This window comes from Halobaculum magnesiiphilum (assembly GCF_019823105.1).
GTDB classification, from domain to species: Archaea; Halobacteriota; Halobacteria; order Halobacteriales; family Haloferacaceae; genus Halobaculum; species Halobaculum magnesiiphilum.
Genome location: NZ_CP081958.1, coordinates 727613 through 1178616 on the forward strand (window position 1 = coordinate 727613; position 451004 = coordinate 1178616).

General features: G+C 69.2%; 430 protein-coding genes, 4 tRNA genes and 4 pseudogenes (2 of these 438 running past the window's edge). 219 read left to right on the forward strand and 219 right to left on the reverse strand.

Going from position 1 to position 451004, the window contains the following annotated elements:
* Together K6T50_RS03770 and K6T50_RS03775 are read left to right on the forward strand one after the other, a co-directional pair.
* Positions 1-391, forward strand: partial view of a coiled-coil domain-containing protein gene (locus K6T50_RS03770; protein ID WP_222608076.1) — the 3' portion only. The gene continues 281 nt to the left of window position 1, outside the view; the window shows 391 of its 672 coding nt (coding positions 282-672); the start codon falls outside the window, past its left edge; its stop codon occupies positions 389-391.
* Positions 392-1101: 710 nt separating this feature from the next.
* Complete coding sequence (locus tag K6T50_RS03775; RefSeq protein WP_222608077.1) at positions 1102-1422, forward strand: helix-turn-helix transcriptional regulator; 321 nt, start codon at positions 1102-1104, stop codon at positions 1420-1422.
* Between the two features lie 88 nt (positions 1423-1510).
* Here the strand turns inward: K6T50_RS03775 and K6T50_RS19220 are convergent.
* Positions 1511-1615, reverse strand: a pseudogene (locus K6T50_RS19220) (RNA-guided endonuclease InsQ/TnpB family protein); the annotation flags it as partial.
* Between the two features lie 50 nt (positions 1616-1665).
* Here K6T50_RS19220 and K6T50_RS03780 point away from each other — a divergent pair.
* Complete coding sequence (locus K6T50_RS03780; RefSeq protein ID WP_222608078.1) at positions 1666-2061, forward strand: hypothetical protein; 396 nt, start codon at positions 1666-1668, stop codon at positions 2059-2061.
* 58 nt (positions 2062-2119) lie between these two features.
* On the opposite strand, the gene K6T50_RS03785 is transcribed toward K6T50_RS03780, so the two are convergent.
* From K6T50_RS03785 to K6T50_RS03835, 11 genes are all read right to left on the reverse strand, one after another.
* The gene (locus K6T50_RS03785; RefSeq protein WP_222608079.1) at positions 2120-3349 is read right to left on the reverse strand and encodes an RNA-guided endonuclease InsQ/TnpB family protein; all 1230 of its coding nucleotides are present in this window, start codon (positions 3347-3349) and stop codon (positions 2120-2122) included.
* A gap of 3 nt (positions 3350-3352) precedes the next feature.
* Positions 3353-3499, reverse strand: a complete 147-nt coding sequence (locus tag K6T50_RS03790) for a DUF2080 family transposase-associated protein (protein ID WP_390182311.1) — start codon at positions 3497-3499, stop codon at positions 3353-3355.
* Between the two features lie 168 nt (positions 3500-3667).
* Positions 3668-4480: a DUF6036 family nucleotidyltransferase gene (locus K6T50_RS03795; protein WP_222608081.1), complete on the reverse strand. Its 813-nt coding sequence runs from the start codon at positions 4478-4480 to the stop codon at positions 3668-3670.
* Positions 4477-5400, reverse strand: coding sequence for an ArsR family transcriptional regulator (locus K6T50_RS03800; protein WP_222608082.1), 924 nt, complete (start codon positions 5398-5400; stop codon positions 4477-4479). The genes K6T50_RS03795 and K6T50_RS03800 overlap by 4 nt, the downstream gene beginning before the upstream one ends.
* A 197-nt stretch (positions 5401-5597) precedes the next feature.
* Complete coding sequence (locus tag K6T50_RS03805) at positions 5598-6980, reverse strand: ATP-binding protein (RefSeq protein ID WP_222608083.1); 1383 nt, start codon at positions 6978-6980, stop codon at positions 5598-5600.
* Positions 6981-7315: 335 nt separating this feature from the next.
* Positions 7316-9733 (reverse strand): type IV secretory system conjugative DNA transfer family protein, encoded by a 2418-nt coding sequence (locus K6T50_RS03810; RefSeq protein ID WP_222608084.1) that lies wholly within the window; start codon positions 9731-9733, stop codon positions 7316-7318.
* Complete coding sequence (locus K6T50_RS03815) at positions 9733-11007, reverse strand: hypothetical protein (protein ID WP_222608085.1); 1275 nt, start codon at positions 11005-11007, stop codon at positions 9733-9735. Before K6T50_RS03815 ends, K6T50_RS03810 begins: the two co-directional genes overlap by 1 nt.
* A 2048-nt stretch (positions 11008-13055) precedes the next feature.
* The gene (locus K6T50_RS03820) at positions 13056-13604 is read right to left on the reverse strand and encodes a hypothetical protein (protein ID WP_222608086.1); all 549 of its coding nucleotides are present in this window, start codon (positions 13602-13604) and stop codon (positions 13056-13058) included.
* A 90-nt stretch (positions 13605-13694) separates the two neighbouring features.
* The gene (locus K6T50_RS03825; protein WP_222608087.1) at positions 13695-14846 is read right to left on the reverse strand and encodes a PrpF domain-containing protein; all 1152 of its coding nucleotides are present in this window, start codon (positions 14844-14846) and stop codon (positions 13695-13697) included.
* Positions 14847-14952: 106 nt separating this feature from the next.
* Positions 14953-15852: an isocitrate lyase/PEP mutase family protein gene (locus tag K6T50_RS03830; RefSeq protein WP_222608088.1), complete on the reverse strand. Its 900-nt coding sequence runs from the start codon at positions 15850-15852 to the stop codon at positions 14953-14955.
* Positions 15853-15912: 60 nt separating this feature from the next.
* Positions 15913-17142 carry an MFS transporter gene (locus K6T50_RS03835; protein WP_225935365.1) on the reverse strand — a complete coding sequence of 410 codons (1230 nt, stop codon included), beginning with the start codon at positions 17140-17142 and terminating at the stop codon, positions 15913-15915.
* Positions 17143-17414: 272 nt separating this feature from the next.
* On the opposite strand from K6T50_RS03835, the gene K6T50_RS03840 reads away from it, so the two are divergent.
* Positions 17415-19571, forward strand: coding sequence for a dipeptide ABC transporter ATP-binding protein (locus tag K6T50_RS03840; RefSeq protein ID WP_222608089.1), 2157 nt, complete (start codon positions 17415-17417; stop codon positions 19569-19571).
* A 204-nt stretch (positions 19572-19775) separates the two neighbouring features.
* Positions 19776-20630, forward strand: coding sequence for an HpcH/HpaI aldolase/citrate lyase family protein (locus K6T50_RS03845; RefSeq protein WP_222608090.1), 855 nt, complete (start codon positions 19776-19778; stop codon positions 20628-20630).
* A gap of 32 nt (positions 20631-20662) precedes the next feature.
* Here the strand turns inward: K6T50_RS03845 and K6T50_RS03850 are convergent, their stop codons facing one another.
* The 3 genes from K6T50_RS03850 to K6T50_RS03860 all read right to left on the reverse strand — a co-directional run bounded on the left by K6T50_RS03850 (position 20663) and on the right by K6T50_RS03860 (position 23599).
* Positions 20663-21403, reverse strand: coding sequence for an MBL fold metallo-hydrolase (locus K6T50_RS03850; protein ID WP_222608091.1), 741 nt, complete (start codon positions 21401-21403; stop codon positions 20663-20665).
* 96 nt (positions 21404-21499) lie between these two features.
* Entirely contained in the window at positions 21500-22306 is an 807-nt protein-coding gene (locus K6T50_RS03855) for an MBL fold metallo-hydrolase (protein WP_222608092.1), read from the reverse strand.
* A 156-nt stretch (positions 22307-22462) separates the two neighbouring features.
* Positions 22463-23599, reverse strand: a complete 1137-nt coding sequence (locus tag K6T50_RS03860) for a mandelate racemase/muconate lactonizing enzyme family protein (RefSeq protein ID WP_222608093.1) — start codon at positions 23597-23599, stop codon at positions 22463-22465.
* 98 nt (positions 23600-23697) lie between these two features.
* Here K6T50_RS03860 and K6T50_RS03865 point away from each other — a divergent pair, with 98 nt between their 5' ends.
* Entirely contained in the window at positions 23698-25845 is a 2148-nt protein-coding gene (locus tag K6T50_RS03865) for an acetate--CoA ligase family protein (protein ID WP_222608094.1), read from the forward strand.
* 203 nt (positions 25846-26048) lie between these two features.
* Here the strand turns inward: K6T50_RS03865 and K6T50_RS03870 are convergent, their stop codons facing one another.
* The 5 genes from K6T50_RS03870 to K6T50_RS03890 form a co-directional block, all read right to left on the reverse strand.
* Entirely contained in the window at positions 26049-28154 is a 2106-nt protein-coding gene (locus K6T50_RS03870) for a dipeptide ABC transporter ATP-binding protein (RefSeq protein ID WP_222608095.1), read from the reverse strand.
* Positions 28151-29071, reverse strand: coding sequence for an ABC transporter permease (locus tag K6T50_RS03875; RefSeq protein ID WP_222608096.1), 921 nt, complete (start codon positions 29069-29071; stop codon positions 28151-28153). The genes K6T50_RS03870 and K6T50_RS03875 overlap by 4 nt, the downstream gene beginning before the upstream one ends.
* Positions 29071-30054 (reverse strand): ABC transporter permease, encoded by a 984-nt coding sequence (locus K6T50_RS03880; RefSeq protein WP_222608097.1) that lies wholly within the window; start codon positions 30052-30054, stop codon positions 29071-29073. The genes K6T50_RS03875 and K6T50_RS03880 overlap by 1 nt, the downstream gene beginning before the upstream one ends.
* Positions 30055-30079: 25 nt before the next feature.
* Complete coding sequence (locus K6T50_RS03885) at positions 30080-32074, reverse strand: ABC transporter substrate-binding protein (protein ID WP_225935366.1); 1995 nt, start codon at positions 32072-32074, stop codon at positions 30080-30082.
* 222 nt (positions 32075-32296) lie between these two features.
* Positions 32297-32965 (reverse strand): helix-turn-helix domain-containing protein, encoded by a 669-nt coding sequence (locus tag K6T50_RS03890; protein ID WP_222608098.1) that lies wholly within the window; start codon positions 32963-32965, stop codon positions 32297-32299.
* A gap of 320 nt (positions 32966-33285) precedes the next feature.
* Here K6T50_RS03890 and K6T50_RS03895 point away from each other — a divergent pair, with 320 nt between their 5' ends.
* Complete coding sequence (locus K6T50_RS03895; RefSeq protein WP_222608099.1) at positions 33286-35253, forward strand: aconitate hydratase; 1968 nt, start codon at positions 33286-33288, stop codon at positions 35251-35253.
* Positions 35254-35720: 467 nt separating this feature from the next.
* The gene (locus K6T50_RS03900; RefSeq protein WP_222608100.1) at positions 35721-37067 is read left to right on the forward strand and encodes an FAD-dependent oxidoreductase; all 1347 of its coding nucleotides are present in this window, start codon (positions 35721-35723) and stop codon (positions 37065-37067) included.
* Between the two features lie 265 nt (positions 37068-37332).
* Here the strand turns inward: K6T50_RS03900 and K6T50_RS03905 are convergent, their stop codons facing one another.
* From K6T50_RS03905 to K6T50_RS03930, 6 genes are all read right to left on the reverse strand, one after another.
* Positions 37333-38451 (reverse strand): outer membrane protein assembly factor BamB family protein, encoded by a 1119-nt coding sequence (locus tag K6T50_RS03905; protein ID WP_222608101.1) that lies wholly within the window; start codon positions 38449-38451, stop codon positions 37333-37335.
* 234 nt (positions 38452-38685) lie between these two features.
* Positions 38686-40284 (reverse strand): Na+/H+ antiporter NhaC family protein, encoded by a 1599-nt coding sequence (locus tag K6T50_RS03910; RefSeq protein WP_222608102.1) that lies wholly within the window; start codon positions 40282-40284, stop codon positions 38686-38688.
* A gap of 146 nt (positions 40285-40430) precedes the next feature.
* Positions 40431-41570: a site-2 protease family protein gene (locus K6T50_RS03915; protein ID WP_222608103.1), complete on the reverse strand. Its 1140-nt coding sequence runs from the start codon at positions 41568-41570 to the stop codon at positions 40431-40433.
* A 61-nt stretch (positions 41571-41631) separates the two neighbouring features.
* The gene (locus K6T50_RS03920; protein ID WP_222608104.1) at positions 41632-42822 is read right to left on the reverse strand and encodes a M20 family metallopeptidase; all 1191 of its coding nucleotides are present in this window, start codon (positions 42820-42822) and stop codon (positions 41632-41634) included.
* Positions 42815-44242, reverse strand: coding sequence for an APC family permease (locus tag K6T50_RS03925; protein WP_222608105.1), 1428 nt, complete (start codon positions 44240-44242; stop codon positions 42815-42817). The genes K6T50_RS03920 and K6T50_RS03925 overlap by 8 nt, the downstream gene beginning before the upstream one ends.
* A 51-nt stretch (positions 44243-44293) precedes the next feature.
* Positions 44294-45001 carry a helix-turn-helix domain-containing protein gene (locus K6T50_RS03930; RefSeq protein WP_222608106.1) on the reverse strand — a complete coding sequence of 236 codons (708 nt, stop codon included), beginning with the start codon at positions 44999-45001 and terminating at the stop codon, positions 44294-44296.
* Between the two features lie 62 nt (positions 45002-45063).
* Between K6T50_RS03930 and K6T50_RS19255 the strand changes: the two are divergent.
* Positions 45064-45156: pseudogene (locus tag K6T50_RS19255) on the forward strand (glycosyltransferase); the annotation flags it as partial.
* A gap of 85 nt (positions 45157-45241) precedes the next feature.
* Here K6T50_RS19255 and K6T50_RS03935 read toward each other — a convergent pair.
* Entirely contained in the window at positions 45242-47419 is a 2178-nt protein-coding gene (locus K6T50_RS03935) for an ABC transporter substrate-binding protein (protein ID WP_222608107.1), read from the reverse strand.
* Between the two features lie 176 nt (positions 47420-47595).
* Positions 47596-48360 carry an IclR family transcriptional regulator gene (locus tag K6T50_RS03940; protein WP_222608108.1) on the reverse strand — a complete coding sequence of 255 codons (765 nt, stop codon included), beginning with the start codon at positions 48358-48360 and terminating at the stop codon, positions 47596-47598.
* A 279-nt stretch (positions 48361-48639) separates the two neighbouring features.
* Here K6T50_RS03940 and K6T50_RS03945 point away from each other — a divergent pair, with 279 nt between their 5' ends.
* The 7 genes from K6T50_RS03945 to K6T50_RS03975 all read left to right on the forward strand — a co-directional run bounded on the left by K6T50_RS03945 (position 48640) and on the right by K6T50_RS03975 (position 56538).
* Positions 48640-49665 carry a zinc-dependent alcohol dehydrogenase family protein gene (locus K6T50_RS03945; protein WP_222608109.1) on the forward strand — a complete coding sequence of 342 codons (1026 nt, stop codon included), beginning with the start codon at positions 48640-48642 and terminating at the stop codon, positions 49663-49665.
* Between the two features lie 46 nt (positions 49666-49711).
* Positions 49712-51151: a substrate-binding domain-containing protein gene (locus K6T50_RS03950; protein WP_222608110.1), complete on the forward strand. Its 1440-nt coding sequence runs from the start codon at positions 49712-49714 to the stop codon at positions 51149-51151.
* A 51-nt stretch (positions 51152-51202) separates the two neighbouring features.
* A complete protein-coding gene (locus K6T50_RS03955; RefSeq protein WP_222608111.1) occupies positions 51203-52141 on the forward strand; it encodes a carbohydrate ABC transporter permease in 939 nt (312 codons plus the stop codon).
* Complete coding sequence (locus tag K6T50_RS03960) at positions 52141-53025, forward strand: carbohydrate ABC transporter permease (RefSeq protein ID WP_225935367.1); 885 nt, start codon at positions 52141-52143, stop codon at positions 53023-53025. The genes K6T50_RS03955 and K6T50_RS03960 overlap by 1 nt, the downstream gene beginning before the upstream one ends.
* Positions 53026-53128: 103 nt before the next feature.
* Complete coding sequence (locus tag K6T50_RS03965) at positions 53129-54301, forward strand: ABC transporter ATP-binding protein (RefSeq protein ID WP_222608113.1); 1173 nt, start codon at positions 53129-53131, stop codon at positions 54299-54301.
* Positions 54302-54419: 118 nt separating this feature from the next.
* Positions 54420-55073, forward strand: a complete 654-nt coding sequence (locus K6T50_RS03970) for a class II aldolase/adducin family protein (RefSeq protein ID WP_222608114.1) — start codon at positions 54420-54422, stop codon at positions 55071-55073.
* A 4-nt stretch (positions 55074-55077) separates the two neighbouring features.
* The gene (locus tag K6T50_RS03975) at positions 55078-56538 is read left to right on the forward strand and encodes a rhamnulokinase (protein ID WP_222608115.1); all 1461 of its coding nucleotides are present in this window, start codon (positions 55078-55080) and stop codon (positions 56536-56538) included.
* A 78-nt stretch (positions 56539-56616) separates the two neighbouring features.
* Here the strand turns inward: K6T50_RS03975 and K6T50_RS03980 are convergent, their stop codons facing one another.
* Positions 56617-57396: an SDR family NAD(P)-dependent oxidoreductase gene (locus K6T50_RS03980; protein ID WP_222608116.1), complete on the reverse strand. Its 780-nt coding sequence runs from the start codon at positions 57394-57396 to the stop codon at positions 56617-56619.
* A 170-nt stretch (positions 57397-57566) separates the two neighbouring features.
* Between K6T50_RS03980 and K6T50_RS03985 the strand changes: the two genes are divergently transcribed.
* Positions 57567-58595, forward strand: coding sequence for an NAD(P)-dependent alcohol dehydrogenase (locus K6T50_RS03985; protein ID WP_222608117.1), 1029 nt, complete (start codon positions 57567-57569; stop codon positions 58593-58595).
* A gap of 63 nt (positions 58596-58658) precedes the next feature.
* On the opposite strand, the gene dgoD is transcribed toward K6T50_RS03985, so the two are convergent.
* Positions 58659-59810 (reverse strand): galactonate dehydratase, encoded by a 1152-nt coding sequence (gene dgoD, locus K6T50_RS03990; protein WP_222608118.1) that lies wholly within the window; start codon positions 59808-59810, stop codon positions 58659-58661.
* A 264-nt stretch (positions 59811-60074) separates the two neighbouring features.
* On the opposite strand from dgoD, the gene K6T50_RS03995 reads away from it, so the two are divergent.
* The gene (locus tag K6T50_RS03995; protein ID WP_222608119.1) at positions 60075-60596 is read left to right on the forward strand and encodes a DUF5796 family protein; all 522 of its coding nucleotides are present in this window, start codon (positions 60075-60077) and stop codon (positions 60594-60596) included.
* 1 nt (position 60597) lies between these two features.
* The gene (locus K6T50_RS04000; protein ID WP_222608120.1) at positions 60598-60831 is read left to right on the forward strand and encodes a DUF7508 domain-containing protein; all 234 of its coding nucleotides are present in this window, start codon (positions 60598-60600) and stop codon (positions 60829-60831) included.
* Positions 60832-60878: 47 nt separating this feature from the next.
* On the opposite strand, the gene K6T50_RS19115 is transcribed toward K6T50_RS04000, so the two are convergent.
* Entirely contained in the window at positions 60879-61013 is a 135-nt protein-coding gene (locus K6T50_RS19115) for a DUF7128 family protein (RefSeq protein WP_264084001.1), read from the reverse strand.
* 56 nt (positions 61014-61069) lie between these two features.
* Positions 61070-61522 (reverse strand): DUF7992 family protein, encoded by a 453-nt coding sequence (locus K6T50_RS04005; protein WP_222608121.1) that lies wholly within the window; start codon positions 61520-61522, stop codon positions 61070-61072.
* Positions 61523-61706: 184 nt separating this feature from the next.
* Here K6T50_RS04005 and K6T50_RS04010 point away from each other — a divergent pair, with 184 nt between their 5' ends.
* The gene (locus K6T50_RS04010; RefSeq protein ID WP_222608122.1) at positions 61707-62813 is read left to right on the forward strand and encodes a S1C family serine protease; all 1107 of its coding nucleotides are present in this window, start codon (positions 61707-61709) and stop codon (positions 62811-62813) included.
* A 425-nt stretch (positions 62814-63238) separates the two neighbouring features.
* Here K6T50_RS04010 and K6T50_RS04015 read toward each other — a convergent pair.
* Positions 63239-65311: pseudogene (locus K6T50_RS04015) on the reverse strand (methyl-accepting chemotaxis protein); the annotation flags it as partial.
* A 151-nt stretch (positions 65312-65462) separates the two neighbouring features.
* On the reverse strand, positions 65463-65903 hold the full coding sequence (locus K6T50_RS04020) for an acyl-CoA thioesterase (protein WP_225935399.1): 441 nt from the start codon (positions 65901-65903) through the stop codon (positions 65463-65465).
* Between the two features lie 183 nt (positions 65904-66086).
* Between K6T50_RS04020 and K6T50_RS04025 the strand changes: the two genes are divergently transcribed.
* Positions 66087-66290: a hypothetical protein gene (locus K6T50_RS04025; protein WP_222608125.1), complete on the forward strand. Its 204-nt coding sequence runs from the start codon at positions 66087-66089 to the stop codon at positions 66288-66290.
* Here the strand turns inward: K6T50_RS04025 and K6T50_RS04030 are convergent.
* Positions 66281-66823 carry a bifunctional nuclease family protein gene (locus tag K6T50_RS04030; RefSeq protein ID WP_222608126.1) on the reverse strand — a complete coding sequence of 181 codons (543 nt, stop codon included), beginning with the start codon at positions 66821-66823 and terminating at the stop codon, positions 66281-66283. The two genes, K6T50_RS04025 and K6T50_RS04030, sit on opposite strands and share 10 nt — an antisense overlap.
* Positions 66824-66999: 176 nt before the next feature.
* Between K6T50_RS04030 and K6T50_RS04035 the strand changes: the two genes are divergently transcribed.
* From K6T50_RS04035 to K6T50_RS04060, 6 genes are all read left to right on the forward strand, one after another.
* The gene (locus tag K6T50_RS04035) at positions 67000-68823 is read left to right on the forward strand and encodes a TraB/GumN family protein (protein WP_225935368.1); all 1824 of its coding nucleotides are present in this window, start codon (positions 67000-67002) and stop codon (positions 68821-68823) included.
* Positions 68824-68906: 83 nt separating this feature from the next.
* Entirely contained in the window at positions 68907-69545 is a 639-nt protein-coding gene (locus tag K6T50_RS04040) for a zinc metalloprotease (RefSeq protein ID WP_222608818.1), read from the forward strand.
* Between the two features lie 78 nt (positions 69546-69623).
* Positions 69624-71039: an NAD-dependent succinate-semialdehyde dehydrogenase gene (locus K6T50_RS04045; protein WP_222608127.1), complete on the forward strand. Its 1416-nt coding sequence runs from the start codon at positions 69624-69626 to the stop codon at positions 71037-71039.
* Positions 71036-72619 (forward strand): acetolactate synthase large subunit, encoded by a 1584-nt coding sequence (locus K6T50_RS04050; RefSeq protein ID WP_222608128.1) that lies wholly within the window; start codon positions 71036-71038, stop codon positions 72617-72619. Before K6T50_RS04045 ends, K6T50_RS04050 begins: the two co-directional genes overlap by 4 nt.
* Positions 72620-72807: 188 nt before the next feature.
* Positions 72808-73815 (forward strand): phosphoribosylformylglycinamidine cyclo-ligase, encoded by a 1008-nt coding sequence (purM, locus tag K6T50_RS04055; RefSeq protein WP_222608129.1) that lies wholly within the window; start codon positions 72808-72810, stop codon positions 73813-73815.
* 77 nt (positions 73816-73892) lie between these two features.
* The gene (locus tag K6T50_RS04060) at positions 73893-74717 is read left to right on the forward strand and encodes an AMP-binding protein (RefSeq protein ID WP_222608130.1); all 825 of its coding nucleotides are present in this window, start codon (positions 73893-73895) and stop codon (positions 74715-74717) included.
* A gap of 75 nt (positions 74718-74792) precedes the next feature.
* Here K6T50_RS04060 and K6T50_RS04065 read toward each other — a convergent pair whose 3' ends face one another.
* Both K6T50_RS04065 and K6T50_RS04070 read right to left on the reverse strand, forming a co-directional pair.
* Complete coding sequence (locus K6T50_RS04065) at positions 74793-75662, reverse strand: SDR family oxidoreductase (protein WP_222608131.1); 870 nt, start codon at positions 75660-75662, stop codon at positions 74793-74795.
* Positions 75663-75816: 154 nt separating this feature from the next.
* The gene (locus K6T50_RS04070) at positions 75817-76449 is read right to left on the reverse strand and encodes an IS6 family transposase (RefSeq protein WP_222606404.1); all 633 of its coding nucleotides are present in this window, start codon (positions 76447-76449) and stop codon (positions 75817-75819) included.
* A gap of 63 nt (positions 76450-76512) precedes the next feature.
* Between K6T50_RS04070 and K6T50_RS04075 the strand changes: the two genes are divergently transcribed.
* Positions 76513-77226 carry a helix-turn-helix domain-containing protein gene (locus K6T50_RS04075; RefSeq protein WP_222608132.1) on the forward strand — a complete coding sequence of 238 codons (714 nt, stop codon included), beginning with the start codon at positions 76513-76515 and terminating at the stop codon, positions 77224-77226.
* A 60-nt stretch (positions 77227-77286) separates the two neighbouring features.
* Here the strand turns inward: K6T50_RS04075 and K6T50_RS04080 are convergent, their stop codons facing one another.
* From K6T50_RS04080 to K6T50_RS04100, 5 genes are all read right to left on the reverse strand, one after another.
* Positions 77287-78033: a branched-chain amino acid ABC transporter ATP-binding protein gene (locus K6T50_RS04080; RefSeq protein WP_222608133.1), complete on the reverse strand. Its 747-nt coding sequence runs from the start codon at positions 78031-78033 to the stop codon at positions 77287-77289.
* Complete coding sequence (locus tag K6T50_RS04085; protein ID WP_222608134.1) at positions 78030-78779, reverse strand: ABC transporter ATP-binding protein; 750 nt, start codon at positions 78777-78779, stop codon at positions 78030-78032. Before K6T50_RS04085 ends, K6T50_RS04080 begins: the two co-directional genes overlap by 4 nt.
* 3 nt (positions 78780-78782) lie before the next feature.
* A complete protein-coding gene (locus tag K6T50_RS04090) occupies positions 78783-79988 on the reverse strand; it encodes a branched-chain amino acid ABC transporter permease (protein WP_225935369.1) in 1206 nt (401 codons plus the stop codon).
* A complete protein-coding gene (locus K6T50_RS04095; protein WP_222608135.1) occupies positions 79985-80926 on the reverse strand; it encodes a branched-chain amino acid ABC transporter permease in 942 nt (313 codons plus the stop codon). Before K6T50_RS04095 ends, K6T50_RS04090 begins: the two co-directional genes overlap by 4 nt.
* A gap of 67 nt (positions 80927-80993) precedes the next feature.
* Positions 80994-82331 (reverse strand): ABC transporter substrate-binding protein, encoded by a 1338-nt coding sequence (locus tag K6T50_RS04100; protein ID WP_225935370.1) that lies wholly within the window; start codon positions 82329-82331, stop codon positions 80994-80996.
* A gap of 161 nt (positions 82332-82492) precedes the next feature.
* Between K6T50_RS04100 and K6T50_RS04105 the strand changes: the two genes are divergently transcribed.
* Positions 82493-82642 carry a hypothetical protein gene (locus tag K6T50_RS04105; protein WP_222608136.1) on the forward strand — a complete coding sequence of 50 codons (150 nt, stop codon included), beginning with the start codon at positions 82493-82495 and terminating at the stop codon, positions 82640-82642.
* Here K6T50_RS04105 and K6T50_RS04110 read toward each other — a convergent pair.
* Complete coding sequence (locus K6T50_RS04110) at positions 82639-84651, reverse strand: AMP-binding protein (protein WP_222608137.1); 2013 nt, start codon at positions 84649-84651, stop codon at positions 82639-82641. The two genes, K6T50_RS04105 and K6T50_RS04110, sit on opposite strands and share 4 nt — an antisense overlap.
* 135 nt (positions 84652-84786) lie before the next feature.
* On the opposite strand from K6T50_RS04110, the gene K6T50_RS04115 reads away from it, so the two are divergent.
* The 3 genes from K6T50_RS04115 (at position 84787) to K6T50_RS04125 (ending at position 87743) form a co-directional block, all read left to right on the forward strand.
* Positions 84787-86172, forward strand: coding sequence for a short-chain fatty acid transporter (locus K6T50_RS04115; protein ID WP_222608138.1), 1386 nt, complete (start codon positions 84787-84789; stop codon positions 86170-86172).
* A gap of 86 nt (positions 86173-86258) precedes the next feature.
* Positions 86259-87056: an SDR family NAD(P)-dependent oxidoreductase gene (locus K6T50_RS04120; protein ID WP_222608139.1), complete on the forward strand. Its 798-nt coding sequence runs from the start codon at positions 86259-86261 to the stop codon at positions 87054-87056.
* Positions 87057-87155: 99 nt separating this feature from the next.
* Complete coding sequence (locus K6T50_RS04125) at positions 87156-87743, forward strand: GNAT family N-acetyltransferase (RefSeq protein WP_222608140.1); 588 nt, start codon at positions 87156-87158, stop codon at positions 87741-87743.
* A 38-nt stretch (positions 87744-87781) separates the two neighbouring features.
* Here the strand turns inward: K6T50_RS04125 and K6T50_RS04130 are convergent, their stop codons facing one another.
* Entirely contained in the window at positions 87782-88045 is a 264-nt protein-coding gene (locus tag K6T50_RS04130) for a DUF8142 family protein (RefSeq protein ID WP_222608954.1), read from the reverse strand.
* Between the two features lie 50 nt (positions 88046-88095).
* Positions 88096-88482: a DUF7520 family protein gene (locus K6T50_RS04135; protein WP_222608141.1), complete on the reverse strand. Its 387-nt coding sequence runs from the start codon at positions 88480-88482 to the stop codon at positions 88096-88098.
* Positions 88483-88571: 89 nt separating this feature from the next.
* On the opposite strand from K6T50_RS04135, the gene cdd reads away from it, so the two are divergent.
* Complete coding sequence (gene cdd / locus K6T50_RS04140; RefSeq protein WP_222608142.1) at positions 88572-89012, forward strand: cytidine deaminase; 441 nt, start codon at positions 88572-88574, stop codon at positions 89010-89012.
* 206 nt (positions 89013-89218) lie between these two features.
* On the opposite strand, the gene sod is transcribed toward cdd, so the two are convergent.
* Together sod and K6T50_RS04150 are read right to left on the reverse strand one after the other, a co-directional pair.
* On the reverse strand, positions 89219-89818 hold the full coding sequence (gene sod / locus K6T50_RS04145) for a superoxide dismutase (RefSeq protein WP_222608143.1): 600 nt from the start codon (positions 89816-89818) through the stop codon (positions 89219-89221).
* An 85-nt stretch (positions 89819-89903) separates the two neighbouring features.
* Positions 89904-90680, reverse strand: coding sequence for a pirin family protein (locus tag K6T50_RS04150; RefSeq protein ID WP_222608144.1), 777 nt, complete (start codon positions 90678-90680; stop codon positions 89904-89906).
* Between the two features lie 210 nt (positions 90681-90890).
* Between K6T50_RS04150 and K6T50_RS04155 the strand changes: the two genes are divergently transcribed.
* Positions 90891-91511 (forward strand): hypothetical protein, encoded by a 621-nt coding sequence (locus K6T50_RS04155; protein WP_222608145.1) that lies wholly within the window; start codon positions 90891-90893, stop codon positions 91509-91511.
* Between the two features lie 19 nt (positions 91512-91530).
* On the opposite strand, the gene K6T50_RS04160 is transcribed toward K6T50_RS04155, so the two are convergent.
* The 6 genes from K6T50_RS04160 to K6T50_RS04185 form a co-directional block, all read right to left on the reverse strand.
* Entirely contained in the window at positions 91531-92676 is a 1146-nt protein-coding gene (locus K6T50_RS04160) for an ABC transporter ATP-binding protein (protein ID WP_222608146.1), read from the reverse strand.
* 247 nt (positions 92677-92923) lie between these two features.
* A complete protein-coding gene (locus tag K6T50_RS04165; RefSeq protein WP_222608821.1) occupies positions 92924-93838 on the reverse strand; it encodes a carbohydrate ABC transporter permease in 915 nt (304 codons plus the stop codon).
* Positions 93839-93891: 53 nt separating this feature from the next.
* Positions 93892-94908: a carbohydrate ABC transporter permease gene (locus tag K6T50_RS04170; RefSeq protein WP_222608147.1), complete on the reverse strand. Its 1017-nt coding sequence runs from the start codon at positions 94906-94908 to the stop codon at positions 93892-93894.
* A gap of 9 nt (positions 94909-94917) precedes the next feature.
* The gene (locus tag K6T50_RS04175) at positions 94918-96204 is read right to left on the reverse strand and encodes an ABC transporter substrate-binding protein (protein ID WP_225935371.1); all 1287 of its coding nucleotides are present in this window, start codon (positions 96202-96204) and stop codon (positions 94918-94920) included.
* Between the two features lie 189 nt (positions 96205-96393).
* Positions 96394-98781: a DEAD/DEAH box helicase gene (locus K6T50_RS04180; protein ID WP_222608148.1), complete on the reverse strand. Its 2388-nt coding sequence runs from the start codon at positions 98779-98781 to the stop codon at positions 96394-96396.
* Positions 98782-98808: 27 nt separating this feature from the next.
* Positions 98809-99243: a restriction endonuclease gene (locus K6T50_RS04185; RefSeq protein WP_222608149.1), complete on the reverse strand. Its 435-nt coding sequence runs from the start codon at positions 99241-99243 to the stop codon at positions 98809-98811.
* 228 nt (positions 99244-99471) lie between these two features.
* Between K6T50_RS04185 and K6T50_RS04190 the strand changes: the two genes are divergently transcribed.
* From K6T50_RS04190 to K6T50_RS04205, 4 genes are all read left to right on the forward strand, one after another.
* On the forward strand, positions 99472-99927 hold the full coding sequence (locus K6T50_RS04190; RefSeq protein ID WP_425601402.1) for a methylated-DNA--[protein]-cysteine S-methyltransferase: 456 nt from the start codon (positions 99472-99474) through the stop codon (positions 99925-99927).
* The gene (locus tag K6T50_RS04195) at positions 99924-100406 is read left to right on the forward strand and encodes a GIY-YIG nuclease family protein (RefSeq protein WP_222608151.1); all 483 of its coding nucleotides are present in this window, start codon (positions 99924-99926) and stop codon (positions 100404-100406) included. The genes K6T50_RS04190 and K6T50_RS04195 overlap by 4 nt, the downstream gene beginning before the upstream one ends.
* Positions 100407-100442: 36 nt before the next feature.
* Positions 100443-101639 carry a pyridoxal phosphate-dependent aminotransferase gene (locus tag K6T50_RS04200; RefSeq protein ID WP_222608152.1) on the forward strand — a complete coding sequence of 399 codons (1197 nt, stop codon included), beginning with the start codon at positions 100443-100445 and terminating at the stop codon, positions 101637-101639.
* Positions 101640-101810: 171 nt separating this feature from the next.
* The gene (locus tag K6T50_RS04205; protein WP_222608153.1) at positions 101811-102110 is read left to right on the forward strand and encodes a HalOD1 output domain-containing protein; all 300 of its coding nucleotides are present in this window, start codon (positions 101811-101813) and stop codon (positions 102108-102110) included.
* A gap of 69 nt (positions 102111-102179) precedes the next feature.
* Here the strand turns inward: K6T50_RS04205 and K6T50_RS04210 are convergent, their stop codons facing one another.
* The 3 genes from K6T50_RS04210 to K6T50_RS04220 all read right to left on the reverse strand — a co-directional run bounded on the left by K6T50_RS04210 (position 102180) and on the right by K6T50_RS04220 (position 106416).
* On the reverse strand, positions 102180-102368 hold the full coding sequence (locus K6T50_RS04210) for a hypothetical protein (RefSeq protein WP_222608154.1): 189 nt from the start codon (positions 102366-102368) through the stop codon (positions 102180-102182).
* Between the two features lie 76 nt (positions 102369-102444).
* Positions 102445-105510, reverse strand: a complete 3066-nt coding sequence (locus K6T50_RS04215; protein WP_222608155.1) for an FAD-binding and (Fe-S)-binding domain-containing protein — start codon at positions 105508-105510, stop codon at positions 102445-102447.
* A gap of 84 nt (positions 105511-105594) precedes the next feature.
* Complete coding sequence (locus K6T50_RS04220; protein WP_222608156.1) at positions 105595-106416, reverse strand: arylamine N-acetyltransferase family protein; 822 nt, start codon at positions 106414-106416, stop codon at positions 105595-105597.
* Between the two features lie 124 nt (positions 106417-106540).
* Here K6T50_RS04220 and K6T50_RS04225 point away from each other — a divergent pair, with 124 nt between their 5' ends.
* The 3 genes from K6T50_RS04225 (at position 106541) to K6T50_RS04235 (ending at position 109855) form a co-directional block, all read left to right on the forward strand.
* A complete protein-coding gene (locus K6T50_RS04225) occupies positions 106541-107047 on the forward strand; it encodes a LutC/YkgG family protein (RefSeq protein ID WP_222608157.1) in 507 nt (168 codons plus the stop codon).
* Positions 107040-109385: an LUD domain-containing protein gene (locus K6T50_RS04230; protein WP_222608158.1), complete on the forward strand. Its 2346-nt coding sequence runs from the start codon at positions 107040-107042 to the stop codon at positions 109383-109385. Before K6T50_RS04225 ends, K6T50_RS04230 begins: the two co-directional genes overlap by 8 nt.
* A 176-nt stretch (positions 109386-109561) precedes the next feature.
* A complete protein-coding gene (locus tag K6T50_RS04235) occupies positions 109562-109855 on the forward strand; it encodes a PRC-barrel domain-containing protein (protein WP_222608159.1) in 294 nt (97 codons plus the stop codon).
* A 13-nt stretch (positions 109856-109868) separates the two neighbouring features.
* Here the strand turns inward: K6T50_RS04235 and K6T50_RS04240 are convergent, their stop codons facing one another.
* The gene (locus K6T50_RS04240; protein WP_222608160.1) at positions 109869-111341 is read right to left on the reverse strand and encodes a DHH family phosphoesterase; all 1473 of its coding nucleotides are present in this window, start codon (positions 111339-111341) and stop codon (positions 109869-109871) included.
* Positions 111342-111449: 108 nt separating this feature from the next.
* On the opposite strand from K6T50_RS04240, the gene K6T50_RS04245 reads away from it, so the two are divergent.
* Positions 111450-111523: transfer RNA gene (locus K6T50_RS04245), tRNA-Lys, on the forward strand.
* 184 nt (positions 111524-111707) lie between these two features.
* Here K6T50_RS04245 and K6T50_RS04250 read toward each other — a convergent pair.
* Positions 111708-112151: a pyridoxamine 5'-phosphate oxidase family protein gene (locus K6T50_RS04250; protein ID WP_222608161.1), complete on the reverse strand. Its 444-nt coding sequence runs from the start codon at positions 112149-112151 to the stop codon at positions 111708-111710.
* Between the two features lie 53 nt (positions 112152-112204).
* Positions 112205-112648 (reverse strand): acyl-CoA thioesterase, encoded by a 444-nt coding sequence (locus K6T50_RS04255; protein WP_222608162.1) that lies wholly within the window; start codon positions 112646-112648, stop codon positions 112205-112207.
* Between the two features lie 166 nt (positions 112649-112814).
* On the opposite strand from K6T50_RS04255, the gene K6T50_RS04260 reads away from it, so the two are divergent.
* Positions 112815-114071, forward strand: a complete 1257-nt coding sequence (locus K6T50_RS04260) for an MFS transporter (protein WP_225935372.1) — start codon at positions 112815-112817, stop codon at positions 114069-114071.
* A gap of 47 nt (positions 114072-114118) precedes the next feature.
* On the opposite strand, the gene K6T50_RS04265 is transcribed toward K6T50_RS04260, so the two are convergent.
* The 3 genes from K6T50_RS04265 to K6T50_RS04275 form a co-directional block, all read right to left on the reverse strand.
* Positions 114119-114625, reverse strand: a complete 507-nt coding sequence (locus tag K6T50_RS04265) for a universal stress protein (RefSeq protein WP_222608164.1) — start codon at positions 114623-114625, stop codon at positions 114119-114121.
* 112 nt (positions 114626-114737) lie between these two features.
* Positions 114738-114965: a hypothetical protein gene (locus tag K6T50_RS04270; RefSeq protein WP_222608165.1), complete on the reverse strand. Its 228-nt coding sequence runs from the start codon at positions 114963-114965 to the stop codon at positions 114738-114740.
* Between the two features lie 128 nt (positions 114966-115093).
* Positions 115094-116296, reverse strand: a complete 1203-nt coding sequence (locus K6T50_RS04275; protein WP_222608166.1) for a pyridoxal-phosphate-dependent aminotransferase family protein — start codon at positions 116294-116296, stop codon at positions 115094-115096.
* A gap of 140 nt (positions 116297-116436) precedes the next feature.
* Between K6T50_RS04275 and K6T50_RS04280 the strand changes: the two genes are divergently transcribed.
* From K6T50_RS04280 to K6T50_RS04305, 6 genes are all read left to right on the forward strand, one after another.
* On the forward strand, positions 116437-117309 hold the full coding sequence (locus tag K6T50_RS04280; RefSeq protein ID WP_222608167.1) for an NOP5/NOP56 family protein: 873 nt from the start codon (positions 116437-116439) through the stop codon (positions 117307-117309).
* Positions 117306-117950, forward strand: a complete 645-nt coding sequence (locus K6T50_RS04285) for a fibrillarin-like rRNA/tRNA 2'-O-methyltransferase (RefSeq protein WP_222608168.1) — start codon at positions 117306-117308, stop codon at positions 117948-117950. The genes K6T50_RS04280 and K6T50_RS04285 overlap by 4 nt, the downstream gene beginning before the upstream one ends.
* Before the next feature lie 203 nt (positions 117951-118153).
* Positions 118154-119266, forward strand: coding sequence for a glutamate--cysteine ligase (locus K6T50_RS04290; RefSeq protein WP_222608169.1), 1113 nt, complete (start codon positions 118154-118156; stop codon positions 119264-119266).
* 89 nt (positions 119267-119355) lie between these two features.
* Entirely contained in the window at positions 119356-119883 is a 528-nt protein-coding gene (locus K6T50_RS04295) for a helix-turn-helix domain-containing protein (RefSeq protein ID WP_225935401.1), read from the forward strand.
* Positions 119884-119919: 36 nt separating this feature from the next.
* Positions 119920-120420: a phosphopantetheine adenylyltransferase gene (locus K6T50_RS04300; RefSeq protein ID WP_222608171.1), complete on the forward strand. Its 501-nt coding sequence runs from the start codon at positions 119920-119922 to the stop codon at positions 120418-120420.
* A gap of 7 nt (positions 120421-120427) precedes the next feature.
* Positions 120428-120655, forward strand: a complete 228-nt coding sequence (locus tag K6T50_RS04305) for a hypothetical protein (RefSeq protein WP_222608172.1) — start codon at positions 120428-120430, stop codon at positions 120653-120655.
* 43 nt (positions 120656-120698) lie between these two features.
* On the opposite strand, the gene K6T50_RS04310 is transcribed toward K6T50_RS04305, so the two are convergent.
* Positions 120699-121007 carry a transcription initiation factor IIB family protein gene (locus K6T50_RS04310; RefSeq protein WP_222608173.1) on the reverse strand — a complete coding sequence of 103 codons (309 nt, stop codon included), beginning with the start codon at positions 121005-121007 and terminating at the stop codon, positions 120699-120701.
* Positions 121008-121090: 83 nt separating this feature from the next.
* On the opposite strand from K6T50_RS04310, the gene K6T50_RS04315 reads away from it, so the two are divergent.
* From K6T50_RS04315 to K6T50_RS04325, 3 genes are all read left to right on the forward strand, one after another.
* Positions 121091-121175 (forward strand) — tRNA-Leu (locus tag K6T50_RS04315).
* Positions 121176-121362: 187 nt separating this feature from the next.
* Positions 121363-122175 (forward strand): diadenylate cyclase DacZ, encoded by an 813-nt coding sequence (dacZ, locus tag K6T50_RS04320; protein ID WP_222608174.1) that lies wholly within the window; start codon positions 121363-121365, stop codon positions 122173-122175.
* A gap of 129 nt (positions 122176-122304) precedes the next feature.
* Positions 122305-123057: a mechanosensitive ion channel family protein gene (locus tag K6T50_RS04325; RefSeq protein WP_222608823.1), complete on the forward strand. Its 753-nt coding sequence runs from the start codon at positions 122305-122307 to the stop codon at positions 123055-123057.
* An 18-nt stretch (positions 123058-123075) separates the two neighbouring features.
* On the opposite strand, the gene K6T50_RS04330 is transcribed toward K6T50_RS04325, so the two are convergent.
* Entirely contained in the window at positions 123076-123696 is a 621-nt protein-coding gene (locus K6T50_RS04330) for an acyltransferase (RefSeq protein ID WP_425601396.1), read from the reverse strand.
* 284 nt (positions 123697-123980) lie between these two features.
* Positions 123981-125267, reverse strand: a complete 1287-nt coding sequence (gene purD, locus K6T50_RS04335) for a phosphoribosylamine--glycine ligase (protein ID WP_222608175.1) — start codon at positions 125265-125267, stop codon at positions 123981-123983.
* Positions 125268-125411: 144 nt separating this feature from the next.
* Between purD and K6T50_RS04340 the strand changes: the two genes are divergently transcribed.
* Together K6T50_RS04340 and K6T50_RS04345 are read left to right on the forward strand one after the other, a co-directional pair.
* Positions 125412-127595: a thioredoxin domain-containing protein gene (locus K6T50_RS04340; protein WP_222608176.1), complete on the forward strand. Its 2184-nt coding sequence runs from the start codon at positions 125412-125414 to the stop codon at positions 127593-127595.
* Positions 127596-127704: 109 nt separating this feature from the next.
* Entirely contained in the window at positions 127705-128160 is a 456-nt protein-coding gene (locus K6T50_RS04345) for a DUF5804 family protein (RefSeq protein WP_222608177.1), read from the forward strand.
* A 30-nt stretch (positions 128161-128190) separates the two neighbouring features.
* On the opposite strand, the gene K6T50_RS04350 is transcribed toward K6T50_RS04345, so the two are convergent.
* Positions 128191-129162 (reverse strand): PLP-dependent cysteine synthase family protein, encoded by a 972-nt coding sequence (locus K6T50_RS04350; protein WP_222608178.1) that lies wholly within the window; start codon positions 129160-129162, stop codon positions 128191-128193.
* Between the two features lie 168 nt (positions 129163-129330).
* On the opposite strand from K6T50_RS04350, the gene K6T50_RS04355 reads away from it, so the two are divergent.
* Complete coding sequence (locus K6T50_RS04355; protein WP_222608179.1) at positions 129331-129702, forward strand: thioredoxin family protein; 372 nt, start codon at positions 129331-129333, stop codon at positions 129700-129702.
* Between the two features lie 177 nt (positions 129703-129879).
* Here K6T50_RS04355 and K6T50_RS04360 read toward each other — a convergent pair whose 3' ends face one another.
* Positions 129880-131094 carry a methionine adenosyltransferase gene (locus tag K6T50_RS04360; protein WP_222608180.1) on the reverse strand — a complete coding sequence of 405 codons (1215 nt, stop codon included), beginning with the start codon at positions 131092-131094 and terminating at the stop codon, positions 129880-129882.
* Positions 131095-131154: 60 nt separating this feature from the next.
* Complete coding sequence (gene cyaB, locus K6T50_RS04365) at positions 131155-131739, reverse strand: class IV adenylate cyclase (protein ID WP_222608181.1); 585 nt, start codon at positions 131737-131739, stop codon at positions 131155-131157.
* A gap of 148 nt (positions 131740-131887) precedes the next feature.
* Here cyaB and K6T50_RS04370 point away from each other — a divergent pair, with 148 nt between their 5' ends.
* The 6 genes from K6T50_RS04370 to K6T50_RS04395 all read left to right on the forward strand — a co-directional run bounded on the left by K6T50_RS04370 (position 131888) and on the right by K6T50_RS04395 (position 136254).
* Complete coding sequence (locus K6T50_RS04370; RefSeq protein WP_222608182.1) at positions 131888-132901, forward strand: FKBP-type peptidyl-prolyl cis-trans isomerase; 1014 nt, start codon at positions 131888-131890, stop codon at positions 132899-132901.
* Positions 132902-132976: 75 nt separating this feature from the next.
* Positions 132977-133237 (forward strand): DUF8049 family protein, encoded by a 261-nt coding sequence (locus tag K6T50_RS04375; RefSeq protein WP_222608183.1) that lies wholly within the window; start codon positions 132977-132979, stop codon positions 133235-133237.
* Positions 133238-133313: 76 nt separating this feature from the next.
* A complete protein-coding gene (locus K6T50_RS04380; RefSeq protein ID WP_222608184.1) occupies positions 133314-133715 on the forward strand; it encodes a YlbF/YmcA family competence regulator in 402 nt (133 codons plus the stop codon).
* A 102-nt stretch (positions 133716-133817) separates the two neighbouring features.
* Complete coding sequence (locus K6T50_RS04385) at positions 133818-134522, forward strand: MinD/ParA family ATP-binding protein (protein WP_222608185.1); 705 nt, start codon at positions 133818-133820, stop codon at positions 134520-134522.
* A gap of 37 nt (positions 134523-134559) precedes the next feature.
* The gene (locus K6T50_RS04390) at positions 134560-135186 is read left to right on the forward strand and encodes an RAD55 family ATPase (RefSeq protein ID WP_222608186.1); all 627 of its coding nucleotides are present in this window, start codon (positions 134560-134562) and stop codon (positions 135184-135186) included.
* A gap of 48 nt (positions 135187-135234) precedes the next feature.
* Complete coding sequence (locus K6T50_RS04395) at positions 135235-136254, forward strand: sodium:calcium antiporter (protein WP_222608187.1); 1020 nt, start codon at positions 135235-135237, stop codon at positions 136252-136254.
* Between the two features lie 2 nt (positions 136255-136256).
* Here K6T50_RS04395 and K6T50_RS04400 read toward each other — a convergent pair whose 3' ends face one another.
* On the reverse strand, positions 136257-137252 hold the full coding sequence (locus K6T50_RS04400; RefSeq protein WP_222608825.1) for a PhzF family phenazine biosynthesis protein: 996 nt from the start codon (positions 137250-137252) through the stop codon (positions 136257-136259).
* Positions 137253-137363: 111 nt separating this feature from the next.
* On the opposite strand from K6T50_RS04400, the gene dph2 reads away from it, so the two are divergent.
* Both dph2 and K6T50_RS04410 read left to right on the forward strand, forming a co-directional pair.
* Positions 137364-138401, forward strand: a complete 1038-nt coding sequence (gene dph2, locus K6T50_RS04405) for a diphthamide biosynthesis enzyme Dph2 (protein WP_222608188.1) — start codon at positions 137364-137366, stop codon at positions 138399-138401.
* Between the two features lie 100 nt (positions 138402-138501).
* Positions 138502-139062, forward strand: a complete 561-nt coding sequence (locus K6T50_RS04410; RefSeq protein WP_222608189.1) for a DUF8173 domain-containing protein — start codon at positions 138502-138504, stop codon at positions 139060-139062.
* Between the two features lie 53 nt (positions 139063-139115).
* Here the strand turns inward: K6T50_RS04410 and K6T50_RS19120 are convergent, their stop codons facing one another.
* Entirely contained in the window at positions 139116-139250 is a 135-nt protein-coding gene (locus K6T50_RS19120; RefSeq protein ID WP_275673110.1) for a hypothetical protein, read from the reverse strand.
* A gap of 150 nt (positions 139251-139400) precedes the next feature.
* Here K6T50_RS19120 and K6T50_RS04415 point away from each other — a divergent pair, with 150 nt between their 5' ends.
* The 6 genes from K6T50_RS04415 to K6T50_RS04440 all read left to right on the forward strand — a co-directional run bounded on the left by K6T50_RS04415 (position 139401) and on the right by K6T50_RS04440 (position 146303).
* Entirely contained in the window at positions 139401-140252 is an 852-nt protein-coding gene (locus K6T50_RS04415; protein WP_222608190.1) for an MBL fold metallo-hydrolase, read from the forward strand.
* A 60-nt stretch (positions 140253-140312) separates the two neighbouring features.
* Positions 140313-140759, forward strand: coding sequence for a universal stress protein (locus K6T50_RS04420; protein ID WP_222608191.1), 447 nt, complete (start codon positions 140313-140315; stop codon positions 140757-140759).
* Positions 140760-140892: 133 nt separating this feature from the next.
* Positions 140893-142683, forward strand: a complete 1791-nt coding sequence (locus K6T50_RS04425; protein WP_222608192.1) for a hypothetical protein — start codon at positions 140893-140895, stop codon at positions 142681-142683.
* 49 nt (positions 142684-142732) lie between these two features.
* Complete coding sequence (locus K6T50_RS04430) at positions 142733-143632, forward strand: phosphoribosyltransferase HisG-related protein (protein ID WP_222608193.1); 900 nt, start codon at positions 142733-142735, stop codon at positions 143630-143632.
* A gap of 149 nt (positions 143633-143781) precedes the next feature.
* Positions 143782-145323 carry an ATP-binding protein gene (locus K6T50_RS04435; protein WP_222608194.1) on the forward strand — a complete coding sequence of 514 codons (1542 nt, stop codon included), beginning with the start codon at positions 143782-143784 and terminating at the stop codon, positions 145321-145323.
* 170 nt (positions 145324-145493) lie between these two features.
* Complete coding sequence (locus K6T50_RS04440; RefSeq protein WP_222608195.1) at positions 145494-146303, forward strand: BtpA/SgcQ family protein; 810 nt, start codon at positions 145494-145496, stop codon at positions 146301-146303.
* Positions 146304-146333: 30 nt separating this feature from the next.
* Here K6T50_RS04440 and K6T50_RS04445 read toward each other — a convergent pair whose 3' ends face one another.
* Positions 146334-147422 carry a carbohydrate kinase family protein gene (locus K6T50_RS04445; RefSeq protein ID WP_222608196.1) on the reverse strand — a complete coding sequence of 363 codons (1089 nt, stop codon included), beginning with the start codon at positions 147420-147422 and terminating at the stop codon, positions 146334-146336.
* Between the two features lies 1 nt (position 147423).
* Complete coding sequence (locus K6T50_RS04450) at positions 147424-148389, reverse strand: metallophosphoesterase family protein (protein WP_222608197.1); 966 nt, start codon at positions 148387-148389, stop codon at positions 147424-147426.
* 229 nt (positions 148390-148618) lie between these two features.
* Here K6T50_RS04450 and K6T50_RS04455 point away from each other — a divergent pair, with 229 nt between their 5' ends.
* From K6T50_RS04455 to K6T50_RS04485, 7 genes are all read left to right on the forward strand, one after another.
* Complete coding sequence (locus K6T50_RS04455; protein WP_222608198.1) at positions 148619-150772, forward strand: ABC transporter substrate-binding protein; 2154 nt, start codon at positions 148619-148621, stop codon at positions 150770-150772.
* A gap of 88 nt (positions 150773-150860) precedes the next feature.
* The gene (locus K6T50_RS04460) at positions 150861-151907 is read left to right on the forward strand and encodes an ABC transporter permease (RefSeq protein ID WP_222608199.1); all 1047 of its coding nucleotides are present in this window, start codon (positions 150861-150863) and stop codon (positions 151905-151907) included.
* A 4-nt stretch (positions 151908-151911) separates the two neighbouring features.
* Positions 151912-153366, forward strand: coding sequence for an ABC transporter permease (locus K6T50_RS04465; RefSeq protein WP_222608200.1), 1455 nt, complete (start codon positions 151912-151914; stop codon positions 153364-153366).
* Entirely contained in the window at positions 153366-154478 is a 1113-nt protein-coding gene (locus tag K6T50_RS04470; protein WP_222608201.1) for an ABC transporter ATP-binding protein, read from the forward strand. Before K6T50_RS04465 ends, K6T50_RS04470 begins: the two co-directional genes overlap by 1 nt.
* On the forward strand, positions 154475-155971 hold the full coding sequence (locus tag K6T50_RS04475) for an ABC transporter ATP-binding protein (protein ID WP_222608202.1): 1497 nt from the start codon (positions 154475-154477) through the stop codon (positions 155969-155971). Before K6T50_RS04470 ends, K6T50_RS04475 begins: the two co-directional genes overlap by 4 nt.
* Before the next feature lie 999 nt (positions 155972-156970).
* Positions 156971-157432, forward strand: a complete 462-nt coding sequence (locus K6T50_RS04480) for a DUF5805 domain-containing protein (RefSeq protein WP_222608203.1) — start codon at positions 156971-156973, stop codon at positions 157430-157432.
* Positions 157429-158496, forward strand: a complete 1068-nt coding sequence (locus K6T50_RS04485) for a tyrosine-type recombinase/integrase (protein ID WP_222608204.1) — start codon at positions 157429-157431, stop codon at positions 158494-158496. The genes K6T50_RS04480 and K6T50_RS04485 overlap by 4 nt, the downstream gene beginning before the upstream one ends.
* Positions 158497-158810: 314 nt before the next feature.
* Here the strand turns inward: K6T50_RS04485 and K6T50_RS04490 are convergent, their stop codons facing one another.
* Entirely contained in the window at positions 158811-159221 is a 411-nt protein-coding gene (locus K6T50_RS04490; RefSeq protein WP_222608205.1) for a hypothetical protein, read from the reverse strand.
* A gap of 365 nt (positions 159222-159586) precedes the next feature.
* On the opposite strand from K6T50_RS04490, the gene K6T50_RS04495 reads away from it, so the two are divergent.
* Entirely contained in the window at positions 159587-160369 is a 783-nt protein-coding gene (locus K6T50_RS04495) for a ribonuclease H-like domain-containing protein (protein WP_222608206.1), read from the forward strand.
* Positions 160370-160423: 54 nt separating this feature from the next.
* Here K6T50_RS04495 and K6T50_RS04500 read toward each other — a convergent pair whose 3' ends face one another.
* Positions 160424-160618 (reverse strand): DUF5800 family protein, encoded by a 195-nt coding sequence (locus K6T50_RS04500; RefSeq protein WP_222608207.1) that lies wholly within the window; start codon positions 160616-160618, stop codon positions 160424-160426.
* 58 nt (positions 160619-160676) lie between these two features.
* A complete protein-coding gene (locus K6T50_RS04505; RefSeq protein WP_222608208.1) occupies positions 160677-161765 on the reverse strand; it encodes a sodium:calcium antiporter in 1089 nt (362 codons plus the stop codon).
* Between the two features lie 108 nt (positions 161766-161873).
* Here K6T50_RS04505 and K6T50_RS04510 point away from each other — a divergent pair, with 108 nt between their 5' ends.
* The gene (locus K6T50_RS04510) at positions 161874-163055 is read left to right on the forward strand and encodes a redox-regulated ATPase YchF (RefSeq protein ID WP_222608209.1); all 1182 of its coding nucleotides are present in this window, start codon (positions 161874-161876) and stop codon (positions 163053-163055) included.
* 41 nt (positions 163056-163096) lie between these two features.
* On the opposite strand, the gene K6T50_RS04515 is transcribed toward K6T50_RS04510, so the two are convergent.
* From K6T50_RS04515 to K6T50_RS04525, 3 genes are read right to left on the reverse strand one after another with little or no spacing between them, the layout of a single operon-like run.
* On the reverse strand, positions 163097-164269 hold the full coding sequence (locus tag K6T50_RS04515; protein WP_222608826.1) for an aminotransferase class V-fold PLP-dependent enzyme: 1173 nt from the start codon (positions 164267-164269) through the stop codon (positions 163097-163099).
* A gap of 2 nt (positions 164270-164271) precedes the next feature.
* Entirely contained in the window at positions 164272-165390 is a 1119-nt protein-coding gene (locus K6T50_RS04520) for a pyridoxal phosphate-dependent aminotransferase (protein WP_222608210.1), read from the reverse strand.
* Between the two features lie 60 nt (positions 165391-165450).
* Entirely contained in the window at positions 165451-166197 is a 747-nt protein-coding gene (locus tag K6T50_RS04525) for a proteasome assembly chaperone family protein (protein WP_222608211.1), read from the reverse strand.
* 84 nt (positions 166198-166281) lie between these two features.
* Between K6T50_RS04525 and K6T50_RS04530 the strand changes: the two genes are divergently transcribed.
* Together K6T50_RS04530 and K6T50_RS04535 are read left to right on the forward strand one after the other, a co-directional pair.
* Positions 166282-167253: an RsmB/NOP family class I SAM-dependent RNA methyltransferase gene (locus tag K6T50_RS04530; protein ID WP_222608212.1), complete on the forward strand. Its 972-nt coding sequence runs from the start codon at positions 166282-166284 to the stop codon at positions 167251-167253.
* Positions 167250-167792, forward strand: coding sequence for a DUF7122 family protein (locus K6T50_RS04535; protein ID WP_222608213.1), 543 nt, complete (start codon positions 167250-167252; stop codon positions 167790-167792). The genes K6T50_RS04530 and K6T50_RS04535 overlap by 4 nt, the downstream gene beginning before the upstream one ends.
* Before the next feature lie 48 nt (positions 167793-167840).
* Here K6T50_RS04535 and K6T50_RS04540 read toward each other — a convergent pair whose 3' ends face one another.
* A complete protein-coding gene (locus K6T50_RS04540; RefSeq protein ID WP_222608827.1) occupies positions 167841-169367 on the reverse strand; it encodes a DUF790 family protein in 1527 nt (508 codons plus the stop codon).
* 118 nt (positions 169368-169485) lie between these two features.
* On the opposite strand from K6T50_RS04540, the gene K6T50_RS04545 reads away from it, so the two are divergent.
* Positions 169486-169899 (forward strand): hypothetical protein, encoded by a 414-nt coding sequence (locus tag K6T50_RS04545; RefSeq protein ID WP_222608214.1) that lies wholly within the window; start codon positions 169486-169488, stop codon positions 169897-169899.
* A gap of 45 nt (positions 169900-169944) precedes the next feature.
* Here K6T50_RS04545 and K6T50_RS04550 read toward each other — a convergent pair whose 3' ends face one another.
* On the reverse strand, positions 169945-171333 hold the full coding sequence (locus tag K6T50_RS04550) for a DEAD/DEAH box helicase family protein (RefSeq protein ID WP_222608215.1): 1389 nt from the start codon (positions 171331-171333) through the stop codon (positions 169945-169947).
* A 149-nt stretch (positions 171334-171482) separates the two neighbouring features.
* On the opposite strand from K6T50_RS04550, the gene K6T50_RS04555 reads away from it, so the two are divergent.
* The 7 genes from K6T50_RS04555 to dnaK all read left to right on the forward strand — a co-directional run bounded on the left by K6T50_RS04555 (position 171483) and on the right by dnaK (position 176959).
* Positions 171483-172250, forward strand: a complete 768-nt coding sequence (locus tag K6T50_RS04555; protein ID WP_222608216.1) for a winged helix-turn-helix transcriptional regulator — start codon at positions 171483-171485, stop codon at positions 172248-172250.
* A 55-nt stretch (positions 172251-172305) separates the two neighbouring features.
* Positions 172306-172719 (forward strand): DUF7344 domain-containing protein, encoded by a 414-nt coding sequence (locus tag K6T50_RS04560; protein ID WP_222608217.1) that lies wholly within the window; start codon positions 172306-172308, stop codon positions 172717-172719.
* On the forward strand, positions 172716-173054 hold the full coding sequence (locus tag K6T50_RS04565; protein ID WP_222608218.1) for a HalOD1 output domain-containing protein: 339 nt from the start codon (positions 172716-172718) through the stop codon (positions 173052-173054). Before K6T50_RS04560 ends, K6T50_RS04565 begins: the two co-directional genes overlap by 4 nt.
* A gap of 103 nt (positions 173055-173157) precedes the next feature.
* Positions 173158-173394: a hypothetical protein gene (locus K6T50_RS04570; RefSeq protein WP_222608955.1), complete on the forward strand. Its 237-nt coding sequence runs from the start codon at positions 173158-173160 to the stop codon at positions 173392-173394.
* A 105-nt stretch (positions 173395-173499) separates the two neighbouring features.
* A complete protein-coding gene (locus K6T50_RS04575; RefSeq protein ID WP_222608219.1) occupies positions 173500-174129 on the forward strand; it encodes a nucleotide exchange factor GrpE in 630 nt (209 codons plus the stop codon).
* 36 nt (positions 174130-174165) lie between these two features.
* Positions 174166-174867 (forward strand): lipase family protein, encoded by a 702-nt coding sequence (locus K6T50_RS04580; RefSeq protein WP_222608220.1) that lies wholly within the window; start codon positions 174166-174168, stop codon positions 174865-174867.
* A 172-nt stretch (positions 174868-175039) separates the two neighbouring features.
* Positions 175040-176959 (forward strand): molecular chaperone DnaK, encoded by a 1920-nt coding sequence (dnaK, locus tag K6T50_RS04585; protein ID WP_222608221.1) that lies wholly within the window; start codon positions 175040-175042, stop codon positions 176957-176959.
* Between the two features lie 612 nt (positions 176960-177571).
* On the opposite strand, the gene K6T50_RS04590 is transcribed toward dnaK, so the two are convergent.
* On the reverse strand, positions 177572-178624 hold the full coding sequence (locus tag K6T50_RS04590; RefSeq protein WP_222608222.1) for a saccharopine dehydrogenase family protein: 1053 nt from the start codon (positions 178622-178624) through the stop codon (positions 177572-177574).
* Positions 178625-178850: 226 nt separating this feature from the next.
* Between K6T50_RS04590 and K6T50_RS04595 the strand changes: the two genes are divergently transcribed.
* The 3 genes from K6T50_RS04595 (at position 178851) to K6T50_RS04605 (ending at position 182073) form a co-directional block, all read left to right on the forward strand.
* A complete protein-coding gene (locus tag K6T50_RS04595; protein WP_222608223.1) occupies positions 178851-179228 on the forward strand; it encodes a winged helix-turn-helix transcriptional regulator in 378 nt (125 codons plus the stop codon).
* 230 nt (positions 179229-179458) lie between these two features.
* Positions 179459-180634 carry a molecular chaperone DnaJ gene (dnaJ, locus tag K6T50_RS04600; RefSeq protein WP_222608224.1) on the forward strand — a complete coding sequence of 392 codons (1176 nt, stop codon included), beginning with the start codon at positions 179459-179461 and terminating at the stop codon, positions 180632-180634.
* Positions 180635-180888: 254 nt separating this feature from the next.
* On the forward strand, positions 180889-182073 hold the full coding sequence (locus K6T50_RS04605; RefSeq protein ID WP_222608225.1) for a low temperature requirement protein A: 1185 nt from the start codon (positions 180889-180891) through the stop codon (positions 182071-182073).
* 132 nt (positions 182074-182205) lie between these two features.
* On the opposite strand, the gene K6T50_RS04610 is transcribed toward K6T50_RS04605, so the two are convergent.
* Both K6T50_RS04610 and K6T50_RS04615 read right to left on the reverse strand, forming a co-directional pair.
* A complete protein-coding gene (locus K6T50_RS04610; RefSeq protein WP_222608226.1) occupies positions 182206-182745 on the reverse strand; it encodes a CBS domain-containing protein in 540 nt (179 codons plus the stop codon).
* A gap of 70 nt (positions 182746-182815) precedes the next feature.
* Complete coding sequence (locus K6T50_RS04615) at positions 182816-183178, reverse strand: DUF555 domain-containing protein (protein ID WP_222608227.1); 363 nt, start codon at positions 183176-183178, stop codon at positions 182816-182818.
* A 365-nt stretch (positions 183179-183543) separates the two neighbouring features.
* On the opposite strand from K6T50_RS04615, the gene K6T50_RS04620 reads away from it, so the two are divergent.
* From K6T50_RS04620 to K6T50_RS04630, 3 genes are all read left to right on the forward strand, one after another.
* Positions 183544-183753: a hypothetical protein gene (locus K6T50_RS04620; RefSeq protein WP_222608228.1), complete on the forward strand. Its 210-nt coding sequence runs from the start codon at positions 183544-183546 to the stop codon at positions 183751-183753.
* Between the two features lie 187 nt (positions 183754-183940).
* The gene (gene psmB, locus K6T50_RS04625; RefSeq protein ID WP_222608229.1) at positions 183941-184666 is read left to right on the forward strand and encodes an archaeal proteasome endopeptidase complex subunit beta; all 726 of its coding nucleotides are present in this window, start codon (positions 183941-183943) and stop codon (positions 184664-184666) included.
* A gap of 97 nt (positions 184667-184763) precedes the next feature.
* Positions 184764-185180: a Rieske (2Fe-2S) protein gene (locus tag K6T50_RS04630; protein ID WP_222608230.1), complete on the forward strand. Its 417-nt coding sequence runs from the start codon at positions 184764-184766 to the stop codon at positions 185178-185180.
* A gap of 54 nt (positions 185181-185234) precedes the next feature.
* Here the strand turns inward: K6T50_RS04630 and K6T50_RS04635 are convergent, their stop codons facing one another.
* Positions 185235-186830, reverse strand: coding sequence for a glutamate-cysteine ligase family protein (locus K6T50_RS04635; protein WP_222608231.1), 1596 nt, complete (start codon positions 186828-186830; stop codon positions 185235-185237).
* A gap of 105 nt (positions 186831-186935) precedes the next feature.
* On the opposite strand from K6T50_RS04635, the gene K6T50_RS04640 reads away from it, so the two are divergent.
* The 6 genes from K6T50_RS04640 (at position 186936) to K6T50_RS04665 (ending at position 193202) form a co-directional block, all read left to right on the forward strand.
* A complete protein-coding gene (locus K6T50_RS04640; RefSeq protein WP_222608232.1) occupies positions 186936-187445 on the forward strand; it encodes a DUF6884 domain-containing protein in 510 nt (169 codons plus the stop codon).
* A 124-nt stretch (positions 187446-187569) separates the two neighbouring features.
* A complete protein-coding gene (gene ligA / locus K6T50_RS04645; RefSeq protein ID WP_222608233.1) occupies positions 187570-189450 on the forward strand; it encodes an ATP-dependent DNA ligase LigA in 1881 nt (626 codons plus the stop codon).
* Between the two features lie 35 nt (positions 189451-189485).
* Positions 189486-189689: a hypothetical protein gene (locus K6T50_RS04650; protein WP_222608234.1), complete on the forward strand. Its 204-nt coding sequence runs from the start codon at positions 189486-189488 to the stop codon at positions 189687-189689.
* Between the two features lie 25 nt (positions 189690-189714).
* Positions 189715-190491, forward strand: coding sequence for an MBL fold metallo-hydrolase (locus K6T50_RS04655; RefSeq protein WP_222608235.1), 777 nt, complete (start codon positions 189715-189717; stop codon positions 190489-190491).
* A gap of 141 nt (positions 190492-190632) precedes the next feature.
* The gene (locus K6T50_RS04660; RefSeq protein WP_222608236.1) at positions 190633-191616 is read left to right on the forward strand and encodes a zinc ribbon domain-containing protein; all 984 of its coding nucleotides are present in this window, start codon (positions 190633-190635) and stop codon (positions 191614-191616) included.
* 344 nt (positions 191617-191960) lie between these two features.
* The gene (locus K6T50_RS04665) at positions 191961-193202 is read left to right on the forward strand and encodes an RNA-guided endonuclease InsQ/TnpB family protein (protein WP_222608237.1); all 1242 of its coding nucleotides are present in this window, start codon (positions 191961-191963) and stop codon (positions 193200-193202) included.
* Positions 193203-193213: 11 nt separating this feature from the next.
* On the opposite strand, the gene K6T50_RS04670 is transcribed toward K6T50_RS04665, so the two are convergent.
* Positions 193214-194329 carry a DNA topoisomerase IV subunit A gene (locus K6T50_RS04670; protein WP_222608238.1) on the reverse strand — a complete coding sequence of 372 codons (1116 nt, stop codon included), beginning with the start codon at positions 194327-194329 and terminating at the stop codon, positions 193214-193216.
* Position 194330: 1 nt separating this feature from the next.
* Positions 194331-196736 carry a DNA topoisomerase VI subunit B gene (locus K6T50_RS04675; RefSeq protein WP_222608239.1) on the reverse strand — a complete coding sequence of 802 codons (2406 nt, stop codon included), beginning with the start codon at positions 196734-196736 and terminating at the stop codon, positions 194331-194333.
* A gap of 351 nt (positions 196737-197087) precedes the next feature.
* Here K6T50_RS04675 and gyrB point away from each other — a divergent pair, with 351 nt between their 5' ends.
* Positions 197088-199022 carry a DNA topoisomerase (ATP-hydrolyzing) subunit B gene (gene gyrB, locus K6T50_RS04680; protein WP_222608240.1) on the forward strand — a complete coding sequence of 645 codons (1935 nt, stop codon included), beginning with the start codon at positions 197088-197090 and terminating at the stop codon, positions 199020-199022.
* Between the two features lie 97 nt (positions 199023-199119).
* Positions 199120-201636: a DNA gyrase subunit A gene (gene gyrA, locus K6T50_RS04685; RefSeq protein WP_222608241.1), complete on the forward strand. Its 2517-nt coding sequence runs from the start codon at positions 199120-199122 to the stop codon at positions 201634-201636.
* 61 nt (positions 201637-201697) lie between these two features.
* Here the strand turns inward: gyrA and rocF are convergent, their stop codons facing one another.
* The 5 genes from rocF to K6T50_RS04710 all read right to left on the reverse strand — a co-directional run bounded on the left by rocF (position 201698) and on the right by K6T50_RS04710 (position 208357).
* The gene (rocF, locus tag K6T50_RS04690; protein ID WP_222608242.1) at positions 201698-202600 is read right to left on the reverse strand and encodes an arginase; all 903 of its coding nucleotides are present in this window, start codon (positions 202598-202600) and stop codon (positions 201698-201700) included.
* An 81-nt stretch (positions 202601-202681) separates the two neighbouring features.
* On the reverse strand, positions 202682-203179 hold the full coding sequence (locus K6T50_RS04695; protein ID WP_222608243.1) for a hypothetical protein: 498 nt from the start codon (positions 203177-203179) through the stop codon (positions 202682-202684).
* Positions 203180-203509: 330 nt separating this feature from the next.
* Complete coding sequence (locus K6T50_RS04700) at positions 203510-204754, reverse strand: glycosyltransferase family 2 protein (protein ID WP_222608244.1); 1245 nt, start codon at positions 204752-204754, stop codon at positions 203510-203512.
* A gap of 278 nt (positions 204755-205032) precedes the next feature.
* Positions 205033-206106 (reverse strand): DUF1616 domain-containing protein, encoded by a 1074-nt coding sequence (locus K6T50_RS04705; RefSeq protein ID WP_222608245.1) that lies wholly within the window; start codon positions 206104-206106, stop codon positions 205033-205035.
* A gap of 106 nt (positions 206107-206212) precedes the next feature.
* A complete protein-coding gene (locus K6T50_RS04710) occupies positions 206213-208357 on the reverse strand; it encodes a DUF4129 domain-containing protein (RefSeq protein ID WP_222608246.1) in 2145 nt (714 codons plus the stop codon).
* A 143-nt stretch (positions 208358-208500) separates the two neighbouring features.
* Between K6T50_RS04710 and K6T50_RS04715 the strand changes: the two genes are divergently transcribed.
* The 3 genes from K6T50_RS04715 to K6T50_RS04725 all read left to right on the forward strand — a co-directional run bounded on the left by K6T50_RS04715 (position 208501) and on the right by K6T50_RS04725 (position 211605).
* A complete protein-coding gene (locus K6T50_RS04715) occupies positions 208501-210000 on the forward strand; it encodes a DUF58 domain-containing protein (protein WP_222608247.1) in 1500 nt (499 codons plus the stop codon).
* Between the two features lie 100 nt (positions 210001-210100).
* The gene (locus tag K6T50_RS04720) at positions 210101-210604 is read left to right on the forward strand and encodes a DUF8163 family membrane protein (protein ID WP_222608248.1); all 504 of its coding nucleotides are present in this window, start codon (positions 210101-210103) and stop codon (positions 210602-210604) included.
* Entirely contained in the window at positions 210601-211605 is a 1005-nt protein-coding gene (locus tag K6T50_RS04725) for a DUF7982 domain-containing protein (RefSeq protein ID WP_222608249.1), read from the forward strand. The genes K6T50_RS04720 and K6T50_RS04725 overlap by 4 nt, the downstream gene beginning before the upstream one ends.
* Positions 211606-211676: 71 nt before the next feature.
* Here K6T50_RS04725 and K6T50_RS04730 read toward each other — a convergent pair whose 3' ends face one another.
* The 7 genes from K6T50_RS04730 to K6T50_RS04760 all read right to left on the reverse strand — a co-directional run bounded on the left by K6T50_RS04730 (position 211677) and on the right by K6T50_RS04760 (position 222335).
* Entirely contained in the window at positions 211677-212660 is a 984-nt protein-coding gene (locus K6T50_RS04730) for an AAA family ATPase (RefSeq protein WP_222608250.1), read from the reverse strand.
* Positions 212653-213807 (reverse strand): DUF4350 domain-containing protein, encoded by a 1155-nt coding sequence (locus tag K6T50_RS04735; RefSeq protein ID WP_222608251.1) that lies wholly within the window; start codon positions 213805-213807, stop codon positions 212653-212655. The genes K6T50_RS04730 and K6T50_RS04735 overlap by 8 nt, the downstream gene beginning before the upstream one ends.
* A 1-nt stretch (position 213808) precedes the next feature.
* On the reverse strand, positions 213809-214084 hold the full coding sequence (locus tag K6T50_RS04740; protein WP_222608252.1) for a DUF8044 family membrane protein: 276 nt from the start codon (positions 214082-214084) through the stop codon (positions 213809-213811).
* 66 nt (positions 214085-214150) lie between these two features.
* Positions 214151-214975 carry a hypothetical protein gene (locus K6T50_RS04745; protein WP_222608253.1) on the reverse strand — a complete coding sequence of 275 codons (825 nt, stop codon included), beginning with the start codon at positions 214973-214975 and terminating at the stop codon, positions 214151-214153.
* Between the two features lie 150 nt (positions 214976-215125).
* Positions 215126-218308, reverse strand: coding sequence for a CARDB domain-containing protein (locus K6T50_RS04750; protein WP_222608254.1), 3183 nt, complete (start codon positions 218306-218308; stop codon positions 215126-215128).
* 162 nt (positions 218309-218470) lie between these two features.
* A complete protein-coding gene (locus tag K6T50_RS04755; RefSeq protein ID WP_222608255.1) occupies positions 218471-221545 on the reverse strand; it encodes an FtsX-like permease family protein in 3075 nt (1024 codons plus the stop codon).
* Positions 221546-221675: 130 nt separating this feature from the next.
* Positions 221676-222335 (reverse strand): ABC transporter ATP-binding protein, encoded by a 660-nt coding sequence (locus K6T50_RS04760; protein WP_222608256.1) that lies wholly within the window; start codon positions 222333-222335, stop codon positions 221676-221678.
* A 196-nt stretch (positions 222336-222531) separates the two neighbouring features.
* Here K6T50_RS04760 and K6T50_RS04765 point away from each other — a divergent pair, with 196 nt between their 5' ends.
* The gene (locus K6T50_RS04765) at positions 222532-223686 is read left to right on the forward strand and encodes a hypothetical protein (RefSeq protein WP_222608257.1); all 1155 of its coding nucleotides are present in this window, start codon (positions 222532-222534) and stop codon (positions 223684-223686) included.
* A 52-nt stretch (positions 223687-223738) separates the two neighbouring features.
* On the opposite strand, the gene K6T50_RS04770 is transcribed toward K6T50_RS04765, so the two are convergent.
* The gene (locus tag K6T50_RS04770; RefSeq protein ID WP_222608258.1) at positions 223739-224980 is read right to left on the reverse strand and encodes an HAD family hydrolase; all 1242 of its coding nucleotides are present in this window, start codon (positions 224978-224980) and stop codon (positions 223739-223741) included.
* A gap of 171 nt (positions 224981-225151) precedes the next feature.
* Here K6T50_RS04770 and K6T50_RS19125 point away from each other — a divergent pair, with 171 nt between their 5' ends.
* Complete coding sequence (locus K6T50_RS19125; protein WP_275673111.1) at positions 225152-225277, forward strand: hypothetical protein; 126 nt, start codon at positions 225152-225154, stop codon at positions 225275-225277.
* An 8-nt stretch (positions 225278-225285) separates the two neighbouring features.
* On the opposite strand, the gene K6T50_RS04775 is transcribed toward K6T50_RS19125, so the two are convergent.
* The 7 genes from K6T50_RS04775 to K6T50_RS04805 form a co-directional block, all read right to left on the reverse strand.
* Positions 225286-226191: an alpha-amylase family protein gene (locus K6T50_RS04775; RefSeq protein ID WP_222608259.1), complete on the reverse strand. Its 906-nt coding sequence runs from the start codon at positions 226189-226191 to the stop codon at positions 225286-225288.
* Between the two features lie 295 nt (positions 226192-226486).
* Positions 226487-227455: a DUF8054 domain-containing protein gene (locus K6T50_RS04780; RefSeq protein ID WP_222608260.1), complete on the reverse strand. Its 969-nt coding sequence runs from the start codon at positions 227453-227455 to the stop codon at positions 226487-226489.
* Between the two features lie 86 nt (positions 227456-227541).
* Positions 227542-229014, reverse strand: a complete 1473-nt coding sequence (thiC, locus tag K6T50_RS04785; RefSeq protein ID WP_222608261.1) for a phosphomethylpyrimidine synthase ThiC — start codon at positions 229012-229014, stop codon at positions 227542-227544.
* Between the two features lie 110 nt (positions 229015-229124).
* A complete protein-coding gene (gene pyrI / locus K6T50_RS04790) occupies positions 229125-229592 on the reverse strand; it encodes an aspartate carbamoyltransferase regulatory subunit (RefSeq protein ID WP_222608262.1) in 468 nt (155 codons plus the stop codon).
* A complete protein-coding gene (gene pyrB, locus K6T50_RS04795; protein WP_222608263.1) occupies positions 229589-230515 on the reverse strand; it encodes an aspartate carbamoyltransferase in 927 nt (308 codons plus the stop codon). Before pyrB ends, pyrI begins: the two co-directional genes overlap by 4 nt.
* A gap of 162 nt (positions 230516-230677) precedes the next feature.
* Positions 230678-230884 (reverse strand): dodecin family protein, encoded by a 207-nt coding sequence (locus K6T50_RS04800; protein ID WP_222608264.1) that lies wholly within the window; start codon positions 230882-230884, stop codon positions 230678-230680.
* A 129-nt stretch (positions 230885-231013) separates the two neighbouring features.
* Entirely contained in the window at positions 231014-231664 is a 651-nt protein-coding gene (locus K6T50_RS04805) for a ferritin family protein (protein ID WP_222608265.1), read from the reverse strand.
* A 60-nt stretch (positions 231665-231724) separates the two neighbouring features.
* On the opposite strand from K6T50_RS04805, the gene K6T50_RS04810 reads away from it, so the two are divergent.
* Genes K6T50_RS04810 through K6T50_RS04820 form a run of 3 tightly spaced genes read left to right on the forward strand, consistent with a single transcriptional unit; the run spans position 231725 to position 234177 of the window.
* On the forward strand, positions 231725-232039 hold the full coding sequence (locus tag K6T50_RS04810) for an ASCH domain-containing protein (RefSeq protein ID WP_222608266.1): 315 nt from the start codon (positions 231725-231727) through the stop codon (positions 232037-232039).
* A 19-nt stretch (positions 232040-232058) separates the two neighbouring features.
* Positions 232059-233318 carry an MBL fold metallo-hydrolase gene (locus K6T50_RS04815; protein ID WP_222608267.1) on the forward strand — a complete coding sequence of 420 codons (1260 nt, stop codon included), beginning with the start codon at positions 232059-232061 and terminating at the stop codon, positions 233316-233318.
* A gap of 55 nt (positions 233319-233373) precedes the next feature.
* Positions 233374-234177: an AAC(3) family N-acetyltransferase gene (locus K6T50_RS04820; RefSeq protein ID WP_222608268.1), complete on the forward strand. Its 804-nt coding sequence runs from the start codon at positions 233374-233376 to the stop codon at positions 234175-234177.
* Positions 234178-234180: 3 nt separating this feature from the next.
* Here K6T50_RS04820 and K6T50_RS04825 read toward each other — a convergent pair whose 3' ends face one another.
* The 3 genes from K6T50_RS04825 to K6T50_RS04835 all read right to left on the reverse strand — a co-directional run bounded on the left by K6T50_RS04825 (position 234181) and on the right by K6T50_RS04835 (position 236601).
* Positions 234181-235269: an ATP-binding protein gene (locus K6T50_RS04825; RefSeq protein ID WP_222608269.1), complete on the reverse strand. Its 1089-nt coding sequence runs from the start codon at positions 235267-235269 to the stop codon at positions 234181-234183.
* A 45-nt stretch (positions 235270-235314) separates the two neighbouring features.
* Positions 235315-235650 (reverse strand): 2Fe-2S iron-sulfur cluster-binding protein, encoded by a 336-nt coding sequence (locus tag K6T50_RS04830; protein WP_222608270.1) that lies wholly within the window; start codon positions 235648-235650, stop codon positions 235315-235317.
* 138 nt (positions 235651-235788) lie between these two features.
* Complete coding sequence (locus tag K6T50_RS04835) at positions 235789-236601, reverse strand: enoyl-CoA hydratase/isomerase family protein (protein WP_222608271.1); 813 nt, start codon at positions 236599-236601, stop codon at positions 235789-235791.
* Positions 236602-236969: 368 nt separating this feature from the next.
* On the opposite strand from K6T50_RS04835, the gene K6T50_RS04840 reads away from it, so the two are divergent.
* Entirely contained in the window at positions 236970-238388 is a 1419-nt protein-coding gene (locus K6T50_RS04840; protein WP_222608272.1) for a DUF2334 domain-containing protein, read from the forward strand.
* A complete protein-coding gene (locus tag K6T50_RS04845; RefSeq protein WP_222608273.1) occupies positions 238385-239899 on the forward strand; it encodes a glycosyltransferase family 2 protein in 1515 nt (504 codons plus the stop codon). The genes K6T50_RS04840 and K6T50_RS04845 overlap by 4 nt, the downstream gene beginning before the upstream one ends.
* 47 nt (positions 239900-239946) lie before the next feature.
* Here K6T50_RS04845 and K6T50_RS04850 read toward each other — a convergent pair whose 3' ends face one another.
* On the reverse strand, positions 239947-241503 hold the full coding sequence (locus tag K6T50_RS04850) for a long-chain-fatty-acid--CoA ligase (RefSeq protein ID WP_222608274.1): 1557 nt from the start codon (positions 241501-241503) through the stop codon (positions 239947-239949).
* A 138-nt stretch (positions 241504-241641) separates the two neighbouring features.
* On the opposite strand from K6T50_RS04850, the gene K6T50_RS04855 reads away from it, so the two are divergent.
* Entirely contained in the window at positions 241642-242145 is a 504-nt protein-coding gene (locus tag K6T50_RS04855) for a halocyanin domain-containing protein (RefSeq protein ID WP_222608275.1), read from the forward strand.
* A gap of 66 nt (positions 242146-242211) precedes the next feature.
* Here K6T50_RS04855 and K6T50_RS04860 read toward each other — a convergent pair whose 3' ends face one another.
* Positions 242212-243285 (reverse strand): mandelate racemase/muconate lactonizing enzyme family protein, encoded by a 1074-nt coding sequence (locus K6T50_RS04860; RefSeq protein WP_222608276.1) that lies wholly within the window; start codon positions 243283-243285, stop codon positions 242212-242214.
* On the reverse strand, positions 243282-244229 hold the full coding sequence (locus tag K6T50_RS04865) for a 1,4-dihydroxy-2-naphthoate polyprenyltransferase (protein ID WP_222608277.1): 948 nt from the start codon (positions 244227-244229) through the stop codon (positions 243282-243284). The genes K6T50_RS04860 and K6T50_RS04865 overlap by 4 nt, the downstream gene beginning before the upstream one ends.
* Before the next feature lie 151 nt (positions 244230-244380).
* On the opposite strand from K6T50_RS04865, the gene K6T50_RS04870 reads away from it, so the two are divergent.
* Positions 244381-244926 carry a carboxymuconolactone decarboxylase family protein gene (locus K6T50_RS04870; protein WP_222608278.1) on the forward strand — a complete coding sequence of 182 codons (546 nt, stop codon included), beginning with the start codon at positions 244381-244383 and terminating at the stop codon, positions 244924-244926.
* A 151-nt stretch (positions 244927-245077) separates the two neighbouring features.
* Here K6T50_RS04870 and K6T50_RS04875 read toward each other — a convergent pair whose 3' ends face one another.
* Entirely contained in the window at positions 245078-246055 is a 978-nt protein-coding gene (locus tag K6T50_RS04875; RefSeq protein WP_225935374.1) for a 1,4-dihydroxy-2-naphthoyl-CoA synthase, read from the reverse strand.
* Positions 246056-246123: 68 nt separating this feature from the next.
* Positions 246124-246675, reverse strand: a complete 552-nt coding sequence (locus tag K6T50_RS04880; protein WP_222608279.1) for a DUF8215 family protein — start codon at positions 246673-246675, stop codon at positions 246124-246126.
* Between the two features lie 77 nt (positions 246676-246752).
* Between K6T50_RS04880 and K6T50_RS04885 the strand changes: the two genes are divergently transcribed.
* Positions 246753-248096 carry an outer membrane protein assembly factor BamB family protein gene (locus K6T50_RS04885; RefSeq protein ID WP_222608280.1) on the forward strand — a complete coding sequence of 448 codons (1344 nt, stop codon included), beginning with the start codon at positions 246753-246755 and terminating at the stop codon, positions 248094-248096.
* A gap of 33 nt (positions 248097-248129) precedes the next feature.
* Here the strand turns inward: K6T50_RS04885 and menD are convergent, their stop codons facing one another.
* Positions 248130-249953 carry a 2-succinyl-5-enolpyruvyl-6-hydroxy-3-cyclohexene-1-carboxylic-acid synthase gene (gene menD, locus K6T50_RS04890; protein WP_222608281.1) on the reverse strand — a complete coding sequence of 608 codons (1824 nt, stop codon included), beginning with the start codon at positions 249951-249953 and terminating at the stop codon, positions 248130-248132.
* Positions 249954-250105: 152 nt separating this feature from the next.
* On the opposite strand from menD, the gene K6T50_RS04895 reads away from it, so the two are divergent.
* A complete protein-coding gene (locus K6T50_RS04895; RefSeq protein WP_222608282.1) occupies positions 250106-250390 on the forward strand; it encodes a DUF5789 family protein in 285 nt (94 codons plus the stop codon).
* A 25-nt stretch (positions 250391-250415) separates the two neighbouring features.
* On the opposite strand, the gene K6T50_RS04900 is transcribed toward K6T50_RS04895, so the two are convergent.
* The 3 genes from K6T50_RS04900 to K6T50_RS04910 form a co-directional block, all read right to left on the reverse strand.
* The gene (locus tag K6T50_RS04900; protein ID WP_222608283.1) at positions 250416-250838 is read right to left on the reverse strand and encodes a CoA-binding protein; all 423 of its coding nucleotides are present in this window, start codon (positions 250836-250838) and stop codon (positions 250416-250418) included.
* A gap of 549 nt (positions 250839-251387) precedes the next feature.
* Positions 251388-251996, reverse strand: coding sequence for an RAD55 family ATPase (locus K6T50_RS04905; protein ID WP_222608284.1), 609 nt, complete (start codon positions 251994-251996; stop codon positions 251388-251390).
* Positions 251997-252149: 153 nt separating this feature from the next.
* Positions 252150-252995 (reverse strand): geranylgeranylglycerol-phosphate geranylgeranyltransferase, encoded by an 846-nt coding sequence (locus tag K6T50_RS04910; RefSeq protein WP_222608285.1) that lies wholly within the window; start codon positions 252993-252995, stop codon positions 252150-252152.
* A gap of 348 nt (positions 252996-253343) precedes the next feature.
* On the opposite strand from K6T50_RS04910, the gene K6T50_RS04915 reads away from it, so the two are divergent.
* Positions 253344-253418, forward strand: a tRNA-Arg gene (locus K6T50_RS04915).
* Positions 253419-253875: 457 nt separating this feature from the next.
* Here the strand turns inward: K6T50_RS04915 and K6T50_RS04920 are convergent.
* From K6T50_RS04920 to K6T50_RS04935, 4 genes are all read right to left on the reverse strand, one after another.
* Positions 253876-254373 carry a hypothetical protein gene (locus K6T50_RS04920; protein WP_222608286.1) on the reverse strand — a complete coding sequence of 166 codons (498 nt, stop codon included), beginning with the start codon at positions 254371-254373 and terminating at the stop codon, positions 253876-253878.
* Positions 254374-254378: 5 nt separating this feature from the next.
* Positions 254379-255146 carry a methyltransferase domain-containing protein gene (locus K6T50_RS04925; protein WP_345778653.1) on the reverse strand — a complete coding sequence of 256 codons (768 nt, stop codon included), beginning with the start codon at positions 255144-255146 and terminating at the stop codon, positions 254379-254381.
* 12 nt (positions 255147-255158) lie between these two features.
* Positions 255159-255764 (reverse strand): OsmC family protein, encoded by a 606-nt coding sequence (locus K6T50_RS04930; protein ID WP_222608288.1) that lies wholly within the window; start codon positions 255762-255764, stop codon positions 255159-255161.
* 223 nt (positions 255765-255987) lie between these two features.
* Entirely contained in the window at positions 255988-256800 is an 813-nt protein-coding gene (locus K6T50_RS04935) for a helix-turn-helix transcriptional regulator (RefSeq protein ID WP_222608289.1), read from the reverse strand.
* Between the two features lie 530 nt (positions 256801-257330).
* Here K6T50_RS04935 and K6T50_RS04940 point away from each other — a divergent pair.
* Entirely contained in the window at positions 257331-257708 is a 378-nt protein-coding gene (locus K6T50_RS04940) for a cupin domain-containing protein (RefSeq protein ID WP_222608290.1), read from the forward strand.
* Between the two features lie 6 nt (positions 257709-257714).
* The gene (locus K6T50_RS04945) at positions 257715-258335 is read left to right on the forward strand and encodes a cupin domain-containing protein (RefSeq protein WP_222608291.1); all 621 of its coding nucleotides are present in this window, start codon (positions 257715-257717) and stop codon (positions 258333-258335) included.
* A gap of 88 nt (positions 258336-258423) precedes the next feature.
* Here the strand turns inward: K6T50_RS04945 and K6T50_RS04950 are convergent, their stop codons facing one another.
* Complete coding sequence (locus tag K6T50_RS04950) at positions 258424-258855, reverse strand: ester cyclase (protein WP_222608292.1); 432 nt, start codon at positions 258853-258855, stop codon at positions 258424-258426.
* Between the two features lie 275 nt (positions 258856-259130).
* Here K6T50_RS04950 and K6T50_RS04955 point away from each other — a divergent pair, with 275 nt between their 5' ends.
* Positions 259131-259991, forward strand: a complete 861-nt coding sequence (locus K6T50_RS04955) for a helix-turn-helix transcriptional regulator (protein ID WP_222608293.1) — start codon at positions 259131-259133, stop codon at positions 259989-259991.
* A gap of 398 nt (positions 259992-260389) precedes the next feature.
* Here K6T50_RS04955 and K6T50_RS04960 read toward each other — a convergent pair whose 3' ends face one another.
* A complete protein-coding gene (locus K6T50_RS04960; RefSeq protein WP_222608294.1) occupies positions 260390-261304 on the reverse strand; it encodes a glycosyltransferase family 2 protein in 915 nt (304 codons plus the stop codon).
* A gap of 189 nt (positions 261305-261493) precedes the next feature.
* On the opposite strand from K6T50_RS04960, the gene K6T50_RS04965 reads away from it, so the two are divergent.
* Positions 261494-262753 (forward strand): hypothetical protein, encoded by a 1260-nt coding sequence (locus K6T50_RS04965; protein WP_222608295.1) that lies wholly within the window; start codon positions 261494-261496, stop codon positions 262751-262753.
* A gap of 261 nt (positions 262754-263014) precedes the next feature.
* Entirely contained in the window at positions 263015-263431 is a 417-nt protein-coding gene (locus tag K6T50_RS04970; protein ID WP_222608296.1) for a carboxymuconolactone decarboxylase family protein, read from the forward strand.
* A gap of 54 nt (positions 263432-263485) precedes the next feature.
* Here the strand turns inward: K6T50_RS04970 and K6T50_RS04975 are convergent, their stop codons facing one another.
* Together K6T50_RS04975 and K6T50_RS04980 are read right to left on the reverse strand one after the other, a co-directional pair.
* Entirely contained in the window at positions 263486-263701 is a 216-nt protein-coding gene (locus K6T50_RS04975) for a DUF8149 family protein (RefSeq protein WP_222608297.1), read from the reverse strand.
* Between the two features lie 104 nt (positions 263702-263805).
* Complete coding sequence (locus K6T50_RS04980; RefSeq protein ID WP_222608298.1) at positions 263806-265041, reverse strand: FtsZ/tubulin family protein; 1236 nt, start codon at positions 265039-265041, stop codon at positions 263806-263808.
* Positions 265042-265201: 160 nt separating this feature from the next.
* On the opposite strand from K6T50_RS04980, the gene K6T50_RS04985 reads away from it, so the two are divergent.
* Together K6T50_RS04985 and K6T50_RS04990 are read left to right on the forward strand one after the other, a co-directional pair.
* Positions 265202-265738 carry a dihydrofolate reductase gene (locus K6T50_RS04985; RefSeq protein ID WP_222608299.1) on the forward strand — a complete coding sequence of 179 codons (537 nt, stop codon included), beginning with the start codon at positions 265202-265204 and terminating at the stop codon, positions 265736-265738.
* 2 nt (positions 265739-265740) lie between these two features.
* Positions 265741-266268 carry a hypothetical protein gene (locus K6T50_RS04990; protein WP_222608300.1) on the forward strand — a complete coding sequence of 176 codons (528 nt, stop codon included), beginning with the start codon at positions 265741-265743 and terminating at the stop codon, positions 266266-266268.
* A gap of 52 nt (positions 266269-266320) precedes the next feature.
* Here K6T50_RS04990 and K6T50_RS04995 read toward each other — a convergent pair whose 3' ends face one another.
* The 5 genes from K6T50_RS04995 to K6T50_RS05015 all read right to left on the reverse strand — a co-directional run bounded on the left by K6T50_RS04995 (position 266321) and on the right by K6T50_RS05015 (position 271839).
* Complete coding sequence (locus tag K6T50_RS04995) at positions 266321-267154, reverse strand: enoyl-CoA hydratase/isomerase family protein (protein WP_222608301.1); 834 nt, start codon at positions 267152-267154, stop codon at positions 266321-266323.
* Positions 267151-268080 carry a 3-hydroxyacyl-CoA dehydrogenase family protein gene (locus K6T50_RS05000; RefSeq protein WP_222608302.1) on the reverse strand — a complete coding sequence of 310 codons (930 nt, stop codon included), beginning with the start codon at positions 268078-268080 and terminating at the stop codon, positions 267151-267153. Before K6T50_RS05000 ends, K6T50_RS04995 begins: the two co-directional genes overlap by 4 nt.
* A gap of 88 nt (positions 268081-268168) precedes the next feature.
* Positions 268169-269563: an FAD-binding oxidoreductase gene (locus K6T50_RS05005; protein WP_222608303.1), complete on the reverse strand. Its 1395-nt coding sequence runs from the start codon at positions 269561-269563 to the stop codon at positions 268169-268171.
* Between the two features lie 319 nt (positions 269564-269882).
* Positions 269883-271301 carry an MATE family efflux transporter gene (locus tag K6T50_RS05010; RefSeq protein ID WP_425601403.1) on the reverse strand — a complete coding sequence of 473 codons (1419 nt, stop codon included), beginning with the start codon at positions 271299-271301 and terminating at the stop codon, positions 269883-269885.
* A gap of 79 nt (positions 271302-271380) precedes the next feature.
* Positions 271381-271839 (reverse strand): hypothetical protein, encoded by a 459-nt coding sequence (locus K6T50_RS05015; RefSeq protein ID WP_222608305.1) that lies wholly within the window; start codon positions 271837-271839, stop codon positions 271381-271383.
* A 127-nt stretch (positions 271840-271966) separates the two neighbouring features.
* Between K6T50_RS05015 and K6T50_RS05020 the strand changes: the two genes are divergently transcribed.
* From K6T50_RS05020 to K6T50_RS05040, 5 genes are all read left to right on the forward strand, one after another.
* Positions 271967-272572: a class I SAM-dependent methyltransferase gene (locus tag K6T50_RS05020; protein WP_222608306.1), complete on the forward strand. Its 606-nt coding sequence runs from the start codon at positions 271967-271969 to the stop codon at positions 272570-272572.
* Between the two features lie 67 nt (positions 272573-272639).
* A complete protein-coding gene (locus K6T50_RS05025; RefSeq protein ID WP_222608307.1) occupies positions 272640-273563 on the forward strand; it encodes a diacylglycerol/lipid kinase family protein in 924 nt (307 codons plus the stop codon).
* A 49-nt stretch (positions 273564-273612) separates the two neighbouring features.
* Entirely contained in the window at positions 273613-275298 is a 1686-nt protein-coding gene (locus K6T50_RS05030) for a lipopolysaccharide biosynthesis protein (RefSeq protein WP_222608308.1), read from the forward strand.
* Between the two features lie 63 nt (positions 275299-275361).
* A complete protein-coding gene (locus K6T50_RS05035; RefSeq protein WP_222608829.1) occupies positions 275362-276240 on the forward strand; it encodes an SDR family oxidoreductase in 879 nt (292 codons plus the stop codon).
* A complete protein-coding gene (locus tag K6T50_RS05040) occupies positions 276237-276491 on the forward strand; it encodes a hypothetical protein (RefSeq protein ID WP_222608309.1) in 255 nt (84 codons plus the stop codon). Before K6T50_RS05035 ends, K6T50_RS05040 begins: the two co-directional genes overlap by 4 nt.
* Before the next feature lie 6 nt (positions 276492-276497).
* Here the strand turns inward: K6T50_RS05040 and kynU are convergent, their stop codons facing one another.
* A complete protein-coding gene (kynU, locus tag K6T50_RS05045; RefSeq protein ID WP_222608310.1) occupies positions 276498-277874 on the reverse strand; it encodes a kynureninase in 1377 nt (458 codons plus the stop codon).
* 141 nt (positions 277875-278015) lie between these two features.
* On the opposite strand from kynU, the gene K6T50_RS05050 reads away from it, so the two are divergent.
* Positions 278016-279050: an alpha/beta hydrolase gene (locus tag K6T50_RS05050; protein ID WP_222608311.1), complete on the forward strand. Its 1035-nt coding sequence runs from the start codon at positions 278016-278018 to the stop codon at positions 279048-279050.
* Positions 279051-279072: 22 nt separating this feature from the next.
* Here K6T50_RS05050 and K6T50_RS05055 read toward each other — a convergent pair whose 3' ends face one another.
* Together K6T50_RS05055 and K6T50_RS05060 are read right to left on the reverse strand one after the other, a co-directional pair.
* Positions 279073-280137: an AIR synthase-related protein gene (locus K6T50_RS05055; RefSeq protein ID WP_222608312.1), complete on the reverse strand. Its 1065-nt coding sequence runs from the start codon at positions 280135-280137 to the stop codon at positions 279073-279075.
* 114 nt (positions 280138-280251) lie between these two features.
* On the reverse strand, positions 280252-281661 hold the full coding sequence (locus K6T50_RS05060; RefSeq protein WP_222608313.1) for a CRTAC1 family protein: 1410 nt from the start codon (positions 281659-281661) through the stop codon (positions 280252-280254).
* Positions 281662-281750: 89 nt separating this feature from the next.
* On the opposite strand from K6T50_RS05060, the gene K6T50_RS05065 reads away from it, so the two are divergent.
* Entirely contained in the window at positions 281751-282179 is a 429-nt protein-coding gene (locus tag K6T50_RS05065) for a hypothetical protein (protein WP_222608314.1), read from the forward strand.
* A gap of 198 nt (positions 282180-282377) precedes the next feature.
* On the opposite strand, the gene K6T50_RS05070 is transcribed toward K6T50_RS05065, so the two are convergent.
* Both K6T50_RS05070 and K6T50_RS05075 read right to left on the reverse strand, forming a co-directional pair.
* Complete coding sequence (locus tag K6T50_RS05070) at positions 282378-283499, reverse strand: glycosyltransferase (protein ID WP_222608315.1); 1122 nt, start codon at positions 283497-283499, stop codon at positions 282378-282380.
* Positions 283500-283555: 56 nt separating this feature from the next.
* On the reverse strand, positions 283556-284626 hold the full coding sequence (locus K6T50_RS05075; protein WP_222608316.1) for a glycosyltransferase family 4 protein: 1071 nt from the start codon (positions 284624-284626) through the stop codon (positions 283556-283558).
* A gap of 139 nt (positions 284627-284765) precedes the next feature.
* Here K6T50_RS05075 and K6T50_RS05080 point away from each other — a divergent pair, with 139 nt between their 5' ends.
* The 6 genes from K6T50_RS05080 (at position 284766) to K6T50_RS05105 (ending at position 291954) form a co-directional block, all read left to right on the forward strand.
* Positions 284766-285233 (forward strand): GNAT family N-acetyltransferase, encoded by a 468-nt coding sequence (locus tag K6T50_RS05080; RefSeq protein WP_222608317.1) that lies wholly within the window; start codon positions 284766-284768, stop codon positions 285231-285233.
* A 144-nt stretch (positions 285234-285377) separates the two neighbouring features.
* Entirely contained in the window at positions 285378-286610 is a 1233-nt protein-coding gene (locus K6T50_RS05085) for an MFS transporter (protein WP_222608318.1), read from the forward strand.
* Positions 286611-286808: 198 nt separating this feature from the next.
* Complete coding sequence (locus tag K6T50_RS05090; RefSeq protein WP_222608319.1) at positions 286809-287642, forward strand: winged helix-turn-helix domain-containing protein; 834 nt, start codon at positions 286809-286811, stop codon at positions 287640-287642.
* Positions 287639-289000, forward strand: coding sequence for a S8 family serine peptidase (locus tag K6T50_RS05095; protein WP_222608320.1), 1362 nt, complete (start codon positions 287639-287641; stop codon positions 288998-289000). Before K6T50_RS05090 ends, K6T50_RS05095 begins: the two co-directional genes overlap by 4 nt.
* A 60-nt stretch (positions 289001-289060) precedes the next feature.
* On the forward strand, positions 289061-289450 hold the full coding sequence (locus tag K6T50_RS05100; RefSeq protein ID WP_222608321.1) for a hypothetical protein: 390 nt from the start codon (positions 289061-289063) through the stop codon (positions 289448-289450).
* Positions 289451-289554: 104 nt separating this feature from the next.
* Complete coding sequence (locus K6T50_RS05105) at positions 289555-291954, forward strand: ATP-dependent DNA helicase (RefSeq protein WP_225935376.1); 2400 nt, start codon at positions 289555-289557, stop codon at positions 291952-291954.
* Between the two features lie 327 nt (positions 291955-292281).
* Here the strand turns inward: K6T50_RS05105 and K6T50_RS05110 are convergent, their stop codons facing one another.
* Positions 292282-292836: a class I SAM-dependent methyltransferase gene (locus tag K6T50_RS05110; RefSeq protein WP_222608322.1), complete on the reverse strand. Its 555-nt coding sequence runs from the start codon at positions 292834-292836 to the stop codon at positions 292282-292284.
* A gap of 69 nt (positions 292837-292905) precedes the next feature.
* Between K6T50_RS05110 and K6T50_RS05115 the strand changes: the two genes are divergently transcribed.
* Together K6T50_RS05115 and K6T50_RS05120 are read left to right on the forward strand one after the other, a co-directional pair.
* Positions 292906-293514, forward strand: a complete 609-nt coding sequence (locus K6T50_RS05115; protein ID WP_222608323.1) for a GNAT family N-acetyltransferase — start codon at positions 292906-292908, stop codon at positions 293512-293514.
* A gap of 95 nt (positions 293515-293609) precedes the next feature.
* Positions 293610-293795, forward strand: a complete 186-nt coding sequence (locus tag K6T50_RS05120; protein ID WP_222608324.1) for an HEWD family protein — start codon at positions 293610-293612, stop codon at positions 293793-293795.
* 51 nt (positions 293796-293846) lie between these two features.
* Here K6T50_RS05120 and K6T50_RS05125 read toward each other — a convergent pair whose 3' ends face one another.
* The 4 genes from K6T50_RS05125 to K6T50_RS05140 are packed head-to-tail and all read right to left on the reverse strand — an operon-like array spanning position 293847 to position 296664.
* Positions 293847-294572, reverse strand: coding sequence for an HAD-IIB family hydrolase (locus K6T50_RS05125; RefSeq protein WP_222608325.1), 726 nt, complete (start codon positions 294570-294572; stop codon positions 293847-293849).
* A gap of 57 nt (positions 294573-294629) precedes the next feature.
* Positions 294630-295448, reverse strand: a complete 819-nt coding sequence (locus K6T50_RS05130) for a DUF5803 family protein (protein ID WP_222608326.1) — start codon at positions 295446-295448, stop codon at positions 294630-294632.
* Between the two features lies 1 nt (position 295449).
* Positions 295450-296124: a DUF2110 family protein gene (locus tag K6T50_RS05135; protein ID WP_222608327.1), complete on the reverse strand. Its 675-nt coding sequence runs from the start codon at positions 296122-296124 to the stop codon at positions 295450-295452.
* Positions 296125-296664, reverse strand: a complete 540-nt coding sequence (locus K6T50_RS05140) for a transcription factor (RefSeq protein ID WP_222608328.1) — start codon at positions 296662-296664, stop codon at positions 296125-296127.
* Between the two features lie 126 nt (positions 296665-296790).
* Between K6T50_RS05140 and K6T50_RS05145 the strand changes: the two genes are divergently transcribed.
* A complete protein-coding gene (locus tag K6T50_RS05145; RefSeq protein WP_222608329.1) occupies positions 296791-297408 on the forward strand; it encodes a DUF6517 family protein in 618 nt (205 codons plus the stop codon).
* Between the two features lie 88 nt (positions 297409-297496).
* Here the strand turns inward: K6T50_RS05145 and K6T50_RS05150 are convergent, their stop codons facing one another.
* The 5 genes from K6T50_RS05150 to K6T50_RS05170 all read right to left on the reverse strand — a co-directional run bounded on the left by K6T50_RS05150 (position 297497) and on the right by K6T50_RS05170 (position 300314).
* On the reverse strand, positions 297497-297898 hold the full coding sequence (locus tag K6T50_RS05150) for a polyhydroxyalkanoic acid system family protein (protein ID WP_222608330.1): 402 nt from the start codon (positions 297896-297898) through the stop codon (positions 297497-297499).
* Positions 297895-298143 (reverse strand): hypothetical protein, encoded by a 249-nt coding sequence (locus K6T50_RS05155; protein WP_222608331.1) that lies wholly within the window; start codon positions 298141-298143, stop codon positions 297895-297897. The genes K6T50_RS05150 and K6T50_RS05155 overlap by 4 nt, the downstream gene beginning before the upstream one ends.
* Positions 298144-298291: 148 nt before the next feature.
* A complete protein-coding gene (locus K6T50_RS05160; protein ID WP_222608332.1) occupies positions 298292-299119 on the reverse strand; it encodes a transcriptional regulator TbsP domain-containing protein in 828 nt (275 codons plus the stop codon).
* Positions 299120-299172: 53 nt separating this feature from the next.
* Positions 299173-299919 (reverse strand): methyltransferase domain-containing protein, encoded by a 747-nt coding sequence (locus tag K6T50_RS05165; protein ID WP_222608333.1) that lies wholly within the window; start codon positions 299917-299919, stop codon positions 299173-299175.
* A complete protein-coding gene (locus K6T50_RS05170; protein WP_222608334.1) occupies positions 299916-300314 on the reverse strand; it encodes a nascent polypeptide-associated complex protein in 399 nt (132 codons plus the stop codon). Before K6T50_RS05170 ends, K6T50_RS05165 begins: the two co-directional genes overlap by 4 nt.
* A 141-nt stretch (positions 300315-300455) precedes the next feature.
* On the opposite strand from K6T50_RS05170, the pseudogene K6T50_RS05175 reads away from it, so the two are divergent.
* A pseudogene (locus K6T50_RS05175) lies at positions 300456-300863 on the forward strand (creatininase family protein); the annotation flags it as partial.
* Between the two features lie 60 nt (positions 300864-300923).
* Here K6T50_RS05175 and K6T50_RS05180 read toward each other — a convergent pair.
* The gene (locus K6T50_RS05180; RefSeq protein WP_222608335.1) at positions 300924-301706 is read right to left on the reverse strand and encodes a creatininase family protein; all 783 of its coding nucleotides are present in this window, start codon (positions 301704-301706) and stop codon (positions 300924-300926) included.
* 102 nt (positions 301707-301808) lie between these two features.
* On the opposite strand from K6T50_RS05180, the gene K6T50_RS05185 reads away from it, so the two are divergent.
* The 3 genes from K6T50_RS05185 to K6T50_RS05195 all read left to right on the forward strand — a co-directional run bounded on the left by K6T50_RS05185 (position 301809) and on the right by K6T50_RS05195 (position 306122).
* Entirely contained in the window at positions 301809-302003 is a 195-nt protein-coding gene (locus K6T50_RS05185) for a hypothetical protein (protein ID WP_222608336.1), read from the forward strand.
* Positions 302004-302284: 281 nt separating this feature from the next.
* The gene (locus tag K6T50_RS05190; RefSeq protein WP_222608337.1) at positions 302285-302527 is read left to right on the forward strand and encodes a HalOD1 output domain-containing protein; all 243 of its coding nucleotides are present in this window, start codon (positions 302285-302287) and stop codon (positions 302525-302527) included.
* Positions 302528-302612: 85 nt separating this feature from the next.
* On the forward strand, positions 302613-306122 hold the full coding sequence (locus K6T50_RS05195; RefSeq protein ID WP_222608338.1) for an Eco57I restriction-modification methylase domain-containing protein: 3510 nt from the start codon (positions 302613-302615) through the stop codon (positions 306120-306122).
* 131 nt (positions 306123-306253) lie between these two features.
* Here K6T50_RS05195 and K6T50_RS05200 read toward each other — a convergent pair whose 3' ends face one another.
* The 3 genes from K6T50_RS05200 to K6T50_RS19130 form a co-directional block, all read right to left on the reverse strand.
* A complete protein-coding gene (locus K6T50_RS05200) occupies positions 306254-307819 on the reverse strand; it encodes a DNA adenine methylase (protein ID WP_222608339.1) in 1566 nt (521 codons plus the stop codon).
* A gap of 39 nt (positions 307820-307858) precedes the next feature.
* On the reverse strand, positions 307859-309856 hold the full coding sequence (locus K6T50_RS05205; RefSeq protein WP_222608340.1) for a bifunctional DNA primase/polymerase: 1998 nt from the start codon (positions 309854-309856) through the stop codon (positions 307859-307861).
* A 117-nt stretch (positions 309857-309973) separates the two neighbouring features.
* Complete coding sequence (locus K6T50_RS19130; RefSeq protein ID WP_275673112.1) at positions 309974-310105, reverse strand: hypothetical protein; 132 nt, start codon at positions 310103-310105, stop codon at positions 309974-309976.
* Positions 310106-310338: 233 nt separating this feature from the next.
* Between K6T50_RS19130 and K6T50_RS05210 the strand changes: the two genes are divergently transcribed.
* From K6T50_RS05210 to K6T50_RS05225, 4 genes are all read left to right on the forward strand, one after another.
* Positions 310339-310806 carry a hypothetical protein gene (locus K6T50_RS05210; RefSeq protein ID WP_222608341.1) on the forward strand — a complete coding sequence of 156 codons (468 nt, stop codon included), beginning with the start codon at positions 310339-310341 and terminating at the stop codon, positions 310804-310806.
* Position 310807: 1 nt separating this feature from the next.
* Positions 310808-311080: a hypothetical protein gene (locus K6T50_RS05215; protein ID WP_222608342.1), complete on the forward strand. Its 273-nt coding sequence runs from the start codon at positions 310808-310810 to the stop codon at positions 311078-311080.
* Positions 311077-311445 (forward strand): hypothetical protein, encoded by a 369-nt coding sequence (locus tag K6T50_RS05220; protein WP_222608343.1) that lies wholly within the window; start codon positions 311077-311079, stop codon positions 311443-311445. Before K6T50_RS05215 ends, K6T50_RS05220 begins: the two co-directional genes overlap by 4 nt.
* Before the next feature lie 302 nt (positions 311446-311747).
* Positions 311748-312647 (forward strand): hypothetical protein, encoded by a 900-nt coding sequence (locus K6T50_RS05225; RefSeq protein ID WP_222608344.1) that lies wholly within the window; start codon positions 311748-311750, stop codon positions 312645-312647.
* A gap of 172 nt (positions 312648-312819) precedes the next feature.
* On the opposite strand, the gene K6T50_RS05230 is transcribed toward K6T50_RS05225, so the two are convergent.
* The 3 genes from K6T50_RS05230 to K6T50_RS05240 form a co-directional block, all read right to left on the reverse strand.
* The gene (locus tag K6T50_RS05230; RefSeq protein WP_222608345.1) at positions 312820-313107 is read right to left on the reverse strand and encodes a hypothetical protein; all 288 of its coding nucleotides are present in this window, start codon (positions 313105-313107) and stop codon (positions 312820-312822) included.
* A gap of 172 nt (positions 313108-313279) precedes the next feature.
* A complete protein-coding gene (locus K6T50_RS05235; protein WP_222608346.1) occupies positions 313280-314236 on the reverse strand; it encodes a tyrosine-type recombinase/integrase in 957 nt (318 codons plus the stop codon).
* A gap of 3 nt (positions 314237-314239) precedes the next feature.
* Positions 314240-314797 (reverse strand): hypothetical protein, encoded by a 558-nt coding sequence (locus K6T50_RS05240; RefSeq protein WP_225935377.1) that lies wholly within the window; start codon positions 314795-314797, stop codon positions 314240-314242.
* Here K6T50_RS05240 and K6T50_RS18885 point away from each other — a divergent pair.
* Positions 314796-315260, forward strand: a complete 465-nt coding sequence (locus K6T50_RS18885; protein WP_425601397.1) for a creatininase family protein — start codon at positions 314796-314798, stop codon at positions 315258-315260. The two genes, K6T50_RS05240 and K6T50_RS18885, sit on opposite strands and share 2 nt — an antisense overlap.
* Positions 315257-316015 (forward strand): 2-keto-4-pentenoate hydratase, encoded by a 759-nt coding sequence (locus K6T50_RS05250; RefSeq protein ID WP_222608349.1) that lies wholly within the window; start codon positions 315257-315259, stop codon positions 316013-316015. Before K6T50_RS18885 ends, K6T50_RS05250 begins: the two co-directional genes overlap by 4 nt.
* Positions 316016-316223: 208 nt before the next feature.
* Here the strand turns inward: K6T50_RS05250 and K6T50_RS05255 are convergent, their stop codons facing one another.
* Positions 316224-316919 carry an O-methyltransferase gene (locus K6T50_RS05255; protein WP_222608350.1) on the reverse strand — a complete coding sequence of 232 codons (696 nt, stop codon included), beginning with the start codon at positions 316917-316919 and terminating at the stop codon, positions 316224-316226.
* Positions 316920-317046: 127 nt separating this feature from the next.
* Here K6T50_RS05255 and K6T50_RS05260 point away from each other — a divergent pair, with 127 nt between their 5' ends.
* Positions 317047-317727: a DNA methyltransferase gene (locus K6T50_RS05260; protein ID WP_222608351.1), complete on the forward strand. Its 681-nt coding sequence runs from the start codon at positions 317047-317049 to the stop codon at positions 317725-317727.
* A 33-nt stretch (positions 317728-317760) separates the two neighbouring features.
* Here K6T50_RS05260 and K6T50_RS05265 read toward each other — a convergent pair whose 3' ends face one another.
* Positions 317761-318222 (reverse strand): CopD family protein, encoded by a 462-nt coding sequence (locus K6T50_RS05265; protein ID WP_225935378.1) that lies wholly within the window; start codon positions 318220-318222, stop codon positions 317761-317763.
* 159 nt (positions 318223-318381) lie between these two features.
* Between K6T50_RS05265 and K6T50_RS05270 the strand changes: the two genes are divergently transcribed.
* The 9 genes from K6T50_RS05270 to K6T50_RS05310 all read left to right on the forward strand — a co-directional run bounded on the left by K6T50_RS05270 (position 318382) and on the right by K6T50_RS05310 (position 329992).
* Positions 318382-320061, forward strand: a complete 1680-nt coding sequence (locus K6T50_RS05270) for an acyl-CoA mutase large subunit family protein (RefSeq protein WP_222608352.1) — start codon at positions 318382-318384, stop codon at positions 320059-320061.
* A gap of 38 nt (positions 320062-320099) precedes the next feature.
* Complete coding sequence (gene mce, locus K6T50_RS05275; RefSeq protein ID WP_222608353.1) at positions 320100-320486, forward strand: methylmalonyl-CoA epimerase; 387 nt, start codon at positions 320100-320102, stop codon at positions 320484-320486.
* A 96-nt stretch (positions 320487-320582) separates the two neighbouring features.
* A complete protein-coding gene (locus K6T50_RS05280) occupies positions 320583-322700 on the forward strand; it encodes a thermonuclease family protein (RefSeq protein ID WP_222608354.1) in 2118 nt (705 codons plus the stop codon).
* A 121-nt stretch (positions 322701-322821) separates the two neighbouring features.
* Positions 322822-324672, forward strand: a complete 1851-nt coding sequence (locus K6T50_RS05285) for a class I adenylate-forming enzyme family protein (protein WP_222608355.1) — start codon at positions 322822-322824, stop codon at positions 324670-324672.
* A gap of 75 nt (positions 324673-324747) precedes the next feature.
* Positions 324748-325908 carry an acyl-CoA dehydrogenase family protein gene (locus tag K6T50_RS05290; RefSeq protein ID WP_222608356.1) on the forward strand — a complete coding sequence of 387 codons (1161 nt, stop codon included), beginning with the start codon at positions 324748-324750 and terminating at the stop codon, positions 325906-325908.
* 257 nt (positions 325909-326165) lie between these two features.
* Entirely contained in the window at positions 326166-326870 is a 705-nt protein-coding gene (locus K6T50_RS05295) for an MBL fold metallo-hydrolase (protein ID WP_222608357.1), read from the forward strand.
* Between the two features lie 387 nt (positions 326871-327257).
* Positions 327258-328703 carry an NAD(P)H-hydrate dehydratase gene (locus K6T50_RS05300; RefSeq protein ID WP_222608358.1) on the forward strand — a complete coding sequence of 482 codons (1446 nt, stop codon included), beginning with the start codon at positions 327258-327260 and terminating at the stop codon, positions 328701-328703.
* A 1-nt stretch (position 328704) separates the two neighbouring features.
* Positions 328705-329187 (forward strand): cyclic pyranopterin monophosphate synthase MoaC, encoded by a 483-nt coding sequence (moaC, locus tag K6T50_RS05305; RefSeq protein WP_222608359.1) that lies wholly within the window; start codon positions 328705-328707, stop codon positions 329185-329187.
* Between the two features lie 79 nt (positions 329188-329266).
* The gene (locus tag K6T50_RS05310) at positions 329267-329992 is read left to right on the forward strand and encodes a ribosome assembly factor SBDS (RefSeq protein WP_222608360.1); all 726 of its coding nucleotides are present in this window, start codon (positions 329267-329269) and stop codon (positions 329990-329992) included.
* Positions 329993-330031: 39 nt separating this feature from the next.
* Here the strand turns inward: K6T50_RS05310 and K6T50_RS05315 are convergent, their stop codons facing one another.
* Entirely contained in the window at positions 330032-330373 is a 342-nt protein-coding gene (locus tag K6T50_RS05315; protein WP_222608361.1) for an FUN14 domain-containing protein, read from the reverse strand.
* Positions 330374-330643: 270 nt separating this feature from the next.
* On the opposite strand from K6T50_RS05315, the gene hflX reads away from it, so the two are divergent.
* The 3 genes from hflX to K6T50_RS05330 all read left to right on the forward strand — a co-directional run bounded on the left by hflX (position 330644) and on the right by K6T50_RS05330 (position 333159).
* Entirely contained in the window at positions 330644-331984 is a 1341-nt protein-coding gene (gene hflX, locus K6T50_RS05320) for a GTPase HflX (protein WP_222608832.1), read from the forward strand.
* A 103-nt stretch (positions 331985-332087) separates the two neighbouring features.
* Positions 332088-332228: a hypothetical protein gene (locus tag K6T50_RS05325; RefSeq protein WP_222608362.1), complete on the forward strand. Its 141-nt coding sequence runs from the start codon at positions 332088-332090 to the stop codon at positions 332226-332228.
* 115 nt (positions 332229-332343) lie between these two features.
* Positions 332344-333159, forward strand: a complete 816-nt coding sequence (locus tag K6T50_RS05330) for an inositol monophosphatase family protein (RefSeq protein WP_222608363.1) — start codon at positions 332344-332346, stop codon at positions 333157-333159.
* A gap of 39 nt (positions 333160-333198) precedes the next feature.
* On the opposite strand, the gene K6T50_RS05335 is transcribed toward K6T50_RS05330, so the two are convergent.
* The 3 genes from K6T50_RS05335 to K6T50_RS05345 all read right to left on the reverse strand — a co-directional run bounded on the left by K6T50_RS05335 (position 333199) and on the right by K6T50_RS05345 (position 334827).
* Complete coding sequence (locus K6T50_RS05335; protein WP_222608364.1) at positions 333199-333534, reverse strand: thioredoxin family protein; 336 nt, start codon at positions 333532-333534, stop codon at positions 333199-333201.
* Between the two features lie 236 nt (positions 333535-333770).
* The gene (locus tag K6T50_RS05340) at positions 333771-334469 is read right to left on the reverse strand and encodes a 2,5-diamino-6-(ribosylamino)-4(3H)-pyrimidinone 5'-phosphate reductase (RefSeq protein WP_222608365.1); all 699 of its coding nucleotides are present in this window, start codon (positions 334467-334469) and stop codon (positions 333771-333773) included.
* 25 nt (positions 334470-334494) lie between these two features.
* Entirely contained in the window at positions 334495-334827 is a 333-nt protein-coding gene (locus tag K6T50_RS05345; protein ID WP_222608366.1) for an uS10/mL48 family ribosomal protein, read from the reverse strand.
* Positions 334828-335118: 291 nt separating this feature from the next.
* On the opposite strand from K6T50_RS05345, the gene K6T50_RS05350 reads away from it, so the two are divergent.
* Positions 335119-335580, forward strand: a complete 462-nt coding sequence (locus K6T50_RS05350) for a bis(5'-nucleosyl)-tetraphosphatase (protein ID WP_222608367.1) — start codon at positions 335119-335121, stop codon at positions 335578-335580.
* Between the two features lie 103 nt (positions 335581-335683).
* Positions 335684-336670: a DUF5787 family protein gene (locus K6T50_RS05355; protein ID WP_222608368.1), complete on the forward strand. Its 987-nt coding sequence runs from the start codon at positions 335684-335686 to the stop codon at positions 336668-336670.
* A 58-nt stretch (positions 336671-336728) separates the two neighbouring features.
* On the opposite strand, the gene K6T50_RS05360 is transcribed toward K6T50_RS05355, so the two are convergent.
* A complete protein-coding gene (locus K6T50_RS05360; protein ID WP_222608369.1) occupies positions 336729-337244 on the reverse strand; it encodes a DUF5797 family protein in 516 nt (171 codons plus the stop codon).
* Between the two features lie 110 nt (positions 337245-337354).
* Here K6T50_RS05360 and K6T50_RS05365 point away from each other — a divergent pair, with 110 nt between their 5' ends.
* From K6T50_RS05365 to K6T50_RS05375, 3 genes are all read left to right on the forward strand, one after another.
* Positions 337355-338131 carry an enoyl-CoA hydratase/isomerase family protein gene (locus K6T50_RS05365; RefSeq protein WP_222608370.1) on the forward strand — a complete coding sequence of 259 codons (777 nt, stop codon included), beginning with the start codon at positions 337355-337357 and terminating at the stop codon, positions 338129-338131.
* A gap of 355 nt (positions 338132-338486) precedes the next feature.
* Positions 338487-338741: a DUF5789 family protein gene (locus tag K6T50_RS05370; RefSeq protein WP_222608371.1), complete on the forward strand. Its 255-nt coding sequence runs from the start codon at positions 338487-338489 to the stop codon at positions 338739-338741.
* A gap of 106 nt (positions 338742-338847) precedes the next feature.
* Positions 338848-339174, forward strand: a complete 327-nt coding sequence (locus K6T50_RS05375) for a transcription factor S (protein ID WP_222608372.1) — start codon at positions 338848-338850, stop codon at positions 339172-339174.
* A 74-nt stretch (positions 339175-339248) separates the two neighbouring features.
* On the opposite strand, the gene K6T50_RS05380 is transcribed toward K6T50_RS05375, so the two are convergent.
* Together K6T50_RS05380 and K6T50_RS05385 are read right to left on the reverse strand one after the other, a co-directional pair.
* Entirely contained in the window at positions 339249-339818 is a 570-nt protein-coding gene (locus K6T50_RS05380) for a tRNA (cytidine(56)-2'-O)-methyltransferase (RefSeq protein WP_222608373.1), read from the reverse strand.
* Entirely contained in the window at positions 339815-340018 is a 204-nt protein-coding gene (locus K6T50_RS05385) for a hypothetical protein (RefSeq protein ID WP_222608374.1), read from the reverse strand. The genes K6T50_RS05380 and K6T50_RS05385 overlap by 4 nt, the downstream gene beginning before the upstream one ends.
* Between K6T50_RS05385 and K6T50_RS05390 the strand changes: the two genes are divergently transcribed.
* Both K6T50_RS05390 and K6T50_RS05395 read left to right on the forward strand, forming a co-directional pair.
* The gene (locus K6T50_RS05390) at positions 340019-340954 is read left to right on the forward strand and encodes an SDR family NAD(P)-dependent oxidoreductase (RefSeq protein WP_222608375.1); all 936 of its coding nucleotides are present in this window, start codon (positions 340019-340021) and stop codon (positions 340952-340954) included.
* Between the two features lie 79 nt (positions 340955-341033).
* Positions 341034-341969, forward strand: coding sequence for an NAD-dependent epimerase/dehydratase family protein (locus tag K6T50_RS05395; RefSeq protein ID WP_222608376.1), 936 nt, complete (start codon positions 341034-341036; stop codon positions 341967-341969).
* Between the two features lie 236 nt (positions 341970-342205).
* On the opposite strand, the gene K6T50_RS05400 is transcribed toward K6T50_RS05395, so the two are convergent.
* Complete coding sequence (locus K6T50_RS05400) at positions 342206-342592, reverse strand: BsuPI-related putative proteinase inhibitor (RefSeq protein ID WP_222608377.1); 387 nt, start codon at positions 342590-342592, stop codon at positions 342206-342208.
* Between the two features lie 110 nt (positions 342593-342702).
* Between K6T50_RS05400 and K6T50_RS05405 the strand changes: the two genes are divergently transcribed.
* Positions 342703-343551 (forward strand): DUF2797 domain-containing protein, encoded by an 849-nt coding sequence (locus K6T50_RS05405; RefSeq protein WP_222608833.1) that lies wholly within the window; start codon positions 342703-342705, stop codon positions 343549-343551.
* Between the two features lie 60 nt (positions 343552-343611).
* On the opposite strand, the gene K6T50_RS05410 is transcribed toward K6T50_RS05405, so the two are convergent.
* From K6T50_RS05410 to K6T50_RS05420, 3 genes are all read right to left on the reverse strand, one after another.
* Positions 343612-345369 carry a MutS-related protein gene (locus K6T50_RS05410; protein ID WP_222608378.1) on the reverse strand — a complete coding sequence of 586 codons (1758 nt, stop codon included), beginning with the start codon at positions 345367-345369 and terminating at the stop codon, positions 343612-343614.
* 57 nt (positions 345370-345426) lie between these two features.
* Positions 345427-345759 (reverse strand): UPF0058 family protein, encoded by a 333-nt coding sequence (locus K6T50_RS05415; RefSeq protein ID WP_222608379.1) that lies wholly within the window; start codon positions 345757-345759, stop codon positions 345427-345429.
* Positions 345760-345988: 229 nt separating this feature from the next.
* Positions 345989-346393, reverse strand: a complete 405-nt coding sequence (locus K6T50_RS05420) for a ribbon-helix-helix domain-containing protein (RefSeq protein WP_222608380.1) — start codon at positions 346391-346393, stop codon at positions 345989-345991.
* Between the two features lie 193 nt (positions 346394-346586).
* Between K6T50_RS05420 and K6T50_RS05425 the strand changes: the two genes are divergently transcribed.
* The 4 genes from K6T50_RS05425 to K6T50_RS05440 all read left to right on the forward strand — a co-directional run bounded on the left by K6T50_RS05425 (position 346587) and on the right by K6T50_RS05440 (position 349644).
* Positions 346587-347993, forward strand: coding sequence for an MFS transporter (locus tag K6T50_RS05425; RefSeq protein WP_222608381.1), 1407 nt, complete (start codon positions 346587-346589; stop codon positions 347991-347993).
* Between the two features lie 59 nt (positions 347994-348052).
* Complete coding sequence (locus K6T50_RS05430; RefSeq protein ID WP_222608382.1) at positions 348053-348343, forward strand: ribonuclease P protein component 4; 291 nt, start codon at positions 348053-348055, stop codon at positions 348341-348343.
* 105 nt (positions 348344-348448) lie between these two features.
* Positions 348449-348697: a YhbY family RNA-binding protein gene (locus tag K6T50_RS05435; protein WP_222608383.1), complete on the forward strand. Its 249-nt coding sequence runs from the start codon at positions 348449-348451 to the stop codon at positions 348695-348697.
* Positions 348694-349644: a mechanosensitive ion channel family protein gene (locus tag K6T50_RS05440; RefSeq protein ID WP_222608384.1), complete on the forward strand. Its 951-nt coding sequence runs from the start codon at positions 348694-348696 to the stop codon at positions 349642-349644. Before K6T50_RS05435 ends, K6T50_RS05440 begins: the two co-directional genes overlap by 4 nt.
* Positions 349645-349803: 159 nt before the next feature.
* On the opposite strand, the gene K6T50_RS05445 is transcribed toward K6T50_RS05440, so the two are convergent.
* Positions 349804-350949 (reverse strand): acyl-CoA dehydrogenase, encoded by a 1146-nt coding sequence (locus K6T50_RS05445; protein WP_222608385.1) that lies wholly within the window; start codon positions 350947-350949, stop codon positions 349804-349806.
* A 163-nt stretch (positions 350950-351112) separates the two neighbouring features.
* On the opposite strand from K6T50_RS05445, the gene K6T50_RS05450 reads away from it, so the two are divergent.
* Positions 351113-352192 (forward strand): phytoene/squalene synthase family protein, encoded by a 1080-nt coding sequence (locus K6T50_RS05450; protein ID WP_222608386.1) that lies wholly within the window; start codon positions 351113-351115, stop codon positions 352190-352192.
* A gap of 590 nt (positions 352193-352782) precedes the next feature.
* On the opposite strand, the gene K6T50_RS05455 is transcribed toward K6T50_RS05450, so the two are convergent.
* The gene (locus tag K6T50_RS05455; RefSeq protein WP_222608387.1) at positions 352783-352980 is read right to left on the reverse strand and encodes an antitoxin VapB family protein; all 198 of its coding nucleotides are present in this window, start codon (positions 352978-352980) and stop codon (positions 352783-352785) included.
* A 117-nt stretch (positions 352981-353097) separates the two neighbouring features.
* Here K6T50_RS05455 and K6T50_RS05460 point away from each other — a divergent pair, with 117 nt between their 5' ends.
* A complete protein-coding gene (locus tag K6T50_RS05460) occupies positions 353098-353658 on the forward strand; it encodes a thioredoxin family protein (RefSeq protein ID WP_222608388.1) in 561 nt (186 codons plus the stop codon).
* A 42-nt stretch (positions 353659-353700) separates the two neighbouring features.
* Here the strand turns inward: K6T50_RS05460 and K6T50_RS05465 are convergent, their stop codons facing one another.
* The 6 genes from K6T50_RS05465 to K6T50_RS05490 all read right to left on the reverse strand — a co-directional run bounded on the left by K6T50_RS05465 (position 353701) and on the right by K6T50_RS05490 (position 356489).
* Positions 353701-354171, reverse strand: coding sequence for an RNA-binding protein (locus K6T50_RS05465; RefSeq protein ID WP_222608389.1), 471 nt, complete (start codon positions 354169-354171; stop codon positions 353701-353703).
* Positions 354172-354300: 129 nt separating this feature from the next.
* Complete coding sequence (locus K6T50_RS05470) at positions 354301-354732, reverse strand: hypothetical protein (protein ID WP_222608390.1); 432 nt, start codon at positions 354730-354732, stop codon at positions 354301-354303.
* Positions 354732-355214 carry an LEA type 2 family protein gene (locus K6T50_RS05475; protein ID WP_222608391.1) on the reverse strand — a complete coding sequence of 161 codons (483 nt, stop codon included), beginning with the start codon at positions 355212-355214 and terminating at the stop codon, positions 354732-354734. Before K6T50_RS05475 ends, K6T50_RS05470 begins: the two co-directional genes overlap by 1 nt.
* A gap of 66 nt (positions 355215-355280) precedes the next feature.
* Complete coding sequence (locus tag K6T50_RS05480) at positions 355281-355484, reverse strand: DUF1918 domain-containing protein (protein ID WP_222608392.1); 204 nt, start codon at positions 355482-355484, stop codon at positions 355281-355283.
* Between the two features lie 42 nt (positions 355485-355526).
* Entirely contained in the window at positions 355527-355985 is a 459-nt protein-coding gene (locus K6T50_RS05485) for a hypothetical protein (protein WP_222608393.1), read from the reverse strand.
* 78 nt (positions 355986-356063) lie between these two features.
* Positions 356064-356489, reverse strand: coding sequence for an EamA family transporter (locus K6T50_RS05490; protein WP_222608394.1), 426 nt, complete (start codon positions 356487-356489; stop codon positions 356064-356066).
* Between the two features lie 183 nt (positions 356490-356672).
* Here K6T50_RS05490 and K6T50_RS05495 point away from each other — a divergent pair, with 183 nt between their 5' ends.
* Positions 356673-357164, forward strand: a complete 492-nt coding sequence (locus K6T50_RS05495; RefSeq protein WP_222608395.1) for an Lrp/AsnC family transcriptional regulator — start codon at positions 356673-356675, stop codon at positions 357162-357164.
* Positions 357161-358390, forward strand: coding sequence for a pyridoxal phosphate-dependent aminotransferase (locus K6T50_RS05500; protein WP_222608396.1), 1230 nt, complete (start codon positions 357161-357163; stop codon positions 358388-358390). Before K6T50_RS05495 ends, K6T50_RS05500 begins: the two co-directional genes overlap by 4 nt.
* A gap of 151 nt (positions 358391-358541) precedes the next feature.
* On the opposite strand, the gene K6T50_RS05505 is transcribed toward K6T50_RS05500, so the two are convergent.
* On the reverse strand, positions 358542-359189 hold the full coding sequence (locus tag K6T50_RS05505) for a response regulator transcription factor (protein WP_222608397.1): 648 nt from the start codon (positions 359187-359189) through the stop codon (positions 358542-358544).
* A 377-nt stretch (positions 359190-359566) separates the two neighbouring features.
* Positions 359567-361060 carry an IMP dehydrogenase gene (guaB, locus tag K6T50_RS05510; RefSeq protein ID WP_222608398.1) on the reverse strand — a complete coding sequence of 498 codons (1494 nt, stop codon included), beginning with the start codon at positions 361058-361060 and terminating at the stop codon, positions 359567-359569.
* Positions 361061-361442: 382 nt separating this feature from the next.
* Between guaB and K6T50_RS05515 the strand changes: the two genes are divergently transcribed.
* From K6T50_RS05515 to K6T50_RS05530, 4 genes are all read left to right on the forward strand, one after another.
* The gene (locus K6T50_RS05515) at positions 361443-361646 is read left to right on the forward strand and encodes a hypothetical protein (RefSeq protein ID WP_222608399.1); all 204 of its coding nucleotides are present in this window, start codon (positions 361443-361445) and stop codon (positions 361644-361646) included.
* 3 nt (positions 361647-361649) lie between these two features.
* Positions 361650-362690, forward strand: coding sequence for a DUF5794 domain-containing protein (locus tag K6T50_RS05520; RefSeq protein WP_222608400.1), 1041 nt, complete (start codon positions 361650-361652; stop codon positions 362688-362690).
* A gap of 93 nt (positions 362691-362783) precedes the next feature.
* Positions 362784-363008: a DUF5795 family protein gene (locus tag K6T50_RS05525; protein WP_222608401.1), complete on the forward strand. Its 225-nt coding sequence runs from the start codon at positions 362784-362786 to the stop codon at positions 363006-363008.
* Between the two features lie 51 nt (positions 363009-363059).
* A tRNA-Trp gene (locus K6T50_RS05530) sits at positions 363060-363237 on the forward strand.
* 322 nt (positions 363238-363559) lie between these two features.
* Here the strand turns inward: K6T50_RS05530 and K6T50_RS05535 are convergent.
* The 3 genes from K6T50_RS05535 to K6T50_RS05545 all read right to left on the reverse strand — a co-directional run bounded on the left by K6T50_RS05535 (position 363560) and on the right by K6T50_RS05545 (position 367723).
* Positions 363560-364411 carry a DUF8164 family protein gene (locus tag K6T50_RS05535; protein WP_222608402.1) on the reverse strand — a complete coding sequence of 284 codons (852 nt, stop codon included), beginning with the start codon at positions 364409-364411 and terminating at the stop codon, positions 363560-363562.
* Positions 364412-364642: 231 nt separating this feature from the next.
* Entirely contained in the window at positions 364643-366955 is a 2313-nt protein-coding gene (locus K6T50_RS05540; RefSeq protein ID WP_222608403.1) for an AAA family ATPase, read from the reverse strand.
* A 348-nt stretch (positions 366956-367303) separates the two neighbouring features.
* Positions 367304-367723: a universal stress protein gene (locus K6T50_RS05545; RefSeq protein WP_222608404.1), complete on the reverse strand. Its 420-nt coding sequence runs from the start codon at positions 367721-367723 to the stop codon at positions 367304-367306.
* 94 nt (positions 367724-367817) lie between these two features.
* Here K6T50_RS05545 and K6T50_RS05550 point away from each other — a divergent pair, with 94 nt between their 5' ends.
* A complete protein-coding gene (locus K6T50_RS05550) occupies positions 367818-368450 on the forward strand; it encodes an IS6 family transposase (RefSeq protein ID WP_222606404.1) in 633 nt (210 codons plus the stop codon).
* 120 nt (positions 368451-368570) lie between these two features.
* On the opposite strand, the gene K6T50_RS05555 is transcribed toward K6T50_RS05550, so the two are convergent.
* On the reverse strand, positions 368571-369260 hold the full coding sequence (locus K6T50_RS05555) for a DUF7500 family protein (RefSeq protein WP_222608405.1): 690 nt from the start codon (positions 369258-369260) through the stop codon (positions 368571-368573).
* Positions 369261-369510: 250 nt separating this feature from the next.
* On the opposite strand from K6T50_RS05555, the gene ileS reads away from it, so the two are divergent.
* The 4 genes from ileS (at position 369511) to arsB (ending at position 375398) form a co-directional block, all read left to right on the forward strand.
* Positions 369511-372684, forward strand: a complete 3174-nt coding sequence (gene ileS / locus K6T50_RS05560) for an isoleucine--tRNA ligase (RefSeq protein WP_222608406.1) — start codon at positions 369511-369513, stop codon at positions 372682-372684.
* A 619-nt stretch (positions 372685-373303) separates the two neighbouring features.
* Positions 373304-373708 (forward strand): ArsR/SmtB family transcription factor, encoded by a 405-nt coding sequence (locus tag K6T50_RS05565; RefSeq protein ID WP_222608407.1) that lies wholly within the window; start codon positions 373304-373306, stop codon positions 373706-373708.
* Complete coding sequence (locus K6T50_RS05570) at positions 373705-374232, forward strand: low molecular weight phosphatase family protein (RefSeq protein WP_222608408.1); 528 nt, start codon at positions 373705-373707, stop codon at positions 374230-374232. The genes K6T50_RS05565 and K6T50_RS05570 overlap by 4 nt, the downstream gene beginning before the upstream one ends.
* Positions 374229-375398, forward strand: coding sequence for an ACR3 family arsenite efflux transporter (gene arsB / locus K6T50_RS05575; RefSeq protein WP_275673113.1), 1170 nt, complete (start codon positions 374229-374231; stop codon positions 375396-375398). Before K6T50_RS05570 ends, arsB begins: the two co-directional genes overlap by 4 nt.
* Positions 375399-375468: 70 nt before the next feature.
* On the opposite strand, the gene K6T50_RS05580 is transcribed toward arsB, so the two are convergent.
* The 4 genes from K6T50_RS05580 to K6T50_RS05595 form a co-directional block, all read right to left on the reverse strand.
* Positions 375469-376710 (reverse strand): anaerobic glycerol-3-phosphate dehydrogenase subunit C, encoded by a 1242-nt coding sequence (locus K6T50_RS05580; protein WP_225935403.1) that lies wholly within the window; start codon positions 376708-376710, stop codon positions 375469-375471.
* Positions 376711-376940: 230 nt separating this feature from the next.
* Positions 376941-378281, reverse strand: a complete 1341-nt coding sequence (gene glpB, locus K6T50_RS05585; RefSeq protein ID WP_222608410.1) for a glycerol-3-phosphate dehydrogenase subunit GlpB — start codon at positions 378279-378281, stop codon at positions 376941-376943.
* The gene (gene glpA, locus K6T50_RS05590; protein WP_222608411.1) at positions 378271-380076 is read right to left on the reverse strand and encodes an anaerobic glycerol-3-phosphate dehydrogenase subunit GlpA; all 1806 of its coding nucleotides are present in this window, start codon (positions 380074-380076) and stop codon (positions 378271-378273) included. Before glpA ends, glpB begins: the two co-directional genes overlap by 11 nt.
* Positions 380077-380166: 90 nt before the next feature.
* Positions 380167-381345, reverse strand: coding sequence for a Cdc6/Cdc18 family protein (locus tag K6T50_RS05595; protein WP_222608412.1), 1179 nt, complete (start codon positions 381343-381345; stop codon positions 380167-380169).
* 189 nt (positions 381346-381534) lie between these two features.
* On the opposite strand from K6T50_RS05595, the gene glpK reads away from it, so the two are divergent.
* The 3 genes from glpK to K6T50_RS05610 all read left to right on the forward strand — a co-directional run bounded on the left by glpK (position 381535) and on the right by K6T50_RS05610 (position 385046).
* The gene (glpK, locus tag K6T50_RS05600; protein ID WP_222608413.1) at positions 381535-383067 is read left to right on the forward strand and encodes a glycerol kinase GlpK; all 1533 of its coding nucleotides are present in this window, start codon (positions 381535-381537) and stop codon (positions 383065-383067) included.
* A gap of 6 nt (positions 383068-383073) precedes the next feature.
* Positions 383074-384150, forward strand: a complete 1077-nt coding sequence (locus K6T50_RS05605; protein ID WP_222608414.1) for a DUF7973 family transport facilitator — start codon at positions 383074-383076, stop codon at positions 384148-384150.
* A 185-nt stretch (positions 384151-384335) separates the two neighbouring features.
* Entirely contained in the window at positions 384336-385046 is a 711-nt protein-coding gene (locus tag K6T50_RS05610; protein WP_222608415.1) for a competence/damage-inducible protein A, read from the forward strand.
* 58 nt (positions 385047-385104) lie between these two features.
* On the opposite strand, the gene K6T50_RS19135 is transcribed toward K6T50_RS05610, so the two are convergent.
* The 5 genes from K6T50_RS19135 to K6T50_RS05630 all read right to left on the reverse strand — a co-directional run bounded on the left by K6T50_RS19135 (position 385105) and on the right by K6T50_RS05630 (position 388230).
* Entirely contained in the window at positions 385105-385233 is a 129-nt protein-coding gene (locus K6T50_RS19135; RefSeq protein ID WP_264084013.1) for a hypothetical protein, read from the reverse strand.
* A gap of 93 nt (positions 385234-385326) precedes the next feature.
* Entirely contained in the window at positions 385327-386151 is an 825-nt protein-coding gene (gene surE / locus K6T50_RS05615; RefSeq protein ID WP_222608416.1) for a 5'/3'-nucleotidase SurE, read from the reverse strand.
* Between the two features lie 39 nt (positions 386152-386190).
* On the reverse strand, positions 386191-386574 hold the full coding sequence (locus tag K6T50_RS05620; protein ID WP_222608417.1) for a PRC-barrel domain-containing protein: 384 nt from the start codon (positions 386572-386574) through the stop codon (positions 386191-386193).
* A 130-nt stretch (positions 386575-386704) separates the two neighbouring features.
* Positions 386705-387694 carry a hypothetical protein gene (locus tag K6T50_RS05625; protein ID WP_222608418.1) on the reverse strand — a complete coding sequence of 330 codons (990 nt, stop codon included), beginning with the start codon at positions 387692-387694 and terminating at the stop codon, positions 386705-386707.
* The gene (locus tag K6T50_RS05630) at positions 387691-388230 is read right to left on the reverse strand and encodes a hypothetical protein (protein ID WP_222608419.1); all 540 of its coding nucleotides are present in this window, start codon (positions 388228-388230) and stop codon (positions 387691-387693) included. The genes K6T50_RS05625 and K6T50_RS05630 overlap by 4 nt, the downstream gene beginning before the upstream one ends.
* An 89-nt stretch (positions 388231-388319) precedes the next feature.
* Between K6T50_RS05630 and K6T50_RS05635 the strand changes: the two genes are divergently transcribed.
* Both K6T50_RS05635 and K6T50_RS05640 read left to right on the forward strand, forming a co-directional pair.
* Positions 388320-388694, forward strand: a complete 375-nt coding sequence (locus K6T50_RS05635) for a DUF5798 family protein (protein WP_222608420.1) — start codon at positions 388320-388322, stop codon at positions 388692-388694.
* A gap of 126 nt (positions 388695-388820) precedes the next feature.
* Positions 388821-389801, forward strand: a complete 981-nt coding sequence (locus tag K6T50_RS05640) for a PLP-dependent cysteine synthase family protein (protein WP_222608421.1) — start codon at positions 388821-388823, stop codon at positions 389799-389801.
* 17 nt (positions 389802-389818) lie between these two features.
* On the opposite strand, the gene K6T50_RS05645 is transcribed toward K6T50_RS05640, so the two are convergent.
* The 3 genes from K6T50_RS05645 to K6T50_RS05655 all read right to left on the reverse strand — a co-directional run bounded on the left by K6T50_RS05645 (position 389819) and on the right by K6T50_RS05655 (position 390958).
* Positions 389819-390235, reverse strand: a complete 417-nt coding sequence (locus K6T50_RS05645; RefSeq protein ID WP_222608422.1) for a DUF4112 domain-containing protein — start codon at positions 390233-390235, stop codon at positions 389819-389821.
* Positions 390235-390513, reverse strand: coding sequence for a UPF0058 family protein (locus tag K6T50_RS05650; RefSeq protein WP_222608423.1), 279 nt, complete (start codon positions 390511-390513; stop codon positions 390235-390237). The genes K6T50_RS05645 and K6T50_RS05650 overlap by 1 nt, the downstream gene beginning before the upstream one ends.
* 229 nt (positions 390514-390742) lie before the next feature.
* Positions 390743-390958 (reverse strand): ribbon-helix-helix domain-containing protein, encoded by a 216-nt coding sequence (locus K6T50_RS05655; RefSeq protein ID WP_222608424.1) that lies wholly within the window; start codon positions 390956-390958, stop codon positions 390743-390745.
* A 218-nt stretch (positions 390959-391176) separates the two neighbouring features.
* Here K6T50_RS05655 and K6T50_RS05660 point away from each other — a divergent pair, with 218 nt between their 5' ends.
* The 4 genes from K6T50_RS05660 (at position 391177) to K6T50_RS05675 (ending at position 396522) form a co-directional block, all read left to right on the forward strand.
* A complete protein-coding gene (locus K6T50_RS05660) occupies positions 391177-391779 on the forward strand; it encodes a sulfite oxidase-like oxidoreductase (protein ID WP_222608425.1) in 603 nt (200 codons plus the stop codon).
* Positions 391780-392108: 329 nt separating this feature from the next.
* Positions 392109-393470, forward strand: coding sequence for an isochorismate synthase (locus K6T50_RS05665; protein WP_222608426.1), 1362 nt, complete (start codon positions 392109-392111; stop codon positions 393468-393470).
* Between the two features lie 94 nt (positions 393471-393564).
* Positions 393565-394740 (forward strand): M24 family metallopeptidase, encoded by a 1176-nt coding sequence (locus K6T50_RS05670; protein WP_222608427.1) that lies wholly within the window; start codon positions 393565-393567, stop codon positions 394738-394740.
* Between the two features lie 78 nt (positions 394741-394818).
* On the forward strand, positions 394819-396522 hold the full coding sequence (locus tag K6T50_RS05675; protein ID WP_222608428.1) for a rhomboid family intramembrane serine protease: 1704 nt from the start codon (positions 394819-394821) through the stop codon (positions 396520-396522).
* A gap of 28 nt (positions 396523-396550) precedes the next feature.
* Here K6T50_RS05675 and K6T50_RS05680 read toward each other — a convergent pair whose 3' ends face one another.
* Both K6T50_RS05680 and K6T50_RS05685 read right to left on the reverse strand, forming a co-directional pair.
* On the reverse strand, positions 396551-397222 hold the full coding sequence (locus tag K6T50_RS05680) for an METTL5 family protein (protein ID WP_222608429.1): 672 nt from the start codon (positions 397220-397222) through the stop codon (positions 396551-396553).
* A 3-nt stretch (positions 397223-397225) separates the two neighbouring features.
* On the reverse strand, positions 397226-397660 hold the full coding sequence (locus tag K6T50_RS05685) for a DUF7961 family protein (protein WP_222608430.1): 435 nt from the start codon (positions 397658-397660) through the stop codon (positions 397226-397228).
* Between the two features lie 228 nt (positions 397661-397888).
* Between K6T50_RS05685 and K6T50_RS05690 the strand changes: the two genes are divergently transcribed.
* Complete coding sequence (locus K6T50_RS05690) at positions 397889-398845, forward strand: transcription initiation factor IIB (RefSeq protein ID WP_222608431.1); 957 nt, start codon at positions 397889-397891, stop codon at positions 398843-398845.
* A 258-nt stretch (positions 398846-399103) separates the two neighbouring features.
* Here the strand turns inward: K6T50_RS05690 and K6T50_RS05695 are convergent, their stop codons facing one another.
* Complete coding sequence (locus K6T50_RS05695) at positions 399104-400768, reverse strand: flippase activity-associated protein Agl23 (protein ID WP_222608432.1); 1665 nt, start codon at positions 400766-400768, stop codon at positions 399104-399106.
* Positions 400769-400960: 192 nt separating this feature from the next.
* Here K6T50_RS05695 and K6T50_RS05700 point away from each other — a divergent pair, with 192 nt between their 5' ends.
* The 3 genes from K6T50_RS05700 to K6T50_RS05710 all read left to right on the forward strand — a co-directional run bounded on the left by K6T50_RS05700 (position 400961) and on the right by K6T50_RS05710 (position 403193).
* A complete protein-coding gene (locus tag K6T50_RS05700; RefSeq protein WP_222608433.1) occupies positions 400961-401269 on the forward strand; it encodes a DUF7964 domain-containing protein in 309 nt (102 codons plus the stop codon).
* A 107-nt stretch (positions 401270-401376) separates the two neighbouring features.
* The gene (locus K6T50_RS05705; RefSeq protein WP_222608434.1) at positions 401377-401823 is read left to right on the forward strand and encodes a universal stress protein; all 447 of its coding nucleotides are present in this window, start codon (positions 401377-401379) and stop codon (positions 401821-401823) included.
* Between the two features lie 89 nt (positions 401824-401912).
* A complete protein-coding gene (locus tag K6T50_RS05710) occupies positions 401913-403193 on the forward strand; it encodes an amidohydrolase (protein ID WP_222608435.1) in 1281 nt (426 codons plus the stop codon).
* 57 nt (positions 403194-403250) lie between these two features.
* On the opposite strand, the gene K6T50_RS05715 is transcribed toward K6T50_RS05710, so the two are convergent.
* The 9 genes from K6T50_RS05715 to K6T50_RS05755 form a co-directional block, all read right to left on the reverse strand.
* Positions 403251-404402, reverse strand: coding sequence for a hypothetical protein (locus tag K6T50_RS05715; RefSeq protein ID WP_222608436.1), 1152 nt, complete (start codon positions 404400-404402; stop codon positions 403251-403253).
* Positions 404403-404560: 158 nt separating this feature from the next.
* Positions 404561-405931 carry a geranylgeranyl reductase family protein gene (locus tag K6T50_RS05720; protein WP_222608437.1) on the reverse strand — a complete coding sequence of 457 codons (1371 nt, stop codon included), beginning with the start codon at positions 405929-405931 and terminating at the stop codon, positions 404561-404563.
* A gap of 331 nt (positions 405932-406262) precedes the next feature.
* The gene (locus K6T50_RS05725; protein ID WP_222608438.1) at positions 406263-407033 is read right to left on the reverse strand and encodes a nucleoside phosphorylase; all 771 of its coding nucleotides are present in this window, start codon (positions 407031-407033) and stop codon (positions 406263-406265) included.
* Positions 407034-407104: 71 nt separating this feature from the next.
* Positions 407105-408217, reverse strand: coding sequence for an ABC transporter permease (locus K6T50_RS05730; RefSeq protein WP_222608439.1), 1113 nt, complete (start codon positions 408215-408217; stop codon positions 407105-407107).
* Positions 408214-409560, reverse strand: coding sequence for an ABC transporter permease (locus K6T50_RS05735; protein WP_222608440.1), 1347 nt, complete (start codon positions 409558-409560; stop codon positions 408214-408216). The genes K6T50_RS05730 and K6T50_RS05735 overlap by 4 nt, the downstream gene beginning before the upstream one ends.
* Positions 409553-411289, reverse strand: coding sequence for an ABC transporter ATP-binding protein (locus K6T50_RS05740; RefSeq protein ID WP_222608441.1), 1737 nt, complete (start codon positions 411287-411289; stop codon positions 409553-409555). Before K6T50_RS05740 ends, K6T50_RS05735 begins: the two co-directional genes overlap by 8 nt.
* Before the next feature lie 172 nt (positions 411290-411461).
* On the reverse strand, positions 411462-412607 hold the full coding sequence (locus tag K6T50_RS05745) for a BMP family lipoprotein (RefSeq protein ID WP_222608442.1): 1146 nt from the start codon (positions 412605-412607) through the stop codon (positions 411462-411464).
* A 90-nt stretch (positions 412608-412697) separates the two neighbouring features.
* Positions 412698-414059 (reverse strand): phosphohexomutase domain-containing protein, encoded by a 1362-nt coding sequence (locus K6T50_RS05750; protein ID WP_222608443.1) that lies wholly within the window; start codon positions 414057-414059, stop codon positions 412698-412700.
* Between the two features lie 287 nt (positions 414060-414346).
* Complete coding sequence (locus K6T50_RS05755) at positions 414347-415177, reverse strand: DMT family transporter (RefSeq protein ID WP_222608835.1); 831 nt, start codon at positions 415175-415177, stop codon at positions 414347-414349.
* Positions 415178-415425: 248 nt separating this feature from the next.
* On the opposite strand from K6T50_RS05755, the gene K6T50_RS05760 reads away from it, so the two are divergent.
* Positions 415426-415716, forward strand: coding sequence for an acylphosphatase (locus tag K6T50_RS05760; protein WP_222608444.1), 291 nt, complete (start codon positions 415426-415428; stop codon positions 415714-415716).
* Between the two features lie 106 nt (positions 415717-415822).
* On the opposite strand, the gene K6T50_RS05765 is transcribed toward K6T50_RS05760, so the two are convergent.
* The 3 genes from K6T50_RS05765 to K6T50_RS05775 all read right to left on the reverse strand — a co-directional run bounded on the left by K6T50_RS05765 (position 415823) and on the right by K6T50_RS05775 (position 420711).
* Positions 415823-418366 (reverse strand): efflux RND transporter permease subunit, encoded by a 2544-nt coding sequence (locus K6T50_RS05765; RefSeq protein WP_222608445.1) that lies wholly within the window; start codon positions 418364-418366, stop codon positions 415823-415825.
* Entirely contained in the window at positions 418363-419916 is a 1554-nt protein-coding gene (locus K6T50_RS05770) for a COG1361 S-layer family protein (protein ID WP_222608446.1), read from the reverse strand. The genes K6T50_RS05765 and K6T50_RS05770 overlap by 4 nt, the downstream gene beginning before the upstream one ends.
* Before the next feature lie 75 nt (positions 419917-419991).
* Complete coding sequence (locus K6T50_RS05775; protein WP_222608447.1) at positions 419992-420711, reverse strand: DICT sensory domain-containing protein; 720 nt, start codon at positions 420709-420711, stop codon at positions 419992-419994.
* Positions 420712-421112: 401 nt separating this feature from the next.
* Between K6T50_RS05775 and K6T50_RS05780 the strand changes: the two genes are divergently transcribed.
* The 3 genes from K6T50_RS05780 (at position 421113) to K6T50_RS05790 (ending at position 423899) form a co-directional block, all read left to right on the forward strand.
* The gene (locus K6T50_RS05780) at positions 421113-421565 is read left to right on the forward strand and encodes a DoxX family protein (RefSeq protein ID WP_222608448.1); all 453 of its coding nucleotides are present in this window, start codon (positions 421113-421115) and stop codon (positions 421563-421565) included.
* 109 nt (positions 421566-421674) lie between these two features.
* Positions 421675-422745 carry an ATP-NAD kinase family protein gene (locus tag K6T50_RS05785; RefSeq protein ID WP_222608449.1) on the forward strand — a complete coding sequence of 357 codons (1071 nt, stop codon included), beginning with the start codon at positions 421675-421677 and terminating at the stop codon, positions 422743-422745.
* 122 nt (positions 422746-422867) lie between these two features.
* Positions 422868-423899, forward strand: coding sequence for a phosphate signaling complex PhoU family protein (locus tag K6T50_RS05790; RefSeq protein ID WP_222608450.1), 1032 nt, complete (start codon positions 422868-422870; stop codon positions 423897-423899).
* Between the two features lie 220 nt (positions 423900-424119).
* Here K6T50_RS05790 and K6T50_RS05795 read toward each other — a convergent pair whose 3' ends face one another.
* On the reverse strand, positions 424120-424527 hold the full coding sequence (locus K6T50_RS05795) for a DUF7528 family protein (RefSeq protein ID WP_345778654.1): 408 nt from the start codon (positions 424525-424527) through the stop codon (positions 424120-424122).
* A gap of 153 nt (positions 424528-424680) precedes the next feature.
* A complete protein-coding gene (locus K6T50_RS05800) occupies positions 424681-425922 on the reverse strand; it encodes an LEA/WHy family protein (protein WP_321170121.1) in 1242 nt (413 codons plus the stop codon).
* 158 nt (positions 425923-426080) lie between these two features.
* On the opposite strand from K6T50_RS05800, the gene K6T50_RS05805 reads away from it, so the two are divergent.
* From K6T50_RS05805 to K6T50_RS05820, 4 genes are all read left to right on the forward strand, one after another.
* Positions 426081-426266, forward strand: coding sequence for a DUF7525 family protein (locus K6T50_RS05805; protein WP_222608451.1), 186 nt, complete (start codon positions 426081-426083; stop codon positions 426264-426266).
* Between the two features lie 87 nt (positions 426267-426353).
* Positions 426354-426578, forward strand: a complete 225-nt coding sequence (locus tag K6T50_RS05810; protein WP_222608452.1) for a DUF7123 family protein — start codon at positions 426354-426356, stop codon at positions 426576-426578.
* Between the two features lie 169 nt (positions 426579-426747).
* Positions 426748-427176 carry an SRPBCC family protein gene (locus tag K6T50_RS05815; RefSeq protein ID WP_222608453.1) on the forward strand — a complete coding sequence of 143 codons (429 nt, stop codon included), beginning with the start codon at positions 426748-426750 and terminating at the stop codon, positions 427174-427176.
* Positions 427173-427985: a carbon-nitrogen family hydrolase gene (locus K6T50_RS05820; RefSeq protein WP_222608454.1), complete on the forward strand. Its 813-nt coding sequence runs from the start codon at positions 427173-427175 to the stop codon at positions 427983-427985. The genes K6T50_RS05815 and K6T50_RS05820 overlap by 4 nt, the downstream gene beginning before the upstream one ends.
* Positions 427986-428035: 50 nt before the next feature.
* Here the strand turns inward: K6T50_RS05820 and K6T50_RS05825 are convergent, their stop codons facing one another.
* From K6T50_RS05825 to K6T50_RS05835, 3 genes are all read right to left on the reverse strand, one after another.
* Positions 428036-428281, reverse strand: coding sequence for a hypothetical protein (locus K6T50_RS05825; RefSeq protein WP_222608455.1), 246 nt, complete (start codon positions 428279-428281; stop codon positions 428036-428038).
* A 299-nt stretch (positions 428282-428580) separates the two neighbouring features.
* Complete coding sequence (gene gfo6, locus K6T50_RS05830; protein ID WP_222608456.1) at positions 428581-429705, reverse strand: D-xylose 1-dehydrogenase Gfo6; 1125 nt, start codon at positions 429703-429705, stop codon at positions 428581-428583.
* 557 nt (positions 429706-430262) lie between these two features.
* Complete coding sequence (locus tag K6T50_RS05835; protein ID WP_222608457.1) at positions 430263-431792, reverse strand: aldehyde dehydrogenase family protein; 1530 nt, start codon at positions 431790-431792, stop codon at positions 430263-430265.
* A 179-nt stretch (positions 431793-431971) separates the two neighbouring features.
* On the opposite strand from K6T50_RS05835, the gene K6T50_RS05840 reads away from it, so the two are divergent.
* On the forward strand, positions 431972-432430 hold the full coding sequence (locus tag K6T50_RS05840; protein ID WP_222608458.1) for a DUF4112 domain-containing protein: 459 nt from the start codon (positions 431972-431974) through the stop codon (positions 432428-432430).
* Positions 432431-432457: 27 nt separating this feature from the next.
* On the opposite strand, the gene K6T50_RS05845 is transcribed toward K6T50_RS05840, so the two are convergent.
* Positions 432458-433324, reverse strand: coding sequence for an RIO1 family regulatory kinase/ATPase domain-containing protein (locus K6T50_RS05845; RefSeq protein WP_222608459.1), 867 nt, complete (start codon positions 433322-433324; stop codon positions 432458-432460).
* 114 nt (positions 433325-433438) lie between these two features.
* Between K6T50_RS05845 and K6T50_RS05850 the strand changes: the two genes are divergently transcribed.
* Together K6T50_RS05850 and K6T50_RS05855 are read left to right on the forward strand one after the other, a co-directional pair.
* Positions 433439-434578: an acyl-CoA dehydrogenase family protein gene (locus K6T50_RS05850; RefSeq protein WP_222608460.1), complete on the forward strand. Its 1140-nt coding sequence runs from the start codon at positions 433439-433441 to the stop codon at positions 434576-434578.
* 138 nt (positions 434579-434716) lie between these two features.
* On the forward strand, positions 434717-436990 hold the full coding sequence (locus K6T50_RS05855) for a histidine kinase N-terminal 7TM domain-containing protein (protein ID WP_222608461.1): 2274 nt from the start codon (positions 434717-434719) through the stop codon (positions 436988-436990).
* A 34-nt stretch (positions 436991-437024) separates the two neighbouring features.
* On the opposite strand, the gene K6T50_RS05860 is transcribed toward K6T50_RS05855, so the two are convergent.
* Positions 437025-437396 carry a DUF8048 family protein gene (locus K6T50_RS05860; RefSeq protein ID WP_222608462.1) on the reverse strand — a complete coding sequence of 124 codons (372 nt, stop codon included), beginning with the start codon at positions 437394-437396 and terminating at the stop codon, positions 437025-437027.
* Between the two features lie 70 nt (positions 437397-437466).
* Here K6T50_RS05860 and K6T50_RS05865 point away from each other — a divergent pair, with 70 nt between their 5' ends.
* Positions 437467-438306, forward strand: a complete 840-nt coding sequence (locus tag K6T50_RS05865; RefSeq protein ID WP_222608463.1) for a sugar phosphate isomerase/epimerase family protein — start codon at positions 437467-437469, stop codon at positions 438304-438306.
* Positions 438303-439259: a carbohydrate kinase family protein gene (locus tag K6T50_RS05870; RefSeq protein ID WP_222608464.1), complete on the forward strand. Its 957-nt coding sequence runs from the start codon at positions 438303-438305 to the stop codon at positions 439257-439259. Before K6T50_RS05865 ends, K6T50_RS05870 begins: the two co-directional genes overlap by 4 nt.
* Before the next feature lie 86 nt (positions 439260-439345).
* Here K6T50_RS05870 and K6T50_RS05875 read toward each other — a convergent pair whose 3' ends face one another.
* Positions 439346-440662 (reverse strand): MFS transporter, encoded by a 1317-nt coding sequence (locus K6T50_RS05875; protein ID WP_222608465.1) that lies wholly within the window; start codon positions 440660-440662, stop codon positions 439346-439348.
* Between the two features lie 115 nt (positions 440663-440777).
* On the opposite strand from K6T50_RS05875, the gene K6T50_RS05880 reads away from it, so the two are divergent.
* Both K6T50_RS05880 and K6T50_RS05885 read left to right on the forward strand, forming a co-directional pair.
* Positions 440778-441935, forward strand: coding sequence for a M24 family metallopeptidase (locus K6T50_RS05880; RefSeq protein ID WP_222608466.1), 1158 nt, complete (start codon positions 440778-440780; stop codon positions 441933-441935).
* Positions 441936-442088: 153 nt separating this feature from the next.
* Entirely contained in the window at positions 442089-442901 is an 813-nt protein-coding gene (locus tag K6T50_RS05885) for a ZIP family metal transporter (protein WP_222608467.1), read from the forward strand.
* A gap of 35 nt (positions 442902-442936) precedes the next feature.
* On the opposite strand, the gene K6T50_RS05890 is transcribed toward K6T50_RS05885, so the two are convergent.
* The 3 genes from K6T50_RS05890 to K6T50_RS05900 all read right to left on the reverse strand — a co-directional run bounded on the left by K6T50_RS05890 (position 442937) and on the right by K6T50_RS05900 (position 447366).
* Positions 442937-443221 carry a DUF7545 family protein gene (locus K6T50_RS05890; RefSeq protein WP_222608468.1) on the reverse strand — a complete coding sequence of 95 codons (285 nt, stop codon included), beginning with the start codon at positions 443219-443221 and terminating at the stop codon, positions 442937-442939.
* Between the two features lie 780 nt (positions 443222-444001).
* Entirely contained in the window at positions 444002-445060 is a 1059-nt protein-coding gene (locus K6T50_RS05895; RefSeq protein WP_222608469.1) for an NAD(P)/FAD-dependent oxidoreductase, read from the reverse strand.
* Between the two features lie 122 nt (positions 445061-445182).
* Positions 445183-447366, reverse strand: coding sequence for an amino acid permease (locus K6T50_RS05900; protein WP_222608470.1), 2184 nt, complete (start codon positions 447364-447366; stop codon positions 445183-445185).
* Between the two features lie 248 nt (positions 447367-447614).
* On the opposite strand from K6T50_RS05900, the gene K6T50_RS05905 reads away from it, so the two are divergent.
* From K6T50_RS05905 to K6T50_RS05915, 3 genes are all read left to right on the forward strand, one after another.
* Complete coding sequence (locus K6T50_RS05905) at positions 447615-448106, forward strand: Lrp/AsnC family transcriptional regulator (protein WP_222608471.1); 492 nt, start codon at positions 447615-447617, stop codon at positions 448104-448106.
* A gap of 156 nt (positions 448107-448262) precedes the next feature.
* On the forward strand, positions 448263-448550 hold the full coding sequence (locus K6T50_RS05910) for a DUF357 domain-containing protein (RefSeq protein ID WP_222608838.1): 288 nt from the start codon (positions 448263-448265) through the stop codon (positions 448548-448550).
* Between the two features lie 109 nt (positions 448551-448659).
* Positions 448660-449649: a universal stress protein gene (locus K6T50_RS05915; protein WP_222608472.1), complete on the forward strand. Its 990-nt coding sequence runs from the start codon at positions 448660-448662 to the stop codon at positions 449647-449649.
* A 15-nt stretch (positions 449650-449664) separates the two neighbouring features.
* Here K6T50_RS05915 and cysS read toward each other — a convergent pair whose 3' ends face one another.
* A protein-coding gene (cysS, locus tag K6T50_RS05920) for a cysteine--tRNA ligase (RefSeq protein ID WP_222608473.1) crosses the window boundary here: on the reverse strand, positions 449665-451004 show its 3' portion. It continues 172 nt past the right edge of the window; 1340 of the gene's 1512 nt are visible here — the last part of the coding sequence; its start codon lies off the right edge, out of view; it ends in the stop codon at positions 449665-449667.

Below are 451004 nucleotides of genomic sequence, written 5' to 3' on the forward strand. Positions count from 1 at the left end.
GATAGAGGACACTCAGACGGAAATTAACCAAACCAAAAGTGAGGTGAACGCCACCAAGAATGAGATTGCCCAAACCAAGGAAGAAGTAAACGCTACAGGAGAGAAAGTAGAGGGAGTTCAGGACTCTATTTATGAGAAGTTCGGAAGATACCGAGGCAGGGACAGTCTGGAGGGTCGAACAAATGAGTTAGAGGAGCAGATCGAGGATGTTGAGGAGGAATTAGAAGAATTGAATGATACTCTGTTTTCCCTCAGTGGAAGATACAGAGGGCGAGATAGCATTGAAGAACGAATTGATGAACTCGAAGAGACGATTGAAAGTCTAAAAAGTGAACTGAACGACTGGGAGAAAGAAATGGGCGGAAAAGGACGCCGTTTCAAGCGCTTGTGATTTCATCACCGAAAGCAACGGTTCCCCCTGTGCGAAGACGTACCAATCCGTACAGTTGTGCAAATTGATTGAAGTTTATACCGCGGTAGAAGCGTGCCTCACCCTCGGCATGTACAAGAGATATATTCAGAAGAGTGGTATCAACATTGACGAGTGAAATAAGAGCCCTATATGAACTCTCGGTTGAACAAGTGACCTGAGGTTCAAGTTTAAACGGTGGATTTCACGAGCATGAATAAAACAATATTAATAATCGATTTGATCTTGGCTCTGCTCATTTCCTCGATCATTACGTCTGCTCTAGGTCCTGTATTTGAGTTGGGGTACACACAATGGATGGGTGCTGATGGGAGCGATTGGCCGTTACTAACCCGAATTGTATGGACACTGGTGGGACTCTTCTTGTATAACCTACCAAATCTGATGGCGGTGTTTTCAATCATTGAAATAATACGGGCAAAATATTGATCATTTGAACAAGTACTACCCAGATTCGCAGTTCCTTCCTATCGGCCAATTCAGATGCATATCACTGGAATGAAGGGGAGGAATGGCCTTCTGAATTCACCCTCTGCATCCTGCAACTCGTCGGTGTCTGATTTCGACTGGAAGTGACTCTATATCCCAATTCAGCGGTCGGCGCCCCCTCGGTAGCTCCCCTCACGAGTGGGTCACGTAGGCTTATTACGTACTATTGCAGTCTATTACACATGCCCATCAGCATCGACCACTTCGAGGACGATCCCCCGGACGTCCTCGATATCCAGGAGGGGACGCAACCGTATCGCATTCTTCAGTTCCTTGCCGAGAACAGCGAGCAGGCGTTCACACAGACGGAGATTCACGAAGCAACAGACATCAATCGCGGGAGCGTTGGAGCTGCGCTGTCGCGCTTGGAGGAACGGGGCCTCGTCCGCCACCGCGGGCGGTACTGGGCCATAGCAGACGATGATCGCCTCGCCTCGTACGCGGCGCAAATGAACGCCAGCTCTGTCTCGACGACTGACGATTCCTACGGGGAAAAGGCCTGATCTCGGCGTCCTCCCAGAACTGGTCGGCTACGGTGACCAGTGAACTCGCGCTGTTCCCTTCGATGTGGCTCTGGTGAACTACCCCACCCTACCGCTCACCTGACGGCTCGCGCTTGAGAGTGGGGCTTCCTGCTTCCACGACGCGCTTTGCAGGTACGGACGTATCCACAGGGAACGCAGTCTCCACAGGTGTCTGATTGATGGAGTCGAACCTAAGTATGTGTAGACTCCACACATGCAAGAATGGCAGAAGAGAGAACCCGCGTCGATTTCAACGCTCCGACGTCCCTCGTCGAACGCGCAGACAGCGTCGTTGAGATCCTCGACATCTCTCGAACACGGCTCCTCATCGATGCCCTCGAGGACGAACTCGAAGAACTCGCAACCAACGAGGAGTTTCGGCGGCGGCTCAGCGACGCCTACTACGACGGCCGTATCGACTACGACACCGTCGAATCCGTCCTGGGCCGTGAGGAAGCGCTCCGAATGAAACTCCTGCGAGAATCGATCGACCGGACGCCCCCTGAGCCCCAACTTGAAGATGGCCTGCCGAGCGACGATGCGTTCTACGATGACGATCTCCCAGAGTGGACGGACTCGCAGTCATCTGAATCGTCGGACGATGAGTCGCACGCCTGAGGATGTCGGAGAAAGCCGTTGCGGTTGTTGATACCAACTATTGGTGAACTACCCCACCCTACTCGCTCACCGCTGACGCGGTTCGCTCCTTGAGGGTAGGGCTTCCTGCTTCCACGACGCGCTTTGCAGATACGGACGTATCCACAGGGAGCGCAGTCTCCACAGGCATTGATTCGGAGTGAACCACCCCTACTTCTTCGAGACCGCGAGACAGAATATTCCACGCCGCATTCGCGTCCCTATCCGCCTCAAACCCACACGAAGGACACGAGTGTTCACGAACCCACAGCGGTTTGTCTGTCTTGACGCCGCAGGACGCACACTCTTTCGTCGTATCTTTCGGGTCAACTGCGGCGAAGTGCGTTCCTTCGCGTTCACACTTGTATTTGAGCATCCGAAGGAATGTCCCCCACGCCGCGCCTGCCCGGTTCCGCGAGTTGCCCGGCAGTTCGACCAGCCCCTTCGCGTCCAAGTCCTCGACCGCCACGAAGTCGTACTCGGTGGCGTAGTAGTTCGAGAGTTTGTGTAAGAAGTCTCGCCGCTTGTGCTTCAGGTCGGCGTGACGTTCGGCAACGACCTTCCGTTGTTTCTCCCAATTCGCAGAGCCGTGTTCCTTCCGCGAGAGGTTGCGTTGAGCGCGTTCCAACCGGTCGCGCTCGTCGCTGAAATCGGGACTTTCGATGGCGTATCCGTCGGTGTCGTGGGCGTACTTCAGGATACCAACGTCGATTCCAACGACTCGTTCGGGAGTCTCCGGTTTCCTGGGCGTTGCTTCGTCTACGTCGATACCGAACGTGGCATACCACTCCCCTGTCGGTTCCTGCTTGACCGTGACCTGTTTGATGGTCGCGTTCTCGGGGATGTCGCGGTGAAGGTGAATCGAAATCTCACCGATTTTACTCAACCACAACGTAGGCCGACCACTCGTATTCTTGAGTTTGAAGCCGGACTGGTTGTAGGTGAGCGACCGATACTCCCGAGGCGGTTTCCACTTGAGCATTCCCACGGCGCGTCCGTTCTCCTTCTGCGCTGTGAGCGTGGAGAGGTTGTCGTAAACGCGCTTGACGACCATCTGGAGGACTTTCGAGTGAACATCTCCGAGGTCGTCCCACCACGATTTGAGGTCGGGAAGCCGTCCCTGAACCTCGTAGCGAGCAGGAATGTCGTCTGCCTCGTTGAGCAGGTAGAGGATGTGGTTGTACAGTTGTCTACAAGTATCGACTTGGTGTAGAAGTGTCTCGGTGAGGGTGTCTGACGGGTCGAGTCGATACTTGTAGTTGTAGTGCATGGACTATTCGTTTGAGTCGGGTTCGGAGACTCGCACGACTTTCACGTCGGCTCCGCGCCAGCGTTTGGGGACAATGACGTGGGCACTGTTCCCCGACGGTTTTGCGGTTCCGTCGAGGACTTCTTGGCCTTCGATTTCAAACCTATCCATCACCGATGTATATACTATGGATAGACATAAAGGTAGCGGTGGGCCTGTGAGTCGAGCGGTGGACGTGTTTGAGAATCGTGCGGCGCTGTATCCCCTCCCTACTGCGCTACTCGGTCGCTTCGCTCCCTGCGTTGCTGCTTGAGGAAGGGGACTTAGCACCTAATTCCATTAAATCGTCATTGAGTTCCGTTCTACCCGTCCATCCGTTATCGTGACTGTGTCTTTCTCTTTCAGTCGCCTCACAACCTCCTGTACGTCCGCTGCAGGCCAGTGAAGTTCTTGTTGCAGGTCACCCACTGATTTCGGTTCGTCAAGCGCGTGCAGCATTTCGAGTTCCTCATAGACGCGCTCGGTGATCTCCGCAACGGGCTCGTGCAATGGCGTCGTTACATTGTGTTGCTCGGAAAGATCAGTCAGCGCCTCGTTCACGTACGTCACGAAGAGCTCTTGATTTAATAGATCAACCTGCGTTTTGAGTTCTGCTTCGACGACGTCGAACTCGAGCCCGGTCTGCATCAACGAAAACATATCCTCGATGTCGTTCACCCGACCGGCGACTGCTTTGAACAAGAAGATGTCTTCTGGACCTACGAGCTGGACCACCAGGTTACCTGGGTTGAGATACCGTTCGCTCCGCTCACGAATACCTTGAGAAAGAATCAGTTTGCCAATCACCTGCTGGTTGAATACGTCGATACGACACCCATCATCGTTCTCGAGGATTCGTTGGGCACCGAGTTCTTCATACTCTTCGTTCGGTTCCCTGACGATATCGTATCCCAGTTCGAGGAGCACCGCTTGGAGCTGACTCAGATCATTGCCAGAGGAGACGATGAGGTCGATGTCTTTTGTGGTTTCTTTGAGTTCACGAAACGCCATCGACCCTCCGCCAATCATGAAGACGGTGAGTGGGTTGTCCAGCTGCGTGCCGATACGCTCGAGTTCTGAGCGAATGTATGAGCGATCGAACCTCGCTCTCATACGGTCACCTCGTATTCGTCTGCCAGTTCCTGGAAGTCCTCCCACTCAGGTAGCCGGGACGTCCGCTGGTCACCGCTGGTGTCGAGATATGTGCATAGTTCCTCGACGGCGTCGTCGACGCCGTACGTGGCGGCTTGGGCCCGGAGTTTGTCGCGGTCGATGTCGACCTGACTGAGCAAGAGCAGGCAGTACGACTGCGCCCGTGTACCCGAATCGATCACGAGCATGTGACAGCACAATGTCTCCGGCGAGAGCTCATTCGTCGACTCCGAGTAGAAGTAGTATCGACGTTCACGTGCCAACAGCGGGAGGCCATATCGCTGGAATTGGTCTGGACCTGTCGGAAGGAACTGTTCCTGGGCGATCTCAGTCGTCGTCTGGACAAGGAATTCATCGAGAGACTCCCACAGAATGGTGTACGTGTGGGTCTGTTCTTCGACAGTGTTGCGGTGAGTGTGATGGGCCAACTCACGAGCGAGTACGCTCAGCTGTTCGAAGCCGTCATTCAGTACATACGCTCCGTCGTCAGTTTGGTAGACGATTCCGCGATGTTGAAGCGGGGCTAGTGCACGGTGGACGGTGCTTCTGTGGACGTCGGCATGGCATGCGAGGTCGGTCACGGTCCGTGGGATGTCGAGATAGTAGCACACACGGAGGGTTGCACCAGACAACAGTTCCGGCCAGTCAATGTGTGAATACTGCTGCGTGAGGTCCGTGAGTACCTCGAGTGCCTTTGCGTCCGACAGCCGGAGTTGCTTTGTTTTCCCCTTTCGGCGTGTCTCGACGAGACCAGCCCGTTCGAGCCGTTGAAGCAGTTCAGAGGTGTAGCTGAGACTTCGATCGAGATTCGTTGCGAGTTCAGAGAGCGTTTGCTCACCATGGAGAGCACTGAGGGCGCGAACTTCACCTGCTGTGAGCATGCTATTGCATACTAGCGAATCGATATATAAATCATTTCGGTATTTTGCAACACACGATGGACGCACTCGAGGGCGAAAAGATACCACTGAAAGTCCTCCGTTCAGAAAGCCCTGGTGAACTGCCTCGGGGTCAAGCCCCGAGGCACTCGGCCTGTTCCGTCTGTAGATGGGTTCCTGATGGTGACCGACAGCCCCTGCTATGCGTTCGTCTCAGTAGTCAGCAGGTCAGACAATTCGAAAAGCCGGACGTCAGCTCGTCTGTCAGCGGTGTGTTGGAGGTCGTCAGTGTACCCGGAGCGGCTGAACAAGACGTACAGCGTCTCCCCGTCTGCCGGCTCTTCTGACCATCGGACTTCCGACACTGTTCGCTCGAGGTCGGCGAGGACGCCTTCGCTTACGGGTTGGGATGTGAATTTACACTCGCCAGCGACGAGGCCATCGCTGGTGAGGCCGAGGACATCCAGTTCGTGTTCCTTGAACCACCACTGTCCGAGGTCACGGAATTGCCGAACGATGAGGTCTGGGAGCGCTCGCTGGCAAAGCCGTTCGAACAGCGGGCTCACGTAATCCGCTAGGTCAGGTTCGACGAGTTCGTCGTACGCATCGTCCTCGAGCATCCGAAGCTGGTCCTGGTTCCCGTAGACGAATCGGAACCAAAATCGAAACAGCGGCGCAGCGATACGATACCGGCCGCGTTTCGACGCCGTCGGTGATTCCGTTACGGGGATGTGGCGTTCGACGAGACGGAGGCGGCGGAGTTTCTGGAGGTACGTGCTGAGCGACCCTGACTCCACGCCGGCCATACCGGCGATTTCGTTCGGGGTGCGTCGCCCGTGGGCGAGCGCTCGGAGGATGCTGAAGTACGTATTCGGCTGTCGGAGTTCGGTTCGGAGCAGGAACTCGGGTTCGGAGTATAGGAGCCCGCGCTCCGAGAGGATCCCCTGCTGGACGTTCGTTCCAAGCGACTGATCAGGATCGATGGTCTGGAGGTAGTAGGGAGTGCCGCCGTAGATCGACCATGCCGTGATGGCTGTCTCCGGATCGTACTCTGGGAAGAACTGGCGCGCGTCGGGTACATCGAGGGGCTTGAGATCGATCGTCGCGGTCCGCCGGCCGTACAGGGGTGCGCTTCCCGAGAGCACCTTATCCTCCATGACACTGATCGATGAGCCGACGAGCACGAGCGTCATCCCAGTCTCCTGTAGCTCCAAGTCCCAGACTCGCTGGATCCGTGACGGGAGCGATTCGTCCTCCCCGATAAGGAACGGAAACTCGTCGATAACGACGACGGCGTCTTGGTCGCCGAGTGTGTCGAGAAGTACCTCCCAGTCGCGGCGGACGTTCTGCAACGATGGGAACTGTGCAGTGGCGGTGTCGACAAACTGTTCGAGTTGGTTCTGTGCCGTGGACTCGACGGCCTGGTAGTAGACAGCGTCATCCCGATCAATGATAGACTGGCGAACGAGCTCGCTTTTGCCGAGGCGACGACGACCATAGATGACGACGAAGTCTGCAGTCTCGGACTCGTAGCAGTCCGTGAGTTGATCGAGTTCGACATCTCGATCAATGAATTGCTCCATACCTCCGATACTATCCCCATTCAAATAGAACTCCCGATTTTGGAAATCATAGTTTCAGAAATCTCGATTTCTATCTGCTGTTTGCCTCAGGGCTCTCAGGTGCTCACTCCAACGTTGGTCACCTGCAACGCACAGCCCTTCGACCAGATACGCGTCGCCGTGGTCCAGCGACAGTGCGAGTCGGTCACGGGAGAGTAGCCGTATTTGAGCCGATCGAACCGGACAGTACAGCCGTTTCAGTCATCGAATCGGCGCTGTTCGGGCGTGTTACGTAGAATCAAGAACGTCTCCAGTTCTCCGCACATCCCACAAAAAATACTCTCCCCGGACTGACGCTACGCCAGACTTGGTTCACCAAGCGCATCCCGCAGATGCTTCATGGTGAACACCTCGGTCAGTCCGGCGCAGTCGATCGCATCGTTCACGTCACGCATCGGCGTTCGTTGACTATACGAACTCTCGATTCGTGGCTCCCCGTCTGCCGGGTCAGAGAGCGGTCCGATAATTGCTTGATGGGCAGCCTTCCGGGTGACGGCCGCCCACAACACCTCTGAGGCTCCCAACTCGGCCATCTTGTCGAAGTCACGCGGAGCGGCCTCCGCAGCGTCGTTGTTCTTGCGTTCGCCTTCGCCAGCGACGACGACGGTTCCATCACCATCAACGCCGGCGACATCGACACGAAACGCCACCTCTGGCGGTTCATAATACGGGATCACCCGCTCGACTGGTGACTCCTCACTGTGCTTGTACTCCGTCACAATATAGCGACGCAGCGCCTCGACTAACGCCCGGTGGGTGGCAGTCTCCTCGAGGTCGCCGTAGCCGTCGCCATGATCGATCCCCTCGCGATTGTGCTCGTTCAACAGCGCGCGACCCTCGCGAGTCACGGTGTACAACGTCGCACGTAGGCCGTCGTCTCGCTTCACCAGGCCCGCATCCAGCAACTCATCGAGCTCGTCACGAGAGAGCCCACAGTACTTGCGCAACTCGACCATCGAGTCGTGCACGAGGTCGTACTCCGCAGGCGAGTAGACACCCCGGGTCGCATTGAGGACGACCTGGAGGAACACCATCCCACGGATGGAGACATGCGCCGCTGCGACCTCCTCGGCCGACAGCTTCAGCCGTGCCTCGATCGTCGGGATCGACTCCGGCGCAATGTCAGCCAGGGAGTGGTGACACCGCACGGCCTCCAACAACCCAGTATACGACGGGTCGTATAGCCGCGAACACGAGGGGTGCTCACAGGCGATCGCGTGGTGGGAGTCGGCATACGAAACACAGTCGGGCAACACCGATGTCACCGGCAGTGTCGTCCCTGTCTGGATAACCGACGGCGTCTCCGACGGCTCGGAGGCGTCCGCGACAGTGACGTGTTCGTATGCGTTCGGGTGGATCCCGCACTCCTGGCGTGTCCGCTCGATGAGTTCCTCCAATGTTGCATCAAGTTCCCGACGCTCGTCAGCCGACAAGGGCCGCGCACTGTCGGGATACCCCGCAGGCAACTCCGGCGACCGGATCGGCACCGTCGTCGCCGAACGCCCGTCGAACGTCTCGGGCGGTGGCCGAAACAGCCACCGCCCCTGTGGCAGCGCACTCAACACCTGCTGTGTCTCGGCGGGCGACATGCTTCGGACCGACAACTGACTCGCCAACACGGGATCGTCGGGAATCTGCCCGGCGATAAACGCGTGTGATTCCGTCACCAGTTCGCGATAGAGCCGGTCAGGTGCATGCGAGTCGTGTTTGGCCTGGCCGGGGAACTGCATCGAGGCAACGAGCGACAGCCCGTAGCCGCGGCCCTCCGAGAACATCTCCGACAACAGCGGTGTCAACGCGATGTTGGCCACCTCTTCGATGTGCACGAGCACGTGCCCCGGCGTCACGTCGAAGGGGAGTCGCGAGCTCCGGCGTTGCAACGCGAACCACAGCGACGCCAACACGACGATCGCGATTGCCCGTTGGGCAGCGCCCGCGATCCCGCCCAGATCGAACAGGACGGTCACATCCGAATCCAGCACCTCCTCAAAGGTGAACTGCGGCGTGGACTCGTCGGTAGCGACGTGATTGAAGATCGCCGCGAGATCAGCCTGCCCGGAGACACGCTCCAGACTGGTCACGACGCCAGCCATGGTCGCACTCCGGAGGTCTTCACGCTCTTGGGCGAGCCCCTCCAACACGCGGGCGGCCCGGTCGCTGGAGACGGCCGGCACCGAATCGCCGTGTTGGATGGCACGCGCTTCCTCGAGCAAGGCGCTGTGGCGAAACGTCTCACTCCCGTGTGCCGGATCGAAGGCCGCACGGATCAACGCCCGAATGGTCGTCTCTGTTCGCTTGCCGAACTCGCCGTCGCCGACGAGATACCGGATCACCTCCAGATACCGGTCAGCCCGGTTCTCGATGGCTCGCGACCGCTCGATCCCCGCGTCGAGATCCGCGCGGATGTCGAAAAACGACAGCGCGGGCAACACCTCGCCGACGGGAATGTACACGACAGAGTCGAGATCCTCTCCGCGGGCAACCAGCGACCGAATGATCCGTTCGCTCATTCCGTCGCCTTTGCCATCGATGAGGATCCGTGGCCCCGCCAGTTCCTGGTGTGCCGAGGCGAACAGCGCCTCACCGAGGACTGACTTGCCGGTGTTGGTCTTGCCACACACCAGCGTGTGAAACGGCAGACACTCCACGGGGATCTCGACGGGGCGTAGTCCGTCACCCCGTCGCTTCTCGATCTGGCCGATCGTGAACCCCACTAATCGTCACCCTTGAACATATCATCAAGGTCGTCATCGTCGTTCGAGAACTGGGACTCACGGTCGGTCTGGCCGAGAGCCCCCGCATTTGCGTCCGTCTCCGAGGCAACGAAGTCGATCACGCCTCCCGGGAGGACGATCGGCGTCCGCTTCTCGCGAAGCGGGTTCCCGAACGGGCCCGGCAGCGAGATATCCTGCTTGACGATCGATCTGGACCCGTCCCAGACACAGTTCGGACTGAGCACCGCCGGCGGTGACCGGCGAGCCGACCCCACAGACTGGCTGTTGATGTGGATCGTCGCTTTCAATCCAGGCGTTCGGTCGATGTAGGCCTTGATATCGCCCAAGGCAGAGGTGAGTGCATCGGTTCCAGCGGATTTGTGACCGACAGTGAAGCCGACAGCCGTCGCCTGGAACTGCCCGGTCGCAGTCTCAGCGTGCTCCACGATATCCGATGTTTCCGGATGGGCACTGTCTCGCTTCTCCAACTGCCTGAGGCGGAACAACGGAATGTCGACAGGCACGAGGCGGAACTCAACGCCGGCATACGGGACGCTCGATCGCCGAAGTGTCCGTACCAGCCGCTCGCCGGGGATTTGGTTCAGGTCATCCTGCGAGGTTGCTTCGGGGACGATGATCGATCCCGGGCTCTCCGCTGCGACCGTAATATACCCAGTACACAGCGTCAGGGTGTCCGAGGCCTTCCCACAGGCGTCAGTCGCGGCCGCATGCAGCGTTGCATGTGTCGAGGGACCACTGTCTACATCGCGACCCAGACTTTTGTCGACGACCGCATCGACATCGATGTCGCCGTCAGCGCCGATGGTCGCTTCAACCCCTGAGTCCGTTTTGACTACTGTGCTCCGGGCGGTTGACTCGGACGTCATCCCCCGAGTCATCGATGGGATGAGCACAATGATGCCCCCTATCACGAACAGCACTGTCACAACCGCCAAGACGCCGATCACCCGCCCCCCGAACAGCGGGAATGTCCAGAGTGCGCTTCTGATGAGCGGGTGGAGCGTTCCAGGCAGATACTGTATTGGGCTTGTGGGGTCGACGAACGCCCACACTGCGCCCACAACCGCGACGACGATGCTAATTGCAATCGGGATGGTGATAACCCCGACCCACCGGTTCTTCGTCCGCAGTTCATCTCGAACCGGTTCAGTGACAATTCCACAGACCGCTGTGAGCCGCTCGAGCGCCCGGGTGAACAGTGACCGGCCCGGGACGCCGTGGTGCAACTCCTCGCCGAACTTGCTCGCGATCACCTCATCCGATAGCCGATCGATCAGTGAGTGTGCTCGCGCCGATACGTCAGGCCGAGATGCGTTGTCTTCTTTCATTTCTGCCAGCGATTTCGATGTTGAGAATCATAGTATATAAGAACTAGTCCGTTTATTTGATACGTGCATGGGAATTTCTCGCAAGAATGTACCGGAGTCAGACGGTTTTCTTGCTGATATTGAATGTCTGTAGGACTGATAAGTCGGGGATTCCTCGCGAGCTGATCACTGTCGACGCAGCTGTCCAGGTCGCTCCGGCAGCCACCCGAAGGGTGGATCACCGATCCCCACCCCTTCGTTTCTACTCCACAGCTACGTGAGGGGACAATCGCCGATTGTGAGAGGCTCTACGCCAAGGATCGCCCGTCCACAGGCTGCATGACGCTCCGCAATAGGGAAGAGAGAATCCAAGCAAAGAACAATACAGTACAGACAGCCACAGACGCGACACGGGGGCCAGGGGCCCCGCACATCGCTTCCGCCGGAGCACCGACGGAAGCGGAGGACAGCGATGTGACGCGTCTTGGCAGTGATCACGTCCCACGTCCGGTTAGACTATCTGTTCCACATGCTCGGCCCGATTCGGTCGAAATCAGCGTCCGTTCACAGAGCCACAGCCGTGTATTTGGGACAGAGAGTCTGTGGAACGGTAGATCTGCGATTTACCGCTGATGTGTGGCGACAGTCGGTGCAGCCCGTGGGCCTCGCATCGACAGTGGGTGAACCAGTGTTCGGTGCGGTGATTGCAGTCTGTCGTGGTACAGTCGGGCGCACATCTGCCTCGCCGATGTTCCTCATAGCCTTGCTGTGACGGACAGATTGCGCTCAGGGACCATTCCCTGTCAACTGAGTGTTCTGGTGCATCACCAGCCGATGTCGTGTGTCAATACGGACGTGGTCGTCTCCAGCGGTTCCAGCCCGTTGTGGTTCCGACGACCGACCAGAAGCCGAGGCGATCGCTGCTACCGCTCGGCGTGACACAAGGTCGAACCCACTCATAGGGAAGCATGCAGTCGGATGAGTCGCCGTCAAAACCGGCCACGCCACCGAAACGGGGTCCAACAGGTTCTCCAAGTCCAAGCAGCATGCTCACGCCCACGACTAGGGATCACTGTTGCACCAGATACAGCTAGCCAAGGCTTCCACAGAGTCACACACCGGCTCACTGGTGCAATCACCGGTTATGTGAGTTCTTCTCTGTCGGCTCGCCGCCTCCGACATCCCTCACCGCAGAACTGACGTGGCGGGGCACCAACCTCTGCTCTCTTCTGCTGGAAACTCCATTCTCTGCGATGGCTTGTCACCCTCTCAGAACGCAGCGAACAGGTGTGTCGTCTTCGCCGATGTCACATCAGCCGGGACTGTGTGTGAACCGGTCGGCCTCGCGGCCGTGGCGTCGTCGCGTGTGGCCCACCGCGCGTCGCTTCCGTTGGGGGTGGGCTCGTTTGCTACTGACTGGTGTATTGGTATTCTATTCTCCTCTTGCGGACCCTGTGTCAAACCGTGATCCGTCCGGCTCGATTCAACATCCACCTACTGAGCCTTTGATTGGTTCACCATCCTGTGGAGAGACTTCAGAACCAGACTGGAACTATTTGGCCGACTGTGTCTTGAGACAGTAAATGGGTGGTAGAGGCCTTCCACAGGCCATATTCGCCTGTGGAATTCTACCGATGAGTCTGTGGAATCTGGTGTTATGGGATCCGTGGGTGTCGCTGAATCACCTTGCGCCGGGTATTCCAATACGTTCGTTTCGAGTGGAATAGATTCTGTTCAGAATTGCCTGTGGACGTTGCTGGGGTCACTGTTGTGGGGCCCCTAGCAGACATCTTCAGGCAACCCGAAACAGCGACCTGATTGCTGCAGGTGTCAGCATCGGCCCAGAGGGAATCGCCGGCGAGTGCACCTACGGCCGACGACGAGATCGCCGATTCGACGAAAATGCCGAGGATGATGGTTCAGTCCGGTCCCACGGATGACACAGAACCTCGGCACTCCAAACCACTGCCATGGTGGTGTATAATTCGACCTGATCAAACAATCAGTGCGAAGCGGGTAGGCCCGGAGCTGACTGACGCTACCGCTTCAGTTGAAACCCGCGACGGTCGAAGTATCGCCACCACACCGCCCCCGGGATATAGCCGAGACGTGAACGACGCGAGCCCCGCGGCCATGAGAAATAGACCGCCTGCTGCAAGCAGAAACGGTTCTGCACCGAGAACCAACATGACGGTATCGCCATCGAACCCGGCGCCCTGCACAGGGAACTCTCGGTAGAGCGGCCGTGGGGACTGAACCAGATTGAATACCGCCCGAACTGCGTAGAACAGAACGATGCCGCCCATGACGAAAGAGAGGTGCGACAGGCGTTTCCACCGAAGTCCTGCGACCACGCTTCCGACACTAAGCGCCCCTAACTGCACGAGCAGTACCTCTTCGTGATTCAGGCTTCCATCCCAGCCGGACATAATGGTCCCCTCGTATCCCGGAGCGACGTGGACTAACCCCTGATAGACGCCGACACCGATGGCTGCAAACCCAGCGATAGCCAACGCTAACGGGACGAATCGATGGATATCCATAATTAGATATGCGGAGTAAGATAATTAAAAGATACTTGTATATATACGATAATAAGCATACGAGGCACCGTCGAGCCAGTCGTACTCTACTCACACCGTGCTGTTGCGGTAGTATACGTGTCCGTCAAAGAGCAGTCGGGCGGTGCGACCGACGCGGACCCGGTCGACCGTCGTTCCCCCGTCACGCGTCGATCCCTCGACACCGATCGTGATCGTCCCCTGGGGGTGGCCGATGACCACGTTGGGGCCCCCGGCGTCCCGAGCGAACTCCGCCGGGATCGTGCCATCGAGCTGGGTCGCAGCGGCGAGACACATGGCGCCGGTCGTCGCGTACGAGTGGTGGGGTGTCTGGGTCGTCACGATCCGGGACGTGATATCGAGGTCGTCGTCGTTGACACGTTCGCCCGAGGCGGTTCCGAACGATTGCGGTTCGGAGACCACCGCGATCTGGGGGATCGCCGGGCAGTCGTCGACGGCGTCGCGCCGGTCATCGACGAGACCGAGGCGTTCGCAGGCTGCCCCTCTGAGGAGTTCGAGTCGGTCGAGGAGGTCCGGGTCGTTCAGCGTGTCGGGGAGCTCCGTTCCCTCGAGCCCGAGGTCACGGGCACGGAGGAACACGTTGGGGTTCGCGATATCGACGATCGAGACGGTGTAGTCCTCGCCGGCGACCGAGAGTGTCTCACGGGCCGCACCGGTCGGCAACGTCCGGCCGGTGACCGAGCCGCCCGGGTCCCGGAAGTACGAGTCGATCCGGGCACCGGTCCCCGGGATCCCGTCGACGTGGTACTCGCCGTGTACCGCCGGTTCCCCGTCGGCGATCGGGACGACCTGGTCGATATACGTGTCCGTGTTCGTGTTGTAGAGGACCAGTTCCGTCTCCGGGTCACGAGCGTCGACGAGTCCGGTCGCCGCGGCGAACACGCCGATACCGCTCGTCAGGTTCCCACAGTTCCCCGACCAATCGACGGTCGCGTTGTCGATCCCGACCTGCCCGAACGTGTATTCGATGTCGGCGTCCGGCCGGTCCGCCTCGTCGACGATCATCACCTTGCTCGTGTGGGAGTTTCCTCCACCGATGCCGTCGATTTGTAGCGGGTCCGGGGTTCCGAAGAGCTCGATGAGGATCTCGTCCCGTAGCTCGCCGGCCGGCGGCAACTGCTCGGGTGTCACGTACAGTCCCCGGCTCGTTCCGCCGCGAATCAGGGTCCCCCGAACGGATCCCTGGATCGATTGGTCGACCATGCCGTCGGGCTCGTGTTCCTCCGGCGTAGGTGTTGTGTCGTGGGGGGATTCACGCCACACGTCGCCGTCACCGGGGATCCGTCCATCGCGCTCCCCGAGCGGGGGGTCAGTCGTCGTCGGTCGCGAACCGCTCCTCGAGGTCGTCGACCGCCGGCTTCCCGACGAGGTCGGTGTAGTAGTCCCAGTCGACGACGGCGTCGGGCGCCTCGTACTCCTCGTCCGTCTCCACGGCCGTCGCGAGCTCCTCCAGCCCGCGTTTCATCCCCGCGGTCGCCGCGGCGGTGATGAGCCGCGGGTAGATGACGACATCGACCCCCATTTCGTCGAGGCGTGCGGCCGGGATCAGCGGCGTGGTCGGTCGGCTCCGGACGCCGAACCCCATGTTGACCGAGAGCGGTGCCTCGACCTCGTCGGCGACGCGACGGATGTCGTCCGCCGAGCGCAGCGCGTCCGCGAAGACGACGTCGGCGCCGGCGTCGGCGAACGCGTTCAGCCGCCGGATCGCCTCGTCGAGCCCGTCCGGCTCGGTCGCGTCGGTCCGCGCCTTCAGGAGCATGTCCGGGGCGTGCGAATCGCGTGCGTCCGCGGCCGCCTCGATCTTCGCGACGGCCTCCTCGAACCCGACGACGGACTTGCCGGCCATGTGGCCGCACCGCTTGGGCCACTCCTGGTCCTCGATCATGACCGCGGCCGCCCCCGCGTCGGCCAGCCGCCGGATCGTGCGATGGACGGAAACCGCGTTCCCGTAGCCGGTGTCGGCGTCGACCCAGATCGGGATCTCGACCGCGTCCGCGATCTCGCGCGACTGATCGGCGATGTCCGGCAGCGTGAGGAAGCCGACGTCCGGCTGTGCGAGGCGACTGTTGGAGACCCCGGCACCGGAGAGGAACCCGCTCTCGAAGCCCTGTCGCTCGACGAGTCGCGCACTGATACCGTCGTATACGCCCGGAACGACCGTGATCTCCGATCCGGCGATCGTCTCCGCCAACCGCTCGCGCCCGTACATACGAGACAGACGACACCCGAGGCGTAAAGTACCGATCGGCCGAGTCGTCGGAGCGCGCGGTCAGGCGGAGTCGAACACCCACAGGAGGACTGACAGGCCCGTCGCGACGAGCAGCGCGGCGGTGAGGATCCAGAACGCCGGCCGAAGTCCGGCCGTCTCCGAGACGACGCCGACGAGGGCGGGGGAGGACGCCCCGGCGACCATCTGAATCGTTCGTACCGCGCCGAGGCTCCCGCCGGCGACGGAGGTCGGAATGACCGACATGAGGTACGCCCCCCGAACTGGACGGTAGCCGTGTGCGCCGAGTCCGAGACACACGACTGCCCCACCCAGCATGAGGGGACCGGCGGCGTCCGAGAGGAGGAGTATCGCTCCGAGCCCCGCCGTCGCCAGCCCGACAGTGAGCGCGACGAGCGGGAGCGCCCCCGTTCGATCGCTTATCTCCCCGGTGAGCAACTGAACGAGGCTCACCGCGAACAGGACGCTGAACAGCAGGCTCGCTGTGGTGGTCGTGAGGCCGGCCTCCCGCGTGAAATACAACGGGAGGAACGCGAGCGTGGCGTTGTAGGCGAACGAGAACAGGGTCGTGACGAGGACGAACACGGAGAAGCGCCACTCCCGAAACAGCGCTCCGTACTCGCGGATCGGGACGGTGGTCTCGGTGTCGTCCCGGTCCGTCTCGAAGTCCGGAAGCCGTCGGGGAACCCGGGCGACGAACCCGACCGTAACGCAGATCCCGACGATCCCGGCGACGAGGAAGGTCGTTCGCCAGCCGGCACCGACCACCCCGGGCGCGTTCGCGAAGAGCACGACTGCGGCGGGCGCCGCCGCGCCGCCGAGGGTCCCGAACGTGTCGAACACGCCGAGGGCACGCCCGGTCTGTCGCGGATACGTCCGCGAGAGCACCCGGATGCCGACCGTCTTGACCGGGCCGGTACCGGCGCCGATCGTCAGCATGGCCCCGACGAGGACGACCAGCGGACTGTCGACCGCCAGCGCGAGCGCCCCGACCGCCGCGAGTACGGTCCCCCCGCCGATGACGGCGACGGAACTAACCCTGTCGGCGATGAGTCCCGACGGGAACTGCATCGCCGCGTAGACCATGAGCAGCCCGCTGAACGCCCCACCGAGGACCGCCGGCGACACGCCGTACACGCGGCCGAGTCGTTCGAACAACGGCGGGAACGCGAAGCGAACGAACTTGCTCAGGAACCACAGTCCGGAGGTGAGCACGATCGCGTCGAAGCGGCCGATCCGGCCGACTAGCGATCGGATCTCCGCGGTCACCACGTGCGCTCTCGGACGTCGTGTCCGGTGGATAGCATTACTCTGGTTCTGGCTGGAGCGACCGATGATCTCTCCCGACGCGTGACGGATAGCCGACGAGACGAGCGCCCTCCTGTCGTGTCGAGTCTCAGTGCTATCCGAGGGTTCTTAACATGTGTCATGCTACGCTGTGTCAGGATGAATCGGCGGGAACGAATCGGTTCGTCTCCGAGGTATCTCGATACCGCTCGGATCGGTATGATCGACCTCCGTACGTCGTCGGTGCCCGGACGACGATGACGCTCCTCGATGTCGACGACCTATCGGTTCGGTACGACACGCGTGAGGGGCCGCTCCACAGCGTGAACGGCATTTCGTTCGGTATCGACGACGGTATCAACTACGCGCTCTCGGGTGAGTCGGCCTCGGGAAAGTCCACGACCGCGAAGGCCATCCTGGGGCTGTTGCCGGACCACGCGGAGATCGAGTCGGGAGCCATCGAGTTCGAGGGACGGGACCTGCGCTCGCTGACGCCGTCGGAGCGGCAGGATCTACTCTGGGAGGAGATCGCGTTCATTCCACAGACGGCCATCGACGCGCTCGACCCGGTGATGACGGCCGGCGCACAGATCAGGCAGGCGATCCAGACACACCGGGAGCTCTCGGAACGCAACGCCCGTCGGCGCGCACGCGAACTGTTCGAGATGGTCGGGCTGGACCCCGACCGGGTCGACGACTATCCCCACCAGTTCTCGGGCGGGATGCGCCAACGTGTCGTCATCGCGATGGCGCTCGCGCTCGATCCGAAGCTCATCATCGCGGACGAACCAACGACGGGCCTGGACGTGGTGGTCCAGGACAAGATCATCGACAACATCCTCCAGATACAGGAAGAGACCGACAGCTCGCTCCTGTTGATCACGCACGACTTGAGCGTCATCGCCGAGACCTGCGACGAGATGTCGGTCATGTACGGCGGGAAGATCATGGAGCAGGGCCGCGTGGAGAACCTCCTGCTCAACCCCACGAACCCGTACACGATGGGGTTGAAGAACGCGTTTCCGGCGCTCGACGACGACGCCGACGACCTCGTCTCCGTCCCGGGAAAGCCGCCGAGCCTCGGCACCGAGCCGACGGGCTGTGTCTTCGAGCCGCGCTGTCCGTTCTCGAGCGAGGAGTGTGCGACGACGGAACCGGACGTGGAGACGATCCCGTACCGGAACCAGCGAGTCGCCTGCCACAACGCGGATCGAGCCGCACGGATACGCCAGGAGGCCGACGACGCCTCCAGGTGGGGCGGCGCCACGGAAGGGTCACGATCCCGTGACGGTGAGGTGTTGCTCGAAGTCACCGACCTCTGCAAGTGGTACGAGCGTTCGGAGTCGCTGTTGGGGCGCTTCCCCATCGACGGCCTCTCGCCGACGGTAACCGGCATCTCGAACAGCGTCCGCCGGTGGTACGAACAGCGCGGCGAGATCCTCAACGAGGTGCTCAGGGACGGCGGATCGCACGTTCGCGCCGTCGACGGCGTTTCGTTGTCCGTCGCACGTGGAGAGATCCTGGGCGTCGTCGGCGAGTCGGGCTGTGGGAAGACGACGCTCGGCCAAACGCTCGCGCTTCTGGAGGATCCGACGGACGGCGGGTTCGAGTTCGACGGTCGCTCACACGAGTACTATCAGGACGGGAACCTCCAGTCGTTCCGGCAACGGGTCCAGATCGTCTTCCAGAACCCGTACGACTCGCTGAACCCGCGGCTGACCGTCGAACAGTTGGTCAAGGAGCCCCTGACGATTCACGACTACCGGACGGACGAGAAACCCGAGGCCGTCCGGGAGGCGCTCGAGCAGGTCGGGATGGCGCCCGCCGAGAACTATCTCGAGAAGTATCCGAACGAGCTGTCCGGCGGGCAGCGACAGCGTGTCGCGATCGCCCGTGCGCTCGTTATCGACCCGGACTTCTTCATCTGCGACGAGCCGGCGTCGATGCTCGACGTCTCGCTTCAGGCGGAGGTGCTCAACCTGCTTCGGACGCTCGCGAACACGCGGGGTATCGGCGTGTTGTACATCTCCCACGACCTCGCGAGCCTCACCCAGATCGCCGATCGCCTCTCGATCATGTACCTCGGACGGTTCGTCGAACAGGGACGGACCGAGCGCGTCGTGAACGACCCGAAGCACCCCTACACGGAGGCACTACTCTCGGCCGTCCCCGAAACGGACCCGCGCGGCAGCCGCGAGCGCGTGTTCCTCGACGGGAACCCGTCCGACCCGGTCGGGGAACCGCAGGGGTGCCGGTTCGCCCCCCGCTGTCCGAAGGTAACCGACGAGTGTCTGGACGCGGAGCCCGAACTCGACGAGTGGACGGAACCGGACCACTCGGCCGCGTGTTTCCGGCCGGCGGAGCGATCGGAGCCGGACGAGCCCGCACGGGTCAGTGAGTCCGTCGACGACTGACCGGGTGAACGGTCGCACTCGTCGAGTGCCCTGGGCCGCGCACGCTCACGACCGACTCACATCGGTCGCCCCCGCGGCGGTCGACCTCCCGACTACGCCGGACGGCACGTGTCGAGGGCGACGGACGTCCGTGCTTCACACTCGACCACGTCACTCCCCGTAACCGCCCATTGATCTTATCCACCGACGGTGTGAGTCTCAGACATGGTTCAGCGCTCGCTGCTGTACTCGCCCGGGGACGACCGTGAGATGTTGAAGAAGGCCGTCGAGACCGGGGCGGACACGGTCGTCTTCGATCTGGAGGACGCCGTCGCGCCCGCCGCGAAGGAGGGGGCGCGGGCGACCGTCCGGTCGATGCTCGACGACCTCGACGACCCGACCCCGGACGTCGCCGTCCGCATCAATCCGTACGACCTTTCGGGACCGGCCGATGTCGCCGCAGTCGTCGGCGAGACCGAACGGCCCCCCGACAGTATCCTCCTCCCGAAAGTGAACGACGCCGAGCCCGTCGAGGCCCTCCGTGACCAACTCACGGAACTCGGGGCGGACGCCGTCGGCATCGTCCCGCTGATCGAGACGGCGGCGGGTGTCATCGCCGCCAACGAGATCGCGGCCGCACCGGGCGTCACGGCCGTCGCGTACGGCGACCAGGACTTCACCGCCGATATCGGTGCGACCGTGACCGACGACAAAACGGAGTCGCTGTACGCCCGCCAGCGGACGGTCGTCGCCGCGGCCGCCGCCGGCGTCGACGCGCTCGACACCGTCCACACCGACATCGGTGACACGGAGGGACTCCGCGAACAGACCGAGTTCGTCGTCGAACTCGGCTTCGACGGGAAGCTCGCGATCCACCCGGACCAGATCGCCGTCATCAACGAGGCGTTCACGCCGGGGGAAGACGAGCTCGAGTGGGCCGAGACGGTGCTCGCCGGGCAGGAACGGGCGAGCGACGAGGGCGACGGCGTGTTCACCGTGGACGGGCAGATGATCGACCCGCCGCTGGTCGAGCGCGCTCGGACGATCGTCCGGCGGGCGGAGGCTGCCGGGATCCGGTAGCGACGACCGCTACCGACCCCGAGATCGACGGACTACGCGACCGAGTGCTCCGAGGCGATCCGCTCGATCGAATCGCGGAGTCGCTCGCGATACGTGTCGAGGTCGTCGCCCACGATGGGGTTACCGTGGATCGGCGCGACGGCGTTCACGTCGTACGACGCGAAGATGTCGTCGAGCGTCCGGTCGACTTTCTCCGGGGCGACATAGCGGAGCCAGACGAGGTTGTCGCGATGGTACTCGTAGATCCGTTCCGTCGGGGTCGACTCCGGGAAGTCGTCAGAGAGGGAGTCGCATCGCCCGGGGTCGTGGTAGTTCCCGAACCCGTCGGCGGTGAAGAGGACGCCGTCGCCGTGGTCGTAGATCCACGTCGTGTGCGACCGGTCGGCCAGCGGCGGGTCGATGAAGCTGAACTCCCGGCCCTCGATCGTCAGCGAGCCGCCGATGTCGCACTTGCGGGCGTCCGGGAGCCCCTGCTGGGCCGGCGACGCCGACGAGGCGACGAGTTCGACGTCCTCGGTGTCGCCGCCCAGCGGCGAGACGTTCGCCGCGTGGGGATAATCCGAGTGTGAGAGGACGATGGCGTCCGGCCCGTCGCCGTCGGTCGCCTCGTCGACGGCGGCGGTGATCTCCTCGCGGTGGTAGAACGACCCCGAGTCGACGAGGACCGTCCCCTCCGGCGCGCGAAGGAGGTACAGCGAGACGTGTTCGTGGTCCCCCTCGTGTTCGTAACACTGGTTGATCCACTCGACGCTGGGGGTGACCTGGACCGTCATGCGTGTCCCTCCGCGCTGGCGTGTGCGCTCGTCTCCTCGCTCGTGGTGGTGTGTGCGCTCACCTGCTTGCTCGTGTAGGTGTGTCCCGTCATCCGTTCACCCGAGGGTTCCCACCCGGCCCTGTTCGTCGATCGTGCGCGTCACGTCCTTCATGAGTTCCATGTAGTCGGTGGCGTCCTCGCGGATGACGAGCCCGTGTGCCGGCGCGACGATCTCCGGGTCGAACTTCTCGATCAGGGCGTCGATCTCCGCGTTCGTCTTCTCGACGTCGACGTACTGGTACCAGAACAGCACCCGTCCGTGAAACTCGACGAGCCGACTGCTGTCGAACTCCCCGTCGAGTTCGTCCACGAAGACCAGCCGCTCGTCGTCGAGGTGCGTGAACCCCATCCAGTCGACCGGGAACAGCGTCCCCGTCTCCCGTTCGGTCATCCACACCGAGACGGGCGCGTCGAGGAACGTCGCCTCGTGGAACTCGACGGTGCGGTTCCCGAGGTCGATCTCGTCGCCCTCGGTGACGTGGACCCCGTAGTCGAGCCGGTAGAGTTCGTGGTCGTTCCCGTAGCCGGGAGCGACGAGCGTCGTCTCCGGGTGCTCCTCGAGGATCGCGAGCGCGTTCCCCGCGTGGGGGACGTCGGGGTGGGAGACGACGAGGTAGTCGAGCCCGCGGTCGCCGACGAGCTCGTCGATAGCCGCGAGGATCTCGTCGGTGCTCGCGGGCGACAGCGTGTCGAACAGTAGCGTCTCGTCGCCGCCGTCGACGAGGTACGCACACTGGGGCACGTACGCCTCCCGCCCTTCCTCGTACCATTCCGGCTCACGGTCCGCCAGGTCCCACGACTCCGTCCTGTCCGGCCCGGCCTCGTAGATCCAGTGGAGACCGGGCGCGATCTCGCGTGGCATGCGTTCACACCTGAACTGGCCGGCACAAAAGCCGTGGTGACCGTTCACTCCCCCCTATTTGAACGCCGGCGAGCATCGACGGCTATCGGGTACGGGTCGCCGCCGCCATCGGACACTCCGGGATGGCGTCCGGGACGTGAACGACCCGTTCGTGGATCAGTCGACCCGGAACTCCGCGAGGGTCTCGGGGTCGATCTCGATGCCGAGGCCGGGTCCGTCCGGCACGGGCACCTCGGTCCCCTCGTTGCGGATCGGGTCGACCGCGAGTTCCTCGCGGATCGGGTTCGGCGTCCGGTCGAACTCCAGGCGCGGCGATCCCGGAAGCGTCGCGAGCAACTGCAGGCTCGCCGCGAGCGCGACGGCGCTCCCGAAGACGTGCGGGTACGTCGCCAGCCCGGCGGCGTCGGCGATCTCGGCGGCCCGGCGCGACGAGGTGAGCCCGCCGGCGCTGGTTACGTCCGGCTGGAGGACGTCGACCGCGCCGGCGTTCGCCACGCGCCGGAACTCGGGCGCGAACGCCCAGCATTCCCCGCCGGCGATCGATACGTCGCTGTCCTCGGCGAGTCGTGCGTACGCGTCGATCCGGTCGGGAGGGAGCGGTTCCTCGAAGAACTCGACGTCCAGATCCGCGAGGCCGTCGGCCACGCGGCGGGCCGCCGGGAGATCGTAGGCGTGGTTCGCGTCCGCCATCAACGCGACGTCGTCGCCCACCGCCTCCCGGACGGCGCGGACGAGTTCCACGTCGTACTCCGGCCCCCAGCCGAAGTGTCGCTGCATGCCGATCTTCATCTTGAGTGCGCCGAACCCGGCGTCGACGTGGGACTCCGCCTCCGAGACGACCGACTCCCTGACCGTCTCGAACTCGTCGGCTGGCGGCCAGAAGTGTCCGGTCGCGTACGCGGGGACCGCGTCGCGCCGTCGCCCCCCGAGCAGCGTCGCGGCCGACGCCCCGGCCGCGTTCCCGCGGAGGTCCCAGAGCGCGAGGTCGACACCGCTGACGGCGCCCGCCGGAATCGTCGAGTGGTACGCCGACCGGAGGTCGTGAACGAGGTCCCCGTGGACCGACTCGACGCGTTCGGCGTCCCGCCCCCGAAGAACCGCCGCGATCCGGTCGTCGATCAGTTCGCGCGTTCCCGCTATCGGCCCCCAGCACTCGCCCCAGCCGACGGCGCCGTCCGCGGTCTCGATCCGAACCAGACAGTACTCGCGCGAGTCGATCCACTTCTGTGCGTTCGCGAACCGCTCGTCGAGCTCTCGACGTAACGGAACCGCCTCGACGTGTCGGATCTCCATCTCGTTGTGGGCCGATCGGTGCCATCCCTGATAAAGAATGATTACTATGGCGTCGCTTCGGGGGCAGGTACAGGCCGGTCTCCGGAGTAGCGACCCCCATGGAAGACACCGACCCGACGCTATCGAGCGCCGACCTCGCGGTCCCGGAACTGGGTCCGCTGTTCGACCCGGACTCGGTCGCCGTCGTCGGCGCCAGTCCCGACTCGTTTTACTCCGGGAACCTCGTGGACAACCTCCTCGGATACGGGTTCGACGGAACGTTGTACCCCGTCAATCCCGGACGTGACGAGGTCTGGGGGCGGGAGTGTTACGACGACATCGACGACGTGCCCGAGACGGTCGACCTCGCCGTCGTGAGCGTCCCGCGAGAGTACGTCGTCGATGTGGTCGCGTCCGCCGGCCAGCGGGGCGTGCCGGTCGCGCTCGTCCTCACCGCCGGGTTCTCGGAGGCCGACGAGGAGGGCCGCGACTTGGAGGCGCAGCTCGCCGAGGCGGCCGCCGACACCGGTATCCGCGTCGTCGGACCGAACTGTATCGGCGTGATGTCGGCCAGGGGCGCGACGCTCACGTCGACCTGTTCACGCGAACCGGAGCCCGGTCGGATCGGCCTCGTCAGTCAGTCAGGCGCGCTGGCGTTCACCACCTTCTTCGAGCGTGCGGCGGACAGGGATCTCCATTTCAGCCACATCGTCTCGACCGGCAACGAGACCGACCTGACGCTGACAGACTACGTCGCCTATCTCGCCGAGCGGGACACCGTCGACGTGATCTGTACCTACGTCGAGGGGATCGACGACCCCGAGCGGTTCATGCGTGTCGCCGAGCGGGCGACCCGCGACGGTACCCCGGTCATGACGGTCAAGATCGGACAGTCCGACCTCGCCGAGGCGGCGACGCTCTCACACACCGGCTCCCTCACCGGTGGCGACGACGCGTGGCAGGCTGCGTTCGATCAAAGCGGCGTCCAGCGGGTACCCGACATTCCCGACCTGCTCTCGCGGGCGACCGCCCACACCGCCTACGACCACGTCGACGGCGACCGACTCTGTATCGCCTCGACCAGCGGCGGCCTCGCGAGCCTCCTGGCGGATATGGCGGACGAACGGGACCTCGGGTTGCCCGACATCGACGGTGAGACCGAACGAACGCTGCTGGACATCGACGAGCTGCTGACCTTCGGCGGCTTCCATAATCCCGCGGACATCCGCGGGTACGGCGCCGAGGTGCTCCCGGACATCGCCGACGCGCTGCTGGCCGACGACGCCTTCGACGCCTACCTCTTCGCGATCGGTCTCCCGGGGGTCGACGAGCGCGCCGAGACCATCGCCGAGGATCTGGAGGAGATCGTCGCGGGTGCCGACGACCCGGTGTACGTCCTCTGGACCGGGCGGAAGGAACCGGACGACCCGACCGTGACGCCGCCGTACGCACGCCTCCGGGAGTCCGTGCCGGTGTACGAGGACCCGGGGCGGTGTCTGGACGCGATCGCGTCGACGACCCGGTACGTTTCGGACCGCGACCGCGTCGCCGGACGGCCGTCCAGGCGCGATCTCGCGGAGGATCTCGACGCGCCCGACCTCGACGTGCCTCGGGGGCGAGTCCTCGCGTGGGACGAGGCGGAACCCCTCCTGGACGCCTTCGACGTCCCCGTCGTCGAGACGCGCGTCGCGACCGACCCCGAGGAGGCGGTCGCGGCCGCCGAGGCCGTCGGCTATCCGGTCGTCCTGAAGGTGGACTCGCCGGCGCTCCCCCACCGGACGGACGCCGGCGCCGTCGCGCTCGACCTCGACTCGCCGGAGGCGGTCCGTGAGGCGTACCGAGACGTGCGGGAGGCGGCGCTGGCACACGTCGACGAATCGGACGTAGCCGGCGTATTAGTCCAGCCGATGGTGGACGACGGCGTCGAGGCCATCCTGGGAGTCACCCCCGGCGACGTGTTCGACTCGGTCGTCACCGTCGGCCCCGGCGGTGTCCTGGTGGAGGCGCTCGACGACAGCGCGGCACTCGTCCCGCCGTTCTCGCCGGTCGACGCGCGGCGAGCCGTCGAGGGAACCGCGCTCGCGGACCTGTTGACCGACCGCCGGGGCGGGGAGGCGCTGTCCGTCGACGCCGTCGTCGACCTCCTGGTGAACGTCGGGGAGTTGGCGGCGTCGGTGGACGCCGTGGCCGAACTCGACCTCAACCCGGTCGTGGTCACGGAGGACGGACCGATGGCCGTCGACGTACTGGTCCGGACGGACGAATAGCCGGCGTCCCCTTCGAGACTGACCGTCTTCGACTCACAGGGTCGCCCTCGACCGTCGGTACCGTCCAGTCCGGCCCCGATTCAGTCTCTTTGCTCCGACCTCGTCGTTCGTGGAGCGTACGACGATCGCTAACTTCGAGAACGGCCGAATGTGAAAAAAGAGTCGAACGTGAACGGGATACGAACGAGGAGAACTGCTGTCGGCTACAGCGTCATCTCCTCGCCGATCGCGTTCGAGATCTCGTCCTCGTGTTCCTCGGCGTAGCGTTCCAGCAGTTCCGTCTCGACGTCGTCGACCGGGAAGTAGCAGGCCGCCTCGTGCCCGTCGTCGGCGAACGCGGACCGCGACGGCTCCTCGCCGCGACACTCCTCGGTCGCCTTCGGGCACCGGGGTGCGAAGTTGCACCCGTTCGGCAGATCGACCGGGTTCGGCGGCTCGCCGGGCAAGAGCACCCGCTGACGGTCGATGTCCGGGTCCGTCCGGGGTGAGGCGGCCAGGAGCGACGCCGTGTAGGGGTGTTTGGGCGTCCGAACGACGTCCTCCGTGTCCCCGAGCTCCGCGATCCGCCCGAGGTACATCACCGCGAGGCGGTCGGCGATCTGGGTGAGGCTCGCGAGGTCGTGGGAGATGTAGATGATGCCGATGTCCCGCTCGTCGGCCATCTCCCGCAGAATGTTGAGGATATTGGCCTTCAGGGAGACGTCGAGCATCGACGCCGGCTCGTCGCAGATGAGCAATCGCGGCTCGAGTACCAGCGCCTGCGCGATGGCGACGCGCTGGCGCTCTCCGCCCGACAGCTGCGCCGGCAGCTTGTCGAGGTACTTCTCGGCCGGCTTCAGGCCGACGTCCTCGACCGTCTGTCTGACCCGGCGGTCGATGGCTTCGCGGTCGACCCCCTGGATCTTCAGGGGTTCGGAGACGGCCGCCTCGACCCGCTGGCGCGGGTTGAGGGAGTCGAACGGGTCCTGGAAGATGAACTGTACCTGCGAGCGGAACTTCTTCGTGCTCTCCTCGAGCAGCTCGTCGACCGAGGTGCCGTCGACGTGGATCTCCCCGCCGGTTCGTTCCTGCAGCGCGGCGATCACCTCCGCGAGGGTCGATTTCCCACATCCCGACTCGCCGGCGACGCCGACGATCTCGCCCTCATGAACGGTGAGGTCGACATCGTTGACGGCCTTCACGTAGTCGGGATCGTTCCCGCGAAAGTCGTCGAGGATCCCCTGTGGCTGCTCGAACCACTTCTCGAGCCCGCGGGTTTCGAGGATGACGTCGCCGGTGTCGCCCGTCCTCCCGCTTTCGTCCCGGGGCTCTATCCCCCACGTCTCGGGGTCTTTGGCCTGCTCCCGCATCTCGTCGGCCCGGTCCGTGTAGTGACAGGCCGACAGTTGCCCGTCCGTCTCGACCAGTGGGGGATGGCGTTCCCCACATTCCTCCGTGGCGAAGGGACACCGGTTACGGAACACGCAGCCGGTCGGCTCGCGGGTGAGATCCGGCAGCGACCCCGGGATCGAGATCGCCTGCTCGTCGAACTCGTCGACCTCCGGGAAGGCGTTCTTCAGGCCCATCGAGTAGGGGTTCGTCGGCGCCCGGAACACCTCGTCAGTGTTGCCCTGCTCCATCACTTTCCCGCCGTACAGGACCGACACCTCGTCGCACGTCTCGGCGACCACGCCCACATCGTGGGTGATGAGTAGGAGCGAACTCCCCGTCTTCTCTTGGATCTCCAGCAGCTTGTCGATGATCTTGTCCTGGACGATCACGTCCAGACCGGTCGTCGGCTCGTCGGCGATGATGAGATCCGGGTCCAGGGCGAGCGCCATCGCGATCGTGACGCGCTGGCGCATCCCGCCCGAGAACTGGTGTGGGTAGTCGCCGGTCCGTGCGGGATCGAGCCCGACCATCTCGAACACCTCGGCGACGCGCTCGTTCGCGGTCGCTTTCGAGACGTTCCTGTGTTTGCGGATGGCCTGCCGGATCTGTGCGCCGACTGTCATCACCGGATCCAGCGAGTCCATCGCGCTCTGTGGGATGTACGAGATCTCCTCCCAGCGGACCGACCTCCAGTCGCGCTCGGAGAGATCGATCAGCTCCCGACCGTCGAACCGGATGCTTCCCGAGCGGATCTCCCCGTTGTCGTCGAGGAGTCCGAGGACCGCCTTGGCGACGGTCGACTTGCCGGAGCCGGACTCGCCGACGAGTCCGTAGTTGTCCCCCTCGTCGATCGAGAAGGAGACGTTGTTGACGGCGTGGACGTCCCTGTTCGGCATCCGATACGTGATCTTCACGTCGTCGACTTCGAGCAGACTCATTCTTGCTCCGTTTGTAGGTCGGGGTTGACTATCTCCTCGAACGCCCGCCCGACCAGGAAGACGGACGTCGTGACGGCACCGATACCGATCGCGGGCGGGAGTACCCACCACCACGCGACGCGGATGGCGCCCGAGCGGAACACCTGCTGGAGCATCCGGCCCCAGGAGGTGGTCGTCGGGTCGCCGAAGCCGAGGAACGCGAGCGACGCGCCGGCGACGATCGACCAGCCGACGGCGTACGCGGTGTAGAGGAAGCCGATCCCCAGCACGTTCGGGGCGACGTGCAGGAACATCGTCCGCATGTGGCCGGCGCCCCGCGCCCTGGCGGACTTGACGAACGTCCGCTCTTTGACCGTCATCACTTCCGAGCGGATGACCCGCGCGGGCATCTTCCAGAGGAAGACGACCAGCACAGCGGTGATCAGCCAGACGCTCGGGGTCACGAACGAGAGGATCACGAGCGCCATCGGCAGGAACGGCAACGCGAACGTCAAGTCGGTCAGCCGCATCAGGATCTCGTCGACGCGGCCGCCGAAGTAGCCGCTCGTGAGCCCGACGAGGAATCCCAACACGCCGGTCCCGACGCCGCCGAACAGGCCGACGATGAGCGTCGGCCGTGCGCCGGCGAGGAACTGGCTCAAGACGTCCTTTCCGAACGAGGTGGTTCCCAAGATAGCCTTCCCGCCGGGCTCCTGGAGCCGCATCATCGACCCGCCCTGTTGGAGCGTGTCCTGAATGGGCTGGTAGGGGGCGATGTACGGCCCGAAGAGCCCGAGGAACACGAACACGACGAGCGTCACGAAGCCGACTTTCGCCGCGGTGTCCTCGAGGACGTAACTGAGTGTCCGCTTGGCTCGCCCGAACTCCGAACGCAGTCTGTCGACCGCGGTGTCGGTATCAAGCGTGTATCCCGACATCAGACATCACCCGCCTCGACAGTCGGATCCAGTTTCGCGTACGCCACGTCGGCGGTGAGGTTCATCACGATGACCGCGAGCGCCATGATGAACACGGCCGCCTGCACCGTCGGGTAGTCCTGATTGAGGATCGCTTGAACGAGCGCGCGACCGATACCCGGCCACGCGAAGACGACCTCCAGCGTGATGACCCCCTGAAAGAGCATCCCCGTCCGGAGCGCGAAGTAGGTCACGAGCGGCAGCAGCGAGTTCCGCCCGGCGCGACCGAGTTGTTCCATCTCGGACAGCCCCTTCGCGCGGTGGAGCATGAGGAACTCCGAGCCTTTCCGTTCGACGACGGAGTTGCGGGCGAGCATCAGGAAGTCGCCGCTGTAGAACATCACCGTCGCCGCGAACGGAAGCGTGTAGTGTTTCAGGAAGTCGACCGAGAGATACGTCTCCAGATACCCGTCCGGGTTCGCCAGCGGGCTGCGCATCCCGAACGCCGGCAGCCAGCCCAGCCCGTACGAGAAGATGATGAGCAGGAAGATCCCCGTCACGAAGATCGGGACCGCGCGAAAGACCGTGGTCACGACGATGCTCGACTGCTCGAACCACGACCCTCGGTTCCACCCGGCGTACATGCCGGCGACCGAACTGATGACCGCCGTCACGACGAGCGCGGGCAGAAGCAGGACGAGGGTGTTCACCAGCGCGGGAACGATGATCTCGCCGACCGGGCGTTGCTGGGTGAGCGAGATCCCGAACTGGAACGTGAACAGGTTCTGGATATATTTCAGGTACTGGACGTAGATCGGCTCGTCCAGCCCGTACATTGCGCGCACCTGTGCCACTTGCTCGGCCGTGAGGGCCCCGGACGCGACGAGTCCGCTGAACGGGTCCGAGGGTAACAGCCGCAGCGTCACGAAGATGATACTGACGGCGATCAGTGTCAGCATCACCGCGATCGCTGTCCGCTTTATCAGGAAGCGTCGAAAGCTCATTTTGGATGTTGAATCGTGATGCTAGTTACGAGAAGTCGGATTGATCGAGTTCGGAGCGGGAGGCGTGTCCGTTCTCGACGCGCTCGGCGAACGCGTCCCAGGCGTCGCCCTGGGGCCACACCAGCATGTCTTGGTCGTCGAAGGTGTACCCCGCCTGCCGGAGCAGTTGACGGGCACCCTCGACGTCGTACTCGTACGGCTCGGTTTCCCCGTGGAACGGCGTCAGGAGTGGTGTGAGGAGGTTCTGTCCCTCGATCACCTCACCACGCCCGCCGAGCGTGTTCTGGACGAATCCCTCCTTGTCGAAGGCGTGACTCAGCGCGACACGGAACGTTTTGTCCCGGAACAGCGGAACGAGGTGGCTGAGGTGGACGTCCGTGGGGACGTAGTTCCGCGCGGTCTGTTTCTCGACGCCGCTCCCTTGGGCAGCGCGGTCGGCCTGCAGGTTCGAGACGGTCGTCCCGATGGCGTCGATGTCGCCCGACTGCATGGCGCCGATGAGCGTCGACACGTTGCCCACGTTCGCGTGGACCATCTCGTCGATCCCGTCGCCGGGGACGAAGTAGTCGCCGAGGAGTTCCTCCCGGACGTCGTCGTCCCACATCCAGTTGTTCTCGTGTTTCTCGAGCCTGAGCTCGGAGCCCTGCTCCCAGTTGACGAACGAGAACGGGCCGGTTCCGACCGGGTTGTCGGGGTTGTACTCGGCGGGACTGTCGACGTCCTCCCAGCGGTGTTTCGGGATGATGGCGCTGCGGACCACGCGCTGGGTGAGGAACGCCGCGTCGGGCTCGGTGAGGTTGAACCTGACGCGCCCGCCCCCGCTCTCCGAGACGATCTCGACGCTGTCGATCGTCCGGACGAACGCCCCCTGCTGTGGCGCGTTGTTCTCCTTGTACATCTCGACGCTGAACTTGACGTCGTCCGGACCGAACGACTCCCCGTCGTGCCACTCGACACCTTCGCGGAGGTCCATCTCGACGGTCGTGTCGTCGACGACATCGGCGTTCGTTGCCAGCGCCGGGACGATCTCGAGCTCCGGGGAGGCGTCGAACAATCCGTCATAGACGTTGAGGAGGCGCTTCTCCTCCTGGCCGCCGCTGGAGAACGGGAGGTTCGTCCCCTGCATCCCTGACGTGACGCCCTTGACCCAGGTGGTCGAGTCGCCCTGCGGCTGGAGGTTCACCTGCGTCCAGATGAACGAGTCCCGAGTCGTTCCGTTACCCGGCGTCGGGACGTACCCCTCCCAGTCCGCGGTGTTCGCCACCGTGATGACCTCCGGGAAGTTCGCCGCGATGAGGTAGGCGTCCTCACTGAGTTTGCGCTGGATCTCCTTGCAGATCTCGGCGCGTGCCTCCACGTCGCCGATCGTCTGCGCCTGCTCGTCGAGGAGCTCCGTGATCTCGTCGTTCTTGTAGTTGTAGTAGTTCCCGCCCGTCTCCGGGTGCGCGCGCATGAGGAACGGGTTCGGATCCAGGCCACGCTGGGGGTCCGGACCGTGGAGGTTCATCGTCACCGGCACCGGGTGCCCGATGTCCGCCCGCCAGAACTCGCCGTACCGAGTACTGGGTTGGACGGTGATCAGGTTCACCGGGACGCCGATGTTGTTGAACGATTGCTGAACCTCCAGCGCGAACTCGCGCATCCACGGGGTCTCCGCCTGCGCGAAGTGCGTATCGACCTCCGGCACGGACTGTCCTTCGACGGCCGTGTACTCGAACTGGATCGCCTCGTCGTTGACATCGACACCTTTCGTCTCGACGGGCCATTCCTCCCAGAACCGTGTCTCGATGGATTCACCGCCTCCGTTACCACCACCGCCATCGCCGCCACCGCCGCCGCCGCCACCGCCACCACCACCGTTGTCGCCACCGCCACCGCCTCCGTTACCGTCATCGGATTGGTTCCCTCCACATCCCGCCAGCCCGGCCATTCCCGCCGCACCCGCGATCCGCATGAATCGCCGGCGCGATGCGTTTCCAGTCGTCCCCGATTCGATCTCGAACGGCTTGTCCTGCGACATACCACCTGATCGAATAGGTGGTATCTGCCTCAACCTGTTCCCGATGGCCGCCAATATGCATCATCCTTTATTAGGTATGCCGGGAGCGACGGGAGCGACTCGGTTGGATACGCCAAGCGGACCGCAATATGATAGTTCAGAAATACAATGAGGATTCGACATGAAGTAACGGGGCGCTACATTGGGATCGATCGCGATTCGCTCGATCAGATCGCGGACAGATTAGGGCTCGTTCGTGTCCCCGGCCCGTTCGCTTCCGGACCCCGAGAAGACGAGGTCGAACAGCCGCTGCTCCGCGAGCCGGAGCCGTTCGCTGAGTGTCGACTGTGCGATATCGAGTTCGGCGGCGATGTCATCCGCCGACGCCTTCCGTGGAACGTCGAAGTAGCCGAGCCTGTGGGCGGTTTGCAGGACAGTAAGCTGTTCCTGCGAGAGTTCGTTCCGCAGGACACGCCCGAGTTGCCCGCTGCCGAACGGTTCGCCGGTGGTTTCGACTTGATTGACGCTTAATAGCTTGAACCGTCCGAACTGTTCTTCGATCTGCTCTGCGAGCGCTCGAAACGATTCCCACTCCTTGACGGTAACAACTCCCTCAAACGAGTCGTGGTGGAGTTGGAGTCGATTCGGGATCGCCCTTCCACGTAAGATCACACCGAGGAGGAACGGATAGGGTTCCCGGGCGACGACGGTCAGTCGATAGCTCGCGTTGTCGACGGTCGGGCCCGATACTCGTTCGTGATGAAACAGCTCCACCCGCGAGAGGTCCTCCGTCACCGACTCCGGATCGAATTGAGACCGTGACGTGACGAGGAGCGACTCGATCCAGTTGCCCTCGTCCGCGTAGAACGCGTTCTCAAACTCGATCCGTTCTCCGTCCGGGATCCGTTCCATGAGATCCCGTACGACCCCGGACGCATCTGTCCGAAACTCGATTCGAAGGATACCAGATCACCACCCAGGGTGTATTGAGCGTTCCCACGACCCACATATAAAATTTGGTTAGAGGTCTAATATTGGCGGAGCGCGGCGCTGAGCCTCCGTTCTCAGCGAGTGCCGACTGAACGGGCGGCGAGAACAGCACGGAATCCAGAATAATGTCATTTGAATGGCTGTTTCGGTGGCAGGCGGATGAACCATTCGAAGGTACAGTCCTTCTCTCGCTCAGCGGCGGAGTACTGTTATTGTGTTGCACTGTGCAAACACCGGTAGTTATGGAAGGGACACTGACGGAGAAGGTGCTAGAAGACCACCTCGTCGACGGCGAGATCGAGACGGGCGAGGAGATCGGCATTACGGTCGATCAAACCATCGCTCACGACCTGACCGGGACGATGGCGTGGCTGCAGTTCGAGGCGCTCGGCCTCGACGAGGTACAGGTCGAGGTAGCTGGCCAACACTGCGACCACCAGACCTACCAACCGGATTTCAAGGTGTCCGACGATCACCGGTTCCTCCGTTCGGCGGCGGGCACCTTCGGCGCCTACTTTGCGAGACCGGGGACAGGGATCCTCCATCAAGTTCACAAGGAGAACTTCACGGCGCCCGGGAAGACCCTCATCGGCGCCGATTCGCACACGCCGACCGCTGGCGGTCTCGGGTGTCTCGGAATCGGCACCGGCGGACTCGACGTAGCCACCGCGATGGGCGGCGCACCGTACTATCTCGACATGCCCGAAATCGTCAACGTCCGCCTCCAGGGCGAGCTTCCCGAGTGGTCGACGGCGAAGGATGTCATCCTCGAACTCCTCCGCCGGTTCTCGGTCAAACACGGCGTCGGTAAAGTGTTCGAATACACCGGTCCGGGCGTCGAGAGCCTCTCAGCCCACGAGCGCACCGTTATCGCCAATATGGGAACGGAACTCGGTGCGACAAGCTCCGTTTTCCCGACGGACGAGCGAACGAGGGAGTTCTTCGAGCGCCTCGGCCGGCCAGAAGACTACGTCGAACTGAAACCCGACGACGACGCGGAGTACGACGACGAGATCGTGGTTGATCTCTCGGAGATCGAACCCTTGATCGCCTGCCCGTCCATGCCCGATAACGTCGTGCCGGTCCGGGAGGTTGCGGGGACGGAGACCGAACAGGTACTCGTCGGCTCCTGCACCAACGGCGCATACGAGGACATCCTCCCCGTCGCGAAGATGCTCCGGGACCGTGAGGTAGCCAAGCGGACGGAGACGATCATCGCGCCCGGATCGAAACAGGCAGCCGAAATGCTGGCACGGAACGGGCACACGGCCGAGTTGATGGCCGCGGGCGTCAACTTCTCCGAGGCGACGTGTGGCGCCTGTATCGGGGCCGGCCATGTCCCCGCTTCCGACACCGTGAGCGTCCGTACGTTCAATCGCAACTTCGAGGGGCGGTCCGGCATGGAAGACGACGTGGTCTACCTCTGCTCGCCCGAGGTGGCCGCGGCGACGGCCCTCACAGGGGAGATCACGGATCCGCGCGACCTGGCTGACGAACTCGGCGACTTGGAGGCACCGGGATTCGAATACCCTGAGCGGTATATCGGCGCCAGCGAGTCGGACATCATCATGCCCGAGCAGGCCGTTGACGACGGGCTCGTCAAGGGGCCGAACATCGACGAGGTCCCCTTGAAGGACCCCCTCGGCAGCGATCTGGCGGGACCGGCGCTCCTGAAAATGCCGGACAACATCACGACCGACCACGTTATCCCGGCGACCCAGGAGGTGTCGGTATACCGCTCGAACGTGCCCAAACTTTCGGAGTTCACGCTCCAGCGGGTGGACGAGACGTTCGCTGCCCGCGCCGCGGAGGCCGACGGCGGCTTCCTCGTTGCCGGCGAGAACTACGGCCAAGGGTCATCGCGGGAGCACGCCGCGCTCTGTCCGATGTATCTCGGAATTCACGGGGTCCTCGCGCGGTCGTTCGCCCGCATTCACAAGTCGAACCTGATCAACTTCGGCTTACTCCCGCTAACCATCGACGAGGAGACGTATGACGAGATCGAGCAGGGCGACGATATCGAACTCGTCGATGACGCGCTCGAGGTGGTCGAGAGCGGTCGCCGGACGTTCACGGTCCGAGTGAACAACGACTGGGAGGCGAACGCCCGTCTGGACGCCAACGAGCGTGAACGCGATCTGCTCGTTGCGGGCGGGAAACTTCCGCACACCCGGCGAGCGTTTGCCGACGGCGTTGACGAGGAGTCGTAGGTGGACCCTCCGGCAGACGGCGCCGGATACGTTGACTGGTTTCACTCCGGGTTCTACAGTTTCTGTCCTCCCGTCTGAAATCGGGGGATTTCCGAATGGTTTGTTGCCGAGGGGCTGTCCGGGACCGAGGTCGTGCTCTCTTCGCGTTCTTCCTCGAGTCACTGGTCGGCGACAATCAACGGACCTGTGAGCTCACAGGCGTGTGACTGCAGCGTCGTCACGACGCTCGCGACCTCTTCGAAGCGGGGCTCCCCTCAACACAACAGCGGATCTTTCTACTCGAGTGCGTTCCGGTGCTTGCGAAGCGTCACCGGCGTCGTGTCCGCAGCGATCCCCAATTCCGCTTGAGTGAACCGATCGCGGACATGTGAGAACCGCCACCGAAGTCATGGTAATATCCGACCGGGAGACCACGGATCGAACCCCCAGCTACAGATAGTTTGATTTTCATTTGTCTGTGAGCAGCGATGGTACTCGAATCGGTCGCCGAGTACGACGAGTCAGCGGTCGGTGACGTGGGCGCACACGCCGTCGTCGGCGGCGGGAGCATGGCAGGGTTGCTGTCCGCTCGCGTGCTCGCCGACGGATACGACCGGGTGACGCTCCTCGAACGGGACCCGCTGCCGGACGAGGCCGTCGCACGTCCGGGCATCCCGCAGGCGAACCATGTCCACGTGATGCTCGAGCCCGCCCGCGTGATTCTCGAAGCCCTCTTCGACGGCTACCAGTCGGAGCTGCAACCCGCCGGCGGGGTCATCATCGACGCCTGTCGGGAGTTGGACTACTACGAGAACGGCGCTGTGTTGGCGGCCGCGGAGCCGGAGATGTTGATGCCCTGCGCCAGCAGAGCGCTGTTCGAACAGATCACGCGACGACGCGTCGCCGCGACGGCCGGAGTCACGATCCGGGACGAGTGTCACGTCACCGAGTACGAGACTGCCGCCGACGCGGCCACGGTCGAGGGCGTCTCGTTCATTGACCCCAACGGCGACGAGACACTGCTCGACGCCGATCTCGTCGTCGACGCGACGGGACGCAGGTCGAAGACGCCACGGTGGCTCGATGAGCACGGATACCCGACGCCTCGGACACAGCGGGTCGAGATCGATCTCGCCTACGGTACCGTGATACTTGATCGCCCCGCCGCGGACACGTCGGCGTACCTGTGTGCTCCGTCCGCGCCGACTACGAGAGGCGGGACGGCAGTTCCGATCGAAGCGGATCGATGGCTGGTGACGCTGTTCGGACTGCACGGCGATCACCCGCCGTCGGACCGGCCTGGATACCTCGGGTTCGCTGACGCGCTGCCGTCCGATCAACTCGCGACGTTGCTCCGGGAACGCGAGTGGCGGAGCGACGAGATCGCGCGGTATCCGTTTCCGGCCAGCGAGTGGCGTCGGTACGATGACCTCGAACGGTTCCCGGACGGACTTGTCGTGACCGGGGACGCGATCGCGAGCTTCAATCCGATCTACGGGCAGGGAATGTCCGCGGCCGCGCTCGACGCGCTGCAACTGCATCACACGATCGCGAACGGCCCCGAGAACATCGGCGTCCGATTCTTCGACCGTGTCGCTGACCACCTCGATGTCGTGTGGCAGATAGCGGTGGGCGCGGACTTCGAGTTCGAGGAAACGACGGGAACGAAGCCGACCGGTGTCGGGCTGTTCAATCGCTACGTGGACCGGGTGGTTGCCACTGCCCACACCGACGCCACCGTCGCCGAGGCGTTCTACCGGGTGCTCCGGCTCGAACGCGAACCGACCAGTTTGTTCCACCCGCACATCGCCGCCCGCGTCCTCTGGCCGTCATGACGGCCTGCACTGTAACCGCCATCGGAACAAGCTTCTCGGAGTGTATGAACGGCGAAACACGTCAACCTCGTTCTCCAGTCATCGAGTAGGAATGGACGGCTGAGACCGGTATATCGAGAATGAGCCCTCCTTCCGGAGCTGAGTAATCGTTCGCGGTTTCGACAGAGACCACGGGAGGTTCCGTTATTGGACCATCGGGGGGTGCAGTTGCCCGGTGAGTGAGGCTACTGTAGCAATCGAACGGGAGGCGTGACCTCGCTGCGTCTTATCGGACTGCGTACAACGTCCTGTCGTTGCCCGGAACGTACAACGTCTCATCGACCAAGATCGGATATTGGCCGCCCCGGATCGCCGTCGCCTTCCACCGCTCGGCACCCGTCTCCCGGTCGAACCCGCGAAGCACACCCGCTCCGAGATAGAGCATCTCGTCGGTTACGATCGGGCGTGCATCGCCGGACCGCGGAACCGAAACCGACCACTGCTCGACCCCGTCGGCCGCACTCACGGAGTACACCTCGTCACCGGCGGTTGCGAAGTAGACGTCCCCGTCAGCGACGGCCGGGGAGGACGTGATCGACGGGGCCCCGGAGGTCGTGTTTACCTCCGTGGGCCGGAACCGCCACTCGACCGTCCCGGTCGTCGCGTCGAGTGCATACAACAACCCGTCCCCGGATCCGACGTATGCAGTTCCGTTGGCGACGGCGATCGCGTTGCGCGTTCCCCCGCCGGGCGGCGCGTCGAACAGGTCGTGATCGTCGGTCTCGAACCACCAGCGTCGGGTTCCGTCGTCCGCATCGATCGCATAGATGTACTCCCCGCCGCCTACGTACACCGTGCCGTCGACTACTGCGGGTGGCGAGAAGATGTCGCCGAGCGTCTCGTACGTCCACTCGATCTCCCCGGACGCCACACTGAGCGCGTACAGTGTTTGATCGGTACAGCCGACATACACTGTGCCATCGACAACTGTCGGTGCCGCGAGAACACAGTCGTCCGTCTCCGTTCGCCACCGAACAGCACCAGTATGGCGGTTGAGTGCAGTGATCGCGCCGGCGGTCTCACCGTCGAATGGAGTCAGACTCTCGACGACGATCAGCGTGTCTCCAGTGATCGCGAGCGATTGTGCATCGACTGAGTCCACAGCCGCGTTCCACCGGACGCTCCCGTCCGCCGCGTCGATCGCATACACGTGCGTGTCGTCATCGGGATACCCGTTCTCGCCGATATACAGCGTGTCATCGATGTGGACGGGGCCCGCTGTAAGCGACTGTCCCGTCTCGACTAGCGGTGAGACGACGACGGTATCGGTTGGTCCCGTTCCGTTGACCGCAGATGTCTGTGCGGCATCAGGCCCGTGCATCAGCCATTCTGACGACTCACTCATCGCTTCCCACCGCCTGAACTACTCCGTGTGATTCACAGTCGCCGCCGTGTCGGCGATAGAACATTAACACGAACTCGATATGATAGTTGAATAAACGTTTCGGCTACGGAGTGAGCCCGGATCCCGTCGGACCGACGAGTCAGCCGGTAGTGGCCGTCTCGATCAGTACGTGTCCCCCCACCGCGTAAATCGACAGGGGGTAGTACGACTTCGTCCGGAGAGTCCTCCCCGGGGTCAGTCGTCCGCCGTCGGCACGTCCGGTGAGGAACCGGCGGACTTCGGGTCGAGGCCGCGACGCCGGGCGTCGAACTCCGAGAGGCCGTAGACGAGCCCGACCAGCGCCAGCACGCCGACCGGGAGCAGCACGAACGGGCTGATCCGGGTGAACCCCCAGACGAGCATCAGCCCGGCCACCACGACCACGACGGTGATCGCGTAGTAGATCTGCGTCCGGACGTGGTCGATGAGGTCCGCGCCGGTGAACGTCGAGGAGAGCACCGTCGTGTCCGAGATCGGCGAGGAGTGGTCGCCGAAGATGGCCCCGGAGAAGACCATCCCGACCATGACCGCGACCATCGTGTGGGTGCCGGCGATGTTCCAGGCGACGGGCACGGCGATCGGGGTCACGATGCCCATCGTTCCCCAGGAGCTCCCCGTCGAGAAGGCGATGAACGCGGCGGTGAACAGCACGACGACCGGGAGCAGTTCCGCCGAGAGGCCGGCCGACTCGGCCCAAGCGGCGACCACGTCGCCCGTGCCGAGCGCCTCGACGACGTTGCCGATCCCCCACGCGAGCACGAGGATCGTCACCGCCGTCAGCATGATCCCGAAGCCGTCGATGGTGGTGTCGACGCTCTCGCCCAGCGAGAGCAGCCCGTAGGCGTACCCGAGCGCGTACGTCGTCGCTACCATCGCGAACGACCCGAAGATCAACGCGACCGCGTAGTCGGCGCCGGTGACCATGTCGTACAGCGTCGCGCCGGGCCCGTAGCCCGTCCACAGCGCCGAGCCGACGGTGACCCCGATCAGCACCAGGATGGGCAGGAAGAACGACAGCAGCTTCGGGTCGTCGACGTTCGGCTCGCCGAGCTCCGCCTCGACGTCCTGCATGGGTCGGGCGTCGTCGCGGGTCACCTTGCCGGTCTCGGCGGCGCGGTGTTCGGCCGTGAGCATTTCCCCGTAATCGCGCTGGCTGATCACGACGATCCCGACCATCACGATCGCCAGGATCGCGTACATGTTGTACGGGATCGACTGCAGGTACACCTCGAAGGTGTCCGGGATCTCGTCGGCGGCCAACCCCGTCGCCTCGTAGCCCGACTCGATCATCGACAGCTGGAACGCGACCCACGAGGAGATCGCGAGCGTCGCGACCGGCGCCGCCGTGGAGTCGACGAGATAGGACAGCTTCTCCCGGGAGACCTTCAGGTGATCGGAGACGTCCTTCATCGTGCTCCCGACGACGGCCGTGTTGGCGTAGTCGTCGAAGAACAAGACGACGCCCAGGAGCCACGCCGCGACGCCCGCCTTTCGTTTCGTGTCGATGCGGTCGATCGCCCAGTTCCGGACGGCGTGTGAGCCGCCCAGCCGCCAGATCATCGCCACCGCCGACCCCAGCAGCAGGGTGAAGATGATGATCTGGGCGTGGAACACGCTGTCGCCGATCGCGGCGGCGATCCAGTCGAAGGTCTGTCCGAGCCCGAGCCCGCCCGTGACGATGACGCCGCCGGACCAGATGCCCAGGAACAGCGACAGCACCGCCTTCCGGGTCGCGATCGCGAGCACGATGGCCAGCAGCGGCGGGACGAGCGAGAGCGCGCCGAATTCTGCCATATGTGAACATACAGCAAGATATTATGTAAACTTCTCCGGGGATCCCACCGCCGCGAGATCGTACTGTGTCGGTCGCCAAAGGTGCGGTATTACGGAGAGATCGGTTCCGTTCGACAGGGATGCGCTGTCGCGGCGGGAACCGGTCCCTACCCACTGATCCCGCTTCGGAACCCCTTGCGGACCGTCATGGCGTGCGCGTAGTCCGATTCGGTCAGGATACCGACGAGCTCGCCCGCCTCCTCGACGATGGCGGTCGACCCGCCTGCCTGGTTCAACGTGGCGAGCGTGTCGAAGGCGTCCGCGCTCGCGTCGACCCGCGGAACCTCCTGCATCACCGCCTCGACCCGGGTCGACCCGCGGTCGTCCCCCCGAACCGAACGGAGCCCGGACAGCGAGACGAGCCCGACGACCGCCCCGGCGTCATCTGTGACGAGGTGGACGGTCTGCCGGTCGCGAAGCATCCGGGAGCCCAGCTCCTCGATCGTGGTGTCCACCGAGACGGTCGGGGGATCGCGCGTCATGATGTCGCCGACGGTGATCCCCTCGAGGAGTTCATCCAGCAGGACCGTCCGTGACTCCGTCGTCGCGGCGCCGTAGACGAAGAACGCCAGCAGGAGCATGACGATGTTGAACGAGACGACGCCGACGATGGCGAACAGGAAGGCGAAGACGACGCCGACCCGTGCGGCGATCCGCGTCGCGGTGCCGTACGGTCGAGAGCGAGCCAGGAGCGCCCGGAAGATCCGGCCGCCGTCCATCGGAAACGCGGGCAGGAGGTTGAACCCGGCCAACAGGAGGTTCGTGAACGCGAGGTAGCCGAGGACGAACCGCGTGACCGGGATGGAACCCGGGACGACGAGCGCGCCCGCGTAACACACGGCGGCGACGAGCACGCTCACGACCGGGCCGGCGATGGCGATCCAGAACTCGCGGTTCCACTCCTTGGGTACCGACTCCAGGGCGGCGAGCCCGCCGAGGATCCACAGCGTGATCGACTCGATCCCGATGTCGTAGCGCAACGCGACCCACGAGTGGCCGAGTTCGTGGAACAGGACGCTCACGAACAGGCCGACCGCGGCCGCGATGCCGATCACCCACGGCGTCGCGCCGGCGCCGAGGACCGCCAGGTCGAACCCGACGCCGGTGAACCCCTCGATGATCCCGGCGTAGAACGCGATCTGCTGGCCGCTACCGATGAGCCACGCGAGCACGGGCAGGAAGATCAACAGCGAGGTGTTGATGCGGATCGGGATGTCCCAGATCTCCGTGATGGTGTAGCTTCGCACGGTTCGTGCTCTCCCCGGGGACAGGTAAGTGACGTGAACGTGGAAGTTCAGTGTTCGCAGATCAACACAGCAGCTCTTCTCCCGCCGCCACGAGCATCTCCGCCACCTCGATCACCTCGTCGGTGTAGACGAACTCGCCCGCGCTGTGGATGTTCTCGCCGTCGGGGCCGACGATGACCGTCGGCAGGTCGGCCCGGTCGCCGAGGTAGTTGAAGTCCCCGACGCTGGCGAAGTAGCCGAGTGCGGGGGGCTTGCCGGTGACCGTGCGCGAGGCTGACTGCAGCGCCCCTACCAGCGGGTGGTCCTCGTCGGTGACGTAGGGACCGTACGTCATGTCCGGGTCGGGTGCGTCTCGGAAGGACACCGCCACCTCGCTCTCGATGTCGAGCGCGTCGATCGCCTCCTCGGCGTCGGCACGGACCCCCGCTTCGGTCTCGCCGACGACGACGTGCCGGTCGACCATGAGGTGGGCCGACTCGGGCACCGAGAGCGTCTGGCTTCCGCCTTCGAGCAGGATCGGACAGGTCGAGCCGTCGCCCAGCTTCGGATGCGATCCCACGGCTAGGTTGTCGAGCGCGTCCGCGACCATCCCGGCGTCGACGACCGCGTTGACCCCCTTGTACGGCTGCGAGCCGTGGGCGGCCTCGCCCGTAATCGTCACGTCGTAGAGGAACCGACCGCGTGCGCCGAGCAACAGCGCGGGGTTTTCGAGGTCCTCCTGCGCGAGGACGGGCCCCGGTTCGGTGACGACGGCCATGTCCACGTCGTCGGTGTAGCCGTCGCGAATGAGCCGGTCCGTGCCGAGCCCGTAGGGGCCCTCCTCGTCGACGACAGCGGTGAGAAGCACGTCACCCTTCAGGTCTCGTTCCGCGAGCGCCGCGAACGCGACCAGGACCGACGCGAGTCCGCCCTTCATGTCGCAGGCGCCCTGGCCGTAGAGCTTCCCGTCCTCGATGCGGCCCGAGCAGGGGTCCTCGTCCCACGCCTCGACGAGTTTCACGGTGTCCATGTGCGCGTTCAGAAGGAGCGTCGGCGCGTCCGGGTCCGACCCCTCCAGTCGAGCGATCACGTTGTCGCCCTCGTACTCCGTGATCTCGGGTTCAGAGACGTGGTGGTACGTCGGGTCGAGGTCACGCTCCGCGAGCCACTCGTAGACGAACTCGGCACACTCGTGTTCCTCGAAGTACGGACTGGGGATCCGCACGAGGTCCTGGAGGAGGTCGATGATCTCCTCCGGGTCGACGTCAGTCATCGGACGTTACCTCGATGTCCGGGTCGTGTTCCGCGTCCGTGGAGTGGACGCCCGGCAGCGTCGCGAGGATGGCCTCCACGTCCGTGTCCGACTGCTTGCCGCGGTACCAGTAGGCGCCGAAGACGGCGAGGCCGACGACCATCCAGGGGACATACACTTGGAGCGACCCCTGATACGCCTGCGTCAGGAGGGCGCCGGAGCCGATGATGGCGACGACCGCCGTGGCGAACAGCCCGTAGCCGAGATCGAAGCCGGCCGCCTCGCCGAGGCCGGTGTCGCCGAGGAGGATGTACAACACGGTCACCGAGACGCTGAAGTACGCGATGAGGTAGCTGAACGTGGCGATGGCGATGGCCTGCGCCAGCCCGGTCGACCAGAACGTCAGCGCCGAGGCGACGACGTACAGCGTCAACAGCGAGAAGTGCGGCGTCCCGAACCGGTCGCTGACGGCGACGAACTGCGTCGGGAACACCTCGTCCCACGCCCACGAGTACGGCATCTTGATGCCGGCGGCCATCACCGCGTGCACGCTGGAGGCCGTCGCGAGCAGGCCGCCGATCGCGACGATGGCGGTGCCCGCTTCGCCGAGGAACACCTCGGCGGCGGTGGCGAGCGGCCGGGCGGAGTTCGCCAGCACCGTGTAGTCGCTGACGACCCCGTAGATGACCGCCGCGGTCCAGACGTACAGCAGGATGAGGATGGCCGTGCCGCCGGCCATCGCCAGCGGGAGGTTCCGCGAGGGGTTCTTCACCTCGGCGCCCATCTGCCCGGCGACGGCGATGCCGATGTAGGCGTAAAACAGCGGCACGGCGGCCGCGATGAACCCGTCGAACCCGCCGGTGAAGAACGGCCGGTAGTTCGCCGCGTCGATGTTCGCCGTCCCCGGAACGACGAGAACGAGGATGGACAGGATCAGCGCGCCGAAGATGACGTTCTGGGAGACGCTGTACCCCTTCGACCCGACGAGGTTCACGAGAAAGAGGACGGTGAGCAGCCCGAAGCCGGCGCCGACGGTGAAGTCGATGCCGAACGGGAGCGTCACGTTCGGGTAGAACACCTGTAAGTAGCTCCCGAACCCGATCGCGAGGGCGGCGTCGGCGGCCATGTAGCCGAGCCACTTCGACCACGTGACGACGAAGCCCGGGAGGCGGCTGTCGAACGTCCGTGAGATGTACGCGTACGACCCCGCGGCGGCCGGGAAGATGGTCGCCATCCAGGAGTAGTTGGTCGCGATGCTCATCGCCAGGATCCCCGAGAGCACGACGACGAGGATGACGCTCGGCCCCGTGGTCGAGGAGGCCGTCCCGAGCGTCACGAACAGTCCGGCGCCGAGCGTGCCGGCGACCACGGTGCTGACCGCACCGAGCAACCCGATATCGCGCGAGAGGCTGTTACTGTCGCGTCTCTGTGTGGATGACATACGCTCGCATGGACGAACGATAGTCAAAGGATCGGTGGCTAGAATGAGAGGCTACGCGCCGAGGAGCTTCGACTCGGCCTTCCGGAGGTGTTCGAGCAACGTCGCCTTCGAGACGTCGAGCCGCTCGGCGAGTTCGCCCGCGCTGGTCTCCCTGGGCCACGTGTAGTAGTCCTCGCTGCGGGCGAGTTCGTATACCTCGCGCTGGCGCGTCGAGAGGTCGTCCGTGTTGAACATGCCTGTCCCGGCGGAGGGGGCGGTAATGAGCTCGACGCGCACGTCGGCGTTCTTCTCGGCGCGGACCTCCTCCAACCTATCGTGGACCGTCTCGCGGCTCTCGTTGACGAGGACGGTCCAGTACTCGCGGCCGTCCGCTATCCGGACCGGTTCGTCGGGGATGAACCCGCGAGCGACGAGCGCGTCGTTGATGCTGTTCTCGATGTCGTACTCGACGACGATGCCGCGCGTGGCGTGACCGGCGACGGGCTCGGGAACGCTCCGCTGCTCGTCGGTCTCCCAAACCGAGTGAGTGAGCGGGGACTCGGTGATGGCCGCGATCAGCTCGTCGACGATCTCGGTGGACTCGCCGTAGGCGGTGAACCGACCCGTCGCCCGCCCGTCGATGGTGTGGACGCCGTGACCCAGCAGCCCGCCCTCGGTCGACTCGGTCACGCGGAGCGTCCAGCAGTCGGGGTGCCAGATGTCGAGTCTGACACGGACGCCCGTTTCGCCGTTTGTTGTCCCCGCTATACCGCGTTCCATACCCCGAGTATGAGATGTGTTGGCAAAAGACTACCCCACCGTCGCTCGTTCGAGTGGGTGCAGGTTTCGGTATCACCGTCGCGAAGACGATGGCCGCCGACTGCACCGTCATCGCGGCCGACCACCCCGACTCCGCGGCCGACGAGCTGATCGACAACGGAGATCGAGCTGTTGCAGTTGTCGGAAAATGTATCAGCCGTTTCAACAACCTAGGACGCCTCGGAAACTCACTTCATGTTCTCATTCCGTCCGGTGAAGCTGCTGGACCGTCAGCGGCCAATTCGCGTAATAGGGGCTGGCGATATCGTTGACGTAGCCATCGAAGTTCTGCCCGTCCACGCCCCAGCGGGTCTTTGGATAATACCAGGTCATGTACGGGCAATCAAGATAGATGCGTTCGATCGCCTTGGCCGCCGCACGGTTGCGCTCTTCGGGATCCAGACTCTGGCGCATCGTCTCTAGGAAGCCGTCTGCGCCGGCGTTGACAAGGCCGTACCCTGTCGCATTGTAACTCGGGGTATCCTGGTTCCCGTCGCTGTGGTCGTCTGCACGTGACGAGTGGAAGTACCGGTACAGGTGAGTCCCGTATGGCGAGGTATCGGCCCAGGCCATCGGGAACATGTCGTACTCTTCCTCGTAGAAGACACGCTGCACAAGCGAGTTGAACGAGATGGGCGACATCTCGATGGGGACGCCTAAGCTCCTGAGCGTCATGATCCACGTTTCGATCATCTGCGCCTCGGCCGGTTTCTTCTTCGGGGGGTCCATCAACAGACTGATCGGGCCGCCGTGTGCCTCCGAGAGTGCAGTCCCATCGACGTAGAGTTCCTGTTCCGACCCTTCGTGTTCCCGCAACGTCTCGCTCTCGATCGGACCGAGCGAGTAGTCATGACGCGAACTGGACCGGCTGGCGGTTACCCCCGAAAGAGTACCCGGATACTCCTTCCCGACGTAGGTACCGCCCGTTCCATCGATAACCTCACCGTCCGTGAGGAACGCACGGATCCCCTCGATGTCGGTCACGCCACTCGACCCTCGGAACGCGAATGCCTCGGTTGCGGGATCCGTAAGAAGCTCCCCATCGTACACGGACTCCGGACGAACGGCACGGTAGCCGGGCGGGTGGGGATAATCCCCGTCGTACGCGTACCCTCGTTGAAGCCGATCCGTCCAGTAGATGTCGTCGAACGCCATCGAGATGGCTTGTCGGAACGTGATGTCGTCGAACGGGGTCCGCCGGAGGTTGAAGCCGAAGAACGCGAAGCCGCTGCTGTACCCATCGACCAGCTGCGTTCCCTCCTGTGACTCCGCTTGGTCAATGTACGATGGTTTCAGGCTCCCGTACACTGCGTCGACCTCCCCTTGGAAGTACGCCCGGACCAACGCGCTTTGGCTTCCGTAGATCCGGTAGTTCACCGCGTCGAGGTAGGGGCCACCGGCGACCAGGTCCTCGTGCTCCTCGATCCAGTCCAGGGAGGAGAGACTCTCGTAGTCGTCGCGGAACGTTACCTGCATCGCCGTGGCTGGGTCGAACGTCGTTACCCGACCAGGACCGAGACCGACCGGGCCCCCGTTCTCGGTCGGTTCGTACGTCTGGGGGTCGGTCCCGGCCCACTGGTGCTCCGGAAGCAACGGAACCCCGCCGACCTGTCTGGTTTCCCACGTGCTGATCACGTCGGACAGACGCAGGTGAACGTCCCAGTCCCCCGAGGCGGCTTCGACCGATTCGATGGGCTCGAGCAGGCTCACATACCGACTGGGTTCGTGTTCGAGGAGGTAGCGGTACGTGAACAGAACATCGTCAACGGTGAACTCTTCACCGTCGTTCCACGTCAGCCCGTCGCGGACGTCAATATACACATCCGCACCGCCGTCGCTCGTCTCTTCGATGGCCCAGTCGGTGTAGACGTTCGGACGCACCTCGTAGGTGAACGGATCGACCGTCGTCCCTCGCTCGTAGACGAGATCCAGCGCGACGCCGGCGTAGGCACTCCCGGTCCGGAGGACGTTCATCGTATCCGGTTGGGAGGAGAGCCCGTAGGTGAACACACCACCCGCTCGAGGGGTGTCGGTCGATGGCTCGCTGCTTGGTGTGGCCGTCTCGGATTCGGAGTCCGTCGGTGTGTTCGTGGGTGTACTCCCGGTTCGACCGGAACAACCTGCGACTGCGGAGGTAACTACGGCGGTCGAGGCCCCCGCCAAGACACGGCGGCGTGTTTGTGTGTGGTGGTCGTTGTCGGCCGATGACTCCTCCATCGTGTTCGCGTCGACTGATAACCGCGTGAACACGTCGCCCGAATCAAAGAATGTGACAGATAACCCTTGGGGTAGTTTACAGCCGAGGACATCGGCTCGTAGAACGCTGTGTGAGGGATATCCTCGGTTAGGTACCCTGGCTGTAACCGGGCACGTGAGCACAACGGACGAGCTTGAAATCCTCGACTCACTGAAGAGTGGGGAGGTCTCCGTGGACGATACTGCGCTCTCGAATACCCGTTACCCAGACGCAGGAGCTATCGAACACTGATCCAGGCCGTCCTCAGGGATACTCAGGACTCAACAGCACAGCGAGGCTGTCCACTCGAAGGCGACGCTCACCCGCGCAGGTCGGTCCGGATCGTTCGCGCCGTGCTTATCACCTGCCCGGCGATGTCCTCCTCGAGCTGCCGTCCCCGCAGTCGTTCCCCCGGGCCACAGATGCCGACCGCCGCCGCTGGCGCGCGCTCGAGCGGGGTGATCGGTGCGGCGACGCCGATCGTGTCCGCCGACTGTTCGCCTCTGCAAAACACCACACCGTTCTCGCGGATGCTCCCGAGCTGTGCGGCGAGGTCCGCCCGCTCCGTGACGGTCTTGTCCGTCATCCGGTCGAGCCCGCGGTCGTCGACGATCTCGTCGACCCTGGCCCCGTCGAACGTCGAGAGTATCGCCTTCCCCGGGGCGGTCACGTGGAGGGGGATCCGACTCCCGCTCGTGTACTCCGGCGTCCACGCGTCGCTGCTCGGTGCGACGTAGACACAGACGCCCACGCCGTCCTCCTCGACGAACAGCGTCGCGACCTCCCCCGTGACGCGAGCGAGATTGTCGACGCGGCGTCGCACCCGATCGAACTGCGGGAGCTGTCGTCGGGCACCGTCCCCGAGACCGACGAGACCGAAAGAGGGGAGATACGACTGTTCTTCCTTCCGGACGTACCCGAGGTCGACGAGCGTGTTGAGGTGGGTGTGGACGACGCCCTTCGAGAGGTCGACCGCGTCGGCGAGTTCGGTCACCCCCATCGGTCGTCCGGCCTCGACCAGCCGCTCCAGTATTCGGACGGAGTGCACCGTCGCCTGGACCCGTTGTGAGCCACGGCCGGTCATCCTTACCCCGTGCGAACGACTACCACCCATTTAGAACTTGTTCTCCACAGCAAAATCGAGCGGTCCGATCCCCGCCACGAGATCCCGAGTGAGACATAGTCACACGGAGCGGATCTCTCGGTTAACAAACAATTATGAAGGTTCGGAGACTTCTGTTTCGCCATGCAAAACAACCCAATTCTCCTGTTTTCGCGGTTTAGCGGTTATCTATCGACAGTTCACAGCTCACGCCGATGGCTTTATCATTATCTTTGGGTGGGGCTCTGACGCGGTGAGCCAATGAAAACCGCCACCCTAACCGACGCCCGCACGATCGAGGCCAGCGACCGGGAGCGACCGGACCCCGATCCGGACGAAGTACTCGTCGCGATCGGTGCGTGTGGGGTCTGTACGACGGACCTGCATATGTACAGCGGATCGTTCACGGTCGACTACCCGCTGGTGCCGGGCCATGAGAGCGCCGGCGAGGTCGTCGCGGCCGGCGACGCCGTCACCGACATCGGCGAGGGGGACCGCGTCGCGATCAACCCCTCGGTGCCGTGTCACGACTGCCGAGCGTGTACGGCCGGTCGCGAGAACCTCTGTCGGGATCTCACGTCGATCGGCGGCGCGGCCGAACACGTCATCGACGGAGCGTTCGCCGAGTACGTGGCCGTCCCGGCCGGGAACGTCGAACGGATCGGCGACCTCGACTACCGGACGGCGGCGCTCGCGGAGCCGCTCGGCTGCTGTATCCAGGGCGTCGACCAGGTCGACCTGACGACCGGCGAAACGGTCGCCGTGGTCGGCGGCGGGTTCATCGGCCTGCTGCTCGTCCAGTTGCTTCGGACGAGCGGAGCGGGGACCGTCGTCGTCTCCGAACCGATCGAGGAACGGCGTGCGGCGGCGCTCGACCTCGGGGCCGACCACGTGGTCGACCCGACGGCCGAGGACCCGACGAGCGCCATTCCCGACCTCGTCGGCGACGTCGACGTCGCCATCGAGGCCGTCGGGGTCCCGACGGTGACAGAACAGGCCCACGCGCTCACGGGACCGGGCGGCCGAACGCTCGTGTTCGGCGTTCCCCCCGAGGACGCGACGATCGAACTCTCGCCGTTCGACCTGTTCTACGAGGAGCGGGAGGTCATCGGGACCTACTCGCTCACGCCCGACACGTTCGCGCGGGCGGTGACGCTGCTCGAGAACGGCCGGATCGACGTCGAACGGCTCATCACCGACGAGTTCGGCCTCGACGGCCTCGAGGAGGCGTTCGCCGAGATGGAGAACCGACAGGGACTGAAGAAGATGGTGTACCCCGACCGGTGACTCGGATCGCTCGCTAACCAGCCAACGAAACCCACAGAACACGACCATGACGGACACATACGATCGACGGACGCTACTGAAAACGGCCGCGGGAACCACGCTCGGAACGGCACTCGCCGGGTGTACCCGTGGCGGAGACGGATCGGGCGGCAGTACCGACGGCGGCGGCGACGGCTCAGACGGCGGATCCGGCGGCGGCTCCGACGGCGGGTCGGACGACCTCGCCATTCCGCTGAGCGAGTACGACGCCGACATCGACTGGACGCAGTTCGAGGGCTCACAGATCAACATCGGCGCGGTCCAGCACCCGTGGGTGGACGCGATCGAGCCCGCGGTGCCGGTGTTCGAGGAACTGACCGGGATCGAGGTCGTCTGGAACGTCCTCCCGGAACAGCAGTTCCGGACCAAACGCCAGACGGACGTGAGTACCGGCGCGGGCCAGTTCGACGTCTTCTTCATGGACCAGGTGGTGAACCAGTTCCGCAACGAAGGCTGGATCCAGCCCCTCGACCCGTACTTCGAGGACGACAGCATGTACGACGAGGACTGGTACCAGCCCGACGACCTCTTCGAGTCGTCCCGGTGGCAGGCCCACGGGGGCGGCTACAGCGACACGTGGACGGGCCTCCCGATCACCGTCGAGGTGCAGACCCAGTTCTACCGGACGGACCTCTACGAGGAACACGACCTCGAGGTCGCCGAGACGCTCGAGGAGTTCGTCTCGAACGCGCAGACGATCCACGAGAACGAGGAGGGCGTCGTCGGCACCGTCGGCCGTGGCGAGAAGGGCTACGGGATGAACATCTACGTCCTGAACACGTTCATCCGCGAGCACGGCGCACAGCTCTGGAGCGACTTCCCGGACGACTCCGGCCTCGACACGGAGGGCGTCATCGAGGCGGCCGAGTGGTACACGAACCTGCTTCAGGACTACGGCCCGGAGGGTGCCTCGACGCAGACGTGGTCGGACGTCCTGTCGACGATGCAGGAGGGACGGGCCGGCCACATCGTGTCCGACGCCAACCTGTTCTGGCCCGGCCTGACCGGGTCGGGGTCGTCGGTCGCCGACGACATCGGCATCGCGAAGGTGCCGCGGCCGTCCGACGGCGAGTTCGCTCCCAACGCGTACAACTGGCAGATCTCCACCTCGAAGAACGCGGAGAACTCCGAACAGGGCTTCCTGTTCATGCTGTGGGCGACCTCGCAGCCGACCAACGACTGGATGCACCTGGAGAACGAGGCAGCGTTCTCCGTGCGCCAGTCCGTCTGGGAGAACGACGAGTTCCGCTCGCGCGTCGGCGAGAACTTCGCCCAGGTGACGCTCGAATCGCTGCAGGAGGCCGCCCCCGACCCGTTCGACCGGAAGTACCCCCAGTGGGGCCAGCGCTACTCGGAGGAGCTTCAGCGGGCGATCGCCGGCCAGAAATCCGCCGAGGCGGCGATGACGGACGCCGCGTCGATCGCCGAGGACATCTACGACGAATAACGCCGCCACACCGCCAGACTCGGATCCGCAACACGACCCACCCGAACCCACATGAGCACCCAAACACAGACGGAGGCGCCGACGAAGAACGAGCCGCGGTTCGCCCGCGTGCGGGACCTGTGGAACGAGTACCTCCCGTACTGGTTCATGGCGCCGATGGTGATCGTCATGGCGATGATCACCGTCTTCCCCGGCGCCTACGACCTGTACCTCAGCCTGATCGCCGAGCCGACGCTGAACGTCCTGAACGCCGAGTTCGTCGGGCTGCGTAACTACGAGACGGCGTTCACGCGCGGCGGCGCGATAAACTCGTTCGTCATCACGATCACCGTCGTCGCCAGCGCGTTGCTCCTCGAGAGCGTCCTGGGGTTCGTCCTGGCCGCCCTCGTCGCGGGCGTGGACTCCTCGGGCGCCAAGTCGTTCTACCGGGTCCTGTTCATCGTGCCGATGGCCGTCGCCCCCGTGTCGCTGGCGACGATCGGTCGGATCATGTTGAACAGCGAGATCGGGATCATTCCGTACGTCATCAACACGGCGACGCCGTTCGCGGCGCCGGCGTTCCTCTCCGACGTGCCGCTGTTGACCGTCGTTCTGCTCGACACGTGGAACTGGACGCCGTTCATGTTCATCATCTTCTACGCCGGCCTCTCGTCGGTGCCCGAGACGCTGATCGAGGCGTCACGGGTCGACGGTGCGCCGCTGTGGCGACGGTACCTCCACGTCATCATCCCGTACATGAAGCCCGTGGTGTTCGTCGCCATGCTCATCCGGATGATCGACCTGTTCCGGACGTTCGGCGTCGTCTACGGGCTGACCGGGGGCGGCCCCGGGACGGCCACGCAGCTCGTGAGCATCAACATCTACGAACAGATGTTCATCAACAACCAACCGGGCGTGGCGGCCGCGATGGCGGTCGTCTACCTCGGCCTCGTGGTGGCGCTCGCGAACGTCGTCATCGCGAAGGTCGGCTTCGAGGGGGTGTGGGACTGATGGCGACCCGGGACGGACCCGCCGAGTCGGCGACCGGCTCCCAACGCCTCGAGAAGGGGACCCGCGAGACCCTCGTCAAAGTCGCCCGTCACGGGGTCCTCCTCACGTGGTCGTTCGTCGTGTTGTTCCCCCTCTACTGGGTGGTGTCCATGTCGCTGAAGCCGCCGGGACAGGCCAACTCGCTGCCGCCGGACTGGGTGTTCCTGCCGACGGTGTACAACTACATCCAGTTGGCCCAGCGCGGCGAGTTCGTCACGGCGTTCGCGAACAGCGTGATCATGGTCGCCGCGTCGGTGGTCCTCGTGTTGCTGATCGGCGTGCCCGCCGCCTACGTGCTCTCGCGGTGGGACATCCCGAGAGAGCGGGACGTGCTCGTGTGGATCCTCTCCTCACGCATGCTCCCGCCCATCGCCGTCGTCATCCCCTTTTTCGTCATCTTCCGGGCGCTGAACCTGTTCGATACGCGGATCGGGATGGTGATCATGTACGTCAGCATCAACCTCTCGCTGGTGGTGTGGGTGATGAAGGCGTTCTTCGACGGCATCCCGGAGACGCTCGAGGAGGCCGCTCGAGTCGACGGCGCCACCCGGTTCCAGAGCTTCCGGAAGGTAATCCTCCCGGCGGCCAAACCCGGGATCTTCTCGGTCGCGATTATCAGCTTCATCTTCGCGTGGATCGAGCTGCTGTTCGGGCTCGTGTTGACGAGCTTCGAGGCCGTTCCGGTGACGCTGTACGTCTACTCGTTCATCGGCTCGCGCTCGATCGAGTGGGGCATGCTCGCGGCCGCCTCCACGGCGATGATCGTCCCCGTGGTGATCTTCCTCATCGCGGTGAACAAGTACCTCGCCGCGGGGCTCAGCTTCGGCGTGGTGATCAAGGAATGACTGGCGATCGACGACCGACTCACGGCACGGGCAGGCGGGACGCATCGACCGCGAACCACCCCACAGCGGCGGGGGCGGACAGCCGCACTACGGAGGGCAACTAATGGCAAGCATCACACTCGACAGCGTAACGAAGCGGTTCGGGGACGACGAGTCGATCGTCGCGGTCGACGACGTCTCCCTCGACATCGAGGACGGCGAGTTCGTCGTCTTCGTCGGCCCGTCCGGGAGCGGGAAGTCGACGCTCATGCGGATCGTGGCCGGCCTGGAGACGCAGACGGAGGGCGACGTGCACATCGGCGACTCGCTCGTCAACGAACTCGGTCCACGGGCGCGGGACATCGCGATGGTATTTCAGAACTACGCGCTGTACCCGAACATGACCGTCGAGGAGAACATGTCCTTCGGGCTGAAGATGTCGACCTCGATGTCCGACTCCGAGATCGAAGCGCAGGTCACCTCCACCGCGGAGATGATGGACATCGGCGAGCTGCTCGACAACACGCCGGGCGAACTCTCCGGCGGGCAACAGCAGCGCGTCGCGCTGGGGCGGGCGATCGTTCGCGACCCCAACGTCTTCCTGATGGACGAGCCGCTGTCGAACCTGGACGCCAAGCTCCGGACGACGATGCGGACGGAGATCAACCGGCTCCAGAACGACCTCGGCGTGACTACCCTCTACGTCACCCACGACCAGACGGAGGCGATGACGATGGGCGACCGGCTCGTCGTGCTCGACCAGGGCGAACTCCAGCAGATCGGCACGCCGCTGGAGTGCTTCTACCGGCCGGCGAACCGGTTCGTCGCGGGGTTCATCGGGTCGCCCTCGATGAACTTCTTCGACGCTACCGTCGAGGGCGACACGCTCTCGTGTGACGGCTTCACGTACGAACTCTCAGACCGGATGGAATCGAGCGTGGGCGATCGGGAGGCGGCGACGCTGGGTGCGCGGCCCGAGGACATCGATCTCACGGATGACCCCGTCGAGGCGAACAGTTTCGAGGTGGAAGTCGACGTGGTCGAGCCGATGGGGAGCATCTCGTACGTGTACGCCAGGCCGGTCGACCAGTCGCACGACGACACGTTCGTCGTCGAAATCGACGGCCAGCGGCCGATCACGGAAGGCCGCCGGCTGTACGCGCACGCGCCGGCGACGGACGTCCACCTGTTCGATGCGCGAACCAGCGAGACGATCCACCAGCGGAAACTGAACGAGAAGGCACGGGAGGCGCTCTCCCAGCGACTCCAGCAGGACGCGACCGCCGGGGACGACTGACCGCCGCGCGCCTCCCGCACGCGGGTCCGTCGGTCGACGATCGCCAGCAGTCCGTACAGCACCAGTCAGCACACAGCACCAGTCAGCACACCTCACGACCTACCACTCACCACGATCCATGGATTCACAGGACACCTCACAGTACGAAGCGCGCCAAACCATCTGCGAGCTCGGTCGCAGTTTGCTCGACGACGACCTGACCACCGGAACCGGCGGAAACCTCAGCGTCCGCCTCGACGACGACCACATCGCGATCAGTCCCTCGGGTGTCCCCTACGGGGAGATCGAACCCTCTGACGTTCCCGTCGTCCGGACCGACGGGACGGTCGTCGCGGGCGACGGTGACCCGTCGACGGAGCTCCCGATGCACCGCGCGGTCTACGACCGACGCCCGGACGTGGGCGGCGTCGTCCACACGCACTCGCCGTACGCGACCACGTTCGCGTCGCTCGGGGAACCGATCCCGGCCTCGCACTACCTGCTCGCGTTCGCCGGCACCGAGGTCCCGGTGACGGAGTACGAGACGCACGCCACCGAAGAACTCGGGGAGGAGGCCGTCGAGGCGCTCGGCGACTCGGCCAACGCGACGCTGCTGCGGAACCACGGCGTGTTGACGACCGAGTCGTCGCTGGCCGACGCGTACTCGGTCGCACAGATGGTGGAGTACTGCGCCCGCATCCACTACCAGGCGAGCGTCATCGGCGACCCGGAGATACTGCCCGACGAGGAGCTCCACCGGATCCAGGGGAAACTGGACAGCTACGGCACCTAGACCGATGCAGCACGTCGCCATCGACATCGGCGCCAGCGGGGGGACGGTGTACCTCGGGACGATCACGCCCACGGAGTTCGCGGTCGAGGAGGTGCACCGGTTCGACAACCGCCCCGTCGAACGCGACGGCCGCTACGTCTGGGATCTCGCGGCCCTTCGCGAGCGCCTGATCGACGGCCTCCGGGCGGCCGGCGAGCGGGTCGACGCCGTCGACGTGGTCGGGATCGACACGTGGGGGCTCGACTTCGGGCTCGTGGCCGACGGCGAGGTGCTCCGCGACCCGACCTCCTACCGCGACCCGAACGCGACGGCGACCCGCGAGGCCCTCTTCGAGACGGTGGACCGGCGCCGGATCTTCGAGGCCACCGGCATCACGAACTGGCGCACGCCGAACACGCTGTGGCAACTCCACACGCTCGCACGCGAGGACCCGGAGTTACTCGACCGGGCCGACGGGCTCCTCATGATGCCCCAGCTCCTGTCGTCGCTGCTGGGCGCCCGCGAGTGCAGCGAGGTGACGATCGCGTCCACGACACAGATGGTCGATCCCGGGGAGCGCGCCTGGGCGACGGACCTCCTCGAGGAGCTGTCGCTCCCGACGGACCTGCTCGCGCCGCTCGAAGAGCCGGGGCAGCACCTCGGCCCCGTCAGCGACGACGTCGCCGCGGCGCTCGGGTCGACTCCCGAACTGGTCACCCCCGCGAGTCACGACACGGCCGCGGCCGTCGCCGGCCTTCCGCTGGCCGACGACGCCGCCTTCCTCAGTACGGGATCGTGGTTCGTTCTCGGCGTCGAGCGACGGAGTCCCGTCCGGAACGACGCCGCGTTCAAGCACGCCGTCTCGAACGAACTCGGCGTCGACGGGACCGTCCGGCTCCTGAAGAACGTGAACGGCTTCTTCCTCCTCGAGGAGTGTCGCGAGGCCTGGCAGGAGGAGGGGCGGTCGGTGGACTACGACGGCCTCCTGTCGGCCGCAGAGGAGGCTCCGGCGCGTGCCGCGCTCGTCGATCCCGACGCGGAGGCGTTCGGCATCGACGCGCCGATGCCCGAGCAGATCCGGTCGTACTGCCGGGAGACCGACCAGCCCGTGCCCGACGGTCGAGGGGAGGTCGTCCGGTGTCTCATCGACAGTCTCGTGACGAAGACCGCGATCGCCCTCGACGGCATCGAGGCGGTCGTCGACGACCGTCCGAAGAGCATCACCCTCGGGGGCGGCGGGGTCCGAAACGAGCTGTTCTGCCGACTCCTCGCCGACGCGACGGATCGGCCCGTCGTCGCCGGGCCGGTCGAGGCGACCGCGGTGGGGAACCTCCTGACGCAGGCGCTGGCAACGGGCACGGTCGAGGATCTGGAGCGCGGCCGTCGGTTGATCGAGTCGGCGTTCTCCCCCACGCGGTACGAACCGGCCGGGACCGGCGAGTGGGCGGCGGCGAAACGGCGGCTGAAGGCGCTGTCCGCGGCGTGACGAACCGACGAGTTTCGGCCGTTCGCGTAACAGCCGCGACGGCCGTTCCGTGACAACCCACCGCCCCCGGAGATCACGTCAGCGGGAGGTGTACCCGCCGTCGATGACGACCGTCGACCCCGTCATGTACGAGGAGGCGTCGGAGGCGAGATAGACGACGAGTTCCTTGAGCTCCTCCGGGCGACCGAGCCGCCCCATCGGCGTGTTCTCCACCCACTCCTCGGCCATCTCGGGGTTCTCCTCCAACACCTCGTCGACGAGGTCCGTCCGCATGTACCCCGGGGCGATGGCGTTGACCCGGACGCCGCGGTCGCCCCACTCGACGGCCAGCGACTGGGTCAACATCCGGACGCCGGCCTTCGTCGTGTTGTAACTGGCCTGCTTCTGGGGGACGTTCACATCGAAGCCGGACATCGAGGAGATGTTGACGATGCGCCCCTCGCCGCGCTCGAGCATCCGTTGGCCGACCTGTTTCGCACAGAGGAAGACGCCGTCGAGGTTGACGGCGACGACGCGCCGCCACGACTCGATGTCCGTCTCCTCGGCCGGGGCGTTCTCGACGATCCCGGCGTTGTTCACGAGGACGTCGATCGGGCCGAGCCGGTCGGTGACGGATTCGACCATCGACGCCACCGACGCCTCGTCGGTTACGTCCACGCCGACGGCGATCACCGCCGATTCGGTTCCCTCCCCGAGGGTCGTCGCCGTTCGCTCGGCCTTCTCGGTGTTCACGTCCGCGATGGCGACATCGGCCCCCACGTCGACGAGCGCGCTCGCCATCTGCCGACCGAGCCCCTGCGCCGCACCCGTGACGACCGCCGTCTCCCCGTCGAGCGAGAAACTGTCGAGTACGCTCATGGTCCGTGCCGATCCCCTCTCCACACCACCATATCAGTACTCCCTCAGAACCCGGTGCGACCCCACCCTCCGTCCGGCGCGACGACTGTCGCCGAGGAGGCCCGCAGGGCAGCCGCTTGGACCGCTCCGATCGGCAGCTTTTCGTCGGTTCAGTATGTCAGTATTTATCAATGCGGACCGTTGTTTTGCGCGAGCCCGGCCAGTTCGAGATGCGGGAACGGGATCGACCGGAGCCGGCCGACGACGAGGTCCTCGTCGCCGTCAGGGACGTGGGCATCTGCGGCTCGGACGTCCACTACTACGAGCACGGTCGGATCGGCGACTACGTCGTCGAGGACCCGCTCGTCCTCGGGCACGAGAGCGCGGGGGACGTGGTCGCCGTCGGCGAGAACGTCGAAACGCTGGTGCCGGGCGCCCGCGTGACGCTCGAACCGGGGGTCCCGTGTCGGCAGTGCCGCCACTGCAAGCGCGGGGAGTACCACCTCTGCACGGACGTCGAGTTCATGGCGACGCCGCCCCACGACGGGGCCTTCGCCGAGTACGTCGCCTGGCCGGCGGACTTCGTCTACGAACTCCCGGAGGCCGTCTCGCTGCGGGAGGGAGCGTTATGTGAGCCGCTGAGCGTCGGGATTCACGCCTGTCGCCGCGGCGATGTCGGCGTCGGCGACACGGTGCTCGTCACGGGCGCCGGCCCGATCGGGATGCTCGCGATGGAGGCCGCACGCGCGGCCGGTGCGACCGACGTCCTCGTCTCCGACGTCGTCGGGTCGAAACTGGACCGCGCGCTCGACCGGGGAGCCGACCGCGTCATCGACGTCACGGAGACCGACCTCGACTCGGCCGTCGACGAGTACACCGACGGCGTCGGCGCGGACGTCGTCGTCGAGGCGTCCGGCGCCGAGCCGTCCATCGAGTCGACGCTCGACGCCGTGCGACGCGGCGGGACGGTCGTCCTCGTCGGGCTCGCCGACGAGGCGGAGGTCCCGCTCGACGTCCTCGAGATCATCGACAACGAACTCGACGTCCACGGGTCGTTCCGCTACGCGAACACCTACGACGCCGCCGTCGACCTCCTCGCCGACGGAACCGTCGACGTGGAGGGGATCGTCGACTTCACCGACCCCCTCGAGGAGATCGACGCCGCGTTCCGACGCTCGATGGAGCCGGACACGGTCAAGGGGATGATATCGATCGACTGAGGCGACCCGATCGCCGGTCGAACGACCGATTCCGGACGCGGCGGGTGTCGCGCCGAACGCTCCTCACCACTCGGCGATCCGGCCGTCGTCGTGGTACCAGAGGGGGTTGTACCAGTTGACGTCCAACCTCGACTGTTCGCGCACGTACTCCTCGTCGACATCGATCCCCAGCCCGGGCCCCGTCGGTCGCTCGACGTAGCCGTCCTCGAAGGTGAAGGTGTCGGGGTCCTCGAGGTACGCCAGTCCGGTGCTCTCGCTCGGGTCGTGGAGGCTCAGATCCTGTTCCTGCATGACCGCGTTGTGCGAGGTGAACACCGCCTGAAGGTTCGCCGCGAACGCGATGGGACTCAGCGGACAGTGGGGGATCACGGCCACGTCGAACGCCTCGGCCATCGTCATCAGCTTCCGGAGTTCGGTGATCCCGCCCACGTGAGAGACGTCGGGCTGCAGCACCGAGACCGCGTCATCGACGAGGAGCGGCTTGAAGTCGTAACGAGAGTAGAACCGCTCGCCCGTGGCGATCGGAACGGTCGTCCGGTCGGCGATCGATCCGAGCTTCTCGGTGTGTTCCGGCAGGACCGGCTGGTCGACGAACATCGGCTCGTACGGCTCGAGCGCCTCCACGAGTCGCATCGCCATCGGCTTCGAGACGCGGCCGTGGAAGTCGATGCCGAGGTGGAGGTCGTCCCCGACGGCCTCACGGACCGTCGCGACGCGTTTCCGCGCCGTCTCAACCCCGGCCGGCGGCTCCAGCGGCGCGAACTCCGCCGTCGCGTTCAGCTTGAGCGCCCGGTACCCCTGATTGCGACGCTTGATCGCCTCCTCGGCGATCTCCGCGGGGTCCTCGCCGCCGATCCACTGGTGGACCATGACCCGGTCGCGGACGTGGCCGCCGAGCAGTTCGTGCACCGGCGCGCCGTAGTGGTGCCCCTTGATGTCCCACAGCGCCTGATCGATACCCGCGAGGGCGCTCATGAGGATCGGGCCGCCCCTGAAGTACCCCCCCTGATACATGGTTCGCCAGTGGTGCTCGGTCCGAAGCGGGTCCTCGCCGAGGAGATAGACGTCGACGAGTTCCTCGACGGCCGCTCGGACCGTCTCCAGCCGTCCCTGGACGATGGGTTCACCCCAGCCCACCAGTCCGTCACTCGTCTCCAGCCGGAGGAGCAGCCACCGCGGCGGGACGGCGAACAGTTCGTAATCCGAGACGTGCATACCGCCGTATCTCCGAGGGGCGACTTGAATGATGGGCTGCAAACGGGGACGGGAGCAGGCTCGGACTCTCGACCGCCGTCCCACGGGGACGTACCGGCGGACTCACACGGGGGTGAGAAGACACAGCTTACTTCGTTCGCCGTTCGCTGTCGCGCTCTTCCTGGGCGGCTCGCCCACAAACTCGCCGCCCTGAGGCCGTGACGCTCGCGTCGCTCGCGCCACGCTCTCGCCGCGCTTATTCGCGTCCACCACCCAATCGAAGGTATGAGCGCCCCCCACCGCAACGACATCGCGCCCGCGAGCGTCTCGGTCTCCCTCCGCGAGGAGGGCGTCGAGGTCGAGTACCTCGACGGCCGCGTCACCTTCTACCACGGCGTCCCGAAGGTCGTCGAGGACACCCTCACCACCCCGCCGGGCAAGGAGACCCACGTGCTCGTCACCGACCCCACCGAGACCGAGGGCGTGCTGCTGTACGTGAACGACCTGAAGACGCACGACGACATCCTCGAACAGACCGGCGTCGGCCGCGTCATCCTCGGCGAGGGCGACGAGGAGGAGCTGTTCCCGGGCGTCACCGCTCGGCGTCCGGGCGGCCAGCGCACCGAGATCGAGGCCGACCCCGAGGTCGCCGGCGGGCGCGTGTTCGCCTTCGTCGAGGACGACTGGGGCGAGCAGAGCTACGAGTTCGCCGCGGGCGACGACGGCGCCGACGCGCGCGACGCGGACGGCGAGTCGACGACGGACGCGGACCGCGCCGGCGACGCCGGAAGCGACGGGGACGAGTGAGATGAGCCTCCGGAAACCGTGGCGGGATCTGGACCGATCGGCGGCCGCGGCCGCGCCGGACCGCTTCGGTGTCTACGAGCTGGGCGACGACGACGGGGAGCCGGTCGGGTACGGGGTCGGCGTCCTCCGCGACGAAGTGAAGGAGGCGCTGGCCTACGGCGACGCCGCGAAGGTGCGCTGGCTCATCGCGGAGTCGCGCGAGCACGCCGAGCGGCTCGCTGACGACCGGTTCTGACCCCCCCTCTCCGCCGTCGGCGCGCGACGTCGCGGCGATGACGGACGTTACTGGAGGTACGAGGGGTCCTCCGCGTCGCAGTGTTCCTCGTGCTGTTCGGCGTCGTCGGGGTCATCGAACAGCAGGCCGCAGGCGTCACACTGGTACCAGGTCATGTCGTCACGCTCCGTTGCCGTGACCATAGGTAGCACTCACCGTTCCGGCGGTAAATCGCTACCGGCGGTTTCCGGCCGCCGACTCAGAAATCGGGGAGGTCGTCGGGCGCCTCGAACTCGCTTTCCCAGTCGACGTACTCCTCCTTCAGCACCTCGCAGACGACCTGCCCGAACTCGGTGAGGGCGGCGTTGATCGCCGACACCTGCCCCCAGCTTTCGAGGTCCGGGTGGGGGTCGCGCTCCTTCCAGTCCTCGGGGATGCCCGGCGCGTGGTAGCCGACGCGGTCGGCGAAGTCGTCCCAGAAGAAGTCGAACCGCTCGAACAGCCCCAGGTCGCCGGCGATCCGCCACGTGTCGGCGTCGATGTCGGCGTCCACGGCCCACCGATCGAACGCCTCCTCCCACGCGCCCTCCTCCAGGAACGCCTCCAGCTCTTCGCGGTGGTACTCGTCGCCGGCGACCTCCGTGTCGTCGTACTGGCTCGGGTCGACCGTCGACAGGGTCGGCGTCGGCGGGGTGTCGGCGTCGAGGCTCATGTCAGTGCGTACCCCCGCACCGGGCAAATGCCTGCCGGAGCGATCGGCGCGACCGGGTCGGATCACGTCGGACCCCGTCGAACCGCGCCGGACCACGCCGGACCGCGGCGAAGCGCGATCCCCAGACCGGGGCACGGTGGCCGAGAGCGCCGGAGTTATTCGGATCAGGGCCGTATCGTGGTTCATGCCAACACGACGCGACGTTCTGGCGGGGCTCGCGAGCGCGGGCGCCGTCGGCGCCGCCGGCTGCGTGCAGGTGGGCTCCTCCGACGCCGCGCCGCGGGCGACCGACACGAACGGGACGACCGCCGCCGACGCCGGCGGGGCGGGCGCCGCGTCGTCGGCGACCGAGACCGACGTGTACCGGTCGACCATCGAGTCGGTCGTCGGGATCCTCAACTACGGCCCGAGCGGCCCCCAGGGCAGCGGCTCCGGCTTCGTCGCGGGCGACGGCTACGTCGTCACGAACCAGCACGTCGTCGCCGGCGCGAGCGAGGTGAAGCTCCGCTTCCAGGGGAACACGTGGCGCGACGCCGAGATCGTCGGCACCGACGCCTACTCGGATCTCGCGGTGTTGCGCGCCGAGGACCGCCCCGAATCGGCGACGCCGCTGTCGTGGGTCGACACCGACCCCGAGCCGCCGGTCGGAACGCCCGTCATGGCGATCGGCTCGCCGTACGGCTTCAGCGGCTCCGCCTCCACCGGCATCATCTCCGGCGTCGACCGGGTGTTGTCCGCGCCGAACAACTTCACCGTCGCCGACTCGGTACAGACCGACGCCGCGCTCAACCCCGGCAACTCCGGCGGCCCGCTGGTCACCTACGACGGGAACGTCGCGGCGGTCGCCGCCCGCGGCGGCGGGGACAACCTCGGGTTCGGCGTCTCGGCCGCGCTGTCGAAGCGCGTCGTCCCCGAACTCGCGGAGAACGGGGAGTACGACCACCCCTACATGGGGGTGCGCCTGATCGAGGTGTCGCCCGCCATCGCCGAGGCGTACGACATCGACGACGTGGGCGGCGTGCTCATCGTCGAGGTCGTCGAGGACGGCCCCGCCGCCGGCACCCTTCGAGGGACGGACGGGTCGACCGCCGTCGACGGCGTCAGCGTGCCCACCGGCGGCGACGTGGTCGTCGGGATCGCCGGCACCGACGTGGAGGTACAGGCGGACCTCTCGAACTACCTCGCGTTGGAAGCCTCCCCCGGCGAGTCGGTGGAGTTCACCGTGCTTCGCGACGGGTCCGAGACGACCGTCTCGTTCGAACTCGGGGAGCGTCCCGACCCCGGCGTCTGAACTCCGGTCGACTCCCCTGAATTTCGGTCGACTCGCTATCGTCCGTCGCGTTCCGTCCCGTTCGCATCGCCGCTCGTTCCGTTCGTCTCGCCGCTCGTCCCGTTCGTCTCGCCACCGTCCGCGACCGCCGATCCCTCGTCGAACTCGACGCCGTCGGGGCCGTCGACCGCGTCGTCGCCCGCGCGGGGCTCGACGCCGCCCTCGGCAGTGGCCTCGGCGGCGGTCTCGAAGCTCCCCGCCAGCTCCCGCAGGTCGGCCGCCCGCTCGGCCAGGCGCTCGACCTCGCCGCTCACCTGGTTCAGCGACGCGGACTGCTCGGCGGCCGCCGCCGACACGCTCTCGGCCTCCGCCGCCGCCTCCTCGCTCACGCTCGCGACCTCGTCGGCCATGGCGACGACCTCCTCGGCGCTGGCGGCCTGGTCGTCGGCGGCCGTGGAGATGGACTGGACGCCGTCGTTGGCCTCCTCGACGGCCTCGACCACGTCCCCCAGCGCGCCAAGGCCGGCCTCGATCGTCTCGGCGCCCTCCTCGACGCGCTCGGTCGTCTCCTCGATGTCGTCCACGGCGTCCGCGGTCGACGACTGTACGGCCTCGATCCGGTCGGCGATTCGGCCGGTTGCCTCTCGCGTCTCCGTGGCGAGCGTCTTGACCTCCTCGGCGACGACCGCGAAGCCGTCGCCCTCCGCGCCGGCACGGGCGGCCTCGATGGAGGCGTTCAGCGCCAGCGTGTTCGTCTGCTCGGCGATGTCGTCGATCAGGTCCACGATGTCGCCGATCGCGGTCACCTCGGATTCGAGCCCGCGGACGACCTCGGCGGTCGTCTCGGTCTGATCTTCGATGGCTTCCATCTCCGCGACGGCGTCGTCGGCGAGCGCGGCGCCGCGCTCGCCGCGTTCGGCGGCCTCGTCGCTCACGTCCGCGACCTGGTCGGCGGTGGCGGCGACCTCCTCGACGGCCGCCGAGAGGTCGGACATCTCGCCGGTCACCTCCTGGAGGTGGCTCACCTGCTCGTCGACGCCGGCGGCGATCTCGTCGGTCGAGTCGGCGACCTCGCCGGCCGCGCGCTCGGCCTCGGCGACGCCGGCGTCGGCCTCCGCGCTCGCACTCGCGACGGCGGCGGCGACGCGGTCGACCTCGCCGACGGTCGCCGACAGCTCGTCCATCATCTCGTTGAACTCCGTGGCGATCCGCGCCATCGACTCGTCGTCGACGTCGGCGTCCATCCGGGCGGTGAGGTCGCCCTCGGCCGCCCGCTCCATCGTCTCGCCGTACGACTCGGCGGCGTCGGCGAGCGCCTCGTTCGTCGCCTCCATCTCCGCGATCAGCGACCGGAGGTCCTCGCGCATCTCCGCGAGCGCGTCGCCCAGGTCGCCCGGCACGTCCCGGTCGAGCACCGGGGCGTCGAACTCGCCGTCGGCGACGACGGTCGCCTGCGCGGTCGCGGTCGCGAGGTAGCGGCGGACCTCCTCGAAGGATCCCTGGACCGCGCCGACCTCGTCGATCCGGTCGTCCGCGTCGCCGGCGGCCCCGTCGGTGTCGCCGGCAGCCAGCGCCTCAGCCCGGGCCGCGAGATCGCGCAGCGTCCGCGAGGTCGACCGGCCCATCGTCACGCCGATGAGCAGGAAGCCGAGCGCGGCGAGGCCGATGACGGCTCCAAGCGCCGTCTGCACCTGCGTCACGAGCCCGTAGGCGACCGACTGCGGCACCGACCTGACGACGACCCAGTCGGTCCCCTCGACGGGCGCGTACGCCATCACGGTGCCCGAGTCGGCCATGTCGTGGGCGCCGGCGCCCTCGACCCCCTCGGCGATCGCGTGAGAGTCGACGCCGCCCGCGAACGTCTCGGTCAACGCCGCGGGATCGGAGGCGAGGTGGATCGCGGCGTCCTCGCTGTCGACGACGCGGAGGTTCCCGTCGGAGTCGACCGTTGTCCCGCCGGCGACCGCGCTCGCGTCGACGGTCATCACGACCGCGTTCGCGGTGCCGGGAACCCAACTCGCGAACGCGATCCGGTGGGTCCCCTCGTGCTCGTAGGTCTTCGAGAGTACGGAGCCCGTCGGCGGGATCGCCGCGAGGTCGCTCGCGCCGGACTCCCACCGGACGTGGTCCAGCGAGGACCCGACGGCGTCGTCGCTCGTGCTCCGCTCGACGCGCATCGAGTCCTTGTTCACGTAGTGGAGGGCGACGACCGAGTCCGGGAGCTTCCGGTGTTCGAGCTCGATCGTCGTCTTGACCGCGTCGGCGTCGCCGGCGTCGGCCTTCAGCTGCTGGGAGACGAGCCGGACGGTCCGCTCGTTGTTGTCGATCCAGATCGACACCTCGCTGGCGGTCGTCTCGGCGTTCGCGGTCAGGTCGTCGTGGGTTCGATCCGTCAACTGTGCGGCGACCTGTCCCTGGAGAACGACCCCGGCGCCCGTGACGATCAACAGCGTCGCCAGCGTGAGCGCCGTGAACTTCCGGAGGTACGTCCGTCTGAGGACGTCTGGAATACGGCTCATATCCCTCGTTTCCGCGAGGGGTATTTACGCCTCAGGCCTCGGCTATCAGTTCGGAAAATTGCCGTATCGGCGCGTGTTATCGCTGGACATGGGACGATCACCCGGCGTGGACGCCCGGCGTGATCGGCCGGCGTGACTGTCGGAGCGGGCGTCAGCCGAGCCGTTCGCTCACGTCGGCCAGCTGCGTCCGCCGCTCCTCGGTCGCCTCCTCGCGCAACGCCGTCTCCTCGGGCGTCGGACAGTCGAGGTCCGGGACGGGCGTCGGCGAGCCCTCCTCGTCGAGCGCGACGAAGGTGAGAAACGAGGTGGTCGTCCGGCGTTCCTCGCCCGTTCGGGGGTTCTCGGCGCGCACGTCGACCTTCACGTCGACGCTGGTGCGGCCGGTGTTGAACACGTACGCCTCCAGCACCGCGACCTCGCCCAGATCGATGGGCGCGATGAAGTCGACGTGGTCCATCGACGCCGTCACGCACTGGCGCCGCGAGAAGCGCATCGCCGCGATGGCGCCGCAGATGTCCATCCAGTGCAGCACGGCGCCGCCGAGCGCCCGCCCGAGGTTGTTCGTGTCGTTGGGAAGCAGCAGCTCCGTCATCTCGGTGTAGGAGGCCGCGAGCGTTCCCTCGCCGTCCTCGCGGGCGCCATCGTCGCCGGATCGGTCGACGGTTCCGTCGACGGCCTCGTCGGCGTCACTCATATCGCGTCCTTCCGACGGCGCCGGTATCAAGCCCTGCGGTCCGCCCGAACCGTTATGCGGCGCTCCATCGAAGAGTGTCCCGTGATAACGAACCGCGAGATATCGTCGCGGGCGCTGTTCGAGGAGGCCCTCGACGAGCTGGTCGAGTCGGCGCGCGAGAACGACGTTCCCGACGAGACGCTAGCGGAGGTGCTGCGCACGCGAGCGAGCGGAGTGGACGAGGGCGGATCCGAGGAGAGCAGCGAACCCGACGGGAGCCCCGCCGCCGGCGACGTTCAGCGGTAGCGGAAGTCGTCGTCCGCGTCCGACTCCGAGCGCCCCGGATCGCGGTCGTCGGGGTCGGTGCCGTGCGGTCGGTCGTCGTCGTCGTCGGGGTCGCCGTCCTCGTCGACGTCGACCGACTCCGGCGGTTGGCCGGCGGCGTCGACCACCTCGTCGCTGACGCGGATCGGGCACTCCAGGCGCGCGGCGATGGCGATGGCGTCGCTCGGACGCGCGTCGAACACGAACCGGTCCGGCTCGCCGTCGACGTAGCGCTCGGCGGTGAGTTTGCCGTAGAAGGTTCCCTCGACGATGTCGTCGATCCGGACGGAGTCGACGGCGCCGCCGAACTCCGTCACCATCTCGACGAGCAGGTCGTGGGTGAGCGGGCGGTCGAACTGGTCGCCCGCGAGCGCGCCGCGGATGGAGCGTGCCTGATCCGGGGTCACGAAGATCGGGAGGTACTCCCCGCGCGCCCGGAGCACGACCGCGGGCACCTCCTCGCCGCCCGGCCCCGCCCCCACGCCGATGCCGGCGACCTCGGCCTCGTGGTCCATACGCACACCACGCGGCCCGGGCTTGAATACCTACCGCGGCGTCCCGAACCGGGGCAATCGGTCGGCCCGACGATCACCCGCGACCCGGGAGATGAAACTCCGACAGGCGTATACGGACCGGACGGAAAGACGCCGCCAATGACCACCGGAACCGGACCGTACGCGGGGTGGCGGCCGTGAGCCGCGACCCCGACGCCGCGGACATCCCCGCCTCCGACGCGGCCGGCGACCGCACGTCCGACGCGGGCGGTGCCCCCGCGTCCGCCCCCCAGGCCGCCGACGCCCCCGCCCCCGGCGGCGGGCCGAACCCCTCCAACGAGCGCGGCGAGGGGAGCGTCCGCGTCGTCGGCACGGCTCACGTCTCGGAGGCGTCCGTCCGCGAGGTCGAGGAGACCGTCGCCGAGGAGCGCCCCGATATCGTCGCCGTCGAGCTGGACGAGGGCCGCTACCGCCAGATGAAGGGGGAAACGCCCGACGACCTCGACCCGGGCGACCTCCTCAAGGGGAACACCGTCTTCCAATTCCTCGCGTACTGGATGCTCTCGTACGTCCAGACGCGGCTGGGCGACCGCTTCGACATCGAACCCGGCGCCGAGCTGCTGGCGGCCGTCGAGACCGCCGAGGACTTAGGGATCTCCGTCGCGCTCGTCGACCGCGACATCCAGACGACGATCCAGCGCTTCTGGGCGCGGCTCTCGCTTATCGAGAAGTTGCGGATGGTCGGCGCGCTCGCGTTCGGCGTCACCGACCCCCGTGTCGCCGGGATCACCCTCGGGCTGATCGTCGGCGTCCTGCTCGGCCCGGCGATCGGGCTGTTCGGCGGGGCCGTCGGGATCACCGACGCCGTCCTCACGCGCGTCGGCGTCGGCGCGCTCGCCGGACTCGTCGCCGGCTACCTCGGCTACCGCACCGCGTCGCTGTCGCTTGGCGGCGGCGTCGACGCGGACGCCCCCGGCGACGCGACCATCCTCGGCGTCGCCGCGGTCGTCGCCGTCGCGGTCGCCGGGGCGGTGACGGTCACCGGCGCCGGCGTCGACGCGGTCGCCGGGCTGCTCTCGGGCACAATCGTGCGCGCGGTCGGGAGCCTCGGACTGGGCCTCCTCGCGGGCGTGGGCGTCGGCGCCGTCGTCGCCGTCGCCATCGGCGCGCTCGGGATCGCGCCCGACGACGACGCGGACGACCTCGACGACTTCGACCCCCACGAACTGACCGACACCGACGTTGTGACGGCGATGATGGAGGAGTTCCGGGAGTTCTCCCCGGGCGGCGCGGAGGCGCTCATCGACGAGCGCGACGCCTACATCGCCCACCAGCTCGTCGGCCTCCGCAACGAGGGGTACGACGTGGTCGCCGTCGTCGGCGCGGGCCACCGCGAGGGCATCGAGTCGTACCTCGCGGAGCCCGAGTCGCTCCCGCCGATGGAGGGGCTCGTCGGGGCGGCGAAGTCGGGCGGGATCCCGTGGGGGAAGATCGCCGCGTTCGGCATCTCCGCGGGGTTCATCGCCTTCTTCGTGCTGCTGGCGATGGCGGGCGTGCGCAACGAGCAGCTGCTCACGCTGTTTGCCGCGTGGTTCCTGATCAACGGCGTCTTCGCGGCCGGGCTGGCGAAGCTCGCGGGCGCGCGGTGGCGCTCGGCCGGCGTCGGCGGCGCCGTCGCGTGGATGACCTCGGTGAACCCGCTGCTTGCGCCGGGGTGGTTCACGGGCTACATGGAGCTTCGCCACCTCACGGTGAACGTGGCGGACATCGGCACGCTGAACGAGCTGCTGTCGGACGAGTCGCGGCCGATCCGTGCCATCTTCTCCGACATGCTCGACGTGCCGCTGTTCCGGCTGATCGTCGTCGTCGCGGCGACGAACGTCGGGAGCGTCATCGCGTCGCTGCTGTTCGCCGCGTACGTCGTCCCCGTGTTCGCCGGGTCGCTCGACGCGAGCATCACCGACCTCATGATCCGGGGCGCACGCGAGTCCGCGCGGATCCTCTGGGGGGCCGTCGCGTGAGCCGCGCGGGCGCTCCCGGCGGCCCCGGCGGCGCTTCGGGCCGTCGCGGATCCGGAGGCGGACGCGACGGCGACGCCGCCGCGGTGGTCGCGGGACTGTCCTTCTCCGGTCGCGAGCTTCGCGACCTCCTGCTCGCGTGGATCGCGCTGTCGGTCGCGTTCGCGGTGTTCTTCGCCGGCGGCGGCACCGTCGTGATCGACACGCTCGCTTCAGGCGCGCTCGGCTCGCTGGGCGGCCTGTTCGTGGTGAGCCTCGTCACCGCCGGCGTCGCGTTCCTGCTGCACGAACTGGGACACAAGGTCACGGCGGTGCGGTACGGCCAGCGCGCCGCCTTCCGCGCGGACTACGGGATGCTGTTCCTCGCGGTCGTCGCCGCGACCGCGGGCTTCCTGTTCGCCGCGCCGGGCGCGGTCCACCACGTCGGCCGGATCACCGAGCGCCAGAACGGGCTCATCGCGCTGGCCGGCCCGGTCGTCAACCTCGTGCTCGCGGTCGTGTTCGCGCCGCTGCTGGTGATCGGATTCGCGGGGTTCTCCGGACTCGCGTTGACGGTCGGGACCTACGGCGTCGCCGTGAACCTCCTGCTCGCGGCGTTCAACCTCATCCCGTTCGGCCCGCTCGACGGCGCGACCGTCCGGGCGTGGTCGACGCCGGTGTGGCTCGCGACGTTCGTTCCCAGCGCCACCCTCGCTGTCGGGTTCGCGCTGTTCGTGCTGTTCTGACTCGCCGTCCCCGCGAGCGATTCTCGGCCGGCGGGTCCGGGGCACACGCCTTTGGCGACGGCCCGTGTGACACCACCCATGGAGAGTGTCAACCCCGAGACGGGAGACGTGATCGCGACGTACGACGGCCACGACGGGGCGGCGGTCGAGTCGGCGCTCTCGGACGCCGCCGAACGGTTCGAGTCGTGGGCCGCGCGGCCGATCCAGGAACGGTGTCGGCTGCTCGAACGCACGGCGGACCTCCTCCGCGAACGGACCGACGAGTACGCCGAGTTGATGACCCGCGAGATGGGCAAGCCGGTCGACCAAGCCCGCGCGGAGGTCGAGAAGTGCGCGTGGGTGTGCGACTACTACGCCGAGCGCGCCCCCGAGCAGCTCGCGGACGAGACGATCGGCACCGAGGCGGACGCCCGGACGCTGGTGAGCTACGAGCCGCTCGGGCCGGTACTGGCGGTGATGCCGTGGAACTTCCCGCTGTGGCAGGTGTTCCGCTTCGCCGCGCCGAACCTCGCGGCCGGCAACGTCGGCCTGCTGAAACACGCCTCGAACGTCCCCGGCTGCGCGCTGGCGATCGAGGAGGTGCTGCACGACGCGGGCGTCCCCGAGGGCGCGTTCACCACCCTGCTGATCGGCTCGGACCGCGTCGACGACGTGATCGCCGACGACCGCGTCCGCGCGGTCACCCTCACCGGGAGCGAGCCCGCGGGCCGGGCGGTCGCCGAGACGGCGGGCCGGGAGCTGAAGAAGACGGTGCTGGAGCTCGGCGGGTCGGACCCGTTCGTCGTCCTCGACGACGCGCCGATAGCCGAAACCGCCGAGAAGGCGGCGTACGCGCGCACCCAGAACAACGGCCAGTCGTGCATCGCTGCCAAGCGGTTCATCGTCCACACGGACGCCTACGACGAGTTCGTCGGCGCGTTCGCGGCGGAGCTTGACGCGCTGACCGTCGGCGACCCGACGGACGAGGACACCGACGTGGGGCCGCAGGCGCGCGAAGACCTCATGCGCGAGCTCCACGACCAGGTCGAGCGAACCGTCGAGGCGGGGGCGACGCTGTCGGTCGGGGGCGAGCCGCTCGACCGCGACGGACCGTACTACCCGCCGACGCTGCTCACCGACGTGCCCGTGGACAGCCCCGCCGCCACCGAGGAGACGTTCGGCCCGGTCGCGGCCGTGTTCGAGGTCGCCGACGAGGCCGAGGCGCTCGCGCTCGCGAACGACACGAGCTTCGGGCTCGGCGCGAGCGTCTGGACGGACGACCCCGACCGGGGCGAGCGGTTCGTCCGTCGCTTCGACGCCGGCTGCTGTTTCGTCAACGAGTACGTGAAGTCCGACCCCCGGGTGCCCTTCGGCGGCGTGAAGAACTCGGGGTACGGGCGCGAGCTGTCGCGTCACGGCATCCGCGAGTTCGTGAACCGCAAGACGATCTGGGTCCAACACGGATTCGGTGACGACGGCGACGGGGCGGGGACCGACCGCGGGGACGGGTCGTGAGCCGGCGCGTCTCCGACCTCGTCGTCGACAGCCTCGCCGCCGAGGGCGTCGAGTACGTGTTCGGCCTGCCGGGCGAGGAGCTGGAGGACCTCCTCTTCTCGCTGCGCGACAGCGACGTGCAGTTCGTCCCCGTGCGCCACGAGCAGGGGGCGGCGTTCATGGCCGACGTTCACGGCCGGCTCACCGGCGACGCGGGCGTCTGTCTCGCGACGCTCGGGCCGGGCGCGACGAACCTGATCACCGGCGTCGCCGACGCCCACCTCGACAAGGCCCCGCTGGTCGCGATCACGGGGCAGGGGAGTCGCGAGCGCCTCAACAAGGAGAGCCACCAGAAGCTCGACGTCGTCCACGCGTTCGAACCGGTGGTGAAGTGGAACGCCCAGCTGTCTGACCCGCAGGGCGTCGCCGAGTCGGTGCGCAAGGCGTTCAAGGTCGCCGAGTACGAGAAGCCCGGCGCGACCCACCTCGAACTCCCCGAGGACGTCGCCACCGAGCCGACCGAGGACGAGCCGCTGCCGGTGCGGCCGCGGGTCGCCCGTCCCGCCCCGAACGACGACGCGCTCGCGGCCGCCGCCGGAGCGATCGCGGACGCCGACCGGCCGCTCGTGCTCGCGGGCAACGGCGCGGTGCGGGCCGACGCCGCGAGCGCGCTCGCCGCGTTCGTCGAGTCGACGGGGATCCCGGTCGTCTCGACGTACATGGGGAAGGGCGCGCTGTCCGACCGGAACGAGCGGTCGCTGATGACCCTCGACTCCGGGCCCGAGCGGGAGGCCGGCGGGGCGGTCGCGGCCGCCGACTGCGTGCTCGCGGTCGGCTACGACATCGCGGAACACGACCCCGCGGGCTGGAACCCGGACCGCGACAAGACGGTCGTCCACCTCGACAGCGAGCCGGCGGAGGTGTACGCCCACTACAACCCGGCGGTGGAGGTCGTCGCCGATCCCTCGACCGGACTCGATCGGCTCGCGGCGGCCGTCGACCGGCGGTGGGACGCGTGGTGCGTCGACGCCCACGAGCGGGTGTACGACCACGCGACCGCCCGCCCCGACCCCGGCGACCCGGTGACGGTCGGGGGCGTGCTCCCCCTGCTGCGTGCGGCGATGGCCGACGCGGACGTGCTGATCTCCGACGTCGGGAGCCACAAGATGGCGATCGCCCGGCGGTTCCCCGTGTACGAGCCGGGCCGGTGTGTGATCTCCAACGGCCTCGCGAGCATGGGGATCGCGGTGCCGGGGGGCGTCGCGGCCGACCTCGCGGTCGACGCGAACGTCGTCGTCGCGACCGGCGACGGCGGGTTCCTGATGAACGCCGCCGAGCTGGAGACCGCGAAGCGGCTCGACTGCTCGTTCACGACCGTCGTGTTCCGCGACGACGACTACGGCCTCATCTCCGAGAAGCAGGCCGAACACCGGGGGGAGTCGTTCGGCACCGAGTTGGGGAACCCCGACCTCGTCGCGTTCGCCGAGAGCTTCGGCGTCGACGCCCGCCGGGCCGCGTCCGTCGAGGCGGTGGAGGCGGCGTTCGCCGAGACCGTCGACGGCGACGACCTCTCGCTGATCGACGTGCCGATCGCCCGGTGAACCGGGTGCGGGCGCCCGAACACCCCGCTCGAACCTCGCTGTTTTTAGGCCGAGACTTCCCTTTGGTCGGTCTCACCGGTTCTGTGTGCGGAGCGACCCAGGACCGCTCCGCCGTTCTTCCGAGGTGCTCGCTCCGCTCACACCTCGCTGTCGGAGCGCTTTTGCTCCCGCCGGAACCCCGCTCACACATGACCGACGACGCCGCGGGGGACGACGCCGAGGAAGGGACGGAGGAACTCACCTACGCCGACGCCGGCGTCGACATCGACGCCAGCGAGGCCGCGACCGCGGCGCTCGTGTCGGCCGTCGGCGACGCCGGCGCGGAGGGGAGCGACTACGCCGGCCTGCTGGACATCGGCGACCGCTACCTCGCGCTCGCCACCGACGGGGTCGGCACGAAGCTCATCGTCGCCGAGGCGCTCGGCGACTACTCGACGGTCGGCATCGACTGCATCGCGATGAACGCCAACGACCTCGTCGCCGCCGGCGTCGACCCGGTGGCGTTCGTCGACTACCTCGCCGTCGACGAGCCCGACGAGACGTTCTCCGAGCAGGTCGGCGCCGGCCTCCGCGAGGGCGCCGAGCGCGCCGGCGTCGCCCTCGTCGGCGGCGAGACAGCGGTGATGCCCGAGGTGATCAAGGGGCTGGACCTGGCGGGCACCTGCGCCGGTCTCGTCGCGAAGGACGCCGTCTTCGAGGGCCACGCCGAGCCGGGCGACGCGCTCGTCGGCTGGGCGTCGTCGGGCATCCACTCGAACGGACTCACGCTCGCCCGCGAGGCCGCTACCCGCGACCACGAGTACACCGACCCGTGTCCCTTCGAGGGGTACGACACCGTCGGCGAGGCACTGCTAGAGCCGACGCGCATCTACGCCGACCTGCTGGAGCCGATGCGCGATCACGGCGTCCGCGGCGCCGCCCACGTCACCGGCGGCGGGTGGACCAACCTGGAGCGGCTGGGCGACAATCGCTACGAGGTCACCGACCCGTGGCCCGTCCAGCCCGTCTTCGAGTTCGTCGCCGAGGAGGGGAACGTCGCCGACGAGGAGATGCACCGCACGTTCAACATGGGAACCGGCTTCGTCGCCGCCGTCGACCCCGAGGAGGCCGAGTCGTTGGCAGCCGAGACAGACGGCCGCGTGATCGGCGAGGTCGCCGAGGGCGAGGGGGTCGCGATCCGCGGCCTGGAGTTGTAACGTCGATCGAACGGTCCGAGCCCGGTCGTGCGGACAACGTCGGACCCCTCTTGGTCGTCCCGCCGTAACGCTGCTGTATGACCGAGGAGTTCTCGCTCGTCGGCGACCTCGTCGACCGCGAGCGCCGCAGCGAGCGCCCCGCGCTCTATGCGGCCGCGCTCGACCGGACGTACAGCTACTTCGACCTGTGCAACACCGCCGCCAAGGCCGGCAACGTCCTCAGCCACGTGGGCGTTCGCGAGGGCGACCGTCTCGTCGTCGACGCGGACCACCACCCGCAGGCGGTGTTCACCTTCCTCGGGGCCGCGCTGCTGGGCGCCGTCACGGAGTTCGCGTCCGACATCGACCCCGAGTGCGACGCCCGCGCGGTCGTCGTGCCGGTCGAACGGGAGGGCGAGTTCGACCTCCCCGGGGGATCGAAGCTCGTCGCGTTCGGCGGCGACCCCGACCGTCCGGGGACGACCCACTGGGAAGCGGAGGTGTGGAGCGAGAACCCCGCGTTCCCGCCGACGTTCCACGACCCGGCCGACCCGGTTCTCCGCGGTCGCGTCGGCGACGCGGTCGGAGACGCCGCCGGCGACACTGCCGGAGACGCCGGCGGCGACGGGACCGGAGACGGGGGCAGCGACGACGCCCGGGCGTACTCGCACGCCGACTTGCTCGCCGCCGCCGGCGAGGCGGTCGACGCGCTCGACCTCGACGCGGACTCCCGGGTCGCCGTGCGGGCCCCGCTGTCGGACCCGCGGGCGGTCGCGGCGGGCGTGCTCGCGCCGCTGGTCGCGGGCGGGGCGATCGCCCTCCCGAACGGGGACGCCCCGTTCGACGCGACGGCTACGGTCGTCGCGGCCCGCGGGGGCGACGACGAGTCTGTCGTCCTCGACGTGGCGGACGTGCGACTGTGAGCGATCGTCGCGTGCGACCGCGGATCGGCGTCGGCGACGGTTCTCGGGGGCGCTCGCGTCGGTCTTCCCGTCGGGTCACTCGTAGGTGAGCGTCATTCCGCCGTCGAACGGCAGGTCGCCGCCGTTCAGGTGGCGGGCGTGCTTCGAGAAGCCGAAGACGAACAGGTTCGCCACGTCGACCGGGTCCATCATCTCCTTGACGCGCGACTGACCGAGCATCACGTCGTCGATCACCTCGTCGACCGTCAGACCGCGTTGCTCTGCGGTGTCGGGGATCTGTCCGGTGACGAGCGGCGTCTTCACGTAGCCGGTGCTGACCGAGAACGACCGAAGGTCGCCGTCCCCCTCCGCGGCGATCGACTGGGTGAGCCCGCGCAGCCCGAACTTCGAGACGTTGTAGCCGACCTTGTCGGCGGTGACGTAGTGGCCGTGGACGGACGCCATGTTCCCGACCGCGCCGACGCCGTCGTCGGTGGCCCGGACGTGCGGGAGGGTGAGCTTCGCGAGATGCAGCGGGGCCCGGAGCATCACGTCGTGCATGCGGTCGTACTGCTCCATTGGGAAGTCCTCGATGGCGTCGATGTGCTGCATGCCGGCGACGTTCGCGAGGTAGCGGAGGTCGCCGTGTCCCGAGGCCGTCTCGACGATCCGCTCGATGTCGCCGTCGTCGGTCAGGTCGCCGACGACCGTCTTGACGCCCCCCCGCGCGTCCATGTCGGCGGCCATGTCGGACGTTTCCGCGAGCCCGTCCTCGTCGACGTCGGTCGCCACGGCGGTGAGGCCGTTCGCCGCCATCGCGAGGGCGATCGCGCGTCCGATGCCGGAGGCGCCGCCGGTGACCAGACACACCGACTCCGGTACGAAGTGGTCGTCGTCGACGGTCAACACCGTCTCCTCGGTCACCGGACGAGGTTCGAGTCGCTCCCGCGTGTCGGAGTCAGCCATTGCCGGCCGGTCGCCCGCCGTCCCGGAATAACGGTGGGTTCACATGTATACCGACCGCCGCCGCGGACCGACTCCGTCCGCCGACGTCGTCGATCGCGAGGGAGTAGCTTTATAAAACGATACCAGAGACACTTCGCGAGGCGTCGTGTTAACTTTAGCATCGATTCCACCAGACGGCGAAGGCTTGGAGCCACGATTCTGCCGTCGGTGGCTCCACGTTGCTGAACGTATTTGAAAACGAAGAGGTTCTGCGTTTTACCTCACGAAAGACACGTTCGACAGCATTCCGATTTCCGTGGCGAGATATTTGAAATCGGAGTCCGAGCCGCTCCAGCGCGGCTTTGAGATAGTGCGCTCCATCGACGAGAAAAGTCGTTTGCTCGATCTGCTGTTTCTCGCGGAGTTCACGAAGGAACAGCACGGTGAGTTGCGTGGTTCTCGTCTGAAACAGCCTAACATGGAGGAATTCGTTCGTTTCGGGATCGACGGCAGCGTACAGCCAGTGTCGTTCGTTGTTGATCCGAATCACTGTCTCGTCGACTGCGATCTGATTCGGAGCTCCGTCGCCAGCCGGCTGTAGATCTGCCTTCTGTACCCAGTTATGAATCGCGGTACGACTCCGTTCGACACCCAACCTCTCAAGATACTGTTTGGTATTCGAAAGTGATAGACCCGCGAGATGGAGTTGAATACCGACTTCAATGATCTGCTCGGGTGTCCGCTCTCGCTCCACAAACTCCAAGTCGATCCACTCGATATCTCCGCTGAGGCGGTCGAATTCGGTCATAGATCACCCGAACCAACGACCGCCTCATTCCTAACTTAACACGGCCTTCGCGAGGTGTGCTAAATGATATCACTGCAGATGGACATGGTCCAGTACGACTGTCCGTACATCGACACGACCGTCGAGCACGACGTGTCCTTCTCCGCCAAGCAGTGGGACTTCAACACCGCCAGGGAGCTGTTGGAAACCAGGATCATGGTGAGAGGGGCCGACCGGGGGGCGCTCGATAACGCGCTCACGACCCTCGGAACGCACGACAACATGCGCGGCTACGACCTGATCAAGCGGGAGGGGGAGGTGGCGCTGATCCGCTCGCGGATCGGACAGACCGACGCGATGCGGGTGATCCGGGACCGGGACGGCTACATCACCGGGCCGTTCGAGATCGCCGACGGCAGCGAGACGTGGCACGTCGGCTTCGACCGCCAGTCGACGGCCGACGGGGCGCTCTCGGCGCTGTCGAGGAACAACGACTTCTCCGTCGAGTCGCGCGACTCGATGGACCTGGAGGAGTACTCCGACCTCATGCGGAACGTCGGGGCCGCGACGACACTGCTGAACGCGTGTCGGGACCTATCGGCCGTCGAACGGGAGACGCTTCGGACGGCCGTCTCGGACGGCTACTTTACGACCCCGAGGGACGCGACGCTGTCGACGCTCGCCGAGGAGTTCGACGTCTCGAAGATGGCCGTCTCGAAGAACCTCCGTCGCGGCCAACGGAAGCTCCTCGGGCGGGTGACGGAGGCCATGGACGACCTCGACGCCGAGGACGCGTGAATACCTCGCCCCGCCTCGGGATCGGGTGAGGGGGAACGGACGACGAAACCTGACCGACGGTTACTCGCGGCCGCTGCCCTGCATCAGCTTCGTCAGCTCCTCGTCTCCGACGATCGCTCCCGGCTCGCCGCTGGCGACGATCTCGCCGCGTTCGATGACCGCGAGTTCGTCGACGATCTCGGGGACGTGCGTCGCGTTCGACTCCGCGATCAACACCGCGATCCCGCGGTCGTTGATGTCTCTGATGTACCCCTTCAGCTTCTCGACGACGACCGGGGCCAGTCCCTCCAGGGGCTCGTCGAGGATGAGCAGGTCGGGGCGGAGCGCGAGCGCCCGCCCGATCGCGACCATCTTCGCCTGGCCGCCGCTGAGGTTCTCGACCTTCGCATCGCGCCTGTCGTCGAGCTCGTCGAGCAGGTCGTACACCTCCTCGACGACGGCGTCCTCGTCGTCGATGCCGCGTGCGTCGCCGGCCGACCAGATCGGGAGCCGGAAGTTCTCGTCGACGGACATCCCGGAGAACAGCTTCCGGTCCTCGGGCTGATAGCCGATCCCGCGCTTCGGGACGAGTTCCGGCCGGATCTCCGTCAACTCTTCGCCGCGGAACCGAACGGAACCGGATAGCACCTCGGTCAGTCCCATGATCCCACGGAAGGTCGTCGTCTTGCCGGCGCCGTTGCGGCCGACGAGCCCGATCGCTTCGCCGCGGTCGACCTCGAGAGAGACGCCCTCGGTCACCGGGAACCCCTCGACTGCGGCCTCAAGTCCCTCCACCGAGAGGAGCGGCTCGGCGTCGTCGTCGCTCATTCCTCCACCCCCAACAGTACCCGCCGGAGCCGGTCATCGGTCTCCAGGATCGAGGGGCCTCCCTCGCCGAGGACGCCGCCTCGGTGGAGCGCGATCACGCGGTCGGCGTACGCGCTGACGATGTCCATGTCGTGTTCGATCGCGACGGTCGTGACCCCCTCGGCCTCGCCGACCTCGACGATCGTCTCGATGACGTGTTCGGTCTCCTCGGCGGAGACCCCCGCGGTCGGCTCGTCGAGGAGCAGGTACTTCGGATCGAGCCCGAACGACATCGCGACGTCGAGCAGCTTCCGGTCCCCGTGCGGGAGCGTCTCGGCGACCTCGTGCTCGCGGTCCCGAAGCCTGAAGCGGTCGAGCAGGTCGTCGACCGCGGACTCGACCTCCTCGTGTTCGTCGCTGAAACTGAACGCGCTCCGGGTCTTGCCCCGTTCCGAGAGCACCGCCGTCCGGAGGTTCTCGCGGACGGTCATCTCCTCGAAGACGTGGACGACCTGGAAGCTCCGGACGAGCCCCTCGTGGACCCGCTCGTCGGGCCGGAGTCCGCCGATGTCGGTTCCGTCGAGGACGACGCTGCCCGAGTCCGGGGAGAGCAGCCCCGTCAGGAGGTTCACCAGCGTCGTCTTCCCAGCGCCGTTCGGGCCGACGATGAACACCATCTCGCCGTCCTCGCGGCCGAACTCCACGGTGACGTCGTCCGTCGCGACCAGCTTTCCGAATCGTTTGGTTAGGTTGCGTGCTTCGAGCATCGGTCAGTTCACCCCGAACAGGAGGATCCGCAGGTTCTCTCCCGCGCGATACGCGGCTGCGACGGCGGCGTCTCCAGCCCCCCGAAGCCACGTCCCGGCAAGCGACGGGTCCGCCGCGAGCCGCCCGAGGCGCTCGCGGAACGGGCTCCCGCGCTTCAGCGACCCGACGATGCCGCGCGGGAAGCCGAACACGAGCGCGACGAGCACGACGCCGGTCAGGGCGTCGAAGTAGCTCGTCACGTCGCGGCCCACGTCCTGCAGGAACACGAGGACGATGCCGCCGACGAGCGGCCCGACGAGCGTCTGGAACCCGCCGAGGATCGCCATGAACAGGATGTCGCCCGAGCGCAGGAAATACAGCGTCGACTCCGGCCGGACGTGCTGTTGGACGAGCCCGTACATGCCGCCGGCGAGCCCGCCGTACACCCCCGAGAGGACGAACGCGGCGAACACGTACCGCCGGACCGGGATCCCGATGAACCGCGCGCGTGTCCGGTTCTGCCCGATGGCGTCGAGCGCGTTGCCGAACGGGGAGTTGATCACCCGCCACATCACGAGCAGCCCGACCACCACGACCAGCACGGTCAGGTAGTAGACGATGACGCTGTACGCCTCCGAGCCGAACTCGACGCCGAACAGCAGCGCCTGGTTCGCCTCGCCGGGACGCACCGAGAGCCCGTCGCTGGAGCCGAAGTACCCCTGCCCGATGACGACCGCGTACAGCAACTGGCCGAACGCGAGCGTCAGCAGCGAGAAGTACAGTCCGGTGTGGCGAAGCGAGAGGTAGCCGACGACGCCGGCCATCAGCGTCCCGAACAGGGTCGCCCCCGCCAGCAACAGCAGCATGCTGGTCACGTCGAAGTGAGTCGCCAGTATCGCTGCGGCGTACGCGCCGGTCCCGAAGAAGGCCGCGTGGCCGAACGAGACGAGCCGCGTGTGTCGCAACAGGAGGTTCAGCCCGACCGCCGCCAGCCCGAACAGGGCGCCCTGATGGACGACCTGAAGCTGCAGTAGCGGCGACAGCGTCGCGAGGTCGGGCACCGCGACGAACAGGATCACACCGAGCAGTCCGAGCGCCGCCCGCCGCGGCGGCAGCTCCAGCCCGCGCGTGACGCGGACGTACCGATCCCCGTCGCGGGTGACGATCCCGGGGAGCCGTCCCTCGCGGGACGCTGACCCGCCGTCCGCAGCGGTTCCGTCGTCGCTCACGCCGTCTCACCCCAGGTTCCGAACAGTCCGTCGGGCTTGACGAGCAGGACGAGGATCATGATCGCGAACGGCGCCGCAAGCTCCGCGGGCGGGTACTGCCAGACGGCCCACCGGCTGAGGACGCCGACGAGCAACGCGGCGACGAACGCCCCGCGGAGGCTGCCCAGCCCGCCGATGACGATGACGACGAACGACAGCACCAGCGGGTTCGCCCCCATGGCGAGGTTCGCGGTGCTCTGCGGGAGCGCGATGGCGCCGGCGAAGCCGGCGAGGAACGCGCCGAGCGCGAACACCAGCGTGAACGTCCGGTCGGTGCTGACGCCGATGGCGGTCGCCATCTCCCGGTCGATCGCGGTCGCGCGGATGAGCCGTCCGGTCTTCGTCCGGTCGAAGAACCAGAACAGCCCCGCGACGACGACCGCGCCGACGCCGATGATGACGAGCTTGTATGTCGGGAAGTTGAGGCCGACCAGCTCTGCCACCGGGATCCGGTTGATACCGCTGTAGACGGACTGCACGCGAACCGGCGTCGGCCCCCAGATGAGTTTGTTCAGGTCCTTGATAATCAACAGGAGCCCGAACGTGAACACGAGCTGGTACACCTCGTCGCGGCCGTACAGCCGTCTGAGGAACACCGCCTCTATGGCCGCCCCGAGCGGAACGACCGCGAGCGCGGCGAGCACGGCCGCCCCCAGCGACACCGCGAGGAACAGCGCGAGCCCGCCGGCCCCCGAGGGGGGCGCGATCGCACCCGTGACGTAGCCGAACACGGAGAAGGCGACGTACGCGCCGAACGCGAACAGCTCCCCGTGCGCGAGGTTCAACACGTCGAGGATCCCCAGGATGACGGTCAGCCCCGAGGCGATGAGGAACAGGATAAATCCGTACTGGACCCCGTTGAGCGTGTGGACGAGCAGGTTCGAGAGGTCTACTGGCATGTGTTGTCGTGTGGTGGTCGCGTGCTGCGGTCGTGGACGCGCGTCCCCGCTGCGACCGTCGTTCGGGTCACCAACTGTTCACCCACTCCTCGGCGGTCGTTCCCTCCGGCGGCGACACCTCCTGGGGCGCGTAGGCGTTCACGTCCGACAGCACCGCGGCGCCGACGTCCTCGGACCACTCCATGCGCCCGGAGAAGGCGTTCGACTTCCCCTGATGGCCCGTCCCCATGACGTGGTAGCCGGCGGGCGTGTAGAACCCGTGGCCCTCCAGCGAGCGCGCGATCTGGTCCTGACTCGGCCAGCCGCCGATGACGTCGACCAGCTTCGCGGTCGCGGTCGCCCACGCGGTGACGGCGCCGTACCCGCTCATGAAGTGGGCCGTCGGGACGATGTCCCACTCCTCGCGCGCATCCGAGAAGGTGTCCCCGTTGGGCGCCCAGCGCGAACGGTTCGGGAAGTCCCAGTACCAGTTGCGCGACCCGGAGACGGCCTCGGCAGCCTCGACGACGTCCCGTTCGAGCTCGTCGACGGCGCTGTAGAGGACGGTGCCGACCAGCTGCGTGTTGTCGAACATGTCGTTGGCCGCCGCCTGGTTCATCATCGTCGTCACGTCGCCGCCCCACTGGCTGGAGAACGTCACGTCCGGCTCGACGTTGTTGATCTCGGTGATGTGGGTCGACATGTCCGTCGCGCCCAGGTCCGGGAACCCCTCGTACACCGACTCGACGCCGCCGTCGACCAGCTTGTTCATCGCGAGCTCGAAGAACTTCCACTCGTCCTGTCCGAACGCGTAGTTCGGGTTGATGCCCGCGATGGTGTCGATGTTCTCCGCGCCGATCCGCGAGACGGCCTCGCGGGCGGCCGTGACACACTCCATGACGTCGTAGTTCTGGAACCGGAACGAGTAGGTCGGGTTGTCGACGGTCTCCTCGTACAGCGTCGTGACGGTTCCGTCGGTGGAGACGTTCACCACGCCCTGCGACTCGACCTCCGGGGCCAACGCCGCGTGCCCGCCGCTGGAGATCGGGCCGAAGGTGACCTCCTTGCCCTCGTCCACGAACTGCGTGTAGTTCTCGATGTGGGCGTCGGCCTCGTGAACGGTCTCCAGCTGCATCTCCCGCCCGGCGATGCCGCCGGCGTCGTTGATCCGCTGCACGGCGAGTTCGGCGCCGTACTGCGCCTGCAGCCCGAGAACCGCGGCGGCTCCCTCGGTGAACGTCTGTAGCCCGGCCTGGATCGGTTCGTCCGGGACGTCCGTGTCGTCGGCCTGGGCCTGGGTCCCGGAGTCACCCAGCAACGTACTACATCCCGCCAACGCGGCCGCAACGGCCGTTCCGCCGGTCGCGGCGAGCATCGTTCGTCGGTTCATTCCCCCGTCTTCGTCCGTCGGTGTGTCCTGAGTCATCCTTCGAAGTCCCCGTGACGAGCCCGACGCTGGCGCGCGACCGCACCGCTTCCCGGCGTCGCGACGGCACTTACTGTCACGATCGATGACGACGGTGCCGACGGCCGAATAACCGGAGGTTGACGTGTAAACGGACGCCGTGTCGGACGGTCGCGGCCGGCATGCTCGCGCACCCCGCAGCGGACGGTGCAGTCGCCCTTCCGACGGACGAGCGATCGGCCGACGCGACGGCCACGATCGTCGCCGCCGGCCGCCTCCCACCGGAAGAACAGGTGATCGAACTCGAGACCGTTCGGCTCTCCTCCCGCTAGCTCGCCTCTTCCAGCGCCTCCAGCGCCTCGGGGTTCTCCATCGACGAGAGGTCGCCGGGGTCCTCGCCCTCGTACACCGACGCGACCGCGCGGCGGATGATCTTCCCCGACTGCGTCTTGGGGAACTCCTCGACGAACAGGATCTCGCGGGGGCGGAACGGCTTGCCGTGCTCCTCGCCGACGAGCGCGCGAAGCCCCTCGCGCAGCTCGTCGTCCGGCTCGACGCCCGGTTCGAGCACGACGTAGGTGACGACGGCCGTGCCGGTCGTCTCGTCGTCGACGCCGACGGCGACCGCCTGGTTGACGGCGTCGTGGTCGATGAGCACGCCCTCGATCTCGGCAGGGCCGACCTTCCGGCCGGCGACGTTGAGCGTGTCGTCGGCGCGGCCGTGGAGGAACCAGAAGCCGTCCTCGTCCTGCTGGGCCCAGTCGCCGTGGTTCCACAGCGGCGGCTCGGTGAACGTCGACCAGTACTCCTCCAGGTAGCGCTCGTCGCCCGACCAGAGGCTCTTCGTCATCGAGGGACAGGAGTCGCGCGCGACGAGGTAGCCGCGCTCGTGGGTGTCGGCGATGCTCTCGCCGGCCTCGTCGACGATGTCGATGTCCATGCCCAGCCCGGGGCCGCCGAGGGTGCACGGCTTCAGCGGCTGGTCCGGCATCGGCATGAGGAAACAGCCGCAGATCTCCGTGCCGCCGGAGATGTTGACGATCGGGATCTCGCCGTTCCCGACGTGCTCGTAGAACCACAGCCACGACTCGGGGTCCCACGGCTCGCCCGTCGACCCGAGGATCCGGAGGCTGGAGAGGTCGTGGCCCTCGACGTGGTCGTCGCCGTGCTTGCGCAGCGCGCGGATCGCCGTCGGCGAGATGCCGAACTGCGTCACGTCGTGGCGGTCGATCGTCTCCCAGAAGCGGTCCGGACCGGGGTGATCGGGCGCCCCTTCGTACATCAGGATCGTCCCGCCGAAGGTGTGGTTGCCGATGAGCGTCCACGGCCCCATCATCCAGCCGATGTCCGACACCCACCAGAACACGTCGTCGGGCTTCTGATCGAACCCGAAGTGGATCTCCTTGGCGCACTGCAGCTGCACGCCCGCGTGGGTGTGGACGATCCCCTTCGGCGTCCCCGTCGTCCCGGAGGAGTACAGCAGCATCGACTCCTGGTCGCTGGGGAGCGACTTCGTCTCGTACTCGGAGGACTGCTTGGCGACAGCGTCCGCCCACCACTCGTCGCGGCCGTCGTCCCACGGGATGTCGATCTCGGACCCCTCGTCGCTGGCGCCCAATCGGTCGTACACGACAACGTCCTCGACGTGGCCGACCTCCTCGATCGCCTCGTCGGCGGTGTCCTTCAGGAGCACCTCGCTGCCACGGCGGTAGAAGCCGTCGCCGGTGAACAGCACCGAGCACTCGGAGTCGTCGATCCGCGTCGCCGTCGCGTCGACGCCGAACCCGGAGAAGATCGGCACCGCGATGGCGCCGACCTTGAAGCAGCCGTAGAGGATGCTCATGACCTCCGGCACCATCGCCATGTAGAGGCCGACGGTGTCGCCGGTTTCGACCCCACGCGACTCCAGATAGTTTGCGACGCGATCGCTCTGCTCGTGGAGGTCGCCGAAGGTCACCTCGCGCACGTCGCCGGGTTCCCCCTCCCAGACGCACGCCACGTCGTCGCGGGCGTCGCCGGCGGCGTGGCGGTCGACGACGTTGTGCGCGACGTTGATCTCGCCGCCGGGGTACCAGTCGGAGAACTGCGGCCCGTCGGTGTCGTCGCGCACCGAGTCGTACTCCTCGTAGAAGTCGATGTCGAGGTACTCGACCAGCTCGTCCCAGAACCAGTCGACGCCCGACGCGGGTTCTCCCTCCAGCTCGGTGGTGGTACGCTCGATCAGCTCCTCGTAGTCGTCGATGCCGTACTCGCGCATGAACGCGCGGACGTTCGTCGCCTCGGCGAACGCCTCCTCGGGCTCGTGGACGATCTCGTCCGTGTCGACCTCCGTCGGGGCCATGTCGTCGGACGGTTCTCCCGTGGGGTAAGTATGTTTGCCGGTGGCTCGCGCCGTCCCGTGTCGGCTCGCGTCGGCGGACGCGTCCGGCGTCCGTCTGACGGGGCTTTATCCGACCCGCTGTGCCTCTCCCGCTGTATGTCAACACGTGGCGGTGGCACGGTCGTACAGCGATTCGGACGCAGGCTGGCGGGGACCGTGGAGCGGTGGATGCCGAGCCCGTTCCTGTTCGCGATCCTGTTGAGCTACGCCGTGTTCCTCGGGGGCGTCCTGTTGGAGGGCGAGGGACCGGCCGCGATGGTGGGCCACTGGTACGGCGGCTTCTGGGCGCTGCTCACCTTCGGGATGCAGATGGTGCTCATCCTCGTGACCGGATACGCCATCGCGTATCACCCGCGCGTGCAGAACCTGATCGGGCGACTCGCCGGGGTGACCGACTCCGGCGCCGGCGCGGTCGTGCTCGTCGGCGTCGTCGCGATGGTCGCCTCGTGGATCCAGTGGGGGATGGGCCTCATCGTCGGCGCCGTCCTCGCCCGCGAGGTCGGCCGCCAGGCGTACCAGCGCGGCGTCAAGGTCCACTACCCCCTGTTGTGTATCGCGGGCTACATGGGCCTCGGGCTGACGTGGCACTGGGGACTGGCCGGGTCGGCGCCGCTGCTCATCAACACGCCCGGGAACGTGTTCATCGAGCAGGGCGTGCTCGACGGGCTCGTGCCCATCTCCCAGACGGTGTTCTCGTCGTACTCGCTCACGCTGACGGTGCTCGCCATCGTCTACGCGTCGCTGGCGCTGTACCTGCTCGCGCCCGACCCCGAGAACGCCGAGGGGATCGACGAGTACGTCGACGAGGCCGAACTGGAGGACTCGGTGGACGCCTCCGGGCCGGACATCGACTCGCCCGCGGACGCCGTCGACCAGAGCCGCCTCGTGGGCGGGCTGATCGCGTTCGCCGGCGTCGCCTTCTCGGTGTGGACGTTCGCGAACGAGGGGCTGAACGCCTTGAACCTCAACGTCGTCAACTTCGCGTTCATGTTCGTCGGCCTGCTGCTGTTCACGCGGCCGCGCGCCTATCAGGAGCAGTTCTACGACGCCGTCACCGCCACCGGCGGCATCATCCTCCAGTTCCCGTTCTACGCGGGGATCATCGGGATGATGAACGGCTCGGGGCTCACCGACACGCTCGCGAACGCGCTCGTGAGCGTCGCGACGCCGACGACGTTCCCCGCCATCGCGTGGATCACCGCCGGCTTCATCAACCTCTTCGTCCCCTCCGGGGGCGGCGAGTGGACGGTCGTCGGCCCGACGGTCGTCGCGGCCGCACAGGAGCTGGGCGTCCCGGTCGGCAAGGCGACGGTCGCGTACGCCGTCGGCGACGCGCACACGAACCTGTTCCAGCCGTTCTGGGCGCTGCCGCTTTTGGGCATCACCGGGATGCGCGCGCGCGACATCTTCGGCTACGGGATGGCGATGCTGCTGCTGCTCATCCCGTTCCTGGCGCTCGCGCTCACGTTCGTTCCGTACTGAAGCGAACTGCACGCGCTCGACTCCCGTCCGTTTTTCGTCGCCGTCCCCGCGGCAAGAGCGAAGTGACATCGGCGAGATCCGCAGGTATGAGCGACGACACAGCCGCCGCCTTCGATCCCGCCACCGCCTTCGATCTCTCCGACCGCGTCGCCGTCGTCACCGGCGGCACCCGCGGCATCGGCCGGGCGATCGCGCTCGGCCTGGCGAACGCCGGCGCCGACGTGGTGCCGACGAGCCGAACGGCGGAGAACGTGGAAGACGCCGTCTCGGCGGTCGAGTCCCGCGGCGTCGACTCGCTGGCGCACCCGACCGACGTGACCGACGCGGACGCGGTGACGGACCTGATGGCGGCCGTCGAGGCCGACCTCGGCGGCCCGGACATCGTCGTCAACAACGCCGGCGTCAGCGTCGACGGCGCGCTCGGCCCGCCGGAGGCGACGACCGAGGACGACACCGAGTTCCTGCTCGACGTGAACCTCCGTGGCGCGTTCCGCTGTGCCCGTGCGGCCGCCGACTCCCTGCGCGCGAGCGACGGCGGGAGCCTGATCAACGTCGCCTCCGTCGCCGGGCTGGTCGGCATCCCGCGCCAGCACCCCTACGTCGCCTCGAAACACGGGCTCGTCGGGATCACGAAGTCGATGGCGCTCGACTGGGCGCCCGAGGTCCGCGTCAACGCCGTCGCGCCCGGCTACGTCCTCACCGACATGACCGCGGGGATCGAGGGGGACGAACAGCTGATGGCGTCCATCCGCGACCGAACCCCCCTCTCGCGGTTCGCGGAGACCGCCGAGATCGCCGGGCCGGTCGTGTTCCTCGCGAGCGACGCCGCAAGCTACGTGACGGGCGCGTGTCTGTCGGTCGACGGCGGCTGGACGGCGCGGTGACGCGACCGAAGCGTACCCCAACACTCCCGTCGCCGCGCCGCACCTGCCGCCGTCGGATCCTCCACAAACGGTAACACACGGGACCGCGTAGCCTCCGGTATGTACGTCCGCGACGCCAAGAACCGGGACGAGGCGTGGCTGCTCGATCACATCGAGGAGATGGGGCTCGACGAGCGGTCGTTCCGGTCGCGCGATTACGTGATCGCGGTCGAGGAGGGGTCGAACACCCGCGCCGGGTTCGGCCGCCTGCGGGTCCACAAGACCGACGACGGCGACTTCGTCGAGTTGACCGGGATCGGCGTCCTCGAGTCCTGGCGCGGGCAGGGGATCGGCGCGCACGTCGTCGAGCGGCTGATCGAGAAGGCCGGCGACCAGGAGTTCGAGGAGGTCTACTGCTTCACGCCGACGGCGACGTACCTCGAACAGTTCGGCTTCGAGACACTCGACGACGACGAGGTCCCCGACGCGCTCGCCGACCGGCTCGAACAGGTCCGCTCCGACGAGGGCGAGGACGCGGCGCCGCTGCGGCTCGATCGCGAGGAGTTCGTGCTGCCCGAGCGGTTCCGCGAGCGGTTCAAGGCCGCCTCCGCCGACGGGGCCGCCGCGGAGCCGGAGGTGACCGAGACCGCCGAGGACTTCGGCATCGACCCCGACGAGGCGACCTACAAATACGACACCGGAGGATAACGGCGGGCCTCAACGGGGATCGGACCCGCTCCCGGCGATCAGGTCCGGCCTTCGAGGAAGTCAGTCGAGAACACGAGGTACGCGAGCACCGAACAGAACAGGATCGGCGGGAGGATCGCGAAGCCCCACAGCGGGTCGATCCCCCAGATCAACAGGAGCACCACGTCCCCCAGGCCGATCGCGAGGAACGGCAGCACCGCGAGGACCGCCCAGAACCGCCCGCGGCCGTCGTCCTCGTCGGCGTCGGGCTCGTCGGGGCCGAACTCGCTCGACTCGCCGCCGTCGCGGGCGCTCGTCGCCATACTCGGAGTGGGTGCCGCGATCACAAAAGGTCCGCGTTCGGCCGCTCGGCCTACCGCACCGCGTCGTCGTCGAACCGCGAGGCGACCGTCACGAGGCCGAACAGCGCGGCAAGCACGACGGCCGACAGCGCCGCGCCGTACACCGCGACGGCCGCCGGGGTTCCCGGGACGGTGACCACGCCGAACATCGCGACCGAACCGACGGCGTTGTTCGCGGCGACGACGTAGCCCGCGGCGGCCGCGAACAGCGTCACGGCCGCGGCCGCGCCGAGGAGGTACGGCCGCCCCGACGCCTCGACGGCGCTCGCTTCCCCCTCGATCAGGATCTCCCGGTCGCCGACTCGGTCGTCGCTGGCTCGGTCGTCGCCGGATCGGTCGTCGCCGGATCGGTCGTCGCCGCCGTCCTCGACGCCGTCGGTGGCCGCTCGGTCGCTCACGGCCGCGCTTGGGTCGCCGGCGTCAAGGCGCTGTCGGGTGCGACGCGCGACGACACACGGTTAAGTACGCGGGGGCGGTCGACTCGGGTATGACGGACGACTCCGGCGACCCCGCCGACGATCCGCTGGTCGCGGCCGCCCGCGACGCCTTCGCCGACGCGTACGTTCCCTACTCCGAGTACCCGGTCGGCGCGGCGCTTCGAACCGCGGACGGCACGGTGTTCGTGGGCTGCAACATCGAGAACGCCAACTACTCCAACTCCCTGCACGCCGAGGAGGTCGCGATCGCGGAGGCGGTGAAGGGGGGCCACACCGAGTTCGACCGCCTCGCGGTCGCCTCCGCCGCCGCCGACGGCGTCACCCCCTGCGGGATGTGCCGCCAGACGCTCGCGGAGTTTTGCGACGCCGACATGGAGGTCGTCTGCGACGAGGGCGACGGCGTCACGACGTACACGCTGGGAGAGCTGCTGCCGGACACGATCAGCCTCGAAACGCTCACCGACGCCGCGGAACGCCGCCGGCAACGGTAGCGCTACGGTCGCGAAGTCGACGACTCGAACGGGTCACGAGCACTGGCGAACGACGGAACCGCGGAGACGAGGTGAGATGAGGCGGGACGGCGGCCGCGACGACGGGCCGTGCCCACGGTCGCGTCGTCGCGTGGCCGGATTCGGGTCGTCCGGACGAGGGATGGGAGTCGTCGCGTCCCGACGGCGGCGCGCCGCTCGAACGCGACTTACTCGAAGAGCTGGACGGCCTGTTCGTAGCGGGTCGAGGGTTCCTCCCAGTCGACGACTTCGAAGAAGGCGCTGATGAAGTCGCCGCGGGCGGGGCCGTAGTCGTAGTAGTAGGAGTGCTCCCACACGTCCAGCGCGAGGATCGGGTGGCCGCCCCAGATCGCACCCTGGTCGTGCTTGTCCACGACCACGTTGCGCAGCTGGTTCGAGAACGTGTCGTACACGAGCAGGGCCCACCCGCTGGCGTTGCCGGCGGCGGCCTCGAACTCGCCCTTCCACGCATCGTAGCTGCCGAAGTCCTCGGCGATCCGGTCGGCGAGCGCGCCCGACGGCTCGTCGCCGCCCTCCGGGGACATGTTCTGCCAGAACAGGTCGTGCAGAATGTGGCCCGAGGAGTTGTGGGTCACGTTCCGAATGGCACCGGGCGAGGAGCCGAACTCGCCAGCCTCGCGGTTCTCCTCGAGCGTTTCTTCAGCCGAGTTCCAGCCGTTGACGTACCCCTGGTGATGGGTGTCGTGATGCCACGTCAGCACCTGCTCGGAAATGTGGGGTTCCAGCGCGTCGTAGTCGTACGGCAACGGATCGAGTTCGTAGCTCATGTGCGTTCCACCGTACGGCCCTCCGGCAAAAGAGCGTTCCCTGAATCCGCTTTACGTAGCTATCCCGACATGAGTTCGCGGGCGCTTACAGCACGTAGGGACCGCGCTGGCGGATCGGCTCGCCGTGCGGTTCGCCGGCGACGCAGACGACGCGGAACGCCGCGTCGTCGCCGGCAGGGGAGGGGTCCGGATCGTCGGGGAGGAACTCCACGGCTCGGCCGCCCTCGACCGGAAGCACGTCGCCGACGCCGAACGCGTCGCCGTCGGCGGTTCCCTCGCCCGCGACCCCGAAGGCGAAGCCCGTCCAGCCCTCGGGGACCGTCCAGGTCCACGCGCCGTCGACGCGGGCGTCGAGGTACTCCAGTTGCGTGTGGAGGTCGATCGGGGAGCCCTCGCCGACGACGGTGGTCACGGTCGCGCCGTCAGCCTCCGCTGTCGGGAGGTCCGCGGCGTCGGCGTCGACGTAGTCCGCGTCGATCTCCTTCCTCTCGCGGGGGAGATTCACCCACAGTTGGAGCCCGTTGCAGGCGCTCCCGTCGGCCGGAAACTCGGAGTGACGGATGCCGCCGCCGGTCGTGATCCGCATGGCGTCGCCCTCGCGGGCGGTGTGTGACACGCCCAGGGAGTCCTCGTGTTCCATCCCGCCCTCGAGCATGTACGAGACGATCTCGAACCCGCGGTGCGGGTGCATCGGGAACCCCGCGTCGGGGTCGATGGAGAACCGCTCGAACAGGACGAACGGGTCGCGGTGGGTCGGGTGCGGCTCCGTGGGGAACGCGCGCGTCGCGTTCACGCCGGTGCCGTGGCGGACCCGCCCGCCGGGTATCGGCCCGGCGCGGTCGGCTCGCTCGGGATCGGTCATCGGCTGGTCGCCTCCATGTCGAGGTCGAGTCGACCGACGGGGATAACGCCCGCGTCGCCGGAAAGTCGCCGCCCGTCGACGATCGAACGTCGGACGCGTCGGGATCCCCCTAAACTGCCGATATCGGTGGGCTACCTGGCACGTACGTGGACTGTGCGCGTCCGAGAGCGAGACCGTTATCCCCGGTGACGCGTAGCTCAGCCCACGAGAATGAGTCGCGACGACCCGATCGCCGCCGCGATCCTGTCGGAGTCGGCGTACGAGCGGACACGATACCGGGAGTTCGGCTGGTTCAATCAGTCGCTCACGCGGAAACTCACGATCCAGAGCTACCTCCTGCACCTGCTCGCCGCGGTGCTCCCGGTGTTGGCGATGCTGCCCGGGGAGATCCGTACGGCGTATCTCGGCGAACCCCTCGCCGACGCCGCGCCGGCGGTCGGCGTCGCGGCTCTCGCGGCCGCCGGCGTCGTCGCCGTCGGCGGCGCCGGACTGATCGCCGTGGCGCTGTTCCTGCTCGCCCGCGGCGACAGCCTCGACGACGAGACCGCGCGGGCCGTGCGCTCCGTCGAGCGCGTCTGTTCGATGACCGGCCTGGTGACCGGCGGGGTCGCGACCCTCGCGGTGTACTCGCTCGCGCTCATTGGGTTCGGGGGGATCGAGGCGGTGCGGGCGTGGACCGCCGCCGGCGGCGGCAACCCGTACGCGCCCACCGGGGTCCACCTCCCGCTCGCGACCGTCGCGGTCGCGGTGTTGGGACTCGGCGTCGGGCTGCGCGTCGCGGCGGCGTACCTCCGGTCGCGCGGCGTCGGCGACCCCGCGCGGGCGTCATAAAAGGGGCGACGACCGGCCGTCAGATCCGCGGTTCGGCGTCGGCGGCGTCCTCCAGCGAGCGGTTGTGCAGCGCGTCGCCGTTGGTCGTGTCGAACAGGTGAACCGCGTCCGACGGGAACCGCGCGACGACCGACTCGCCGGCGTCGATGCGGCGCATCCCGCCCACGGTCGCGACGAACGTGTCGCTCATCTCCTCGTCGAAGCCGAGGTAGACGGCGTTCTCGTTGCCCATCGGCTCGACGACGTCGACAACCGTGTCGAACTCGTCGTCGCCCGCGGAGCCGGCAGACGCGACCTCGACGTCCTCCGGACGGATGCCGAGGGTCACGCCGTCGGCACCCTCGACGGCCTCGCGCATGGCGGCCGTCAGCGGGTACTCGAAGGCGTCGGCGACCAGCCGGTCGCCCTCGACGGTCGCATCGAAGAAGTTCATCGACGGCTCGCCGATGAACCCCGCGACGAAGCGGTTCGCCGGGCGGTGATAACACTCCAGGGGCGTACCGGCCTGCTGAAGCTCGCCGCCGTCGAGGATCGCGATCCGGTCGCCCATCGTCATCGCCTCCGTCTGGTCGTGGGTGACGTAGACGGTCGTGGTGTCGAGGTCCTCCTGGATACGCTGGAGCTCCGTGCGCATCTGCGAGCGGAGCTTGGCGTCGAGGTTCGACAGCGGCTCGTCCATCAGGAACACCTCGGGCTCGCGGACGATCGCCCGTCCGAGCGCGACGCGCTGCTGTTGGCCGCCGGACAGCTCCGACGGCTTGCGGTCGAGCAGGTCCGGGATGTCGAGCAGGTCCGCGGCGTTCTCGACGCGCTCGTCGATCTCCGCGTCGGCCATGTCGGTGGACTCCTCCAGCCCGAAGGCCATGTTCTCCCGGGTGGTCATGTGCGGGTACAGCGCGTACGACTGGAACACCATCGCGATGTCCCGGTCCTGCGGCTTCTGGTCCACGATGGATCGACCGCCGAGACGGATGTCGCCGCTGGTGACCGTCTCCAGCCCGGCGACCATCCGCAGCGTCGTCGACTTCCCGCAGCCGGACGGCCCGACGAGGACGAGGAACTCCCCGTCCTCGATGTCGACCGTCACGTCGTCGACGGCGACGATGTCGGAGCCGTCGTCGTCCGTGAACACCTTCCGTACGTCGTCGAGTTCGAGTTGTGCCATTGTCAGAGTCCCCCGTGTGACCCGCGATCGCGGGTCGGTCGGTCGTGATCGGTCGATCCGACGGCGGCCACCGTCGGTGTTGCGGTCGCGGTGCGCTCCGGCGCCCCGGCGGGCCGGGTGCACGGTCGCGAGGTGACGCGCGGTGTCGCGGCGTTCGGTGCCGCGGTCTCACTGCGTTCGACCGCGCTCGCGGGTCGCTGTGCTCCCCGCTCGCTTCGAGGCACTCGCTCCGCTCGTGCCTCGCACCTCACGTCGCCACCCCCTCGGCGAACTCCTCGCCGAACATGATGTACACGATGAGCGTCGGCAGCGCGGCGATGAACGCCCCGGCCATCCGGAGCGCGAAGTCCTGTCCCTCCATCGACTCCCCGAGCCCCGCGAGGATGAGCACGACCGGGGCGGCCGGGCTCGACTCGGTGGACACGAGGATGAGCGCGAACAGGAGGTCGTTCCAGATCTGCGTGAACTGGTAGATGAGCACGACCGCGAACATCGGCGTCGAGATCGGGAAGACGATCCGACGGTACACCCGACGGAACGTCGCGCCGTCGAGGCGCGCGGCCTCGATCATCTCCTCGCTCACGTTCCGGTAGTACGACCGGAACAGCACCATGCAGATCGGGATGCCGTACGCGACGTGGGTGATCGTCAGCTCGACCAGCCCGACGTACGACTGCGGAACCCCGAGCAGCCACAGCGGCGTCAACAGCTCCGCAAGCGGCATCGCGCCCCAGAACTGCGAGAGGGGCACGAGCACCGCCTGGTACGGGATGAAGATCCCGGCGACGAGCATCGCCAACACCGGCGCCTTGTAGCGGGCCCGCCAGTCGGCCTGCGTCAGGCCGTAGGCGGCGAAGCTGCCCAGCAGCGCGGAGATGACCGTCGCGGGCACCGCATACAGCGCGCTGTTGACCATGCCGCGGCCCAGCGCCGCCAGCGCGGTCTGCCACTTCTCCAGGGTGAAGAACCGCGGCGGCGGCGGCGCGAACGGCAGCGTCGAGCTGACCCCGCCGGGGTTCGTCTTGAACGCGGTGACGAGCCCGGATTCGATCGGCGTCAGGAAGAACACCGTCATGCCGACGATCGCGGCGTACAGCGCCACGCGGTAGCCGTCGACCCCCGCGAGGTCGTCGCGGATCCGGTCGGCGACGCCGTCGGTCATGTCGGCCGCGTCCGTCGAGTCCGTCGAGTCCGGTTCGTCGAGTTGTGCGTCGCTCATAGGTTCCCCTGCTTGTACTCGTAGTAGAGGTACGGGCCGATGATCGACAGCGCCATCAGGAAGAGGATGATCGCGATCGCCGACGCGTACGCCCAGTTGTTCGTGCTGTACGCCTCGCGCACCATCTTGGTCGCGAGGATGTCCGCCCCGTTGGGCGGCCGGTAGCCGCTGACCAGCGAGTACAGGAAGTCGAACGCCTTCAGCGCGAACACCATCAGGACGATGGCGGCGCTGATCGTCGACCCCTTGAGCTGCGGGATGATGACCCGCCAGTACATCTTCAGCGTCGACGCGCCGTCGACGCGGGCGGCCTCGTAGTGTTCGGTCGGGATCGCGCGCAGTCCGGCGAGGTACACGACCATCGTGTACCCCGAGAACTGCCACACGAGCGCGAACACCACCGCCCACAGGACGAGCGAGGAGTTCCCGATCCAGGAGATCGGGCCGATCCCCACCGTTCCGAGGGCGATGTTGACGACGCCGTTGTTGTAGTTGTACATCCACAGCCAGAACTGCGCCGTCACGACGAACGAGAGGCTCATCGGCAACAGGTAGATCGTCCGGAACGTGTTCTCGAACCGGATGTTCCGGTCGATGAGGATCGCCAGCACCAGCCCCACGGCGAGGGCGACGGTGGTGAACGCGACGACCAACAGGAAGGTGTTGACCGTCGCGTCGATGACGCCCGAGTCGTTGGCCGCCCGGACGTACATCTCGAAGTCGAGATCGGAGTAGTCCGGGCCGACGAACCCCTCGTAGTCCGTCAGCGAGATGACGAAGTTCCACGCGATGGCGCCGTAGACGAACAGCCCGACGAGCAGGAACGGCGGCAGCCAGAACGGCGCGGACTCGGTGAAGTCCTCGCCGAACCGCTCGTTGAGCCGGTCGACGACCCCGCCGGCCTCGCCCGTGGCGGTGCCGCCGTCGGTCACGACCGTGTCGTCACTCTCCCCGGTGGCGCCGAACACGGCGTGCCGGAGCCTGGATCGAGTCCTCGAAAGAAAGTCGCGCATGTGCTGCGCTCAGTTGGAGACGGCGTCGACGAAGCCCTGTGTGGCGGCGTCGACGTTGTAGGGCCCGGAGAACTCGCTGGAGACCACGTCGTTGAGCGAGGAGCGTGTCTCCGCGGAGATCCCGAGACCGTGCTGGATGTTCGGCGGTCGCCGATCGGCGTTGGCGAAGTCCTCCGCCGTCTGTTGCAGGTACGGGCCGAACTCGGACATGTCGACGTCCGTCCGCGTCGGGATCGATCCCTTGAACTGGTTGAACGCGATCTGTGCGGCCTCGCCGCCGACGAACTCGAGCCACGTCCGCGTGTTCTCGGGCGTCGGGTTGTTCGACGGGTACAGGAACGAGTCGAAGTGGAGGGTGTACATGCCCTCCGTGCCGGGGAACGTCTTGAATCCCCAGTCGGACTCGTACTCGAAGTCCTCGGCGTTGCGGTAGGCGCCCGCCGCCCAGTTACCCTGATGGATGAACGCGGCGTTGCCCTCGATGATGTTCTGGTTGGACTCCGTCAGCCCGATCGAGGCGGCGTCCTCGTTGATGTAGTTCTCGAAAATCGTCGCCATCGACTCGAAGGCGCTCCGGACGGCGTCCTCCGAGGGGCTCCCCTCGACGAAGTTCATGTACTCGTCGTAGCCGGCCTGTCCGAGCAGCACCGCCCCGAAGAACTGCGTCGTCGTCCACGTGCCGCTGGCGCCGTGGGTCATGGGGACGGCGTCGGTCTCGCTGGCGACCGTCTCCATCGCGTCGATCAACGCGGAGACGCTGTTCAGCGAGGACGGGTCGACGCCCGCTTCCTCGACGACCGAGGTGTTGTAGAACAGGCAGTTCAGGCGGTGAGAGCCCAGCGGGACGGCACGGAACGCGCCGTCGTACTGGTGGAGGTCCACCGCCTCCTGCACGTGACTGTCGGTGAAGCCGGCCTCCTCCCAGAGGTCGGAGATGTCGCCGAGCACGCCCTCGTAGCGCGCGAGGTTGGGGCCCGGCCAGTTCGCGAACGAACTCGGCGGGTTGTCGTTCTGCAGCCGGTTGGCGACGACGGCGTCCAGGTTCTGGTTGCCGCCCCCGCCGATGGGGTTCATGTCCAGTTCCGTGTCCGGATACTCCTCGTTGAACGCCTCCTCGAGCGCCTCGGCGGCCGTCGCACCGTCGCCGCCGGTCCAGCCGTGCAGCACCTCGACGGGACCGCCGCCCCCGCCGCCGCCGATGCCCGCACAGCCCGCCAGTCCGACCATGCCGGCCGCCCCGAGGCCGCCGGCGCCTTTCAGTACGTCTCGTCGGTTGAGTTCCGTGTCCTTCATCATCGTTCCTCCGTGCGTGGAGTCATCTCACGATTCTGGTAGCGGGTACTTAAGGCTTGCCGATATTTACTCCCGTCCGAATGAAAATATGGTACAACGGGCGTTGTACCTCCCGATCTCGGGGGATCCGTCGGGACGACGGTGGCGATGTGCCGACGGCGACGAAGGGGCGAATCCGGCCGACAGCCGCGGTCAGTCGTCCGTCCCGTCCGTCGACGCGTCCGGAACCGGCTCGTCGGTTCCGGCGAGCGCGTTCAGCAGGGTGACGGCTTCGGGCTTCGAGAGCGGCTCGTTCGCGTTGCCGCAGTGGGGCGACTGGACGCAGGCGGGACAGCCGTCGGCGCAGTCGCAGGCGGCGATCAGCCGCGCCGTCCGCGCGAGCAGGCGGTCGGCCTCGCGGTACGACTCCCGCGTCAGCCCCACGCCGCCGGGGTAGCCGTCGTAGATGAACACGGTCGACTGGCCGGTGTGGGGGTGAAACGGGGTCGAGACGCCGCCGATGTCCGCGCGGTCGCACAGGAGATCCAGCGGCATGAGCGAGATCGAGCCGTGTTCGGCGGCGTGGATCCCCCCGTTGAACCCCGCGTCGCCGCGCCCGGCCTCGGCCGCTACTTCTCGCATCTCCCCCTCCACGTCCGCGGGGACGGTGTAGTACAGCGCCCGCGTCCGCAACTCCGTCTCCGGGAGCTCCAGCGCCTCCGAGCCGATCGTCTCGCCCGTGGAGCCGTCTTTGCGCTCGAAGCCGGTGATCTGCTCGGTCACGGTCACGTCCGCGAACCGGACCTCGGTGTCCTCGCGCGCGCCGAGCGGTCGCGACCGCAGGTCCTCGTTGACGACCACGTCCTTGTCGGTCAGCACCCGGGTGTAGTAGTCGGCCCACGTGGGTCGGAGTCGGGCCACGTCGCGGTCGAGGTCAAGCTCGTCGACCTCGTAGGTCTGGCCCTGGTGGTGGTAGACGGCGCCCGGATGGGCGTCGCGCAGGGCGTCGCCGAACGACAGCGACGCGATCACGTCGTCCGTGCGGGCGTCCATGAGGTCGATCTCGCGGTCGTCGATCGTCCGGAGGCTCATCGAGTGCTGGGCGCTCCCCGGGCCGTCGTACGCCCAGCGCGGCCCACGGGAGGTGTCCATCAGTTCCAGCGTTCCGTCCGCCTCCAGCGACTCGACGACCGACACGAAGGAGTCGCCGAAGTGGGACGCGTCCTCGGGCCGGAGCCAGTTCTCGTCGGCGGCGCTGGCGACGTGGCTCGGCAGCAACTCGCCGTTCTCGGGGTCGATCATCGCGCGCTCGGGGTCGCCCTCGAACAGATCATCGGGGTTCGTCATGAGGTACTGGTCGAGTTGGTCCTCGCCGCCGACCATGACCACGAGCGCGTCGTCGGTGCCGCGGCCGGCGCGGCCCGCCTGCTGGAACGCCGACATCCGGGTTCCGGGGTAGCCGTCGAGGATCACGGCGTCGAGACCGCCCACGTCGACGCCGAGTTCGAGCGCGTTCGTCGACCACACGCCGGCAACCTCGCCCGAGTGCAGCCCCGACTCGATCTCCCGGCGGCGCTCGTTCGTCAGGCTCGCCTGGTACGCCTCGACCCGTCCGGCGAGGTCGTGCTCGCCCCGCTGGCGCAGTTCCTTCGCCGAGTCGCTGGCGTAGCGCTCGGCCGTCTGGCGCGCCCGCGTGAACACGAGCGTCTGGAGCCCCTCCTGCACCAGATCGCAGAAGAGCCGTTTCGTCTCGGTGTGACTCGACCGCCGGCGCCCGGACTGCTGATCCGCCTGACGGCCCTCGTACTCCGGCGGGTTCCACAGCAGCCAGTGGCGCGGCCCGCGGGCGGAGGCGTCCTCGTCGACGAGCGTGAAGCCGGACTCGGGACGCGCGGTCACCCGCGCTGCGTGCTCGACGGGGTTGCCGATGGTCGCCGAGCAGCAGACGAACTGCGGGTCGGCGCCGTAGCGCTCGCAGATCCGGTTCAGCCGCCGCATGACGAGCGCGACGTGGCTGCCGAACACGCCGCGATAGCCGTGTACCTCGTCGATGACCACGGTTTCGAGCGATCCGAAGAACCACTCCCAGTGCTTGTACGCCCACGGGAGCAGCCCGTAGTGGAGCATGTCGGGGTTCGAGAGGAGAACCGTCGGCTGTCGGTCGCGCACGTCGCGCTTTTCGGACTTCGACAGGCGGCCGGTGTACTGGTCGACGGAGACGCGCGAGCCGAACCCCAGTCCGTGCGCCAGCCCCGAGAGCGTCTCCTCCTGATCGGCGATGAGCGCGTTCTGCGGCGCGAGATACAGCGTCCGGCCGCCGTGGTCCATCGCGCGCTCGAAGGCGGGGACGGTGTACGCGAGCGACTTCCCGCTGGCGGTCCGGGTGGCGAGCACCACGTCGTCGCCGTCGCGGACGGCCTCGACCGCCCGCGCCTGATGGTCGTACAGCGAGTCGATCCCCTCGTCTGCGAGCGCGCTCGCGAGCCGCGGCTCTAGGTCCACGTCGGCGAGGGCGGCCTCACGGCCGGGAAGCGTCCGCCGGTCCGCGATCTGCCCCTCGTAGTACGGGCGTGATCGGAGCCACTCGACGGTGTCGTCCACGGTGATCACGGGTAGGGGCTGGCGCGCTTACCGGTTGCGGTCGTCGCCGTCGCCGTCCTCGTCGTCGACGGCGGACGGGAGCGCGACGCCCGCGTCGCGGGCCAGCGCGACGAGCCCGACGCCGTCGTACACGTCGACCGGCGCGGACCGGGCACGGTCGACCGCGTCCGGCTCGACCTTGTCGACGGTCGCGAGCACGGCGAAGGAAAGGCCCCGTTCGGCCGCGAGGGTCGCGAACTCCTCGACGTCGGCCTCGGTCACGGGAGTGCGGCGAAGGGCGACGACCGCCCGCTCGGGCGGGGCGTCCGACCGCTCGCGAACGAGCGACAGCTCGACGGTCCCGTCGGGGGTCACGGGCGCGACCGTTGCCTCGAACGCCGGCCAGATCCCGCCCAGTCGCTCGGCGAAGGCGGCGAACTCTCCGTCCGGGAGCGCGGCGAGTCGATCGGCCGGGTGGCGCACGTTCCGGGGTACGGTCCCCCCGGCGAAAAACCGCATCGGTCCCGGCTCGTCTCCTCCCGATTCGCCCCGTCCGGTTCCGTGTCCCCGTCCCGAGCGACGACGAGTTCCCGGCCGCCCTCGTCGTGACTCGGCGCTCGTCGCTCCCCGTGTCGCCGCCGGGTTGATTACCTCACGGTCGTCACCCTTCGTATGGACCCGACGGCGAAGCGGGCGGAATACGACGACCCGGTGACGGTCGCGGTCCCCGGCGGCCGGCTCACGCTCGACGCGTCGTACGTCGACGGCGAGGCGGATGAGATCAGGCGGCAGGCGCGCGAGTACCGCGAGGGAACCCGGACGGCGTTCGACCTCGACGTTCGGTATCCCGACGGCTTCACCGGCCGGGTGATGGGCGCGATGGCGGCGATCCCGTACGGCGAGACGCGGACCTACGGCGACCTCGCCGACGACCTCGACAACGCGCCCCAGCCGGTCGGCGCCGCCTGCGGGCGCAACCCGGTCCCGCTCGTCGTCCCGTGCCACCGCGTCGTCGCCGCCGACGGGCTCGGCGGCTTCTCCGCGGACGGCGGCCCCGAACTCAAGCGCCACCTGCTCGATCACGAGCGCAGCGACTCCGTGCAGGTCACCCTCGGCGACGCCGACACCGATGTCGACGGCGGTGGCGACGCGGACGCACAGCCGTGAGCGACGCCGGTACCTACACGCTGGTGTTCGCCGTTCCCGAGGCGATCGCCGTCGAGGTCGGCGCGCTCGGCGTCCGGGAGCTTCCCGCTGGGGCGTACGCCTACACGGGGAGCGCGCTCGGCGCCGGCGGCTTCTCGCGCATCGACCGCCACCGCCGGGTCGCCGCCGGCGAGCACGACGTGCGCCACTGGCACGTCGACTACCTCGGCGCCCACGACGCCGTCTCGCTGGCGACGGTCGAGCGCCTCGGCGGCGGCCGCGACGAGGAGTGCCGCCTCGCGCGGGCGGTCGCGACCGGGGCACCGGACGGCGACCCGGTCCCCGGCTTCGGCGCCTCCGACTGCGACTGCCCGTCCCACCTCGCGCGGTTCGACGCCGTCGCGGCCGCGGAAGAAGCGGTGGCGACAGCGTACGACGAGCTTCGGGAGGTCGAGGAAGCCGATGAGAACCGTGCATCCGACGCGTCGAACGCGCGCTGACGGAGCGCTTTTGGGTGCGGCCCCGAACCCGGCGGTATGTTCCCGCCGCTCGCGTACCTGCAGTGGATCGAGGGGCGTCCGGCCGCAGCCGAGCACGATCTCGGATCCAGCGACCTCCGGCGCCTGCCCGCCGGTGACCCCGACGACCCCGTTCCGCCCCGACTACGCGGGCGTTCCGCTCCCGAGTACGACCGATCGCTGCGCGAGCGCGTCGCCGCCGAGTACGGGGTCGACGAGGCGAACGTGCTGCTCACCGCGGGGGCGACCCACGGCGGCTTCCTCGCGTCCGCGACCGCGGCGGCCCTCGCCCGCGAGCGCGACGGCGGACGCGACGGCGACGCCGCCGCGAGCGCCTCCTTCCACGCCGGCGGAGCCGACGGCCCCCGCCCGTGGGCGCTCGTCGAGGAACCGGGCTACGAACCGCTGGTCGAAACGCCGCGCGGGATCGGCAGCCGGGTCGCACGCTTTCGCCGGCCCGGACCGGCGTACGACCTCGATCCCGAGCGCGTCGCGGCGGCGGCAGCCGACCTCGCGGGGCCGCTCGCGCACGTCACGGTCACCAACCGGCACAACCCGACGGGCGCCCTGACCGACCGCGCGACGCTCGCGGCGACCGCCGAGGTCGCCGCCGACCGCGGCGGCTTCCTACTCGTCGACGAGGTGTACGCGCCCTACACCGTCGGCGCGGACGGCGAGGGACGCAGTGACGAGACAGCTGCAATCGGCGGCGCCTTCGGCGGCCCGACTGGCGCCGGGCTGCCGGCCACCGTCACGGTCGGCTCGCTCACGAAGTTTCACGGGCTGGGCGGGCTCCGCGTCGGCTGGATCACCGGCCCCCAGGCGTTCGTCGAGCGCGCGCGGCTGGTGGAACACCACGTCCCCGCGCTCGCCGCGCCGAGCGTCGCGCTCGCGCGCCGCTTCTTCGCCCACCGCGACGACCTCGTCGGCGACGCTCGCGAGCACTGCCGCCGGAACCACGAGCTGCTCGCGGCGTTCCTCGACGGTCGCGACGACCTCGCCGGATCCGTCGAACCGGGGTCGCCGTTCGCGTACCTCGAACACGAGCGGGTCGACGGCGACGCGGTGAGCGAGGCGGCATGGGACGCCGGCATGCTCGTCGTCCCCGGGCGCTTCTTCGGGCTGGACGACGGCGTCCGCGTCTCGCTGGGACGGGCGCCCGACGACTGTGCGGCGGCGCTCGAGGCGTTCGGCCGGGTTCTTGACGGACTCTGAGGCCCCGTCGCGTCATCGTGCCGTCATGGCTTCGTCTGACGGATGTTTTTGTGACCACAAGTCAACGAACTGTCGCAAGGAAGTCGCCGGAGTGCGAGTCCGCGACGCGGCGGGAGATCCGCCGTGTCGACGATGTCGCATCTCACAGGCGGCCCGGACCATGACCTTACGATGACACGGACATCAACGACCGAAGAGGCTGAAATCGACGACCGCGACACGACCGATCCCGCCGGGGACGGCTCTCCAGTCTCGGCGGTCATCGGCGCCGTCGCCGCGGTCGAGAACGTCGACCCCGTGGAACTGAACACGACTCTCCAGGGTGCCGTCGACGCCGACGCGCTCGCGTCGCTCGCGCGTCACGAGGGGAGCGAGTGGCGTCTGGAGTTCCCCCTCGGCGACCACGAGGTCGCCGTCGAGGGTGGCGGAACCGTCGTCGTCGACGACCGCGTCTTCTCGAACCAGTTTTGAGCGCGGCGCGACGCGCTCGACCGCAGCCACGGCAGCCCGCGCTCCTCCCGCGGGGCCGACCCGTCCGTGCTACTCCTCGTCGCCGCGATACCCGCGTCCGAACGAGTAGCCCGCGACGATCGCGAACACGGCGAACAGCCCGAGGAGGAACCCCACGGCACGGTCCGCGAACGGGACGCCGTCGAGCGAACCAGTGACGTACAGCGCGGCGAGGACGGTGAAAAAGCCGAACAGCGGGAGGGCGGTGAGTCGGTTCATACCGACGGCTGGGTACGATCCCTGTTAACAGTATCGCGGCGACGGGGAATCCCGGCGGCGTCGCCCGGGACGGTGATCACCGGAGCGCCTCGGCGACCTTCTCGACCGGATGCGGCGGGTCGCCGTCGGCGTCGTCCCGTTCGGCGAGCTGCGACCGGCAGGAGGCGCCGGGCGCGGTGACCGCCTCGCCGGGGCTGTCGTCGACCTGGTCGAAGAGGATGGACGCGATGGACCTGCTCATCGAGTGGTGTTCGGCCTCGTAGCCGAAGCTTCCGGCCATCCCGCAGCAGGTGGAGTCCAGCGGGTCGACCTCGTAGCCGGCGCGCCGGAGCACGCCGACCGCGTGGTGGTCCTTCTTCGTCGCCTTCTGGTGGCAGTGCCCGTGGTACGTGAGCGACCCCTCCCCCGCCAGATCCATCGACTCGTCGAGCCGGAAGGCGTCGACGTACTCCAGCACGCCGTAGCTGTTGGCGGCGACGTTGGCGGCGGCCGCCGAGTCGTGGAGGTCGAGGAGATCCGACTGGAGCATCACGGCCTCACTGGGCTCGACGACGACCACGTCGCGGCCGGCGTCGACGCGGGGGGCCAGATCCTCGACTGCGGCGGCGGTGCGCTCGCGCGCCGTGTCGAGAAAGCCCATGCTGTGTGCCGGCCGGCCGGTGTCCTCCACGTTCGCGAGTTCGACGCGGACGCCCGCCGCTTCGAGCACCCGGACCGCAGCCTTCCCGGCGTCTGGATGGTTGTAGTTGGTGTACGTGTCGGGGACGAGCACGGCGACACGTTCTGCGTCCGCCTCTGCGACTGCCGGGCCGCCCCGGGACTCGAACCAGTCGCGCAGCGTCGTCCGGTGGAACTCCGGGAGGTCGCGCTCGGCGGCGATCCCGAGGAGCTTCTCCCCCAGAAATCCCGAGCCCGGGAGCCTCGTCGCCCAGTTCGACACCGGCGCCAGCGCCGACCCGACCCGCGAGAGGAGGTTGACGTTCGCGAACAGGCGGTCGCGGAGGCTCGGGCCCTCGCGCTCGTGGCGCTCGTGGACGACCTCGGCCTTCAGCTTCGCCATGTCGACGCCGCTGGGGCAGTTGCGCTTACACCCCTTGCAGCCGACACACAGGTCCATCACCTCGCTCGTGAACTCCTCGGAGAACGGGTCCTCGGGCAGATCGCCCGACATCGCCCCGCGCAGGAGGTTCGCGCGGCCGCGGGTGCTCTGGATCTCCTCGTCGGCCGCACGGAAGGTGGGGCACATCACGCCGCCGGTCGTCGACTGCCCGCCGCGACAGCCGCCGCAGCCGTGACACAGCTCCGTCATCCCCTGAAAGCCGTTCTCGTTGTCCCAGTTCAGCTCCGGCTCGAACCCCGCGTCGAAGGCGTACTCGGGGTCGAACCGGAGGTGCTCGGTGAGACTGTGATCGCCACAGACGTTCCCGGGGTTCAGGAGCCAATCCGGATCGAAGGCGGTCTTGAGGTCGCGGAAGGTCGACCAGAGGTCGTCGCCGTACAGCTTCCGGTTCCACTGGGTCCGGGCGCGACCGTCGCCGTGCTCGCCCGAGACGCTGCCGCCGTACTTCACGACCAGGTCGCTGGCGCCGTCGGCGATGCGCTCGAACTGGTCGAGTCCCTCGACCGTCTTGGTGTCGACCAGCGGCCGGATGTGGAGCACGCCGGGGCCCGCGTGGGCGTAGAAGGACGCGAACGTCCCGACCTCCTCCAGCAGCGCCTGGAAGTCGGCGGCGTAGTCCGCGAGGTGCTCCGGCGGCACCGCGCAGTCCTCGATGAACGACATGTGCTTGGCGTCGGACGTGCGGCTGAGGAGGATCGGCATCCCCGCCTTGCGCATCTTCCAGAACGTCGCGCGGCGCTCGGGGTCGTGCGCCTCCAGCGCGTGCGTTGCGAACACCTCGTCCCCGGCGTCGACGCGGTCCTCGCTCGCCTCGCCCTCCGTGTCGACCCCGGGGCAGCGGTCGGCGACCAGGTCGGCGACCTTCCGTCGTCCGTCCTCGTCGCTGTCGGCGTAGAACTCCACGAGCAGCGTCGAGTCGGTGCCCTCGGGGAGCAGCCCGACGACGTCGCCGAACTCGGCCGTCTCCCGCGCGAGATCGAGGAACGTGTCGTCCATCACCTCGACGGCGGCGGGGGCGTGGTCGAGGATCCGCGCCACGTCCTCCATCGCGTCCAGCAGCGAGTCGTAGGTGAGCATCGCGACCGCCTTCGTCTCGGGCACCTCCACCAGCGAAACGGTCGCCTCGGTGACGATCCCGAGCGTCCCCTCGCTGCCGCACATGAGCCGCGCGAGGTTCACCGTCCCCGGCTGGCCGGGCTCGTCGGCGCCGACGCCCTGCCCGCCCCACTCCCCCCGCGCCTCCTCGACGAGCACGTCGAGGTTGTACCCCGAGACGTTGCGCTTCATGTCCGGGTAGCGCGCGGTCACCTCCTCGCTCTCCTCGTCGATGACCCGGACGAGTTCGGCGTAGATCCGCTCCAGCAACTCCCCGTCGGGGTCGGCCGCCTCGCGCATCGTCGCCACCTCGATCTCGCCGAACGTCTCGACGGAGCCGTCGGCGAGGACGACCTCGCAGGACTCGACGTACGCGTCGGTCTTGCCGTACTTCAGCGAGTGCGACCCGGTGGAGTTGTTGCCGATCGCGCCGCCGATCGCGGACTTGTCGCGCCACGCCGGATCCGGCGCGAACTTCAGGCCGTGCGGGGCGGCCGCCTCGTTGAGCTCCTCGACGATGCAGCCGGCGTCGACGGTCGCCTCGCGCGCGTCGGGGTCGAGATCGCGGATCTCGTCCATGTACTTCGTGAAATCGAGGACGACGGCCTCGTTCACCGCCTGGCCGGCCAGCGACGTGCCGCCGCCGCGGGGGAGCACCGGGATCTCCCGCTCGGCGCAGTACGCCATCACGGCGGCCACGTCGTCGGTGGACCGCGGGAGGACGACGCCGATGGGGGTCTGCTGGTACGCGGAGGCGTCCGTCGCGTACAGCTGTCTGGAGTACGTGTCGAAGCGAACGTCGCCCTCCACGAGTTCCTCCAGGTCGTCCACGAGTCCCGGTCGGGCCACGTCCTCGGAGACGTAGTCGTAGTCGGCGTCGGTCAGGTCCGGCCCGCCGTCGGGCGGGGACGGGAGATCGGAAGACATCGAACGGATCGTGGTGGACGTGGGAGTCACATAAGCCCGCGGGGAGCCGGCGAATGCGGCGTCGATGCCAGCCCCGCGCCCCGGTCACCCGGGCTCGTAGGCGAGCCCGAACTCCTCGCGGGCGACCACGTCCCAGGACGCGGGTGCGACCGGCTCCGACGTCTCCTCGCCCCGCTCGAACCGGACGAGTTCGTCGGGCCGAAGCTTCAGATGGCCGTCCGTGGTCGCCCGCGACACCACCGGGTCGCCGGTGAACGGAGACTCCGGGGCGGCCGTGAGGTACTCGCAGGCGGCCGCGTAGAAGGAGCATTCGCGGGCGACGGTCCTGAAGCGATAGCGGACGGTCCACTCCTCGTCCCCGATCCGACGGTACTCCGTCCGGTAGTCGGCGTCCGGGCGCTCGCTCTCGCGCACGCGCCACGACACGCCGGCCTCGTCGGTCAGGTGTTCGCCCGACAGCGGCGTCGGACGGCGCATCGTCGGCACGCCCATCCCCACGTCGGCGACGACCGGCGTCGCCGCGTCGGGGAGCGAGACGAGCGTCGTCTGGTGGTTCGCCGGCGGGTGGCCGGGGTCGTCGGCGCCGTCGGCGACGCGCGCGGCTACCCGCGTCACGTCGAAGCCCACCGCGGAGAGCAGCGTCCGGAACAGCTCGTTCAGCTCGTAGCAGAAGCCGCCGCGGCCGTCCCCGCGGTCGACGATCTTCCCGTACAGCGCGTCCGGATGTCGGTCCACGCCCTCCGCGTCGTCCGCGCGGTGCGGGTGGCCGGCGACCGAGAGCGTCTCGAACGGGACCGACCGGACGTGCGCTCGCTGGAGCCGGCGGAGCCCCTCGCGGTCGACCGAGACCGTCGCGGGGTCGACGCCGATACGGGCGAGATGGCGCGTCGTGCGCTCGGTGTCCATGGCGGTGCGACGGCGCCCGGCGGCAAAAGCCGTCCCTGAAGCGCGTTTCAGTCGGCGGATGCGACCCGGACGGCGGTCCCGACACAACAACAGCCAAGGGAACCCGGTACGGTACGAAGTCACAATGAGCTCGGACACGCTCTCGGCGTTCGTCGCCGGCGCCGAGGACCACCACGCGAGCGTCCACCGGTCCGCGCCCGACGCGGTCGCGGGGACCGTCGCCGACCTGATCGACCCGCCGGCGGTCGGGGTCCGGCTCCCGGACGAGCTCGACCTCCCCGAGGGCGTCGCGACAGATCCGACGCCTGCGGAGCTTGACGCCGCGAACACGGGGATCAGCGCCGCACGCCTCGCGATCGCGGACTACGGGACGGTCGTGCTGGAGTCCGACGCCGCCGGCAGCGAGGCGGTCTCGCTGTTCCCCGAGCGTCACGTCGCGGTGGTGCGCGCTGGCGACGTGGTCCCAGGGATGCGCGAGGCGATGGCAGCCCTCGGCGACCGCCTCCGCGACGGCGCGAGCGAGGTGCTCGCGACGGGGCCATCCGCGACCGCCGACATGGGTGACCTCGTGATCGGCGCGCACGGACCCAGGGACGTCGAGATCGTCCTCGTGGAGGACCGCGATGAGTAAGCCCGACTCGCGCGCCGAGACGGCCGCCCGGATCCGCCACCTGCTGGAGACGGAGGGCGACGCCGTCGCCGAGAACACGCGCGGGTTCAACCGCGGGCGCCACGAGGCGGTCCGGGAGCTGGAGGACTACGAGGCGCTGAAGTCGGAGGCGCGGGCGATCAAGGAGGACGCGATCGAGCGGCTGCCCGAGTTGATCGACGACCTCCGCGAGGCGGTCGAGGCGAACGGCGGCCGCGTGTACGTCGCCGACGACGCCGCGGACGCGAACGCGTACGTTCGCGAGGTGGTCGACGGGGGTACCGTCGTCAAGAGCAAGTCGATGACGACCGAGGAGCTGGAGTTGAACGAGGCACTGGAGGCCGACGGCGCGGCCGTCACCGAGACGGACCTGGGCGAGTGGGTGCTCCAGTTGGCCGACGAGGCGCCGAGCCACATCGTCGGCCCCGCGATCCACAAATCGCGCGAGGGCATCGCCGACCTGTTCGCCGAGACGTTCGACCTCGCGGGCGAGGACCGTCCAGAGACCGCCGAGGAGCTGACCCGGTTCGCCCGCGAGCGGCTCCTCCGGGACATCCGCGAGGCCGACGTGGGCGTCACGGGCGCGAACTTCCTCGCCGCGGACTCGGGGACGATGGCGCTGGTCACCAGCGAAGGCAACGCCAGAAAGACCGCCGTCGTCCCCGACACGCACGTCGCCGTCGCGGGCGTCGAGAAGGTGATCCCGACCGTCGAGGACCTCGCGCCGTTCGTCGAGCTCATCGGTCGCTCGGGGACGGGCCAGGACATCACCTCCTACGTCTCGCTGCTCACGCCGCCGGTGGCGTCGCCCCCGGTCGACTTCTCGGACCTGGAGTCCCCGATCGCGGCCTCGGGGACCGCCGCCGGCGACGGCGCGACCGAGGCCCACCCCGACAGAGAGTTCCACCTCGTGCTCGTCGACAACGGCCGGCTGGCGATGCGCGAGGACGACGACCTCCGGGAGACGCTGTACTGCATCCGCTGTGGCGCCTGCTCGAACTCGTGCGGCAACTTCCAGTCGGTCGGGGGCCACGCCTTCGGCGGCGAGACGTACTCCGGCGGCATCGCCACCGGCTGGGAGGCCGGCGTCGAGGGGCTCGACACGGCCGCCGAGTTCAACGACCTCTGTACCGGCTGCTCGCGCTGTGTGCCGGCGTGCCCCGTGAAGATCGACATCCCGTGGATCAACACCGTCGTCCGTGACCGGATCAACCGCGGCGGCGACCCAGGAAGGTTCGACCCGCTCGTCGAAGGACTCACCCCCGACGACGAAACCGGAGGCCTGGACCCATCGAAACGCCTGTTCGGGAACTTCGACGCCCTGGCGAAGCTGGGAAGCGCGACGGCGCCGCTGTCGAACTGGGGGGCGAGCCTCGGGCCGGTGCGCGCGGCGATGGACCGCTGGCTCGGGATCGCCCCCGAGCGCGACCTGCCGACGTTCGAGCGCGAGACGCTCGTCGACTGGTTCGAGTCGCGGGGCGGCCCCCGCGTGAGCGAGGGGATGGCGCGTCGGGAGGCCGTCGTCTACCCCGACACCTACACGAACCACGTCGCCGTCGACCGCGGGAAGGCGGCCGTCCGAACCCTCGAAGCGCTCGGCGTCCGCGTGCACGTCCCGGCGTCGACCGCCGTCGCGAGCGGCCGCGCGCCGCTGTCGCAGGGGATGGTCGAGACGGCCCGCGGGAAGGCCGAGCGCTGTCGCAACGCGCTGCTCGCGGAGATCGACGCCGGCCGCGACGTGGTCGTGATCGAGCCGAGCGACCTGGCGGCGTTCGAGCGCGAGTACGAACGGCTGCTCCCGGAGGCGGACGCGACGGCGCTGGCGGACGGTTGTTATGAGGTGCTGGAGTACGTGTACGGCCTGCTGGAGAACGGGGCGGATCCGGCCGGCCTCACCGCGGCCGGAGACAGCAACGCGACCGGCGGCGACGACGACAACGGCGATTGCGACGACCGCGACATCGACGACGACCGCGACCGCGACGACGGCGACGGCATCACGGTCGCGTACCACGCCCACTGCCAGCAGCGGACGCTGGATCTGGAGGCCCACACCGTCGCGGTGCTGGAGCGCCTCGGCTACGACGTGACCACCTCCGAGACGGAGTGTTGCGGGATGGCCGGCAGCTTCGGCTACAAGTCGGCGTACTACGAGCTGTCGATGGACGTGGGCGAGCCGCTGGCCGAGCAGTTCTGCGACGCCGACCGGGTGCTCGCCTCGGGGACCTCCTGCTGTGAGCAACTGGACGCGCTGCTCGGGCCGTCGACCGAAGGGTCGACGGAGCATCCGATCGAGGCGATCTCGCCGCCCGAGGGGTAGCCGTCGCCCGAGGGGTAGCCGTCGCCCGCGCGGTAGCCGCCGCCCGTGCGAAGTCGCGGCGCGACCCTCGCTGCGGTGTCCCCTCGCCAGGACCGGGAACGGGCGTCCGCCCAACGTCTGACGCGTGTAAGCCCGCGAGGAACGATTTTAAGACCCGCCCCGCCGATCTGCGGGACATGAACGCAGACGCGGCGCCACAGGAGATCACGACTCTCGTGGGGAGGGAGGTCTACTCCAACAACGGCGTGTTCGTGGGGGAAGTCGAGGACGTGCGCCTCGACCTGGATTCGGAGGCCGTCACCGGGCTCGCGCTGTCGCAACTCAGCGACGAGCTGTTCGCCACCCGGGTCGATCCCGGAAAGGGCGTGATGATCCCGTACCGGTGGGTGCGTGCCGTCGGCGACGTGATCCTCATCAACGACACCATCGAGCGCCTCAAGGACGAGAACAACGAGGAAGCGGTCGCGTAACGACCGGGAGCAGTCAGGAGCCGTTGGTCGACTCGCCGGACCCGGACCCGGTGGAACTCTCGACGCCCATCGCGTCGAACAGCTTCTTTCGGACCGCCTCCTCCGAGAGCGACAGCAGCGTGTCTCGGTTGGACTCGGTCGTCTCGATCCCGGTGAACAGGCCAAGCGGGATCTCGGCGGTGCCCTGTTTCGCGTGGCCGACCGCCTCGCCCACGTCGGAGAAGCCGTCGCGGAGGACGTTGCCGATGTTGATGCGGATGTCCTTCGAGCGCGCGGCGAGGGTGATCGTGTCGTCGACGATGCCGAACACTGCCGAGGTGGTGATCCCCTCCAGGTTGAGCAGCTGTTGGGCCGCCTGCGCGAGCGCCTCGCGGTCGCGGACGAAGCCGGCGTTGGAGATGAGGTGGCTGCCCTGGACCTCGCGGTTCTGAATGGCCTCCGCGAGCACGTCCAGCGTCTCCGGGCTCATGCTCGGCGATTCCACGTCCTCAAGCGTGTCGTGGTTGGCGAACGGGTGGAGGTACGCCGCGGCCGTCAGGTCCGCGGGCGTCGTGTCGCGCTTGAAGTCGACCGTCTCCGCGCGGATGCCGTACAGCAGCGCGGTCGCGACCGTCTCGCTGGGGGAGAGGTCGAACTCCTGGAGGTACTTCGTGAGGATCGTCGAGGTGGAGGAGACGTTCTTGCGGATGTCGGTGAACGTCGCGTCGATGGCCGTCTCGGGCTCGTCGTGGTCGATGTAGATGTCGACCTCGGCGTCGATCTCGTTGCCGCCGCTCTCGGCGTAGTCGACGAGCGCGAGCGCGCCGTATTCCGAGAGCGGCCGTGTCTCGTCGCGGGCGTGGAGGTCGATCCCGAGCGTGTTGACGAACGCCCGGTTCTCCTGGTGGCCGATCTCGCCGTCGTAGAGTATCTCGGCCTCGATGTCGTACTCGGCGGCGATCGCCGCGAGCGCGACCGCGGCGGCGATGGAGTCGGGGTCGGGGTTGTCGTGGGCCAGCACCGCGAGCGTTCCGTCCGTGTCCCGGAGGATGTCCGCGAGCTGGCGGGCCTTGTACTCCAGCTCGCCGGACTCGAGCGAGCGGATCGCGGAGTCGGCGATGACCGTCGAGGGGTTGATCACCACGTCCGCGCCCAGGTCGGCGAGTTCGTCCTCACTGACGGGGTCGGAGGCGCGGACGACGACGTACTGGTCGCCGCCGCGCTCGCGGATGGCGCGGACGGCGTCCTTGTTGGCGTCGACGTCCGACGAGAGGATGAGGATCACGTCGCGGTCGGCGACCGCCTCGACCACGCCGTCCTCGGAGATGTCCTGCTGTTGGGCGTTCAGGTCCTGATCGCGCAGGGCCTCAACGCGGGACTCGTCCTTGTCCAGGATCAGCACGTCCTTCTCCTCGGCGGTCAAGGCGTCGGCCACCGCGTGCCCGACGCTCCCGCACCCGAGAATGGCGTACGTCGACATCGACGAGACGGTGACCCCGGTGCTCATGTGGAGCGGAATCGGGACGGACGGCACTTAAGCGGTGATGTTCGCCCCCGCGACGCCGTCGGTGAAACGGAAGGCCTTTTAGCGTACCCTCGCATCCTCGAAACGCAAGGGCTTGTAGCTCAGTCAGGGAGAGCGACGGACTCTTAATCCGTCGGTCGGGGGTTCAACTCCCTCCAAGCCCGCTTTTCGAGGCGCACTGTGACGAGAACGGTGAGCGGAGCGAACCGTTCGAGGAACCGCGCCGACTACCGGTCGTCCGAGGGAGTTGAAGCAGGGAGGTCGCGCGCAGGCGAGCGGAGTGAGCGTGCACGTCCGACAGTGGTTCAACTCCCTCCAAGCCCGCGTTTTCGAGGCGCACTGTGACGATCAAAACGCCGTCAACGTCGCGCTCGCAACGTCGACTCTGAGGAGTCCCTGGCTCGATACCTCGCCGTCGCCCTCATTGTCGCCCCCCTCTGCACCCGACTCGTCCGCTTCGGTGTCGGCGTGCATCGCGTACGTCTCCGCGAGGCGGCGCTCGACCCACGCGGCGCGCTCGGGGTCGTCCACCCGCGCCGCGGTCCCGAGGAGGGTCGCCTGCCAGTCGACGGTGCCGGCGCGGTCGGCCGACTCGATCGACAGCGCGACCCGGGGGTTTCGGTCGATGTTCTCCAGCTTCCGCCCGCCGGTGAACAGCCACACCGCGTCCGCGTCGTCGTCGAGGACGAACCACACGGGCGCGACGTGCGGACGGTCGTCGACGGCGGTCGCGAGGTGGGCCGACAGCGCGAGTCCGTCGAGGTGGTCCCGGAGCGCAGAGAGGGAATCCATACCCGACGGACGCGTCGCTGGCGGGTATCGGTTGCTCCCGTTCCAGCGGGGCGCTACTCGTCGGGGTCGGCCGCCAGCGCCGCCGAGCGGAGCGACTCGCCGCGCTCGGTTTCGACCGTCAGGTCCGGAACGGGCGTCGGCCTCCGGTCCTCGTCGAGCGCGACGAAGACGAACGTGGCCTCGGTGGTCAACTCGCGTTCGCCCGTCTCCGGCGTCTCGCGGAACGCTCGGAGGCGGACGCGGATCGAGGTTCGCCCGGTCTCGTACGCGTACGACTCGATGACGCAGGTGTCGCCGCGGGGGATCGGGCGGTCGAAGTCGAGCCGGTCGATGCTGGCGGTGACACAGGGGTGGCCCGCCAGGCGCATCGCCGACATCGCGCCGACCTCGTCCATCCACTTCGCGACGTTGCCGCCGTGGGCGGTGTCGTAGTTGTTCGTGTCGTCCGGCTGGACGCGCTCGCGGTTCTCGATGTACGTCTCGATGAGGGTGACCATGCCCGGCGTTCGCGGCGGGGCGGGAAGAAACCGGGCCGGGACGACCGACGAGCGCCGACTCGTGGGTGGCGACTCGCTGGGGCCGACTTCCGGATGCCGGGTCGCGGATGCCGGCAGAACGGTCGCGCTTCGACGGTCATTTCACCGGCGCCGCGAAGCCGGAGACGTGACTGACGCCTCCGTATCGCGACTCCAGTTCTGGACGCTGTATCTCTCGCGGTTCGCCGGCGGCTTCGGGAGCATCGCGCTCATCATCGTCCTCCCGAAGATCGCGACCGACCTCGGCATCGACGGCGTCGCGTTCGGGCTGTTGTACACCGCGTTCACGCTCGCGCAGACCGCCGCAGTCGTTCCGATCGCGTGGGCCGGCGACCGCTACGACAAGCGGATCGTGCTCCTCGGCACCCTCGCGGTCGGGGTCGCTACGTACGGCGCGTTCAGCGTCGTCACCGACAACGCGGGGCTGCTCGCCGTCCGAGCGATGCAGGGCATCGTCTTCACCGGGATGGGCCTCATGACGCTGGGGCTCGTCGGGCAACTCGCCACGAGGGGAACCCGCGCGAGCAGGATCGGCCGCGCCAACGCCGCCTCGTTCGCGGCGTCGATCGTCGGCGGACTCTCGGCGGGCGGGCTCTACGACTACTTCGACGGGTCGCGAGAACTGTTCCTCATCATCACCGGGTTGTACGTGATCACGTTCCTCGCGACTGCGCTGTTGCTCTCGGCCGACGAGACCCGCGTCGAGGGGTTCCCGTTCACCGATCTCGCGCTCAACCGCCGGATCCTCACGCTGACCTCCTTCCGGGCACAGTACTCCGTCGCGGTTACGCTCGTCCGCAACTGGATACCCGTGTTCGCCGGCTACGCGGCCGCCAGCGGTGGATTGGCGATGCCCGCGTTCGCGGTCTCGGTGATCACGGTCTCCGAGAAGTTCACGAACATGCTGTTGCAGCCGTACACCGGCCGCCTCTCGGACGCCAGCGGCCGCGCGCTGTTCGTCTTCGCCGGCGGCGGCGCCTACGGACTCGTCGCGGTGGTAGTCCCGTTCACGCCGGCCCTCGGCGAGGCGCTCGGGCTCCCATCGACGCTGCCGTTCCTCGGCGCCGTCTCCGCCGCGTTCCTGCCGCTGTTGCTGTTGAACGCGGGGCTCGGGATCGCCGACAGCTTCCGCGAGCCCGCGAGCATGGCGCTGTTCGCCGACGAGGGGAGCGACGGCGACGGTGTCGCCTCCAGCTTCGGGATCCGGGAGCTCGTGTGGCGCCCCGGGTCGGTGATCGGCCCGGTTGCGGCCGGGTGGCTGATGGGAACCGTCGGCATGGAGTGGGTGTTCTTCGTCGGCGGCGGGTTCGCTGTGCTCGGAGCGCTCACCTTCCTCGGCGTCCTCAGACGGTATCACGGAGCGAGCGCCCTCACCGAGTGGTGAGAGGGAACGCCCGCGAGACCGGTCCCGACCGTCGCCGCCCGCGTCGGTCACGCGATCGGTTCGCCGGCTTCGTCGACCGGCGTCTTCACGACCAACACCGGCCGGTCGCTCGCGCGGACGACGCGCTCGGTGACGCTGCCGACGAGCGTTCGATACTCGTCGGGGCGTCGCTGGCTGCCCGCCACGATCAGGTCGGCGTCGATCTCGTCGGCGACCTCCAGGATCGTCTCGTCGGGCGTGCCGTGCCGGAGGTGGGTTTCGACGGCGACGCCCGCGCCGGTGCCCCGGTCGCGAACGTCGGCGAGCGTCTCCTCGCCGAGGTCCTCGAAGCCGTACTCGGGCCCTTCGTGCCCGTCGACGTACTCGTCGCCGGGGTAGGTGGTGATGGCGGCCTCGTCGACGACGAACAGCGCGTGCAGCGTCGCCTCCCGGTCGACCGCGATGTCGAGGTCGTCCAGCAGCCGGGCGCGGTCGGCCGCCAGATCCAGCGCGTGGTCGGTCGCGTTGATCGACGCGACCCCGCCGTTCGTCGCCAGCAGGATGTCCTCGTACATGACGGGCTCGTGTTGGTACGCCGAGGAGAAAAAAGCGGACGACCGTTCCCCGTCGCCGGGGGCGACCGAACGCGGGAGTGATCGAACGCCGGCGTCGACGCGGACGTCGACCCTACGCGAACAGTTCGGTCAGTTCCAACAGGACGCCGGGGATCACCGCCAGGAGCACCCCGACCGCGATCAGGATCGCGGGCAGCCACAGCAACCCGGACTGCGTGAACAGCCACAGCCCGACACCCGCGAGCGCCAGCAGGATACCTATCACTCTGAACAGCCAGACGACTGCCCCCTCCAGTTCCGAGTCCGCTACGACCTCCGCGGCCTCGAGTACCTCGTCCATGCGGCCGGCTGTTGGCGCCGCCGGCCACTTGGATTTGGTGGCCTCCCGACGACAGAATCCGCGGTTCGTCGGTCCAGCCGCGACGGTGACGGACAGCCGTAACGGTGACCGACGCCCGTGATGTGGTCTTACAGCCGTGACGCCGTCGCCTCGACGCCCGCGCCGACAGCCACATCGGCGCCGTGTTCGGCGAGCGTCTGCCCGAGCGACGATACGAGCAGCGATACGTTCGCGGGGCGCGCGGAGTGGCCCATACAGCCGATCCGGAAGATCTCCCCCTCGAGATCGCCGAGCCCGGAGGCGATCTCAAGGTCGTACCCCTCCAGCAGGTCCGCGATGACAGCGCCGTCGTCCACGCCGTCGGGCACCCGAACCGCGTTGAGGCTCGGCAGCCAGTACTCGTCGGCGGCGTTCATCTCCAGCCCCATCGCCTCGACGCCGGCCTTCAGCGCGCCCGCGGTCTTCCGGTGGCGCGCCCAGCGCGACTCGATCCCCTCCTCGGCGACGAGGCGCAGCGCCTCCCGCAGCGCGTAGACGTTCGTGATCGGCGCCGTGTGGTGATACGCGCGCTCCTCGCCCCAGTACCCCTCGAGCAGCGAGAGGTCGAGGTACCACGACCGGGCGGGCTCCTCGCGCCCGAGGACCTTGTCCATCGCGCGGTCGTTCAGGGTGAGCGGCGAGGCACCCGGCGGGCACGAGAGGCACTTCTGTGGCCCGGAGTAGGCGGCGTCGACATCCCACTCGTCGACCTCCAGGGGAACGCCTCCCAGCGACGTGACGCAGTCGGCGATCACGTACGCGTCGTGGGCGTGGGCGATGCTCGTCAGCTCGGGCACGTCGGGCTGGCGGACGCCCGTCGACGTTTCGGCGTGGACGAAGCCGAACACGTCCGGCTGATGCTCGTCGAAGGCCGCCTGCACGTCGACGGGGTCCAGCGGCTCGCCCCACGGCGCGTCGACCTCGACCACGTCGCCGCCGGCGCGGCGCGCCATCTCGGCCATCCGGCCGCCGAAGTAGCCGTTCGTCGGGACGAGCATCGTCTCGCCCGGCTCGACGAGGTTGCCGATGGCGGCCTCCATCGACGCCGACCCCGTGCCCGAGACGGGGATCGTCCACTGGTTGTCGGTGCGGAAGGCGTACCGGAGCAGCTCCTGCGTCTCGTCCATGATCTCGATGAACGACGGGTCGAGGTGCCCGACGAGCGGCGTGCTCATCGCGCGAAGGACCCGCGGGTGTACGTCGCTCGGGCCGGGGCCCATGAGGGTTCGGTCCGGCGGTGTCAGCTCGCCGACCTCGGGGGCCTCGGTCTCGTCGAGTTCGGGCTGGTGCATGTCCGCGTGGTTCTCCGGAGCGGCCAAAGGTTACTCGGTTCGTATCTCCCGAAACCGGGGAAATCGGTTCCGCGACCCGTCGGCCGAGGAGGTCGGCCGCGGAGACAACGCTCATGAACCGCCGCCGGAAACGGACGTGCATGACTACCGACGACGCCGCGGGCGTCGACGCCGCCTCCAGGACGTGGTTCGCCGCCGGCGACGACGAGTCGCCGCCCGACCGCGTCCGCGACGGCGACGCCGACGCGCCGGCCGACTGGCCGGCGCTCGCCGTCGAGACCGGCTTCGCCGCCGACGAGGACGACTACTACGCGAAGCTTCGCGAGGCGACCGTCGAGGCGGCCCGCGCCGAGGTCGACGAGCGCGAGCGGGCCGACGACCGCCAGCTGCTCCACGCGGTGCGCGCGATGGACGACGCCGACCGCGTCGCGAACGAGCTCGCCGAACGCGTCTCCGAGTGGGCGGGCACGCTGTTCCCGGACGCCGGAACCGGCGTCGACGGCTGCCGGGAGATCGCCGAGCGCGACCCGGACGGTCCGGCCGAGGAGCGCGTCGTCTCGCTGGCGACCCGCGTGGCCGACCTCGACCGCGAGGCCGACGAGTTGGAGGCGTTCATCGAGTCGCGGGCGCCGGTGGCCGCCCCGAACCTCGCCGCGCTCGCGGGGCCGGTACTTGCCGCCCGGCTCATTTCGCTGGCCGGCGGACTGGAGACGCTCGCGAAGAAGCCGTCCGGGACGTTGCAGGTGCTCGGCGCCGAGGACGCGCTGTTCGCGCACCTTCGCGGCCACGGCTCCTCGCCGAAACACGGCGTCATCTACACCCACGAGTACGTCCGCGGAACCCGCCCCGAGGACCGCGGCTCCGCGTCGCGGGCGCTCGCGGGGAAGCTGACGATCGCCGCCCGGATCGACCACTACTCGGGTGACTACCGCCCGGAGCTGGAGGCGGAGCTGGACGAGCGGATGCGGACGATCCGCGCCCGCGCCGCCGACGACGGCGGTGATTCGGAATGACCGACCCCGACGCGTCGCTTCCGGCGGGTGTGGACCGCCGCGAGTTCGACGGCCGAGACCGGCTTGCGACGCGCGGGGAGCCGGTGTACGGCGAACCCACAGACGGCGAGTGGCGTGCGTGGGACGCCGGGCGCTCGAAGCTCGGCGGGATGCTCGAACTCGGAATGGACACCGGGCTCTCGGGCGGCGAAACGGTGCTGTATCTCGGCGCCGCCAACGGCACCACCGTCAGCCACGTCGCCGACTTCGCCGGGCCGACGTACGCGGTCGAGTTCTCGCCGCGTCCCGTGCGGGACCTGCTCGACGCCTGCGAGCCGCGGGCCAACCTCTTCCCGCTACTCAAGGACGCCCGCCGCCCCGAGACGTACGCCCACGTCGTCGAGGCGGACTGCGACGTGCTCGTGCAGGACGTTGCGACCCGCGGCCAGGCCGACGTGGCCGTTCACAATCGGCGGTTCCTCGCCGATGACGGCCGACTCCTGTTGGCCGTCAAGGCGCGCTCGGAGGACGTGGCCGCCGCTCCCGACGCCGTGTTCGAGGAGGTGCTCGCGGACCTTGAGTCAGCCTACGAGGTGCTGGAGACACGACGACTCGACCGGTTCCACGAGGACCACCTCGGCGTCGTCGCGACGCCTCGGTAGCGGGAACGCACTCGCTGGCGCTGATTGCTCGGCCGCGCGTCGGCGCGGCTACGCGGACTGTGCGTCCGGCCCCGCCGGGCGGCCGGACGCCGGAGCGTCCGGTGAGCGGTGGTCGCGTCATCGGACTTGAACCTTCGTCGGAGCGCCACGTTCGGGGGCCGGTTTCCCGAGATATATACCACCGCACGCCGAAGCCGTCGCCGATGGACACGGGTTCGGCGGCGGCGTTCGAGCGGATGGGCACGCTTGGAGTCGAGGAGGAGTTCTTCGTCGTCGACGGCGACGGGCGTCCGACCTCGGGCAGCGACCGGCTCGTCTACGGGGACCGCGAACCGCCCGAGCCGCTCGGGGGACGGATCGACCACGAGCTGTTCAAGTTCGTCGTCGAGACCCAGACGCCGCTCATCGAGGACCCCGGATCCGTTCGCGATCACGTCGTCGCCGTCAGGGAGGCGCTCGTCGAGCACGCGGAGTCGTACGACCTGCAGATCGCCGGCGCCGGACTCCACCCGGCCGCCGTCTGGCGCGAACTCGACCACGCCGAGAAGCCCCGCTATCGGTCGCAGTTGGACCGGATCCAGTACCCCCAACACCGAAACACGACCGCGGGCCTGCACGTCCACGTCGGCGTCGACGACGCGGACAAGGCGACGTGGATCGCCAACGAGATCCGGTGGTTCCTCCCGCCGCTGTTGGCGTTGTCGGCGAACTCGCCGTTCTGGAACGGCTACGACACCGGGCTCGAGTCCGCGCGGGCGACGGTGTTCGAGAACCTCCCGAACACCGGGATCCCGGGCCGGTTCGAGAACTTCGCCGCCTTCGACGAGTTCGAACGGCGGATGGTGGAGCACGGCTCCATCGAGGACCGCGGCGAGCTCTGGTTCGAGGTGCGCCCGCACACGGGCCACGGCACCGTCGAGGTGCGCACCCCCGACGGGCAGTCGAACCCGGACGTCGTCTGCGCGTTCGTAGAGTACGTCCACGCGCTCGTGGTCGACCTGGCGGAACGGTACGAGGACGAGGTCGAGCCCGAATCCTCGGCAGGGTCGGATGGGGGGCTTCGACGCGAACTCCTCGACGAGAACAAGTGGCGCGCGATCCGGCACGGCCGCGACGCGTCGTTCGTCGACCGCGACGGCGACTCGCAGGTCGACCTGGCGGGCGTCGTCGACCGCGAGAGCGACCGGCTCGGCGTCGAGGGGCTTCGATACCTCCTCGACCGGGAGTCCGGGGCGTCGAGACAGCGGCGCATCCGCGAGCGCGAGGGGCTCGACGGACTGTGTCGCGACCTGCTGATCGACGAGCACGACGCGTAGGCGTGGCGAACGCGGGTGCGTTCGCTCCCGACCGGTTCGCCCGCCGACGGGGTTTTCCCTGCGGAGTTCTGACCGCCGAAATGGGACACATGGCAACCGACGAGGCCCCCGATGACGGCGACGAGGCGGACGGCGCCGACGACGAGGACGCCCCGCGAACGGAGCTTCGCGAGGCCGCACAGCGCCTCGAATCGGGCGCGGCGGACGTCGCCGACGGCTTCGACGAGCGCATCGTCGACCTGTTGGCGTGGCTGCTGGACACCGAGACGCGGGCCCGGATCTACGTGTTCCTCCGCGAGCAACCCGGGTCCACGAGCGAGGAGGTCGCCGACGGCACCGGGCTGTACCCCAGCACCGTTCGCGAGGCGCTCGCGGAGTTGCACGACGAGGAGACGGTCACCCGGACGAAGCGGGAGTCCGCCGGCGCGGGAAACAACCCCTACGAGTACGAGGCGATCGATCCCGCCGCGCTCGTCGAGGGCGCGGTCGGGCAGGTGCAGGACCAGCTGAACGCCGTGTTCACGCTCGACTCGCGACTCTCGGGCGACGCGGAGTCGGCGGACGCGACCGACGAACCGGTCCGGATCTCGGTCGAGACAGAACGGGACGACGGGTAACGTCGCTTTTAGGTGTCGGGGCATCCACGGCCGGGTATGAACGTCGCGCTGGGCGGGACATTCGACCCGGTCCACGACGGCCACCGCGCGCTATTCGAGCGCGCGTTCGAGCTCGGGGACCTCACCGTCGGCCTCACCTCCGACGAGCTGGCCCCGAAGACACGTCACACGGACCGCTACGTCCGCCCGTTCGCCGAGCGAAAGCGCGACCTCGACGACGAACTCGCGCCGCTCGCGGCCGAACACGACCGCGAGTACGAGATCCGCGAGCTCACGAAGCCGACCGGGATCGCCGTCGAGCCGGGCTTCGACGCGCTGATCGTCTCCCCGGAGACGCAGTCGGGGGCCGAGCGCGTCAACGAGATCCGCGAGCAGAAGGGGCTGCCGAGCCTCCGGATCGAGATCGTCGATCACGTGCCCGCCGAGGACGGCGACCGGATCTCCTCGACCCGGATCGTCCGCGGCGAGATCGACCGCCACGGGAACCTCACGCCCGAGCGCGAGGGTCGCGGGACCGAACCGCCGGACGCGGAGTGACGGGGCGATGCCCGATGTCGACGCCGCGGTCGACTGGCTGACCCGGCGCTCGCGGGCGACGCAGCTGATCCTCGTCGGCCTCGTCGCGCTGCTGCTCGGCTATCAGGCGATCCGGTTCGGCGGGCGGGACCCGGGAAGCGAACTCGCATACGTGGGCGGCGCGCTGTTTCTCCTCGGGCAACTGGTCGGCTTCACGGGGCTAGCGTTGCTCGCGTATCGACTGCTCACGGAGTAGCCGGACACGCATCGCCACCCGCGCGAAGGAGAGCCCTACGTTCCTACCACGACGGCGGGCGGAAGCCGGCGTCCTCCAGCACGCCCTTCCAGTGCTGCTGAACCGAGAGACGGGTCACGTCCATCGCGTCGGCGACGGCGGTCTGCGGGCGCTCGTCGCCGGCGATGAGCGCGCCGGCGTACAGTGCGGCCGCGGCCATCGCGGGCTTCGACCGGTCCTCCTCGGGGACGGCCGAGAGGAACATGTCGGTCGCGTTCGAACGGGCCTCCGCGGACAGCTCCAGCGACTCGGCGGCCCGGTGGAGCCGCGAGAGCCACTCCTCGTGTTCCACCTCGTCGCTGGCGCGGTACACGCTGACGGGTTCGGGGTGGGCGGACATAAATCGTCGCCCGGGTCCGACAGCTACTTACGGCGATTCGGGATACTGTGTGGCGAGCGCGGGTAGCCAAGCCAGGCCAACGGCGCAGCGCTTAGGACGCTGTCCTGTAGAGGTCCGCCGGTTCGAATCCGGTCCCGCGCAGTGCGAGGTCGAACGAAGTGAGACCTCGACGGGCGAACGGGGAACGTAGTGACCCGTGAGCTGTGAGGAGCGAAGCGACGAACGAGCAGGCACGGATACGAACCCTGGGAGTCGTCGACCTCCGAACGCAAGACGGCCGCATGACGCTGCCGAAACCGATATGAACGCGCCCCGAAACGTTCACACAATGACTTCCTCGGCCGACCTCCTCGCCGACCTCGTCGCGGACGTCGACGGGGTGTTCCTCTTCGCACCGACCGGATCGACGTACGAGGACTACCGCGAAGTCGACGGGGAGCCGGCCGTCGTCGTCGCGCCGGAGAACGACCACGACGCCGAGCGCTACGTGGAGCTTCCGCTGGAGTTCGACAACGTGCGCGACCGGATCCGCTTCGGCGTCGAGGGCGCGATGGATCAGGGATACTGCGCGGAGGGCGACGTGGTCGCGTGCGCCGTCGGCGTGTTCGACGACCCGATCGACGGCGTGATCCGTACGTCCGTCACCGAGTCGATGCACTCCGGGATCTACGACCTCTTCGCCAACTCCCGCGCGGACCCCGCGGTCGTGCGCGATGTGTTCGACGTGGCGATCGAGCTCGGGAAGAAGGGCCAGAAAGGCAAGCCCGTCGGCGCGCTGTTCGTCGTCGGCGACGCGGGCAAGGTGATGAACAAGTCCCGGCCGCTGAGCTACAACCCCTTCGAGAAGAGCCACGTCCACGTCGGCGACCCCATCGTGAACGTGATGTTAAAGGAGTTCTCGCGGCTCGACGGCGCGTTCGTCATCAGCGACTCCGGGAAGATCGTCTCGGCGTACCGCTACCTCGAACCGGGAGCCGAGGGCGTCGACATCCCGAAGGGGCTGGGCGCGCGACACATGGCCGGCGGCGCCATCACGCGCGACACGAACGCGATCGCCATCGTGCTCTCGGAGTCGGATGGGCTCGTCCGTGCGTTCAAGGGCGGGCGGCTCGTCCTCGAACTCGATCCGGAGGAGTACTGACGCATGATCGACCCACGTTTCACCCCGTCCGTCGAGCCTGGGCCGTCGACCGCGCCGAGCGCGCTCGACACCGTCTCGCCCGCTTCCCCGCCGGTACAATCCGCGGGGGAGGCGATCCGAACCGCACTGATGAGTCTCCCGGCGCGCCTGTGGCTGGCGCTCGGCGTGGTCGTGCTCGCCGCGTTACTCGGCTACCTCGTCGTTCGCGTGAACCGCCGGATCCTCGTCGGCGCCGGCGTCCCCGAGACGATCGAGGGGACGGCGTTCGAACGGACCGCCCGCGAGTTCGGCACCTCGACGGTCTCGCTGGTCGCGAACCTCTCGGGGTACTTCATCTTCATCCTCGGGCTCATCGTCGCGCTCACCATCGCCCGGGTGGAGTACATCGCCGCCTTCTGGAACCGAACCGCCGGCTTCCTTCCGTCGCTGTTTCTCGCGATCCTCGTGCTCATCGTCGGCCTCGTCGTCGGCGACAAGGTCGAACTGCTGATCAACGACCGCCTGCGCGGGATAAAGCTCCCCCAGGCGGGGATCGTTCCGTCCGTCGCCAAGTGGTCGGTGGTGTTCATCGCGGTGCTCGTCGCGCTCGGACAGATCGGCGTCGACACCGCCGCGCTGGTGGTCCTGCTCGCGACGTACGGCTTCGCTCTCGTGCTGTTCGGCGGGCTCGCCTTCCGCGACCTGCTGGCGTCGGGCGCGGCCGGCTTCTATCTCCTGCTCGAACAGCCGTACAGCATCGGCGACCGCGTCCGCATCGGCGACACCGACGGCGTCGTCCAGGAGGTGAACGTGTTCGTCACGCACGTGGAAAGCGACGGCGCTGAGTACGTCGTGCCGAACCGACATGCGTTCACCGAGGGCGTCGTCCGGATCCGCGAGTAGAACGACCGGGTCGTCGTCTCAGCTCTCGTTCTCGTCGCCGTCACGCTCGTCCTCGTCACGCTCGACCGGCTCGGCCGGCACGCCCGCGACCGTCGCCCCCGGCGGCACGTCGTCGGCGACGAGCGAGTTCGCCGCGACCTGCGCGTCCTCGCCGATGCGGACGCCGGGAAGCACGGTCACCTTCGCGCCCAGCATCGCCCGGTCGCCGACGACCACGTCGCCGAGACGGTACTCGTCCTGCAGGAACTCGTGACACAGCAGCACCGAGTCGTAGCCGACGATGGCGTCCTCGCCGAGGGTGATCCGCTCGGGCCAGAACACGTCCGGTGTCGCCTCCAGCCCCCACGAGACCCCCGCCCCGACGGTCGCGCCGAGGCGACGCAAGAGCCAACTCTTCAGCCGGAGGCTCGGGGAGACCCGGATAATCCAGATCGCGAGGTAGTTGAGCGCGACCCTCACCGGGGATTTCGCGTCGGTCCAGTGGCGCAGGGAGTTGCGTCCGCCGGGCGTCGGGTGGCGCTCCAGTCGGTCGTAGCGCGCCGGGCGTTCGTTCCCGTCCCCGCCGATGTCGCCGCCAGCGTCGCCAGCGTCGTCGCCGGGGTCGCCTCCCCCGCCATCGACCTCGTCGTCGGTGCTCACAGGGCGACCGTCGTGACCGTCGATAATCAATCTCGTGCGTTCGAGGACGTGTGTTCGTGACCGATCGAAACAGGGGCGACAGCCGGACGAGGGTTCTTCACCGATGACGCGACCACCGTCGCCGTGCGGTGACTCACGCCTCGGACCGCGTCGCGAAACCGTGACGCGAGCGGTCCGAGCCGGTCGCGGTCGCGTCACGTGTTCGCCATCATTCGTCCGTCAGCGGCGCGTCCTCGGGGATGTCTCCCGACTGAGTCGGCGGCGGAGACGCGTCGATAGCCGCGCTACTCGCCGCGCAACTCGGCCATGTGGTCGATCCGGGACTGCACCAGCTCCGCCGTGCCGATGTCGTGGCGGACGTGGAACCCCTCGTCGACCATCGACAGCGCCGCCTCCGCATCTGCCTCCGCGTCGGCGATGGAGTCGCCGAGGCCGACGACCGCGAACGAGCGCGAGGTCGTGGTGAACAGGCCGTCCTCGCGCTGATCGACGCTCGCGTAGAACAGGAGCGCGTCGCCGACGCTGGACTCGTCCACCTCGATCCGCGCGCCGGCATCGGGCTCGACCGGGTAGCCCGCGGGCACGGCGTATTTGCAGACGGTCGCCTCGCCGGAGAACGCCAGCTCCGGGAGCGACTCGCCGTCGCGGGCGGCGGTGAGTACCTCGAGGAACGGCGTCTCCAGTACCGGCAGCGTGTTCATCGCCTCGGGGTCGCCGAAACGAGCGTTGAACTCGACGACCTTCGGACCATCCACGCCGAGCATGAACTGGCCGTACAGCACGCCCTTGTACTCGGGGAGGGCGTCGACGACTGCCTCGATGATCTCGACGGCGTCGTCGTAGTCATCGTCGGTCATGAACGGGAGCGTCAGGTCGGTGTCTGTGTAGCTTCCCATCCCGCCGGTGTTGGGGCCCTCGTCGCCCTCGTAGGCGCGCTTGTGGTCCTGGACCGCGGGCGTGGTTCGCACCTCGCCGTTCGCGACGAACGCCTGGACGGTGAACTCCTCGCCGACGAGGCGCTCCTCTATCACCCACTCGTCCCACTCTGCGTCGAGGATGTACTCGACCGCCGCGTCGGTCGTAAGCTGGTCGCCGGTCACCCGGACGCCCTTGCCGCCGGTGAGGCCGACGGGCTTGACCGCCACGTCGCCGTCGTACTCGGCGACGTAGTCGGCGGCCGCCTCCGCCGAGTCGAACGTCTCGAAGTCGGGGTTGCCCGGGATGTCGTTGTCCGCCATGAACCGGCGCTGGAACGCCTTGTCCGTCTCGATTCGGGCCTCCTCGGCGCGCGGACCGAACGTGTAGACGCCGGCGTCGTCGAGCGCGTCGGCGACGCCCGCCTCCAGCGCCGACTCGGGGCCGATGACCGCCAGGTCCGCGTCGACCCGCTCTGCGTAGTCGACGATCGCATCGGCGTCCCGCTCGCCGATCTGTTCGAACCCGTCCGCGAGCGACGCGATACCGGGGTTTCGATTGCCGGCGCAAGCGTACAGCGAGGCGTCGCCGGCGACCGCGCGGGCGATGGCGTGTTCGCGCCCGCCCCCGCCGACGAGGAGCACTGTCTCGGACATGGTCGAGTCGAAACTGCACGGGCGTGTAAACCTTACTCTCTGTGAGGGCGAGAGTGTGCGCGTTCGTGCATTCGAACCCGCGGTACGGGCGGCCGACGACCCGCGGCCGCCCCGCTTATCCGTCCCGCCGCCGACCGACCGGCAATGAGCGATCCGACGGCGCGAAACCGGCTGGACGAGGAAGCCAGCCCGTACCTGCGCCAACACGCGGACAATCCGGTCCACTGGCAGCCGTGGGACGACGACGCGCTCGCGGCGGCCCGCGAGCGCGACGTGCCGGTCTTCCTGTCGGTGGGCTACGCCGCGTGTCACTGGTGTCACGTCATGGAGGAGGAATCGTTCGAGGACGAGGCCGTCGCGGACGTGCTCAACGACGAGTTCGTCCCGGTGAAGGTCGACCGCGAGGAGCGACCCGACCTGGACCGGGTGTACCAGACCGTGAACCAGCTCGTCAACGGCCGCGGCGGCTGGCCGCTCTCGGTGTGGCTCACGCCCGAAGGGAAGCCGTTCTACGTCGGGACGTACTTCCCCCGTGACGGCCGCCAGGGGATGCCCGGCTTCCTGGAGGTGTGTCGCAACATCGCCGACTCCTGGAACGACCCCGACCAGCGCGCGGACATGGAGGAACGCGCCGAGCAGTGGACGGCCGCCGCCCGCGACGAGTTGGAGTCGACCGGGGACTCGTCCGGCGGGAGCGTGGGCGACGACGGCGCCGCGGCCGGCGGCGGTCCGCCCGACGCGGACGTCCTCTCTGACGCCGTCACCGCCGCGCTCCGCAGCGCGGATCGCGAGCACGGCGGCTTCGGCAGACAGGGCCCGAAGTTCCCGCAGGTCGGCCGGATCGACCTCCTCATGCAGGCGTACGCGCGCAGCGGCCGCGAGGAACCGCTGAACGTCGCCGTCGAGACGCTCGACGCGATGGCCGACGGCGGGCTGTACGACCAGGTCGGCGGCGGCTTCCACCGCTACTGCACCGACCGCGAGTGGGTCGTCCCCCACTTCGAGAAGATGCTGTACGACAACGCCGAGTTGGCGCGCGTGTTCCTCGACGCCCACCGCCTGCTCGGCCGCCCGAAGTACGCCACCGTCGGTCAGGAGACGCTCGCGTTCCTCGACCGCGAACTCGCCCACCCTGAGGGCGGCTTCTACGGCACCCTGGACGCCGACTCCGGCGAGGGAGAAGGCGAGTACTACGTCTGGACGCCCGACTCCGTCGCTGAGGCGCTCGCGAACGCCGACCACGAGTTCGAAGACGACGACGTGGACCTGGTGTGTGACCGCTTCGGCGTCGACTCGGCGGGGAACTTCGAGGGCGGGACGACCGTGCTCACCCGCGCGACCCCGGTCCCCGACCTCGCGGACGAGTACGACCTCTCCGTTGAGACGGTTCGCGAGCGGCTGATGCACGCGCGGACGGCGCTGTTCGACCACCGCGAGTCGACCCGCGAGCGCCCGCCGCGCGACGAGAAGGTGCTCGCGGGGTGGAACGGCCTCGCTATCTCGGCGTTCGCCGCCGGCGCGCGCACGCTCGACGCCGGATACGCCGACCGTGGCGCCGAGGCGCTCGGGTTCGTCCGCGAGCACCTCTGGGACGGCGACCGACTCAGTCGGCGCTACATCGAGCGCGACGGCGACGCCGTCGGCGAGGGCGAGGTGAAGGGGAACGGCTACCTCGAGGACTACGCGTACCTCGGCCGGGCGGCCCTCGATCTGTACGGCGTCACGGGCGACGTGGACCACCTCGGGTTCGCGCTGGATCTGGGTCGAACGATCGTCGAGGCGTTCTACGACGCCGACGACGGCACCGTCTACTCGACGCCGAACGACGCCGAGGACCTCGTGGTTCGCCCGCAGGAGCCGACCGACGCGTCGACGCCCTCCAGCCTCGGGGTGGCGACGCGGCTCCTGCTCGACCTCGATCTCTTCGCGCCCGACGAGGAGTTCGACCCCGTCGCCCGCGAGGTGCTCGCGACCCACGCGGACGGCGTGACGGCCTCGCCGCTGGAGCACGTCACGCTGGCGCTCGCGGCCGCGCGCGCCGAGAGCGGCCCCTTCGAACTCACCCTCGCGTGCGAGGAGGTTCCCGCCGAGTGGCGCGACACGCTCGCGAGCCGCTACCTCCCCGGCGTCGTGATCGCCCCCCGTCCGCCGACCGCGGACGGCGTCGCCGACTGGGCCGACGACCTCGGGCTCGCGGAGGTCCCCCCGATCTGGCGCGACCGGGACGCGCGCGACGGGACGGCGACAGCGTACGCCTGCCGCGACTTCACCTGCTCGCCGCCGAACCACGACCTCCGCGCGGCGCTGGAGTGGGCCGCCGGGGAGTGATGCGCCGGCGGTCCGGAGTCGCGCGGGTCCCCGCCGGCGGCCACGTCGCTTCCGCGGTCGGCGACGCGCGGAGCGTAACCGCTTTGCCCGGCGGCGGCGACGCGGAGGTATGACCACGGTCTGTCTCGTCGGCGACCCCGAGGCCGACCTGCGCTACGAGCTGCTCTCGCGGGAGACGGCGCGGGAGGCGCTCGCGACGTACGACCTCCGCTCCCCGTTCGAGAACTCGCTCGCGCTCGACACCGTCAGCCTCGGCGCCGCGGTGTCGCTGTGCAACGACCTCAACTGGTATCTCGTCCGGTTCGTCGACGAGGTGCTGATCAGGGAGCCGTCGATCACCGACGAGGAGTGGCTCTCGCGGACGCTGGCGACGGCCGTCCGCAACGACGCCGTCCGCCGCGAGGAGACAGACCGGTTTCTGAAGCTGTACGGGCTCGAGGACGGCCGGCTCGTCGAACCGATGTATCTCGCGCGCAGCGACGACGCCGAGCTGCCGGAGTACGACCTGCGCGACGTGGACGAGACGGTCGGCGTGCGCGTGACGCGCGAGGAGTTCGAGAACTGAGCCCACAACCGGACGATCCGCCGCTGACCCTCAGTCGAACAATCCGGTCGACATGTACCGCTCCCCGGAGTCCCAGAACACGGTGAGCACCAGGGGGTCGTCGCCGGCGACGCCGACGCGGTCGTCCGAGCGCGGATCCCACCCCTCGACAGCAACGTCGCGATAGCCGGGGTCGTCGCCGGCGACGAACGCCTCGGCCACGTCGCGGGCGCGGAGGTTCGAGCCGCCCGAGGACTGCCCGACGAGGATCCCCTCCTCGCGGGCGAGTCGTCGGCACTCGGCCTCGGCCTCGTCGAGTCCGACGGTGAGCACGCCGTCGAGCAGACCCCTGTCGAGGTTCGGGCTGACGAACCCCGGACCCATCCCCTGAAACGAGTCGGTCTCGGGCTCGCGACCAGACAGCACCGCCGAGTCTTCGGGCTCGACGGCGACCACGTCCATCCCCGGGAACGCCTCACGCAGGCGGCGGCCGATCCCCGTGATCGTCCCGCCGGTGCCGACCCCGGCGACAAGCGCGTCCGGCTCGCGTCCGTCGAGCTGCTCGAGGATCTCGATGCCGGTCGTCTCGTAGTGCGCCTCGGGATTGGCGCCGTTCTCGAACTGCCGGAGCTGGACCATCCCCTCGGCCTCCAGCTCGTCGGCGCGGTCCTTCGCGGCGTCGATACCGCCGTCGACGAGCTCCAAGTCGGCGCCGTAGGCGGCCATGATCCGCCGTCGTTCCTCGCTTTTCGAGGCCGGCATCACGACGGTCACGTCGTACCCCTTCGCGGCGCCGACCATCGCGATGCCGATGCCCGTGTTCCCCGATGTCGGCTCCACGAGCGTGTCGCCCGGCTCGAGGGTTCCCTCGGCCTCCGCGCGCTCGATCATCCGCTTCGCCGGGCGATCCTTCGCCGAGCCGCCGGGGTTTCGCGACTCGAGCTTGGCCGCCACGGTCGCGCCCGGCGGCGAATCCACCCGGACCAGCGGGGAGCCGATTGTGTCGAGTACCGAATCGTCCATGCCCCCGCTACTCGCGTCAGGCGTAAATGCTCCCGAGTCGGCGGCAAGCCCTCGGGCGATCCTCGCGCACGAACGCGCGGCCGGCTTACCGGAGGAACGACCCGGCGACCGCACGCCGGATCTGCCGGCGGCGCCGCGCTTAACCCGGCGTGTGCCCCAGAGACGACCATGAGTACGACGCTTTCGACGATGGACCCCGACGGCGGCGCCGATATCGACCCGGACGTGGCCGCCGCGCTCGGCGCCGACGGGCTGACGTACAAGGTGTGGGGCGGCGACTGGTGTCCCGACTGCACTGGGCAGCTCCCGGCGTTCGCGGCCGCGCTCGACGCCGCCGGGGTCCCGGCCGACCGCATCGAGCAGTACCCAGTCGAGAAGGTCGACGGCGAGAAGCAGGGCCCGGGTATGGACGAGTACAGCGTCGAGTACATCCCGACGGTGATCGTCTTCGACGCCGAGGGCGAGGAACTCACCCGGTTCGTCGAGTCGGCCGACACGGACATCGCGACGTTCCTCGCCCGCGAACTCGCGGCCGACTGAGATCACGACGGTCGGAGTCCCTCGGCGCCGAACCTTCGTATCGGAAAACGACACCAGCCACCGCGTGGTCTGACGACGACCGCGCGACGGAGGGAGAAACTCCCGGCGACGCCGCCGCGCGCGACGACTGTCGCCGGGTGTCAGCCAAACTCGACGGGGTGTGAGCGACGGCGTCGGTCAGAACGTCGTGATCTCGCCGTCGATGACGCGCCGGGTCACGTCGGTGACGTTCGCGAGGCGCTCGTCGATGATCGCGGTCGCCTCCTCCTCGATGTCGGCGACGGCGACGCTCTCCTCGGTGACGACCTGCGCGTCGGCGACGTGGGGCTGGTCGATGGGGCGGCCGATCTGCGAGAGCAGGCGGACCTGCAGGTCGCGGATGCCGTCGACCTCCTCGACGACGGCCTCCGCGATGTCCGTCGAGAGGAGGTTGTAGATCTTCCCGATGTGGTTGACGGGGTTCTTGCCGGAGGTCGCCTCCATGCTCATCGGTCGGTTCGGGGTGATGAGCCCGTTCGCTCGGTTGCCGCGGCCGACGGAGCCATCGTCGCCCTGCTCGGCGGAGGTGCCGGTCGTCGTGAGGTAGATGGATCCCTCCTCGAGGTCGTCGGCGGTGTTCACCTCGACGTGCACTTCGCGGTCGGTGTGCTCCTCGGCGAGCCCGGTGACGAACGCCTCGACGCGCTCGGTCGCCTCGCGGTACTCGTCGATGTCGTCGATGTAGGCGTCGACCATCGCGGCCGCGACGGTGATGTCGATCGTGTCGCCCTCGCGCTTGCCCATGATCTTGATGTCCTGTCCGATCTCCGGGTGGTCGGCGCCGTACGCGCCGTTCAGCTCGCGCTCGGCCTCCAGGACGATCCGCTCGGTTTCGGTGAGCGGCGCGTGGCCGACGCCGAAGGAGGTGTCGTTCGCCATCGGCACCTGCGCGCCGTCCTCGCCGAAGACGTCCTGGAGGTCGCCCGACCCCTCGCCGAGCTTCACGTCGACGACGATGTCGGTTCCGACCTCCAGCTCCGGCAGCGCCTCTCGGAGGTACGCGCGGGCGGATTCGAGCGCGACGCGGCCGACGGGCAGCGTCAGCTCCCGGCCGTCGTCGGTCTCGTACTCCTTCGTCGCGCGGCCGACGATGAGGACGTAGATCGGGTCGACCACCTCGCCGCCGCCGTAGGAGGGCGCCGCGTTGCCGGCGACCAACTGCGTCTCGTCGGTGTTGTAGTGGAGCACGTGGCCGACGCGGTCGAGATACAGCTGCGAGAGGCCGCGCGAGACCGCCTCCGCGATGCCGTCGCAGATCGAGTCGGGATGACCGATCCCCTTTCGCTCGACGATCTCTACCTCCTGGTCCTCGACCGCCCGCCGGTCGAGTTCGGAGACCTGAATGTTCCTCATTGGTCGGTCGGAGGATTCCGGCCGCAGTATAACTTGCGGAAAGAGTTCGTGTGTGAGGGATTACTCCGGGGTATCGTTTGGCATATCTTGCGACCGAAGTAGCAGTCCGAGGTACGAGGTCCGGATCTGATCGTCGGGATCGAGCCCCAGATCGCGGAGGACCACGTAGGCCCCCTCGCGAGCCGACTCGATCTCCGGTTCGACGGCCTCGCGCTCGACCTCGACGAACTCGCCGACGCCGGCCACGTTGTCGAGCGTGACGGTGTAGCCGTCGAGCTCGAAGAACTCGCGGTCCTTCTCGACGGTCGCCGCCGGCGAGAAGCCGAGCCCGCCGAGGATACCCTCGGCCGCGTCGCCGTCGGCGACGGCCGTCTCGAACTCCTCGCGCGTCTTCGATTCGGCCTCGACGAGCGGCCCCTTGTAGGTGACCTTCGTCGCGGCGCCTCCGCCGTCGTCGTTCGCGCCGCCGGCGACGGTTTCGCGCCTGATCCGGAGCGCCTCGTCCGTCTCGGCGAAGTCGCGGTGGGGCGCGTCGTAGTAGGTGTCGACCTGTCGAACGCGCCGGGTCCCGGTCGCGTCGAGGTCGGCGAGCCGATCGCGAACGGCGTCGAGATCGGCTCGGACCTTCACCTCAACTTCGTACATGCGACGCCGGTAGGTACGGCCGAGCAAAAGGGTGGCGCGTCCGCCACGTCGCCCTCGGCGGATCGCGGGCCGATCCCGCCGTCGTCTCGGAGTTCGGGCGTCCGGCCGAAACGTGACTGTTAAGAAGCGCACGAGCGACGGTGCGCACATGAGCGAAGAAGAGCAGGCCGAGGCGGCGGAAGCCGCCGACGCCGGCGATGAGGCGAGCGAGGACGCGGTCGACACCGACGAGTCCGACGACGGGATCCAGAACGGGGACTTCCTCCGGCTGGACTACACCGTTCGCACGGTCCCCGGCGAGGACGAGGACGAGGGCCGCGTGGTCGACACGACCCACAAGGAGGTCGCCGAGGAGGCCGGCATCGACGACGACGAGTACGACTTCTCCCCGCGCATCATCGTCGTCGGCGAGGGCCACGTGTTCGCCTCCGTCGACGAGGACCTGCTCGGCCGCGAGGTCGGCGACTCCAACGTCGTGACCGTGCCCGCCGACGAGGCGTTCGGCGAGTTCGACCCCGACGACGTGCGCACCGTCAGCGCCGAGAAGATCCCGGAGGACGACCGCTACCCCGGCGCGCAGGTCACCATCGACGGCGACCAGGGCTACGTCGAGACGGTCATCGGCGGGCGCTCGCGCGTCGACTTCAACCACCCGCTCGCGGGCGACGACCTCGAGTACGACTACGAGATCCTCGAGCTCGTCGACGACGACGAGGAGAAGGCCGCCGGCCTCATCGGCATGTACCTCCAGGAGACCCCCGAGGTCCGCATCGAGGAGGAGTCCGTCGAGGAGGAGGTCACCGTCGAGGCCCACGAGGACGAGGAGACCGGCGAGGTCGACCGCGAGACCGAGATCCAGGAGGTCGACAAGCGCACGCTGTACATCGAGGCGACGCCGATGATGCAGATGAACCAGCAGTGGATGTTCTCGAAGCAGCAGATCGCCCAGGACATCATGGGCCGCCTCGACCTCGACCGCGTCGTCGTCGAGGAGGTCATCGACGGCTCCGGCGGCATGATGGGCGGTATGGGCGGCATGATGGGCGGTATGGGCGGTATGGGCGGCGGCGACGTCGAGGAGGCGCTCGACGACGTCGACATGGACGACATGGACGTCGACGCCGACGAGCTCGTCGAGGAGCTCGAGGACGCCGAGGAGTAACCCGCTCGCGCGTTCGCCGGCGGTCGCGCCCCCGAACCGACACCGATTACTTCCGGTTCACCGTTCCACCGATAGATGGATCTCAGCGACGCGCGCGAGGACCTCGCCGTCGCCGGCGCGGCGGCCCTGGGGGCGGTCGTGCTGACGGTCGGACTGGACCTGTTCGGGGGCGTCGCGGTGTCGACCCCAGCGAGGGTCGCCCCGCTGGTCGTCTACTTCGCGTACCTGTTCACCCGCAAGGGCGGACCGTACGCCTCGTTCGACACCCCGCGCAACTGGACCGCGCTGGTGGTCGCCGTCACCGTCGCGGCCGGCGCCTACGCGGTCGCGACGTGACCCCGTCGCCGGCGCGCGAGCGCTCGCACGCGTCCCCAGCCGCGGGGCTTAACAGCGGGCGATACCAAGGCGGGCTATGAGCATCGAGACCGACGCGCCCGAGGCGGCCGCGGCCGACGACTCGGTCGAAGCCCTCGCGACGGAGTTGGGCGACGCCATCGCGGACTCGCCCGCGTACCGCCGCTTCGAGGAGGCGAAGGCGGCCGTCCAGAACGACGAGGAGGCGCAGGCGCGTATCTCCGAGTTCGAACAGCTCCGCCAGGAGTTCGCGATGGCCAAGCAGGCGGGGCAGGCCGACCAGGAGACGATGGAGAAGGTGCAGGCCGCACAACAGGAGCTCCACTCGCTGCCGGTGATGCGGGAGTACGTCGAGGCGCAGGACGAACTGGAGGACCGGCTCGAAGCGCTGAACCGGGCGATCTCCGACCCGCTGGCGGTCGACTTCGGCGGCAAGGCCGGCGGCTGCTGTCACGACTGAGGCGGCGACTCCTGCCACGACTACTTTCTCACCGTGTGGCGGCCTACCCTGCTCTGCCCCACGAACGCGAGTATTGAAACCCGATAGCGACCCAGCCGCCCCATGCTCGCGGTCACCGGCGGCAAGGGCGGAACGGGGAAGACGACGACGGCGCTCGGCCTGGCTCGGGCGTTCGGAGCCGACGGAACGGAGACGGTCGTCGTCGACGCCGACTGGGACCTGCCGGATCTGGGCGCGATCGCCGGGGTTGAACGCAGGATCGCGTACCTCGACGGCGACGCCGCTCGATCGCCCCTGGCGGCCGCGGTCCCCGACGCCGAGGGAGCGAACGTTCGGGTCCTCCCGGCGCCGACGGCCCCACGCGAGCGGGACGTTCGGAAGTCGTTGCGGCGGATCTCCGCGGCGACACCCGAGGCGACGCAGGCGATCGTCGACTGCTCCGCGGGCGCCGCCGCGGACGCGGTCGCGCCCCTTCGGGTCGCCGAGCGAGCGATACTCGTGACGGAGGCGTGCGCGCCCGCGCTGCGCGACGCCGCGAAGATCGCCGCGGTGGCCCGACGACTGGGGACGCCGGTCGTCGGCGCCGTCGTGACCCGCTCGACCGTCGTTCCGCCGGGCGTGGCCGACCTCCTCGGCTGCCCGGTCCTCGCGCGGGTGCCGAGCGCGTCGTCCCCGACCGCCCGGAACGAAAACACGAACGGGTCCGATCCCGTGCTCGGGGACGAGCGGGTCGCCGGGGCGTACGAGCGGGCCGCGGACGCACTGACACCGGCGGATCCGGACGATCCCGTTCCGACACGGGCGTGAGAAACGGTTATGTCGCGTCGGACCGTCACCGGATCGCATGGCGGATCGCCTCCCGACCGGGATCGACGTGCTCGACCGTCGGTTCGACGGCGGGATCCCGGCCGGGAGCATCGTGCTGTTCTCGGCGGACCCGGCGAGCCAGTCTGAGCTGCTGTTGTACGAGCTCACGGCCGCGCGCGGGACGCTGTACCTCACGACGCTGCGCTCGGATCAGGCGGTGTCGGACGCGCTCGATCGGACGAAATCCCGGGTGGGAACGCCGACCGTCCGCGACATCGGCGGCGACGCGCCGCTGGACGCGGCCAACCGGCTCGTCAGCGCGCTCCCGGAGAACGCGAACCTCATCGTCGACGTGGCCGACCCGCTGGAGCGGGCCGACCGCTCGCGATACCGGCGCTTCCTCACGGAGCTGCAGACGGCGATGGTCAACACCGAGAGCGTCGCCTTCCTCCACGCGATGAAGCGCGACGACGAGCCGAAGAACCGCGCGATGACCGAACACGTCGCCGACGTGGTGTGGGACCTCGACACCCAGGTGCGCGGCTCGGACGTCGTCAACAAGCTCGCCGTCCCGAAGTTCCGCGGCGGCCGCGCGCTCGACGAGACGGTGAAGCTGAAGCTGGAGGAGCAGGTCGCCATCGACACCTCCCGCGACATCGCGTAATCGTCGCGTACCGGTTCGGTTTTCCTTCCGGCGCGCCCGCTCGCGGGTATGGTCTCGCTTTTCCCCGCGATCGCGCTCGCGGTCGTCGGCACCGCCGTCGTCTGGATCGCCGGCGGCCGGCTCGAATCCGCGAGCGAACGGCTCGGCGTCCATTACGGGCTCCCCGCCGTCGTACAGGGCGCCGTCATCGCCGCCATCGGCTCGTCGTTCCCGGAGCTGATGAGCGTCGTCCTCGCGGTGTTGCTGCACGGGAACTTCGACCTCGGCGTCGGCGCGATCGTCGGATCGGCCGTGTTCAACATCCTCGTTATCCCCGGCTGGAGCGCCCTCCGCGGGCGGGGACTGCGGGCCGACCGCGACGTGGTGTACAAGGAGACGCAGTTCTACATGCTCGCGATCGCCGTGCTGCTGCTCACGTTCTCGCTGGGCGTGATATACGCCCCGCAACCATCGACGAACGGGCTCACGTCGACGCTCACGCGGCCGCTGGCGTTGATCCCGCTCGGGCTGTACGCGGTGTACCTCTTCATCCAGTCGCAGGACGTGTCCGACTTCGAGGCGCCGGAGGTGAACGACGTGAACCCCGTCCGCCAGTGGCTCCTGCTGGCGGGGTCGCTCGTCGCCATCCTCGTCGGCGTCGAGGCGCTCGTGCAGGCGGCGCTCTCGCTGGAGACCGCCCTCGGCGTGCCGTCGACTATCTGGGGGCTGACCGTCGTCGCTGCGGGGACGAGCCTGCCGGACACGGTCGTGTCGGTGCGGGCCGCGGAGGCCGGTCGGGGGCCGACGAGCCTCGCGAACGTCCTCGGGAGCAACACCTTCGACCTGCTCGTCGCCGTCCCCGCGGGCGTCATGCTGGTTCCAGGGGGCTCCGTCACGGTCGACTTCGGCACCGCGGTCCCGATGGTGGGCTTTCTCACCGTCGCGACGCTCGGCTTCCTCGTCGTCACGCGGACCGACCTCGAACTCGACCGGTCCGAGGCGGTGTCGCTGCTCGGGCTGTACGTCGTCTTCCTGATCTGGATGGTGCTGGAGACGCTCGGGGTGACGGCGCTGGTGCCGGGCGTGTGAGCCTACAGCAGCTGCCCCTCCGCGATCGGGACGACCGATCCCCCGACCTCGACACGGGGGTCGCCGTCCGCGTCGCGCTCGGCGCGCAGGTGCAGCCGCGAGGGACGGCCCAGCTCGTACCCCTGCTCGACCGTCGCGGCGACCGGTCCGTCGCCGAGGTACCCCCGTTCGAGAAGCCACCCGGCGAGACAGCCCGCGGCCGATCCGGTCGCCGGGTCCTCCGGAACGCCGGCCCAGTCGGCGAACACGCGGGCGTGGAGGTCGCCGCCGTCGACGCCGCCGCGGGCGAACGCGAGGACGTTGTGCCCGCCGTACTCGTCGATGAACTCGCCGTAGGCCGGTTCGGTCGTGCTCGCGTGCTCGACCGCATCGAGCGAGGCGAGCGGGACCACGAGCGTCGGAAGTCCAGTCGAGATGGCCTGTACGGGGTACTCATCGTCGATATCGGCGGGTTCGAGCCCGAGCACGTCGGCGGCGACCTCGCCGGGAACCGGTTCGCCGAACTCCGGCGGGATCTGGCACATCCAGTACTCCTCGCGGGCGTCGTCGCCGGCGGGGTCGGCGCCGTGGTCGCCGTGGTCGCCGCCCCCGTTATCGCCCTCCCCGTCCTCGCCGCCCTCGACCCACACGTCGATCGGACCGACGCCGAGATCGAGGGTGAGGCGGTCGGTCGAGCCGTCGCCGACCAGTTCCCGCAACACTGCCGCGGTGCCGAGCGTCGGATGGCCGGCGAAGGGGATCTCCTCGGCCGGATCGAAGATCCGCACGTCGCGGCCGGCGTCGGTCGGCCCGCCGACGAACGTACACTCCGAGAAGTTCGTCTCGCGGGTGAGCGCGAGCGCCTCGTCGGCGTCGACGTCGGCGGCGTCGTGGAACACGGCGAGCTGGTTGCCGGTGAATCGCTCGTCGCCGCGGGTGAACACGTCCACAACGTGGAACGTTTTTCCACGGGAGGACGGCGTCCCGCCGTCGACCGAGTGGAACCGGTGGCCGGTCATGTCGACGACTGCGGCGCGGAGCGGTAAGGGCATATCGGCGGCGTGACAGCCGTTCTCGCGCGGCTTCCCGGAGCGCGCCGCTTAACCGGCTCCGGTAGTTATCGGGGTGCAATGAGCCAGCGGAGCGAGGGCGACCTCACCAAGACGGGGATGTCGCTCAAACACGACCGCGAGTGGGACTACGAACTCGACCGCATCGTCGAGGCGGTCGAGGAGCGCGACGCCGACAAGGTCGGCCTCCAGTTCCCCGAGGGGCTGAAGCGCCGCGCGCCCGCGGTCGCCGACGACCTCCGGGAGCTGACCGAGGACGTGACGTACCTCATCTCGGGGCAGCCCTGCTACGGCGCCTGCGACCTCGACACCTACCTGATGCGCCGGTGTGACGTGTTCGTCCACTTCGGCCACTCGCCGATGAAGGAGTCGGACAAGATCATCTACGTCCCCCTCTTCTCCAACGTCGACCCCTTCCCCATCATGGAGGAGTCGCTGGCGAAACTGGAGGATCCGGAGGACGACCCCGACGTGGGCCTGGTCACCACCGCCCAGCACATGAACCTCTTCGGCGACATGGTGGACTGGCTGGAGGAGCGCGGCTACGAGGTCCACACCCGCCGCGGCGACGACCGCCTCACCCACGAGGGGCAGGTGCTCGGCTGCAACTACGCCAGCGCCGACATCGACGCCGAGCAGGTGCTGTACGTCGGCGGCGGCAAGTTCCACCCCCTCGGCCTGGCGATGGAACACCCCGACAAGACGGTCGTCATCGGCGACCCCGTCAACAACGTCGTGACGGTCGCCGACACCGAGAAGTTCCTCAAGCAGCGCTACGGCGCGGTCCACCGCGCGATGGACGCCGACACCTTCGGCGTCATCTTCTGTACGAAGATCGGACAGGGGCGCTGGGACCAGGCCGAGGAGATCGTCGAGAACAACGACAACGCCCACCTCATCACGATGGACGAGGTGACGCCCGACCGCCTCCGCAACTTCGACTTCGACGCGTTCGTCAACACGGGCTGCCCGCGGATCACCACCGACGACGGGCCGCGGTTCCACAAGCCGATGCTCACCCCCGGCGAGTACGAGATCGCCGTCGGGAACAAGCCGCTCGAGGACCTGGAGTTCGACACCTTCCACGGCACCTGGTAGTCGAACGCAGCCACCCGTTGTCGTCCTTCACCGCGCCCCGTCGGATCGGCGGAGGCGGCGGATCACAAGCTATTCATCGCGGGCGGTGCCTTCGCCGACGATGCCCTCCACACGCACGGCAGGCAGAGCCGTCGGCGCGCTGGCGGCGCTCGCGTTCGTCGGCGTCGCCGCCGCCCAGTACAGCGATCCCCGCGCGTCCCTCGATCTGACGACCCGGATCGGCGTCCAGTTCGCAGTCGGGTTCGTGATCAACCTCCTCCTCGGCGGCGCGTTGGTCGCGTTGAGCCCGGGGTACGCGGACGACAAGCTCGACCAGTTCTCCTCGGACCCGGGCGAGACGATCGTCTGGGGCCTCATCGTCGGTATCGGGGTCCCGATCGTGCTGGTGATCCTCGCGTTCACGATCATCGGACTCGTGATCACCATCCCCGGGATCCTGATCCTCGCGGGGGTCGGGATCGTCGGGTCGGCGGTGATGGTTGTGGTCGTCGGCGACGTCGTCACCGACGGCGGAGCCGGCGGTACGACCGTCCTGGTGGGCGCGCTCGTTCTCGCGCTGCTCACCGCGATCCCGTTCGTCGGCGGACTGATCAACTGGCTGGTCGGCCTACCCGGTATCGGGATGGTCGGCCACGACCTCTATCGAGGCTGGAAAAACTGAGACCGCACCCGTCGTGACGGGGAGGTCGACGGGGCGATCCGACCGTCCGCCGGTCAGTTCGCCCGGATCCCGAACGTCTGTGCGTCGACGAGGTCGACGCACTCCGCGATGTTGTCGCGCATCGCCGCGAACTCCAGCGTCCGATGAACGCTCGTTTCCATGTCCCCCATGTCGGTATTCTGTGCCATATGCTTTCGGGGCATGGTACCACGGGTGATAGTTATCCGGCCGCTTCCGCCGGTTACCCGGTCCCAACCGGGCCGGCGGGGGAGTTCCACCCGCCCCTCGGGCGGGTCCGAGGCGACAGACCTTACCGCTCATGCTCGGAAGCGACGGCCATGAGCGACGCGAGCGACCCGCAGATCACGTCCGACTGGGGCGACTGGCTCCCGCGAACGATCGAGGCCGCCGAACCCGACGGCGTCGCCGTCTGGTACCTCGGCTGCAACGGCTTCGTCCTGAAGGGTGCAGACGAGACGAGCCTCTGGATCGACCCGTACGTCGGCCTCGGCGACCCGCCGCGCACGGTCCGGATGATCCCGGTCCCGTTCGACCCCCACGACGTGTACGACGCCGACGCGGTGTTGGCGACCCACGAGCACACCGACCACACGCACGGGCCCTCGCAGGCGCCGATCCTCGCGAACTCAGGGGCCGACTTCTACGCCGCCGACGACTCCCTCGCCGTCACTGACGAGGAGCGCTGGACCGACAACTGGGACGTCGACGACGACCAACTGGTCGAGATCGAGGAGGGCGACTCGTTCTCCGTCGGCGGCTTCGAGGTCGACGTGGTCCGGGTCAGCGACGCCGACGCGACCCACCCGGTCGGCTACGTGGTCCGGTACGGCGACGTGACCGTCTTCCACGGGGGCGACACCAAACCCCACGACGGCTTCGCCGACCTCGGCGCCGAGTACGACATCGATCTGGCGGTCGTCGCGTTCGGATCCGTCGGCCGCGTCCCGGACAAGCGGACCCGCGAGCCCCAGCGCACGCGCTGGTACTGCGACGAGAACCAGGCCGTCGAGGTCGCGGAGGCGCTGCGGGCCGACCGCATGCTCCCGAGCCACTGGGATATGTGGAAGGGGCTGACTGCCGACCCGACCGCGCTCCACGAGCACGTTCGTGGCTTCGAGTACCCCGAGCGCCTCGACATCGTGGAGGTCGGCGACCGGATCGATCTCTGAGGAGGGACGAACTCCCCCGAACCCTCAGGATTTTTTATCCCCTCGCGACAGTCCATCGGTATGGACCACGCGCTCGCAGTCGTCGGGCCGACCGAGACCGCAAAGACGCTGACCCGCGAGGCGGGCGAGCTCGCCGCCGGCGTCGACGCCGACCTCACGCTGTTGCACGTCGCCGACGAGGACGAATACGACGAACAGCGCAAGCAGCTCGCGGAGGTCACCCGCGGCGACTCCACCTACAGCGTCGGGCAGGCGGTCGAGGGCGCGCGGGCGTACGCCGCCGACATCGGTCGCGAGGTGCTGGAGGACGTGGACATCGACTACGAGGCGGTGGGAACGGTCGGCGACCGCGCCGAGACCGTCCTCTCGGAGGCGCGCAAGCGCGGCTGCGACCACGTCTTCATCGCCGGACGAAAGCGCTCGCCGACCGGCAAGGCGCTGTTCGGCGACGACACCCAGCGCATCATCCTCGACGCGGAGAAGCCGGTCACCGTCGTGACCGAGTAGTCGACGGCCGTCGCGGCGACGGATCCGGTGACCGATCCGGCGACCATCCGGTCCGCTATGCGTCGGCCTCGCGGCCTGTCGATGCGATAATCGGCCCGGTGACTTTTTATACTGTACTCGGCTCGATGTATCCATGAGCCAGGGGCCCGATGTCACGGACGCCGTCACCGTCGAGGAGGACGGCGTCACCGTCGAGAAGCGTTTCACCGCCGACGAGTTCCCCGTCCCCGCGATCGAGTTCACCCTCCGCTCGGACCGCGAGGACGCCACGGAGTTCCGCATCGTCGACGAGATCCCCGAGGACTTCCCGATGGATCGGATCGGCTTCCATCCGGAGTACGAATCGGAGCACTGGACGGCGTATCAGGACCACCGGGTCGAGTACCGACGCCGGCTCGACCCCGGCGAGGAGGTGACGACCGTCTACGGTATCCGCACCGACGACCCCGACGACGGCGCCCGCTTCCTCGGCGAGCCGGCGGTCACGGAGGTGTCCGAGGACGACGACCCCGTCGGCGACGTCGCCGACGTGATCGGCGACGACTCCTCGCAGGCGGTTCGCGACGTGCTCGCAGGGGGCGACGGCGCCGACGCCGCCGCCGATGAGACAGATGTCGACGACGCGTCCGACGGGCTCGACCTCGCCGGCGCGGAGGCGGACCTGGGCGCCGAGGAGGCGACCGATCCCCTCGCTGAGGGGGCGGATGACCCGCTCGCTGAGGGGACCGATGACCCGCTCGCTGAGGGGACCGATGACCCGCTCGCGGAGGACGCGAGCGACGACGACATCGCCCCGACGGACGAGCGGACGGACGAGGAGTCCGCCGACGACTTCCTCGACGACCTCTCGGACGACGAGGGGACCGACGAAGAGTCGGATGTGGACGAAGTCGGGGCCGAGGTCGCCGACGCGGAGGCGGCGGACGCAGCCGACGACGAACCGGAGCCGGCCGACGACGAGCCCGATGCAGTGCTCGATCTGGACGGCGACGCCGACGACGCGGACGCCGTGAGCGACGACCTCGGAGCGCCCGAACCCGAGGACGAGGCCGCCGACGCCGACACCGAGACCGGCGGAGACGCGGGCGCTGCCGCAGCCGGGGGCGTCGCCGCCGGCGGGGTCGCGGCCGCGCTCGCCGAGGAGCTTCGCGCAGGGACCGTCTCCGAGGAGGACCGGGAGGTGCTCAAGGAGGAGCTCGAACTCGATCACTCCACGAGCGTCGACGCGCGCATCTCCCGGCTCCAGTCGAAAGTCGAGGACATGGCGGCGTACTCGAACGCGCTGGAGGAGTTCATCGACGAGAACGGCCTCGCCAGCGAGTGGATGGACGGCCTGCAGGCCGACCTGGACGACCTGACCGCCGAGATCGCCGAGACGCGCGAGGAGGTCGCCGACGCGGCCGACGAGCGCGCATCGCTCCGCGAGGAGGTCGAGACGGCCACCGAGGACGCACGCGACGCGAGCGAGCGGGCCGCCGCCGTCGACGAGGAGGTCGACGACCTCCGTGGCGACGTGGGCGACCTCCGCGGCGACGTCGACGACCTCCGGACCGACGTGGACGACCTTGGCGAGGAGATCGCCGACAGCACCGACTCGCTGGAGGCGTCGATCGACGAGGTGCGCGCCGACCTGGACGACCTCGCGGAGGAGGTCGCCGACGAGGACGAGGCCGTCGCGGAGGTTCGCGAGGAGGTCTCCTCGATCGGCGAGGAGGTGGAGTCGGTGTCGGCGCTCGTCGACGACGAGCTCTCGGAGATGCGCACGGAGCTGGAGGAGGTTCACGACGACCTCGAGGAGTTCGAGGAGTTCCGGACGCGGCTCTCGTCGGTCTTCGGCCCGGGCGGCGCGGCCGGCGGCGCCGGCCAGGGAGGCGAGGGCGCCGACGGCAACGAGGCCGACGGCGACGGCGACGACGCGGAGTAGGTCCGCCGGAAACGCGCCGCTTTTGCACCGGGGCCCCCACGTTCCGCCAATGAGCAGACCCGTCTCCGTCGCCGTCCCCCGAAAGGGGCGGCCGCTGGAGGCCGCCCTCGAACGGTTCGCGGCCGTCGGCGGCGACGACGCGGCGGCGCTGGCAGACGACGTGTCCTCGACGCTCCGGTACGAGAAGGCGATCACCAAGGGCCGCGACCGCGACGAACGCGGCGTGTACGAGCGGCTCGCCGCCTACAGCGATCCGGAAGGGTCCGGTCCCGAGTACACGCTGATCCGTGACGACCGGGAGGGGAACCCCCGCCGCGTCGTGTTCGACTCGGCGGTTATCGCGGTCGACGGACACGAGGTCCGGCTCGTCGGTCGCGAGGAACCGTTCCGCGCGCTGCGCACCCACGAGTTCGCGCTGGGGTTCGACTCCGCCGACCTCGTGTTGGAGGAGGTCGTCGGCCTGGAGCCGGAGGGCGTCTCCGATCTCTCGGACGTGAACGCCCGGATCGACCCGCGCGACACCGACGTTCGCGTCGCGACCGGGCTCGGAGACACCGTCTATCACACGCTGATGGCGACGCCCGAGACGCTCCCGGCCGGCGTCGATCTCGACCGCTCGTTCGTCGTCGACTACGAGGGACCGCTGTGTATCTCCCCGCGGTACGAGCGCCTCGTCGAGGCGGTCCTCGGCACCGACGCCCTCGCCGGCGTCGAGTTCGTCTACCCCGAGCCCGGCCAGGAGGAGGAGGCGGCCATCGCCGACGCCGGCCTCGGCGTGTACCTCACCGTCACCGGCGGAACCGCCAGAGACCACGGGCTCGTGCTCGGCGAGGACCTGTTCCCCAGCGAGACCGTCCTGATGGAGAACGAGGCGGAGGCGACGCGGGCGACGCGATCGCTCGAGATCGCGCTCGCCAGCGACATCGACACCGCGCTGGCCCCCGAGTGAGGGCGAGCGAGGCGGGCGAGCGCACGCCCGAAACGGAACACGTGCGGCGATCGCCCGTCGAGTCGACCTGTGACACTCCGAGGAGGCTCCGACGTGTGAGTCGGACACGATGGTCAACGTTATTTAGGACGGCTAATATCTACGGCTCGATGACAGCTCGTTCCCCGCACGTTCTGTACGTCGACCCGGACGCGGGACGCCGCGACCGGGTCGCGGCCGAACTGCGTCGGGAACTGCCTGACGTAACGGTGACGACCGTCGGGTCCGCGGACGAGGCCGTCGACGCCGTGGCCGGCGCTCGGGGGCTCGACTGCGTCGCCAGCGCGTTCGACCTTCCGGACGGGGACGGCATCGGTCTGCTCGCCCGAGTTCGCGACGGACACAGCAAGCTTCCGTTCGTCCTGTTCGCCGACGCGGGGAGCGAGCGGGTCGCGAGCGACGCGGTCACGGCGGGCGTTTCCGAGTACGTCCGGTCCGATCGGCCCGACCCGTACCGGACGCTGGCTCGTCGCGTCCGCGAGGTCCTCGAAGGACACACGCCCGACGACCCCGCGGGGGTACAGGCGAACGACGGGCGACACCGGCTCCTCGTCGAGGGGACGGATCAGGCGATGGCGGTGCTCGAGGACGGTCGGTACCGGCTGGTCAACGACGCCTGCGTCGACCTCGTGGGGGCTCCCCGCGAACGGATCCTCGGGTCGAGCGACCACGACCTGTTTCCGGCCGAGACGGCGCGAACGCTGCGCGAACACAGCGACGACGCGCTCGCCGCCGACGAGCGACGCGAACACCGCATCGAGGCGGAGGTGAACGGCGAGGCGACGGTGCTCGATATCGTCCACTTCCCGGACCCCGACGCCGACGGCCGCCCGGTCGTCGGCCGGGTCGCGCGGGACGTGACCGACCGGGTCGACCGCGAACGACTGCTCCGCACGGAACGCGACCGACTCGAGGCCCTCTCGAGCGCGGTCGCTCACGACGCGCGAAACGCCATTCAGGTCATCCGCGGCCGGGCCCACCTCGCCGAGGAATCGCTCCCCGATGACGCCGACGAATCGCGGGACCACCTGTCGGCGCTGGACGTCGGCGTCGACAGGCTGGGGGATCTCGTCGACTCGCTGGAGTCGCTTCGGGGACTGAACGACCCGGTTACCGACCCGATACCGGTGTCGATCGCCGAGGCGGCGCGGGACGCGTGGGCGACGGTCGCCGCGCCGGAGGCGACGCTACAGGTCCGGGCCGACCCGATGCTGCTCGGCGACCCCGCACGGGTGCGAACGATGCTGGAGAACCTCTTCAGAAACAGCGTCGAACACGGCTCGTCGGCGACACGTTCCCCGGCCGAACCCGCCGCAGAGCGCGTCGACGGCGGAGACTCGTGTGGTGGCGGCGCCGACTCGACCCCGACGCCCCGCGACGATCGCGATGGCTCGTCGGTGACCGTGACGGTCGACGCGCTCGACGACACCCGCGGGTTCGTGGTGAGCGACGACGGGAGCGGGATCCCCGAGGACGAACGGGACCGCGTCCTGGAGTTCGGCTACTCGCCGACCGGCGGGACCGGGCTCGGGCTCGGGATCGTCTCGGGGATCGCGGACGCCCACGGCTGGCAGATCGACATCGCCGACGCCGACTCCGGGGGCGCACGCTTCGAGATCCGCCAGGAGACGCTGGATTCGTTCGTCTCCTGAGCCGATCGGAGGTTCCGACGGAGTTCCGTGTGAGGCGATCGCCGTCGCGGGGATTTTATATCGCGATATATGATTCATCCGTCGCTCGCGGGGCAAGTTCGTTCCGTGGTGAGCGACCCCGCGTCCCGCCGATCGTCAGACTAAGGCCGGAACCGGTGGTAACTCGCGTCATGTTCGACTCGCTGTTCGCGGACGGCCGACGGCCAGTGATCGGGATGGTCCACCTCCCGGCGCTCCCCGGGGCGCCGAAGTACGACGGCGACCGCGAGGCGATCGTCGAGGCCGCCGAGCGCGACGCGCGTCGGCTCGCGGCCGGCGGCGTCGACGCGATCATGGTCGAGAACTTCGGCGACGCGCCGTTCTACCCGGACGACGTTCCCAAGCACGTCGTCGCGAGCATGACGCGGGCGACGCGGGCGGTCGTCGAGACCGCGGACGTGCCCGTCGGGGTGAACGTCCTCCGCAACGACGCCGAGGCGGCGCTGTCGGTCGCCGCGGCCGCCGGCGGTGACTTCGTCCGGGTGAACGTTCACACGGGCGCGCGCGTAACGGATCAGGGTGTCATCGACGGGACGGCTCACGAGACGATGCGCCTTCGTGAGCGTCTCGACGCTGACGTGGCGGTGTTGGCCGATCACGACGTGAAACACTCCGCGCCGATCGCCGCGGCGGGGTTCACGGCCGAGTCCGTCGCCGACGGCGTCGAGCGCGGGCTCGCGGACGCCGTCGTCGTCAGCGGCACCGGCACCGGCCACGAGACCGACCGCTCGGATCTGGAACACGCCGTCGAGCGGCGGGACGCGACCGACCTCGACACGCCGATCCTCGTCGGCAGCGGCGTCGCCGCCGACACCGTCGCGGAGACGCTCGAGCTCGCCGACGGCGTCATCGTCGGCACCGCGCTCAAGGAGGACGGCGACGTGGGCAAGCCCGTCTCGGAGGCCCGCGTGCGGGAACTCGTCGAGGCCGCCCGTTCGTAGAAAACCACCCGAGGGAGCTACCGATCGGAGCTATCGATCGCCGCGATCACCGCGACCGCCGCGACCGCCACGCTCGCCTCGCTCGGCGAGGAACGACTCGACCTCCGCGCGAGTCGCCAGCCCGCCGCGTGCCCCGTCCCCGGTAACGTTCAGCGCGGCGGCCGCCGCCGCGAATCGCCCCGCCTCGTGAACGTCGTCCCCGCCGAGCACCCAGCGAACGATCAGCGCCGCCGCGTACGCGTCGCCGGCGCCCGTCTCGTCGACGACCGGCACCTCGAACGCCGGGAGCTCGTGGAGCCCCTCCCCGTCGCCGAGGACGGCACCGTCCGGCCCGGCGGTGACGGCGACGCGACCGGCACCCCGCGAACGCAGCTCCGCTGCCGCCTCCCGCCCCGTGCACCCCAGATACGATTCGGCGGCGACCTCGCCGACGACGAACAGGTCGGCCGCCTCGACCCACCGGTCGATCGTCTCCTCGCGCGCGCCGCGCCCGGCCAACTCCGCGAGCGGTCCCGAGAGGTCGAAGACGAACGGCGGCGCCTCGGGTCGCCGGGCGACCTCGATCGCGTCGCGGTGGACCTGGTCGGGGTTATAGGCCGTGAGGAAGGCGGCGTCGGCGCCCGCGAGCGCGGCGCGATCCGCCTCCGAGAGCCGAAGGCGCTTCGCCGAGTCGCCGGCGGTCACGATGCTCCGTTTCCCGTCGCCGTCACGGAGTATTACGCAATGCGTGCTCGTTCCCGACTTCCGCCGGACGCGGGCGTCGTCGATCGGGCTCGCGTCGAGGTCGGCGGCGACCCGGGCGCCGACGTCGTCGTCACCGAGCCGGGCGATCAGTCCGGTCGAGCGACCGAGGCGCGCGCTCGCGAGCGCGACGTTGGCGCCGACGCCGCCGAACGCCTCGGCGACCGTGTCGGCGTAGGCGCCGCCGTCGGGTTCGGGGATGTTGGTGACGCGGTAGGTGCGGTCGACGGTCGCGGCGCCGACGGTGACGACCTCGGGTGCTGGCGGGTCGCCGACCAGCGTTCCATCGGGCTCGGCGTCCGCGGTCGCGCCGCCGTCGCCATCACCACCGCCTCCGCCGTCGCCCGTGTCGCCGCCCGCGGCGTCGCGGCCGGTCATCTCACTCCTCGACCAGCGGGAACTGTGCGAGCCGCGCGGCCGCCATCCCCGTCAGCCCGCGCGCGGTGACGGAGTCGGACGACCGCTCGCGGTGGCCGACGACCATCCCGTCGAAGTCGGCGACGGGGACGAACCGCACCTCGGTGCCCTCGGGGCCGATGTCGAGGAGGCAGTACCCCTGCGGGAACGAGCACGTCGTCGGCATCATCAGCTCGCGGATCGACCCCTGCGTCGCCGCCGACGGCATGTGGAGGTGCCCGGTGAGCAACAGCGGCACGTCGTGGCGTTCGAGCGTCTGGACGAACGGCTCGGGGTCGTCCATCTCCGGGGGGACGAACATGTCGGGCTCGGCCAGCTCCCGGTGCTCGTGGACCTGCTCGGACATCGCCGGGAGGTTGTGGTGCGCGAGCACGAGCGGCGTCTCCGCGTCCGCGAGCAGGGCGTCCAGCTCGTCGAGCTGCTCCTCGGGGACGGTCCCGGCGTGCGAGTCGTAGAGCCATTCCTCGGTTCCTGCGGTGTTGACGCCGATCACGTCGATCCCGCCGACGGCGGCGTGAAACGGAAAGCCCTGGCCGTCGGGAGTGTACCGCTCGGCGAAGTCGGCCATCGGGAGGTTCTCGTGGTCGTACCCCTCCTTGGGCACGTCGTGGTTGCCCGGGATCGAGTAGAAGGGCGCCTCGAGGTCCGCGGCGATCTCGTCGAACCGGTCGAAGTTCCACGGCTCGCCGTCCTTCGTGATGTCGCCGACGCACAGCGTCGCGTCCACGTCGCGCTCGGCGATGTCGGCGACGGCGGCGGCGACGTGCGCCTCGGTGCGATCGAACAGCTTCGAGGTGCCCGACTCCTCCGTCGAGAGGTGCGGGTCGGCGATGACGGCGACGCGCGTCCGATCGTCGGTGCGTGGCCGGTCGAGCGCGGCCATCAACGAGCCCGCCGGGGACCCGGACCTGTCGAGCGGTGTGACCATACGGTGGCCTCGGCCAGCCGTCTCAAAACGGTCCCGGTCCCGGTCGAACGTGTGCGGTCGGCAGACCGTTGACGGGGGATCGACCGCGTCCGACTGCCGGCCGGCGATATATCATGGACGATACGTGGAAATGCAGATGTGTGAACTAGAGAGCGATCCGGAGGCGTATATATACACATAGGACTGCAGATGGCAAGTTATTTGCTGTCTGAACGGACGCATGTACCTGATGTCCGAGGACACCACTCGGCGGCGCTTTCTCACGGCGGCAGGCTCGGGCGTGGCGGCGGCGCTCGCGGGCTGCTCCGGGAACCAGCCGGACGAACAGTCGACCGAGGCCGAAACCGACACGCCGGAATCGACGTCGACGGCGACCGCGACGCCGGAACCCGAACGGCAGTACACCGGCGGGACGCTCCAGTTGGCCTCCAACGGCCCCGTCCAGACGCTCGACCCGATAAACGCGAAGGGGTCGGGGGCGGGATACAACCAGTACAACGGGACGCTCATGACGTTCGAGAACGGGGACCTGCCGCCGGTCGCCGGGCTCGCGACCGACTACGAGGTCTCCGAGGACGGCCGCACGTACACCTTCCAGCTCCGGGAGGGCGTGCGCTTCCACAACGGCGACGAGCTGACGGCGCAGGACTTCGTCTACTCGTGGGAGCGGCTCGCGGGCGCCGAGGAGACCCGCAACGCCGACGACATCGTCGGCGACACGTTCGCCATCGACCACGAGAAGCAAAGCGACATGGACGGCGTCTCGGCGTACATCCCCGGCACGCTGGCCGTCGAGGCGGTCGACGACTACACCTTCGAGTTCACGATGGCGACCGCGTTCACGGGAACGATGTCGCAGATCGCCAGCGGGACGTTCGCGCCGATCCCCGAGGGGTCGGTCGCGTACCCGAAGGACTACGAGGACCACGAGGGCGTGGACGGCCTCATGTGGGAGGGGGAGTACGAGTATAACGAGTACTTCTCGACCCAGGGCGACGGCCCGTACTTCGCTGGCGTCGGGCCGTTCCAGATCGACTCCTGGAGCAAGGGCGACGCGATCACCCTGTCGGCGTTCGAGGACTACTACGGCGAGGGGCCGTACATCGACGAGATCGTCTACACCGTCATCGGCAACCAGCAGACGCGCTTCTCCCGGTTCAAGAACGGGAACCTCGACGTGCTGCTCAACGGGATGCCGACGGCGGCGTTCAACTCCGAGCGCCGGAGCATCGACCGCGACCGCGGCACCTACCGGACGGGCACGTACGAGCTCGACAACGGCGAGACCGTCAACTACGGCGAGGCGCCCGCGCTCGACACGGACTACCTCGTGTTCAACTGCGCTCGCACGCCCAAGCCGGTCCGGCAGGCCATCGCGTACCTGATCAACCAGGAGCGGATCTCTCAGGACGTGTACAAGGGCCTGCAGCCCTCGGCGTACCACCTCACGCCGCCGGGCGCGTTCATGGCCCGCGAGGGCGAGAACCCCGGCGAGAACTACAACAAGCACTACCAGGACGGGCACCGCAACCAGCTCGACCGCTACGCCGACGGCTATCCCTACGGGGTCGGCGAGGCGCGGATCGGCGAGGCCCAGCGCGTCATGGAGGAGGCCGGCTACGGCGAGAACGAGCGTGCGGAAGTCGAGTTCACGGTGTTCTCCGGCGACGGCTCCTGGGACTCGATCGCTCAGACACTGCGCGACAAGGCGACCGCCGCCTACATCGACATCAACATCGTGAAGGCCGACTTCGGGACGATCATCGGCCAGGCGCTCGACGGGTCGATGGACATGTTCTCGCTGGGCGACGGCATGGAGTGGCCCGAGTCGGACAATTTCCTCCGATTCATCCCGCCGTACGACAATCCCAGCGGAATGTTCACCCGGTGGACGTACCAGGTCGTCTGCTCGGAGGTCGACTTCGACGGCGACGGCGCCGAGACGGTCGGCGCGAACGTGTACGAGCAACTCGACGGCGACTTCCCCGAGGACCACGTCAAGGTGAACACCGACGGCAACCAGGTCCGCGTCGCCATCGAGAACGTCACCCCCAACGAGCTGGAGTCGGCGCTCGATGCGGCGGGGTACAGCCACGGCGGGGCCGAGTCGACCCAGGCGCCGTTCGACCCGCTCATGCCTCGCTCCGACCGCCAGTGGGACACGTACCTCGAAAACCGCGGGCCCAGCGACGAGGCGGTTCGCGCCCGCGACGAAGTGTACTACTTCCAGGAGGAGGTCAACTGGGCGGCCGTCCAGGAGCTCCCGCTCGTGCACTCGATCACCCAGCGGCTCTGGCAGGACCGGGTGAACGTCCGCATGGCCGGGACGATGGTGAATCAGACGTTCAACACGCTCACGCTCGAGGACCAGGACGGGAACTGACCCGACCGAGGGGCGGCCGCCTCACGTTTCAACAGTGTTTTTGTAATCCGATCGAACCAACCAACGACACCAGAGACTCCCGCTACACATGAACCGGCTGAAATACATCGTCAAACGCGTTCTCATGTCCGTTCCCGTCCTGTGGTTGGGAACCAGCATGACCTGGTTCATCATCTACCAGGGCCCCGTGGATCCGGCTGCCAACCTCCTGAGCGGAAACGAGCGCCTCACGGAGGCGAAATACGAGGCGGCCCGGACGGAACTGGGCCTCGATCAACCGCCTTTACAGCACTACGTCGACTGGATGTGGAACCTGTTCACCCTCGATCTCGGACAGACCTGGCTCGTATACACCGGGTCGAACGTCGGCGCGCTGGTGCTGGATTTCCTCCCGCGCACCGTCTGGCTCGGCTTCTGGTCGGTGCTCATCGCCATCCTGATCGGCGTTCCCCTGGGCTTTTACGCCGGGATCCGGTCGAACACGGTCGCCGACTACATCGCCTCCGTCTCCGGGATCGTCTGGCGTGCGATGCCGAACTTCTGGCTCGCGGTGATCCTCCTCGCGCTGCTGGTCGGCTCGGAGCCGCTGTTCGGCTTCGATTGGGACACCTTCCTGGTCGACCTTCCCTCCGGCGTGACCGGAAATCCCGGCCTGTCGTACATGGCCGGCGACCCCCTCGCGCTGTTCACACAGCCGGGGGAGACGCTCGCGGCGATCAAGAAGATCCTCCCGGCCGCGCTCGTGTTGGGCTCGGCGTCGATGGGCAACGAGATGCGTATCGGCCGGACCGCGGTCCTCGAAACGAAGAACGAACAGTACGTCGACTTCGCGCGCGCCCGCGGCGTCTCCGGGCGTGCGATCGTCTGGAAGCACGTGTTCCGGAACGCGCTCGTCCCGCTGGTTCCCGTGATCACCACGGAGGCGTTCCTCCTCATCGGCGGCAGTGTTCTCGTCGAGTCCGTGTTCGGGATCAACGGGATGGGGAAGCTGTTCTTCGACGCCGCGATCCAGGGCGACCTCCCGCTGGTCGGGTCGCTCATGTTCGTGTTCATCGTGCTCATGCTCACGATCAACATCGCACAGGACATCCTCTACACCCTGATCGACCCCCGCGTCGGCTACGACGGGACCTGACTCCATGGCTACACAATTCAACACGTACACCGAAGGCGAGGCCGCACCGCTTCGAGACAGAGTCATGGCGAACCCCCGCCCGGCTGCGGTGTGGGTCGGCGTCGCCGCCGTGTTGTTCGGGCTGCAGGGGGGCGCGGTCGTGCAGTTCCTCGTGGCGCTGATCGTGGACGCCGCGTCGGCGCTCCCTGGCGTCGCCGTTCCCGCCGCCGTGAGCGCGCTCGAACGGGTTGCCGACGCCGTCCCGACGCTGCTATCGCGAGAGACGATCCCGAACCGAGGGTACTACGACGGCAGCGGCTACGTCGGCACGTTCCTCGGCCTGTCGCCGGATCTCGCGTGGCTCCTCCGGGTCACGCTCATCTACGCGTACTCGTTCGCGGCGCTGGCGTGGGTGTGGATCGGCTACGAGCGGTACCGCACCCACTACCGGATCGCCGACTGGACGCCCCGCGACGACGTGATCGACCGGTTCCGCGGCCACAAGTGGGGCCTGTTCGGCGTCGTCGTCGTCGCGATGTTCTTCGTGATGGTCCTGTTCGCGCCGGCGCTCTCCCCGACGACGACGGCGGCGAACCTCGAAGACCCCTACGGACACGAGGTCACCTACTGGGCCGACGGCGAAACCCAGACCGTGACCGTCGGCCAGGCGAACCTGGGGTCGCAGTCGCAGGGAACCCCCCAGGAGAACGTCGGCCCGATGCAGTACGACGACTACGGACGGATCCACCCGTTCGGGACCCTCCCCAGCGGGAAGGACTTGTTTACCTTCATCGCCCACGGGTCTCGGATCTCGCTGATCATCGGACTGGTGTCCGTGGGCCTCTCGGTGTCGATCGCGGTCGTCCTCGCGCTGATGACGGCGTACTACAAGGGGAAGATCGACCTCGGCGCGGTGCTGGTCTCCGACGCGGTGATGGGGATGCCGCAGTTGCTCCTGCTCATCATGCTGTCGGTGATCCTCTCGGGGACGTGGATCGGGAAGATCTACTCGGGGGCGTTCGTGCTCGCGTTGATCTTCGCGGGCACGGGCTGGCCGGCGATGTGGCGCTCGTTCCGCGGTCCGGCGTTGCAGGTGTCGAACCGCGAGTGGGTCGACGCCGCGAAGTCGTTCGGACAGACCCCCGGGACGATCATGCGAAAGCACATGCTCCCGTACATCACCGGCTACGTGCTCGTGTACGGCTCGATGACGCTTGGCGGGGCGATCATCGCCATCGCCGGCCTCTCGTTCCTCGGGCTGGGCGTCAACCCGCCCACGCCCGAGTGGGGACGGGCGGTCAACGCCGGTCAGGACTACGTGACGACCGCCTCCTGGCACATCTCGCTCATCCCCGGCATCCTGATCACACTCGTCGTGACCGGGTTCAACGCCCTCGGTGACGGCGTTCGCGACGCGATCGATCCGGAGTCCGACGCGGAGGATCAGGGCGGCGCCAGCGGCCGCGGGGGTGGTGCCTGATGCGACCGAACCCGGTCGACGGCGCCGACGAGCCTCCGACCGGCGACGGCCTCAGAACGGACGGCGGCGACGCGCTCCTCGAGGTGGAGGGGCTGACGACCGTCTTCCACACCGACAAGGAGACGATCCGCGCGGTCGACGACGTCTCCTTCGCCGTCGAGGAGGGCGAGACGCTCGGGATCGTCGGCGAGTCCGGGTCGGGGAAGTCCGTGACGGCCCGCTCGATCCTCGGGCTGATCGACTCGCCCGGAACCATCGAGTCCGGCTCGATCCGCTTCCGGGGGAACGAACTGACCGGCGGGAACTGGGACACCCACCGCGGCGACGTCTCGATCGTGTTCCAGGACCCGAGCAACTCGCTCAACCCGGTGTACACCGTCGGGAACCAGATCCGCGAGACGCTGCGGATCCACCAGGGGCTCACCGGCGCGGCCGCCCGCGAGGAGGCCGTCCGGCTGCTGGAGTCGGTAGGGATCCCCGACGCCCGCCGGCGGGTCACGGAGTACCCGCATCAGTTCTCCGGCGGGATGAAACAGCGGGCGGTCATCGCCGTCGCGCTGGCGTGCGACCCGGACCTGCTCGTCTGTGACGAGCCGACGACGGCCCTCGACGTGACCATTCAGGCGCAGATACTGGAACTGCTCGACGAACTGCAAGAGGAGGAGGATCTCGCGATCGTGTTCATCACCCACGACATGGGCGTCATCGAGGAGACCGCCGACCGCGTGAACGTCATGTACGCCGGCGAGATGGTGGAGTCCGCGCCGGTCGAGGAGCTGTTCGACTCCCCGCAGCACCCGTACACGCGGGGGCTCCTGGCGTCGATCCCCGGGCGGACGGTCAGCGGCGACCGCCTGCCGACGATCGGCGGGGAGGTGCCCACGCCGACGACGGAGCCGACCGACTGCCGCTTTGCCGACCGCTGTCCGGAGGCGTTCGACGCGTGCGAACGCGTCCACCCGGAGCCGGTCCGGGTCGGCCCCGACCACACCGCCGCGTGTCTGCTCCACGAGGAGGCGTACGACCACGACCCGGACGCGGGCGCCCCCGGAGCCGAACGCGGTGTCGACGGCGCCGACGACGCCGTCGCCGACGGGGGTGATCGCGAATGAGCCGCGGCGACTCGTCGGCGAGTTCGGACGCGGACCGGGCGAGCGCGTCGGCCGCCGAGGGAGCGACAGAACCGGCGGCGGCAGCCGGAAGCGCCGACCCTACCGACGCTGACGCCGGCGGCCCCGACACAGCCGACCCGGACGCCGGGGGCGAGACGCTCGTCGAGGTCCGGAACCTGAAGAAGTACTACGACGACGACGGGTTCCTCGGCGACGACCCGGTCAAGGCCGTCGACGGCGTCTCCTTCGACATCCGCCGCGGCGAGACGCTCGGGCTCGTCGGCGAGTCCGGCTGCGGGAAGACGACGCTCGGCCGGACGATCCTCGGCCTCGAGGACGCGACCGACGGCGAGGTCGTCTCGGACGGGCGCAACGTGGCACGCCTCTCGGGGAAGCAGCTCCGCGAGTGGCAGCGGGACGCACAGATGGTGTTTCAGGACCCCGAGGCGAGCCTGAACGACCGGATGACGGTCGGCGAGATCGTCCGGGAACCGCTGGACGCCCACGACTGGGGGACCCCCGACGAGCGGAAACGACGCGTGTTCGAGCTGCTCGATCTCGTCGGGCTCAACGAGGAGCACTATTACCGCTACCCCCACCAGTTCTCGGGCGGGCAGCGCCAGCGCGTCGGGATCGCCCGGTCGCTCGCGCTCGAACCCGAGTTCATCGTGCTCGACGAGCCGGTGTCCGCCCTCGACGTGAGCGTCCAGGCGCGGGTGATCAACCTCCTGGAGGACCTTCAGGAGGACCTCGGACTGACGTACCTGTTCATCGCGCACGACCTCTCGGTCGTCCGCCACATCGCCGACCGCGTCGCCGTGATGTACCTCGGCGACATCGTCGAGCTGGGCGACACCGAGGCGGTGTACACCGACCCGGCGCACCCGTACACCCGGTCGCTGCTGTCGGCGATCCCCGGCAGCCACACGGGCACCGACCGCCGGCGCGTGACGCTGCGCGGGACGCCCCCGTCGCCGCGGGACCCCCCGCAGGGGTGTCGCTTCGCCACCCGCTGCCCGGCGAAGGTCCGTCCCGAGGAGTTCGACGACCTCTCGGGGACCGCCTGGGAGCGCCTCGACGCGCTCCACACGGTGTTCCGCGAGCGCGCGAACAGCGAGACGGGAGTGACGGAACTGCTGAAGCAGCGCCTCGGGCTCGCGGCGGCCGCCGACGACATCGACGAGGTGGTCGCCGACCTGTTCGGCTGGCATCCCGACGACGGCGCCGTCCCCGAGGACGTGGGCCCGGACGAGCCGCTCCTGTCGGGCGACGCCCGCGCGGCCGTCGAGGACGCCGTCGACGCCGCCCGCCGGGGCGACGACGCGGCGGCGGCGACGCTGCTCACGGAGACGTTCGGCTCCGTCTGTGACGAGCAGCGCCCCGAACGGCACGTCGTCGACGACGACGGCCGCGTCAGCGCGTGCGTCCGCCACGACGCGGAGTACGAGTCGCCCGGTCCCGTCATGGCGCGTCGGTACGGCGACGACGACTGAACCCCCGGTTTTTCGCGACCCGTTGGCTCGGAAATTCGATCGCCGGACCCCCGCCATTGTATATCGCGATATACGATTTATCAGTCGGAGACGAACCGACTTCTGACGGAGTAGAACCGACAGAAACAGTCGGCCAGCCCGCCGAGAGCGGGAGATCGAGGCGTCGCGAGGCGTCGTCGGCCCCGAAGCGACACGGCGGGAGGTCACGACGGTCGTCCGCGAGGAGACCGACGAGCTCGTGTTGTGTCGCCCTGACACCCGGATCCGACGATCGATGGCGAGGAGACGGGCGACGCCGTCGCCGTCGACACCCCGCTGAAGGCCGCCGGTGGCAACGGTACCGCTTTCCCGAGAAGGAGCGTGATGAAATCAGAACGGCGAGGTGATTCACGCGAGATTCCGAGTGCATCCGAGTACTGTACTACGGTACCCTCGGCAGAAGGCAACATCTAGCCGGAACGGGCCGAGACCCGGTACCCCTCAACGAGAGACAGATACATGTCCGATCTGACCTGCAAGGCCGGGAACCCGCCCTGGAAGGCGACTGCTCCGGGCCATCGCTGTGTACCTGCTGCGGCCGCCCAATAGCCTCATCAGGGAGTACCGCTGACGTTCGGTCGGATGGATATCGCGGCACTCCGATCGGCCAGCGCCCCGAGACCCGTTCGCCCGCCCGCTCGGTCGGCCGCGACCAAGGAGCGTGTGAACCATCGGTCGTCATTTAGCGATCTGAGCCACCCGGTTCGGACCCATCATGCACCGCAACTACGCTACCCCACTAGCGCCGACATCGAACGTGATGGGGCGGGAATAGAATCAGACAGAATTCTGCATCAAATTGTGCTGCTCCCCGAAATCAAGTAGATGCAGTTAAACAGGCGTTTCAGGGACTAGAGAGCAGATTTATTCCGGATAGGAGATTTGAAGCAATACATAGAATTAGTGCATTAGGACAGTAGATTGCATCAGATTGATGGTGATCGCCCCGATGAAGTGGGTATGAGCGACGCGGACGCCGACACCGAACGGGTCGCCGTGACCGCCCGGGTGCCGGCCTACCAGAAGGAGGCGTGGGTCGCCGACGCCGAGCGCCTCGACATGTCCCAGTCGGAGTTCCTCCGGACCATGGTCCAGGCCGGCCGGCGCGACCTCGGGATCGCCGACGAGTTCGGTCCGCCGGCCGGAACCGACCCGCGATCGGTTCCGGATCACGAAGATCAGGCAACATCGGCCGGGAACGAGGAAGGAGCTTCTCCCCCCTCACACCCCAGGGGTGACGGCCTCGAAGACGACCTCCTCGGCGCCCTCTCGGACGCCGGAGTCATGTCGTTCGACGAACTCGTCGAGGCGGTCACCGGCGACATCGAGGAGCGCGTCGACGAGACGATGGGCGAACTCCAGTCGCGCGGGCTGGTTCGCTACAGCGGCCGCGACGGCGGGTACGTCCCGGTGGAGCGATGAGCGCCGCCGGCGGAACCGACGGCGGCGACGCGGACGACGATCCGATCGGCTACTTCCTCGAGGACATGGAGCTCCACGGGAAGAGTCGGCGGACGCGTGCGGAGTACGGCCGCGTTCTCAGGCGATTCGAGGGGTTTCTCGCGGACCCGACGCGCGGCCCCGGCGGCGGCGCAAGCGAACCGGAGGCGGCCTCACACCGCGACTGCATGGCGTTCGTCCACGAACTGCGCCGCGATCCGGACCTGACGGACTCGACGACGGCGACGTACGCCGCGTACCTCCACCGGTTTTTCGCGTACATGACGCAGGTCGGCGCGTTCGACGCGAACCCGATGGCGCTGGTGATGGAGGAACTCGACGAGCGGATCGACACCGACCCGACCCGACGGGAGATCTCCGTCCCCGGGATGCGGCGCTTCGTCGGCGACATCACACACCCGCTGGAGCGCGCGCTCGTCGTCACGCTGTTGAAGACGGGGATGCGCGTCGGCGAGCTGTGCAACCTGGACCTGCGCGACGTGTCCCTCTCACACGAGCTCGACGGCTACGATATCGGCGGTCGCGCACAGGTCGACGGGCGACCGAACTCCCTGTTCGTCGCCAGCGAGCCGTCCGTGGGCGAGGTGTACAACGGCGAGGAGCGGACCGCCTCGAACAAACGCAAGCGCGGCACGGTCGTCCCCGTCGACGACGAGCTCGCGGAAGCCCTCGTCCGGTGGCTCGCGGTCCGTCCGGACCCGGTGTCGCCGGCGGAGCCGCTGTTCGTCGGCACCGGCAGCGGGTGGGGCGAGCGCCTCACGCCCGAGCAGGTCGGCCGCGTCGTGCGATCGCACGCGACCGACGCCGGGTGGTACGAGACCGGCGCCGGGGCCACCGAGAACGTCACGCCGCACTACTTCCGGCACTTCTTCACCACACACCTCCGGGACCGGATCGGCGACCGCGGCGTCGTGAAGTACCTCCGCGGCGACGTGGCAGACGACATCATCGACACCTACACCCACAACTGGGGCGACAACGTCCGAGAGACGTACGAGCGCCACATCTACTCGCTGTTCGAGTAGCCGAACGGCACGCTCGGACCGTCCTCGCGGCCGAAGAGTCCTGCTTCTCTCCGCTGGTCTCGGAGGAGAGAGCGGTACCCTGTTAGAACTATACACTCGTGTACCGTGGAGACCGCGGTTCGAGACAGTCTGATAAACTGTATTTCGATATATAGAATTCATCCCCCGATCCCGGACCCGCGGTCGTGGGTCGGCCGGGGATACGAACCCTGAGGCGGGCGCTCGCGAGTGTTGCGGCCGGAACTGTCCGATGACGACATCCGGCGAAGAGGGAGGTGTCCGCTTCACGAACTGGCCCCCCGGGCACGTCGCGTTCAGCCGGCGGCCACGTCCGCGACGGCCGCCACGAGGACGGTGAAGAACGTCGCGACCAGCACTGCCTTCGTCGTCTCGACGGCCGAGCGCTCGCCCTCGAGCGGGAGCCCGTACAGAAGGACGATCAGCAGGGAGACGCCGACCGCGATGGCGACCGTCGAGAGGAACCGCAGGGGGAGCCCGGCCACGGTTCGCTCGGCCGAGGGGTCGCGGCGCTCGACGGCGGTGTAGAGGGCGAGGTAGGTGAGCGCAAGCGCGATCGCGACCGCGGCGACCGCTCGCCGGAGGCTCATCCCCGCGGCGATCTCCCAGACGTCGCCGGGGATCAACAGCCCACCCGCGATCAGCAACGCGCCGGTCAGCTGTTGGAACAGGTCGGCCCGATCGAAGCGTTCCGGACGGTTCGCCACACAGTCGGGTACACGGCCGTGCGCAAGTAGGCACCGGGGGGACACCGCGAGCGCGACCGCTCGGACTCGAGGGTCACCGAGCGGTTCGCTCCCCGATCAGCGACGGGTCGTCGTTGGCGGGCGAGTTCACGCGCGGGAGGCCGGATAGTACCGCATGTCGTCGCAGGGAACGGGCGCCTGCAGAGCCGGCGTTTCGATTGTGTCGGCGAGCCAGTCCCCGCGGCCGCGTGCGTCGCCAGCGCGGAACGGGAGTCCGACGGGGCGCAACAGAACCCTTTAGCCTCGGTGCGCCCCCACATCGACCGACACGACGGCCGCGGAATCGGGGCGACGGCTCGTCCCGCCGCCCGCGGTCGCGCACAACCATGCGCATCAGAAACAGCTTCATTCCGGTCGAGGGGGTCGGCGCGACGACCGAGCGCCGCATGTGGGAGAACGACATCCGCGAGTGGGGGGAGTTCCGGCAGGACCGTGCGCCGGGCGTGGGTGCGACGACCGCCTCGCGCATCGAGTCGTTCATCGACGAGGCGAGCGAGCGCCTCGACGACCGCGACGCGCCGTTCTTCGACCGGGCGTTCCCCTCGGGCGAGCGCTGGCGGCTGTACGAGGACTTCCGCGACGGCGCGTGCTTCTTCGACATCGAGACGACCGGCCTCTCTCACGAGCGCGATCGCGTCACGACCGTCTCGTTCCACCGCGACGGCGAGACGACGACGCTCGTGCAGGGGCGGGACCTGTCGGCGGAGTCGCTGCGCGAGCAGTTCCGCGAGGCCGACCTCCTGGTGACGTTCAACGGGACGCGCTTCGACGTGCCGTTCCTCGAGACCACCTTCGGAATGGAGATAGACACGCCCCATCTCGATCTCATGTACCCGTGCCGGACGCTCGGGCTGACGGGGGGCCTGAAGCCGATCGAGAACGAGCTCGAGATCGACCGCGACGGCCCGGACATCACCGGCCGCGACGCGGTTCGGCTGTGGCACGAGTACGAGCGCGGCGACGAACGGGCGCTGGAGCGGCTGGTCTCGTACAACCGCGACGACACGGTGAACCTCCGGACGCTCGCCGACGAGGTGGCCGGCCGGCTCCACCGCGAGACGGTCCCCGACGGCGACGACCCGATCGGAACGACGTTGGGCGGGCGGTAAACTCTCCTCGGCGATACCGACCGACGAGTTCGGTCGCAGTGCTCGCGTCCCGTCTCAGACGATGTCGCCGATGCGGCGCGGCTCGCCGGACAGCGAGGGGCTCTCCTCGACGATCTTCAGTACCTCGTGGTCGGTCACGTCCATGTACGACTTGCGGGTCGCCTCCTCGATCAGGTCCTTCTCCAAGCGGAACTCGGTCCCCTGATGGACGACGTCGACGCCGGTCTCGTCGAACGAGAGCGTGGTCATGGTCGGTGATAGCCTACGGGGGTAGTTAAGCGGACGGCTCGGGGCGGCGCTCCCCTCATCAGACGATCCGGAGCAGGCTGAGGGTCCACCGGAGAGCTTCCGAGAGAGCGAGCACGATCCCCTCCGGGCGAGTGAGCCGCCGGCCGGACCACAGCGCGGCGACGACTGCGACGGTCACCACGACCAGCCACCCCACGCTCACCAGCGCCTCGGGGGCGACCGAAAGCGGCGTCAACAGGGCCGCGAGCCCGAGCACGCCGAGGACGTTGAACACGCTCGACCCGACGACGTTGCCGACGGAGACGCCGAGGCTTCCCTGGCGCACCGCCACGAGCGACACGGCGAACTCCGGGGTCGACGTGCCGGCGGCGACGACGGTGCCGCCGATCACCCACTCGGAGACGCCGGCCGTCCGCGCCAGCCGGACCGCCGAATCGACGAGGAGATCCCCGCCGGCGACGACGACGGCGACGCCGACGACCACCAGAAGCAGGTCCCGGGCGGGCCCGTCCGCGACCCGTCGCGCCGGCGTGGAGAGGTCGACGGGGTCGGTTCCGGAGGGTCGCCCGACGATGCCGCCGTCAGTCGGTGCGTCGCCGCCGGCCGACGCGTCGGCGACGCTCCGGGCGTCGCCGTCTGCCAGTGCTTCGTCTTCGGTCCGCGCGTCCGCGTCGGCCCGTCCGTCGCCGATGCCCGCGCGCAGCGAGACGGCGATGTAGCCGACCAGCAGCGCGAGGAGCGCGCCGCCCTCCGCGGGCGTTATCCGGAGGTCCGACACCGCGAGCGCCCCCGCCAGCGTCGCGGCCACCAGCGCGACCCCCTCGCGCCGGACGATCCGGGGCTCGACCGCGAACGGGCCGACGACCGCGACGGCGCCGAGGACGACCGCGAGGTTGTAGAGGTTCGAGCCGATCACGTTGCCGACGGCGAGGTCGCCGGCGCCGTCGACGGCGGCGCCGACGGTGACGACGATCTCCGGGCTGGAGGTGCCCACGGCGACGACCGTGAGCCCGATCACCAGCTCCGAGAGGCCGACCCGGCGCGCGAGCCGGACCGACGAGCCGACGAGCAGACGGGCGCCGGCCCACAGCGCCGCGACGCCGACGGCGAGGAGGAGCCCGTCGGCGACCGGCGGGGGAACGACCATGGAGCGACGGTCGTCGTCCGCCGCCGTAACTCCCGGGGCCGTCCGCGTGCGAACCGCCGGGTCGTGCGGACCGAAAGCGCCTTTCGGAGGCGCGGTCGATGCTGCCCCATGATATCCATCGCGCTCGCGGGCAAGCCCAACGCGGGCAAGTCCACCTTCTACACGGCCGCAACGATGGCCGAGGTGGACGTGGGCAACTACCCGTTCACCACGATCGACCCGAACCGGGGCGTCACCCACGTCCGCACCGACTGCCCGTGTCTCGACCGGGAGGAGCGTTGCGGCGATGAGGACTGCCACGACGGCAAGCGGTACGTCCCCGTCGAGCTGCTCGACGTGGCGGGGCTCGTGCCGGGGGCCCACGAGGGGAAGGGACTGGGCAACCAGTTCCTCGACGCGCTCACCGACGCCGACGTGATCCTCCAGGTCGTCGACGCCGCCGGCGCGACGAACGCGGAGGGCGAACCCGTCGAGGTCGGCGAGTACGACCCCGTCGAGGAGGTCGACTTCATCGAGGCCGAGATGGACGCCTGGCTCGCGGGTATCCTCGACCGCAACTGGGAGTCCGTCGAGCGCAAGTCGCGCTCGCCCGACTTCGATCTCGAGGAGGCGCTCACCGACCTGCTGACCGGCTTCGGCGCGACCGAGCGCGACGTGACGATCGTGTTGCGGGGGCTGGAGTACCCCGACGACCCGATCCAGTGGACCGACGAGGACCGCGAGGCGCTGGCGGCGGCGGTCCGCGCCCGCACGAAGCCGATCGTCCTGGTGGCGAACAAGGCCGACATCGCGCCCCCCGAGAACATCGAGCGCCTGCGCGAGACCGACAAGCCCGTGGTCCCCGCGACCGCCGACGGCGAACTCGCGCTCCGCCGTGCTGCGGAGGCCGGCGTCATCGAGTACGACCCCGGCGACGAGGACTTCGAGGTCGTCGGCGACCTCAGCGACCAGCAGGAGGAGGGGCTCGAACGGATCCGCGAGGTGATGGCCGAGTTCGGCGGCACCGGCGTGCAGGGGGCGCTGAACGAGGCGGTGTACGGCCTGCTCGATCTGATCACCGCCTTCCCGGTGCAAAACGAGAGCAAATGGACCGACGCGAAGGGGAACGTCCTCCCGGACGCGTTCTTGCTCCCGAGCGGCAGCGGTCCCAAGGATCTCGCGTACACTGTCCACACCGACATCGGCGACGGCTACCTCCACGCGGTCGACGCCCGCGCGGACCGCCGGATCGGCGAGGACACCGAGCTCGAGGAGGGCGACGTGATCAAGATCGTCTCGACGGCGTCGTAGTCGCCGGCGACATCGTAGTCGAGGCCGCCGGCGTCGTCCGGCTACGGGTCCGCGTTCAGCGCCTCAGCGAGCCGGTCGACCTCCGCCTCGGTGTTGAACGCGTGGACGGACGCCCGCACCGCCTCCGGGTCGGGGAGATCGCGGATCACGATCCCCTCCCCGTGGAGGCGTTCGACGGTCGCCTCGGGGTCGGCCACGTCGACGGTGACGAGCCCGGATTCCGGGTCCTCGGGCGACAGCAGGCGGTGGTCGTCGACCCGGTCGGTCAGCCGGCCCGCGAGATCGAGCACGCGGTCGCGGACGGCGTCGAGCCCGACGGACTCCAACGTCTCGACGGCCTCGCGGAGCCCGACGTGCGGCCCAGGCGACGCGGTGCCGCGCTCGAAGCGCGCGCCGCCCGGGTTCAGGTCGTACGCGTCGGCGCCGGCGTCGTCGACGCTCCGGTAGCTGACCTGCGCCGGGTGCAGGTCGCCCGCGGCGGCCGGGTCGACGTACAACAGCCCGGCGCCCCACGGCCCGAGACACCACTTGTGGCCCGAGCAGGCGACCGCGTCGGCGCCCCACTCGGGCACCGACAGCGGGCGCTGGCCCGGCGACTGCACCGCGTCGACGAGGGAGAACGCGCCCGCGTCGGCGGCGATCTCACACAGCTCCCGGACCGGGAGCCGGGTGCCGTAGTTCCACGACAGCGACGAGAAGCAGGCGAGGTCCGCGTCGGCGACGGCGTCGGCGAACGCGTCCGTGTCGATCCGACCGTCCTCGGTGTCGACGACGCGAACCTCGACGCCGCGGCGGCGTTCGAGCCGCTCGAACGGGAGCGTCCCGGCGGGGTGCTCCAGGTCGGTTCGGACGACCACGTCGCCGGGCTCCCAGTCGAGGGCGGCGGCGACGGCGCTGACGCCGTCGGCGGTGCTCTCGGTGAGGCCGATCGCGTCGGCGGGCGCATCGAGGAACGCGGCGAGTCGCTCCCGCAGGCGCTCGTACTCGTCGAACGCGACCTCGTAGGGATCGGCGTCGGCGAGCACGTCGACCTTGTGGTACCGCTCCCAGGCGGCCGCGGCATCGAGCACCCGCCCCGGCGAGGGGCCTGTCGCGCCCGTGTTGAAGTAGGCGACGCGGTCGCAGGCGGGGATCGACTCGCGCAGCGCCTCCGGTGACCCGGGGCGCTCGCCGTGCTCGGCGTCGAGGTCCGGGTCGAACCCGGCCCCTGACATCGTCACCGTACCGCCTCGGCGGCCTCGGCCATGATCGCAAGCGCCGCCTCCAGGTCGTCCTCGCCGGTGGCGTAGGAGATGCGCGCGTGGCCGGCGCCGTGCTCGCCGAACGCCTCGCCGGGGACGACGACGACGCCGCGCTCGATGCACTCGTCGACGAAGCCCTCGGGCACGCGCGGCATCGCGTAGAAGGCGCCCTGCGGCGTCGGGCAGTCGAGCCCGGCGTCGGCGAGACCCTCGACGACCAGGTCGCGGCGGCGCTCGTAGGCCGCGTGCATCTCGTCGACGACGCTCTGCGGTCCCGAGAGGGCGGCCTCGGCGGCGTACTGTGCGGGGGCGGACGCACACGCCTGTACGTACTGGTGGACCCGGAGCATGCGCTCGATCCGGTCGCTGGCGCCCGTGACCCAGCCGAGGCGCCAGCCGGTCATCGAGTACGCCTTCGAGGCGGCGTTGACGACGACGACGTTGTCGCGCTCGTATTCGATCGGCGAGTGATGGTCGCCGTCGAAGACGAAGTGCTCGTACACCTCGTCGGAGATGCACAACACGTCGTGCTCGCGGGCGATGCGCGCGAACTCCCGCACGTCCTCCTCGGAGGAGACGGTCCCGGTCGGGTTGCCGGGGGAGTTGACGACGAACGCGGCCGTGTCGTCGGTGATCGCGCCCTCGATCGCCGCCGGATCGATCGTCAGGTCCTCGCGCAACGGGACGGGGACGGGTTCGCCGCCCGCGAGCTTCGTCAGGGCGTCGTAGGCGACGAACCCCGGGTCGGGGATCAGGACCTCCTGTCCATGATCCACGTGCGCCTCCATCGCGAGGTGCAGCGCCTCGCTGCCGCCGGCGGTCGCGATCACGTCGCCGGGGTCGACCTCGACCCCCTGGTCACGGGCGTGCTTGTCGGCGATCGCCTCCCGGAGTTCGAGGGTCCCCTTGTTGCCGGTGTAGCCGTCGGTGTCGCCGGCCTCGATGGCGTCGATCGCCGCGCGCTTGGCGTGCTCGGGGGTCGGGAAGTCCGGCTGGCCGAGCCCGAGGTTGATCGCGTCGGCGCCGGCGGCCTCGAACACCTCGCGGATGCCGCTGATGGAGATGCGCTCCACGCGGTCGGAGAACGTCGTCATGAGGGAACCGGCGGCGCCGGCGGTGTTAGGCGTTTCCCTCGGACGATCCCGGCGGGGCGACTACTGGTACATCCGGAGCTGCTGGGCCTGCGAGACGTTCTCCTCGCCCCCCTCCATCTGCGCCGCCAACTGCTCTTTGGCGCGGCGGATCCGCTCGGCGTGCGTCTCCAGGCTCTCCCCGTCGGCGTCAACCCCTGTGAGGGGCTCGACGACCGACTCGAGCACGACCCGCGCGGCGCGGGGGTCCGGGAACTGTGGGTCGGCGTCGACGACCAGCCCGACCGCCGGGAGGTCGGTCTCCATCGCGTGCGCCAGCAGCGCGCCGGTCGGTCCGGAGACGAGCCCGGCGGCCTCGGGGACGGGCACGTCGAGCCCGTCGAGGACGCCGTCAGCGCCGCCGACGGCGATCCCGCGCAGCGTCGGCGATCCGCCGGCCTCTCCGTCCCTGTCGGCGCGAAGCCCCGCGATGTACAGCGGCGTCACGGATTCCTCGCGAAACCACCCCTCGATGCAGCCGGCGAACTCCTCGGCGGCGTCCGGGGAGACGGGCACGTCCGACTGGAGGATCAACAGGTCGGAGTCCGGATCGGCGTACAGGCGCACGGGCGTCGTGACCGCGCGGTCGCCGGCGGCGTAGGCGGCCGCCGCGGGCAGGCCGTCGCAGTGGACGGTCGCGTACAGCTCCGTGTCGAGCGTCTCGACGAGGTGGTCGGCGACGATCTTTCCGACCAGCCCGACGCCGGGGAACCCCTCCACGAGCACCGGGTCGTCGAACTCGCGCTCGGAGACCACGTCGATGTGTCCCATACGCGTACTCGACCGCTCTCGGTCATAAACCTAGGTCGCGCCGGCGTCCGAAAGGGACAACCGCGGCGACGCGAACCCGTGCGTATGAACGATGACGGCGGCGTGCTCGACAGATACGCCCCACTCGTCGACGACGAGGCGGCGTTCCGGGCCGCCTGCGACCGGCCGCTCCCGTCGGTCGTGCGCGTCAACACGCTCGCGACCGACGCCGACCGCGTCGCCCGCGCGTTCGACGAGGAGGGAACCGACTACGAGCGCGTCGACTGGCACGACGGCCTGTTCCGGATGGCCGACCGCTCGCCGGGGACGACGTGGCCGTACGCCCACGGCTGGGTCCACGGGCAGGAGGAGGTGTCGTGTCTCCCCGCCATCGCGCTCGACCCCGATCCCGGGACGCGTGTGTGGGACACCTGCGCCGCGCCGGGGAGCAAGACCACCCACCTCGCGGCGCTGATGGACGACGCCGGGATACTCGTCGGCAACGACACCAGCCTCGGGCGCCTCTCGGCGCTGCGGCACAACGCAGAGCGGCTGGGCGTGACGAACCTCGTCGTCGATCAGCAGGACGCCCGCAACTACTCGCTCAACGGCTTCGGCTTCGACGAGTTCGACGCGACGCTCGTCGACGCACCCTGTTCGTGTGAGGGGACGATCCGCAAGAACCCGGACGCGTTCGACACCTGGACGCTCGATCACGTCCACGAGGTCGCGGGCATCCAGAAGGGGGTCCTCCGACGGGCGGTGCAGGCGACCCGGCCCGGCGGCACGGTCGTCTACTCGACGTGCACGTTCGCGCCCGAGGAGAACGAGGCAGTGCTGGATCACGTGCTCCGCGACGAGGACTGCCGAGTAGTCGAGTGGGACTGCCCGCTGGAGTCGGTTTCGGGGGTCACGGAGTGGAAGGGCGAGGAGTACGACCGGCAGGTGACGCGGGCAACGCGCGTGTACCCCCACCACAACGACACGGGCGGGTTCTTCCTCGCGAAGTTGCGTGTCGGCGGGGGCGGTGAGCGGGAGGGAGCGGAGGCCGACACTGGGTCGGAGGTGGGAGCATGACGGACGAGTCCGACGGCGACGGCGCCCCCGGCAACGACGGGAGCCAGTTCGATCGCCTCCCCGCGACCGCCGACGAGCGCGAGGTGGAGGGACGAGCGACCCGCGCGGAGGTACTCGACTGGTGGGAGGAACGCTTCGGGATCGAGCCGGAGACGTTCGCGGGTCACACTTTCTGGGAGAAGGGGAAGGGGAAGATCTGGGTCTTCGCGGACGACCTCCCCAGCCCGCAGGAGTGCGAGGGCGTCGGAATGACGGTGCTTCGCACGCGCCAGGAGCACTGGAAGCCGACGACGACGGCCGTCAGGAAGTGGGGCCACCTCGCGACGAGGAACGTCATCGAACTGTCGCCGGGGCAGGCGACGGCGTTCGCCGCGGGCCACGACCAGGACCTCCCCGAGTGGGACGGCGACTGGGGGTACCTGATCGCGACCCACGAGCTCGCGGGCGGGCAGGTACCCATCGGCGTGGGACTGTACCTGTACGACGAGCTCCGATCGGTCGTGCCGAAGGGGTATCAGGAGGAGTTGCCGGAGCTCTAGACGGCGGTCACTCCGGGTCGTCCTCCTTCTCGAGGACCGTCTCTTCGCTCAGTCGTCTCCCTTCTCGCGCACCGTCCCCCCGCCCAGCCCCTCCCACTCGACGCGGTAGCCGAGCGCAGACAGCGACGCGCTCGCGTCGGTGAGCCCGGCGTCGTCGAGGACGATCTCCGCCTCCGACAGGGACATCCCGGCCTCGATCTCCTCGCCCACGCGGTCCAGCACCGCGGGTCGCACGAGCGTGCCGCCGAGCCGGCGGTGCTCCGGGAACGCAACGTCCTCCAGCGCGTCGACCGGAACACCGTGCTCGGCGGCCACGTCCGCGACGGCGACCACGTCGCCCTCGGGGGCCAGCTCGTCGGGGAGGCCGGCGGTCACCTCGTCGGCGAGGTCGGCCTCGTACTCCCGGAGCACGTCGACCACGTCCTTCACGCGGACGGTCCCCGAGTAGGTGACGACGCGGTGGTCGCGGGCGGCGATCTCCTCGCCCACGCCGAGGCTCTCGTCGACGGCGACGACGAGCTCCACGTCCTCCACGTCGGCCAGCTGGGCGAGCTTCTTCTCGACGTACTCGGGCGTCCAGAAGCCCATCACCTCGAAGAACACGCGGAAGTCGGCGTGGCGGTACTCGAACGCGAAGTCGGGGATCATCACGCTCGCGCCGACGCGGAGCGGCTCGGGCTCCCTGGTGAGGTCCCAGTCGAGGTCCAGCGCCCGGAACCGGGCGGCGAAGTCCGCCTCGACCCCGGAGTCGAACGCCGGCTCCGCGAGCGGCTCGACGCCCGGGACGGACACGTCCTCGTCGTCGAGTTCCAGCAGGTACTCGCGCCCGCGGTCGTCGATGTCGGCCGAAAGCGTCCACTCGTCGGCGGTCGCGGCAACAGTGCGCAGGAGCCGGGCGAAGGCGGTGCCGTAGCGTCGCGTCCGGCGAAAGAGGGCGTCGGGGCCGGTGATCACCACTTCGCGGTCGGTCGGCCCGTCGCCGTCGCGGACGCGGATCTCGTACAGGAGGCCCAGGCGCTTGGCTGCCGAGACGAGCGCCTTCGGGTCGCTCGACCGGACGCGAACCTCAGTCGCGTCGAACAGCGCCGTCTGGGCGAGCGAGAGGTCGTACTGGACGAGCAGCTCCTCGGGACCCCAGCGCGGGTCGAAGTCGGCGAGCACCCGGTTCGCGTCGCGGTCGGCGTACAGCGACGCCTCGATCTCGTCGGGGTCGACGCCGAGACGGTCGCCAGCGCGATCCAGCGCCGTCGCCCGGTCGTCGGCGTCGGCGACCCCGACCGCCTCCGCGGCCTCGAAGGCGACCCGGCGCGCGCGCCGGGGCGGGAGCGGGGCGCGCGTCTCGAAGACCGCCTCGCGGTCGAGGAGGGCGGCGAACCCGCGCACGAGCTTGTAGTCGTCGGCCTCCCGTTCGAGCGCCTCCAGCGACTCGTCGAGGTCGCTCCGGCGCTCGCCGACGTGTCCCTGGTAGACGCCGAACACGCGCGCGGCGAGGCGACGGGCGTCGGAGTCGCCGGCGACGAACTGCGGCCGATAGCCGCCGCGGCGGCTGACCCGCAGGAGGTCCTTCGTGATCACGGTCGTCGCCGAGTGTACCGGCCCGGCCGATAAAGCGGCGGCGGTGTCGTTCCCCCGTCCGCACTCCGGGACGCCGCGATGGACAAGGTTCATGCCGGATCCGCGAAACCGGGTCGACGTGAACCGCCGGCGCCTGCTCGCGACGGGCGCACGCCTCGCCGCCGCCAGCGGCGTCGCCGCGCTCGCCGGCTGCACGGCCGCTGGGGACCCGTCCGGCCCGCTGACGCCGCCCCGCTCGCCGGAGGCGACGGCGGGGCCCGGCGAGGGACTCGTCATCACCGACTTCACCGACGTGGAGGGCGACGACGGCGACCTCCTCGTCCGTGTCACCGTCGAGAACCGCGGCGGCGAGGAGCGAACCGGCACCATTGTCGCGACCGTGACCGCCACCGTGGACGGCGAGGAGCGGGAGGAAACCGTCTCTCGGGACGTGACCCTCGCTCCCGGCGAGCGAACCGAGGCGACGCTCGAAACCTCGCTGTCGTTCGAATCGTTCAGCGGGAGCGGGTCGATGCGCGTCGAGATCGTCTGAGTCCAGTGTTCGCGCGTGTCGCCACCGACGCAGCCGTGTGTGTCGCTACCGACGCCGCTGCGCGACCCGTTCCTCGGCCGTCTCGTTCGTCACGAGTTCGTACAGCGTCGCCGTCTTCGCGCCGTCGGCCCCGGGGCGAAGGATCCGGCCGAGCCGCTGGGTGAACTCCCGCTCCGAACCGCTGCCCGAGAGGATGACGCCGACGCTGGCCTCGGGCACGTCGACGCCCTCGTCGAGCACGTTCGCCGCGACGACCCGCGAGTAGGTGCCCTCGCGGAACCGCGAGAGCGTCTCCCGGCGCTCCTCGGTCCCGGTCTCGGCGGTGATCGCGGGGATCAGGAACCGCTCGGAGATGCGGTAGACGAGCGCGGTGTGGGCGGTGAAGACGATGACGCGCTCGCCGCGGTGGCGGTCGAGGATGCGGCCGAGCCGGTCGAGCTTCGCGTCGGCGTTCATCATCACCTCGCGGGCGCGCTGCTTGGCGAGCAGCGCTTCGCGGGCGCGCGGATCGTTCCCCGAACGCTTCACGAGCTCCTGGTAGTCCGAGCCGGAGGTGAACCGGATACCCGCGTCGCGGACGTAGTCGACGAAGGTCCCCTGCGCCTCCTCGTAGCGCTCGCGCTCCGCCCCCGACAGCTCCACCTCGATCCGGCGGACCTCGTAGTCGGCGAGGTGGTCGCCGGCGAGGTCGTCGGGGTCGAGATCGTACACGACCGGGCCGACCAACTCGGCGACCGCCTCGTGGGCGCCGTCGGGGCGCTCGAACGTCGCCGTCAGGCCCAGACGCGCGGGCGCGGCGAACAGCCGCGCGATGTCCCGGTACCCCTCGCCGCCGAGGTGGTGGACCTCGTCGAGGACGAGCAGGCCGAAGCGGTCGCCCAGTTCGTCGGCGCGGAGGTACGCCGAGTCGTACGTGGCGACAGTGAGCGCCTCGACGGTCTGCTCGCCGCCGCCGAGGCGGCCGACGGGCACGTCGAACGTCGCGGAGAGTTCGCGGTGCCACTGCTCCAGCAGGTCGACGGTCGGGACGACGACGAGCGCCGGCGTCCCCGCGGCCGCGATCGCCGCCAGCGCGATCACCGTCTTCCCGCTCCCGGTCGGGAGTTCGAGCACCCCCCGGCGGTCGTTCGCCTCCCAGGCCTCGAGCGCGTCGCGCTGGTATTCGCGGAGGGTGTAGCCGGAGTCGAGCGGCGGGAGCGGCGGGAGATCGAGCACGCGGTCGTCCACGTCGCGGCCGCGGTCGCGGAGGGCGTCGCGGATCTCGCGGTAGCGGTGGGCGGGCGCGCGGCGGGCGTCCGAACGCGCGTCCGTCTCGACGCCCGGGAGGCCGTCGGGGTCGACGCCGGCGGCGGCCGCGCCGGCGACCCGGACAGTCCCGTCCTCGTAGGTGAGCGTGACCGACGACACGGCCGGGGATGGGTCTCCGGGGCGCATAAGTCCGCCGTCGGGGGTCGACCGTGCGAACGGTAACCACCCTGTACCCGTTCGGAAGCCGTTCGGCAGGTCCGTTTATCTTCGACCGTTCGATATCCCCGTTCGGGCAGCGCCCCGAGCGGACGGGGCGCTCCGCCCGGTATCGAACCATGACCCGAACACCGCGGCCACGCGCGACGTTCGTGCTCGTGCTCGTCGCCGTCGGCGTCGCGATCGCGGGGCCGGCGAGCGCGCTCCCCGCGACCTACCTGTCGGGAGCCGCGCCCGCCCCCGCCGCCGGCGGCTCGAACGACGCCGGGAGGACGATCGACGCCGGACGGACGATCGACGGTTCCGTCGACTCCTCCGGCGACGCGGTCACGACGGACGTGCGGACGATCGCGACGCGAACCACGGCGGCGGTAGCCGACTCGCCGCACGTGCTGATCCCCGTCGCGGGGTACAGCCGGTTCGGGGGCGACGGCTCGGACGCGCTCGACCACGAGACGCGCCGCCGGATGCACGACACGGTCGCCGACTCGCCCGGCATCCACCTCGCCGGGATCGCCGACGCCGTCGGCGAGCCGGTGTCGACCGTCCGGTACCACGGCCGAGTCCTCGAACGCGAGGGACTGGTCGAGACGGAGAAGATCCGCGGGAAGAAGCGACTGTTCCCCGCGCTGTCCGGGGAACGGAGCCGGACGCTGGAGGCCGCGCTCGCCGACGGTGCGAGTCGGACCGTGCTGTACTCCGTGTGGCGCAACGAGCCGACCACCGTGAGCGAGCTTGCGGAACGGCTCGACCGCGCGCCGAGCACGGTCTGTCACCACCTGTGCCGGCTGGCGGAGGACGAACTCGTCACCCGCGACCGGGACGGGGAACGGGTCGTCACGACGCTGACGGACGCGGTCCGTACCGCCCTGAAGGGGAGTCACTGACCCTTTCGACGGGTCCGTCAGAACCACTTTTTTATCGGACGTTCTCGGTCGAAGCGTGACGACAGCACGCGGAGAGACGACCGACGACGTGTTCGCGTTGATCGAAGACCGACGGAGGCGGACGGTCCTCCGGTATCTCCGGAACCGGACTGGAACCGGCGATATCACGGTCGGACGGCTCGCCGCCGCCGTCGCGTCGGTGGAGGCCGTCGAGGGGGAGCGAGGGGGCACGGAGGCCACCGACCGCGAGGGCTCCGTCGACCCCGCTGTCGTCGATCAGGTGTCGGTCACGCTGAGGCACGTCCACCTTCCGAAACTGGCCGATCGCGGCGTGATCGATTACGATCCCGACGCAGGGACGGTCCGGTTCGAGGGGTTCGAACCCGGGACGCTCGAGTCGCTCAAGCGGATCGAGCGCGTGGCCGGGGAACTCGCCGCCCCCGGCGACTCGACACGCGCCTCCGGATGACAGACGAGGATCGCGACGCGGATCGACCGGGCCAGTCCGGCCTGACGGTCGGCGACGGCGACACCGTCCTTCGGTACGACCCGGAGACGGCCACCTATCGGGGCACGTTCGACCCGGACGCGACGCCCCCCAGCCTGCTCGTCCCGTTGATCGTCTCCGCGCTTCGCGAGGCTCCCCCGGAGACGCTTCCGGCCCTCCACTACTCGGTCGACCCCTCGGCGCTCGACAGGATCTGCGTCCCGGAGACCGGAGCGGAGGCGCGGTTCACCTACGCCGGGTACCGGTTCTCGCTCGACGGCACCGGGATAGTGTGCGTCGCCGACGCGGACGAGTGACCGACGCGACGGACCGTCAGCCCGTCCGGTTCGCGAGGACCGCGTTGACCGTCGCCCCGCCTCGCCCGCAAGCCACACAAGGCGGACCGCCGAAGCGACGCGTATGAGCGACGAGAACGGCGGCGACGGCGCGGGTGACGGCGAGGGAGACAGCATCGGAGCGGGGATGCACGAAGCCGTCGCGGCGTTCCTGGCGGGCGCCGACGACGTGTACGAGGAGTACGACCAGGGGTACATGGACGCCGACGCGGCGCTGTCGATACTGTCGAGCCGGATCGACGACCTCCGAGACGCGGCCGAATCCGCCGCGGACGCCGGCGGCGATGGCGGCGACGAGTAGGACGGCACCGACGACGAGCAGGGCGACGCGGAGGACGGTCCGTCGTCGGGGACGGCCACGCCCGGATCCGCAATCCGTATTTCCGCGCGACCGCTTCGATGGGGTATGAGCGAGGAGGCCGACGCCGGACACGACGACCCGGAGGACGCGACAGACGCCGCAGGCGACACGGCGGCCGCCGACGCGCGCCAGGAGTCGACCGAGCGCGACGGCGACGACGTGACCGAGACCGCGCTGGCCGACGAGGTCGCCCGGTACGACGACGCGCTGGCGGCGGAGGTCGCCGCCCTCGAACGCGAGGCCGTCGAGTCCACAGAGCGCGTGGAGGAACTGGAGTCGAGCCTGCGTCGGACGAAGGCGGACTTCCAGAACTACAAGAAGCGGGCGAAGAAGCGCCAGGAGCAGGAGAAGGCGCGCGCGACCGAGTCGCTCGTGAGCCGCCTCACCGAGGTTCGGGACAACCTCGTGCGCGCGCTCGACCAAGAGGAGGACGTTGACATCCGCCCCGGCGTCGAGTCCACGCTGGAGACGTTCGACCGGATCCTCGCCGAGGAGAACGTCGAGGTGATCGACCCCGAGTCGGGACAGGAGGTGGACCCCGAGCGCCACGAGGTGATGATGCGGGTCGACTCCGAGCAGCCGGAGGGTACCATCGCCGACGTGTACAAGCAGGGGTACGAGATGGCCGACAAGGTGATCGAAGCGGCCCAGGTGACGGTTAGCGACGGCGAGTAGGCGTACCGTTTTGTCGCCGCCGCGAGATGCGGTCGTGTGAACGTCACCGTCCACGGTCCCGCCGACGGCGACCCCCTGTGGTTCGTGATGGGGTGGGGAAACACGCCCGCACAGCCCGCGGTCGGCTGGCTGCTCGACACCCTCGCCGAGGCCGGGTTCCGCACCCGCGCCGTCGAGATCCCGACGAACGTCAGTCGCTTCGAGCGCGAGTACCTCGACCCGCTCGCCGCCGCCGTCGACGACGGACCGGGCGCGGACCGCGTGCTCTCACACAGTACCGGCGGACTGATCGCCGCCCACGCCATCGACGCCGGCGTGCTGCCCGAGCGCGCCGTCCACCTCAGCCCGTGGTGGGGGCTGCATCCGAGTCAACGGATCCCGTTCCGCGTGCTCGGAGTCCTCCCGACGGACAGGGAACTCACATCGGTGGAGCCGGACCGCGAGACGCTCGGCGGGCTCGCGGAGCCGAGCGAACGCGGGTCCAACGGGCTGTCGCCGTCGTTCGTGCGGGAGGTCCGCCGCGCGCAGTCGTCGCTGCCGGCCGCGGGCGACGAGGAGGTCGCGTTCTGTACGCTGACCGACGGCCTCGTCGGGGTCGACGCCATCGGCGAGCGACTGCCGGCCGACAGGATCCGGCTGTACGACGGCGGCCACGAGTGCTTCGCGTCGGCGGGACGGGAATCGATCGTCGCGGACGCGGTCGCTGTGCTGCGCGACGGGCCGGGGGCACTGGAGTAACCGGGTCGAGCGACCGGGGGGATCCGGTCTGGATTCGCGGTTCGTGATAAGCGTTGCCACTCGGTCGAATCCGTCGGCGGGGTAATCGCAATACTGCGGCGGTGTAGAGGGAGACCGCGGTACGCTCTGTCTAGTAACGTTTAACGGACTCGCGGCGCTATTCGGGGCCAAGATGGCGACCAACAAGATCCTCGGGATCGACCTCGGGACCACGAACTCGGCGTTCGCGGTGATGGAGGGGGACGACCCAGAGATCATCGTGAACGGCGAGGGCGACCGAACGACGCCGTCCGTCGTCGCGTTCACCGACGACGGCGAGCGGCTCGTCGGCAAGCCCGCGAAGAACCAGGCCGTCCAGAACCCCGACCGCACGATCCAGTCGATCAAGCGGCACATGGGCGATGAGGACTACTCCGTCGAGATCGACGGGGAGGACTACACGCCCCAAGAGATCTCGGCGATGATCCTCCAGAAGATCAAGCGCGACGCCGAGGAGTACCTCGGCGACGACGTGGAGAAGGCGGTCATCACGGTCCCGGCGTACTTCAACGACAAGCAGCGCCAGGCGACGAAGGACGCCGGCGAGATCGCCGGCTTCGACGTCGAGCGCATCGTCAACGAGCCGACCGCGGCGTCGATGGCGTACGGCCTCGACGACGAGTCCGACCAGACGGTGATGGTGTACGACCTCGGGGGCGGCACCTTCGACGTGTCCGTGCTCGACCTGGGCGGCGGCGTCTACGAGGTCGTCGCCACGAACGGGGACAACGACCTCGGCGGCGACGACTGGGACGAGGCGATCATCGACCACCTCGCCGACGAGTTCGAGAACGAGCACGGCATCGACCTGCGCGAGGACCGGCAGGCGCTCCAGCGCCTGAAGGACGCCGCCGAGGAGGCGAAGATCGAGCTCTCCTCGCGCAAGCAGGCCAGCGTCAACCTCCCGTTCATCACGGCGACCGACTCCGGCCCGGTCCACCTGGAGACGGAGATCACCCGCGCGACGTTCGAGAGCATCACCGCCGACCTCATCGAGCGCACCGTCGAGCCGACCGAGCAGGCGCTCGCGGACGCCGGCTACGACGCCGCCGACATCGACGAGGTGATCCTCGTCGGCGGCTCCACCCGGATGCCGCAGGTGCAGGACAAGGTCGAGGAGATCCTCGGCACCGAGCCGAAGAAGAACGTCAACCCCGACGAGGCGGTCGCGCTGGGCGCAGCCATCCAAGGCGGCGTGCTCTCGGGCGACGTGGACGACCTCGTCCTGCTCGACGTGACGCCGCTGTCGCTCGGGATCGAGGTGAAGGGCGGCCTCTTCGAGCGCCTCATCGAGAAGAACACGACCATCCCGACCGAGGAGTCGAAGATCTTCACCACCGCCGCCGACAACCAGACCTCGGTGCAGGTGCGCGTCTTCCAGGGCGAGCGCGAGATCGCCGAGGAGAACGAGCTGCTCGGCGAGTTCCAGCTCACCGGCATCCCGCCGGCCCCCGCGGGCACCCCGCAGATCGAGGTGTCGTTCAACATCGACGAGAACGGCATCGTGAACGTCGAGGCCGAGGACCAGGGCTCGGGCAACGCCGAGTCGATCACCATCGAGGGCGGCGTCGGCCTCTCCGACGAGGAGATCGAGCAGATGCAGGAGGAGGCCGAACAGCACGCCGAGGAGGACGAGGAGCGTCGCCGCCGCATCGAGGCCCGCAACGAGGCCGAGAGCGCGGTTCAGCGCGCCGAGACGCTCCTCGAGGAGAACGAGGAGGAGATCGACGACGACCTCGAGTCCGACATCCGCGAGGAGATCGAGGCGCTGGAGGACGTGCTCGCCGACGAGGACGCCGAGACCGAGGAGATCGAGGACGCCACCGAGTCGCTCTCGGAGGCGCTCCAGGAGATCGGCAAGCAGATGTACCAGCAGCAGGCCCAGGCCGGCCCCGGCGGCGCGGGCGGTCCCGAAGGTGCCGCGGGCGCCGGTCCGGGCGGCATGGGCGGCATGGGCGGTCAGGGCCCCGGCGCGGGCGCGGCCGCCGACGGCGACGACGAGGACTACGTCGACGCCGACTTCGAGGACGTAGACGAGAACGACGACGAGTAGTCGTCGTTCTCGTCTGCTCACGAGAGCAACGCTCTCGTGAACGTCGAGGACGAGGACGAGTCGTAGACTCGTCCCGTCCGAGACTCGAAGGACGAGCGAAGCGAGTCCTTCGTAGTTTCAGAAACCGAGTGGAACGAGGTTTCTGAAGTGGACGACGAGGAGGACGCGTAAGCGTCTGACAAGTCGTCCACTCGGAAGACGAGCGAAGCGAGTCCTTCGTAGTTTCAGAAACGGAGCGAAGCGAGGGTTATGAAGAGGACGAGAACAGCGACGAGTACCCCTCCGAGTCGGTAGCCGCCCCGTTTTCCGACGGACTCCACCTTCGAGCCCGGAAGCGACGGCTCCACCCGTGCGGTGGCGCGCGCCGGCCGACCGCCGTGTCGGCCGGAAGCGTGCGAGGTTCACGCGAGCGAAGCGAGTGTGAGCGCATCAGAGCGAGCTCTGATGTAGGGGCGAGCGAGGGAGCGATAGCGACCGAGCGAGTCGGCTGGGGAGGGAGAGGCCGACGGACGGGCGGATAGGACCGAGAGGGGGTGTTGAAATCTTATTACTTCGAGACGATATGTGGTGAAACAGCCAGTAAGTAGGGTTGCTTATATCCCGCCGTCGCCGTCACTCGTCTGTCCGCTCCACGCCGTTGACATCGAATGCGACATCAGGGCCGAACGCACTGGCAGGCGTCTGGAAGCCGACGGGAGCCTCGCCGTCGCGGACGCGGGCGGCCAGGTGGGGCGCGCTGTGGCTGGTGAACAGATACGACTCCGGCGTCACTAGCCGCGAAACGACCGATTCCTCACCGTTCGTCGCCCGTCCCCAGACGTACATCGACTCCTCGCGGCGAGCGGCCTCGCTCGGCCCGTCGACGAACCGATCGACGAGACCGTGCAGTACGGACTGCACAGGGTTGCTCCCGAACAGCCACCCCAGCCGGTTCGACAGACGCACGAACCGGATCGTCGCCTCCGGTTGGGCGGCGTAGACGATCACGTTCGGGATGCCGGTCGTGTGGTATGCCGTAGAGACATCGCCCCACTGGATGGTCGCGGCGGCCGTCGGACCGTCACCGAAGTCGATGGTCCGGAGATCGTGTGCGACCGGCACATCCACCAGCTCGCCGTCCCGGCGGACCGTCCCGCTGTCACCGAGCGATTCGATGGCGGTGTGGGCGGTGCCGGGCGAGAGTTCGTCGAGGCCCTGGAAGCCGAGTTCGAGATGGGTCGCGTCGGGGAGCCGCTCGGCCAAGTGGGCGGCGAGGCTGTCGGTCGGCACCACGTCGAAGCCGACCCCCGGTAGGAGCGTCACGCCGGCGGCCTCCGCCTCGGTATCGCGTGCGGCGATGGCCTCGAACACCTCGATTTCGCCCGTGATGTCGAGGTAGTGGGTGCCCGTCTGGATGCAGGCGTCGACCAGCGGGTCGCTGGTCCGGGCGAACGGTCCGGCGCAGTTGAGGACGACCGCCACGTCAGCGAGCGCGTCCGCAGCCACACTGTGGTCGTCTACTGCGAAAACGCGGTGGTCGAGACCGTGGGCGGCCGCCAGCGACTCGACCTTCCCGGCGGATCGGCCGGCGACGATGGGGTCGAGACCGTCCGCGACGGCCTGTTCCGTCACGAGCCGTCCGGTGTAGCCGTACGCGCCGTAGACGAGGATGCGGTCGCTACGCATCTGACGCCCCCGTAATGGAGGTTGGCGGTAGTTCCGTGTCGATACCGCCGGAGGCGCTCATAACGAGCGCAGTCTCGTGAATCGTCGGTTTCATCGCAGCCCTAACTCTATACTCTGGAGTTATAAGCTGTTGAGTATAGAGTATTGGAGTAACTACGGTCTCCCGGAGTAAATCCCATCAGTCCACTAAGAAAAGTGTTATTGCTCCAGAGAGTAGAGCGATTCCATGGTAGAGTCCACCGATGTCGAGGGGCTGTCGCGCCCAGACGATGACTGCGCGCGCCTGGAGGACCTCCAGGCGGAGAGCGGCGTCCGGGACGTACTCTCACTGTTCGGCAAGAAGTACACGCTCGCCATCATGTACGAGTTCGCGTTCAGCGAAGGAGGCCTCCGGTTCAAGGATCTGGAGGCGCGGCTGGACATCTCCTCGACCACGCTGTCGAATCGGCTGGCTGAACTTACGGAGGCTGAGTACGTCGAGCGTCACTCCTACGACGAGGTGCCGCCGCGGGTGGAGTACGTCGCCACGGAGAAGACACACGCGCTGACGTCCATCTTCGAGGACCTCTACGACTGGGCCAATGCCTACGCACCCGAGAGCTGACGCCTCGGCAGGAACGAGCAGTATGGTGAATCGCGCTCAATTAAATCGATCACAGATCGGGGATTTCGACAGAGCAGGCTGGAAGGAGAAATTATTTCCTATAAATTCCGGCGCGACAGTCCTCGCTACTCGGTAAACATCCGAACGGGATCGGTCGAACACGGCCCCGATCAGTCCCTCCGCGAGCCACGCGATTGAAATAGCACGAGCGACCAACCAACGAACAACCAATGAGCGAGGACTTCTACGACGTGCTCGGGGTCTCGCGGGACGCCTCCGAGGAGGAGATCAAGCAGGCGTACCGCCAGAAGGCCACCGAGTACCATCCCGACGTCAGCGACGAGCCCGACGCCGAGGAGAAGTTCAAGAAGGTCAAGAAGGCCAAGGAGGTCCTCACGGACGAGGAGAAGCGGCAGGCGTACGACCGAATGGGCCACGACCAGTTCGAGCAGGCCGAGAAGCGCGGCGGCTTCGACGGCGGCCCGGGCGGCGCCGGCGGGGGCATGGGTGGCGGCCCCTTCGGCGGCGGCGGAATGGGTGGCGGGATGGGCGGCGGCGGCATGGGCGGCCTCGGCGACATCTTCGAGGAGTTCTTCGGCGGCGGGGGCGGCGGCCGCGGCGGCCCGCGGCCGGGCAAGGACCTCCGAACGAACCTGGACATCACACTGCAGGAGGCCCACGACGGCATCACGAAGCAGTTCTCCGTCGCGCGCCCGACGCGCTGTGAGGAGTGTGGCGGCTCGGGTCACCCGGAGGACGCGGACGTGCGGACGTGTCCGCAGTGTGACGGCCGCGGGCAGGTGACCCAGGTGCAGCAGACGCCGCTCGGGCGCGTCCAGCAGCGGGGCGCGTGTCCCAACTGCGAGGGCGAGGGCGAGCTGTACTCCGAGGACTGCGCCGTCTGTGACGGCTCGGGGATCACCCGCGAGGAGACCACCCTCACGGTGGACGTGCCCGCGGGCATTCAGGACGGCCAGACGCTCCGGATGGACGGCGAGGGCGCCCCCGGGGAGCCCGGCGCCCGCGATGGCGACCTGCTCATCGAGGTGCGCGTCGAGGGCGACGACCGCTTCGAGCGCGACGGCGCCGACCTCCACCTCACCGAGCCCGTCTCGTTCCCGCAGGCCGTCTTCGGCGACACGATCCAGCTGGAGACGCTCGACGGCAGCGTCGAGTTCGAGGTGCCCGCCGGCACCCAGAGCGGCGAGACGTTCCGTCTGAAGGGCAAGGGGATGCCCCGCCTGCGTCGGCGCGGCAACGGTGACCTCTACGTCCAGGTGCAGGTCGTCACGCCCGACGACCTCACGAGCGAGCAGCGCGAGGCGCTCAAGGAGTTCGCGGAGGCCGGCGGCGAGGAGATCGACGTGAGCGAGGGCTTCTTCGAGAAGATCAAGAACTCGCTGTAGCGGTCGCGGCTCCGGGCCGCGGGTTGATTCCGGGCTCAGGGGCTCCGTTGGTCTCCACTTATTCGAGCCATCTACCGCTGAAACAGCCGTTGGCTACGCGCTGCGTATCGGTTACGAAACTCGGACGGATTCAGCGGTATGGAGAGAGGCGTCGTGTTTCGGTGAGTGGAGTGCTGTCGCCCCCGTGCCTGCACGCCGGTTGGTCGCCGACTGGTTTTATGCAACACTCCCGTCGAGGTTTACAGAAGACACGTATGAGTACGAGTGATTCGTCGGCGTCGTTCGACCCGGACCCGACCGACGTGAGTGAGCAGGGCAAAGCCGCCTCAACAGTGGAGCTCTTCTTCGATCTCGTGTTCGTGTTCGCGTTCACCCAGGTCACGGGATTTCTCGTCGCGCATCTCACGTGGGCGGGCCTCGCGCGCGGCGCGGCGATCCTCGCGGCAGTCTGGTGGGCGTGGGTCTGTTACACGTGGCTGACGGGTGCTGCAGCAGCCGAAGAGAACGTCGTCGAGCGGCTGCTCCTCTTCACCGCGATGGCCGCGATGGTCGTCGTGGCACTCTCGATTCCCGGTGCATTCGGTGAGACGGCCCTCGTGTACGGCGTCGCATACTTCGTCGTTCGCGTCCTCCACGTCCTCTTGTACGTCCGGACCGCGCCAGCCGAAACACGTGCGGCGGTGGTGCGGGTTGCGCCCGGCTTCCTCGGCGGGCCGGCGTTGCTCGTGGCGGCCAGTTTCGTGACTGGCCCGCTGGCGAGCGGCCTCTGGATCGCTGCCCTCGCAATCGATTACGGTATCGTGTTCGTCCGCGGTGTCGAAGGGTTCACGGTCGATGTCGGGCACTTTGTCGAACGGTACCAGCTCATCATGATCATCGCGCTCGGTGAGTCTATCGTGGCAATCGGTGTCGCCGTCGGGGTGGACGCCCTGACCAGCGGGCCGATGGTGGTGCTTGCCGTGCTCCTCGGCTTCGTGCTCGCCGTCTCGCTGTGGTGGCTGTACTTCGATTATATCATCCTCGCCGCCGGGCAGAAACTCGCAGACGTGAGCGACCACGCACAGACACGCCTGGCGCGCGATTCGTACAGCGTCCTACATCTCCCGATCGTCGGGAGCATCATTTTCGTCGCCCTCGGGATCGAACAGACGCTCGCACACGTCGGCGAACCACTCGGACTCGTCGCTGCCGTTGGACTGTGCGGGGGGTGTGCGCTCTACTTGCTCGGTCATAACGCGTGGCGGTACCACGACCACGGGACGGTGAGCGTCGCCCGGCTGCTAGTGGCGGGCCTCGCCTTCGCACTCATCTTTGTCTCGGGACAGGTCACTGCGATCGCCGTGCTCGCTGCGCTCACGGTGCTCTTCGTCGGCCTCGCCGCGTATGAGACAGTATTTTCCGACGACCGGAACGCGATCCGTGGCCGCCACCTGTCGTAGGGCGACCAACCATCGGATTCGCGGAACGCTGTAACGGCACATCCCTGAAATTGTCTTGCTGAATAGATCCTCTGTCTCTACCGAACTACTGCACTGGTCCCGGTAGTGATGGCGGAACCCAACAAAGCCGCTTCAGGACAACTGCGCCGCCAGGTCCGCCTCGGTGATGATCCCGACGGCGTCGCCGCCGTCGGTGACGACGACCGCCTTGTAGTGCTCCAGCAGGTTCCGGATCTCGTCGACGGTCGCGTCCGGGCTCACCGGCGGGAACGACTCCGACATCACCTCGCTGACCGGGAGATCCGCGGCGTCCTCGCCGGCCTGGTTCACGTCCGAGAAGGAGATCGACCCGACGGGCGTCCCGTTCTGGATCACCGGGAGCTGGGAGTACGCCTCCTCCTCCATCAGGTCGACGGCCTCGCGGACGGAGTGGTCGGGCGCGACGCTGATCACCGACTCGTGCATGATGTCGCGGGCGCGGACGACCCCGCCCTCGACCTCGTCGAGCGCCTCGACGATGCGCCGGAGCGTCGACAGGCGAGGGTCCACGTCCCCGCCCTCGATGCGGGCGATCAGCGGCTGCGACACGTCCGCTCGCTCGGCGAGCGCGCTCTGGGTCAGATCGAGCGACGTCCGCCGCTCGCGCAGGTCCTGCGGCGTGGGGAGTTCCATACCCGCATAATTACCCGAGGTTATTAAAAAGCGTTCGGTCGCCGCGGACCGCACCGCGGACGGTCGAGACCTACTCGTCCTCGTCGTCGGCTTCCGTCTCGATCACGTCGAGCACGTCGAGGGGGACGTCGCGCAGGGCGCCGCCGATCTCGCTTTTGGCGATGCGGGTGGCGTGCTCCTCGCTGTCGGCGTTGAACACCTCGATCTCCAGCATCAGTCCGACGAGCGCGGTCGAGGCGGCGATGAACGCCGAGTCGAACGGCTCCCCGCAGGCGGGACACGGCGTCGCGCCGACCTCCACGTCGACGAACTCCTTGTTCGCCTCGTTGAGACGCCGGCCCGCCTCGCTGACCGCCACGCCGATCGCGTCGTCGATCGCCTCCACGTCCCGCACCAACCAGGCCGCCTCTAACGCGACGAGATAGTTGCTCACAGCACACCTCCCCGGCCTGCGGACAATAACCCGTTGGTTCCGTTCGCGCGTGTCGTCGTCGACCGACGCTGTCTCATTGTACCCTGTCGGTAGCCACCAGATCCGGTTCAAAGTTGGCACTCGCGCGCGCTCAGCGCGCTCGCGGGCGGCGCGATGGGAACGCGCACCGAACCCGCTGGTTCGCCATAAGTTATGACGAACCCGCGCGTCAATCCGTCGAAAGGTCCGACTCTCAGCGGCAGGAACCGGACGGCGATCCTCGATCCCGCGACAAACGGGCGAATCGCAAGACTGCGTTGTGATCGTCGGTATCAGGCGAGCCGACACGTTTATCAGTGGGCACGGCTCCACGAGGTGATACCGGTATGACCCACGCCGTCCGAGCCGCCCGCCGCGCTGGCGTTCACGCGATCCACCACCTGACCGTGCTCGCGGGGATCTGTGCGTTCCCGCTGGTCCTGCTCACTCGCAAGGCCGGGGTGCGCCTCCCCATGGGAGCCGCAGTCTCCCGCATTCGCGAGACCTACGAGGCCGTCGTCGACGCGACCGGCGAGTCGACGAACGGGGGCGAGTAACGGGCGCGGCTCCGACGGCCGTCTCCGACGGCCGACGACGACGGATTCTCGGATTCTCTCGTCTCCGAGCGGCGGTGCTATCACCACCCGCGATGGCGACGAGGCCCGGGGACCGAGCGATGGCGTCGCCGCCGATCGGGTTCCTCAAAGGGTGCATTTATCAGCGGCGCTGCCCAACCACGCGTCAATGCGACCATCTAGTGACCTCGCGGACCTCGACGCCATCGGCGGCGACGAAACCGTGTTCGGACCGGAACTCGGGGAGTTCCCCAACGCCGACGAGCGTCGCGCCCAGGCGACCGGCGAAGGCGAGATGAAGACCGGGACGACGACCGTCGGCCTGCGGACCGAAGAGGGCGTCGTGCTCGCGACCGACATGCGCGCCTCGCTGGGCCGGATGGTCTCCTCGAAGGACGTCCAGAAGGTCGAACAGATCCACCCGACGGGCGCGCTCACCATCGCTGGGTCGGTCTCGGCGGCGCAGAACCTCATCCAGACGCTGAAGGCCGAGACGAACCTCTATGAGACCCGCCGCGGCAAGGACATGAGCATGCAGGCGCTGTCGACGCTCACCGGGAACCTCCTCCGCTCGGGGGCGTTCTTCATCGTCCAGCCGATCCTCGGCGGCGTCGACGACGAGGGTACACACATCTACTCCATCGACGCGGCCGGCGGCATGACCGAGGAGGAGTACACCGTCACCGGCTCCGGCTCGCAGTTCGCGCTGGGCGTGCTCGAACAGGAGTACGACGAGGGCATGTCCATCGAGGAGGCGAAGCGCGTCGCCGCCCGCGCGATCAAGTCGGCCGTCGAGCGCGACACCGCCTCCGGCAACGGGATCAACATGTGCGTCGTGACCGACGAGGGCGTCGACGTCACGAAGCACAAGGACATCGACGAGCTCACGGCCTGACTGCGCGGTTCGTTCTCACGGTTCCGACGCCCGGTTCTTCGGTCCCGGATCCGCGGGACACCGACGTTTTTGCACCCGGACGGCGAACGCGACGCCGATGGCCCCCGGCGAGCGGATCACGTCGATCGACGAGGTACCCGAGCGCGGCTCGCACCTGTTCACCGTCAGCGACCCCCACGGCACCGATCGGGAGGTGATCCTGGTCCGCTGTCGCGAGGACCCCGGCGTCCGCGCGTGGGTGAACGTCTGTCCCCACGAGTACCAGCGCCTCGACCGCGGCCGGGGCGCGGCGATGCGCGACGGGGAAGTGATCTGTCCGAAACACGGCTCCATGTTCGATACCTGCTCGGGCGACTGCGACAACGGCGAGGCCGCGGGAACGTCGCTGACGGCCGTCGAGATCGCCGTCGACGACGGCGCGGTGTACCTCGCGGACGAGGACTACACCTACCGCCACGAGGGGGCGCGCGACGACGACGACGGGCCGAGTTCCACCTCACACATCGGCTTTTGACGCGGCTGTTGCCCGAGGCCGGCACGGAGTCGCGACGGCTCGCCGTCGGCGGCGTTATTGGTCGAACCAGTCCGCGAACGTGCCGTCGAACAGCGTCTCGCGCTGTCGCTCCACGTACGCCCGCTGCATCGCGGGGATCGCGTCGCCGAGGTCGGCGCCGTCGTCGAGTCGGTCGCGGACCCGGCTGCGCTTCCACGCGGCAGGCGTGACGCCGGTCCCGGCACGCCAGCGCAGCGGTTCGAGGTACGACTTCGCCTCCGTCTCGGAGAGGCCGACGTCCTCCAGTCCGGCCTCGGCGTGCGACAGCAGGTCGTCGAAGATCGCGTCGGCGTCGGTCGTCTCGACGCCGTCGGTCGTGACCCACGAGAGGTCGGCGCCGATGCCGTCGTGGACGGCCGCATAGAAGTTGTCGCGGGCCGTCTCCCAGTCGAGGTCGTACACGGGGTGGCGCCGACGCGGCAGGCTCTCCATCAGGCCCGCGAACGCCGCGAGGAAGGCGATCGAGTCGCCGACGGTCGGCTGTGCGGGGATCGGGCGGAACTCGATGCGCGCGTTCGCCGCCGAGCGGGTCGCGCCCTCGAACACCGGACGCACCCACCGCCAGTAGGTGCCGTGTTTGCGGCGCAGCGTCGCGAACGCGTCGTCGAAGCGGTTGCCCTCCCCGACGGGCATCGGAACGATCGTCGGGTCGGCGGCGACGCGGTCGACCGCCTCCTCGACGGAGTCGAGGTCCTCGGGGAACGTCACCTTCTCGGCGCCCTCCTCGTTGAGGACGGACTCGAAGACGGCGACCCGGTTCTCGTGCCAGCCGTCGGCGAGGACGTCCTCGGCGGTCGCGTCGGCGGCGTACAGGTCCGCCGGGAAGAACGGGGCGTTGACGCCGAGCGCGAGCAGCGGCCCGGCGACCCGGAGTGCGAGGGTGTGATAGCGGGGGATGTCCTCCGCGCTCGCGACCTGGTAGTGCGGTTGGATCGACGTGATGAGGCTCTCGGGCATCACCGTGTCCGCCGTCAGGTCCACGTGAGGGGCGTCGATCGAGAACGACTCCGCCCCGGGGCCGTTCGCCATCGCGTGATAGCGCACGGCGTCGCTCATGTTGGTCGCGATGCGAACGCCGTCGTCCTCGACGGAGTCGGCGAGGTACTCGCGGGCGGTCTCGCCGACCGGCGGGACGGTCCACATCGCGTCCGAGACGAGGCGCATCCCCTCGGCGCCGGTCGTCTCCTCGGCCGCCTCGAGGCGGGCGCGGACCTCCGCCGACTGCGCGCGCACGCCGGCGGCGTTGAGCGGCTGCGGGCTCGTCGTCATCTCGGCGTTGTGCAGCCCCAGCTCCTTCTCGAAGCCGATGAGCTCCAACAGGCGGCGCGGAACCCTGCTGAGACGGGGCGCGTTCACGTCGGCCGCGATCGCTTCGTCCGCGTGGGCGTCGCCGGCGGCGTCGCCGTCGCTCCCCTCCCGCCAGCGACCTTCCGAAACCGCGTAGAACTCGTACTCCAGCCCGATGATCGACTGGTGGTTGTCGAAGGTCCCGTCGCGAAGCTCCGCCTTCACCGTCTCCGCGTCCGCCTCCGCCCGTCGTCGGAACTCCTCGGGGTCGGTATCCAACACGCTCCGGACCCTGGCTGCGAGATCCCCGTCGGCGTCGGTCATGGTCCCCGATGCACTCGCGGCGTCCTTCAACCCGTCGAGGGAGCCCGTTCGTTGCTATCGTAATCGAGAACCAAGATTTATAAATGAACCCCCGGATCGTCGCGTATGGAGACGTTGGGGCTCGTGCAGGCCGGCGCCTGTCCGTTCCGGGGGCGGGGGACCGCAGTCGATCGCTACGCGACGGCCTTCTTCACCAAGAAGGCCGAGCTCGCCGAGCTCGTCTGCGACGAGTGGGTCGTCCTCTCGGAGCGCCACGGCGTGATCGACCCCGACGAGGAGGTCGAGGGCGTCGACCGGGAGTTCACCGAGCTGGAGCCGGCCGCGCAGGCGCGGTGGTCGATGGAGGTGGTGAGCGATGTCGCCTCCCACGTCCGCAAACACGAGTACGAGCGCGTGATCGTGTTCGCCGACCGGCCGATGCGCGACGCGCTGAAGGAACGCGGCGGGCTGCTCAGCCGGATCGCCGCCGCCGGCGCGGAGACGGTCGAGCCGCTGGCCGGGATCGGCGGCCGAGAGCGACAGGAACTTTGGCTCGACGAGCAGCTCTCGATCCGACGGGACGCCGCCGATCCGACCGCGGCGGATCTCGAATCGACGCCCGGCGAGCTGTCCTGAGGGAACGTCGCGGGGCGATCCTCGGGGGCGAGGTTGCCCGCTCCCGAACCAGCTCCTGCATCCCCTCCCGCACCCGCGAGCGCGAGTCGTCGGAGTTATTCTCGCCGCCCGACTTCGGGCCGGCATGGACTTCGCAACGTTCGCCGAGCGCGCCGAGTCGATGGCCGCCGAGCCCGGCGACCTCGCGACCGTCGCGCTCGTCGCCGAGACGCTGGCGGCCGCCGAGGGCGACGCGGCGTCCGGGAGCGACGACCTCCCGGTCGTCGCGCGGTTCCTCCGCGGGGCCGTGTTCCCCGGCTGGGACGGCCGGACGCTCTCGGTCGGCCCGGCGCTGTGTCACGCGGCGCTGGCGCGCGCCGCTGGCGCGAACGTCACCGCCGACGACATCGAGGCGCGCCTCGCCGAAACCGGCGAGATCGGCGCCGTCGCCGCCGACCTCGAACTGGGCGGCCAGACCGGCCTCGCCGCCTTCGCCGGCGGCGACGGTGCCGGCGCTGGCGACGACGCCGACGGCGCGGGGAACGGGAACGGGAACGGTCTGACCGTCCGCGAGGTGTACGACGAGCTGGTCGCCGTCGCGGAGGCGACCGGCGACGGCAGCGAGTCGTTCCGCGAGGACACGCTGTTCGGCCTGTTCACGCGCGCGAGCCCGGTCGAGGCGAAGATCCTCGCGCGACTCGTCCTCGGGGAGATGCGGATCGGCGTCGGCTCGGGCACGCTCCGGGACGCCACCGCCGAGGCGTTCCTCGGCGCGTCGGTGACGACGCCGACGGAGGAGCGCGACGAGGACGACCGCACCGAGGAGCTGGTCGCGCTCGTCGAGCGCGCGCTGCAGGTGACGAACGACCACGGGCGCGTCGCCCGGATCGCCCGCGACGAGGGCGAGGCCGGGCTGCGGGAGGTGTCGCTGTCGGTCGGGCGACCGGTCCGCTCGATGCTCGCGCAGTCGGGCACCGTCGCCGACGCGCTGGAGTCGTGGGAGGAGGCGGTCGTCGAGACGAAGTACGACGGCGCACGCGTGCAGATCCATTACGAGGAGGGGGCCGATCGGTCCGCGGACGCCGGCGCCGCGGCCGGCGATGCCGACGGGACCGACCGGTCTGCACCCTCCGAGGACGACCCCGTCTCGATCTACTCGCGCAACATGGAGGACGTGACCGCCGCCCTCCCGGAGCTTGTCGAACACGTCCGCGAACACGCGACGGCCCCGGCGATCCTCGACGGTGAGGCCGTCGCCGTCGACGACGGCGGCGAGCCGCTGCCGTTTCAGGAGATCCTCCGTCGCTTCCGGCGCAAGCACGACGTGGACCGGATGCGCGAGGAGGTGCGCGTCGAGCTCCGCGCGTTCGACTGCCTGCACGCCGGCGGCGACGACCTGCTCGACGCCCCGCTCGTCGAGCGCCACGACCGGCTTCACGAGGTGCTCGACGAGGGCGTCTCCGAGCTGCTGGTCTCCGACGACGCCGACGAGATCGAGGCGTTCGAGACCGAGGCGCTGGCGGCGGGCCACGAGGGCGTGATGCTCAAGCGCCCGGAGTCGACGTACGACCCCGGGAACCGCGGGAAGGAGTGGCTCAAGCGCAAACCCGACGTGGAGACGCTGGATCTCGTCGTCACCGGCGCCGAGTGGGGCGAGGGGCGCCGGGCGGAGCTGTTCGGCACCTTCGAGGTGAGCGTCTGTACGGAGGGAGCCGACGACGACACAAACGACGGGGAGGGAGCGTACGCCACCGTCGGGAAGGTCGCGACCGGCATCACCGACGAGGAGCTGGCCGACCTCACCGACCTGCTGGAGCCGTACGTGCGCTCGGAGGCCGGCCAGCGCGTCACGTTCGCGCCCGAGGCCGTGTTCGAGGTCGGCTACGAGGAGATCCAGCGCTCGCCGACCTACGACTCGGGGTACGCCCTCCGGTTCCCTCGGTTCGTCGCGGTTCGCGAGGACAAGGCGCCCGCGGACGCCGACTCGCTCGCGCGCCTGCGCCGGCTCGCGGACGGCGCCGAGTGACAAGACACTACTCGGGGGCGGTCGTGCGCCCGGACATGGACACACGCCGTCTCCTCCGCGAGTACCCGCTGCAGGCGTTGCTCGCCGTCGCCACGCTCGCGGCGCTTTTCGCCACGCTCGTCGTCGCCGCCGGCGACGCCGCCTCGACGACGACGCTGCGCCTCGGCGCGCTCACGTTCGTCCTGTTCGTGTTCACGCTCGGCTTCTCGGCGGGCCCGCTCGGGGAACGGTACCTATAGGCGTCCCCCGCCCCGACCGCCGTCCATGACCGTCAGACACGACGACCTGCGGGTCACGTGGTACGGCTACGCCACCGCGCGCGTCGAGAGCGAGGACGGCACGGTCGCGTACACCGACCCCGGACGCTACGGCGTGCTCTCGGGGGAGTGGACGCCCCCCGGCGGCGGCAACCCGAAGGAGGCCGCGCACCCGCGCGCGACCGACCACCGACCGATGGACGCGGACCTCGTGCTCGTCACTCACGACCACCACTACGACTCCGAGGGGATCGAGCGCGTCGCCGCCGACGACGCCACCGTCGTCGTGTACGAGGGCGTCGACGCCGCGAACATCGACCGCGACGTGAAGCCCGTCGACGACCTCCCGTTCGAGGTCGTCCGGATCGGCGAGGAGGATCACGTCGCCGTCGACGGCGTCGGCGACGTGTGGTCGGTGCCGGCGTACAACGAGCCCGACGGCCCGCACGCCGACGCCGACGGCTCCGTCACGCACCCCCGCGGCCTCGGCGTCGGCTATCGGTTCACCGTCGGCGCGAACGGCACCTCCGTGTTCTGGCCCGGCGACTCCGACGCGCTCGACGCCTTCGCCGAGATAGACGCCTCGCTGTTTCTCGCGAACATCTCCGGGTCCGTCTGCATGAGCGCCCCCGAGGCGGCCGACCTCGCCGGGCGGATGGACCCCGATCTCGTCGTCCCGATCCACTACAACACGCAGGCGTTCCTCGAGGCCGACTCCGCGACGTTCGCGAGCGAGGTGGCGAAGCGATCGATCCCCGTCGCGCTCGACGAGTCGGCGGAGTAACGGATCGCGGATCGGGTCGGGTCGAATCGAGTCGGCTCGGGGGCGTGAGCCCGCAGCACCGGGCGACGACGCCGCGGTGAAGCCACCTCGCATCGACACTGCACGCAAGCTACTTCCCCTCCGGCGAGTGACATTCCGGCGATGCCCTCCCGATCGACTGCGGCCGGCGGGTCCCACACCTGCGAGGCCTGCGGAACCCGGATCGACCCCGAGGACCGGTTCTGTTCGGGCTGTGGCCGCCCCGTGGGTTCGACCGATCGCGACGGCCCCGAGCGAGGCTCGGGCCGTGGGCACGGGTCGCCCAGCGCGGAGGACCGCGCGTGGCTCCGCCGCCGCGTCGCCGACCTGCACGCCGAGGGGTGGGAGACGCTCTCCGACGACGGCGAGCGCGTCGTCCTCCGCAAGCGCGGCGTGGGCCGGGTGCCGATCCACCTGCTCCTGTTCCTCCTCACCGGCGGCTTCGGGAACGTCCTGTACGCGTTCTACAAGTACACCTCGGGAGCCCCCCGCCGGGAGGTGTACGCCGACGGCACCGAGCGCCTGCGCGGCGGCGACCGAGGGTCGGGGATGGACCTCCCGACCGTCGCCGGCGTCGGGCTCGGCCTCGTCGCGGCGTTCGCGGCGGCGGTGTGGGTCGGGGCCGGCCTGATCGCGAACGTCTCGGCGGTCGCGCTCGCGGTCGGCGCGCTGGTGTTCCTCCTGATCGCGCTCGCGACGGCGACGCTCCCGCGCGTCGCCCGCGACGGCGTGAGGTCGGTCCGGACCTTCGGCACGGAACGCGCCGTCGACCGCGAGCGCGTTCGCAACCCCCCGGAACCCTGTTCGGCCTGCGGTCGACGGGTGTTCCGCGGGGAACACCGCCGCTACGCCGAACGGTTCTACCTCGCTGGGCTGCCGCTGTGGACCGAGGAGTCGGGGGAGAACGTCTACTGTTCGGCGTGCGCCGACGAGGCGAACGGGCCGTTCGATGACGACGACGACATCGACGCCGAATTGGACCGCCTGCGGAGCACGACCGAGCGCGGGCGGCCGGCCACTGATCGGCGGACGGCCGACCGCGACGACGACCGGGACGGAGACACCGACGACGACCGCGATCGGGAACTCGACTCGAACGCCAGTTAGCTGAAAGTAGGCGCTAAGCCCCCTTCCTCAGCGAGCGCCGACTGAAGGGAAGGTGCGAGCAGGGAGGGGATACAGCGTTCACAAGAGCTGCGCTCTTGTGCGCGGACGAGACGCTTCGCGTCTCGTCAACGCCGCACAGTTTTCAAACACGTTCGTCGCTCAGCCCACAGGCCCACGCCACCGAAGCCATTATGCGTATAACGTGCATACCGTGCATTACGGTGAAACGGAAGACAATCACCATCCGGGAGGACCAAGACGAGTGGATTGAGGACCAACACCTCAACCTCTCGTCGTTCGTCCGTGAGCAGTTGGACGAGTTAATCGAGGAACGAGAGTAACAGATGTACTACGCCTACAAGTACCGTCTCAAGCCGTCCGACGCCCACCGTGAGGAGTTGGACCGCCACCGAGACATTTGTAGGCAACTCTACAACCACACGCTCTATCGCCTCAACGAGTACCAAGACGAACACGGCGAACTGCCGTCCATGACCGCGCTTCGGTCGGAGCTACCCGACCTCAAGAAGTGGTGGGACGGCCTCTCCGACGTGTACTCGAAGGTTCTCCAAACCGTCGTGGAACGCCTGTTCGACAACCTCAAAGGACTCTCGGCGCTCAAGAAGAACGGCTACGGCGTCGGTCAACTCAAGTGGAAGCCGCCACGCGAGTTCCGCAGTTTCACGTACAGTCAGTCTGGCTTCAAGCTCGACAAGAAGGGCGGTCAGACTGTGCTGTCACTCTCGAAACTCGCGGACATACCGATTCGGCTTCACCGCGCTATCCCCGACGACGCGAAGCTCAAACAGGTCACGGTCAAAAAGGAACCGACGGGCGAGTGGTTCGCCACCTTCGGCGTCCAAATGGACCGTGAACCGCCCGAACCGCCTGAGAACCCCGAGAAGTGCGTTGGTATCGACGTAGGGATTCTCAAGTACGCACACGACACCGACGGCACGGCGGTCGGGTCGCTCGACCTCTCCGACGAGCGCGAACGGTTGGAGCGAGAGCAACGGAAGCTCTCGCGGAAGCAACACGGTTCTGCGACCTACGAGAAGCAACGGCGTCAAGTCGCGGAGTTTCACGCCGACCTCCGACGGAAGCGCCGCGACTTTCTGCATAAACTCTCGAACTACTACGCTCGGGAGTACGACTTCGTGGCGGTCGAAGACCTGAACGTGAAGGGGATGGTGGAGTCGCCGTCGAACAGCCCCAACACGACGTCTGCCGCGTGGCGGACGTTCCTCTCGTTGCTCGAATACAAGTGCGAGCGCGAAGGGACGCACTTCGTGGCGGTCAACCCGAGAGGGACGACCAAGGAGTGCGCGTCGTGCGGCGTTTCGACCGACAAGCCGTTGTGGGTCCGTGAACACTCCTGTCCCGCCTGCGGGTTTGAGGCGGACAGGGACGCGAACGCGGCGTGGAACATTCGTTCTCGCGGCCTCGAAGACGTAGGAGTGGGACACTCCGAATCAACGCCTGTGGAGACTGCGCTCCCTGTGGATACACCTGTATCTGCAAAGCGCGTCGTGGAAGCAGGAAGCCCTACCCTCAAGGAGCAAACGGCGTCAGCCGTGAGCGAGTAGGCTAGGGTAGTTCACAGGACGCCCATCTCCCCGAGGCGATCGGGGAGGTACGTGTCGGTCACGAAGTCGAGGCCCTGGGCCGCCAGCGCCTGCTGTTCGGCCTTCTTTCCGATGTCGAGTTGTAGCTCGATCTGTTCCTCCCAGAAGTCGGTCTGGAAGCGCGGGTCCTCCAGCTCCGATTCGAGGGCGTTCACGTCCGAGTCCGCCAGCGGGTCCGTCGGCAGGTCGTAGTCGACGATGTCCTGCGGGCGGATGCCGACGTACTCGGCCTCCGGCGTCGCGAGGTACTCCGAGAGGTGCGCGGACTTGATCGAGCCGTAGGCGACCGACCCGAAGATCCGGTACGACCACGGGTCGCCGTCAGTGAAGACCACGACCGGGAGGTCGAGTTCGTCGTGCAGGCGCTTGGTGATCCGCCGGGTCGCGCGCGCCGGCTGGCCCTTCAGGTGGACGACGAGGCAGTTGTAGTCGGTGTCGAACCCGTTCTCGATGAGCCGGTCGCGCATGCCGCCGGTCTCCACCGCCAGCACGAAGTCGATGTCGTGGTCGAGGAACTCGATCGTGTCGGGGTTGTTGGGGATCTGGTAGCCGCCCTCCCCAACGTCCTCCTGGCAGTGGATGTCGCGCTCGCCGCGGCGGGTCTGCTCGCGAAGCTCCAGCGGACCCATCAGGGTCGCCCCGGACTCCTCCGGGCGCATGTGGAAGTCCTCGCGGGTGACGCCAGAGACGATCTCCAGGTCCTCGACCAGTTGGTTCGACTCGTCCTGGTCGTTGAACCCCGCGTCCTCGGAGTCCCACGACTCCGAGAGGTAGTACAGCTCACGCAGGGTGGACGAGCGGTCCTCGTCGAGCTGCTGGGCGAGGAACTCGACGGTGTAGGCCGCCTTCAGGAGCTTTCGCGCGCCGCGCACGGAGTTGGCCGAGCGGGTGGACGTACGGTCGCCGTACACCCACACGCCGCTTTCGTCGTCGAAGACGATGTTGCTCTTCGTCCGCGTCGGCAGGCTCATCTGCGGGATGTCGCCGCGCTCGAACTGATCGTAGATGTCGGCCGCCAGATCGATCAGCTGCTCGCGGGCCTCGGCCTCGTTCAGCTTGGTGTCGGATTCGGGTGTGTCTGCGCTCATATCAGGCGTTCACGGTCAGCTTCTCGGTCTCGATGCCGTCGACGTTCACGTCGAACTCGGCGTCGCCGGCGACGGTGTACTCCAGGGTCGCCTCCTCCCCGCCGGGGACGCTCGGGTTCCACTTCACGAACCACTCGCCGTCGAGGTCGACCACGGTGGCCTCATCCGGCACGTCCGTCGGTTCCGCGGAGACGATGTCGGTCACGTCGGGCTCTTCCGTTCGGTCGGAGTGGTTCTCGACGATCAGGCGCACGGTGTCGCCGTCGCGCTCGCGATCGACGCCGACGTTGTTCATGATGCGCGCCATCGCGCCCTCGATGTTCGGGTGATCGCGCCCGGTCACCTCCGCGACCTTCTCGGCCATCTCCGGGAGGATCCGGCCGAGGACGTCCTGTTTCTCGCGGCGCTTCTGCATCGAGCGGCGCTTGTTCAGGTAGCTCTTCAGTTCGCGGGCGGCCTCCCGGACCGCGAGCTCGATCTCGTCCTCGATGGCCGGGATGTTCGCGAGCGCGTCCTTCGACTCGCTCGTGAACGGCACGTTCGTCGAGGCGACGTGGATCATGATCACCGCGGGGCCGTTCGGCATGCCGGAGCCGCCGGGCTGGTCCAGCCCGTAGTTGCGCCAGCCGATCCCCTTCACCACGTCGGTCGTCGCACAGGCGCCCCGCTGGTAGACGAGCGGGACGCGGTTGGCGAACCGGAGCAGGTCGACCTGGCCGCCCTCCTCCAGCTCGCCGCCGTAGGCGATGCCGGCCTCGACGATGAACGGGTCGCCGCCGTGGACCTCGGCGTCGCGCGTCGCGGCGGCGTAGAAGTCCGCGTCGAACTCCTTGCGCAGGCCGGCCTCGACGAGTTCCGAGGTGATGGGCGCGAGACAGTCCGTCGGCGGCGCGAGGATGTCCGTCTCGCGCATCGCCTCCAGCAGCTCGCTGGCGGTGTCGCGGTCGGCGGCCGCCTCGCGCACCTTCGGCACCTCGTCGGGCACGGTGACCATCCGCGACCACAGCGCCTCGACGACGTTCTCGCGGGCGGTGTCGCCGAACGTCGCGTCGTCGAACTCCTCGGTGTCGTCGGCCGCCTCGTCGACGAGCGTCCGCAGTTGCGCGTGGGTCGTTCGCGTCCGCTCGTCGCCGGCGGCGAACCGACGGGCGAGCCGCTCGGCCATGCCGGCGACGACCGCGTCGTCCTTCCGGGTCGAGGTGGCGTCGTCGACGAGGCCGTACAGGTCGCCGGTGAGCTCGTCCTCGTCGGTCTCCTCGTCGTAGGCGGTCATCGCCGCCCACGCGGCCTCGACGGCGTTGTCGCGGACGGTCCCGCCGAAGCGCGTGCCGTACTCGTCCTCGGCGGCCTCGGCGACGTTGTCGACGATCCCGACGAGCTCGTGATGGCTCGTGCGCTCGCGCTCGGCGAGCGTGCTCGCGACCTCGCCCGCGAAGAAGTCGGTCGCCTCGGCGCCCTTGTTCGACACCGCCTCGGCGACGGCGTCGGCGACGGCGGCCTCGTCGGCGCTCCAGCCGAGTTCCCGGCCGAAGTGCCGGTCGCGGAAGTTGTCGATCACCTTGTCGGCGGTCTTCTTGCCGACGCGGGTGAACTCCTCCTGGAGGAACCCCGAGACGGAGTAGCTCTCGGTCGCCTCCAGCATCTTGATCAGCGTCCCGAGTTCGACCCCGTGCGGGTGCGGGCGGATCTCCTTCGTCTCGTCGGGAAGCTGGTCGGTGCCGCGCTCGGACTTCATCGGCTCGTCGAGCCCCGGTTCGCGCAGTTCGAGGCGCGCGTGGGGGTTCACGACGGCGGTGTGTTTGATGTAGTCGTGGAGCTGCTGGCGCGCGCGCATGTTCGCCTCCATCTCTATCTCGATGCGCGTGCCGTGCGAGCGGTCCCAGGAGGTGGTGCGCTCGGCTTTGATCTCCGGCTCGTTGGTGTCCGTGTCGATGATCAGCTCGAAGTACTGCGCGTCGGCCTGTCCCTTCGGACGGGAGGTGATCTTCGCGGGCTTGCCGGAGGTGAGCTGGGAGTAGAGGACGGCCGCGGAGATGCCGATCCCCTGCTGGCCGCGCGACTGCTCGCGGGCGTGAAAGCGGCTCCCGTACAGGAGCTTCCCGAACACCTTCGGGAGCTGTTCCTTGGTGATCCCGGGGCCGTTGTCCTCGACGATCAGCCGGTAGTAGTCTCCTACTTCCCTGATCTCGACGTAGATGTCGGGACGAATCCCCGCCTCCTCGCAGGCGTCGAGCGCGTTGTCGACGGCCTCCTTGACGGCGGTGACCAGCCCGCGGGCGCCCGAGTCGAACCCGAGCATGTGCTTGTTCTTCTCGAAGAACTCGGCGATGGAGATCTCCCGCTGGCCCTCGGCCAGCTCGTCGGCGATCCCCTGGTCCTCGCCGAGTTGCGACTGGAACGACGTCATTCTCGTGGCAACCCCTATCCGACGTGGGGTTATAACCGTGTCCTCACCGCGGTGAAAGTGAACGCGGATGAGCGTCGTGACGATCCGCGCCGGCCGCCGTCGCCGACGCGGTGTCGAACGGGGCGTCGACGCGGTGTCAGGGAAGTGCGCCGACGCTCGCGGTGACCGGGCCGTTCGAGACGATCGCGACGGCTGACCGCGCGTTCAGGCCCTCCGAGCCGCACACAGCGCGAGGAGGAGCGCGCTAAGGGGACGGGATGGCCGTGACCACCGGACGGTATCACGGGGCGCACACGCGCGCGCGTGGGAGGACTTATAACCGGGGCTCCGTTAGGGGCTGGTAAGGTTCCTATGTCAGATTCAGGGGATAGTGAGTACGGTGCCGGGCAGATTCAGGTGCTGGAGGGCCTCCAGGCCGTCCGCAAGCGCCCGGCGATGTACATCGGTTCTACGGACTCTCGCGGCCTCCATCATCTGGTCTACGAGGTCGTCGACAACTCCATCGACGAGGCGCTCGCGGGCTACTGCGACGAGATCGAGGTGACCGTCCACGACGACGGCTCGGTCTCCGTCTCCGACGACGGGCGCGGCATCCCCGTCGACAGCCACGAGAAGTACGACCGTCCCGCCCTGGAGGTCATCATGACGGTCCTCCACGCCGGCGGGAAGTTCGACAACAAGTCCTACCAGGTGTCGGGCGGGCTCCACGGCGTCGGCGTCTCCGTCGTCAACGCGCTGTCGAAGCGGCTCGAAGTGGAGGTGAAGCGCGACGGCGCCGTCTGGCGCCACCGCTTCGACCACGGCGAGCCCGAGGAGGGCGCCTTCGAGCGCGTCCGCGACATGGAGTCCGACGAGGACACGGGCACGACCATCCGGTTTTGGCCCGACACGGACATCTTCGAGACGACCGACTTCTCGTTCGACACGCTCGCGAACCGCCTGCGCGAGCTGGCGTTCCTGAACGAGGGCGTCACGATCACGCTGGCCGACGAGCGCGACGGCACCGACGAGACGTTCCACTACGAAGGCGGCATCCGCGAGTTCGTCGAGTACCTCAACGAGACGCGCACGCCGCTGCACCGCGACGTGGTGTACTTCGACGCCGACGAGGAGGCCGAGGACGGCGTCGTGCAGGTGGAGGTCGCGATGCAGGCGACCGACGAGCTCCAAGGGTCGGTCCACGCGTTCGCCAACAACATCAACACGCGCGAGGGCGGGACCCACCTCACCGGGTTCAAGACCGCGCTGACGCGCGTCGTCAACGACTACGCCAACGACAACGGGCTCATCGGCGACCTCGACGGCAACCTCAAGGGCGAGGACGTCCGCGAGGGGCTGACGGCCGTTATCTCGGTGAAACACCCCGACCCGCAGTTCGAGGGACAGACGAAGACGAAGCTCGGGAACTCTGAGGTCCGCGGGATCGTCGAGTCGGCGGTCCACGAGCACCTCGGGACGTTCTTCGAGGAGAACCCCGACACCGCCGAGACGATCGTGAGCAAGGCCGCCGAGGCCGCGCGCGCCCGCAAAGCGGCCAAGCAGGCCGAGGAGCTCACCCGGCGGAAGTCGGCGCTGGAGTCGACGGCGCTGCCCGGGAAGCTCTCGGACTGCCAGTCCCGCGATCCCGAGGACTCGGAGCTGTTCATCGTGGAGGGCGACTCCGCGGGCGGGTCGGCGAAGCTGGGACGCAACCCCGAGTTCCAGGCGATCCTGCCGCTGGGCGGGAAGATCCTCAACGTCGAGAAGCACCGCCTCGACCGGGTGCTCCAGAACGACGAGATCCGGAACATGATCACCGCCGTCGGCACCGGGGTCGGCGACGAGTTCGACATCGAGGAGGCGCGCTATCACAAGATCATCATGATGACCGACGCCGACGTCGACGGCGCGCACATCCGGACGCTCCTGCTCACGCTGTTCTACCGGCACATGCGCCCGCTGATCGAGGCCGGCTACGTGTACGCCGCCCAACCGCCGCTGTACCGCATCCGCTATCGGGGAACGACCTACGACGCGATGACCGAGGCCGAGCGCGAGACCATCGTCGAGGAGAAGTGCGACGGGAACCCCGACCAGGTTCAGCGGTTCAAGGGGCTCGGCGAGATGAATCCCGAACAGCTGTGGGAGACGACCATGAACCCGGAGAACCGGGTGCTCAAACAGATCACGATCGACGACGCCGCGGCCGCGGACCGCATGTTCAACGTCCTGATGGGCGACTCGGTCGAGCCGCGCAAGCAGTTCATCAAGGAGCACGCGCCCGAGGCGGAGTGGGTGGACATCTGATGCAGGTGACGGAAATGACGCGACACGAGCACACGACGACGCGATCGACGGGAGCGACGCGATCCGACCACACGAACACGACGACGGAGGAGTGTCGATGAGTTCCGAGCCGCCAGTCGACCCCGAGGACGTCCGCGCGGCCCAGGTCGACCGCGTCCGCATCGAAGAGGAGATGGAGCAGTCGTACATCGACTACGCGATGTCGGTCATCGCGGGTCGCGCGCTGCCCGACGTGCGGGACGGCCTCAAGCCGGTCCACCGGCGCATCCTCTATGCGATGCACGAGATGGGCGTCACCTCCAACACCAGCCACCGGAAGTCCTCGTCCGTGGTCGGCGAGACGATGGGTGATTACCACCCCCACGGCGACCAGGCCATCTACGACACGCTCGTCAACATGGCCCAGGAGTTCTCGATGCGCTACCCGCTGGTCGACGGCCAGGGGAACTTCGGGTCGATGGACGGCGACCCCGCCGCGGCGCCGCGGTACACGGAGGCCCGCATGGCCGACATCGCCGAGGAGCTGCTCGCGGACATCGAGAAGGACACCGTCGACTTCTCCGCGAACTACGACGACCGCCTGACCGAGCCGGACGTGCTCCCGGCGGCGTACCCCAATCTGCTGGTCAACGGCTCGACCGGCATCGCGGTCGGGATGTCGACGAAGGTGCCGCCGCACAACCTCGGGGAGGTGATCGACGCGACGATCGAGCTGATCGACGACCCCGACGCGACGGTCGCGGACCTGATGGAGCACGTGAAGGGGCCGGACTTCCCGACGGGCGCGAACATCGTCGGCCGCAACTCCGTGCGCGAGGCGTACACCACGGGTCGCGGCCGCGTTCGCGTCCGTGCGGAGATGGAAATCGAGGAGTACGACAACGACCGCGAGCGCATCGTCGTCACCGAGCTTCCCTACCAGGAGAACAAGGCGCGCATCGTCGAGCGGATCGCCGAGGACGTGAACGAGGGGATCATCGAGGGCATCGCCGACCTGCGCGACGAGTCCGACCGCGAGGGCGTGCGCGTCGTCATCGAACTGAAGCGCGGCGCGAACGTCGAGGTGGTGAAAAACCAGCTGCTGGAGCACCATCTGGAGTCCACGTTCGGCGTGATCAACCTCGCGCTGGTCGACGGCCAGCCGAAGGTGCTCACCCTGAAGGAGACGCTGGAGCACTACATCGACCACCGCAAGGAGGTCGTCACCCGGCGCTCGCAGTTCGACCTCGACGAGGCGGAGGACCGCGCACACATCCTCGAAGGACGGCTGAAGGCGCTGGAGAACGTCGAGGACGTGGTCGAGACGATCCGCGAGAGCGAGGACCGCGACGCCGCGAGGACCGCGCTGCGGAACACCTTCGAGTTCAGCGAGGAGCAGGCCGAACACATCGTCCGGATGCAGCTCGGCTCGCTGACCTCGATGGAGGCCGCCGAGATCGAGGAGGAGTACGAGGACGTGCAGGCGCGCATCGAGCGCCTGAACGAGATCCTCGACTCCGAGCAGGAGCTGCTCGACGTGATCAAGACGGAGCTTCGCGAGATCAAAGAGAAGTACGACGACGACCGCCGGACCGGGTTCGTCGAGGACACCGGCACCGTCACCCACGAGGACCTCATCCCGGAGGAGGAGTCGGTTGTCGTGCTCTCGGAGGACGACTACATCAAGCGGATGCCCGCGGCCGACTTCCGCGCGCAAAATCGCGGCGGCAAGGGGATCATCGGCGCCGACCTGAAGGAGGGCGACCGGGTCTCCTCGGTGTTCCTCGCGTCGACGCACGACTACCTGCTGTGTTTCACCGACAAGGGCCGCGTCTACCAGCTGAAGACCTACCAGGTCCCCGAGATGGGCCGCACCGCCCGCGGGAAGTCGGCGGTGAACGTGCTCGACCTGGACGGCGACGAGGAGTTGACGGCCGTCGTCAACTGCGCCGACCTCACGGGCGAGGAGTACCTCACGATGGTCACCGAGGGCGGCTACGTGAAGCGGACCGCCGGCGACGAGTTCGACAACATCTTCTCGACGGGCATCCGCGCGATCACGCTGGAGGACGGCGACGCGCTCGTCGACGTGGAGGTGACCGACGGCGGGCGGAACCTCGTGATCGGCACCCGCGACGGGATGGCGATCCGGTTCGACGAGAGCGAGGTGCGCGCGATGGGCCGCACCGCCCGCGGCGTCCGCGGGATCAAGCTCACCGGCGACGACCGCGTCGCCGGCGTCGCCGCCATCGACGAGGACGAACACGACTGGGTGCTCACCGTGACCGAGAACGGCTACGGCAAGCGCACCGACCTCGACGAGTACCGAACCCAGAGCCGCAACGGGAAGGGGCTCATCGACATCAAGACGAACGAGCGCAACGGGCGGGTGTGCGCCGTCGAGGCGGTCACCTTCGGCGACCACCTGTTCGCGATGAGCGCCGACGGGCAGATCATGCGCACCCGCGTCGAGGACATCTCGACGATCGGCCGCAACACGATGGGCGTCACCGTGATGGACCTGGACGAGGGCGACGCGGTCGCCGCCATCGACGTACTTCCGGCCGAGCGGGTCTCGGCAGAGCGAAGCGCGGAGGAGTCGGCGGCCGAGGGGTCGGCCGACGACGCCGAGTAGCCGGCGCGGTCGCGTTTTTCTCCACGGACGTTGGGCTACCTCACCGCCGAAGGAGCTTCTCTCAGAGGATCCGCTTGCCGAACGCGCTGGCGACGAGTTCGGTCGCGAGTTCGGCCGTCTCGTTCGACTCGTCGAGGACGGGGTTCACCTCGACGACCTCCATCGAGCGGACGCCGTCGGTCTCGGCGACGAGCTCCATCGCGTGGTGTGCCTCGCGGTAGGTGACGCCGCCGCGGACGGGGGTGCCGACGCCCGGCGCGATGGTCGGGTCAAGCCAGTCCATGTCGAGGCTGACGTGGACGCCGTCGACGCCGTCGCCGGCGACCGTGAGGGCGGCCCCGACCACGTCGGTGATCCCGCGCTCGTCGATGTCCGACATCGTGTAGGCGGTCATCTCCGAGTCGCGGATCGCCTCGCGCTCGCTGTCGTCGAGCGCGCGGAGGCCGACGTACGCGACGTTCTCCTCGGACAGCCCGGGGGCGTTCGCCCACTCGACACCCTCCCAGTCGCCGTGGCCCAGTACCGCCGCCAGCGGCATCCCGTGGACGTTGCCCGAGGGGGAGGTCGACGGCGTGTTGTAGTCGCCGTGGGCGTCGAACCAGACTGCGCCGATCTCGGCGTCGCGCGCGCTGCCCGACAGGGAGCCGATCGCGACCGAGTGGTCGCCGCCGAGGACGAGCGGCGTCTCGCCGGCGGCGACGCTGTCGGCGACGCGGTCGGCGAGCGCGGTCGTGACCTCCTCGATCTCCTGGAGGAACTTCGCGGTGCCCGTGCTCGGCGTCCGGGCGTCCGGGTTTCGCTCCTCCGCTCGGGGAACCGTGAGGTCGCCGGCGTCCGCGGCGTCGACGCCGGCGGACGAAAGCGCGTCCGAGAGACCTGCGTATCGGATGGCTGACGGACCCATGTCGACGCCCCGGCGGTCCTGGCCGTAGTCTGTCGGCGCGCCGATGATGCGAACGGTCATGCTAGCACGGGCGCCCGCGGGGGGCTTCAAACGGCTGGTTCCGCACGGAGGAGCCGAGTCACCGGGATCGACCCCGAGCGATCACTCCTCGTCGGCGTCCGCATCCGATCCGTCCCCGTCGTCGCCGTCGGCATCGGTATCGTCGGAATCGTCGGCGTCGTTACCATCGGCGTCGTCGCCGTCGTCGGCGGAGCCGTACGTGCCGGACGGCGAGTCGAGCGGGAGGACGATCAGCGACTGCTCGTCGTCGTCCGCCCACGACGGGTCGAACTGCGTGGTCACCTCGGGAACCAGGTCGTAGCGTTCGAGGAACGCCTTCGGCGCGATCGTGCCGCCGGAGTCGGTGACCGAGACGGTGTATGCGGCCTCGTCGGCGTCCTTGTCGGCGACGGGTTCGATCCCCACGCGGTTCTCGTCCTCGTCGTAGTACATCACCGCCCCCTCGCTGTCGCCGAAGTACTCCTCGAGGGCCGGCCGGTTCACGCCGATGCTCGCCGACTTCCGCAGCGAGATCATCGGCTCCGTCCCCGCCGGTCGCCCTCGTCCCGCGCCCGATTCGTCGAATTTCTCGAATCCCATAGCCACTTCTTCACAACTGACTCTGTTAGCTTTTGTTGTTACAATTGTGTACGGCGCTCCGGCGATGCCGCGACGACACCGGACGGTGGAATACGGGCCGGCGGCAGGTCGAACGCGACGCCGGCGGTTAGCTCGCCCGCCGAACCGACTCGCCGCAGGTCTTGCAGAAATCCTCCTGCCACGGGACCGTCCGAACGACCGACTGGTGACCGCAGGACGGACACTCTCGGAGGGCCAACTCCGGCATGCGAGGGCGTCCACGCGCTCGGTACTTGGTTAGTTGGAGGGTATCACACCGGAGCCGACGTGGGTGAGCCGTCGGCGGAGGGATCAGGCGTTCTGGATGATGCCGATGAAGAAGCTCCCGAACACCGCTTGAACCCCCACGACGATCGCGGTGAACGCCAACAGGCTGGCGCCGACGGACGGGATCGCCTCATACCCGGTGGCGATCCACTGCAATACCATCCCCGCGGCGAGTCCGGCGCCGACGGTGAACACGACCAACCCGGCGAACACGCCGGTCTCCAGCGTGAACCGCCCGGTCACGAACTCGGTGATCGCGTCCTTCGGGCGGCGGATCGGGTCGCTCGCCAGCGTCGCGTAGATCCCGAAGCTCGCGACCTGGACGCCGGTGATCACGAACAGGCTCCCCGCCATGAGGGTCCGGACCCCGAACGAGCCGCCGCCGGGTTCCAGCCCGGACACGGCGAGCGCCATCAGCGCCGCGCCGGCGACGGTCAACAGCAGCCCCGGCGCGGAGAACAGGTAGCCGGGCGCGTTCTCGAGCATGAACCGGACGTGTCGCCACCCGTCGCGGAAGCTCTCGAGGGTCGCCTCGCCCTCGCGCTCGTGGTAGGTGATGGGCTCTTCTGCGATCTCGAGATCGCGGGCGCCCGCCTCCATGATCATCTCGCTCGCGAACTCCATTCCATCCGTCTCACAGTCCATCCGGTCCCACGCCTCCCGGGAGAACACGCGCATCCCCGAGTGGGCGTCCGAGACGCCGGCCTTGTAGAACGCGTTCAGGAACCGCGTCAGCAACGGGTTCCCGACGTACTGGTGGAGCGACGGCATGGCACCCGGCATGATCTCCCCGTCCAGGCGCGACCCCATCGCCATGTCGGCCTCGCCGGTCTCGACCAGGTCGTACAGCTTCGGGAGCTCCTCGAAGTCGTACGTCGTGTCCGCGTCGCCGATGGCGATGTAGTCGCCGCGACAGCGGGCGAACGCGTACTGGTAGGCGTAGCCGTAGCCGGCCTCGTCCGGGACGACGACGATCGCGCCCATCTCCTCGGCGATCTCCGGCGTCCGGTCGGTCGAGCTGTCGGAGATCAGGATCTCGGTCGGCTCCTGCAGCTCCTCGACCGCGGTTCGGATCCGCTCGATACACTCGCCGATCCCGTCCTCCTCGTTCAGCGTCGGCATGACCACGCTGAGCGTCGGCCGAACCTCGCTGTCCTCGCCGACGATCAACTCCTCGGCAGTTCGTTCGTCCGTTCTGTCCGGTTCGGCGACCGCGTCCGTCGCGGCGCCGGCGACTCCCCCCTGTTGTTCGAGTGATTGTTCAGACATCCTGCGATGGTCTCGACGATTACCCGACGATCGTTTCGCCGCACTCGACGCAGACGATCACGTCGTCGATCGTTCGTGCGGCCGGCGCGTTACACGCGATACACTTCACCCGCGAACTCCGTGCCGGACGAGGATATCGACCCATAAGCAGACGAATAACTTCTTTCATCTTGAATATTCGGATCCGCTGAATATAAACGCCGATGGCAGTACGCCGTTCGGCCGATAGCACGCCTCGATTCAACCGCCGGGCGACGCCGATGTCGGCGTACCGGGGGTCACGTCGGTGCCGTGACGTTCACCCACAGGTGGAGCTCCCGGTAGGCGGTGTCGGCCCGAAGCGTCTCGGGCGGATCGCCCCTGTACAGGAAATACGTCAATCGTAACCGGTCCCCGGTCATCTCCGGGGCGACGGTGTGTTCGAGCTGCCAGGTCTCGTTGTCCGCCAACTCGACGCGCCACTCCCGGAGCTGCGAGGAGGCCTCGACCGTCGTGGAGTTGTTCGACACCTCTACGCGTTGGATCGCGGCCACCACGGTGTAGTTGACGGACCGGTGTTCGTGGTTCGAGACCCCGACGACCAGCGACTGGGGCTCCCCCTGCGTGAACTCGGTCGGGTAGTCGTCGGCGACGAGCTCGCCGTCCTCGCCCTCGGTGAGGAGGTAGAACTCGGAGAACGACTCGCCCTGTTTCGGGACCGCGACCGCGTAGCCGACGCTCGAGACGGCGACGATCACGCTGATCGCGAGCAGCACGTTCAACGCCGCGTCCGTCCGGGTGTCGGGCTCGAACAGCTCGGCGTGCGCGTCCGAGGCCCACCGCCGGTAGGGGACGCGGAACCGCTCGTCCTCGGGGAGCGCCCGACGCCGTCGCGCCGCCACGGCGGTCAAGACGAGGGTGACGCCGCCGACGCTCGCGACGATCGGCACCAGCCGGATCCCGAAGGGCGTGAAGTTCAACACCAACCCGACGAGCGGAACGACGGCGATGCTCGTCCCGAACGACAGCGCGACCCGTTCTATCCCGTCGATCCCGGACTCGTCGGCCGTCTCGGTGGCCGCGTCGGGCGTTTCGGCTTCCGCGTCCGCGTCGCCGACGACGGGTCCGTCGGGGTCGCGATCGTTCGTCGGTCCGGATCCGACTTCGGGGAACAGCGCGGCGATGAGCGCGTACCCCGGAACGAACAGCACGAACGGGAGCCCGACGATCACGCGCAGCGGCGTCTCGTCGATCCCCGGGGTGAACACCGCGACGACCGTGAGCGCGACGGCCACGACGACCGCCGCGAGGTCCGCGGGGAGACGCCGGACCGGCGCCGGGAGGATCTGTCGCCACCGCGGGTCGGCGCGCATGTGACCGTCGAGGCATTCGTCATGCAAAATACGATCGGTGTCGACGACGGCGGGGCGGATTCGGCGATCGCGTTCGTTCCCGCCCGACGATCGTGTCCGTCCTCGTCTAGGGCCGCAGCGCTTGGGCGTGTTCGACGGCGTCCGCCGCCGTCGACCGGGACACGCCGCGGGGGCCGAACGCGGCCCGCTCGTAGCTGTCGGTCAGGGCGTCGAGGTCGTCGACCCGGCCGTCGAACAGGCCGCGCTCGCGACAGGCCGCCGCGAACTCGCGGTGCGTGAGCGAGGGGTCGAGGTCGAACCTGGACTCGACGGACGCACGGAGCGCCCCGAAGGCGATCTCGACGGCTGCGGACGGGTTCTCGTCGAGGTGCCGGCCGGCCCGTTCGACGAGAGACGCCGCGGCGGAGTCCGTGGCGGTCTCCGGGGCGGTCGGAGTCGCCTCCGGCGACCCACCGGTCGAATCCCCGGAGTCGCCGTCACGGCGGCGAACCACGACGAACGCGGCCGCCGCCGCGGCGATCGCCACCACCGCCGCTCCGATAACGGCGGGAGCCTCGCCGTCCACGATCGCCCCCAGCAGCCCGCCCGACGCGCCGTCGCCGGTCCCGGCGGCGTCCGGGCCGTCGTCGCCGTCGGCACCGTCGTCCTCGGGCAGCGTGACTGTCGCCGTCGCGCTCGTCCCGTCCAGGTTCGATCCCGCCCCGTCGAACGTCGCGCGGACGGTCACCGACGCCCCCGGGGGGGCCGAATCGGGGACCGAAACCGTGACCGAGAACTCGCCCGCGGCGTTCGTGTCCGCGGTGGCGACGACCGTCCCGTCGAGGAGGACGTCGATCGTCCGCCCCGCGACCACGTCGCCCTCGGCGGTGGTCAGCCGACCGGACACCTCGGCCGCGTCGCCCGACGGCGTAGCATTGAGTCGAAGCCGCGTGCTCGTCGAGGCGACCCGAACGGTGTCGGACACGGTGTCGCTTGTCACCGCCCTGTCGGCGAGCGCGACCGTCGCCGACAGCGTCCGGTTCCCGGCGTCCACCCCCGCGGGAAGGGTCGTCCGGAGGGCGTACTCGCCGTCGTCGTTCGTCCGGACGGTCCCCAGCACCGCATCGCCCACCGTGACTCGGACCGGAACTCCGGAGACTGGAACGCCCTCGGCGTCGACACGCCCGCGAACCGTCACGTCGTCCCCGAACGCGGTCGTCTCCGGACCGTCCACGTCGACGGACGCGGTCACCTGTCGCACCGCGATCGGCGCCGTGGCGTTGCTCGGGAGGAACACGGACCCGTCGTCGGGAACGTAGCGGACCGCGAGTCGGTCCCGGTCGAGCGGGACCGTCGTCGGCCGGTACGTCGTGGAGAACGAGCCGTTCTCCCCGGTCCGAACCTGGACCGTCCGCTCGCCGACCGACAGCGCGATCGACCGGTTCGAGACCGCGCTCCCGTTCTCGGTCGTCAGTCGGCCGGCCAGTTCCAGCGGGTCGAGGAACGAGGTCGACTCGCGGTCGGCAGACAGCGACAGCCTCGTCGAGACGAGCGTCGACTCCGTCACCTCGGCGGCGTCGGCGGAGATGTTCGCCGAGATCTCACGGACGGTTTGCTCCTCCCGACTCATGTCGGCTCCCGTCGCGTTCTCGATGGCGTCGTACGACGCGGTGAGGTTCTCCCCGGTGCGGTTCACCGCGTCGGCCGTCCGAGCCAACTCGCGTGCGAGCTCCCGGGCCCGCGTCTCGTTGCCAGCCTCGACCGCCTCCTCGTACTCCGATCTCGTCTCGCGGTACGACTGCGTCCGGTTCACGTACTCGCGCTGGCGCTCGGCGGCGGACTCGAACGCGTCGCCGCCCGACCCGCCCTCTGTCTCGCCGGCGACGTCGACGAACTTGTCGAGGTCCTCGTCGTAGTCGTCCCCGAGCACCTCGCGAGCGCGGTCGTACTCGCCCTGGCTCAGGTTGATCACGCTCCCCTCGAGGCGCTCGCCGAGCGACGACGCGAGGAACGACCGCACGCGCTCGGTGTCGCCCTGCCCGTCAGCCGCGTCCGGGTCCTCGTGTCTGACGGTGGAGTTGTTCCGTTCGTCGACCGGCGTCCCCTGTTGGAACAGCCCGTCGGCGGGAGCCGCCGACCGATCGGCGGTCGCGGCGTCGACCGAGGCCCCCGACACCGGCGAGCCCGCGGCCGCGGAACCCTCGACCGGCGCCCCCGCGACCGCACCGCTGGCGCCGACAACGAGCAACAGGCAGGCGAACACGGCTCGCACTGTCGGGGGCCCGTGCACGCGGGAGACGACGCTCGCTCGACAGTTATGTGTACCCATTCGGCGGGTCGCGATCGCCGCACGCGCCGACGGCGTCCGCGTTCGGAAGGGAACACTCATGTGTCGACCGACGTGACGAACCGGATATGCACGCCCGGCGGCGGACGTGGGGGACGGCGATCGCTGGCGCGGCGATCGTCGCCTTGGGCGCGTTCGCCGACCGGCCGCTGCTCGTGGTCGCCGGGGTCCCGCTCGCCGCGTGGCTCATCGGCCGGCAGGCGAGCGCGGTGCGCGCGTTCCGCGCTGTCGACGATCGCCTGACGGTGTCGGTGTCGACGGCGCGTGCGGCGGTGGCCGTCGACGAGCCCGTTCGGGTCACCGTCTCGGCGCGGTTCGAGGGGCCCGATCCCGCGCCGGCTCCGGTTTCCGTCACCGTCCCGCTGCCCGTGGGGGCGACCGGTGCGAGCCGGGCCGAACGGACCCTCGAGATCCCGGCGGGCGAGCGCGAGGCGGCGAGCACGTTCTCGTGTTCGTTCCGGACCGCCGGACGGTTCGACTTCCCGTCGGCGACGGTGACGGTCCGATCGCTCGACGACCTGTTCGACGAATCGCTCACCCGGGCATCGAAGCCGACCGTCCGCGCCGACCCCCGAACCCCGTCCGACCTCCACGTCGGCGCCGGCGGGGAAGCGCTGTCGTACGGCGACCATCCCGGCGGACGAAGCGGCGGCGGGATCACCCCGGAGGAGCTGAGAGAGTACCAGCCGGGCGACGCCGCCGATCGCATCGACTGGAAGGCGACCGCGCGTCACGGGCAGATCTACGTCCGCGAGTTCGAGCCCGAGTCCGACCGTCGGACCGTGGTGATCCTCGATCACCGTGCCCGAACCGATCTCGGGCCCGCGGGGGCGACGCTGTTCGCGTACCTCCGCGAGGTCGCCCTCGGCTTCGTCGACGGGGCGGAGGCGCTGTCGGACCCCGTGGGCTGTCGAACCGTCGGGGACGACGGGATCACCGGCCGCTTCGACGCGACGAGCGCGAGCGCCGGCTACGACCGGATCCGGGCACACCTCCGCGAACTGACGCCGACGGAGGGGACCCGAACGGTCGCGAACGACGGAGAATCGGCCGCCAGCGACGGCGTCGGCGCCGCAGTTCCCACTACTGCGCACGCGGAGACTGCCGGACACGCGCAGGTTCGTCCCGCCGCGGCGGCCGCACGCGCGGATCGGCTGACCGACGACACGCCGTTCGCCGAGCGGGTTCGACCGTTCCTCGAGGCCCGCGACTCGTACGTCCGCCGGCTCCGGGGCGACGCGCTGTTCGGCGCCGTCGAGCGCGCCCGCGCTGACGTGGGGAGCACGGCGCTGTCGGTGATCGTGACCGACGACGCCGACCGCGACCGGCTGCTAGAAGCCGTGCGCCTCGCGACCCGCGGCGGCGCCCACGCGCTCGTGTTCGTCGCGCCGCGGGTCCTCTTCGACGCCGACGACCCGGCGGACCCGGAGACGGCCTACGAGCGGTACCTCGAGTTCGAACGGTTCAGGCGGACCCTCGACGGGATCACGCGCGTCACCGCCTTCGAGGTCGGCCCGGGCGACCGCCTCGACCGGCTGCTCGCGGCTGGGCGTCGCCAGCGGCGGTGAGCCGCGCTCGACGCGTCGGCCGTGTCGAGCCCCCCGACCCGATGGCGTCGAAGTAGTCCGAAAGCAGTCACTTCTTTAGCCAGCCGTCGATACCCCAGGTATGGTAAATTCGGAGGCGACGCCCGACCGTTCGCTGGCGCTGCCTGCACTCGCGGCGGCGACGCTTGCGGCGGCGTTCGGGTTGATCGCGGGGCCGATCACCGCTCCGGCGGGCCTCGCCGTCGCCGCCGTCGCGGTGGTGGTCGGCCCCGGCACGGCGATCCTCGTCGCACATCTGGCGGCGGTCGTCGTGTTCGGCGCCGGCGGCGTGGGCACCGCGATCGACCCGGTCACCCTCCTCGCGTTCGAGACCGCGCTCGCGCCGCTGATCGCGATGCCGATCGCCGACCGTGCGCGGCTATCCGACGCCGCGGTCGCGTGGCTCGTCGCCGTCGGTCTCGCCGCGGTCGTCGTGATCGCAGCGAGCGGAACCGACGGACTGTGGCCCGTCGCCGCGACGCTGCTCGCGGCGGCCGCGCTGGGGAGCTACGGGCTCCACCGCTTCGAACTCGTCGCGCTGGGGCTCGTCGCCGACGCCGTCGACGAGCCGGGGGGAGACCGATGAGCGGCGACGCGGACGGGACCGTACCGAAGGAGAACGGGGCGTCCGCCGGAGCGACCGACGACGAACGCGGCGGCGAGCAGGACGACGACCGCGACGGGCGGACGCTGCGGGCCCGCGTGGATCTGCTCGAAGCGGAGAACCGGCGGCTCCGTCGCGCGTACGAACGGCAGCGTCGGACCGAACACCGGCGTGCTGCGGCCGCGCTCGTCGGCGTCGGCGCGGCGGCGCTCGCCGGGGCGGCGGCGTTTCCGTCGGTCAGGGAGGTGCTCGTCGTCGTCGCCGCGATCGGCGTCTTCGGGGGCGTCCTCACCCGGTATCTGACGCCCGAACGGTTCGTCTCGGCGTCCGTCGTCGGGCGCGTGTACGAGGCGTTGGCGGGCAACGAGGCGTCGCTGGCGGCGGAACTCGGACTCCGCTCCGATCGGGTGTACGTCCCCGTCGACGGGCCCGACACCGCCCGCCTGTTCGTCCCGGAGCGTGACGACTACGACCTCCCGGACGCGGAGACGCTCTCGGGGAACACCCTCGTCGTCACCGGGTCGGACGCCGAACGAGGGCTGTCGCTGACGCCGACCGGCGCGCCGCTGTACCGCGAGTTCGAGCGGTCGGCGACGGGCGAACCGGCGTCGGTCCCCGGCCGTCTCGGCGACGAACTCGCCGAGGCGGTCGTCGAGGCGTTCGAGCTCGCCTCGTCGGTGACGACGGCCGTCGACCCCGCGGAGGGCCGCGCCTCCTTCGAGGTGGTCGGGGGCGCGCTCGGGGACGGAAGCGACTTCGACGACCCCGTCGCGTCGACGCTCGCGGTCGGCCTCGCCGTCGGGCTCGGCGTTCCGGTGTCGGCCGAGGTCGCCCCGGGAGAGGGGAGCTACACGGTTACCTGCCGCTGGGATGTGAACGCTGTCGGCGGTGACGGACGCGATGAGAGCGCGAGCGATGGCGACGCGACCGACGACGGCGCGGGGGACGGCGATCCTGTCGGCTCGGATTCGGAACGAAGCTAGTGGAGACGGACCGCGTCACGGAACTCGGAGCCGGAGTCACGACGGTGACGAGCTGGGCCGCCGGGCGCCGACTACTCGGTCGCTTGGGCGCTCGGCGCCGTCCCCGTGGGCGGCTCGACCGCCCCGAGGATCCGGTCGACCACGTCCTCGACGGACTCCTCGCCGATCTCGGCCTCCGTCGACAACAGCAGCCTGTGGACCAGGATCGGTTCGGCGAGCGCCTTCACGTCGTCGGGGATCACGTAGTCGCGGCCGTGGATCGCCGCCCGCGCCTTCCCGCCGTTGAGGAACGCGAGCGTCGCGCGCGGCGAGGCGCCGTACTCGATGTCCGCGTCCTCGCGGGTCCGCGCGACGATGTCGAGGACGTACTCGCGAACGCCGTCGGAGACGTGGATTCCCGTGACCGCCTCGCGGGCGGCACGCAGTTGCTCGTCGTCGACGACGCGCTCGACGTGTTCGGGCCCCAGATCGGGGTCCTCGTCGAACCGGTCGAACAGCTCCCGCTCGTCGTCCCGGTCGGGGAGGTCGACGCGAAGCTTGAACTGGAAGCGGTCCCGCTGGGCCTCCGGAAGCTCGAACACGCCCTCCATTTCGATCGGGTTCTGCGTCGCGATGACGATGAACGGGTCCGGCAGCGAGAGCGTCTGTCCCTCGATCGTGACGCTGCGCTCCTGCATCGCCTCCAGCAGCGCCGACTGGGTCTTGGGCGTCGCGCGGTTGATCTCGTCGGCGACGACGAGGTTTGCGAACACGGGTCCCTTGTTCAGCTCGAAGGTGCCGGTGTTCTCGCGGTAGACGTGCGATCCCGTGATGTCGGCCGGAAGCAGATCCGGCGTCATCTGGAGTCTGGTGAACTCCAGCCCGGTCGATCTCGCGACGAGGTTGGCGATCGTCGTCTTCGCGACGCCGGGTACCCCTTCGAGCAGCACGTGTCCCCGCGTCAGCAACGAGATCGTGATCCCCTCGATCACGTCCTCGTTGCCGATAAGCACGCGACCGGCCTCCTCGCGGATCGCCTCGTACACCGCGGCCGGAGCGTCGGCGGCATCACTCATCCTCGGAATCCTCGGTGTCGCGGGGTAAAACCGCTGTCATTACGCGCCCGATCCGGGCGGCGTCCCAATCGGGGTGCAGCGTCGCGAGCGACGCCGCGTACGTCCCCTCGTCGACGGACGACTCGGGATCGGCAGGCTCCGTGGCTTCCGGTTCGTTCCGGTTCCAGTCGTCCCCTCGACGCCCGATCCACGGCAGCGTAGCCAACGAACGTCCGGCCCACGGACGCCGGGTCCAGAGACCGACGCCCGCGAGCAGTCCGGCGCCGACGAGCGCCGTCGCGAGCGACGACTTTCGCAGCGCGAGCGCGAGGGCGGCAAGCGGCGGCTGGCCCGCCGTGTGAGAGTAATCGAGCAGGACGCGGTCGTGTGCCCCGAACACCGCCGCTGCGAACCGTCGGTTGTTCGGTCGTTCCAGCATGGCGTTGATGAACGCGCTCGGGTCGGAGACGACGACAACCCGCCCGTCGCCGACGGGCTCGACCGCCGCGACGGGGCGCGCGCGCAGTCGCTCGTCGTCGTCGAGTTCGGCGTCGCCGTCGCCGTCGAGGTACGAGAACCGCGAGGAGTTCGCGAGCACCGTCGCGTTCGTCCCCGCGACGGTCGAGGCGTTCGCCGACGACGCGGGCACGACCGTCGTGCCGTAGTTGAGCGTCAGTCGGTCGACGCCGGCCGTCAGCGGGTGCTCTGCGACGGTCGGGGCGACCGGCAGCGCGGGCGACCGGTAGTACTCGCGCTCGTCCCGGAGCGTCCGGCCGTCGACCCGGAGCGACGACCCCGTTCCGGCCAGCATCGCGTTCCCGTGGTCGCCGAAGTCCTCGGCGACGACCAGCGTGCCGCCGCGCTCGACGAACCGCCGCAGGCGGTCGCGCTCGGCCGCGGTGTAGGGGCGGTCCGGCGAGAGGACGACCGCGACGGTGCCGTCGGGGTCGACGCCCTCGTACTCCGAGGCGTTCGTGAGCACCGTCACCTCGGCGCCGGCGTCCTCGCCCACCGCTCGGAGCTGTGAGGCGCCGTCCCACGCGGGGTTGTACGACCCGAACGCGGCCGCGGAGGTCCCGCCGGCGAACGCCACGGCGACGACGAGGACGGCGACGAGCCCCGCCAGAAGCGCGCGGGGGTAGTCCACCGCGATCGGCCCCACGCGCACGTCAGATCACCCCCGGCGGCAGGATCGCGAGGATCCGACGGATCACCACGTACCCGAACACTGCGAGGCCGAGCGCGATGATCCACACGAGTCGCCGACGCCAATCGGGGGTGACGGCGAACGGAGCCGTCAGCTCGGTGACGACGAGGAACCCGATCAGCGACACGACGAACGCGAGCTCGAGGCTGAGCGACTCCAGCAGGACGAGCACCAGTGTGGCCCCCAGCATCCACGCCATCTGTGCGCGAAGGAACCGTGCGCGCCGGCGTGTCGTCATCTGTACACGAACCGTCTGCCCCGGCGCTTACTAACGTGTCGGTGCCGTGGCACCGACGACGGCCGATCAGGCCGCCGGGACCGGCGTCTCGACCCCGTCGATCGGCGGGAGGAGGTAGCCCGCGATCGCCGTGAGACTGAACCCGAGGAAGTGCGCGTAGAAGTTCACCACAGAGCCGTCGCCGCCGGTCGAGGGCGGGAACGCGAGGAGCGGGAACGCGAGGACGAGCGCCCCGCCCAGCACGCCAAGCTCCGCGTACCCCGGTCGCGACACCCAGTCGTGCCACAGCGACTCGGTGCGCCGGAGGTTCGTGTACAGGCGACCGGCATACGCGGCGGTGACGACTCCGGCGGCCACCGCCACGACCCACGTTCCGGGCGCGCGCCATACCAGCACGAGCCCGATGAGCGAGAGGTCGGCGAAGTACGGCAGCGAGTCCCACCCCCGCGCCAGATCGACGCGCAGCGCCCGGCGCACGTACCCCGACAGCGTGAGCGAGAGCACACCGAAGAACCCTGCGAGGACCCCGGAGAAGCCGAACCCCACGCGCGGGCGGACCAACGCGACGTTGAGTCCCGACAACGCGAACGGGACGGCGACCAGCGTCGCGACGAACAGCACCCTGAACTGCGGGAGCGACCGTTGGATTCTCGCGAGTTGATACGCCACCCCCACGACCAGCAGGTACGCGATCAGGTTCGCGATCAGGTGTTCGGCCCCGAGGTGAACGTAGTGGGCGGTGAAGGCGGTCACGAGGGTCGGGTCCGTATACGTGAGCGCGAACGACCGTTTCACCGGCTCGGGAAGCGGATACACCGCCAGCATCGCCACCGCCGGAAGCGCCAACAGCGCGATGTCCGCCCGCGTTTCGGCTGCCCCGCTTCCGTCCATACCGCCGGAACGCCGATGCGACTGAAAAGGGACACTGTCATTTTATCAAATATGAGTTCGAGAGAAGATAGTGTCGAGAACTCGGCGGAGCCTCCCGGCTGTCCCGGCAAGCCTCCAGAAAACGCGACCGACCCGCTTGCGAGGAGCGCGTTACTCCTCGTCGTCGAGCGGGTTCGATCCGGAACCGGTCCGCGCGCGGTAGACGGCGAACCCGGCGATGACGACGAACAGCGCGAGCAGTCCCAGCGAGAGCCACAGCGGGATGCCGGCCGGCTCGTCGATCGGCGTGCCCGGCGTCGGGCCGTCGTCGGACGGCGGGGTCGCGGTGTCCTGCTGGGCCTCCTGAACGGTCACCGAGGCGACGGGCTCGTCGTTGACGGCCACGTCGTACGTCCCCGGCTCGTCGAAGCCGACGGTGAACTCGATCGACTCCGTTTCCCCGGCGTCGACGGTCACCTCGCGCGTGTCGATCACCTGCCCGTCCACCGAGAGGTTCGCGGTGAACGTCCCGCTGGCGTTCCCGTCGTTGCCGATAGTCGCGGTGACCGTGGTCTCCTCGCCGGCGGTCAGCTCTCGTGACTCGATGCTGGTCTCGTCGATGGTAAAGCGCGGTTGCTCCCCTGCGTCCGCGCTCCGGACGCCGATCGCGTACGCGGAGAAGCCCGGCGAGCGTGCGCGGTAGGTCCCGTTGCCGAGCGCCTCCGTCGGGAGGGCGTTCCACCTGCCCTGCGTCTCGTTGTAGCGAAGCAGGGTGACCTGGTCCTCGGAGACTCCCTCGGGGAGGTCGGAGTCGGCGACGCTGAACGTGTAGTTCACCCCGTCGAACTGGGGTGTCGTCTCCCGGTCGGGCGTCGCGGTGAAGTAGCTGATCGCGGTCGCCCCGTCGGTCGTCTCGTTCACGGGCGGCACGTCGGTCGGCGGTTCGGCCTGCGGGGGCGTGACGTTCACGCGGAACGAGGAGGTGTTCCCCCCGACCCGCATCTCGAGCCCGGTCAACCCGGTCCCGTTCGAGGCGGTCCGGTTCCCGAGCTCGACGCCGACGACGTCGCCCTCGCGGACACGGTCGACGATGACAGTCGCCCCGGTGTCGGTGTCCGTCACGTCGGATCCCGGCACGTCGTCGGGCGGCCCCTCACCCTCTCCCGGATCGGGGTCCGGGTCCGGATCCGGGTCCGGATCCGGGTCCGGATCCGGCGACGGACGACGCCGGACGTTCAGCGTCTTGGCGTCCAAGTTGTCCACGGCGATGGAGCGTGTCCCGGCGGAACGGAACCTGCGGGTGAACACTACGGTCCTCGTCTCTCCCGCGTCGAGTTCGATGTGCTTCGTCTCGACGACCACGCCGTCGACGTTCAGCTCGAGGGTCTCACCCTCCGCCAGGTCGCCGGGGTTGGTGACCGTCGCCCGGACCGTCACCGACTGGCCGACGAATATCGAGTTCCGGGAGAGGCTGAAGCGCTCGGTGAACGCCTCGTCGTCGATCTCGAGCCGCTTCGCCGGGAGCCTGTCGACGGAGATCTCCCGGACGCCCTCGGTGTCGAACGAGAGCGGACGGTCGAACTCGACCGTTCTCGTCTCGCCCGCCGCGAGTTCGATGTGCTTCGTCTGCACGTTCTCTCCGTCGACGTACAGTTCCAGCGTCTCGCCTTGAGCCGCGCCGGGGTTCTTGACGGTCGCCGTGACCGTGACGTTCTCGTTCGTCCCGGTCTTGTTCGGTGAAAGCGTGAAGTCGGTGACGTACGCCTCCTCGATCTCTTCTTTCACGTCGACCGTGACGGAATCCTCGAGGAACTCGGTCGTCTCCGTTTCGGCCTTCGACGCGGTCACGGTGTACGCTCCGACCGATCCGAAGGTGAAGACGGCTGTACCGTCCGAATCCGTCGAGACCGTACGGACGCCCTCCGGTCCGTCCACGGTGAGCGTGGCGTTCGTCGGGTCGTCGGTGTCGTCGCGGGTGACGGTGAACTCGACGGGCTTGCCCTGTTGGACGGTCGTGTCGTTCGCGTCGATCGACAACTGGACGCCCTCCTTGAGGCTCACCGATCCCCGCTTGGCGACCGTCCGGCCGTCCGACTCGGAGGTGGCCGTGTACAGGTACGTGTAGTCCTGGCTGGGCCACGACTGGAGCGTCCCGACGTCGAGCGTCGTCTCGGGGCCGTCGCTGACGGCGGTCGCGGACGCGTTGATCGTCGTGTCGTCCGTCAGCGTGAACGTGACGCGGTCGCTCTCGTTCCGGATCGCCGCGAACAGCGCCTCGGTGCTGTTGATCTCCGTGCCGTTCGCGAGTTCGATCCCGGCGATCGAGGGAACCGTGACGCCGTCGATGCCGGGGCGGGTCCGGACGACGCCCTGCGCGTCCTCGATGCTCGATTCCACCTCGACGGTGCCGTCCGCCGAGTCGACGACGAGTTCGATGCTCTGCTTCGACAGTTCGTCTTCGTCGATGACGAGCGCGGTATGGACGACGTCGTCGCCCGCGAACGAACTCGTCGTGTTCGCGTCGAAGGTGACGTTGCCGCCGGTGCCGCCGGCCGTCACGTCGACGGTCGCGTCGGCGTCACCCTCGCGCACCGCGAGGAAGTCCGCGCCGACGACCGTCACGTTCCCCTCGACCGAGAGTTCGCCGGCCGGGTCGTCCGCATCCGGTCCGACGACGCCGGGGTCGGCGTTGTTCTCCTTGGCGACCGCGAACAGCGCGTACTGCCCGGACTCGTCTGGCGTGAACCGGACGGTCTCGAAGCCACCGAACGACGAGTTCTCCCCGACGATCCGACCGTTCACGTCCGCGCTGCCGTTGATCAACGCGGCGATGTCGTCGACAGAGTCCACGTCCTGATCGTCGGGTCCGAGCCTGACGGCGACGTACTGGATGTCCTGTCCGTCGAGGTCGCCGCCGCCGGCGAACGACTCATCGAGCTTGGCAGTGATCGTCTTCCCCTCCTCGTACACGCTGATCTGTTCCCTGTTGGAGGGAGTCAAACCGTCCCCAGCAGAGACGGATATCGTCGGGATATCGAGGTACGTCTCCACGTCGCTGCCGTCGGCGTACTCCTCCTCGTCGACGTTGAGCGCCAGCGGCGAGCGTGCCCACACGGAGACGTTGCCGCCGGAGCCGTACACCTCGTCGGACGAGGCGTTGATGTCGGCGACACCGCCGTCCGACGGCGGGCCGAGGTTTCGTGTCGGCACGTCGACCGAGGGTGACGACCCGGTTTCCGCGCCGGGGGCGCCGCCGGGCAGCGCTCCCGAAACCGGCGCGACGACGGGTGAAAGCACCAGCGCGACGGTTACAAGGACGATTCCGACCCGACGCGAGAGCCCCGACTGATTCATTTGTTTGGTAACTTCACCCTTCTCTCATAAAAACTTTGGATAGGCTGATACGTTCGTTCGAAAAACGATCGGTCGAGATCGCGATTCTCAGGTCCTGTATTCGGCGGTATGTCGTTCCTATTTCTCGGCCCCGACGCCGGTGTCGGATTCCCGAACGGTCGCTCACGAGTCGCGGCTCGTCAGCCCGGCCGGCGGCGCCCGGAGGATCGGCACCGCCGCGAGACAAACGCTGCACGCCGCGAGGACGATGCTGCCGAGGACCGCGATCAGGATCGCCGGGCTCGCGATCTCGGGGTCGATCCGGATGCCGAACGCCACGAGTACGTCGAGCGCGCGCAACACGGCCACGAGGAGGGACGCGATCGCCGTCGCGCCCACCGCGGCCGGCGTCGCGACGAGCGCGGCGTCGCGAACCAACACCCGGATCAGCCGGGTCGGCGTCATCCCGGTCGCGCGGTAGACGCCGATCGTCCGCCGCCGCGCCTGCACCGCCCGCGCGAACGTCGCGACGGTTCCGCTCGCCGTGCTCACGCCCGCGAGGAGGACCATCCCGGCGAACAACACCTGCACGTTGCCGAACACCTGCCTGATCACGGTCCCGATCCCCGTCCCGCCGGCGTACGCGCCGGCACCCTCCGGCAGCGACGCTCCCCCGCTCGGGGACCCGGAAACGGTGTATCGATCGGTCGCGGCGAGGTCGCCGTCGACGAGCAGCCGGAAGGTGTACGTCCCCGGCTCGGCCCCGCCGTCGAACCCGACCTCCTCGGCGCCGACACGGATCCGCGAGACGTTGCCGGGGCGCAACTCGACCTGCCGCCGTTCGGCGCCGCCGGGGGTGAGAAGCGTCAGGTTCCGTTCCATGGTGGTCCCCCACGGGTTCGCGACGTACACCGACACGTTCGGGCGGGTCGTCGGACTCCCGGAGGACGGCTCCACGGTCACGCGCGCGCCGATCTCCCGTTCGGCCGAGGGTGTGACGGTGATCGTCGTCGTCACCGGCTCCTGATCGGGCGCGGTCACGCGGATCGGGTACTCCCCCGGCTCCTCCGGGAGCGGCACCGTCGCGACCCCCTCCTGAGAGACCGGTATCGGCGTTCCGTCGAACGTCACGCGGGCACCCTCGACCGGCGTTCCGTTCTCGGTCGTCGCCGGAACCAGCAGGGTCGCCCTGGGGGGAGCAGCGTCCGGGAACTCCGGCGGGAGCGTGAGCGCCGTCTCACTGGTCACCCGGACCGTCCGCTCGAACGGCCCGGCGACGACTGAATACGTCCCCGTCCGGGTTCGTCGCTCCGAGAGCGTCACGGTCGTCGTCTCGCCCGCGTCGAGCTCGACCCGCCGGGAGCGCGTCTCGTTGCCGACGCGGACCTCCAGCCGTCTCGACCCCGCCTCCTCGCCCACGTTTCGAAGCTCCACCGCGATCCGCGCGGACTCGCCCACGTCGACCGAATCCGGCGCGCTCAGTCGGGTCACGATCAGCTGCGGGCCGGGATCGGTCGCGTTTCCGAGCCCGTCGGCGCCGAGGCCCTCGGTCCTGATCACGTGGACCTGATCGCCGCCGCCGACCGCGCCGGGCGCGATCGTCTCGCGCGGGACGATCAACTGGTCGTCGATCGCGCCCGAGGCCGCGTAGACGCCGACGATCTCGACGCGGTCCACCAGCGGGGAGACGCTCCCCCCGATCGTGATCTCGTCCCCGTGATCGACCCCGAGCGTGCGCGCCAGGCCGGCGCCGATGACGGCCTCCCCCGGACCGTCCGGCGGTCGGCCCCGCGTTATCTCCGCCCCGGTGACGCGGGCGAAGGCCGTGAAGTTGGCCCCCCGGAGCAGGTACGGTTGCCCGTGGTGCGCCTGCGCGGCGATGATCTCGGGGCTCGCGGCGACACCCTGTTCGCGGAGCGCGTCCGCGTACCCGGCGTCGATCCGACTGTTCAGCGGGTGGAGCGCGCCCGACTCCGAGACGGTGCCGGTGGACTGGGACGTTATCGGCGCGAGCGCGCCGACCAGCCCGGAGACGACGACGACGATCACGACGAAGACCGTCAGCGTCGCCGTCGTCGGCACGGCCGTCCGCCAGTCGAGGATGGTCGGCGACGGTACGGCCGCCGCACCGGACGCGACCGCCGCCCGGATTCTCGACGACGCTCGGGCGAGGCGGGTGCGGATCCCGTCAGGATCGCCCGAGGAGTCGCCCCCGTCGACGCGGGGGTCGCGGGTCGGCTCCCGGACGGCCCCCGTGGATCCGGGCGGGGTGCGGATCGCCGACACGGCCGTCACAACGCCGGCGAGCGCGCCCGCGAGCGCCAGGAGCGCGCCGATCGCGAGCACCGCGGCGGCCCGTTCTGGAGTCACGCCGGTCGGCAGCGAGACGGGGACCCCGAGCGCGCGCGCACCGAACACGAGCACCCGGGGAGCGAGAGTCCCGAGGACCGCGCCGGCGACCACGCCGGTCGCGGCGATCGCCGTCGCCCGTCCGGCGATGAGCGCCCCGAGCCGGACCGGATCGATCCCCGTGGACCTGAGCACCCGGATCGTTCGCCGCCGGTCGACGAGGGTCATCTGGGTGACGTTGTACACGACCACGACTACCACGACCGCGCCCGCGACGCCCGCGAGCGAGAGGATCGCGAGCACGTCCTCGATCCCGAGCAGCAGGAACGGCAGCGCGCCGACGAGGGCGACGCCCCCGCCGTAGCCGTTCGCGTCGCCGTTCGGGTCGAACACGAACCGGCCGTCGGTTCCCAGTTCGTCCGCGAGCGACGGGTCCGCGGCGTACCACCGCGCCGGGAGCACCGTCTCGTTCTCGGGCGGGGCGACGCGCCGTTCGACGGTCGCGTCGGCCCCGACGAACCGGACGGTGTGGGTGTACGCGACCGGGCCGACGGCCGTCGACTCCCGCGGCTGGGGGATCCGCGCGTCCTTCCAGGCGACGGAGGCGCCGGGGACGACCGCCGGCGTCGACGACCCGACCCCGACGACCCGCGTCTCGACGCCGTCGACGGTCGCGGTGGCGACGGTGACCGCGATCCGGTCGTCCGCGGCGGCGGAGCCGCCCGTCGCCGATCCCTCGTACGAGACGGTCGCGGACGTCGCCAGGTCCCCGTCGAGCGTCGCGGTGTAGGCACCCGCCGACAACAGCAGCAGCGCCGTCCCGACGAGGAAGGCGGTCGTGACCGTCACGACCGCGGCGCTGAGCCAGTCCCGCCGCGACCACCGACGGAGCAGCCCGGCGTCGCGCATCAGGAGTCACTCGCTCGGCGGCGGGCGATCCGTCCCGTCGGCACACCGGCTCCGTGCGGGTCGGGCGCGGTCGGGTCGCCGGAGGTCGGTTCCCGGGGTTTCGGTTCGCCGGGACGTGAACGATCCCGCGTCACACCGGTGTGAGTTCCCCGTCAGCGAGGCGGAGGCAGTCGTCGAAGCGGTCCGTCAGGCGGGGGTCGTGGCTGATCACGACGAGGGCGGTGTCCGCGTCGGCCCGAACCGTCAACAGCAGATCGAGCACGCGCTCGGCCGTGTCGGGGTCGAGCTGGCCGGTCGGCTCGTCGGCGAGCACGACGGCAGGGCGGTTCGCGAGCGCCCGGGCGATGGCGACGCGCTGTTTCTCGCCGCCGCTGAGCGTCGCCGGGTACTGTCCGGCGAGGTCGGTGATCTGCAGCGCCTCGAAGAGTCGATCGAGCCACGCCTCGTCGCGCTCGCCCCGGTGGTCCTGCGGGACCGCGGCGTTCTCCCTGGCGGTGAGATCCGGAACGAGCTGGAAGTCCTGAAACACGAACCCGATCGTGTCCCGTCGGATCCGGGCGCGTGCGCGCTCGCCGAGCGAGGCGGTTGCCTCGCCGTTCACGTACAGCGTCCCGCCCGTCGGCGGCTCCAGGAGCCCGAGCACGTTGAACAGCGTCGTCTTACCCGCGCCGCTCGGCCCCCGAACCAACAGCCGCGCGTCGCTCGGAACCGAGATCGAGACCGAGTCGAGAACGCGATCGCCGCCGCGGTCGACGGTCAGGTCGTCGCCGCGGAGTACCGCGTCTGTCATTACCCCTCTCTGTACGGTCGACCATTGTAACGATACCGCCCGGGGACGCCCCGGCCCGCCAGCCGAGTCCGGCCGGGCCCGGGCGCGAGCGACGGCGGCTCCGCACGCGACCGGAGACGTTTTTGTTGACACGTCCGCACGGGGTACACGTGCGCCCGCGAACGTCCCCCGTCAGCCGCCGCAGTCGAGGCCGACCATGAGCAGCCGCACGAGCGACGCCGCGGTCGACCGGCGGCGGCTCCTGGCGCTGATCGCGGCCCTCGCTGTCGTCTCGACGGGGGCGGCGGCCGCGTTCGCGGCCGCCCAGACCGGGTACGCGGTCGAGATCGACGGCGCCGTCGACGTACCCCACACTACCTACGAGGCTGAGGGCGAGATGGTCGAGGTGACCGAGGTCGGGCGAGCGGAACTGGGGGGGACGCTGGAATTCGCTGTCGACGCGCCCTCGGGCGAGTATTACACCGTCCGGGTCGTGAACGGCGAGCAGGATGCCGTCGATGTCCGATCCGGCTTCGGAAGCGAGACGTTCGACATCTCGCTTGACAACTACCAGGTCGGCACCTACGTCGTCGTCGTCACCAACGAATCCGGCGACGAGCGAGAGGTGTACGCGGCCGAGCCGTTCGTTGTCCAGGGATACGATGTCACGCAGAACGTACCCGACTCCGTCGACTCCGACGGGACCTTCACCGTGGACGTGACGATCTCACCCCGCGATGACCCGCCAGCGTTCGAATCTGTGAACGTCGCCGTCGGCGACGACTCGACGCGGATTGTCGCCGAGGCGGACCGGGTGAACGAGACGACCTACCGCGCGACCGTCGACGCCGGCCAGTTCGAGGACGGGGAGTACACCGTCGTCTCGGGCGTTCGCGGCGACCTCGCGTTCGACGACACCGCGCGGGAGTACTACGGGATCAGCGATAGCACGACGGTGCGCGTCGGGAGCGATTCCGGGACGGCAACCGCGACGGCGACCGACTCGGGCGGCTCGGGCGGCGACTCGGGAACCGGATCGACGACGGGCACGGCGACGACCGAGGCCCCGACATCGAACGCGACGGCGACCGCGTCCGACACGACCGCCACGGCGACCACGGACACGCCCGGATCGGAGACGACGACCCCCGGACCGACGGTCGGGCCGACGACGACGGCACCGCCGGCGACGACAAGCCCGACCGACGGCGACACCGCGACGCCCAGTTCCGACGACGAATCCGGTGGCGACGGTGACGACTCGGGTGACTCGGGCGGATCGACCGAGACGACCGGCGCGCTGGTCCACCCGCTCGGTCTGGCGCTCCTCGTGGCGGTCGGACTGGTGGCGCTTCGTCGCCGCGAGCCGTAGCACCCCGGAACCGATCTCGATCTTTCGTCCGGACGCGGAACCGTCCGATCCGTCAGTTCGACCCGTTCAGATCCGCCAGACAGCGCCACGCGTACATCGTCCGGAGCACGTCCGAAGCGGCGCCGGGCGCGAACACGAGGTCGTCGGTCGAGCGCACGTGCTCCAGCACGTTCTGCGAGGAGTGTTCCGGCGCGGCCGCGACCCCCGAGTCGTGTTCCTCGGCCCACTCCATCACTCGGAGGTCGGACTTCGAGTCGCCCATGACGCAGACGAACGGGTCGTCGACGCCGAGCACGTCCAGGGACGCCTCGACGCCGGCGGCCTTGTGCAGCTCCGCGGCGGCGAGTTCGGCGGCGTCCGCGCGGTAGAGCGCGATCTCGAGGCGGTCGAACAGCGTCGCCGCGGCGTCGGGCACGTCGCCGTCGGCGGCGGCGCCCGCCCGGTCGATCGCGCCGGCGATCTCTGGGTCGGCGGCGGCGTAGTACGCCCGCGCGGCGGCGGCGCCGTCGTCGATGTCGAGCCGCTCGCCCGCGGCCCCGCCGACCAGATCGAGCAGGTGGACCATCGCCTCGTCGATGACGGCCTCGGCGTCGTCGCTGCCGGTCTCGTAGTTGGGCTTGAGGGTGACGTTGAACTCGTTGCCCTGGAGGTGACAGCCGCGCCGGACGCGCTCGGGCGCCTCGCGGAGCACGCCGTCGCGCACGTCGTCGACGACGCCGCGCACGTCCTCCGCGAGGTCGTCGTACAGGAGCCGCTTGGTGTCGGCGCCGCTGCCGGGCGTGAACACGCCCGCGCCCGCCTCGTAGACGACGGACACGTCGCCCGAGTGGACCAGCTCGTTGCCGAGCCCCTGGATCAGGAACCCCTTCACGTTCTCGAGGGTCTGGCCCGTGCAGATCACTAGCGGGGTGCCGCGCTCGGCGAACTCGGTGAGCAGGTGGAGCGTCTCGCGGGGGATCTCGTTGTCCGTGTCGCCCGCGGAGCGCAGCGTCTCGTCCACGTCGAGCACGAGCGCGTTGGGCGCGCGGCCGTACTTCCCGTGGAGGTCGAGCGCGGTGAACGCCGACTCGCGGTCGGCCATCGCGGCGACCTCCGCGAGGGCGTCGCCCTCGTCGCCGAAGGCGCGCTCGATGCGCTCGCGGCGGTCGGCGAGGTCGGCGTTCGCCTCGTCCCAGTTGTCGAGCGCGACCCGGGAGTCGAGCGGGGGAAACAGGTCGACGAACTCGCGATACGCGCGCAGCGTCTCCGTGTCGAACTCCGCGTACAGCTCGTAGAGACGATCGTAGAGGGTCATGGGCGGACTACGGGAGGGCCACCCAAAGAATCACTCGGATCGCAAGTACTGATGCGGCAGGGGCGCGGTCGGCGGTTCCGCCGGGTGGGCTCGATGCCGACGGAGCGTCTCGTTGGCGGGGTATCTCGGTCCCGCCGGGGGGTCTATGGTCCGGCGGTCCCTCGCGCCGGTATGACCGATCGGACACAGCGGACGGAGACCGGCGGACTGGTGGTCGTTCTCGCGGGCGTCGCGGGGTTCGTCTTCCTCCTGACGATCGTCGTCATCTGGGCGCTCGCGTACGGGCCGCTGTCGTAGCGCGCCCGCTACTCCGAGCCGGAGCCAGAGCCGGTGTCGGAGTCCGACCCGGATTCGGAACCGGACTCGGTCTCCTCGCCCCCGTAGCTTCGCCCCTCCCGCGCGTCGGCCTTCATCCGGCGCAGCGCCGCCACGGCCTGACTCGCGTCGTAGCCGAAGAACACGTCCTCGCCGTACTCGGCGGCGACCTCCGCGGCGTGGTTCAGGTCGTCGATGTCGACGTTCACGGCGTACAGCTCGACGGAGAACGTCACGTCCAGATCCGCCAGCCGACTCTCGAACCCCTTCGCGATCGTCTCCAGCCAGTAGGTCGTCCCGTAGTTCGTGTCGTACAGCGGGACGACGAACTCGTCGACGTGGGGGGAAAGCGCCTCCAGATCGAGTCCCGCGCGGTCGTACAGGTGGCCCGGATACGGATCGGGGTACAGGGTGAGGTAGACACGGCCGGGGATCCGCTCGGTCGCCTCGGCGACGAAGTCGGTGATCACCTCGGCGCGCCAGTCGGCCCACTCGTCGTGACGGCTCTCATCGAACAGTCGTTCACACCGGTCACACCGACAGTACCCTTCGCGCGGGAACCCGACGTCGTCGAGTCGCACGTCGCCGTTGACGGCCGCACAGTCCTCGACGATCTCCAGCAGGCCGCGGCGGTACTCCTCGTGGGTGGGGCAGATGTACGCCCAGTCGAAGTACGTCCGGTCGCGCGTCGCCGGCCGGCCCTCGGCGTCGACCGGGACGAGGTCGGGGGTCGCCTCCGCGGCGGCGTTGTCCCCGAAGCACGACACCATGTTCACGGCCGTCTCCAGGGGCTCGGCCGAGCGGCCGGTCACGTCCTTCACCTCGTAGAAGGCCAGATCGAAGTCGGGCCACTCCGTCTCCTCGGCGTTGCGGGTGACGACGCCGTACTGGGTCATACCGGTGCTTGGCCGCTCGTGAGGGTACGTGTTTCGAAAGAAGGGACGACTGGCGGGTCGAAACGCCGTGGGACCGGCGGCCGGCGGCCGGCAGCGGCCGCCCGCGTGCTCAGTCCTCGGTCTCGACTTCGACCTCGACCGGCTCGGTGTTGGAGCTGAAGAGGACGTACAGGAGCACGACGACACCGAACAACACGACGAGTTTGGACTTTCCGGACATACGTGACAGTTCAGGCGGCGGGCACTAATCGTTTCCGCCCTGGGACGCGTCCGTCGCCGGGATCGATATCGATCGTCAGGTGTCGGTGGCGTCGCGGTCGGCGTCCTCGATCTCGTCGGTCTCGGCGTCCTCGCCCGCATCGTCACCGTCGCCGCCGTCGCCGCCGTCGCCGCCGTCGCCGCCGTCGCCGCCGTCGCCGCCCTCGTCGTTGTCGCTGTCGGCTCCCTCGTCGGCGAACACGTGCACCTCAGCCCCGCAGTCGACGCACGCGAGCACGTCCCGGGTGGGCGTGTCCTCGATCCCCATCGTCCCGCCGCAGCAGCCGTCGGCGACGGTGCGTTCCTCGAGGTCGCCCCCGCAGGCGGGACATTCGGGCGTGAACAGCCGCAGCGGCGTCGTCGCCGGCGCGCGCAGCGACTCCGGCACGTCGAGGCGTTCCATCGCGCGCACGGCGGCCACGTCGCCGGTGGCGTTCGTCGGCCGAAGCCAGACTAGGCCCTCCTCGCCCTCGACGGAGACGCCGTCGTACTTGCGCTCGCCCTCGGCCTCGAAGGGGACGACCTCGGCGGTCGCCTCGACGAGGTCGTCGGGGCTCGCCTCACGCAGCGTCTCCAACTCCTCGCGCCAGGCGGCCTCGAACGCCTCGGTCAGGTACAGCGCGTCGTCGTCGCCCTCGCCCTCCTCGATCACGCCGTGGCTGAACATCGCGCCAAGCAGCTCCCCCGGGTCGGTGTCGGCGACGAGGTCGTCGGACTCGCGACGGCGCTCGGGGTCGCCGCCGTCGGGGGCGACGTGGCGGAACCGGTCTTCGAGGCCCAACGACCGGACGAGGTCGGGGGCGAACGCGGGCGTTCCGGGGACGACGTAGCCGCGCAGGTACACGAGCGCCGCGCCGACCGCGAGCACGGGGACGGCGAGCGACCGCCGCCGGATCCCGGCGAGTGCGGCCGCGGCGACGACGACGGCGACGTTGACCGCGGTGCACGGGCCACACCGGTTCTCGCCGGTGTACTCCGGTCGGCGGAGCGTGTCGATCGGGTTCATGGACCACAGTGACGGCCCGAACGGGATAGGGGTTTCCGATGCGTCATCGCGGCGGTTCGCGGTCCCTGACTCTGTCGAGGGTCCGGTCAGTCGTCGGCCTCGGTCGGCTCGTCTCCCGGCCCCGTCGACCGCTCGGCGTCGTCGGAGTCCACGCCGTCGGGCGGCCATGCGGGCGTGCGGCTCGTGTCGTGGGTGCCCGCGGGCGGGAGGTTCGTCGCGGCGGCCGGCGAGGCGTCCAGGTCGACCTCGTGGCCGGTCCGCTCCATCTCGCCGTCGCGGTCGCGGGCGTCCTGGTCGATCCGCATCGAGCAGAACTCCGCGCCGCACATCGAGCAGAAGCGGGCTTCCTTGTAGTTGTCCCCGGGGAGCGTCTGGTCGTGGAAGGAGCGGGCGCGCTCGGGGTCCAGCGCGAGATCGAACTGCCGGCGCCAGTCGAACTCGTATCGGGCCGCCGAGAGCGCGTCGTCCCAGTCGCGCGCGCCGGGCAGGCCGTTCGCCACGTCCGCGGCGTGGGCGGCGATGCGGTAGGCGGCCAGTCCGTCGCGCACGTCGTCGGCGTCGGGGAGGCCGAGGTGCTCCTTGGGCGTCACGTAACACAGCATCGCGGCGCCCGCGCGGGCCGCCTCGGTCGCGCCGATGGCCGAGGTGATGTGGTCGTACCCCGGCGCGATGTCGGTGACGAGCGGCCCGAGCACGTAGAAGGGGGCGCCGTCGCACACCTCGCGCTGGCGCTCGACGTTCGCCGCCACCTGGTCCAGCGGGACGTGCCCCGGGCCCTCGACCATGACCTGCACGCCGGCCCCCTGCGCTCGCTCCGTCAGCTCCCCGAGCGTCTCCAGTTCGGCGAACTGCGCGGCGTCGGAGGCGTCCGCGACGCTTCCGGGTCGGAGCCCGTCGCCCAGGGAGACCGTCACGTCGTGCTCGCCGAGGACCGCGCATATCTCGTCGAAGGCGACGTACAGCGGGTTCTGCTCGCCGTGGGTCTCCATCCACTCCGCGAGGATCGACCCGCCCCGGGAGACGATCCCCGTGATCCGGCCGTCGGTGAGGGGGAGGTGTTCCATCAGCACGCCCGCGTGGATCGTCATGTAGTCGACGCCCTGCTCGGCCTGCTCCCGGATCACCTCCAGCAGGAGGTCCGTCGTGAGGGCCTCCGGCGACCCCGCCCGTTTCACCGCCCCGTAGATCGGGACCGTCCCGACGGGAACCGGGGAGTGGGCGACGATCGACTCCCGGATCTCCGCGAGCGGGCCGCCCGTCGACAGGTCCATCACCGTGTCCGCGCCGTGGTGGACGGCCGTGTGGAGCTTCTCCAGTTCCGCCTCCGGACCGCTGGCGTCCTCGCTCGCACCGATGTTGGCGTTCACCTTCGTCGCGAAGTCGGCGCCGATCACCATCGGGTCCAGCGCGTCGTGCGCGTGGTTCGCGGGGATCACCGCCTCGCCGTCGGCGACCGCCGCGCGAACCGTCTCCGGGTCCCGGCTTTCGCGTTCGGCGACCCGCTCCATCGCGGGCGTCGTCTCGCCCGCCCGTGCCCGTTCGAGTTGCGTCCGTGGCATACGACTACCTAGTAATACAACCAACTAATATACCTGACGACGGGCCGCAGTCACTGGCTCGAATCGGATCGAGACACGAGATCGGCGGGTGTCGCCGGCGGCCGTCGGCGTCAGTGAACGGCGAGGTGGTCGCCGATGTCCTCGCGGACGATCTCGCCGCAGAACTCACAGCGGACGCCGTCGTCGACGACCTCGAAGGCAGACTCGACGGGCTCGTCGGCGTTCGTGATGCAGTTGTGGTTCGGGCAGGTGAGCAGCCCGACGACGCGCTCGGGGCGCTCGACGCGCTTCTTCTCGACGACCTCGAACTCGCGGACGATGTTGACGGTCGCCTCCGGGGCCAACAGCGAGAGCACGTCGACCTCGCCCTGGCTCAGCTCCCGGTCCTCCACCTTCACCACGTCCTTCGTCCCGAGCTTGTCCGAGGGGACGTTCATCCCGATCGACACGCCCATCCCCTCGTCGCCGCCGATGCCGAGGATCGCGAGGACGTTCAGCGCCTGCCCGCCGGTGATGTGATCGATGACAGTCCCGTCTCGGATCTTCGAGACGCGCAGCTCGCGCTCGGGGTCGCTCATCGGTCGTCACCCCCGTCCTCGCGGAGGAGCTCGTCCAGCAGCGCCATCCGGACCGGGACGCCGTTGTGCGCCTGTGCGAAGTAGGCGGCGTGGTCAGTCGCGTCCACGTCGGGTGCGATCTCGTCGACCCGCGGCAGCGGGTGCATCACGGTGAGGTCGTCGCGGGCGCGCTCCAGCGTCTCCGCGTCGATCTGGTACTCGCCGGCGACCTGCTGGTACTCGTTCTCGTCGGGGAACCGTTCGCGCTGGATCCGGGTGACGTACAGCACGTCGAGTTCGCCGAGCACCTCGTCGAGGTCGGTGTGCTCCCTGAGCCTGGCGCCGGCGTCGTGGAGGTCGAACTGGACCCCGCGCGGCAGCCGCAGCGACTCGGGGCTGATGAAGTGCATTCGCGCGTCGAAGTTCGTGAGCGCCGACGCCAGCGAGTGGACCGTCCGCCCGTACTTCAGGTCGCCCATGATCCCGACGGTCAGGTCGTCGAGCCCCGCCCGCTCGCGGATCGTGTACAGGTCCAGCAATGTCTGGCTCGGGTGTTGGCCGGCGCCGTCGCCGGCGTTGACGACGGGCACGTCGACGAACTGCGAGGCGAGCTTCGCGGCGCCCTCGCTGGGGTGGCGCAGGACGATCCCGTCGGCGTACCCCTCGATGACGCGGACGGTGTCCGCCAACGACTCCCCCTTCTTCACCGACGACGACTCGACGGAGCCCATGTCGACGGTGTCGCCGCCGATCCGCTTCATGGCGGTGTCGAACGACATCTTCGTGCGCGTGCTCGGCTCGAAGAAGCACAGCGCGAGCAGCCGGTCGGCGTGGCGGTCGCCGACGAGCCCGGGGTCGTCGGCGAAGTCGGCCGCGCGGTCCAGGACGGCCTCGATGTCCTCCCGGGTGAGCTGGCCCGCCGAGAGGAGGTGGTCGTGTCGCATCACCGAATACGCCGTCGCCGCGTCCCTTCAATCGCTCGGCTCGGGGATCGAGCCGCAGTCGTGCGGTTTTGCACGGAGGTGCACCCCCGCGCTGCGACGGTTTCGAGATTCGTAACGACCCGCGGGGAGCGGTCGCGACCGCCGGTCAGTTCCGCCGCATCGTCACCGTTTGAGTTGGAACGACACGTGCAGAACGGTCTTGTACTGGTCGATCTGTCCGTCCTCGACGGTCGCCGTCTGCGAGGCGATCTTGATCCCGCTGATCTCCTCCAGCGTCTGGTCCGCGTCGTTCAGGGCGCTCTGTGCGGCGTGCTCCCACGATTCGTCCGAGTTGCCGACCAGCTCGATCACCTTGGCAGTGTTTGACATATGCGGTCGTGATCGTCGTCACAGTCGACAATAAGTCGTCTCACGGTTCCAGCCGGACGACTATCGCCGCCGGGATCGCGTCCCGACGGAGAGCCACGACGACGCCGGGATCGGTTCCCCGCGCGCCCGTCAACACACCGGCTTCACGTCGATCCCCATCCCGGTCAGCGCGTCGGCGTAGTCGTCGTAGGCGATCTGCACGACGTACTCGGCGACCATCCGCGCGCGCTCCCAGTCGTCGCCGTCCTCGTCGTCCGCACAGCGGTCCTCCAACAGCGCCAGTCCGCGTTCCAGCTCCTCCTCGGTCTCGGCGCGCAGGTCGCGAAACAGGTCCGCACGCGGTTCATCGCCCTCGTTGACGAAGAACGAGACGATCTGGAGGTGCGAGCGGTCGCTGACGAGCCCGCGGCCGACGGTGCCGGCGGCGACGCGCTCGATCGGGTCCTCGCGGGCGCGGAGGTACTCGTGCATCGTCCCGCCGTCGACGGGGTCGTGCTCGACGCCCATCTCCGAAAGCGAGTCGAGCACGCGCTCGCGGTGGTCGCGCTCGCGCTCGGCGAGCCACGCGAACAGCTCCGCGGCGGCCTCGTCGTCGGCGTCGTCGGCCCACGCGGCGAAGGTGGTGTGGGCGGCGTGCTCGGAGTCGGCGGCGGCGCACAACACCGCCTCGGGCTCCAGGGTCGCGTCGGTGAGCGCGATGAGGAGCTTGTTCGAGCCGAGCCGCTCCAGCTCGGTCGACCTCGCCGACTCGACGGTCTCGCGGAATCGCTCGCCGTCCATGGCCGATCGGTCGCCGAGGGCGGCGTTAACGTTTCCCCCGCACGACACGACCGATCCGGTATGGCACACATCGACGCCTCGGAGATCCTGCCGAACGAGCACGTTCAGCGGATGGCCGCCGAGGGGAGGGTCACGCAGCTCCACCGCGGACACGCCTACGCCGACGAGGGGGACACCTTCGAGATCGACGGCACGACGTTCGAGGTGACGGCGATCGAGCGCCGCACGCTCGGCGACCTCACCGACGAGGACGCGCGCGCCGAGGGCTCGGAGGACCTGGAGGCGTACAGGGCGCGACTGAACCGCGTCCACGACGAGTTTGAGTGGGACGACGACAGCGAGGTCGTGAAACACGCCTTCGAGCGGCGGGAGTGAGGGGGGAGGAAGCCGACTGATGACCGACCGTTCGGATCCCACCGCTCGCGACGCAGCCGACGCGGGATCGCTCGGCGGCGACCCGGGCGGCGAACTCGGGCCGGCGGCGCTCGCGCGCCTGCTTCGCGACGGCGAGCCGGTGTCCGTGCTGGACGTGCGCGACCGCCCCGAGTTCGAGGCGTGGCACGTCGACGGCCGCTCGGTGACCGCCAGGCACGTCCCGCACGTGAAGTTCGTCGCCGCGGCCGCGACGGGCGACGCGAGCGACCCGCTCCCCGACGACCTCCCCGAGCCGATCCTCGTCGTCTGCGGCCGGGGGAAGGCGAGCGCCGAGGTCGCGGGCGACCTCGCCGACGCCGGCGTCGACGCGGTGAACCTCGCCGGCGGCATGGACGCGTGGGCCGAGACGTACCTCGCGGAGCCGCTCGTCAGGCGCGGCGCCCTGACCGTGATCCAGTACCAGCGCCCCTCCTCGGGCTGTCTCGCGTACCTGATCGTCGCCGGCGGCGGCGAGGACCGCGAGGGCGACGACGACGGCGACGACCGCGAGGCGCTCGTCGTCGACCCGCTGCGCGCGTTCGCCGACCGGTACGTCGAGGACGCCGCCGAGATGGGTGCGACGCTCCGGTACGCCGTCGACACGCATGTCCACGCGGATCACGTCAGCGGCGTCCGCGCGGTCCGAGAGGCGACCGGCGGCGACGCCGAGGTCGTGCTCCCGGACCGCGCGACCGATCGCGGCCTCGCGTTCGACCCGACGCTGTTGGCCGACGGCGACGCGCTTCGGGTGGGCGACGCGGAGGTGTCGGCGATCCACGCCCCGGGACACACGAGCGAGTTGACCTGCCTGCGGCTCCACCGCGACGACCCCGACGCCGCCGACGTGCTGTTCACCGGCGACGCGCTGTTCCTGAACGGCGTCGGTCGGCCGGATCTGGAGGAGGGCGACGACGGCGCGCGCGACCTCGCCGAACGGGCGTACGACACGCTGCACGACCGACTGCTCGCGCTCCCCGAGGACACCCTCGTCGCGCCGGGGCACTTCGCCGACCCCGCCGACGCCCGCGGCGACGCCTACGCCGCGCCGCTGTCGGCGCTGCGCGACCTCGACGTGCTCGGGCTCGACCGCGCGGCGTTCGTCGACCGCGTCGCCTCGTCGCTGCCGCCGCGCCCGGCCAACTTCGAGCGGATCGTCGCGACGAACCTCGGGGTCGAGTCGATGGACGACGAGGCGGCGTTCGAGGCCGAGTTGGGCCCGAACAACTGCGCGGTCGGGTAGTCACTGGATCGCACGCCGGCCGAGCACTTTTCCGCGCCGGCGTCGCCGTCCCCGCATGAGCGAACGCGAGGTCGTCGAGCGCACCGAGGCGCCGCGTTCGACCGACGGGCTGCGGGCGGACCTGCGCGACCTGGGTGTGACGCCCGGCGAAACCGCGCTCGTCCACTCGTCGCTGTCGGCGATCGGGTGGGTCGCCGGCGGCGTGCCGACGGTCGTCGACGCGCTGCTGGGTGCGGTGACGGAGGACGGGACGATCGCGGTGCCGACGCACTCGACCCAGTTGTCCGACCCGACCGACTGGGAGAACCCGCCCGTTCCCGACGACTGGATCGAGACGATCCGCGCGGAGGGGGCACCGTACCGGCCCGAACTGACCCCGACGCGGGGGATGGGCGCGATCCCGGAATGCCTGCGCGACTACCCCGGCGCACGCCGCAGCCGCCATCCGACCACGTCCTTCGCCGCGTGGGGAGCCGACGCCGAGGCGGTGACGGCGGATCACGCGTACGACTCGCCGATGGGGGAGGACTCGCCGCTGGCGCGGCTGTACGAGCGCGACGCGCTGATCGTCCGGGTCGGCGTCGACGCGAACACGTCCCTCCATCTCGCGGAGTACCGCGCCGACTACGGCGGGGACCCCGAGACGAACGGCGGGCCGGTGCTCGTCGACGGCGAGCGCGAGTGGGTCGAGTTCACCGAGCCCGAGTCGCGCGACGACTTCCGGGAGATCGAGGCGGCGTTCGAGGCCGAGCACGGGTCGGAGGTGTGGCGGGGCCGCGTCGGCGACGCGGAGGCGACGGTCTGTCGGATGCGGCCGCTCGTCGACTTCGCGGCCGAGTGGATGGAAGCGAATCGCTGAGGGTCACGTCCCCCGGACGCCGTTGCGGTCCCGGCGAGCGTGCCGTCGCGATCGGAACCGGAGCTCGACGCGGACCCCCCGGGGGTCGCGGTTCTCGATGGTCAGCCGGCCGTCCGAGAGCTCCACGACCCAGTAGATGACCCACAGCCCCAGTCCGCTGACGTGCTTGAGCGGGAACTCCTGCAGCTTCGCGAGCGCGTCGAGCTCCTCGCTCGGGATGTGTGACCCGTCGTCGACCACCGTCACGGTCGTCCACTTCCCCTCCTCGGCGACGGTGAGGGTGATGGCGACCGCGTCGTCGTTGTGCCGGACGGCGTTGTCCAGCGCCTCGCGGATCGCCGTCCCGGCCGACGGGTGGACGACGGCGGCGGCGTGTTCCGGGATCGACGCGCGAAGATCGATCTCGGGGTGCTCCTCGTGAAAGCGGCGCACCTCCTCGCGCGCGACGGCCGCCAGGTCCGTCTCGACGGACTCGTCGACGTTCCACAGGTCCGCGAGCGTCTGCGCCTTCTCGGAGAGCTCGTGGACCCGGTCGACGTGGTCGATCAGCGTCCGAAGGTCCGACTCGACATCGGCCTGGTCCGCCGACTCCGCGGCCGAGTCGGCGACCCCCCGAATGATGCTCACCTCGTTGCGGATGTTGTGTCGGAGGACCCGCTGGAGGACGGTGAGCCGTCCCGTCAACTGCTCTTGAGCCGCCCGTTCGGCGCGAACCCGTTCGACGTAGTAGCCGACGAGCCCGCCCGAACTCGTCCCCAGGCTCCAGCCGATCGAGAGGACCAACCATCCCTCCGTGACGGGCTCGCCGCTGGCGTGGCGGGAGACGGCGTACACCGCGGACAGCCCGCCGACGACGACGCCGGCACCGAGGCTCGTCGCGACGATTCGGGCCACGCGCTCGTTCGGGAGCTGCTCGCGACGGACGCGAACGGCGACGAACGCGAGTACCCCGGCGAACACCAGGAGGATCGACGCCTCCGCGAGTTCGATCCAGAACGGGTCCTCGTCGATCAGAACGTGGCCGATCGCGAGACCGAGGATCGCCGTCGCCAGCGCAGGTGGGAACAGCCGGACGCCTCGATCCCGTATCACTGCCTGCGGGTTCCGACCGGGGCGATGAAACTGTTGTGGCGGACCTCAGTCGTCGTCAGCGGCGGCGCCGGCGGTCGCGGCGGCGTCGTCCTCGATGCTCGGCGGGTACTTGCCGCGGTCGAGCTTCAGGTCCGACTGCGCGCGCGCCATGCAGGTGAGCGCGTAGTCCTCGGCCTCCTCCTCGGTGAGCGCGCGGGCGACGGCCGCCTGCTGGGCCACCTCCCCCTCGACGATCTCGGCGGTGCACGCCAGACACATCCCGACCCGGCAGGAGTACTCCTGCGCGATGCCCTCCTCGATGCAGGCGTTCAGGATCGTCTGCTTGTCGGACACCTCGATGGTCTCGCCGGTGCCGACGAACTCCACGGTGTACTCGGCCATGCCACCAGTGTTCTCGGGTTCTCCCTTCTACGTTTCGCTCCGCGGTCCCGGGGAGGCCGGGTTCGGCGTCCTCCGGTCCGACCGGTCCCGGTGGCCCCCACAGCCGCGGAGATTACGGTGGCCCCGACGGTCGCCCCCTTACCGCCCCTCGAACTCCGGCTGTCGCTTCTCGGCGAACGCGTCCAGCCCCTCGGTGTGGTCGTGCGTGTCGAAGACGGCCGCCTGCGCGCCGGCCTCGTGTTCGATCGCCTCCCCCAGCGTCGCGAACTCCGAGCGCAGCAGGCGCTTCGACGTTCGCAGCGCGACCGTCGGCCCCGAGGCGATCCGGTCGACCAGCATCGAGACGCGCGCCTCGAACTCGTCGTCGCCGACGGCGTGGTTCACGACGCCGAGCTCCTCGGCGCGCTCGGCGCCCAACAGCTCGCCGGTGTAGACGAGCTCCTTCGCGACGTTCTCGCCGACGAGGCGCGGCAGGAGATAGGAGGTGCCCGAGTCGACCGCGAGGCCGACCTCGCGGAAGCCGAAGCCGATCTGGGCGTCCTCGTGGAGGGCGGTCACGTCGCAGGCGATGGCGAGGTTCGCGCCCGCGCCGAACGCGGCGCCGTCGATCTTCGCCACGGTCGGGAACTCGCACTCGTACACCCGCTTCACGCACCGGCCGATCTCCTGGATCACGTGTCGTACCGCGTGGTCGACCGCCTCATCCGACTCCTGGCGGTCGAGCATCGAGTCGATGTCGCCGCCGGCGCAAAAGGCCGGGCCCTCGCCCTCGAACACGACACAGCGGGTGTCCCCGCCCTCCAGGTCGTCGATCGCCGCCTCGATCCCGTCGGTCATCGCGACCGACAGCGCGTTTCGTCGGTCCGGGTCGTTCAGAACGACGCGAGCGACCCCGTCGTCGTCGCGTTCGAGTCGGACGGTGCCGTCGGAGAACTCGGTTACGGACGCCATATCGGTGCGATGTCGCCCCGGGTAATGGCCGTTTCCCCGCAGAACCCGGTGCCCGCCGCTTGGTTCCGCGGGTCCGACGCTCGCCACGACGGCGCGGATCGCTGTGGTCACTCGCCTATCGGTCGTCGGTGAATATGTCATAGATACCCTTCAGAAGGCGATCGATTACTAACCGCAAACCGGCCGGAGGCCGATCCGTGAACGGCGAACCGGTCGATCTCGAACCCGGATCCTGCCCGCGGTGCGGCGTGGACAGTTGCCTCACGCGCGGGGCGTTCGAGCACCCACAGTGTGGATCCGTGTTCTTCGGGGATCGGCGTCGAGCCCCGTCGGAGTGTTCTCGCTGCGGTCCCGGAACCGCCGCCGAGGTGGTCCGCGTCGGGTCGATAACCGAGTGCGTCGGCTGCGGCTACCGGGTCGACACGCCGCTGGCGAGCGACGGTCGAGGTGGGGAGCACGGCCCTGGCGGCGACGAGCCCGGCGGCGGCGTCGACCGCGCCGTTACGCGGCCCTCGCTTCGGTCGCTCGTGTCCGATGGCGGCCGCGGAAGCGCGACCGTCTGGCGGCGGACGGCCGCGGTCGCCCTCGCGCTCGTCGTCGTGGCGGCGACGGTGACGACCGCCCTCGCCGTGGGTATCGGCGGCGACCTTCGGATCGGAGCCGGCGGGGCCGCCGGTCCCGCGGCCGGCGCGTCACTCGACGGACCCGCGACGGCGCCCGACGGAACCCCGGGGGCGACGGCGCCCGGCGTGACCTCGACCGTGCCCGACGGACCCGCGACGGCGACGCCCGACCCGGAGTGGCGCGAGTACCGGACGATCGTGGTGTTCCGAAACGACGACCCCCAACCCGGGTACCGACCGGAGGCGATGCGCGCGCTCGATCGCGTGTTCGTCGAGGAGGACGTTCCCGTCACGAACGCCGTGATCCCGGCGGTGGGGTCCGCGGAGGTCGACCCGGACGGCCGGTTCTGTCGGTACCTCCGCGAGCGCGCGAGCGAGCATCCGGACCTGTTCGAGTTCGCGACCCACGGCTACACCCACGAGCGGGCGAGCCACTTCCACGGCGGCAGCGAGTTCGGGGACCGGCCGGCCGCGGAGCAGCGTCGGCGGATAGACCGCGGAACGGCCGCGCTGACGGCCTGCGTCGGCGAGCGCCCGCGGACGTTCGTGGCGCCGATGAACACCTACGACCGAACGACGACGCGGGCGCTGGCGGACGCGAACTACACGGTCGTCTCCGGGAGCACGTGGTTCACGCGTGCGTACTACGACCGCGAGGGGGCGTTCCGGGCCGGCGGGCTCACTCACGTCCCGAGTACCGAGGCGTTCATCGCCGAGTGGTCGGCGACCGGCGCGGCGAACGAATCCGGCCGCGAGACGGAGGCGCGGCTCCGGGCCTCCTTCGACGCGACACACCGGTCCGACAACGCGTCGGTGTACGTCCAGATGCTCCACTATCAGCACTTCACGACGAGCGAGCGGCGAGCGACGCTCCGTGGGTTCATCGACCACGTTCAGTCGACCCCTGGCGTTCGGTTCATGACGCTCGGCGACCTCGGGGCCGGCCTCGAATCGGGGGCGGTCGTCCGGACGGACGACGGCTGGCGCGTGAACGACGCCGCCGTCCCCAACGCACCCGAGCGCGGTGACGGGTCGAGCGATCGCGGGTGGGTACCCGAAGGGGGAACCGACTCCGGGGTCGGACCCTCCGAGGAGCTCGTCGGACCGGCCGCGGCGACCGCGGTTCGGGTGCCGCGCGCCGTCGCTCGCGGAGGCGACTCGTGACCCGAGCGGGCCGCCGATGGCTCCGCCGCGTTCGGAGCGTCGACGGGTTGACCGTCGTTCTGTACCTGCTCGGTGGGGTGCCCTTCGTCGGCGTCTGTCTGCTCGCGTCGCGGCGAACGATCGCGCTCGCCGCGGTCGGCCTCAGCATCTGCGGCGCGTACCTCGTGTGGTCGCTGTACGTCGTGTTCCGCCGCCCGGAACTCGGTCGGCGGTTCGGGGTCGGCGGGCTCGCGTTCATGTTGTGCGTCTGTCTCACGGTCGCGGCCGTCCGTCTCGCCATCCGACCGATCGACGCGGTGTACTTCTGTGCGTTCGTGCTCGTCGCGTTCTACTACTGGGTCGTCGGCGCGGCGGCGATCGGGAACGCCGCGGGGGATCTGCCCCCGGTCGAGGACGGGGAGCTTCCGACGGTGAGCGTCCTCGTGCCGGCGTACAACGAGGCGGGATACATCGCGCGGACGGTCCGGTCGGTGTTGGCCGCCGACTTCGATCCGGCCCGTCTCGAAGTCGTCGTGGTCGACGACGGCAGCACGGACGCGACGCGGTCGCAGGCGGCGTCGATCGACGACGACCGCGTCCGCGTCGTCACCCGCGCCAACGGCGGCAAACACGCCGCGTTGAACTACGGACTGTTGTTCGCGTCCAACGACGTGATCGTCACCGTCGACGCCGACACCACCCTGGAGTCGGACGCCCTCCGCAGGATCGTCGCCCCGCTCGTGGACGACCCGGACGCCGCCGCAGTCGCCGGGACGATCCGCGTGTCGAACCGCGATGGGCTGCTCGGGGGCGCGCAGGCGCTGGAGTACCTCGTCGGGATCCAGCTCAAACGGCGGCTGTTCGACGCCATCGGCGCCGTTACCATCGTCCCGGGCTGTTTCGGCGCGTTCAGGCGGAGCGCCCTGGAGTCCGTCGGCGGGTACGACCCCGACACGATGACGGAGGACTTCGACGTGACGATGCAACTGCTGCGGGCGGGACACCGGATCCGGGGGAGCAACGGGATCGCCTGGACGGAGGCGCCGGGCACCTGGCGCGATCTGTCGAAACAGCGACTCCGATGGTACCGGGGGAACCTCCTCACGCTGGTGAAACACCGGGGCGTACTCGGCGAGCCGGAGTCCGGGCTCGTCCACCGGCTCGTGTTCCCGCTGTGGGTCGTGGAGATCACGGTGCTCCCGGCGGCTGGGCTCGTCGTCTTCGCGGGGATCGTGTGGGCGCTCGTCGCGGGGGCGTGGCGGCCACTCGCCACGATCGTCGGCTTCCTCGGGCTGGTCGTGGCAACCGTCGCGCTCGCGGTCCGCATCGGCGACGGCGACGAACGGCTGATCCCGCTGTCGCCGTTGCTTGCGGTCGGGTACAAGACCGTGCTGGACGTGCTGTTGGTCCGGTCGCTGTTCGACGTGCTCGCCGGGCGCTACGTGGGGTGGACGAGCCCGGATCGGATCGACCAACAGTCGGTGCCGGAGGACCCGACCCCCCTCGGAGAACAACCCCGGGAGGCCGACTGATCGTCCGGCTCCGAAGGGTGAATAGGAGGTGCGGAGGGAGCGGAGGCTTACTCCCCGCGAAGCTCGAACTTCTGGACCTTCCCGGTCGTCGTCCGCGGGAGTTCCTCCACGAACTCGACCTCGCGGGGGTGTTTGTACTCCGCGAGGTTGTCGAGACAGAACTGCTTGATCTCCTCGGGCGTCACGTCCGAGTCCGGGACCGTGACGACGAACGCCTTCACCGTCTCGCCCCGGCGGTCGTCCGGGATGCCGACGACCGCGGCGTCGGCGACCGCCTCGTGCTCGAAGAGGAGTTCCTCGACCTCGCGCGGATACACGTTGTACCCGGCGGTGTTGATCATGTGCTTCTCGCGGTCGACGATGTAGAAGAAGCCGTCGGCGTCGTGATAGCCGATATCGCCGGTGTGGAACCACCGCTTCCCGTCGCGCTCGGTGAACACCTCCTCGTTCGCCTCCGGGCGGTTGTGATACCCCTGCATCACGTTCGGCCCGTGGATCACGACCTCGCCGGTGATGTCGTCCAGGTCGACCTCGTCCTCGTCCACCGGGCCCTCCTCGACGGGCGCGACCTCCTCGAAGTCGTGGTCGACGATCATCGACTCGACGCCGGGGAGCGTCTTCCCGATGGAGCCGACGCGCCGGCCGGCCTCGGGGCGGTTGAAGTGGGTGACGGGGCTGGTCTCGGTGAGGCCGTACCCCTCGTAGATGTTCACGTCGTACAGCTCCTCGAAGCGCCGGAGCACCTCGACGGGGATGCCCGACCCGCCGACGCCGCACAGTCGGAGCGACGAGAGGTGTCGCTCCTCGGCGTTCGGCTGGTTGATGATGTCGTTGTACATCGCCGGGACGCCCTGGAACACCGTGAGTTCCTCCTCCTCGACGAGGTCGAGCGCCTCCTGTGCGTCCCACGAGGGCAGGGGGTAGTACGCCGCCCCCTCGAACAGCGAGGCGTTCATCACGACCGTCATGCCGTAGATGTGGAACAGCGGGAGCACCCCGATCTGTTTGTCGTCGGGTTGGACCCCGCCCGGGAGGAGGTCGGCCGACACCTGTGCGTTCGACGCGAGGTTGTGGTGGGTGAGGAGGACGCCCTTCGGCGTTCCGGTCGTCCCCGAGGTGTACGGCTGGCAGGCGATCTCGTCGTCGCCGCGGGCGACGGTGTCGAACTCGGGCGCGCCGCAGAACTCCTCGAAGGAGGCGGTTCCCTCGACCGAATCGCCGACGGTGACGACCGTGTGTACGTCGGTGTCGTCGCGTACCTCCTCGACGAACCCCGCCAAGTCCGGGATCGTCACGACCACCTCCGCGCCGGAGTCCGTGAGCATGTGCTCGATCTCGCGGGCCTTGTACTGGGGGTTCATCGGGACGACGACGCCACCCGCACGCAGCGTCCCGTGGAAGCCGACGACGAACTGCGGGAGGTTCGGGAGGTAGATGCCGACGCGGCCGTCCTCCTCGACGCCCGCCTCGGCGAGACCGGACGCGAACGCGGCCGTCTGTCCCCAGAACTCGCGATAGCTGATGTCGGTCCCGCGGAAGGAGACGGCCGTCTCGTCCGGGTACTCCTCGACGGTCGACGCGACGTGCGTGACGAGGTTTGTCATGCCATCGAGTCGGAAGGACGGTCCCGGCTAAAGTCTTTCCCGGTCGTTCACGAAGGTCGGCGCCCGCGTGGGGTCCGCGGGACCCCATCGCGTCCGCGAGTCGGTGGAGCCATTGTCGTGGGGGACCGACGGGCGGGCATGAGCGATCCGACGACGGCCGGACGCGACCGCGCTCGTCCGGCGGCGACGCGCAGGCGGCTCATCACGGCGGTCGCGGCCGCAGCGACAGCTGGGCTCGCGGGCTGTACCGCCGGCGGCGACGGGGGCGACGGCGGATCCGGAAACGGCGGCTCCGAGCGGTTCGACGGCTACCTCTCCAACGCGGAGGGGTTCGACGGCTCGGTCGCCGACCGGACGGGCGAGGACGAGGTGACCGTCGCGGTCGGCGCCGGCGACCGCGGCTACGCGTTCGACCCCGCCGCCGTCCGCGTTTCCCCCGGCACGACGGTGGTCTGGGAGTGGACGGGGGCGGGGAGCCGACACAACGTCGTCGACGAGGACGGCGCCTTCGAGAGCGAGTACTACGCCACCGAGGGGAAGACGTTCTCCCGGGAGTTCACCGAACCGGGCGTCACGAAGTACTACTGCAGCCCCCATCGGAACCTCGGGATGAAGGGCGTGATCGAGGTCGTCGAGGACTGAATCAGGCGCACGCGCGGCGCCGTCCCCGGTGGACGGTGCCGTACCAGTACCCGGACCCGCACCCGGTCACTCCGCTACGTCGTCGAGCGCGTCGCCAGCGAGCCCCGGCCCGGTCGGCACCGCGATCCGACCGTTCTCGACGGGAACCGGATCCACAGCAACGAGGTCCTCCGCAAGCAGATCGGCCGTCGCGAGCCCGTGTGCGCGCTGGCCGCCCCCGGGGAGCGCGGCCGCGACGTGGACCGCCGCGGTCCGCGCGACGGCCGCGTCGATGGTGGTCGTGACGACGGCGTCGAGGCCGGCGTGGGCGGCAGCGCGACCGGCAGCGAGCGCCCGCGAGGGGCCACCCAGGGCCATCGGCTTCAGCACGACCGCGTCGGCGGCGCCCGCGGCGATCACCTCGCGAACGCCGTACCGCGCCAGCGACTCGTCGAGGGCGACGGGCGCGCCGACGCCGCGGAGCGCGGCGTGGCCCGCGAGGTCGCCCGCGGGCAACGGCTGTTCGACGTACTCGACGAGGCCGTCGAGCGCCGCGAGCGCGCGTCGTGCCGTCGGCCGGTCCCAAGCGCCGTTGGCGTCGACGCGGAGCGTGACGGCGTCGCCGTCTGCCCTCGATGCGTTGCGGGCGTCGTCGACCGCGCGGACCCGCTCGACGTCTTCCGCCACTGGCCTCACGCCGACCTTCAGTTTCACCGTACAGTATCCGGATTCGACCGCCGCCTCCGCGGCGGCGACGGTGTCGGCCGCGTTCCCGTCGCCGACGGTCGCGTTCACGGGCACCGACGACGCGGCCGGACCGGTCGCGTCGCCGGCTCCGTCGCCGTCGCGGGCGAGCGTCGCGGCGACCGACCGTCCCGACCGGCGGGCGAACGCGTCGCGATACGCCAGCGTGACGGCGTGGCGGGCGGCGGGCGTCTCCGGTCCCGGAGGCGTCCCCTCGTCGCGGGCGCGTTCGAGCGCCGCCCGACACTCGGGAAGGGACTCGGTCCGCCCCGGCAGCGGCGTCGCCTCGCCGACGCCGGTCGTCCCGGCGAGGTCGACGTGGACGAGCAATCCCTCCCGCGTCTCGATGTCGCCGGCGGCCGTCGACAGCGGCGTCGCGAGGTCGAGCGCGAACGCCCGGAGCGCGACGACGGTCACAGCGCCAGCCCGACGGCGAACAGCGCCGCGAACGCGGCGAGCAGTTTCCCGGTGCGCTCCAGCGCTGGGTTGAGCGCGTCGCCCGCGGTCTCCGTGAGGACGGTCCGTGTGAGGGGGACGGCGAGCGGGAGCGTCGCCAGCGGCAGCAACACCGTGAGATCGCCCGTCGAGCGCCAGAACACCGGCGGGATCGTGTAGGCCATCCCGAGCAGGAGGACGAACTGCGCCCGCGAGAAGCCGTAGCCGAACCGGACCGTGAGGGTGTTCTTGCCCGTCTCGGCGTCCTCCTCGCGGTCCCTGAGGTTGTTGACGACGAGGATGTTCGTCGAGATGGCGGCGATCGGGAGCGCCGCGACGACCGCGGCGACCGGGACCAACTCGGCGCGCGGGACGAGCGTGAGGAAGTCGATCCCCAGCGCGGCGGCCGCCTGCACGTAGTAGGTGCCAGTGACAGCGACGAGACCGAAGAAGACGAACACGAACACGTCGCCGAGGCCGTGGTACGCCAGGGGGTACGGCCCGCCGGTGTAGGCGACGCCCATCGCGACCGAGACGAGCCCGACGACCATGATCGGCAGGCCGGCGACCGCGACGAGGTACGCGCCCACGAGAATGGCCGCGAGGAAGGCGAGCCACATCGCGCGCTTCACCTCGGCGGGGTCGATGAGTCCCCCCGCCGTCACCCGAGTGAATCCCTCGCGATCGGCCGTGTCCGCGCCCTTCTCGGCGTCGTAGTAGTCGTTCGCGAAGTTCGTCCCGATCTGGATCAGCGCCGCGCCCACGAACGCGACCAGCGCCGGCAGGGGCGCGAACACGCCGTCGCGGACGGCGAGACCCGTGCCGACGAGGACGGGCGCCAGCGCCGCCGGCAGCGTCTGCGGGCGCGCGGCGATCACCCACGCCCGCCGCCTGGAGATGTCCGCCTGGCTCGTCTCCGTACTCATTGTCGGAGACTGGAACGGACGGGGCATGAAGGGTGGGCTTCGCGGGCGGCGGCACGGCCGACGACGGCGCGGCCGGCGGGCAGGTACTCCGGGACGCGGAGACCACTGCGGCGACGGGGAGAGCTATACGTCGTCCGGATGAGGGGGTCGTATGGCACGCGTTCCGTCCGTCGATCCTGAGGAGTTGCCCGAACAGTACCGCGATCTCGTCGTCTCGAAGCTGCAGGGCAAGCCCGTGAACGTCTACGCCGCTCTCGGCAACAACCCCGAGGTGCTTGCGGGCACCCGCGCGTTCCTCTCGTCGCTGTGGGAGTCCAGCGGCCTCCCGGACCGCGAGCGCGAGCTGGTGATCCTGCTGGCGTCCGCCGAGAACGGCTGTCGCTACGAGTGGCACCAGCACGTCCGCATCGGCGGCGACGCGGGCGTCACCCGCGAGGAGATGGCCGCCATCGCCGACGGCGACTTCGAGGCCTTCGACGACGAGGAGGCGCTCCTCCTTCGGTACGCCCACGCCGCCCTCGGCCGGGAGGTCGACGACGCGCTCCACGAGGAGTTCGTCGCCGCCCGCGACGAGTCGACCGCCGTCGGCGTCGCGTCGCTGGCGAACGGCTACTCGTCGCTGGCGGGCGTTATCGACGCACTCGGCGTCGAGTTGGAGGAGGGAGAGGTGTTCGCGGGGTGGGACCCGCGGGAGTAGCCGGCGCGGTCGCGGTGGCGGTGCGGAAGCCACCAGCGATTGTACCGCGAGCGAGGGCGAAGCCCGAGCGAGCGGCCTTTTGATCATCGACGGGTTTTGACGGGGGTCGAGCGCGCCGAAGGCGCGCGAGGCCCCCGTGAAAAGTGGTCGGTTAGTAGTGCCAGGGGTGGTCCGAGAAATCGGGGCTCCGCCCCTCCAGGAACGCGTCACGTCCCTCCTGCGCCTCCGGCGTCATGTACGCCAGCCGGGTCGCCTCCCCGGCGAACACCTGCTGGCCGACCATCCCGTCGTCGGTCATGTTGAACGCGTACTTCAGCATCCGCATCGCCGTCGGCGACTTGCTCGTCATCTCGTCGGCCCACTCCAGGGCCACGTCCTCCAGGTCTTCGTGGGGGGTCGCCTCGTTCGCCATCCCCATGTCGACGGCCTCCTCGGCCGAGTAGGTCTTCCCGCGGAAGAACACCTCGCGGGCCTTCTTCTGGCCGACCTGCTTGGCGAGGTAGGCGGAGCCGAAGCCGCCGTCGAAGCTCGCCACGTCCGGGTCGGTCTGGAGGAACTTCGCGTGCTCGTCGCTGGCGAGCGTGAGGTCGCAGATCACGTGCAGTGAGTGGCCGCCGCCGACAGCCCAGCCCGGAACCACGGCGACGACCGGCTTGGGCATAAAGCGAATGAGACGCTGGACTTCGAGGATGTGCAGGCGGCCGGCCTTCGCCTCCCGAACCAGCTCGTCGTCGGACTCGTCGGCCTCGTCGTCGTCGCGGTACTCGTAGCCCGACTCGCCACGGACCGACTGGTCGCCGCCCGCGCAGAACGCCCAGCCGCCGTCCTTCGGGGAGGGCCCGTTCCCCGTCAGCAGGACGCAGCCGATGTCCGCCCGCTTGCGGGCGTCGTCGAGCGCGGCGTACAGCTCGTCGACGGTGCCGGGGCGGAACGCGTTGCGCTTCTCCGGGCGGTCGAACGCGATGCGGACCGTGGGGGAGTCGACCGCGCGGTGGTAGGTGATGTCGTCGAACGCCTCGCTGCCGTCGACCGGCTCCCACCGCTCGGGGTCGAAGATCTCCGAGACGGCGTCGCTGCCGGCGTCGCCGCCGCCGTCCGTCGCGTGGTCCGCGTCGTCGCTGTCGCTCATGCTCGAACGAGCGGCGGGAGTCCGCAAAAAGGTGCGCGTGTCGGGGTCGATCGCCGACGACGCCGCGGTCACCGGCTCCGCCGGTTCCGTTCCCGGTCCGCCCGAAGCGTGTTCCAGTCCTGCGGGCGAGCGCGCGGTCCGCCGCCGGTGAGGCGCACGACCGCGGCCGCGACGACGGGGAAGCCGAGTCCGAGCGCGAGGCCGAGCGTCCCCGCGACAGTCAGCGAGACCGCGGATTCTCCCCAGCCGGGGGCCACACCGGCGGTCGACAGCGCCGCGATCGCGACGATGGCGAGGTTGTAGTAACCGACGCGGGCGAGCAGCGGCCGACGGCTGCCGTCGGGCCACGGGGGGATCCCGCGGCGACCGTCGCCGCCCGAGAGGCGGTTCCCGCGGACGACCGCGAGGCCGACGACGAGCGCGACGTAGCCCGCGAGCATCGCGGTCGAGTCCCGCGGCGGGACCGACAGCGCGGCCCACAGCAGCGACGGGACCGCGATCAGCGCGTGCTCGCCCAGGCCGTCGAAGACGTCCTCCAGGAACCGACCCGTCCGGTCGGTACGCTCGCGCGGCCGGAGCTTGCGCCGCTCTGTCGACTCGTCGGTCCCGCGCGAGTCCATACCCCACCATCGGCGCCCTCGCATCAAAAACCGTCGCCCCACAAGACCCATGCATCGCCGCCGCAGTCGGCCGGACGATGCCCTCCAGACGCGACGCGCTCGGTCTCTGCGGCGGCGCGCTCCTCGGGCTCGCCGGCTGTATCGGCCCCGAGGGCGGACGCACGGGGACCGCAGGGACAGGCGACCGAACGGACGGATCGGACGACTCAGACGCGGATCCGACGACCGGAGATACGAACACCGACTCCCCCGACCCCGGAACCGGCATCGAGGTCGAGGGCGGGTCGCTCGCGTGGGAGCGGGCCTTCGGCGACGACCTCGTCTCCGAGCCGGCGTTCGTCGACGGCACCGTCGCGGTCGCCGTCGGCACCGACGTGGTCGGGATCGACGCGGCCACCGGCGAGACCGCGTGGACGTTCGAGACGGCCGTCACGCTCGACGGCGACTACGAGTACGGCCGACCGACAGCCGACCTCCGCGTGCGCGACGGCACGCTGTACGTGCTCGTCGGGATCAGCGTCGGCACCGGCGCCCACGACCACGTGATGCACGCGCTGACGGCCGACGGCGACGAACGGTGGCGCTTCGGCACCGGCGTCTCCGGCTTTCACTCGTTCGTCGGCTTCGGCGACGGCGCCGTCGTCGTGGCGACGAACGACGACGCGATCAGCGCCGAACGGGACCACGCCGTCTTCGCGATCGAGACGGCCACCGGCGACGAGCGGTGGAGGGACGAGAGCGGCGACGCGATGGGCGGCGCCGTCGGCGACGGCGTCGCGCTCGTGGAGGCGGACCGCGCCGTCGACTGTTTCGACCTCGAAACGGGCGAACGGCGCTTCCGCTACGAGGCGCCCGAGGACGCGCGTGCGACCGCGACGGCCGTCGGCAACGGGCGCGCCTTCGTCGTCCTCGACCGCTACGATCCCGGGGCGGATCAGGCGACGATGGTGGTGGTGTCGACGGCCGACGGGAGCGCGCAGTGGGATCTCGCCGGGGAGGTCGTGACCTCGGTGCGCTACCGCGACGACTGTTACGTCGGCGGTGAGCGCGTCGCCCGGCTCGGCCCCGACGGAACCGAGCGTTGGTCGTACGACGGCGGCGGCCCCGTCTATCACGCGCCGTTCGACGCGGACGCCCTCTACACCGCCTCCGAGTCGCAGGTCGTTTCGCTCGCGCGGGACTCGGGAACCGAACGGTGGGACGCCGAGGCGACCGACCTCGCGATCCCCCGCGTCCGCGCCGGCGACGCGCTCGTCTCCATGGACGGCGACGCTCGGGCAGTGTTCGCCCACGACGCCGGCGACGGGGAAGAGCTGTGGCGCGCGACGGTTCCCGGCGGCTACCCGCCGACCCCGACGGCCGGCCCCGACGGCGCGTACGTCGCGACCACCGCGGGCGGCGTCGGAAAGATCGGCTTCTGAGGAACGAACGCGGACACGGGGTGGCCCGTCGACTCAGTCCAGGTCGGCGACGCGCTCGGCCACTTCGTCGGCGATTTCCTCGCGCACGCGATGGCTCGACTCGGCATCGCTCACGACCTCGATCACGTCCGTCCCCGCGCTCGCGACGCTCTCGCGGTACAGGTCACGGAACCCCTCGCGGTCGTGGCCCTCGACGCGCGCGAACGACAGGTCGTACAGGTCCCCGGTCGGCTCGAAGTCGAGGTCGTGGGGCGTCTTGAACTGGCCCGTGAACGGCGGGTCGAAGTCCTCGATGGGGAGCATGTGGAAGATGCCGCCGCCGTCGTTGTTGATCAGGACCACCGTCGCGTCCACGTCACACCGCTCCAGCGCGAGCAGGCCGTTCATGTCGTGGTAGTACGCCAGGTCCCCCGTCACGAGCGTCAGGTCGTCGGTCGTCGCCGACCCGGCGCCAAGCGCCGTCGAGACGACCCCGTCGATGCCGGAGGCGCCGCGGTTGCCGAGCATCGTCAGCCCCTTGGCCGCGGGGGCGGCGAAGCGGTCGGCGTCGCGGACGGGCATCGAGTTCGAGACGAACACGGTCGACGGCTCCGGGGCGATCTCGGCCACGTCGGCGAGCACGCGCCCCTCGAAGAAGCGACCCTCGCCGGCGGCGGCGTCGCCGGCGACGGACTCGACGGCGTCCCAGTGGGCGGCCTCGGCGGCCTCCCAGCGCTCGCGCCACGCCGTCGAGTCGGAGTCGGAGCCGGAAGCACCCCCGGCCCCGCCGGCTCCCACCTGCCGCGAGAGCGCGCCACAAAGCCGCGAGGGGTCGGCGACGACGAGGTCCGTCGCCGTGAACTCGGCCTCGCGCCAGGCGCCGGCGGGGTCGACGAGCAGTTGCCGGGCGTCGGTCCCCGCGAGGTACTTGCGCAGCGGTTTCGAGGTCGGCGAGGCGCCGAACCGGAGCACGACCTCCGGCTCGGGCCAGTAGTTGGCCGCGCCGTTCGCGAGGAACCCGTCGTAGCCGCCGAGGACCGGGGCGACCCGGACGGACGAGCCGAACCGAAGCCCCGAGACCGGGTCCGCGAGCACGGGGAAGCCGGTCGCGTGCGCCAGCGCGGTGACGGCCTGCGGGTCCGGGCCGGGCGGGTCCGCGGGGCCGGCGACGATCAGGCCGCGCTCGGCGTCGAGGGCGCGCGCGAGGCGCTGAAGGTCGCGGTCGTCGGGCATCGGGTGGCCGGCGGTCGTCGAGACGAACGCGCGGTCGCCGTCGCGACCCGCGGCGGCGAGCGCCGGGAGGTCTGCCGGTACGTCGTCCTCGACCTCGACGGGCTCCAGCGGCTTGCGGAACGGGACGTTCAGGTGGACCGGGCCGGCGGGGGTTCCCTCCGCAGTCGAGACGGCGCGCGCGAGGTCGGTGCGCAGCGATCGGAGCTTGCGGTCGTCGGCCTCGGGCTCCGGGAGGTCCTTGTACCAGCGGACGGCGTCGCCGTACAGCTTCTCCTGGTCGACGGTCTGGTTCGCGCCGGAGTCGCGCAGCTCCGGGGGTCGGTCCGCGGTCAGGAGGAGCATCGGCACCCGAGAGTTCGCGGCCTCCATCACGGCGGGGTGGAAGTTCGCGGCGGCGGTGCCGGAGGTGCACACCAGCGGCGTCGCCTCGCCGGTTCGGCGGGCGCGGCCGAGCGCGAAGAACGCGGAGGCGCGCTCGTCGAGGTGGGAGAATACGTGGATGTCGGGGTGGTCGGCGAACGCGACGGTGAGGGGGGTCGAGCGCGATCCGGGGGTGATGCAGACTGCGTCGACGCCGGCGGCGGCGAGTTCGTCGGCGACGGCGCGGCCCCACAGCGCGTTCCGGTTCGGGGCGTGTCCGGTCATGTGCCGGCGTTCGGCCGGGGCGCGGATAAACGGGCCGTGTCCGGATCGAGGCGCCGTCGGCGACCGTCGCGGGGCCAACGGCGTCACCCGCGTAGCTAGCCGACAGTAACCCGGGAACCAGACACTTGTCCGGAACTCGCGTGTCTCCGTCCATGCGACTCTCGGAGACCCGCGAGGCGTTCGCCGACCGGCTGACGTTCCCGATAGACCGCGAGACCGTGATCGAGCGCGTCGGCGACGTGACGCTCGACGCGCCGAACGGCGAGAACACGACCGTCGCGGCCGTGCTCGACCGGTCGGACCCGACGACCTACGAGTCGGTCGAGGAACTGCACGACACGCTCGTCGGCCTCGTCGACGACGCGTTCATCGGACGCAAGTACTACGACGACCGCGGCGACCAGACGGGGATCCCCACCGACCAGGAGTCGTTCTGACCGGCCGCCCGCCGGAGGCGGGTTCTCAGGCGACGAGCCGGCCGTGTTCGACCTTCATGCATCGGTCCTGCGTCGTCAGCAGGCCGGCGTCCTCGGCGCGCGCGAGCGCATCGTCGTCGGTGATCCCGAGCTGGAGCCACACTCCCTCGACATCGCCGCGGTCCTCGCGACGCGTGAGCACGTCGTCGACGATGCCCGCGACCTCGTCGCTCGGGCGGAACACGTCGACCAGCGCGATCTCCTCCTCCACGTCCGCCAGCGAGTCGTACGCCTCGCGGCCGAGGATCTCGTCGGCGTAGGGGTTCACCGGGATCACCTCGTAGCCGTGCTCCTGCAGGTACTTCGGGATGTCGTGGGCGGCCTTGCCGGGCGTGCTCGAACAGCCGACGACCGCGACGGGATCCATCGAGAGCAGTTCGCGCAGGCCGTCGTCGTCGGTGACTGGCATACCCGTAGATGCGTCGTGTCGGGGCAAAAGGGTTCGTGCGTCGGCCGAACTCAGGTGTCGGCGCGCGTCGGCGCGGCTCCGTCCGCGCCGGGAGCGCGCGAGGGGCGAGGTGCGAGCCGGGGTTCTCGTGAGCGGAGTCGTTCGAAAGGCGCTACGCGCCTTTCGTGATGACGAGAGAGCTTCGCTCTCTCGAACCACGAACGAGAGCACGGAAGACGAGCGAGGCGAGTCTTCCGGAGGCGAGCACCGAGTCGGCTGGGGAGGCTCACGTGAACGGAGTGAACGTGAGTTCGTCGGAGCTTGCTCCGGCGTAAGTGTGGCTGCGTCGCGGTCGCGGCGGGTGGGACTGAAAGGGGCCGCGTCGCTCGCGGATCGAGGCGACAGAAGCACGTGAGGGAGCGAAGCGACCGAGCGTGCGCAGCGAGCCGCAGACCGCGAGCGACGCGGGGGCTTTCGAGGACGGTGTCGACTGGCCCCGACGAGGAGCTAGCTGCTATCGAGTCAGTTAGAAGAGAACGGACTGACCACGAACTCGGAAGGACCCGACTACTACGCGTTCGCCAGCCGAACCGACGGCTCGCCGTCCTCGCTCGTCTCGATGATGCCGTCGAACAACTGCTTCAGCGTGTTCATCGTCTGGTCGTCGTGGGCCGTCGAGTCGATGCAGTACAGCCCGAGCCCGTCGACGCTCTGGACCCGGCCGGTGAACACGTGGAGGAAGCGGAACACGGTCTGCAGGTCCGAGTACATGAGCAGGGTCGACAGCGAGTGAACCATTACGCGGTTCTTCCGGATGCCACGGTCCTTGTAGAACGCCTCCAGGAACGACGAGAGCTTGATCCCGATGCCGGTCATGTCGACCGGCGAGGAGGTGTACTTGATGCGGTCGCTGTCGCGCACGTCGTTGACGCCCTGCTGACGGGTGACGGTGTCGACGACGGCGACCGGGCGGCCCTCGTACTGCTCGCGCTTGGCGAACTGCTTGAGCAGGCGGTCGGCCGAGTCCTTGGTCGTCACCATGATCGCCCCCTCGTCGTTGCGCGTTCCCTCCGCGAGCACGTCGAGCGCGAGGTCGCGCTTCCCGCTCAGGGGCGGCCCGGTGAGAAGCACGTTCGACCCGGGCTCGATTTCGGTCCCGAGGGCCTCGACCTCATACATAGGGTGCCCCCGCGGACCGATCGGCGCAGACGGCGCGCTCTCGCGGGCTCGTCGTTCGCTCCGTCTCGCCGGGAGTCATCCAACTACCTCTTGGTTGCTGTGAGCCGGTATTATTCTTTATGATTGGTTGGACGACGTGACGGGCCTCCACGGCTATCCCACCACCGTCGCGACCCGGCCCGCGACGAACGCCGCCGCCGCCAGGAACGTGCCGCGTTTGATCCACCGCTGTGCCGTCCCGGGGTCCCGGAACCCCCACGCGGTCGCCCCCAGCATCGCCGCGTCCGCCGGAAGGACGACCGCCACATACGCGAGGCCGAAGGTCCCGTCGACGTACGGGACCGCGCTCGCCAGCGTCGCCGCCGCCATCGCGACCGTCGCGAGCGCCAGTGCCGGACGCTCCCCGGCGACGATGGGGAGCGTCCGCAGCCCCTCCTCGCGGTCGCCGGCCACGTCCTCCACGTCCTTCACGACCTCGCGGGCGAACGTCGCCGTCGCGGCCAGCCCGAACAGCGTCGGCGTCGGCGCCGCGATCGGTCCGACCGCCGCGGCGCCGAAGAGGAACGTCGAGCCGGTGAGGTACGCGACGACGAGGTTCCCCACCGCCGGCAACCCCTTGAACAGCTGCGTGTACGCCAGCAGCGCCAGGAGGTTCACCACCGCGATCGCCAGCGCCAGGGTCGGCAGCGACAGCGCCGCGACGGTCGCGATCAGGAACAGGGCGGCCGCGAACGTGGCGGCCGGACGCGCGGAGACGCGGCCGCTCGGGATCGGACGGTCGGGGCGATTTACGGCGTCGATGTCGCGGTCGAAGTAGTCGTTGACCGCGTTGCCCGCGCCGGTCGCCGCCGCGGTCGCGACCACGGCGAGCGTGACGGCCCACGGGCTGTCGAGCCCGCCGGCGACGAACGAGCCGACGAACGTGAGCGCGCCCGCCGCGACCGCGTTGCCGACGCGGGCGAGCTCGAGGTAGCCGCCGATCGTCCGTGTCGCGTTCATCGTTCGCGGTCACCGGGCGGTCGGGGATAAAGGACGCGGGACGGCGTCGCCGCTGTCCGTGGTCCGAATACGTGAGCGGCAGAGTGTGAGTGAGAGAGTGTTCGGGCGGTGGAGCCCGAACGTTCCGGTGCCACTATTCCGGCGGTGATCTGCGACCGCGCGGAGAGCCCGACACCGGAACCCAACCCAACATGGAACCGACGCCCGACCGACTGCCCGCCTCCGCCCCGACCGTTGGTGGCCGTCGTCGCCGATCGGTCACTAACGAGTGTTGTATATATATCTTCGCCTCGGATCGGCGGTCAAAAGCGCGGGAGTTAAACGGGACTGTCGGATACCAACGTGCGAGGGCGCTTAGCTCAGTCTGGACAGAGTGCTTGGCTTCGGACCAAGTTGCCGCGGGTTCAAATCCTGCAGCGCCCATCGTTCTGCGACGAACGAAGTGAGGAGCGAACGATCTCGCGGGAAGGATTTGAACCAGACGAGTCGCAGCGCCGAGCGGAGCGAGGCGACCGTCTCGGCGTGGTTCACGGTCCTGCAGCGCCCATAGAGTTCACCGTTCGTAATAGACGGTTCACGAGTAGATCGTGGCCACGTTTCTCCGCGGGGCGAGGTTCTGATGACACGGGTTCCTGCGACGCATCAGAAGTCTATTAGCAGTCACGGCTCGTTGTCATTGACTCTTCCCCGCCTTTCGTTCTCCGAACGAATGGTTTCGAACGCTCGGATGGCCCAGTGGACGGTTACACCGATACCGACGACGACGAGTAGATGAAGGATCACCCGAAACAGGTACTCCCCAAGGGTCACCCCCTGACCAGTGTGCAGTACGACGCCCGATATCGAACTCATACATGAAGGCAGGGCTCGGTGAGATCAGCTACGTAGTCTGAACTCCTCGGTACGACAATACGACCCCGACGATGAAGACGATCGTCGCCAGGTAGATCGGTCCGAGATGCGTCACCCAATCGTGAGCGAACGCATCTCCCGTCCAATGCATCGGTAACGCGAGCGCCAAGCCGACGACGGCACTGATGATCGCCGTTGCCCACGCCCACGTGAGCCCCTGGCGTACGCCGTACCACGAGAGGCCCGCGACGGCGATACCCGTTGAGATGATGAACGCAGCGGTGGCGACGTGGAGGTGACTAATGTAGTACGCCACCGTCGGATCGAGATCGGCGGCCGTCATCCCGGCCAGTGTACTGACTCCGAGTTCGAATCCGCTCCCCACGAAATTCAACACGAGAAATACGATCCCGTAGCCGACGAACGCGATCCCGGGGAGGGCCATCAGTGCCGCTCCGTTTCGGACCTGTGACTCGAACTGGACCTGTTCTCCCTGTTCGTCCGTGACTGATTGTTCTGTCGCCATGAGGTTCACTTTATTGCCCCGACCGTGACGCTCTTGACACCGTACTTCCCGCACGCGTTGGCCGCCCGATCAGAGAGGAATTCGTACTGTGTGTTCTCTCGGGTCTCCGTCACTGAGAAGCCAGCAGCTTCGATGAGCCTCGTGTAGCTGCCGATCTGTTCGGCACCACCGATACAGGCGGCCCACAGGTCCGCGTCGGACTTGATGCTCTCGGGCATCCGTTGTTCACTGACGATGTCGGAGAGAGCCAGCTGTCCGCCCGGTTTGAGCACCCGGTTCGCCTCCTCGAAGACCGTTCTCTTCTCGGCGGAAAGGTTGAGTACGCCGTTCGAGATCACCGCGTCGAACGAGGCGTCCTCGAACGGGAGCTCCTCGATATACCCTTCGCGGAAGGTGACGTTGTGGAAGCCGTTGTCCGTTGCGAGGTCGTTGGCCTTCTCGACTTGCTCCGTAGTCATATCGATGCCCGTCACTGCACCGGTCTCAGTTACGTGTAGCCCGGCGACGAAGGCGTCCATCCCCGAGCCACTGCCGAGGTCAAGCACGTCCGCACCTGATTCAAGCTCTGCCACGTCGAAGTAGTAGCCAACGCCCGCGAACGAGTCGATGGCCACGTCCGGGACGTAGTCGAGATCGTCGGGGTCGTACCCGAGGCGGACGGCGAGATCGCGGCCCGTCTCGAAGTGGAACTCGGCGTCGGAGGACTCCGCGACCTCCTGATACATCGACTTGACCTCGCGTTCGAGTTTGTCCGTGTCGAGTGCTTCGCTCATCGGTGGTCTCCGTTAGTCGTCGCCCGCCACCTCGGCGGGAGTTGCGACGGTCATCTCGACGTTCTGGGCAAGCGAGACGAGCGTGTAGACGGGTGCCCGCCGTGCCCACTCGTCGATCTGGTCCTGATCGAGGTCCGCGCCGTCTATCTCGACTTCGGCGGTGAGGTTCTCGAAGGCAGAGTCGGCCTCTTTGAGTTCCGTGAGGCTGAACAGAACCGCCGGATCGAAATCGGTCCGGACGCGCGTCTGGAGGTGGTCGATGTCCACATCGCTGGCGGCGGCGTTGATCGTGATGCCGACGTTGATACAGGCGGCCAGCGCCGACAGCGCCGCTTCAATCGGCTCCATCCGGTCGGTCGCGCCGATCCACCCACTAGCGTGCAACACTTCCTTCCAGCCGCCGTAGGGAATCGTGTATTCTCGCGTTTCACGGGCTATTGTCTCGCCTCCGAGCTCGTAGCTATCGATCTTTGCCAAGCTATGGGCAGCCGTCCCTTCGTAGGTTGCTGACGCCCCGAGGCCAAGCTGGACAGCTTCGGGCACCTCAGCTGCGTGTTCGGTGAACCCTTCGAGTGTTTCGAGGTCGATGCCGTGCGATGTTCGCTGGTCGTCGGTCATTTGTCTCCGCTCCCTGCCAGAGACACTACGATAGGGAAGATACTGTAGTTAATTTGTGATAGTTCGCCAGGAACTACAGGTCTGGCAGTCACTGGAAAAGTATCACCTCCTGCGATCCGAGGTCGGTTTGGATCGAACCTCCCCGGCTCGACTCCGAGATGAACTCCTCAGAACAAGCCGAGATTCCAATACGGTATGAACCGATCACATCAGTCGTCTTCGTTTACAGGGGTTCGACTGGCTGACCCTCCGACACGTACGTTTCGCACACCGACTGTGCCCACTCGCGGACAGCCGCTACGTCGGTGTCGATCAATACGTGGACCGTCCCACTGTCCTGTTCGTAACAGCTGATGGTGACACGCTCATCGAGAAGACCGGTTCCACATGGGGGGAGGGCATCGTGCTCCAGAACGGTGAAATTGTCCTGTTGCATCATGTCTGCGCTGTGCTCCGGGTACGTCGAAAGAAAGTACGTATGGCTCTCTGGTCTAGCCACCAAAACTACGTCGACTCCCTCGTCAACCAGTTGAACGAGAACCTCAAAGCACGGTTCCATCAAGGCAATCTCAGGACGAATTAAGCGAAGTTCGTTCGTCTCCGTGAGAAGCGACTCGAATCGGTCGATCGGGCGGTACGGTGAATCGGGTTCGGCGACAGTGATCGTCATCGCTTCCCACGTCTCGATGGACAATTCGCTGACCTCGTCGGGAAGCCAGTGCCAGATATCACGCAATTTCCGCTCTATTTCGACCTGTTCGATCAGGTCTTCCATTCCTGAAGCGATCACCTCCCCGAGCCGTGTCGCTGTATATTGGTAGCCGTCTTTGCGGATCCAGATCCGGGCTTCGAACTCGTCCAACGTCCGCCGCATTGTGGAGGACGAAACACCGCCCAGCTCACAGAGTTCAGAGCGACTCCGAGGACGCTCCGTCAGCGCGATTAGTGTCGGGACCCGGTGTTCGGACCGCGCGAGATACGCGATGTCACCGATCGGTGACACCGCATTTTGGTGTGGTATGCTATCGTGGCCCATGAATCGAGTACGGATACGAGCCTGAAAACGATTTACCCCACCGACACGACGATCGATAACAGAGTAGCCGAGTCACTTGCTGTGGTTGCCGAGGCGGGCAATTCGTGTGACGCTGCGCGATGTCTCTCTCATCCGATCACAGGACAGTATGTCGAGTGCCTAATTCTGATCACGAAAACGCTCGAATTCGGCCGCCTCACGTCTGAAAGGTCGATTCGTTTGACCGTCGAACCGGAGCCTGCGGCGCTCATATTTTCGAGAGGTGTACTCGCCCGACTGCGGCGAGGTTGTCCTTGACACGGGCAGTTTCTCCGTGATCATCTCAGCGTACCATCGTTCAACTCCGCTCGGCACGTTGTAGAGGAGCGGACTTCTATCGCCTTCTATTCACTCGTGGCGTGTTCACACGATGAACAGCGAAGCTACCGTGAACGAAGTAAGCCCCATACTATCATCGTGAGTCGAACCGATGAACGAGACGCCCCACGACTATGCCGTCCCCAACCACTCCCAACGAAGGCGGATCAGTGATGACCTACACACGGATCTCTGCCGACGCGGATGGAGAGTCGCATTTCAGCGACGAGCAGGTTGCGCTCGACAAGGCTGATATCGCTCCACCGGCTCCCCCGGTGAATATGTCTTCGCCCACACCCGCCGAGAACGTCTCATTCGTGACGTTGCCCGCTGGGTGGCCCGAGGATGTGGACGACCCACACGTCGCCCCGGCCCGTAATTACTGGATCGTACTGGCCGGAGAGATGGAAGTCAGCGCCAGCGACGGAGAGAGACGGCAGTTCCCGCCGGGAAGCGTCCTTCTGGCGGAGGATACGAGCGGCAGCGGGCATACGACGACCGTCGTCGGCGATGATCCGGTGGAACTGGCCGTCGTCGAGACGGCGGACTGAGCGTCGGTGAACCGCTTGGAGAATACTGCTGCTCAACAGCTCATACCTTCACAACGAGCAGATGTCATGCACCTACCAACCGAGATCAGTAATCCGGGGACGGGCGAACGAATCGTCTTCGACGAAGATGCCTCAAACGATGAGAGACTGGTGTGGAACGAGTGGCGGCCGGCAGACAGAGAACCACCGCCAGCGCACTACCACCCCGCTACGGAGGAGCGGTTCGTCGTTCACGAGGGACACCTCGTCGTGCAGATCAACGGAATCGACAACCGCATCGACGCTGGTGAGGAAATCGTCGTCCCTGCGGGGGAACCCCACGTCTCGTACACGGAGGCAGAATCCACGTACTTCCGACGCGAAGTTGCTCCACCCGGACGGTGGCGGGAGGCACTGACCGCGCGGTTCGGCGCCGCGCACGCCCACGGCGACCACTCGGGCTTCAGCAACCTGCTTCAGACGGTCCTGCTGCTTCGGGAGTATCCGGAGGTGGTCGTTCCTGCACGGCCGCCACGCTCCGTCCAGCGTGTCCTGTTTCCGGTTCTCGCCGCGGTCGCCCGGGTGACGGGCCGGACGGCTCACTGCCCGTATCCACAGGAGAATGTGCCCCGGGAGGAAGTACACTGAACAGTACTGTCGTGTACCGGACCCTGGAAACACCACCACGTGGACGTTCCAGTAAGACACGAGCGAGAAGGTGAGAGACACGCGTGCGCTATGCAATCGGCTCGTCGATTACGTCGAGTTGCTGAAGTGCGGCGAGGAAGTTCCAGGTGGCCCACGTTTCCGCGATCTTCCCGTCCCTGATGCGGTGCATGGCGGTACCGGGAATTTCCATTCTCTCGTCTGTCGGATCGACACCCCGGAAGACGCCCTCGTGCGTGCCCGTCATCGTCCCTTCGAACGCCACCAGGTCGTCCTCGGCAATGAGTTCGCCAATGAGGACTTCGCTGTCGGGGAACGCCTCGTGAAGTCGCTGTAGTGCCGTAATGAACGGCTCCGGACCCTGTTCGGCGACGTCAGCATCCGGGTCGTGTCGCGTATAATCGGCGGTGAACAGCGCTCTCACCTGGTCGTAGTTCTGGGCGTTCGCCTCGCTGATGAACCGCCGAACGAGTTCTTTGTTCTCTTGAACTGTTGTTGCCATAGGTTCTCCGCGGAGTCACGGACTCCACATCTCTCTCGGCGGAGGAGGCTATTCGCAATATCCCCTGAACACTGCTCACAGTGTGAACGAAGCATTCGAGACGAGAATGGGCCTATCCAGTGAACTGTTCCGGGACGACTCCGATCTGTTGGGGCATTCCGAAAGTGCCGTACACTTCCCCGGTTTTAGCTATCGGGCCGGTTCCCCCGATCGATCGACATCCCCGCGAGGTGGTCACCCTATGCTATTTAGTGTGGTATGTGTTATCAATATACATGAACTCGGCACTCGATGACGTCGCGTTTCTTGCGTTGTCCGAGAACCGAATCGACCTCCTCACGGTGCTGAGCGACGAGCGAACGCACACGCGTGACGAGTTGATGGATGCCACCGATGCTTCGCGCCCGACGCTGGCCCGGATTCTCGACGACTTCGAAGCGCGTGTCTGGATCACCCAGCACGGACAGAGCGCACGGATCACGTCACTCGGTACGTGGGTTCACGACGAGTTCACCGACTTACTGGAGATGATGGACACCGCACGACAACTGCGTACCGTCGAACAGTGGCTCTCGACGGACACGCTGGCATTCGAGCTGAGTTGTCTCACCGATGCAACAGTCACGCTGCCAAGCCGGAACAATCCGCTCGCGCCGATGCTCCGCGCGAGTGAGCTTGAGCGCACTGCTCGGCAGTCACGGGTCCTTACACATGCGCTCCCGCTCCCGTGTCTGAACGCACACTGGGAGGCGATCACGACCGGTACCCATCAGTTCGAGGCAGTGGTCACGCCGAACGTCGTCGAAACGATGACCGAGCCGGCACACCGTTCACAGTTCACGGATATTCTCACAGATGACCAAGCAACGGTGTTCGTCGCCGAGGAACCCATTGCAGATGTTGTCGGGATTAACGATGGCGTCGTGTACTTTGGAATCGATGACGACAAGGGCGCTCCGCTCGCTCTGATCGAAACCGACGACGAGACGGTTCGTAATTGGGCTGAGGAGAGGTTCGAGTCGTATCGGGAGACCTCCTCACTCCTGACACAGGACAGATTTGTACAGAGACAGGAGACGACGCACGATCCGGAGCGGATACAGGAGCGTATGTGTGCTGAAACATCTGATACATGATTGTCCTACCTCACAAGAGACAGAGCAGAGATATCGCATCGAAGGCGCAGATATCTGTATTGAGCGGTAGATGCAACTGGTGTGAGACGGTCGAACCGGAGCCTGCAGCGGCCATAGATTTGCGGTACAATAATCGCCCGACGGTGCGGCGATTCTCGCTCGAACGGGCCTGATTTTGCGTTCGTTTCGACGCCCGCTTGGGTGAGTGGATCTCTCAGGTGTTCGCGTACAGCCAAACTCGTCCCGTTCCGGAAGATCGATCGCCGATCGACACAACACCCTCCCGATCTGTCGGGACGATCGTGTTCACATCGCCAGATTCGTGTCGCGCTCGTTCACGAAGCGGGACTCATCCAGTGACTCAGGGCGGGTCGTCGCCGGGGTGCTGCGTGGGATCGCTACTCGACGACCTCGACGTCGAACTTCCCGTGCCAGCGATAGCGCCGGCCGCCCCAGACGAACGTCCGGCGGACGAGCCCGTAGAACAGGAGGGGGACGAACACGAACAGCGACGGGTAGGCCAGCACGGCCGTCCACCGGCGAACGCCAAGGACCTCGTTGACGGCGAGGTGCACCAGCGTCAGAATCACCGCCGCAGGCAACGGAGCCGACACCGCACCCACGAGGACGAGCAGCGAAAAGACGCATATCCCGGCGACGGTCCCGGGGAAGTGCCACCGGAGGATCTGCGTCCACCGGACCGGGCGTTCGATCGCCTCGCGAATGGTCCCCCCGATGGGGACGATGCGCGTTCGGCCGACCGTCGTCACCTGGAGGTACTCCATGAGGAGCCCATCGTCACTGACGGTCCGCCGAAGGTCGTCGAGAAACGCGGCCTCGTCGATGTCGGTTCGCTCGAACACGACCGCGCCGCCCCAGATCTGGTTGCCGAGGTACAGTCCCAGCGAGCCTGCCGATGCGTACAGCGGTTCGAGGAGCACCGAGAGAGGGTCTCGACCGACGAAGTACGGCACCTCCGACACCGGCCCGTGTGTCTCGTAGTCCGCGGTGAAGGTCGCCAGCCAGTCCGGGGGATGGTGGAAGTCGTCGTCCGTCCAGACGAGTCGGTCGTGGCGCGCGGCCCCCATCCCGGCAGCGATGGCGTTGGCCTTTCCCGAGCACTGCTCCGGTTCACCGGCCGCGACGAGGCGGACGCCCTCGGGGTGGTCCTTCCGTTCGGCGACGGGGTCGCCCTCGTCGTCGTGGACGATCAACAGCTCGTCGCCGGCCCCGAGTTGGGCGGCCAGCTCCGCGCACGCGTCGGTCCACCGCGTCGTCGGCAGGAGGACGCTCGTCGGCGGCCGGTCGGACATGGTAGTGACCTCTGATGACAGGGAGATAAATGGACGGATCCCCCCGACCCAGTACGTCCGGGACGAACCGCTGCCGTATTCAGCACGCCCGTAGCGGCCGGAGGAAATCGAACGGGGGAATGAGCCGACCCGCTCCCGAGGTTCCCGAGAGCCGAATCTTCATGTCCCCGCCGTCGAAAGCCGGATTCGATGGCAAGCGCGGCGCGCTCGCTGACGGAACCGCAGGTCCTCGCGCACACGAAGCGCCGCCTCTTCCCCGACGACGCCGACGACGGGTACGCCGTCGTCGACACGCAGTTCGCCGCCGACCGGTGGCTCGCCGACGGAGCGATCGATTCGAGCGTCACGGAACTGCTCGCGCCGTTCAACCACGTCCGCGTCGGCTCGGGGTACCCGGACCTGGTCGGCGTTCGCGTCCTCGATCCGGATCTCCTGGCCGTCGACCGGCTGGGGGAGGAGCCGCCGCTCGTCGCCGTCGAGGCGAAGGGGTACGACGACCGCGGCGGCGTCGACGTGGAGCGCGGCGTCGTCCAGGCGTACGACCGACTCGACGAGGCCAACGCCGTGTACGTCGCGGCGCCCGTCGCCTCGATCGGCGGGTCGGTCCGGACGCTCGCTCGCGAACTCAACGTCGGCGTCCTCGCCGTCGACGCCGACGGCGCGGTCGACGCCGTCGAGGTGCCGCGCGTCGTCGGCAACCGGACGACGAGCGAGACGACCGCGATCCGGTTTCAGGCGAGCGCGCAGGGCGTCGCCGACAAGTCGTTCGGCCTCAACCACCCGAAGAACTACCTCGCGTATCCGCTGGCGCTGTACCACCCCGACGAGACGGAGCGCGTGCTCTCCGAGCACGTCGTTCGCGCCGTCGACGCCGCTCGCACCGGCGCCGCGTTTCTGAACCTCGTCGAGGAGCGACCCGACGGGGTGCGGCTGACGCCGCTGGGGAAGGAAGTCGTTCGGTTCGCGCTCGCGGAGTACGGCTCCGTCGAGTCCGCGTTGGCCGAGTTCGACGAGTGGAAGCGGTCACGGAGGCGGTTTTCCGACATCGCGCCAAAGTGGGGGCTGCTCACCCGCAGGGTGGTCTACGCGTATCCGGCGACGCAACTGCTCGTCGAGGAGCTCCAGCGCCTCCACGAGGACGGCGTCCCAGAGCCGACGCTGCCGCAGGTCGTCGAGTACCTCCACGAGCTGCACCCCTCGTTCACGGTCGAGCTGTTCGTCCGCGGCGACGACGACGTTCGGGGCCGCGTGTTGGACGCGGACGGCGAACTCCAGCGCGCGGCGCTGACCGACGGAGACGTGTATCACGCGCCCACGGTGTTCCAACTCAAGGCCATGCTGTATCACGCGGGAATTCTGACGACCCGCGGAACCGAGCCCTCGAACCTGGATCCGACGGCCGACACGTGGGCGCTCCGGGAGCAAGTGAGCCCTACCGGGGGGCGATAGCTGCTGATCCGGGCGTGGGGTCGCGTTCGTGGACGACGAGTTCGCCTCCGAGCGACGAGTCGGCGAAGGACACCCTACCGCCGCAAGGGTGAGCCTGTCGTCGGAGTTCGCGCGCCTGATCGGAGTCGATATCGAGTCGTCCGGCTGACAGTACTGCAGCCCGTGCCCGACCGTACCGGATCCTTCCCGATTCATAACAAAGCAGCGGCGACGCGTTACGGGTCACGCGTGGCGGGCCGTCCGTCACCGGAGACACCAGACATGGCGACAACATCGACGGCGGACTCGTACGACGACACCGTGACGGAGATCGAGGAGACGCTCGGGATAGTTCCGGGCTTCTTCGGCGACATGCACCGTGACGACCTGGTCAACGAGTGGCCGACCTTCAAGCGGATGGCGCTGGGTGAGACGACGATCCCGGCCAAGTATAAGGAATTGATCAACCTCGCGGTCGCGGCGAACCTGAAGTGTCCGTATTGCATCCACTTCCACCGCGAGGCGGCGAAACTACACGGCGCGACCGACGAGGAGCTGACGGAGCTGTCGTTCCTGGCCGGCTACACGCCGCGGTACAGCAGCATGCTTCACGCCCAGGAGTACGACCTCGATCAGTTCGAGGAGGAAGTCGAGCAGATCGGCGCCCACCTCCAGTCGCAGATGGCGGCCGACGACTGATCGCCGAGTACAATTTTCGTCGATTCGCCGAGCGCGATTCCCCCGATCCCCCGCTTACTCCTCGTCCAGCAGTCCCATGTCCTCGACGACCAGATCGGCGATCCGGTCGGCGAGCGCGGGGTCGACGACGGCGACGTCCTCCCCGTCGTGGCGCGTCTCGTTGTGTCGCTCCAGTTGGTCGGCGAGGTCCGACAGCGGGACGCGCGTCCGGGTGTCGCACTCCTCGCAGACGATGGGTACTGTGGGGTCGTCGTCCCCGTCGGTGGACATACACGGCGCTCGCGCGGGCATCGTCATGAACGGGTCGGTTCGGTCGTCCGCGACGGGCGACATCGCCGCGGGCGGAACTTCGGACCACGCGGCCGCCGCGTCGGTTACTCCAGCCGCGTGGGATCGACCTCGTCCCCGAGCGCGGCGAGACGGTCGGCGGTCGAGATCCCGGACAGCAGCACCGTGACCCGGAACTCCTCGGCGGTCGGGTCGGGGTAGTCGCCCCAGCGGATCTCGGGCACGCCCGTCTCCTCCTCGATGAGACCGCGCGCGCGTTCGAGCCCGCGGCGACTGAGCCACGCCGGCGGCGCGTGGAAGACGACGGCCGCGCGCGACGCGCTGGTGAGATCACACGGGAGGCTGAGCTGATGTGAGATCGCCTTCCGGGCGGCGTTGGTGGCGACCGACACCGCCTCCCCCTCGTCGACGGCGGGCCCGTCAGCGCCCCCGATGCGGTCGATCAGGCCGCCGACGAACCCCTCCCGGCGGCCGTTCTCCACCTCGGCCCCCGCGGAACCGAGCGCCGTGACGCCGCCGGCGCCGAGGGTGTTCGTCAGTTCGCTGGCGTCGAGCACGCGCTCGGGCGTCGGGTCGGCGGCCTCGCCGGCGGCCAGAAGCGGGGCGAGCCGCCCCGCGACGGCGTCGTCCAGCCGCGGCCACGCCGCCGCGTAGGAGGCGCCGCTGGCGCGCCACACGTCGAGATCGGCGAGCAGGAGATCGTCGCTCGCGGCCGAGAGCGCGCGAACCGCCCCCGCGGCGTTGGACGAGAGCGGGCGGGCGGGTCGCTCCGAACGGTCCTCAGCGTCGCCGTTGCCGGTGGCGGCGCCGTCACCGTTGGCGTCGCCGGAACCGGAACCTCGCGATCGCTTCGGTCCGTCCGTCGTCGCGTCGGTGGCGGCGCCGTCGCCGCCGGACTCGGCGACGCCCGGGAGCACCCCGAGCGCGTACACCGGCGTGCCCGTCACCTGCCCGAGCAGGTCGACGACCGCCGGGGCGACGCCGGCGGCGGTGCCGCCGCCGAGCGCGGCGCACACGAGCGCGGCGTCCGTTCGCCCGACCGGGAGCGAGTCGACCGCCGCCTGGAGCTCCGGGCGCTCCTCGCGGGCGATCTCCGACGCGAGGTTCGCGTCGCCGGCGGTGCCCTCGCCCTCGGTGTGGACCGCGCCGATCAGATGGCGGTCGTCCTCGTCGACGCGTTCAAGCGCCGCGAGATCGCCGGCGTCGGTGTCGATCGCGACCGCGTCGGCGACGTAGTCCACGGCACGTCCCCCCTCGTCCGCCAGCAGCGCGTCCGCCAGCGCGGTGCCGCCGCCGCCGACGCCGACGATTCCGATCTGCATATCGAGTGAACGCGGCCCCCGCGAGTACATAATCGTGATGGAGCCAGCGGGCCGCGATAGTGCTCGGAGAGGATCGGCGCGACCCGAACGGCTCGACCCGAACGGCCCGACCCCGGGGAACGGGGAAAAGCGGTTTGTCGCGCGCCGCCGTGGTCGCCGTATGGTCGAACTCGTGTCCGTCGCCGCCGTCGCCGACAACGGCGTCATCGGCGACGACGGCGAACTCCCGTGGCCCTCGATCCCCGAAGACAAACGGCAGTATCGCGACCGGACCGCGGACCATCCGGTGATCCTCGGCCGGACGACGTTCGAGTCGATGCTCGACGACCTCCCGGGGTCCGCGCAGATCGTCCTCTCGCGCAGCGTCGACTCCGTCGAGGTCGACTCGGCCCGCGTCGCCGCCGACGTGGACGAGGCGGTCGCGATCGCCGAGTCGCTCGACGCCGACACCGCCTACGTGATCGGCGGGGGCGCGATCTACGAGCTGTTCCAGCCGCACGTCGACCGGATGGCCCTCAGCCGCGTCCACGGCGAGTACGAGGGCGACACCACCTACCCCGACTGGGACGAGGCCGACTGGGAGCTCATCGAGTCGACCGAGTACGACCGCTTCACGCTGGAGGAGTGGGTCCGGGTCGACGGCGAGGACGACGCCGAGGACGCGGACGACCCGGACGACTTGACCGGAGCGTCGTAACCGTGCTGCGGCGAACCCGCGAGACCGCGCCCGCCGGGCTCGTCCCCCTGGCGTGGGGGTTCACGATCGCCGCCCACCTCGGGCTCGTCGCTGACCGGCCGGTCCTGATCGCGCATCTCGTGATGGACGTGCTGCTCGTCGCCTTCGTCGCCCTGTCGTGGTCCGACATGGCCGCGGGCGTCCTCCGGGCGTGGCGACTGGTGATCCTCGTCGGGATCCCCGTCACGCTCGCGGGCACGGTCGGCCTCCTCGTCGCCGGCGACCCCGCGTCGTCCCCGCTGGTCGCGACCTCGCTCGTCGGCTGGACGCTCCTCCCCGTACCCGCGCTGTGGTACACCGGTCGCGAGTCCCGAGGGGTCGCGCAAACGGTGAACTACACGGCCGCGGGGCTGGCGGCTGCGGGCGCGCTCGTCCACCTCGGCGGCCTCGTCGCCGGCGCTGTCCCCGACTCGAGGATCCGGATCGCGGGCCTCGCGCTCGTCGGCGTCGGGCAGACGGTCGGCATCGTCGACGCGGCGGTGCGGTACTGATTCCGCCCACGGTCGGGGGGCGTCCGCCCGGTCCCCGAACGAGGCTCCGTCGCTACCGTCCCTCCCACTCGGGCTCGCGATCGTCGAGGAACGCGTCGATGCCCTCGTCCTTGTCCCGCGTCGCGAACAGCCCGACGAACAGCTCCGACTCGTAGTCGAGCCCCTCGTCCAGGCCCATCCGCGATGCGGCCCGCACCGCCTTCTTCGCGTGCTCCTGCGCGACGGGGCTCTTGTCGGCCATCGACGCCGCCAGATCGTACACGCTGTCGTCGAAGTCGCCGTCGCCGTACACCTCGTCGACGAGGCCGATGTCGGCGGCCTCGGCGGCGTCGATCAGCTCACCCGAGCAGATCAGCTTCATCGCCTGTCCCTCGCCGACGAGCCTGACGAGCCGCTGGGTGCCGCCCCCGCCGGGAATGAGCCCGAGGGAGATCTCCGGCTGGCCGAGCTTCGCGCGCTCGTGGGCGATCCGAACGTCGCACGCCTGCGCGAGTTCGCAGCCGCCGCCGAGCGCGTGGCCGTTGATCCGCGCGATCACCGGCTGTCTGAGGTCGGCGACGCGCTCGTACACCCGGGGGCGCTCGCTCGCGCGCCGCTGCTCGACCATGTCGCGCTCGCGCAGCTCGGTCACGTCCGCGCCGGCGACGAACGCCTTCGCCTCGTCGCTGCCGGTGAGCACGACCACCCGAACGTCGCTTCCCTCGGCCTCGACGGCGTCGAGGACGCGCGTCAGTTCCTCGCGAAGCTGCGCGTTCAGGGCGTTGCGGGCGTCCGGCCGCGAGAGCGTGACCGTGGCGACGCCGTCGGCGCGGTCGCCGACCGCGCAGTCGACGAACTCGCAGTCGGCGGCGACGGCCGCGGGGTCGGAATCGGGTTCGCCGGTCATCGCTCCTCCCCCGCGTCGTCGTCCGGTTTCGTCGACTCGTCGGCCGACCGTATCGCCTCGCCGGCCGGCCGCACCGCCTCGCCGTCCTCCCAAACGTAGAACCCCTCGCCGGTCTTCTTCCCCAGCTTGCCGGCGCGAACCTTCCGCTTGAGCGCCTGCGGCGGGCGGAAGCGCTCCCCCAACTCCCCGCGCAGGTGCTCCAGCACGTCGAGGCGCACGTCCAGCCCGACCACGTCCGTCAGCTTCAGCGGCCCCATCGGATGGTTGTACCCGAGTTCCATCGCCGCGTCGATGTCGGCCGCGCTCGCGACGCCCGCCTCGTGCATCCGGATCGCCTCTGCGCCGAGCGCGACGCCGAGCCGCGAGGAGGCGAAGCCGGGGGAGTCGCGCACCTCGACGGCGGTCTTGTCCAGCGACTCGACGAACGAGCGCGCCGTCTCCAACGCCGCCCCGTCGGTCCGCTCGGCGACGACGACCTCGACCAGTCCCATGAGATGAACCGGGTTGAAGAAGTGGAGGCCGAGCAGGCGCTCGGGGCGGTCGAGCGCGCTCGCCAGTTCTGTCACCGACAGCGCGGACGTGTTCGACGCCAGCACCGCGTCGGCGGCGACGTGACCCTCGGCCTCGCCGAGCACGTCCTTCTTGAGGTCCATGTCCTCCGGCACCGCCTCGATCACGAGGTCGGCGCCGTCGGCTGCCGCGGCCAGGTCCGTGGTGCCGGTGATCCGGTCGAGGGCGGCCTCGCGCTCGGCCGGCTCCACCTTCCCGCGCTCGACGCCCTCCGAGAGAGTGTCGTCGATGTCGGCGACGGCGTCCTCGACGTACGACTCCTCCACGTCACGCAGCGCGACGTCGTGGCCGGCGCTCGCGGCCGCCTGCGCGATGCCGGCGCCCATCGTCCCCGCGCCCAGTACCGTGACTCGCATAGCGGGAAGGCGCCGCGGGCGGGCATAAGGGTGGGTGGTGGCGCCCGGCGGGTCGGCCTCGACGCCAGTCGAGCGTCGAGCGACCCGCCTACACGGTCGGCTCGACGTTGTGGTTCAGCCGGAACACGTTCTCCGGGTCCCAGGCGTTCTTCACCTCGACGAGCCGGTCGTAGTTCTCGCGGTAGGCGGCCTGGCTGTCGCCGACCTCCTCGGGGACGAAGTTGGCGTAGACACCGCCGGTCGCGTGCGGGGTCATCGTCTCGTGCATCTCGCGAGCCCACGCGATGCACTCCTCGTCGCGCTCGGGGTCCTCCCACTGTGTGTGGAGGTTCATCGTGAACTCGGCGTCGCGGTGGGGGTAGGCCGTCGCGTCGACGGGCACGTCGTTGATCGCCCCGCCGAGCTGGGCGCAGGCGATCTCCGTGCCCTCCGAGGGGATCGTCTCGCCGTACTCGACGAAGTTGTCGATCATGCCGTCGGTCAGCTCGACGAAGTTGTGGGACTTCCAGTAGTTCCGTTTCCCCGCCGGCGCCAGGCCGTCAAGCGCCTGCTGCCACCCGGCGTACGGGTGCGGTCCGACCGCGTCGGCGATGGGGTCGCCGATGTCACGGAACGGCCGGAGCGCCCGCTCGCCCTCCTCCATCCCTCCCGCGTAGAACGCCGCCAGGATGAGGACCTTTCGACCGTGCCACTCCTCCGGAATGAACGGCAGCGGCGGGGCGTGCCTGATGACGAACCACACCGCGGCCTCGTCGGGTGCGTCGGCGGCCAGGTCGCGATACTCCGAGAGCACCGCCGCCGTGTCCTCGAAGGGGTGGACGATCGGGCCCGACAGCACCGTCGGGCCGACCTCGTGGAGGGCGAACTCGAAGGACGTGACAACGCCGAAGTTGCCGCCGCCGCCCCTGAGGCCCCAGAAGAGGTCCTCGTTCTCCGTCTCGCTCGCGTGGACGAGGTCGCCGTCCTCGGTGACGACATCGGCCGAAACGAGGTTGTCGACGGTCATCCCGTGGCGCCGCGAGAGCCACCCGAACCCGCCGCCGAGCGTCAGTCCGGCGACGCCGGTCGTCGAGTTGAACCCGACCGGCGTCGCGAGGCCGAACGCCTGCGTCTCGTGGTCGAGTTCGTTGAGGAGAACGCCCGGCTCGACCCGCGCGGTCCTCGCGGCCGGGTCGACGCGGACCGCGTCCATCGGCGAGAGATCGATCGTGAGCGCGTCGTCAGCGACCCCCCTGCCGGCGATGTTGTGCCCGCCGCCCTTCACCGAGATGGGATAGTCGTGTTCCGTCGCGAAGCGGACCGCGGCGATAACGTCCGCGGTCCCGGCGCATCGGACGACGAGCGCCGGCCGCTCGTCGACCGTCGCGTTCCAGACCGTCCGCGCCTCGTCGTACCCATCCTCGCCCGGCTGCAGGACCGTTCCGCGCAGCGTGTCCGCGAACTCGTCGACCGTCGCATCCGCTGACACCCCCGTTGTTGTCATACGTCGGCGTGGACCTGTGGTCGGTTAGTAATACCAACCGTACCGCCGAGCGTCGGACTGCCCGAGGCAGTAGAGTCGGGTTCGGTCGGTCGGATCCGTCCGAGTACGGAGTCGGTTCCGGTACTCGCGAGGTAGGACCGGTACTTGTGAGGTAGGACCGGAACTCGCGAAATAAGAGCGTGCTTTCCGCCGGTACGGGAGCGCATCACCGGGTGAGGGGTGGTGATCGGCGGCAGTGTGAATCGGGTCCCGTCCCTCGGTAGCGTCGTCGGACTCGACGGGATGGCTTCCCACCCCGGGAGGTTCGGTTCGAGGCGGCTCAGTCCCCGGGGCTCGGCCGGTATGACCGACTGACCGCCTTCCAGCGGTTCGAACGGAACCGACGGAGGTTCACCGCCAGCGGCACCGCCGTCTCCGCCAACAGCGAGAGGAGGAGGCCGCCGACCCCGAGCGCGGGGATGACGGTTCCGGCCCACGCCAGCGGCAGCGCCGCGAGGTACGCGCCCGCCAGCGTCGCGACGAACGGAACGCGCGTGTCGCCGGCGCCGCGCAGCGTCCCCGTGATCGACCCGTCGACGCCGAGGGCGACGACCGAGATCGCCGCGACCCGGACGAAGTCGGCCGACAGCGCCAGGTTCGCGGGGTCGTCGACGAACACGGCCGCGATCGGCTCGGCCAGAGCGACGACGACCGCGGCGGCGACGAGGTACACGAGCAGCGACAGCCGGGTGATCCCACGGCCGTACGCCTCGGCCTCGCTCTCGTCGCCGCGGCCGAGCTCCTGCCCGACCAGGGTCGAGGCGGCGATGGAGAACCCCCAGGAGAAGCTCCCGAGCAGTGCGCGCACCTGCCGGCCGACGCCGACGGCCGCGACCGCGACCGGGCCGAACGTCGCCGCGATCGCCAGCAGGGGGAAGACGACGAGCCCCTGTGCGGCGCGGCGGGCGACCAGCGGGGCGGATACGCGCCCGATCTGCGTCAGGAGTTCGCGGTCGTGGGGCGACCCGCGGAGGCGAAGCGGCACCGGGCTCGCGCCGCGCCCGCGGAGGTAGCTCCGGCCGGTCATCCCCCAGGCGAACACGACCGTCACGAGCCCCGTCGCCAGCGCCGTGCCCAGCGCCGCGCCGGCGACGCCCATGTCGAACCCGAGGACGAACGTCGCCGACAGCGCGATGTTGGCGATCCCGCCGCCCGCGCGGACGACCATCGGCGTGACGGTGTCGCTGACGCCCGCGTACGTCCGGCTGGCGATCAGGTTCAGGAACTCGAACAGCAGGCCGGGCGCGACCACCGCGAGGTACGTCGCGCCGTAGCCGATCGCCGTTTCGTCGCCGCCGAGCAGGCCGACGAGCGGTTCGGCCGCGAGGCCGAACGCCGCGACCGCGGGCACCGCGAGCGCCAGCGCGATGAGGACGCTGAGACGGACGACCGCGGCCGCGCGCTCGTCGTCGCCGCCGCCGTAGTTCTGCGAGACGAGCGCGACCGTGCCGCCCGCGAGGCCGATGGCGACGAACTTCGCGGCCATCCAGAACGCGTTCGCGAGCGTCAGCCCCGCGACCGCCGTCGGCCCGATGACGAGCCCCACGAGCGCGAGGTCGACCGTCCGCTTCGACATGATGGCGAAGCCGGTGACGATCCGCGGCCACGCCAGGTCCGTCGTCGCGCGCAGGCGCGACTCGTCGATGACGCCCGCGGCCGCCAGCGCCGCGGCGACGGCGGCGCCGACGCGGCGAAGCAGAGACACGTGCGTGGCGAGGGGCGGGCGCGGCTAATCGGTTCCGTTCGGGGACGCGGGCTGCCGGACCGTCGGGGGCCGGTTACGAGAGCAATAGCCCCGCGACCGCGCCGGTCGTGAGCACGGTCAGCGCGTCCGCGGTCGGGCCGCTCCACCCCTCGTCGGTCACGAGAAAGCGGCCGCGCTCGCGGACGGTCTCGGGGTCGGCCGCCACCGCGAGGTCGCCGTTCGACAACGCCGCCCAGTAGGCGAGCGGCGCGATCGCGAGCAGGCGGAGGTCCGACCCGGCGGGCAACGCGGCGTCCAGGACCGCGGCGACGCCGACGTACGCCAGCGGCGCGAGCGCGACGACACGGACGACCGCCGCCGGCGTCGACCCGGGGACCTCGGCGTCGAAGCGTCCGAGCGGCCTGCCGGCCCCCTCCCACGCCGGCAGGACCTCGACCTCGGCGTCGAGGCCGAACAGCCGCGCGGCCGCGGCGTGGGCCGCCTCGTGGGGAAGCACCGCGACCGCGACGGCGAACCGGGCGATGCGGGACACGTCCGAGGTTTGCGCCCGAGGCGGATAGGCGTTGTCCGCCGCAGCGACGGTCGGTTCGGCGCGTGTCCGTCGGGTCGGGCGCGGCGGCAGTCGGAAGGGTTCTCCGTGCTCATCCCCTTTCGATCCCATGAACGCAGACGACCTCCGCGAGGCCTGGGCGGACCGCACCGGGGAGTTCTCCCCGCGGTACTACGCGCACTACGGCCCCAACGAGGTGAGCGAGGTCGTCGCCGACCGCCTCGGCGGCGCCGTCGGCCGCGACGCGCGCGTGCTGGAACTCGGCTGTGGCTCCGGCCGCCACCTCGCGCACCTCCACGACGAGGGGTTCGCCGACCTCTCGGGCGTCGACATCAACCCCGACTCCTTCGACGTGCTCCGCGAGGAGTACCCCGACCTCGCCGACGACGGGTCGTTCCACGCCGGCGCCATCGCCGACGTGCTCCCGGCGTTCGAGGACGGGGCGTTCGACGCGGTCTACTCGGTGGAGACGCTCCAGCACGTCCACCCCGAGGAGATGTCCGCGACCTTCGACGAGGTCGCCCGCGTCGCCGGCGACCTGCTCGTGACGGTGGAACTGGAGGGCGACGCGAACGGCGGCATCGTCGAGGTGGACGACGGCCTCCCGCTGTATCGCCACGACTGGGGGTCGGTGTTCGAGTCGCGGGGGTTCGACCAGGTCGCCGTCGAGACCCTTGGGTACGACACGGTCCGGGTGTTCAGGCGCGCCGACTGACCGCGGGTCACGGCGAACCCGGACGCGCCGCGCGGGGTTGAAGTGCGCCGACGGCGTCCCGACGAGTATGCAGATCGGGTCGCGTCGCTGTCTCGTCAACCCCCACAGCGGAACCGGCGATCACGCCGACCGCGTCCGTCGGTCGATGGAGGCGCGCGGCTTCGCCGTCGCCGAGACCGAGGGCGCCGCCCACACCGTCGAGTTGGCCCGGGAGGCCGGCGAGGTCGGCGCCTCGACGCTCGCCGTCTGCGGCGGCGACGGCACGATCAACGACGCGCTCCGGGGGCTGTACCGCGCGGACGCCCTCGGCGACGTGACGCTGTCGGTGTTGCCGGCGGGGACGGCGAACCTCCTCGCCGGGACCCTCGGGATCGAGTCGCTGGACCACGGGATCGAGCTGTCTGACACCGGCGAGGCCCGCGCGCTCGACGTGGGCGTCGCCGAGGGGGGCGACGGCGAGTCGGCCGAGCCGTTCCTCGTCTCCTGTATCGCCGGGCTGCCCGCGGACGCGAGCACCGCGACCCCCGACGAGTTGAAGGGGCGGTTCGGCACGCTCGCGTTCCTGCTCACGGGCGCCCGGGAGACGATGGCGTTCGACGGGCTCGACGTGCGCGTCGAGTCGCCGACGCGGTCGTGGACGGGCGAGGCCACCTGCGTCCTCGTCGGCAACGCCCGGAAGTTCGTCGAGGAGGGCGGACAGGCCGACATGGAGGACGGCCGGTTCGACGTGGTCGTCGTCGAACGGATGCCGCCGCAGGCGCTGGCGTTCGAGGCCGCGGTCCACCGCCTGCTGGGCGAGGGGACGGAGGGCGTCACCCACTTCCGCGCGGGCGAACTCCACGTCGCCAGCGACGACCCGATCACGTTCAGCCGCGACGGCGAGGTCGCGACCCACGAGCGACTGGACTTCCGCGTGCTCCCGTCGGCGCTCTCGGTCCGCGTCGGCGACGCGTACGACCCGGATCCGAACCGGGATCGAAACGGCGGGTGAACGCCCCGGTTCGCCGGGCTTTTCTCCGACTCGCCGCTCCGGCGAGTCGATGGGATCGGACGGAGGGTCGGTCGCCGGCGACGATCCGGCTGAACCGGACGGTGACTCGGCCGAACGGGGCGGCGGTTCGACCGTACGGGACGGCGGTTCGACCGTACGGGACGGCGGTTCGACCGCTCCGGACGGCGACGGCGAGCTCGACCCGGCGGAGGCGCGGCTCTCGGACGCGCTCGAACGGGTTGCCCACGGCGCGGTCGTCTCCACACCGAGCATCCTCGCCCAGCGCGGGCTGACGCTGGCGTTCACCGCGCTGTTGACGAACACGTTCGCCGCCGGGCCGTACGGGCTGTTCGCGCTCGCGCGGCGGCTCTCGCGGTTCCTCCGCCGGCTCGCGCTCGGCTTCGGCGGCGGGCTCAGCCGCTTTCTCCCGACCGTCGACGACCCGGCCGAGCGGGACGCGCTCGCGACGTTCGCGGCCGCGCTGGTCGTCGGCGTCTCGGTCGTCTTCGGCGCGGGGCTGTTCCTGGGCGCTCCCGCCATCGCCGCGTTCACCGGGAAGGGGCCGCCGTTCCCGCTGTACCTCCGGGCGTTCGGCGCGGGGCTGCCGCTCACCGTCTCGCTGTTCGTCGTCGCGCGGGTGCTGCGCGCCACCGAGGAGGTGACCGCGCTGAACGCGTTCCAGCGCGCCGCGTTCCCGCTGGTCCAGTTGGCCGTCGGCGTCGCCGGCGCGGTCGTCGTGAGCGACCTCGCAGGCGTCGCCGTGGGGCTGCCCGTGGCGATGGGCGCGCTCGGGCTCGTCGGGGCGGGGTGGCTCGCGCGCTCGCGGGGGTTCCGGCCGCGCGTCCGTGTGCCCGACGCCGCGGCGATCCGGCGCCGATACGTCGGGTATACGACGCCGCTGTTCCTGAGCGGCTTCGCGACGACGACCCAGCGCCTGGGCTTCTACCCGCTGATCGCCGTGTTCCTGTCGGGCACCGCCGGCGGCGTGTTCGCCGTCGGCGTCCTCGTCGGGAGCCTCGTCCGGCTCCCCCTGATGGCGATCAACCAGTTCATCCCGCCCGTCGCCGCGGCGCTCAACGACGACGACCACTCGATGGCGCTCTCGCGGCTGTATCACGTCACCAGCCGGCTCGTGCTCGTCGGCGTCGTCGGGCTGTCGGTGCCGACGGTCGTGCACCGCGAGGCGGTGATGGCGCTGTTCGGCCCGACGTTCGTACGGTACGCGCCGCTGCTTCCCGGCTTCGTGTTCGCGCAGGTGCTGGCGTGTGCGGCCGGCAGCGTCGGCATCCTCCTGCGGATGACTGACCACCAGCGGGCGTTGCTGGTGGTCAACACCGCGATCACGCTGTTCCTCGCGGTCACGGCGATCCCGCTCACCGTCGAGTTCGGGTTGCCGGGGGTGGTCGCCAGCTACCTCCTCATGCTCGGCGTCAACAACGGGCTGGAGGTGGCGGTGCTGTACCGCGTCGAGGGGCTCCAGCCGTTCACCCACGCGCACGGCAAGCCCCTCCTGGCGGCGGTCCCGTTCGCGGCCGTCGCGCTCGCGGCGAGGGGGCTGCTCCCTCGCGGTCCCGCGGCGGTCGCCGGCACGCTCCTCGGGCTCGCGACGTACGCCGCCGTCTTGCGCGTCCTCGGGTTCTCGCCGGTCGAGCGCCGGCTGCTCGCGACGCTGGTCGGGCGCTACCGGCGTGCGCTGGCGGCGCTTCGAAGCCGCGTCGGCCCCACCCGGCGGTAGGTATTCGGATCCCCCCGCCGACGTGGCGGTATGGCCGACGCATCCCCCGACGCCGACGACGCGATGCCCGCCGGACCCGCCCGCGCCGACCCGCCCTTCGACGCGCCCGACCTCTCGGGGTCGACGGCGTTCGTCACCGGGACGACCCGCGGCATCGGCAAGCGGATCGCGCTCACGCTGGCCGAACACGGCTGCAACGTCGTCTCGACGGGCAAGACCGCCGAACCCGGCGGCGAGCTGCCGGGGACGATCCACAAGACGGCCGAGCAGTGCGAGGAGCGCGGCGTCGACGCCCACGCGATCCAGTTGGACGTGCGCGACCCCGAGGCCGTCGAGGCGGCCGTCGAGGAGGCGATCGACGAGTTCGGCGAGATCGACATCGTGATCAACAACGCCAGCGCGATCCAGCTGGCGAACGTCGCGGACCTCCCCGCCAATCGCTTCGACCTGCTCACTGACGTGAACGTCCGCGGCACCTACCTCGTCTCGCGGGCGTTCCTCCCGCACCTCCGCGAGCAGGAGGGCGGGTGGATCCTCACGAACGCGCCCCCGGTGACGATGGACCGCGCGCCCGGCAAGGCCGCCTACGCGTGGTCGAAGCTCGGGATGTCGTTCATCACCCTCTCGCTGGCTGAGGAGCTGGCGGCCGACGACATCGGCTGCAACACGTTCTGGCCGGTGACCGCCGTCGACACCCGGGCGACGCGCTACTTCGGGCTCGGCACCGAGGACGACTGGCGAACCCCGCACGTGCTCGCCGACGCCGTGCTCTCGATCCTCGCGCGCGACCCGGCCAAGTACACCGGCCACTCGGCGTACGACGAGGACCTGTTGCGTGCGGCGGGCGCGAGCGACGCCGACCTCTCGGCGTACAACCTCACCGAGGGGGATCCGGCGCCAACGTCCGCGCGGATGTTCGCCCCGGAGTACACCCGCAAGTGAGGCGCCCGACGGCGGTGCTCGTCCGCCCGGGCGACGCCAACGCCCCGACCGCGCTCGTCCCCGCGACTTCCGACACCGCCGGAACCGGCACCGAGTACTTCCCCCCGCGGCGACGACCGTTGCCCGTGCGACTCTCTACAGCCGTGCTGTTGATCGGCGTCGGACTGTTCGTGCTTCCGTTCCCGGGAACGTTCATCGGCGGCGGCCTCGTGCTCGTCGCCGGCGCGGGACTGCGCTACCTCGGAGTGTGATCCCCGTCAGGTGACGCCGCCATCGCGGGGCTCGTACTCGCGGTGGGCATCCGACTCGACGATCGCTTCGATCGTTTCGACCACGCGCCAGACGTCCTCGTATCGGGTGTACAGCGGCGCGGGGCAGACGCGGACGACGTTCGGCGGGCGGAAGTCGACGATCACCCCGCGGTCGCGCAGCGCCTCGCTCAGGCGGTAGCCCTCGGGATGTTCGATCGCGACGTGACCGCCCCGGCGAGTGTGCTCGCGGGGCGTCCCTACCGAGAAGTCGTCGCCGAGGCGGTCCTCGACCAGGTCGATCAGGAGGTCCGTGAGCGCGAGCGACTTCTCGCGCACCGCGTCGATGCCGGCCTCGCGGATCAGTTCCGTCGCGCCCTCGATCGGCGCCGACGACAGCATCGGGACGGTTCCGATCTGCCACGCGCCCGCCGTGTCGGCCTGGTCGTAGGTGTGGCGCATCTCGAACTGCGTCGACTTGTCGTTGCCCCACCAGCCGGCGAGCGCGGGCGTGGTGCCGTGGTGGCGCTCGTGGACGTACAGCCCCGCGGTCGCCCCGGGGCCGGCGTTGAGGTACTTGTACGAGCACCACACCGCGAAGTCGGCGCCCGTCCCGAGCGCGGCGCCGTCGGCCGTCCCGTCGTCGACGCCGCCGGCGCCCGCGTTCCGAAGGTCGTGGTCGACGACGCCGAGCGAGTGAGCGCAGTCGAAGCCCGCGAGCGCGCCGTGCTCGTGGGCCGCCGCGGAGATCCGGTCGATATCGAGCAGTTGGCCCGAGCGGTAGAGGACGGAGGGCATGAACACGATCCCGATATCGTCGCGCTCGCGGAGAGCAGCCTCGATGTCCGCCTCGTCGATCGTGCGGCCGTCGCGCGACTCGACGCCCACGAGCCCCTCGTCGGGATCGATCCCCCGCTGGCGGAACTGCGCGCGGACGGCGTAGTGGTCCGTCGGGAAGTCGAGGTCGTTGACGAGCACCGCCGGCGGGTCGGCGGTGGGATCCGGCCCGGCGGGCGTGCCGGGGAGCGTGTCGAGGAACGTCCCGATCAGGGTGTGGATGTTGACGGTGGTCGAGTTGGCGACGACGACCTCGGACTCGCGGGCGCCGACCAGCGGCGCGAGCAGGTCGCCGAGGTGCTCGCCGTAGTGGAACCAGTCCGGGTCGGCGGCCTCCCACCCGCGGATCGCCAGCCGCTTCCACTCGTCGACGACGCGGTCCAGCGTCGCCAGCGCGGTGTCGGGCGCGAGCCCCAGCGAGTTGCCGTCCATGTAGCGCTCGTCCTCGGGGACCGAGAAGTGGTCGCGGTACGCGCGGAGGGGGTCGGCGGCGTCGCGCTCGCGGGCGTCCGCGAGCGAGGGGGCGGGGCCGGCGTCCGTGTCGGTCATGGACTCGGGTTCGGGTGGGGACAGTTAGGCGTTGGCGTCGCCGGCGACCGCGACTCCCGTCCGCGTCGACGCCGAATCGACAGCCGGACGCGTCGTCCGCATCGGCAGGGATTCTTGTCGGCCCCCGCCGTTCGGGGTCGCATGACCGACTCCGCCGACGGGGACGCACGCCCCGAGCGACTCGCCGACCTCGACCCGGAACTCCGCGAGGTCGTCGCCGAGATCGAGGCGCTGGGCGTCCCGCCGTGGCACGCCCTCTCCGTCGAGAGCGCCCGACGCATCGAGGACGAGCTGTTCGGCGGCGACGGCGCCGACGGCGCCGACGATGGGGGCGCCGACCCGGACCCCGACCGCGGCTCCGCCGACCGGGTCGCCTCGACGCTCGATCTGGCGATCGACGGGCCCGCCGGCGATCGCCTCCCACTGCGCGTGTACCGCCCCGAGGGACGGCCCGCACCGACGCTCGTCTTCTTCCACGGCGGCGGCTGGTGTCTCGGCACGCTCGACTCCGCGGACGACCTCGCGCGCCGGCTGTGTCGCCGCGTCGGCGCCGTCGTCGTCTCGGTGGACTACCGCCTGGCGCCCGAGCATCCCTTCCCCGCCGCCGTCGACGACGCGATCCGCGCGCTCCGGTGGACCCGCGACCACGCTGCCGGGTTCGGCGGGAACGGCGTCGTCGGCGTCGCCGGATCCTCCGCGGGCGGCAACCTCGCGGCCGCGGCCGCGCTGGCGACTCCCGACGGCGAGACCCCCGCAGTCCAGACGCTGTTGTACCCGATCACGGACCGCGACTTCGCCACCGACTCCTACGAGGCGAACGCCGACGGCCCGCTGTTGACGCGCGCGGACATGCGGCGGTTCTGGCGGGAGTACCTCCGGTCGGACGTGGACGCCGCCAACCCGTACGCTGCGCCGCTGCGGGCCCCGGAGGCGGATCTCGCGGCGACCGCCCCCGCGGTCGTCGTCACCGGCGAGCGCGACCCCCTGCGCGAGGACGGCGCCGCCTACGTCGCCCGGCTCTCGAACGCCGGCGTCGACGTGGATCATCTGGACTACGAGGGGATGTGTCACGGCTTCCTGTCGTTCGCCGACCGGGTCGCCGCCGCCGACGCGGCGTTCGACGACCTCGCGGCGGCGACGCGCGAGCGGCTGACGGCCGCCGCCGACGGGGAGTGACCGTAGGTCGAAGGTCGGGAGATCAGTCCGTCCCCGAGAGCCGCTCGTAGGCCGCCCAAGACGCGTCCTCCGCGGGCGGCTCGACGCGCTCGCCGTCGACGAACACGCCGGAGCCCTCGCGCACGTCGCCGACGACGCCGACGGGCGTGGATCGCGATTCCACCGCGTCGACGACGCGGTCGACGGCCGCGGGGTCGACGGCGAGCAGGAGCGTCCCCGAGGTGGTACACGACCACGGGTCGAGATCGAGCGCCTCACAGGTCGCCACCGCGGCAGCGTTCGTCGGCACCGGCGCCGAGTCCACGTCGATCCGGACGCGGCCGGCCTCGGACACCTCACACAGCGCGCCGCGGAGGCCGCCCTCCGTCGCGTCGTGCATCGCGGTGACGCTGGCGTCCGCCGACGATCCCTCGCCGCTCCGTCCGGCCTCAGCGGCCGCGAGCGCGTCGCGGACGACACTCGTCTCGTCGAGCAGTGCGGCCGCGTCGTCGATCGTCGCCTCGTCGAGCCCCCGGTCGGCGAGCGCGTCGGGGTACAGCGAGGCGAACAGCCCCGCCGTCTCGATGCCCGGGCCCTTCGTCACGAGCAGGCGGTCGCCCGGGCGGGCGCCGTCCGGGCGGATCACGTCGTCGTGGTCGCCGACGCCGAGCACCGTCGCGGCGCCGACCCACGGGAGCGACGCGCCGGGGTAGCGGGCGGTGTGGCCCGTCGGGATGGCGACGCCCAGCGCCTCGCACTCGGCGGCGACGGCGGCCCAGAACGCGGCGAACTCGTCGTCCGACACGTCGCTCGGGAGCGCGAAGGAGGGGCAAAAGTGGGTGGGCGCGACCCCGGAGACGGCCACGTCGCCGAGGGCGAACGAGAGCGCGAAGCGACCGGCGCGCTCGTAGCCCAGATCCGGCAGCAGCGAGATGGGGTCGGTCGCGGTCACGACCGCGCGGTCGGCCACGTCGACGACGCCGAAGTCGACGCCGTGGGTCGGCCCGAGGCGCACGTCCTCGCGGGCGGCGCCGAGGTTGGGCCGCACCACCGACTCGAAGGCGTCGCGGTCGACCTTCCCCCGTCGGGGCGCACGGTCGTCGGTCATGGATCGACGTGCGCCCGGGCGCCCCAAAGCGGTTGCGTCACCGCGACGGGCCGGGGACTGGTCGGGCGCAAGGGTGGGAACGGGGTCGGGGACGGGAGCCGTCCGAGGGCCGGGTCAGAACCGCGGGGCCATCGGGTGATCGACCTCGTGTTCCGTCCGGGCGGCGGGCGACTCCATCGTCGCCTCGCGGCCGTCGGGCCAGCGGACGGTGACGCGCTCGGGCGTCTCCTCGCCCAGACCGAAGTGCGCGACCGGCTCCATCTGACAGAGATAGCCCGAGCCGGCACAGACGACCTTCGTCCGCGTCCACGAGGCCGTCTCGACGGTGACGGCGGCGCCACGGGCGGGCGCCCCGTACTGCGTCGTCGGGCGGACGCGGATCCAGTCGTTCTCGGCGGCGCCGTCGACGGCGTACAGCGAGAGCGGCTGGGCGGCGAGTTCGCCGTGGACGACGAGCAGTTCGAGCGCGCCGTCGCCGTCGAAGTCCGCCACGGCGGCGCCGGTGCCGAGGCCGCGCGGCTCCGTTGCGTCGCCGGGGTCGACCGCGGTCCAGCCCGCGCGACCCTTCCGGAACAGGCGGTTCGTGGCGCCCAGCGCGTTGCAGAACAGCTCCTCGCGGCCGTCGTTGTCGAAGTCGGCGGCGACGAGCGTCCGCGTGCGGGTCGGCGCCGCGAACGCGGGCGGCGCGGCGTCGGTGAACGTCCTGCGGGAGGCACCGCCGTCCGCGTGGGCGGGGCCCGCTGGCGACGAGTTCGGAACGAACAGCCGGCTCGGGGTCTCCCAGCCGCCGACCGCGAGGTCGCCGTCGGCCATCGTGACCCCGCGGGTGTTGGTCCGCGGCGCCGAGAGCCCCACGTCGCCGGCGACCTCCTCGAAGTGGCCCGAAGCGTTTCTGAACAGCCGGTTCGGGCCGCGCTCGACGCCGACGAAGAGGTCCATCCGGTCGCTCACGATCGGGCCGGCGTACAGCGATCGCGCGCCGGCGTCCAGCTCGAGGCCGACCGCCTCGCACATGTCCGAGAGTTCGCCGTCGTCGCCCAACTCGTAGAAGCGTGAAGGGGCGCCGTAGCAGGCGACGAAGACGCCGTAGCGGCCGGTGCCGTAGCGGTCGAGCGCGGCGACCGAGCGGCCGGCCCGGAAGTTGCCGCGGTCGGCGTTGACCGCGAGGCCGAACAGGTCGCGCCAGCGCACGTCGTCGTGGTCCGGGAGGACGTCGACGGGGTCGAGCAGGAGGTCGGTGTCCCGGGTTTCCCCCTCGTACGACTCGGTGTTGTGGACGTAGATCTCCTCGGCGCCGTCGGCGTCGAGGTCGGCGGCGACGGCGCCGATCGCGTGTCGTCCCTCGTCGGCGACGGCGGGGGTGGCCACGTCGCGGAGCGCGCCGTCGCGCCACGTGAGCAGACGGTTCCCCGGCCCGTAGCCGGTCACGAGCGCGCACGGCCCGCTCACGCCCGGCGTGACGGCGACCCCGTAGCCGCGGTGGGGCGTGTCGTCGGCGATGGCGTCGGACCGGTCCGCGAACACGCGGACCTCTCGGAGACCGGGGTACAAGAGGGCTCGGTTCCGCCCCCCGAGGAACAACGCTTTTCGGACGCCGGGGCGAACCCGGACTCATGGCAGACGAAGACCCGGAAGACGCGGGATCGGACGCGAACGAGGGCGCGGACGGGGACGACGGCGAGGAGAAGTCCTTCCGCGAGCGGGTCGAGGAGATCCGCGAGCGACGCGAACAGGAGCGCGAGGAGGGCGAGGGCGGCGCACCCTCCCCCGAGGAGATGATGGGCGGCGGCGGGGGCGGCCCCGGCGGCATGGGCGGCGGCAACCCCTTCGCGCAGATGATGGGCGGCATGATGGGCGGCGGCGGCGGTCCCGGCGGCATGGGCGGGGGGATGGGCGGCGGCCCCGGCGGTCCCGGCGGACGCGGCGCCGAGGAGGAGTCGGCCGGCAACGAGGAGCTCGTGCGCGAGGTGCGCCAGCTCCGCGACGAGGTCCGCGACGCGACGCGGCAGCTCCAGCGGATCGCGCAGGCGCTGGAAGACTAGCGAGGCACGAGGGAGCGAGCGAAGCGAGCGACCGAGTGCCTCGGCCGAACGGCGTTCACAGATCGCTTCGCGATCTGTGCGCTCACGAGACCGCAGGTCTCGTGAACGGCGAGGTCTGTGGGCCGAGCCGCGGATAAATCAGGGGGCCGAGCGCTGTGCGGTCGGACGGATCGAGACCGCGGGCCGACCACCAACTCCTTACTCGGTCACGGCGTCGTACACCTCCGCCAGTCGGTCGACCGCGTGCTCGACGCTCGTCTCCTCGCGGCGGTCGAGACACGCGGCCGACAGCGACGCGCGCTCGGCGAGGGTGCGGTCGATGGCGTCGGCGAAGGCGGCGGTGTCGCCGCGGGGGTAGTGATGGCCCGTCTCGCCGTCGACGACCGTGTCTGCGAGCGCGCCCGCGTTGACGCCGACGACCGGCGTCCCGCAGGCGTTGGCCTCCAGCGCGACGAGTCCCTGCGTCTCGACGGGCGAGGGGAACAGGAAGGCGTCGAGGCCGGCGTACAGCGCGGGCAGATCCTCGCGCGGCAGGAAGCCGAGGAAGCGCGCGTCGACGCCGGCCTCCTCGCAGGCGCGCTCGACGGCGTCGCGGGCGGGGCCGTCGCCGCCGAACACGAGCGTCGCGTCGGCGTCGGCGGCCGCGACCGCCGGCGGGATCTCGGTCAGCTCCTTCTCGAAGCCGTGGCGGCCGGTGTAGCCGACGAGGGGGCCGTCGGCCGGGTCCGGGAGGTCGTATTCGGCGCGGAAGTCGGCGAGCGTGTCGTCGTCCGGCCGTGCGAAGAAGTCGGTGTCGACGCCGTTGGGGACGACCTCGACGGGCGTGTGGACGCCGATGTCGCGGAGGTGCTCGCCGGCGGGCTCGCTGGGAACGACGACCGCCGCGGCGGCGTTCATGTACCGCCGTTCGTAGCGGCGGGCGGCGCCCTCGACGACGGCGGCGGCCGGGCCGGCCGCGAGGTAGTCGGCGTACTCGGCGGTCGGGGTGTGATAGGAGGCGACCAGCGGCGCGTCGATCCGTCGCGCGAGGTACCACCCCGAGAGGCCGAGCGCGAAGGGCGTGTGCGCGTGGACCACGTCCGCGTCGCGGACGGCGTCGGGGACGCCCGGCAGGCCCATCCGGAACCCGTCGTAGAAGGGGAAGCCGACGCTTCGGGTGGTGTACTCGCCGTCCGCGGGGTCGTGTCCCGGCGCGCTGGGGAACACCACGTCCATTCGGCCGCCGCGCGTGCGCCACTCCTCGCGCCACGACTCCAGCGTGTAGGTGACGCCGTTCACCGTCGGCAGGTACGTGTCGGTGAACGCGGCGACGGTCTGCATTCGTCCGCCGTTTCCGGAGCGAGGGGTAATGCCTTGCGTCTTCGTCTTCGGCTCGCCTACCGCGACTCGACCAACTGCTCGTACGTCTCGACCAGTTCCTCGCCGACGCGCTCCAGCGAGTGCTCGGCGGCCGTCTCGCGGGCGTTCTCGCCGAGTCGCTCCCGGAGGTCGGGGTCGTCGGCGAGGCGGTTCAGGGCCTCGACCATCTCCGTGCGGGAGTCACACAGCAGGCAGTCGTGCCCGTCCTCGAAGTACTCGCGAAACACGGGGATGTCCCGGAGGACGCACGGCTTGCCGCAGGCCATCGCCTCCAGCACGACGATGCCCTGGTTCTCCTCCTTCGTCGGGAAGAAGAACACGTCGCCGGCGCCGAACGCGCCGGGCTTGTCGTCGACCCAGCCGGTGAAGGTGACGTTCTCGGGCGGATCGTTCGTCCACCGCTTCACCGTCGGCGACGCCTGCGGCCCGGAGTCGACGGTGCCGAACCACGCGAAGTCGTGGTCGGTGCGCTCGGCCACCTCACAGAAGGCGGTCAGGCCCTTGCGCTCGAAGACCGAGCCGACCGCGAACATCACGACGCCGTCCAGGTCGAACCGCTCGCGGTACTCCGCTCGGTAGGCCTCGTGGTCGGCGACCGAGTCGCGGTCGATGCCGTTGGAGACCGCGTGGATCGGCGCGTCGACGGGGTATTCGAGCAGTCGACGCTTCGTGTATTCCGAGGGCGTGAGCACCAGGTCAGCCTGCGAGTAGAACCACCGGAGATACCGCCGGAGCGCTGGCGCGATCGCGTTCGACCCGCGGAAGCTCTCGCGGAAGTCCTCGCTCGTGACGTGACAGTGGAGCACCAGCGGCGTGTCCGTCACTTTCGCGTACCGCGCGAGCGCGACGCTCGCGGGGCCGATGAGGTTCAGGTGGATCACGTCCACGTCTGCGAGCGGCGAGCGGCCGGCGAGGGCACCGCGGAGGGCGGCGCGGGGGCTGCCGTCGGCCCACGGCGAGGTGACGACCTCCACGTCCGCGCCAGCGGCGCGGGCGCGCTCCAGCGCCTCGACCTGCTGGTCGTGTGCGGTGCCGATGCCCGCGCGGTCGAGCTGGGAGTCGAGTTCGAGGTAGTCGAGGACGCGCACGGTCGGGTGGCTCCGGGTTCGGCGGGTCGGGGTTTGAGCGTGCTGGATCCGGGTCGGCCGGTCCGTGCTGGGATCCGATCCCAGCCAGGGCTCGACACGCCGGGCGAACCCTAAACAGCCGGCGCCGAACAGTCCCGATATGGACCTCGTCGAAGCCACCGCAGCTGACCTCGACGCGCTCGTCGACCGCTGGTACGACCTCGCGAACGCGATGGAGGGCCACTCCGAGCTGAACGAACTCGTCTACGCGGACGCCGACCAGGTTCCGGACGACGGGTTCCGGGCCCACCTCGACGACGAACAGGTCACGGACTACCTCGTCGTTGACGACGCCGAGACGATCGGCTTTCTCACCCTCCGGGAGGGCCGACACCCGTCGCGTCGGTACTCGCGATACCTCCGGATCGAGAACGTCGCCATCGACGAGGAGCACCGGGGGCAAGGCCACGGTACGGCAGTCGTCGAGTGCGTGAAGGAGATCGCCCGCGAGCGCGGGTGCGATCACCTCAAAGTCGCCTGCGAATGGGGGAACGAGGGCGCACGGCGGTTCTACCGCGACGCCGGCTTCCGGCCGAAACAGGTCGACTACGCGCAGCCGATAGAGTGAGTCGAGAGACGTAGCGCGTCCTCCCGCGCGCTCGGCCCCGTATCCGTTTGTGCCGTTCGTTCATCCGGGTTCGCGCCGTTCGATCCGGCGGATTCCCGCTTCCGCAACGCTTGAGCCCCGACGCACGAACCGACACCCGTTCACGTGACGAAGCGCCTCTTCACCGCCCTCTGCGGGCTCGTCTTTCTCGTCAACTTCGGCCGGGTCGCCTTCGCGCCGCTTGTCCCCGAGTTCCAGCAGGACCTCGGGATCTCGGCGGCCGCGGTCGGCTCGGTCACGACGCTCGTGTGGATCGGCACCGCGGCCCCGCGGATCCCGATCGGGTGGGTGCTCACGAGGGTCGCCCGCGAGCGGGTCGTCCTCGCGACCGGGCTCGCGCTGTCGGCCGCGGCGGCGCTCACCGCCACGGCCGACTCGCTGCTGGCGCTCCGGATCGGCGCGTTCGCGGTCGGGCTCGCCACCGGCGGCTACTTCGTCGCCGCGATCCCCCTCATCGGCGCGCTGTACCCCGAGCGGACCGGGCGGGCCGTCGGGGTCCACGGCACCGCGAGCCAGGTCGCGAGCGTCGTCGCCCCGGCGCTCGCGCTCGCGGCGATCGCCCGCGTCGGCGACTGGCGCGCGGTGTTCTGGCTGCTCGCGGGCGGGGCGCTCGTCGTCACGGTCGCCCTCTTCGCGGTCGTCCGGGCCCGCGGCGGGGTCGAGCCCGAGGGCGACGCTGCCGCGACCGACGGGGACGGCGTCGCCGACGCGGAGCCGCGGAGCTTCCTCGCGGCGCTGTCGCACTGGCGGATCGTGCTCGCGGGGATGTCGCTGGTCGCCGTCGCGGGCTTCGCCTGGCAGGGCGTGTTCAACTTCTACGTGAGCTACCTGCTCTCGAAGGGGCTGACGCCGGCGAACGCGAACCTGCTGCTCACCGTCGCGTTCGCCGCCGGCGTGCCGGCGTTCTGGCTCGGCGGCCGGCTCGCCGACCGGCTCCCGAAGGTGCCGTACCTGCTCGCGCTCAACGCGGCGTTCGTCGCGTCGCTGGTGGCGCTCACGTACGCCGGGTCGCTGGCGGCGTTCGCCGTCGTCTCGGCGGCCCTCGGCTACGCCGCACACGCGCTGTTCCCCGCCGTCGACACGTACATGCTGTCGACGCTGCCGGCGGCCGACCGCGCCAGCGCGTACGCCGTCTTCTCGGGCGCGTCGCTGCTGTTCGAGGCGAACGGCTCCGGCGTCGTGGGCGCGCTCACCGACGCCGGCGTCGCGTTCGACCGGGTGTTCCGGCTGTTCGCCGTCGCGGTCGCGGCGGTGCTCGTGCTCGCGGCGCTGTTGTACGTCCTCGGCCGGTTCCCCGCCCCGCTCGGATCCACCCGACGGCAACCGGACGGTCGGTGATCGGGGGCGGTGACCGTCACCGGTGAGCGAAGGTCGGCGATGCTCTCCGATGATCGACGCCCAGCGCCCGTCTCGGGTGACCGACGGTCGGCGATCGGCCGTCGGCGAGTGACAGTCGGTCGCCGGGCGGCGGCGTTTCCCGTCGATCCGACGGAACTGGACCGAAACGTTTTGGTCTTCTATGATGAACTCCCCCGTATGTCAGGCACGCTCCCGTCGAACGCGGACGACCCGGACGGGTCCGACGGGGCCGACGGGTCGGACGGGGCCGACCGTGCACCGGAGGACGCGAGCGGTGCACGGGCCGACGGGGGGGCCGCCGAATCCGACGCCGTGTCGACGCCGCGACCGCCCGCGTCCGGGGGGACGGGATCGTCGGCGACGACCGACATCGACCCGTCGGCTGCGGATCTCGACGCCGTCGAGCGCGACGACGAACGCGGTGACGACGCCGATACCGACGACGCCGACGACGAGAGCGTCCGGATCTGCTGGCTCGACGACGACGGCGCCGACGATCTCATCGGCGCGCTCGCCCCGGAGACGGCCAGGACGATCCTCGGGTCGGTTCACGAGGAACCGAAGACGGCCTCCGAACTGGCCGACGCGGCCGACACCTCCGTCCAGAACGTCCGCCACCACGTCTCGAAGCTCGTCGACGCCGGGCTGGTCGAGGCCACGGACACGCGCTACTCCGTCAAGGGACGGGAGATGACCGTGTACGGCCCGGCCGACGACCGCGTCGTCGTCGCCGTCGGCGGCGAGTCCGAGCGCTCCTCGCTGCTGGACTCGCTTCGCGGGCTCTTGGGCGCGGTCGCGGTGCTCGCGGGCGCGAGCCTCCTCGTCCAGTCGCTGTTCGGCGCGTCGGTCGCGACGCTGTCGGGACCGGAGACGGTGCCGCGGATCGGCGACGCCGTCGGGGGGTCCGCCGGCGCGGCGCTCGGAACGCTCTCGCCGGGCGTCGCGTTCCTCGCCGGCGGGCTCCTCGTGCTCGCGACGCTCGTGGCCGCCGACCGAGTCCGGGACAGGTGACGACCGTGGGTCGAACGGCGGCGCTTCTGACGGTCGTTATCGTCGTCGCGAGCGCCGGTACCGGCCTCGTCGGCGCCGACGTGACCCACGGAAGCACCGCCTTCGTCGGCGGGAACGCCATCCCGGGGTACGGCGATCTCGATCGGATCACCGACGGATCGGGGTCGTCGCCGGCGACCGGGTCGCCGTCGGACCGCGAGGAACTCGAACGGCGGTCCTCCGGCTCGGTCGAGGCCCCGGTCGACGACGGCACCGTTCGCGTCGGCGTCATCGGGAGCAGCTTCGGCGACGACGCGGCTGTCGACGGGCGGGTGGTCGCCCGCTCGCGCGCCGGCACCGCTCGGGTCGGCTTGGTTCCGGGCGGTCGCGACGCCGGCGGCCACGACACCGCCGTGGCGAGCGTCGTCGCACAACGCGCCCCGGAATCGTCGCTGTATCTCGCCTCGGTCGGGTACGAGCCGACGCCGGCGGAGTACGCACGCGCGGTGGACTGGCTCGTGGACCGCGAGGTAGACGTGATCGTGGACGCGGGGAGCTACTACCCGCGAACGGCCGAGGGGATGGACCGGATCGCCGGCGCCGCCGAGCGCGCGACGGACGACGGAACCGTCTTCGTCACCTCCGGCGGAAACACCGCACAGCGGCACTGGCGCGGCGCGGCGACCGAGCCGGGATGGCTTGCGTTCGACGACGACGGCACGCAGGGCAACCGCCTCGGCGACGGGGCGATCTCGGGTGCGGTGACGCTGCGGCTGTACTGGACCGGGTCGGGCGACTACGACCTGTACCTGTACCGCGACGTGGCCGACGGCCCCGACGAGGTCGTCGCGAAGTCGACCCGCGAGTCGGGCCGGGCGGAGGCGTTCGACGCGGTGCTGCCCCGCGGCTCCTACTACGTCGCCGTGGACGTCCGTGACCCCGGCGACGGCCACGTGGACCTGTTCGCCGCGCGCCATCGGCTCGCCCACTCCGCCGCCAACGGGAGCACGGTCGCGCCCGCGACCGCCGGCACCGACGGCGTCATCTCCGTCGGGGCGGTCAGGGCGGACGGCCGGCTGGCGGCGTACTCCCCGGCCGACACCGACGTGCGAGCGGCGGGGACGGTCACCCTCCCCGACGGGACAACCCTCCGCGGGACCTCGGCGGCCGCGCCGGCCGTCGCCGGCGTCGTCGCCGAGATGACCGCCGCCGCCGGCGAGGACGAACTCACGCCCGCGGAGGCCGAGCGGCTGCTCCGCGAGACCGCCGTCGACGGTCGGATCGACCCCGGATCCGCCGTCGCCGCCGCGAGCGCCGGGAACCGGACGGGCGACGACGCGAGCACGGCCGACGGGTCGTGGGTGAATCGCGGTCCGTAACCGACTCCACGACCGCCGCGCGCCGAAACGGTTAGGACGCCACGCCGCCGTGGCGAACCCGTGCGAGACCCAGGCGGCGCCGCGATCGCCCGGCGCGTCGAGGAGTACTGGGGGTGGGCGGCGGCCGCGCTGTTTCTCCTCGTGACCGTCGACCTCCTGACGACGATGTACGCCGCGGCCGTCGTCGGAACCGAGGCGGAGGCGAACCCGCTGACGCGGTGGGCGCTGGGGGAGCCCCTCCCCGTGCTCGTCGGCGTCAACCTCGGTGCCGTCGTGCTCGCGGCGGTCGTCTTTCGCGGACTGATGGAGACCTACCGGATGACGCCGGCGCGCGTCCGGCCGTACTACGGCCTGCTCATCGAGACGTGGCTCGGGCTGCTCGTCGCGGCCGGGCTCGCGGTGTTCGCGAACAACCTCTCGGTGATCGTGCTCGGCGAGAGCCTGCTGTGACGGTCGCCGCGGCGACGAGGAGGTCTGCGGTCGGCGGCGGTCGGTTCGGCGTGCCGGGCTGAAGGTTCAAGTACGAAAGCGGGACCATCGACGGACTGAAACCCGTGGAAACCGCCGACTACACCGTGACCGAGGCGACGGACGAGCCGTGGCGAACCGTGTTCGGGCACCCCGACCCCTACCCCGAGCAGGCGGACGGGATCGAGGCGGCCCGCGCCGTCGCCGACGACGGAGGATACCTCGCGCTGGAGGGGGCATGCGGCACCGGGAAGACGATGCTGGCGCTGACCGCCGGCATCGACCTGGTGCGCGACCCCGACAGCGACTACGAGCGCGTGCTCGTGCTCACGAGCGTCAAACAACAGCTTCGCCAGTTCGAGGCGGACCTCCGCACGATCAACGAGGGACTCCCCGACGACTGGCGCCCCGTCTCCGGGATGACGCTCGTCGGCAAGGCCGACGTGTGCCCGTACGCCCGCGAGAACCGCGGTGGCGTCGACACGACGAACGTGTACGAGCGCTGCGAGGGGCTGCGCGAGCGCACCCGGGACCTCGTCGGCGACGCCGACGGCGGCGAGACCACCGCCGGCGCGCTCGCCGAGCAGGCCCGCCGCGCACAGACCGGCCTCGCCGACACCGGCGAGGACGGCGCCGCATACCTCGAAACCGCGGGCGAGCCGACGCCGTACCTCCCCGAGATGCCCGAACACGGGGGGACCGCGACGCGCGAGGGCGTCGAGTACTGCCCCTTCTACGCGCAGTATCTCGACGACCTCCCGGAGGACGGCGACGCCGCGGAGGCGGTGCCGTTCGACTTCGCCGAGCGGGGACTCATCGACGCCGAGGAGCTGGTCCGCCTGTCGGCGGGCCACGGCACCTGCCCGCACTCGATGATGGGGGCGATCCTCCCGCAGGTCGAGGTCGTCGTCGGCAACTACTACCACGCGTTCGACCCGACGACGGTCGGCGGGTTCACCGGCGCGCTCGTCAACGACTCCACCTTCGTCGTCTGCGACGAGGCGCACATGCTCGAACCGCGGGTCCGCGACCTCGTCTCCGACGGCGTCGCCGACGCGAGCCTCCGCGACGCCGAGAACGAGCTGACGCGCGTCATCCAGCCGGTGCAGTTCGAGGACTCGGGCCGGCGCGTCGAGGGGACGACCGACGCCGACCTCGTGCGCGGCGAGCTGGCCGACGCCGAGGTGAGCCTCGACGAGGTGACGCTCCTGCTGGAGTTCGTACGCGACCTCCGCGAGGAGCTGGACCGCCGCGTCGAGGACTTCCTCGACGCCGAGCGCCGCGGCTGGCGCGACGACCCCACGGACCTCGACGACGAGGAGATCCCGCTGCGCGATCCGGAGGAGCCAGGCGTCGACGAGGTCACCGAATGGGCCCGCGACGCCGGCTACGGCGAGCAGGTGTGGGCCAGGGCCGAGCAGGTCGGCGCCGTCGCCGCACGGATCCTGGACGAGGCGGAGGACGAGGACCGCCAGCGCGCCGTGCCCGGGGTCGGCCGGACGCTCAACGCCTGGTACCGCTGCGATCACGAGACGTACTTCCGGGAACTGGAGCTGACGCGCACGTGGGACGAGACCGAGGCGCCCGACTCCTGGCGCCGAGCGTACAACGCCCGGCTCGCGTTACACAACTGCGTGCCCGCCGACGCCATCGGCGAGCGCCTCGCCGACTTCGGCGGGGGCGTGCTCATGTCGGCGACGCTCGCGCCCCTCGACGTGTTCCGGGAGGTGACGGGGCTCAACTACCTCGAATCGGAGGGGCGCCCCGTCGAGGAGCGGACCTACGGCCTCGGGTTCCCGGAGGAGAATCGGGCGTCGTTCGCGGTCGACGTGCCGAAGTTCACGTTCTCCAACCGCGGTCCCCCAGGCGAGAGCAACGAGACCCGCCGCGCGCACGCCGACGCCGCCGCCGAGGTCGCCGCGACCACGCCCGGGAACGTCCTCGTCGGGATGCCCAGCTACGGCGAGGCCGAGTGGATGGCCGGCGAATTGGACGCCGACGGCCGGATCGACAAGGAGGTCCTCATCGACGAGTCGAGCGACGACACCGCGACCGAGGCGCTCAAGGCGGACTTCTTCGACGGCGACGCGAAGGTGCTGGTGACGAGCATCCGGGGCACGCTCACCGAGGGGGTCGACTACGAGGGCGACCGCCTCGCGGCGGCGGTGATCTGCGGCGTCCCGATCATCAACACGTCGTCGCCGCGGACGCGCGCGGTGAAGACGGCCTACGACCGCGAGTTCGGCGATGGGTTCGAGACCGCGCTGACGGTGCCGGCGGTTCGGAAGGCCCGGCAGGCGATCGGCCGGGTGATCCGAGGGCCCGAGGAGGTCGGCGTCCGCTGTCTGGTCGACGCGCGCTACGCCCGCCAGTCGTGGAACGCGGTGCGGGAGTATCTGCCCGAGTACGAGCGCGAGGAGTTCCGGCCGGTGAGCCCGGACATGCTGCGCTTCGGGCTGGAGCGGTTCTGGGACGAACATCGGTAGTCGCTGCGGTTGAGACGGGCAGTTCCGACGCTGCAGTCATGGATTCGTAGCCGACCGCGAAAGCCCCCGGCGTTCTGCGCTCGCGCGACTCGCTGTGCTCCTCGTCGGTCGGCTTCGCCTCCCTCCTGCGGTGCTTGCTTCGTCATCAGAACGCGTAGCGTTCTGATTGGCTCACGAGAGCTTCGCTCTCGTGAACGTCGGGCTTCGCGCAGAACGCCGGCCCCTTTCAGTCCCACCCGCCGGTTGTTCGGGCGGGCGGTGCGACTCGGACACCTGCTCGTACTGCTCCGAGGTGTCGGGATCCGCCGCTCCGATCCATATCGCCCCTCAGCGACGCGCGACGAGGACGAACGTGTCGGTCCGCGTCTCGGCGCGCTCGACGGTGAAGCCGGCGTCCTCGAAGGCGCCGGCTGCGTCGCCGACGCCGAAGCGCTCGTCGCGGGGCGGCCCGGCGTCGCCGGGGCCGTCGGCGGTCCAGTCGACCGTGACGACGCGGCCGCCGGGGCGGACGACCCGCGCGAGCTCCGCCAGCGACTCGTCGCTCGCGTACTCGTGGTACGTCATGGTCGAGAACGCGGCATCGAGCGCGTTCTCGGCGAGCGGGAGGTCGTCGACGCCGGCGGTGACGGTCTCGACGTTCTCCGGGATCCCCTTCTCGACGTACAGGTCGTGCATCTCCGACTGCACGTCGACGGCGTAGCAGGTGCCGACGTGCGCCGCGACCACGTCGGTGTAGAAGCCGGTGCCGGAGCCGAGATCGGCGACCGTCGCGTCCGCGGGGACCGCCAGCGCGGCGAGCAGTTCCTCGCCCGAGCAGTAGCGGAACCGATCCGGGTCCTCCAGTTTGTCCGCACGGTCGACGTCGAACGTGTGAAATCCCATCGCCATCCGGTAGGAACCGGGGGGTAAAGACCCCCGGAGGTTTTGTCGTCCCGGAGACAGGGGGCCTGCATGCACGTCCGCGACGCCGATCGCGACGACGCCGAGGCGATCGTGTCGATCGCGCGGGCGTCCTGGCACGCCGCCTACGGCGGGTTCCTCTCCGAGGGCGAGATCGACGCCACGGTCGACGAGTGGTACGCCCCGGAGACGCTCCGTCGACACATCGCCGCCGCCGGCGCGTTCCTCGTCTCGGAGGCGGACTCGAACGACGGAGCTGACGGGGAGGGCGGAGCGGACGGATACGACGCCGGGAGGCTTCTGGGGTTCGCACACGTCCGGTACGCCCCCGAGGTCGGGAACGTCGTCATCCGGCGCATCTACGTCCACCCGGACGCGTGGGGCGGAGGGATCGGCACCGCCCTCCTGGGCGCGGTCGCGCGGCGGTTCGCCGACGACCACGAGCAGCTCTCGACTGTCGTGTTCGCCGAGAACGAGGTCGGCCTGTCGTTTTACGAGCGACACGGGTTCGAGATGATCGGACAGCAGACGACCGCGTTCGGCGGCGAGGAACACGACGAGCGGATCGTCGTGGCCGACCTCGACGACCTCGCGGAGCTCGCCCCGGGGGCGGAGGCGAGCACCGCGGAGCGAACGGACGGGACGAACGGGCCGGACTGACGACGGCGGACCGACGGGGTCGGATCGAACCGCCCGACCGGGACGCGGTCGGTCGCCCCGAGAGGATTAAGACGATCCGCGGACCACTTGTTCGCATGGCAGAACGTATCCGTCGCCCCCGGGCGCGCGTCTGCGAGCGGTGCGGCCGCGAGGAGCGCTTCGACGACGCGACCGGGAGCTGGGTCGTCGCCGACGACGCCGTCGGCGCGGTGTACTGCATCCACGAGTGGGACATCAACGGCTCGTTCGTCCCGTTCGAGGACGGCGCAAGCGAGGCGTAGACCCCGGGTCGCGCCGCTGATCGACGCCGCGGCGACGACGTGCCGACGGGGTCAGCCGCTCGCCCGTTCGACCAGTTCAGCGAGCACCGCCATCGTGCCGTCCATGAACCCGTCGTCGAGTACGGAGTCCGCGGCGTCCTTCGCGACCTCGTCTGCGTTCGCGAGCGCGTAGCTCTCGCCGGCGACCGCGAACGTCGAGGCGTCGTTCATCGAGTCGCCGACGGCGACGAACGCCGCGGGGTCGCGGTCGAGGATCGACGCCGCCTCCCGGAGCCCCCGTCCCTTGCTCACGTCCGGATCCGTGAGGTGGTAGGCGTACCCCGTGTCGAGAAACCGCAGGTCGAACTCCTCGGCGACCTCCCGGAGCAGCGCCTCGTCGGCGGTGACGCGGGCGGCGACCTCCGTCTCGCGCCAGCGGTTCACGGTGTCGGCGTCGCCCCAGCCCAACTCCCCGCCCCGTTCGCGGAAGGCGTCGACCGCCGCGGCGACCCGCTCGGCGTCGCCCTCGATGCGCACCCGCTCGTCGACGCAGACGACGCCGCCGTTTTCGGCGATCACCCGCTCGGGGACGCCGGCGAAGTGGCACAACGCGATCGGGTACGGGAACGACTTCCCCGTCGCGAGCACGACCGGCGCGGGCCACTCGGGCAGCACCCTGAACACGCGGGGGTCTATCGTGTGCTCGGGCGTCGTCAGCGTCCCGTCGATGTCGAGCGCCAGCGGCGGGAGGTCCGCGTCCCCGGGGATCTCGAGGCTCGCGGGGGCGTCACTCGTCATTGGCTGGTGAAGGGGGTGCGGGAGAAAAGGGGCGTCGGTCCGGCGGACCGCGGCGACTTAGCGCATCCCCGGCGGCGGGCCGTCGTCGCCGAGGTCGTCGTCGCCGGTGTCGACGTCGAGCCCCATCTCCTCACGGCGTTCGCGAAGGGCGTCGATCTGTCTGCGGTAGTACAGCAGGCCGCCCCCGCCGACGATCGCGAGGAGGGCGAACACCGCCCCGAAGATCCGGATGTCCTGCGGGAGATAGAACTGGACGATCACCGACTCGGTCTGCACGTCGTCCCAGCGGATGTGGAGCCGGTTCCCGTCGTCGATCGAGGTGGTCGCCCCGCCGGGGTTCACGTCGCCGAACACCGGCAGGGACGTGCGGCGGTTCGGCGGGAGGACGACCTCGTAGGAGCCCTCCACGTACGTCGGGAGCGCGAACCGCTTGGGCGTCGAGCCGGCGGTGACGGCGATCCGGTCGCCCTCGACGTCGCCCTCGCCGGGGAAGTCGATGCGGACCACGTCGCGGGTCTGCTCGACGGCGCCGCGCTCGGCCAGCTCCGACCCGGTGATCACGGTCCCGTTGGGGTACCGGTAGCGCACCGCCCGCACGTCCAGCGGGTTCGTGCCGCCGAGGCCGTCGCGGCGGTACAGCTCGATCTGACTCCCGTTGACGGCGTACACCGCCGAGAACGTCGCGTTGTCGTGGATCGTGATGTGGGCGTCCAGGTCGGACTCGACGCTCGCGTTCCAGTCGTACTCGCCGCCCGCGGGCGATCGATCGAGGCGCTCCTCGGAGACGGAGCCGCCGCCGAGGACGCCGAGACAGCCCGACAGCGCGAGCATGCCGACCAGCGCCGCGAGCGCGAGGAGTCGTCGCCGGCGCGGCATGTTACTGCGGGATGACGGCCTTCAGTTCCGAGGGGAGGTAGCCGCCGATGGCCGCGAGCAGCCCGGGCGCGTCCGTTTCCTCCCGGCAGACGATGCTCTGTTCGAGCAGGCCGAGCCGCTCGACCGTGACGATGTCGTTGGCGTGGCCCGCCCGGTTGACGGTCGCGCGCACCTCCGCCCGCGTCGCGGAGTTGACGTTCACGCGGCCCTGCCCGCGCGTCCAGTCGTACAGGCGGTCGCGCTCCTCGTCGGCGAGCTCGTGGTCGCCGTCCTCGTCGTAGACGAACCGGAGGGCGAGGTGCTGGACGATGCCGAGGCGGTCGCGGACCTGTTCGGGCGTCCCGGCGCCGAGCCCGAGCCCCTCGGCCGGGATCCGGATCTCCGTGCCCGCGTCGAGGACGAACCCGTCGTCGTCCCAGCCGTCGAGCGTGCCGACGTACGTCTCGCCGTCGGTGAAGTGGTCGGTGATCTCGCCCCACTCCTCCCGGAGGACGTTGCGGGCGACCGTCTCGTCGTCGCCCGAGACGGTTACCGAGACGAAGTCGTCGTGGCGAACGCCCACCTCGAACTCCACGTCGAGGTCGCCCAGGTCGTTGGCGACGAGCGAGGTCATCCCGTCGAGCGCGCGGTCGCGGGCGTCGCCCGAGACGTAGCACTTGGTCGCGAGGACGACCATCTACGCTTGCGCCCCGGCTTCCTCGCGGTCGACGTTGAGCTCGTCGGCGAGCTGGTCGATGCGCCACTCCATCGCCTCGACGAGGCGGCTGTTCTCCATCGACTCCAGCGGCGACCCGCACTCGGGACACTCGAAGCCGAACTCCATCGCCTCCTCGAACTCGAAGCGGATCGAGTCGACCTCACAGAGGTAAAACTGGTGGTCCGACTCGTAGGATCGGCGCTCCTCCAGTCCCTCGAGCAGGCGGTGCATCTCCTCCTCGAGGTTCTCCGGGATGTTCTCGTAGTGGAACGTCCACAGGTAGGTGAGCCACCCCGAGTCCTCGTCGCGAACGCGGCGGTACGACGCCAGGTCGTTCTCGTAGAGGATGAACAGCGCGCGGCGCACGTCGTTCAACTCCAGTCCCATCTCCTCGGCGAGCTCCTCGTCGGTGACCTCGCCGTCCGGCGGGGCCGCCGCGACGGGCATCCCCGTCGGGCCGACGAGCTCGTGGAGGTACTTCTGGATAACAGGGTCTTCCAGGAGGTCCTCAAAAGCCATTTGTCGAATGTGCGGGTGGATGTCGGTTAAAGTCACCGACTCGGCGGGTCGCCGCGACGCGAGCGCCGGCCGGCGAGCCAGTCACGCAGAGTTATCCCCGTCGCACTCGACACCGGATCCCGACGCATGTCGGACCCGTCCCCCCCTGACCCGTTCCCCTCGGTTCCCTCCGACGCGCTCGCCGAGGGAGGGTGGCGCGAGCGCGAGCGTCGGGAGACGACCGAGTTCGACGCGGCGGTCGTCACCGTGGAGGCCGCGACCGTCGTGTACGAGGACCGCGCGCTCCGCGACCGGATCCGCGAGGCGACGGGGTTCGACCGGCTGTGGCGCTTCTTCGTCGCGAGCCGGCTCACGGTGTCGCCCGCGACCGGGCCCTCGCCCGCGCTCACGAAGCTCGTCGCCAACCGGGCCCACGCCGGCTTCGCCGACACGATCGCCGACCGCGGATTCGAGGGCGTCAGGCGGGCCGACCCCGACGACGACGGGGCGGCCGAGGACGCGCTCGACGACGGCTCGCGCGTCGCCGGCTACGAGGCGCTGTGTCGCCTCGACGGCGTCGCCGTCCGCGCTCGGGGATGGGCCGCCGTCAGGCCCGTCGGGGACGCGTACCTCCTCGTCGGCGGGGCCTACCCGACGGCCGTCCGGAGCGCGCCGGACGAGCGGACGGACGACGCGCTCGCCGAGGCGTTCGACCCGGACGGGTTCCGCGATGAGCTGTTCTCGTTGCTGCGCGCGACAGAGTGAGCAGGGTCAGCGATACCGGGGCGATCGTCATCGCCGCGTTCGTCACCGCGGCGCCGTCACCTCCGACCGCGAATCACGGCCGGCTGTGTCACCACCGACCGCGAAGTACCGCGGCGGTGACTCCACCGAGGTCGAGTCGAACGGGTGCGACGCCGAGCGCACGAGCGAGCGGCCCCGCCGGGACGTCGGGGTCGACGCGGCCGACCTCCACGTCGCCGACGTGGACGCCGATCGGGACCCGGTCGATCGACTGTCCGATCCGGTCTGGGACAGCCTCCCGAAGCGACCCGAGCCGTCCGAGCGTCCGGAGGCTGTCGGCCGACACGTCGATCCGCCCGTCGACCGAGCGGACGGCGAGTCGGTCGCCGTCGACGGTCGCCTCGACGTCGACCGCGACCCGGAGGTCGCCGACGGCGACCGCTTCCGCGTCGGGGTCGGTATCGACGTCCTCAGTCGGCCGGGATCGATCGCGCGGCGACCGATCAGTCACTCCTCGCGGTCCCCCTCCCCGCGGTCGCCCTGTTCGCTCGACGAGATGCGAAGCGTCCCGTTGAACCGCCAGTGTGCGTGGGTCGCGTCCTCGTCGGCGCTGCTCGGGACGTCCACCTCCAGGTCGTCGAAGGTGTAGCTGATCTCGGCGCCGCGCCCAGTCAGCCGTTCGTAGAGGGCGATACCGAAGTCGGGCCACGTGGTCGTCTCCCCCCGACCGGGCTCGGCCGTATCGTCGGCACTCATCACTGGCCTGACTAACGGCTCCGACCGACTTATCGGTGTTCCCCGATCCCCCGGCGTGCCCGGGGCCCACGGCGTGCAAGGGGTCTGTGCCGTGCCCGCGGTGCGGTGCCGTGCTCACTGCACCGGTCCGCTTCTCCGCGGCCGCCGCTCACTCGCAGAGTGCCGACCGTCCGAGCGCGAGCAACTCCGCGCCCGTCGGCTCGGGGTTGCCGTCGCCGGCGAGCACGAGCCGGTGTCGTGGACGGCCGACGCCGACCGGTTCGCGCTCGGTCTCGACGAGCCCCGTCTCGACGAGGCGCGACTTCGATCGGGCGATCTCCGTGCGGCTGGAGAGACCGATCTCCTCGGCCCACTCCCCGATGTGCATCGTCAACAGCTCGTGGCGCGCGCCGACGAGCGTACACGCCGTTACTGGGTCGAACGCGCCGGTTCGGGGGAGGGTGTCGGCCGCACCCAACAGGTCGGCGAGCGTCTCCGCGCCGTCCGGCCATCGGTCCGCGAACGACTCCACGAGCGTCGTCCGGCCCGGAACGTCGAACGCGTACGGATCGGCGTCGCGCCACCGTTCGTCGTAGGCGTCCTCGGCGACCGCACACAGCGTCTCGTCGTCGCCGGCGCACACCGTGGCCTCCCCGTCGACCGAGACGTGCGCGCGGACGGTTCCGTCGGCTATCGTCAGGCTCGCATCGAGGGTCGGGACCGTTCGCACCGCCAACCGGCCGGTCGATCCCGCGTCGACGGCGGCGGTCACGGTCAGGAAGTCGGCGAACGCGGCGTCCGCAGACTCCTCGGTGCACAGCAGCCGAACCCGCTGCTCCGAGCTCGTGGAAGGCGACGCGTCGGCGTCGGGGCGAACGTCGTCGGCGACGGCGTCGACAACCCCACGAACGAACGTCGGGGAGGAGTCGACGACGAGGGCGTCGGCGGCCGGAGTCAGCGCCCGGTCGGCGAGCGCCGACGGAGAACCGGTCGTCATGCCGAAGCGTGCGGGGCGCTCCGACTTCAGTTTTCAGGATTCGTCCCGTTGGATTATCGCGCGGTCAGGCGAGCGAACAGCAGATAGCCGGTGTGACCGACCCCCGCGGTGCTCGGGCGGGTACCGCGCTCGTCGACGGTGAGCTCGCGCTGGATCGTCTCCAGCGTCTCCACGTCGCCGAGGCCGGCCTCGCGCGCGGCGAGCTCGGTGTCGCGCGCGTCCTCAACGAACGGCGTGTAGACGGCGACGTAGCCGCCGGGGACGAGCAGCTCCGGTGCGCGTTCGACGACCGCGGCGGCGTCGGCGGTGTCGAGCGTTATCAGATCGAACGGGTCGCCGGCGACGAGCTCGTCAAGGTGTTCGGTCAGGTCGCCGGTCCGGACCTCGACGCGGTCGCTCACGCCGCCCAGCTCCATGTTGGCGCGGGCGTTCTCCGCGAACTCCGGGTCGATCTCGTAGGTGGTCACCGCGGCGCCGATCCGCCCGAGGTAGCCCGACAGCACCCCGGTGCCGGTGCCGGCGTCGAGAACTCGATCGCCGGACTGCGCGCCGGTGTGGCCGACGACGAGCCCGATATCGCGGGGCATCATCGGCGCGCCGGTGCGCTCGAAGTGGTTGAACAGGTCCGGTCCGCGGAGGCGTCGGACGTGGAACGCCTCGTCGAGATGCGTCTCCAGCACGTCGCCGTGGGCCACGTCCTCCGGGACCTCCAGCACGCCGAGGTCGGTCTGGAGTTCCTCGCCGGGGCCGCGGAGGTACTCGCGGTCCGAGTCGGCGTGGACCAGGAGGTACGAGCTCACTCCAGCTCGGAGATCGCCGCGGCGAGGTCGCCGTCGACGTCCTCGAGCGCCTCGCGGGCGTCCGCCTCGCTCACGCCCGCGCGGGTCGCGACGAGCCGCACGTCCTCGTCGGGGACGCCGCCGGCATCGGCCGCACCGGCGTCATCCGAACCGCCGTCGTCGGCCGCGGCGTCGTCGTCGCCGGCGCCGAGCTCGCGGGTCGTCGGCTCGCCGACGATCTGGTAGGTCTCCTGGCCCTGGGCATCCATGCGCGTGACCTGAGCACCGTCGAACACGAGCTCCTCATCGCCCGTGCGGATGACGACCTCCTCGGCGTCGATCTCGGTCACGTCGATGCCCATCTGCTTCATCATCTGCTGCATCTTGCGCGGGTTCATCCCGCCGCCTCCGAACATACCCGAGGCGTCGCTCGCGGCGAGCAAAAGCGTGGCGAAGCGGTCGCTGGCGCCGGCCGCCGCGGGTACCTGCTATCGACCGGTTCCGCGGACGTACCGGCATCCCCGCGTTTCATCTCCCCCGCGACCCTCCCCCGTCGCGTGTACCTCTCCCATCAGACGTGGCCGGAGTTGGGCGACTACGTCGCCGAGGAGTCGGTCGCGGTCGTCCCGTTGGGCTCCACCGAGCAGCACGGTCCGCACCTGCCGCTGGCGACGGACTATCTCATCGCAGAAGCGCTCGCCCGCGAGGCGACAGACCGCACCGGGTTCCTCTGTACGCCGCCGGTGCGGATCGCCGTCTCCGAGCACCACCGCCAGTTCCACGGCACGATGTGGGTCGACCCGGGCGTGTTCCGCGATTACGTCGAGAGCTTCTCGCGCAACCTCGCGTACCACGGGGTCGACCGGATCGTCTACGTGAACGCCCACGGCGGCAACACCCAGCACCTCCGGGAGGTCGGCCGCCGCCTCCGCCGCGACGAGACGGCCTACGCGGTCGAGTGGATGGGAACTTCACACTGCTTCACTACGCTGCATAATCAGGCCCCTGCAGCAGCGTAACTATCGCTACTCGCTCCGCTCGGCCACGCGAGAAGCCGGCATCAAGTCCTCCGCATCCTGAGCTGCCATCCAGTCACACAGATGTACCAGCTGCTCGCTCGCCGCCTCGAACAGCTGCTTGCCCTTCTCAGCAGACGCGTCGGTCGGATCCCCGAAGCCACCGTTCCCCGAGTTGTCGACCGCGTCGTAGAACGTCCGCGCCCCGTGTTTCATCGTCTCGGCATCCTCTAAGTCCACGAGGCCACCGTCGCGCGCCTCCTCCAGCTTCTCCTCTCGAACGTTGTCCTCGATGTACCACACCATCGAGGTCTCCTTCGGACCAGCGTGTGGCCCGTTCTGCTCGAAGAGGTCGTCCACCAGATCTGGGATGCTATTATCCCACATCCACTCCACCGAGTACGCAACCTCATCGTCGTAGAGCCGCCGTCCCACTTCCTGCAGATGCTCCACGTTCCCCCCGTGAGCGTTCACGAACACCACCCGGTCGATCCCGTGGTACGTCAGATTCCGAACGAGGCTCTCCATGTAGTCACGGAACACCGGCGCGTCGACCCACATCGTCCCCGCGAACTGCTTGTGATGAGGGCTGACACCGATGTTGACCGTCGGCGTGCAGAGGTAGTCTCCCCGCTCTGCCGCCTCCTGCGCAAGTGCCTCGGCGATAGTGTGGTCGGTCGACTCAGGGAGGTGCGGGCCGTGCTGCTCGGTCGAACCGACGGGGACCAGCGCCAACGACGTCTCTTCGAGATACTCCTCCAACTCCTGCCAAGTGTGCGCCGCCAACTCCATCACGTCTCACGAACAGCGCCGCGCTGAATAACCTTCCTGTGGCCCCGGAAGCGCGCTCTACAGGGACCAGCACTATCGTCTCGCGGCGAGTACACCCAGTCGATGGGCCTCTGGTACAACGGATACTGGTACGACGTCGACACCGAGGCGGAAGCCAAGCAGCTCCACGACGAGCGCGGCGTCACGATCGCCACCGACCAAGCGGAGGTCGAGGCTGCGATCACGGACGGTGAGTACAGCCCGCCCGATCAGCGCCTCCTCGCAGACCGTCTCACCGACGAGGACGGCGATGAGTAGCCTCTCCTCCCTTGTATAGAGAGCCACGACGTCGCGTTCTCTCGGCGACGACAAGATCTGGGCCACATCCTACGCAGTCAGGGTTCGATCCGGAGACGAGCCAAGCTCGTGGCTCTCTCGGCGAGGAGGGGAGGCACCCCCGTCGATAAACGCGAATCGCGGCCTACGAGTGGGGATAGTATCCTGAGGTCACAGGTAGAATATTTTGAAACCCCACATGACCCCCGGATCGAGGTTCCGAGGCCACTTTGTTTATCCGTGGCTGGTCCTGTTCCGCAGTTGTGTCATCACTCGTTGTGGATCGGGTCGTCGCCGCGATAGCAGACGCGGAAGGGAAGGATCCGCTGGACCTCGACTACGCTCTGCAGGACTACATCGACGCCGACGCGATCCACCAGCTGGCGGCTCACGACGGCAGCTCGTGGACACTCCAGTTCGAGGTCCCGAACCACACTGTCACCGTCACGGGTGAAGGAGCGGTGCTGGTCGACGGCACCAAAGAGCGAGTCCCCAGCGACGACTGACAGATCTACAACAGCGCTACCTCGGGAGTGAGTTCTCTCGCCCCGTCAGTGAATTTTATCAGGCGGCTATCGGAATACGGCTTCAATGCCCGACGCGCTTCTGGCCGATCTTCTCGAAGCCTTCCACGAGATCCACGGAGAGGTTCGGTCGGAGGGAAGTGAGTTCGACTTCCGGTACAGCCTTGTTGACCACCTGTTCACGGACGCGCTCGGTTGGTCCCGACAAGAAGGAGAGGGCCACGTCAATTTTGAGGACGACCGGAAGGACGTCCTCTGTTACGACGACAGCGATCCGCCGTTCCCGGTCATCGTCTGTGAGACGAAGCGCCCCTCCCACGATCTCGGCCTCTCCGACGTCGACCAGCTGGAAACGTACATGGTCGGTGTGGGGAGTGCAGAGTACGGGATCCTCACCAACGGCCACGAGTTCCGGATCTACGAGTACTCCTCCAGCGACCGTGAGCTGAGTTCGGTCGGGGGCTTCAGCGTGGACGACGTGGCCGAAGCCGAGTCACCGGCAGATCTCGGCTCGGAGGAGCAGGAAACGCTGGGTGCGCTGGAGTACTTCCACCACGACCGCTTCACCAACGTTGGGGACGCCGACTACTTCCAGCAGCGAGCGAAGGAGGTCCCAGTCCAGTACCAACCCGGTACGGACGACGAGGGGTACGAACTATTCCTCGAAGCGGTGAAGCAGTCACTTGACGAACTGTCCTCGGTTATGGCCCGGTTCTTCGATGACTATCGGGACCGGCCGGAGGACTCGTACCCTCGGGAGTTCCTCGACACGACCTTCCCCGACTGGAAGAGTTGGCGCGAGTACACCGGCAAGAGCGACGACGCGAAGCAGACGTTCTGCCGTGAGACTGCGTACATCCTTCTCAACCGGGCGCTGTTCGCTCGGATCGCCGAGGACAAGGAGATCGTCGGGAACACCCGGCTCTCGGGGCGTGGAATGGCCGACGCGCTCGGTCAGGGCGACGAGCGACCGTACCTTGAGGCCCTGATGGACACCTACGACCGGATCGATGACCACTACGGCGACCTCTACGAGCTGGGGATCTTCGATTGGTGGTGGGTGAGCCGCGACAAGCGGCAGCGGTTCGACGCCGACGAGGAGCGTCGGCAGGAAGATCTGGAGGACGACTTGGACTACCGGCTCGGAGAAGTGTTCAAGCGACTGAACCGCTTCGACTTCGAGTACGTCAACCGCGACATCCTCGGCCACGTCTACGAGGACTACCTCCCACAGGACGAGCGGAAGGAACTGGGCGAGTACTACACGCCCATAGAGGTCATCCGCTATATGCTGGACGAGACTGGGTACAAGCCGACAGAGGGGATCGGTCGGCAGAAGATACTCGACCCGGCGTGTGGCAGTGGTGGCTTCCTCACGGAGGCGTGTGAGCGACTGATCCAGCACTACATCCGCAAGTTCGGTCGGGAGAGCGTCCACTATCTGGACGCCGAGGAGGCGCGTACGATCCTCGAACGGATCGAGGACAACCTCTACGGGATCGACATCAACCCGTTTGCCGTCCACATCACGCAGATCAATCTCCTGTTCCGGACCGTCGATCTGTACGATAAGGTGACCGAGCAGGATCCATCCTACACGATGGACGGCTTCGAGATCCACGTCGCGGACACGCTGACTCCCACCGTCCTCGAAAAGCAGGAAGGAGGCACCGAAGACGAGGGGCAGCAGTCACAGATCACGCAGTTCGCTAACTACAACGGTCGCGCTCAGGCGTTCATCGATGACCGGGACGCGGTCGACCGGATCAAGGACGAGATCGAGTTCGACGTTGTGGTGGCGAACCCTCCGTACGTCCGAACCCAGAACATCAGCGGGCCGAAGGAGGAGTACGCGGAGCGGTACTCCACGGTCGAGAGCAAGAGCTTCGACATCTACGTGCCCTTCATCGAGCGGGGGCTGGAGTGGCTGACAGACGACGGCAGCCTCTCGTACATCTGTCCGAACCGCCTGCTCACACACGAGTACGCTGAGAGCGTCCGCGAACACCTTGCAGACGAGCCACTGACCCATCTGATCGATTTCAAGGATGTGGAAGTGTTCGACGCTGCCACTCCATACCCTTGTATCGTGTCCGTGGACAGAGACGAACCTGTGGACAGAGACGTCCACTGTGCCCGGTTTGCACACGAAAGAGAGGGGGTGTTGGACGAGATCTATCACTTGGAGGACTGGGAAACCCCAGAGGATGTGGACGAGTACGATCTGTTCACCTACCCGAAAGAAACGCTCCGTGAGGACAACGCCGACAACTACCTCCCGAGCTGGAAGCCGATGCCGATGGAGAGCGAGCGGCGTGTGTTCGAGTCGATCCGTGAATCCTCATCCTTCCGGCTTCAGCAGGTCTCCTCTGAGGTGTTCGTGGGGATCCAAACGAGCGCGAACCCCGTGTACCTCGGCTTCATCGAGGGTGATGTCGATCCCGACGACGGAGTCGTCCAGTTCAGAGCGAAGGGTGACGACGAGGCCCAGCCCGTTGAGAAGTCCGTGCTACGACGGCTGCTCCGTGGGCCGGAGATCGACCGTTGGGGCGTTGACTGGGAGGGGCTGTGGCTGATCTTCCCCTACGACGCCGATGACGGTGACCCGGACTTGCTCTCGGAGGAAACTCTCCGGACCGACTACGAACATACGTGGGAGTTCCTACAGGACCACAAGTCGTACTTGCAGGACCGCGACGTACAGGACGATCACTGGTGGGCGTTCGGCCGGCGGCAGAATATCGACAAAATGGAGCCGGACAAGATCATGACGAACATCATGAGTTCGTACAGCCGGTTCGTGGCTGACACCGATGGGGAGTACTACTTCCTCGGTGGTGGCAACGCCGGTGGATACGGGGTTCAGCTCATGCAGGAGTACGCTCCCACTTCGGAGGACCACCTGTACTACGTGGCGCTGCTGAATTCCTCTGTGCTGGAGTTCTATCACAAGCACATCGCGCCGATCTTCGGCGGGAAGTACTACTCCTACAACAAGCGCTACTTGGAGCCGCACCCGGTCGTCGTGCCGGACAACGCCTCGGACGAGGCTGTCGAGGAGCTGGCGGAGCAAGTCAAGGAGACCCGCGAGCAGATCACCGACTTGGAGTACAGGACCGACGACGTTCGGAACTACCTCCCGGACTACGACCGCGACAGCTCGGTCCTTGATCTGGCCCAGTCAATCAACCTCGACGGCGACGACTATCGGCAGGGACCGATCCGCAAGGACGTGAAGATGGATGTCGAAACCGCCGAGGAGGTCTATCAGGTCGTGATGAAGCGGAGCCATGAGATGGGCTTCGAGTCCGAACTCGTCCGCGACTTCGTGTTTGAGTTACTGACGGCACAGGACCGGCGGTTGACCCGCTCTGAGATCCTCGGGATGGACACGCCGACTCGTGACGACGTCGTGGATCTGATGGAGGAGTACCGGGGCGACGAGGACAAGATCGAGGAGCTGAACGAGGAGTTCGACCGACTTCGTGGCGAGCTGGACGAGACGATCCTCAGCGACGTGTACGAGCTCAGCGAGGAGGACGCAGAGGTCGTGGACGAGTTCCTGAAGGTCTGGTAGTCCGGTTTTGGCTCTCGCGCCGACGTTCGCGTTCTAAGCCCCGGGTCAGATCGCTACGGTGTATCCCACGCAGCCTGATCCTCAACGCCGAGACGAGGCGACGTCGTGCGAGCTACGGGAAGCGACGGTCGCTACCAGTCGGCCTTTCGGGCGTCAGCTGTGTTCCCCGGCCTGAACGCTCCCTCCTCTTCCTCGGGGAAGCTCATGAAGTGGCGTTCGATGGCCACCTCGTCTTCTTCCTCACGCTGATCCGGTCGGAGCATCCTCGTTTCTCGGAAGGTGTCGAGACCGTCAGGCACCTCCTCACCGTAGGACAGGATGAACTCTCCCTCCAGTTCATGCAACGCTTCAACGAGTCGATCCTGATCACCGGATGTGAATCCGCTGTCGTAGTCCCCTTCGTGGTCCACATACGGTGGATCAAGGTAGAAGCAGGTGTCGGGACTGTCGTGTTCGCGGAGGACCTCCAAGAAGTCCCGATTCTCAACGACCACAGGATCAAGTTCACCAGCAAACGCCGACGGAGAGATATCGAAGCTGTCGATGAAATACGGGATATCATCGCGTTTGAACCGCTTCTGGAACTCCGTGAGTTGCTGCTTCTGGTTCCTGAACTTCTCAGCCCTGTTGGGGTACGCCTTTGGATAGGCGAAGCCACCACTTCCGTCGTCTCTGGGTCGCAGTTGGCTGAATGACTTGAAGAACACGACGGCGGCTCGTTCGACATCGTCCTTCGGACGCCAGCCCTCTTTCCAGTGGACCGTCCAGTTGTCGTGCTGTTCCTTCGTGAGTTCGATCCTCTCAAGCTCACGCTCAAGGTCGGATGCCTCGTCACGGAGGACCTTGAAGAAGTTCGAGATCGGTTCCCGGATGTCGTTCAATACCTCCTGCTGTGCTGGGGGTTTGTTGTAGAGAACCGCAGCAGAGCCACCGAACACTTCCACGTACTTGTCGTGTTCAGGGAACTTGGAAACGAGCCAGCGAGCGATCGATGCCTTCGAGCCACGGAAATTGAAGATCCGGTCGCCAGCCATCCACTCCTCGCTCTTGATGGCCCCAGCCCGACGGTGTGCCTCTTCAACCGTACTGTGAGCGGGATCGACCTCCGTTTCGCCCTGCACTAACATCTTCCACTGCTCACGGGCCGTCTCTACAGCGTCGGAATCCAGATCTTCTGGGTTCCGTAGCCCCCACAGACCTTCGCTTGCGGCTCGTTTCACGAGCCTCCCCTTTCGGAAGGTCTCTTCGTTGAAACTCACGTGCTCACAGGCCCTCCCGTTTGTAGGCTTGTCCGAGTCTCTTCCCAGAACTGGGGAAGTTTTCTCGCCCCGCTTTCGACGACTTGTTTCTTCACTGCATACTTCCATCCATGCGAGAGCGTACTCGATCTCGCCACCGGGGGTCATCTCCGGATTGTCGTTTGCCTGCAGCACGGTCAGCTGCTCAGCGTGCTTGTCGGCGAACGAGTCAACGATCTCCACCTCGATCTCGTCCCAACCGCGCTCCTGAGCTACGTCGATCACTCGTGGATCGGTTAGCAGCACGTTCTCTGAGTCGGTGAAGTGGCTCTCGTCTATCACCTTCGGGGTGTTCTCGAAGGTTCCCTCGCCAGTCGGCTCGGGGCGCTGCTCTCGCTTGTACGTCGTGTCGATCAGGGGGTGCAGGGTCAGGTCCTCGACTGCTCGCCATTCAGGCATGGGCCGACTTCGCCGTCGGGAACCCTCGTAAGTTCGTAGCTAACCCCATTCCGCCTCCAGCACGTTTCCATGCCCGTCTCCCTGCTGACCTTGATCAGCACGCTCCTGCTCCCGGAGCTTCTTGAGGCACGCCTCGCACCACGGATGCCAGTCAAGCGGGAACACGTGGATCTCCTTCTCGATCCACTCCGCCGGTTGGTACGTACCGCAGAGCGGCTCCACGTCGTCCGAGTCCTCATCCGGAATATGATGCTTCTTCGACTTCCGACCCTCACCCCGAACGACCGTCGGGAACCGCTCGCGGAGGGTCTCGGGGGTGTACTTGTTGTCCGTGCTGCTCTCGTTGGTGGAAGTTGTCGTGCTCATGTCGGTGCCTCCGTCAGTCCGAAGGTGTACTTCACCGCTGCTGCGCTCGGTTTCCTCACGTGGATCGTACTCCTCGCCGTTGCACTTCACGCAGCAGGCGTTCTCAGGGTCGGGGAGTGTGGACGGGTAGACGAGGTACTTGCGACCGACCCGAGCTTGCTTGACGATCCCGTCCCGTCGCAGTCGACGTAGTGCCTCCTCGTGCGTGTCCCGATCCCGACTCGGGTCAAGTTGCTGGCAAGCTTCTACGACCTCGTTCTGTTCGGGGTATCCGTGGTTCCCAACACCCTCCCCCATATTCTCGACTTCAGGTCGGCGGTTTTCGTGTTCGCCGATCTTCCCGCCGTCGTGTGGCGATTCGCGTGTCGGTACGCACCCCGAGTTTGGGGTAGTACCGTGCACAGGAGTGGGGGGGTTATCGAGGAGTTCAGCCAGTCTATCTCGATCGAGATCGAACTCGTAGAGTACAGCCGCTGTATCGCGTATCCCGTCGAGGTCCGGATCCTCCGGGTCGACGGTGATCTTGCCAACCAATAGGTTGACTGCGAAACGAACGTGGCCGTAGGTAACGACGGAATAGTCACCCCATCGTTCTCGATCGTCGCCCTCCTGTCGATTCAGGAATCGTTGGAACTTCCCTCGATCAGCAGCTTCGAAGGCCCGGCCGAGCCGATCCCGTTTGTACGACTCGCCCTCCTCCAGCCACCGCCGAACTTGCCCATCCTCGGTGTACTTGTGCCCGTGTACGTACCGCTCGAAGGTGGCCCGTGTGATCTGTTTCGCTCGCTGGCCCTCCTCGTTCCCGAAGTACACGACGACCTCGTAGAGGCGGGTGAGGGCCATCAGCTCCTGCAGGCTGCGATCTATCTTCGGTCCGTCTTCCCCCTCTTTCCAGAGGAGATTCTCGTACCCGCCGTCACCTCCCTGCTGCATCCCTACGAGCGAGTTGAAGCCCGGGGTGTGCTCGTGCTGGAGGTCCCGAAGGAATGCGTCCCCGACATCGGCCAGTTCCTCGTCCACCTCGGTCAGCACCTCGATCGCCGCGTGTCCACTCGTTCCGGTGCTCACGTCCTCGGCCGGAACGACGCCGAGTATGTCGAGGATCTCTCGGGCCGTCTCGCGCCGTAGCTTGGGCGCGTCGGGATCGGTCGCCACAAGTCGGTACGAACCACGCCCGGAACCGTTGCACGGCTTAGACGGCCGACAGCGGCCGTGATCGATCTCCGACCCCGGAGCGAGTACGTGTCCGTCCGTCAGCAGCTCCAGATCGTGATCGCCGTCATCGGTGAGATCGTGCTTCGTCTTCACCGAGTCGAGCAGCTGGTAGGCCTCTTCGCTCACCTTCACCAGCCGATTCCGTCCTTCGTGTACCGTGTCCCACGTAGCCAGCGCGTGCTGATCCACGATATCCCGAAGTCGGTCGGGTAGTACGCCCCGCTGCTCCACGTCAAACGCCACGAGTCGGGTCCCGTTGGGAGGTTCCCGTCCGAGGGCCACGCCGACGTTCCCCCCGCCGTCGAACCAGCTCTGCGCCTCAGACGGTATGAGCGGGTTATCGAGAAAGCCCTTGACGCCCTCCTTCGTGTCCTCGCGGACTCGGGTGAATACCGCACCTTCGAGGGGTAGGTCCGAGGCCGAGCCGTTATGCCTCTCACCCTCTACTGACGACATGACGCCACCTCCCCTACCCCACCCAACCACACCTCAGCGGGAAGGGCGTCAACTCTTCCACCAGTTCGTTCGGGGGCGACCACCCCCCGGACACCTGCTTCAGTCATAGTGTACCCATCAGCCCTCGCGCTCCTCCTCGATCTTCATCAGGTGCTGGAGGTACTGGTCCTGTGTGCGGCTCCCCCGACGCTCGTTCACCATCGTTCTGGTCACCGGGCGGACGCCCAGCATGACGCTTGCTCTCGACATCAGCAATATCTCAGTCTTTTGAGCGTTATAACAGTTGGTCGAGGATCAACGTATTTGTGGGCACAGAGCCGTTAAACCGACGGGACCAGTACATAGAGTCGCCGGTGAGAGTCCGGCTACTTCCGTTGTTCATAGCCGGGAGGATGAGGTGTCCTCCTGTCTCTTCCTTCAGCCCAGATCGCTCTCACAAGCCGTGAGAGGGGGTATTACTCCGCGCCAACTACGATCAGCCGATGCCCCCAACTGGAAGAGATCCAACCCCCGAGGAGCTTCGTGACGAGTTCAAGTCCGCGGTCGAGGAAGTGGTCGAGGAGTCCGACCTCGCCACCAGACAGGACGTGTACGACGAGATCGCCAAGCAGACCGAAGACGAGGAGGAGCCGCCGGAGGCCCCGGAAGAGCTACCCGACGAGGCGGGTGAGCCCGACAGCCTGATCGAGCAGCTCGAAGAGGAGGGCGTACCGGACGATCTGATCGAGGCGATCAAGGAGTACCTCGACTCCGACGCGGTGGCGAAGTCGCTCGGGGTCCGTCACACCGACTCGTACCTCGCCAGCACACTCGAAGATGGAGCCGAGGTACTCGCCGAGAAGCGCAAGGAAGCACAGGAGCGGCAGGACGCCATCGCCGAGGAGGTCGCTGCCAACGCCGAGGAGTCCGATGTCCTCGACGCAACCGTGTACGCCAACGAGGACTTCTGAGATGGCGGGAAGCGACTTCGGCCGTGTCCGCTACGTCCGCTGGGCTGAGCAGGAGAAGCCGCCAGCGTCCAGCCCCAACGCCGAGGGCGACCGTGTGTTCACGTCGCGCGACTCTCGCCGCCACAAGCGCTCGAAGGCCGTCACAGGCCCGTCGGGCCACCAGTACCGTTTCCGGGGCGCACTCGGCCAGACGTCGCAATGGCTCCCGCTCAAGTCGATCGAAGACCTCGATGCCTTCGAAGCCGAGCCCGAGTACGAGGTCGAGCGAGCGTGAGCCGCCCGATCAAGTCCCTGTCGCTCGACTCGGCCTCCACGACCGGAGCGGGTGACGTGATCGCCTCGAAGGGACACGACAACGTGCTGCTGTTCGTGATCGCCCGGAACCTCGATCCAGCGGACACGTTCGCCGTGGAGCTGGAGCACACCCTCAACGGCGACGACTGGGATACGCTGGCCACCGTGACCGAAGCCGATGTCGACGGGGAGACCGCGACGGAGTTCGTCTCGAACGTTGCCGTGGACGAGCTACGCGCCTCTCTCACCGAGATCACCGACGACTCGGGCGGGGATCTGGAGGTGGACGCCTTCGTGTCCGCCAACGGGAACCCGAGTGCCGGCTACTCGTCCCGCCGAGCATGACTCCGGAGGAGCTGCTCGAAGAGTGGGAGTCCGGGGAGCGATCTGGAATGCGCCCTGCTCGGATCCGAGAGGTCCGCGGAGATCTGGCCCGGGTGACTGGCCAACCGATCCCGCGTCGACTATCCGAGATCGAGGGGTGGCTCTCACGCAAGAAGCCACACCTCACGCAGATCTTTCGGGAAGTCGTGGAAGAACACAGAGACTCTTCTGAAACCTAATATCGTGGTTGGAATCGGTTGCGTTTGCTATACCTGAAGAGATTCCTCAAAAATTTCATTTGCTGGGTGGCCAACTACGGGGTCATGGTGACTGGTCTTTATGCTGCACTTGCAAGCGCTGCAAGTGTCTTCATCGGAATTCTCGCAGCACTATTAGCCAGCAACCTCGCGAATCTTTCCACCCAACGGGAGCGTGTTGAAAAACGGATCGAAGCTATCGACGCACGTTTAGAAAATTTGGACACTCAATACCAGCAGTTCAGGGAAGAGATGGAAGAAATCCGCGAGGAAGAAGAAGCGATTGAGGCTCGTCAGACTGCTGAAGACGATGTTGACTCCTTTATCGATTCGTACGTCGGTTCAGAATGGAACCCAGACGCTGATTCAGTGTCAAAAACAGAAATGGAGGCTGCACTCCGTGGCTTCCTCAATGAGGCACCGAACGAGTACCACTATGAAGAGCTTGAACGGCGTATTGACGATGTACGTGATGAGCTTGAGCCAACTGGTTTGATGGGTCCAACGCCCTCCATACCACCAGACGCGGCAATCATCGCCAGCAACAATCAGATCGAACATGAATGGAAGATTCACCGAAATCAGCGGTTTAACCGTGCATATCGGCGATGGATCCAGACTATGACAGAGATCCGCTCTTTACAGGGTGAGCGAACAAAATTAGTCAACCGTCACGAATCGCTCGACCCCAGACAGTATCGCAATACGCTGGCCGCAGTAGCAGCTCCAATCGTGTTCTCTGTTGGAGTGCCGCTTCTCTTCTACTTTTTCAGGGCGATCGACCGGACTATTCTTCAGTTGCAGCCTTGGGTTGAGCCAACAATAGTCGGGGCGTCATGGGTTATTGGGCTGTTTGTCGTTTTGTACCACCTCTGGCAGGAGGTGTCTGAGGACCGGATTGAGCTTCCAGAGAGTCCTGATACGGAACTAGACGGTGACACAGAAGGCAACCTACCGGCAGAGTAAGTTCGTTTAATATCTAAAAACGACCCCTACAGAGTAACTCCCAGATCTGGGGAAGGGTAGGTCCACTCGAAGTAGAGCAACTGTCGAGAGGGTGTACTTGAGAACGAGCCCTTCAGGACCTACCACAGCGGTCTCACACGCACGCCGTTTCAGATCTCCACCGTGTCCGCAGTCAACCGTGGTACTCGATGCTCTCGACTTCGGTCCCGTCGGTCATCGGATCTGCGCCCTGCTCGTGGATCCAGACGACCTCGACGGTGTGCGCTTCGTTCCATGTGAGGACGTGGGTGCCGTTGTCGCCGCTGAGCGATAGGGTGAACGTGGACTCACCCGGTCCCGGGGAGTACGTCTCCTTGTCGAGCACGGTGTACGTCGTGCCGTTCACGGCGATCTCGTCGTCCACGTCGACGGCGTCGAAGTCGGGCAGGGTTTCCCGAAGGTCGGACACGGTGACGGGCATAACCCTCGCTTGAGCAGGGGCCGGTAAATAATATTCAGTAGAGCGCCCCAGATCCATCGTCGCCGTAGCTTCGGTTCTAAGGCGGGGGTTGATCAGCTACGGTGACAACCACGCGGAACAGGATCGGAGCCGACGTCGCGCCAACGTCGCACCGAGAACGTGGAAGCTGTACTCAGGCCGTCTCCGGACCTTCCGGGGACGGGTTGAACTTCTTCATAGCGGCCTGCACCTCCTCGTTCTTGAACTGGAGGTACTGCTGGGTCGTGTCGATCTTCTCGTGGCCGAGATGAAGCTGCAGCCGGCGGATGTCGATGTCGTTCTTGATCGCTTGGACGGCGTGACCGTGCCGGAAGGCGTGTGCTGTGATCCGGTGGCGCTTCTGTCCGCCTCCGTCGGTGTACATGACGTCCTGTATCCCGGCGTTCTCGGCGGCCTTCTTCACGATCTGGTTGATAGCGTGGTCACTGAGTCGCTCGGCTCGCTCGGACACGAAGAGGTACGGGGACTCCTCGGCGGGCTTGTACGCGCTCCGGTAGCCGCTATCCATCCACTGGGTCAGCAGGAAGTCGAGGGAGGGCTGGTAGTACACGATCCGCCACTCGTCGGTCTTCGGTGCGTACACTCGGATCGAGCGAGCCTCACGGTCGATGTTGTCGATCTCGATGATCGCCAGCTCACCCCGTCGAACACCAGTCTGGTAGAGCAGCCGGAGGATGAGTTCGTTCCGAAGTGTGGGGGTTGGTACGTGTTCGGCCATCGCCTCCTTGTCGTCCGGGGTGACGTACACGATATCGTCGGTCTGGTGCTTCTTCCCGCCGGTGCTCTTGGTGTAGTTGCTCCGCTTGAGGTCCTCGAACGGGGACTCCTCGACCATATCCCACACGCCGGCGAGGAAGTCGTACAGCAGCTTCACCGAGTCATGCCGGCTGGCTGCGGTCGAGTTGGAGAACTTCTTGCCTTGCTCACGGAGGAAACGGTGGATGTCACGACTCCCGACCTCGGTGACCTCCAAGTCGTGCTTGTCCAGCCAGTCATGGTAGATACGCAGATCTGACTTCCGATTCTCGTAGGTCCCGTACGCCTTCGATGCTTCCACATCGGAGAGGTAGTCCTCGATGAGCGGGTCCATCGGTCACACCTCCTTGTAATAGCGCCGTTCGTCGTGGCCGTCGTCGTGGTGGACGCGGGCCGTGTTGGACTGGAGCTTGTCGAGTGCCCGCTGCACCTGTAGCTCGTTGCTGTCCGTGAGCGCGGCGACGTCGGCCACACGTCCGGAATAGGCGATCGGGCCGCCTTGTTCCTCGGGGAGCTTCGCCGGGAGGGACTGTTCGGGAGCGTTGTACTCCTCGATCTGGGCCTTCGAGGGGAGGATCGTGAAGACCTCATTCGCCAGCTCGGTCACTTCGGGATCTTCCTGTACGGCCTGCTCGATGGTTGAGAGGCGGGCTTCAAGGCTCTGAAGCCGGTTGTTCGTCGTGTGAGCCTCTGAAATGAGTTCAGACACTTGTGCCGCGACTTCACTGTCAGTACTGCCGCGGGCTGGCGCGTGCTGGCCGTTGACTTCCTTCTGGACGGAGAGCCGGACGAGGTGGCTCAACGAGTCGACGTTGGGGTTCTCGGCGGCGTATTCCTCCCACTGCTCCTTCTGGTCGGGCGACAGTAGGAGGTTGAAACGCTGGTTTTCGGACATGGTGGTACTACCGGGTAGTACTACTGGGTGGTCGTATATACGTCCTACGTACGTTCCCAACTACGCCGAGTGGATGTGGAATGAATCGATCCCGGACCTCGTCTCGGACGTGTTCGAGCACAACGGCCCCCACGGCGGCCCGAAGGAGACGGCGATGATCATGCACATCGCCGAGGAGTTGGTCCGGACGGATCAACTGGAGTCGGCCCGCGACGGCGGAATCGTCGATCTCGCGGACGCGAACCTCCGGACCAACGGCGCGCGGACCTTCTACGACTCGGCGGACAACTCCGGGAACGGCGTCTTCGGCGACCAGACCGACGCAACGCCCGAGAAGGGGGAGAAGCTGTTCGAGGCCGCGACCGACCAGCTCGTCCACCTGCTGGAGTGGATCGACGACCAGCCGTTCGCGGACCTCATGCCGAAATCGCACGTGGATCCACAGCCCGGCAGCCGCCGATGAAGGACGCGACGGCCGAGGAGCTGGCGGCGGCGCTCGCGGACGCGCACGCGACCGCCTCGTCCATCACCCCAGACACGCTCCCGAGCGTCGACTCGACGGCCGACGCCTACCGGGTTCAGGAGCGTCTCGTCGACCGGGTGCGGGACAGGCGCGGGGAGCCGGTCGGCTACAAGATCGGCTTCACGAACGAACGCGTCCGTCGGGACCTGTCGGTCGACGAACCGGGATACGGCCGGGTGCTCGATGGGACGGTCCGGTCCTCGCCGGCGACCGTCGACGCCGAGGAGTTCGTCGACCCGCGGATCGAGCCGGAGATCGCGTTCCGGCTCGGTTCCGACCTCCCGGCCGACGCCTCACGCGACCGCGTCCGCGACGCGGTGACCGCGGTCGTCCCGGCGATCGAGGTGGTCGACAGCCGGACCGGGTGGGAGTTCGACGCGCCGCTGGCGGTGGCGGACAACTGCCTCGACGCGGGACTCGTTCTCGGCGAGGGAATCGATCCCGCCGACCTCGCGCTCGCCGACGAGGCGGTAACGCTCCGCGTCGACGGAGACCCGGTCGACTCGGGCGTCGGCACTGACGTGTTCGGACACCCGCTGGCGGCGCTCGCATGGCTCGCGGACGCGGTCGACGGCCTCCCGGCCGGCACGCTCGTCACGACCGGGTCGCTGACGGAGCCGGTTCCCGTCGCCCCCGGGGAGACCGCGGTCGCGACGTTCGCGTCGCTCGGGAGCGTCGATCTCCGGGTTCGGTAGGGCGAACAGGCGACACCCGCTGTCGGTGCGGGACTCGGGGCGCGCCCCACCGCCCCGCTGTCCCTCCCGTCGTCCGTCGGAGGGTCCGGACTCGTTCCCGTCGCGGCGTGTCGCACACCCGCTTCACGCGACGGGGCGGTTCTCAGCGCATGCGGGGGCTGGTGCCGGTTCGGTATTTGAACGCTCGTCTCGACGCCTGACTGATCCGCTAATCGACTTTCGTGCTCACGGCGAGTCCGGAACCGACGGGGAGCACCGTCGTCTCGAATGCGTCGTCGTCGCAGACCGCGTCGAGGTAGGCGGCGATGCCGCGGGTCTGCTCGTTCGCGGCGTCGAGCGCGGCCGCGCCGCCGTCGGCGTCGGCGTCGCTGTGGCTTCCGTCGTCACCCTCCACGGCCGCCAGTAGCGCGTCGAAGTCGATCGGGCCGCGCATGATGTTATCCGCGGCGACGACGCCGCCGGGGGCGATCTTGTCGCGAACGGCGCGGAAGGCGTCCGCGTAGCGCTCCTTCTGGTGGTCGACGAGCACCACGTCGAAGGGACCGTCGTAGCGTTCGATCGTCTCCATCGCGTCGCCCCCCTCGAAGACGCAGCGGTCGGCGAGCCCCGCGCCGGTCATGAACTCCCGGCCCTGGTCGAGTTCGTCGGCGTCGAACTCCGTGAGGATCACGCGCTCGGCGCCGCCGCGGAGGAACCACGAGGCGGAGTAGCCGAACCCGGAGCCGAACTCGAAGACGGTCTCGGCGTCGGTGAGGCGCGCGAGCAGGCGGAGGACGGCGCCCGACTCCGGGCCGATGTTCGGGAAGTCGTGCTCGTCGGCGAACGCGGCCATCCCCGCCTGTACGTCGGTGTGCTCGGGGCCGGTCGCGCGGACGAACCGGGAGACCTCGTCTGTGAGTACCATGCGGGAAGATCGACGGCGGTCGACTTGTATCCCGACGCCGGAGTGGGGGACCCCTGGTCAGTCACGTGGACCGGTCGCGGGGCCGCCGTGGGAGTTATGTCGCTCGCTCGTGCGGGGCCGGTAGGCGATGGACACCCACCTCACGCTGGAGTTCGGCCACCGCGATCCGCTCCCCGCAGGCCACGACGACGAGGTTCGGACGCCCGACGTGCTCGTCGAGCGGTTTCTGCGGGAGTACACCGACCCCGGCGACCGCGTGCTCGACCCGTTCGCGGGGTTCGGGACGACGCTGACGGTGGCCGAACGCCTGGGTCGGGTTCCCGTCGGCGTCGAGTACGAGGCCGACCGCGTCGCCGCGATCCGCGACCGCCTCGGCGACGACCACGGCGGCGAGGTCCGTCACGCGAGCACGCTCGACCTCGACGGGTCGTGGTTCCCCCCGTGCGACTGCTGTTTCACGTCGCCGCCGTTCGATACCCACACGATCGACCTGAATCCCTTCGAGAACTACGAGGGCGAGAGCACGTACGCCGACTACCTCGACGACATCGAAGCCGCGTTCCGCGGCGTCGCCTCTGCGATGGTCCCCGGCGGCACCGTCGTGATCGACATCGTGAACGTCCGCGAGGGCGAGCACGTCACCCCGCTGGCGTTCGACGTGGCCGACCGTGTGTGCGACGTGCTTCGGTTCGACGGCGAGGTCGTGATCGAGTGGGAGGGAGAGGGGTACGAGGGCACGGCGGGGCGCTACGGCTACGGGTTCGACCACTCGTACTGTCTGGTGTTCGAGAAGCGGGCGGCGGAGTGAGCTGAGCGACGGAGTGAACCGGGCGAGTCGCCGTCAGGCCGCGAGGTAGCCGCCGAGCACCAGCAGGACGAACCCGACGACGGCGGCGGCGTTGTAGAAGGTGCCGGCGTCGCGTGCGGCGGTCCGGACCTTGCGCTGTTCGAGCGCAGAGCGGACCTTGCTTCCTCCGACCTCGACGAGTCCGGTCATGACGAGCCACAGCGTCAGCATCGTGAGCACGACGTGTCCGCGCGGCGGCGCGAACAGCCCCTCGGCACCGTACACCGTCGCGGCCATGTGACCGCCGGTCGCGACGAACACGATCGCGCCGACGCGGGTGATCGTGGAGACGCCGGAGACGACGCTGCCGAGTAGCTCCGGGCTCGCGTCGCCGTCCCTCGCGAGCGGGATGACCTTCCAGGCGGTGAGGACGACCGCGCCGACCCAGAGGCCGGCGAACAGGGTGTGGAACACGTACGCCGCGGTGAGCGCGGCTTGCATCGGAGCGACTTGCACGAGCGATCCCACCCACGGCAGACGCATAAATCCCACACGCCGCGGCGACGGTCGCGGCCGCCGTCGGCGCTTCAGTCGTCGCCTCGGTCGTCGCCACTTGGGGGCTATCGGAGCTCCGTCTCCCCCTCGCTTAAGCCGCAGGCCGACGAGGCGTTAGGCATGTTCGACCCCGACGACCTCGAATCGATCCGCGAGGGCAAGCGGGAGTGGGAGGAGGAGACCCTCTCCCCGACGCTCGACCGCTTCGGGGAGCGAAAGGAGGAGTTCACCACCGACACCGGCGGCCAGGAGGTGAAACGGCTGTACACCCCCGACGACGTGTCCGACCTCGACTACGAGGAGGACGTGGGGTTCCCCGGCGAGGAGCCGTACACCCGCGGCGTCTACCCGACGATGCACCGCGGGCGCTTGTGGACGATGCGCCAGTACGCCGGGATGGGCACCGCCGCGGAGACGAACGAGCGCTTCCAGTACCTCATCGACCAGGGCTCCTCGGGGCTGTCGATGGCGTTCGACCTGCCCACCCAGATGGGTTACGACTCCGACGCCGCGATGGCCGCCGGCGAGGTCGGGAAGTCCGGCGTCGCCATCGACTCGCTGGAGGACTTCGAGCGCGTGTTCGACGACATCCCGCTGGATGAGGTGTCCACGTCGATGACGATCAACGCGCCCGCCTCGATCCTGCTGGCGATGTACGTCGCCGTCGGCGACCGCCAGGGCGTCGACCGCGCGGAGCTGCGCGGCACCATCCAGAACGACATCATGAAGGAGTACATCGCGCGAAACCTCTACATCTACCCGCCGGAGCCGTCGATGCGGCTCATCACGGACATCTTCGAGTTCTGCGCGAACGAGACCCCCAAGTTCAACACCATCTCCATCTCGGGGTACCACATCCGCGAGGCCGGTTCCACCGCCGCCCAGGAGATCGCGTTCACCCTCGGCAACGGCATCGAGTACGTGCAGGCGGCCGTCGACGCCGGCCTCGACGTGGACGAGTTCGCGCCACAGCTGTCGTTCTTCTTCAACGCCCACAACAACATCCTCGAGGAGGTGGCGAAGTTCCGCGCGGCCCGCCGGATGTGGGCGAAGATCATGGAGGAGCGATTCGGCGCGGAGAACCCCAAGTCGAAGCAGCTGAAGTTCCACACCCAGACCGCCGGGTCGACGCTCACCGCCCAGCAGATCGAGAACAACGTCGTCCGCGTCGGCTACCAGGCGCTCGCGGCCGTCCTCGGCGGCACCCAGAGCCTCCACACCAACGGGAAGGACGAGGCGCTGTCGCTGCCGACCGAGCAGTCGGTCCGGACGGCGCTTCGCACCCAGCAGATCCTCGCCCACGAGTCGGGCGCCGCCGACACGATCGACCCGCTGGCGGGCAGCTACTACGTCGAGGACCTCACCGACGGCATCGAGGAGGAGGCCTTCGAGATACTCGAGGAGGTCGACCGCCGCGGGGGGATGCTCGACGCCGTGAAGAGCCAGTGGGTCCAGCGCCAGATCCAGGACACCGCCTTCGAGCGCCAGCGCGAGATCGAGGAGGGCGAGCGGGTCATCGTCGGCGTCAACGAGTACGAGGTCGAGGAGGAGGACGCCCACGTCGACCTCGAGGAGGTGTCCGAGGAGGAGGAACAGGCGCAGATCGACCGGGTGAACGAGCTCCGCGACGACCGCGACGACGAAGCCGTCGAGGACGCGCTCGCGTCGCTGCGGGACGCCTGCCGCGGCGACGCGAACGTGATGCCCCACATCGTCGACGCGGTGAAGGCGTACGCGACGGTCGGCGAGATCGCCGACGTGATGCGCGAGGAGTTCGGCGAGTACAAGCCCGGGCAGTAGACGCCCCCTTTACCTTCCGCGCGCCGTACCCGCCGGGTATGCGCCTCGATCACGCCGGGATCGCGACCGACGACGCGGCCGAACTCGCCGCGCTGTACGCGGATCTGCTCGACTGTGAGATCGTTCACGAGGAGGAGTTCGACGGGATGGCGGTCGTCTTCCTCGAACTGGGCGGCTCCTATCTCGAACTGCTGGAACCCCTCGGCGACGAGGGGACGATCGCCGGCTACCTCGACCGCAACGGGCCGGGGATCCACCACCTCGCGTTCGCGACCGACGACATCGAAGGCGCGCTCGACCGCGCTCGCGACCTCGGGATCGAGTCCATCGACGACGAGCCGCGGCCGGGCGCGTGGGGCCACGAGGTCGCCTTCCTGCACCCGCGCGACACCGGCGGCGTGCTGGTGGAGTTCGTCGAGCACTGAGGCGCCCGATCGGGAACGGTTGTCACACGGTCCGATCCCTGTTATTTGTACTTCACTGCCGGTAAGATTATTGTCGGGTAGTGGTCGTGTTCATCCGTGCGACGACGCAACTTCCTCGGCGCGGTCGGCGCGAGCGCGGGGGCGCTCGCGGTCGGCTCGACCGGCGCGCGCGCGGAAACGACGGACAGCGATCGGGTGGACGAACTCCTCTTCGACTCGACGGCGAGTCTGCTGGCGGCAGACGGAACGCCCGCGGCCGCCGACGCGGACTTCGTCGCGGTGCGCGCGGAGCCGACCGCGGTCACCGTCGACGAGGACGGCGACGGCGACGCCGTGGAATACCCGGACGACCGGCCGATCCCGCTGGCCGGCGTCGACGGCGACGTGGTCGCCTTCGGCGCGCCCGTCGTCCAGAACGGCACCGACTTCCTCTACGGGAACGAGGAGGTCGTCCTGAACGCGCTCGACCGCGTCGCCGGGTCGGGGACGGTCGCCTTCGACGAGACACACGGGCAGTTCTACGACGCCGACGCCCACACCGCGTTCATCCAGTACGCCGAGCTCAACGGCTACGCCTTCGAGGCGACGGGCACCGACGGCGACTTCGCCGCGGCGCTGTCGAGGGCCGACGCCGCGGTGGTCACCTCGCCGTCGGAGGGGTTCTCCGACGAGGAGCTCGACGCGCTCGCGGCGTTCGTCGCCGACGGCGGCGGCCTGTTGCTGTTCGACCAGTCGGACTTCGGCAACTTCGACGCGACGGACAACCTCAACGAGATCGCGGGGGCGCTCGATCTGGCGTTCCGCTTCAACGACGACCAGGTGATCGACGGGACGAACAACGCGGGCGTCGGCTTCGTCCCGACGACGACGCGGTTCGACGCCGATTACCCCGAGCTGTTCGCCGACCGGAAGGGGCTCGGCTTCGAGGTCGACACCTCCCGGACGTACACCGCGGAGGTCGTGGAGGTGACCGACGGCGACACCGTCGACGTGCGCATCCCGCGCTCGGGCGCGCCCGACTACTTCGATACGGTGCGCCTGCTCGGGATCGACACCCCGGAGACGACCGCCGACCCGGAACTCCCCGCCGAGTGGGAGGGGATCGACTCGATCGAGTACCTCCTCTCGAAGGGCGAGGCGTCGGCGACGTGGGCGCGCGGGGAGCTGTCTGGCGCGACGGTCGACCTCTCGTTCGACCCCGCCGAGGGCGCCCGCGGCGACTTCGGCCGGCTGCTGTGTTACCTCCGGTACGACGCCGACGGCGACGGCTCCCGCGACGACAGCTACAACCGCCGCGCGGTCGCCGGCGGCTACGCCCGGGTGTACGACTCCGGCCTCACGAACCACGACGCGTTCATCGAGGTCGAGCGGACGGCCCGCGAGCGCGGTCTCGGCGTGTGGGAGGGGAGCGACCCCGACGCGTCCGCCCCGACGCGGCCCTCCCGGGTCGAGAAGGTGTTGTTCCCGCGGGCGGCGCCCATCGAGGCCGGCGAGGGGGCGGCGGTCGTCGCTCGCGCGGGCGAGTCGGCCTCGGTTCCCGGCGCGCCGCTGGCGGCCGTCGACGAGGGCGCGAGCGTCGCGCTCGTGGGCGCACAGACGATCGGCGAGGACTACGACGGCCCCGACGCGCCGGTCGACGACCCCGACGCGTACGACGCCTACCAGTTCACCACGGGCGTGGTGGACGACCTCACCGCGCGCGCCGGCGAGGTGCTGATCGACGGCGGGCACGGGCAGTTCGCCGCCGAGGAGTCGGTGAGCGCCGAGGACGCCGCCTACTTCCAGCGGTATCTCGAGGGGCTCGACACCGGCTTCACGCAGTACAACGAGCTGGCGTCGATGCGGAAGCTGACCCGCGGCCGCGCGGTCGTCGTCTCCGCGCCGACCGAGGACTACGCCGACGCGGAACTGGCGGCGCTGCGCCGGTACGCCCGCGGCGGCGGCGCCGTCGTGGTGCTCGCCGGCCGCGCGGCCGACCGCGAACGCGTCAACGGGCTGCTCGACGCGCTCGACGCCGACCTCGCGCTCGGCGCCGGCGCCGTCGACGACGCGAGCGCCAACGCCGGGCGTCCGGACCTCCCCGTGACGAACGACGTGGCCGTCGAGCCGCCGGTGCTCGGGAGCGAGCGCGATCGGGACGAGGGCAAGGGTCACGGTCGCGGCCGCGGCGAGGACGGCGAGGAGGACTCGCTGGCGGGCGCCCTGTTCGGGTGAGTCGCCGGCGAGGACGGCGGTCCCGGAAACCGCGGCGATGGCTCGGCGGTCGCCCCGGCGTTCGGTCGACGCCCCCCTAGCGATGGAAAGAGGGTAGTGGGATGGGGTACATCCGGGTTCCATGCGCGATTGGCTCTCCCACCGGGTCGCCGCCACGCCGGACGCGGAAGCGCTCGTCCTGGCGGCCTCGGGGGAGTCGCTGACGTACGCGGACCTCGACGCCCGCGTCGAGGCGCTGGCGGCCCGGTTCGCCGGGCTGGGCATCGAGCCGGGGGATCACCTCGCGGTCGTCCTCGGCAACCGGATGGAATACGTGGCGCTCGTCCACGCGGCGATGCGGCTGGGCGTCCGGCTCGTCCCCTGCTCCGATCGGCTCACGGCCGCGGAACTGGCACCGAAACTCGCGACCGCCGACGCGACGGCGCTGGTGTGCGGCGACGATACCGAGGCCGTCGCCGTCGCGGCGGCCCTCGGCGACCCCTTCGTCGGAAGCGACGCGGACGAGGAGGACCCCGGCGAGGGCGACGCCGACGAGGGCACCCCCGGCGGAAGCGACGCCGACGCGACGGCGACGGGCTGGCGGTCGGTCGACGGCTTCGAGCCCGCGCGGGTGGACGAGCGCGGCGGCGACCAGGGGGAGGAGGGCGCGACGGCGGACTCGCCCGTTCCGGTCGTCTCGCTCGACGACCCGGACGACGACCGGGTCGTCGGCATCGACGCCGCGCCCGACGGGGAGGTACCCGCCGTTCGCTGGGGTCGCGGCGACACGCTCGTCATGCTGTTCACCTCGGGATCGACCGGGAACCCGAAGCTCGTGCCGCTGTCGATGGGGAACGTGCTCGCGTCGGCGACCGCCTCGGCGTTCCGGCTTGGCGTCCTCCCCGACGACCGCTACCTCGCGACGCTGTCGCTGCACCACACCGGCGGGATCATGCCGCTGTACCGGGCGACGCTGTACGGGACGAGCGTCGTCCTCCGGGAGTCGTTCGACCCCGGCGGCGCCGTCGACGACATCCGCCGGTACGACGTGACCGGCGTCTCGCTCGTGCCGACGATGCTCTCGCGGATGCTCGACGCCCGCGGGACGCTCCCCGACTCCCTGCGGACGGTGTTGCTCGGCGGGGCGCCCGCGCCCGACGCGCTGATCGAACGGTGTCGCGACTTCTCGGTGCCGGTCCACCCGACGTGGGGGATGACCGAGGCCGCCTCCCAGATCGCGACCGCGCGCCCCCGGGAGGCGTTCGACCGCGTCGGCACCGTGGGCCGGCCCCTGCTGTGGACGGACGTGTCCGTCCGCGACGGGGACGGCGCGGCGCTGCCGGCGGGCGAGACGGGGGAGCTCGTCGTCTCCGGCCCGTCGATCGCCGCGGGGTACTACGGCGACGCGGCCGCGACCGACGACGCCCTGACCGACGACGGCGCGCTCCGCACGGGCGACGTGGGCTACCGCGACGAGGACGGCTACGTGTACGTGCTCAACCGCCTCGACGACCGGATCATCTCCGGCGGGGAGAACGTCGACCCCGGGGAGGTCGCCGCGGCGATCCGCGAGCATCCCGAGGTCGACGACGTCGCCGTCGAGGGGCTCCCGGACGACGAGTGGGGCGAGCGCGTCGCCGCGCTCGTCGTCCCCGCGGGGAACCCCGATCCGGACCTGGACGCCGCGGCCGTCGAGTCGTTCTGTCGCGAGCGGCTGGCGGGCTTCAAGATCCCGCGCACGGTCGCCTTCGCCGAAGAACTCCCCCGGACCGTCTCCGGGACCGTCGAGCGACCGACCGTGCGGGACCGGCTCGAACGCGCCAGGGACGCGGAGGCCGAGGCGGAGGAGTCGGACGGCCCGGCCGGTCCGGACGACCTGGGCGACGTCGATGGAGGGTCCGGCGTCGATGAGGCCGCCGGCGCCGACGATAACGGCGGTGGGGACGATACCGAGGGGGCAGACGGGGACGAGGAACCCGACGACGAGAAGTAGCCCCGCTCCGTAAACGCGAAACCTCGGGTCGACCGTTCCACGGAGGTTATGGTCGGGGGTTCCCGAGTGGGAACCATGAACACGGATCTCGGTCTGCTGGACGAGTCGCTGGTTCCGGAGCACGCACACGACGTGAAACGGGAGGCGCGCGAGTTCGCCGAGGAGCACATCGCGCCGGTCGCCCAGGAACACTTCGAGGCCGACGACTACCCGTGGGAGGTGCTGGAGGCCGGCCAGGAGGCCGGGCTCGTCGGCCAGGACATCCCCGAGGAGTACGGCGGCCGCGGGCTCGACATCTATCAGCTGCTCGCGATCGCCGAGGAGTTCTACCGCGCGGACGCCGGCATCGGGCTGACGCTGATGCTCGCCTCCTTCGGCAACGAGCTCGTCTACGACTACGGCTCCGACGAGCAGTGTGAGGAGTACGTCCGCCCCGTCGCCGAGGGCGACCAGATTTCCGGGCTCGCGGTGTCGGAGCCGCAGACGGGCTCGGACCTCGCGGGGATGACGACCGAGGCCGAGAAGGTCGACGGCGGCTACGAGCTCACCGGCGAGAAATACTGGGTCGGCAACGCCGTCGAGGGCGACTGGCTCACCGTCTACGCGAAGACCGGGGACTCCGAGGACCGCTACGGCAACTACTCGCTGTTCATCGTCGAGACTGACCGCGACGGCTACGAGGCCGAGCACATCCCCGAGAAGATGGGGATGCGCGCGTCCAAGCAGGGCCACATCGTCATGGAGGACTGCTTCGTGCCCGAGGAGAACCTCATCGGCGCCGAGGGCGGCGGCTTCTACATGCTCGCGGACTTCTTCAACCACGGCCGCGTCGTCGTCGGGGGCCACGGCATCGGCCTCGCCGCGGCAGCCATCGAGGAGGCGTGGGACTTCGTTCACGACCGCGAGGCGTTCAACCGGAACATCTCGGAGTTCCAGTCAGTCCAGCACGATCTCGCGGACATGCGCACGGAGTTCGAGGCCGCCCGATCGCTCAACTGGCGCGCCGCCGAGAAGCTCCACGAGGGCGACAACGCCGGGCTGTGGGCCGCGATGGCGAAGCTCAAGTCGACGGAGACGGCCGTCGACTGCGCCGAGCGGGGGATGCAGCTGCACGGCGGGCGTTCGATCCTCACCGAGCGCCGCATCGCCCGCGTGTACCGCGACGTACGCATCCCGGTGATCTACGAGGGCGCCAGCGAGGTGCAGCGCAACCTCGTGTACCGGCAGTCGCAGTAGAACGGACTGTCCGATCGGACCCTTCGAGAGGGTGGTCGGTGCGACGGGACGAGTCCCATCGGTGCCAGCTCCGGGGCAGTCCAGGTGGGAGCGATCCGGTTCTACCAGAGTGGTTTCCGTTCCCGGCAGGTTCGGCGGACGAACCCGCCGGATCCGCCGGTTCCGGGATCGGACGCGAACACCTATCTATCCCGTGTGCGTAGTGTTACCACACGATGCCCTCGACACGTGAGGAGACCCACGTCGCGGATCGTCAGGTGGTCGAGGGCGTCTACCGGTTCGGCTCACGCCGGATCAACTGGTACGTCCTCGAAGCCGACGAGGGGTTGACGATCGTCGACGCCGGCCTCCCCGACCACTGGCCCCAACTCGTCGACTGGCTCGATCGAACCGGCCACGAACTCGACGACATAGCCGGGGTCGTGCTGACACACGCGGACGTAGACCACGTCGGCTTCGCCCGGATCCTGGCGGACCGGGGCGTTCCCGTCTACTGTCATCCGGACGACGTACCCCTCCTTCGAAGTCACCCTCAGAGCCCACCCGGCTGGTACCTGCGGAACCTTTGGCGGCCACGCTTTGCTGCCTACGCGATCGAAATGCTCCGAAACGGCGTCAGATCCGTCGATCCGGTTCCCGATGTCGACCCGCTCGTCCCCGGGGAGACCCTGCCTGTGCCGGGCGAGCCGCGTGTGATCTTTGCGCCCGGTCACACCCCCGGGTCGTGTGCGTTGTTCGTCGAGGACCGCGACACCCTCTTCTGTGGCGATGTCCTCGCCACCCGGAACATTTTCACCCAACGGGAGGGGGACCCGCAACTGCTCGGTCCGGCCGACGAGGACCACGCCGAAGCCGCGGAGTCGCTCGCTCGCCTCGGGGGACTGGGAACGGTGACCCTCCTCCCCGGTCACGGGGACCCTTGGCGAGGGGAGATTGACACGGCGATCGCCCTCGCACGCTAACCCAGATCTCGGCATAGATCGATCGCAGTACCGTCCTATCCCGTGATTCCCCCGAACACACGCCGAGCGTATCCGGCTCGAACGGGGCGCGGAACGCCCCTCGATCGCTCCCGGTGAGAACTTGCGGCATGAACTCCCCGAGCCCCCCGGCTTCGCGATGTCACACGCGCTGTGCCCGCGACTCCTTCGTCCGCCGTTCGCTGTCGCGGACCCCCGCGTTCGAGCGCGCACCGGTCGCCTGACCGGTGGCCCGCCGGCACGAGTCGCCGGTCCGTTCACGACACGCCTCGCCGCGAACGCGGCCGTCCGAACGTCCGAACCGGCGTCCCGTCTCGGGGAGTTCACCCCCGCGCTTTACGCCCTCCCCGCCGAACACGGACCCGACACATGATCTCCTCCGAGCGGATGGCGATGGTCGACCGCAACGCCGCGGCGCTCGGCGTCTCGACGAAACAGCTGATGGAGTCGTCGGGCAACGCCGTCGCCCGCGCGGTCCGCGAGCGGGCGGATCCCGGCGACGGCGTTCTCATGGTGTGCGGTCGCGGGAACAACGGCGGCGACGCGATGGTCGCCGCGCGCTTCCTCGACGAGTTCGACACCGAGACCGTCTTGCTGGGTCGACCCGAGACGATCCGCACCGACATCGCCCGGGAGAACTGGGACGCGATCGCCGAGAGCGACCTCCCGACTCGAACGGTCACCGACTCCCGCGAGTTCGACCTCGACGATCACGACCCCGACCTCGTGGTCGACGCGATGCTCGGCACCGGCGTGACGGGCGCGCTCCGGGAGCCCGAAGCCACGGTCGCCCGCCGGCTCAACGCCGCCGACGTGCCCGTCGTCTCCGTGGACGTGCCCTCCGGCGTCGACGCCGACACGGGGACGGCCGCCGGCACCGCAGTCGACGCCGACGCGGTCGTCACCTTCCACGACGACAAGCCCGGGCTCGCGGACCTCGCCGCCGACGTGACGGTCGCGGACATCGGCATCCCGTCGGCCGCCGAGACGTTCGTCGGCCCGGGCGACCTGCTGGCGCTCGACCGCGACGCCGACTCCCACAAGGGCGACAACGGCGAGGTGCTCGTCGTCGGCGGCGGTCCCTACACCGGCGCGCCCGCGCTCGCCGCCCGCGCCGCGCTGCGCGCCGGCGCCGACCTCGTCCGGGTCGCCTGTCCCGCCCCGGTCGCCCGCGAGATCCAGGGGTACGGGCCGGACCTCATCGTCCGCGGGTTCGACGGCGACCGCCTCGCGCCGCGACACGTCGACGACCTCCTCGATCGCGCGGCCGACCAGGACGCGGTCGTCTTCGGTCCCGGACTCGGCAGCGACGACGCGACCCTGGAGGCCGTCGCCGAATTCCTCGCCGGCTACGACGGCCGCGCGGTCGTCGACGCCGACGCGCTGCAGGTCGCCCCCGGGGTCCACACCGACGCCGAGTTGATCTGCACGCCCCACCAGGGGGAGTTGCGGAAGATGGGCGGCGAGACCGCCGCCGACTGGCGCGAGCGAGCCGACCTCGTCACGGAATTCGCGAGCGATCTCGGCCACACGGTGCTCGTGAAGGGCCGGTACGACGTGGTCAGCGACGGCGAGGAGACCCGCGTCGGTCGCACCGGCAACCCGGGGATGACCGTCGGGGGGACCGGCGACGTGCTCGCGGGCGTGACGGGCGCGCTGGCCGCACAGATCGGCTCGACGCTGCAGGCGGCCGCGCTCGCGGCGTGGGCGAACGGACGCGCCGGCGACGACGCCGCCGCGGAGTACGGGAACGGTCTCGCGGCCTCTGATCTCCCGGACCGGATCCCACAAGCCCTCCGCGACGAAGAGGTGTGACATGAGCGACGACGACCTCACACACACCGACGACGCGGGCGACGTGCAGATGGTGAACGTCGGCGAGAAGCCCGACTCCGCCCGGCGGGCGGTCGCGCGCGGCACGATCCACCTCACCGAGTCGACGGTCGAGGCCGTCCGCGGCAACGAGGTGAAGAAGGGCGACGTGCTCGCGACCGCGCGGATCGGCGCGGTGCAGGCGGTGAAACACACCTGGGAGACGATCCCGATGTGCCACCAGATCCCGATCACGAACGTCGACACCGACTTCGAGGTGGACGAGGAGCGCATCGACCTGGAGGTCGCCGTCGAGACGACCGGGAAGACGGGCTGCGAGATGGAGGCGCTCGAGGGCGTCACGACCGGCCTGAACGTCGTCTGGGACATGGTGAAGGCCGCCGAGAAGGACGCAACCGGCGGCTACCCGAACACCCGGATCACGGACGTGGAAGTCGTGACGAAGGACAAGACCGTGCTGGAGTGATCCCGAGCGCCGCGGGTGTCGCGCCGGCCCGATTGCGTCCGCCGGATACCTTTTAGTCACGGCCGCGGAACCACCATCCATGATATCACTCGACGAGGCCGTCACCGCCAGACTGGAGTCGCACGGCACACGATTCGAGGTGCTCATCGACCCGGACGCGGCGCTGGCGATCAAGCGCGGCGAGTTCGAGGGCGACCTGGAGGACGTGATCGCCGCCGAGGACGTCTTCGAGAACGCCTCCCGCGGCGACCGCCCGCCCGAGGAGGACGTCGAGGAGGTGTTCGGCACGACCGACGCGATGGAGATCATCCCGGAGGTCGTCAAGCGCGGGGAGATCCAGATCACCGCCGAGCAGCGCAAGGAGATGCTCGAACAGAAGCACAAACAGCTGGTCAACCGGATCACGCGCAACGCGGTGAACCCGCAGATGGACGACGCGCCTCACCCGCCCGAGCGCATCGAGCGCGCGCTTGAGGAGGCGGGGTTCACCGTCGAGCCGATGGAGCCCGTCGAGAACCAGATCGACGACGCGCTGGAGGCGCTCCGGCCGGTCATCCCGATCCGGTTCGACGAGGTGACGATCGCGGTGCAGCTGCCCGCCGACTACGCCGGCTCCGGGCAGGCGAAGGTGCGCGAGTTCGGGGAGTTGGAGCGCGAGGAGTGGCAAAGCGACGGCTCGTGGGTCGGCGTCGTCACGTTCCCCGCGGGGCTGCAGAACGACTTCTACGACCTGGTGAACGAGGTGTCCAGCGGCGAGGCGGACACGCGCGTCGTGAAGGAGGAAGACGAGATCAGTCGCCGCTAGCGACGCGTCACGACCGGAACCGAACCCGCCGTGGGGAGATCATCCCCGCTTGAAGCCGACGAAGAAGCCGCCGGTGAAGCCCGCGGACACCGACAGCGTGGAGAGGATCGTCTCGACCCACGTGGGTGGCGTCTCGGCGGTCGCGGCGCTGCCGAGCGACTCGAACGCGCCGCCGAGCTTGTCCCAGTTCACCGTCAGGACTCCACGGGATTCGAGGAACTTGAACAGCGCGAGCTCCAGCCCGACGATCACCGCGATCAGCTTCGCGATCTTCTTGGCCGCGAACCCGATGATCCCCCCGATGACGGCCCCCGTCCCCAGCTCGAAGCCGAGCTGCCGGGGGTCGATATCCAACTGTGCGAGCAGTTCCGGTCCTGGCATACCGCGGTGTGGGCCGTCCCCGGTTAAGTCGTTTGTGGGGCGAACGGCTACACGATAGTGATCACGTTATCAGTCATCCGCCCACGCCGGCGGCAACAACGCCACCAACGCCACCAACGACACCGCCGGGCTGTCGTCCCGGATCGATCGCACGACTGCGGCGTCGACTACCCGACGACGCCGGCGCGGAATTGAAGTCCTCCGACCGCGTACTCGCGCGTATGCACGCACAGCCGTCCGACGTTTCGAACCGCGAGGTGGGGGCCGGCCATCCCTGACCGTCGCACCGGGGACGCGCCGACCGCGGTCGTCGCGAAGCGCTTCGACCGCGGACGCGCCGACCTGACGGAGATCACCGAGCTCGCCCGCGCCGCCGGCTACGAGGTGACCGCGTCGCTGACGCAGACCCGGGATCAGGACCCGGCGTACCACTTCGGGGAGGGGAAGGCCGACGAACTCGCACGGCTCGTCGCCCGCGAGGACGCCGACGTCCTCATCGTCGACAACGAGGTCGGCCCGTACCAGACGTTCAACATCGGGTCGAAGCTCCCCGAGGGCGTCGAGGTCGTCGACCGCTTCACGCTCATCCTCGATATCTTCGGCCAGCGCGCGCAGACGCGCAAGGCGCAGCTACAGGTCGAGCTGGCGGAGCTGCGCTACGAGCTGCCGCGCGCGGAGGTGAAGGCGAGCCTCGCGAAGCGCGACGAGCGCCCCGGGTTCATGGGGCTCGGCGAGTACGACGAGTCGCGCGAGCACGACATCAAAGCACAGATCAGCCGCATCAAGGACGAGCTCGACGCGATCGCGGAAACCGAGGAGAAGCGCCGCGAGCGCCGCCGGGAGTCCGGCTTCGATCTGGTCGCGCTGGCGGGGTACACGAACGCCGGGAAGTCGACGCTCTTGCGACGCCTCGCGGACGACCTCGACGTCGACGAGAACGCGGAGAAACACCCGGATATCGACTCGACGGCCGAGTCCGAGAACCAGCTGTTCACGACGCTCGGGACGACGACCCGCCGCGCGAACACCGGGAAGCGGGACGTGTTGCTCACCGACACGGTCGGGTTCATCTCCGACCTGCCGCACTGGCTGGTGGAGTCGTTCAAGTCGACGCTGCAGTCGGTGTACCACGCCGACCTCGTGCTCCTCGTCGTCGACGCCAGCGAGCCCGTCGAGGAGATGCGCGAGAAGCTCGTCACCTCCCACGACACGCTGTACGAGCGAAACGAGGCGCCCATCGTCACGGTGTTCAACAAGGTCGACCGCCTCGACGACGAGGAGCTCCGCCGCAAACGCGAGGCGCTGTCCGCGCTGGCGCCGAATCCGGTGTGCGTCTCCGGCCTGACCGGCGACCGGGTCGACGACCTCCGCGAGCGCGTCGAGGCCGAACTCCCCGACTGGAAGCGCGAGCGACTGTTGCTCCCGCTGTCGGACGACGCGATGAGCCTCGTCTCGTGGGTCCACGATAACGGCCACGTCGAACGCGAGGAGTACGACGCCACGCAGGTGGACCTGGAGTTCGAGGCGCCGCCCTCGGTCGTCGAGCAGGCGCGCTCGCGGGCGGCCGACCTCGACAGCCAGGCGCCGCCGGAGTCGGTCGAATCGCCGTAGTCGTCGCCGCCTCCGACCACGAGATGAACCTCTCGTTTTCGACACGCTTGGTCCCGTTAGCCGGCGGATACCAAACAGGTATCCCGCCAACGCCGGGACCGAGATGCGCGATCACAGGTTCCACGTCGTCTGCCGCGACTGTCCAACCGAGCTCCTGAGCGACTCCGAGCGCGACGCGACACGTCTCGCCGCCGATCACGAGAACGCAGCCGGCCACAACGTCGCGATCGGTCGCGTGGACTGAGCGTGGGCGACGCGGCCGTCTAGCGGAAGAACGCCGCCCGGGCGATGGCCGGGAACGAGCCCCGCCGCTCCGCACGGATCGACCGAGGCTTGTACCGGGCGGCCGATCGACGGGTATGACCGATCAGCCGTCGACACCGACGGATATCGACGACAGGCTCGACGCCGCCGTTGCCGCGGCCGAGCACGGAGGAACCGTCGCGCTCGACTCCTTCCGCACGTCGCTCGACGTGGAGACGAAAGCCGAGGGTTCGATGGACGCCGTCACCGCGGTCGACCGCGCCGTCCAGAAGCGCGTGTTCGAGTTCATCGGCGAGCGATACCCCGACGACGCGGTCGTCGGCGAGGAGGACGACGCGCTGAAGACGGTGCCGGAGGAGGGCGTCGCCTGGGTCGTCGACCCGATCGACGGCACGAACAACTACGTCGCCGGCAACCGCGTCTGGATGACCAGCGTCGCGGTCTGCCGCGACGGCGACCCCGTGGCCGCCGCGAACTACGCGCCCGCGACCGACGACCTGTATGCCGCGGGCGCGGGGCGGACAAGCCGTAACGACACCACGGCCGCCGTCAGCGACGAGACCGACCTCGAGTCGTTCCTCGTCAACCCGATCTTCGGGGTGTCGCGGTCGGATCGGCGGGAACTGTCGGCCGTCGTCGACACCGTGCTCGCGGAGTTCGGCGACCTCCGGCGGTTCGGCTGCGCGCAGGCGGCGCTGTCGGGTGTGGCGGCCGGCGAGCTGGAGGCGACCGTCTCGACGGTCGAGCTCAACGACTGGGACACCGCTGCCGGTGTCCACCTCGTCCGACGGGCGGGGGGCAGGGCGACCGACGTGTACGGCAACCGCTGGCGCCCCGGTTCACGGGGGTTGATCGCCTCGAACGGCGAGGCGCACGACATGCTCGTCGAGACGTTCGATCCCGAGACGTGAGACGGGAGTCGCGACCTGTGCGGGGAGGTGGCGCTCGATCTACCGGAGCGACTCGACCACGCGCAAGATGTCCTCCTTCTCCTGCACGCCGACGAGGCGCTCGGCCTCCTCGCCGTCCGCGAAGAACTGGAGCGCGGGGATCCCCCGGACGCCGGCCTCGCCCGCGAGCCCCTGGAACTCGTCGACGTCGACCTTGAGGACGGTGAGGTCATCGACCTCCGCGGCGACCTCCTCGATCGTCGGCTCCAACATCTTGCACGGGCCACACCAGTCGGCGTGGTAGTCGACGAGGACGATCCCCTCGCTCGTCAGTTCAGTGAACTGGTCCTCGCTCTCGATGTGGATGGGTTCCCCGGCGGGAGTTTGGCTACTCATACCAGTCGGTTGGTGAGTGCGCGTGATAACCGTTCCACACGAATGTCGGCGTCGCGCACGACCGCGAAACCCCCGAGCACAGCGTCGATCCGTCGCGGTCGCGGTCGCTGAGGAGTGGACTGGATAGGATGGGCGGACAGGCGACTCGCGGCGGCGTCCGTCGGTGAGTCGCACACCCGCGGAGCGACGGACGGCGGTTCTCAGCGCATGCGACGGCGTGGTCCCGTCACCGTACTTCAAGTCTCGTACGAGAGCAGGACGCCATCATCGAGGCGTTCCACGTCCGTCAGGTCGAGTTCGGGGAAGTCGTCGACGAACCCCTCCCCGTCCGCGAGGGTCGGCGCCCCGCGGCCGCCGATCACGAGCGAGCCGACGTAGACGGTGAGTTCGTCGACGAGGCCGGCTTCGAACAGCGAGAAGATCACCTCGCCGCCGCCCTCCACCATGACGCGCTCGATCCCCTCGCGTTCGAGTTCGTCGAAGGCGGCCCGGAGGTCGACGCGGCCGTCGTCGCCGTTCTCGCCGTCGTCGCCGCCACCATCGTCGCCGCCGGTCGCGACGACCTCGGCGCCGGCGTCGCGGAGGGCGTCCAGGCGGTCGGGGTCGGCCGCGTCGCTCACGAGCAGGTAGGTGGTCGCCTCGTCGTCGAGGATCCGGGCGTCCGTCGGGGTGCGGGCGCGCGAGTCGGCGACGACGCGGGCCGGGTTTCCGGGACGGCCGTTGCGAAGCCGCTGGACGCGGCGGTCCTCCTCGTCGAGGGTGAGGTGCGGGTCGTCCGCGAGGACGGTTCCGACCCCGACGAGCACGGCGTCGGCGGCCGCGCGGACCCGGTCGACGCGGTCGAAGTCGTCGGCGCCGCTGATCTCGACCTGCTCGCGCCGGCGCGAGGAGAGCTTCCCGTCGACTGAGACGGCGGCGTTGACGTGGACGTACACTGCGCTGAAGTCGCTCCGCGGCGGCTCAGTTCTGCCGGTGCCCGAGGGGCTTCTTCTGCTCCACCTGGATCTCGACGTGGACGGAGTCGGGGAAGTCCATGTGGCCGACCTCGCGGGCGATGTGGTCGTTTCCGTGGATCTCCAGGCGGCGCGCGAACACCTCGAACGACCACTCGCCGAGCTCGTCGCCCGAGGAGAGTCCCTCGTACAGCGGGACGCGGACGCGCTCGGAGGGTTCGGTGTGGGGGCCCTTGCATTCGGCGCCTTTCCGTTCGAGCATATCCCGGATGCCGTTCACGGTGTCGTCGAGCGCGGCCCGGTCCCCGCTTTGGAACCGAAGTTTGGTTACGAAGGTCATGAGCTGAGGGTCTACCCACTCTGTTTCGCCCGAGCGCCAAAAGGGCATCTACCCGCGCGGCGCCACGTGGGGACCTCACACGACAGTCGGCGGAACGCTCACACGGCGGGCAGTGCGTGCATTCGCGACCATCTGGGTGTCGTCTACGGATCGCTCGTCGATGTCGTCACGGCGACGCGTCGACCGGGCTCCGGTTTCGCGGATGCTGGAGGCCGCACAGGCGCCGTTCCGGCAGATGGGCGGGTCTCGGCTCCGACATACTCTTGAACCGGGGTGGCTTACCGTTCGCCAATGCCGGTCGAAGCGACTAGCGCTGGAGCCATCCTCTTCCGCGACACCCGCGGCAAACGGGAGTATCTGCTCCTGAAGAGCCGACCCGGGGACTGGGAGTTCCCCAAGGGCGGGGTCGAAGGGGAAGAGGAACTCCAGCAGACGGCGATCAGAGAAGTGACCGAGGAGGCGGGAGTCGAGGACTTCCGCCTCATCGACGGCTTCCGCGAGGAGTACGACTACGTGTTCGAGGCGGGCGGGAACACCATCCACAAGACGGTGCACCTGTTCATCGCCCACTCGTTCGAGGCCTCCGCGGAACTGTCGACCGAACACCGCGACCTGCAGTGGCGCGACTACGAGCAGGCGCTCAACACCATCACCCAGGACGGCCCTCGCGACATCCTCGAACAGGCCCACGACTACCTGGACGAGCTCCAGGCGACCGAGGCCGAGGGGTACCTCCTCGACAGCGAGACCTGACGGCGCGGTCCCCGTCCCCGACACCATCCGCCCCGCCGCCCCGACGAGCGGCGCGACCGCGCACACCGAAACCGGTTAGTCGACCTCGGCCGCAGTCGCTGACGTGTTTCGGGGCGCCGGCGACAGCGAGTTCGCCTTCGAGCTGCTCGTCAGCCGATGGGCCGAACTCGCCTGGCACCCCGCAGCGGACGACCGGCCGGTCGTCGTCGCGCGACAGCTCGGCACCCGCGAGCGCCGCTGGGACACCGTCGTCGTCGAGGTCGACCCCGACGCGCTGGACGTGCGGCGCGCGTTCGGCGACCGCGGACTCGACTCGGACCTCCTGCGGGTCGTCCGCGGCGCGCCACGCGAGTACGCCTGGTATCGCGACGCGCTCGACGACCCCGGCTTCCCGTGGCGCTACGTCCGCGAGGCCGTCCACCGCGCGGCCGGCCGCGACCTGATCGAGAAGCGCGGCGGGCGGAACGGTCGGATCGAGTTCCGCCGGAAGCGCGAGTACCCCGACTGGGTCGAGCGCGTCGTCGCGATCGAGAACAAGCCGGATCTGGACGCCAGCGCGGCCGCGGCGCTGTCCGACCAGCTCCGTCACGACGTGGACGCCGGCCTCGCCGACGAGGTGTGGGTCGCGACCTCGGCGACCGGGGACCGGGTGTCGCCGGCGCTGTTGGAGGACATGCCCGTGGAGGTCGGCGTCGTCGAGTTCGACTTCTCCGAGGGCGTCGCCGCCGACGCCGCCGAGGTGGTGTGGCACCCGACCGCGCTCGCCGCCGACGGCGACCCCCGAACCCGGCTGCTGTTGGCCGAGCGCGCCTACGGGAAGGGCTGGCGGTCGTTCCGCGAGACGATGCGCCCCGACTGCCGGCACTTCGAGCTTCACAGGGAGGGCCGCGCGCTCGTTCCGTACTGCACGGCGAAAGAACGCGTGCCGACGGCCGCCGAGTGCAAGGGCGGCTGCCCGGACTTCTCGCCGGAGCCGCCGCAATGGCGGACGAACGGCTGGCCGATCGAGGGCGGCCCGGGGAAGGGGGTCCGGGCGCTGCTGGAGCGGCGCCGAGCGCGGGAGCGGCGGCGGGCGGTCGGTGAGGAGTGATCAGGCGGGCGGTCGGCGAGGAATGATCGGGCGATCGGTCGGCGACTCGTGAGTCGCCTCAGGCGTCGCCGTTCACGACGACCTCGACGTCCTCGCGCGGCACCGCCAGCTTGAACGTCGGCACGGTGCGGTAGATCACCTCGACGACGTTCTTGCGCCGGAGGCTCTGGAGCGCGCGGCGCACGTCGCCGGCCTCGGCGTCGACGCCGAACTCCTCCCGGACCTTGTTCAGCACGGAGACGACGGACTCCGAGCGCTCGTCGTGGTCGGCGACGACGCGGAACACCTGCGCGTGGAGTTCCGGGACCGTGATCCGCTCGGGCACCGCGTTCGGGTCGTCCTCGTCGTCGACGACGCCCGGTTCGACGCCGGTGAGTTCGGCTGCCTCGCTCGTTGCTCGGATGAGGCTGTTGTCGTCGCGGTAGTAGTAGTCCTGCAGGTGGTTTTCGAGGTAGCTGTGCACGTCGCTGCCGCTGTCCATCCCCCACCGGTCGCCGAGCTCGCTGTTCTTCGTCGGCTGGAGCCGCACCACGTCGGCGAGTCGCTCCAGTTCCTCGTCGGTGAGGTCGCTCATCGCCGGAGGCTTCCCCGCGGTGGTATTTGGGCCTCCCGGTTGCGGCGTCCGCGACATCGCGGAGTGCCGCCGGGGAAACGGTTAGGTGACGACGCCGCGAGTCCACGCCCGTGCCCGAATCCGACACCGTCACCCTCGACATCGACGAGGAGATCGCCACGATCACGATCGACCGCCCGGACAAGCTCAACGCCCTGAACGTCGAGACGCTGGAGGCGCTCCGGTCGGCCATCGCGGAGGCCGAGGACGCCGACGTGCGCGCGCTCGTGCTCACCGGCGCGGGCGAGGAGGCGTTCATCGCCGGCGCGGACATCTCCTACATGAAGGACCTCGGCACGCCCGAGGCGCAGGCGTACGCGGAGCTGGGCCACGACATCGCGCGGTCGCTGGAGACGTTCCCCGCGCCCAGCATCGCCGCGGTCAACGGCTACGCCTTCGGCGGCGGCTGTGAACTCGCGCTCGCGTGCGACCTCCGGGTCGCCGCCGAGAACGCCGTCTTCGGCCAGACGGAGATCGACCTCGGTATCGTCCCCGGCTGGGGCGGCACCCAGCGGCTCCCGCGACTCGTCAACGACGAGGTCGCCCGGCGGCTGATCCTCTTCGGCGACCGGATCGACGCGACCGACGCCCACGAGTACGGCATGGTCGGCGAGGTCGTCGCCCACGACCAGCTCGACTCCCGGATCGACGAGCTGACCGCCGATCTGGCGGCCCAGCCGAAGTTCGCCGTGGCGGCGGCCAAGGAGGCGATCAACCAGTCCTACGAGACGGACCAGGGAGCCGGACTGGAGTACGAGCAGCGCGTCTTCTCGGGGCTGTTCGGGACGCCGGACCAGCGGGAGGGGATGGACGCGTTCGTGAACAAGCGGGACCCCGAATTCGAGTAAGGCGAGGCGGGAGAAAGCGAACGAAGTGAGCGACCGAGCGCCTCGGAACGAACGGGGAGCGCGCGGTCGAGCCGACGGCGAGACCGCGACGCGAGCGGCGAACGTAGTGAGCCGAGAGCGAAGCGACCCGTGAGTAAGGCGTCGTCGAAGGAGTGAACGAAGTGACCGACCGAGACGACGGACGGTCGGCGGAGCGGTCCTCGTGCCGCTCCGAACACAGCGAATGGGGGAGCCGCCACCGCTCGGTTCCCACGCTGGAGTGTGTGAATCGCTCCGTTGAATCCACTCGGCCAGCGAACGACGCGGACTCGACAATAGGGTGATACGGTCACGGCGCGTATCCCCGAGCCGAACCATGTCCACAGTCAAGCTATCCCGGGTGGAATCGCTGTTCGAGGAGCTGGAGTACCCGATAAGCCGCGCGGAGGCCGCCGGCGAGTTCGGCGACACGACCGTGCTGTTCGCCGACGGGGAGGGGAACCTGGGTCGGTACATCTCGGAGTGCCCCAGCGAGCAGTTCCGCAGCGAGGAGGACCTGTACGAGGAACTCCAGCTGGCGCTCCCGATCGAGGCGGTCGGCGAGCCCGGCCAGTCGGAGGGCGACGCCTGACCGTCGCCGACGCGGGTGGACCGGGCCGGGTGAGCGACGGGGCGCAGGACACCGCGACGCGTGCGGACCCCCGAGCTTAAGTGTGAAGACGGCAGACCGAGGGGGTATGGAATTCTGCGACGAGTGCGGATCGATGATGAAAGCCGACGACGACACGTGGGTGTGCGGGTCGTGCGGTCACGAGGAGCTTCGCGACGAGGCGACCGAGGCGGCGATGACGACGACGCAGGGTCAGGAGGGCAGCACCGTGGTCGACGTCTCCGAGATGGACCAGTCGGAGATCGGCCCGACGGTCGAGCAGAAGTGCCCCGAATGCGACGAGGTGCGGACTGTGCGCTACGAGATGAAGCAGATCCGCTCGGCCGACGAGTCCGAGACGCGCTTCTTCACGTGCACCGAGTGCGGCCAGAAGTGGCGCGAGGACGACCACTGAACGCGCGGTCCGAACGGCGCCGGTTCTTCCGATCGCGTCCCGTCCCGTGACCGACCGGCGCCGTTGTCGCCGCCTTACTTGCCGTCCCCGACGCGCTCGGCGTCGGCTTCGTCGGGGTCGACGACGCGCTTGCCGGTCTCCTGCGGGATAACACGCCGGTCCGCGTCCTCCCACTCGCGCTCCAGTTCCGTGCCCTCGAACAGCCGGTCGAGGAAGACCGCGAGCCCGGCGACCTCCGAGTGCGGCTGGTTCGTCACGCCGACGTTGTAGTCGGCCTCCTCGTAGAAGTCGAACGGCACCTTCTCGCCGCCGACGACGACGAGCAGCGGTGTGTCGCTCTCGACGGAGTCGGCGCGGACATCCGCCTCCACGTCCTGCACGCGCTCGCCGTACATCGTGAGGTGGACGACCGTACCCTCCCAGTTGCGCGTGAATGCGCGCTGGTCGTCGCGCAACTCGACGGCGAAAGGGCCGCCGAAGCGGTCGGTGATGTCGCGGATCGTCTCGGCGGACTGGCCGGCGTTGTCGGGGAGGATCACCCGGTCGGCGCCGAGTGCCCGCGCCGTCAGCCCCACGTGGGTCGTCATCCGGTCGTCCCGCCCGGGGCGGTGGCCGTACCGGAGGACGACGACCTTGTCGTTCATACGCCGAGCAACGGCGCGCCCGCGTAAGGGCGGTTCGCTTTCGTCGGCGACGCCGCGACCGATTTTCCCCGCTCCCGCTTGTCGCCGGCGTCGTTGCCATCATCGGCGTCATCGGCGTCGACATCGTCGCCACCGACAGCATCGCCACCGACAGCGCCGCCGCCGACGGCGCTTTCCGGGACGAACACCTTCGAGCCCACATGCGGAACTATCCGGAGGACATCGCGGGCGTCGACGACGAACGGTTGGTCGGCGAAACGGCGCTCGTGACCGGTTCGACCAGCGGGGTCGGCCGGGAGGCGGCGCTCTCGCTCGGGCGCTTAGGCGCGCACGTGATCGTCCACGGCCGCGACGGGGAGGCCGGCGCCGAGGTGGTCGAGGAGATCGACGCCGGCGTCAACGAGGGCACCGCCGAGTTCGTCGCCGCCGACTTCGCGGATCCGGCCGAGGTCCGCGCGCTCGCGGACGCGACGCGGCGCGCCGCCGGCGACGACGGGCTCGACCTCCTTTGCAACAACGCGGGCGGCTACTTCCGCGAGGCGCGACGCACCGATCTGGGCGTCGAGTACACCTTCCACGTGAACCACCTCGCGCCGTACCAGCTCACCGCCGAGTTGCTCGACGACCTCGCGGAGGACGCGCGCGTCGTCACCACCGCCTCGGAGGCACACCGAGGCGATCAGATCGACCTCGACGCCGTGGAGTCGGTTGACGGCTTCTCCTCGTGGCGGGCGTACCAGCGCTCGAAGCTGGCGAACGTGCAGTTCGCCGCGGAGTTAGGCCGTCGGCTGCGCGAACGCGACGACCGCGGGATCACCTCGAACAGCTTCCACCCGGGCGCGATCCCCGGCTCGGGCTTCTTCCGGCACCTCCCCGGCCCGCTGTCGAGCGCGGCGAGCGCGCTCGGGCGGCTCCCGTTCGCGACGACGCCCGCCGAGGGGGCGGCCACGGCGGTGTACCTCGCCGTCGCCGACGAGGTCGCCGACGCGACGGGGCGGTACTTCGCCGACTGCCGCGAGCGGAAGCCCTCGACGGAGGCGCAGGACCCGCGCGCGCAACGCCGGCTGTGGGAGACGAGCGCCGACCTGCTCGGGATCGACGAGCCGCTCGCGGGGACCGTGGCTGACGAGACCTGAGCGGCCGAACGAGCGCGGCGTGGTCGCCCCGCGTGCGGCGACCGCAAGACCTTTTCTGCGCGCTCGCCCCCGCAACGGCATGGACCTGACCGGAACCGCCGCCCTCGTCACGGGCGGCGGCGGCCTGATCGGATCACATCTCGCGGGACACCTCCAGTCGGAGTACGGCGCGGACGTGCGCGTCGCCGACGACTTCTCGAAGGGCGAGCGCGACCGGATCCCCGACGGCATCGACGTGATCGAGGCCGACCTGACCGACGAGGCCGAGACGCGCGAGGCGGTGACCGCGGACCTGGACGTGGTCTTCCACCTCGCGGCGTACACGGACACGAACTTCGACGACGACCGGACGCTGTTCGAGGAGAACACCGAGATGACGTACAACGTCCTCGAGGCGATGGCGGACGCGGGCGTCTCGAACCTCGCGTTCACCTCCTCCTCGACCGTCTACGGCGAGGCGCCCCGGCCGACGCCCGAGGACTACGCCCCGCTGGAGCCGATCAGCATCTACGGCTCCTCGAAACTGGCCGACGAGGCGCTCATCTCCACGTACGCGAAGAGCTACGGGTTCTCGGCGTGGGTGTACCGCTTCGCCAACATCGTCGGCCCCTACCAGCGCGGGAACGTGATCCCCGACTTCATCCAGAAGCTGCAGGCCGACCCCGACGAACTGGAGATCCTCGGCGACGGCCGCCAGGAGAAGTCGTACCTCCACGTCACCGACTGCGTCGACGCGATGTGTCACGTCGTCGAGCACGGCGAGCGCGACCTCAACACGTACAACCTCGGCTCCAGAACGACCACCTCGGTGAACCGCATCGCCGACATCGTCGCCGAGGAGATGGGCCTGGACCCCGAATACAGCTACACCGGCGGAGATCGGGGCTGGACCGGCGACGTGCCCAAGATGCGCCTCTCCGTCGAGAAGCTCGCCGCCCTCGGGTGGGAACCGCCCGCCTCCAGCGACGACGACGTCCGCGCGGCGACGCGGGACCTGCTCGCGGAGCTTCGCTGAGGGGGTCGAGGCGCCTATCCTCCGCTACGGAGAACTATTTACTCGGTCGCGGAAAACTATTTACACCCTCGACACGTATCAACTGATATGAACGAGTACCGCAACACCACCTACGCCGAAGTCAGTTCAGGGATCCGCGCCGTCGCCCGCCGTGGCGTCTCGATGGGGCAACCAGCGGGCGACGACTGATCGCCGGCTGACCGTCCGCCCCCGCTACCTCTCGCCCAGGGATCTCGCTACTTCTCGTCGGGCACGACCACCGTCATCGACGCCGTCGCCTCGGCGTCGTTCGCCGCCAGCGACCCCGTGACCTCGTACTCGCCGGGTTCCGGCGACCTCCACTCTCCCTCATAGTCGACCGACTCCCCGGGCGCGAGCGTCTCGCTCCCGAGCGCCATCGCGAACGCGCGCCCGTCGCTCCAGCGCCAGATCTCCGCGCCGTCGACGCCGTCGCCGTCGTCGCCGGCATCCGCTTCGCTGGCGACGAACTCGACGCGTTGCCCGTCGGAAAACGAGAGGTCGACCGCGTCGGCGCCGACGTTCTCGACGGTGAGTACGAGCGAGAACGCGGCCCCCCCGTCGGTCGCCGCGATCGTCAGCGTCGCGTCCAGCGGTTCGCTCATACGACCGGGTCGACGTGTCGCGAAAAGAATGTACGGATCGGTCAGACGGACCCCACGCGAGGCCGACCGGATGGGACACCGCTTTATTCCGGCGAGGGCTAGCCGTGACCGTGCAGATCGTGGGCTACGAGACGCCGGCGGGCGCGCTGTTCGTGAGCGACGGCGCCCCGGACCCGACCGCCCCGCCCGGAACCGCGACCGGCGAGGTCGACCGGATCGCCCTCGACCCCGGAACGGAGCTGTCGTGGCGCCTCGGCGACAGGCGGTGTGCGGGAACCGTCCACGACGACGGCCACGTCGCCTGCGAAAACGAGGCGGCGCCGTACTGCGACGATCACCGTTCGACGTGGGTGTGTGCGCGCTGTACCGGGACCTGTCTCAAGGACGAGATGGACTGCTTCGACGACCACGCGATCTACGTCGCCGCGTTCGCCCCGGACACGTTCAAGGTGGGCGTGACGAGGGAGTGGCGCCTCGACACCCGCCTGCGCGAGCAGGGCTCCGACCGCGCGGTCCACCTGCGGACCGTCGAGAACGGCCGGATCGCCCGCGAGATAGAGGCCGGGATCGCCGCCCGCGGGCTCGAACGGACGATCGGCGGCGACGGCGGCAGCCGCGTCGCCGGCGGCGAGGCGGACGATGGGCTCCCCGACCGCGTGCGCGTCCCGGCCAAGATCGCCGGCCTCGCCGAGACGGTGGACGGGGACGCGTGGGACGCGCTCCTCGCGGGCGTCGACTACGAGGAACGGTTCGCCTTCGACTACGGGCTCGATCTGGCAGAACGCCCCGTGGCCGAGACGCTCGCCTCGGGTACCGTCGTCGGCACGAAAGGGCGGATCCTCGTGCTGGAGAACGGCGGAACCACGTACGCCGTCGACGTTCGCGACCTCGTCGGGTACGAGGTCGAGGAGGGCGACGGCGGGCGCGACCTCCAGTCGAGCCTCGGTGCGTTCGGGTAGCGACGGCGACGCGATCGCGACGCGACCGCGATGCGACGGCGACCGACGCGCTCCCCCCGTTCACTCTCCTTGCTCGGCCGCCCACTCCGCGTCCGAGAGCGTCCGCTGGACGGCCTCCTCGCCGACGGCCGACGCGAGTTCCTCGAACCCCTGGCGGACGGCGCGGTCTGAGGCGTTGGCGACGAGCCGCGAGACGATGAACTCCGGCGTCGACTTGCCGACGACGCCGAAGCGGGGCTGGTAGTCGACGAGCAGGTCCAGGTCGCTCGTCAACCCCTCGGCGAAGATGCCGTCCACGCGGGCGGCCTCGGGCAGCGGCGACAGGTCGTCCGCGAGGTGGGTGACGTACACGCCGACGGCGCCGCGGTCGACCGTCAACTCGACGAGGCCGTTGAGCAGGTCGGCCGCGCGCCCGGGCTCGGTGATCGCCTCGAACTCGTCGACGAGCATCAGCGTCCGCCCCTCGCCGACCAGCGGCGGGACGACGGACTTCAGCGTCGATTCCAGCACCCCGGCGTTGAACGAGGCGTGCCGGCGGTGGAACACGACGGTGTCGAACCGGCCGACATGGGCGGCCTCGGCGGGGACGGGCAGCCCCATCGACGCGAGGACCACGACCTGACAGACGGTCTCCAGCAGCGTCGTCTTCCCGCCGGAGTTGGCCCCCGTGAGCACGGCGACGCGGTCACCGGCAGGTATCCCCGCGGCGGATGCCTCGCCCGCGAGGTCGTGGTCGCCGACACCGTAGGTCACCGGCTGCACCTCCCCCGAGAGGAAGAGGTTCCGGGCGTTCGTGACCGCGACGCCGTCGCCGGCGAGGGCCGGCCGCGAGAGGTCGTGTGCGACGGCGAAGCGGGCCAGCGAGAGGAGGAAGGCGATGTCGGAGACCGCGTCGACGATCGCCTCCACGTCCGCGGCGCCGTCGGCAACGTCCGCCTCCAGTTCGTCGCGGACCTCGGCGGCGCGCTCGTCGGCCTCCGCCGCTAACTCGTCGGCGAGGGTGCGGAGCGTGGAGCCGACGAAGTCCGCCGAGTCGACCGCCTCCTCCGGGCCGGCGGACTCGATCCGGCCGCGGGTCAGCCCGGTCTCCTCGGCGACGTACTCGACGACGGCCGAGCGGAACGCGTCGGGGTCGCGCGCGCCCCGTTTGCGGACCGTCTCTACCACGTCGAACGCCGAGTCGGCGAGGTCGCGGGCGGCCGTCGAGCGCTCGCGCAGGCGGTCGAGCCGGTCGTCGGCGCCGGCGGCGACGCCGTCGTCGGTGAGCGCCGCGAGCGCGGCGGCGGCCTCCCGGAGGGCGTCCTCGTCTATCCCGTCGAGAGCCGCGAAGGTTCCCCCGCGAAGTCCCGCCTCCCGGAGCGCGAGCGCGCACTCGACGGCCGCGCGGTCGGTGCCGCCGGCCTCGTCGTAGTCGGCGAAAGCGTCGAGGACCGCATCCCGATCGCTCTCGCTCAGGTCCGCCCACGCGTCGCGGGCTTCGAGGACGTCGTCGAGGCGCTCCTCGCGGCGGTCGTCGCTCGTGAGCGGCGTGAGCACGCGCACGCGGTCGGCGGCGTGCTCGGTGACCGCGTAGCCGGCGGCGATGTCGAGCAGGTCGTCGTACACCTCGCGGGCGTCGCGGGTCCCGAAGAGATCCATCGCCTCCTTCCCGTTCGCCCGCCGGAGCACCCGGGTCGCGCGGCCGCGGGTGACGCCCGCGTCGACGAGCGCGCGCACGTCCGCCGACTCGATGGCGTCGATCGCGGCCGACTCGCCGAGGGACTCGCGGAGCGTCTCGGCGGTCTTGGGCCCGACGCCCCAGTACTGTTCCAGTCGCATACGGGTCCGTGTGGACGGAGGGGTGTAGACGGTACCGGTCGCGGCCGCCGGAACCGATCACTCCGGCGACGGACCCGACGGCGATCCCTCGACCGCCCGCGGCGACGCCTCGTCGGATGACGGGTTCCCGGACCCGCCGTCGTCGTCCTCGCCGCCTCCGGTTGTGTCATCGTCGGCGCCACCGTCATCGGCGGCCGTCGCCGCGAGACCGGTCGCGAGCGCGGTCACCGCGGCCTCGTGATCGCCCCGGTCGGCCCGCATCGACATCGGCGTGACCCCGTGTGACTCGTAGGCGTCGAGGGCGTCGTCCGGAAGGTCGCCGCGCGCGGAGAGGTAGCCGGCCGCCGTCCGGAGGAGCGTGTGGAGGTGAACCAGCTCGTTCTTCCGCATCCCCGGGGGCTACGCGTCGGGGGTGGGTAATCCTGGCGACGAACACGTTCGATCCCCACGAGGACGGCGTTTACCAGCGATGTCTCCCGGCGCCGTCGCTGGCGGCTGGGACGGATCGTGCGTGGAGACGGATCGTGGGTGGATCGTGAACGGTGTGTGGACGGGACGTGGCTGAAACGGCAGCAGACGACGAGAGAACGGCGCGCGGACGTGTGTGAGCCGAGGGAGATCAGGCGCCGGAGCTCGACCCGTTGTCGGCGCGGTCGCGGTAGACGCGAAGCAGCTCCTCGAGGATCATCCCCGAGCGGTCGGTGGTCTCGTAGTTCTCGTCGATGAACTGCTCGGCCTCCGCGAAGTCGTTGCGCAGCCCGAGCTGGCGGACGGTGATGACCGCGTTGAGGAAGTCGCGGCCGCCGTCGGCACCCAACAGTACGGGCTCCTCCTGGAGGTCCAACTCGTCGCGGATCTCGCCGTAGTTGAACGTCTCGGGCTCCCACTCGTCGCTGACGAGCGCGAGCACGTACTCCGCGGAGAATCGATAGAACTCGGACTTGCTCTCGAAAACGCCGTCGTCGACGAGCGCGTCGATCTCGTCGACGACCTTGTCTGGGTACCGTACGGTGTCCTTAGCCATTCCGAGTTCCTCCTTCGTGAAGTGCTTATACCGAACCATATAGAGTCTTTTGGTCACCTGACAGACCCGAACCGGAAAACGGCACGGAGAGCCCCTCTCGAACACGAATCTTGGATTCGATACGCGGGGACGACATTCGTATCCCCGGATCGGAACCGCACCGTTCACTTCCCCGCTACCCGAACGGCGGCGCGTGCAGCGCCCGTCGCTCGACGCCGTCCGCGGGTTCGACCGCGCCGTCTACGTCGTCGCCTTCGGACAGCTCATCAACGTCTTCGGCGGCGGGCTCGTCTACCCGTTCGCGACGGTCCACTTCCACCTGCAGGTCGGGATCGCGCTGTCGGTCGTCGGCCTCGGGCTCGGCGCAAAGAGCGTCACGACCGCCGCGGGGACGGCCGTCGGCGGGTTCCTCGCGGACGTGGTCGGTCGCAAGCCCGTGATGGTCGCCTCGATGGCGCTCTCGGCGGTCGCGCTCGCTGCGTTCGCGTTCGTGCCCGATATCGCCGGCGCCGTTCCGGCGGCGGTCCCCGCCGCGACGGGCGTCTCGGCGCTCGGCGTCGCGTTCGTCGGCGTCTGCGTCGCGTCCGGGTTCGTCCGCGGGCTCTACACGCCCGCGAGCCACGCAATGACCGCCGATCTCACCGAGGCCGCCGAGCGCGACCGCGGATACGCCCTCCTCAAGGTCGCGAACAACGTCGGCTTCGGCGCCGGCTTCGTCGTCGGGGGCGTCCTCTACTCGGTGGCGTCGGTCGCCGTCTTCGTCGCCGACGGCGCCACCTCGGCGGTCGTCGCGCTCGTCATCCTCCTGTTCGTCCCGCGCGTCGCCGGCGACGACGCCGGGAGCGACATCGCCGCCGACGCGGACGACGGCGCCGCTGAGGGCGACACCGGAGGCGGCGGCGACGGCGCGCTCGCGGCGTGGTGGCGCGCGGCCACCCGACCGCGAGTGCTCGCGCTGGCCGGCGTCAACGTCGGCTTCGCGGTCATGTACGCGCAGATGCAGACGACCGTCCCGATCGTCGCCAAGGAGGGATTGGGCCTGACGGCCGCCCAACTCGGCACGCTGTACGTCGTGAACCCCCTCACCATCGTCCTCCTGCAGATCCCGCTCGTCGACGCCGTCGGCGGGTGGCGTCGCACGCGGGGGCTCGCCGTCTCGGCGTGCTTCTGGGCGGTCGCGATGCTCGCGGCGTGGGGTGCCGACCTCGCCCGCGTCCCCGAGGGCACGGGCCTCGCCGTCCCGGCGGTACTGCTCGGCGTCGCGCTCGTCGGCGGACACCTCTTCCTCCGGACGGTCGGGGAGATCCTCCACTCGCCGCTGGCGTCCGCGCTGATGTCGGATCTCGGGACCGCGGCCGAGCGCGGAACGCAGCTGTCGATGCTCGAAGTCGCCAAGCGGCTCGGCATCGGACTGGGGTCGTTCGCCGGCGGGCTGTTCTTCGATTACGGGCTCTCGGGGCTGCTGTGGCCGACGCTGGTCGCGGTGTGCGGGCTCGTCGTCGCGGCGCTGCTGTGGCTGGAGCGGTCCGTGACGCCGGTCGAGAACGGCGCCGTCGGCGACGCGACGGAGGCGGTCGCCGAGCCCGCAGTCGACGACTGAGGCGGACACACCCGAAACCGCTATCCGCCGCCGTCGACGACGATCCGTCGACGCATCCGATGAACGACGCACGGATCGCCGAGGAGCGGATCGACCGCCTCGCCGACTTCGCCCGGGAGCTGGCCCGCGCCGGCGACGACGAGCGCGCCCGCGAGGCCGTCAGGCTCGCGAGGCGGATCGCCGAGCGGCACCGCTGCGGGCTCCCCCGGCGGTTCGACCGGTTCACCTGCGACGCGTGCGATTCGTACCTCCTCCCCGGCCGCACCGCGCGCGTCAGGCTACAGGAGGGAAGTCACGTCGTGATCCGCTGTGACTGCGGCGCGACCGAACGCTACCCGTACCGGGGGTGACGGGCGCCGACCCGGGGACGCCGCGAGGGCCGGGCGCCGGCGCCGGATCCGGGCGGCAACGACGCGAACGGGAACCTTCAAACGGCTTCCACGGGTAGCGAGCCCATGACCGATCAGGACCTACGCAAGCAGGCTCACGACCTCGACGTGACCGTCTGGGTCGGGAAGAAGGGCGTCTCGGCGGTCGTCGACGAGCTCGACGACCAACTGAAAGATCGCGAGCTCGTGAAGGTGAAGTTCCACCGCTCGGCGCAGGCGGGCACCGACGTGGACGAACTCGCCGCCGACCTGGCCGAGCGGGTGTCGGCCGACCTGATCGAGACGCGCGGTCACACCGCCGTGTTGCATCGATGACGTTCGGAAGCGCACCCGGCGTTCCGATCCCCGTCCTCCAGACCGGCGGCGAGACGGGCAACCCCGCGACGTTCGTCGCCGACCTGTTGGAGGGGGCCGGCGTCCCCGGGACGTTCGCGGATCCCGCGGGCGCGGCGATCACGTTCCTCGTCGTGCTGGCGGCGTTCGTGGTGGCCGGCCGGGTACTGATCGTCCCGCTGGTGAGCCGACTCCTCGACTCCCAGGGGCTCGAAACCCACGCGAAGCGGCCGCTGGAGAAACTGACCACCGTGATCGTGGTCTTCGTCGGCATCGCCGTCGCGTTCGGGTTCGCCGGCTACGGCGACTTCCTGCAGTCGCTGGCGACGATCGCCGCCGCGGCGACGCTCGCCATCGGCTTCGCGATGCAGGACGTGATCAAGAACTTCGTCGCCGGGATCTTCATCTTCACCGACAAGCCGTTCCGCATCGGCGACTGGATCGAGTGGGACGGCCACTCCGGGGTCGTCGAGGACATCTCCTTCCGGGTGACCCGGGTGCGGACCTTCGACAACGAGCTGCTGACGGTCCCCAACTCGCAGCTCACCGACGACGTCATCAAGAACCCCGTCGCGAAGGACACCCTCCGCCTGCAGTTCCTCTTCGGCATCGGCTACGACGACGACATCGAACACGCGACCGAGATCATCGTCGAGGAGGCCGAGCGCCACCCCGAGATCCTCGGCGACCCGGCGCCGTCGGTGCGCCTGACGGAGCTGGCCGACAGCTACGTCGGGCTCAAGAGCCGCATCTGGATCGAGAACCCCTCGCGGGCGGACTGGGTGAAGATCCGCGGCGAGTACGTGCGGGACGTGAAGGAGCGATTCGACGAGGAAGGCATCGAGATCCCGTTCCCGCAGCGGGACCTCTCGGGCGGCGTGGAACTGAACACGCCCGCGGAAGGGAGCGCGGTGCCCGGCGACGACTGAGGCGAGCCGACGGAGTCGACTCGGGCGGTCGGCGGAGCGGTTCTGTGCCGGTCCGCCCACGAACACAGCGTCGCCGAGCGGAGCGAGGCGACGGGTAACGGCGGAGTGAAGCGAATCGAGGCGAAGCGAAGGCCCGGATTCGGTCGTTCGATTCGCGCGTTACTCGTCGAGGACCTGCCGTGCGATCGTGTTACGCAGGATCTCGCTGGTGCCCTCGTAGATCTCGTTGAGCTTCGCGTCGCGGTAGTAGCGCTCGACGGGGAAGTCCTTCGTGTAGCCGTAGCCGCCGTGGATCTGGATCGCCTCGTTGGCGACCTCGCGGCTGATCTCGCTGGCGTACAGCTTCGCCTGCGCGGCCTCCTTGATGAACGGCTCGCCCTTGATCTTCAGGTCCGCCGCCTTGTGCATCAGCAGCTCCGCGGCCTGCAGCTTCGTGTCCATGTCGGCGATCTTGTGCTGGATCGCCTGGAACTGCGAGATCGGGCCGCCGAACTGGTCGCGCTCGGTCGCGTACTCGGCGGCCTCCTCCAGCGCCGCGCGGGCGATGCCGACGCCGCGGGCGGCGATGGTGATCCGGCCGCCGTTGAGCGTCTTGAGCGCCTGCACGAAGCCGTCGCCCTCCTCGCCGAGCAGGCGATCCTCTGGGAGGAACATGTCGTCGAAGCGGAGCTCCGCGGTGGGACAGCCCTTGTCGCCGAGCTTGTGCTCGGTCCCCTCGACGATGAAGCCGTCGTCCTCCTCGGGGCGCACGACGAACGAGGAGATGCCCTTATTCCCGGCGTCGGGGTCGGTCTTCGCGAACAGCGTCACCGTGTCGGCGACCGAGCCGTTCGAGATCCACAGCTTCCCGCCGTTGACGACGTAGCCGTCGCCGTCCTTCTTCGCCGTGGTCTCCATCGCGGGCACGTCCGACCCGGCGCCGGCCTCCGAGAGCGCGAACGCGCCGATGTCCTCGCCCTCCGCCAGCGGGGTGAGGTACTCCCGCTTCTGGTCCTCGTCGCCGAAGGCATACAGCATGTTGCCCGCCAGCGAGATGTGCGCCGCCACGACGGTGCCGAGGCCGCCGGAGCCGCGCGCGATCTCCGAGAGCCCGAGCGCGTAGCTGTGGTAATCGAGGCCGGCGCCGCCGTACTCCTCGGGGAACGGCATGCCCATCAGCCCCAACTCGGCCATCTGATCGACGATGTCGCGGGGGAACTCGTCCTCCTCGTCGATCTCGGCGGCGCGCGGCTTGATCTCCTCGTCGACGAACTCCGCGACCATGTCGCGGATCTGTCGTTGCTCGGTTGTCAGCGCGAAGTCCATGGTCGTTCCTGTGAGTTACGCGGCTTCAATCTTTGCAGTGTCGACGGCGGCGCCGGGATCGGTGCAGCGAGGCGGCCGCTCGGACCGGCCGATCCCGTGACAGGATGGCGACACGCACCACACAGTACTTTTTAACCCTCCTGCCATAAGCCAGTGCAACTGAATGCCCGACGCCGACCGCCCCGCCGCGACCCACCCCGACGCCGACCTCGCGTGGTGCCACGAGGCCGTCCAGGGTGTCTCGCGCACCTTCGCGCTGACTGTCGACACCCTCGACGAGCCGATGTCGTCGTACATCTGCCTCGGCTATCTCGTCTGCCGGATCGCCGACACCGTCGAGGACGCCGACCACATCGCCCCCGACCAACAGGCCGCCCTCCTCCGGGAGTTCGACGCCGCCCTCGACCCCGACGACGAGACTGACGCCGCGGACTTCCGCGCGTCGGTCGACCCGCACCTCCCGCCCGCGGACGACCGCTCGGCCGACTGGGAGGTCGTCGCCGAGGTGGAGCGCGTGTTCGCCACCTTCGAGGACCTCCCGCCGGAGGTGCGCCGCGCGGTCGTCCCGCCCGCCCGGGAGATGGCGACCGGAATGGCCGACTTCGTCGAGCGCTACGCCGACGAGGGCGGCCTCCGGATCGAGACCCGCGGGGAACTGGAGGAGTACTGCTACTACGTCGCCGGCACCGTCGGCACCCTCATCACGAACCTCGTCACGACGCTGGGCACCGTCGACGACGAGCGCACCGAGCGCCTGTACGAGGTCGCCGAGGAGTTCGGCCTCCTACTCCAACTGGTCAACGTCGCCAAGGACGTGCACGACGACTACACCGAGGAGAACAACGTCTACCTCCCGGCGGAGTGGCTCGACGAGGAGGGGGTCCCCCAGGAGGAGGTCGTCGCGCCCGAGCACCGCGAGGGCACCGCCAGCGTCGTCTCGCGCACGGCGGGGTACGCGCGCGGCTTCCTCGACGGCGCGCAGACGTACCTCGAACACGTCCCGCTGGTCGAGGGCAACACCCTCGCGGCGTGGACCATCCCGTACCTGCTGGCGGTCGGGACGCTGCGCGAACTGTCGAAGCACCCCGAGCGCGCGGTAACGGGCGAGGGCGTGAAGGTGAGCAGGGAGGAGGTGTTCGCGGTCGTCACCGCGGCCCACGAGCACGGCCGCGACGCGCTGCCGCGGCTTCGGGAGTCGATCGCCACGCAGCCGTTCCACACGGCGCCGTCGGCGGCTGATTGAGGAGGGGTTCTTCGTCCGCGGCGGCGCGTCGCCGTCTCAACGCAGATCGCGGTTTTGTGAACACCGATCTTCCAACAGTACCAAGAGGGATTGGCGTGAGGCCGCGAGCATGCCCTGGGAGTGCGACAGGTGCCACACGGTCCACAACGCGAACCTCGGGCAGTGTCGAAGTTGTGGACACAGCGTCTTTTCTCCGATCTCTCACGACGACGTAGCCGAGCGGAGCGAAGGGGTCCAGTCTCCCGAACCGATGGACGCGGATTCGATCGCCACGACCGCCGGTGTCGGTGATACCGACTTCTCGGAATCGCGGTCGCCGGGTGTCGCGCTGGACGGGTCGATGAAAACTGAGCGCGTGTCCGAGTCCGAAGCCGTCGAGTCGAAATCGGGAGGACTCCTCTCGTCGATTCGATCCGCGATTCGTTCCCTGTTTTGACTCACGTCGGTTTGCCCTCGTCCGAGTCGACCGTTGATCACCTCGTACACGCAGATCGTGGAGGTCCACCACGGCTCGCGGCCGTCGATATAGTCGCGGACGGTCTCGTCCCCGCGGAGATACTGGATGATCGTTGAGGAGTGGAGAAATACCATTACTCGGGGCGCTCCCGCCCCTCGCGGAGCCGCTGCATGGCCTCGTCGGCCTCGTCGTCCGACCACGCACCGAACTCGATCGGCTGCTCGTCGCTGGTGATCCGGATCAGGAACTCGTCCCACGTCTCGTCCTCCCGCTTCAGATCGGAGAGACGATCCTTCGTCGCCGAGTCGATCGGGATGGACGTTCGGCTCATCTCTGTGAATTCATAGTGAATTCTGAGACAAATAGTTTCGCCGGTCACGCAGCCTCGCGGAGCTCCGCTCCCGATCCTGGGCCCAACGACTTTCTCCGATCCACACCAACCACCGATATGGTCCAGACCGATTCCGACTCCGAGCTCGCCCGCGGCGACGCCGCACCCGACTTCGAACTCCCCGGCGTCGACGGCGAGACGCACGCCCTCGCGGACTTCGCCGACCACTCGGCCGTACTGGTCGTGTTTACCTGCAACCACTGTCCGTACGCGCAGGCGAAGTTCGACCTGCTGAACCGCGTTGCCGCCGAGTACGACGACTGCGCGGTCGTCGGGATCAACCCCAACGACGCCGACGAGTACCCAGAGGACTCCGTCGAGAAGATGATCGAGTACGTCGAATCCGGAGAGGTGGCCTACGACGCGTACCTCCGCGACGAGACCGCCGCGGTTGCCGAGGCGTACGGCGCGGTCTGCACGCCCGATCCCTTCCTGCTTCGCAACGAGGGCGACGGCGCGTTCACCCTCGCGTACCACGGCCGCCTCGACGACGCGCTCAACCCCGACGAGGAGTCGACCGAGATCTACATCGATGACGCCATCGACGCCGTGCTCGCGGGCGAGGACGTTCCCCTCGATCCGGGGCCGAGCCGCGGCTGTTCGATCAAGTGGCCCTGAGCGGGCGAGCGAGCGCCGGCCTGGGGTTCGGACCGTAGCCCTTCAGGCCGCCTCGCCGCCGGACTCGCCCGCGCCGCCCGCCTCCTCTGCCAACTCCTCGAACGTCTCGCGGGCGTTCTTCACGGCCGTCTCGTGTTTGGCGGGGTACGCCTCCACCTTCGCGCGGAAGGTGATCCCCGGGCCGAGTTCTGCGCTGCCTTTGAACGCGGCCTGCTTGTCGAGCCGGAGGAACAGCGAGTTGTTGTCGTCGACGCGCTCGTCCAGTTCGGCGAGCACGCGGTCCCACTCCGCCAGATCGGAGAGCTTCGAGAGGACGTGGCGCACGTCGTCGGCGCGCTCGACGCGCGCCGAGACCACGACGATGCGGTCGCCGTGGTGGCCGGCGTTGACGACCCGGTCGATCTCGAACTCATCGGGGAGGAACGTCCGAAGCGCGTCCTCGACGCGCTTCTCGTCCTCGGTGGCGTAGCAGAAGGCCCGCAGATCGACGTAGTGGAAGGGAACGGAGCTCATCGGCGGGGATACGGGGGTCGGCGTGAAAAGGGTTCGACTCCGGACGCCACCGTTCGATCCCCACATCGCGGGGGCGTCCGGTTCTCGCTATCGCCTGATCCGGTCTCACGCGTCGGCACAGCCGCGGACTCACCCGTTGTACAGTTCGTCGGCGACGAGGTGGGTGCCGAAGCCGGCGACGAACACCATCGGGAACGAGACGAGCCACGCGAGAAAGCCCTGACCGCCCGCGCCGTAGGTGAACAGCAGCAGGAGGTCGTTGACCGCCCAGCCCGCGAGCAGCTGCGGCGAGAGGACCAATCCCATGTAGCCGACGTACGACAGCGGGAGCACGAGGATGATGACGGCCACGGCGCTGGTGAGTTCGAGCCGAAGCGACGACAGCGCGACCCCGGCGACGAGCGTCAGCGCAGCGGGCACCCATCCCGGCGTCGGCAATGCCGCCGGATAGCGCCCGCCGCCCTGGATCCAGACGAACGTGAGCGCCGCCCCCAGCGCCGACAGCAGGAGCGCGAGCGCGAGGGTCTCCGGGCGCGAGGCGCGATATCTGACCTCGCCCATCAGTCGGCCCCCACGGCCGCCCGAACGTTCAGCGCCGTCTCGAAGCCGGCGATCTCGACGGGCAGCGACCCGCGGACCTCGGCCCCGGCGACCGTCTCGCGCGTCGCCGGACGGTACGCCTCGGCCACGTCGAACGTCATCGTCATCGTCGCCGAGCCGTCGGCGGGCACCCGGGCGCCCGAGACGGCGATCCCGCGGGACAGACCGAGGCGGTCGTCGCCGGCGAACACCGCGACTCCGGACCGGCTGGACGACTCGCGAACGACTATCGGCGCCGGCGTCGGGTTATCGATCCGGAGCGAGACGACGAAACGGTCGCCGTCGTCGATCACCGACGCGCCGGTCGCGGACACGGCGACCCGGTCGGTCCGGGCGGCGGCGATGTGACTGGAGAGCACCGGAACGAGCATCGCTCCGGTCACGACGAGGACGGAAACGAGCGCGAGCGCCGCCGTTCGTCTGCGATCGGGAACCGTCACCATACGCGTCGCTGGCGGGGGAAATCACGTAAGCGCGTTGAAACGGAGGCGGGTCGCCCCCGAGAACGGTTACTCCTCGTCGTCGTCCGCGTCGCCGGCGGCCTCCAGCGCGTCCGCGGGAACGCCCTGCTCCTGGCCCTCCTCGAAGCTGATCGTGTAGGTGGCGTCGCCGAACATCGTCTCCATGACCTGCGTCACGGTGCCGGTCTCGCCGTCGAACTCGCTGTGCTCGTCGTGCAGCACGACGCTGTCGTCCTTCTCGAATTCGGTCATGTCCCGGGGTTCGGCACGGCCGTACAAAAGGTCGCTGAAAGGCTACGCGGCGGCGACACGGACGAACGCGATGGCGACACCGTAGGCGGCGAGAGCGGCGGCGACGGACTCGCATACAAGGGCCGCGAGCGCACCCACGGCGGCGAGACGGTCGAGTCCGGTTCCCACCCCGGGAACTCGGAGTGCGGCCGGATCCACGGTCGCGACGGTCGCCTCGATACCGACGGAGACCGCCTGTGCGACGAGCGCGAGGGCGACTGCGACGGCGACGACGATTGGAAGTCGGCGGTGTAGTTCGCGGACCACGTTGGGACGGACGGCGGCCACGGGGCGACGTGCGGCGCCGGCGCGGGGCGTGCCGCCGGGACGGTGCGACCGGCCGCCGGTTCCGGCGCCGTCGCGACCCGCATCCGTGAGCGTTCGCACGTCGATCCCGCGCGAACGGATCGCGGGGGAGTCGTACTCGGGCGGGTTCTCCGGGTTCGGGGGCGCTCCGGACATTCGGGGCGTCTGGTCCCCGCATCGGTCAAAAACGTTCGCGTCGCCGACGGCGGTCGCGTCCCGTGACAATCCCGGGGACTACTCGCCGGCGACGAGGACGACGGCGACCATCGCGAACCCGACGCCGAGGAGCTTCCGAGCGGTGACGGGCTCGTCGAGGAGGACGACGCCGACCGCCGAGGAGGCGACGAAGAACATCGCGAAGATGGGCGCGACGATCGACACCCGGCCGACCGCCAGCGCGCGGTAGTACGCGAGGATGCCGACCGCGAGACAGGCGCCCGCTCCGAGCACGTAGCGCATCCGCGGGTCCGCGAGGTGCTCGACGACGCCGTCGCCGGTGAAGCCGATGACGGCGAGCGTCGCGACCACGAGCACCGAGTTGGCGACGAACGCGGCGACCGTGCTCGGGATGGCACCCTCGCCGGCGGTCGCCAGTCGCATCAGCGGCGCGACGAACGAGTACGCCGCCAGCGCCACCACCGACCAGGCGATGTAGTTCATACCCGTTCGTGGGGGCTGTGGGGTTTGAGCGATCCGAATCCGAACGAGTCCCTCGGCGTCGACCCGGTCGTGTGTCTCGGCATCGATCCGACCGTGTGTCCCGGCGTCGAGCCGGTCGTGTGGTGTGTTCGCTGATATCGCACCGGGCGAAACCGCTTTGGCCGGGCGAACGAGTCGGGGAGTATGGACGAGGCTACCCGATCCCTGATAGACGCGCTCGTCGCCGACGCCCGCGAGTCCACCGCCGACCTGGCCCGCCAGACCGGCCTGGACGAGGCGGCCGTCGAGGAGAAGATCGCCGAGCTGGAGGCGTCGGGGGCCCTGCGCGGCTACACCGCCGTCGTCGACTGGGAGGCCACCGACGAGGAGCGCGTCAGCGCCGTCGTCGAGGTGAACGTCGAGCTCGACCGCGAGACCGACTACGACGACGTGGCCCGCCGGATCGCGGAGTCGCCGGCGGTCGACTCGCTGCGGCTGATGTCGGGCGATTACGACTTCGCGGTCAACGTCTCCGGCTCGTCGATGGGCGACGTGTCGCGGTTCGTCTCCGAGGAGGTGGCGCCGCTGCCGGCGGTGACGAAGACGGTCACCCACTACGTGATGGAGACGTTCAAGGAACGGGGGATCCGCTTCACCGACCACGACGACGACGACCGGCTCTCCGTTACGCCATGAACGGGAACGACGACCGAGCCGAGACCGACGGCGGCACCGCTGAGGGCTCCGCGCGGACGGAGGGCGGACCCTCCCGCTTCGCGCCGGCCGACCGCGTCGAGTCGGTGCCGCCGTCGGGGATCCGCGAGTTCTTCGAGGTCGCGGAGAACCGCGACGACGTGATCTCGCTGGGCGTCGGCGAGCCGGACTTCACGGCGCCGTGGGCCGCGCGCTCGGCGGCGATCGACTCGCTGGAGCGCGGCCGCACCAGCTACACCGCCAACCGGGGGATGCTCGACCTCCGGGAGGCGATCGCCGGGCGCGTCACCCGCTACGGCCAGTCGTACGACCCCGACACGGAGATCCTCGTCACGACGGGCGCGTCCGAGGCGGTCGACCTGGCGTTTAGGGCGTTCGTGAACCCCGGCGACACGGTCGCGCTCCCGACGCCGACGTACGTCTCCTACGAGCCCGGCGTGCGCTTCGCCGGCGGGGAGCCCCTTCCGGTTCACACCCACCACGAGGACGACTGGGCGCTCACGCCCGAGGCGCTCCTGGAGGCGGGCGCCGATGAGGCCGACGTGCTCGTGCTGTGTTACCCGAACAACCCCACGGGCGCGACGATGGACGCCGACGAGATGGACGCCGTCGCCGACTTCTGTCGCGAGCACGACCTGCTCGTGATCGCCGACGAGATCTACGCCGCGCTCACCTACGAAGGGGACCACCAGTCGGTGGCGACGCGCCCGGGGATGCGCGAGCGCACGGTCGTCATCAACGGCTTCTCGAAGGCGTACGCGATGACCGGCCTCCGGCTGGGCTATGCGATGGGCCCCGAGACGGCGATCGACGCGATGACGAAGGTCCACCAGTACGCGATGCTGTCGGCGCCGACGACCGCGCAGCACGCCGCGCTGTCGGCTATCGAACGGTGCGACGACGAGGTCGAACGGATGCGCCGCGAGTACGACCGGCGCCGACGCTACGTCGTCTCGCGGCTGCGCGAGCTCGGCATCGACGTGGCGGAGCCGGGCGGCGCCTTCTACGCGTTCCCCCGCGTCGCCGACGTCGCGCCCGACGGCGACGCCCGCGCGTTCGCGACCGAGCTGCTGGAGGCGGAGGGCGTCGCGGCCGTCCCCGGCACCGCCTTCGGCGCCGGCGGCGAGGGTCACATCCGCATCTCGTATGCGACCGGGCTCGACGACCTCAAGGAGGCGATGGCGCGGCTGGAGCGGTTCCTCTCCTGACGACGTTCTCCCGGCGACTCGCTTCCTGACGACTCGTCTCCTGACTGCTCGTCTCCCGACGACCCGTCCCCCGATTACCTGCTCGTGACGGCGTCGCCGTCGCTGTTCTCTCGGTGTCGCGAAAAGCGTCGTCGCGGCGGCTCGGACTCCCTCAGATGTCCTCGAACTCGTCGTCGTCGACCAGGTCGCCGTCCGCGTCGGCGCCGTCGAGGTCGCGGAAGACCCGCTCGAACTCGTCGTCGCCGAAGCCGGCGACGTCCTCGTCGAGCTCCTCGCGCAGGGTGGCCGCCCGGCGTTCGAGCGTCTCGTACTCCGCGGACTCCTCGAGCGCGGCGCGGCCCTTCTCGGCCTCGAGGACTGCCATCTTCGAGGAGACCGCGAAGAACTCCTGGACCCGCGAGTCGTACGTCGACCGGGTGTACAGTCCCTCGACGGTGTCCAACAGCGACTCCCGGGTGACCGGCTTGACGAGGTAGTCGTCGAACCCCATCTCGATGATGTCGAAGTCCGGCTCGACGGCGGTGACCATCGCGACGCGGGCGTCGATGCCGCGGTCGCGCACCTCGTCGAGGACCTCGTCGCCGGACAGTCCCGGCATCCGCCGGTCGAGGAGGATCACGTCGACGGCGTCGTCGAGCTCCTCGAGGGCCGCCTGCCCGCCGTATGCGGTCCGGACCTCGTAGTCGCCGCCGAGCCACGCCGCGTACAGGTCCGCGAGGTCGGGCTCGTCCTCGACGACGAGGACGACCGGCCGCTCCGCGGCCGACTCGGACGCCGTGGTGTCTGTGTCCTCACTCATGCTCTCTCCTCTCCCCTGCCCGTCCGTCGGTGACGGACGGATCGATACCAAACGTCCCCGTACCGCATGCCGGCCCGGCCACTCCCGATCGGGCGAGCGTTCGAGCGTACCGACGCCGTCCGGCCATCGATTGGTGTTGTCACCGCCGGGTACTTAACCGTATGCGATGCGGGAGGCCCCTGCCGAAAACGGGTGGGTCGGGTGACGATCTCGCGTCACGCCTGCTGTTGTGCCCCACTATCCGCGGTGGCCACCAACCACCGACGGGTCGTACGTCGGGCGCCATCGAAAGGCTACCGGCCGAGGAAGCCGGTATCGCCGAACACAGCTACTGGAACGCATCCGGTCCCGAGCCCGCGCTCGATCCGGCGAGCCCGTCACTCGGGACTGTAGTTCGGCGCCTCGTCGGTGATCGTCACGTCGTGGGGGTGGCCCTCGGTCTGGCCGGCCTGGGAGACGCGGACGAACTCCGCGCGCTCCTTGAAGCCGGGGAGCGTCTCGGCGCCGACGTAGCCCATGCCCGAGCGCATGCCGCCGACGAGCTGGTGCAGCTCCGAGGAGAGCGACCCCTTGTACGGCGTCGCCGCCTCGACGCCCTCGGGGACGAACTCCTCGTCCTCCTCGGCGTCCTTGAGGTAGCGGTCGCCGCCGCCCTCCGACATCGCGCCCACCGAGCCCATGCCGCGGTACTGCTTGTAGCGCTTGCCGTTCATCGTGATGACGCGGCCGGGCGCCTCGTCGGTGCCGGCGAAGTACGAGCCGAGCATGACGGCGTCGGCGCCGGCGGCGATCGCCTTGATCGCGTCGCCGGAGTAGCGGATCCCGCCGTCCGCGATGACGGGGACTCCCTCGCGAGCGGCCACGTCGGCCACCTGCGCGACGGCGGTGATCTGGGGCATCCCGGCCCCGCTCACGACGCGCGTGGTGCAGATGGAGCCCGGGCCGATGCCGACCTTGAGGCCGTCGGCGAAGTCGACGGCGGCCTCGGCGGCCTCCCGGGTGCCGATGTTGCCGACGATCACGTCGGCGTCGACCTCGCCCTTGATGGCGCGGGCGGAGTCGAGGACGTTCAGGTTGTGCGCGTGCGCGCAGTCGATGAACAGCACGTCCGCGCCGGCCTCGTCGGCGGCGACTGCGCGCTCCTCCTCGAAGGGGCCGACGGCGACGCCGACGAGCAGCGAGCCCGACTCGTCGCGGGCGGCGTCGGTGTGCTCGCGGCGCGCGAGGGTGCCCTGCATCGTCACCAGGCCGACGAGGCGGTCCTCGTCGTCGACGACGGGGACGCGCTCGATCTTGTGGTCGTACATGAGCTCCAGCGCCTCGCGGGCGTCGACGTCCGCGGGCGCGGTGATGACCTCGTCGGTCATCGCCTCGCGGACGGCGTCGGACTCGCCGACCTCCAGGTACGGCCGGATGTCGGTGCCCGAGATGATGCCGAGCACGGCGTCGTCGTCGTCGACGACGGGGGCGCCGGAGACGCCCTCGTGTTCCATCATCGCGTCGACCTCGCGGACGGTCTGGTCGGGGGAGGCGGTGACGACGTTCTCGCGTCGGATCACGAGTTCGTCGGCGCGCTTGACGCGCTCGACCTCAGCGGCCGTCTCCTCGACGGTCATGTTGCGGTGGAGCACGCCGAGCCCGCCCTCGCGGGCCATCGCGATGGCCATCTCTGACTCGGTGACGGTGTCCATCGCCGCCGAGAGGACGGGGGTAGTTAGCTCGACGTTGGTGGACACCCGCGTGGACACGTCGGCCTCGTCGGGCTCGACCCGGCTTTCCTTGGGGCGCAAGAGGACGTCGTCGAACGTCAGCGCTTCCGGTACCTCCAGCTTCTGTGAGAACGGACTTCCGTGGGACCCGTCGTTCGCCATATCAACGGTGTTCGGGGACACCGCAAAAACGTTGCGAGAACCGGGGCGCTTGGACAGTGAGTAACACACGGACGTGTACAGATCCCGCCGAATTCTCCCTGTCGCGGCGGACGGACGTGCACTGAGATGCATATCCACGCGTGTCGATCCACGGGGACCAACCTCGGGCGCGAGGCGGACGGCGTCGATGGGAGTCCCACGGCGACCGGTGTGGCTCGCAAGAATTGCTCGGCGGAGCGCCCGATCCCGAGAGTGTCACGGGGATATCGGCCGGTTGCCGAGGAACCGTAGCACTAGTATTTAAAGAACGGTGAGAAACCGTTCGCACCGTGTGGGCACGTCCCACGCAACGATTAAGTCTCACCTACGATACAGTGGGAGTATGGACTTCGAGTCCCGCATTGGAACGGGTATCGTCGGCCGGGTGAGCGACAACGCTGCACTCCCGACATTTATCCCGTTCAAACGCGGGCTCGACTGGTGCACAGGAGAACGCCTCGCGCGTTGCTCCGCCCGAGCGTCGGTCAGCTCCGGTTCGTCACCAGACTCCCATCCGGTCGTGGGTTATGCCGGGTCGTATCGCTGAGCCGTGAGTACCTCAGCACACCCGATCGCGCTCCGTCTGGAGCGGCGCGTCGGCGGCGCCACCCGACTGCTCGCGACCGTCATGGCGCTGCCGCTTATCGACGGCATCTTCCCCGCGCTCGTCATCGCGGGCGCGCTCACGGTTCCGTTCGGCATCATCGAGACCGGGCTGCTCATCTTCGGCGGCTCGGCCACGATGGCGGTCGTGCTCGCCGAGATGGACGGAACCCCCCGCGAGAAGGCGGCCTCCATCCTCCTGCTGGGCGCACTCATCGTCCCCGTGGCGATGGCGGAGGCGGCGCTGGCGGAGACGATCCAGAGCCTGCTGAACCCCGACGTGTTCCACCGCTTCGCCGGCCTGGTGATCCTCGCGATCGCCGCCAAGACCGCCAGCGCGGAGATCGGCGAGTACCTCCCCAGCCCCGGCGCGATCATCGGACTCGGGTTGCTCGCGTCGTTCCAGCCCGCCGGCGCGGAGCTGATGGTCTCGCTGAACCCCGACCTGCTCGCTCGCGCCGGCGCGGCCGCCGGCGTCGGCGTCGCGTTCGCGCTGTCGATCGCGCTGGCGGGCGACCACCTGCGCGGGCGCGTCGACATCGACCGCTTCCGCTTCGGCTCGTCGGTCGCGCTGGGCATCCTCTCGCTGTCGGTGCTGGGGCTGCTCCCGACCGAGCAGCCGGTCGCGCTCGGCGTGCTCGTCGTCACCGGGCTGTTCGCGTACGACCCGAACTCCGACGACGAGGGCGTCGCCGGCGAGGATGCCGACGGTCCCGACGCCGGCGCGGCGGCGGTCGACGCCGCCCCGGAGCCGACCCACGGGGGCGCGGTCACCACCGACGGCGGCGACGAGATCGACGCCGACGCGGCCGAGGACGCGGCCGACGACGGTTCCGAGTCCGACGCCGGCGTCGCCTTCGGCAGCTCGCCGACGGCGCCGGCGGCGGGGATCGACCCCGTCGACTCCGCGGGCGACGCCGACGGGGCGGACGACGCCTCCGACGACGACGACTCCGACGACGAGCCCTCCCGCGAACCCTGGCTGTGAGCCGACGCCGCGTCGGCTGACCCGAGGGAACCGGTCGCGCGCCGTCCCGTTCGGACCGCGAGTTTTTACCCGATCGGCCGCCGACGCCGGAGCATGAGCAATCGCGTCGTCGAGGGACGGATGGTCACGCCGGAGAAGCTCGCCGAGCTGGTCGAGGGCGACTCCGTGATGGACGCCGAGCCGATCGAGGACGCCGACCGTGAGTGCCCCGAGTGCGGCGGCGACGTGATCTCGGTGGGCTACATGCCGAGCGTGATGGAGTTCGTGACGGCGTACAAGTGCCAGGAGTGCCCGTGGGGCGAGACCGACCGCGAATAGCGGATCCGATCGAAATCCCTTTACGGCGCTCCGGGATAGTGAGGAGTGCACGGGGTCGTGGCCAAGCCCGGTATGGCGACTGACTCCAGAGGCAACGCGCCCGGTGACGAACTCCAGACTGATATACCGAGCGTCCGACTGATCATCGGACGCGACGACGACCCTCTGGAGTACCGAGGTGCCGACCGGAGATATCAGTCGATCGGGGGTTCAAATCCCTCCGACCCCATTCTTCCGTGCGTTCGAGTCGCGTAGTCTCGGGTTTCTCTGTGTTCGGAGCGACGCGTTAGGCGTGTTGAGTCGGGTGAAGGGTATCGCGGCGGCCGAGAGCCGGAGGAGATCATGCCTTTGTGGTCCGGGATATCTATCAGACGCTGAATGCAGTGCAAAGGCTACGCCGCAGGACTCTCGGCAGACGAGAGGTCACTCAGATTTGTCGAACGCGAATGATTTTCTGTAGAACGCAGAGACATAGTTGTAACCGGAAGTTACGCGGTTGTCTATTCTATGATATCCGGTCATCTATTAAAGACAATAAGAACAGATTGTGATCACAAGACCCTAGCAAGAATATTGATAGCTGTTGTGAAAATATTTGCTTGTATAGCTAAACTCAGAACAGCTACGATGCCACTAATTACAGCAATCCATGTAGGAATAGGCTCCAACTCCTCACGTCGCGAGTTCACGTGGAAGGTTACCTCTTGACGATCAAAAAATGTTCTTCTTAATGAGGGATCATTATAAAATAGAATGAATTTTATCGAATAGTCTCCCGGAGTTGCGGTATCTTTGATATTCAGTCTTAACCTAAACGGCGGGAAATCCTGTCTCATTTCAGAGGTAATCTGGGGAATTCCATTGGGAGCATCCTCCTTAGAAGGATTGCCTGAATCAAATGCTCTGGAGGTTTTACTAAACTCGGAAGAATCACTAGTGAGCCAATTTGGCAATGTCAGAGATGCCCCTGATGGATTGATCTCATGAGTGATATTGTCCACAGAACTACTAGAGGCAGGCTCTACCCGCTGTATTTCTAGGTCAGCAGCCCCGTCTATATGCCCTATATCTTTCATATCTTCGACATAACCAACGTCACGAAGCTCATCGGCTGCATCAAATTCATCCAGATTCACGACTTCTGTCGCTAATGTCACCTCAGGCTCTCCTTCCAAATATTCTTTAATTGTTGTTGTCTCACGCTCATATCCAAGTATGATTTCTCCCGGGTCTTCTGAGATTAGATCCTCATAGTCCCAATTAATAATCAATTTGTTTTCTCCAAGTTTGGTTGTTCCACCGATATATAAGTCAACAACAACCGAATCTCCACGGTCAACGTCTGGAGTCTGTAAATTGGGAATGAGAGAAAATGCCGAGGACATCCTTTGTCTACCTGTCATCAAAACCGTGATTATGTAAAGGTGACCAACCTGGGTGAAACAAATTTAATTTTATCTGATCCCCACGAATACGGCCGCCTGATCCGCCCTCCAGGCCGCATCCTCGGTGCAGATCGACGGAGATCAAAGCCAGGCTCACCAACTACGTAAAGCAGCTCCCATGTCGAGATGGCGCACTTGTTCACGAAGCCGTCGCGCTCGACGAACCCCGCCACGCTCGACCCACCTTATTCACTCATGCGCCTCGGGCGGCGCGACCCGCTCCATCGCCGCTTCGAAGTCGCTCATCGTCACCGACAGCGCGTCGGCGTGGTCGTTCGCGTCCTCGCCGAACTCGTCGGCGACGCGCTCGACGGCCCGCATCGTCGCCTCGCGCACGACCGCCGTGAGTTCCGCCCCGGAGTACCCCTCGGTGTGGTCGGCCACGTCGTCCAGGTCCACGTCCTCGGCGAGCGGCGTGCGCTCGGTGTGGACCGCGAGGATCTTCCGGCGGCCCTCCACGTCGGGCAGGGGCACCTCGACGTGGCTCTCCAGGCGGCCGGGGCGCACGAGCGCGTCGTCGAGCGCCTCCCGGCGGTTCGTCGCCGCGATGACCGCGAGGTTGGGGTTGCTGCTGGCACGGTCTAGCTCGGTGAGCAGCTGGGAGACGACGCGCTCGCCGACGCCCGAGGAGTCACCCATGCCGTCGCGGTCGGTCGCGATGGCGTCGATCTCGTCGAAGAAGATGATACTGGGCGCGGCCTGTCTGGCGCGCTCGAACACCTCCCGGACCGCCTTCTCGGACTCGCCGACGTAGCGGTCGAGCAGCTCCGGCCCGGCGACCTCGATGAAGTTCACCTCCGACTCGCCGGCGATGGCCCGCGCGAGCAGCGTCTTCCCGGTTCCGGGCGGGCCGTAGAGGAGCACGCCGGTCGGCGGGTCGGCGCCGGCGGCGTCGAACAGCGGCGCGTACGTGAGCGGCCACGTGACCGCGCGTTCGAGCGTCTTCTTCGCCTCCGTCAGCCCGCCGACGTCGTCGAAGGTGGTGTCGGGCTGTTCGGCGACGTACTCGCGCATCGCGGACGGCTCGACCGCCGCCAGGGCCGACTCGAAGTCCGCCCGGATCACCTCGACGGTCGCGAGGTCGACCTCGCTGTCGGCGTGGCGGGCGCGGCGGAGCGCGGTCAGCGCGGCCTCGGTCGTCAGCGAGTCGATGTCCGCGCCGACGAAGCCGTACGTCCGCGCGGCGAGGCGGGCGACCTCCACGTCGTCGGCGAGGGGCATCCGGCGGGTGTGGACCTCCAGGATCTCGCGGCGGCCGGCCTCGCCGGGGACGCCGATCTCGATCTCGCGGTCGAAGCGGCCGCCGCGCCGGAGCGCGGGGTCGATCGAGTCGACGCGGTTCGTCGCGCCGATGACGATCACGTCCTCCCGGGCGTCGAGGCCGTCCATCAGCGAGAGGAGCTGGCCGACGATCCGGTTCTCCATGTCGCCGCCGTCCTCGCGCTGGCCCGCGATCGAGTCGATCTCGTCGAAGAAGATTATCGCCGGCGCCGACTCGTCGGCCTCCGCGAAGATCTCCCGGAGCTTCTCCTCGCTTTCGCCCTTGTACTTCGAGGTGATCTCGGGACCGGACACGGAGATGAAGGTGGCGTCGACCTCGTTGGCGACGGCCTTCGCGATCAGCGTCTTCCCGGTTCCCGGCGGCCCGTGCAGCAGCACCCCTTTCGGCGGGTCGATGCCGAGGCGGGCGAACACCTCCGGCTCCGACAGCGGGAGTTCGATCGTCTCGCGCACCAGGTCGAGTTCGTCGTCGAGCCCGCCGATGTCCTCGTAGGTGACGCCGCCGGCGGGCGGCGTCGACGGCGCGGCGGCGGCATCCGACGCCCCATCGGCGCCGTCCTCGCCTCCGGCCGCACCGGCACCGGCGCCGCCCCCCGAACGCCGGTCGCGGGTGGGTAGGTCGAGCGACGCACCCGTGCCGGACGTGGAGGCGTTCACGCCGTCGCCCGCACCCTCCTCTCCCTCGTCGGCGTCGCCGGCGCCCGCCCCGCCGGGGTCGCGCCGTTCGACGACGACCTTCGTGCCGTCGTGGATCTTCACCGGGCCCTCGGGACGGGTCGCGCGGACGACGAACACGTTGCCGCCGAGGTGCGGGATCCGCACCTGCTCGCCCGCGCTGACGGGGCGGCCGTCGAGGTCGCGCTTGGCCGCCCGGGCGAGCGTCGCGTCGTCGATGTCGACGCCGTCGAGCGCCGCGGGCGCGGTCAGCGTGACGGCGTCGGCCTCGCCGACGCGCTCCTTGTGGACGCGCACGCGCTCGCCGATCTTGGCGCCGGCGTTGGCGCGGGTCTCGCCGTCGACGAGGATCTCGCCGTCCTCGGCGCCGGTTCCGGCGGGCCACACCTTCGCCGCCGTCTCGCGCTCGCCCGCGATCACGACCGTCTCCCCGGACAACACGCCGAGTTCACTCATCGCCGTGTCGGACAGGCGCGCGATGCCGCGCCCGGCGTCGCGCTTGGCCGCGCCGCGGACCGTCAGCGCGAGCCCCTCGTCGTCGCTCATGTCACCCGGTTTGGAGGGCGGGGGCTTACCGCTTTCCACGTCGCGTCCGAACGTGTGCTCCGTCAGGGGGGTCGAGCCCGAGACGTGATGGTCACGGCGGCCGAACGTGCGAGCGTGTTCGATGCGCCGCCCTGCCCGGACTGTGGCAGCGCGTTCCTCGTGACCCGGGTGCGAACCCACGGGTACCCACGGCGGCCCGACGGGGGAGTGACACGGTTCTACCGCCGTTTCCGGTGCTTCAGCGAGTTCTCCGACGGGGACCTGGTCGACCGGGAGTGAACGGAGGAGTCGCGCCCCACCGCCGCGTCGCCGTCGCCGGCGTGTCCGCTGACTCGCCCGGGCGGAACGTCAGTGGACGACCGTCACCGGGACCGGCGAGTTCTGGACGATGCTCCTCGCGACGTTGCCGACGAACAACCGCTCGGCGACGCCTCCGGTGTGAGCGCCGATCACGACCACGTCGACCGCCTCGGCCAGCCTGACGATCTCCTTGGCCGCGCTTCCGTAGCCCACCTCGGTCGCGACCGTCGCGCCGTACTCCGCCGCGATCTCTTCGGCCCGGGAGAAGAGGTCGTCCGCGGCGTCCTCCCCAGCCTGCTCGGCGTCCTCCTCGAGGGCCAGGCTCGCGGCCGCCCCCATCATGCCGGACGGTTCGCCCACGACGTGGAGGACGATGATCTCCGCCTCCGGGTGGGCTTCGAGCGCGTGTCTGAGCGCCCGCTCGGCCGTCTCGGACTCGTCCATCGGAACGAGGACGCGTTCGATCATACGTCCACTACTGTCCCCCTCCGGATAAACGTCGGGACGGTCGAACGCGGCCGTGTTAAGTTAGGAATGAGGCGGTCGTTGGTTCGGGTGATCTATGACCGAATTCGACCGCCTCAGCGGAGATATCGAGTGGATCGACTTGGAGTTTGTGGAGCGAGAGCGGACACCCGAGCAGATCATTGAAGTCGGTATTCAACTCCATCTCGCGGGTCTATCACTTTCGAATACCAAACAGTATCTTGAGAGGTTGGGTGTCGAACGGAGTCGTACCGCGATTCATAACTGGGTACAGAAGGCAGATCTACAGCCGGCTGGCGACGGAGCTCCGAATCAGATCGCAGTCGACGAGACAGTGATTCGGATCAACAACGAACGACACTGGCTGTACGCTGCCGTCGATCCCGAAACGAACGAATTCCTCCATGTTAGGCTGTTTCAGACGAGAACCACGCAACTCACCGTGCTGTTCCTTCGTGAACTCCGCGAGAAACAGCAGATCGAGCAAACGACTTTTCTCGTCGATGGAGCGCACTATCTCAAAGCCGCGCTGGAGCGGCTCGGACTCCGATTTCAAATATCTCGCCACGGAAATCGGAATGCTGTCGAACGTGTCTTTCGTGAGGTAAAACGCAGAACCTCTTCGTTTTCAAATACGTTCAGCAACGTGGAGCCACCGACGGCAGAATCGTGGCTCCAAGCCTTCGCCGTCTGGTGGAATCGATGCTAAAGTTAACACGACGGTCGAACGCGGACTCGGACCACGAGTGTTTCGATACGGTTGAATTCCGGGTTCGTCCGCCGACCGCACGAGTCACCGGAACGGCGGCGACGCCCCCGGCGCCCCGGGCTACTCGACGTTCAAGTCCGACGCCGCCAACAGTTTCGAGATCGTCTCCTCGGCCGGTTCGCCCGGGTTGACGCGGCGGGCGTACCAGCGCAGGGCCGTCGCCAACGTGTCCGTCGGATCGCCCGACGCGACCCGGAGAGTGTCGGTCTCCCCGCCAGCCGCGACCGCGAGCGCGAAGCCGTGTGACGCCGAGAGCGCGCCGAGTTCGTCCGCCACCGCCTCCAGCGGGTCGCCGGCTGCGTCCCGATCCGGCGGCGACGACGGCGCCGGCGAGGTTGTCGGATCGGAGTCGTCCACGTCCGCTCGCCCGTCCACTCGCCCCTCGACGCCGGCCCATCCGTCGGCGCCGACCTCCCTGTCGTCTCGCTCGCCGTCGGAACCAGCTCGGGCGGACCCGGTTCCCGCGCCGTCGCGGGCGCCGTCGGGAACCTCGTCCCGGAGGTCCTCGTGTCGTCCCTCGCCGGTGGAGATGACGTACCGCCCGTCGTCGGTCTCGTCGACGCCGTCCCGGCCGCGGATGTCGAGGTCGTCCGGGTCCATCACGCCGTCGCGGCCGACCGGCGGGCCGGCGTCCGCGCCGTCGTCGTCTCCCGATTCGTCGTCGGCTTCGTCCCCTGCGGCGTCGACGCGGACGACATCCCGGACAGCACCCTCCTCGTCGGGTTCCTCCGCGTCGTCGGCGTCGCTCATTGTGTCGCGGTTTCCGTGGCGTCCGTATGAACGCTCCGGCGCGGTTCTCAGGGGTGAGAGCGGCGCGGCTGGGAGGGCGGCGAGCGCGGTGGTGAGGGAGACGCGAGCGCGGTGGTGGGGGCGACACGAGGGCGGTTGCGGGGGCGACGCGAGCATGGCGGAGGCGGGGACGAGCGCGTCGATTCGACCCCGTGTGAACCCGCGACGGTGGACCACCGACTTGATGTACTCCCGCCGGTTCACACCGAACATGGACGACAGCGACATCTCGGACCAGTACACGCCGGAGGCGGTGGAGGCCGCCGTCTCCGAGCGCTGGGACGAGACGGACGCCTACGAGACGGCGAAGGAGGCGCACGCCGACGACCCGTCGTTCTTCTTCGTCGACGGCCCGCCGTACACGACCGGCCAGATGCACCTGGGGACGGCCTGGAACAAGACCCTCAAGGACACCGTCATCCGTCACAAGCGGATGAACGGCCACGACGTGACCGACCGCCCCGGCTACGACATGCACGGGCTCCCCATCGAGACGAAAGTCGAGCAGGAGCTCGGCTTCGACACCAAACAGGACATCGAGGAGTTCGGGATGGAGAACTTCATCGAGGAGTGCCGGGAGTTCGCCGTCCGCAACCGCGAGAACATGGACGAGGACTTCCAGTCCATCGGCGCCTGGATGGACTGGGACGACCCCTACCAGACCATCGAGCCGGAGTACATGGAGGCCGCCTGGTGGGCGCTCCGGCGGGTTCACGACCGCGGGCTCGTCGAGCAGGGCAAACGCTCCATCTCCCAGTGCCCGCGGTGTGAGACCGCCATCGCCAACAACGAGGTCGAGTACGAGGAGATCGAATCGCCCTCGATCTACGTGAAGTTCCCCCTCCGCGACCGCGAGGGGAGCCTCGTCATCTGGACGACGACGCCGTGGACCATCCCCGCGAACACCTTCATCGCGGTCGGCAGCGACCTCACCTACCAAGCGGTCGAAGCCACGAAGGACGGCGAGACGGAGACGCTGTTCCTCGCCGAGTCGACCGTCGAAGACGCCCTCCGGCGCGGCCGCTACGACGACTACGAGGTCGTCGCCGAGTACGGCGGCGAGGAGCTGGTCGGCTGGGAGTACGACCACCCGCTCGCCGAGGAGGTGCCCGAGCATCCGAGCTTCGAGGGCGCCGGCGAGGTCTACACCGCCGACTACGTCGAGGCCGACCGCACGGGCCTCGTGCACTCCGCGCCCGGCCACGGGCAGGAGGACTTCGAGCGCGGCGAGGAGCTGGGCCTGGAGGCCTTCTGCCCCGTCGGCGGCGACGGCGTCTACACCGACGCCGGCGGCGACTACGCGGGCCAGTTCGTCCGCGACGCCAACGACGACATCATCGCGGACCTGGAGGAGAAGGGCCTGCTGCTCGCCAGCGAGACACACGAACACAGCTACGGGCACTGCTGGCGGTGTGACACGCCGATCGTTTTCCTCGCGACCGACCAGTGGTTCATCCGGATCACCGAGATCAAAGACGAGCTGCTGGACAACATCGACGACGCCGAGTGGCACCCCCACTCCGCCCGCGAGGGCCGCTTCCGCAACTTCGTCGAGGAGGCGCCCGACTGGAACGTCTCCCGGCAGCGCTACTGGGGCATCCCCCTCCCGATCTGGGTGCCCGAGGACGCCGAGACGTACGACGACGACGACCTGATCGTCGTCGGCACGCGCGAGGAGCTCGCCGAGCGCGTCGACCAGGAGATCGACCCCGACGCTATCGACCTCCACCGCCCCTCCGTCGACGACCTGTCCATCACCGAGGACGGCACCACCTACGAGCGCGTGCCGGACGTGTTCGACGTGTGGTTCGACTCCTCGGTCGCCAGCCTCGGCACCATCGGCTACCCGAGCGACGAGGCGGACTTCGAGGAGCTGTGGCCCGCCGACCTCATCATCGAGGCGCACGACCAGACCCGCGGCTGGTTCTGGTCGCAGCTGGGCATGGGCACCGCCGCCCTCGGCGAGTCCCCGTACGACGAGGTGCTCATGCACGGCTTCACGACGATGGGCGACGGCTCGAAGATGTCCAAGTCGAAGGGGAACATCGTCGAGCCCGAGGAGGCAATCGACGCCGCCGGACGCGACCCCCTCCGGTGTTACCTCCTCAGCCACGAGCAGCAGGAGAAGAACCTCGCGTTCGAGTGGGACGGGCTCCACGAGATGCAGTCCACCCTGAACATCCTCTGGAACGTCTTCCGGTTCCCGCTGCCGTACATGCAGCTGGACGGCTACGACCCGGCAGACCCCGACCTCGACGCCGCCGAGCTCGAGGTCGTCGACGAGTGGGTGCTCTCGCGACTCCAAACCGTGAAAGCCGAGATGGACGCCGCGTGGGACGACTACGAGGTCGACGACGCGCTCAACGCCCTCCTCGACTTCGTCACGGGCGACGTGTCGCGCTTCTACGTGAAGGCGATCCGCGAGCGCATGTGGGAGGACGAGGACTCCGCCAGCAAGCGCGCCGCCTACGACACGATGGCGACCGTGCTCGGCGAGGTCACCCGGCTGCTTGCCCCGTACGCCCCGTACCTCACCGAGCGGATGTACCAGCACCTCGACGGCGAGGCGACGACGGTCCACCAGCTCGCGTACCCCGAGATCGACGAGGATCTGCGGGACGAGCAGCTCGAAACCGACATGGCCGTCCTCCGGGACGTCGAGGAGGCGGCCGCGAACGCCCGCCAGCGCGCCGAGCGCAAGCTCCGCTGGCCCGTCACCCGCGTCGTCGTCGAGAGCGGCGACGGGGCGACGCGCGCGTCGGTGTCGAACCTCCGCGACCTGCTCGCCGACCGCGTGAACAGCCGGTCGGTGGAAGTGGTCGACTCCTACGGCGAACTCGTCGAGGTCGCCGAACCCGAGATGTCGAAGCTCGGCCCGGCCTTCGGCGGCGACGCCCAGGAGGTCATGGGAGCCATCCAGGGTGCGACCCGCGCGGATCTGGAGGCAAGCGGCCGCCTCGCGGTCGAGGTCGACGGCGAGGTGTACGAGCTGGACGAGGAGATGGTGACCTTCCACTCGCAGGCGCCCGAGGGCATCGTGAGCGCGGAGTTCGACTCGGGGACGGTGTACGTCGACACCGAACTCACCGAGGACGTGGAGTCCGAGGGGTACGCCCGCGACGTGGTCCGCCGGATCCAGGAGATGCGCAAGGAACTCGACCTCGACGTCGACGAGCGCATCCGCGTCTCGCTGGACGTCGCCGACGACCGCGTCGCCGGCTTCGTCGACGAGCACCGCGAGTACGTTGCCGAGGAGACCCGTGCCGACGCGTTCGTGGACAGGGACGAGGCCGACTTCGACCTCGTCGAGGAGTGGACCGTCGAGGGCGTCCCGGTGACGATCGGCGTCGCGCGGGTGGGGGCGGAGACCCCCGCCGGCGAGTAATGCGTCGCCGAGCGTAGCGAGGCGACGGGCTGTCGGCGGAGCGGTCCTGGGCCGCTCCGCCCACGGGCACAGCGTCGCCGAGCGCAGCGAGGCGACGGACCACGGCGGTGAGGTGTCCGCGACCGAGCGCAGCGAGGTCGCGTGGCCCGAACCGCCCACGAACAACGCGTCGCCGAGCGTAGCGAGGCGACGGGCTGTCGGCGGAGCGATCCTGTGCCGCTCCGCCCACGGACACGCCGCTCATAACCACCGCGTCGCCTGCGAACACCACGGGATCGACGAGCGGCGAGATCGGCGTCCCGTCCGCGGCAACGAACTCACTGACGAGCGGTTGTGTCGTACGCGACCGCGTCACCCATCCCTTCGAAAAACGGCCATGGCCGGTCGCCGAGCCCACGCGCCGGCGACCGACGGGCCGCACGTCGAGAGCGAACTGGAACGGAACCCGTCTCCCGTGCCGCCAGTGCGGAGCCACCCGCCGCGGCGGCGCCCGTACTTCTCGGTGGGACCACCTCAACGTCCGCGACGCTTCCCGGTGATCTGGAACGCCCGTGACCGGTCGGCCCGTCCCCGACGACCGGACCGACAAGTTCATTTGAACACTTTCTCAATCGTTCGTATGGCTACGACCGACCGGCTCGAACGCCTCATCGCGGACGAGGTGGGCGAGTGCTGCGCGGCCGACGTGGACGACCGGCTCGACGACCTGCACGCGCTGGCCGAGCGCGCCCGGGTCGTCGACGGCGGGGAGGCGGCCGAGCTCGACGCGCTGTCGGCGCTCGGCAGCGACACGCGCTACCGGCTGGCGCGCCTGCTCGCCGCGGCCGACGGCGAGTTGTGCGTCTGCGAGCTCGAGCCGCTGGTCGAGGTGAGCTCCTCGGCGGTCAGTCACGCGCTCTCGACGCTGACCGACGCCGGCCTGCTCGTCCGACGCAAGGAGGGCAAGTGGCGCTACTACGACACCACCGAGCGCGCGGAGGCGCTGTTGGACGCCCTCGACGCGACCCGCGCGGCGGACGAATGAGCGACGAGGACGCCGCGGCGGACGCCGCCGCTCCCGACGCGGGCAGCGACGCGGCCGTTGCCGACGGCGCGGGCGACGACCCCGTCAGGCTCGCGTTCGTCTGCGTGCAGAACGCCGGGCGCTCGCAGATGTCGTACGCGTTCGCCGAGCGCGAGGTCGAGCGCCGCGGGCTCGGCCACCGCGTGGAACTGCTGACCGGCGGGACCCACCCCGCCGATCACGTCCACGAGGAGGTCGTCGACGCGATGGCCGAGGTCGGGAGCGACGTGTCCGACCGGACCCCGCGGGCGGTGACCGACGACGAGCTGAACGACTGCGACTACGTCGCGACGATGGGCTGCTCGACGCTGTCGCTGGCAGAGGGTGTCGAGGCGCGCGACTGGGCGCTCGCTGACCCCGACGGCAAGTCGCCCGAGGAGGTGGCGGCGATCCGCGACGAGATCGAATCGCTGGTCGTCGCGCTGTTCGACGAGGCGTTCGGAACCCGCGAGGGCGACGAGGACGACGGCGGTGTCGGTCGGTGAGCGGCGAGCCGGCCGGGGCCCACGAGCACGGGCCGAACTGCGGCTGTGACGCCTGCGGCGACCCGCGCTCGATGGACTTCCTCGACAAGTACCTCACCGTCTGGATCGTCGGGGCGATGGCGGTCGGTGTCGGCCTCGGGTACGTCGCGCCGTCGGTGACACGGCCGATACGGGACCTCCACCTCGTCGAGATCGGCTTGATCGCGATGATGTACCCGCCGCTGGCGAAGGCCGACTACTCGCGGCTGCGGACCGTCTTCGGCAACTGGCGCGTGCTCGGCCTGAGCCTCGTGCAGAACTGGCTCATCGGGCCGACGCTGATGTTCGGGCTCGCGGTCGTGTTCTTCGGCGGCGTCGTTCCGGGGCTGCCCGCCCGCCCGGAGTACTTCCTCGGGCTGGTGTTCATCGGGATGGCCCGGTGTATCGCGATGGTGCTCGTGTGGAACGAGCTCGCGGACGGCTCGACCGAGTACGTCACCGGACTGGTCGCGTTCAACAGCCTGTTCCAGATCCTCACCTACGGGGTGTACGTCTGGTTCTTCGCGCTCGTACTCCCGCCACTGCTCGGGATGGAGTCGCTCGTCGCCGGGATCACGACGTTCGACATCGCGCCCATGCAGGTGTTCGAGGCGATCGTCGTGTTCCTCGGGATCCCGTTCGCCGCGGGCTTCCTGAGTCGCTACGTCGGCACCCAAGTGAAGAGCGAGGCGTGGTACGAGGACGAGTTCGTGCCGCGCGTGGACCCGCTGACGCTCGTCGCGCTGCTGTTCACGGTGGTCGTGATGTTCGCGACGCAGGGCGGCAACATCGTCGCGGCGCCCGGCGACGTGCTGTTGATCGCGGTGCCGCTCACGATCTACTTCGTCGTGATTTTCCTCGTCAGCTTCGGGATGGGACGCGGCGTCGGCGCGGACTACTCGACGACGACCGCGATCGGCTTCACCGCCGCCTCGAACAACTTCGAACTCGCCATCGCCGTCGCCGTGGCTGTGTTCGGCGTCGGCTCGGGCGTCGCGTTCGCGACCGTCGTGGGCCCGCTCATCGAGGTCCCCGTGCTGCTCGCGCTGGTCAACGTCGCGCTGTACTTCCAGCGTCGCTACGATTGGACTGGCCGCGACGACGGCCGCGGGACGACGACGCCCGCCGAGTCGCCGGGCGACGACTGACGGGGCGAGCGCCCCCGGACCGCCGGGGCGTCGCCCCTCGCAGACCCGCCACCCTCTCGCCGAACCGTACTCAGATCTCCACGTCGGTGTCGACCAAGGCCGACTCCAGCACCTGCAACGGGTGGTCGATCTCGTAGCCGGTGCCGTGCTCCATCTGCATCGAGCAGGTGGGACACTCGGTCATCCCGGTCTCGCCCTCGGCGTGCTCCATGTGCTCGAACATCTCCTCGCCGATCTCCATCGAGTACTCGTACTTCTCCTCCTTCCAGCCGTAGGTCCCCGAGATGCCCGAACAGGAGTCGCCCACGTCCGCCACGTCGACGCCGTCGAGGTGGCGGAACAGTTCCACAGCCTGCCGGTCGAGCCCCTGGTTGCGGGAGTGACACGGCGCGTGGTACGCGAAGTCGGGGATGTCGTGGTCGGCGGCGTCGACCTCGCTCAGCGGGTCGATCACGTTCTCGTTGATCAGGAGGTACTCCAGCGCGTCGTAGGTGTTGGCCGCGACCGTCTCGGTTCCCTCGAAGTCGAACAGCTCGGGGTACTCCTGACGCAGCGCCATCGAGCAGGAGGTGCAGGAGGCGACCACGTCGTACCCCTGCTCGATCGCGTCGCCGAGGTTCTCGACGTTGACGGCGGCCGAGCGGCGCGCGTCGTCGAGCATCCCGTTGGCGAACATCGGCGTCCCCGAACAGCGCTGGTCGGGGACGAGGATCTCGTAGCCGAACGCCTCGTACACGCGGACGAGCGCCTTCGCCACCTCGACGGTGTTGTAGTTGGCGTAGTCGCCGTGGAAGTACGCGATCCGCTTCTCGTCGCTCTCGACGTTCGGGCCGCCGCGCTGTTTCCACCAGCTCCGGAACGTCTGGTCCGCGAACTCCGGGAAGTCGCGCTCGGCGGTGATACCGAGGAGCTTCTCGTTGAGTTTCTGGACCAGCGAGTTGCCCATGATCGCGTTCGTCAGCCGGGGCACCTTCGAGCCGATGCCGGCGAGGGTGCCGTAGTTGGCGAGGATCCGGTTGCGGAGGTACTCACGCGACAGCTTGTCCATCTGGTTGTCGACGTACTCCCCCCGGGCGGTGTTGTGCATCTGTGACAGCGGCACGTCCGAGGGACACGCGCCGTCACAGCGCATGCAGTTGGAACAGCCGGTGATCGACTCGTCGATCTCGGTGTCCTCCTTGCGCTTGAGGCGCCACTGCTCGGGACCCTGGAACTTCGGTCCCGGGAAGGAGTCGTCCACCTCCGCGACCGGGCAGGAGGTGTCACAGGAGGTGCACTTGTAACAGGAATCGGCGCCCGGACGCAGGTCCATCTCGGTTCCCTCGAACACGTCGACCGGCTCGAAGTCGTCGCCGGACTCGGTCGCGGTGCCGCCGTCCGTGGCTGTGCCGTCCGCGACCGCGCCGTCCGGGGCGCCCGTGGCGCCCGCGGTGCCGCCGTCGGTCGCCGGCTCCCCGCCGCCGGCCGCTGTGGGTGATTCCGTCGCGTCGCCGCCGTCGCAGCCGCAGTCGTCGTGTGTGTCGTGAGTGTCGTGCATGTCGGTCACACCTCCTCGGCCGCGGTCCGACCCGCGACCAAGCCCGTGGCGAGCGAGACCCCGCTCGCCGACTTCTCGCGGGCAACGTCCGCCCCGCCGACGACCCCGCCGGCCGCCGAGAGGTTCTCGAACTCCGGCGTCCCGTCGGCGGCGAGCGGGCGTCCCCGTTCGTCGATCCGAACGCCGAAGCGCGCGAACGCGTGGTCCGCGAACGCGCCCCCCTCGGACCACTCCATGCGGTCGTCCGGCTGGGGGACGTGGCAGCCGAACACCGCCTCGGTCGCGCGTTCGCGATCCGAGTCCAGCCCCTTCCCGACGAGCCCGCCCGTCGCGAGGACGAACTGCTCGGCCGCGTAGGGTATCCTCGCGCCGTTGCGGTCGATGAACACGCGGTCGATCCGGTCGCCGCCGGCGCCGTCCTCCTCGGGCTCGAAGTCGACGACCGGCGTCCCCGTCGTCATCGAGACGCCGGCATCGTCGAGCGCCTCGAACAGCCGGTCCGACAGTCTGATCCCCGGGAGGCTCGGCGGTCCCGTCGGGACCTCGAACACCTCGACGCCGAGGCGCTCGGACAGATCCGCGCGCACCTCCTCGACGTGCGAATCGCCCAGGATCGCCGGAAATCCGACGCGTTCGGCGTCGTCCAGGTGGGGGCGAACGCGGTCGGCGAGTCGCTGACGGGTCGTCCGCCCATCCCCTGCGTCCTCATCCCGCTCCAGCGCGTGCGCCAACCGCGTCACGGCGGCGTCCGCGCGGTACTCGCCGGGGAACGCGATCGTCGCGCCCGTCACGTCGAACGGGACGCCCGCCGCAGAGAGTCGCTCGGCCGCGAGCGGCGCGTCGAAGTCCGTCGCGGCCTCGAAGCCCACGAGGAGCGTCGGGCGCTCGTCGCTGACGAGTCCCGGCGCCATGCTCCGCGGGTACCGGGCCGTCGGCTTGGCGCGCCCCGAGGTGGTCGCCACGAGCGCGTTGCGGTCGGTGTGGCCGCCCCGGTACAGGTCGCCGACGGTGTCGTCGAACAGGCTGAGCCCCTCGCGGAGCGCATCGGCGCCGATCAGTCGGTACGGGTGGTCGGCAGGGAGGTCGTCGACCCCCGCGAACGGGTCCGCGAGCGGGCCTGAGTCGGCGGCGACCCCGTTGCCGCCGTCGCCGTCGTTGTCGTCGCCCTCCCGCCCCGCGTCGGCGACGGGGTAGCCGAGCGCGTCGATCAGCCCGCTCGCCTGTCGGAGCGTGCTCTCGTTGGCGGAGACGAGGTGGACGTGTGCGCCCTCGCGGGCCGCCGACAGCGCCGCCGTCGCGCCGGCGAGACCGCCGCCGACGACGACCACGGCCGACTCAATCGCCACCCGCGTCACCTCCGCGGTCGCGGGTGGACACGCCGCCGTCGGCGGCGGCCGGCCCGGGTTCGTCGTCGGCACCGCCGGCGTCGTTCGCGTCGTCAGTGCCGCCGGAGTCGCCCGTCCCGTCCGCCGATTCGTCCGCGCCGGCGTCGAATGCCGAGAAGTCCTCGGGCGCGGCGCCGTCGCGGTTGAACGTCGTCGCGTGCAGCAGGTGGTTGAGCATCGCCTGCGAGAGCTGTTCGCCCCACAGCGCGTGGCGCTGCCCCTTCCAGCGCTCCTGCCACAGTTCGTCGAGGGCGGCGTCGACGGTCGGTCGGTCGAACGCCTCGTCGGCGTCGTGGAGCTCGTTCGCCATCCGGTGGGCGCAGAAGCCGCCCTGACAGTTGCCCATCGACGCGCGGGTCCGCAGGCGGACCGCGTTCAGGTCCGAGCCGGAGCCGTCGATGGCGTCCCGGAGTTCCGCGCGCGTGACCGCCTCGCACTGGCAGACGACGGGGTTCGGCTCGTCGGTGTCGAGCACCTCGTCGGCGCGGGAGCCGAGCCGCTGGACGCTCCGGCGGCCGATCGGCGAGCGCAGGCCGAACTCGTCCATGTAGTCGCGCAGCGTCGAGAAGTTCTCGCTGCCGGGGAGCGGACGGTCAGCCGTGGTGCATTCGGCGTCGACGCCGAGGAGGTCACAGACGTGGTCGGAGATCTGCTCGGCCATCAGTCGGTAGGTAGTGAACTTCCCGCCGACGATCGAGGTCATCCCCGGCAGTTCGTCGCGCTCGTCGTGATCGAGCAGGAAGAAGTCGCGCGTGATGTCGGTGGGGTCCTCGGTGCCGGTTCCCGGCGGCTCGTACAGCGGCCGGACGCCCCAGTACGAACGGATAGTGCGGGCGCCGTCGAGGATCGGCACGAGCTTCGACAGCTCCTCGATCATGAGGTCGACCTCCCACGCCTCCTCCGGGTAGTCCTCGGGGTCGTCGACCTCCTCGTCGGTGGTGCCGAGGATGCAGGTGGTCTCGTGGGGGACGACGATGTCCGCGTCGCCCTTCGGCTTGCACCGGTTGATCACCGTGTCGACCTCGCGGACGTTCATCACGGTCATCACGCCCTTGCTGGGTCGAACTTCCACGTCGACGCCGGCCATGTCGCCGACGCGGCCCGCCCACGCGCCCGTCGCGTTGACGACGTGATCGGCGTAGATCTCCTCGGTGCCGCCCTCGCGGCCGTGGATCCGGTTCCCCGACCCCGATTCGTGGGTCACCTCGCACCCGACGACCTCGCCGTCCTCGACGAGCACGTCGGTGACCGGCGAGTGCGTCTCGATGCGGGCGCCGTGGGCCTCGGCGTCGGCGGCGTTCGCGACACACAGGCGAAACGGGTCGACCGCGCCGTCGGGCACCCGGATCGCCCTGTCGATGTCGCCCGCGAGGAACGGCTCGACCTCCCGAGCCTCCTCGGCGGTGAGCACCTCCGCGGGGATGCCGCAGTCGCGACACCCCGCCAGCTTCTCCTCGAAGTACTCCTCGGTGTCCTCCGGGCGCTTGACGAACAGTCCCCCAGTCATCTCCACACAGTGGCTCGCGATGTCGCGCAGCACCCGGTTCTCCTCGATACACTCGCGCGCGCTGGCCTGGTCGGAAACGGCGTACCGGCCGCCGCTGTGGAGGAGGCCGTGCATCCGCCCCGTCGTTCCGTGCGTGAGGTTGCCCTGCTCGACGAGCGTCACGTCGACCCCGCGGGTGGCGAGATCGCGGGCCACCCCGCAGCCGGTCGACCCGCCGCCGATCACGAGCACCTCGGTTCGTTCGCTCATCGGATCTCCTCGGTATCACGTGTCACGGCGGCGCCGGGTATTACGTTATCGGTTACCCGGCAGTGATCGTAGAATACGTCGAACGGGAGGTCAGGCTGACGAGTCCTCGTTCCAGCGACGCGCGAGCCGCCGGAACGCCAGCGTCGGGAACCGCGGGTCGACCCGGCTCGGGGGCCTCCCCGGGCCGCCGGAGTCGTCGACCCTGACGCGCTCGACGACGCCGGTCTCGGCGAGCTCGTAGAGGAACCGCTCGACGGTGGCCGCCGTCAGGTCGATGCGGTCGGCGATCCGCGCGGCGCACTCGCCCACGGGAGCGCGTTCCTCCGGCGGGAGGTCGACGAGACACGCGAGCGTCCGAACGCGGTTCTCCGGGAGCGTGAGCACCCGTCCCAGCGGGACGCACGGCCACGGCACGGCCGCCATCCCGGCCTCCACGTCGGCGTCGTCGACGACGGGGTCGCCGTCGTCGGAGGCGGCCTCGACGGCGCCCAACAGCGCCGAGAGCGCGACGCCGGCGTCGCCTTCGGCCCACTCCGCGAGCCGCCGGATCGCCGAGTGGGCGAGCGCGCCCTGCCCGAGCCCGTCGTCGGCCCGCGACGCGAGCACGTCCGTGAGCGTCGCGCGGGAGTACGCCTCCACGTCGACGACGACGGCGTCGTCGGGGACGCCGACCGCGTCGGGGTCGGCCCGGCCGACGGCGAGCCACGCGAACGCGCCCGCGACGCCGTCGAGCCGCTCGGCGACCGTCGCCACGTCGACCGTCTCGGGTTCGCCGACGTGGTCGGCGACGACCACCACCGGGCCGGCGCCGCGGACGCGACGCTCCAGTCGCTCGTGGAGCTCGTCGGTGCCGACGCCGCGGCGGGGGACCGACTCGGCGACGAGCGCGTCGAGCACGGCGTGGGAGAACTCGAACGCCGAGTCGGCCGTCCGCAGGTCGACGTAGACGAACGAGACGCCGGGCGCGCTCCCCCCGCGAGTCGTGGTGAAGACGGCGTCGCTCGGCGGCGACAGCGACGCCGACAGCCGGTCGGCGAGCGCGGTCGCCACGGCTGATTTCCCGGCCCCGCCCGGCCCGTGGAGGTACCCGTCGGGCGGCGCCCGTCCGTCGAAGACGGGGTCGAAGTGATCGAGCAACCGCTCGATGAGCTGCCCCCGCCCGATCGGCTCCTCGGGATGCCAGACCGGGCTCAGTTGCTGCTCGTCGAGCACGAGCCGGCGGCGGTCGCCGGTGCGTTGACGCCGTGCGATCCGATCCTCGATGTCCATGGTCGGTTGATGCGGTGGGTACTGGCGGTATGCGGGGCGGGGTTCTAATGCGACCGGTTCTCGGTCGGCGGCTCCTCCGTTTGTTTACTACTGCTACCCGTGCGTCAGTAACGTTTATAATCGTTCACTATACATCTATCGGTATCGGCGTCTCGTCCGAGCGGGACTCCGGACGGAGGACACGCACACATGCCAGACACGTACGTCGGCGCGATCGATCAGGGAACGACAGGGACGCGATTCATGGTGTTCGACCACGCCGGGCAGGTGGTCGCCAACGCGTACGAGAAACACGAGCAGATCTATCCGGAGCCGGGGTGGGTCGAACACGACCCGACGGAGATCTGGGAGAACACGACGACGGTCGTCACGAGGGGCCTCGCCGACGCGGGGCTGGAGGCGAGCCAGCTGGAGGCGATCGGCATCACGAACCAGCGCGAGACGACCGTCGTGTGGGACGCGGACACCGGCCGCCCCGTCCACAACGCGCTCGTGTGGCAGGACCGCCGCACCACCGACCGCGTCGAGGAGTTACAGGCGGCGGACAAGGTCGAGTGGATCCGCGGCAAGACCGGCCTCGAGGCCGACGCGTACTTCTCGGCGACGAAGACCGAGTGGATCCTCGACAACGCCGAGCCGCTGAAGCTGCAGTCCTCGCGCGGCGGCGGGCTCCGCGAGCGCGCCGAGGCGGGAGAGCTGCTGATGGGAACGATCGACAGCTGGCTCATCTACAACCTGACGGGCAACCACATCACCGACGTGACGAACGCCTCGCGGACGATGCTGTACGACATCCGCGAGCTGGAGTGGGACGACGAGCTGCTCGCGGAGTTCGACGTTCCCGAGTCGATGGTGCCTGAGGTTCGTCCGTCCTCCGACGAGGAGTACTACGGGTACACCGACCCCGACGGCTTCCTCGGCGCCGAGGTCCCCGTGGCGGGCGCGCTCGGCGACCAGCAGGCCGCGATGTTCGGCCAGACGTGCTTCGACGAGGGCGACGCGAAGAACACCTACGGCACCGGGTCGTTCTACCTGATGAACACCGGCACCGAGGCCGTCGAGTCCGACCACGGCCTGCTCACGACGATCGGCTTCCAGCTGTCGGACGAGCCCGTCCGGTACGCGCTGGAGGGGTCGATCTTCGTCACCGGCGCCGCCATCGAGTGGCTGGAGGACGTGGACCTCATCAACAACGCCGCACAGACGGCGGAGCTCGCGCGGTCGGTCGACTCCACCGACGGCGTCTACATGGTCCCCGCGTTCACGGGACTCGGCGCCCCCCACTGGGACGGTCGCGCCCGCGGCACCATCGTCGGGATGACTCGCGGGACGCGAAAGGAGCACATCGTCCGGGCGACCCTGGAGGCGATCGCCTACCAGACGCGCGACGTGGCCGAGGCGATGGAGGCCGACTCCGGCGTCGAGACCACCTCGCTTCGCGTCGACGGCGGCGCCGTCAAGAACGACTTCCTGTGTCAGCTCCAGTCGGACATCATCCAGACGGAGATCGCGCGACCCGAGGTCGACGAGACCACCGCGCTGGGGTCGGCGTACGCCGCCGGCCTCGCTGTCGGCTACTGGGACTCCGTCGACGACCTCCGGCAGAACTGGCAGGTCGACCGGGAGTTCACCCCCGAGATGGACGCCGCCGACGCCGACGCGATGTACGACCGGTGGGGGGACGCCGTCGAACGCTCGCGGAACTGGGCTACGGAGGACTGATCGCGGATGTACGACCTACTGCTTCAGGTTCCCCTGCTCGGAACGGAGTGGGAGACGTTCCTGCTCCTGTTCATCACCGCGCTCGCGGGCGGCGCCTTCGGCGCCGCACTGGGCGCGCTGCCGGCGTTCGTCTTCACGGGCTTCGTCGTCTTCCTCGGCGAGGGACTGGCGATCCTCCAGCGCGAGATCGGGACGCTGCCGGGGATCAACGGCGGCGAACTCGCCGCCGGCGTGACGGGCGTGATCGGCTTCGGCGCGGTGACGGGGCCGCACAACGCCTTCGCGGGCGGCGTCGCCGCCTCCGCGTACGCGGGCAAGAAGTACCCCGAGATGGAGCCCGACGGCTGGGACTACCACTTCGGGAAGAACATCCTGTACGCCTTCGGCACGAAACCCGACATCCTCGCCGTCGGCGCCGTCTTCGGCCTCCTGGGGATGCTGATCAACCAGGTCGGCGCCGCGATCGGCACACCGACGGACACGATCGCGTTGTCGGTCGTCCTCACGGCGCTGATCGCCCGCGTCGCGTTCGGCTACCCGCTCGTCGGGAAGGCGGCCGGCGGGAGCCTGCTCGACATGTCGCCGTTCGAGCGCGAGGAGCCCAGGGCCGTCGCCGACGGGGGCGAGGTGTCCATCGAACACGAGGGACGCCTCGCGACCGAGCCGTGGCTCCCACACCAGTACAAGTGGGCCGGCGTCGCGACGATCGGCCTCGTCGGGGGGATCCTCGGCGGCTACATCTGGATCCGGACGGGGAGCATCTTCCTCGGGTACGCCATCTCGGCGATGAGCCTGCTGTTCCTCAACCTCGGCGTCGAGAAGATCCCCGTCACCCACCACATCACGCTCATCGGCGCCGTCGGCGCGGTCGTCGTCGCCCCCGTCGCCGGGAGCGTCGTCGCCCTGCTCGCGGCGGGCGCCTTCGGCGTCTTCAGCGGGCTGCTGGGCGAGGTGACCCAGCGGGTCATGTACGCCCACTCGGGCACCCACGTCGACCCGCCCGCGATGGCGATCGCCCTCGCGATGCTCGTCGTCGCGGTGCTGGCGTTCCTCGGCGTGCTTCCCAACGCCGGCTACCTCTGAGCCGGCGCGACGGCTTCCGACCGTCACCGCCAGCGCGACCAGGCCGACCGACCCCGGACACGACGGTCCCCGACCGACGCCGGTCGGGACCGTTCGGGCCGACGCCGGTCGGACCGGCGCGCGGTCGAGTCGCGGCGGTCGTACCGCCGCCGAACTTATCCCCGCGAGCGACTACCCCTCCGTCGATGAAGGTCGCACTCGTCACCGTCGGCGACGAACTCCTCGCGGGCGACACGGTGAACACCAACGCCTCGTGGCTCGGCGAGCGGCTGACGGGCCGCGGCGTCGCCGTCGATCGCGTGACGACCGTCCCCGACCGCGTCGACGACATCGCGGGCGTTGTTCGCGAGTATCGCGACGCCTACGACGCGGTGGTGGTCACCGGCGGCGTCGGCCCCACCCACGACGACGTGACGATGGACGGCGTCGCCGCCGCCGTCGGCGTCGACCTCGCCCCCAGCGACGAGGCGCTCGCGTACCTCACCGAGCACGGCGGCTACGCGGCCGACGACCTCACCGAGGGGACCACCCACCTCCCGGCGGGCGCGCGCGTCATCCACAACGAGAAGGGCGTCGCGCCGGGGTGTGTGATCGACTCGGTCTACGTGCTCCCGGGCGTCCCCACGGAGATGAAGGCGATGTTCGCGTCGGTGGCCGAGGAGTTCGCCGGCGACGAGCCACACACCGCGACCGTCGAGACGCCCGAGCCCGAGTCGCGCCTGCTCGACCGGCTCTCGGCGGTCCGCGAGCGATACGACGTGGCGGTCGGCTCCTACCCCGGCGAGACGGTGCGCGTGAAGTTCACGGGCACCGACGAGGCGCACGTCGCCGACGCCGCCGACTGGTTCCGCGAGCGCGTCGAGACCGCGGAGTCGCCGCCGGCGGCCGAGGACTGACGCGAACGACGGGGCGGTCGCTCACCCGAGCAAACGCAGCGGGCTCGCCATCCCCGACTCAGCGGTAGAGGTACGCGAGCCAGACGACGACGGCCAGCACGCTCGCGATCAGCACGACCGCCGCGGTGGGCGTCGTCGGCAGCGCGACCTCCGAGCCGGACTCGGCGACGAGCGGAAGCGGGTTCATGCGCTGGAGTGGGACCGAACGGCGTATAAACGTGTATATCCCGGGCGACGGCGTCGGGGCGTCGAGCGCCGGCAACGTGGTCGGGATCGGTCGTCAGTTGTCGGTCACGCGCGGGACTGAGGCGGGGTCGTAGCGGTCGGCGATCCCGTCGAGCGCCCCGTGGTGCCTGGTCGTGTGCGGCGCCGTCAGCGGCGACACGGAGATCCGGCCCTCGACGACCGCGCGTCTGTCGGTGCCGACGGGATCGGGGATGTCGCCCGACTGCATGCGGTCCCAGGTACGGTCGACCAGGTCGACGTGGTCGCCGTCGCGCTCGGCGGTCATGTCGTATAGCGTCGACGGGCGCGTGACCTCCATCCCGGTCGCGCGCCCCTCGGGGGTCCACGGCGCGTTCACGTTCAGGTAGTCCGCCTCGTCGAAGACGCCGGCGTCCGGGGCGGCCTCGACGAGATAGCGCGTGACGGCCGCGGCCTCCTCGTAGTCCTCGACGTCGGAGGCCTTCCGTCGCCACTCGTCGCCGCTGCCGCCGGGGACGTACAGCGAGACGGCCATCGCGGGCACGCCGAAGAACGCCGCCTCGACGGCCGCCGAGACGGTACCCGAGCGCCCGAGCACGTACGCGCCGATGTTGGCGCCCTTGTTGCAGCCGGCGACAACCATGTCGGCGTCGGGACACAGCGACTCCAGTCCGGCGACGGCGCAGTCGGCCGGGGTGCCCTCGATGGCGTAGCCCATCTCGTGTTCGCGGACCGCGACGCGCCTGGAGAGCTTCCGGCCGACGGCCGACTGGTCGTCCGCGGGCGCGACCGCGACGACCTCGCCGACCGTCGAGAGGGCGTCGTACAGGGCGCGAAACCCGGGGCTCTCGATGCCGTCGTCGTTCGTCAGGAGGAACGTCGGGGCGTCGCTGGCGCTCATTGTCCGCGGGTCGGTCGGCGCCGACAAAAGCACGCCGCCTCAGACGATCGGGTCGTCGCCCGTCGACGCGTCCCCGCCATCGGTCGGTGCGTCCCGGTCGGGCGATCCGTCCCCGTCGTCGGCGCTGATCCCGGATCCGCCGCCGCGGCCGCCGGGCAGCGGGAGGGCCGCCTCGTGGGCGGCGCTGCGGAGGACGATCACGTCGCCGACGCCCCGGACGAGCCGGAACGGGACGCGCACGCCCGCGGCGCCGTTCGGCAGGCCGCCCACGGTCTCCTCGTCGACGTCCGACAGCGCGAGCGCGACGGGGGCGTCCGCCTCCAGGTCGACGAGCACGTCGATCACCCGGCCGACGCGCGCGCCGTCCGCCGTGAACACCTCCTTGCTCGCGAGGTCGGTCACGGGCGTGGTGTCGGATGGCATGACGGTCCGACCTTCGCAGCCTGTCACTTAACGTCTTCTCAGCGACGGCGGGGGACGAGCCCTCCGCGTCGCCGGGCCGACGCGTGCGCAACCACGTCCGCAGAGTGCGTCAGTGCATCCGCAGCGTGCGTCAGTACGTTCTCAGGTCGTACGCGAGCCCGGCGAGTCGATCCCGGAGCGCGGGACCGTCGAGGAACGATCCCTGCGGACTGGCGCCGTACTCCCCGTCCGGACGGGGCGCGGCGGCGTCGCCGTATCGGTCGATCTCGGTGACGAGACGCATCCGGACGGTCCGCACGTCCCGGCGGTCGACGCCCACGTCCACGTCGAGGTGGCGGTCGTCGACGACCCGCAGGAGGCGTCCGGTGTCGCGGTCGAGCGTCGCCCGAACCGCCGCGTCGTCGTGGATCGCCTCGACGGCGACGAACGGGAGCGGCACCGCCCGCGCGTACGCGTCGGCGCCCGACAGGCGGTAGGTGACGGTCACGTCGTCGCGGTCGTGTGCGCTCCACGACGCGCGGTGTGGACGGATCGGCTCGCCGAACAGCGGGCGCTCGAAGTCGGCGACCGGTGCCGTTCCGGCGTAGCCGCCGTCGACGGTTACCGGGTCGCCGACGGCCTGTTCGGGGGCGTCGCGGTCGTACGCGAGGCTCCCGTCGGCGACGTGGAAGACGAATCGCTCGGGCAGCGTCTCGGGGTCCGCGAGGGTGGCGTCGACGAAGTGGATGTACGCGTTGATCGTCGCGTAGGGGGTGAGCGTCCGCGCGTCGACGCCGTCGCGCTCGCGGTCGAGGCGGACCACCCCGTTGGCGTAGGTGGTGAGCGCGTGGGTGTGTCGCCGGCGCGAGTGCTCGTGCAACTCGCGGTGGCGTGTCAGCGGATACGGGGCCTCCCCGGTCCAGTCGGCGGCCATCCGGACGCGCGTGACCGACCGGTGGTCGGCCTCGAAGAGGTGGCGGACCGCCGCGAGGACGCGCTCGCGCGGGGTCGGGGCGGCGCCGAGGTCGTCCGCGGGGACGCCCGGGTCGTACGGCCGGATGTCAGCGACGCGGAGGGCGCCGTATCCCGTCGCGGTCGCCGCGGCCGCGCCGACGCCCGCGAGGAAGCGTCGGCGGTTCACCGTTCCTCCGCGGCGGTCGCGGTAGTCGTCGCCGTCTTCGTCTCCGTGGCCGTCTTCGTCGCCGTGGCTGTCTCCGTCTCCGGTTCCGACGCCGGGGTCGGCTGGCTCTCGATGCGCCATCGGCCGACGGCCCGCGAGCGCTCGGCCTCCGGGTCGGTCCACACGACGCGCACCGTGCCGGGGGAGTCGACGGGGACGCGGAGCTGCGCGTCCGGCGCCAGCGGAAACGCGGTCAGGGGCTCGCCAAAGTCGCCGCCGCCGGGGTCGGCGTCCGGGGCGCCGACCCACAGGCGCTCGACGGGATCCCCGTCGTCGACGGGATCCACTACGACCGCGAGGGCGCCGGTGTTGTCGGCGGTGAGGCGGTTCCCCCGGGCGAACTCGACGACGTACTCGTCGTCGTCGGGGTTCCACTCGAACGCGAAGAAGGCGTTCGGCGGCGTCTCCGGGTAGCCGTCCGTCGTCGGCGGGGAGGGCGAAAGGCCGCAGCCGGCGAGCGTCGCCGTCGCGGCCGCGAGGACCGTTCGTCGGTACACGGAGCCGGGTACGAACCCGGGAGCGTAAATCCCTCGGCGTCGGCGACGCGGACCGCAACGCACAGGGGCACCGCGCGATAGTCGCCGGTATGGGACTCGGAAGCACGGCCAAGAAGCTCCAGAAAGTCGCCGACATGGCCGAGAAGCTGTACGCGAAGGTGAACGAGATCCGCCAGCAGGTCGAGTCCGTGCGGGGCTCGGTCGAGGAGACGGAATCGCGGGTCGGCGCGCTCGAACACGAACTCGCCGAGCAGCGCGCGCTCGTCGAGGCGCTCGCCGAGGAGCAGGGCGTCGACGTGAACGCGGTGCTCGAGGAAGTCGAAACCGAGGCCGAGGGCGACGACGACTCGGCCGAGGACGGCAGCGAGGGCACCTCGGGCGACAGCGCCGGCGACGGAGCCTCCGCCGACGACGGGACCGACGGCGACGACGGGACCGACGGCGACGGAACCGACGATACCTGACCACAACTCACCACAACTGACGACGACCGATAGCCCGGTCCGTCGCTCCGTCGCGACCGACCGACCGACCGACCCTGGCGACGAGCGGATAGAAAGATACGTGACCGTCGGCAAGAATTGCGACGCATGACCACCCATCGCGACCCCCTCGACTCCGTGTTGGAGACGGTCGGGGAGACGCCGCTCGTCCGGGTGCACGCCGCGCCCGAGGCGGTGCCGGTGTACGCGAAGCTGGAGTCGTTCAACCCCGGCGCGTCGGTGAAGGACCGCATCGGGGCGTACATGCTCGAACGGATGCTGGAGGAAGGAACGATCTCCCCGGGCGGGACCGTCATCGAGCCGACCGCGGGCAACACGGGGATCGGCTTCGCGGTCGCGGCCGGCCAACTCGACGTGAACGCGGTGTTCGTCGTGCCCGAGCGATTCAGCGTCGAGAAGCAGCAGCTCATGCGCGCGCTCGGCGCGGAGGTCGTCAACACGCCAAGCGAGGACGGTATGGGCCGCGCCATCGAGCGCGCCCACGAGCTCGCCGAGGAACTCGACGACGCGGTCGTCCCCCAGCAGTTCTCGAACCCGCTGAACGCCGAGGCCCACTACGCGACGACGGGGCCGGAGGTGTTCGACGCGCTCGACGGCGAGGTCGGCGCCATCGTCGCCGGCATGGGCACCGGCGGGACGCTGATGGGGATGGCCGACTACGCCCGCGATCGGGGCTCGGACGCGCGGATCGTCGGCGTCCAGCCCGAGGGGTCGACGTACGGGGACCTGTTCGGCGAGGACGCCGAGGAGGGCGAGTACAAGACCGAGGGGATCGGCACCCACGACGTGAGCACCAACGAGCTCGTCGACCCGGAGAAACTGGACGACCTGAAGACGATCCCCGACCGCGCGGTCCACGAAGAGATGGCCCGGCTGGCCCGCGAGGAGGGCCAGTTGGTCGCCTCCAGCGCGGCCGCGAACTCGCTGGCGGCGATCGAGGTCGCCGAGGAGATCCGCGACGGCGACGTGGACGCGCCCCACGACGCGGTCGTCACGGTGTTCGCGGACTCCAGCGAGCGATACCTCTCGAAGGGCGTCTACCGCGACTTCGAGGAGTGGACCGGGTGACCGGGTGAGCGAGGCGATCAGTCGCGCCGCACCAGCTCCCGTTCGAGCAGGCGGACGTTGCGGCGGTTGAGCTTCACGACCGCATCGAGCGCGTCGCCGACGATCGGGACGGAGCCGACGAGGAGGTCGATCCCGACGTACAGCAGCATCCGCACGAGAAGGCGCTTGCGGGCGCCGAGCCGGAACGCGTCCCAGACGACAAGCAGCGCGAGTAGCGTCGCCAGGAGGTCGCCGACGACGGGGATCACGCCCGCGAGCGCGTCGACGCCGACGCGGTAGCGGACGACGGGCAGTCGGATCGCGTCGTCGAGGAGATGCGCCACGCGTCTGGCGCGCCGGAGTCGGCGGGCGTCGGCGGGGGACGGCGCCAGCGACTCCGCGGGGCGATCCGCGAGCGCGGCGCTCGCGTCCCCGCCGGCTGCCTCGGGAGCCATCAGAGCTTGGACTCGGCGTCGTCGGCGAGCTCCTCCATGCGCTTGCCGACGCGGCCGGCGTTGGAGAACTCGTCCTCCGACATCGCCGACGCGAGCGCGTTCCCGAGCACGAAGACGGCGTGTTTGTGCTCGCTCTTGGACTTGTGGACGTGCGAGGGGTCGACGCTCAGCTCGTGGTACGGCTCGAACAGCGACTCGTCGACCTCCTCACGCTCGGAGAAGTGCTCCATGATCGTGACCATCTGCTCGTGGAGTTCGAGGAGTTCGTCCTTGTGCATGCGCGTCGATTGGCTACTCTGTGAGTTAAGCGTTGTTCGTGGGGTAGTCGCACGCGCCGGGCCGTGCGCGACCGGAGAACGTCCCCATCTCGTCCCCGTTCCCGCGACGACGGCGCGACTCCGACGCGACGGCGACAGTCGCGACGGCGACAGTCGCGACGAAGATGGACGTATCGGAGGGAAAAGGGAAGAAGGGACGGGGAGCCGACGGCGCGAGGAGCGGCCCGCCTCAGAAGACGTACTCGTCTTCGTGTCCCATCATCCCGTCGTCCTCGAACTCGGGATCCGTCTCGTTGTCCTGCGGACCGCTCGTCTTGTACGCCTTCATCCCGGTTGAGATCAGCTCCTCGATCGCCTCCTCCCGATTGACGAACTCACCCTGTTCGACCATCTGGGCGATCTGCATCTCGAGGTGCTCCGGGACCGTGATCTCGACTTTCGGCATCTACGCGGGGCTTGACGGACGTAGTATTTAAAACCAGCGGGGGATGCTTGTCTCTGTAGAAAGTGATATTTTGAGATCGGTGTGGTCTAGTTCCAGTTTACGAAAGCGATCTTGGTCTAACGCGGTATCCCGACGCGGATCCGGACATCGGGCACGCGGGCGCGCCGGCGGCCGACCGGAGCCGACAGCCTCACGTGAGCGCGGCGGCTTTTCGACGTATGAGCAGCGAGGTCACCGACCACACGGACCTCTACGAGGAGTTCTCCGACGAGCGGCTCCCGCCCGGCCAGCGGAAGACCGACCGGTTCCCGGTTCTCTCGAAGTCCGGGACGCCCGATTGGCACCGCGACGACTGGCGCTTCGAGGTGTGGGGCGCCGTCGACGAGGACCTGACGTTCACGTACGACGAGTTCCGCGACCTCCCCGCGGAGACGCAGCGGCAGGACTTCCACTGCGTCACCGGCTGGTCGAAGTTCGACTGCGAGTTCACCGGCGTCACCTTCCCGCAGTTGGCCGAGCTCGCCGGCGTTCGCGACGACGCCGAGTGGGTGATGTTCCACGCCCTCGACGGGTACACGACGGACCTTCCCCTCGCGGAGTGCGACCGGGAGGAGGTACTGTTCGTCTACGACTACGACGGCGAGCGGCTGCCCGACGACCACGGCGGTCCGCTTCGGGTCGTCACGCCCCACAAGTACGCGTACAAGGGCGCCAAGTGGGTGACCGGCGTGGAGTTCCTCGCCGAGCCCGAGCGCGGGTACTGGGAGAAGCGGGGGTACTCCGATACCGCGAATCCGTGGGAGGAAGAGCGGTACAGCTAGAGCGAGGCCGAGTGAGCGAAGCGAACGAGGCCTCGGACAACGGCGGAGCGGTCCTCGTGCCGCTCCGCCCACAAGAAGAGCGGGCCGAGCGAAGCGAGGCCTCGGCTGACGGCGGCGAGCTTGTGGGCGAGCCGCCCACAACGAGAGCGAGGCCTCGGGCATCAGCGGCGAGGTCTCCGTGCCGAGCCGCCCACAAGAAGAGCGTGGCCGAGTGAACGACGCCACAGACCCATCCACCCGCCACCGCGGCAGCGACTAGGACGGGAGAGACGCCCGCGGGCGCCTCCAGAATCAACGGCGTAAAGAGCGGGCCACCCCAATCGCGGGTAATGAACCCGCCGGACGGCGAGGCCGGTGCCGCGCTCGTGCCCGACGCGGACGCGGCGCTGGTGAGCCGGAGCTGCGAGGTGTCGGACGTCTCCTTCGGGTCGTTCCTCGCGGCCGGGGACCGCCACCGGATCCACTGGGCCGCGCCCGACGGCCTCGAGGTGGTCGGCGGCGGCGCGGCCGCGCGCCTCACGGCCGACGGACCGGACCGCTTCGAGACGCTGCGGCGCGACGCCGAGACGCTGTTCTCGGTGGTCGACCACGAGGGCCCGGCGGCGACGCGCCCCCGCGTCTTCGGCGGCCTCGCGTTCGGCGCGGACCACGACGCCGCGGGCGTCTGGGAGGGCTTTCCCGCGGCCGCGTTCACGCTCCCGGCCGTCCAGCTCACCCGCGTCGACGACGGCACCTACCTCACCGTGACGCGGTACGGCCCGGACGCGGACGCCGACGGCGCCGAGGAGGCGCTGGCGGCCGCCCGCGACCGCCTCGACGACCTCCCGATGATGCGCGCCCGCGGAGAGAAGCCGGGCGTCGTCGACACGGAGTGGCTCGTCGACCGCGAGGAGTGGACCGCCCAGGTGGCGAGCGTGATCGACCGCATCCGGGGCGGCGACCTCCGGAAGGTGGTGCTCGCGACGGCGCTGCGCGTCGACCTCGCCGAGGAGATCGACATCCCCGACACGCTCGGGCGCCTGCGACGCACCTACCCCGAGTGTTACCGCTTCCTCGTCCAGCCGACCGGCGGGAAGGGCTTCTTCGGCCCGCCGCCCGAGCGCCTCGTCCGCCGCGAGGGCGAGGTGGTCGAGACGGAGGCGCTGGCGGGGTCGATGCCCCGCGGCGACACGCCCGAGGCGGACGCCGAGTACGCCCGCTCGCTCCTCGAATCCGACAAGCTCCAGCACGAACAGCGACTCGTCGTCGACACGATCTGCGAGCAGCTTGACGCCTTCGGCACCGTCGGGGAGGGCCAGCAGGACGTGCGCAAGCTCACCAACATCCAGCACCTCCAGACGCCGATCAACGCCGTCCTCGACGGCGACACCCACGTCCTGACGCTTGTCGAGGCGCTGCACCCGACGCCCGCGGTGGGCGGGCTGCCGCTCGACCTGGCGCTGTCGACCATCCGCGAGACGGAGACGTGGGACCGCGGGTGGTACGCCTCGCCGGTCGGCTGGTTCGACGCCGCCGGCGACGGCGAGTTCGCCGTCGGCATCCGCTCGGGCGTCGCCGGCGGCCGGGAGGCGACGCTGTTCGCCGGCAACGGCATCGTCGGCGACTCCGACCCCGCCGACGAGTGGGACGAGCTCCAGCCGAAGGTGCGGCCGATCATGGACGAACTGGAGCGGGAGGCCCGGACGGAGTGAGCGACGCGACCGTGAGCGAACGGAGCGAGTGACCGCTTCCGGCCCCGACGGCCGCCTGGCAAACGACTAACAGCCGTCGCCGCGAGTCGCCGGCATGAGCGACGCAGGCGAGGTCGAGGGAGTCGACGCGGCCGTCATCGGGGAGAAGGTCGCGGCCGCGCGGGAGGCGGTCGCCGCCGGCGACGCGGACGCGTGGCTGTCGGTCGGCCGCGAGACGGACGTGAGCCCGGAGCCGTGTTTCCCGTACCTGCTCGGGTTCGACGTGGTGTGGCCGACGGCGGTCGTCGTCGCCCCCGACTCGTCGGCGGTCGTGCTCGGCCGCCACGACGCGCCGACGGCCCGGGATCTGGGCGTTCACGACGTGCGCGCGTACGACGAGTCGATCGCCGAGCCGCTGCGGGAGGTGCTCGACGAGATGAACGCCGAGCGCGTCGCGCTCAACTACGACCGCGACGATGTCGTCGCCGACGGGCTCTCACACGGGCTGTTCCTCCAGCTTCGGGAGTACCTCCCCGACCGCGAGTTCACGAGCGCGAGCGACCTGATCCGCAGGCTCAGGGGCGTGAAGTCCGACACGGAGTACGAGCGCGTCCGCGCGGCCGCCACGGAAACCGAGGAACTGCTTCAGACCGCGACGGCGACGTGGACGCCGGAGACGACCGAGCGGGAGTTCGCCGACTTCCTCCACGAGCGGATGACCGAGCGCGGCCTCGACTCCGCGTGGGCGTGGGACTACTGCCCGACGGTCCACATGGGCGACCGCGAGGTGGGGCACACGCTTCCCGCCGACCACACCGTCGACGAGGGCGAACTGCTGCACGTCGACTTCGGGATCAGGCGCGACGGCTACGCCTCGGACATCCAGCGCCTCTGGGTTCGTGGGGAGGCGAGCGACGGGCTCCGGACGGCGTTCCGCGACGTGCGCGCCGCGATCGACACCGGCCACGACGCGCTCGGGCCGGGCGCCGTCGGCCACGAGGTCGACGCCGCCGCGCGCGAGGAGCCCACCTCGCGGGGGTGGCCGGCCTTCGAGCACGCCTTCGGGCACCAGGTCGGCCGGGCGGCCCACGACGGGGGGACCCTGCTCGGTCCGGAGTGGGAGCGCTACGGCGAGGCGCCTCGCCACGAGGTCCGTCCGGGGGAGGTGTACACGATGGAGTTGGGCGTCGCGACCGAGTGGGGGTACGTCGGCCAGGAGGAGATGGTTCGGATCACCGAGACGGGCACCGAGTGGGTCGTCCCCCCGCAGACCGAGTTGCGGACGCTGTGAGCCCGGTGGCGGAACTCGAAGGTCGCCCCCTGTCGCGTGGAGCGGCACGGTGAAGTGCGGCGGGTCCGGAGGGCAGGTGTGAATTTCGACCTCGCGCTCGCCTCCCGCGCGGCGGTCGTCGCCGCTGCGGTCATCGCGGTCCTCGCGACCGTCGCCCTGGACCGCCTCGCGCGGACGGACCGTGGTCCCACCCTCCGACGCCGACTGATCCTCGGGGTCCCGTGGGGGACGCTCGCCGTGGCGGCGGTGGTACTCGCGGTGTACCTGTTCGTCCAGGGCGGCTGGGGTCACTGGTACAACCCCGTCGTGATCCCGTTCCGGGCGTGGTCGTATCTCGCGCCGGTTGGCGTCGCCGTCGCGGGGTTCGCCCACGCCGGCCCCGGCCACCTGCTGGGCAACCTCTTCGGGACGCTCGCGGTCGCGCCGCTGGTCGAGTACGCCGTCGGGCACTTCCCGCGTCGGCGCGGCAGCTCCTCGTTCGGCTCCGTTCGCGACAACCCCTACGCCCGGGCGTTCCTCCTGTTCCCCGCCGCGACGATCGCCGTCGGGCTCGTCTCGGGCGCGTTCGCGCTCGGTCCCGTGATCGGCTTCTCCGGTGTCGTCTTCGCGTTCGTCGGCGCCGCGCTGGTGTACTACCCGCTGGGGACCGTCGTCGCGCTGTCGGCGTCGGGACTGCTCTCGACGACCTACCGCGCGCTCAACTCGCCGGTCGTCGAGGCCAGCGGCCGCCCGGCGTACATCACGCCGTGGTGGGCCGACATCGCGATCCAGGGCCACGCGCTGGGGCTGCTCGTCGGCGTTCTCGCGGCGGCGTGGCTCGCGGCCGCCCGCGGCGACGACCTCCCGCGCCCCCGACGACTCGCGCTCGGGGCGCTGCTCGTCGGCGTCGAGCAGTCGCTGTGGGCGGTGTACTGGTACCGGGGCGGCGAGACGTTCGTCCTCTTCCGGGGGATCGGCCTCGCCGCGGTGGCCCTGCTCGCGGTGTTCGTGGCGGCGCTGGCGGCCGACCGCGACGCGCCCGCGGCCGACACCGTCCGGGAGGCGCTGCGGAACCTCACCCCCCGGCGCGGCTCAGTCGCGGTTCTGCTGGTCGTGCTCGCGGCGCTTTCGGGCCCGGCCGTGGCGGTCAACCTCGTCGCCGTCGGCGACGAGCCGCTCCCCGGAGACCCGGTCGAGGTGCGCGGCTACGACGTCACCTACGCCGAGGGCGTCGAGAACGGGATGGTGTCGGTGATCGACGTGGAGGCGTTCGGCGAGACGACCGGCGTCACGACCTCCGGCGTCGTCGTCCGCAACCCCGACCGCGGCGTCTGGACGACCGCGGTCTCGAAGGGCCGGCTCGCCTTCTCGGGGCGACAGCGGGTCGTCCTCGGCGGCGTCGGCTGGCGCGAGGTCGTCACCGTCACCCGCAGCGGGTGGACGACCGTCGGCGGCGACGGCCCGGCCTACCTGGTGCGGCTGACCCACGGGGGCGAGACGACGCTCGCGTTCCTGTCGAACGCGTCGACCGCGGAGCCGCGGATCGAGGGGCGCAACGTCTCGGTCGTCCCGACCGACTCCGGCTTTCAATTGCTCGTCGAGGGTGACAACCGAAGCGTCGCCGCGCCCGTTCCCGACCAAAACGAGACCGTGACGGCGAACGGGCTGTCGTTCGTCCGGGACGGACGGGCCGTGTTCGCGCTGGCCGGCGAGGTGACCGGCAGCGCCTCAGCCGACAACGCGACCGCGCCGACTCGGGTGCGGGTGGCGACGAAGGAGCAGTATAACGGACGAAACGGCTGATCGGGGCGCGACGGGGACCGAACGGTCCTCAGTCGTCGCCGGCGGGAGGGCTATCCCCGCCGCGGTCCCACTCGATCCGGAACACCTCGGCGTCCACGTCGGCAGACTCGCTCGTCTGGTGGTCGTACGTCCGGTCGAGCGTGAGCGTCGCGGCGAACGCGTCGGTCACCCCGCCGCCGGCGTCGCCGGCGAACGACTCGACGAACTCGCGGCTGCCGGCGTTGTGGACGGAGTAGGAGACGTCCGCGAGGTCGGCGACCGTCTCCAGGAACGCGCGGTCGGCGTGTTCGTTGCCGGTCTGCGCGCCGAACGGGGGGTTCATGATCACGGTGACGGGACCTTCGGCAGTCAGGCGGTCGCGCGCGAGCGGCGGCCGCGTCGCGTCCCCACACACCCAGTGAACCTCGGTTCGAGCGCCGACGCGTCGCTCGTTCTCGCGGGCGACCCCGAGAGCGCCGGCGTCGAGTTCGACGCCGACGACGCGGGCGGCGCCGCGGAGGGCGGCGCCGAGCGCGAACATCCCCGTGCCAGCGCCGAGATCGACGACGGTCCGTCCGGCTACGTCGCCCCGGAGGTCCGCGAGGTGGACGACGTGGGCGGCGACGTCCGCGGGCGTCGGATACTGTTCGAGGCTGGCGGTCGGGTCGGCGAAGCCGGCGACGACCGCCAGCTCGCCCTCCAGCGCGCGTCGGCTCGACACGCCTCAGGCGCCGGCGTCGCCGTCGGTTCGGTCGGCGTCCGCGTCGACGCCGAGGCCGCCGTCGACGGTGAGCGAGACGCCCTCGCGGTCGGCGCGCTCGGTCAGCGCGTCGAGCGCCGGGCGAACCTTCGCGGGGTCGGCGACCGCGCCGGGGTCGATGACCAGCTCCCCCGCGCCGAGGTGGCTCGCGGCGCGCAACAGCGAGCGAAGCCGGTCGGCCTCCCGCTGCGTCTCGATGGAACAGTCGGCTTCGAACTCCGCTTGCACGCGTAGCCCCGCGGGAACGTACCCCTCGTCGGCCAGCGCCGCGCGGAGGTCGCGCAGGTCGCCGGGGGCAGTCGACGGCAGGGCGTCGGCGTCGATGGTGACCGGCTCGGCGTCGACCGGCTCGGCGGTCGCGACGGCCCGCCGGACGTGCGTGGACGACTGGGTGCTCATACCCGATCCGTATATCCGGTAATACAAAAGCGTTTGTGAATGCCCCATAGTTATCTCGCGAGGACGAACCAGCGGAACCCCGCCGTCGATCCGGGGGTGACATACCTATCGGTTCGTCAGACACCGCTGAAACGGACGATACGGCCGTTCACGGCGCGTCTTCGGGACGAATCTCCCGACCGAGCTGCCCCAAAAGTTTAAATAGGAGCCGCGTCAGAAGACTTATTAATGGAAGGTCCGAGCCGACAGCGACAGCGAGAGGCGGGCGAGTCGGAGAAACAGTCGGACGAGGAGCTCACGTGTCCCGAGTGCTCCAGCGACAACGTCGTGATGGACGCGGACCAGGGGGAGTTGGTCTGTGACGACTGCGGGCTCGTTCTCGACGAGCGCCAGATCGACCGCGGGCCGGAGTGGCGGGCGTTCAACCACTCCGAGCGGCAGTCGAAGTCGCGGGTGGGCGCGCCCGTGACGGAGACGATGCACGACAAGGGGCTGACGACGACAATCGACTGGAAGGACAAGGACGCCTACGGTCGGAGCCTCTCCTCGGAGAAGCGGTCGCAGATGCACCGCCTGCGCAAGTGGCAGGAACGCATCCGTACCAAGGACGCCGGCGAGCGCAATCTCCAGTTCGCCCTTTCGGAGATCGACCGCATGGCGAGCGCGCTCGGGGTTCCGCGCTCGGTACGCGAGGTCGCCTCCGTCATCTATCGCCGCGCGCTCAAGGAGGACCTCATCCGCGGTCGCTCCATCGAGGGCGTCGCCACGGCGGCGCTGTACGCCGCCTGCCGGCAGGAGGGCATCCCGCGGTCGCTCGACGAGGTCGCGGAGGTCTCGCGGGTCGAACAGAAGGAGATCGGCCGGACCTATCGCTACATCTCCCAGGAGCTCGGCCTCGAACTGAAGCCGGTGGACCCGAAACAGTTCGTCCCGCGGTTCGCCTCCGCGCTCGGCCTCAGCGAGGAGACGCAGGCGAAGGCGACCGAGATCATCGACGTGTCCGCCGAGCAGGGCCTGCTCTCGGGGAAGTCGCCGACGGGATTCGCCGCCGCCGCCATCTACGCGGCCTCCCTGCTGTGTAACGAGAAGAAAACCCAGCGCGAGGTCGCCGACGTGGCACAGGTCACCGAGGTCACCATCCGCAACCGGTATCAGGAACAGATCGAGGCGATGGGCTTCCGCTGACGGACGGCGAGGACCGACGAGACCGACGACACCGACCCGACGACGCCCCGCGAACCTTTTTCTGCAATAGCGGGACCACGCCCGCCGTGACCTGAGTATCGCCGCGCGACGGTCAGCGAACGCGAGGTCGACGAATCGGAGGCCTCGATGCGAACGGCGCAGCCGTGAGCGAGTGCGGTCATCCGTCGCGTGTACTGAACGCCGAACCGGATCCCCGTTCGGCGGCGACCGCCCGTCAGCCACTACCGAGCGTCCCGCTCACTGTTCGACGAACACGACGACCTGCCGGTCCCACAGCCCCAGCCGGAGGTCGTACTGGCGATAGCCGTCGCCGAGGTTCGTGTTCACCGCGACGCGGCGGTCGGGCGTAGTGACCACCACCGGCGGCGCGTCGGACCCGAACTCGGCGGCCGTCCGGACGCTCGTCGTCTCGGCGTCCATGCGCTCGAAGTACCACTGGAGCGGGAGCCGCGCCCCCCACGCGTCGCGGTCGCCGGCGGCGACCGGCGGGAGCGCGTACTCCTGCTCGGTATCCAGTCGGTCGCCGACGTACGCCACGTCCGCGCCCGCCGAGCCGTCGCTCTCGTCGATAGCGGCCTCGGCGGCCGCGAGCATCGGGTCGATGTCGTCCGACGGCTGGGCGAACTGCGCGAACTCGGACCCCGGCTCGGAGTCGGCGTAGACGCCGGCTGCCGTCGCGCCGTAGCCGACGAGCCCCGTCGAGACGACGAGGAGCACGGCGACGAGCCACGCGGGGTCGCTCGCCGTCGCCCGCGAGCGGAGGCCGCGGGCGACCCACGCGAGGCCGACGGCGCCGGGAAGCGCGAGCAGCGGGACGACGTGGACCGCCGTCCACGGCTCGACGCCCATCGAGGCGATCGGGAACGCGAGCAGCCCGAACCCGGCGGCGTACGCGCCGAAGGCGACGACGCCTCGGGTGCCCGAACTGTAGCGGTCCCGGAGAAACCCGACGAGCCCGAACGCCAGCGCCGGCCACGCAGTGACGACGAGGGTTCGGGCGTAACCGGCGACGGCCGGGAGGAAGGAGTTGCCGTCCGCGGGCGGCGTCAAGCGCGCGGTGAACCGCAGCGCGACGAACCGCTCGGGCGCCTCGACGAACGCGAACGACACCGCCGCCGGCAACGTCGCGGGGTTCCACAGCCCGGGCTCGATTCCGCCCCCGCGCGGGGCGAACACCAACAGCGCCGCCCCGAGGAACACGAACAGCGCCCGGGCGAGCGTCGTCGACTCGGCGCGGAGCCACGCGACGCCGGCCGAGAGGCGCGCGTGCGCCGCCGCCGGGACACCTACGACACGCGCCTCGTCGAGGACGAGCGCGCCAGCGACGAGCCACAGCGGGAGGTACACGACGGCGAACCCCGAGGAGCCGAGCGTGAGCGCGAGCGCCGCCGCCGCGAGGTAGATCGGCCAGCGTGCGCCCGTGGTTCGGTGGCGGACGACGCCGCCGACGACCAGCAGGCCGAACGCGGCCGCGAGCACGTCGCCGCGGAGGAATCGAGAGTAGTAGACGAGCAGCGGCGACCCCGCCAAAAGCGCCGACAGCGCGACCGTCTCGTCGTCGCGCAGCGGGCCGCGAAACAGCAGCGCGGCCGCGGGGAGCAGCCCCCCGACGAGCGCGACCGCCGAGCGGGCGGCCGCATCGGAGGTCCCGAGGAGGTTGATCCCCCACCGCGTCGCGAGGTACACGACCGGACCGCCCGCCGCCGGGCGGTACGAGTAGACGCCGGTGTCGAGATAGCGGAGCGTCCAGTAGCCGACCCGTCCCTCCCCCCAGTGGAACGGACGGGCGCCGAGGAACGCGAAGCGGGCGACGAGCGCGAGCGCGACGACGGCCGCGACCGCGAGGACGGTTCGGTCGAGTCCCGCGGGCCGCGTCGCGCCGGTACCGTCGCCGTCGGACATACCCGGCCGTGTCCCCGCCGCGGTAGTATGTCTTCGGGTTTCGCCCGATCCGACCCCCGCATCGACTCATCGGCGCCGGGGGACGGGACGACGGTCGCGACGAGTCGCAGTCGTGAGACGGAGACGATCGCTATGAGGCGACGGTCGCCACGAGGCGACACGCTCATTCCGCCCGGTCGCCGACGGACGGGTATGTCGCTGGTCGCATCCCTGCCGGGCCGTCCGCTCACGGACGGCGAGGTCGCCTCGCTGAACCGCGCCGACTCGGTCGAGCTCGCCGTCGCCGTCGAGAGCGACACCGACTCCGAGGCCGCCGACGCCAACGCGGCCGCCGACGGCGCCGAGGGACTGCTCCTCGCGACCGACGCGTGGGTGAAGGGGCTCGACTTCCTCGGGGGCGCCTGGGAGGTGGTCGAATCGGTCGAGATCGAGGACGAAGCCGACCGGTACGAGGCGCTGCGGGCGTGTGAGGACGCCGTTCGCGCGAACCGGGCGGAGTGAACCGGCGACACGAGCCGTCGATAGCGTCCGTCTGCAGGACGCCGATCGGTGAGGACCGACCGAAACCGGCCGCCGACTTTTTCGACTGGCGCTCGTAGGTGCGCTCGATGTACGACGACATCCTGGTGCCGACGGACGGAAGCCCGGCGGCCGACGCGGCCGTGGAGCACGCGGTGACGCTGGCGGACCGCTTCGACGCGACTGTACACGCGCTGTACGTCGTCGACGCGACCGCCTACTCGGCCATCGAGGCCGGAACCGACGTGGTCGCCGAGGCGCTCGAAACCGAGGGCGAGGACGCCGTCGCCCGGATCGCGGAAGCGGCCGACGACGCCGACCTGCCCGTGATCGAGTCTGTCATCTCCGGGACGGCCTACCGCTCGATCCTCGAGTACGCCGACGAGCACGGTATCGACATGATCGTGATGGGCACCCACGGACGCCGCGGACTCGACCGCTACCTCCTCGGGTCGGTCACCGAGCGCGTCGTTCGCTCGGCGAACCAGCCCGTGCTCACGGTCCGACACGAGGGGGACGACGCGGACGCCGAGTGACGACTCGACGGAGGGAGGTCGGCGCGTTCGACCGCCCTCGACGATTCCGCAAGACTCGGGTTTAAGCCGGACGGCGCGGACACCCGAGTATGAGCCAGACTGTCGCTCACGACGAGCTGTCGGCGTTCCGCCGCGACCTCCATCGCCACCCGGAACCGGCGTGGTGCGAGTTCTACACCACCGCCCGGATCGTCGACGAGCTGGAATCCCGGGACCTCACCGCGGTTCACTACGGTCCCGAGATCCTCGGCGCCGAGCGGATGAACGTCCCCGACGACGACGAGCTCGCCGAGTGGTTCGAGCGCGCCCGCGAGGCCGGCGCCCGCGAGGACGTGCTCGCCGAGATCGAGGGCGGCTACACCGGCGCCGTCGCGGTGCTCGAACGCGGCGAGGGGCCGGTGATCGGCGTCCGCGTCGACATCGACGCCCTCCCGATCCTCGAATCGGAGGACGGCGAGCACGCGCCCGCCGGCGAGGGGTTCCGCTCGGAGCACGAGGGCTACATGCACGCCTGCGGCCACGACGCGCACGCGACGTTCGGCCTCGGCCTCATCGACGAGATCCTCGATTCGGAGTTCGAGGGCACGCTGAAGGTGTTCTTCCAGCCCGGCGAGGAGCAGATCGTCGGCGGCGAGCCGATGGCCGAGTCGGACCTCATCGACGACGTGGAGTACTTCCTCGCCGCGCACGTCGGACTCGACCACCCGACGGGCGAGGTGATCTGCGGCATCGACGGCTTCCTCGCCGTCTCGCACTTCCTCGCCGAGTTCGAGGGCGAACCGTCCCACGCTGGGGGGCACCCCGAGCAGGGCAAGAACACGGTACAGGCGGCCGCGGCGGCCATCCAGAACCTCTACGGCATCCCCCGCCACGCCGACGGGCCGACCCGGGTGAACGCCGGGATCGTCGGCGGCGGGACGGCGACGAACATCATCCCGGAGGAGTGCTTCGTCGAGGGCGAGGTCCGGGGCGGCACGACCGAGCTAATGGAGTACATGGACGGAAAGGCGGAGACAGTGATCGAGTCGGCCACCGACATGCACGAGGTCGACGTGGACATCGAGCAGCTCGGGCGCGCCCCCTCGGCGACGAGCGATCAGGAGCTGATCGACGCCATCGCGCCCGTCGCGGGCGACGTGGAGGGGGTGACGAACGTGATCGAGCGCGACGAACTCGGTGGCAGCGAGGACGCGACCTACATGATGCAGGCGGTCCAGGACAACGGCGGCTACGCCAGCTACGTCGGCGTCGGCACCAGCCACCCCGGCGGCCACCACACGAGCACCTTCGACGTGGAGGAGGAGTCGTTGGACATCGGCGTCGACTTCCTCACCGCGGCGGTGCTGGCGATCGCCGAGACACGTCCCTGAGGTCAACATCCCCAGTCTCGCCGCCGGTCGGCGAATCGTACTCCCCGACTCCCCGCCTCAGGCGACCGTCCCGATGAGGTAATCGAACGCCATACTCGTCACGTACGGCAACACCAGCGCGAACAGCACCTCCTGCAGCATCCCGGTGTTCAACGGCAGCTCGCTCGTTCGCTCGATCTGGTCCATCCGGAGACGCTCGTACAGGTACCGGCTCGTCTCCTCGGGGGAGGCTGGCTCCGCGTAGGGGAACCGGTCGGCTGTGTCGCCGATGTCTGCCGTTCGCTGCGCGAGCACGTCGATCTTGTGTTCCTTCGCGGCCCCGATGTACCCGCGGAGCCACAGCATCGGGCCGAAGAACAGCGCGACGCCGAACGCGAGCCCGGCGAGGATGAACGTCGAGGAGAACAGCGACGTGGGGTCCGCCCCGATGGCCACCGTCTGGAAGGTGGTGAACAGCGCGAGGAGCACGAAGTACGTGACAGCGATCGATTTGAACAGCCGTCCCACCGCCTCCAGTCCGCCGGCCCCGTGCGGATCCGAGAAGTCGATCAGCCCCCCGCGACGGATCTTCAGCGGCAGTATCACGAGCGCGCCGACGATCAGTCCGAGCAGCTCGCCGCCGATCGGGTACAGCGCCAGCGGGATGATCACGTAGAACCGGACCGCCGCGACGGCCGGGCCGGTGAGTTCGACGACGGGGCCGATCAGGCTCTCCGGGTTCGTGAGCAACTGTGTCGCGTACAGGGCCCAGCCGACGAGGACGATCCCGAGGATCACGCGGGCGGGAACGATCGACTCGATCTCCACAGTCTCCTTCGAATCCCCCGAATCGGGGATCCCCAGCGCGGTCGTCAGCCGGCGTGAAACCGATCCCTCGGGATCGAAGTCCGTGAGGTCCGGATCGACGGCGTCCGGGAGATCCGCCGTGGCGCGGGCGTACCGCCCCTTCAGTCGGCGCATGACCCAGACGACCCCGAGCCACGCGGGGATCTGGAACACCTCCCCGGGGTTCACAGCCATCGACAGCGTCCCCGTGCGCGTCCACCCGACGACCGAGAGGAGCGGGATGTGTATCCCGACGACGGCGGCGACGAGCAGATACGGGGCGCCGGTCTCCCAGCCGACCGCGCGGGCGAGTCGAGTGAACCCAAGTCGCCGGGCCGCGCGTTCGATCCACAGATCGCGAACCGAGGGGTCCGTACCGGGCATGCATGTTGCCACGAAATGGAGACAAGTTAACAATAACTGTTAGCGCCGTCTCCGTCACACGGCCGACCCTCGCGCCACCCGCGCGCGTCGCCATCGGGAGGGGCGTCGCGTACGCTGAAGGCGAACGGGAAGAGAACGGGGAGTCGTTCGAGCGCGGGCTAGTACTTCGGGTCCGCGCCGGTCACGTCGTACACCTGCTCCATCAGGCGGTCGCGCTCGTCGCGCCACGCCTCGAACGCGCCCGGGCGGGAGGGGTAGCGGCCGTAGTGGTCCATCAGGTCGTCGGCGACGCGCTTCGTCTTGTAGAAGTCCCAGATCTGGCCCCAGTGGCCGTAGCTGTCCTTGATCACTTCGAGCACGAGCCGTGGCTTCACCGACGCGCTCCCCTCGTACAGCGCCTCCGCGAGGCTCTCCCCCGGCAGCGACGCGAGCAGGCCCATCAGCTCGTCCACGTCGACGGCCGTCGAGAGGATATTGTACACGTCGAGGGCCGCGTAGCGCCCGCCGAAGTGGCTCATGACGCGCTCGTTGTAGTGCCACAGCGACTCCTCGCTCACGTCGCCGGCGTCGATCGCCTCGACCGCTTGCTCGGCGGCGTATTTCCCGGCGTAGGCGGCGCCGGCGATGCCGCCGCCGGTGGTGGGGTTGACGTGGCCGGCGGCGTCGCCGACGGCGATGAACCCGTCCGCGACGGCCGAGTCGTACGGGCGCCGGGTGGGGAGCGCGGCGCCGAGCTTGTCGGTCACCTCGGCGCCCTCGAACTCGGGGCGGTGCTGGAGGTCGCGCTTGAGGTCGTCGACGAGCTTCATGGGCTCCTCGGTCATCTGGAAGCCGAGGCCGGCGTTGATCTCGGTGTCCGTGCGTGGGAAGTACCAGAGGTAGCCCGCGGCGCGTTCGGTCGGCTTGAACACGAGCGCGTCGTCCCACTCGACGGGCTCGGGCACCTCGACGATCTCGCGGTACGCCGAGCAGAACTGCGAGAACGAGACGTTCGTGTCGAACGTCGCGTCCGCCAGATCCGCCTTGTCCTGGAGGATGGACAGCGACCCCGCGGCGTCGATGGTCACGTCGGCGTCGTACTCGACGACCTCCCCCTTCCGTTTCGCGCGCACGCCCGTCACGCGGCCTGAGTCGGTCTGGGTCACGTCCTGGACGACGGTGTCGTAGTGGAACTCGACGCCGCGGCGCTCGGCGCCCGCGATGATGTTCCGGCCGTACTCCCAGCGGTCGATGACCGCGAGTTCGCCGGGGATCGGGATCTCTAGCACCGTGTCGTGACTCGGGATCTCGAAGCGGCCGTGGTCCACGTCGGTGTTGGTGAACGCCGAGTCGATCTCGGATTTCGGGATCGACTCGGGGAACTTGTCGGCGCCCTTCAGCGCGTCGCCGCAGGCGATGTGGCCCGCCTCCTCCTCGTCCTTCCGCTCGACGATGACGACGTCGAGGCCCGCGTCGGCGGCCGTCGCGGCGGCGTAACAGCCCGCCGTGCCCGCGCCGACGACGACGATGTCGGGCTCGTGTGTGGTCATTGTCGCACCTCGTTCGTGAGTCGTGAAAAAGCCAGTCGTTCCATGCGCGGTCGAGCGAAGCGAGTCCGCGAAATACGGCGTTCACAAATCGCTTTGCGATTTGTGCGCTCACGAGACCGGAGGTCTCGTGAACGGCGAGGTCTCCGTGCCGAGCCGCCCATAAGTCGTGCGCGGTCGAGCGAAGCGAGACCGCGATGCGAGCGGGGAGTGCGCGGTCGAACGGACGTGAGACCGCGACGGCGAACGGCGAACGAAGTGAGCCGTGAGCGGAACGACCCGCGAGCCGTGCGGGACGGGAGGGAGCGGAGCGAGCCGTGAGGAGCCCGAGCCCTCACCGAATCGCGTCCCTGACGACCGGGATCAGGTCGTAGAGCCGGTCGCGAGCCTCGTGAAACAGCCGCTCCCATCCCTCCGGCGTCACGTAGTCGCTGATCGCGAACGCGGCGCCCGCGTCGATCCCGCGGACCTCCGCGACCGCGAAGAGGGCCGCCGCCTCCATCTCGACCGTCAGGTACCCCCGTTCCGCGAGTTGTCGTGCCTCGAACGCGGTCTCCCGAAACGCCGCGTCGGTCGACCACGTCGGACCCACCGCCACCGGACGGTCGGCGGCCCGGCATTCCGTTTCGAGCGCGTCGGTCACGGCCGGGGTCGCCTCCGCCGGCACGCCGTCAGGAAGGTAGTGGTACGAGGTCCCCTCGTCACGGAGCGCGCTGTCGGCGACGACGGCCGTCTCGGTGTCCAGATCGGTGGTCAGCGCCCCGGCGTAGCCGACGATGCAGACCGTCTCCACGCCGGCGGCGGCCAGCACGTCGACGACCATCGCGGTCGCCGGGGCGCCGATGCCGAACTCGCCGGCGACCGCGACGGTGCCGTCGGTGCCCGCGAGCTCGTGGAGACTCGCCAGCCCCGGCGCGTCGATCGCCCCGTCCTCGGCACCCAGCTCCGAGACGACGCGATCGAACGTCGACGCGGAGTACGTGAGGACGACCGACTCGGGCAACGGATCGAACTCCCCGTTGAGATCGCGATAGTACGTGAGGTCGTCGTCGGGCCCGGTGATCGGGTCGTGGTCGTGTTTGGTCGGGAACTGGGGGACAGTCACGGTTCGGTGTGAACGCGAGACAGCAAAAACGTCGTCCCGGTGTGCCCGACGGCGATCGCTCGCGGGGACGCTTACTCCTCGCCGGACTCGTAGTGCTCCCCGGCCGCCTCCGGCAGCCGCGTCCGGCCGAACAGCGCGAGCACGACGATGACCGACACGTACGGGATGGTCCGCACGAGCGGCCGCGGGATCGCGAGCACGTTCTGCCCCTGCAGCGACAGCTGGAGCGCGTCCAGCCCCGCGAACAGCAGCGTCGACAGCATCGCGCCGATCGGGTTGTAGTTGCCCAGCAGGTAGGTCACGATGGCGATGAAGCCCTTCCCGTTGACCATCGTCGGCCCGTTACCGACGAACTGCCCCAGCGACAGCGACAGCGCCGCGCCGCCGACGCCCGCGAGCACGCCCGACAGCAGCACCGCCGCATAACGCACCCGGGAGACGTTCACGCCGGCGGTGTCGAGCGCCTTGGGGTTCTCGCCGGAGGCGCGCACCCATCGGCCGAAGGAGGTGCGGTTGAGCGTCCACCACGAGGCGCCGACGGCGACGAACATCAGGTACACGATGGGCGAGGCCTCGAACAGCGCGCCGACGAAGGGGAGCCCCGCGAGCGAATCGAGTCCCGCGACGACCGTCGTCGAGACGACCGGGATCCCCGATCTCGCGAGCAACCCGCCGATGTCCGGGAACGTCGTGCCGGCGCTGGCGTTCGTCGACCCGAAGACGACCGTGGAGGCGAACGGCGCGAGCCCGAGCGCGATGAGCCAGATCGCCAGTCCAGCGATGATCTGGTCGGCGCGGAACTCGATGCAGACGATCGCGAACAGCAGCGCCAACAGCGTCGAGGCGAGCACGCCGCCGAGGAGCCCGGCCCACACCGAGCCGGTGATCGAGGTGACGTACACGCCGCCGAACGCCGAGACGATGAGTAGCCCCTCCAGCCCGATGTTGATGACGCCGGACTTCTCGGCGAAGATGCCGCCGAGCGCCGCGAAGGCGATGGGCACCGACAGCCGGAGGGCCGCCGCCAGCGTCGACTTCTGGAACAGCAGCGCCAGGACGGCGAGCAACACGTCGGTCGCGCCCGCGAGCGCGAGCCCGGCGACCACGAGCAGCGCGACCCCAGCGGTCGCCGCCGCGATCCGAGCACGCGTGCCCAGCCCGTCGACGACGGAGGCGACGCTCACGCCTCCTCACCCCCGTCGGTCGCGACGGCGTCGCGGCTCCCCCCGAACCGGTCGCGCACGTCGACGCGCTGGCCGATCATCCGGAAGAACTCCGGCATCGCCACGAACAGGACGATGAGCCCGCGGAGGACGCCCACGAGCTCGGGCGGCACGTCCGTCCCCACGTCGACGACGATGGATCCGGACTTGAGGACGCCGAACAGCAGCGCCGCCGCGATCGCGCCGACCGGGCTGTTGCCCGCGAGGATGGAGACGGTGATGCCGTCGAAGCCGTAATCCGGGATGCCGGTCTGGAAGTTGCCCGCGATCGTCAGGACGTACACCGCGCCGCCGATGCCCGCGAGCGCGCCCGACAGCGCCATCGAGGCGACGACGGTCCGGGCGGCGTCGACGCCGCCGTACTCGGCGGCCTCCGGCTGGATGCCGCTCGTGCGCACGTCGTAGCCGAACGACGTGCCCCGGAGCAGGTACGCGACCGCGACGGCGACGACGATCGCCAGCGCCAGCGCCAACAGCGACGCGTCGGTGCGCCCGGGGAACAGCGGCTGCGGGAACAGCGTGAACTCCGGGAGCGTCCGCGTCTGGTTCGCGAAGCTTTCGGGGTCCTTGAACGGCCCCGAGGCGAGATACAGCGCGAACGACGTGGCGACGAAGTTGAGCATGATCGTCGTGATCACCTCGTTGGCGTCGGCGTACGCCTTCAGCGCGCCCGGAATGGCGCCCCAGATCCCCCCGACGAACGCGCCGACCGCCAGTCCGACGGGGACGAGCACGAGCGTGCCCACGACCCCCGAGACGGCTCCCGAGAGGGCGTACACGGCGAGCGCGCTGGCGAGCGCGCCGAACACGAGCTGACCCTGCCCGCCGATGTTGAACACGCCGGCCTTGAACGCCACCGCGACCGCGATGCCCGTGAACACGAGCACGGTCGTCTCCGAGACGGTGGTGGCGAACTGGCCGTTGAGCGGGTTCGCGAGGAAGTCGCCGAACGCCCCGAGGAACAGGCTGTCGTACACGACGATCGGGTCGTAACAGAAGCCGATGCCCAGCAGGGAGTACGCCGCCGACTCACAGGAGGTCATCCGCCCCGCCACGAGGATGAGCACGAACCCGATCGCCACCGACAGCAGCAGCGCCGACCCCGAGATGAGCAGCCGCTCGGTCGCGCTCGCGGCGACGAGTCGGTCGAGCGCGTCGAAGGCGCGGTCGCGGGGGGAGCGGGAGCCGCCCGACTCGCCGGGAGCGGCGCCGTCGCGGACGGCGGCGTCGTCTGCCGCATCGCCGGGGGCGGCGCCCGTGTCGCTGTCAGGGTCGCCGTCGGCGTCGCCGCCCGCGTCAGTCATCGGCCACCTCCGCGTCGGCGTCGTCGCCGGGAGCCGTCCCGGCGTCGGTCGCGTCGGACCGATCGCCGCCGGCGTCAGCGTGGACGACGCGTTCGGCCCGCGGGAGGTTCTCGGGACGCTCGCCGGCCATCATGAGCCCGAGCTGTTCCTCGGTCACCTCGTCGGGGTCGACTACGCCGACGATCCGCCCGCGGTACATCACCGCCAGCCGGTCCGAGAGGCCCCGGACCTCGTCGAGCTTCGAGGAGACCAGCAGGACCGCCCGGCCCTCGTCGCGCAGGTCGATCAGGCGGTCGTGGATGAACTCCGTCGAGCCGATGTCGACGCCGCGGGTCGGGTGGGAGGCGACGAGACAGGAGGGGTCGCGCGCGAACTCCCGGCCGACGATGAACTTCTGCTGGTTGCCGCCGGACAGCGACTTCGCCTCGGCGCCGGCGTCGGGCGGGCGAACGTCGTACTCGTCGATGATGTCGGTCGCGTGGTCCCCGGCGCGGTCCCAGTCGAGGCGACCGCGCTCGGCGAACGGCTCGTCGTGTTGGGAGCCGAGCACGCCGTTCTCGGTGAGGTCGAAGTCCATCACGAGCCCGCGCTCCTGGCGGTCCTCGGGGATGTACGCCATCCCCTCGCGGGTGCGCTCCCGGCGGGAGCCGTCGGTCACGTCGCGGCCGTCGATCTCGACGCGTCCCTTCGCGGGCGTGTGCAGCCCGGTGACGACCTCGACCAGCTCCGACTGGCCGTTGCCGTCGACGCCGGCGATGCCGAACACCTCCCCCTCGCGGACGGCGAAGGACACGTCGTCGACGGCGACCACGTCGCGGTCGTCACGGGCGGTGACGCCCTCGAGCGACAGCGTCGCCGCGCCCGGGTTCGCGGGCGGCGTCTCCGTCTCCAGCATCACCTCGCGGCCGACCATCAGCTCGGCCAGCTCCTCGCGGGTCGTGCCGGCCGTCTCGACTGTGCCGACGTTGTGGCCGTCCCGGAGGACGGTCACCTCGTCGGCGGCCTCCAGCGCTTCGCCGAGCTTGTGCGTGATGAAGATGACCGTCTTGCCGGCGTCGGTCAGCTCCTCGAGCACCTCGAAGAGGTCCTCGACCTCCTGTGGCGTGAGTACGGCCGTCGGCTCGTCGAGGATGAGCACCTCCGCGCCGCGGTACAGCGCCTTCAGGATCTCGACGCGCTGTTGGACGCCCACGCCCACGTCCTCGATGCGCGCGTCCGGCTCCACGTCGAAGCCGTAGCGGTCGGACAGCTCCAAGACGTCCTCGCGTGCGGCCTCACGGTCGACCGCGAGCCCGCCCCACTTTCGGGGCTCGTTGCCCAGCGTGATGTTCTCGGCGACGGTCATCGGGTCGACCAGCATGAAGTGCTGGTGGATCATCCCGACGCCGGCGTGGATGGCGTCGCCGGGGGAGTCGAAGCGCCGCGGCTCGTCGGCGATGGCGGCGAGCCCGTCGTCGCCCCCGCGGCTCTCGCCGTCGCTGCCGTCCTCCTCGTCTTCGTCGCCCTCGCCGTCCGCCTCGTACGTCAGGCCGTCCCCGTCGACGTACACGTCGCCCTCGGTGGGCTCGTACAGCCCGTAGAGGACGTTCATCAGGGTGGTCTTGCCCGCGCCGTTCTCGCCGAGGAGGGCGTGGACCGTCCCCCGCTCGACCGAGAGCGTGACGTCGTCGTTGGCGACGACGCCGGGGAAGCGCTTCGTTATCGAGTCGAGGCGGACGGCCTCCGTCATGTCACCGGGCGTTTCGGCGGGGACGGGATAAACGGCGCGTTTTCCCGGAACGACCGTTCAAGAAACCGGACTGTCAGACGAGATACCACACGGTATCGGCGTGTACGAGAAATCGATCGGGAGCGGTCCGTGCCGACTGTTCCGCCGTCGAGCGGCGGGTGACCGGAGCGGGTTACTCCGGGCTGTCGGGGACGGAGATCTCGCCGTCGATGATGGCCTCGCGCGACGACTGGATCTCCGATTTCACGTCCTCGGGGATCTGGTCGCCGAGCTCCGTCCCGTAGACGATGTCGACGCCGTCATCGGCCAGGCCGAGGCTGGTCGCCGTGCCCGCCTCGAACTCGCCGTTCACGGTCGCCCCCGCGGCGTTGTAGACGGCGGTGTCGACGCGCTTGACCATCGACGCGAGGATCACGTCCTGGTAATCCGTCGTCACCGACTGGTCGCGGTCGACGCCGATGGCGAACTTGCCCTCGTCGCGGGCGGCCTGGAAGACGCCGGCGCCGGTGTTCCCGGCGGCGTGGTAGACGATGTCCGCGCCGGAGCTGTACATCGACAGCGCGGCCTCCTGGCCGGCCGAGGGGTCGGAGAAACTGCCGGTGTAGGTCGTCTGTACGTCGACGTCCTCGTTTGCCGCCTTCACGCCGGCGGTGAAGCCGGCCTCGAACTTCGCGATGAGCGAGGACTCCACGCCGCCGACGAAGCCGACGTTCGTGGAGTCGCCGGCGGTGGAGCTCTCGCCCGCCGAGAACGACCGGCTCGTAAGCAGGCCGGCCAGCTGGCCGACGAGGTACGATCCCTCGTGCTCCTTGAACGTGTACGAGCGAACGTTGTCGGCGTCGACGACGCTGTCGACGATCATGAAGTCCTGATCGGGGTAGTCGGGCGCGGTCTGTGAGAGCGCGTCCGCCTGCAGGAACCCGATACAGGAGACCAGGTCGTAGTCGGGGTCCGTCGACTGCGCGTACTGGGTCTGGTAGGTGCTGAACTGCGACACCGAGTCGGGCTCGGACTCGTCGTACGAGAGGTCGAACTCCTCGGCCGCCTGCTGGATACCCGTCTGAGCCTGGTCGTTGAACGAGCCGTCGCCGAGCCCGCCGGTCGCGTACACCATCCCGACGTTCGTCGTGTCCGAGCCGGACGCCTCGGTCTCGGACGCTTCGGTGTCCTCGTCGTCGGCCGCCGGCGTCGATGCTTCGGTCTCATCGCCGTCGGAACCGCCCGACTCCGGGCCGCCGGTACAGCCCGCGAGCCCGACGAGCCCCGCCGCGCCGACGCCTTTCACGAACTTCCGCCTGTCGAACCGGTCTGTGTCCATACCCGCAAACCAGACGGATGAATGGTTAAAATCTCCGCATCCACGCCGGGAGCGACAGGATCTCTGACAGATCGGTTCCGACGGGTCGCCTCAATCGACCGCCTCGACCGCCGCCTCGACGACGCCGGCGACCTCCTCGACGAACGGGTCGAGCTCGTCGTGTTCCGCGTACACGCGCACGTACGGCTCGGTGCCGGACGGGCGAACGAGCGTCCACGAGCCGTCGGCGAAGGAGAGCCGGACGCCGTACTCCGAGTCCACCTCGGCGGCGGGGAACGCCGCCGGCAACGTCTCCGCGAGCCGCTCCATGGCGGCGGCCTTGTCGTCGTCGGGGCACTCGACGCTGACCTTCCGGTACGGCCGCTCGGTGACGGGCGCACGCAGGCCGTCGAGTCCCTCGTCGGCGACGAGCCGGGTGAACACTGCCGCGCTGGCAACGGCGTCGATCCAGTCGCCGAGGGCGGTGTGAACGTGCTTCCACGGCTCGGCCGCGAAGACCACGTCGCCGCCGGCGTCGCGGGCGGCGGCGATGCCGTCGTGGAGGTAGCCGAGCGCGACGCGCTCGACGCGCCCGCCGGCGGCCTCGACGCGCTCGTCGATCCGGCCCGACGCGTTCGGCGTCGTCACGACGACCGGATCGGCCGCGTCGCTCGCGCGGATGTACCGCTCAGCGAGGATCGCCAGCACCGTGTCCTCGTGGACGACTTCGCCGTCGCCGTCGACGACGACGATCCGGTCGGAGTCGCCGTCGTGGCCGATCCCGACGTCGGCGGCCCCCTCGCGAACGAACTCGCGGAGGTCCGCCAGCGACTCGGGCGTCGGCTTCGACTCCCGGCCGGGGAAGTGGCCGTCGACGGTCGCGTTGAGCGTCACCACGTCCGCGCCCAGCTCCCTGAGCACCTGCGGGGTCGCGACCGCGGACATCCCGTTGCCGCAGTCGACGGCGACGCGGACGCCCTCGGGGTCGGCGCCGAACGCCCGGGCGTACTCGACGACGGCCAAGCGGTACGCGTCGAGCACGCCCTCGTCGGCGCCGTCGCCCCATTCGTCCCAGTCGGCCGGCGTGACATCGGCGCCGACCCGCTCCTCGACGGCCGTCTCGGCCGCCTCGCCGTACTCGACGCCGTCGACGAACGCCTTGACGCCGTTGTCGGTCGGCGGGTTGTGCGAGGCGGTGAGCATGACGCCGCGGCGCCCGCGCGAGGCGAACGCCAGCGCCGGCGTCGGCACCTGACCGAGCCGGCGCACCTCCGCGCCCGCCGACTCCAGGCCCGCCTCGGCGGCGGCCGCCAGGGCGGGTCCGGTGACGCGACCGTCCCGTCCGACGACGAACTCCCGGTCGCCGGCCTCCCGGGCGTGGTCGCCGAGCGCCCGCGCCACCTCGAGGACGAGCCCCGGCGTGACGCGCTCGGTCGCGCTGCCGCGGATGCCGGCGGTTCCGAACAGGTCCATACCGGACCGTCCGCGGCGGTCCCCAAGACTCCCTCGGTCCGGGACGCCGACCGGCCGAACGTTCAAGCGTGGTGACGGGGCCAGTCCCCTCGATGCGCTGACCGCGGCCCCGGTGCGAGAGCGGCTGTGCGACGGCACGCGCCGGGGAACGGAACACAGGGGCGACGCCGTCGCCTGTCAGCACCACGTCGAGCCGCCGCCGTCGGTATCGGACGGGCGTCGCCCCCGCGGTTCGTCGAATCGTGGTCGCCGGCGACGGATCAGACGGACTGAGCCGGCGCCGTCGATCAGATCCCGTCGGCCGCGGTGCTCACCAGCCAGATCCCCGCCGCCATCGTCGCTCCCCCGACGACGAAGCCCGGACCGATCGCCTCCCCGAGCAACGCGGCTCCCAGCGCCGTGCCGACGAGCGGCTGGGCGAAGAAGAACGCCGCGACGGTGCCCGCCGACACCGTCTCCAGCCCCTTGTACCAGAGGTACCACGCCGCCGCCGTCGAACCGAGGCCGAGGTACGCGACCGCCAGCAGCGCGCCCGGCGACGCCATCGCCGCAAGCGGCGGCGCCCGCACCGCCAGCTCCGCTGCCGACAGCGCCGCCAGCGGCGGCAGGGAGGCGAGACAGGAGTACGTCGCCGCCGTCAGCGCCGAGTACTTCCGCACGAGGGGCACCCCCCAGACGGTGTAGCCGGCCCACGCGATGCTCGCGAGGACGAGCGCGCCCACGCCGGCGACGTTTCCGCCGCCGAGGCGCGTCAGGTCGTACTGCCCCGCGAGCACGAGCAGCGTGCCGGCGGCCGCGAGCGCCATTCCGCCGGCCGAGCGGCGGGTCACCTCCTCGCCGAGCACTGCCGCGCCGAGGACGACCGTGAAGACGGGCGTCAACACCGTCAACAGGGATCCCTGGCTGGCGTTCGTCAGCTCCGTGCCGAGGAACTGGCTGGCGATGGTGAGGGCCACCCACCCGCCGAGGACGGCGAACCCCCGGTAGTCCGCCCGGTCGACGGCGACGCCGCGGGCGCGGACGACCGCGTACAGGGCGACGGCGCCGACGGCGACGCGGAGGAACCCGAGCGTGAGCGGCGGGATCAGGTCGAACCCCCACTTGCTCACGACGTACATCCCGCCCCAGATGGCCGCCGCCAGCAGCGGCGCGAGCGCGAACGCGTACCGGCGCGTGACCGACGCCGCGCTCACGCGTCGGACCCCCCGCGCCCCGCCGCGGCGACGGCGCCCCCGGCGAGCGCCGTTCTCGTTCGAACCGGCATTCCGGTTGCGGCGAGACGGCGACGGGTGAAAACGCTTCCCGGATCCCGCCGTCGCCCCCGGCCGTCGCCGGCTTTTCGTCGCTCGACGTCGAACCGTCGCGTATGAGCGACGAAGCGGAGGACCGAACTCGCGCGCACGTGTTCGTCTCCGGGCGCGTGCAGGGCGTCTTCTACCGCGCGAACACCCGCGACGCCGCGCGCGACCGCGGCGTCGACGGCTGGGTACGGAACCTCGACGACGGGCGCGTCGAGGCGGTGTTCGAGGGGCCGCGCGACGCCGTCGAGGGGATGGTCGAGTGGTGTCACACGGGGAGGCCGAGCGCGGTCGTCGAGGACGTCGACGCCGAATACGAGGAGCCGGAGGGCGAGCGGGGCTTCACGATCCGGCGATAGCGGCCGCGCCGAGTCGGCTCGGCGGCGACAAAGGCCGTCGAGCCACCGGAGGGCCGACCGGGACGCGATCGGATCGTCGGCGAGCGTCGTCACGCGACACCCGGCGTCAGTCTGCGCCCGTCGCTTCCGTCCGGTTACCGCCGCCGAGGAACGGCACCGAGAGCCCGGACTCCGCTTCGACCGGCTTCGTCGGGTCGTGACCCTTGAGGCCGTCCCAAATGACCAGCGCCGACGGGAGCACCAGCATCGACGTGACGAACGAGTAGAGGATCGACAGCGCGGTGAGCGTCCCGAACTGGCCGAGGATGCTCAACACCGAGAACACGAGCACGCCGATACCCGTCGTCGTCGTGAGCATGCTCCCGAGGAGCGCGCCGCCCGTCCCGCGGACGGTGCGCTCCAAGGCTGTGACGAGGTCGTGTTCGCCGCGCTCGTCGATGAACCGGTGGACGACGTGGACCGAGTAGTCGATCCCCAGCCCGATGGTCAACGAGAGGATCGTCGCCGTGAACGCGTTGAACGCGATGCCGGCGAGCCGCATCGTCGCCGCGACGAGCGCCACCGACGCGACGATCGGGATCGTGTTGACGAGCCCCAGCGACGGCAGCCCCTCGAGGAGGCCGTAGATGACGAGCAGGAACACCACGGTGAGCGAGAGCGCCACGGCGAGGCTCTGGACGGCGGAGGTGAAGATGAGGTCCGACACCGCGGCGAACACCACGGTGCTGCCGGTGGCGACCGCGACGCCGCTGGTGTCGCGGTAGCGGTCGGCGACCGCGCGCCCGTCGGCCGTCACCGCCGACTGGTCGGCGTCAGCTTCGGTCGAGTACACCACCTGTGTGCTGCGACGGTCCTCCGAAAGGTACTGGAGCGCCCGATCGCGCGAGGACGACGACAGCAGGTAGTCGTAGATCTCTCCGAGGTTGTCGTCGGGAACGCCGTTGGCGTTCCGGTCGTTCCGCTCGACGAGCCGGCGGAACTCCGGGTCGGAGTCCGCGCGCTGTTGGATCACCGTCACGATGCTTTGCGACTCCGCACGGCCGTCCTCGGAGACGAACGTGCTCGGGGCATCCTCACCCATGCGATGGATCTCCTCCAGCCTCGTCGGGTCCTCCATGTCGCCCTCGACGTAGATCGTGACCGACCCGCCCTGGCTCGCGGTGAACTTCTCCTCGAGGAAGTTGAGCGTCGCGACGGCGGAGTAGTCGCCGGGGGCGAACGGCTCGGGAAGCTCCTCGAGGTACTCGGGCGTCTCCTCGGGCGGAAGGAAGTCCTCCTGCGAGAACGACGTGGAGATGCCCGCCGCGTAGCCGCCCGAGACCGCGGTGAGGACGAGCACGAGCGCGAGGAACACCCGCGGGGCGCGTTCGCCGACGGAGACGCCGACGCGGAGCACACTCGCGAGGCCGCTCCCCTCCGCGCCCAGCGGCGCCTGCGAGAACGTCGGGATCGGGATGGCGTCGCGACGGCGGTCGATCAGCACCTTCGCCGCCGGCAGGAACACGCCGAACAGGAGGAACGTGAACAGGATGCCGGCGGCCGCGACCAGCCCGAACTCCCGGATCGGCGCGAGGTCGGACGTGAGATTCGCGAGGAAGCCGATGACCGTCGTTCCCGTCACGATGAAGAACGCCACGAGGAGCTGGCGCACCGCCAGGTTCATCGCCTCCTCGACACCGTAGCCCTCGGCCCGGTCCTCCCGGTAGCGGTTCACCGCGTGAATGCCGAAGTCGATCCCGACCGCGAGCAGGAGCGGCGGCACCGAGATCATCATCTGACTGAACGGGATCCCGACGAGCCCGAGGAACCCGAACGTCCACACGACCGCCAACAGCAGCGCGAACGAACCGAGCAGGAGGTCGATGAGGTCCCGGTACGCGACGACCAGGAAGCCGATGATCAACAGCACCGCCGCGGGCGTGACGATGAGCAGCGAGTCGGTGATCACCGACGAGAACTCCGCGGAGATGATCCCCGAGCCGAAGACGGTGATGTCGCCGCCGACGGTGTCGACGACGCGCTGGCTCCGGAGCTGGATGTCCGTCAGCGGGCTGGACCCGCTCTGTCCGGCCGCCGCGCCGCCCCCGCCGGCGCCGGGTATCTCGTGAGTGACGACGCCGATCGTGGCCGACGCGGACGCGGACTCGGCGTTGAAGTCGTCGGACACCCCGCCGGTGAACGCGGCGTTGTCCGCGTTCTCACGGACCGCCCGGTCGATCTCGGTGGGCGTCGCCCGTTCGAGCGCGCGGATCTGCGCCTCGGTCGTGGTCGCGTCCGGGTCGATCGTTCGCGCGACCGTCGCCGCCGGGGAGGAGACGCCGACCACGCGCAAGCCGTCCGTCTCCTGAAGCCGGTGTTGTGCCTCGAGCATCCGCACCATTGCGGGCTTCGAGAGGACGTTCCGGTCCCGCTGGACGAGCTGCGTCGAGCCGGTGTCCTCGGAGAACGACGGGCCGAACTCCCGCTGGATGTCCGAGAGGGCCTCCTCGGCGGGGATCCCCGAGGTGAACTGCTCGGTCCCGGCGGCCGTCGAGACGTTCGCCAACCCGCCGGCGAACACCAGCGTGAGCAGCAGGAACGCCACGACGATCCGCCCGGGACGCTCGGTGATCTCCGTGGCGACCGCGGCGGCGAGCCCCCCGTCGGTCATCTGTTGCGCCGGAGGTAGACGCCGCCGACGAGCCCGAGGGCGACGACCACCGCCGCGACGCCGATGGCGCCCAGCGGCAGGCCGTTCCCGCCGGGCGCGGCCGCCTCGATCGGCACCTCGTAGGTGTCGGAGATCAGGGTGTCACCGTCGGCGGTCTCGTACCGGAAGTCGACGCTCGCGGGGTACGTCTTGCCGTCGATGGCGCCGCCGGCCATCGAGAGGGCGAACGTCACCTCCCGCGTCTCGCCGGGGGCGAGCTCGGCGATGAACCCCTCGTCGTCCGACGACGACAGCGGCGCATCGAGGAACAGCTTCGCCGACACGTCGCGGACGATCTCGTCACGGTTGTTCGTCACCTCGAGGGTGAGCGTCCCGCCGCCCCCGACCTCGAACGTCCCGTTGACCGGGCTCACCGCGAACTCGTCGCGGGATTCGGCGATCGAGACCGGCGCGTCGATCGAGTCCCCGGTTCGCCGTGTTCCCTCTGTGTCGCGGTACTGGACGCGCAGCGTGAACTGCCGCGGTCCCGCCTCGGCGGCGTCGGACACCTCGACGTCGAACGCGAACTCGGCCGACTCGCCGGGTTCGAGCGTGCCGACGGCGACTTCCGGCTCCAGCGGCGAAACGTTCGGATTCGACGCCTCGAACAGGACGACCGCGTTCGTCACGGTCTCCTCGCCGGTGTTGGTCACGGTGCCGGTGACCTGTCCCTCCTCGCCGACGCGGAGGGTGCTCGCGAGGTCGTCGACCCCGAACGTCTGTTCGGGCAGCGGCAACACGCCGAACGAGAGCGGACGCGAGGTGGCCGATTCGCCCCCTTCAGTCTCGTACTCGACGGTCGCGTCGACGGCGTACTCGCGCGTCTCCGCCGAGTCGACGAGCGTCGCGTCGACCTCGACGGTCCGGGTCTCGTTGGGGGCGAGCGTGCCGACGAACCGGCGGGCGTTCGCGGAGTCGCCGAAGGAGAGGTCGCTGTTGCCCGACTGGAGCGCGAGCACCGCGTTGGTGGCCGTCTCGCCGCCGACGTTGCGCACGGTCGCCGACACGGTGCCGGAGCCGCCGACGGGCGCGGCCGACTCGACGTCCTCGATCTCGAAGCGGGCGCGTTCCTGCACCCGAACCGTCGCGTACACGGTCTCGGTCACTACCTCGTCCTCGTCGTCCTCGTCGCGGTACTTGACGGTGATCGGGACACGGTGTTCACCGCCGGGAATGTCGGCGGCCACGTCGATCTGTACCGTCACCGACCGGGTGGCGCCGTCGCCCATCCGACCGAGATCCCGGGTGGACGAGAGCACCTCGATGCCGTCGATGTCGCCGACGGTGGCGTTCACGTCGATCGCCGCCTCGACGCGGTCGTCGCGGTCGGCGGCGTCGTTCGTCAGTTCGATCGTGAGCTCCTGGGTCGTTCCCGGCTGGATCACCGGCTCGGCCACGTCCGTCTCGAAGCGGGGATCCTCGTCGGCCGCGACGACGCCGACGAAGCCCGTTCCGACGGCCGACACGACCAGTAGTGCGGCGATCAACAGCGTCTGTGGGCGACGTGACATCGGTGTTGTCTGAACGTTCAGTCAGGGTCGTATATAATCCGTTTGAAACCGGGCGTGCGATCGACGCATCGGTCGCTACGCCGGGACCGCGTACGTCTCATGGAGGTGGTCGACCACGGTCGAGACCGTGTCCGGGTCGTACGTCCAGAAACCGTAGAACCGGCGGTCCTCGGGGTCGCCGCGCTCCTCGGCGAGGAGCAGACAGGCGTCGGCGGGGTCGCCGCCGCCGTCGAACGCCACGAACCACGAGCGCCGTATCTCTGCCGTGTCCTCCTGATGAACGCTCACGTCCTCGATCGCGGGCACGTCGTCGCTCGGTGCACAGTACGTGTGCACGTCGATGTCCTTCGTGGCGAGGTCCTCGTAGACGCCCTTCTGTGCGCGGATGGCGTCGACGCGCTGGAAGCCGGCGTGCAGCTCGCCCGTGCCGGCGCGCCACGCGCGGTCCTCCATCTCCCGCGTTGCGGCCATCATCCGGGAGATGTCGTAGGACGTGAACGTCGTCCCGTCGAGGTGTTCGAGGATCGGCGCCAGGGCGCTCTGCTCGCCCGGGCCGACGGCGATGTCGCCGTCGAGGTGTCGGAGGTCGACCGCCGCGAGCACCTCGTCGTCGCGCTCGTCGGACAACACGACGTACCCGGAGAGGCCGCTGTCGGTCGTCCCCTCCCGGATCCGGACGGCCTGCGAGTCGAAGTACTCGCGCAGCTCCGCGACGGCGTCGTCGTTCGGCGGGTCGAACACCGTCAGACGCTTCTCTCGGCCCTCGACCGAGTCGATGACTGCCCGGAGTGACATCTGGGTTCGACAGTCATACACCGGGCACCGGTAAAAGCCTATCACCGACGTGCACCGGCGCTGACAGACCGCCGAGTCGACACCGACGGGAACGACTCGGGTGGCGCCGGCGGTCGGGGGCGCCGGTCGGGGGCGCCGGTCGGGGGCGCCGGCGGACGACGACGCCGAGGACATCGCGTGAATCGGTCCGGGCGACGGGACGACGGAGTGCCACAATTATTGACAGCGATTCGATAACTCTGGACGAGTCGATCTGGACGCCGACAAGAGGGACCAAGAGAACGCCGCTACGCGGCCGTACGGTCGATCTCGTGTGGGTGTCCCCCTCGGTGACGCCCGTGTAACCCGGTTACCCCTATGTCAGGGAAATTATAACTTTGGGCGGCGTGTACGGAGGAGTGATGCTCGATACGATCCTGCTTCAGGGTACGTCAGACCTGTTCGCGAGTACCGGCTCCGCGGAGGCCTTCCTCCTCGCGCGGCTCCTGTTCGGCTTCGTCCTCGCGTTCATGGGACTGAACCACTTCATGATGACCGACGGGCTCGCCGGCTACTCGGAGGCGAAGGGGATCCCCGCGCCCCGGCTCGCGACGCTGTTCTCCGGCGGGCTGCTGATATTCGGCGGTCTGGGCGTCGCCACGGGCGCGTTCGTCACGCTCGCGGCCGGCGGGCTCGCGGTGTTCCTCCTGCTGTCGGCGGTCACGATCCACGACTTCTGGGCGGTCCCCGAGGACCAACAGCAGGACGAGATGACCTCGTTCCTCAAGAACACCGTGATGGCGGGCGCGTCGCTGGCGTTCCTCGCCCTCGCGTCGGCGCCGTGGCCGTACGCGCTGAACCTCTCGCTGCTGTAGATCTCGCTGCTGTAGAGCGACCGTCCCGACGGAACCGAACCGACGACCGACGGCGACGCGATCCCGTCGAGCCGGCGGGCTTTTGTCGCCGGCGCGTTCCCCTCCCGACATGCGAATCGGCTTCCTGCTCAACCCCGTCGCGGGGATGGGCGGCCGGGTGGGCCTGAAGGGCACCGACGGGAAGGTCGCCGAGGCGCGCGCCCGCGGCGCCGAACCGCGAGCGCCCGACCGTGCCCGCCGCGCGCTCGACGCCCTCGCCGAACGCGCCCCCGACGCGGAACTGCTGGCGTGGGGCGACCCGATGGGCGCGAGCGAGGCCCGCGAGGCCGGCTTCGACCCCGAGGTGCTCGGCGCGCCCGCGGGCGGCGATGAGGGGACCGACGCCGACGACACGGCCGCGGCCGTCGCGGCGTTTCTCGACGCCGGCGTCGATCTCGTACTGTTCGTCGGCGGCGACGGAACCGCCGCCGACGTGGCGGCGGCGCTGGCGGGGAGCGAGGTGCCGATGCTCGGCGTCCCCGCGGGCGTGAAGGTGTACTCATCGGTGTTCGCGGTCTCCCCCGAGGACGCCGCCTACGTTGCCGCGACGTTCGAGCGCACCGAGCGCCGCGAGGTGATGGACATCGACGAGGACGAGTACCGCGAGGGGGAGGTCCGCCCGGAACTGCGCGCGGTCGCGCACGTCCCCGTCGCCGAGCAGTTGCAGTCGGGCAAGCAGATCGGCGGCGGCACCGTCGAGTCGCTGGCGGTCGGGGTCGCGGACGACGTTCGTGCGCGTCCGGAGACGACGTGGGTGCTCGGCCCCGGCTCGACCGTCGGCGAGGTGAAGGCGGAGCTCGGGTTCGAGGGGTCGCCCATCGGCGTCGACGTGTACCGCGACGGCGACGTGCTCGCGCTCGACGCCGCCGAGTCGGAGATCCTCGACTCGCTCGGCGAGGACAACGTCATCGTCGTCACCCCCATCGGTGGACAAGGGTTCGTCTTCGGCCGCGGCAACCCGCAGCTGTCGCCGGCGGTCATCCGCGAGTGCGACCTAGAGATCGTCGCCTCCCGCGACAAGCTGGACGACCTCCGGGTGCTGCGCGTCGACACCGACGACCCCGAACTGGACGAGGCACTCCGCGGGTGGGTGAAGGTGCGCGTCGGTCGCTTCGAGCGCCGGATGATGAAGATAGTGTGAGGCCCGGACCCGGCGGGTGGGGGGAGGGGTACTTGAACCGGAGGGTCGATCCTTACAGATACGGCCAAGAATATAATGGACATAGGGTCAAGGTTAAGGTCGTATAGAGGTTCTCCCCGCGTATGGAGACGCGGAAGGTTCAGCGGTTGGGGCCCTCGACGCTGGCGATGACGCTGCCCGCCGAGTGGGCGAAAGAACAGAACGTCGAGAAGGGAGACGAGGTGTCGCTGCGGATGGGCGGCAAGGGGACGCTGACGGTGCTGCCCGAGTCCGCGAGCACGGAGGACGCGGAGGCGACGCTGCACGCCGACAACCTCGACTCCGACGCCCTGGAGCGGGCGATCCTCGCGCAGTACGTGCTCGGCCGGCGCGTGATCAACATCACGACGGAGGACGGCGCGCTCGGCTCCGACCACATCAACGCGGTATACAAGGCCGAGACGCAGCTCATGGGGCTTGGCGTCATCGAGGAGACGCCCGAGAACATCGCCATCCGCTGTTCGGTCGACCCGGAGGACTTCACGCTCGACAACCTGCTGGAGCGCCTGGAGAACACCGGCTCCACGATGCGCGGGGAGGCGGTGAAGGCACTGGCTCACGGCAACGCCGACCTCGCCCAGCGGGCGCTCAACCGCGAGCGGCAGGCGAACAAGATCTTCGTCCTCCTCCTTCGCCTGATCTTCACGGCCTACCAGAACCCGAACCTCGCGCGCGCCGTCGGGCTGGACTCGGGGTTCCCGCTGATCGGCTACCGCTCGATCGCGAAGAACCTCGAACTCATCGCGGACAACGCCGAGGACATCGCCGAGATCGCGATGGAGGCCGAGGACAACACCCTCGACGTGGACGACGCCACGATGCGGCGCATCCGCGACTTCACCGACCAGGTCGACGAGATCACCGCGATGGCCGTCGAGGCGGCCGTCAAGCGCGACTACTCGCTCACCATCGAGGTGAAGTACCTGTTCCGCGAGCTGAAGGACCGCGAGGAGGACATCCTCACGGACCTGCCGGAGATGTCGAACGCGCAGCTGTTGCAGGTGCGCGAGGTGCTCGTCAGCCTCCAGGAGACGGCGCAGTACGCGATGCGGATCGCGGAGGTCTCCGCGAACCTGGCGCTGAACGAGGAGAACGAGTTCGTGACGATCGAGTAGGGCGGGACCGACCACCGGGAGGTCCCGGAAAACGAGCGGGGAGCGGAGCGACCCGCGAGTAAGGCGAGACGCGAGGCGGAGCCGAGCGTCTCGTGGGAACGGCGTTCACGAGACGCGTCGCGTCTCGTGAGCTCACGAGAGCTTTGCTCTCGTGAACGGCGCGGTCCTGTGCCGCGCCGCCCACGAAACGAGCGAGGCCGACCGCGGAGAACCCTTGCCGTTACTCCTCCGCCTCGGCGACCCCGTCGGCCGCCCGGTCGCCGTCAGTTTTCTCCGCACTCAGTGGGTTCCGACGCCGGATGTGACAGTCGAACGCCGGGTGCTCCGCGAAGTGCCGGATCAGCATGTGTCGCCGCGATCCGGTGATCCCGGTTCGGCCGACGTCGTCGGCGTCGAACCGGTCCGGCAGCCGGTCGTACAGCCGGACCAGCGCGTCGAAGGAGTCGAACACCTTCGCGTTGCCTGCGGACTCGGCGGCCTTGCGGGAGACCACGTAACTTCCGTCGGCGCGGAACTCCCCGGCGGTGCGGAAGAACTCCCGCCGCTCGGTCAGCGCGTCCGCCAGCGACTCCCGCAGGTCGGCGGCGGCCTCGCGTGTCAGTTCGTGTCGCTGTCCGTCCACCTCCACGACGATGCCATCGCCGTCCGGGGAGGCGGTTGCGTTACCGTCCGAGAACTCGATCAGGAGCGGGTGGACTCCGGAACATACCCGGAGGTGTTCCCCCGGAGACAAAGCCTTGTCGGCGCTGGCGAGTTCCGCACCGCGAGCGCCCCGCCCCGATCAGAAGAGCCCGTCGTCCGTCTCCGTCCCGTCGGGCGTGCTCGTCGGCGTCGCGGTCGGCGTTGCCGTCGGCGTCGACGACGCGGTCCCGGTGGTCGAGTCGTCGCCCGAGCCGCCGTCGGACGTGTCGGTCCCCGTCGGCGTGTCCGTCGCGGTGCCGTCGTCGGAGTCGCTGCCGTCGGATTCGTCGCCGTCGCCGTCGGCGGACCCGTCCGAGCCGGCGCCGTCGGCGGACCCGTCCGAGCCGGCGCCGTCGCCGGCGGGCTTGGTGCCGAACACGTCCGTCTCGACCGTCCGCTGGTAGCTGTCGAGTTCGATCCGCTGCTCGCCGCCGCCGCCGTTCGAGAGGTCGATCACGAGGTAGAACGGCATCCGCAGGTCCGTCACCTGGTTCCGTCGGAGGTGCGAGACCCACCACTCGTCGAGCCGCTGGGTCCGGATCGCGGTCGTCGCCTCGACGGCGACCGTCTCCCCGGGGGCGATGGTGGTCGTCTTGGCGGCCTCGCCGCTCCCCATCGTGACGTCGTTCATGTGGATGTCGTAGCCGATCTCGGAGACGACGATCGGGTACTGCTTGGGGTTATGGAGGTACAGCGTCATCCCGATCTCCGTCCGCTCGTCGTTCACCGTCCCCCACTCCGCCTCGGTGCGCTCGAGGATCAACACCGGATCGGAGACGATCGGCGAACTCGCGTTCAGCGGCTTCGGCTCGTCGGTGCGGAACGCCTCGATGACGGAGGTGTCGATGTCGCGGGACACCTGCGTCGAGTAGCTCCGCCCCAGCGTCGACGAGGTGGCCTTCGCGTCGACCCGTAGCTCCGTGTGCTCCCCGTTGCGGACGTGGCTCACCCACCACGCGGGGATCTTCGAGTTGTCCAGCTCGGTGGTGAACGGAACCGAGGTGTTGCCGGCGCCGACCGAGACGCCCTCCTTGGTCCCGTTCGCCATCGCGATGCCGTTCATCGAGACCCCGTAGTCGACCGTCACGCCCCCGAGATCGACGCCGATCGGGTTCGGGTTACGTACCGTCAGATCGCTTTCGATAACGGTCGTCTCGTTCGTCACCTCGCCGAAGCGGTTCTCGACGCCCCCGACCGACGGCGCCCCGACGACGCCGAGCGCGAACGCCCCGCCGACGGACCCGCCGAGAACGAGAAGCACGACGAGCACGGTCCTGACGGTCGAGAGACCGCGATCTGTTCCCCCAGGTATCGGATCGAGCTCCGACGGTACTCTCATCATCGACGCCGTACCGCTCCCCCGAACATATACGATCCGACCGAGACCGACCCGGCGATCGGCCGGGCGTCGCGACCGTGAGCGGTCGCGTCGTGTCCCGTGAACCCCGCGTCGTGCGGGCCTTCCGCAAGCGTTAGGTGCGCTCCGTCGGAGCGACGCGTATGGAAACCGAGACTCTCGAAAGCGACAAGGCGATCGGCGTTTCGCTGGTGTTCGGTGCGTTCGCCGTCGTCGGCGCGGGGTTCATGCTGGCGGGCGCCTCCCAGATCGTGATGGCCTGGGGGTTCGCGCTGGCGATGGCGGCGGCGACCCTCTCGGTCGTCGCGCTCCAGGCGTTCGACATGTGACGTGGGCGGTCACGTCGGCGATCGATTCCGGAGGTCCGGTTGAGGGAAGCGTTAAGAACGACCGCGCCCAATGATCAAACAGCACAAATGACGGAGTACACCGACGAGGAGAAGCGCATCCTCGCGTACCTGCGCGACAGCGTCTCCCGGGGGGAGGAGTACTTCCGGGCGAAGAACATCGCGGAGGCCATCGGCCTCTCCGCCAAACAGGTCGGCACCCGACTCCCGACGCTCGCGGAGAAGGCCGAGGAGGTCGATATCGAGAAGTGGGGCCGCGCACGTTCGACCACCTGGCGCGTCGAGCTTCCGTAGCCGCCGACGCTCGATGGTCCGGGTTCCACCGCCCGTGTCCCGGACTCGCAGAGTTCGTACGCCGCCGTTCGGCGGGCGACCGCGGGGCGCTCGGGCGCGTCCCGCGGCGGCGACGCGGTCGTCGGACGAACCCACCCGTTTTTTCGCCCCGCGCCCGTACCTCGGTTCGATGACCGTGCGTGTACGCCGGGAGTTCGTCTTCGACGCGGACCCGGCCGACGTCTGGGCGTTCATCTCCGATCCGGCCAAGCGTGCCGGGGCGATCAGCGTCGTCGACGAGTACGAGGTCGGCGACGACGGAACCGCGACGTGGCACGTCCGCCTGCCGATCCCGGTGATCCGCTCCAGCATCGCCGTCGACACCGAGGAGGTGCGCAAGGAGCCGCCCGAGTACGTCAAGTTCGTCGGGAAGTCGCGGGCGTTCCGCGTCACCGGCGAGCACACCGTCTCGGAGACCGACGACGGGCGCGCCCGCCTCGTCAACGGGTTCGTCGTCGACGGGCGCGTCCCCGGCGTCGAGTCGTTCTTCGAGCGCAAGTTCGGCGAGGAACTGGACAACCTGCAGGACGCCTTGGAGCGCGAGTTGGGGCTGGCATGAAGCTCGCGCTCGCGCAGATCGAGGTCCGGACGGCCGACCGCGACGGCAACCTCGACCGGGCGCTCTCGGCCGTCGCCGACGCCGCCGAGCGCGACGCCGACCTGATCGCGCTCCCGGAACTGTGGAACGTCGGCTACTTCGCGTTCGAGGCGTACGAGCGCGGCGCCGAGCCCCTGGGGGGACCGACGCTGACCCGGCTCGCCGACGCCGCGCGCGAACACGACATCGCGGTGCTGGCGGGAACGATCGTCGAGGACCTCGCCGAGAGCGCCGCCGCCGCGGCGGACGTGCCCGACGACGAGGGGCTCGCGAACACCGCCGTCCTGTTCGACTCGGACGGGACCAGACGCGCGGTGTACCGCAAGCACCACCTGTTCGGCTATCAGTCGGCCGAGACGCGACTCCTGACGCCCGGCGAGTCGCTCCCGGTCGTCGATCTCCTCGGCTTCCGGGTCGCGGTGACGACCTGTTACGACCTCCGCTTCCCCGAGCAGTTCCGAGCGCTCGCGGACGAGGGGGCCGACCTCGTGGTCGTCCCCAGCGCGTGGCCGTACCCGCGGGTCGAGCACTGGCGGACGCTCCCGCGGGCGCGGGCCATCGAGAACCTCGCGTACGTCGCGACGGTGAACGGGTCGGGGAGCTTCGAGGACGCCGACCTCCTCGGCCGGTCGACCGTGTACGACCCGTGGGGGACGACGCTGGCGTCAACCGGCGACGAGCCGGCGCTCGTCACCGCCGAGGTCGAGCCCGAGCGCGTCGGGCGCGTGCGCGAGGAGTTCCCGGCGCTGCGCGACAGGCGAGACTACTGAGCGGTCGAAGACGAGACACGTACGGGTCGGCGGGTCGACGATCGGGCGGCCTACTCGACGTAGTGAACGAAGACGGTGCGGTCCCCATCGAGCAGTTGACAGAGGCGCTCGCGGACGTCCGGCGCCACGTCGACGTGCGCGAGCGGGACCTCCTCGACGCGCAACACCGTCCCGCCGTCGTCGGATCCGACGGCGTCGCCGGGGTCCCCGAGTCGGCGGTGGTCGACGATGCGACGCGGCGTTGACAGCAGGTCCTCGGCACCGCCGAGCAGTGCCTCGGCCCTGAGGCGAGCCATACCGACACGTCCCGACGCGTGACAATAACCGTTGTCGTCGCCCCGATCCTCGCCGACCGGTGCCGGTGCATTTATCCCGATCAGCCCGATACGATCGGATGCCGGCGAACCGACGCTTTTCTCGTCGTAAGCTGGCACAACTCAAGATCCGCGCCGCCGCACCCGACGCGACCGCGCGCGCCCGTTCCGCGGTCAGGGGTCCACCGCGCCGGACGCGCGCACCACCGCCTCCCCACCCCCACCTTCGTTCGCGACCGCCGTTCACACGACACCGCCGACGAGCCGCCGCTCCCCCCTGGCTACCGTTCGAGTTCGATCCGCTCTCCCGCGCGGGCCGACGCCTGCACCGCCGCAAGCGTCCGCATGTCGACGAGCCCGTCGGCCCCGTCCGGCTCGATGTCGCCGCCGGTCGCGACCGCGTGCGCGAAGTAGTCGAACTCCTCGACCGTCTCGTCGGCACCGAGGCCCGCGAACTCCATCGTCCCCTCGGCCGTCTCCACGGTCACCTCGCGGTCGGCGCCCGGCTGAAACGCCGACCGGACCGCGATCCGTCCCTCGGTCCCCAGCAGCTCCAGCGACGTGTTCGGGTGGCCGGAGAACGACGCCGAGAAGTTCCCGACCCAGCCGTCCGCGTCGCCGCCGCCGAACTCGACGCGGAAGTCGACGTGCTGGTCGACCTCGTCGAAGGCGTCGTCGGGCGAGCGGACCGTCGCCGACACGGCCGTCGGGTCGTCGCCGGCGACGAACCGCGCGGTGTTGAGCGGGTACACGCCCACGTCGTACAGCGCGCCCCCGCCCGCGAGGCGGCCGTCGAGGCGCCACTGCTCGGGACCGGCGTCGCCCGCCAGCACCGGGAACGTGAAGTCGCCGACCGCGCGCTGGAGGTCGCCGATGCCGCCGGCGGCGACGAACGCCCGCAGGCGCCGCATCACGGGGTCCGTCTGCATCCGGTAGGCTGTCATCAGCCGGACGCCCGCGTCCTCACAGGCGCCCACGAGCCGCTCGGCGCGCTCGACGGTCGCCTCCAGCGGCTTCTCGCAGATCACGTGCTTGCCGTGGCCCGCGGCCGTCTCGACGTGGGGGAGGTGGAGCCGGTTCGGGGTGGCGACGTAGACGGCGTCGTACTCGTCGGTCGCCGCGCCCGCCTCGTACTCGTCGTAATCGAGGGCAGTGACGCCGAACTCGTCGGCCAGCGCCGCGCGCTTGTCCGCGTCGCCGCTGACGACGACCGTCGGCCGCGCGTAGTCGCCGCGCGCCATCGCCGGGATCGACACCGACCGTGCGTAGTTGCCGCAGCCGACCGTCGCGATCCTGGTCGTCGTGTCGTCCCCGTCGCTCCCGCTCCCGTCTCCGTTTCCGCCCTCGTCCCCGCCGCTGTCCACCCAGTCGCGCCGCCCCGCGTCCGCGAACGTCGACTCGAACATACGCGCACCGTCCGCGTCGAGGTGCTAAACCGCACCGGCCCGTCGATAATCGTATCCGATAATTCGAGCGGTGTGTTGAAGTAACGAACGCGCCCCGATAGTGACACCGCGGGACCGAACCCCGTTCGGACGCACCCCCCAGCGCGTCCGCACACGCCGGCCGTTTCGGCCGGTCCGGTTCGGCTTCGCGGGCCAGGGACATCGGGTCCCGAGCGAACCGGGGCCGATCGCGCGACGGCGATTTCGCCCATCCGCGCGACCCGGCCGGGACAACTCCCGCTCCCACTCCCGTCCCGGCCTCACGGCCCCGGAACCGCGTAGACGCGCGGTTCGACGCGGCGACGGACGCGACGCAGCGTATACCCTCACGCGTCGCGCCCGCCGCCGTCGAGACGGGAGCGGCACTCACGTCCACTCGGTGGCGACGCTGTCGATCGCGGCGGTCGACGCACCGGTCGAACTCCCCGCGAATCTCGGTGCCGGCGTTGTCCCGTCCGAGACAGCGTGCCTGTCCGTCAGTCGTCTGTGCTCGATCGTCCGTGTTCGGTCGCCCGTGGTCAGTCGTCCTTGGTCTTGATGTCCGCGGAGAGGCCCTGGGCCATCTGGATGTCCTTCGAGTTGTTGAGCGTCCAGGCCGTGCGCTCGGTCACCGCCTCGATGACCTCCCGGGCCGATGGGTAGCCGTTCCCGGACTTCTTCACGCCGCCGAAGGGGAGCTGGACCTCCGCGCCGATACACGGGAGGTTGCCGTACGCGAGGCCGACCTCGGCGTTGTCACGGTAGTAGTTGATCTGGCGGTAGTCCTCCGAGATGATGGCTCCCGCGAGCCCGTAGTCGGTGTCGTTGTGGATCTCGACGGCCTCCTCGATGTCGCCGCTGTACTTCAGCAGGGCGACGTGCGGGCCGAACACCTCCTCGTGGGTGCACCGGAGGTCCGCCTTGGCGTCGGCCTCGTAGACGAACGGGCCGACCCAGTGGCCGTCCTCGTGGCCGTCGGGGATCTCGTCGGCGTCCAGCTCCTCGCGGTCGACGAGCACGTTCACGCCCTCGTCCTTCGCGAGCTGGTTGTACTTGGAGACTTTCTCCTTGTGCTCCGGCTCGATGAGCGGTCCCATGAACGTGTCCTCGTCCAGCGGGTCGCCGACGGCGACCGACCTCGCGTTCTCGACGAAGCGTTCCTTGAACTCGTCGTACACGTCCTCGTGGACGATGAGGCGCTCGGAAGAGACGCAGCGTTGGCCCGTCGTCTTGAAGCTCGACATCGTGGCCGAGTGGACCGCCACGTCCAGGTCGGCGTTCTCGGTGATCACGATCCCGTTCTTTCCGCCCATCTCGCAGGCCGCGAGCTTGCCGGGTTCGCCGCCGACCTTGCCGGCGATCTTGTGGCCGACCTCGGCCGAGCCGGTGAACAGGACCGTATCCACGCGGTCGTCCTCGACGATGGCGTTGCCCGCGTCGCCGAAGCCCTGCACGAGGTTGAACACGCCGTCCGGGACGCCCGAATCCTCGAACATCTCCGCGAGGATCTGCGCGCACCACGGCGTCTGCTCGGCGGGCTTGAACACGACCGTGTTGCCCTCGACGAGCGCGACGGCCATGTGCCAGAACGGGATGGCGACCGGGAAGTTCCACGGCGTGATACACCCCACCACGCCCCGCGGCTTCCGCCGCATGTACGCGTCCTTGCTCGGGATCTCCGAGGGTACCACGTCGCCCTTGGGGTGGCGGGCGTCGCCGGCGGCCCACTCGACCATGTGCCACGCCTCGGTCACGTCGGCCTTCCCCTCGGAGATCTCTTTCCCGCACTCCATGGTGACGATCTCGCCGAGCTCCTCGTGGCGTTCCTTGAGCTCGTGGTAGATGTCCCAGAGGTACTCGGCCCGGCCGATGTGGGACAGCTCCTTCCACTCCTCGAACGCCTCGTCGGCGGCGGCGACCGCGCGCTCGACGTCGGCCTCGGTGCCGCGGCGGAACTCGCCCAGCTCCTCGCCGTTGGCGGGGTTCTCGCTGGTGAACGTCTCGTCCCCGGTGCCGCCGGTCCACTGGCCGTCGATGTAGTGCTGGTAGACACCGTCGTCTCGACTCATGGGCAAATCTTGCGTCACCGGCGTCATATAGGTGCGGGAAGTTCGCCGCCCGTCCGGATCGACCCCGCCTTCGGCGCCGGGTTTCGCGGGGGATCCCCACCAGCGCCGTCGATGCCGGGGATTCCAATCGATCCGCCACCGCCGCAAGACCCTTTCCTCGCGGTCGCCTCCGCTCGACCATGACCGACGCCGAGTCGCTCACGATGGACCTGCCCGAATCGGTCGACGAACCGGCGCTGCGGCGCGTGAAGACCGTCGCCCGCGTCATGGACGAGGCGGTCGAGATCCCGGGGACGGGCATCCGCGTCGGGCTCGATCCCGTGCTCGGCGTGGTGCCCGGTGCCGGCGACGCCGTCGCCGCGGGGATCTCGCTGTACATCGTCGCCGAGGCCGCCTACCTCGGCGTCCCGCTGTCGACGATCGTCCGCATGCTCGCGAACGTCGCCGCCGACGCGGTGCTCGGGTCGATCCCCGTCGTCGGGCCGGTGTTCGACACGTTCATCAGGGCGAACAAGTGGAACGCCTCCTACATCGAGGAGTTCGTCGCCGACGCCGCCGGCGACGACGAGGGCGAGGCCGTCGATGCGGCCGCCGACGAGGACGACGGGCCCGTCGTCATCGAGATCACCGAGGAGTAAATTCGGGCGACCGAGGCCGCGCGCGACTCACGGCTCACTCCGTTTGCCGTTCGCCGTCGAGGCCTCACTGCGTTCGGCCTCGCTTCGTTCGGCCGCGCGCTTCTCGATCTCCCCCTTCAACCCCGGCGCGTCGAAGTCGTGGTCCGGCCGGATCGCGACGAAGTCGAGGTACTCCCGGGCGGCGAGCACGTCCTCGGGCGGGTACGTCGACAGCGCCGCCTCGACGGCGTCGGCCGCGCCGATCAGCGGCTCCAGCGCCGCCAGCCCGCACGCGAGGTCGTATTCGCGGGCGTCGAGCGCCCCCGGCTCCCGGACGCTCGTCGCGTCGATGAAGTAGAGGTCGCCGTCGAGGATCAGCACGTTCTCCGCGCGCAAGTCGCCGTGCGCGAGACCGTTGTCGTGGAGCCGCCCGAGCGCGCGGAACAGCTCCGGCGCGAGTTCGCGTTCGGCGTCGACATCGAGCTCGTCGAGCGGACGGAACGCCGGGAGGTACTCGACGACGAGCACGCCCAGCCCGTCGATCTCCAGCGCCTCGACCGGCTCGGGCGCGTTGACGCCGATGGCGCGCATCCGCTCGGTCGCCTCCAGCTCGTGGCGGGCCATCTCCGCGGGCGTGCCGAAGTGCTCGAAGAAGCCCTCCGTGCCCGAGGAGAACGCCCCGAGGTTGCGCCCGGCGGTGAACAGCGCGTGGACGACGGAGTTCTGGCGGCTCACCACCTTCACGAAGTACGCCTCGCCGTCGGTGCGGAGGATGAACGGCGTCGACAGCCAGTTGTCGGCGTCGAGGAACTCCACGCGCGCGCTCCCGTCGCCGTAGCGGGCGGCGAGGTCGCGCGCGACCGCCTCCAGCCGGTCCCACTCGACGGTCCCACGGAGGAGGCGCTGGAGGTCCATGGAGTCGGAGTAGTCCGTGGACGGGGATAAATCGTTGCGAGGGTTCCGGCGCGGATATTGCGTCGACCGAAAGCCATCGAAACAGGTATTCGGGACGCCGCCCGTGCTTCGGTCATGAACTTCGAGCTGCCCGCGGAACACCGGATGATCCGGGACCAGGTCCGGGAGTTCTGCGAGGAGGAGATCGCTCCCATCGCCCAGGACATCGAGGACGACCATCGCTTCCCCGAGGAGATCTTCGAGCAGCTCGGCCAACTCGACATGATGGGCGTCCCGATCGCCGAGGAGCACGGCGGGCTCGGCGGCGACACCCTGATGTACGCGGTCGTCGCCGAGGAACTCGGTCGCGTTTCCGGCGGCATCGGCCTCTCGTACGTGGCACACACCTCCCTCGGCTCGAAGCCGATCGAGCTGTTCGGCACCGACGAGCAGCAGGAGGAGTGGCTCCGCCCGCTCGCGGAGGGCGGCGGCATGGGCGCGTGGGCGCTCACCGAGCCCGGCTCCGGCTCGGACGCCTCCGACATGGACACTACTGCAGAGAGGGACGGCGACGAGTACGTCCTGAACGGCACGAAGCAGTTCATCACGAACGCCAGCGTCGCTAACTCGGTGCTCGTGAAGGCCGTCACCGACCCCGACGCCGGCTACGACGGCATCTCGACGTTCATCGTCGACCCCGACGACGAGGGCTTCGAGGTGACGACCGTCTGGGACAAGATGGGACTCAACTGCTCGCCGACCTGCGAGATCCAGCTGAACGACGTGCGGATCCCGGAGGACCGTCTGCTCGGCGAGGAGGGCGACGGCTGGGACCAGACGAAGAAGACGCTCGACGGCGGTCGGATCTCCATCGCCGCCCTCTCGACGGGCCTGGCGCAGGGCGCCTACGAGGCGGCCAAGGAGTACTCCGGCGAGCGCGAGCAGTTCGGGCAGCCGATCTCGAAGTTCGACGCCGTCCGCGACATGGTCGTCGACATGCACCGCAAGACCGAGCGCGCGCGCCTGCTCACCCACAAGGCGGCGACGATGTACGACGAGGGCGAGGACGTGACGCGCGCGTCGGCGCTCGCGAAGCTCGACGCCAGCGAGGCCGCCCGCGAGGTCGCCGAGGACTCGGTGCAGGTCCACGGCGGCTACGGCTACACCACCGACTTCCCGCCCCAGCGGTTCTACCGCGACGCGAAGCTCATGGAGATCGGCGAAGGGACGAGCGAGATCCAACACCTCATTATCGGCCGCCAGCTCGGACTGTAACCGGAAATCGGATCTCGCGGTATCGGAAAGACAGTTCACGAAATTAACATGACTGCGGCCCGTCGGTGGGAATCCGATCTGATAATTCAGTAGCTGACTTTATGTTCAGTCTCAAGTCACCCGGATACACTCACCGGTATGGTCACAGATCTGGAACTCCTCGTCGCCGCAGCGGTCGGCTCCGCGGTGGTGTCGACCGGCGCGGGGGGGCTCGCGTATCTGCGGACCCGCGAGCGAACGGATCATGCCGGCGCCGCCATCGCCGCGACCCTCGGGCTCGTCGCGGTGTGGGCGACGGTGTTCGCCCTCCAACTGGCGGCCGGAACCACGTCCCCGGGGGCGGGACTGCTCAAGCTGAAGTGGCTCGTCGCCACGCCCGTTGTCACCACGTCGCTTCTGTTCGCGATCGCGTACGCCGGCCACGACGGATGGCTGACGCCGCCGCGTGTCGCCGCGCTCGCCGTCGAACCCGCCGTCGCCGGCGCGGTCGCCGTCGTGAACCCCGGCGGCGTCTTCTTCGCCGCCATCGCGCCATGGAGGGTCGGCGGCGCGACCGTGCTCGTTCCCGATCCCGGCCCGGCGCTGCTCGCGCACATCGTGTACGGCGTACTCGCCGGCGCGGCGTTCGTTTGGCTGCTGGGGCGGGTCGCGGTTCGCTCGTCGGGCACCTACCGGACGCAGGCGGCCGTGCTGTGTGCGGGAACCGCGACGCCGGTGGCGACCGCGACGCTGTTCGTGCTCCGGCCGTCGTGGGCGCCGCCGTTCGACGCGACGCCGCTGGGCTTCGGGGTGGTGAGCCTGCTGTTGCTCGTCGCGATGTGGAGGTACGACCTGTTCGACGTGGCGTCGGTCGCACACGAGACGGTGTTCGCCGGGCTCGACGACGCGGTCGTCGTCGTCGACGACGACGGCCACGTCGTCGAGACGAACCCGTCCGCCCGCGACGCGTTCGAGCTCGGTCCAGACGTGGTCGGTGCCGACGCCGAGCGGGTGTTGCCCGAGGCCGTCGTCTCGTCGGGGCTGCTCGACGGCGACGACGCCGAGGTCGCGCTCGACGGGGCCGCCGACGGATCGGACGGTCACCCGGGGGCGTCCCGACGGGGGCCGCCGGCGGATCCGACGTACTTCGAGGCGACCTCTGAGTCGCTCGGGCGCGAGGGACTCCGGCTGCTCGTGTTCCGGGACGTGACCGAGCGCACGGAGATGCAGCGACGCTATCGGGCGTACGTTGAGCACTCACAGGACGTCGTCGCGGTCGCGGACGCAGACGGCGTCCTCGAGTACATCAGCCCCGCGGTCGAGTCCGTGCTCGGGTACGATCCCGAACGGCTCGAGGGCGGGGTGTTCACCGACTACATCCACCCGGACGACCGTCGCTCGGTCGCCGAGCCCTTCGCCGAGAGCCTCGGCCGGCCGGGCGAGCGCGTCCGCGTCTCCTTCCGCGTCGAACACCGCGACGGCGGCTGGCGGGTCCTCGACGGCGTCGGCGTCAACCGCTTTCACGACCCGCACATCGGCGGCTACCTGCTCACCCTCCGCGACGAGACCCAGCGGGACCGCTACGAACAGCGCCTCCGCGTGTTGACGCGCGTCCTCCGGCACGACCTCCGCAACGAGCTCAACGTCGTGCACGGCTACGCGGACGTGATCGCCGCCGAAGGCGGCGACACGGCCGAGCACGCCGAGCGTATCCAACGGTCCGCCGAGCGGCTCGCCTCGCTGGGAACCCGCGTCCGCGGCGTCGACCAGACGCTTCGGCGGACGGACCACGGCGGCCGCCCGGTCGACGTGACCCGCGTCGTCGGGGAGGTTGCCGACCGCGCCCGCGAGCGGTTCCCGGGGATGACGGTGACCGTCGACGCCGACGAGACGATCGCGTACGCCGACGAGCTGCTCGCCACCGCGGTGTGGAACGTCGTGGAGAACGCCGCTCGCCACCACGACGGCGACCGGCCGGCCGTGGCGATCACGCTGTCGGACGGCGACGACACGGTCGAGCTCCGGATCGCCGACGACGGTCCGGGGATCCCCGCGGAGGACCGCGAGGCGGTCGAGTCGGGCCACGAGACGCAACTTCGCCACGCCAGCGGGCTCGGCCTCTGGCTCGTCAGGTGGATCGTCGACGGCGTCGACGGCGAGCTCTCCTTCGTCGACGGCGCCGACGCGACCGACGACGACACAGCCGACGACGCGACCGCCGACGGCGCGGCCGCCGAGGCGATCGACGAGGTCGGAACGGTCGTCGTCATCCGCCTGCGCGCGGCCGACACGGAGTCGGTGTCGGCGTCGTCGATCGAGCAGATGGACCCGTGGGGCGTCGCCAGGGCGGCCCCCGAGCGGACCGACGGCGGAGCCGGTGACGCGGGGCCGTTCGGAGGGTCGGTCGCGTCGCGGCCGTCGAACGACGACTGATCGCGACGGGAGACAACCACTGAGCTGTGACCGCCTACGACGACGCGACGAACACCAGCGGCTCCCAATCGCCGCGCTCCTCCGGCCCGAGCTCCGTCCCCGCGGTGAACGCCCGGTCGTGAGCTGCCCGAGCGGCCGCAAGGACCGCCGCGGACGCGTCGAGCGTCGCCGCGAACTCGCGCCACACGTGCGGCGGAACGAGGAGGAAGTACGTCCGTCCGTCGCGACGGACCAGGGGGTCGTACTCGAACGCCCGCCGGTACTCGAAGACGATGTCGGCGACCCCCGGGTACGCGCGGACGTCCGCCTGCATCGCGGTCATCGTCTCCCGCACGGCGGACTCGTCGACGCCGGCGGTCGCCGCCGCGTCCGCGACGTGGGGCGCGAGCGGACCGAGCTCGTCCATACTCCCGCTGGGAGCCGCGGCGGCATGAGCGATGCGGTGGGTCGAAGTGCCGACGGGCGCTACGGTCGGTATGGACGCGGACATCGGATTCGTCACCCAGGTGGGCATGGATCTCCGTACGGCGGTCGGGACGGCCGCCGACCACGGCTACGACTACGTCGAGGTGATGCTCGACGGCGCGGGCGCCCGAAACCGACTCGCCCCCCGTCGCGAGGAGCTTCGCGAGGCGCTCGCGGACCACGGGGTCGGCTGCACGGTCCACCTCCCGTTCGGGTCGATCGATCCCGGCTCCCCCTTCGACGCGGTTCGCTCGGGCGCCGTCGCCGAACTTGAGGCGCACCTCGACCTCGCTGCGGATCTGGGCGCGACGAAGGCGACGCTGCACCCGACGACGGACGCGTGGGCGCCCGCCCACGACGACGAGACTGTCGGCGACCACATCGTCGAGTCGGTCCGTCACCTCGACGCGTACGCCGCCGACCGCGACGTGGAGCTAGTCGCCGAGAACGTCCCGAAGGGCCGCTTCGACACGAACCGGATCGGCGAGCTGCTCGACCGGACCGACGTGTCGATGTGTCTCGACACCGGCCACGCCCGCGTCGACGGCCGCGACGACGGCGGCATCGCGGCGCTGATCGAGGAGCGCGCCGACCGCATCTCGCATTTCCACCTGAACGACGTGCGCACCGCCGACGACGAGCACCTCCCGATCGGCGCCGGCTTCGTCGACTTCGCGCGGCTGTTCCGGGCGCTGCCCGACGACTGGACGGGGACGCTCTCGGCGGAGGTGTTCACTCACGACGCCGCGTACCTCGGCCACAGCCTCGATCGGATCGGGGAGCTGCTGGCGGCCGCCGAAACCGAAGAGCGGGACGCCGACCGCGACGGCGACACGGAGGGCGGCGAATGACCCGCCTCGTCGTCGGTGAGTGCATCGTCGACCTCCACCCGGCGGCCGCCTCGGCGGGCGACCTCGGCGACGCCGACGCGTACGCCCGCCACCCGGGCGGCGCGCCGGCGAACGTTGCCGTCGGGCTCGCGCGCCTCGGCGAGGCGCCGGGGCTGTGGACACGCCTCGGCGACGACGGCTTCGGCGACTTCCTCGCGGACACGCTCCGCGGGGAGGGAATCCCGGAGACGTACGTCGAGCGCGACCCGGACGCGCCGACCGGCCTCGCGTTGGTCGCGCTCGACGCCGACGGCGAGCGGTCGTTCTCGCTGTACCTGGAGGGGACGGCCGCGGCCGCGCTCGACCCCGCGACCGTCGACGACGCGACGCTCGCGGACCTCGACTGGATCCACGTCGGCGGCGTCGAGTTGGCCCACGAGCCGTCGCGCTCGGCGGTCTTCGACCTGCTCGACCGTGCCCCCGACGCCGCCACCGTCTCGTTCGACCCGAACGCGCGGCCGTCGCTGTGGCGGGAGTTCGACTACGCCGACACGCTCGCGCGGGCGCTCCCGGACGTGGACGTGCTCGTCGCCTCCGCGGAGGACCTCGACCCCGCCGGCTACGAGGGGACCGCCGAGGCGCTCGCCTCCGGCGTCGTCGCCGACGGCCCCCACACCGCGGTGATCACCCGCGGCGCGGCGGGGGCGTACGCCCGCTCGACCGCCGAGGCGCCGTGGGGCGCCGGCCACGCCGAGCACCCGGGGTTCGAGGCCGACGTGGTCGACACGACCGGCGCGGGCGACGCCTTCACCGCCGGCGCGATCGCGGCGCTCGACGGGGGGTCGTCGCTCTCGGACGCGCTCCGGTTCGCGAACGCCGTCGGCGCGCGGGCGACGACCGCGCAGGGGGCGATGGCAGCGTTGCCGACGCGCGTGGAGGTCGAGGCGTTCCTCGACGGCGAGAGCGATCGATAGCGGGCGTTCGATGGCCGGCGTTCGGTAGCCGGCGGGTCCGCGCGGTCGACGGTCCCGTGCGGTCGACGGGGCCGGCGGGGTCGCCTTCACCGGTCGAGAACGACGAGCGCCAACCCGACGAACACCAGCGCCGCCCCCAACGAGAACGTCGGGAGGTAGCCCGCGGCGCCGGCGACCACCCCGCCCAGGGCGGAGCCGACGGCGGTCGCGAGCCCCGCGGCCGCCGCCTGCGCGCCGAGGGCGGCGCCGCGGGTCGACTCGTCGGCGAGGCGGCTGACGATGCCGGCGGTGGTGACCGCGATGAACGCCCAGGTCGCGCCGATGAGGCCGAACGCGAGCGCATAGCCCGCCAGCGCCGGGAGCGCGGCGGCCGGGAGGGCGACCCCCACGAGCGCGACGCCGGGGAAGAGGGCTCCGCGGCCGGCCAGCGCGCCCGCCTGCACGACCCGCGGGGCGTACCGCCCGGCGAGCCGGCCGGCCGGCCCGTAGCAGACCGCCGAGCCGAGGTTGCCCGCGAGGTAGACGCCGAAGACGGCCCCGTCGTCGACGCGCTCGGCGAGGAACGCCGGCACCGGCCCCCAGAAGACGGCGAAGCCCAACGAGAAGACGACGACCGCGAGGACGTACCGCCGCAGCGACGGGGAGAAGCCGGCCAGCGGGACGGGACTCCGGGCGCCGTCCCGTCGCGATCCCGCCCCGTTACGGAGCGCCCGAAGCTCCCAGAAGATCCGCGCCGGGCCGTAGAGGCTCGCGCGGAGGTAGCGCCCGGCGCCCCAGTTCGCATGGGGGAGTCGGGCGTACACCCGGCGGAAGCGGTCGGCGGAGACGGTCGACGGCTCGGGGTACCACGCCCGCGCGAGCAACAGGGCCGCCCCCGCGACGCCCGCGAGAAGGAGAAACAGCAGGCGCTGGCCCGCGATCGGGTCGACGCCCAAGCGGGGGACGGCGAGCGTCCACGCGGTGCCGACGAGCAGGCCCGCGACCCAGCCGTACCCCTGCCAGGCGTTCAGCGAGGCGATGTGGCCGTCCCACTCGTCGACGGGCGCGCCCTCCACGACGATCAGGTTCAGGACGGGGACCGCGGCGGCGACGACGAACCACAGTGCGGCGTTGAGCAACAACACGGCCACCGGCGTCGTCGCCAGCGGCACGAGCGCGAGCACCACCGCGGTCGCGCCGAGCGCGACGAGGACGAACGGCCGCCGTCGGCGCGTCCGGGCCGCGAGGGCTGCCCACGCGAGCGCGCCGGGGACGCCCACGAGCGCCGCGGTCGCGGCGATCAGGCCGACGAACGCCAGGCTGGCGTCCAACGCGATCGCGTACAGCGGCACCAGCACGGAGGCGCCACCGACGGCGGCGTACCCCAGTCCCCATGCGACCAACCAGCGGCGGGCGCGATCCACGGACGGGAGTGTTCCGGGGGCGACAAATCCCTTCCGCCACCGGGCGGCGACGCCGGGAGGGCGGGGGGCTCCCCGCTCCGACGCGTTCAACTCGGCGGCGACGGAACCGTCGCGCATGACCGAAGATGACGCCCCCGACGCCTCGTCCGAGGACGACGCCCCGTACGCCCGCCGCCTCGACGCCGCCCGCGACCGCCTCCGCAGCGGCGCCGGCGACGCCCTCGTTCTGTTCCCGAGCACGAACCTCCGCTATCTCACGGGCTACAGCGAGCACCCCAGCGAGCGCCACTTCCTGCTGTTCGTCGTGCCCGACGCCGACCCGGTGTTCCTCGTCCCCGAACTCTCCGGCGAGCAGGTCCGTGCCGAAACCGCCGTCGACGACGTGCGCACGTGGGGCGACGACGAGGACCCCGTCGCGGCGGTCGGTTCCGTCGCGGCCGACCTCGCGCTCGCGAACGACGCCCCGCACGTCCTCGTCGACGACACCATGCACGCCCGGTTCACGCAGGACCTCCACGAGGTGCTCCCGGGCGCGACGTTCGGCCTCGCGAGCGAGGTACTCGCGGACCTGCGGGTCATCAAGGACGACGCGGAGGTCGCCGCGCTCCGCCGCGCGGGCGAGGCCGCCGACGCGGTGATCCGCGAACTCCGGGCCGACGGCGACGACGTGGTCGGCATGACCGAGGCGGATCTCGCGCGCCACATCGAGGACCGCCTCGTCGCCAACGGCGGCACGGGCGTCTCCTTCGAGACCATCGTCGGATCGGGGCCGAACGGCGCGATGCCCCACCACACCCACGGCGACCGCGTGATCCGGGCGGGCGACCCCGTCGTCCTCGACTTCGGCACCCGCGTCGACGGCTACCCGTCGGACCAGACTCGCACGCTCGTGTTCGGTGACGCGTCGCCGCCAGAGGGCTTCCGGGAGGTCCACCGCGTCGTCCGCGAGGCACAGGAGGCGGCCGTCGAGGCGGTCGAGCCGGGCGTCACGACGGGCGAGGTCGACGCCGCCGCCCGCGAGGTCATCGAGGAGGCGGGCTACGGTGAGGAGTTCATCCACCGCACGGGCCACGGCGTCGGCCTCGACGTGCACGAGGAGCCGTTCGTCGTCGCCGGCGGCGAGCGCGAAATCGAGGCCGGGATGGTGTTCAGCGTCGAACCCGGCGTCTACCTCCCCGACGAGTTCGGCGTCCGGATCGAGGACCTGGTCGTCGTCACCGACGACGGCTGCGTCCGGCTCAACCGAACCGACCGCGACTGGAAGACGGCGTAGTCCCGGAACGTGACTGATTTCTGAACTGTATCCCGCGACTGACGGCCTCACCGATCACCCGCACGTGTTCGGGGTCGCCCGATCCGTCGGTTTCGGTCGGCCGAAAATAGTCAGCGACGTGAGAGTTAAGCCCGCGGGTCGGGTAGCCCCGATATGGTCGACGCCGGCGCGTACGCGTTCGTGTTCCTCGCGGGGCTGGTCACCGCGCTCGCGACCGGGCTGGGCGCGATCCCGTTCTTCCTCGTCGACGACATCGGCGACCGCTGGAACGTCGCGCTGTGGGGGCTCGCGTCGGGGATCATGATCGGGGCGTCGGTGTTCGGGCTCGTGAGCGAGGGGCTCGCGTACGGCGGCCCGCTGGAGTTGGCCGCCGGCGCCGCCGCGGGCGTCCTGCTGGTCGTCGTCGCCCACGAGGTGATCGAGGACGTGGAGGTTCACCCCCGGAAGTACGAGGAGGCCGACTACCGGAAGCTCCTGCTCATCCTCGGCGTGCTGACGGTCCACAGCTTCCCCGAGGGCGTCGCCGTCGGCGTCTCCTTCGCGGGGTTGGGTTTCGACACGCCCGGCGGGATCCTCGTGTTCGGCACCGCGGTGCCGCTGCTCGCGGTGTTCATGACCGTCGCCATCTCGATCCACAACGTCCCCGAGGGCGTGGCGGTGTCGATCCCGCTGCGCTCGATGGACGTGTCGCCCCCGAGGATGGTCTGGTGGGCGGTGTTCTCCAGCCTCCCGCAGCCGATCGGCGCCGTGATCGCCTTCTACTTCGTCACGCTCGCCGAGCGGTTCCTCCCGTTCGGCTTCGGCTTCGCCGCCGGGGCGATGGTGTATCTCGTGCTCACGGAGTTCATCCCGGAGGCGCTGGAGCTGGGCCAGGGGCTCGCGGGCGACGGGAAACGCGAGCTCGTCGCCGGCGTCCTCGTGGGGATCGGCGCGATGGTGCCGCTGCTGGCGGTCACGTCGGTGTAGCGCGCGAGAACGGGCGTTCGGGCGGGGCGGTCGCGTTAGTGCGAGTGGCCCATCGCGTCCGAGAGGCTCTGCCCGAAGCGCTCCTCGAACAGCTCCTCGGCCTTCTCGTTGATGTCGAGCACGTCCTGGGGCGGCTGGCCCTCGCTGTGGTGGGCGATGGCGTGGGCCTGCTGGGCGAACGCCTGCAGGACGACGTCGCTGATGACCTCGCTGGGGTTCTCGCCCTGCTCGGCGAGCATGTCGACGAGCCCCTCGGGGAGGTCGACCTCGTCGCTGTCGCCGTCCGGTCCGGTGACTGTGTAGGTTTCAGTTCCAACCATGGCGTGGGCGAGGCGTGGCTGACGTAAAGGTCCGTGGGTATGGATACTCGGTCGGCGAGGGTGTCGTCGGTGTGCTCTGTGGGTCGGGGAGGTTCGCAGCGATGGAGACTCCGGAAGCCCCCGCGGTTCTCGACGTATTCTCAGTGGGTAACGAGCAGACGACCCTGAGCACTCCGGAAGCCCCCGCGGTTCTCGACGTCCGCGACTCGCTGTCGTTCGAAAGACGCTTCGCGTCTTTCGTGATGACGAGACGGCGGAGCCGTCTCGAACCACGCTCCTCGCGCTCACTCCGTTCGCGCTCCGGTGCTTCCGTCGTCTCGACGGTCGAGAACCGCGGCCCCTTCCATTCCCACCCATCGCATCCTCGCTTACGTCGGAGCAAGCTCCGACGAACTCACGTTCACTCCGTTCACGTGAGCCTCCCCAGCCGCCTGCGATGCTCGGCTCGCTCACTCCGTTCGCTCCCTGCGCTTCTCGTCGCTCGCGCGCTACCGGCCGCGACGGAGCGCGGCCGGCGCGCGCCAACCTACTGGTCCCATGTATTGTACCGCGAGCGAGCCAGCCGAAGGCTGGCGAGCGAGCGGCTTTGGCATTACGGGAAATCTTCGATTTCCCGTCAGCAGCAGGAACGCGTCGCGTTCCTGCAGCATGAACGGGTTTTCGCCGAGCGGTTCCCGCAGGCCGCCGGAGTTCTCGTGAGCGAAGCGAACGAGAGCACGGAAGTCGAGTGAAGCGAGTCTTCCGGAGGCGGCCGAGGAAACCCGAGGCGAAAAGAGGTTCTCAGTCGTCCGCGGCCGCCGGCTCCTCCTCGGTCTGCGCCGCCGCCTCGCGCTTCAGGTCCTCCAGATAGTCGTCGGCGTCGATGGCCGCCTTGCTTCCCATTCCGGCGGCAGTCACGGCCTGCTGGTAGTGGTAATCGACCACGTCGCCGGCGCCGAACAGCCCCGGCACTCCCGTCGCGGTCTGGCCGCCGCCGGTGCCGCCGACCGTCTTCAGGTAGCCGTCGTCGTCGAGTTCGACGCCCGTGTCCGCGAGGTAGTCGGTGTTGGGCGTGTGGCCGATGGCGTAGAACACCGCGCCGACCTCGAACTCCCACTCCTCGGTGTCGGGGTCGTCGAGCTTGTCAGTCGGGTGCCCCTCGGGGTGGCGCACGAGCGTGACCGACTCGACGCCCGCCTCGGCACTCCCATGGAGCTCGGTCACCTCGGTGTTCCGCATGATCTCGATGTTGCCCTCGTCGACGTGGTCCATCACGCGGTCGATCCAGTAGTCCTCGGCGCGGAACTCCTCGCGACGGTGGGCGATGTACACCGTGTCCGCGAACTTCGTCAGGAAGCTGGCCTCCTCCATCGCGGCGTCGCCGCCGCCGACGACGAGCATGTCCTCGCCGCGGAAGAACGCCCCGTCACAGGTCGCACACGTCGAGAGCCCGAAGCCCATCAGCTCGTCCTCGCCGGGGATCCCGAGCGTCCGGGCGGAGGCGCCCGAGGCGGCGATGACGGCGTCGGCGGTGTAGACGTCGCCGTTGGAGAGTTCGACCCTGAAAGGTCGCTGGGAGTCGTCCACGCGCTCGACGATGCCGTTCTTCACGTCGGCGCCGAAGCGCTTCGCCTGCTCCTTGGCGTTGTTGATGAACTCCGCGCCGTTGATCCCCTCGGGAAAGCCCGGGAAGTTCTCGACCTCGGAGGTGAGCGTGAGCTGCCCGCCCGGCTCGTCGCCCTCGAACACGAGCGGCTCGTTGTTGGACCGGGCCGCGTAGATCGCCGCCGTCAGGCCGGCGGAGCCGGTTCCGGCGACGATCAGCGGGCGATGTTCGACGATATCGTCGGTGTCCGTCATTACCGCTCGGTAGGGCCGAACGGGGTTTGTACGTTGTGCTGTCGTGCTCGGACCGCGGACATCGGTATTGGGTGGATCAAGCAAGACGGGGCTTGTCGCCGGGCGGATCGCGACGCGTCCGGTCAGAACGCGAGTCGTTCGACCAGCCGGCGGGACAGCCCGACGCGGCTGGACTCGTGCGGGTACACCGTGACGGTCGTACAGCCCGGGTTCGGGAACTCCGGCCGCTCGTCGAGCAGGGCGTTGCGGAGGCGGTGGTCGGCGCCCCGGCGGACGAGCAGGTCCGGCATCGGCGGGCGGCCGCCGTCGGTTCGGACCGACTCGGTGCCGACGGGAACCGACACCAGCTCGGCCAGCTCCGCGCGGTAGTCCTCGACGAGCCGTCGCTGTTTGTCCGAGCCGTCGCCGGCCGCCGGCTGCCACAGCGACAGCTCGCCGCCGTTGGCTGCGGCGACCGCCTCGGCGACGTCGACCGCCAGCGGCGGGTACGGGCCCACGTCGCCCGAGAGCACGACGCGCTCGGGGTCGTCGTAGCCGAGGTTGTCGACCAGCAGCACGTCGCAAGGGGCGTGCCTGACGACCCAGTCGATCGGGTCGCCGAACAGCCGCGAGCGGAGCCGGAGCGGCTCGTGCTCGGCGACGATCCGGTCCACGCCGCGGTGGGACGCGAAGTTGACCACCGCGTGTTTCGTGTCGTGGCTGACGATCTCGTCGGCCTCGACGTCGACGTCGAACTCGTCTGCCAGCGCCTCCATTCGCGTCTCGAAGGAGCGGTCGGCCGCCGACTGGGCGGCCACGTCCTCGGTGAGCGGCGCCTGATCGGGTACCTCCTCGAACCGGACGGCGACGACGCGGCCGCCGTCCCCGCGGACGAGATCCGCCGCCAGCGCGACGAGCGAGCGCTCGCGCTCCGGATCGAGGTCCTTCGTGAGCGCGAGCAGCACCTCACTGGTGTCGGGGCGCTCGGCCAGCGCGGACTCGATCTCCGAGAGCGCCTCCCGGCTGACCTGCCGCCGGATCGCGTCGGTCGCGGCGCCCTCGCGGTCGACCCGCGGGCGGACGTACAGGAGGTACCAGACGACGCTGCCGACGGTGATGACGGCGGCGCCCGCGAGCGCGACGGTGCCCATCTGGGTCAACAGCAGGAGCCCGGAGACCGCGCCGAACACCTGGATCCACGGGTAGAGCGGCGAGGTGAACACCGGCTCGTACTCGGCGGTCCCCTCGCGGAAGGCGATCACGGCGACGTTGATCATCGCGAACACCATTATCTGGAACGCGCTCGCGAGCTTGGCGATGTCGAGGATCGGGACGAACGCGATGAGCGCGAGCAGCACCGCGCCGGTCAGGGTGATCGACGTGACGGGCGTGCCGAACCGCTCGCTGACCGACGACAACGACGGCGGCGCGAGCTGGTCCCGGCTCATCGCGAACGGATACCGCGACGACGAGAGGATGCCCGCGTTCGCCGTCGAGACGAGCGCGAGCATCGCCGCGACGATTACCACGACGACGCCCGCCCGGCCGAGCGTCTGCTCGGCGCCGACGGCGACGGGCGTCAGCGAGCCGGCGACGCTGCCTGGGTCGGTGATGCCGACCAGCACGGCGACGACGACGACGTACAGGATCGTCGTGAACGCCAACGATCCGAGGATCCCCAGCGGGATGTTCCGCCCCGGGTCCTCGACCTCCTCGGCCACGCTCGCGACCTTGGTGACGCCCGCGTACGAGACGAACACGAGCCCGGTCGCCGCGAGGATTCCCTCGACGCCGAAGCCGAGGAAGTTCGCGTAGTTGGCCGACTGAACGCTCGGGGCGCTCCCGGCGGCGAACCACCCCAGCGCCGCCAGCATCACGACGACGATGGCGACCTGGAGCCGGCCAGTCTGCTTGGCACCGACGACGTTCACGAGGATCAACACCGCCGCGAGCCCCAGCGCGACGGGTTTGAGGGGAAGATCGAACAGCAAGAGGAGGTACGGAACGCCGCCCACAAGCGCGAGCGCGCCCTTGAACGACAGCGAGAACCACGTGCCGACGCCGGCGATGGTCCCGAGCAGCGGGCCCATCCCGCGTTCGATGTAGATGTACGTCCCGCCGGCCTCGGGCATCGCCGTCGCCATCTCCGATTTCGACAGCGCCGCCGGGACGACGAGCAGTCCCGCGAGCGCGTACGCGAGGATCACCGCGGGCCCGGCGATCTCCAGCGCCAGCGCCGGGAGGATGAAGATGCCGCTGCCGATCATGGCGCCGATGCTGATCGCGAGGACGGACGGGAGACCGAGGTCTCGTTCGAGTTCCTTCATGGTGAGGTGTGGGGCGGGCGGTCCGGGTTCCGGCGCGGGACGGCCCGGGTGCTTGTTCGCGCCTACGTGACGGAACCAGATAAACGGGGCGCTTCTATTGACGGATCGTCAACGATCGGTATGGATTACTCGCTTCCCGTCCGCAACGCGGCGCCGTCACGGGCCGGCGACCGCGCGATCGATGGGGCGCCGCACGCGTCGGCGACCGGGGAACACTAAAGCGTCGGCGTGAGCACTCCACGATAGAGATGAAGGACGGCGAGCTGGATTCGGTCGACAGACACATCCTCTATTACCTCCAGCAGGACGCCCGGGGGACCTCCTCGAGCGACATCGCCGAGAAGCTCGACCTCTCGGCGAGCACGGTCCGGACCCGGCTCAACAAGCTCGAGGAGTCGGGGATCGTCCGCGGCTACCACATCGACATCGACTACGACCTCGCGGGCTACCCGCTGTACACGAAGATCGTCTGCACCGCGCGGGTCCCCGAGCGCGACGAGTTGGGCAAGAAGGCACGGGAGATCCGCGGCGTGACGGCGGTGCGGGAGATCATGACCGGCGAGCGGAACGTGTACGTGAACGCGATCGGCCGCGACCACGACGACCTCGACCGGATCAACCGGGAGCTGGACGAGCTGGGGCTGGAGATCATCGACGAACAGCTCATCCGCGACGAACACGTCTGCCCGTACCGCGGCTTCCTCGACCCCGAGGAGGACCCGGAAGCCGACGAGCAGTGATCGGACGGGGCAGGCACCCAGCCCGATCACGCCGGGTCGCCGCCGCGATCCCGGCGCGCGCCGAGGGGGGCTGCACGCGACAGTCCGGTCCCGTCGCGCTCGGGAGTCGCAGCGATGGCGACACGCTCAGGGGGCGTCGCCCGGATCGGTCGTGACATGCCCGCCGACCTCGACGAGAAGACGACCCGGTACGGGGAGATGCTCGCGGACGCGCTCGCGGCGGCGGAGGTGTCCGTCCCCGAGGGAACGCCGCTGCACGGGATGGCCGAGGAGTGCGAGGAGATGGCCGTCTCCTACCTCGAGGACGGCCGCCACTTCCGCGAGAACGACGACCCGGTGAACGCGCTGGCGTCGTACTCCTACGGCTACGGCTGGCTCGACTGCGGCGTCCGCATGGGGCTGTTCGCGATCCCCGACGACACCGAGCTGTTCACCACGGAGTGACGACGCCGACGACCTCGACGGATCCCGATGGCCTCCCCGGACGTTGACGGCCTCCCCGAACGCGGGAGCCGGCGGCGGATTTATCGTTCGATCCACACAACGTTGTGACATGGAGGACATGGAGTTCGCGGACGTCGTCGTCGCGACCGACGGGAGCGAGCCCGCGGCGGCCGCCGTCGAGACGGGACTGTCGCTGGCGACCGCCCTCGGCGCGCGGCTCCACGCGTGTACGGTGGTCGACCCGTTCGCCATCGGTCAGCGACTGCCCGACCTCCGGGCGGCCCGCGAGGAGGCCGACGAGCGCGTCGCCGCGATCGCCGAGCGCGCCCGGGAGGCCGGCGTCGACGCGGAGCCGGTCGTCCGGGAGGGAACCCCACACCGCGAGCTGTCGGCGTACGTCGACGATGTCGACGCTAACCTGTTCGTGATCGGCACCCACGGCCGCGGCGGGGCGCGGCGCGCGCTGCTCGGGAGCGTCGCCGAGAAGCTCGTGCGCACGGTCGAGGTGCCCGTGCTCGTGGTCCACGGGAACGACCGACCGGGCGATGACGGCCCGAACTGGACCGACGCCGCGGAGATCGTGCTCGCGACCGACGGCAGCGACGCGGCCGCGCCCGCCGAGCGGACCGGCGTCGCGCTCTCGGAAGCACTGGGCGCACGCCTGACCGCCGTCAGCGTCGTCGACGAGTCGGGCACCGTGGCGAACGTCGGCGGCGGGATGCTCACCGAGGAGACGATCGCGGCCGTCAGGCGGGCGCTCGACGAACGCGCCGGCGACGCCGTCGAGCGCGTGGTCGAGCGCACCCGCGAGGCCGGCGCCGAGGCCGCGGGCGAGGTGATCGGCGGGGAGCCGAGCCGCGCGATCTGTGGGTACGCGAGCGACGCCGACGCTGACCTGATCGTCGTCGGCACCCACGGCCGCGGGGGGATCCGACGGATCGTGCTCGGCAGCGTCGCCGAGCGCGTGATCCGCTGTGCCGACCGGCCGGTCCTGGTCGTTCCGGCGGCCGCCGGCGACCTGGCTGAGGACGAGGGCGACACGGAGGCAGAGGCAAACGAGGAGGCGGATACGGAAGCGGAACCGAGGGCCGAGGAGTAGGCGTCGCCCTCGGCGTCAGTCGAACCGAACCTCCGGGCCGTCGTCGCCGTCCTCGACGGCCAGCCCCAGCGCCTCCAGGTCGTCGCGCAGGCGGTCGGCCCGCTCGTAGTTGCCGGCCGCGCGTTCCGCCTCGCGCACGTCGAGCACGAGCTCCGCGAGGTCGCCGACGAGTTCCACGTCGCCGCCGGCCTCGCGGCCGAGTTCGAGCCCGAACACGTCGCCGCCGAGCTCCTCGAACGTCTCGACGGCGCGGCGGAGGCCGCGGTAGTCGTAGGCGCCCCCGGCGTCGGCGCGGTCGTCGGCGGAATCCACGCCGTCGACGTGTCGATGGACGGCGCTCCCGAGGTCCAGCAGCCCGCCGAACGCCTCGCGGACGTTCAGGTCGTCGTTCATCGCCGTGGTGAACTCCTCGCGGGCCTCGTCGACGGCCGCGCGGAGGGCGTCGTCGGTCGCCTTCGCGCGGGCGTCGACGGAGTCGCAGGCGTCGACCGCGGTCTCGTAGGCGCGTTCGAGTCGCTCCCAGCGCTCCTCGGCCTCCGCCATCGCGTCCTCCGAGAAGGTCTGGTCGCCGCGGTACTGCGCGCCCAGATAGAACGTCCGGACGACGTTCACCCCGAACTCGTCGAGGGCGTCCTCGACGGTGAAGAAGTTGCCGAGGCTGGAGGACATCTTGTCCTCGGTCGTCTCCAGCAGGCCGTTGTGGAGCCAGTAGCGCGCGAACGTGTGGCCCGTCGCGGCCTCGCTTTGGGCGATCTCGTTCTCGTGGTGCGGGAACACCAGATCCCGGCCGCCCATGTGGATATCGAGAGTGTCCCCGAGGTGGGTCGTGGACATCGCCGAGCACTCGATGTGCCAGCCGGGGCGACCCTCGCCCCACGGCGAGTCCCACGTCTGGCCCGTCGGGAGGTCGCCCTCGTGGTCGTGTTTGCGGTGCTCGCGGACGGCGTCGGCGCCGACGCCGTCGGCCTTCCACAGCGCGAAGTCGGCGGGGTGGCGCTTCTCGGCGAGCAGGGCCTCGTCCTCGTCGGCCTCCAGCTCCTCCGGGCGCTGGTTCGAGAGGTGGCCGTAGTCGCCGAAGCTGGTCACGTCGAAGTAGACGGAGCCGTTCGTCTCGTAGGCGTGGCCCGACTCGATCAGGCGCTCGACGAGCGCGACGATCTCCGGGACGTGCTCGGAGACGCGGGGGTACACCGCCGCGCGCTTGAGGTTGAGCCCGCGCATGTCCTCGATGACCTCGCGGGTGAAGTGGCGGGCCACGTCGGCCTCGGTGTCCCAGCCATCGCGCTCGCCGACGCGGGCGGCGATCTTCTCGTTCACGTCGGTGACGTTCTCGACGTGACGCACGTCGTAGCCGA

Excerpts from the sequence above, each read along its gene's own strand:
- K6T50_RS04935 (WP_222608289.1), bottom strand. The coding sequence starts at position 256,800 with ATGGGCCACGATAGCATACCACACCAAAATGCGGTGTCACCGATCGGT.
- K6T50_RS04905 (WP_222608284.1), bottom strand. The coding sequence starts at position 251,996 with ATGTATGAGGTCGAGGCCCTCGGGACCGAAATCGAGCCCGGGTCGAAC.
- K6T50_RS05065 (WP_222608314.1), top strand. The coding sequence starts at position 281,751 with ATGGCAGACGAAGACCCGGAAGACGCGGGATCGGACGCGAACGAGGGC.
- K6T50_RS04085 (WP_222608134.1), bottom strand. The coding sequence starts at position 78,779 with ATGCTCGAAGCACGCAACCTAACCAAACGATTCGGAAAGCTGGTCGCG.
- K6T50_RS04700 (WP_222608244.1), bottom strand. The coding sequence starts at position 204,754 with ATGTCTGAACAATCACTCGAACAACAGGGGGGAGTCGCCGGCGCCGCG.
- K6T50_RS04925 (WP_345778653.1), bottom strand. The coding sequence starts at position 255,146 with ATGAGCGAAGCACTCGACACGGACAAACTCGAACGCGAGGTCAAGTCG.
- K6T50_RS03985 (WP_222608117.1), top strand. The coding sequence starts at position 57,567 with ATGCGGACCGTTGTTTTGCGCGAGCCCGGCCAGTTCGAGATGCGGGAA.
- K6T50_RS05540 (WP_222608403.1), bottom strand. The coding sequence starts at position 366,955 with ATGAGCGACGACGAGGGGCTCGCGCTGACGGTCCGCGGCGCGGCCAAG.
- K6T50_RS05450 (WP_222608386.1), top strand. The coding sequence starts at position 351,113 with ATGCCCGACGCCGACCGCCCCGCCGCGACCCACCCCGACGCCGACCTC.
- K6T50_RS05620 (WP_222608417.1), bottom strand. The coding sequence starts at position 386,574 with ATGCCATCCGACACCACGCCCGTGACCGACCTCGCGAGCAAGGAGGTG.
- K6T50_RS04120 (WP_222608139.1), top strand. The coding sequence starts at position 86,259 with ATGAGCGACGACACAGCCGCCGCCTTCGATCCCGCCACCGCCTTCGAT.
- K6T50_RS04960 (WP_222608294.1), bottom strand. The coding sequence starts at position 261,304 with ATGTCCGACCGGCCGCCGACGAGCGTCCTCCTGCCGACGACGCGGTGG.
- K6T50_RS04170 (WP_222608147.1), bottom strand. The coding sequence starts at position 94,908 with ATGCGCGACTTTCTTTCGAGGACTCGATCCAGGCTCCGGCACGCCGTG.
- K6T50_RS04805 (WP_222608265.1), bottom strand. The coding sequence starts at position 231,664 with ATGGACGGCGAGCGATTCCGCGAGACCGTCGAGTCGGCGAGGTCGACC.
- K6T50_RS04020 (WP_225935399.1), bottom strand. The coding sequence starts at position 65,903 with ATGACGGAGCTGCTGCTTCCCAACGACACGAACAACCTCGGGCGGGCG.
- K6T50_RS05160 (WP_222608332.1), bottom strand. The coding sequence starts at position 299,119 with ATGACGACCGGTTCTCCGTCGGCGCTCGCCGACCGGGCGCTGACTCCG.
- gfo6 (WP_222608456.1), bottom strand. The coding sequence starts at position 429,705 with ATGTTCGAGTCGACGTTCGCGGACGCGGGGCGGCGCGACTGGGTGGAC.
- K6T50_RS19120 (WP_275673110.1), bottom strand. The coding sequence starts at position 139,250 with ATGGCACAGAATACCGACATGGGGGACATGGAAACGAGCGTTCATCGG.
- K6T50_RS05255 (WP_222608350.1), bottom strand. The coding sequence starts at position 316,919 with ATGGTACTCACAGACGAGGTCTCCCGGTTCGTCCGCGCGACCGGCCCC.
- K6T50_RS03840 (WP_222608089.1), top strand. The coding sequence starts at position 17,415 with ATGACGCTCCTCGATGTCGACGACCTATCGGTTCGGTACGACACGCGT.
- dacZ (WP_222608174.1), top strand. The coding sequence starts at position 121,363 with ATGACTTCCTCGGCCGACCTCCTCGCCGACCTCGTCGCGGACGTCGAC.
- K6T50_RS04535 (WP_222608213.1), top strand. The coding sequence starts at position 167,250 with ATGACGGACGAGTCCGACGGCGACGGCGCCCCCGGCAACGACGGGAGC.
- K6T50_RS03820 (WP_222608086.1), bottom strand. The coding sequence starts at position 13,604 with ATGGATATCCATCGATTCGTCCCGTTAGCGTTGGCTATCGCTGGGTTT.
- K6T50_RS05900 (WP_222608470.1), bottom strand. The coding sequence starts at position 447,366 with ATGAAGGAACTCGAACGAGACCTCGGTCTCCCGTCCGTCCTCGCGATC.
- K6T50_RS05225 (WP_222608344.1), top strand. The coding sequence starts at position 311,748 with ATGGTGACTGGTCTTTATGCTGCACTTGCAAGCGCTGCAAGTGTCTTC.
- K6T50_RS03825 (WP_222608087.1), bottom strand. The coding sequence starts at position 14,846 with ATGGTCGACCAATCGATCCAGGGATCCGTTCGGGGGACCCTGATTCGC.
- K6T50_RS03865 (WP_222608094.1), top strand. The coding sequence starts at position 23,698 with ATGGAAGACACCGACCCGACGCTATCGAGCGCCGACCTCGCGGTCCCG.
- K6T50_RS05145 (WP_222608329.1), top strand. The coding sequence starts at position 296,791 with ATGTCGGACCCGTCCCCCCCTGACCCGTTCCCCTCGGTTCCCTCCGAC.
- K6T50_RS05200 (WP_222608339.1), bottom strand. The coding sequence starts at position 307,819 with ATGCCTGAATGGCGAGCAGTCGAGGACCTGACCCTGCACCCCCTGATC.
- K6T50_RS05800 (WP_321170121.1), bottom strand. The coding sequence starts at position 425,922 with ATGATGAGAGTACCGTCGGAGCTCGATCCGATACCTGGGGGAACAGAT.
- K6T50_RS05325 (WP_222608362.1), top strand. The coding sequence starts at position 332,088 with ATGCGCGATCACAGGTTCCACGTCGTCTGCCGCGACTGTCCAACCGAG.
- K6T50_RS05350 (WP_222608367.1), top strand. The coding sequence starts at position 335,119 with ATGCCGGTCGAAGCGACTAGCGCTGGAGCCATCCTCTTCCGCGACACC.
- K6T50_RS05185 (WP_222608336.1), top strand. The coding sequence starts at position 301,809 with ATGGGCCTCTGGTACAACGGATACTGGTACGACGTCGACACCGAGGCG.
- K6T50_RS05290 (WP_222608356.1), top strand. The coding sequence starts at position 324,748 with ATGAACACGGATCTCGGTCTGCTGGACGAGTCGCTGGTTCCGGAGCAC.
- K6T50_RS04655 (WP_222608235.1), top strand. The coding sequence starts at position 189,715 with ATGACCGTCAGACACGACGACCTGCGGGTCACGTGGTACGGCTACGCC.
- K6T50_RS04455 (WP_222608198.1), top strand. The coding sequence starts at position 148,619 with ATGTCCGAGGACACCACTCGGCGGCGCTTTCTCACGGCGGCAGGCTCG.
- K6T50_RS05000 (WP_222608302.1), bottom strand. The coding sequence starts at position 268,080 with ATGCGAGTCACGGTACTGGGCGCGGGGACGATGGGCGCCGGCATCGCG.
- cdd (WP_222608142.1), top strand. The coding sequence starts at position 88,572 with ATGACGGACGACTCCGGCGACCCCGCCGACGATCCGCTGGTCGCGGCC.
- K6T50_RS05635 (WP_222608420.1), top strand. The coding sequence starts at position 388,320 with ATGGGACTCGGAAGCACGGCCAAGAAGCTCCAGAAAGTCGCCGACATG.
- K6T50_RS19115 (WP_264084001.1), bottom strand. The coding sequence starts at position 61,013 with ATGGTCACGGCAACGGAGCGTGACGACATGACCTGGTACCAGTGTGAC.
- K6T50_RS03795 (WP_222608081.1), bottom strand. The coding sequence starts at position 4,480 with ATGAGAGCGAGGTTCGATCGCTCATACATTCGCTCAGAACTCGAGCGT.
- K6T50_RS05760 (WP_222608444.1), top strand. The coding sequence starts at position 415,426 with ATGAGCGACGAAGCGGAGGACCGAACTCGCGCGCACGTGTTCGTCTCC.
- K6T50_RS04895 (WP_222608282.1), top strand. The coding sequence starts at position 250,106 with ATGCGACTCTCGGAGACCCGCGAGGCGTTCGCCGACCGGCTGACGTTC.
- K6T50_RS03790 (WP_390182311.1), bottom strand. The coding sequence starts at position 3,499 with ATGGATAGGTTTGAAATCGAAGGCCAAGAAGTCCTCGACGGAACCGCA.
- K6T50_RS04360 (WP_222608180.1), bottom strand. The coding sequence starts at position 131,094 with ATGAGGAACATTCAGGTCTCCGAACTCGACCGGCGGGCGGTCGAGGAC.
- K6T50_RS04235 (WP_222608159.1), top strand. The coding sequence starts at position 109,562 with ATGAACGCAGACGCGGCGCCACAGGAGATCACGACTCTCGTGGGGAGG.
- K6T50_RS04200 (WP_222608152.1), top strand. The coding sequence starts at position 100,443 with ATGTTCCCGCCGCTCGCGTACCTGCAGTGGATCGAGGGGCGTCCGGCC.
- K6T50_RS05055 (WP_222608312.1), bottom strand. The coding sequence starts at position 280,137 with ATGACCGACGACCGTGCGCCCCGACGGGGGAAGGTCGACCGCGACGCC.
- K6T50_RS04605 (WP_222608225.1), top strand. The coding sequence starts at position 180,889 with ATGAGTACGAGTGATTCGTCGGCGTCGTTCGACCCGGACCCGACCGAC.
- K6T50_RS04250 (WP_222608161.1), bottom strand. The coding sequence starts at position 112,151 with ATGGATTCCCTCTCTGCGCTCCGGGACCACCTCGACGGACTCGCGCTG.
- K6T50_RS03895 (WP_222608099.1), top strand. The coding sequence starts at position 33,286 with ATGGAAGGGACACTGACGGAGAAGGTGCTAGAAGACCACCTCGTCGAC.
- K6T50_RS05790 (WP_222608450.1), top strand. The coding sequence starts at position 422,868 with ATGGAGACGCGGAAGGTTCAGCGGTTGGGGCCCTCGACGCTGGCGATG.
- K6T50_RS04400 (WP_222608825.1), bottom strand. The coding sequence starts at position 137,252 with ATGACCGGCCACCGGTTCCACTCGGTCGACGGCGGGACGCCGTCCTCC.
- K6T50_RS04820 (WP_222608268.1), top strand. The coding sequence starts at position 233,374 with ATGAGCGAACGCGAGGTCGTCGAGCGCACCGAGGCGCCGCGTTCGACC.
- K6T50_RS04880 (WP_222608279.1), bottom strand. The coding sequence starts at position 246,675 with ATGGACTCGCGCGGGACCGACGAGTCGACAGAGCGGCGCAAGCTCCGG.
- K6T50_RS04465 (WP_222608200.1), top strand. The coding sequence starts at position 151,912 with ATGGCTACACAATTCAACACGTACACCGAAGGCGAGGCCGCACCGCTT.
- K6T50_RS05660 (WP_222608425.1), top strand. The coding sequence starts at position 391,177 with ATGAGCAGCGAGGTCACCGACCACACGGACCTCTACGAGGAGTTCTCC.
- K6T50_RS04075 (WP_222608132.1), top strand. The coding sequence starts at position 76,513 with ATGATATCACTGCAGATGGACATGGTCCAGTACGACTGTCCGTACATC.
- K6T50_RS04665 (WP_222608237.1), top strand. The coding sequence starts at position 191,961 with ATGTACTACGCCTACAAGTACCGTCTCAAGCCGTCCGACGCCCACCGT.
- K6T50_RS04865 (WP_222608277.1), bottom strand. The coding sequence starts at position 244,229 with ATGAGTACGGAGACGAGCCAGGCGGACATCTCCAGGCGGCGGGCGTGG.
- K6T50_RS04100 (WP_225935370.1), bottom strand. The coding sequence starts at position 82,331 with ATGACTCAGGACACACCGACGGACGAAGACGGGGGAATGAACCGACGA.
- K6T50_RS04745 (WP_222608253.1), bottom strand. The coding sequence starts at position 214,975 with ATGGACGGAAGCGGGGCAGCCGAAACGCGGGCGGACATCGCGCTGTTG.
- K6T50_RS04385 (WP_222608185.1), top strand. The coding sequence starts at position 133,818 with ATGCTCGCGGTCACCGGCGGCAAGGGCGGAACGGGGAAGACGACGACG.
- K6T50_RS05090 (WP_222608319.1), top strand. The coding sequence starts at position 286,809 with ATGTCAGGCACGCTCCCGTCGAACGCGGACGACCCGGACGGGTCCGAC.
- K6T50_RS04030 (WP_222608126.1), bottom strand. The coding sequence starts at position 66,823 with ATGGACCACGAGGCCGAGGTCGCCGGCATCGGCGTGGGGGCGGGGCCG.
- K6T50_RS04380 (WP_222608184.1), top strand. The coding sequence starts at position 133,314 with ATGAGCATCGAGACCGACGCGCCCGAGGCGGCCGCGGCCGACGACTCG.
- purM (WP_222608129.1), top strand. The coding sequence starts at position 72,808 with ATGACCGACGACGCCGCGGGGGACGACGCCGAGGAAGGGACGGAGGAA.
- K6T50_RS05535 (WP_222608402.1), bottom strand. The coding sequence starts at position 364,411 with ATGACAGGTAGACAAAGGATGTCCTCGGCATTTTCTCTCATTCCCAAT.
- K6T50_RS04475 (WP_222608202.1), top strand. The coding sequence starts at position 154,475 with ATGAGCCGCGGCGACTCGTCGGCGAGTTCGGACGCGGACCGGGCGAGC.
- glpA (WP_222608411.1), bottom strand. The coding sequence starts at position 380,076 with ATGAGCGAACGAACCGAGGTGCTCGTGATCGGCGGCGGGTCGACCGGC.
- dnaK (WP_222608221.1), top strand. The coding sequence starts at position 175,040 with ATGGCGACCAACAAGATCCTCGGGATCGACCTCGGGACCACGAACTCG.
- K6T50_RS05740 (WP_222608441.1), bottom strand. The coding sequence starts at position 411,289 with ATGACGGAGGCCGTCCGCCTCGACTCGATAACGAAGCGCTTCCCCGGC.
- K6T50_RS04515 (WP_222608826.1), bottom strand. The coding sequence starts at position 164,269 with ATGTCAGGGGCCGGGTTCGACCCGGACCTCGACGCCGAGCACGGCGAG.
- K6T50_RS04980 (WP_222608298.1), bottom strand. The coding sequence starts at position 265,041 with ATGCAGATCGGAATCGTCGGCGTCGGCGGCGGCGGCACCGCGCTGGCG.
- K6T50_RS05120 (WP_222608324.1), top strand. The coding sequence starts at position 293,610 with ATGGCAGAACGTATCCGTCGCCCCCGGGCGCGCGTCTGCGAGCGGTGC.
- K6T50_RS05805 (WP_222608451.1), top strand. The coding sequence starts at position 426,081 with ATGGAAACCGAGACTCTCGAAAGCGACAAGGCGATCGGCGTTTCGCTG.
- K6T50_RS04115 (WP_222608138.1), top strand. The coding sequence starts at position 84,787 with ATGTCAACACGTGGCGGTGGCACGGTCGTACAGCGATTCGGACGCAGG.
- K6T50_RS03880 (WP_222608097.1), bottom strand. The coding sequence starts at position 30,054 with ATGAGCTTTCGACGCTTCCTGATAAAGCGGACAGCGATCGCGGTGATG.
- K6T50_RS05380 (WP_222608373.1), bottom strand. The coding sequence starts at position 339,818 with ATGAACGACAAGGTCGTCGTCCTCCGGTACGGCCACCGCCCCGGGCGG.
- K6T50_RS05665 (WP_222608426.1), top strand. The coding sequence starts at position 392,109 with ATGAACCCGCCGGACGGCGAGGCCGGTGCCGCGCTCGTGCCCGACGCG.
- K6T50_RS04830 (WP_222608270.1), bottom strand. The coding sequence starts at position 235,650 with ATGGCCGAGTACACCGTGGAGTTCGTCGGCACCGGCGAGACCATCGAG.
- K6T50_RS05035 (WP_222608829.1), top strand. The coding sequence starts at position 275,362 with ATGCCCGCCGGACCCGCCCGCGCCGACCCGCCCTTCGACGCGCCCGAC.
- K6T50_RS05610 (WP_222608415.1), top strand. The coding sequence starts at position 384,336 with ATGAAGGTCGCACTCGTCACCGTCGGCGACGAACTCCTCGCGGGCGAC.
- K6T50_RS04045 (WP_222608127.1), top strand. The coding sequence starts at position 69,624 with ATGGAGAGTGTCAACCCCGAGACGGGAGACGTGATCGCGACGTACGAC.
- K6T50_RS03885 (WP_225935366.1), bottom strand. The coding sequence starts at position 32,074 with ATGTCGCAGGACAAGCCGTTCGAGATCGAATCGGGGACGACTGGAAAC.
- surE (WP_222608416.1), bottom strand. The coding sequence starts at position 386,151 with ATGAGCGCCAGCGACGCCCCGACGTTCCTCCTGACGAACGACGACGGC.
- K6T50_RS04105 (WP_222608136.1), top strand. The coding sequence starts at position 82,493 with ATGCTCGCGCACCCCGCAGCGGACGGTGCAGTCGCCCTTCCGACGGAC.
- K6T50_RS05825 (WP_222608455.1), bottom strand. The coding sequence starts at position 428,281 with ATGGCTCGCCTCAGGGCCGAGGCACTGCTCGGCGGTGCCGAGGACCTG.
- K6T50_RS04270 (WP_222608165.1), bottom strand. The coding sequence starts at position 114,965 with ATGGACGAGGTACTCGAGGCCGCGGAGGTCGTAGCGGACTCGGAACTG.
- K6T50_RS05550 (WP_222606404.1), top strand. The coding sequence starts at position 367,818 with ATGACCGAATTCGACCGCCTCAGCGGAGATATCGAGTGGATCGACTTG.
- K6T50_RS05820 (WP_222608454.1), top strand. The coding sequence starts at position 427,173 with ATGAAGCTCGCGCTCGCGCAGATCGAGGTCCGGACGGCCGACCGCGAC.
- K6T50_RS03905 (WP_222608101.1), bottom strand. The coding sequence starts at position 38,451 with ATGAGTGAGTCGTCAGAATGGCTGATGCACGGGCCTGATGCCGCACAG.
- K6T50_RS05020 (WP_222608306.1), top strand. The coding sequence starts at position 271,967 with ATGAACGCAGACGACCTCCGCGAGGCCTGGGCGGACCGCACCGGGGAG.
- K6T50_RS04670 (WP_222608238.1), bottom strand. The coding sequence starts at position 194,329 with ATGAGCGCAGACACACCCGAATCCGACACCAAGCTGAACGAGGCCGAG.
- dnaJ (WP_222608224.1), top strand. The coding sequence starts at position 179,459 with ATGAGCGAGGACTTCTACGACGTGCTCGGGGTCTCGCGGGACGCCTCC.
- K6T50_RS05650 (WP_222608423.1), bottom strand. The coding sequence starts at position 390,513 with ATGCACAAGGACGAACTCCTCGAACTCCACGAGCAGATGGTCACGATC.
- K6T50_RS04590 (WP_222608222.1), bottom strand. The coding sequence starts at position 178,624 with ATGCGTAGCGACCGCATCCTCGTCTACGGCGCGTACGGCTACACCGGA.
- K6T50_RS05490 (WP_222608394.1), bottom strand. The coding sequence starts at position 356,489 with ATGAACTACATCGCCTGGTCGGTGGTGGCGCTGGCGGCGTACTCGTTC.
- K6T50_RS05235 (WP_222608346.1), bottom strand. The coding sequence starts at position 314,236 with ATGGACCCGCTCATCGAGGACTACCTCTCCGATGTGGAAGCATCGAAG.
- K6T50_RS05685 (WP_222608430.1), bottom strand. The coding sequence starts at position 397,660 with ATGAGCACCCAGTCGTCCACGCACGTCCGGCGGGCCGTCGCGACCGCC.
- K6T50_RS05880 (WP_222608466.1), top strand. The coding sequence starts at position 440,778 with ATGACCGAAGATGACGCCCCCGACGCCTCGTCCGAGGACGACGCCCCG.
- K6T50_RS05860 (WP_222608462.1), bottom strand. The coding sequence starts at position 437,396 with ATGGACGAGCTCGGTCCGCTCGCGCCCCACGTCGCGGACGCGGCGGCG.
- K6T50_RS05210 (WP_222608341.1), top strand. The coding sequence starts at position 310,339 with ATGCCCCCAACTGGAAGAGATCCAACCCCCGAGGAGCTTCGTGACGAG.
- K6T50_RS05915 (WP_222608472.1), top strand. The coding sequence starts at position 448,660 with ATGGAGGACATGGAGTTCGCGGACGTCGTCGTCGCGACCGACGGGAGC.
- K6T50_RS05905 (WP_222608471.1), top strand. The coding sequence starts at position 447,615 with ATGAAGGACGGCGAGCTGGATTCGGTCGACAGACACATCCTCTATTAC.
- sod (WP_222608143.1), bottom strand. The coding sequence starts at position 89,818 with ATGAGCTACGAACTCGATCCGTTGCCGTACGACTACGACGCGCTGGAA.
- K6T50_RS05030 (WP_222608308.1), top strand. The coding sequence starts at position 273,613 with ATGGGATCGGACGGAGGGTCGGTCGCCGGCGACGATCCGGCTGAACCG.
- K6T50_RS04565 (WP_222608218.1), top strand. The coding sequence starts at position 172,716 with ATGACAGACGAGGATCGCGACGCGGATCGACCGGGCCAGTCCGGCCTG.
- K6T50_RS04355 (WP_222608179.1), top strand. The coding sequence starts at position 129,331 with ATGAGTACGACGCTTTCGACGATGGACCCCGACGGCGGCGCCGATATC.
- K6T50_RS05375 (WP_222608372.1), top strand. The coding sequence starts at position 338,848 with ATGGAATTCTGCGACGAGTGCGGATCGATGATGAAAGCCGACGACGAC.
- K6T50_RS04440 (WP_222608195.1), top strand. The coding sequence starts at position 145,494 with ATGTTCGACTCGCTGTTCGCGGACGGCCGACGGCCAGTGATCGGGATG.
- K6T50_RS05215 (WP_222608342.1), top strand. The coding sequence starts at position 310,808 with ATGGCGGGAAGCGACTTCGGCCGTGTCCGCTACGTCCGCTGGGCTGAG.
- K6T50_RS05645 (WP_222608422.1), bottom strand. The coding sequence starts at position 390,235 with ATGGCTCCCGAGGCAGCCGGCGGGGACGCGAGCGCCGCGCTCGCGGAT.
- K6T50_RS05570 (WP_222608408.1), top strand. The coding sequence starts at position 373,705 with ATGAGCGACGAGGACGCCGCGGCGGACGCCGCCGCTCCCGACGCGGGC.
- mce (WP_222608353.1), top strand. The coding sequence starts at position 320,100 with ATGCGCCTCGATCACGCCGGGATCGCGACCGACGACGCGGCCGAACTC.
- K6T50_RS04295 (WP_225935401.1), top strand. The coding sequence starts at position 119,356 with ATGGCAACCGACGAGGCCCCCGATGACGGCGACGAGGCGGACGGCGCC.
- K6T50_RS04525 (WP_222608211.1), bottom strand. The coding sequence starts at position 166,197 with ATGGGACACATCGACGTGGTCTCCGAGCGCGAGTTCGACGACCCGGTG.
- guaB (WP_222608398.1), bottom strand. The coding sequence starts at position 361,060 with ATGGCGAACGACGGGTCCCACGGAAGTCCGTTCTCACAGAAGCTGGAG.
- K6T50_RS05465 (WP_222608389.1), bottom strand. The coding sequence starts at position 354,171 with ATGAGCTCCGTTCCCTTCCACTACGTCGATCTGCGGGCCTTCTGCTAC.
- K6T50_RS04240 (WP_222608160.1), bottom strand. The coding sequence starts at position 111,341 with ATGAGCACCGGGGTCACCGTCTCGTCGATGTCGACGTACGCCATTCTC.
- K6T50_RS05180 (WP_222608335.1), bottom strand. The coding sequence starts at position 301,706 with ATGGAGTTGGCGGCGCACACTTGGCAGGAGTTGGAGGAGTATCTCGAA.
- K6T50_RS03860 (WP_222608093.1), bottom strand. The coding sequence starts at position 23,599 with ATGGAGATCCGACACGTCGAGGCGGTTCCGTTACGTCGAGAGCTCGAC.
- K6T50_RS05580 (WP_225935403.1), bottom strand. The coding sequence starts at position 376,710 with ATGGACCTGCGTCCGGGCGCCGATTCCTGTTACAAGTGCACCTCCTGT.
- K6T50_RS04125 (WP_222608140.1), top strand. The coding sequence starts at position 87,156 with ATGTACGTCCGCGACGCCAAGAACCGGGACGAGGCGTGGCTGCTCGAT.
- K6T50_RS04740 (WP_222608252.1), bottom strand. The coding sequence starts at position 214,084 with ATGACGACACGCCGGCGCGCACGGTTCCTTCGCGCACAGATGGCGTGG.
- K6T50_RS05270 (WP_222608352.1), top strand. The coding sequence starts at position 318,382 with ATGTTCGACCCCGACGACCTCGAATCGATCCGCGAGGGCAAGCGGGAG.
- K6T50_RS04725 (WP_222608249.1), top strand. The coding sequence starts at position 210,601 with ATGAGCGGCGACGCGGACGGGACCGTACCGAAGGAGAACGGGGCGTCC.
- K6T50_RS04800 (WP_222608264.1), bottom strand. The coding sequence starts at position 230,884 with ATGTCAAACACTGCCAAGGTGATCGAGCTGGTCGGCAACTCGGACGAA.
- K6T50_RS05140 (WP_222608328.1), bottom strand. The coding sequence starts at position 296,664 with ATGGCTTTTGAGGACCTCCTGGAAGACCCTGTTATCCAGAAGTACCTC.
- K6T50_RS05605 (WP_222608414.1), top strand. The coding sequence starts at position 383,074 with ATGTACGACCTACTGCTTCAGGTTCCCCTGCTCGGAACGGAGTGGGAG.
- K6T50_RS04445 (WP_222608196.1), bottom strand. The coding sequence starts at position 147,422 with ATGACCGGCCGCGACGCCGCGGGCGGCGACACGGGCGACGGCGGAGGC.
- K6T50_RS04420 (WP_222608191.1), top strand. The coding sequence starts at position 140,313 with ATGGACCACGCGCTCGCAGTCGTCGGGCCGACCGAGACCGCAAAGACG.
- K6T50_RS04110 (WP_222608137.1), bottom strand. The coding sequence starts at position 84,651 with ATGGCCCCGACGGAGGTCGACACGGACGAGATCGTCCACGAGCCCGAG.
- K6T50_RS04080 (WP_222608133.1), bottom strand. The coding sequence starts at position 78,033 with ATGAGCGACGACGACGCCGAGCCGCTCCTCTCGGTGGAGGGACTTGAG.
- K6T50_RS04650 (WP_222608234.1), top strand. The coding sequence starts at position 189,486 with ATGGACACACGCCGTCTCCTCCGCGAGTACCCGCTGCAGGCGTTGCTC.
- K6T50_RS04575 (WP_222608219.1), top strand. The coding sequence starts at position 173,500 with ATGAGCGAGGAGGCCGACGCCGGACACGACGACCCGGAGGACGCGACA.
- K6T50_RS05895 (WP_222608469.1), bottom strand. The coding sequence starts at position 445,060 with ATGACGGACACCGACGATATCGTCGAACATCGCCCGCTGATCGTCGCC.
- K6T50_RS05555 (WP_222608405.1), bottom strand. The coding sequence starts at position 369,260 with ATGAGCGACGCCGACGACGCGGAGGAACCCGACGAGGAGGGTGCTGTC.
- K6T50_RS04780 (WP_222608260.1), bottom strand. The coding sequence starts at position 227,455 with ATGAACCCGATCGACACGCTCCGCCGACCGGAGTACACCGGCGAGAAC.
- K6T50_RS04815 (WP_222608267.1), top strand. The coding sequence starts at position 232,059 with ATGACCGACCGTTCGGATCCCACCGCTCGCGACGCAGCCGACGCGGGA.
- K6T50_RS05460 (WP_222608388.1), top strand. The coding sequence starts at position 353,098 with ATGGTCCAGACCGATTCCGACTCCGAGCTCGCCCGCGGCGACGCCGCA.
- K6T50_RS05865 (WP_222608463.1), top strand. The coding sequence starts at position 437,467 with ATGGACGCGGACATCGGATTCGTCACCCAGGTGGGCATGGATCTCCGT.
- K6T50_RS04415 (WP_222608190.1), top strand. The coding sequence starts at position 139,401 with ATGAGCGACGCGAGCGACCCGCAGATCACGTCCGACTGGGGCGACTGG.
- K6T50_RS03785 (WP_222608079.1), bottom strand. The coding sequence starts at position 3,349 with ATGCACTACAACTACAAGTATCGACTCGACCCGTCAGACACCCTCACC.
- K6T50_RS04210 (WP_222608154.1), bottom strand. The coding sequence starts at position 102,368 with ATGAACCGACTCACCGCCCTCCCGCTGTTCGGCTTTTTCACCGTCCTC.
- glpK (WP_222608413.1), top strand. The coding sequence starts at position 381,535 with ATGCCAGACACGTACGTCGGCGCGATCGATCAGGGAACGACAGGGACG.
- K6T50_RS05395 (WP_222608376.1), top strand. The coding sequence starts at position 341,034 with ATGGACCTGACCGGAACCGCCGCCCTCGTCACGGGCGGCGGCGGCCTG.
- K6T50_RS05170 (WP_222608334.1), bottom strand. The coding sequence starts at position 300,314 with ATGTTCGGAGGCGGCGGGATGAACCCGCGCAAGATGCAGCAGATGATG.
- K6T50_RS05205 (WP_222608340.1), bottom strand. The coding sequence starts at position 309,856 with ATGTCGTCAGTAGAGGGTGAGAGGCATAACGGCTCGGCCTCGGACCTA.
- K6T50_RS05285 (WP_222608355.1), top strand. The coding sequence starts at position 322,822 with ATGCGCGATTGGCTCTCCCACCGGGTCGCCGCCACGCCGGACGCGGAA.
- K6T50_RS05415 (WP_222608379.1), bottom strand. The coding sequence starts at position 345,759 with ATGCGGAAGAACGAGCTGGTTCACCTCCACACGCTCCTCCGGACGGCG.
- K6T50_RS05815 (WP_222608453.1), top strand. The coding sequence starts at position 426,748 with ATGACCGTGCGTGTACGCCGGGAGTTCGTCTTCGACGCGGACCCGGCC.
- K6T50_RS04730 (WP_222608250.1), bottom strand. The coding sequence starts at position 212,660 with ATGAGTGATGCCGCCGACGCTCCGGCCGCGGTGTACGAGGCGATCCGC.
- K6T50_RS05475 (WP_222608391.1), bottom strand. The coding sequence starts at position 355,214 with ATGGTGACGGTTCCCGATCGCAGACGAACGGCGGCGCTCGCGCTCGTT.
- K6T50_RS03890 (WP_222608098.1), bottom strand. The coding sequence starts at position 32,965 with ATGGAACGGATCCCGGACGGAGAACGGATCGAGTTTGAGAACGCGTTC.
- K6T50_RS04885 (WP_222608280.1), top strand. The coding sequence starts at position 246,753 with ATGCCCTCCAGACGCGACGCGCTCGGTCTCTGCGGCGGCGCGCTCCTC.
- K6T50_RS04835 (WP_222608271.1), bottom strand. The coding sequence starts at position 236,601 with ATGGCGTCCGTAACCGAGTTCTCCGACGGCACCGTCCGACTCGAACGC.
- K6T50_RS04620 (WP_222608228.1), top strand. The coding sequence starts at position 183,544 with ATGACCCACGCCGTCCGAGCCGCCCGCCGCGCTGGCGTTCACGCGATC.
- K6T50_RS05130 (WP_222608326.1), bottom strand. The coding sequence starts at position 295,448 with ATGCCGCGCCGGCGACGACTCCTCGCGCTCGCGGCGCTGGTCGGCATG.
- K6T50_RS04395 (WP_222608187.1), top strand. The coding sequence starts at position 135,235 with ATGGTCTCGCTTTTCCCCGCGATCGCGCTCGCGGTCGTCGGCACCGCC.
- K6T50_RS05480 (WP_222608392.1), bottom strand. The coding sequence starts at position 355,484 with ATGACCGAATTCGAGAAGGACGACAGCGTCGTGCTGCACGACGAGCAC.
- K6T50_RS04985 (WP_222608299.1), top strand. The coding sequence starts at position 265,202 with ATGGTCGAACTCGTGTCCGTCGCCGCCGTCGCCGACAACGGCGTCATC.
- K6T50_RS05250 (WP_222608349.1), top strand. The coding sequence starts at position 315,257 with ATGAAGGACGCGACGGCCGAGGAGCTGGCGGCGGCGCTCGCGGACGCG.
- K6T50_RS04225 (WP_222608157.1), top strand. The coding sequence starts at position 106,541 with ATGAGCTCGGACACGCTCTCGGCGTTCGTCGCCGGCGCCGAGGACCAC.
- K6T50_RS04705 (WP_222608245.1), bottom strand. The coding sequence starts at position 206,106 with ATGCGCGCCGACCCGCGGTGGCGACAGATCCTCCCGGCGCCGGTCCGG.
- K6T50_RS04325 (WP_222608823.1), top strand. The coding sequence starts at position 122,305 with ATGAGTCTCCCGGCGCGCCTGTGGCTGGCGCTCGGCGTGGTCGTGCTC.
- K6T50_RS05710 (WP_222608435.1), top strand. The coding sequence starts at position 401,913 with ATGAGCCAGACTGTCGCTCACGACGAGCTGTCGGCGTTCCGCCGCGAC.
- dgoD (WP_222608118.1), bottom strand. The coding sequence starts at position 59,810 with ATGCACGTCTCGGATTACGAACTGTTCGCCGTCCCGCCGCGGTGGCTG.
- K6T50_RS04755 (WP_222608255.1), bottom strand. The coding sequence starts at position 221,545 with ATGCGCGACGCCGGGCTGCTCCGTCGGTGGTCGCGGCGGGACTGGCTC.
- K6T50_RS04410 (WP_222608189.1), top strand. The coding sequence starts at position 138,502 with ATGCCCTCCACACGCACGGCAGGCAGAGCCGTCGGCGCGCTGGCGGCG.
- K6T50_RS04375 (WP_222608183.1), top strand. The coding sequence starts at position 132,977 with ATGGATCTCAGCGACGCGCGCGAGGACCTCGCCGTCGCCGGCGCGGCG.
- rocF (WP_222608242.1), bottom strand. The coding sequence starts at position 202,600 with ATGACCGTTCGCATCATCGGCGCGCCGACAGACTACGGCCAGGACCGC.
- gyrB (WP_222608240.1), top strand. The coding sequence starts at position 197,088 with ATGTCAGATTCAGGGGATAGTGAGTACGGTGCCGGGCAGATTCAGGTG.
- K6T50_RS04435 (WP_222608194.1), top strand. The coding sequence starts at position 143,782 with ATGACAGCTCGTTCCCCGCACGTTCTGTACGTCGACCCGGACGCGGGA.
- K6T50_RS05260 (WP_222608351.1), top strand. The coding sequence starts at position 317,047 with ATGGACACCCACCTCACGCTGGAGTTCGGCCACCGCGATCCGCTCCCC.
- ligA (WP_222608233.1), top strand. The coding sequence starts at position 187,570 with ATGGACTTCGCAACGTTCGCCGAGCGCGCCGAGTCGATGGCCGCCGAG.
- K6T50_RS03775 (WP_222608077.1), top strand. The coding sequence starts at position 1,102 with ATGCCCATCAGCATCGACCACTTCGAGGACGATCCCCCGGACGTCCTC.
- K6T50_RS04275 (WP_222608166.1), bottom strand. The coding sequence starts at position 116,296 with ATGCACCAGCCCGAACTCGACGAGACCGAGGCCCCCGAGGTCGGCGAG.
- K6T50_RS04390 (WP_222608186.1), top strand. The coding sequence starts at position 134,560 with ATGGCGGATCGCCTCCCGACCGGGATCGACGTGCTCGACCGTCGGTTC.
- K6T50_RS03960 (WP_225935367.1), top strand. The coding sequence starts at position 52,141 with ATGGCGACCCGGGACGGACCCGCCGAGTCGGCGACCGGCTCCCAACGC.
- K6T50_RS04640 (WP_222608232.1), top strand. The coding sequence starts at position 186,936 with ATGGAGACGTTGGGGCTCGTGCAGGCCGGCGCCTGTCCGTTCCGGGGG.
- K6T50_RS04930 (WP_222608288.1), bottom strand. The coding sequence starts at position 255,764 with ATGACCGACGACCAGCGAACATCGCACGGCATCGACCTCGAAACACTC.
- K6T50_RS05440 (WP_222608384.1), top strand. The coding sequence starts at position 348,694 with ATGACGTTCGGAAGCGCACCCGGCGTTCCGATCCCCGTCCTCCAGACC.
- K6T50_RS05525 (WP_222608401.1), top strand. The coding sequence starts at position 362,784 with ATGAGCAATCGCGTCGTCGAGGGACGGATGGTCACGCCGGAGAAGCTC.
- K6T50_RS04530 (WP_222608212.1), top strand. The coding sequence starts at position 166,282 with ATGAACGATGACGGCGGCGTGCTCGACAGATACGCCCCACTCGTCGAC.
- K6T50_RS04715 (WP_222608247.1), top strand. The coding sequence starts at position 208,501 with ATGCACGCCCGGCGGCGGACGTGGGGGACGGCGATCGCTGGCGCGGCG.
- K6T50_RS03870 (WP_222608095.1), bottom strand. The coding sequence starts at position 28,154 with ATGAGTCTGCTCGAAGTCGACGACGTGAAGATCACGTATCGGATGCCG.
- K6T50_RS05735 (WP_222608440.1), bottom strand. The coding sequence starts at position 409,560 with ATGACTGACGCGGGCGGCGACGCCGACGGCGACCCTGACAGCGACACG.
- K6T50_RS04520 (WP_222608210.1), bottom strand. The coding sequence starts at position 165,390 with ATGACGACGTTCTCCGACCGCGTGGAGCGCATCTCCATCAGCGGCATC.
- K6T50_RS05745 (WP_222608442.1), bottom strand. The coding sequence starts at position 412,607 with ATGGACACAGACCGGTTCGACAGGCGGAAGTTCGTGAAAGGCGTCGGC.
- K6T50_RS05775 (WP_222608447.1), bottom strand. The coding sequence starts at position 420,711 with ATGTCACTCCGGGCAGTCATCGACTCGGTCGAGGGCCGAGAGAAGCGT.
- K6T50_RS04660 (WP_222608236.1), top strand. The coding sequence starts at position 190,633 with ATGCCCTCCCGATCGACTGCGGCCGGCGGGTCCCACACCTGCGAGGCC.
- K6T50_RS05545 (WP_222608404.1), bottom strand. The coding sequence starts at position 367,723 with ATGATCGAACGCGTCCTCGTTCCGATGGACGAGTCCGAGACGGCCGAG.
- pyrI (WP_222608262.1), bottom strand. The coding sequence starts at position 229,592 with ATGAGCGACCCCGAGCGCGAGCTGCGCGTCTCGAAGATCCGAGACGGG.
- psmB (WP_222608229.1), top strand. The coding sequence starts at position 183,941 with ATGCGACCATCTAGTGACCTCGCGGACCTCGACGCCATCGGCGGCGAC.
- K6T50_RS04900 (WP_222608283.1), bottom strand. The coding sequence starts at position 250,838 with ATGCCAGTCACCGACGACGACGGCCTGCGCGAACTGCTCTCGATGGAT.
- K6T50_RS04550 (WP_222608215.1), bottom strand. The coding sequence starts at position 171,333 with ATGCGCCCCGGAGACCCATCCCCGGCCGTGTCGTCGGTCACGCTCACC.
- K6T50_RS04635 (WP_222608231.1), bottom strand. The coding sequence starts at position 186,830 with ATGACCGACGCCGACGGGGATCTCGCAGCCAGGGTCCGGAGCGTGTTG.
- K6T50_RS05655 (WP_222608424.1), bottom strand. The coding sequence starts at position 390,958 with ATGCCGAAAGTCGAGATCACGGTCCCGGAGCACCTCGAGATGCAGATC.
- K6T50_RS05500 (WP_222608396.1), top strand. The coding sequence starts at position 357,161 with ATGAACGGGAACGACGACCGAGCCGAGACCGACGGCGGCACCGCTGAG.
- K6T50_RS05025 (WP_222608307.1), top strand. The coding sequence starts at position 272,640 with ATGCAGATCGGGTCGCGTCGCTGTCTCGTCAACCCCCACAGCGGAACC.
- K6T50_RS04760 (WP_222608256.1), bottom strand. The coding sequence starts at position 222,335 with ATGACAGACGCGGTACTCCGCGGCGACGACCTGACCGTCGACCGCGGC.
- moaC (WP_222608359.1), top strand. The coding sequence starts at position 328,705 with ATGAGCGACGACGACCTCACACACACCGACGACGCGGGCGACGTGCAG.
- K6T50_RS05855 (WP_222608461.1), top strand. The coding sequence starts at position 434,717 with ATGGTCACAGATCTGGAACTCCTCGTCGCCGCAGCGGTCGGCTCCGCG.
- K6T50_RS05335 (WP_222608364.1), bottom strand. The coding sequence starts at position 333,534 with ATGAGTAGCCAAACTCCCGCCGGGGAACCCATCCACATCGAGAGCGAG.
- K6T50_RS05195 (WP_222608338.1), top strand. The coding sequence starts at position 302,613 with ATGCCCGACGCGCTTCTGGCCGATCTTCTCGAAGCCTTCCACGAGATC.
- K6T50_RS04480 (WP_222608203.1), top strand. The coding sequence starts at position 156,971 with ATGAGCGACGCGGACGCCGACACCGAACGGGTCGCCGTGACCGCCCGG.
- kynU (WP_222608310.1), bottom strand. The coding sequence starts at position 277,874 with ATGACCGACACGGACGCCGGCCCCGCCCCCTCGCTCGCGGACGCCCGC.
- K6T50_RS05670 (WP_222608427.1), top strand. The coding sequence starts at position 393,565 with ATGAGCGACGCAGGCGAGGTCGAGGGAGTCGACGCGGCCGTCATCGGG.
- K6T50_RS04505 (WP_222608208.1), bottom strand. The coding sequence starts at position 161,765 with ATGGTCGTTCCCCCGCCGGTCGCCGACGGGCTCCTCCTCGCCGTCGGC.
- K6T50_RS05720 (WP_222608437.1), bottom strand. The coding sequence starts at position 405,931 with ATGACCACACACGAGCCCGACATCGTCGTCGTCGGCGCGGGCACGGCG.
- K6T50_RS03965 (WP_222608113.1), top strand. The coding sequence starts at position 53,129 with ATGGCAAGCATCACACTCGACAGCGTAACGAAGCGGTTCGGGGACGAC.
- K6T50_RS04750 (WP_222608254.1), bottom strand. The coding sequence starts at position 218,308 with ATGAATCAGTCGGGGCTCTCGCGTCGGGTCGGAATCGTCCTTGTAACC.
- K6T50_RS04060 (WP_222608130.1), top strand. The coding sequence starts at position 73,893 with ATGACCGAGGAGTTCTCGCTCGTCGGCGACCTCGTCGACCGCGAGCGC.
- K6T50_RS03845 (WP_222608090.1), top strand. The coding sequence starts at position 19,776 with ATGGTTCAGCGCTCGCTGCTGTACTCGCCCGGGGACGACCGTGAGATG.
- K6T50_RS19130 (WP_275673112.1), bottom strand. The coding sequence starts at position 310,105 with ATGTCGAGAGCAAGCGTCATGCTGGGCGTCCGCCCGGTGACCAGAACG.
- K6T50_RS05420 (WP_222608380.1), bottom strand. The coding sequence starts at position 346,393 with ATGGCTAAGGACACCGTACGGTACCCAGACAAGGTCGTCGACGAGATC.
- K6T50_RS03920 (WP_222608104.1), bottom strand. The coding sequence starts at position 42,822 with ATGACTGACGTCGACCCGGAGGAGATCATCGACCTCCTCCAGGACCTC.
- K6T50_RS05515 (WP_222608399.1), top strand. The coding sequence starts at position 361,443 with ATGGACTTCGAGTCCCGCATTGGAACGGGTATCGTCGGCCGGGTGAGC.
- K6T50_RS03900 (WP_222608100.1), top strand. The coding sequence starts at position 35,721 with ATGGTACTCGAATCGGTCGCCGAGTACGACGAGTCAGCGGTCGGTGAC.
- K6T50_RS05005 (WP_222608303.1), bottom strand. The coding sequence starts at position 269,563 with ATGACAACAACGGGGGTGTCAGCGGATGCGACGGTCGACGAGTTCGCG.
- K6T50_RS05240 (WP_225935377.1), bottom strand. The coding sequence starts at position 314,797 with ATGTCCGAAAACCAGCGTTTCAACCTCCTACTGTCGCCCGACCAGAAG.
- K6T50_RS04340 (WP_222608176.1), top strand. The coding sequence starts at position 125,412 with ATGAGCGATCCGACGGCGCGAAACCGGCTGGACGAGGAAGCCAGCCCG.
- K6T50_RS05445 (WP_222608385.1), bottom strand. The coding sequence starts at position 350,949 with ATGGACTTCGCGCTGACAACCGAGCAACGACAGATCCGCGACATGGTC.
- K6T50_RS04285 (WP_222608168.1), top strand. The coding sequence starts at position 117,306 with ATGACCGACCCCGACGCGTCGCTTCCGGCGGGTGTGGACCGCCGCGAG.
- K6T50_RS04155 (WP_222608145.1), top strand. The coding sequence starts at position 90,891 with ATGAGTCGCGACGACCCGATCGCCGCCGCGATCCTGTCGGAGTCGGCG.
- K6T50_RS05785 (WP_222608449.1), top strand. The coding sequence starts at position 421,675 with ATGCGAATCGGCTTCCTGCTCAACCCCGTCGCGGGGATGGGCGGCCGG.
- K6T50_RS05345 (WP_222608366.1), bottom strand. The coding sequence starts at position 334,827 with ATGACCTTCGTAACCAAACTTCGGTTCCAAAGCGGGGACCGGGCCGCG.
- K6T50_RS05070 (WP_222608315.1), bottom strand. The coding sequence starts at position 283,499 with ATGCAGACCGTCGCCGCGTTCACCGACACGTACCTGCCGACGGTGAAC.
- K6T50_RS04630 (WP_222608230.1), top strand. The coding sequence starts at position 184,764 with ATGGCCCCCGGCGAGCGGATCACGTCGATCGACGAGGTACCCGAGCGC.
- K6T50_RS04870 (WP_222608278.1), top strand. The coding sequence starts at position 244,381 with ATGGCACGCGTTCCGTCCGTCGATCCTGAGGAGTTGCCCGAACAGTAC.
- K6T50_RS04290 (WP_222608169.1), top strand. The coding sequence starts at position 118,154 with ATGGACACGGGTTCGGCGGCGGCGTTCGAGCGGATGGGCACGCTTGGA.
- K6T50_RS05640 (WP_222608421.1), top strand. The coding sequence starts at position 388,821 with ATGACCACCCATCGCGACCCCCTCGACTCCGTGTTGGAGACGGTCGGG.
- K6T50_RS05850 (WP_222608460.1), top strand. The coding sequence starts at position 433,439 with ATGAACTTCGAGCTGCCCGCGGAACACCGGATGATCCGGGACCAGGTC.
- K6T50_RS04345 (WP_222608177.1), top strand. The coding sequence starts at position 127,705 with ATGACCACGGTCTGTCTCGTCGGCGACCCCGAGGCCGACCTGCGCTAC.
- K6T50_RS04130 (WP_222608954.1), bottom strand. The coding sequence starts at position 88,045 with ATGGCGACGAGCGCCCGCGACGGCGGCGAGTCGAGCGAGTTCGGCCCC.
- K6T50_RS04875 (WP_225935374.1), bottom strand. The coding sequence starts at position 246,055 with ATGAGCGACAGCGACGACGCGGACCACGCGACGGACGGCGGCGGCGAC.
- K6T50_RS03980 (WP_222608116.1), bottom strand. The coding sequence starts at position 57,396 with ATGAGCGTACTCGACAGTTTCTCGCTCGACGGGGAGACGGCGGTCGTC.
- K6T50_RS05715 (WP_222608436.1), bottom strand. The coding sequence starts at position 404,402 with ATGCCCGGTACGGACCCCTCGGTTCGCGATCTGTGGATCGAACGCGCG.
- K6T50_RS03910 (WP_222608102.1), bottom strand. The coding sequence starts at position 40,284 with ATGGCAGAATTCGGCGCGCTCTCGCTCGTCCCGCCGCTGCTGGCCATC.
- ileS (WP_222608406.1), top strand. The coding sequence starts at position 369,511 with ATGGACGACAGCGACATCTCGGACCAGTACACGCCGGAGGCGGTGGAG.
- K6T50_RS05695 (WP_222608432.1), bottom strand. The coding sequence starts at position 400,768 with ATGTCCGACGGCGACGGTACCGGCGCGACGCGGCCCGCGGGACTCGAC.
- K6T50_RS04950 (WP_222608292.1), bottom strand. The coding sequence starts at position 258,855 with ATGGCAACAACAGTTCAAGAGAACAAAGAACTCGTTCGGCGGTTCATC.
- K6T50_RS04920 (WP_222608286.1), bottom strand. The coding sequence starts at position 254,373 with ATGGCGACAGAACAATCAGTCACGGACGAACAGGGAGAACAGGTCCAG.
- K6T50_RS05300 (WP_222608358.1), top strand. The coding sequence starts at position 327,258 with ATGATCTCCTCCGAGCGGATGGCGATGGTCGACCGCAACGCCGCGGCG.
- K6T50_RS04150 (WP_222608144.1), bottom strand. The coding sequence starts at position 90,680 with ATGACCGATCCCGAGCGAGCCGACCGCGCCGGGCCGATACCCGGCGGG.
- K6T50_RS04470 (WP_222608201.1), top strand. The coding sequence starts at position 153,366 with ATGCGACCGAACCCGGTCGACGGCGCCGACGAGCCTCCGACCGGCGAC.
- K6T50_RS04095 (WP_222608135.1), bottom strand. The coding sequence starts at position 80,926 with ATGCCAGTAGACCTCTCGAACCTGCTCGTCCACACGCTCAACGGGGTC.
- K6T50_RS04430 (WP_222608193.1), top strand. The coding sequence starts at position 142,733 with ATGAGCAGACCCGTCTCCGTCGCCGTCCCCCGAAAGGGGCGGCCGCTG.
- K6T50_RS05750 (WP_222608443.1), bottom strand. The coding sequence starts at position 414,059 with ATGGACCTGTTCGGAACCGCCGGCATCCGCGGCAGCGCGACCGAGCGC.
- K6T50_RS04695 (WP_222608243.1), bottom strand. The coding sequence starts at position 203,179 with ATGGGATTCGAGAAATTCGACGAATCGGGCGCGGGACGAGGGCGACCG.
- K6T50_RS05470 (WP_222608390.1), bottom strand. The coding sequence starts at position 354,732 with ATGGGCGAGGTCAGATATCGCGCCTCGCGCCCGGAGACCCTCGCGCTC.
- K6T50_RS05840 (WP_222608458.1), top strand. The coding sequence starts at position 431,972 with ATGACCGACGCCGAGTCGCTCACGATGGACCTGCCCGAATCGGTCGAC.
- K6T50_RS05755 (WP_222608835.1), bottom strand. The coding sequence starts at position 415,177 with ATGTACGTCGTGAGCAAGTGGGGGTTCGACCTGATCCCGCCGCTCACG.
- K6T50_RS05810 (WP_222608452.1), top strand. The coding sequence starts at position 426,354 with ATGACGGAGTACACCGACGAGGAGAAGCGCATCCTCGCGTACCTGCGC.
- K6T50_RS04675 (WP_222608239.1), bottom strand. The coding sequence starts at position 196,736 with ATGACGTCGTTCCAGTCGCAACTCGGCGAGGACCAGGGGATCGCCGAC.
- K6T50_RS04280 (WP_222608167.1), top strand. The coding sequence starts at position 116,437 with ATGACTACCGACGACGCCGCGGGCGTCGACGCCGCCTCCAGGACGTGG.
- K6T50_RS05835 (WP_222608457.1), bottom strand. The coding sequence starts at position 431,792 with ATGAGTCGAGACGACGGTGTCTACCAGCACTACATCGACGGCCAGTGG.
- K6T50_RS04975 (WP_222608297.1), bottom strand. The coding sequence starts at position 263,701 with ATGTCCACCGACGGGGACGACGACCCCACAGTACCCATCGTCTGCGAG.
- K6T50_RS04770 (WP_222608258.1), bottom strand. The coding sequence starts at position 224,980 with ATGACCCTCTACGATCGTCTCTACGAGCTGTACGCGGAGTTCGACACG.
- K6T50_RS04215 (WP_222608155.1), bottom strand. The coding sequence starts at position 105,510 with ATGTCTTCCGATCTCCCGTCCCCGCCCGACGGCGGGCCGGACCTGACC.
- K6T50_RS03975 (WP_222608115.1), top strand. The coding sequence starts at position 55,078 with ATGCAGCACGTCGCCATCGACATCGGCGCCAGCGGGGGGACGGTGTAC.
- K6T50_RS04370 (WP_222608182.1), top strand. The coding sequence starts at position 131,888 with ATGAGCGAAGAAGAGCAGGCCGAGGCGGCGGAAGCCGCCGACGCCGGC.
- pyrB (WP_222608263.1), bottom strand. The coding sequence starts at position 230,515 with ATGCGACACGACCACCTCCTCTCGGCGGGCCAGCTCACCCGGGAGGAC.
- K6T50_RS19135 (WP_264084013.1), bottom strand. The coding sequence starts at position 385,233 with ATGAACCCGCTTCCGCTCGTCGCCGAGTCCGGCTCGGAGGTCGCGCTG.
- purD (WP_222608175.1), bottom strand. The coding sequence starts at position 125,267 with ATGTCCGAGACAGTGCTCCTCGTCGGCGGGGGCGGGCGCGAACACGCC.
- K6T50_RS04070 (WP_222606404.1), bottom strand. The coding sequence starts at position 76,449 with ATGACCGAATTCGACCGCCTCAGCGGAGATATCGAGTGGATCGACTTG.
- K6T50_RS03945 (WP_222608109.1), top strand. The coding sequence starts at position 48,640 with ATGAAAACCGCCACCCTAACCGACGCCCGCACGATCGAGGCCAGCGAC.
- K6T50_RS04230 (WP_222608158.1), top strand. The coding sequence starts at position 107,040 with ATGAGTAAGCCCGACTCGCGCGCCGAGACGGCCGCCCGGATCCGCCAC.
- K6T50_RS04500 (WP_222608207.1), bottom strand. The coding sequence starts at position 160,618 with ATGACCACGCTCTCGTTCGACGAGACCGGCGTCGACGTCGTCCATCAG.
- K6T50_RS04965 (WP_222608295.1), top strand. The coding sequence starts at position 261,494 with ATGGCAAGCGCGGCGCGCTCGCTGACGGAACCGCAGGTCCTCGCGCAC.
- K6T50_RS05495 (WP_222608395.1), top strand. The coding sequence starts at position 356,673 with ATGGACGAGGCTACCCGATCCCTGATAGACGCGCTCGTCGCCGACGCC.
- K6T50_RS05435 (WP_222608383.1), top strand. The coding sequence starts at position 348,449 with ATGACCGATCAGGACCTACGCAAGCAGGCTCACGACCTCGACGTGACC.
- K6T50_RS04995 (WP_222608301.1), bottom strand. The coding sequence starts at position 267,154 with ATGACCGGCGAACCCGATTCCGACCCCGCGGCCGTCGCCGCCGACTGC.
- K6T50_RS04495 (WP_222608206.1), top strand. The coding sequence starts at position 159,587 with ATGCGCATCAGAAACAGCTTCATTCCGGTCGAGGGGGTCGGCGCGACG.
- K6T50_RS03850 (WP_222608091.1), bottom strand. The coding sequence starts at position 21,403 with ATGACGGTCCAGGTCACCCCCAGCGTCGAGTGGATCAACCAGTGTTAC.
- K6T50_RS05700 (WP_222608433.1), top strand. The coding sequence starts at position 400,961 with ATGTCGCTGGTCGCATCCCTGCCGGGCCGTCCGCTCACGGACGGCGAG.
- K6T50_RS04065 (WP_222608131.1), bottom strand. The coding sequence starts at position 75,662 with ATGGCTGACTCCGACACGCGGGAGCGACTCGAACCTCGTCCGGTGACC.
- K6T50_RS05430 (WP_222608382.1), top strand. The coding sequence starts at position 348,053 with ATGAACGACGCACGGATCGCCGAGGAGCGGATCGACCGCCTCGCCGAC.
- K6T50_RS04555 (WP_222608216.1), top strand. The coding sequence starts at position 171,483 with ATGACCCGAACACCGCGGCCACGCGCGACGTTCGTGCTCGTGCTCGTC.
- K6T50_RS05400 (WP_222608377.1), bottom strand. The coding sequence starts at position 342,592 with ATGAGCGAACCGCTGGACGCGACGCTGACGATCGCGGCGACCGACGGG.
- K6T50_RS05330 (WP_222608363.1), top strand. The coding sequence starts at position 332,344 with ATGACCGATCAGCCGTCGACACCGACGGATATCGACGACAGGCTCGAC.
- thiC (WP_222608261.1), bottom strand. The coding sequence starts at position 229,014 with ATGCCACGGACGCAACTCGAACGGGCACGGGCGGGCGAGACGACGCCC.
- K6T50_RS04305 (WP_222608172.1), top strand. The coding sequence starts at position 120,428 with ATGCCCGATGTCGACGCCGCGGTCGACTGGCTGACCCGGCGCTCGCGG.
- K6T50_RS03780 (WP_222608078.1), top strand. The coding sequence starts at position 1,666 with ATGGCAGAAGAGAGAACCCGCGTCGATTTCAACGCTCCGACGTCCCTC.
- K6T50_RS04175 (WP_225935371.1), bottom strand. The coding sequence starts at position 96,204 with ATGATGAAGGACACGGAACTCAACCGACGAGACGTACTGAAAGGCGCC.
- K6T50_RS03955 (WP_222608111.1), top strand. The coding sequence starts at position 51,203 with ATGAGCACCCAAACACAGACGGAGGCGCCGACGAAGAACGAGCCGCGG.
- cyaB (WP_222608181.1), bottom strand. The coding sequence starts at position 131,739 with ATGTACGAAGTTGAGGTGAAGGTCCGAGCCGATCTCGACGCCGTTCGC.
- K6T50_RS04570 (WP_222608955.1), top strand. The coding sequence starts at position 173,158 with ATGAGCGACGAGAACGGCGGCGACGGCGCGGGTGACGGCGAGGGAGAC.
- K6T50_RS05050 (WP_222608311.1), top strand. The coding sequence starts at position 278,016 with ATGACCGACTCCGCCGACGGGGACGCACGCCCCGAGCGACTCGCCGAC.
- K6T50_RS03995 (WP_222608119.1), top strand. The coding sequence starts at position 60,075 with ATGAGCGCCCCCCACCGCAACGACATCGCGCCCGCGAGCGTCTCGGTC.
- K6T50_RS05595 (WP_222608412.1), bottom strand. The coding sequence starts at position 381,345 with ATGGACATCGAGGATCGGATCGCACGGCGTCAACGCACCGGCGACCGC.
- dph2 (WP_222608188.1), top strand. The coding sequence starts at position 137,364 with ATGAGCCAGCGGAGCGAGGGCGACCTCACCAAGACGGGGATGTCGCTC.
- K6T50_RS19125 (WP_275673111.1), top strand. The coding sequence starts at position 225,152 with ATGACCGATCGGACACAGCGGACGGAGACCGGCGGACTGGTGGTCGTT.
- K6T50_RS04010 (WP_222608122.1), top strand. The coding sequence starts at position 61,707 with ATGCCAACACGACGCGACGTTCTGGCGGGGCTCGCGAGCGCGGGCGCC.
- K6T50_RS04595 (WP_222608223.1), top strand. The coding sequence starts at position 178,851 with ATGGTAGAGTCCACCGATGTCGAGGGGCTGTCGCGCCCAGACGATGAC.
- K6T50_RS04350 (WP_222608178.1), bottom strand. The coding sequence starts at position 129,162 with ATGGACGATTCGGTACTCGACACAATCGGCTCCCCGCTGGTCCGGGTG.
- K6T50_RS05315 (WP_222608361.1), bottom strand. The coding sequence starts at position 330,373 with ATGCCAGGACCGGAACTGCTCGCACAGTTGGATATCGACCCCCGGCAG.
- K6T50_RS04720 (WP_222608248.1), top strand. The coding sequence starts at position 210,101 with ATGGTAAATTCGGAGGCGACGCCCGACCGTTCGCTGGCGCTGCCTGCA.
- K6T50_RS05485 (WP_222608393.1), bottom strand. The coding sequence starts at position 355,985 with ATGTCCGGAGCGCCCCCGAACCCGGAGAACCCGCCCGAGTACGACTCC.
- K6T50_RS05765 (WP_222608445.1), bottom strand. The coding sequence starts at position 418,366 with ATGACCGACGGGGGGCTCGCCGCCGCGGTCGCCACGGAGATCACCGAG.
- K6T50_RS05390 (WP_222608375.1), top strand. The coding sequence starts at position 340,019 with ATGCGGAACTATCCGGAGGACATCGCGGGCGTCGACGACGAACGGTTG.
- K6T50_RS05370 (WP_222608371.1), top strand. The coding sequence starts at position 338,487 with ATGTCCACAGTCAAGCTATCCCGGGTGGAATCGCTGTTCGAGGAGCTG.
- K6T50_RS03805 (WP_222608083.1), bottom strand. The coding sequence starts at position 6,980 with ATGGAGCAATTCATTGATCGAGATGTCGAACTCGATCAACTCACGGAC.
- K6T50_RS05565 (WP_222608407.1), top strand. The coding sequence starts at position 373,304 with ATGGCTACGACCGACCGGCTCGAACGCCTCATCGCGGACGAGGTGGGC.
- K6T50_RS04220 (WP_222608156.1), bottom strand. The coding sequence starts at position 106,416 with ATGGACACCGAGCGCACGACGCGCCATCTCGCCCGTATCGGCGTCGAC.
- K6T50_RS05890 (WP_222608468.1), bottom strand. The coding sequence starts at position 443,221 with ATGGTTGGAACTGAAACCTACACAGTCACCGGACCGGACGGCGACAGC.
- K6T50_RS05310 (WP_222608360.1), top strand. The coding sequence starts at position 329,267 with ATGATATCACTCGACGAGGCCGTCACCGCCAGACTGGAGTCGCACGGC.
- K6T50_RS04910 (WP_222608285.1), bottom strand. The coding sequence starts at position 252,995 with ATGAACGCGACACGGACGATCGGCGGCTACCTCGAGCTCGCCCGCGTC.
- K6T50_RS04775 (WP_222608259.1), bottom strand. The coding sequence starts at position 226,191 with ATGACCCAGTACGGCGTCGTCACCCGCAACGCCGAGGAGACGGAGTGG.
- K6T50_RS05845 (WP_222608459.1), bottom strand. The coding sequence starts at position 433,324 with ATGGACCTCCAGCGCCTCCTCCGTGGGACCGTCGAGTGGGACCGGCTG.
- K6T50_RS04255 (WP_222608162.1), bottom strand. The coding sequence starts at position 112,648 with ATGGTCACCCTCATCGAGACGTACATCGAGAACCGCGAGCGCGTCCAG.
- K6T50_RS05690 (WP_222608431.1), top strand. The coding sequence starts at position 397,889 with ATGGAAGGTCCGAGCCGACAGCGACAGCGAGAGGCGGGCGAGTCGGAG.
- K6T50_RS03875 (WP_222608096.1), bottom strand. The coding sequence starts at position 29,071 with ATGTCGGGATACACGCTTGATACCGACACCGCGGTCGACAGACTGCGT.
- K6T50_RS04970 (WP_222608296.1), top strand. The coding sequence starts at position 263,015 with ATGGCGACAACATCGACGGCGGACTCGTACGACGACACCGTGACGGAG.
- K6T50_RS05110 (WP_222608322.1), bottom strand. The coding sequence starts at position 292,836 with ATGGGATTTCACACGTTCGACGTCGACCGTGCGGACAAACTGGAGGAC.
- K6T50_RS05705 (WP_222608434.1), top strand. The coding sequence starts at position 401,377 with ATGTACGACGACATCCTGGTGCCGACGGACGGAAGCCCGGCGGCCGAC.
- K6T50_RS03800 (WP_222608082.1), bottom strand. The coding sequence starts at position 5,400 with ATGCTCACAGCAGGTGAAGTTCGCGCCCTCAGTGCTCTCCATGGTGAG.
- K6T50_RS04165 (WP_222608821.1), bottom strand. The coding sequence starts at position 93,838 with ATGACCGACGGCGTCGCCGACCGGATCCGCGACGACCTCGCGGGGGTC.
- K6T50_RS04000 (WP_222608120.1), top strand. The coding sequence starts at position 60,598 with ATGAGCCTCCGGAAACCGTGGCGGGATCTGGACCGATCGGCGGCCGCG.
- K6T50_RS05135 (WP_222608327.1), bottom strand. The coding sequence starts at position 296,124 with ATGGTCGTCCTCGCGACCAAGTGCTACGTCTCGGGCGACGCCCGCGAC.
- K6T50_RS05505 (WP_222608397.1), bottom strand. The coding sequence starts at position 359,189 with ATGAGTGAGGACACAGACACCACGGCGTCCGAGTCGGCCGCGGAGCGG.
- K6T50_RS05455 (WP_222608387.1), bottom strand. The coding sequence starts at position 352,980 with ATGAGCCGAACGTCCATCCCGATCGACTCGGCGACGAAGGATCGTCTC.
- K6T50_RS03830 (WP_222608088.1), bottom strand. The coding sequence starts at position 15,852 with ATGTACGGGCGCGAGCGGTTGGCGGAGACGATCGCCGGATCGGAGATC.
- K6T50_RS04855 (WP_222608275.1), top strand. The coding sequence starts at position 241,642 with ATGAGCGATCCGACGACGGCCGGACGCGACCGCGCTCGTCCGGCGGCG.
- K6T50_RS03970 (WP_222608114.1), top strand. The coding sequence starts at position 54,420 with ATGGATTCACAGGACACCTCACAGTACGAAGCGCGCCAAACCATCTGC.
- K6T50_RS04450 (WP_222608197.1), bottom strand. The coding sequence starts at position 148,389 with ATGGTCACACCGCTCGACAGGTCCGGGTCCCCGGCGGGCTCGTTGATG.
- K6T50_RS05780 (WP_222608448.1), top strand. The coding sequence starts at position 421,113 with ATGCTCGATACGATCCTGCTTCAGGGTACGTCAGACCTGTTCGCGAGT.
- K6T50_RS05115 (WP_222608323.1), top strand. The coding sequence starts at position 292,906 with ATGCACGTCCGCGACGCCGATCGCGACGACGCCGAGGCGATCGTGTCG.
- K6T50_RS03930 (WP_222608106.1), bottom strand. The coding sequence starts at position 45,001 with ATGGAACGCGGTATAGCGGGGACAACAAACGGCGAAACGGGCGTCCGT.
- K6T50_RS04850 (WP_222608274.1), bottom strand. The coding sequence starts at position 241,503 with ATGACAAACCTCGTCACGCACGTCGCGTCGACCGTCGAGGAGTACCCG.
- K6T50_RS04300 (WP_222608171.1), top strand. The coding sequence starts at position 119,920 with ATGAACGTCGCGCTGGGCGGGACATTCGACCCGGTCCACGACGGCCAC.
- K6T50_RS18885 (WP_425601397.1), top strand. The coding sequence starts at position 314,796 with ATGGTGGTACTACCGGGTAGTACTACTGGGTGGTCGTATATACGTCCT.
- K6T50_RS05080 (WP_222608317.1), top strand. The coding sequence starts at position 284,766 with ATGGACCTCGTCGAAGCCACCGCAGCTGACCTCGACGCGCTCGTCGAC.
- K6T50_RS04940 (WP_222608290.1), top strand. The coding sequence starts at position 257,331 with ATGACCTACACACGGATCTCTGCCGACGCGGATGGAGAGTCGCATTTC.
- K6T50_RS05910 (WP_222608838.1), top strand. The coding sequence starts at position 448,263 with ATGCCCGCCGACCTCGACGAGAAGACGACCCGGTACGGGGAGATGCTC.
- K6T50_RS03950 (WP_222608110.1), top strand. The coding sequence starts at position 49,712 with ATGACGGACACATACGATCGACGGACGCTACTGAAAACGGCCGCGGGA.
- K6T50_RS05155 (WP_222608331.1), bottom strand. The coding sequence starts at position 298,143 with ATGAGTGCCGACGATACGGCCGAGCCCGGTCGGGGGGAGACGACCACG.
- K6T50_RS05410 (WP_222608378.1), bottom strand. The coding sequence starts at position 345,369 with ATGCGACTGGAACAGTACTGGGGCGTCGGGCCCAAGACCGCCGAGACG.
- K6T50_RS05870 (WP_222608464.1), top strand. The coding sequence starts at position 438,303 with ATGACCCGCCTCGTCGTCGGTGAGTGCATCGTCGACCTCCACCCGGCG.
- K6T50_RS04460 (WP_222608199.1), top strand. The coding sequence starts at position 150,861 with ATGAACCGGCTGAAATACATCGTCAAACGCGTTCTCATGTCCGTTCCC.
- K6T50_RS05360 (WP_222608369.1), bottom strand. The coding sequence starts at position 337,244 with ATGAGCGACCTCACCGACGAGGAACTGGAGCGACTCGCCGACGTGGTG.
- K6T50_RS04205 (WP_222608153.1), top strand. The coding sequence starts at position 101,811 with ATGACACGGACATCAACGACCGAAGAGGCTGAAATCGACGACCGCGAC.
- K6T50_RS05770 (WP_222608446.1), bottom strand. The coding sequence starts at position 419,916 with ATGTCACGTCGCCCACAGACGCTGTTGATCGCCGCACTACTGGTCGTG.
- K6T50_RS03855 (WP_222608092.1), bottom strand. The coding sequence starts at position 22,306 with ATGCCACGCGAGATCGCGCCCGGTCTCCACTGGATCTACGAGGCCGGG.
- K6T50_RS04160 (WP_222608146.1), bottom strand. The coding sequence starts at position 92,676 with ATGGCACAACTCGAACTCGACGACGTACGGAAGGTGTTCACGGACGAC.
- K6T50_RS04265 (WP_222608164.1), bottom strand. The coding sequence starts at position 114,625 with ATGTACGAGGACATCCTGCTGGCGACGAACGGCGGGGTCGCGTCGATC.
- K6T50_RS03940 (WP_222608108.1), bottom strand. The coding sequence starts at position 48,360 with ATGACCGGCCGTGGCTCACAACGGGTCCAGGCGACGGTGCACTCCGTC.
- K6T50_RS04005 (WP_222608121.1), bottom strand. The coding sequence starts at position 61,522 with ATGAGCCTCGACGCCGACACCCCGCCGACGCCGACCCTGTCGACGGTC.
- K6T50_RS05885 (WP_222608467.1), top strand. The coding sequence starts at position 442,089 with ATGGTCGACGCCGGCGCGTACGCGTTCGTGTTCCTCGCGGGGCTGGTC.
- K6T50_RS05125 (WP_222608325.1), bottom strand. The coding sequence starts at position 294,572 with ATGACGAGTGACGCCCCCGCGAGCCTCGAGATCCCCGGGGACGCGGAC.
- K6T50_RS03925 (WP_222608105.1), bottom strand. The coding sequence starts at position 44,242 with ATGTCATCCACACAGAGACGCGACAGTAACAGCCTCTCGCGCGATATC.
- K6T50_RS04610 (WP_222608226.1), bottom strand. The coding sequence starts at position 182,745 with ATGGAACTCCCCACGCCGCAGGACCTGCGCGAGCGGCGGACGTCGCTC.
- K6T50_RS04510 (WP_222608209.1), top strand. The coding sequence starts at position 161,874 with ATGATATCCATCGCGCTCGCGGGCAAGCCCAACGCGGGCAAGTCCACC.
- K6T50_RS04955 (WP_222608293.1), top strand. The coding sequence starts at position 259,131 with ATGAACTCGGCACTCGATGACGTCGCGTTTCTTGCGTTGTCCGAGAAC.
- menD (WP_222608281.1), bottom strand. The coding sequence starts at position 249,953 with ATGACCGGACACGCCCCGAACCGGAACGCGCTGTGGGGCCGCGCCGTC.
- K6T50_RS04425 (WP_222608192.1), top strand. The coding sequence starts at position 140,893 with ATGAGCCAGGGGCCCGATGTCACGGACGCCGTCACCGTCGAGGAGGAC.
- K6T50_RS04485 (WP_222608204.1), top strand. The coding sequence starts at position 157,429 with ATGAGCGCCGCCGGCGGAACCGACGGCGGCGACGCGGACGACGATCCG.
- K6T50_RS04765 (WP_222608257.1), top strand. The coding sequence starts at position 222,532 with ATGAGCAGCCGCACGAGCGACGCCGCGGTCGACCGGCGGCGGCTCCTG.
- K6T50_RS04810 (WP_222608266.1), top strand. The coding sequence starts at position 231,725 with ATGGCACACATCGACGCCTCGGAGATCCTGCCGAACGAGCACGTTCAG.
- K6T50_RS05230 (WP_222608345.1), bottom strand. The coding sequence starts at position 313,107 with ATGCCCGTCACCGTGTCCGACCTTCGGGAAACCCTGCCCGACTTCGAC.
- gyrA (WP_222608241.1), top strand. The coding sequence starts at position 199,120 with ATGAGTTCCGAGCCGCCAGTCGACCCCGAGGACGTCCGCGCGGCCCAG.